The organism is Gordonia sp. DT101, from assembly GCF_049844895.1.
In the GTDB taxonomy this organism is placed as follows: domain Bacteria; phylum Actinomycetota; class Actinomycetes; order Mycobacteriales; family Mycobacteriaceae; genus Gordonia.
The window spans coordinates 359842-810013 of record NZ_JBNCLX010000001.1; the positions used below are offsets into that span (position 1 = coordinate 359842).

General features: G+C 67.1%; 442 protein-coding genes, 6 tRNA genes, 1 other RNA gene, 2 pseudogenes and 2 riboswitches (2 of these 453 running past the window's edge). Of the genes and pseudogenes, 190 read left to right on the plus strand and 261 right to left on the minus strand.

Annotated features, from left to right (window positions below; genetic code table 11):
* Together ACLQ3I_RS01745 and serA are read right to left on the minus strand one after the other, a co-directional pair.
* Positions 1-708: the 5' portion of a 3-isopropylmalate dehydrogenase gene (locus tag ACLQ3I_RS01745; RefSeq protein WP_425791570.1), read on the minus strand. It extends 303 nt beyond the left edge of the window; only the first 708 of its 1011 coding nucleotides appear in the window; its start codon is at positions 706-708; the stop codon falls past the left edge of the window.
* Complete coding sequence (gene serA, locus ACLQ3I_RS01750) at positions 705-2300, minus strand: phosphoglycerate dehydrogenase (protein WP_425799951.1); 1596 nt, start codon at positions 2298-2300, stop codon at positions 705-707. Before serA ends, ACLQ3I_RS01745 begins: the two co-directional genes overlap by 4 nt.
* Positions 2301-2612: 312 nt before the next feature.
* On the opposite strand from serA, the gene ACLQ3I_RS01755 reads away from it, so the two are divergent.
* The gene (locus ACLQ3I_RS01755) at positions 2613-3278 is read left to right on the plus strand and encodes a serine protease (protein WP_425791566.1); all 666 of its coding nucleotides are present in this window, start codon (positions 2613-2615) and stop codon (positions 3276-3278) included.
* An 83-nt stretch (positions 3279-3361) separates the two neighbouring features.
* On the opposite strand, the gene ACLQ3I_RS01760 is transcribed toward ACLQ3I_RS01755, so the two are convergent.
* The 7 genes from ACLQ3I_RS01760 to ACLQ3I_RS01790 all read right to left on the minus strand — a co-directional run bounded on the left by ACLQ3I_RS01760 (position 3362) and on the right by ACLQ3I_RS01790 (position 9853).
* Positions 3362-3763 (minus strand): hypothetical protein, encoded by a 402-nt coding sequence (locus ACLQ3I_RS01760; protein ID WP_425799952.1) that lies wholly within the window; start codon positions 3761-3763, stop codon positions 3362-3364.
* Positions 3744-4256 (minus strand): hypothetical protein, encoded by a 513-nt coding sequence (locus ACLQ3I_RS01765; protein WP_425799953.1) that lies wholly within the window; start codon positions 4254-4256, stop codon positions 3744-3746. Before ACLQ3I_RS01765 ends, ACLQ3I_RS01760 begins: the two co-directional genes overlap by 20 nt.
* A 293-nt stretch (positions 4257-4549) precedes the next feature.
* Complete coding sequence (locus ACLQ3I_RS01770) at positions 4550-5842, minus strand: hypothetical protein (protein ID WP_425799954.1); 1293 nt, start codon at positions 5840-5842, stop codon at positions 4550-4552.
* Positions 5839-6141: a hypothetical protein gene (locus ACLQ3I_RS01775; protein WP_425791558.1), complete on the minus strand. Its 303-nt coding sequence runs from the start codon at positions 6139-6141 to the stop codon at positions 5839-5841. Before ACLQ3I_RS01775 ends, ACLQ3I_RS01770 begins: the two co-directional genes overlap by 4 nt.
* A gap of 149 nt (positions 6142-6290) precedes the next feature.
* Complete coding sequence (gene ilvC, locus ACLQ3I_RS01780) at positions 6291-7304, minus strand: ketol-acid reductoisomerase (protein ID WP_425791556.1); 1014 nt, start codon at positions 7302-7304, stop codon at positions 6291-6293.
* A 90-nt stretch (positions 7305-7394) separates the two neighbouring features.
* Positions 7395-7898 (minus strand): acetolactate synthase small subunit, encoded by a 504-nt coding sequence (ilvN, locus tag ACLQ3I_RS01785; protein ID WP_425791554.1) that lies wholly within the window; start codon positions 7896-7898, stop codon positions 7395-7397.
* Entirely contained in the window at positions 7895-9853 is a 1959-nt protein-coding gene (locus ACLQ3I_RS01790; RefSeq protein ID WP_425791552.1) for an acetolactate synthase large subunit, read from the minus strand. Before ACLQ3I_RS01790 ends, ilvN begins: the two co-directional genes overlap by 4 nt.
* Positions 9854-10126: 273 nt before the next feature.
* Between ACLQ3I_RS01790 and ACLQ3I_RS01795 the strand changes: the two genes are divergently transcribed.
* Positions 10127-10567 (plus strand): PH domain-containing protein, encoded by a 441-nt coding sequence (locus ACLQ3I_RS01795; protein ID WP_425799955.1) that lies wholly within the window; start codon positions 10127-10129, stop codon positions 10565-10567.
* A gap of 184 nt (positions 10568-10751) precedes the next feature.
* Positions 10752-12596, plus strand: coding sequence for a dihydroxy-acid dehydratase (gene ilvD, locus ACLQ3I_RS01800; RefSeq protein WP_425791548.1), 1845 nt, complete (start codon positions 10752-10754; stop codon positions 12594-12596).
* A 44-nt stretch (positions 12597-12640) separates the two neighbouring features.
* Here ilvD and ACLQ3I_RS01805 read toward each other — a convergent pair whose 3' ends face one another.
* Positions 12641-13750: a DoxX family protein gene (locus ACLQ3I_RS01805; RefSeq protein ID WP_425791546.1), complete on the minus strand. Its 1110-nt coding sequence runs from the start codon at positions 13748-13750 to the stop codon at positions 12641-12643.
* Positions 13751-13856: 106 nt separating this feature from the next.
* Between ACLQ3I_RS01805 and ACLQ3I_RS01810 the strand changes: the two genes are divergently transcribed.
* A complete protein-coding gene (locus ACLQ3I_RS01810; RefSeq protein WP_425800684.1) occupies positions 13857-15011 on the plus strand; it encodes a PQQ-dependent sugar dehydrogenase in 1155 nt (384 codons plus the stop codon).
* Between the two features lie 70 nt (positions 15012-15081).
* On the opposite strand, the gene gatB is transcribed toward ACLQ3I_RS01810, so the two are convergent.
* Positions 15082-16584, minus strand: coding sequence for an Asp-tRNA(Asn)/Glu-tRNA(Gln) amidotransferase subunit GatB (gene gatB / locus ACLQ3I_RS01815; RefSeq protein ID WP_425799956.1), 1503 nt, complete (start codon positions 16582-16584; stop codon positions 15082-15084).
* 143 nt (positions 16585-16727) lie between these two features.
* On the opposite strand from gatB, the gene ACLQ3I_RS01820 reads away from it, so the two are divergent.
* Positions 16728-16985 (plus strand): PspC domain-containing protein, encoded by a 258-nt coding sequence (locus ACLQ3I_RS01820; protein ID WP_425799957.1) that lies wholly within the window; start codon positions 16728-16730, stop codon positions 16983-16985.
* 4 nt (positions 16986-16989) lie between these two features.
* Here the strand turns inward: ACLQ3I_RS01820 and ACLQ3I_RS01825 are convergent, their stop codons facing one another.
* From ACLQ3I_RS01825 to ACLQ3I_RS01835, 3 genes are all read right to left on the minus strand, one after another.
* A complete protein-coding gene (locus ACLQ3I_RS01825; protein WP_425799958.1) occupies positions 16990-18024 on the minus strand; it encodes a 6-phosphofructokinase in 1035 nt (344 codons plus the stop codon).
* A 118-nt stretch (positions 18025-18142) separates the two neighbouring features.
* Positions 18143-18805, minus strand: a complete 663-nt coding sequence (locus tag ACLQ3I_RS01830) for a response regulator (RefSeq protein ID WP_425799959.1) — start codon at positions 18803-18805, stop codon at positions 18143-18145.
* A 10-nt stretch (positions 18806-18815) separates the two neighbouring features.
* Positions 18816-20081 (minus strand): sensor histidine kinase, encoded by a 1266-nt coding sequence (locus tag ACLQ3I_RS01835; protein ID WP_425799960.1) that lies wholly within the window; start codon positions 20079-20081, stop codon positions 18816-18818.
* Between the two features lie 181 nt (positions 20082-20262).
* Here ACLQ3I_RS01835 and ACLQ3I_RS01840 point away from each other — a divergent pair, with 181 nt between their 5' ends.
* Positions 20263-20928: a hypothetical protein gene (locus ACLQ3I_RS01840; protein ID WP_425799961.1), complete on the plus strand. Its 666-nt coding sequence runs from the start codon at positions 20263-20265 to the stop codon at positions 20926-20928.
* On the plus strand, positions 20925-22163 hold the full coding sequence (locus ACLQ3I_RS01845) for an alpha/beta-hydrolase family protein (protein ID WP_425799962.1): 1239 nt from the start codon (positions 20925-20927) through the stop codon (positions 22161-22163). The genes ACLQ3I_RS01840 and ACLQ3I_RS01845 overlap by 4 nt, the downstream gene beginning before the upstream one ends.
* A gap of 6 nt (positions 22164-22169) precedes the next feature.
* Here the strand turns inward: ACLQ3I_RS01845 and gatA are convergent, their stop codons facing one another.
* Both gatA and gatC read right to left on the minus strand, forming a co-directional pair.
* Positions 22170-23660, minus strand: coding sequence for an Asp-tRNA(Asn)/Glu-tRNA(Gln) amidotransferase subunit GatA (gatA, locus tag ACLQ3I_RS01850; protein ID WP_425791531.1), 1491 nt, complete (start codon positions 23658-23660; stop codon positions 22170-22172).
* Positions 23657-23971, minus strand: a complete 315-nt coding sequence (gatC, locus tag ACLQ3I_RS01855; RefSeq protein ID WP_425799963.1) for an Asp-tRNA(Asn)/Glu-tRNA(Gln) amidotransferase subunit GatC — start codon at positions 23969-23971, stop codon at positions 23657-23659. Before gatC ends, gatA begins: the two co-directional genes overlap by 4 nt.
* Positions 23972-24251: 280 nt before the next feature.
* Here gatC and ACLQ3I_RS01860 point away from each other — a divergent pair, with 280 nt between their 5' ends.
* Positions 24252-24920 (plus strand): amino acid-binding protein, encoded by a 669-nt coding sequence (locus ACLQ3I_RS01860; protein WP_425791527.1) that lies wholly within the window; start codon positions 24252-24254, stop codon positions 24918-24920.
* A 37-nt stretch (positions 24921-24957) separates the two neighbouring features.
* On the opposite strand, the gene ligA is transcribed toward ACLQ3I_RS01860, so the two are convergent.
* Complete coding sequence (gene ligA, locus ACLQ3I_RS01865) at positions 24958-27033, minus strand: NAD-dependent DNA ligase LigA (protein ID WP_425791525.1); 2076 nt, start codon at positions 27031-27033, stop codon at positions 24958-24960.
* Positions 27034-27095: 62 nt separating this feature from the next.
* On the opposite strand from ligA, the gene ACLQ3I_RS01870 reads away from it, so the two are divergent.
* Both ACLQ3I_RS01870 and ACLQ3I_RS01875 read left to right on the plus strand, forming a co-directional pair.
* On the plus strand, positions 27096-27485 hold the full coding sequence (locus ACLQ3I_RS01870; RefSeq protein ID WP_425799964.1) for an MmcQ/YjbR family DNA-binding protein: 390 nt from the start codon (positions 27096-27098) through the stop codon (positions 27483-27485).
* 132 nt (positions 27486-27617) lie between these two features.
* Complete coding sequence (locus tag ACLQ3I_RS01875; RefSeq protein WP_425791521.1) at positions 27618-28907, plus strand: MFS transporter; 1290 nt, start codon at positions 27618-27620, stop codon at positions 28905-28907.
* Between the two features lie 9 nt (positions 28908-28916).
* On the opposite strand, the gene ACLQ3I_RS01880 is transcribed toward ACLQ3I_RS01875, so the two are convergent.
* The 9 genes from ACLQ3I_RS01880 to sfnG form a co-directional block, all read right to left on the minus strand.
* Positions 28917-29939, minus strand: coding sequence for a vitamin-B12 independent methionine synthase (locus tag ACLQ3I_RS01880; RefSeq protein WP_425791519.1), 1023 nt, complete (start codon positions 29937-29939; stop codon positions 28917-28919).
* Positions 29940-29949: 10 nt separating this feature from the next.
* Positions 29950-31095: a tRNA 2-thiouridine(34) synthase MnmA gene (gene mnmA / locus ACLQ3I_RS01885; protein WP_425791517.1), complete on the minus strand. Its 1146-nt coding sequence runs from the start codon at positions 31093-31095 to the stop codon at positions 29950-29952.
* Entirely contained in the window at positions 31095-32297 is a 1203-nt protein-coding gene (locus ACLQ3I_RS01890) for a cysteine desulfurase family protein (RefSeq protein ID WP_425799965.1), read from the minus strand. The genes mnmA and ACLQ3I_RS01890 overlap by 1 nt, the downstream gene beginning before the upstream one ends.
* A gap of 143 nt (positions 32298-32440) precedes the next feature.
* Positions 32441-32926 (minus strand): DUF4334 domain-containing protein, encoded by a 486-nt coding sequence (locus ACLQ3I_RS01895; protein ID WP_425799966.1) that lies wholly within the window; start codon positions 32924-32926, stop codon positions 32441-32443.
* 106 nt (positions 32927-33032) lie between these two features.
* Positions 33033-33917: a lysophospholipid acyltransferase family protein gene (locus ACLQ3I_RS01900; RefSeq protein WP_425799967.1), complete on the minus strand. Its 885-nt coding sequence runs from the start codon at positions 33915-33917 to the stop codon at positions 33033-33035.
* Positions 33914-34735, minus strand: coding sequence for a GNAT family N-acetyltransferase (locus ACLQ3I_RS01905; protein WP_425799968.1), 822 nt, complete (start codon positions 34733-34735; stop codon positions 33914-33916). Before ACLQ3I_RS01905 ends, ACLQ3I_RS01900 begins: the two co-directional genes overlap by 4 nt.
* Positions 34736-34902: 167 nt before the next feature.
* Positions 34903-35859: an electron transfer flavoprotein subunit alpha/FixB family protein gene (locus ACLQ3I_RS01910; RefSeq protein ID WP_425791507.1), complete on the minus strand. Its 957-nt coding sequence runs from the start codon at positions 35857-35859 to the stop codon at positions 34903-34905.
* Between the two features lie 56 nt (positions 35860-35915).
* The gene (locus ACLQ3I_RS01915; RefSeq protein ID WP_425791505.1) at positions 35916-36701 is read right to left on the minus strand and encodes an electron transfer flavoprotein subunit beta/FixA family protein; all 786 of its coding nucleotides are present in this window, start codon (positions 36699-36701) and stop codon (positions 35916-35918) included.
* 201 nt (positions 36702-36902) lie between these two features.
* Positions 36903-38027: a dimethylsulfone monooxygenase SfnG gene (gene sfnG / locus ACLQ3I_RS01920; RefSeq protein WP_425799969.1), complete on the minus strand. Its 1125-nt coding sequence runs from the start codon at positions 38025-38027 to the stop codon at positions 36903-36905.
* Between the two features lie 259 nt (positions 38028-38286).
* Between sfnG and ACLQ3I_RS01925 the strand changes: the two genes are divergently transcribed.
* The 3 genes from ACLQ3I_RS01925 to ACLQ3I_RS01935 are packed head-to-tail and all read left to right on the plus strand — an operon-like array spanning position 38287 to position 41936.
* Positions 38287-39054, plus strand: a complete 768-nt coding sequence (locus tag ACLQ3I_RS01925) for a class I SAM-dependent methyltransferase (protein ID WP_425791502.1) — start codon at positions 38287-38289, stop codon at positions 39052-39054.
* Between the two features lie 13 nt (positions 39055-39067).
* Positions 39068-40642: a 1,4-alpha-glucan branching protein domain-containing protein gene (locus ACLQ3I_RS01930; RefSeq protein WP_425791500.1), complete on the plus strand. Its 1575-nt coding sequence runs from the start codon at positions 39068-39070 to the stop codon at positions 40640-40642.
* Positions 40643-40661: 19 nt separating this feature from the next.
* A complete protein-coding gene (locus ACLQ3I_RS01935) occupies positions 40662-41936 on the plus strand; it encodes a glycosyltransferase family 4 protein (RefSeq protein ID WP_425799970.1) in 1275 nt (424 codons plus the stop codon).
* Positions 41937-41952: 16 nt separating this feature from the next.
* On the opposite strand, the gene ACLQ3I_RS01940 is transcribed toward ACLQ3I_RS01935, so the two are convergent.
* Positions 41953-42702, minus strand: coding sequence for an acyltransferase (locus tag ACLQ3I_RS01940; protein ID WP_425799971.1), 750 nt, complete (start codon positions 42700-42702; stop codon positions 41953-41955).
* A gap of 96 nt (positions 42703-42798) precedes the next feature.
* Here ACLQ3I_RS01940 and ACLQ3I_RS01945 point away from each other — a divergent pair, with 96 nt between their 5' ends.
* Entirely contained in the window at positions 42799-44133 is a 1335-nt protein-coding gene (locus ACLQ3I_RS01945) for a PQQ-binding-like beta-propeller repeat protein (protein WP_425799972.1), read from the plus strand.
* Here ACLQ3I_RS01945 and ACLQ3I_RS01950 read toward each other — a convergent pair whose 3' ends face one another.
* Genes ACLQ3I_RS01950 through ACLQ3I_RS01965 form a run of 4 tightly spaced genes read right to left on the minus strand, consistent with a single transcriptional unit; the run spans position 44134 to position 47886 of the window.
* The gene (locus ACLQ3I_RS01950; protein WP_425791492.1) at positions 44134-44760 is read right to left on the minus strand and encodes a DUF3887 domain-containing protein; all 627 of its coding nucleotides are present in this window, start codon (positions 44758-44760) and stop codon (positions 44134-44136) included.
* Between the two features lie 44 nt (positions 44761-44804).
* Positions 44805-46034: a THUMP-like domain-containing protein gene (locus tag ACLQ3I_RS01955; protein WP_425791491.1), complete on the minus strand. Its 1230-nt coding sequence runs from the start codon at positions 46032-46034 to the stop codon at positions 44805-44807.
* Positions 46035-46079: 45 nt separating this feature from the next.
* Positions 46080-47051 carry a class I SAM-dependent methyltransferase gene (locus ACLQ3I_RS01960; protein WP_425791489.1) on the minus strand — a complete coding sequence of 324 codons (972 nt, stop codon included), beginning with the start codon at positions 47049-47051 and terminating at the stop codon, positions 46080-46082.
* A gap of 46 nt (positions 47052-47097) precedes the next feature.
* On the minus strand, positions 47098-47886 hold the full coding sequence (locus ACLQ3I_RS01965) for an enoyl-CoA hydratase/isomerase family protein (protein WP_425791487.1): 789 nt from the start codon (positions 47884-47886) through the stop codon (positions 47098-47100).
* A gap of 69 nt (positions 47887-47955) precedes the next feature.
* Here ACLQ3I_RS01965 and ligD point away from each other — a divergent pair, with 69 nt between their 5' ends.
* Complete coding sequence (gene ligD / locus ACLQ3I_RS01970) at positions 47956-48939, plus strand: non-homologous end-joining DNA ligase (RefSeq protein WP_425791485.1); 984 nt, start codon at positions 47956-47958, stop codon at positions 48937-48939.
* Positions 48940-48958: 19 nt separating this feature from the next.
* Here the strand turns inward: ligD and ACLQ3I_RS01975 are convergent, their stop codons facing one another.
* On the minus strand, positions 48959-49792 hold the full coding sequence (locus ACLQ3I_RS01975; protein ID WP_425799973.1) for an NUDIX hydrolase: 834 nt from the start codon (positions 49790-49792) through the stop codon (positions 48959-48961).
* Between the two features lie 49 nt (positions 49793-49841).
* Positions 49842-50672, minus strand: coding sequence for an ABC transporter ATP-binding protein (locus ACLQ3I_RS01980; protein ID WP_425800686.1), 831 nt, complete (start codon positions 50670-50672; stop codon positions 49842-49844).
* A 142-nt stretch (positions 50673-50814) separates the two neighbouring features.
* Between ACLQ3I_RS01980 and ACLQ3I_RS01985 the strand changes: the two genes are divergently transcribed.
* Positions 50815-51807, plus strand: coding sequence for an LLM class flavin-dependent oxidoreductase (locus tag ACLQ3I_RS01985; RefSeq protein WP_425791481.1), 993 nt, complete (start codon positions 50815-50817; stop codon positions 51805-51807).
* Between the two features lie 52 nt (positions 51808-51859).
* On the opposite strand, the gene ACLQ3I_RS01990 is transcribed toward ACLQ3I_RS01985, so the two are convergent.
* The 5 genes from ACLQ3I_RS01990 to ctaD form a co-directional block, all read right to left on the minus strand.
* The gene (locus ACLQ3I_RS01990; RefSeq protein ID WP_425791479.1) at positions 51860-52324 is read right to left on the minus strand and encodes a cupin domain-containing protein; all 465 of its coding nucleotides are present in this window, start codon (positions 52322-52324) and stop codon (positions 51860-51862) included.
* The gene (locus tag ACLQ3I_RS01995; protein WP_425791477.1) at positions 52321-53079 is read right to left on the minus strand and encodes an aminoacyl-tRNA hydrolase; all 759 of its coding nucleotides are present in this window, start codon (positions 53077-53079) and stop codon (positions 52321-52323) included. The genes ACLQ3I_RS01990 and ACLQ3I_RS01995 overlap by 4 nt, the downstream gene beginning before the upstream one ends.
* A 7-nt stretch (positions 53080-53086) precedes the next feature.
* Positions 53087-53467, minus strand: a complete 381-nt coding sequence (locus tag ACLQ3I_RS02000; RefSeq protein ID WP_425791475.1) for a VOC family protein — start codon at positions 53465-53467, stop codon at positions 53087-53089.
* Between the two features lie 88 nt (positions 53468-53555).
* The gene (gene serB, locus ACLQ3I_RS02005) at positions 53556-54785 is read right to left on the minus strand and encodes a phosphoserine phosphatase SerB (RefSeq protein WP_425791473.1); all 1230 of its coding nucleotides are present in this window, start codon (positions 54783-54785) and stop codon (positions 53556-53558) included.
* A gap of 22 nt (positions 54786-54807) precedes the next feature.
* Positions 54808-56607 carry a cytochrome c oxidase subunit I gene (gene ctaD, locus ACLQ3I_RS02010; RefSeq protein WP_425791471.1) on the minus strand — a complete coding sequence of 600 codons (1800 nt, stop codon included), beginning with the start codon at positions 56605-56607 and terminating at the stop codon, positions 54808-54810.
* Between the two features lie 339 nt (positions 56608-56946).
* Between ctaD and ACLQ3I_RS02015 the strand changes: the two genes are divergently transcribed.
* The 5 genes from ACLQ3I_RS02015 to ACLQ3I_RS02035 all read left to right on the plus strand — a co-directional run bounded on the left by ACLQ3I_RS02015 (position 56947) and on the right by ACLQ3I_RS02035 (position 62649).
* Positions 56947-57918 (plus strand): ABC transporter substrate-binding protein, encoded by a 972-nt coding sequence (locus ACLQ3I_RS02015; protein WP_425799974.1) that lies wholly within the window; start codon positions 56947-56949, stop codon positions 57916-57918.
* Complete coding sequence (locus ACLQ3I_RS02020) at positions 57905-58663, plus strand: isocitrate lyase/PEP mutase family protein (protein WP_425791467.1); 759 nt, start codon at positions 57905-57907, stop codon at positions 58661-58663. The genes ACLQ3I_RS02015 and ACLQ3I_RS02020 overlap by 14 nt, the downstream gene beginning before the upstream one ends.
* Before the next feature lie 107 nt (positions 58664-58770).
* Positions 58771-58953 (plus strand): hypothetical protein, encoded by a 183-nt coding sequence (locus ACLQ3I_RS02025; protein WP_425799975.1) that lies wholly within the window; start codon positions 58771-58773, stop codon positions 58951-58953.
* Complete coding sequence (locus ACLQ3I_RS02030) at positions 58928-61870, plus strand: DEAD/DEAH box helicase (RefSeq protein ID WP_425799976.1); 2943 nt, start codon at positions 58928-58930, stop codon at positions 61868-61870. The genes ACLQ3I_RS02025 and ACLQ3I_RS02030 overlap by 26 nt, the downstream gene beginning before the upstream one ends.
* Positions 61867-62649 (plus strand): hypothetical protein, encoded by a 783-nt coding sequence (locus tag ACLQ3I_RS02035; RefSeq protein ID WP_425799977.1) that lies wholly within the window; start codon positions 61867-61869, stop codon positions 62647-62649. Before ACLQ3I_RS02030 ends, ACLQ3I_RS02035 begins: the two co-directional genes overlap by 4 nt.
* Positions 62650-62709: 60 nt before the next feature.
* On the opposite strand, the gene nrdF is transcribed toward ACLQ3I_RS02035, so the two are convergent.
* The 5 genes from nrdF to ACLQ3I_RS02060 form a co-directional block, all read right to left on the minus strand.
* Entirely contained in the window at positions 62710-63714 is a 1005-nt protein-coding gene (gene nrdF, locus ACLQ3I_RS02040; RefSeq protein WP_164309025.1) for a class 1b ribonucleoside-diphosphate reductase subunit beta, read from the minus strand.
* Positions 63715-63787: 73 nt separating this feature from the next.
* Positions 63788-65983, minus strand: a complete 2196-nt coding sequence (gene nrdE, locus ACLQ3I_RS02045; RefSeq protein ID WP_425791461.1) for a class 1b ribonucleoside-diphosphate reductase subunit alpha — start codon at positions 65981-65983, stop codon at positions 63788-63790.
* A gap of 60 nt (positions 65984-66043) precedes the next feature.
* Positions 66044-66529 carry a class Ib ribonucleoside-diphosphate reductase assembly flavoprotein NrdI gene (gene nrdI, locus ACLQ3I_RS02050; protein WP_425799978.1) on the minus strand — a complete coding sequence of 162 codons (486 nt, stop codon included), beginning with the start codon at positions 66527-66529 and terminating at the stop codon, positions 66044-66046.
* Between the two features lie 125 nt (positions 66530-66654).
* Positions 66655-66888 carry a redoxin NrdH gene (locus ACLQ3I_RS02055; RefSeq protein ID WP_425791457.1) on the minus strand — a complete coding sequence of 78 codons (234 nt, stop codon included), beginning with the start codon at positions 66886-66888 and terminating at the stop codon, positions 66655-66657.
* Positions 66889-67491: 603 nt separating this feature from the next.
* Positions 67492-68061: an NAD(P)H-dependent oxidoreductase gene (locus tag ACLQ3I_RS02060; RefSeq protein ID WP_425799979.1), complete on the minus strand. Its 570-nt coding sequence runs from the start codon at positions 68059-68061 to the stop codon at positions 67492-67494.
* A 90-nt stretch (positions 68062-68151) separates the two neighbouring features.
* On the opposite strand from ACLQ3I_RS02060, the gene ACLQ3I_RS02065 reads away from it, so the two are divergent.
* Both ACLQ3I_RS02065 and hpxO read left to right on the plus strand, forming a co-directional pair.
* Positions 68152-68781 (plus strand): TetR/AcrR family transcriptional regulator, encoded by a 630-nt coding sequence (locus tag ACLQ3I_RS02065; RefSeq protein WP_425791453.1) that lies wholly within the window; start codon positions 68152-68154, stop codon positions 68779-68781.
* Positions 68782-68874: 93 nt separating this feature from the next.
* Positions 68875-70035, plus strand: a complete 1161-nt coding sequence (gene hpxO, locus ACLQ3I_RS02070) for an FAD-dependent urate hydroxylase HpxO (RefSeq protein WP_425799980.1) — start codon at positions 68875-68877, stop codon at positions 70033-70035.
* A 36-nt stretch (positions 70036-70071) separates the two neighbouring features.
* Here hpxO and eccB read toward each other — a convergent pair whose 3' ends face one another.
* Positions 70072-71565, minus strand: coding sequence for a type VII secretion protein EccB (gene eccB, locus ACLQ3I_RS02075; protein ID WP_425791449.1), 1494 nt, complete (start codon positions 71563-71565; stop codon positions 70072-70074).
* 150 nt (positions 71566-71715) lie between these two features.
* Here eccB and eccE point away from each other — a divergent pair, with 150 nt between their 5' ends.
* A complete protein-coding gene (gene eccE, locus ACLQ3I_RS02080) occupies positions 71716-73515 on the plus strand; it encodes a type VII secretion protein EccE (RefSeq protein WP_425799981.1) in 1800 nt (599 codons plus the stop codon).
* A 43-nt stretch (positions 73516-73558) separates the two neighbouring features.
* Here eccE and manA read toward each other — a convergent pair whose 3' ends face one another.
* The 3 genes from manA to ACLQ3I_RS02095 all read right to left on the minus strand — a co-directional run bounded on the left by manA (position 73559) and on the right by ACLQ3I_RS02095 (position 76526).
* Positions 73559-74812 carry a mannose-6-phosphate isomerase, class I gene (gene manA / locus ACLQ3I_RS02085; RefSeq protein WP_425791445.1) on the minus strand — a complete coding sequence of 418 codons (1254 nt, stop codon included), beginning with the start codon at positions 74810-74812 and terminating at the stop codon, positions 73559-73561.
* A 4-nt stretch (positions 74813-74816) separates the two neighbouring features.
* Positions 74817-75950, minus strand: coding sequence for a hypothetical protein (locus ACLQ3I_RS02090; RefSeq protein WP_425799982.1), 1134 nt, complete (start codon positions 75948-75950; stop codon positions 74817-74819).
* Positions 75951-76055: 105 nt separating this feature from the next.
* Positions 76056-76526: a DUF3499 domain-containing protein gene (locus ACLQ3I_RS02095; RefSeq protein WP_425791442.1), complete on the minus strand. Its 471-nt coding sequence runs from the start codon at positions 76524-76526 to the stop codon at positions 76056-76058.
* 109 nt (positions 76527-76635) lie between these two features.
* Here ACLQ3I_RS02095 and ACLQ3I_RS02100 point away from each other — a divergent pair, with 109 nt between their 5' ends.
* On the plus strand, positions 76636-77241 hold the full coding sequence (locus tag ACLQ3I_RS02100; protein ID WP_425791440.1) for a metallopeptidase family protein: 606 nt from the start codon (positions 76636-76638) through the stop codon (positions 77239-77241).
* 19 nt (positions 77242-77260) lie between these two features.
* On the opposite strand, the gene ACLQ3I_RS02105 is transcribed toward ACLQ3I_RS02100, so the two are convergent.
* Complete coding sequence (locus tag ACLQ3I_RS02105) at positions 77261-77518, minus strand: WhiB family transcriptional regulator (RefSeq protein WP_223309227.1); 258 nt, start codon at positions 77516-77518, stop codon at positions 77261-77263.
* Between the two features lie 694 nt (positions 77519-78212).
* Between ACLQ3I_RS02105 and cofD the strand changes: the two genes are divergently transcribed.
* The 3 genes from cofD to ACLQ3I_RS02120 are packed head-to-tail and all read left to right on the plus strand — an operon-like array spanning position 78213 to position 81198.
* Entirely contained in the window at positions 78213-79289 is a 1077-nt protein-coding gene (gene cofD, locus ACLQ3I_RS02110; protein WP_425799983.1) for a 2-phospho-L-lactate transferase, read from the plus strand.
* Positions 79286-80644, plus strand: coding sequence for a coenzyme F420-0:L-glutamate ligase (locus ACLQ3I_RS02115; RefSeq protein WP_425791436.1), 1359 nt, complete (start codon positions 79286-79288; stop codon positions 80642-80644). The genes cofD and ACLQ3I_RS02115 overlap by 4 nt, the downstream gene beginning before the upstream one ends.
* Positions 80641-81198, plus strand: coding sequence for an NUDIX hydrolase (locus ACLQ3I_RS02120; RefSeq protein ID WP_425799984.1), 558 nt, complete (start codon positions 80641-80643; stop codon positions 81196-81198). Before ACLQ3I_RS02115 ends, ACLQ3I_RS02120 begins: the two co-directional genes overlap by 4 nt.
* A 194-nt stretch (positions 81199-81392) precedes the next feature.
* Here the strand turns inward: ACLQ3I_RS02120 and glgC are convergent, their stop codons facing one another.
* Positions 81393-82607, minus strand: a complete 1215-nt coding sequence (gene glgC / locus ACLQ3I_RS02125; protein ID WP_425799985.1) for a glucose-1-phosphate adenylyltransferase — start codon at positions 82605-82607, stop codon at positions 81393-81395.
* Positions 82608-82720: 113 nt separating this feature from the next.
* Here glgC and glgA point away from each other — a divergent pair, with 113 nt between their 5' ends.
* Positions 82721-83887 (plus strand): glycogen synthase, encoded by a 1167-nt coding sequence (glgA, locus tag ACLQ3I_RS02130; RefSeq protein ID WP_425791431.1) that lies wholly within the window; start codon positions 82721-82723, stop codon positions 83885-83887.
* 8 nt (positions 83888-83895) lie between these two features.
* On the opposite strand, the gene ACLQ3I_RS02135 is transcribed toward glgA, so the two are convergent.
* The 10 genes from ACLQ3I_RS02135 to ACLQ3I_RS02180 form a co-directional block, all read right to left on the minus strand.
* Entirely contained in the window at positions 83896-84801 is a 906-nt protein-coding gene (locus tag ACLQ3I_RS02135) for a putative RNA methyltransferase (RefSeq protein ID WP_425799986.1), read from the minus strand.
* 14 nt (positions 84802-84815) lie between these two features.
* Positions 84816-84983, minus strand: coding sequence for a DUF3117 domain-containing protein (locus tag ACLQ3I_RS02140; protein ID WP_004019232.1), 168 nt, complete (start codon positions 84981-84983; stop codon positions 84816-84818).
* A gap of 134 nt (positions 84984-85117) precedes the next feature.
* Complete coding sequence (locus ACLQ3I_RS02145; RefSeq protein ID WP_425791425.1) at positions 85118-85465, minus strand: DivIVA domain-containing protein; 348 nt, start codon at positions 85463-85465, stop codon at positions 85118-85120.
* A gap of 50 nt (positions 85466-85515) precedes the next feature.
* A complete protein-coding gene (locus ACLQ3I_RS02150) occupies positions 85516-86559 on the minus strand; it encodes a glucosyl-3-phosphoglycerate synthase (RefSeq protein ID WP_425791423.1) in 1044 nt (347 codons plus the stop codon).
* Positions 86556-87419, minus strand: coding sequence for a dihydropteroate synthase (gene folP, locus ACLQ3I_RS02155; RefSeq protein WP_425791421.1), 864 nt, complete (start codon positions 87417-87419; stop codon positions 86556-86558). The genes ACLQ3I_RS02150 and folP overlap by 4 nt, the downstream gene beginning before the upstream one ends.
* Before the next feature lie 156 nt (positions 87420-87575).
* Positions 87576-89354, minus strand: coding sequence for a long-chain-acyl-CoA synthetase (locus ACLQ3I_RS02160; protein ID WP_425799987.1), 1779 nt, complete (start codon positions 89352-89354; stop codon positions 87576-87578).
* An 85-nt stretch (positions 89355-89439) separates the two neighbouring features.
* Positions 89440-89976 (minus strand): TIGR00730 family Rossman fold protein, encoded by a 537-nt coding sequence (locus ACLQ3I_RS02165; protein WP_425791417.1) that lies wholly within the window; start codon positions 89974-89976, stop codon positions 89440-89442.
* A complete protein-coding gene (locus tag ACLQ3I_RS02170) occupies positions 89973-90797 on the minus strand; it encodes a TIGR00730 family Rossman fold protein (protein ID WP_425791415.1) in 825 nt (274 codons plus the stop codon). The genes ACLQ3I_RS02165 and ACLQ3I_RS02170 overlap by 4 nt, the downstream gene beginning before the upstream one ends.
* Before the next feature lie 17 nt (positions 90798-90814).
* On the minus strand, positions 90815-91918 hold the full coding sequence (dapE, locus tag ACLQ3I_RS02175; protein WP_425799988.1) for a succinyl-diaminopimelate desuccinylase: 1104 nt from the start codon (positions 91916-91918) through the stop codon (positions 90815-90817).
* A 58-nt stretch (positions 91919-91976) separates the two neighbouring features.
* Positions 91977-92327, minus strand: coding sequence for a VOC family protein (locus tag ACLQ3I_RS02180; RefSeq protein WP_425791411.1), 351 nt, complete (start codon positions 92325-92327; stop codon positions 91977-91979).
* A 199-nt stretch (positions 92328-92526) separates the two neighbouring features.
* Between ACLQ3I_RS02180 and ACLQ3I_RS02185 the strand changes: the two genes are divergently transcribed.
* Entirely contained in the window at positions 92527-92814 is a 288-nt protein-coding gene (locus tag ACLQ3I_RS02185; protein WP_425791409.1) for a zinc-ribbon domain-containing protein, read from the plus strand.
* An 87-nt stretch (positions 92815-92901) separates the two neighbouring features.
* On the plus strand, positions 92902-93309 hold the full coding sequence (locus ACLQ3I_RS02190; protein WP_425799989.1) for a VOC family protein: 408 nt from the start codon (positions 92902-92904) through the stop codon (positions 93307-93309).
* On the opposite strand, the gene ACLQ3I_RS02195 is transcribed toward ACLQ3I_RS02190, so the two are convergent.
* Complete coding sequence (locus tag ACLQ3I_RS02195; protein WP_425799990.1) at positions 93291-94013, minus strand: helix-turn-helix domain-containing protein; 723 nt, start codon at positions 94011-94013, stop codon at positions 93291-93293. The genes ACLQ3I_RS02190 and ACLQ3I_RS02195 overlap by 19 nt on opposite strands.
* A 39-nt stretch (positions 94014-94052) precedes the next feature.
* Between ACLQ3I_RS02195 and dapD the strand changes: the two genes are divergently transcribed.
* Positions 94053-95018 (plus strand): 2,3,4,5-tetrahydropyridine-2,6-dicarboxylate N-succinyltransferase, encoded by a 966-nt coding sequence (dapD, locus tag ACLQ3I_RS02200; RefSeq protein ID WP_425791403.1) that lies wholly within the window; start codon positions 94053-94055, stop codon positions 95016-95018.
* Between the two features lie 37 nt (positions 95019-95055).
* Here the strand turns inward: dapD and dapC are convergent, their stop codons facing one another.
* Positions 95056-96177: a succinyldiaminopimelate transaminase gene (dapC, locus tag ACLQ3I_RS02205; RefSeq protein WP_425791401.1), complete on the minus strand. Its 1122-nt coding sequence runs from the start codon at positions 96175-96177 to the stop codon at positions 95056-95058.
* A 9-nt stretch (positions 96178-96186) separates the two neighbouring features.
* The gene (fdxA, locus tag ACLQ3I_RS02210; RefSeq protein WP_164308994.1) at positions 96187-96513 is read right to left on the minus strand and encodes a ferredoxin; all 327 of its coding nucleotides are present in this window, start codon (positions 96511-96513) and stop codon (positions 96187-96189) included.
* 388 nt (positions 96514-96901) lie between these two features.
* Between fdxA and ACLQ3I_RS02215 the strand changes: the two genes are divergently transcribed.
* Together ACLQ3I_RS02215 and ACLQ3I_RS02220 are read left to right on the plus strand one after the other, a co-directional pair.
* A complete protein-coding gene (locus ACLQ3I_RS02215) occupies positions 96902-97489 on the plus strand; it encodes a cysteine dioxygenase (RefSeq protein WP_425799991.1) in 588 nt (195 codons plus the stop codon).
* Between the two features lie 5 nt (positions 97490-97494).
* Positions 97495-97872 carry a rhodanese-like domain-containing protein gene (locus ACLQ3I_RS02220; protein WP_425799992.1) on the plus strand — a complete coding sequence of 126 codons (378 nt, stop codon included), beginning with the start codon at positions 97495-97497 and terminating at the stop codon, positions 97870-97872.
* A gap of 313 nt (positions 97873-98185) precedes the next feature.
* On the opposite strand, the gene cofG is transcribed toward ACLQ3I_RS02220, so the two are convergent.
* The 7 genes from cofG to typA all read right to left on the minus strand — a co-directional run bounded on the left by cofG (position 98186) and on the right by typA (position 107283).
* Entirely contained in the window at positions 98186-99427 is a 1242-nt protein-coding gene (gene cofG, locus ACLQ3I_RS02225) for a 7,8-didemethyl-8-hydroxy-5-deazariboflavin synthase CofG (RefSeq protein ID WP_425791394.1), read from the minus strand.
* Positions 99424-100932 carry a flavin-containing monooxygenase gene (locus ACLQ3I_RS02230; protein WP_425791392.1) on the minus strand — a complete coding sequence of 503 codons (1509 nt, stop codon included), beginning with the start codon at positions 100930-100932 and terminating at the stop codon, positions 99424-99426. The genes cofG and ACLQ3I_RS02230 overlap by 4 nt, the downstream gene beginning before the upstream one ends.
* Positions 100929-102053 carry an FO synthase gene (locus ACLQ3I_RS02235; RefSeq protein WP_425791390.1) on the minus strand — a complete coding sequence of 375 codons (1125 nt, stop codon included), beginning with the start codon at positions 102051-102053 and terminating at the stop codon, positions 100929-100931. The genes ACLQ3I_RS02230 and ACLQ3I_RS02235 overlap by 4 nt, the downstream gene beginning before the upstream one ends.
* A 76-nt stretch (positions 102054-102129) precedes the next feature.
* On the minus strand, positions 102130-102504 hold the full coding sequence (locus ACLQ3I_RS02240; protein ID WP_425791388.1) for a facilitated glucose transporter: 375 nt from the start codon (positions 102502-102504) through the stop codon (positions 102130-102132).
* The gene (gene mshB / locus ACLQ3I_RS02245) at positions 102504-103391 is read right to left on the minus strand and encodes an N-acetyl-1-D-myo-inositol-2-amino-2-deoxy-alpha-D-glucopyranoside deacetylase (protein WP_425791386.1); all 888 of its coding nucleotides are present in this window, start codon (positions 103389-103391) and stop codon (positions 102504-102506) included. Before mshB ends, ACLQ3I_RS02240 begins: the two co-directional genes overlap by 1 nt.
* On the minus strand, positions 103388-105286 hold the full coding sequence (locus tag ACLQ3I_RS02250) for an ABC transporter family substrate-binding protein (RefSeq protein WP_425792092.1): 1899 nt from the start codon (positions 105284-105286) through the stop codon (positions 103388-103390). The genes mshB and ACLQ3I_RS02250 overlap by 4 nt, the downstream gene beginning before the upstream one ends.
* An 86-nt stretch (positions 105287-105372) precedes the next feature.
* The gene (gene typA, locus ACLQ3I_RS02255) at positions 105373-107283 is read right to left on the minus strand and encodes a translational GTPase TypA (RefSeq protein ID WP_425791384.1); all 1911 of its coding nucleotides are present in this window, start codon (positions 107281-107283) and stop codon (positions 105373-105375) included.
* A 229-nt stretch (positions 107284-107512) separates the two neighbouring features.
* Between typA and ACLQ3I_RS02260 the strand changes: the two genes are divergently transcribed.
* A complete protein-coding gene (locus ACLQ3I_RS02260; RefSeq protein WP_425791382.1) occupies positions 107513-107689 on the plus strand; it encodes a hypothetical protein in 177 nt (58 codons plus the stop codon).
* Here the strand turns inward: ACLQ3I_RS02260 and ACLQ3I_RS02265 are convergent.
* The gene (locus tag ACLQ3I_RS02265; RefSeq protein WP_425799993.1) at positions 107667-108347 is read right to left on the minus strand and encodes a lysophospholipid acyltransferase family protein; all 681 of its coding nucleotides are present in this window, start codon (positions 108345-108347) and stop codon (positions 107667-107669) included. The genes ACLQ3I_RS02260 and ACLQ3I_RS02265 overlap by 23 nt on opposite strands.
* 61 nt (positions 108348-108408) lie before the next feature.
* On the opposite strand from ACLQ3I_RS02265, the gene ACLQ3I_RS02270 reads away from it, so the two are divergent.
* Positions 108409-109020, plus strand: a complete 612-nt coding sequence (locus ACLQ3I_RS02270) for a TetR/AcrR family transcriptional regulator (protein ID WP_425799994.1) — start codon at positions 108409-108411, stop codon at positions 109018-109020.
* Between the two features lie 16 nt (positions 109021-109036).
* On the opposite strand, the gene ACLQ3I_RS02275 is transcribed toward ACLQ3I_RS02270, so the two are convergent.
* From ACLQ3I_RS02275 to ACLQ3I_RS02295, 5 genes are read right to left on the minus strand one after another with little or no spacing between them, the layout of a single operon-like run.
* Entirely contained in the window at positions 109037-109903 is an 867-nt protein-coding gene (locus ACLQ3I_RS02275; RefSeq protein ID WP_425799995.1) for an EamA family transporter, read from the minus strand.
* Positions 109903-110325, minus strand: a complete 423-nt coding sequence (locus ACLQ3I_RS02280; protein ID WP_425799996.1) for a (deoxy)nucleoside triphosphate pyrophosphohydrolase — start codon at positions 110323-110325, stop codon at positions 109903-109905. The genes ACLQ3I_RS02275 and ACLQ3I_RS02280 overlap by 1 nt, the downstream gene beginning before the upstream one ends.
* Positions 110322-111338, minus strand: a complete 1017-nt coding sequence (locus ACLQ3I_RS02285) for an ABC transporter ATP-binding protein (RefSeq protein ID WP_425799997.1) — start codon at positions 111336-111338, stop codon at positions 110322-110324. The genes ACLQ3I_RS02280 and ACLQ3I_RS02285 overlap by 4 nt, the downstream gene beginning before the upstream one ends.
* Before the next feature lies 1 nt (position 111339).
* Positions 111340-112980, minus strand: coding sequence for an ABC transporter permease (locus ACLQ3I_RS02290; RefSeq protein ID WP_425799998.1), 1641 nt, complete (start codon positions 112978-112980; stop codon positions 111340-111342).
* Positions 112944-113912: a thiamine ABC transporter substrate-binding protein gene (locus tag ACLQ3I_RS02295; RefSeq protein WP_425800688.1), complete on the minus strand. Its 969-nt coding sequence runs from the start codon at positions 113910-113912 to the stop codon at positions 112944-112946. The genes ACLQ3I_RS02290 and ACLQ3I_RS02295 overlap by 37 nt, the downstream gene beginning before the upstream one ends.
* A gap of 388 nt (positions 113913-114300) precedes the next feature.
* On the opposite strand from ACLQ3I_RS02295, the gene ACLQ3I_RS02300 reads away from it, so the two are divergent.
* The 4 genes from ACLQ3I_RS02300 (at position 114301) to ACLQ3I_RS02315 (ending at position 118214) form a co-directional block, all read left to right on the plus strand.
* Positions 114301-115128, plus strand: a complete 828-nt coding sequence (locus tag ACLQ3I_RS02300; protein ID WP_425791375.1) for a hypothetical protein — start codon at positions 114301-114303, stop codon at positions 115126-115128.
* A gap of 274 nt (positions 115129-115402) precedes the next feature.
* Positions 115403-116260 carry a hypothetical protein gene (locus ACLQ3I_RS02305; RefSeq protein ID WP_425799999.1) on the plus strand — a complete coding sequence of 286 codons (858 nt, stop codon included), beginning with the start codon at positions 115403-115405 and terminating at the stop codon, positions 116258-116260.
* Between the two features lie 41 nt (positions 116261-116301).
* Complete coding sequence (locus ACLQ3I_RS02310; protein WP_425800000.1) at positions 116302-117516, plus strand: lipase family protein; 1215 nt, start codon at positions 116302-116304, stop codon at positions 117514-117516.
* Between the two features lie 38 nt (positions 117517-117554).
* Positions 117555-118214 carry a lysoplasmalogenase family protein gene (locus ACLQ3I_RS02315; protein ID WP_425800690.1) on the plus strand — a complete coding sequence of 220 codons (660 nt, stop codon included), beginning with the start codon at positions 117555-117557 and terminating at the stop codon, positions 118212-118214.
* Positions 118215-118230: 16 nt separating this feature from the next.
* Here the strand turns inward: ACLQ3I_RS02315 and ACLQ3I_RS02320 are convergent, their stop codons facing one another.
* Positions 118231-119721, minus strand: coding sequence for a sugar porter family MFS transporter (locus ACLQ3I_RS02320; RefSeq protein ID WP_425791369.1), 1491 nt, complete (start codon positions 119719-119721; stop codon positions 118231-118233).
* Between the two features lie 147 nt (positions 119722-119868).
* Positions 119869-120387, minus strand: a complete 519-nt coding sequence (locus ACLQ3I_RS02325) for a hypothetical protein (RefSeq protein ID WP_425791367.1) — start codon at positions 120385-120387, stop codon at positions 119869-119871.
* Between the two features lie 32 nt (positions 120388-120419).
* Between ACLQ3I_RS02325 and ACLQ3I_RS02330 the strand changes: the two genes are divergently transcribed.
* Together ACLQ3I_RS02330 and ACLQ3I_RS02335 are read left to right on the plus strand one after the other, a co-directional pair.
* Entirely contained in the window at positions 120420-120992 is a 573-nt protein-coding gene (locus tag ACLQ3I_RS02330; protein WP_425791365.1) for an HhH-GPD-type base excision DNA repair protein, read from the plus strand.
* 90 nt (positions 120993-121082) lie between these two features.
* On the plus strand, positions 121083-122027 hold the full coding sequence (locus tag ACLQ3I_RS02335; protein WP_425791364.1) for a hypothetical protein: 945 nt from the start codon (positions 121083-121085) through the stop codon (positions 122025-122027).
* On the opposite strand, the gene ACLQ3I_RS02340 is transcribed toward ACLQ3I_RS02335, so the two are convergent.
* The 7 genes from ACLQ3I_RS02340 to ACLQ3I_RS02370 are packed head-to-tail and all read right to left on the minus strand — an operon-like array spanning position 121979 to position 125999.
* Complete coding sequence (locus ACLQ3I_RS02340) at positions 121979-123322, minus strand: WS/DGAT domain-containing protein (protein WP_425800692.1); 1344 nt, start codon at positions 123320-123322, stop codon at positions 121979-121981. The two genes, ACLQ3I_RS02335 and ACLQ3I_RS02340, sit on opposite strands and share 49 nt — an antisense overlap.
* A gap of 44 nt (positions 123323-123366) precedes the next feature.
* Complete coding sequence (locus ACLQ3I_RS02345) at positions 123367-123924, minus strand: hypothetical protein (protein WP_425791362.1); 558 nt, start codon at positions 123922-123924, stop codon at positions 123367-123369.
* On the minus strand, positions 123921-124517 hold the full coding sequence (locus tag ACLQ3I_RS02350; RefSeq protein ID WP_425800001.1) for a DUF6286 domain-containing protein: 597 nt from the start codon (positions 124515-124517) through the stop codon (positions 123921-123923). The genes ACLQ3I_RS02345 and ACLQ3I_RS02350 overlap by 4 nt, the downstream gene beginning before the upstream one ends.
* Complete coding sequence (locus tag ACLQ3I_RS02355; protein ID WP_425800002.1) at positions 124514-124969, minus strand: Asp23/Gls24 family envelope stress response protein; 456 nt, start codon at positions 124967-124969, stop codon at positions 124514-124516. The genes ACLQ3I_RS02350 and ACLQ3I_RS02355 overlap by 4 nt, the downstream gene beginning before the upstream one ends.
* Positions 124962-125144, minus strand: coding sequence for a DUF2273 domain-containing protein (locus ACLQ3I_RS02360; protein WP_425791356.1), 183 nt, complete (start codon positions 125142-125144; stop codon positions 124962-124964). The genes ACLQ3I_RS02355 and ACLQ3I_RS02360 overlap by 8 nt, the downstream gene beginning before the upstream one ends.
* Positions 125145-125157: 13 nt before the next feature.
* Positions 125158-125496, minus strand: a complete 339-nt coding sequence (locus tag ACLQ3I_RS02365) for a hypothetical protein (RefSeq protein WP_425800003.1) — start codon at positions 125494-125496, stop codon at positions 125158-125160.
* The gene (locus ACLQ3I_RS02370) at positions 125496-125999 is read right to left on the minus strand and encodes an Asp23/Gls24 family envelope stress response protein (protein WP_425791352.1); all 504 of its coding nucleotides are present in this window, start codon (positions 125997-125999) and stop codon (positions 125496-125498) included. Before ACLQ3I_RS02370 ends, ACLQ3I_RS02365 begins: the two co-directional genes overlap by 1 nt.
* A 196-nt stretch (positions 126000-126195) precedes the next feature.
* Here ACLQ3I_RS02370 and ACLQ3I_RS02375 point away from each other — a divergent pair, with 196 nt between their 5' ends.
* The gene (locus ACLQ3I_RS02375) at positions 126196-126810 is read left to right on the plus strand and encodes an RNA polymerase sigma factor (protein ID WP_425800694.1); all 615 of its coding nucleotides are present in this window, start codon (positions 126196-126198) and stop codon (positions 126808-126810) included.
* Entirely contained in the window at positions 126807-127274 is a 468-nt protein-coding gene (locus ACLQ3I_RS02380; protein ID WP_425791350.1) for a hypothetical protein, read from the plus strand. Before ACLQ3I_RS02375 ends, ACLQ3I_RS02380 begins: the two co-directional genes overlap by 4 nt.
* On the opposite strand, the gene ACLQ3I_RS02385 is transcribed toward ACLQ3I_RS02380, so the two are convergent.
* The 3 genes from ACLQ3I_RS02385 to ACLQ3I_RS02395 all read right to left on the minus strand — a co-directional run bounded on the left by ACLQ3I_RS02385 (position 127267) and on the right by ACLQ3I_RS02395 (position 129582).
* Positions 127267-128496 carry an acyl-CoA dehydrogenase family protein gene (locus tag ACLQ3I_RS02385; RefSeq protein ID WP_425800004.1) on the minus strand — a complete coding sequence of 410 codons (1230 nt, stop codon included), beginning with the start codon at positions 128494-128496 and terminating at the stop codon, positions 127267-127269. The genes ACLQ3I_RS02380 and ACLQ3I_RS02385 overlap by 8 nt on opposite strands.
* A 164-nt stretch (positions 128497-128660) precedes the next feature.
* Positions 128661-128954: a hypothetical protein gene (locus tag ACLQ3I_RS02390; protein ID WP_425791346.1), complete on the minus strand. Its 294-nt coding sequence runs from the start codon at positions 128952-128954 to the stop codon at positions 128661-128663.
* 109 nt (positions 128955-129063) lie between these two features.
* On the minus strand, positions 129064-129582 hold the full coding sequence (locus tag ACLQ3I_RS02395; RefSeq protein WP_425791344.1) for a hypothetical protein: 519 nt from the start codon (positions 129580-129582) through the stop codon (positions 129064-129066).
* 206 nt (positions 129583-129788) lie between these two features.
* On the opposite strand from ACLQ3I_RS02395, the gene ACLQ3I_RS02400 reads away from it, so the two are divergent.
* The 5 genes from ACLQ3I_RS02400 (at position 129789) to ACLQ3I_RS02420 (ending at position 136370) form a co-directional block, all read left to right on the plus strand.
* Positions 129789-132176: an acetyl-CoA acetyltransferase gene (locus ACLQ3I_RS02400; protein ID WP_425800005.1), complete on the plus strand. Its 2388-nt coding sequence runs from the start codon at positions 129789-129791 to the stop codon at positions 132174-132176.
* Between the two features lie 114 nt (positions 132177-132290).
* Entirely contained in the window at positions 132291-133454 is a 1164-nt protein-coding gene (locus tag ACLQ3I_RS02405; protein ID WP_425800006.1) for an AI-2E family transporter, read from the plus strand.
* Positions 133455-133502: 48 nt separating this feature from the next.
* Complete coding sequence (locus ACLQ3I_RS02410; protein WP_164308965.1) at positions 133503-133799, plus strand: YiaA/YiaB family inner membrane protein; 297 nt, start codon at positions 133503-133505, stop codon at positions 133797-133799.
* Positions 133800-133968: 169 nt separating this feature from the next.
* On the plus strand, positions 133969-135204 hold the full coding sequence (locus tag ACLQ3I_RS02415; protein WP_425800007.1) for an acyl-CoA dehydrogenase family protein: 1236 nt from the start codon (positions 133969-133971) through the stop codon (positions 135202-135204).
* Positions 135205-135227: 23 nt separating this feature from the next.
* Positions 135228-136370, plus strand: a complete 1143-nt coding sequence (locus ACLQ3I_RS02420) for an acyl-CoA dehydrogenase family protein (RefSeq protein ID WP_425791336.1) — start codon at positions 135228-135230, stop codon at positions 136368-136370.
* A 21-nt stretch (positions 136371-136391) separates the two neighbouring features.
* Here the strand turns inward: ACLQ3I_RS02420 and ACLQ3I_RS02425 are convergent, their stop codons facing one another.
* Positions 136392-137159, minus strand: coding sequence for an enoyl-CoA hydratase (locus tag ACLQ3I_RS02425; protein WP_425800008.1), 768 nt, complete (start codon positions 137157-137159; stop codon positions 136392-136394).
* 187 nt (positions 137160-137346) lie between these two features.
* Here ACLQ3I_RS02425 and ACLQ3I_RS02430 point away from each other — a divergent pair, with 187 nt between their 5' ends.
* Positions 137347-138453 (plus strand): NADH:flavin oxidoreductase/NADH oxidase, encoded by a 1107-nt coding sequence (locus tag ACLQ3I_RS02430; RefSeq protein WP_425791333.1) that lies wholly within the window; start codon positions 137347-137349, stop codon positions 138451-138453.
* Positions 138454-138598: 145 nt separating this feature from the next.
* Here the strand turns inward: ACLQ3I_RS02430 and ACLQ3I_RS02435 are convergent.
* From ACLQ3I_RS02435 to ACLQ3I_RS02445, 3 genes and pseudogenes are all read right to left on the minus strand, one after another.
* Positions 138599-138679 (minus strand): annotated as a pseudogene (locus tag ACLQ3I_RS02435) (hypothetical protein); the annotation flags it as partial.
* 235 nt (positions 138680-138914) lie between these two features.
* Entirely contained in the window at positions 138915-139691 is a 777-nt protein-coding gene (locus tag ACLQ3I_RS02440; RefSeq protein WP_425791331.1) for an SDR family NAD(P)-dependent oxidoreductase, read from the minus strand.
* A 33-nt stretch (positions 139692-139724) separates the two neighbouring features.
* Positions 139725-140381, minus strand: a complete 657-nt coding sequence (locus ACLQ3I_RS02445) for a TetR/AcrR family transcriptional regulator (RefSeq protein ID WP_425791329.1) — start codon at positions 140379-140381, stop codon at positions 139725-139727.
* Positions 140382-140495: 114 nt separating this feature from the next.
* Here ACLQ3I_RS02445 and ACLQ3I_RS02450 point away from each other — a divergent pair, with 114 nt between their 5' ends.
* Positions 140496-141854 carry a cytochrome P450 gene (locus tag ACLQ3I_RS02450; protein ID WP_425800009.1) on the plus strand — a complete coding sequence of 453 codons (1359 nt, stop codon included), beginning with the start codon at positions 140496-140498 and terminating at the stop codon, positions 141852-141854.
* Here the strand turns inward: ACLQ3I_RS02450 and ACLQ3I_RS02455 are convergent.
* Entirely contained in the window at positions 141851-144115 is a 2265-nt protein-coding gene (locus tag ACLQ3I_RS02455) for a glycoside hydrolase family 3 C-terminal domain-containing protein (RefSeq protein ID WP_425800010.1), read from the minus strand. The two genes, ACLQ3I_RS02450 and ACLQ3I_RS02455, sit on opposite strands and share 4 nt — an antisense overlap.
* A 110-nt stretch (positions 144116-144225) precedes the next feature.
* Here ACLQ3I_RS02455 and ACLQ3I_RS02460 point away from each other — a divergent pair, with 110 nt between their 5' ends.
* The 5 genes from ACLQ3I_RS02460 (at position 144226) to ACLQ3I_RS02480 (ending at position 149167) form a co-directional block, all read left to right on the plus strand.
* Positions 144226-146538, plus strand: a complete 2313-nt coding sequence (locus ACLQ3I_RS02460; protein ID WP_425800011.1) for a carbon starvation CstA family protein — start codon at positions 144226-144228, stop codon at positions 146536-146538.
* On the plus strand, positions 146535-146729 hold the full coding sequence (locus tag ACLQ3I_RS02465; protein WP_425791321.1) for a YbdD/YjiX family protein: 195 nt from the start codon (positions 146535-146537) through the stop codon (positions 146727-146729). The genes ACLQ3I_RS02460 and ACLQ3I_RS02465 overlap by 4 nt, the downstream gene beginning before the upstream one ends.
* Positions 146730-146798: 69 nt before the next feature.
* Positions 146799-147920, plus strand: a complete 1122-nt coding sequence (locus tag ACLQ3I_RS02470) for a hypothetical protein (RefSeq protein ID WP_425800012.1) — start codon at positions 146799-146801, stop codon at positions 147918-147920.
* 9 nt (positions 147921-147929) lie between these two features.
* Positions 147930-148568, plus strand: coding sequence for an endonuclease (locus tag ACLQ3I_RS02475; protein ID WP_425800013.1), 639 nt, complete (start codon positions 147930-147932; stop codon positions 148566-148568).
* Positions 148569-148843: 275 nt separating this feature from the next.
* Positions 148844-149167 carry a transglycosylase family protein gene (locus ACLQ3I_RS02480; RefSeq protein ID WP_425791315.1) on the plus strand — a complete coding sequence of 108 codons (324 nt, stop codon included), beginning with the start codon at positions 148844-148846 and terminating at the stop codon, positions 149165-149167.
* 75 nt (positions 149168-149242) lie between these two features.
* Here the strand turns inward: ACLQ3I_RS02480 and ACLQ3I_RS02485 are convergent, their stop codons facing one another.
* Complete coding sequence (locus tag ACLQ3I_RS02485) at positions 149243-150457, minus strand: cation:proton antiporter (RefSeq protein ID WP_425800696.1); 1215 nt, start codon at positions 150455-150457, stop codon at positions 149243-149245.
* 147 nt (positions 150458-150604) lie between these two features.
* Here ACLQ3I_RS02485 and ACLQ3I_RS02490 point away from each other — a divergent pair, with 147 nt between their 5' ends.
* Complete coding sequence (locus ACLQ3I_RS02490) at positions 150605-151468, plus strand: hypothetical protein (protein WP_425791313.1); 864 nt, start codon at positions 150605-150607, stop codon at positions 151466-151468.
* 196 nt (positions 151469-151664) lie between these two features.
* Positions 151665-152090 (plus strand): acyl-CoA thioesterase, encoded by a 426-nt coding sequence (locus tag ACLQ3I_RS02495; RefSeq protein WP_425792085.1) that lies wholly within the window; start codon positions 151665-151667, stop codon positions 152088-152090.
* Between the two features lie 4 nt (positions 152091-152094).
* On the opposite strand, the gene ACLQ3I_RS02500 is transcribed toward ACLQ3I_RS02495, so the two are convergent.
* From ACLQ3I_RS02500 to ACLQ3I_RS02515, 4 genes are all read right to left on the minus strand, one after another.
* Positions 152095-152409 carry a DMT family transporter gene (locus ACLQ3I_RS02500; RefSeq protein ID WP_425791311.1) on the minus strand — a complete coding sequence of 105 codons (315 nt, stop codon included), beginning with the start codon at positions 152407-152409 and terminating at the stop codon, positions 152095-152097.
* A gap of 14 nt (positions 152410-152423) precedes the next feature.
* Positions 152424-152486: riboswitch (guanidine-III (ykkC-III) riboswitch) on the minus strand.
* A gap of 39 nt (positions 152487-152525) precedes the next feature.
* Positions 152526-152909 carry a hypothetical protein gene (locus ACLQ3I_RS02505; RefSeq protein ID WP_425791309.1) on the minus strand — a complete coding sequence of 128 codons (384 nt, stop codon included), beginning with the start codon at positions 152907-152909 and terminating at the stop codon, positions 152526-152528.
* A 101-nt stretch (positions 152910-153010) separates the two neighbouring features.
* Positions 153011-153667 (minus strand): response regulator, encoded by a 657-nt coding sequence (locus ACLQ3I_RS02510; protein ID WP_425791307.1) that lies wholly within the window; start codon positions 153665-153667, stop codon positions 153011-153013.
* Complete coding sequence (locus ACLQ3I_RS02515; protein WP_425791305.1) at positions 153664-154830, minus strand: sensor histidine kinase; 1167 nt, start codon at positions 154828-154830, stop codon at positions 153664-153666. The genes ACLQ3I_RS02510 and ACLQ3I_RS02515 overlap by 4 nt, the downstream gene beginning before the upstream one ends.
* Before the next feature lie 133 nt (positions 154831-154963).
* On the opposite strand from ACLQ3I_RS02515, the gene ACLQ3I_RS02520 reads away from it, so the two are divergent.
* Both ACLQ3I_RS02520 and ACLQ3I_RS02525 read left to right on the plus strand, forming a co-directional pair.
* Complete coding sequence (locus ACLQ3I_RS02520; RefSeq protein WP_425791303.1) at positions 154964-155878, plus strand: ABC transporter ATP-binding protein; 915 nt, start codon at positions 154964-154966, stop codon at positions 155876-155878.
* Complete coding sequence (locus ACLQ3I_RS02525; RefSeq protein ID WP_425791301.1) at positions 155875-156687, plus strand: ABC transporter permease; 813 nt, start codon at positions 155875-155877, stop codon at positions 156685-156687. The genes ACLQ3I_RS02520 and ACLQ3I_RS02525 overlap by 4 nt, the downstream gene beginning before the upstream one ends.
* Before the next feature lie 74 nt (positions 156688-156761).
* Here the strand turns inward: ACLQ3I_RS02525 and ACLQ3I_RS02530 are convergent, their stop codons facing one another.
* Positions 156762-157874 (minus strand): esterase/lipase family protein, encoded by a 1113-nt coding sequence (locus ACLQ3I_RS02530; protein ID WP_425791299.1) that lies wholly within the window; start codon positions 157872-157874, stop codon positions 156762-156764.
* 429 nt (positions 157875-158303) lie between these two features.
* Here ACLQ3I_RS02530 and ACLQ3I_RS02535 point away from each other — a divergent pair, with 429 nt between their 5' ends.
* A complete protein-coding gene (locus ACLQ3I_RS02535; protein WP_425791297.1) occupies positions 158304-158930 on the plus strand; it encodes a YdcF family protein in 627 nt (208 codons plus the stop codon).
* A gap of 3 nt (positions 158931-158933) precedes the next feature.
* Here the strand turns inward: ACLQ3I_RS02535 and ACLQ3I_RS02540 are convergent, their stop codons facing one another.
* Both ACLQ3I_RS02540 and ACLQ3I_RS02545 read right to left on the minus strand, forming a co-directional pair.
* Entirely contained in the window at positions 158934-159998 is a 1065-nt protein-coding gene (locus ACLQ3I_RS02540) for a PHP domain-containing protein (RefSeq protein ID WP_425800014.1), read from the minus strand.
* On the minus strand, positions 159995-160180 hold the full coding sequence (locus ACLQ3I_RS02545) for a hypothetical protein (protein WP_425791293.1): 186 nt from the start codon (positions 160178-160180) through the stop codon (positions 159995-159997). Before ACLQ3I_RS02545 ends, ACLQ3I_RS02540 begins: the two co-directional genes overlap by 4 nt.
* Positions 160181-160215: 35 nt before the next feature.
* On the opposite strand from ACLQ3I_RS02545, the gene ACLQ3I_RS02550 reads away from it, so the two are divergent.
* Positions 160216-160926: a guanylate cyclase gene (locus tag ACLQ3I_RS02550; protein ID WP_425800015.1), complete on the plus strand. Its 711-nt coding sequence runs from the start codon at positions 160216-160218 to the stop codon at positions 160924-160926.
* A gap of 26 nt (positions 160927-160952) precedes the next feature.
* Here ACLQ3I_RS02550 and ACLQ3I_RS02555 read toward each other — a convergent pair whose 3' ends face one another.
* On the minus strand, positions 160953-161975 hold the full coding sequence (locus ACLQ3I_RS02555; protein ID WP_425791289.1) for an oxygenase MpaB family protein: 1023 nt from the start codon (positions 161973-161975) through the stop codon (positions 160953-160955).
* A 109-nt stretch (positions 161976-162084) separates the two neighbouring features.
* On the opposite strand from ACLQ3I_RS02555, the gene ACLQ3I_RS02560 reads away from it, so the two are divergent.
* Complete coding sequence (locus tag ACLQ3I_RS02560; protein ID WP_425791287.1) at positions 162085-162681, plus strand: TetR/AcrR family transcriptional regulator; 597 nt, start codon at positions 162085-162087, stop codon at positions 162679-162681.
* Positions 162682-162819: 138 nt separating this feature from the next.
* Positions 162820-164211, plus strand: coding sequence for a S1C family serine protease (locus tag ACLQ3I_RS02565; protein ID WP_425791285.1), 1392 nt, complete (start codon positions 162820-162822; stop codon positions 164209-164211).
* Between the two features lie 106 nt (positions 164212-164317).
* Here the strand turns inward: ACLQ3I_RS02565 and ACLQ3I_RS02570 are convergent, their stop codons facing one another.
* Together ACLQ3I_RS02570 and ACLQ3I_RS02575 are read right to left on the minus strand one after the other, a co-directional pair.
* Positions 164318-165289, minus strand: a complete 972-nt coding sequence (locus ACLQ3I_RS02570) for an isopenicillin N synthase family dioxygenase (RefSeq protein ID WP_425791283.1) — start codon at positions 165287-165289, stop codon at positions 164318-164320.
* On the minus strand, positions 165286-165795 hold the full coding sequence (locus ACLQ3I_RS02575) for a nucleoside deaminase (RefSeq protein WP_425791282.1): 510 nt from the start codon (positions 165793-165795) through the stop codon (positions 165286-165288). Before ACLQ3I_RS02575 ends, ACLQ3I_RS02570 begins: the two co-directional genes overlap by 4 nt.
* 87 nt (positions 165796-165882) lie before the next feature.
* Between ACLQ3I_RS02575 and ACLQ3I_RS02580 the strand changes: the two genes are divergently transcribed.
* Complete coding sequence (locus ACLQ3I_RS02580; RefSeq protein ID WP_425791280.1) at positions 165883-167463, plus strand: PucR family transcriptional regulator; 1581 nt, start codon at positions 165883-165885, stop codon at positions 167461-167463.
* Positions 167464-167470: 7 nt separating this feature from the next.
* On the opposite strand, the gene ACLQ3I_RS02585 is transcribed toward ACLQ3I_RS02580, so the two are convergent.
* The 9 genes from ACLQ3I_RS02585 to ehuB all read right to left on the minus strand — a co-directional run bounded on the left by ACLQ3I_RS02585 (position 167471) and on the right by ehuB (position 174909).
* Complete coding sequence (locus ACLQ3I_RS02585) at positions 167471-168892, minus strand: purine-cytosine permease family protein (protein ID WP_425791278.1); 1422 nt, start codon at positions 168890-168892, stop codon at positions 167471-167473.
* A 96-nt stretch (positions 168893-168988) separates the two neighbouring features.
* Positions 168989-169513 (minus strand): hypothetical protein, encoded by a 525-nt coding sequence (locus tag ACLQ3I_RS02590; RefSeq protein WP_425800016.1) that lies wholly within the window; start codon positions 169511-169513, stop codon positions 168989-168991.
* 74 nt (positions 169514-169587) lie between these two features.
* Entirely contained in the window at positions 169588-170820 is a 1233-nt protein-coding gene (locus tag ACLQ3I_RS02595; protein WP_425800698.1) for an RNA polymerase sigma factor, read from the minus strand.
* 25 nt (positions 170821-170845) lie between these two features.
* Positions 170846-171217 (minus strand): YciI family protein, encoded by a 372-nt coding sequence (locus tag ACLQ3I_RS02600; RefSeq protein WP_425791272.1) that lies wholly within the window; start codon positions 171215-171217, stop codon positions 170846-170848.
* Between the two features lie 81 nt (positions 171218-171298).
* Entirely contained in the window at positions 171299-171751 is a 453-nt protein-coding gene (cynS, locus tag ACLQ3I_RS02605) for a cyanase (protein ID WP_425791270.1), read from the minus strand.
* Between the two features lie 102 nt (positions 171752-171853).
* Positions 171854-172615 carry an ectoine/hydroxyectoine ABC transporter ATP-binding protein EhuA gene (gene ehuA / locus ACLQ3I_RS02610; protein ID WP_425800017.1) on the minus strand — a complete coding sequence of 254 codons (762 nt, stop codon included), beginning with the start codon at positions 172613-172615 and terminating at the stop codon, positions 171854-171856.
* Positions 172616-172667: 52 nt separating this feature from the next.
* Positions 172668-173312 carry an ectoine/hydroxyectoine ABC transporter permease subunit EhuD gene (ehuD, locus tag ACLQ3I_RS02615; protein WP_425800018.1) on the minus strand — a complete coding sequence of 215 codons (645 nt, stop codon included), beginning with the start codon at positions 173310-173312 and terminating at the stop codon, positions 172668-172670.
* Positions 173309-174040: an ectoine/hydroxyectoine ABC transporter permease subunit EhuC gene (ehuC, locus tag ACLQ3I_RS02620; protein ID WP_425791264.1), complete on the minus strand. Its 732-nt coding sequence runs from the start codon at positions 174038-174040 to the stop codon at positions 173309-173311. Before ehuC ends, ehuD begins: the two co-directional genes overlap by 4 nt.
* Before the next feature lie 20 nt (positions 174041-174060).
* On the minus strand, positions 174061-174909 hold the full coding sequence (ehuB, locus tag ACLQ3I_RS02625) for an ectoine/hydroxyectoine ABC transporter substrate-binding protein EhuB (RefSeq protein ID WP_425791262.1): 849 nt from the start codon (positions 174907-174909) through the stop codon (positions 174061-174063).
* A 291-nt stretch (positions 174910-175200) separates the two neighbouring features.
* On the opposite strand from ehuB, the gene ACLQ3I_RS02630 reads away from it, so the two are divergent.
* Together ACLQ3I_RS02630 and ACLQ3I_RS02635 are read left to right on the plus strand one after the other, a co-directional pair.
* A complete protein-coding gene (locus tag ACLQ3I_RS02630; protein WP_425800019.1) occupies positions 175201-175668 on the plus strand; it encodes a hypothetical protein in 468 nt (155 codons plus the stop codon).
* 17 nt (positions 175669-175685) lie between these two features.
* Positions 175686-177059 carry a diacylglycerol kinase family protein gene (locus ACLQ3I_RS02635; protein WP_425800020.1) on the plus strand — a complete coding sequence of 458 codons (1374 nt, stop codon included), beginning with the start codon at positions 175686-175688 and terminating at the stop codon, positions 177057-177059.
* Positions 177060-177239: 180 nt separating this feature from the next.
* On the opposite strand, the gene ACLQ3I_RS02640 is transcribed toward ACLQ3I_RS02635, so the two are convergent.
* The gene (locus tag ACLQ3I_RS02640; RefSeq protein WP_425800021.1) at positions 177240-178040 is read right to left on the minus strand and encodes a hypothetical protein; all 801 of its coding nucleotides are present in this window, start codon (positions 178038-178040) and stop codon (positions 177240-177242) included.
* Positions 178041-178250: 210 nt separating this feature from the next.
* Complete coding sequence (locus tag ACLQ3I_RS02645; protein WP_425791255.1) at positions 178251-178616, minus strand: DoxX family protein; 366 nt, start codon at positions 178614-178616, stop codon at positions 178251-178253.
* A 103-nt stretch (positions 178617-178719) separates the two neighbouring features.
* Between ACLQ3I_RS02645 and ACLQ3I_RS02650 the strand changes: the two genes are divergently transcribed.
* A complete protein-coding gene (locus tag ACLQ3I_RS02650) occupies positions 178720-179133 on the plus strand; it encodes a winged helix-turn-helix transcriptional regulator (RefSeq protein ID WP_425791253.1) in 414 nt (137 codons plus the stop codon).
* Here ACLQ3I_RS02650 and ACLQ3I_RS02655 read toward each other — a convergent pair.
* Both ACLQ3I_RS02655 and ACLQ3I_RS02660 read right to left on the minus strand, forming a co-directional pair.
* Positions 179121-180887 (minus strand): MFS transporter, encoded by a 1767-nt coding sequence (locus ACLQ3I_RS02655; RefSeq protein WP_425791251.1) that lies wholly within the window; start codon positions 180885-180887, stop codon positions 179121-179123. The genes ACLQ3I_RS02650 and ACLQ3I_RS02655 overlap by 13 nt on opposite strands.
* Positions 180884-181324 (minus strand): MarR family winged helix-turn-helix transcriptional regulator, encoded by a 441-nt coding sequence (locus ACLQ3I_RS02660; RefSeq protein ID WP_425791249.1) that lies wholly within the window; start codon positions 181322-181324, stop codon positions 180884-180886. The genes ACLQ3I_RS02655 and ACLQ3I_RS02660 overlap by 4 nt, the downstream gene beginning before the upstream one ends.
* A 243-nt stretch (positions 181325-181567) precedes the next feature.
* On the opposite strand from ACLQ3I_RS02660, the gene ACLQ3I_RS02665 reads away from it, so the two are divergent.
* Positions 181568-182974: an amino acid permease gene (locus ACLQ3I_RS02665; RefSeq protein WP_425791247.1), complete on the plus strand. Its 1407-nt coding sequence runs from the start codon at positions 181568-181570 to the stop codon at positions 182972-182974.
* Here ACLQ3I_RS02665 and ACLQ3I_RS02670 read toward each other — a convergent pair.
* Both ACLQ3I_RS02670 and ACLQ3I_RS02675 read right to left on the minus strand, forming a co-directional pair.
* The gene (locus tag ACLQ3I_RS02670; RefSeq protein ID WP_425800700.1) at positions 182929-184911 is read right to left on the minus strand and encodes a hypothetical protein; all 1983 of its coding nucleotides are present in this window, start codon (positions 184909-184911) and stop codon (positions 182929-182931) included. The two genes, ACLQ3I_RS02665 and ACLQ3I_RS02670, sit on opposite strands and share 46 nt — an antisense overlap.
* A 139-nt stretch (positions 184912-185050) precedes the next feature.
* Positions 185051-186292 (minus strand): ATP-grasp domain-containing protein, encoded by a 1242-nt coding sequence (locus ACLQ3I_RS02675; protein ID WP_425791245.1) that lies wholly within the window; start codon positions 186290-186292, stop codon positions 185051-185053.
* 251 nt (positions 186293-186543) lie between these two features.
* Here ACLQ3I_RS02675 and ACLQ3I_RS02680 point away from each other — a divergent pair, with 251 nt between their 5' ends.
* Positions 186544-186993, plus strand: a complete 450-nt coding sequence (locus tag ACLQ3I_RS02680; RefSeq protein ID WP_425800022.1) for an SRPBCC family protein — start codon at positions 186544-186546, stop codon at positions 186991-186993.
* A 47-nt stretch (positions 186994-187040) separates the two neighbouring features.
* Here the strand turns inward: ACLQ3I_RS02680 and ACLQ3I_RS02685 are convergent, their stop codons facing one another.
* Positions 187041-188456, minus strand: a complete 1416-nt coding sequence (locus ACLQ3I_RS02685; RefSeq protein ID WP_425800023.1) for an acyl-CoA reductase — start codon at positions 188454-188456, stop codon at positions 187041-187043.
* Positions 188453-189802, minus strand: coding sequence for a hypothetical protein (locus tag ACLQ3I_RS02690; RefSeq protein ID WP_425800024.1), 1350 nt, complete (start codon positions 189800-189802; stop codon positions 188453-188455). The genes ACLQ3I_RS02685 and ACLQ3I_RS02690 overlap by 4 nt, the downstream gene beginning before the upstream one ends.
* A gap of 108 nt (positions 189803-189910) precedes the next feature.
* Between ACLQ3I_RS02690 and ACLQ3I_RS02695 the strand changes: the two genes are divergently transcribed.
* From ACLQ3I_RS02695 to ACLQ3I_RS02705, 3 genes are all read left to right on the plus strand, one after another.
* Positions 189911-190558 carry a TetR/AcrR family transcriptional regulator gene (locus ACLQ3I_RS02695; RefSeq protein WP_425800025.1) on the plus strand — a complete coding sequence of 216 codons (648 nt, stop codon included), beginning with the start codon at positions 189911-189913 and terminating at the stop codon, positions 190556-190558.
* A gap of 52 nt (positions 190559-190610) precedes the next feature.
* Positions 190611-191486, plus strand: a complete 876-nt coding sequence (locus ACLQ3I_RS02700; protein WP_425800026.1) for an SDR family NAD(P)-dependent oxidoreductase — start codon at positions 190611-190613, stop codon at positions 191484-191486.
* Between the two features lie 120 nt (positions 191487-191606).
* Positions 191607-192317 carry a DUF427 domain-containing protein gene (locus ACLQ3I_RS02705; protein WP_425800027.1) on the plus strand — a complete coding sequence of 237 codons (711 nt, stop codon included), beginning with the start codon at positions 191607-191609 and terminating at the stop codon, positions 192315-192317.
* Positions 192318-192323: 6 nt separating this feature from the next.
* Here ACLQ3I_RS02705 and ACLQ3I_RS02710 read toward each other — a convergent pair whose 3' ends face one another.
* The 6 genes from ACLQ3I_RS02710 to ACLQ3I_RS02735 all read right to left on the minus strand — a co-directional run bounded on the left by ACLQ3I_RS02710 (position 192324) and on the right by ACLQ3I_RS02735 (position 198013).
* Positions 192324-193208 carry an acyl-CoA thioesterase gene (locus ACLQ3I_RS02710; RefSeq protein ID WP_425800028.1) on the minus strand — a complete coding sequence of 295 codons (885 nt, stop codon included), beginning with the start codon at positions 193206-193208 and terminating at the stop codon, positions 192324-192326.
* Between the two features lie 37 nt (positions 193209-193245).
* Positions 193246-193431 (minus strand): hypothetical protein, encoded by a 186-nt coding sequence (locus tag ACLQ3I_RS02715; protein WP_425800029.1) that lies wholly within the window; start codon positions 193429-193431, stop codon positions 193246-193248.
* A 41-nt stretch (positions 193432-193472) separates the two neighbouring features.
* Positions 193473-194429 carry an alpha/beta hydrolase gene (locus tag ACLQ3I_RS02720; protein ID WP_425800030.1) on the minus strand — a complete coding sequence of 319 codons (957 nt, stop codon included), beginning with the start codon at positions 194427-194429 and terminating at the stop codon, positions 193473-193475.
* A gap of 176 nt (positions 194430-194605) precedes the next feature.
* Entirely contained in the window at positions 194606-195586 is a 981-nt protein-coding gene (locus ACLQ3I_RS02725; protein WP_425791227.1) for an arabinofuranosidase, read from the minus strand.
* Positions 195587-195691: 105 nt separating this feature from the next.
* Positions 195692-197356 carry an ABC-F family ATP-binding cassette domain-containing protein gene (locus ACLQ3I_RS02730; protein WP_425800031.1) on the minus strand — a complete coding sequence of 555 codons (1665 nt, stop codon included), beginning with the start codon at positions 197354-197356 and terminating at the stop codon, positions 195692-195694.
* Between the two features lie 132 nt (positions 197357-197488).
* Positions 197489-198013 (minus strand): peptide-methionine (S)-S-oxide reductase, encoded by a 525-nt coding sequence (locus ACLQ3I_RS02735; RefSeq protein WP_425800032.1) that lies wholly within the window; start codon positions 198011-198013, stop codon positions 197489-197491.
* Between the two features lie 109 nt (positions 198014-198122).
* Here ACLQ3I_RS02735 and ACLQ3I_RS02740 point away from each other — a divergent pair, with 109 nt between their 5' ends.
* On the plus strand, positions 198123-198506 hold the full coding sequence (locus tag ACLQ3I_RS02740) for a hypothetical protein (RefSeq protein ID WP_425800033.1): 384 nt from the start codon (positions 198123-198125) through the stop codon (positions 198504-198506).
* A gap of 25 nt (positions 198507-198531) precedes the next feature.
* Here ACLQ3I_RS02740 and ACLQ3I_RS02745 read toward each other — a convergent pair whose 3' ends face one another.
* The gene (locus ACLQ3I_RS02745; protein WP_425800034.1) at positions 198532-198726 is read right to left on the minus strand and encodes a hypothetical protein; all 195 of its coding nucleotides are present in this window, start codon (positions 198724-198726) and stop codon (positions 198532-198534) included.
* Positions 198727-198738: 12 nt separating this feature from the next.
* On the minus strand, positions 198739-198972 hold the full coding sequence (locus ACLQ3I_RS02750) for a hypothetical protein (RefSeq protein ID WP_425800035.1): 234 nt from the start codon (positions 198970-198972) through the stop codon (positions 198739-198741).
* A gap of 8 nt (positions 198973-198980) precedes the next feature.
* Between ACLQ3I_RS02750 and ACLQ3I_RS02755 the strand changes: the two genes are divergently transcribed.
* Both ACLQ3I_RS02755 and ACLQ3I_RS02760 read left to right on the plus strand, forming a co-directional pair.
* Complete coding sequence (locus ACLQ3I_RS02755) at positions 198981-199184, plus strand: hypothetical protein (protein WP_425800036.1); 204 nt, start codon at positions 198981-198983, stop codon at positions 199182-199184.
* A gap of 13 nt (positions 199185-199197) precedes the next feature.
* Positions 199198-199371: a hypothetical protein gene (locus tag ACLQ3I_RS02760; RefSeq protein ID WP_425800037.1), complete on the plus strand. Its 174-nt coding sequence runs from the start codon at positions 199198-199200 to the stop codon at positions 199369-199371.
* Positions 199372-199791: 420 nt separating this feature from the next.
* On the opposite strand, the gene ACLQ3I_RS02765 is transcribed toward ACLQ3I_RS02760, so the two are convergent.
* Positions 199792-200292, minus strand: coding sequence for a GNAT family N-acetyltransferase (locus ACLQ3I_RS02765; RefSeq protein WP_425800038.1), 501 nt, complete (start codon positions 200290-200292; stop codon positions 199792-199794).
* Positions 200293-200438: 146 nt separating this feature from the next.
* On the opposite strand from ACLQ3I_RS02765, the gene ACLQ3I_RS02770 reads away from it, so the two are divergent.
* Positions 200439-200699 (plus strand): hypothetical protein, encoded by a 261-nt coding sequence (locus ACLQ3I_RS02770; protein ID WP_425800039.1) that lies wholly within the window; start codon positions 200439-200441, stop codon positions 200697-200699.
* 4 nt (positions 200700-200703) lie between these two features.
* On the opposite strand, the gene ACLQ3I_RS02775 is transcribed toward ACLQ3I_RS02770, so the two are convergent.
* A complete protein-coding gene (locus tag ACLQ3I_RS02775) occupies positions 200704-201294 on the minus strand; it encodes an isochorismatase family protein (protein WP_425800040.1) in 591 nt (196 codons plus the stop codon).
* Positions 201295-201414: 120 nt separating this feature from the next.
* On the opposite strand from ACLQ3I_RS02775, the gene ACLQ3I_RS02780 reads away from it, so the two are divergent.
* The 4 genes from ACLQ3I_RS02780 to ACLQ3I_RS02795 all read left to right on the plus strand — a co-directional run bounded on the left by ACLQ3I_RS02780 (position 201415) and on the right by ACLQ3I_RS02795 (position 204918).
* Positions 201415-202401, plus strand: coding sequence for a GlxA family transcriptional regulator (locus tag ACLQ3I_RS02780; RefSeq protein ID WP_425800041.1), 987 nt, complete (start codon positions 201415-201417; stop codon positions 202399-202401).
* A gap of 170 nt (positions 202402-202571) precedes the next feature.
* Positions 202572-203063, plus strand: a complete 492-nt coding sequence (locus ACLQ3I_RS02785; protein ID WP_425800042.1) for a TIR domain-containing protein — start codon at positions 202572-202574, stop codon at positions 203061-203063.
* Complete coding sequence (locus tag ACLQ3I_RS02790; protein WP_425800043.1) at positions 203060-203965, plus strand: HIT family protein; 906 nt, start codon at positions 203060-203062, stop codon at positions 203963-203965. The genes ACLQ3I_RS02785 and ACLQ3I_RS02790 overlap by 4 nt, the downstream gene beginning before the upstream one ends.
* Positions 203966-204165: 200 nt before the next feature.
* Positions 204166-204918, plus strand: coding sequence for a DUF5131 family protein (locus ACLQ3I_RS02795; RefSeq protein ID WP_425800044.1), 753 nt, complete (start codon positions 204166-204168; stop codon positions 204916-204918).
* Here the strand turns inward: ACLQ3I_RS02795 and tcmP are convergent.
* The 7 genes from tcmP to ACLQ3I_RS02830 form a co-directional block, all read right to left on the minus strand.
* Complete coding sequence (gene tcmP, locus ACLQ3I_RS02800) at positions 204915-206063, minus strand: three-Cys-motif partner protein TcmP (protein ID WP_425800045.1); 1149 nt, start codon at positions 206061-206063, stop codon at positions 204915-204917. The genes ACLQ3I_RS02795 and tcmP overlap by 4 nt on opposite strands.
* A gap of 12 nt (positions 206064-206075) precedes the next feature.
* Complete coding sequence (locus ACLQ3I_RS02805; protein ID WP_425800046.1) at positions 206076-207170, minus strand: HNH endonuclease family protein; 1095 nt, start codon at positions 207168-207170, stop codon at positions 206076-206078.
* A complete protein-coding gene (locus tag ACLQ3I_RS02810; RefSeq protein WP_425800047.1) occupies positions 207167-208282 on the minus strand; it encodes an adenine-specific methyltransferase EcoRI family protein in 1116 nt (371 codons plus the stop codon). Before ACLQ3I_RS02810 ends, ACLQ3I_RS02805 begins: the two co-directional genes overlap by 4 nt.
* 131 nt (positions 208283-208413) lie before the next feature.
* Complete coding sequence (locus ACLQ3I_RS02815) at positions 208414-209829, minus strand: recombinase family protein (RefSeq protein ID WP_425800702.1); 1416 nt, start codon at positions 209827-209829, stop codon at positions 208414-208416.
* Between the two features lie 126 nt (positions 209830-209955).
* Positions 209956-211047, minus strand: a complete 1092-nt coding sequence (gene ychF, locus ACLQ3I_RS02820) for a redox-regulated ATPase YchF (RefSeq protein WP_425800048.1) — start codon at positions 211045-211047, stop codon at positions 209956-209958.
* Positions 211048-211190: 143 nt separating this feature from the next.
* Positions 211191-212411 (minus strand): AI-2E family transporter, encoded by a 1221-nt coding sequence (locus ACLQ3I_RS02825; RefSeq protein ID WP_425800704.1) that lies wholly within the window; start codon positions 212409-212411, stop codon positions 211191-211193.
* A 98-nt stretch (positions 212412-212509) separates the two neighbouring features.
* Positions 212510-212854: a hypothetical protein gene (locus ACLQ3I_RS02830; RefSeq protein WP_425800049.1), complete on the minus strand. Its 345-nt coding sequence runs from the start codon at positions 212852-212854 to the stop codon at positions 212510-212512.
* Between the two features lie 118 nt (positions 212855-212972).
* Between ACLQ3I_RS02830 and ACLQ3I_RS02835 the strand changes: the two genes are divergently transcribed.
* From ACLQ3I_RS02835 to ACLQ3I_RS02850, 4 genes are read left to right on the plus strand one after another with little or no spacing between them, the layout of a single operon-like run.
* Positions 212973-214640 (plus strand): DNA-3-methyladenine glycosylase 2 family protein, encoded by a 1668-nt coding sequence (locus tag ACLQ3I_RS02835; protein WP_425800050.1) that lies wholly within the window; start codon positions 212973-212975, stop codon positions 214638-214640.
* The gene (locus ACLQ3I_RS02840; RefSeq protein ID WP_425791213.1) at positions 214637-215200 is read left to right on the plus strand and encodes a methylated-DNA--[protein]-cysteine S-methyltransferase; all 564 of its coding nucleotides are present in this window, start codon (positions 214637-214639) and stop codon (positions 215198-215200) included. Before ACLQ3I_RS02835 ends, ACLQ3I_RS02840 begins: the two co-directional genes overlap by 4 nt.
* A gap of 57 nt (positions 215201-215257) precedes the next feature.
* Positions 215258-216463 (plus strand): DNA recombination protein RmuC, encoded by a 1206-nt coding sequence (locus ACLQ3I_RS02845; protein WP_425800051.1) that lies wholly within the window; start codon positions 215258-215260, stop codon positions 216461-216463.
* Positions 216464-216497: 34 nt separating this feature from the next.
* Positions 216498-217514, plus strand: coding sequence for a DUF6542 domain-containing protein (locus ACLQ3I_RS02850; RefSeq protein WP_425800052.1), 1017 nt, complete (start codon positions 216498-216500; stop codon positions 217512-217514).
* Positions 217515-217525: 11 nt separating this feature from the next.
* On the opposite strand, the gene ACLQ3I_RS02855 is transcribed toward ACLQ3I_RS02850, so the two are convergent.
* From ACLQ3I_RS02855 to ACLQ3I_RS02880, 6 genes are all read right to left on the minus strand, one after another.
* A complete protein-coding gene (locus tag ACLQ3I_RS02855) occupies positions 217526-218092 on the minus strand; it encodes a nucleosidase (RefSeq protein WP_425800053.1) in 567 nt (188 codons plus the stop codon).
* A 15-nt stretch (positions 218093-218107) separates the two neighbouring features.
* Complete coding sequence (locus ACLQ3I_RS02860) at positions 218108-218872, minus strand: fructosamine kinase family protein (protein ID WP_425800054.1); 765 nt, start codon at positions 218870-218872, stop codon at positions 218108-218110.
* Entirely contained in the window at positions 218869-219804 is a 936-nt protein-coding gene (locus ACLQ3I_RS02865) for an SDR family oxidoreductase (RefSeq protein WP_425800055.1), read from the minus strand. The genes ACLQ3I_RS02860 and ACLQ3I_RS02865 overlap by 4 nt, the downstream gene beginning before the upstream one ends.
* 59 nt (positions 219805-219863) lie before the next feature.
* Complete coding sequence (locus tag ACLQ3I_RS02870) at positions 219864-221027, minus strand: N-acetylmuramoyl-L-alanine amidase (RefSeq protein ID WP_425800056.1); 1164 nt, start codon at positions 221025-221027, stop codon at positions 219864-219866.
* A gap of 184 nt (positions 221028-221211) precedes the next feature.
* Complete coding sequence (locus ACLQ3I_RS02875) at positions 221212-222285, minus strand: CobW family GTP-binding protein (protein ID WP_425800057.1); 1074 nt, start codon at positions 222283-222285, stop codon at positions 221212-221214.
* A complete protein-coding gene (locus ACLQ3I_RS02880) occupies positions 222282-223163 on the minus strand; it encodes a rhodanese-related sulfurtransferase (RefSeq protein WP_425800058.1) in 882 nt (293 codons plus the stop codon). The genes ACLQ3I_RS02875 and ACLQ3I_RS02880 overlap by 4 nt, the downstream gene beginning before the upstream one ends.
* 61 nt (positions 223164-223224) lie before the next feature.
* On the opposite strand from ACLQ3I_RS02880, the gene ACLQ3I_RS02885 reads away from it, so the two are divergent.
* Both ACLQ3I_RS02885 and ACLQ3I_RS02890 read left to right on the plus strand, forming a co-directional pair.
* Positions 223225-223953, plus strand: a complete 729-nt coding sequence (locus tag ACLQ3I_RS02885) for a hypothetical protein (RefSeq protein WP_425791195.1) — start codon at positions 223225-223227, stop codon at positions 223951-223953.
* Between the two features lie 204 nt (positions 223954-224157).
* Positions 224158-224490: a histone-like nucleoid-structuring protein Lsr2 gene (locus tag ACLQ3I_RS02890; RefSeq protein ID WP_425791193.1), complete on the plus strand. Its 333-nt coding sequence runs from the start codon at positions 224158-224160 to the stop codon at positions 224488-224490.
* An 82-nt stretch (positions 224491-224572) separates the two neighbouring features.
* Here ACLQ3I_RS02890 and ACLQ3I_RS02895 read toward each other — a convergent pair whose 3' ends face one another.
* On the minus strand, positions 224573-225943 hold the full coding sequence (locus tag ACLQ3I_RS02895; RefSeq protein WP_425800059.1) for an LLM class flavin-dependent oxidoreductase: 1371 nt from the start codon (positions 225941-225943) through the stop codon (positions 224573-224575).
* A gap of 120 nt (positions 225944-226063) precedes the next feature.
* Here ACLQ3I_RS02895 and ACLQ3I_RS02900 point away from each other — a divergent pair, with 120 nt between their 5' ends.
* The 3 genes from ACLQ3I_RS02900 (at position 226064) to ACLQ3I_RS02910 (ending at position 228989) form a co-directional block, all read left to right on the plus strand.
* Entirely contained in the window at positions 226064-226756 is a 693-nt protein-coding gene (locus tag ACLQ3I_RS02900; protein WP_425791189.1) for an alpha/beta fold hydrolase, read from the plus strand.
* Positions 226757-226909: 153 nt separating this feature from the next.
* On the plus strand, positions 226910-228541 hold the full coding sequence (locus ACLQ3I_RS02905) for an esterase/lipase family protein (RefSeq protein ID WP_425800060.1): 1632 nt from the start codon (positions 226910-226912) through the stop codon (positions 228539-228541).
* 10 nt (positions 228542-228551) lie between these two features.
* The gene (locus ACLQ3I_RS02910; RefSeq protein ID WP_425791185.1) at positions 228552-228989 is read left to right on the plus strand and encodes a VOC family protein; all 438 of its coding nucleotides are present in this window, start codon (positions 228552-228554) and stop codon (positions 228987-228989) included.
* Here ACLQ3I_RS02910 and ACLQ3I_RS02915 read toward each other — a convergent pair.
* Positions 228952-229476 (minus strand): DUF4267 domain-containing protein, encoded by a 525-nt coding sequence (locus ACLQ3I_RS02915; RefSeq protein ID WP_425800706.1) that lies wholly within the window; start codon positions 229474-229476, stop codon positions 228952-228954. The two genes, ACLQ3I_RS02910 and ACLQ3I_RS02915, sit on opposite strands and share 38 nt — an antisense overlap.
* Before the next feature lie 55 nt (positions 229477-229531).
* Entirely contained in the window at positions 229532-230173 is a 642-nt protein-coding gene (locus ACLQ3I_RS02920; RefSeq protein WP_425800061.1) for a hemerythrin domain-containing protein, read from the minus strand.
* Between the two features lie 97 nt (positions 230174-230270).
* Here ACLQ3I_RS02920 and ACLQ3I_RS02925 point away from each other — a divergent pair, with 97 nt between their 5' ends.
* The 3 genes from ACLQ3I_RS02925 (at position 230271) to ACLQ3I_RS02935 (ending at position 235854) form a co-directional block, all read left to right on the plus strand.
* Complete coding sequence (locus ACLQ3I_RS02925; RefSeq protein ID WP_425800062.1) at positions 230271-233690, plus strand: BTAD domain-containing putative transcriptional regulator; 3420 nt, start codon at positions 230271-230273, stop codon at positions 233688-233690.
* 118 nt (positions 233691-233808) lie between these two features.
* Entirely contained in the window at positions 233809-234726 is a 918-nt protein-coding gene (locus ACLQ3I_RS02930) for an NADP-dependent oxidoreductase (protein WP_425791179.1), read from the plus strand.
* Between the two features lie 510 nt (positions 234727-235236).
* Positions 235237-235854: a hypothetical protein gene (locus ACLQ3I_RS02935; protein WP_425800063.1), complete on the plus strand. Its 618-nt coding sequence runs from the start codon at positions 235237-235239 to the stop codon at positions 235852-235854.
* A 148-nt stretch (positions 235855-236002) separates the two neighbouring features.
* On the opposite strand, the gene ACLQ3I_RS02940 is transcribed toward ACLQ3I_RS02935, so the two are convergent.
* The gene (locus ACLQ3I_RS02940; RefSeq protein ID WP_425800064.1) at positions 236003-236539 is read right to left on the minus strand and encodes a hypothetical protein; all 537 of its coding nucleotides are present in this window, start codon (positions 236537-236539) and stop codon (positions 236003-236005) included.
* A 258-nt stretch (positions 236540-236797) separates the two neighbouring features.
* Here ACLQ3I_RS02940 and ACLQ3I_RS02945 point away from each other — a divergent pair, with 258 nt between their 5' ends.
* From ACLQ3I_RS02945 to ACLQ3I_RS02965, 5 genes are all read left to right on the plus strand, one after another.
* Entirely contained in the window at positions 236798-237001 is a 204-nt protein-coding gene (locus ACLQ3I_RS02945; protein ID WP_425800065.1) for a hypothetical protein, read from the plus strand.
* A gap of 458 nt (positions 237002-237459) precedes the next feature.
* On the plus strand, positions 237460-237750 hold the full coding sequence (locus ACLQ3I_RS02950) for a transposase (RefSeq protein ID WP_425800066.1): 291 nt from the start codon (positions 237460-237462) through the stop codon (positions 237748-237750).
* The gene (locus ACLQ3I_RS02955; protein WP_425800067.1) at positions 237747-238685 is read left to right on the plus strand and encodes an IS3 family transposase; all 939 of its coding nucleotides are present in this window, start codon (positions 237747-237749) and stop codon (positions 238683-238685) included. The genes ACLQ3I_RS02950 and ACLQ3I_RS02955 overlap by 4 nt, the downstream gene beginning before the upstream one ends.
* 53 nt (positions 238686-238738) lie before the next feature.
* On the plus strand, positions 238739-239236 hold the full coding sequence (locus ACLQ3I_RS02960) for a hypothetical protein (protein WP_425800068.1): 498 nt from the start codon (positions 238739-238741) through the stop codon (positions 239234-239236).
* A 97-nt stretch (positions 239237-239333) separates the two neighbouring features.
* The gene (locus tag ACLQ3I_RS02965; protein ID WP_425800069.1) at positions 239334-240059 is read left to right on the plus strand and encodes an AbiV family abortive infection protein; all 726 of its coding nucleotides are present in this window, start codon (positions 239334-239336) and stop codon (positions 240057-240059) included.
* On the opposite strand, the gene ACLQ3I_RS02970 is transcribed toward ACLQ3I_RS02965, so the two are convergent.
* On the minus strand, positions 240005-241021 hold the full coding sequence (locus ACLQ3I_RS02970; RefSeq protein WP_425800070.1) for a hypothetical protein: 1017 nt from the start codon (positions 241019-241021) through the stop codon (positions 240005-240007). The two genes, ACLQ3I_RS02965 and ACLQ3I_RS02970, sit on opposite strands and share 55 nt — an antisense overlap.
* Before the next feature lie 168 nt (positions 241022-241189).
* Positions 241190-241366: a helix-turn-helix domain-containing protein gene (locus ACLQ3I_RS02975; RefSeq protein ID WP_425800071.1), complete on the minus strand. Its 177-nt coding sequence runs from the start codon at positions 241364-241366 to the stop codon at positions 241190-241192.
* Positions 241367-241463: 97 nt separating this feature from the next.
* Between ACLQ3I_RS02975 and ACLQ3I_RS02980 the strand changes: the two genes are divergently transcribed.
* Genes ACLQ3I_RS02980 through ACLQ3I_RS02995 form a run of 4 tightly spaced genes read left to right on the plus strand, consistent with a single transcriptional unit; the run spans position 241464 to position 243875 of the window.
* The gene (locus tag ACLQ3I_RS02980) at positions 241464-241994 is read left to right on the plus strand and encodes a hypothetical protein (protein ID WP_425800072.1); all 531 of its coding nucleotides are present in this window, start codon (positions 241464-241466) and stop codon (positions 241992-241994) included.
* The gene (locus ACLQ3I_RS02985; protein WP_425800073.1) at positions 241991-242638 is read left to right on the plus strand and encodes a hypothetical protein; all 648 of its coding nucleotides are present in this window, start codon (positions 241991-241993) and stop codon (positions 242636-242638) included. The genes ACLQ3I_RS02980 and ACLQ3I_RS02985 overlap by 4 nt, the downstream gene beginning before the upstream one ends.
* 29 nt (positions 242639-242667) lie before the next feature.
* The gene (locus ACLQ3I_RS02990) at positions 242668-243369 is read left to right on the plus strand and encodes a site-specific integrase (RefSeq protein ID WP_425800074.1); all 702 of its coding nucleotides are present in this window, start codon (positions 242668-242670) and stop codon (positions 243367-243369) included.
* Positions 243366-243875, plus strand: a complete 510-nt coding sequence (locus ACLQ3I_RS02995; RefSeq protein WP_425800075.1) for a hypothetical protein — start codon at positions 243366-243368, stop codon at positions 243873-243875. The genes ACLQ3I_RS02990 and ACLQ3I_RS02995 overlap by 4 nt, the downstream gene beginning before the upstream one ends.
* A 116-nt stretch (positions 243876-243991) precedes the next feature.
* On the opposite strand, the gene ACLQ3I_RS03000 is transcribed toward ACLQ3I_RS02995, so the two are convergent.
* From ACLQ3I_RS03000 to pgm, 3 genes are all read right to left on the minus strand, one after another.
* Positions 243992-244067, minus strand: a tRNA-Ala gene (locus tag ACLQ3I_RS03000).
* Between the two features lie 112 nt (positions 244068-244179).
* Entirely contained in the window at positions 244180-244926 is a 747-nt protein-coding gene (locus ACLQ3I_RS03005; protein ID WP_425800076.1) for a DsbA family protein, read from the minus strand.
* A gap of 114 nt (positions 244927-245040) precedes the next feature.
* Positions 245041-246681: a phosphoglucomutase (alpha-D-glucose-1,6-bisphosphate-dependent) gene (gene pgm, locus ACLQ3I_RS03010; protein WP_425800077.1), complete on the minus strand. Its 1641-nt coding sequence runs from the start codon at positions 246679-246681 to the stop codon at positions 245041-245043.
* Positions 246682-246778: 97 nt separating this feature from the next.
* On the opposite strand from pgm, the gene ACLQ3I_RS03015 reads away from it, so the two are divergent.
* A complete protein-coding gene (locus ACLQ3I_RS03015; RefSeq protein WP_425791173.1) occupies positions 246779-247486 on the plus strand; it encodes an alpha/beta hydrolase in 708 nt (235 codons plus the stop codon).
* Here the strand turns inward: ACLQ3I_RS03015 and ACLQ3I_RS03020 are convergent.
* Complete coding sequence (locus ACLQ3I_RS03020) at positions 247426-249222, minus strand: long-chain-acyl-CoA synthetase (RefSeq protein WP_425800078.1); 1797 nt, start codon at positions 249220-249222, stop codon at positions 247426-247428. The two genes, ACLQ3I_RS03015 and ACLQ3I_RS03020, sit on opposite strands and share 61 nt — an antisense overlap.
* A 193-nt stretch (positions 249223-249415) precedes the next feature.
* On the opposite strand from ACLQ3I_RS03020, the gene ACLQ3I_RS03025 reads away from it, so the two are divergent.
* Entirely contained in the window at positions 249416-250918 is a 1503-nt protein-coding gene (locus ACLQ3I_RS03025; RefSeq protein ID WP_425800079.1) for a carboxylesterase/lipase family protein, read from the plus strand.
* Positions 250919-250986: 68 nt separating this feature from the next.
* Here the strand turns inward: ACLQ3I_RS03025 and ssrA are convergent.
* The 9 genes from ssrA to ACLQ3I_RS03070 all read right to left on the minus strand — a co-directional run bounded on the left by ssrA (position 250987) and on the right by ACLQ3I_RS03070 (position 257973).
* Positions 250987-251356, minus strand: a transfer-messenger RNA (tmRNA) gene (gene ssrA, locus ACLQ3I_RS03030).
* A 94-nt stretch (positions 251357-251450) separates the two neighbouring features.
* Positions 251451-252728, minus strand: coding sequence for a glycoside hydrolase family 27 protein (locus tag ACLQ3I_RS03035; RefSeq protein WP_425800080.1), 1278 nt, complete (start codon positions 252726-252728; stop codon positions 251451-251453).
* Between the two features lie 3 nt (positions 252729-252731).
* Positions 252732-253205 carry an SsrA-binding protein SmpB gene (gene smpB, locus ACLQ3I_RS03040; protein WP_164308896.1) on the minus strand — a complete coding sequence of 158 codons (474 nt, stop codon included), beginning with the start codon at positions 253203-253205 and terminating at the stop codon, positions 252732-252734.
* 26 nt (positions 253206-253231) lie between these two features.
* Complete coding sequence (ftsX, locus tag ACLQ3I_RS03045; protein WP_425791164.1) at positions 253232-254140, minus strand: permease-like cell division protein FtsX; 909 nt, start codon at positions 254138-254140, stop codon at positions 253232-253234.
* 87 nt (positions 254141-254227) lie between these two features.
* Positions 254228-254914: a cell division ATP-binding protein FtsE gene (gene ftsE / locus ACLQ3I_RS03050; RefSeq protein WP_425791162.1), complete on the minus strand. Its 687-nt coding sequence runs from the start codon at positions 254912-254914 to the stop codon at positions 254228-254230.
* Positions 254915-254987: 73 nt separating this feature from the next.
* Positions 254988-255452 carry a hypothetical protein gene (locus ACLQ3I_RS03055; protein WP_425800081.1) on the minus strand — a complete coding sequence of 155 codons (465 nt, stop codon included), beginning with the start codon at positions 255450-255452 and terminating at the stop codon, positions 254988-254990.
* Positions 255442-256398: a mechanosensitive ion channel family protein gene (locus ACLQ3I_RS03060; protein WP_425791158.1), complete on the minus strand. Its 957-nt coding sequence runs from the start codon at positions 256396-256398 to the stop codon at positions 255442-255444. The genes ACLQ3I_RS03055 and ACLQ3I_RS03060 overlap by 11 nt, the downstream gene beginning before the upstream one ends.
* On the minus strand, positions 256391-257506 hold the full coding sequence (prfB, locus tag ACLQ3I_RS03065) for a peptide chain release factor 2 (protein ID WP_425791156.1): 1116 nt from the start codon (positions 257504-257506) through the stop codon (positions 256391-256393). Before prfB ends, ACLQ3I_RS03060 begins: the two co-directional genes overlap by 8 nt.
* A gap of 68 nt (positions 257507-257574) precedes the next feature.
* Positions 257575-257973, minus strand: a complete 399-nt coding sequence (locus ACLQ3I_RS03070; RefSeq protein ID WP_425791154.1) for a hypothetical protein — start codon at positions 257971-257973, stop codon at positions 257575-257577.
* A 106-nt stretch (positions 257974-258079) separates the two neighbouring features.
* Here ACLQ3I_RS03070 and hisN point away from each other — a divergent pair, with 106 nt between their 5' ends.
* Complete coding sequence (hisN, locus tag ACLQ3I_RS03075; protein WP_425791152.1) at positions 258080-258901, plus strand: histidinol-phosphatase; 822 nt, start codon at positions 258080-258082, stop codon at positions 258899-258901.
* An 84-nt stretch (positions 258902-258985) separates the two neighbouring features.
* Positions 258986-259381: a VOC family protein gene (locus ACLQ3I_RS03080; protein WP_425791150.1), complete on the plus strand. Its 396-nt coding sequence runs from the start codon at positions 258986-258988 to the stop codon at positions 259379-259381.
* A gap of 33 nt (positions 259382-259414) precedes the next feature.
* On the opposite strand, the gene ACLQ3I_RS03085 is transcribed toward ACLQ3I_RS03080, so the two are convergent.
* Both ACLQ3I_RS03085 and ACLQ3I_RS03090 read right to left on the minus strand, forming a co-directional pair.
* On the minus strand, positions 259415-260074 hold the full coding sequence (locus ACLQ3I_RS03085) for an MBL fold metallo-hydrolase (protein ID WP_425791148.1): 660 nt from the start codon (positions 260072-260074) through the stop codon (positions 259415-259417).
* A 76-nt stretch (positions 260075-260150) separates the two neighbouring features.
* A complete protein-coding gene (locus ACLQ3I_RS03090) occupies positions 260151-260633 on the minus strand; it encodes a DUF2752 domain-containing protein (protein ID WP_425800082.1) in 483 nt (160 codons plus the stop codon).
* Positions 260634-260788: 155 nt separating this feature from the next.
* Between ACLQ3I_RS03090 and ACLQ3I_RS03095 the strand changes: the two genes are divergently transcribed.
* Together ACLQ3I_RS03095 and ACLQ3I_RS03100 are read left to right on the plus strand one after the other, a co-directional pair.
* The gene (locus ACLQ3I_RS03095) at positions 260789-262177 is read left to right on the plus strand and encodes an acyl-CoA dehydrogenase family protein (RefSeq protein WP_425800083.1); all 1389 of its coding nucleotides are present in this window, start codon (positions 260789-260791) and stop codon (positions 262175-262177) included.
* 24 nt (positions 262178-262201) lie between these two features.
* Positions 262202-263425, plus strand: a complete 1224-nt coding sequence (locus ACLQ3I_RS03100; protein ID WP_425800084.1) for an acyl-CoA dehydrogenase family protein — start codon at positions 262202-262204, stop codon at positions 263423-263425.
* 212 nt (positions 263426-263637) lie between these two features.
* Here ACLQ3I_RS03100 and ACLQ3I_RS03105 read toward each other — a convergent pair whose 3' ends face one another.
* The 11 genes from ACLQ3I_RS03105 to ACLQ3I_RS03155 all read right to left on the minus strand — a co-directional run bounded on the left by ACLQ3I_RS03105 (position 263638) and on the right by ACLQ3I_RS03155 (position 271892).
* On the minus strand, positions 263638-264168 hold the full coding sequence (locus ACLQ3I_RS03105) for a universal stress protein (protein WP_425800085.1): 531 nt from the start codon (positions 264166-264168) through the stop codon (positions 263638-263640).
* Between the two features lie 40 nt (positions 264169-264208).
* Positions 264209-264577 carry a fluoride efflux transporter CrcB gene (crcB, locus tag ACLQ3I_RS03110; protein WP_425800086.1) on the minus strand — a complete coding sequence of 123 codons (369 nt, stop codon included), beginning with the start codon at positions 264575-264577 and terminating at the stop codon, positions 264209-264211.
* On the minus strand, positions 264574-265074 hold the full coding sequence (locus tag ACLQ3I_RS03115) for a fluoride efflux transporter FluC (RefSeq protein ID WP_425800087.1): 501 nt from the start codon (positions 265072-265074) through the stop codon (positions 264574-264576). The genes crcB and ACLQ3I_RS03115 overlap by 4 nt, the downstream gene beginning before the upstream one ends.
* Positions 265075-265093: 19 nt before the next feature.
* Positions 265094-265183: riboswitch (Fluoride riboswitch) on the minus strand.
* 43 nt (positions 265184-265226) lie between these two features.
* Positions 265227-267107: a propionyl-CoA synthetase gene (locus ACLQ3I_RS03120; protein WP_425791135.1), complete on the minus strand. Its 1881-nt coding sequence runs from the start codon at positions 267105-267107 to the stop codon at positions 265227-265229.
* Between the two features lie 144 nt (positions 267108-267251).
* Complete coding sequence (locus ACLQ3I_RS03125) at positions 267252-267500, minus strand: DUF2630 family protein (protein ID WP_425791133.1); 249 nt, start codon at positions 267498-267500, stop codon at positions 267252-267254.
* Between the two features lie 129 nt (positions 267501-267629).
* Complete coding sequence (locus ACLQ3I_RS03130) at positions 267630-268241, minus strand: MSMEG_1061 family FMN-dependent PPOX-type flavoprotein (RefSeq protein ID WP_425792081.1); 612 nt, start codon at positions 268239-268241, stop codon at positions 267630-267632.
* A gap of 67 nt (positions 268242-268308) precedes the next feature.
* Entirely contained in the window at positions 268309-268734 is a 426-nt protein-coding gene (locus ACLQ3I_RS03135) for a hypothetical protein (protein WP_425791131.1), read from the minus strand.
* Positions 268734-269867 carry a molybdopterin-dependent oxidoreductase gene (locus ACLQ3I_RS03140; protein WP_425791129.1) on the minus strand — a complete coding sequence of 378 codons (1134 nt, stop codon included), beginning with the start codon at positions 269865-269867 and terminating at the stop codon, positions 268734-268736. The genes ACLQ3I_RS03135 and ACLQ3I_RS03140 overlap by 1 nt, the downstream gene beginning before the upstream one ends.
* On the minus strand, positions 269864-270547 hold the full coding sequence (locus tag ACLQ3I_RS03145) for a class I SAM-dependent methyltransferase (protein WP_425791127.1): 684 nt from the start codon (positions 270545-270547) through the stop codon (positions 269864-269866). The genes ACLQ3I_RS03140 and ACLQ3I_RS03145 overlap by 4 nt, the downstream gene beginning before the upstream one ends.
* Complete coding sequence (locus ACLQ3I_RS03150; RefSeq protein ID WP_425800088.1) at positions 270547-271239, minus strand: TIGR04282 family arsenosugar biosynthesis glycosyltransferase; 693 nt, start codon at positions 271237-271239, stop codon at positions 270547-270549. The genes ACLQ3I_RS03145 and ACLQ3I_RS03150 overlap by 1 nt, the downstream gene beginning before the upstream one ends.
* On the minus strand, positions 271236-271892 hold the full coding sequence (locus ACLQ3I_RS03155) for a glycosyltransferase family 2 protein (RefSeq protein ID WP_425791123.1): 657 nt from the start codon (positions 271890-271892) through the stop codon (positions 271236-271238). Before ACLQ3I_RS03155 ends, ACLQ3I_RS03150 begins: the two co-directional genes overlap by 4 nt.
* Positions 271893-272007: 115 nt before the next feature.
* Here ACLQ3I_RS03155 and ACLQ3I_RS03160 point away from each other — a divergent pair, with 115 nt between their 5' ends.
* The 3 genes from ACLQ3I_RS03160 to ACLQ3I_RS03170 are packed head-to-tail and all read left to right on the plus strand — an operon-like array spanning position 272008 to position 275144.
* Positions 272008-273378, plus strand: a complete 1371-nt coding sequence (locus ACLQ3I_RS03160; RefSeq protein WP_425800089.1) for a hypothetical protein — start codon at positions 272008-272010, stop codon at positions 273376-273378.
* Positions 273379-273398: 20 nt separating this feature from the next.
* Positions 273399-274088, plus strand: coding sequence for a response regulator transcription factor (locus tag ACLQ3I_RS03165; RefSeq protein ID WP_425791119.1), 690 nt, complete (start codon positions 273399-273401; stop codon positions 274086-274088).
* 24 nt (positions 274089-274112) lie between these two features.
* Positions 274113-275144, plus strand: coding sequence for a sensor histidine kinase (locus ACLQ3I_RS03170; RefSeq protein WP_425800090.1), 1032 nt, complete (start codon positions 274113-274115; stop codon positions 275142-275144).
* On the opposite strand, the gene ACLQ3I_RS03175 is transcribed toward ACLQ3I_RS03170, so the two are convergent.
* The 5 genes from ACLQ3I_RS03175 to ACLQ3I_RS03195 form a co-directional block, all read right to left on the minus strand.
* On the minus strand, positions 275042-276196 hold the full coding sequence (locus ACLQ3I_RS03175; protein ID WP_425800091.1) for an NAD-dependent epimerase/dehydratase family protein: 1155 nt from the start codon (positions 276194-276196) through the stop codon (positions 275042-275044). The two genes, ACLQ3I_RS03170 and ACLQ3I_RS03175, sit on opposite strands and share 103 nt — an antisense overlap.
* Positions 276193-277083 carry an S-methyl-5'-thioadenosine phosphorylase gene (locus ACLQ3I_RS03180; protein WP_425791114.1) on the minus strand — a complete coding sequence of 297 codons (891 nt, stop codon included), beginning with the start codon at positions 277081-277083 and terminating at the stop codon, positions 276193-276195. The genes ACLQ3I_RS03175 and ACLQ3I_RS03180 overlap by 4 nt, the downstream gene beginning before the upstream one ends.
* A 150-nt stretch (positions 277084-277233) precedes the next feature.
* Positions 277234-277310, minus strand: a tRNA-Met gene (locus ACLQ3I_RS03185).
* A 297-nt stretch (positions 277311-277607) separates the two neighbouring features.
* Complete coding sequence (locus tag ACLQ3I_RS03190) at positions 277608-277787, minus strand: hypothetical protein (RefSeq protein WP_425791112.1); 180 nt, start codon at positions 277785-277787, stop codon at positions 277608-277610.
* 151 nt (positions 277788-277938) lie between these two features.
* A complete protein-coding gene (locus ACLQ3I_RS03195) occupies positions 277939-278115 on the minus strand; it encodes a hypothetical protein (protein WP_425800092.1) in 177 nt (58 codons plus the stop codon).
* A gap of 157 nt (positions 278116-278272) precedes the next feature.
* Here ACLQ3I_RS03195 and ACLQ3I_RS03200 point away from each other — a divergent pair, with 157 nt between their 5' ends.
* Entirely contained in the window at positions 278273-278560 is a 288-nt protein-coding gene (locus ACLQ3I_RS03200; protein ID WP_425791108.1) for a hypothetical protein, read from the plus strand.
* An 82-nt stretch (positions 278561-278642) separates the two neighbouring features.
* Here the strand turns inward: ACLQ3I_RS03200 and ACLQ3I_RS03205 are convergent, their stop codons facing one another.
* Entirely contained in the window at positions 278643-281636 is a 2994-nt protein-coding gene (locus ACLQ3I_RS03205; RefSeq protein ID WP_425791106.1) for a UPF0182 family protein, read from the minus strand.
* Positions 281637-281915: 279 nt separating this feature from the next.
* Here ACLQ3I_RS03205 and ACLQ3I_RS03210 point away from each other — a divergent pair, with 279 nt between their 5' ends.
* A complete protein-coding gene (locus ACLQ3I_RS03210) occupies positions 281916-282536 on the plus strand; it encodes a PPA1309 family protein (protein WP_425800093.1) in 621 nt (206 codons plus the stop codon).
* Between the two features lie 13 nt (positions 282537-282549).
* Here ACLQ3I_RS03210 and ACLQ3I_RS03215 read toward each other — a convergent pair whose 3' ends face one another.
* Positions 282550-283590 (minus strand): YlbL family protein, encoded by a 1041-nt coding sequence (locus tag ACLQ3I_RS03215; RefSeq protein ID WP_425800094.1) that lies wholly within the window; start codon positions 283588-283590, stop codon positions 282550-282552.
* An 88-nt stretch (positions 283591-283678) separates the two neighbouring features.
* Between ACLQ3I_RS03215 and ACLQ3I_RS03220 the strand changes: the two genes are divergently transcribed.
* The 3 genes from ACLQ3I_RS03220 to ACLQ3I_RS03230 all read left to right on the plus strand — a co-directional run bounded on the left by ACLQ3I_RS03220 (position 283679) and on the right by ACLQ3I_RS03230 (position 287606).
* Complete coding sequence (locus ACLQ3I_RS03220) at positions 283679-285148, plus strand: zinc-dependent metalloprotease (RefSeq protein ID WP_425800095.1); 1470 nt, start codon at positions 283679-283681, stop codon at positions 285146-285148.
* A 122-nt stretch (positions 285149-285270) separates the two neighbouring features.
* Positions 285271-286209, plus strand: coding sequence for a hypothetical protein (locus ACLQ3I_RS03225; protein WP_425800096.1), 939 nt, complete (start codon positions 285271-285273; stop codon positions 286207-286209).
* 80 nt (positions 286210-286289) lie between these two features.
* Entirely contained in the window at positions 286290-287606 is a 1317-nt protein-coding gene (locus ACLQ3I_RS03230; protein WP_425791096.1) for an ABC1 kinase family protein, read from the plus strand.
* Between the two features lie 141 nt (positions 287607-287747).
* Here ACLQ3I_RS03230 and ACLQ3I_RS03235 read toward each other — a convergent pair whose 3' ends face one another.
* The 8 genes from ACLQ3I_RS03235 to ACLQ3I_RS03270 all read right to left on the minus strand — a co-directional run bounded on the left by ACLQ3I_RS03235 (position 287748) and on the right by ACLQ3I_RS03270 (position 300241).
* The gene (locus ACLQ3I_RS03235) at positions 287748-288038 is read right to left on the minus strand and encodes a WhiB family transcriptional regulator (RefSeq protein WP_425791094.1); all 291 of its coding nucleotides are present in this window, start codon (positions 288036-288038) and stop codon (positions 287748-287750) included.
* Positions 288039-288201: 163 nt separating this feature from the next.
* Complete coding sequence (locus ACLQ3I_RS03240; RefSeq protein WP_425791092.1) at positions 288202-288453, minus strand: hypothetical protein; 252 nt, start codon at positions 288451-288453, stop codon at positions 288202-288204.
* A gap of 324 nt (positions 288454-288777) precedes the next feature.
* Positions 288778-290823, minus strand: a complete 2046-nt coding sequence (locus ACLQ3I_RS03245) for an ATP-dependent DNA helicase UvrD2 (RefSeq protein ID WP_425800097.1) — start codon at positions 290821-290823, stop codon at positions 288778-288780.
* A gap of 122 nt (positions 290824-290945) precedes the next feature.
* Positions 290946-291230 carry a mycoredoxin gene (locus ACLQ3I_RS03250; RefSeq protein WP_425791088.1) on the minus strand — a complete coding sequence of 95 codons (285 nt, stop codon included), beginning with the start codon at positions 291228-291230 and terminating at the stop codon, positions 290946-290948.
* A gap of 49 nt (positions 291231-291279) precedes the next feature.
* Positions 291280-292233, minus strand: a complete 954-nt coding sequence (gene nudC, locus ACLQ3I_RS03255; protein WP_425800098.1) for an NAD(+) diphosphatase — start codon at positions 292231-292233, stop codon at positions 291280-291282.
* Positions 292230-293300: a potassium channel family protein gene (locus tag ACLQ3I_RS03260; RefSeq protein ID WP_425791084.1), complete on the minus strand. Its 1071-nt coding sequence runs from the start codon at positions 293298-293300 to the stop codon at positions 292230-292232. The genes nudC and ACLQ3I_RS03260 overlap by 4 nt, the downstream gene beginning before the upstream one ends.
* Positions 293301-293337: 37 nt before the next feature.
* Positions 293338-296730, minus strand: coding sequence for an ATP-dependent helicase (locus tag ACLQ3I_RS03265; protein WP_425800099.1), 3393 nt, complete (start codon positions 296728-296730; stop codon positions 293338-293340).
* Complete coding sequence (locus ACLQ3I_RS03270) at positions 296723-300241, minus strand: ATP-dependent helicase (protein WP_425800100.1); 3519 nt, start codon at positions 300239-300241, stop codon at positions 296723-296725. The genes ACLQ3I_RS03265 and ACLQ3I_RS03270 overlap by 8 nt, the downstream gene beginning before the upstream one ends.
* Before the next feature lie 103 nt (positions 300242-300344).
* Between ACLQ3I_RS03270 and ACLQ3I_RS03275 the strand changes: the two genes are divergently transcribed.
* Together ACLQ3I_RS03275 and ACLQ3I_RS03280 are read left to right on the plus strand one after the other, a co-directional pair.
* Positions 300345-301145 carry an alpha/beta fold hydrolase gene (locus tag ACLQ3I_RS03275; protein ID WP_425791078.1) on the plus strand — a complete coding sequence of 267 codons (801 nt, stop codon included), beginning with the start codon at positions 300345-300347 and terminating at the stop codon, positions 301143-301145.
* Position 301146: 1 nt separating this feature from the next.
* The gene (locus ACLQ3I_RS03280) at positions 301147-301449 is read left to right on the plus strand and encodes an MGMT family protein (RefSeq protein ID WP_425791076.1); all 303 of its coding nucleotides are present in this window, start codon (positions 301147-301149) and stop codon (positions 301447-301449) included.
* 222 nt (positions 301450-301671) lie between these two features.
* Here the strand turns inward: ACLQ3I_RS03280 and ACLQ3I_RS03285 are convergent, their stop codons facing one another.
* The 8 genes from ACLQ3I_RS03285 to ACLQ3I_RS03320 all read right to left on the minus strand — a co-directional run bounded on the left by ACLQ3I_RS03285 (position 301672) and on the right by ACLQ3I_RS03320 (position 311520).
* A complete protein-coding gene (locus ACLQ3I_RS03285) occupies positions 301672-302418 on the minus strand; it encodes a sirohydrochlorin chelatase (RefSeq protein WP_425800101.1) in 747 nt (248 codons plus the stop codon).
* Positions 302415-303596 (minus strand): uroporphyrinogen-III synthase, encoded by a 1182-nt coding sequence (locus tag ACLQ3I_RS03290; RefSeq protein WP_425800102.1) that lies wholly within the window; start codon positions 303594-303596, stop codon positions 302415-302417. Before ACLQ3I_RS03290 ends, ACLQ3I_RS03285 begins: the two co-directional genes overlap by 4 nt.
* On the minus strand, positions 303593-304012 hold the full coding sequence (gene nirD / locus ACLQ3I_RS03295) for a nitrite reductase small subunit NirD (RefSeq protein ID WP_425791070.1): 420 nt from the start codon (positions 304010-304012) through the stop codon (positions 303593-303595). Before nirD ends, ACLQ3I_RS03290 begins: the two co-directional genes overlap by 4 nt.
* Positions 304009-306582, minus strand: coding sequence for a nitrite reductase large subunit NirB (gene nirB / locus ACLQ3I_RS03300; RefSeq protein ID WP_425800103.1), 2574 nt, complete (start codon positions 306580-306582; stop codon positions 304009-304011). Before nirB ends, nirD begins: the two co-directional genes overlap by 4 nt.
* A gap of 43 nt (positions 306583-306625) precedes the next feature.
* Positions 306626-308101 (minus strand): nitrate/nitrite transporter, encoded by a 1476-nt coding sequence (locus ACLQ3I_RS03305; RefSeq protein WP_425791067.1) that lies wholly within the window; start codon positions 308099-308101, stop codon positions 306626-306628.
* Between the two features lie 180 nt (positions 308102-308281).
* Entirely contained in the window at positions 308282-309136 is an 855-nt protein-coding gene (locus tag ACLQ3I_RS03310) for a TIGR02569 family protein (protein ID WP_425791065.1), read from the minus strand.
* A gap of 124 nt (positions 309137-309260) precedes the next feature.
* Positions 309261-310436 (minus strand): adenylyltransferase/sulfurtransferase MoeZ, encoded by a 1176-nt coding sequence (moeZ, locus tag ACLQ3I_RS03315; RefSeq protein WP_425791063.1) that lies wholly within the window; start codon positions 310434-310436, stop codon positions 309261-309263.
* A gap of 100 nt (positions 310437-310536) precedes the next feature.
* Positions 310537-311520: a DUF3152 domain-containing protein gene (locus ACLQ3I_RS03320; RefSeq protein ID WP_425800708.1), complete on the minus strand. Its 984-nt coding sequence runs from the start codon at positions 311518-311520 to the stop codon at positions 310537-310539.
* Positions 311521-311784: 264 nt separating this feature from the next.
* Here ACLQ3I_RS03320 and ACLQ3I_RS03325 point away from each other — a divergent pair, with 264 nt between their 5' ends.
* Positions 311785-312429: a TetR/AcrR family transcriptional regulator gene (locus ACLQ3I_RS03325; RefSeq protein ID WP_425791061.1), complete on the plus strand. Its 645-nt coding sequence runs from the start codon at positions 311785-311787 to the stop codon at positions 312427-312429.
* 70 nt (positions 312430-312499) lie between these two features.
* Here ACLQ3I_RS03325 and ACLQ3I_RS03330 read toward each other — a convergent pair whose 3' ends face one another.
* Together ACLQ3I_RS03330 and ACLQ3I_RS03335 are read right to left on the minus strand one after the other, a co-directional pair.
* Positions 312500-312733, minus strand: a complete 234-nt coding sequence (locus ACLQ3I_RS03330) for a DUF3107 domain-containing protein (RefSeq protein ID WP_267629700.1) — start codon at positions 312731-312733, stop codon at positions 312500-312502.
* 155 nt (positions 312734-312888) lie between these two features.
* Positions 312889-313590 (minus strand): ferritin-like fold-containing protein, encoded by a 702-nt coding sequence (locus ACLQ3I_RS03335; protein ID WP_425791058.1) that lies wholly within the window; start codon positions 313588-313590, stop codon positions 312889-312891.
* Positions 313591-313895: 305 nt separating this feature from the next.
* Here ACLQ3I_RS03335 and ACLQ3I_RS03340 point away from each other — a divergent pair, with 305 nt between their 5' ends.
* Together ACLQ3I_RS03340 and ACLQ3I_RS03345 are read left to right on the plus strand one after the other, a co-directional pair.
* Positions 313896-315536: a DEAD/DEAH box helicase gene (locus ACLQ3I_RS03340; protein ID WP_425791056.1), complete on the plus strand. Its 1641-nt coding sequence runs from the start codon at positions 313896-313898 to the stop codon at positions 315534-315536.
* A gap of 41 nt (positions 315537-315577) precedes the next feature.
* Positions 315578-316861 carry a hypothetical protein gene (locus ACLQ3I_RS03345; protein WP_425800104.1) on the plus strand — a complete coding sequence of 428 codons (1284 nt, stop codon included), beginning with the start codon at positions 315578-315580 and terminating at the stop codon, positions 316859-316861.
* Positions 316862-316937: 76 nt separating this feature from the next.
* On the opposite strand, the gene ACLQ3I_RS03350 is transcribed toward ACLQ3I_RS03345, so the two are convergent.
* Together ACLQ3I_RS03350 and ACLQ3I_RS03355 are read right to left on the minus strand one after the other, a co-directional pair.
* Positions 316938-317723 (minus strand): ParA family protein, encoded by a 786-nt coding sequence (locus tag ACLQ3I_RS03350; protein ID WP_425791052.1) that lies wholly within the window; start codon positions 317721-317723, stop codon positions 316938-316940.
* An 84-nt stretch (positions 317724-317807) separates the two neighbouring features.
* Positions 317808-318215, minus strand: coding sequence for a hypothetical protein (locus ACLQ3I_RS03355; protein ID WP_425792079.1), 408 nt, complete (start codon positions 318213-318215; stop codon positions 317808-317810).
* Positions 318216-318443: 228 nt separating this feature from the next.
* On the opposite strand from ACLQ3I_RS03355, the gene ACLQ3I_RS03360 reads away from it, so the two are divergent.
* Positions 318444-319412, plus strand: coding sequence for a diacylglycerol/lipid kinase family protein (locus tag ACLQ3I_RS03360; RefSeq protein ID WP_425791051.1), 969 nt, complete (start codon positions 318444-318446; stop codon positions 319410-319412).
* On the opposite strand, the gene ACLQ3I_RS03365 is transcribed toward ACLQ3I_RS03360, so the two are convergent.
* Positions 319340-320566, minus strand: coding sequence for an MFS transporter (locus ACLQ3I_RS03365; RefSeq protein WP_425800105.1), 1227 nt, complete (start codon positions 320564-320566; stop codon positions 319340-319342). The two genes, ACLQ3I_RS03360 and ACLQ3I_RS03365, sit on opposite strands and share 73 nt — an antisense overlap.
* A 383-nt stretch (positions 320567-320949) precedes the next feature.
* Between ACLQ3I_RS03365 and ACLQ3I_RS03370 the strand changes: the two genes are divergently transcribed.
* Positions 320950-321204 (plus strand): WhiB family transcriptional regulator, encoded by a 255-nt coding sequence (locus ACLQ3I_RS03370; protein ID WP_161062209.1) that lies wholly within the window; start codon positions 320950-320952, stop codon positions 321202-321204.
* 189 nt (positions 321205-321393) lie between these two features.
* Here the strand turns inward: ACLQ3I_RS03370 and ACLQ3I_RS03375 are convergent, their stop codons facing one another.
* On the minus strand, positions 321394-322899 hold the full coding sequence (locus ACLQ3I_RS03375) for a sensor histidine kinase (RefSeq protein ID WP_425800106.1): 1506 nt from the start codon (positions 322897-322899) through the stop codon (positions 321394-321396).
* A gap of 73 nt (positions 322900-322972) precedes the next feature.
* Complete coding sequence (locus tag ACLQ3I_RS03380; RefSeq protein WP_425791044.1) at positions 322973-323188, minus strand: biotin/lipoyl-binding carrier protein; 216 nt, start codon at positions 323186-323188, stop codon at positions 322973-322975.
* A gap of 171 nt (positions 323189-323359) precedes the next feature.
* Between ACLQ3I_RS03380 and ACLQ3I_RS03385 the strand changes: the two genes are divergently transcribed.
* A complete protein-coding gene (locus ACLQ3I_RS03385) occupies positions 323360-323434 on the plus strand; it encodes a 50S ribosomal protein bL37 (protein WP_370452957.1) in 75 nt (24 codons plus the stop codon).
* 165 nt (positions 323435-323599) lie between these two features.
* On the opposite strand, the gene rsrA is transcribed toward ACLQ3I_RS03385, so the two are convergent.
* Both rsrA and ACLQ3I_RS03395 read right to left on the minus strand, forming a co-directional pair.
* Complete coding sequence (rsrA, locus tag ACLQ3I_RS03390) at positions 323600-323893, minus strand: mycothiol system anti-sigma-R factor (RefSeq protein WP_223309103.1); 294 nt, start codon at positions 323891-323893, stop codon at positions 323600-323602.
* 29 nt (positions 323894-323922) lie between these two features.
* Positions 323923-324846, minus strand: coding sequence for a sigma-70 family RNA polymerase sigma factor (locus tag ACLQ3I_RS03395; protein ID WP_425792078.1), 924 nt, complete (start codon positions 324844-324846; stop codon positions 323923-323925).
* A gap of 155 nt (positions 324847-325001) precedes the next feature.
* Between ACLQ3I_RS03395 and ACLQ3I_RS03400 the strand changes: the two genes are divergently transcribed.
* Together ACLQ3I_RS03400 and ACLQ3I_RS03405 are read left to right on the plus strand one after the other, a co-directional pair.
* Positions 325002-325487 (plus strand): aminoacyl-tRNA deacylase, encoded by a 486-nt coding sequence (locus ACLQ3I_RS03400; protein WP_425791042.1) that lies wholly within the window; start codon positions 325002-325004, stop codon positions 325485-325487.
* Between the two features lie 51 nt (positions 325488-325538).
* A complete protein-coding gene (locus ACLQ3I_RS03405) occupies positions 325539-326381 on the plus strand; it encodes an SOS response-associated peptidase (RefSeq protein WP_425800107.1) in 843 nt (280 codons plus the stop codon).
* 12 nt (positions 326382-326393) lie between these two features.
* Here the strand turns inward: ACLQ3I_RS03405 and ACLQ3I_RS03410 are convergent, their stop codons facing one another.
* Positions 326394-327422 carry a zinc-binding alcohol dehydrogenase family protein gene (locus tag ACLQ3I_RS03410; protein ID WP_425800108.1) on the minus strand — a complete coding sequence of 343 codons (1029 nt, stop codon included), beginning with the start codon at positions 327420-327422 and terminating at the stop codon, positions 326394-326396.
* A 31-nt stretch (positions 327423-327453) separates the two neighbouring features.
* The gene (locus tag ACLQ3I_RS03415; RefSeq protein WP_425800109.1) at positions 327454-328932 is read right to left on the minus strand and encodes a flavin-containing monooxygenase; all 1479 of its coding nucleotides are present in this window, start codon (positions 328930-328932) and stop codon (positions 327454-327456) included.
* Between the two features lie 230 nt (positions 328933-329162).
* Here ACLQ3I_RS03415 and ACLQ3I_RS03420 point away from each other — a divergent pair, with 230 nt between their 5' ends.
* Entirely contained in the window at positions 329163-329588 is a 426-nt protein-coding gene (locus ACLQ3I_RS03420) for a globin domain-containing protein (RefSeq protein WP_425800110.1), read from the plus strand.
* A gap of 22 nt (positions 329589-329610) precedes the next feature.
* Here ACLQ3I_RS03420 and ACLQ3I_RS03425 read toward each other — a convergent pair whose 3' ends face one another.
* The gene (locus ACLQ3I_RS03425) at positions 329611-330810 is read right to left on the minus strand and encodes an ATP-grasp domain-containing protein (protein WP_425791032.1); all 1200 of its coding nucleotides are present in this window, start codon (positions 330808-330810) and stop codon (positions 329611-329613) included.
* Between the two features lie 210 nt (positions 330811-331020).
* Between ACLQ3I_RS03425 and ACLQ3I_RS03430 the strand changes: the two genes are divergently transcribed.
* Positions 331021-332169: an MFS transporter gene (locus ACLQ3I_RS03430; RefSeq protein WP_425792077.1), complete on the plus strand. Its 1149-nt coding sequence runs from the start codon at positions 331021-331023 to the stop codon at positions 332167-332169.
* A gap of 2 nt (positions 332170-332171) precedes the next feature.
* On the opposite strand, the gene malQ is transcribed toward ACLQ3I_RS03430, so the two are convergent.
* On the minus strand, positions 332172-334325 hold the full coding sequence (gene malQ / locus ACLQ3I_RS03435) for a 4-alpha-glucanotransferase (RefSeq protein WP_425800111.1): 2154 nt from the start codon (positions 334323-334325) through the stop codon (positions 332172-332174).
* Between the two features lie 138 nt (positions 334326-334463).
* Here malQ and ACLQ3I_RS03440 point away from each other — a divergent pair, with 138 nt between their 5' ends.
* Positions 334464-335078, plus strand: a complete 615-nt coding sequence (locus tag ACLQ3I_RS03440; protein WP_425791028.1) for a cysteine hydrolase — start codon at positions 334464-334466, stop codon at positions 335076-335078.
* A 12-nt stretch (positions 335079-335090) separates the two neighbouring features.
* Here the strand turns inward: ACLQ3I_RS03440 and ACLQ3I_RS03445 are convergent, their stop codons facing one another.
* The 4 genes from ACLQ3I_RS03445 to ACLQ3I_RS03460 form a co-directional block, all read right to left on the minus strand.
* Positions 335091-336446, minus strand: coding sequence for an MFS transporter (locus tag ACLQ3I_RS03445; protein ID WP_425791026.1), 1356 nt, complete (start codon positions 336444-336446; stop codon positions 335091-335093).
* 101 nt (positions 336447-336547) lie between these two features.
* Positions 336548-337924, minus strand: a complete 1377-nt coding sequence (locus tag ACLQ3I_RS03450) for an FAD-binding oxidoreductase (protein WP_425800112.1) — start codon at positions 337922-337924, stop codon at positions 336548-336550.
* A 37-nt stretch (positions 337925-337961) separates the two neighbouring features.
* Complete coding sequence (locus ACLQ3I_RS03455) at positions 337962-338609, minus strand: SDR family oxidoreductase (RefSeq protein WP_425791022.1); 648 nt, start codon at positions 338607-338609, stop codon at positions 337962-337964.
* A 60-nt stretch (positions 338610-338669) separates the two neighbouring features.
* Positions 338670-338939: a GlsB/YeaQ/YmgE family stress response membrane protein gene (locus ACLQ3I_RS03460; protein ID WP_425791020.1), complete on the minus strand. Its 270-nt coding sequence runs from the start codon at positions 338937-338939 to the stop codon at positions 338670-338672.
* A 258-nt stretch (positions 338940-339197) separates the two neighbouring features.
* On the opposite strand from ACLQ3I_RS03460, the gene ACLQ3I_RS03465 reads away from it, so the two are divergent.
* The 3 genes from ACLQ3I_RS03465 to ACLQ3I_RS03475 all read left to right on the plus strand — a co-directional run bounded on the left by ACLQ3I_RS03465 (position 339198) and on the right by ACLQ3I_RS03475 (position 343209).
* On the plus strand, positions 339198-339647 hold the full coding sequence (locus ACLQ3I_RS03465; protein ID WP_425791018.1) for a MarR family transcriptional regulator: 450 nt from the start codon (positions 339198-339200) through the stop codon (positions 339645-339647).
* Between the two features lie 57 nt (positions 339648-339704).
* Positions 339705-341495 (plus strand): MFS transporter, encoded by a 1791-nt coding sequence (locus tag ACLQ3I_RS03470; protein WP_425800113.1) that lies wholly within the window; start codon positions 339705-339707, stop codon positions 341493-341495.
* Between the two features lie 202 nt (positions 341496-341697).
* Positions 341698-343209, plus strand: coding sequence for an MFS transporter (locus tag ACLQ3I_RS03475; RefSeq protein ID WP_425800114.1), 1512 nt, complete (start codon positions 341698-341700; stop codon positions 343207-343209).
* 14 nt (positions 343210-343223) lie between these two features.
* On the opposite strand, the gene ACLQ3I_RS03480 is transcribed toward ACLQ3I_RS03475, so the two are convergent.
* From ACLQ3I_RS03480 to ACLQ3I_RS03500, 5 genes are all read right to left on the minus strand, one after another.
* Positions 343224-343514 carry a hypothetical protein gene (locus tag ACLQ3I_RS03480; RefSeq protein WP_425791013.1) on the minus strand — a complete coding sequence of 97 codons (291 nt, stop codon included), beginning with the start codon at positions 343512-343514 and terminating at the stop codon, positions 343224-343226.
* A 15-nt stretch (positions 343515-343529) separates the two neighbouring features.
* On the minus strand, positions 343530-344180 hold the full coding sequence (locus ACLQ3I_RS03485) for a hypothetical protein (RefSeq protein WP_425791011.1): 651 nt from the start codon (positions 344178-344180) through the stop codon (positions 343530-343532).
* Between the two features lie 114 nt (positions 344181-344294).
* A complete protein-coding gene (locus ACLQ3I_RS03490) occupies positions 344295-344804 on the minus strand; it encodes an O-acetyl-ADP-ribose deacetylase (protein ID WP_425791009.1) in 510 nt (169 codons plus the stop codon).
* A gap of 22 nt (positions 344805-344826) precedes the next feature.
* Positions 344827-345045 carry a hypothetical protein gene (locus ACLQ3I_RS03495; RefSeq protein ID WP_425791007.1) on the minus strand — a complete coding sequence of 73 codons (219 nt, stop codon included), beginning with the start codon at positions 345043-345045 and terminating at the stop codon, positions 344827-344829.
* A gap of 93 nt (positions 345046-345138) precedes the next feature.
* Positions 345139-345624: a hypothetical protein gene (locus ACLQ3I_RS03500; RefSeq protein ID WP_425791005.1), complete on the minus strand. Its 486-nt coding sequence runs from the start codon at positions 345622-345624 to the stop codon at positions 345139-345141.
* A gap of 90 nt (positions 345625-345714) precedes the next feature.
* On the opposite strand from ACLQ3I_RS03500, the gene ACLQ3I_RS03505 reads away from it, so the two are divergent.
* Positions 345715-346188 carry an NUDIX hydrolase gene (locus tag ACLQ3I_RS03505; protein ID WP_425791003.1) on the plus strand — a complete coding sequence of 158 codons (474 nt, stop codon included), beginning with the start codon at positions 345715-345717 and terminating at the stop codon, positions 346186-346188.
* 57 nt (positions 346189-346245) lie between these two features.
* Here ACLQ3I_RS03505 and ACLQ3I_RS03510 read toward each other — a convergent pair whose 3' ends face one another.
* The gene (locus ACLQ3I_RS03510) at positions 346246-346773 is read right to left on the minus strand and encodes an SRPBCC family protein (protein WP_425791001.1); all 528 of its coding nucleotides are present in this window, start codon (positions 346771-346773) and stop codon (positions 346246-346248) included.
* On the minus strand, positions 346770-347180 hold the full coding sequence (locus ACLQ3I_RS03515; RefSeq protein ID WP_425790999.1) for an ArsR/SmtB family transcription factor: 411 nt from the start codon (positions 347178-347180) through the stop codon (positions 346770-346772). The genes ACLQ3I_RS03510 and ACLQ3I_RS03515 overlap by 4 nt, the downstream gene beginning before the upstream one ends.
* A 118-nt stretch (positions 347181-347298) precedes the next feature.
* Here ACLQ3I_RS03515 and ACLQ3I_RS03520 point away from each other — a divergent pair, with 118 nt between their 5' ends.
* The 4 genes from ACLQ3I_RS03520 (at position 347299) to ACLQ3I_RS03535 (ending at position 351595) form a co-directional block, all read left to right on the plus strand.
* Complete coding sequence (locus tag ACLQ3I_RS03520) at positions 347299-348228, plus strand: NADP-dependent oxidoreductase (RefSeq protein ID WP_425800115.1); 930 nt, start codon at positions 347299-347301, stop codon at positions 348226-348228.
* Between the two features lie 39 nt (positions 348229-348267).
* The gene (locus ACLQ3I_RS03525; protein ID WP_425790995.1) at positions 348268-349104 is read left to right on the plus strand and encodes an aldo/keto reductase; all 837 of its coding nucleotides are present in this window, start codon (positions 348268-348270) and stop codon (positions 349102-349104) included.
* Between the two features lie 68 nt (positions 349105-349172).
* Complete coding sequence (locus ACLQ3I_RS03530) at positions 349173-350357, plus strand: pyridoxal phosphate-dependent aminotransferase (protein WP_425800116.1); 1185 nt, start codon at positions 349173-349175, stop codon at positions 350355-350357.
* 35 nt (positions 350358-350392) lie between these two features.
* A complete protein-coding gene (locus ACLQ3I_RS03535; RefSeq protein WP_425800117.1) occupies positions 350393-351595 on the plus strand; it encodes a serine hydrolase domain-containing protein in 1203 nt (400 codons plus the stop codon).
* Positions 351596-351807: 212 nt separating this feature from the next.
* On the opposite strand, the gene ACLQ3I_RS03540 is transcribed toward ACLQ3I_RS03535, so the two are convergent.
* Positions 351808-352494 (minus strand): DUF6891 domain-containing protein, encoded by a 687-nt coding sequence (locus ACLQ3I_RS03540; RefSeq protein ID WP_425800118.1) that lies wholly within the window; start codon positions 352492-352494, stop codon positions 351808-351810.
* A gap of 100 nt (positions 352495-352594) precedes the next feature.
* On the opposite strand from ACLQ3I_RS03540, the gene ACLQ3I_RS03545 reads away from it, so the two are divergent.
* The 5 genes from ACLQ3I_RS03545 to ACLQ3I_RS03565 all read left to right on the plus strand — a co-directional run bounded on the left by ACLQ3I_RS03545 (position 352595) and on the right by ACLQ3I_RS03565 (position 357436).
* On the plus strand, positions 352595-353251 hold the full coding sequence (locus ACLQ3I_RS03545) for a class II aldolase/adducin family protein (protein WP_425800119.1): 657 nt from the start codon (positions 352595-352597) through the stop codon (positions 353249-353251).
* Positions 353248-354147 (plus strand): carbohydrate kinase family protein, encoded by a 900-nt coding sequence (locus tag ACLQ3I_RS03550; protein ID WP_425800120.1) that lies wholly within the window; start codon positions 353248-353250, stop codon positions 354145-354147. Before ACLQ3I_RS03545 ends, ACLQ3I_RS03550 begins: the two co-directional genes overlap by 4 nt.
* A gap of 100 nt (positions 354148-354247) precedes the next feature.
* Entirely contained in the window at positions 354248-354658 is a 411-nt protein-coding gene (locus ACLQ3I_RS03555; protein WP_425790983.1) for a RidA family protein, read from the plus strand.
* Between the two features lie 212 nt (positions 354659-354870).
* The gene (locus tag ACLQ3I_RS03560) at positions 354871-356214 is read left to right on the plus strand and encodes an FAD-binding oxidoreductase (protein ID WP_425800121.1); all 1344 of its coding nucleotides are present in this window, start codon (positions 354871-354873) and stop codon (positions 356212-356214) included.
* A gap of 82 nt (positions 356215-356296) precedes the next feature.
* Complete coding sequence (locus ACLQ3I_RS03565) at positions 356297-357436, plus strand: helix-turn-helix transcriptional regulator (RefSeq protein WP_425790979.1); 1140 nt, start codon at positions 356297-356299, stop codon at positions 357434-357436.
* Between the two features lie 4 nt (positions 357437-357440).
* Here ACLQ3I_RS03565 and ACLQ3I_RS03570 read toward each other — a convergent pair whose 3' ends face one another.
* Complete coding sequence (locus ACLQ3I_RS03570) at positions 357441-358025, minus strand: TetR/AcrR family transcriptional regulator (protein ID WP_425790977.1); 585 nt, start codon at positions 358023-358025, stop codon at positions 357441-357443.
* A 107-nt stretch (positions 358026-358132) separates the two neighbouring features.
* Between ACLQ3I_RS03570 and ACLQ3I_RS03575 the strand changes: the two genes are divergently transcribed.
* From ACLQ3I_RS03575 to ACLQ3I_RS03595, 5 genes are all read left to right on the plus strand, one after another.
* Positions 358133-359908, plus strand: a complete 1776-nt coding sequence (locus ACLQ3I_RS03575) for an acyl-CoA dehydrogenase (RefSeq protein WP_425800122.1) — start codon at positions 358133-358135, stop codon at positions 359906-359908.
* Positions 359909-359940: 32 nt separating this feature from the next.
* Complete coding sequence (locus tag ACLQ3I_RS03580) at positions 359941-360702, plus strand: SDR family NAD(P)-dependent oxidoreductase (protein WP_425790973.1); 762 nt, start codon at positions 359941-359943, stop codon at positions 360700-360702.
* A gap of 23 nt (positions 360703-360725) precedes the next feature.
* A complete protein-coding gene (locus ACLQ3I_RS03585) occupies positions 360726-361490 on the plus strand; it encodes an SGNH/GDSL hydrolase family protein (protein ID WP_425790971.1) in 765 nt (254 codons plus the stop codon).
* A 34-nt stretch (positions 361491-361524) separates the two neighbouring features.
* Positions 361525-362313: an SGNH/GDSL hydrolase family protein gene (locus tag ACLQ3I_RS03590; protein ID WP_425790969.1), complete on the plus strand. Its 789-nt coding sequence runs from the start codon at positions 361525-361527 to the stop codon at positions 362311-362313.
* Between the two features lie 133 nt (positions 362314-362446).
* The gene (locus ACLQ3I_RS03595; RefSeq protein ID WP_425800123.1) at positions 362447-363682 is read left to right on the plus strand and encodes a DUF222 domain-containing protein; all 1236 of its coding nucleotides are present in this window, start codon (positions 362447-362449) and stop codon (positions 363680-363682) included.
* A 165-nt stretch (positions 363683-363847) separates the two neighbouring features.
* On the opposite strand, the gene ACLQ3I_RS03600 is transcribed toward ACLQ3I_RS03595, so the two are convergent.
* The 3 genes from ACLQ3I_RS03600 to tgt form a co-directional block, all read right to left on the minus strand.
* On the minus strand, positions 363848-364867 hold the full coding sequence (locus ACLQ3I_RS03600) for a hemolysin family protein (RefSeq protein WP_425800124.1): 1020 nt from the start codon (positions 364865-364867) through the stop codon (positions 363848-363850).
* Positions 364864-366240: a hemolysin family protein gene (locus ACLQ3I_RS03605; RefSeq protein WP_425800125.1), complete on the minus strand. Its 1377-nt coding sequence runs from the start codon at positions 366238-366240 to the stop codon at positions 364864-364866. Before ACLQ3I_RS03605 ends, ACLQ3I_RS03600 begins: the two co-directional genes overlap by 4 nt.
* Before the next feature lie 185 nt (positions 366241-366425).
* Positions 366426-367703: a tRNA guanosine(34) transglycosylase Tgt gene (gene tgt, locus ACLQ3I_RS03610; RefSeq protein WP_425792957.1), complete on the minus strand. Its 1278-nt coding sequence runs from the start codon at positions 367701-367703 to the stop codon at positions 366426-366428.
* A gap of 74 nt (positions 367704-367777) precedes the next feature.
* Between tgt and ACLQ3I_RS03615 the strand changes: the two genes are divergently transcribed.
* Both ACLQ3I_RS03615 and ACLQ3I_RS03620 read left to right on the plus strand, forming a co-directional pair.
* Entirely contained in the window at positions 367778-368209 is a 432-nt protein-coding gene (locus ACLQ3I_RS03615; RefSeq protein ID WP_425800126.1) for a hypothetical protein, read from the plus strand.
* 77 nt (positions 368210-368286) lie between these two features.
* Positions 368287-369063, plus strand: coding sequence for a MerR family transcriptional regulator (locus ACLQ3I_RS03620; RefSeq protein WP_425800127.1), 777 nt, complete (start codon positions 368287-368289; stop codon positions 369061-369063).
* A 43-nt stretch (positions 369064-369106) separates the two neighbouring features.
* Here the strand turns inward: ACLQ3I_RS03620 and ACLQ3I_RS03625 are convergent, their stop codons facing one another.
* A complete protein-coding gene (locus ACLQ3I_RS03625; protein WP_425800128.1) occupies positions 369107-370426 on the minus strand; it encodes a UDP-N-acetylmuramoyl-tripeptide--D-alanyl-D-alanine ligase in 1320 nt (439 codons plus the stop codon).
* Between the two features lie 61 nt (positions 370427-370487).
* Between ACLQ3I_RS03625 and ACLQ3I_RS03630 the strand changes: the two genes are divergently transcribed.
* From ACLQ3I_RS03630 to nuoN, 15 genes and pseudogenes are all read left to right on the plus strand, one after another.
* Complete coding sequence (locus ACLQ3I_RS03630; RefSeq protein ID WP_425800129.1) at positions 370488-371567, plus strand: D-alanine--D-alanine ligase family protein; 1080 nt, start codon at positions 370488-370490, stop codon at positions 371565-371567.
* Between the two features lie 149 nt (positions 371568-371716).
* The gene (locus ACLQ3I_RS03635) at positions 371717-372130 is read left to right on the plus strand and encodes a hypothetical protein (RefSeq protein ID WP_425792962.1); all 414 of its coding nucleotides are present in this window, start codon (positions 371717-371719) and stop codon (positions 372128-372130) included.
* A gap of 83 nt (positions 372131-372213) precedes the next feature.
* Positions 372214-372627: an NADH-quinone oxidoreductase subunit A gene (locus tag ACLQ3I_RS03640; protein ID WP_425800130.1), complete on the plus strand. Its 414-nt coding sequence runs from the start codon at positions 372214-372216 to the stop codon at positions 372625-372627.
* A gap of 69 nt (positions 372628-372696) precedes the next feature.
* Entirely contained in the window at positions 372697-373251 is a 555-nt protein-coding gene (locus ACLQ3I_RS03645; protein WP_425792964.1) for a NuoB/complex I 20 kDa subunit family protein, read from the plus strand.
* Positions 373248-373988, plus strand: a complete 741-nt coding sequence (locus tag ACLQ3I_RS03650) for an NADH-quinone oxidoreductase subunit C (RefSeq protein WP_425800131.1) — start codon at positions 373248-373250, stop codon at positions 373986-373988. The genes ACLQ3I_RS03645 and ACLQ3I_RS03650 overlap by 4 nt, the downstream gene beginning before the upstream one ends.
* The gene (nuoD, locus tag ACLQ3I_RS03655; protein WP_425800132.1) at positions 373988-375346 is read left to right on the plus strand and encodes an NADH dehydrogenase (quinone) subunit D; all 1359 of its coding nucleotides are present in this window, start codon (positions 373988-373990) and stop codon (positions 375344-375346) included. Before ACLQ3I_RS03650 ends, nuoD begins: the two co-directional genes overlap by 1 nt.
* A pseudogene (nuoF, locus tag ACLQ3I_RS03660) lies at positions 375343-377366 on the plus strand (NADH-quinone oxidoreductase subunit NuoF). Before nuoD ends, nuoF begins: the two are co-directional and overlap by 4 nt.
* Entirely contained in the window at positions 377363-379783 is a 2421-nt protein-coding gene (locus ACLQ3I_RS03665) for an NADH-quinone oxidoreductase subunit G (RefSeq protein ID WP_425800133.1), read from the plus strand. The pseudogene nuoF and the gene ACLQ3I_RS03665 overlap by 4 nt, the downstream one beginning before the upstream one ends.
* On the plus strand, positions 379780-381114 hold the full coding sequence (gene nuoH / locus ACLQ3I_RS03670; RefSeq protein ID WP_425800134.1) for an NADH-quinone oxidoreductase subunit NuoH: 1335 nt from the start codon (positions 379780-379782) through the stop codon (positions 381112-381114). Before ACLQ3I_RS03665 ends, nuoH begins: the two co-directional genes overlap by 4 nt.
* Complete coding sequence (gene nuoI, locus ACLQ3I_RS03675; RefSeq protein ID WP_425792969.1) at positions 381107-381652, plus strand: NADH-quinone oxidoreductase subunit NuoI; 546 nt, start codon at positions 381107-381109, stop codon at positions 381650-381652. Before nuoH ends, nuoI begins: the two co-directional genes overlap by 8 nt.
* Positions 381649-382494, plus strand: coding sequence for an NADH-quinone oxidoreductase subunit J (locus ACLQ3I_RS03680; protein WP_425800135.1), 846 nt, complete (start codon positions 381649-381651; stop codon positions 382492-382494). The genes nuoI and ACLQ3I_RS03680 overlap by 4 nt, the downstream gene beginning before the upstream one ends.
* Positions 382491-382790, plus strand: a complete 300-nt coding sequence (gene nuoK, locus ACLQ3I_RS03685; RefSeq protein ID WP_267631283.1) for an NADH-quinone oxidoreductase subunit NuoK — start codon at positions 382491-382493, stop codon at positions 382788-382790. The genes ACLQ3I_RS03680 and nuoK overlap by 4 nt, the downstream gene beginning before the upstream one ends.
* A gap of 10 nt (positions 382791-382800) precedes the next feature.
* Entirely contained in the window at positions 382801-384699 is a 1899-nt protein-coding gene (gene nuoL, locus ACLQ3I_RS03690) for an NADH-quinone oxidoreductase subunit L (RefSeq protein ID WP_425800136.1), read from the plus strand.
* Positions 384700-384701: 2 nt separating this feature from the next.
* On the plus strand, positions 384702-386342 hold the full coding sequence (locus ACLQ3I_RS03695) for an NADH-quinone oxidoreductase subunit M (RefSeq protein ID WP_425800137.1): 1641 nt from the start codon (positions 384702-384704) through the stop codon (positions 386340-386342).
* Positions 386339-388042 carry an NADH-quinone oxidoreductase subunit NuoN gene (nuoN, locus tag ACLQ3I_RS03700; protein WP_425792973.1) on the plus strand — a complete coding sequence of 568 codons (1704 nt, stop codon included), beginning with the start codon at positions 386339-386341 and terminating at the stop codon, positions 388040-388042. The genes ACLQ3I_RS03695 and nuoN overlap by 4 nt, the downstream gene beginning before the upstream one ends.
* Positions 388043-388190: 148 nt before the next feature.
* Here nuoN and ACLQ3I_RS03705 read toward each other — a convergent pair.
* From ACLQ3I_RS03705 to ACLQ3I_RS03725, 5 genes are all read right to left on the minus strand, one after another.
* Positions 388191-388278 (minus strand) — tRNA-Ser (locus ACLQ3I_RS03705).
* A 167-nt stretch (positions 388279-388445) separates the two neighbouring features.
* The gene (locus ACLQ3I_RS03710; protein WP_425792974.1) at positions 388446-388655 is read right to left on the minus strand and encodes a CsbD family protein; all 210 of its coding nucleotides are present in this window, start codon (positions 388653-388655) and stop codon (positions 388446-388448) included.
* A 110-nt stretch (positions 388656-388765) separates the two neighbouring features.
* On the minus strand, positions 388766-389035 hold the full coding sequence (locus tag ACLQ3I_RS03715; protein WP_425792975.1) for a hypothetical protein: 270 nt from the start codon (positions 389033-389035) through the stop codon (positions 388766-388768).
* A 124-nt stretch (positions 389036-389159) separates the two neighbouring features.
* Complete coding sequence (locus ACLQ3I_RS03720; protein ID WP_425800710.1) at positions 389160-389600, minus strand: nucleoside deaminase; 441 nt, start codon at positions 389598-389600, stop codon at positions 389160-389162.
* Positions 389601-389641: 41 nt separating this feature from the next.
* Positions 389642-390187: a tRNA adenosine deaminase-associated protein gene (locus tag ACLQ3I_RS03725; protein ID WP_425792976.1), complete on the minus strand. Its 546-nt coding sequence runs from the start codon at positions 390185-390187 to the stop codon at positions 389642-389644.
* A 92-nt stretch (positions 390188-390279) separates the two neighbouring features.
* Between ACLQ3I_RS03725 and ACLQ3I_RS03730 the strand changes: the two genes are divergently transcribed.
* The gene (locus tag ACLQ3I_RS03730; RefSeq protein WP_425800138.1) at positions 390280-391254 is read left to right on the plus strand and encodes a prephenate dehydrogenase; all 975 of its coding nucleotides are present in this window, start codon (positions 390280-390282) and stop codon (positions 391252-391254) included.
* Between the two features lies 1 nt (position 391255).
* Here ACLQ3I_RS03730 and ACLQ3I_RS03735 read toward each other — a convergent pair whose 3' ends face one another.
* The 5 genes from ACLQ3I_RS03735 to ACLQ3I_RS03755 all read right to left on the minus strand — a co-directional run bounded on the left by ACLQ3I_RS03735 (position 391256) and on the right by ACLQ3I_RS03755 (position 395911).
* Positions 391256-391879 carry a putative glycolipid-binding domain-containing protein gene (locus ACLQ3I_RS03735; protein WP_425800139.1) on the minus strand — a complete coding sequence of 208 codons (624 nt, stop codon included), beginning with the start codon at positions 391877-391879 and terminating at the stop codon, positions 391256-391258.
* 80 nt (positions 391880-391959) lie between these two features.
* Positions 391960-392694, minus strand: a complete 735-nt coding sequence (locus tag ACLQ3I_RS03740; protein WP_425800140.1) for a hypothetical protein — start codon at positions 392692-392694, stop codon at positions 391960-391962.
* A gap of 110 nt (positions 392695-392804) precedes the next feature.
* Positions 392805-394502, minus strand: a complete 1698-nt coding sequence (locus ACLQ3I_RS03745; RefSeq protein ID WP_425792980.1) for a cation:proton antiporter — start codon at positions 394500-394502, stop codon at positions 392805-392807.
* 72 nt (positions 394503-394574) lie between these two features.
* Positions 394575-395387 carry an aquaporin Z gene (aqpZ, locus tag ACLQ3I_RS03750; RefSeq protein ID WP_425792981.1) on the minus strand — a complete coding sequence of 271 codons (813 nt, stop codon included), beginning with the start codon at positions 395385-395387 and terminating at the stop codon, positions 394575-394577.
* Between the two features lie 101 nt (positions 395388-395488).
* Positions 395489-395911: an NUDIX hydrolase gene (locus ACLQ3I_RS03755; protein ID WP_425792982.1), complete on the minus strand. Its 423-nt coding sequence runs from the start codon at positions 395909-395911 to the stop codon at positions 395489-395491.
* Between the two features lie 146 nt (positions 395912-396057).
* Here ACLQ3I_RS03755 and ACLQ3I_RS03760 point away from each other — a divergent pair, with 146 nt between their 5' ends.
* Positions 396058-396933, plus strand: coding sequence for a bile acid:sodium symporter family protein (locus ACLQ3I_RS03760; protein ID WP_425792983.1), 876 nt, complete (start codon positions 396058-396060; stop codon positions 396931-396933).
* A gap of 39 nt (positions 396934-396972) precedes the next feature.
* Here the strand turns inward: ACLQ3I_RS03760 and ACLQ3I_RS03765 are convergent.
* A tRNA-Arg gene (locus tag ACLQ3I_RS03765) sits at positions 396973-397045 on the minus strand.
* A gap of 129 nt (positions 397046-397174) precedes the next feature.
* Positions 397175-397263: transfer RNA gene (locus tag ACLQ3I_RS03770), tRNA-Ser, on the minus strand.
* A gap of 109 nt (positions 397264-397372) precedes the next feature.
* Between ACLQ3I_RS03770 and hisC the strand changes: the two genes are divergently transcribed.
* The gene (gene hisC / locus ACLQ3I_RS03775) at positions 397373-398437 is read left to right on the plus strand and encodes a histidinol-phosphate transaminase (RefSeq protein ID WP_425792984.1); all 1065 of its coding nucleotides are present in this window, start codon (positions 397373-397375) and stop codon (positions 398435-398437) included.
* Positions 398438-398462: 25 nt separating this feature from the next.
* Here hisC and ACLQ3I_RS03780 read toward each other — a convergent pair whose 3' ends face one another.
* Positions 398463-399404, minus strand: coding sequence for an alpha/beta hydrolase (locus ACLQ3I_RS03780; protein ID WP_425793462.1), 942 nt, complete (start codon positions 399402-399404; stop codon positions 398463-398465).
* A gap of 247 nt (positions 399405-399651) precedes the next feature.
* Here ACLQ3I_RS03780 and ACLQ3I_RS03785 point away from each other — a divergent pair, with 247 nt between their 5' ends.
* Positions 399652-400131, plus strand: coding sequence for an acyl-CoA thioesterase (locus tag ACLQ3I_RS03785; protein WP_425792985.1), 480 nt, complete (start codon positions 399652-399654; stop codon positions 400129-400131).
* Positions 400132-400158: 27 nt separating this feature from the next.
* Here ACLQ3I_RS03785 and ACLQ3I_RS03790 read toward each other — a convergent pair whose 3' ends face one another.
* Entirely contained in the window at positions 400159-401400 is a 1242-nt protein-coding gene (locus tag ACLQ3I_RS03790) for a hypothetical protein (protein WP_425792986.1), read from the minus strand.
* Between the two features lie 54 nt (positions 401401-401454).
* Entirely contained in the window at positions 401455-402573 is a 1119-nt protein-coding gene (locus ACLQ3I_RS03795; protein WP_425792987.1) for an acyltransferase family protein, read from the minus strand.
* Between the two features lie 42 nt (positions 402574-402615).
* Between ACLQ3I_RS03795 and ACLQ3I_RS03800 the strand changes: the two genes are divergently transcribed.
* Positions 402616-403638, plus strand: coding sequence for a magnesium transporter CorA family protein (locus ACLQ3I_RS03800; protein WP_425800141.1), 1023 nt, complete (start codon positions 402616-402618; stop codon positions 403636-403638).
* A gap of 23 nt (positions 403639-403661) precedes the next feature.
* Here ACLQ3I_RS03800 and ACLQ3I_RS03805 read toward each other — a convergent pair whose 3' ends face one another.
* On the minus strand, positions 403662-404336 hold the full coding sequence (locus ACLQ3I_RS03805) for a winged helix-turn-helix transcriptional regulator (protein ID WP_425800142.1): 675 nt from the start codon (positions 404334-404336) through the stop codon (positions 403662-403664).
* 154 nt (positions 404337-404490) lie between these two features.
* On the opposite strand from ACLQ3I_RS03805, the gene ACLQ3I_RS03810 reads away from it, so the two are divergent.
* Positions 404491-405306: a class I SAM-dependent methyltransferase gene (locus ACLQ3I_RS03810; protein WP_425800143.1), complete on the plus strand. Its 816-nt coding sequence runs from the start codon at positions 404491-404493 to the stop codon at positions 405304-405306.
* Positions 405307-405362: 56 nt separating this feature from the next.
* The gene (locus ACLQ3I_RS03815; protein WP_425800144.1) at positions 405363-406010 is read left to right on the plus strand and encodes a DUF5701 family protein; all 648 of its coding nucleotides are present in this window, start codon (positions 405363-405365) and stop codon (positions 406008-406010) included.
* On the opposite strand, the gene ACLQ3I_RS03820 is transcribed toward ACLQ3I_RS03815, so the two are convergent.
* The 3 genes from ACLQ3I_RS03820 to ACLQ3I_RS03830 form a co-directional block, all read right to left on the minus strand.
* Entirely contained in the window at positions 406003-407229 is a 1227-nt protein-coding gene (locus tag ACLQ3I_RS03820; protein WP_425792992.1) for a multidrug effflux MFS transporter, read from the minus strand. The genes ACLQ3I_RS03815 and ACLQ3I_RS03820 overlap by 8 nt on opposite strands.
* Before the next feature lie 172 nt (positions 407230-407401).
* Positions 407402-407486 (minus strand) — tRNA-Ser (locus ACLQ3I_RS03825).
* A 12-nt stretch (positions 407487-407498) separates the two neighbouring features.
* Complete coding sequence (locus ACLQ3I_RS03830) at positions 407499-407957, minus strand: MarR family winged helix-turn-helix transcriptional regulator (protein ID WP_425792993.1); 459 nt, start codon at positions 407955-407957, stop codon at positions 407499-407501.
* Positions 407958-408010: 53 nt separating this feature from the next.
* Between ACLQ3I_RS03830 and ACLQ3I_RS03835 the strand changes: the two genes are divergently transcribed.
* Positions 408011-408976 carry an NAD(P)H-quinone oxidoreductase gene (locus tag ACLQ3I_RS03835; protein ID WP_425800145.1) on the plus strand — a complete coding sequence of 322 codons (966 nt, stop codon included), beginning with the start codon at positions 408011-408013 and terminating at the stop codon, positions 408974-408976.
* Between the two features lie 36 nt (positions 408977-409012).
* Here the strand turns inward: ACLQ3I_RS03835 and ACLQ3I_RS03840 are convergent, their stop codons facing one another.
* Both ACLQ3I_RS03840 and ACLQ3I_RS03845 read right to left on the minus strand, forming a co-directional pair.
* Positions 409013-409483, minus strand: coding sequence for a MarR family winged helix-turn-helix transcriptional regulator (locus ACLQ3I_RS03840; RefSeq protein ID WP_425800146.1), 471 nt, complete (start codon positions 409481-409483; stop codon positions 409013-409015).
* 111 nt (positions 409484-409594) lie between these two features.
* Complete coding sequence (locus tag ACLQ3I_RS03845; protein WP_425800147.1) at positions 409595-410791, minus strand: aminotransferase class V-fold PLP-dependent enzyme; 1197 nt, start codon at positions 410789-410791, stop codon at positions 409595-409597.
* A gap of 64 nt (positions 410792-410855) precedes the next feature.
* Between ACLQ3I_RS03845 and ACLQ3I_RS03850 the strand changes: the two genes are divergently transcribed.
* The 4 genes from ACLQ3I_RS03850 (at position 410856) to ACLQ3I_RS03865 (ending at position 414080) form a co-directional block, all read left to right on the plus strand.
* A complete protein-coding gene (locus ACLQ3I_RS03850) occupies positions 410856-411395 on the plus strand; it encodes a bacterial proteasome activator family protein (protein ID WP_164309555.1) in 540 nt (179 codons plus the stop codon).
* A 25-nt stretch (positions 411396-411420) separates the two neighbouring features.
* On the plus strand, positions 411421-412284 hold the full coding sequence (locus tag ACLQ3I_RS03855) for an ABC transporter permease (RefSeq protein ID WP_425792997.1): 864 nt from the start codon (positions 411421-411423) through the stop codon (positions 412282-412284).
* Between the two features lie 108 nt (positions 412285-412392).
* A complete protein-coding gene (locus ACLQ3I_RS03860) occupies positions 412393-413106 on the plus strand; it encodes an ABC transporter ATP-binding protein (protein ID WP_425800712.1) in 714 nt (237 codons plus the stop codon).
* Positions 413103-414080: a glycosyltransferase gene (locus ACLQ3I_RS03865; RefSeq protein ID WP_425800148.1), complete on the plus strand. Its 978-nt coding sequence runs from the start codon at positions 413103-413105 to the stop codon at positions 414078-414080. The genes ACLQ3I_RS03860 and ACLQ3I_RS03865 overlap by 4 nt, the downstream gene beginning before the upstream one ends.
* 189 nt (positions 414081-414269) lie before the next feature.
* Here ACLQ3I_RS03865 and ACLQ3I_RS03870 read toward each other — a convergent pair whose 3' ends face one another.
* Entirely contained in the window at positions 414270-415688 is a 1419-nt protein-coding gene (locus ACLQ3I_RS03870; RefSeq protein WP_425800149.1) for a DHA2 family efflux MFS transporter permease subunit, read from the minus strand.
* A 54-nt stretch (positions 415689-415742) separates the two neighbouring features.
* On the opposite strand from ACLQ3I_RS03870, the gene ACLQ3I_RS03875 reads away from it, so the two are divergent.
* The 3 genes from ACLQ3I_RS03875 (at position 415743) to ACLQ3I_RS03885 (ending at position 418144) form a co-directional block, all read left to right on the plus strand.
* Entirely contained in the window at positions 415743-416216 is a 474-nt protein-coding gene (locus ACLQ3I_RS03875) for a winged helix-turn-helix transcriptional regulator (RefSeq protein ID WP_425800150.1), read from the plus strand.
* Between the two features lie 69 nt (positions 416217-416285).
* Entirely contained in the window at positions 416286-416978 is a 693-nt protein-coding gene (locus ACLQ3I_RS03880) for an SDR family oxidoreductase (protein ID WP_425800151.1), read from the plus strand.
* Positions 416979-417265: 287 nt separating this feature from the next.
* Positions 417266-418144 carry a TIGR03619 family F420-dependent LLM class oxidoreductase gene (locus ACLQ3I_RS03885; protein WP_425793002.1) on the plus strand — a complete coding sequence of 293 codons (879 nt, stop codon included), beginning with the start codon at positions 417266-417268 and terminating at the stop codon, positions 418142-418144.
* 6 nt (positions 418145-418150) lie between these two features.
* On the opposite strand, the gene ACLQ3I_RS03890 is transcribed toward ACLQ3I_RS03885, so the two are convergent.
* The 3 genes from ACLQ3I_RS03890 to ACLQ3I_RS03900 form a co-directional block, all read right to left on the minus strand.
* Entirely contained in the window at positions 418151-419566 is a 1416-nt protein-coding gene (locus ACLQ3I_RS03890; protein WP_425800152.1) for a phytoene desaturase family protein, read from the minus strand.
* A gap of 4 nt (positions 419567-419570) precedes the next feature.
* On the minus strand, positions 419571-420074 hold the full coding sequence (locus tag ACLQ3I_RS03895; protein WP_425793004.1) for a GtrA family protein: 504 nt from the start codon (positions 420072-420074) through the stop codon (positions 419571-419573).
* Between the two features lie 73 nt (positions 420075-420147).
* Positions 420148-420978 (minus strand): aldo/keto reductase, encoded by an 831-nt coding sequence (locus ACLQ3I_RS03900; protein WP_425800714.1) that lies wholly within the window; start codon positions 420976-420978, stop codon positions 420148-420150.
* A 67-nt stretch (positions 420979-421045) separates the two neighbouring features.
* On the opposite strand from ACLQ3I_RS03900, the gene ACLQ3I_RS03905 reads away from it, so the two are divergent.
* From ACLQ3I_RS03905 to ACLQ3I_RS03930, 6 genes are all read left to right on the plus strand, one after another.
* Positions 421046-422263: a prolyl oligopeptidase family serine peptidase gene (locus ACLQ3I_RS03905; protein ID WP_425800153.1), complete on the plus strand. Its 1218-nt coding sequence runs from the start codon at positions 421046-421048 to the stop codon at positions 422261-422263.
* A 66-nt stretch (positions 422264-422329) separates the two neighbouring features.
* Positions 422330-423865: a phytoene desaturase family protein gene (locus ACLQ3I_RS03910; protein WP_425800154.1), complete on the plus strand. Its 1536-nt coding sequence runs from the start codon at positions 422330-422332 to the stop codon at positions 423863-423865.
* Positions 423866-423963: 98 nt separating this feature from the next.
* Positions 423964-425388: an FAD-binding protein gene (locus tag ACLQ3I_RS03915; protein ID WP_425793007.1), complete on the plus strand. Its 1425-nt coding sequence runs from the start codon at positions 423964-423966 to the stop codon at positions 425386-425388.
* A gap of 35 nt (positions 425389-425423) precedes the next feature.
* Complete coding sequence (locus tag ACLQ3I_RS03920) at positions 425424-426185, plus strand: decaprenylphospho-beta-D-erythro-pentofuranosid-2-ulose 2-reductase (protein ID WP_425793008.1); 762 nt, start codon at positions 425424-425426, stop codon at positions 426183-426185.
* A gap of 2 nt (positions 426186-426187) precedes the next feature.
* Positions 426188-428125, plus strand: coding sequence for a galactan 5-O-arabinofuranosyltransferase (locus ACLQ3I_RS03925; RefSeq protein ID WP_425800155.1), 1938 nt, complete (start codon positions 426188-426190; stop codon positions 428123-428125).
* A 13-nt stretch (positions 428126-428138) separates the two neighbouring features.
* Positions 428139-428900, plus strand: a complete 762-nt coding sequence (locus ACLQ3I_RS03930) for an MBL fold metallo-hydrolase (protein WP_425793010.1) — start codon at positions 428139-428141, stop codon at positions 428898-428900.
* Between the two features lie 105 nt (positions 428901-429005).
* Here the strand turns inward: ACLQ3I_RS03930 and ACLQ3I_RS03935 are convergent, their stop codons facing one another.
* Positions 429006-429329, minus strand: coding sequence for an ArsR/SmtB family transcription factor (locus ACLQ3I_RS03935; RefSeq protein WP_425800716.1), 324 nt, complete (start codon positions 429327-429329; stop codon positions 429006-429008).
* A gap of 37 nt (positions 429330-429366) precedes the next feature.
* Entirely contained in the window at positions 429367-429816 is a 450-nt protein-coding gene (locus ACLQ3I_RS03940) for an SRPBCC domain-containing protein (RefSeq protein ID WP_425800156.1), read from the minus strand.
* 134 nt (positions 429817-429950) lie between these two features.
* Here ACLQ3I_RS03940 and ACLQ3I_RS03945 point away from each other — a divergent pair, with 134 nt between their 5' ends.
* Positions 429951-430262, plus strand: coding sequence for an antibiotic biosynthesis monooxygenase family protein (locus ACLQ3I_RS03945; RefSeq protein WP_425793012.1), 312 nt, complete (start codon positions 429951-429953; stop codon positions 430260-430262).
* Between the two features lie 32 nt (positions 430263-430294).
* Here ACLQ3I_RS03945 and ACLQ3I_RS03950 read toward each other — a convergent pair whose 3' ends face one another.
* Together ACLQ3I_RS03950 and aroQ are read right to left on the minus strand one after the other, a co-directional pair.
* The gene (locus ACLQ3I_RS03950; protein ID WP_425800157.1) at positions 430295-431107 is read right to left on the minus strand and encodes an SAM-dependent methyltransferase; all 813 of its coding nucleotides are present in this window, start codon (positions 431105-431107) and stop codon (positions 430295-430297) included.
* On the minus strand, positions 431104-431571 hold the full coding sequence (aroQ, locus tag ACLQ3I_RS03955; RefSeq protein WP_425793014.1) for a type II 3-dehydroquinate dehydratase: 468 nt from the start codon (positions 431569-431571) through the stop codon (positions 431104-431106). The genes ACLQ3I_RS03950 and aroQ overlap by 4 nt, the downstream gene beginning before the upstream one ends.
* Positions 431572-431639: 68 nt before the next feature.
* Between aroQ and ACLQ3I_RS03960 the strand changes: the two genes are divergently transcribed.
* Positions 431640-434969 carry an arabinosyltransferase domain-containing protein gene (locus tag ACLQ3I_RS03960; RefSeq protein WP_425800158.1) on the plus strand — a complete coding sequence of 1110 codons (3330 nt, stop codon included), beginning with the start codon at positions 431640-431642 and terminating at the stop codon, positions 434967-434969.
* Positions 434970-435037: 68 nt separating this feature from the next.
* On the opposite strand, the gene ACLQ3I_RS03965 is transcribed toward ACLQ3I_RS03960, so the two are convergent.
* From ACLQ3I_RS03965 to ACLQ3I_RS03975, 3 genes are all read right to left on the minus strand, one after another.
* A complete protein-coding gene (locus tag ACLQ3I_RS03965) occupies positions 435038-435919 on the minus strand; it encodes a DUF559 domain-containing protein (protein ID WP_425800159.1) in 882 nt (293 codons plus the stop codon).
* Positions 435920-436023: 104 nt separating this feature from the next.
* Positions 436024-439428 carry an arabinosyltransferase domain-containing protein gene (locus ACLQ3I_RS03970; RefSeq protein ID WP_425800160.1) on the minus strand — a complete coding sequence of 1135 codons (3405 nt, stop codon included), beginning with the start codon at positions 439426-439428 and terminating at the stop codon, positions 436024-436026.
* The gene (locus ACLQ3I_RS03975) at positions 439421-442711 is read right to left on the minus strand and encodes an arabinosyltransferase domain-containing protein (RefSeq protein WP_425800161.1); all 3291 of its coding nucleotides are present in this window, start codon (positions 442709-442711) and stop codon (positions 439421-439423) included. Before ACLQ3I_RS03975 ends, ACLQ3I_RS03970 begins: the two co-directional genes overlap by 8 nt.
* A 94-nt stretch (positions 442712-442805) precedes the next feature.
* On the opposite strand from ACLQ3I_RS03975, the gene ACLQ3I_RS03980 reads away from it, so the two are divergent.
* Positions 442806-446174, plus strand: a complete 3369-nt coding sequence (locus tag ACLQ3I_RS03980) for an arabinosyltransferase domain-containing protein (protein ID WP_425800162.1) — start codon at positions 442806-442808, stop codon at positions 446172-446174.
* Complete coding sequence (locus ACLQ3I_RS03985) at positions 446164-449481, plus strand: arabinosyltransferase domain-containing protein (protein WP_425800163.1); 3318 nt, start codon at positions 446164-446166, stop codon at positions 449479-449481. The genes ACLQ3I_RS03980 and ACLQ3I_RS03985 overlap by 11 nt, the downstream gene beginning before the upstream one ends.
* On the opposite strand, the gene ACLQ3I_RS03990 is transcribed toward ACLQ3I_RS03985, so the two are convergent.
* Positions 449445-449684 carry a hypothetical protein gene (locus ACLQ3I_RS03990; RefSeq protein WP_425800164.1) on the minus strand — a complete coding sequence of 80 codons (240 nt, stop codon included), beginning with the start codon at positions 449682-449684 and terminating at the stop codon, positions 449445-449447. The genes ACLQ3I_RS03985 and ACLQ3I_RS03990 overlap by 37 nt on opposite strands.
* 122 nt (positions 449685-449806) lie before the next feature.
* Here ACLQ3I_RS03990 and ACLQ3I_RS03995 point away from each other — a divergent pair, with 122 nt between their 5' ends.
* Positions 449807-450172: the 5' end (the start) of an oxygenase MpaB family protein gene (locus ACLQ3I_RS03995; RefSeq protein WP_425800165.1), read on the plus strand. It continues 528 nt past the right edge of the window; only the first 366 of its 894 coding nucleotides appear in the window; its start codon is at positions 449807-449809; its stop codon lies off the right edge, out of view.

Here is a 450172-nt window from a genome sequence, read left to right on the forward strand (position 1 = left end):
GATGTCGCCGAAGAGATTGTCGGTGACGATGACGTCGAACCTGCCGGGATCGGTGACCAGATAGATGGTTGCCGCATCCACGTGGCAGTAGTCGGTGTCGACATCCGGATATTCGGCGCCGACCTCGGCGACGGTCCGACTCCACATCGAACCCGCGAAGGTCAGGACGTTCGTCTTGTGCACCAGCGTCAGCTTCTTCCGACGTGCCCGGGCACGCTCGAAGGCGTTGCGCACCACGCGCTCCACGCCGAAGCGAGTGTTCACGCTCACCTCGGTCGCCACCTCGTGCGGAGTCCCGACGCGGATGGCGCCACCGTTTCCGGTGTAAGGACCCTCGGTCCCCTCACGGACGACCACGAAATCGATGTCGGGGTCACCGGCCAGCGGCGAGGTGACACCAGGCAGACGCCGCGAGGGGCGAAGGTTGACGTGATGATCGAGCGCGAAGCGCATGTTCAGCAACAATCCCCGCTCGAGCACCCCCGACGGCACCGACGGGTCCCCGATCGCGCCCAGCAAGATCGCATCGTGCCTGCGCAGCGATTCCAGATCGTCCTCGGTCAGGAGTTCGCCGTTCCGGTGGTAGCGGCGCGCACCGAGGTCGAAGTCGGTGGTCGAGACGTCGGGCACAACGGATTCGAGTACGCCGACGGCTTCCCCGATGACCTCGGGACCGATGCCGTCGCCGGCGATGACGGCGAGTTTCATGACAGATCCACCTGTTCGATGAGAGTTGCGCCCACGGCTTCACCGATGGAGGCGATGAGGTCGTCCTCGAGCGAACCGCTGACGCGCAGCATCACGGTCGCGCCGCCGCCCTCGGCATCCTGGGACAGACCTGCGGCTCGGATGTCGATGCCCGCGTTGCCGAGCAGTGTGCCGATCTTGCCCAGCGAACCGGGCTCGTCGGCATAACTGACGACGAGATTCTGTCCCTCGGCACGGAGATCGAAGTTACGGCCGTTGATGTTGACGATCTTCTCGACGAGGCGGGGCTCGGTCAGGCTGCCGGAGACGTTGTGCACCGACCCGTCGGCGAAGACGGCCTTCACGTCGACCACGCTGCGATGGTTGGGACTCTCCGAAGCCGTGGTCACCTCACTGGTCACGCCACGATCGGCGGCGACGGTCGGCGCGTTCACAAAGGTCACCGGTTCATCGAGCACGGCCGAGAACAACCCGCGGAGTGCGGACAGCCCGAGAACGTCGACATTGTTGGCCGCCAGTTCACCGCGGACCTCGACCACGATCGAGGTCGGCGGCTCCTTGCTGATGGCGCCCACGAGCACGCCTGCCTTGCGCGCGACCTCGAGCCACGGCGCGACCTCCTCGTCGACCACACCGCCGGTGATGTTGACGGCATCGGGCACGAAGTGACCGGCGAGAGCGAGACGGACGCTCTTCGCGACGTCGGTGCCGGCCCGGTCTTGCGCCTCACTGGTCGAGGCCCCGAGATGCGGGGTCACCACGACCTGTGGAAGTTCGAACAGCGGCGAGTCGGTGCACGGCTCGGTCGCATAGACATCGAGGCCGGCGCCCCGCACGTGACCGGACGTGATCGCATCGGCGAGGGCCTGCTCGTCGATCAGGCCACCGCGGGCCGCGTTCACGATGACGACACCCCTCTTGGTGCGTGCGAGCTGCTCCGTACCGATGAGGCCGAGGGTCTCCGGCGTCTTCGGCAGATGCACGGTGATGAAATCGGCGCGTTCGAGCAGCTCGTCGAGACTCACCAGCTCGATACCCAACTGGGCCGCGCGCGCCGGTGACACATAGGGGTCGTAGGCAATGATCGACGTCTCGAAAGCGGCCATCCGGGCAGCGACGAGCTGGCCGATGCGGCCGAGTCCCACCACGCCGACGGTCTTGTCGAAGATCTCCACACCGTTGAACGACGAACGCTTCCAGGCATGCTCACGCAGCGTGGCGTCGGCCGCCGGGATCTGGCGCGCCGCAGACATCAACAGGGCCACCGCATGCTCGGCGGCGGTGTGGATGTTGGAGGTCGGTGCGTTGACCACCATTACGCCGCGCTGCGTGGCCGCGGGCACGTCGACGTTGTCGAGGCCGACGCCGGCTCTGGCGATGATCTTCAAGCGGGGTGCGACGTCGAGTACCTCGGCGTCGACAGTGGTGGCCGAGCGCACCAGGATGGCGTCGGCGTCTACGGCGGCTTCGAGGAGCTTCGGCCGATCGGGGCCGTCGACCCAGCGCACCTCGACGTCGTCTCCCAGCGCCTCAACAGTCGAGGGTGCCAGTTTGTCGGCGATCAGAACGACCGGACGGCCAGCTGAGGTCACAATATTCTCCATGATCGAGGGGCGAAGTGAATGGTGCGGAGACCACCGCGACCCGCTCCGGTGACCGCGACGACTTCCGCGAACAGCTTAGTGGTCGGCCCATCGCCCATTCGCAGCCGGTCTCGACCGCCCGCACTCGGCGCCGCAATTTGCGGGTAGATTGTGATCGGCATTACGGATAGGTTGCAAACCGACCCCGGGTCTATTCCGCGGAGGGCTCAGCGCGGGTGCGGCCCGGTACGGTGTGCTTGGCCCCGAGTGACGTCTCTCGGGGCCGATGGATTTCTTGTGTCTCGAACGAGCGGAGTGTGGATGATGAGGAAGCTGACAGCACTGTTGGCGGTTCTGGCTGCAACGGTGCTGGCCGGCTGGGGGGCCGGCATCGCCCACGCCGCACCGGCAAAGGTCTATCTCGGTGGAGGCTCCGGGATCCTGGTGCTCAAGGGAGGTAGTTCTGCCGCAGCCTGCACCCTGACCACGATCGGTAAGTCGAACACCGGCAAGCTGATCGGTATCACCGCAGGCCACTGCGGCAAGCCAGGCCAGAAGGTGTATTCGGAAACCTTCCAGGACCGGGGACAGGCAGGAACCATCACCTATTCCGCCAGTGACCTCGACATCGCCGTGATCGAGTTCAACCCGGCGAAGGTCGTCCCCTTGCGCACCGTTCGCGGTGTGACCATCCGGTCGGTCGACACGCGACCACTCGCTTTTCCGACGATCGCCTGCAAGGAGGGCCGGACCACCGGCAACACCTGCGGCATCGGCTGGTTCTCCGACGGCGACGCGCACTTCAGTCAGATGTGCGTGATCGAAGGCGACTCCGGTAGCCCCGTGGTGGTCGGTGACCGACTTGTCGGGATGGTGAACGCCTATTACTTCGTGGGCTGCATCGGCCCCGAAACCGGCACCAACATCGGCCCGGTGCTCAAGCGGATCGGATCGCTCCCGCAGTACCGGGGATTCCGGCCGATCTGATAGCTGTCCGACGTATGAAGGAGGCCCCGGGACTTCGGTCCCGGGGCCTCCTTCGTGTACCGCAGTCAACAAGTAGCTATGAATCAGTCGGTTTCGTATCGAATCCCCGGATGCAGCCGCAACCACGCGGAGAGTTCGGCCAGGAACTGTGTCCGAGTCCAATCCTCGACACGGCTGAGCTCGTTCGACGTGAGGCCGTCGATTGCGCGGCCACCGGCGTCCCACTCGTCGATTGCCAGCGCGCGCCGCCTTTCGTACTCGGCAAGCCGAACGCGCCGGTCGACGCAGAACAGTTCGTAGTCGTCAGACCGCCACCGCTCCGGAATGGGCAGCACAGCATTCCTCAGGTGAGCATCGCCCAGGTCCGCAAGCGCATCGCGAATCTGCTCGATGACGCTGGGGTCCATCGCCATCGCCCGCAGTATCTCAACGTACTCAGCGGGAATGCTGCCCGGTTCCGCGCCTTCAGACATCGCGATGCGCACTCGGCACCAGCGAGCCGTCACGCAACCGCCTGATCACCGCCGTGCCTCCGAGTTCTGCCCTCAATTCGGGGTGCCGATGGTAGAAATCGATGAGCCAGAAGGTGGCGGGGCCACCGAGGCACGACTCGTCTACACGGATCTGTTCGTACCGTTCGCCGGGCCGAACCGAGATCCATGCCCCGTTACGCTTGTCGCCCTTCGTGAGAACCGGCCTGACTTCGGTGACGATCCCCCATTCGAGGTCGGTGGCAGTCCGGTGTGAGGGCACACTGATCCCTCGCTCCGACACGACCATCCAAGCGGAATCACCGCTGGCCACCCGCACCGTGTGGCCGATATAGAGGATTCCCACCACGAATGCCACAGGCGGATAAAGGTTCTCGGCCGACTCACTTGCGAGCGAAATGTGCACCGCATCACGCCACGCTCCCACTGCGAAGAGCAACGCACCGCTGCCAAACGTTGCAGTGGAAACCATGTCGAATCCGCGCATCAGAGGGTCACGCCGAATGGTCAGCACACCGTCCCGGAGGAACGCACCAACCGCCGCAGTTGTCATCGTGCGTAGGTGCGCAGATCGAAGAATTTCGCAGACGTCCAGACCCAGTCCACACGCAATCAGTGCGGCGCAGAGAAAGCCCAGTCGCTGACCACCCACCAACCCCACGACACCGATGCCGGCGAACGACGTACCGAGAACGGTGTAGAGCAGTGCACCCGACCAATCGCCGCGTGGTCGCGATGACCACTCTTTCGGTACCGGCAGGAGAAACTGCCGACTCGATGTCACTTGCATACCGCCCGACCGATGAAACTGCCAGCCATCCCGAAGGCAAGACTGCTCCCTGCAGTGATGCCGAAAGTCTTCAATGCACCGGCACCCTCCGGGGCAGCGACCATCATCGCCAAGTCACCGGCAAGACTCACACTGCCCGCTGTGGTCGCCACGCATTTGTCGTAACCATTCTTTGCGTCCGCCACGCTGATCGCGGTTCCGAGAATCGTCAACGCCGGTCCAGCCGCCTTGGTTCCGATGACGAGCTTCTCGGCCTGAGGCGCCGTGAGATACGGAAACCCTTTGGCAACATGGGGTTCCAGCGCGGCCATCCCACCGCCGGCCAAGGCCTGGGCCACGTCCTTGGTCCCCGGGACCTGGACCTGCACGCCATCCACGTCGGCAACTGCCTTGCCGTCCTTGGTCTCTCGCACAACAATCGGCGACTTCCCGTCACGCGTCAGCGTGGTCACGATCGACCCATCGGGGTTGTTCACCTTCGTCGAGACGAGCTTCCCCTTCTCGTTGTACAGGTCGAAGGTGTCCCCGACCCCACCACGATGAGCATCTGTGTAGACCTGCCTGCTGCCATCGAGCATCCGCAGAGTCGTCACCGTCTTCCCGTCCTCGGAAGTCGTGCCCTTGTCGACGACTGTCCCCATCATGTGCTCGGCCAGCTTCTTCTGCTGGTTCTCCCGGCCTCTGGTCGGATCCTCGCCGCGCGTTTCGTCAGAATACGGATCCGTTGTGGCGTCTTTCGGCGCATTCCTGTCGCACCACAACTCTGGCAGTCCGGGAGTCACCGACATGGTTTCCGACCGGATGAAGTTCCCGAGATCGTAGTCGGCATGTCCGAGACTCATCAGATGCGGATTCAACTGATCCTGGAATCCGGTCGCGGCGAGCACCAAGAGCTTCGCCATCGCCGGCGACATGACCTTCTCGCGAACGAGCACCGTCCAGTCGTCCGTCACGTAGAGATCGCCAGATTCGATGATCCGCACCAAATCACTGATCGCTCGATGTTCAGCTGCCAGAGTCGCTCCGAACTTGTGGACGCCGACCTCGACATTCATCCCCAGATTGCCGAAGGTCGAGGTCTGGCCACGAACGCGACCAGCCATGTCGCCGGCAGCGCGGTATGCGAGACCATCCCAGTTCTCGTTGTTGTTGAGACCGGAGATCTCCCATACCACCTCCCAGCCGGCCTGATCGACGGTTTCGGAGGACGACTTGGCCACGTCCACGGCCGGCCCGAGTGAGTCGGGTCGCCACGTCTCGAATACCGGGCGGCTGGGGATCATCGAGCGGATGCAATTCGGTTGAACGCCGCCGCCAACTCATCATCGGTCGCCTCGAACTCGCCGGCAGCGTTGTGAACGGCGCCAGACATCGCCGAGTACGCTTCTGCCGTCCGCTTCAGCGGATCGTGCATCGCGTCAGCCAAGGTCGTCAACGCATATGCGGCGGACGAGCCTGCCATACACGCAGCGATCCCGAGTAGGTCTGCGGGCAGCGACGAATCGCGGATGACGGCCGCCGTCTCCTCCACCGTCCCCGAGAATTCGCGCAAGATCCCCGGATTCACCGTCGTTCCAGACATGTCTCCCCCTGTGCACAGTCCGAATCGAAGTCATGATAGCGGACGATCCATCGCCATCGAGGCATCCATGCTGGAGTCCACAGAAAGCTGTGGCCGTTGCCGCCGGGTTCCGGCGACAACGGCCACAGATCGTTCAGTGAGAGAGGCGCTTACGCGGTCTCGGTGATCGGGCGGTCGACCCAGCTCATGAGATCGCGCAGCTTCTTGCCGGTGACCTCGATCGGGTGCTCGGCGTTCTTCTTGCGCAGGCCCTCGAGCTCGGAGTTGCCGTTCTCCACATTGGCGACCAGACGCTTGGTGAAGGTGCCGTCCTGGATGTCCTTGAGGATGCCGCGCATCCGCTCCTTGGTGTCGGCGTCGATGACGCGCGGTCCCGAGAGGTAGCCACCGAACTCGGCGGTGTCGGAGACGGAGTAGTTCATCCGGGCGATGCCGCCCTCGTACATGAGGTCGACGATCAGCTTGAGCTCGTGCAGCACCTCGAAGTAGGCCATCTCCGGCGCGTAGCCGGCCTCGACCATGACCTCGAAACCGGTCTTGACCAATTCCTCGGTACCGCCGCACAGCACGGCCTGCTCACCGAACAGGTCGGTCTCGGTCTCTTCCTTGAAGGTGGTCTTGATGACCCCGGCGCGGCCACCGCCGATGGCGCTGGCGTAGCTCAATGCGAGGGCCTGGCCCTCGCCCTTCGGATCCTGATCGACGGCGATCAGACAGGGCACGCCCTTGCCGTCGACGAACTGACGGCGCACGAGGTGACCCGGGCCCTTCGGCGCGACCATGCCGACGGTGATGTTGGCGGCCGGCTCGATCAGATCGAAGTGGATGTTGAGGCCGTGCCCGAAGAAGATCGCGTCGCCGTCCTTCAGGTGCGGCTCGATCTCGTCTTTGAAGATCTTGGCCTGCGAGGTGTCCGGCGCCAGGATCATGATGACGTCGGCCCATTCGGCGGCCTCGGCGGCGCTGAGGACCTTCAGACCCTGCTCGGCGGCCTTCTCGCGGGACTTGCTGCCCTCACGCAGACCGACCGCGACATCGACCCCGGAGTCACGCAGCGACAGCGAATGCGCATGTCCCTGGCTGCCGTAGCCGATCACCGCAACCTTGCGGCCCTGGATGATCGACAGATCGGCGTCGTCGTCATAGAACAGTTCGATCGCCACAGTTGGATTCCCTTCGATTTCTGTTGTCCCTCAAAGTCTTGTGTAGTCCTCGAGGGCCTGTGTACTTCTCTGTGCGGCTCGCGCCGTGTGTCAGCGGTTGGCCGACATGCTCTTGGGGCCACGCCCCAGGGTGACCGCGCCGGATTGGGCGATCTCGCGGATTCCATACGGATCGAGCATCCGCAGCAACGCCTCGAGTTTCTCGCTGGTACCGGTCGCCTCGATCGTCAAAGATTCGGTGGAGACGTCGATGACCTTCGCGCGGAACAGGTCGACCACCTCGATGACCTCGCTGCGCACCGACGAATCTGACCGGACCTTGATCATCATCAGTTCGCGGGACACCGAACTCGAGGGGTCCTGCTCCACGATCTTGATCACGTTGATCAGCTTGTTGAGCTGTTTGGTGACCTGCTCGAGCGGGAAATCGTCCACGGTGACCATGATGGTCATCCGTGAAATACCTTTCAGCTCGGTCGGTCCCACGGCCAACGACTCGATGTTGAACCCACGCCGGGAGAACAGACCCGAGACGCGGGCGAGAACGCCCGGCCGGTCCTCGACCAGAACACTGAGGGTGTGAGTGGTGCTCACTTGTCTTCCTTCCCTGCAGATGCGGACTGATTCGCCTGATCCGGACGCGTCATCGTCTCGTGGATGTCGACCGGATCCGATGCGGATTCGTCTTCGTCGAACAGCGGCCGGATGTCGCGGGCCGCCATGATCTGGTCGTTACCGGTGCCGGCGGCCACCATCGGCCAGACCTGGGCGTCGGCGCCGACGATGAAGTCGACCACCACCGGACGATCGTTGATCTCGCGGGCCTTGGCGATGACCTCGTCGACATCCTCTTCACGTTCGACCCGGAATGCCGCGCAACCCAACGCTTCCGCGAGCTTCACGAAGTCCGGGATCATCCGCGAGTGGGTCGCGAGGTCGGTGTTCGAGTAGCGCTCCTCGTAGAAGAGGGTCTGCCACTGCCGCACCATGCCGAGGTTGCCGTTGTTGATCAGGGCGACCTTGATCGGGATGCCCTCGATGGCGCAGGTGGCCAACTCCTGGTTGGTCATCTGGAAGCAGCCGTCGCCATCGATCGCCCAGACCTCGGTGTCCGGCGCGGCCATCTTGGCACCCATGGCGGCCGGCACTGCGTAGCCCATCGTGCCCAGACCGCCTGAGTTCAGCCAGGTTCGGGGCTTCTCGTAGGAGATGAACTGCGCAGCCCACATCTGGTGCTGGCCGACGCCTGCACAGTAGACGGCGTCGGGCCCGGCGGCCTTGCCGATGGCCGAGATGACGAACTCGGGCGACATCGATCCGTCGGCCTGTCGGTCATAACTCAGCGGATAGGTACGGCGCACCCCGTCGAGGTACGTCCACCATTCCGAGATGTCCGGCGCGGCGGCGGTGGTGGCCCGCTCATTGCGGATCGTCTCGATCAGATCGACGATGACCGCCTTGCAGTCCCCGACGATCGGCACGTCGGCGTGCCGGTTCTTGCCGATCTCGGCCGGGTCGATGTCCGCATGGACGACCTTGGCGTTCTGTGCGAATGACGACAGCTGGCCGGTGACGCGATCGTCGAAACGTGCGCCGAGCGTGATCAGCAAGTCACTCCGTTGCAGTGCGGCCACCGCGGCGACCGTGCCGTGCATACCCGGCATGCCCAGGTGCTGCTGATGACTGTCCGGGAACGCCCCGCGCGCCATCAGTGTGGTCACCACCGGGATGCCGGTCAGTTCCGCGAGTTCGCGCAACTCCTCCGACGCGTTCGCCTTGATGACGCCGCCGCCCACATAGAGGACGGGCGCCTTGGCCGCCTCGATCAGCCGGGCCGCCTCACGCACCTGCTTGCCGTGCGGCTTGGTGACCGGACGGTATCCGGGCAGGTCGATCTGCGGCGGCCACGAGAATGTGGTCTGCGCCTGCAGGATGTCCTTGGGGATGTCGACGAGCACCGCGCCCGGACGGCCACTCTCCGCGATGTGGAACGCCTCGGCGATCACGCGCGGGATGTCGGCCGGGTTGCTCACCAGGAAGTTGTGCTTGGTGACCGGCATCGTGATGCCGGAGATGTCGGCCTCCTGGAAGCCGTCGGTACCGATGAGCGCACGCCCGACCTGTCCGGTGATCGCGACAACCGGCACCGAGTCCATCTGTGCGTCGGCCAGCGGCGTCACTAGATTGGTGGCACCCGGACCCGACGTCGCCATGCAGACACCGGCGCGGCCGGTGATCTGCGCGTAACCGGTTGCCGCGTGTCCCGCACCCTGCTCGTGCCGGACCAGGACATGACGAACCTTCTGCGAATCCAGCAGCGGGTCGTAGACCGGCAGGACCGCGCCACCGGGAATGCCGAAGACCACCTCGACACCGAGTTCCTCGAGCGACCGGACCACGGACTTGGCACCGCTGACGCGCTCGGGTGCCACGGTGTGCTGGCCTACCGCCCGCAGGTTTCCGGCCGCGGGTGATTGCTGACGCGGCGCCGTCTCACGGGAGGCATCGGCTCCGGTCGCGGCGTTGGTTCGTGCTGTTGGTGCGCTCACTGCACGTTCCCCATCTACTGGTGTTCTGGTTGTTGACAAGAAAAAACCCCCGACAGCTGGGCTGTTCGAGGGTGGCGCGTCGATGCTTGAGGGTCTACGAAGTGACCGGTCAGGCGACGACGCGCCGGCCGATTACTACGAGAATATTGTGCTGCATCACGCCTTCACGGTAGGACCGGCGCATGTCAAGAGTCAAACCACGGGAAAACGCGTCTCACATTTTGGGAAATCCCTGGTGGGTCGGCGCTGCCGACGAGATGAGACAATGGGAATGTGTCTACCCCATCCGCCGAATCCTCCGACTTCATACCCCCTGAGTTGGAACTGCCCCAGACGTTCCGAATCCAACGGATCGCATATTTCGCCGTCCCCATGATGTTCATCGTCACCGTCATCCTGGCCGGGGCATCACTGGCGTGGCTCGGCTGGACCCTGGTCCTGCCGGTACTCCTCGGCTGGTGGATCGTGCGGATTCGCACGGTGGTGACCGAAGACGGACTGAAAGCGGTGCACACCTTCTCCACGCGTGAGATCGCCTGGAACGAGCTCGACGGTCTGCAGTTCCCGCGGTGGAGTTCGGTGCGCGCGGTACTCGTGAACGGCGCGCGGGTGCGATTGCCCGCCATCACCTTCGCCGACCTCCCCCGGTTGTCGGCAGCGAGCCGGGGACGCATTCCCGACCCCTATGCGGCGGCAACGGCCGACCAGGGCTGACCACCACGAACCCTTCGGTGGCCTCTGATTCGGGCGGAGTAGCCTCGAAACCCGGTGATGCGCACGCATTCGGCTGCCGATGACCTCCACCGCGAAGATCGGGTACGTCGTCCGGCGTCGAGATCACCACCCACTCCACGTCCGCCCGAGCCCAGGCGGGACGACGAACACCGAGGATTTTTGCATGCCAGCTCTGAGGTCCCGAACCACCACCGTCGGCCGCGAAGCAGCCGGTGCGCGCGCGCTCTGGCGGGCCACCGGAATGACCGATGACGATTTCGGCAAGCCGATCGTGGCGATCGCCAACTCTTACACGCAGTTCGTGCCCGGTCACGTGCATCTCAAGGATGTGGGCGAGATCGTCGCCGACGCGGTCCGTGCGGCCGGTGGCGTCCCTCGCGAGTTCCACACCATCGCGGTCGACGACGGCATCGCGATGGGCCACGGGGGCATGCTCTATTCACTCCCGAGCCGCGAGATCATCGCCGACTCCGTGGAATACATGGTCAACGCCCACACCGCCGACGCCCTTGTCTGTATCTCCAACTGCGACAAGATCACTCCCGGCATGCTCAACGCCGCGATGCGCCTGAACATCCCCACGGTGTTCGTCTCAGGTGGCCCGATGGAGGCCGGCAAGGCAGTCGTCGTCGACGGTGTCGCGCAGGCGCCGACCGACCTGATCACCGCGATCTCGGCGTCGGCGAACAGCGATGTCGACGATGACGGGCTGAGCGAGGTCGAACGATCCGCGTGCCCGACCTGTGGGTCGTGCTCGGGTATGTTCACTGCCAATTCGATGAACTGCCTCACCGAGGCGCTCGGACTCGCGTTACCCGGCAACGGTTCGACTCTGGCAACCCACGAGGCGCGCCACGCACTGTTCGAGCGCGCCGGCCGCGTCGTGGTCGACGCGGCCACCCGCTGGTACCGCGACGACGACGAGTCCGTCCTCCCCCGCAACGTCGCTACCCCCACGGCGTTCCGCAACGCGATGGCTCTCGACGTCGCGATGGGCGGGTCGACCAACACCGTGCTGCACATCCTGGCCGCGGCACAGGAAGGCGAGGTCGCCGACTTCGACCTCTCGGTCATCGACGAGATCAGTCGCAACGTGCCGTGCCTGTCCAAGGTCGCACCGAACTCCGACTACCACATGGAAGACGTGCACCGGGCCGGTGGCATCCCGGCGATCCTGGGTGAACTGCGCCGGGCCGGACTTCTCGACGACACCGCCTCCACCGTGCACAGCCCGACCGTCGCCCAGTCCCTCGACGACTGGGACATCCGCGGCGGCAAGGCCATCGACGAGGCCCGGGAGCTGTTCCACGCGGCGCCGGGCGGCGTCCGGACCACCACGCCGTTCTCCACCGCGAACCGGTGGAGCTCGCTCGACACCGACGCCGAGGGCGGCTGCATCCGCGACCTCGCGCACGCGTACACCGTCGAGGGCGGGTTGTGCGTGCTGCGCGGCAACCTCGCCGAGGACGGCGCCATCCTCAAGACAGCGGGTATCGACGAGGATCTCTGGCATTTCGAAGGACCCGCCCGCGTCGTCGAGAGCCAGGAGGAAGCCGTCCAGGTGATCCTGTCCAAGACGATTCAGGCCGGTGAGGTCCTCGTGGTCCGCTACGAAGGACCGGCAGGCGGGCCAGGCATGCAGGAGATGCTGCACCCGACCGCCTTCATGAAGGGCACCGGCATGGGGAAGAAGTGCGGACTGATCACCGACGGCCGGTTCTCCGGCGGATCGTCGGGACTGTCGATCGGTCACATCTCGCCCGAAGCAGCGGCCGGTGGCGTCATCGGCCTCATCGAGAACGGTGATCCGATCCTCATCGATGTCAAGACCCGCCGTCTCGAGGTTCTCGTCGACGACGAGGTGCTGGCCGAGCGTCGCGCCAAGATGGAGGCGTCGGAGCGGCCGTGGCAGCCGAAGGACCGTCAGCGAACGGTCACCACCGCATTGCGCGCCTACGCGAAGTTGGCCACCTCGGCCGACCGAGGCGCTGTGCGCGTGGTCGACTGACCGACGGGATCCGCGGCAGACCCGACCGGCATCACCCGGTCGGGTTACCCGGTCGGGTTACCCGGCGACTCGAACGGATTGGTGCCGTTGAACACCATCCAGACGGCGACGGCGGCACCGATCCCGACGACGAGCAACGCCAGCGAACCCCAGGCCGGTCGTCGCGCCCAGCCACGGGGTGCATCGAGGGAGATCCGGCCCGGACCGGCCAGGATGATCGCCACCGCGCAGGCGCAGACGAGCAGCTCGTACTCGATGCCCGCGCCGTTCGGGTCGGCCGCGAAGAACCAGACCCCACCCGCCAGGGTCGCCTTGTAGGCCGCGGCGACCAGCATCACGCCCAGGACCGCGGACGCGGCGATCGGTGTGAACAATCCCACGACCAGCATGAGACCGCCGAGCGTCTCCGAGACCGCACCCACGATGGCCAGCGGTCGTGCGGCGTCAGGCGTGAATCCGATGGCCGGGTTGGGCGAATTGAGGAGCATGTCCTCGAACCCCGACAGCCGCGGCCCGTTCCACCAGCCGAACAGCTTCTGCGACCCGTGTGCGAGCGCGATCACTCCGACCGCCAGACGCAACACGAGCAGTCCGATGTCGAGAGTGCCGCGGCGTGCCCGGCGCTGCGCGTCGGAGAGATCTTCCTCCGCCGACCGGAGACGTTCATCGGCGACCGCCGGCGCCGCCTCGTACGGTTCCGCGATGTCGGGCCCGGGCGCCGCGGGCACTTCGGCCTCGGTCGGAGCGACCCGGGTGGCCGGAAACGCCGTGAAGTCATCGGTGCGGACGTCCTCGACCGGTTCCGGAGCGGTGCGCGGTTGCGGCGCCGCGAACCGCTGGGTTTCCGCATCGGCGGGATCGTCCGGCCGACGGATCGCCTCGGTCGGCGCCGCCTCGGGGGCGGCCTCGGTCTGCGCGGCCGGCCGGGCGGGCATCGCCTGGGTGTCGAGTTCGTCGGGATCGATGTCATCGAGGTCATCGACTCTCGAGACGCCGGTCCGTTCGGGGAGCGCATGCCGGGCGTAGAACTCGTCCCGGTCACCCGCCGGCACCTGGCGACGACGCATCGAGGCGCCCTCACCCAGGTCTATCTCGCCCGTCGGTTCGTCGTACGGACTGGAACCGCTGCCTGCAGCCATGTCACGTTCGGTCACATGTCCGACTCTATGCGCTGTCGGGCGCACCTCGTTCCAGCAGCACGCGGTGAGTCGAAATCGATCGCCTACTCTGGGTCGTATGCGCAAGGGGTGGCCGACGGGAATGCCTGGCCGGAAACGGTTCGCATCGGGGGGCCGGACATATCGCGTCCGGGTCGGCGCCATCGTCGCGATCCTCGCGGTGTTGGCGACGATCAGCGGATGCGCGGACTTCTCCGCTCAGGACCGAGAGAAGGACGCAGGCACGTTCAGTGCCAACAACGAGTCACAGCAGAAGAAGCAGACGCCTCCCCCGACACCCGCCGAGCCTCCCATCCCGCCGCCACCGGGCCCCTGCGTGGATCCGGACCCCGCCGTGATCGCGACGTGCCTGGCATCGACCGCCGGCGTGATGCCAGGCGACGACAAGGGCGATGTCACGGTGGTCGCCGAGCGGACGACCGGCAAGATCATCACCACCAAACGCTATGGACCGCAACGTGTCCTGGCGACAGTGCCGGTCGATTCGTCCGGCGACGGCGGACTGATCGACTTCGCGTTCTCACCCACCTACGCGCAGGACCGACTGATCTACGCGCTGATCACCACCGCATCCGACAATCGCGTCGTGCGGATCGCGCCCGGCGACGTGCCGAAACCGATTCTGACGGGTATCCCCAAGGGCGCCAACGGAAACATGGGCGCGATGTACTTCCGCAACCCTTCCGAGCTGATCGTGGCAACCGGCAATGCCGGTGACCCGTCCGCCGCGGCGAGCCCGTCGTCGCTGGCCGGAAAGATATTGTCGGTGACCGCGCTCGGATCAGGTGCCAACCCACGTCCGCGCACGCTGGCCTCGGGACTCGGCTCAAACGTGTCGCTGTGCCCGAGCACGACGTCGGGGTCGCTGTACTTCGCCGATCAGACGACCGCCGAGGATCGCGTGCAGGTGCTCGAATCGTCGGGCCCGAAGGTGCTGTGGACCTGGCCGGACCGCCCACAGATCGCCGGATGCGCCGTGACGTCGGGTGCGATCTTCGTCTCCACCACGCGAACGCAGCACATCGAGGCGATCAACGAACCGACGCGGCAGAAGCCTGCCATCACACCACCGGCGGTGGTCCTGGAGAAGCGCTACGGGGCGTTGGGCCGAATGGTGGCACTGCAGAACGGCATCCTCCAGTTCGCGACGGTCAACAAGCAGTCCGGAAAACCGGTGAGCACCGACGACCGAGTGGTGAAGTGGCTGCCGCCGTCTTCGACCGAGGATCGCACCTGACCGACGAGCGGAACAACCCGATTTTGTAGTCCGAACACCGCGCGAAACGCGTGTTCAGACTACAAAATCGTCAGGAGCAGGCGGCGATCACGAGCTCTTTCACCCGCGCCGGATCCGCCTGACCGCGGGTGGCCTTCATGACGTCGCCGACGATCTTGCCGGCCGCCTGGACCTTTCCGCCCCGGATCTTGTCGGCGATGTCGGGATTCGCGGCCAGCGCCTCGTCGACCGCCTTCTGCAGCGCCGAATCGTCGCGCACCACCTCGAGCCCGCGATCGGCGACGATCTGCTCTGGCTCGCCCTCACCGTCGAGCACCGCCACCACGACCTGCTGGGCGAGCTTGTTGGTGAGCTTGCCCGCGTCGACCAGCCCGATCACGGTCGCGACCTGAGCCGGGGAGATCGACAGCTCCGCGAGCTCGACGGACCGGGTGTTGGCCTGCTGCGCAAGGAAGGAGACCCACCAACCGCGGGCGGCCTCCGGACTTGCGCCCGCTTCGACGGTCTCGATGATCAGGTCCACTGCACCGACGTTGACGAGATCACGCATCACCTCGTCGGAGACCCCCCAGTCTTCCTGAATTCGCGCCCGCCGCACCCAGGGCATCTCCGGCAACGTGGTCCCGAGTTCCTTGATCCACGACGGATCCGGTTGCACCGGCGGCAGATCGGGCTCCGGGAAATAGCGGTAGTCCTCGGCGGTCTCCTTGCGACGGCCCGCCGCGGTGGTGCCGTCCTCCTCGTGGAAATGCCTTGTCTCCTGGATGATCTCACCACCGGCTTCGAGAATGGCCGCCTGGCGGCGCATCTCGTGACGCACGGCGATCTCGACGCTCTTGAGCGAATTGACGTTCTTCGTCTCCGTGCGGGTACCGAACTGCGCGGCATCCTTACGCATCAGGGACACGTTGGCATCGCAGCGCATCGATCCCTGGTCCATCCGGACATCGGAGACCCCGAGCGCCTTCAGCAGGTCACGCAGTGCCGTCACGTACGCACGGGCCACCTCCGGGGCGCGCTCCCCCGCACCGACGATGGGCTTGGTCACGATCTCCACCAGCGGGACCCCGGCACGGTTGTAATCCAACAACGAGTGACTGGCTCCCTGGATGCGGCCGGACCCGCCGACGTGCAACGACTTGCCGGTGTCCTCCTCCATGTGCGCGCGTTCGATCTCCACACGCCAGGGCGTTCCGTCCGGGAGCAATACCTCCAGATATCCCTCGTAGGCGATCGGCTCGTCGTACTGGGAGATCTGGTAGTTCTTCGGCTGATCCGGATAGAAGTAGTTCTTCCGCGCGAACACACTCGACGGCCGGATCGAGCAGTTCAGTGCGAGGCCGATCCGGATCGCCGACTCGATGGCCTTGAGGTTGGCCACCGGCAGTGCCCCCGGCAGGCCGATGCACACCGGGCACACCTGGGTGTTCGGGTCGGCGCCGAACGCGGTCGGGCAGCCGCAGAACATCTTGGTCACGGTCCCGAGTTCCACGTGGACCTCGAGGCCCATGACCGGATCGAAATCCGCGATGACCTGGTCGTAGTCGAGCAGTTCAGTGGCAGCGGCAGTCATGGCGTCCATCTTATTGCTCCGCCGATCCCGCGACCGCCTGGGTCGGTGAACTGCACGTGAGAATCGGGGTCGAGGTCAGGGTCATCCCCGATGCCGGCAGGACTTCCCCTGGGTAGCGTCGGGAGTGTCAGAAAGGAACCCCGATGACCACACCAGAACCCGCCACCACCCGTTTGATGCGTTCCCGAGACGACGCCTGGCTCGGCGGAGTATGCGGGGGCATCGCCACGCGTTTCGGTTGGGACGCCACGCTCATCCGCGTCCTCTTCGTCGCCTCGATCCTGCTTCCCGGACCGCAGGTGCTGCTGTACCTGGTGCTCTGGCTCGTCATCCCGCGTGAGCCCGTCGCGCAGCCACCGGTGATGGCTTCGCCCATCACCTACCCGCCGTCGAGTCTGTAGACCATCACCCGAAGATGACGCGGATCTCCTGATACTGGTCGGACGGCACCGACTTCTCGTTGGCGAGGGCATCGGCGAAGTCGACGTGCACGATTTCTGTGCCACGCAACGCGACCATCTTGCCCCAGCCCTTGTCGGCGCAGAGATCGGTGACCGCCATGCCGAGTCGGGTGGCCAGCACGCGGTCGAACGCGGTGGGGACGCCGCCTCGCTGGATGTGACCGAGCACCGTCGAGCGGGTCTCGATGCCGGTGCGTTCCTGGATGAGTGGGGCGAGCACCTCGCCGATGCCGCCGAGCCGAGGCCGATTGAAGCCGTCGAGGCCTTTGTCGGAGTACGCCTGATCCATGTCGGGCAGCTTGAAACCCTCCGCGACCACGACCATCGGTGCACGGCCGCGATTCTTGACACTGGTCGCCCACGCGCAGATCTGATTGAGACTTTCCGGCTGCTCCGGGATGAGGATCGCGTGCGCACCACCGGCGATACCCGAGTAGAGGGCGATCCACCCCGCGTGGCGACCCATGACCTCCAGGACCATGCAGCGTTTGTGCGAGTTGCCGGTCGTCCGGAGCCGATCGATCGCCTCGGTGGCGATCTCCACCGCGGTGTTGAAGCCGAAGGTGTAGTCGGTGGCGTCGAGGTCGTTGTCGATCGTCTTCGGTACGCCGACGATGTTGACGCCGTCTTCGTAGAGTCTCTTCGACGCCGACGCGGTGCCCTCGCCGCCGATCGCGATGACGCCGTCGATACCGAGGTTCTTCAGCACCTTCTTGATGGCCTCGGGGCCCCCGTCGGGCTCCTGGTACGGGCCGAAGCGACTGGTGCCCAAGATCGTTCCGCCCTCGTGCGATAGACCTCGAACCCGGGTGCGGTCCAATTCGATGATGTCGCCGTAGACGAGGCCATACCACCCATCTTTGAAGCCGACGAACTCATGGCCGTAGACGGTTTCACCCTTGAGTACCGCACCGCGGATCACCGCGTTCAGTCCAGGGCAATCGCCGCCGCTGGTGAGAATGCCGAACCTCTTGGCCATACCCTGGGACCTCCATGCCGACCGACGTCATACGTACGCCACTCAATCTAGTGGGCGGGACGATCATCTGCCGGACGTCGCACATCCCGGTTGGCGCGCCCGACCGAGGGAGGCGACGCTACTTGAGCCCGTTCTCGTAGGCGAAGACCACGGCCTGCGCCCGGTCGCGCAATCCCAGCTTGCCGAGCACGCTGCTGACATGCGTCTTCACGGTCTGCTCGGAGACGAACAGGTCGCCGGCGATCTCCCCGTTCGACTTGCCGTCCGATACCAGCTCGAGCACCTCTCGCTCACGGGGCGTGAGATGTTCGACAGCGGTGTTCCGCGGCGCCCGCGCGCGGCGCGAGGTCACCTCGGCGATGAGTCGCCGGGTGATCGAGGGTGCCAGCAGGGCCTCGCCCGCAGCGACCACCCGCACTGCTCGGACCAGTTCGTCGGCCGGCGCATCCTTGAGCATGAATCCCGACGCGCCGATGCGCAGGGCTTCGAAGACATAGTCGTCGATGTCGAATGTGGTCAGCATGAGCACCCGGGTGGGGGTTCCGTCGGTGGGACGTGATGCGGATCGCAGGATCTCCTCGGCGGCCCGCAGTCCGTCCTTGCGCGGCATCCGCACGTCCATCAGAACCACATCCGGCCGCACCCGACCGCAGAGCTCGACTGCCTCGACCCCGTCCGCGGCGTCGCCCAGAACCGAGATGTCGGATTGCGCTGCGAGCAGGGCCGAGAACCCCTGACGCACCATCGCCTGATCGTCGACGACCACCACGGTGAGAGCCACGAAACAGAGCCTATTCGCCCGCGCGCAACGTCGACGCGGCGACACCGACGGTCTGACCGCCCTGATCGGGGATGAGGGCCCGGACCACGAAGCCCCCGTCGTCGGAGGGCTCGGTGGTCAGCACTCCCCCCACCGCAGAGGCCCGCTCGATCATGCCGGGGATCCCGGTGCCGGGACCCGCGATCCGAACCGGCTCGGATGTCGGGGCCGAATTGCGGATCTCGATCTCGGCGGTCCCGTCACCCGCAGGCGCGATCCGCACCTCGATCCGGGCGCCCGGCGCATGTCGGGTGGCGTTGGCGAGACTCTCCTGCACGATCCGATACATGACCAGGCTCGAGGCCTCGCCGATGCCGTCGTGCTCGACCGAGTCGGACAGATCGACGACGGCCCCGGCCATGCGTGTCTGCATCACCAGGCCGTTGAGGTCACCGAGACCGGGGTTGGGGGCCGACAACACCTCCCCGTCGGTCCGCAGCACACCCAGTAGCTGACGGACCTCGTCGAGTGAGGCACGGGCGGACACCGCGATCGCCTCGAATTCCGCCGCTGCTTCGTCGCTGACGTCGTCGAGTCGGTATCGCGCGGTCTGCGCCATCACGACGACGACCGACATCCGGTGTGCCACAACATCATGGAGGTCCCGGGCGATCCGGGTCCGCTCCTGCAGGATCGCCTTCTGGGATTCCACCAGCTGGGTCTGCTCCGTGCTCTGCGCGAGCTGGCGGCGCGAACGCGAGAGGAAACGCACCAGGGCGACCACCACCGCGAGGAAGGTCAGCCCGACAACCCACCCACCGCGCGCATCGGGCGGCGCGGCGATCGCGAACACGATCGCCGTGCAGACCCATACGACGGGAACCCACCGCAACGCACAGCGCACGTAGGCGAAGAACGTCAGGACCAGCAGCGCGATCAGATGGGTCACCTGGATCGACCACGGCCAGCCGCTGACGGTGGGCACCACGATCCCGATCATCTGTGCCGACACGACCGAGATCGCCCAGCCGATCAGTGGCGCCGACCACGCGAGCGCGACCGGGAAAGCCGCGAACGCCGCGACCACCGGCAGTGCGTAGGCAGGCATCGAATGGGTCAGCGGCAGCGTCGGCCACGAGACCGAGTAGAGGGCGACGGCCGCCGTCAGGAAGAACCAGTTGGCGCGCGACGAAAAGTATCGTCGGACGGCCGGGTTCTGGGCGGCGGGCAGACCCTGGATCTCGCGTACCGCCGCCGTCCCGGCCGTGCCGATCAACGACCGCGTTCGTCGGAACATTCTCATCACCTCGACTGTCCACGGTATGCGGGCACGACCTCGCACGTCCTCATACTCGAGAGGGATTCCGTTCTCCCCCGTCCGGAGCAGAGACATCCGCCCACGCCAGACCATGCGACGGTGACTTATTCACCGTTAAGGCCGATGTGGCATAGTGCCGTGGATTCGTAACTTCGACGCCATGAGAAAACACAGAAACGACCGGCCCCGAGGGCGCCGGAGCTTGGTCATCCTCATTCTCATCGCCGCCGCCACAACCATTCTCGGTCTCGGCTTCGGTGCGTCCGACGCACGGTCGTCGTCCGGGGCGGACGCACCGGGCACCGCGCGAACGGCCATGCTGCCGACGGCCGGTGATCTGGCCACACCGGCCGGCCGGATGGTGCGGGACCTCACATCTGGGCATCCCGATCGCGTCGCCGACGAGCTACCACCGGACTTCACCACGGATCTCGGCTACCGGCCGCGGGTCGTCGCCGGCTATCCGGTCAATCCCAGCGGTGGCTGCTCCTCACCGGTGACGCTGCCCCGGCGGTTCGAGGTCTTGTGCCGATCCCACGACTTCGGTTACGACGTACTGCGTTACGCCGCGGAGACCGGACATCCACTGGGCGGATGGGCACGCCTGCGCCTTGACCGCCAACTCGTCGACCGGATGCACGCGTCGTGTACTTATCCGCTGTGTGACGCCGCTGCCACCGCGACGGAAGTGGCCCTCCGCCTCAACACCTGGCGGCAGTACGACGGTCCCCCCACCGCCGTCGAGTCCGCGACGCAGATCGTGTCGTCCGGCGTCGGACGCGGGTGGGCAGACCTCCTCGACCGACGAGCCGATACGCCGCAATGACGGCCGCCGCACCCCCGTTCGGGCCGGTGCGGTACCCACGACGAATCCCCTTCTCCCCTCCCCACCCCGCCGTCTCGATCGCGGCGGCCCTGGGAGCGGTGACGGCGCTCTGGCCGTGTGGGCTCCCCCGATCCGGGATCATCTCGGGCGCCCTCACGGCACTGTGCGTGGGAATCGCAACGACCGCAGCACTTGTCGTCACTCGACGACGCACCGCGAACCCGGCCCCGGCGGTGGCAGTCGTCGCCGGGGCCGCCGGTGCGCTGGTCTCGATGGCGCTGATCAGCCTGTCGTGGCAGAACTCACTCCGAACTGATCTCGACGCACCGCACGCCGGTGTGAGCTGGCTCGCCGCCTCGATACTCCCAGCGGCACTGCTGTTCACGGCGATCGTCTCACTGCCACGGACCACCGCGATGATCGGTGCGACGGTGGTGGCGGTGGCCGCGGGATATCTTCCGGCAGCTCAGGCCGACGATGCGCCGTCCCCGCCCCGCACACCGGCCGGTGTCATCTACGGCCTCGACGACGGCGCATCCCTCACGAGTCGCAGCCGGGACCTCGCGACCCGCTGGGTGGACGCGGGGGGACTCGACCTCCGGGCCGTGGTGATCGCCGTGCCGACGGGCTCCGGGTGGATCGATTCCACCGCCGTCGCCGGCTACCAGGACCGATTTGCCGGAGATGTCGCGATACTCACGATTCAGTATGCCCAGATGCCGTCGTGGCGGGCGTTCGTCGGCGACCGCTCGGCAGCGGGACGCAGCGCGATCGCGCTGCTCCACGAGGTCATCGACCACACCATGACCCGCCCACCGGACCGACGACCACAGATCCGCCTCTACGGACAGAGCCTCGGAGCCATCGGCGCAGAGGAGGCCAGGGTGTGGGCGGGCGACCACCGCCCCGGTGCGGTCGCCGAGACGTTGCTGGCGGGGGTTCCCGGAGATTCGGTCGCCGACGACCCGGGATCCGGCGCGCGACGGGTCGTCCTCGCCAACGCATCCGACCCGATCCCGCGGTGGTCGCCGTCGCTGATCTGGCGACCGGCGCAGCAACCACGGGGCACAGTTGTCGTCGGCCGAACCGTCCGTCACCCACCGTGGTTGCCGGTGGTCGGGTTCCTGCAGACGAGCACCGATCTGCTCGGCTCGCTCGACGGCGCTCCGGGCGTCGGTCACCGATACGGTCAGAAGCAGTCGTCGAGCATGTCGTCGACGACCGGCGGCGGGTGACCCGGGTCAGCCGACGGGGCCGCGTGCGGCCTCGTAGGCAGCACCCACCCGGTACAGGCGATCGTCGGCGAGCGCGGGAGCCATGATCTGCAGGCCGACCGGCATCCCGTCGTCGGCGGAGATCCCCGACGGCACCGACATCGCGCCGATCCCCGCCAGGTTCACCGGCAGCGTGCAGAGATCGAACAGGTACATGGCCAGCGGATCGTCGACCTTCTCGCCCAGGTCGAATGCGGTCGTCGGGGTGGTCGGCGACACCAGGACGTCGACCTTCTCGAAGGCGTTGCCGAAGTCCCGGGCGATCAGGGTCCGCACCTTCTGCGCCTGTCCGTAATAGGCGTCGTAGTAGCCCGATGACAGCGCGTAGGTGCCGATCATGATGCGGCGCTTGACCTCCGGCCCGAAGCCCTGGTCGCGGGTCAACGCCATGACCTCTTCCGCGCTGTGCTTGCCGTCGTCGCCGACCCGGAGCCCGTACCGCATCGCGTCGAAACGCGCGAGGTTCGACGACACCTCTGACGGCAGGATCAGGTAGTACGCGCCGAGCGCATAGGTGAAATGCGGGCACGACACCTCGACGACCTCGGCGCCACGGTCGGTGAGCACTTGAAGGGCTGCGCGGAACGAATCCAGCACCCCCGCTTGATAGCCCTCGCCCTGGAGTTCGGTCACCACACCGATCCGGACACCCGAGAGATCTTGCTGCGCACCGAACTCGGCTGCGGCAACCACATCGGGGACCGGCGCGTCGATCGAGGTGGAGTCACGTTTGTCGTGTCCGGCGATCACCGCGTGGAGCAGCGCCGTGTCCAGCACGGTGCGCCCACACGGCCCACCCTGATCGAGCGACGACGCGCACGCGACCAGGCCGTAGCGCGACACCGTGCCGTAGGACGGCTTCACACCCACCGTCGCGGTGACGGCGGCCGGTTGGCGGATCGATCCACCGGTGTCGGTGCCGATGGCCAACGGGGCCTGATAGGACGCGAGCGCTGCCGCGCTGCCGCCGCCGGATCCGCCCGGGATCTTGTCGGTGTTCCACGGGTTGCGGGTCACCTGATACGCGGAGTTCTCGGTCGAGCTGCCCATCGCGAACTCGTCCATGTTGGTCTTGCCGAGGATCGGGATACCGGCGGCACGCAGCCGCTCGGTCACGGCCGCGTCGTACGGCGGCACCCACCCTTCCAGGATCCGCGAGCCACAGGTGGTGGGCGCGTCGACGGTGGTGAACACATCCTTCAACGCGATCGGGACGCCGGCGAGCGGCGACGGCGCCTCACCCGCCGCGATGGCGTCGTCGGCGGCCTTGGCCGCCACCAGCGCCTCGGCACCGCTGATGTGTAGAAAGGCACCGAGCTGGTCGTCGATCTCGGCTATCCGGTCCAGGTGGGCCTGGGTGACCTCGACCGACGACACCTCGCGGGTGCCGATCTTCTCGGCGAGCTCGGCGGCCGAGAGGCCGGTGATCTCCCCTGCAGCCCGTGGTGCGTCGGTCACTGTTCCTCCCCCAGGATCTGCGGGACCGCGAACCGGTCCTGCTCGACGGCCGGCGCGCCGGACAGTGCCTGCTCAGTGGTCAGGCAGGGCTCCTCGACGTCGGGACGGAGCACATTCGCGAGCGCCGCCGGATGCGCGGTGCCCGGCACGTCGTCGGCGGCCAACTCGGACACCTGTGCGACATGCGCCAGGATCGAATCGAGCTGCGTCGCGTACTGGTCGAGTTCGTCGTCGGTCAGCGCGAGCCGGGACAGCCGAGCCAGATGCGCGACCTCCTCCCGGGAGATCGCCGACCCTGATCCGCTGGACATGCCAGGTCCTTTCGCCGTGTCGTGCGTGGTCTGCCCACCAGCCTATGGGAGTGCACCGGGACGGCGTCGTGGCGGTGGTCGGTCCAGGCCACGAAGTCGTGTTCTCGACCGGACTGGATCCGTTGTGCGACCGACGTGGTGACCTGGGTGGAGCCGTCGCCTGCCCGCTCGGTCGGGGTGTCGGCCGCCATCGGTTCATCGTGACGACCCGCCCCGCGGTACGCACATCGCCGCCGCACCCGGAAGCCTCACCGCACGCGGTTGGATCGGTGGTGCGACAATGGCGGGCGTGTCTTACCTGCTGCGGGTGTACCTCCAGGATCGGCCGGGCAGTCTCGGATTGCTGGCCGTCCAGCTGGGTTCGGTGGGCGCCGACATCCTCTCACTCGAGGTGGTGGAACGCGGCGACGGTTATGCCGTCGACGACCTCGTGGTCGAGGTGTCCCCGGGTTCGCTGCCCGACGCCCTGATCACGGCGGCCGAGAAGGTCAAGGGCGTCCGAGTCGACTCGATCCGGCCCTATTCGGGGGTGCTCGACACCCATCGGGAACTCGAACTCGTCGACCAGGTCGCGACGGTGGGTCGCGACCGTCTGCAGGTTCTCGTCGACAATGCCCCCCGCGTGTTGCGCGTCTCCTGGGCCATGGTCGTGACCGATGCCAGCGGCGGTGTCCTGCAATTGTTCGGCAGTTCCGGTGCTCCGGAAACGCCGCTGACGCATGTCGACTGGTTGCCGCTGCGCGTCGCCGCGCAACTCGACGGCGAAGGCGACTGGGTACCCGATGCGTGGAAGGACATGGACACCCGGATGGCCGCGGCCCCACTCGGCAACGGGGACAAGGCGATTCTCCTCGGCCGCATCGGTGGGCCCGATTTCCGACCGTCGGAGGTGGCACGTCTCGGTTACCTGGCGGGCATCGTCAGTACGGTTCTGCGCGCGGAGAGCTGACGCACGACGGCAGCGTGCCCATTCGGCCCACCCCGACTCAGCCCGGCTCGTGATCCCCCGTCTCGAGAAGACGTTTGAAGGCATCCTCGTCGAGGACCGGGACCCCGAGCTGTTCGGCCTTGGCGGCCTTGCTGCCGGGCGAATCACCCACCACGACGAAGTCGGTCTTCTTGGACACCGACCCCGATGCCTTGCCGCCGCGCACCAGAATCGCCTCTTTGGCACCGTCGCGCGAGAAGTCCTCGAGGGAACCGGTCACGACGACGGTCTTGCCCTCCAGCGTCCGGGCGATCGACTCGTCCCGCTCGTCCTCCATGGAAACGCCTGCGGCGCGCCATTTCTCGACGACATCGCGGTGCCAGTCGACGGCGAACCAGTCCCGGATGCTCTGCGCGAGGGTGGCCCCGAGCCCCTCGACGTCGGCCAGATCCTCGGCGCTTGCATCCTCGATCGCCTGAAGTGATCCGAACTCGGTGGCCAGCGCACGTGCCGCGGTCGGCCCGACGTGCCGGATGGACAACCCCACCAGGACCCGCCAGAGCGGGACCTTCTTGGCGTTCTCGAGATTTGCGATCAGCCGCTTGCCGTTGGCGGACAGGGCTCCCGCCTTGGTGGTGAAGAGATCGGTCTGCACGAGATCGTCGGCGGTCAGCCCGAACAGGTCGCCCTCGTTGGTGATCACCCCCGACGTCAACAGCGCGGTCGCGGCCTCGTAGCCGAGGGCCTCGATGTCGAAGGAGCCGCGGCCGGCCAGGTGGAACAGCCTCTCGCGCAACTGCGCCGGGCAGGATTGGGTGTTGGGACAACGGATATCGGCGTCGCTGTCCTTCTCGGGCCGGAGTTCGGTCCCACACTCGGGGCAGTGCGTCGGCATGACGAACTCGCGTTCACTCCCGTCACGGACGTCGACGACCGGACCGAGGACCTCGGGGATCACGTCGCCGGCCTTGCGGATGGTGACGGTGTCGCCGATCAGGACACCCTTGCGCTTGACCTCGGACTCGTTGTGCAGCGTCGCGCGGGCCACTGTCGATCCGGCGACCAGGATCGGTTCCATGAACGCGAACGGTGTCACGCGTCCGGTACGCCCCACCCCGACCTTGATGTCGAGGAGCTTGGTGGTCGCCTCCTCGGGCGGGTACTTGTAGGCGATGGCCCATCGCGGGGCGCGGGACGTCGCACCCAGCCTGCGCTGGAGGGTGACGTCGTCGACCTTCACGACGATCCCGTCGATCTCGTGCTCGACGTCGTGTCGGTGTTCACCCCAGTAGGCGATCTTGTCGACGATCTGCGCGGCACCGTCGAGTTTGGTGGTGTGGGCGGAGACCGGCAGGCCCCACGCGCCGATCGCCAGGTAGGCATCGTGCAGCGACGCCGGTCGCCAGCCCTCGGTGTGCCCGATGCCGTGGCAGATCATCCGGAGCCGACGGCGGGACGTCACCTGGGGATTCTTCTGGCGTAGCGATCCCGCAGCAGAGTTGCGCGGATTCGCGAACGGCGCCTTGCCCTCGGCGACCAGGGACGCATTGAGTGCCGCGAAGTCCTCCCCGCGGAAGAACACCTCCCCACGGACCTCGAGGACGTGCGGGATGGGGAAGTCGTCGGATGCGGTCAGCCGGTTCGGGATGTCCTCGATGGTCCGCGCATTCAGGGTGACGTCCTCCCCCGTCCGGCCGTCGCCGCGGGTGACCGCGCGGGTCAGCGAGCCGTCGGTGTAGACGAGGGCCAGCGCGACACCGTCGATCTTGAGTTCACAGAGGAAGTCGACGCCGCCGCCCGTCTCGGCGTGTACCCGGTCCACCCAGGCTCGCATCTCGTCGGAGTCGAAGACGTTGTCGAGCGACAACATCCGCTCGAGATGGTCGACGGGCGTGAACGCCGTCGAGAACCCACCGCCGACGAGCTTGGTCGGCGAGTCGGGGGACGCCAGTTCCGGATGCGCGTCCTCGAGTTCCTGCAGTTTGCGGAGCAGATGGTCGAACTCGCCGTCCGAGACGATCGGCGCGTCCTTGACGTAATACCGGAACTGGTGGTCGCGGATCTCGTCGGCGAGCGCGGTCCACTCCTCGCGCAGGTCGCCGCTCTGATCGGTGGTGCCGACTTCATCTGCCACGACCTGAGCCTATCGGAGCAGACCGACACCTCCGGCCTGCCGACCCGCCCTATCCTGGGTTCATGCCGCACCCGATCATGTTCGACGACGCCGACCCCGTCCTCGCTCGCGTGCGGCAGGTCGCGTTGGCGTTACCCGACACCACCGAGGTGGTCGCCCACGGCCGCCCGACATTCCGGTGCGGGAAGATGTTCGGCAACTACGGCGGCAGCGTCCAGGGCAGCAAGGTGCGACACGATCGGTCCGTCCTGTTCATTCCCGACGAGTCGGAACGTCCCGCTCTGCGCGACGACGCACGGTTCTTTCTGCCCGCCTACCTCGGCGCGTACGGATGGCTGGGCCTGGTGCTCGACGAGTCGTCGGACTGGGCGGAGGTCGGCGAACTCCTCGACGCCAGCTATCGACAGATCGCACCCCGGCGATCCATCGCCAAGTTGTCGACGCCCGACTGACCTCGGCGTTCGAGACCGACACCAATCCTGCTGCGCCCCTTAAAGGTACGACAAATCCGACAAAGCGGCGAGTTGCCCACCGAGCGGTGACCGAGGTCTAGGCTGGGATCGCAGTCGACCCGGGAGGTTCGGATGTCCACGGCCGCAGCGTCACCGCGCGAACGGCTCACCCCAGACCAGCGCAACTCGTTTGCCGCCGCCTATCTCGGATGGGCGATGGATGCGTTCGACTATTTCCTGGTGGTGTTGATCTACGCCGACATCGCCAAGGATTTCGACGTGCCACTGGATCAGATGGCCCTGATCACCACGATGACCCTCATCATGCGGCCGGTCGGCGCGTTCATCTTCGGCCTGTGGGCGGATCGCAAGGGACGCAAGATCCCGCTGATGGCGAACGTCGTGTTCTACAGCTTCGTCGGATTCCTGTGCGCCTTCGCGCCCAACTTCTGGATCCTGATGATCCTGCGCATGCTCTACGGCATCGGCATGGGCGGCGAGTGGGGCCTGGGTGCCGCACTGGCCATGGAGAAGATCCCCGTCTCACGCCGCGGTTTCTTCTCGGGCTTTCTGCAGAGCGGGTACTCGATGGGCTACCTGTGCGCCTCACTGGCGTTCCTGCTGCTCAACACCTGGTGGGGACTCAGTTGGCGCTGGATGTTCGCACTGTCGGTCATCCCGGCGCTGATCAGTCTGCTCATCCGGGCCAAGGTCGAGGAGTCCGAGGCGTGGCGGGCCACCCGGGAGCGGGTGAAGCAGACCCAGACCTCGGTCCGCGACCTCCTGGCCAATCCGGTCATCTGGCGGCGATTCATCTTCTTGGTGCTGCTGATGACGGCGTTCAACTGGATGAGCCACGGCACCCAGGACATCTATCCGACCTTCCTGAAGGCGACCGAGCACGGCGGCGCGGATCTGGCCGCGAGCACCGCGACCTGGATCGCGGTGATCTACAACGTCGGTGCGATCATCGGCGGCCTCATTGCGGGCGCGCTGTCCGAACGCTACGGCCGCAAGGTGCTGATCGTCGCGTGTGCACTTCTCGCACTGCCGATCGTGCCCCTGTTCGCCTACTCCACCACTGCCGGCAGCCTGGCCCTCGGGTCGTTCCTGATGCAGGTGATGGTCCAGGGCGCCTGGGGTGTGATCCCTGCCCACCTGACCGAACTGTCACCCGACGAGATCCGTGGGTTCTACCCCGGTGTGACGTATCAGTTGGGCAACTGCCTGGCCGCGTTCAATCTCCCCATTCAGGAGCGCCTCGCCGAGGGACACGGTTATCCGTTCGCGTTGTCGGTGACGATCGTGCCGGTCCTGATCGTCGTGATCGTCCTGACGACGCTCGGGAAGGAGCGCAAGGGCGTGGTGTTCGGGACCACGCAGACGAGTGCGCAGTCCACCGCCGACGCGGAACCCGGCTGAGCCCCCTGGTCAGAGAGCTGTCGGATCGGCGGCCAACAGTTCGCCTGCCGCCGCGCAGAGACCGAGGGCGGTCTTCGCCCACGCGGGGGTGGCGCCGGCCAGCCCGCAGGTCGGACTGACCATGACGTTCTGCGACAACACTTTCCGATTCAGGCCGATCCTGTCGGTGAGCGCCGCGAGGCGCGTGGCGACGATCTCCGCGCGGAGATCCTGATCGCCACGCACGGCCGGGACGACACCCGCCACCAGCAGATCACCACGGTCGATCACCGAGCCGATGCCGTCGAGGTCCGCGGTGGTGGGCGAGGTGACGTCGAGCGACCATCCGACGCCCCGGAGCCGTTCGACCAGATCCCAGCGCGGTGCCGCACAGCTGTGGATGATCGTCGGACGGCCGATCTGCTCGACGACCCCATGCAGGGACTCGGCGACATCGGCCACCGGCACCGCGGGAATGGTGTCGAAACGCGTCAGGGGCGTCACCGCGCCATCGATGACCTGGCCGATCATCGGTTCGTCCAGTTGCACGATCACCTCGGCACCGAGCCGTCGGGTCACCTCACCGACGAGTTCACGGAGCCCCTCCGCAGTGGAGGCCACCACGTCGTGCCACGCCCCGCGGTCACGCAACACCTTGTGACCGGCGCGGAGTTCCACCGACGCCGACAGCGTGAACGGGCCACATGCCTGGATCTTGAACGGTCGACCCGTCCCACGGAAACCCGCTGTGTCCCAGAGCTCCTCGACGGCGTCGAGGTCGGCGCGCAGGAAGTCCCGGGAGTTTCGGGAGATCGCCGACCCGCGAGCGGCGAGCCGGTAACCCCACGTTCCCGCATCCATCGGCAGGTCGACAAGGACCGCCGCCATCCGACCCACCATGTCCGCGCCGGCGCCGCGCTCCGGTAATTCGGCGAGGTGGGCGAGGTCCAGTTCGCCGTTGATCACTGCGGCCGTTTCACGCGGATCGGTCCCCGGCATCGAACCGATACCGGTGCCGACACCGCCGCGAACGACGTGGTTCGGCTGGCTCACGCGGTGGTACTCACGCGTTGCGTCCGGACGCGACCGTGTCCGGGCGTACGCCCGACGCCGGATCGGAATCGGTCGCCAGGATGCGCCCGGAGCCCAGCACCAGGTCCCCCTGTTGGGAGTCGGGCAGATAGAGGACCGCGGCCTGCCCCTTGGCGACACCGGTCAGCGGTGTGCGCAGGGCGATCTCGATCACCGGTCGACCGTCGCGGACGGCGGGTGTCGCGACGACCGGGGCCAGGCCACCGTGCGCACGGACCTGGACCATCGCCTCGAAAGGCCCGTCCGGTGCGGTCCCGGCGGTCCAGACGGGACGATGCGCGGTGATCGACCAGACATCGAGACGTGAGGCCGAGCCGACGGTGACCGTCCCCGAGTCCGGATCGATCTCCGTCACGTACCGGGGCCTGCCGTCGGCGGCCGGGGCCTCGATCCCCAGCCCCTTGCGCTGCCCGATGGTGAAACCGTGGACGCCGTCGTGGTCGGCGAGCCGGTCGCCGGTGTCGGCGTCGACCACCGCGCCCGGCCGGATACCGATGTTCGCGCCGAGAAACGCTTGGGTGTCGCCGGTCGGGATGAAGCAGATGTCGTGCGAGTCGGGCTTCTCGGCGACCGCCAGTCCGCGCCGTGCGGCCTCGGCGCGGATCTCCCCCTTGGGGGTGTCGCCCACCGGGAACATCGCCCGGGACAGCTGGGCGGCGGTCAGCACGGCGAGCACATACGACTGGTCCTTGTCCTCGTCGACGGCACGGCGCAGCTCACCGTCGTCGAGGCGCGCGTAGTGACCGGTCGCGAGGGCGTCGAACCCGAGCGCCGCCGCCTTCTGTGCGAGTGCGGCGAACTTGATCTTCTCGTTGCAGGTCAGACACGGATTCGGGGTCTCTCCCGCGGCGTAGGCGTCGACGAACTCGTCGATCACGTCGTCCTTGAAGCGATCGGCGAAGTCCCAGACGTAGAAGGGAATCCCGAGCACGTCCGCGACTCGTCGGGCATCCGACGCGTCCTCTCGCGAGCAACAACCGCGCGAGCCGGTGCGCAGGGCCCCGGGGGCGGTCGAAAGCGCCAGGTGCACCCCGACGACGTCGTGTCCGGCGTCCACCGCACGGGCGGCGGCCACCGACGAGTCGACGCCGCCGCTCATCGCTGCCAGTACTCGCATCAGCGTCCCTTTCCTGTCGGTGACGAGACCAGTCCCGCGGCGCGTGCGCGATCGACGACCTGGCCGATCACCTCGGCCACCGCGTCGACATCTGCCGCCGTCGAACTCGGCGCGAGGGAGAAGCGCAATGATCCGCGTGCCGTCGAGACGTCGAGTCCCATGGCAAGCAGGACGTGACTCGCCTGAGCCACCCCCGCGGTGCAGGCGGATCCCGTGGAGCACTCGACGCCGTTGGCGTCGAGCAGCATCAGCAGGGAATCGCCTTCGCATCCATCGAAGGAGACGTGCACATTTCCGGGCAGTCGCCGCTCGTCGCGGGGCCCGTTGACGGTTGTGTCGGCTACGTTGAGGAGCGTGTCGAACAGCCGGTTGCGGAGTGCGACTACGTGCTCGGTGGCGGCCGGCATGTGCTCGACCGACAGCCGCAGCGCGGTCGCCATCCCGACGGCCCCGGCCACGTCCTGGGTGCCCGACCGCACGTCGCGCTCATGCCCGCCGCCATGCAGCAGGGGTACACATTCGACGTCGCGGCGCAGGAGCAGCGCGCCGACCCCCTGCGGCCCACCGAATTTGTGCGCGGCCAGACTCAGCGCCGACAGTCCGCTCGTCCCGAAATCGACCGGGATGTGGCCGACGGCCTGAATGGCGTCCGAATGCACGGGGATGCCGAACTCGGCACCGACCGCTGCGATCTCGGCGATCGGCTGGATCGTCCCGACCTCGTTGTTGGCCCACATCACCGAGATCAACGCTGTCTCGTCGGCGTGCGCAGCCAATTCGGCGCGCAACCACGAAGGGGACACGAAGCCCTCGGCGTCGACCGGAGCGATCACGAGCTCGGCGCCGGCCGCATCGGCGAGCCAGGTCGCCGGATCGAGAACGGCATGATGCTCGACGGCGGACACGATGACCCTGCGTCGGTCAGGGCTCTCCCGGCGGCGGGCGGCATAGATGCCCTTCAGCGCGAGGTTGTCGGACTCGGTGCCACCGCCGGTGAAGATCACCTCGGAGGGCCGTGCACCCACCGACGAGGCGATGGACTCCCTCGCCTCCTCGAGCCTGCGACGAGCCCAGCGACCCGAACCGTGCAACGACGACGCGTTGCCCGGCTGGGCGAAGACAGCCGTCATCGCCTCGACGGCGTCGGGAAGCATCGCTGTCGACGCAGCGTGGTCGAGGTAGACCGGGGCTCGAGAAGGCATGGACATGACGTTGCAAGGATAAACGCGCGAACACCGCCGACCAATTCCCGCGCATCGGACACCGGTGATCACACCGCGGTGACCGGCGGCTCCGGTCGGTCAGGCGCCGGCGCCGGGACGGCCGCGGCGTCGATCCGCACCCCTCAGACGCGCTCGAGCAGAAAGTACAGGTGACGGCCGTCGACGACCGCGGCCTTGCCGTTCATGATGCCCATGACGGTGTTCACGTCCACCTTCTTGAAATGGTCGATGACGGCCTGCCCGTCGTAGACCATCGACGCCGTGACCTCGCCACGGAACTCGATGGCCCACAGGCTGGCCTCACCCTTGCCGAATTCGATGTTCGAGAAAAGTTTGCCGTTCTCGTCTCGGCACATCAGCGGCTGGACGTCGGAACGCGACGTGAAGGTCTTGCCGAACCAGCGGGCCTTGTCCAGGAGGCCGTTGGCCGGGTGCCCGGTGGTGAACTCGTCGCCCTTCCACGCGCCGAACATCTCTTCGGGGCGAACGGTCTCCAGGGCGGCCCACACCGAATCGAGCTCGGCGTCGTCGACCAGCCCGGTCGCAGACCTGAGTTGGGTGAATCGTGCTCGGGCCTCGGCTCGGGACAGGGCCGGTGCGGAAATCATGGCTCGAACGCCTCCTGGTGTTGATCACGACACCGGGCGGGCGCCCGGCTCAGGGATACAACATATATGAGATATGTACCACGGGCATCGGGCGGTGGACGGTCGGTCATGCCGTGACCAGACGCTCGCAACGCGCGGCCAGGGTCCGACGATCGGTGTCTGGCAGCTGCGACTCGTGCACACGGATGTCGGCGGTCAGGCCGCGGGCCCGCAGGACGCGCCGCAGGGTGTCCAGCGGGTTGTCGTCGCCGATGAAACTGGGGGCCGAGGTGGGTGATCCGTCCATCGCGGTGAACCTCAGTCGGATCGGGGTCACCGGGACACCGGCATCGATCGCGGCCTGGAAGAACGCCGGACGGAACCGCCCGGCCTCCCGTCCACACCACGTGGTGCCCTCCGGGAACACCGCGACCGAACGGTCGCGGTGGAGTTCGTCGACCGCGCTGCGAATTGTCGCGGGGAGCTCACGCAGTGATGCCCGCTCGACCGGGATGATGCCGAGACGCCGGGCCAGACCCGAGACCACCGGCATCGTCGTCACGTCGGACTTGGCGACGAAGTGCGACGGGCTGACCACCGCGACGGCCAGGATGTCCAGGTAGGAGACGTGATTGGCGACGACCAGCCCCCTCGACGTACCGGCGAACGGACGCCGGTCGTCGATGCGAACAGCGACGCCGAGGGCGGCCAGGAGATGCCTCGCCGCCCGGCTGAGGAACCGCCGGCGCAGCAGCCGCGGGGCTAGCGCAACCATCGGTCCGAAGACGACGAGGAAACACACGACCACCACCAGGCGGACCATCCGGACCATCACCACCACGAGGTTCACCACCACCGGCGTCTGCTCGCGACAGTGATCGCCGCACCGACTGGCCGGATACCAGGCGTGACGTAGGTCCGGTAGAGCCGCCGCAGGCGCGGACGCAGCGATCGCGGGTGCCGCGGCGGGCCGTGCCGCGGCCAGCCCGGGCGCCGCCACCGCGGCGGTCATTTGCGTGCTCCCACCGCGAGCCGGTCGACGCACGACTGCATCCGTTCGAGATACCGGTTGTTGCCGTGCAGCCGGTCGAGCACGGTGACGAAATCCCCCACGTCGAAGGCGGCGTCGAGGGCCGGTTCACCGCACACGCGAGCACCGAGCCGCAGATAGCCACGCATCAAGGCGGGCACCGCAACCACATCCGGTGGTCCGATGTCGTCGAGACGGCGCCCACCGATGTTCGCGGGTAGATGCGGATACACCTGCCAAGGCGCCTGATACCGATCCCGCAGGACGTCGCGAACTCCGCGCAGCGCGCTTCCGCGCGGGCCCGGCCCATTCAGCGGCACCGACACACACCCCATCAGATACCGATGGCAGGTTTCATCGAGGTGGTGCAGCAGGGCCGCCCACATCAGCGCGGTCGTCGTGCCCTGACGGTGGCCCGGGGCCACCACGGCACGGCCCATCTCCACGGTGTCCGATGCGATGCCCGCGAGTTCGTGGACGTCGAACTCGGTGCCGGTGTACCAACCGCCGGCCGCAGCGGCGCGCGCCGGTGACAACAGCCGGGCCGACCCGATGAGTCCGTCGTCGGCGTGGCGGACCACCAAGTGCTCGCAGAACTCGTCGAATCGATCGCCGTCGCGCCCGGTGACCGGGTCACCGATCACGTCGGCGAAACCGGGCTCCGCGCCGAACACCCGGTAGCGCAACTCCTGGATCTCCACGATGTCGGCGGGATCCTCGGTGAGGCCCACGACCACCGGGCCGGCCATCAGGAGCGGACGGGTGACGCCGGTGCGGGTCGGGCTGGGCGCGAGTGTCATGCCCCGATGACATCCACCACGGACGACGGGGGGCCAACGGCGACATGTCATGTCGGTGCTGGGCCGGTGAACGTCGGCGACACCGGATGAACACGGCCCGAAACGGCGATGGCCCCCCGGCGTGTCGAGATGACACGGCCCGGGGGGCCATCGCGGAAGTGATCAGGTCACTTGCGCTTCTTGACCTCTTCGGTCAGCTGCGGGGCGACGTTGAACAGGTCGCCCACGATGCCGTAATCGGCGATCTCGAAGATCGGCGCCTCTTCGTCCTTGTTGACGGCGATGATCGTCTTCGAGGTCTGCATGCCTGCACGGTGCTGGATCGCACCGGAGATGCCGAGTGCGATGTAGAGCTGCGGCGACACGGTCTTGCCCGTCTGGCCGACCTGGAACTGGCCCGGGTAGTAACCCGAGTCCACCGCGGCGCGCGAGGCACCGACGGCTGCACCGAGCGAGTCGGCGAGTTCCTCGACCACGGAGAACTTGTCCGCGCTGCCGACGCCACGTCCACCGGACACGACGATCGACGCCTCGGTCAGTTCCGGCCGGTCGCCGCCGACGTTCGGCTCGACCTTGGTGATCTTCACGACGCCCTCGGCCTGGGCCGGGACCTCGACGTCGACGCGCTCGCCTGCACCGGCCTGCGGTGCTGCCTCGACACCACCCGGACGAACCGAGAAGACCGGGGTGTCACCCTTGGCCTTGGCGTCAACGGTGAACGCACCACCGAAGATGGAGTGGATACCCACGCCACCCTCTTGCACGTCGATCACGTCGGCGAGTACGCCCGAGCCCAGGCGCACGCCCAGACGACCGGCGATCTCCTTGCCGTCGGCGGTGGCCGCGACCAGGATGCCCGCCGGGGAGGCCTGCTCGGCGACCGATGCCAGGACATCGACCTGCGGGGTGACCAGGTAGCTCGCCGCGTCGTCGGACTCGGCGACGTAGATCTTCTCCGCGCCGGCCTCCTTGAGACCGTCGATGATGCCGTCCGCCGAACCCGCGGCGCCCACGACCACCGCGGACGGGGTGCCGAGCGCGCGTGCGGCGGTGATCAGCTCGCTGGTGACCTTCTTGAGGGCGCCTTCGGCGTCCTGCTCCACGAGCACTAGTACTTCAGCCATGTTCTTATCTCCTGAATGTCTCTTTTATCGCCAGTTGCTCTGAGTGACCGTCCGGACTAGATGATCTTCTGCGAGACCAGGTATTCGGCGACCTTGGTGCCGCCGTCACCTTCGTCGGCGACGCGCTCACCGGCGGTCTTCGGCGGCTTCGGATTCGATGCGGTCACCTCGGTGCCGGCGTGCTCGAGACCCACATCGGTGGCCTCGACGTCGATCTCCGCGAGGGTGACGACCTGAACTTCCTTCTTCTTGGCAGCCATGATGCCCTTGAAGGACGGGAAGCGCGGCTCGTTGATCTTCTCGTTGACACTCACGATGGCCGGCAACTGCGCCTCGATGTGGAAGATGCCGTCGTCGGTCTCGCGCTCACCGGTGAGCGTCTCGCCCTCCAGGGTCAGCTTGCGCAGATGAGTGAGGTGCGGCAGCTCCAGGTACTCCGCGATCATCGCGGGGATCGCCCCGACCCGTCCGTCGGTGGCCTCGTTGCCCGCGATGACCAGCTCGACACCCTCGACGGTACCGAGGGCGCGCGCCAGCACGTACGCGGTCTGCACCGCATCCGAGCCGTGCAACTGATCGTCCTTGATGTGGATGGCTTTGTCGGCGCCCATCGACAGCGCCTTACGGATCGCCTCGGTCGCGCGCTCGGGACCCGCGGTCAGCACGGTCACCTCGCCACCGTCGGCTTCCTTGATCTTCAGGGCCTCTTCGACCGCGCGCTCGTTGATCTCGTCGAGAACGGCGTCAGCGGCTTCGCGATCCAGGGTGAAGTCACCGTCGGTAAGCTTGCGCTCGGACCATGTGTCGGGAACCTGCTTGATCAGAACGACAATGTTTGTCATGGGTCTGCGTCGACCTCCTGCGTCGGTTTCTCCCACCTTACTGCCGAGTAAGTTGGGTTCGGTCTCCCCCACTTTAGCGTTAGCTCGGGAAGCACAAAACATCGACTACCTCACATAACGCACCGACTGGGACAACCGACGAATCGTGGCCCACCGCGGTGAACGCGATGGGCCACGACAGCCGAGGGGTCGGTGGACCGGTCAGACGCCGACCAGCGAGTGCTCGGTCGAGCGTTCGGCCGCCTCGATTTCGCGGACGAGGGGCAGCACCCTCTCGCCGAAGTATTCGATCTCCTCCTGGAAGTGCAGGAACCCGCCCAGAATGAGGTCGACGCCACGCTTGCGGTAGGCCACGATGCGCCCGGCGATCTGCTCCGGTGTACCGATCAGCCCGGTGCGGAATCCGTCGTTGTACTGCACGAGGTCCTCGAAGCTGGAGTCCGCCCACATCCCGGTCTTGCTCGACGTCGAATTACCTGCCTGCTGCACCGCGTCACGGAATCCCTCCACCGCGGGCCGGTTGGCCTTCTCGACGATCTCCCGCAACGTGTCGCGGGCCTCCTTCTCGGTGTCCCGCGCAATGATGAAGCCGTTCAGCCCGAACTTCACCTCACGGCCGACCTCGCGTGCGGACGCCTGAACGTCGATCAGCTGTTCGGTCACCCCGTCGAAGTCCTTACCGTTGGAGAAGTACCAGTCGGAATGACGCCCCCCATTGCGCCGGGCCGCCAGCGAGTTGCCGCCCTGGAACAATTCCGGGTTCGGGCGCGCCGCTGTGTTCAGCGGCTTGGGCTTGAGCGTGAAGTCATGGATGCGATAGAAATCGCCCCGGAAATCCACGTCGTCCTCGGTCCAGATCCTGCGCAGGACCTGGAGGAACTCCGCGCTGCGCCGATACCGTTCGTCGTGCTCGAGCCAGGGTTCGCCCAGGTGGGTGAACTCGTCCTTGAACCAGCCACTCACCACGTTGACCGCGAAACGACCACCCGAGAGGTGATCAGCAGTGGCACCGAACTTCGCGAGCACCGCCGGCTGCCAGAGACCGGGATGGACCGCAGCGATCACCTTCAGGCGCTGGGTCGCCAGAAGCAGTGCAAGGCTGAAACTCGTTGATTCATGCTGGAATTCGGCGCCATAGCTGGCCTCATACCGGACCTGGGACAGCGCATACTCGAAGCCGTTCTCCTCGGCCGTCTGCGCCAGCCGGACGTTGTAGTCGTGGTGCCAGCTCGTCCGCTGCTCGATGTCGCTGGTGACGAGTCCGCCGCTCACGTTGGGGACCCAGTAGGCGAACTTGATCTCGTCGGAAACCGATTCGGTGGTCATGGCAGTGGTCAACCCTCCTGATTGCGGGCACGGCAATGCCCACACATGTTGTGTGTCAAGCGAAATGGAGTTCGCGATGTCGTTCGCGGAGACATCGGGCCGGCATCCGTCGCCTTGTCCGACAATGTCAGCACCCGCCGGTCGAGCGGGTCAACGATAGGTTCAGGATGAACCAAAGGAGCGCCCGGATGGCGTTGGCCAGGTCGTCCGGGGAGAACACTCTCCGGTCGCCGTGACAGGGGGCACTAGTCTCGTGGGGATGAGCGAGTCACACGAGACCCTCGCGTTGACGGGCGAGCGAACCGTCCCCGGTATCGCCGAGGAGAACTACTGGTTCCGGCGGCACGAGATCGCCTACGCCCACGTCCTCGATCGCTGTTCGGGTGCGGACGTGCTCGAGGCCGGCTCGGGTGAGGGGTACGGCGCGGCCATGCTGGCCACCCGCGCACGCTCGGTGACCTGCGTCGACTACGACAGCAGCGCCGTCGAACACACCCGACGCAGGTACCCGGGGCTGATCGTCCACCAAGGCAATCTGATCGACCTCCCACTCCCCGACGAATCCGTCGACATCGTGGTGAACTTCCAGGTCATCGAACATCTCTGGGATCAGCCCGCATTCATCGCCGAATGCCGTCGGGTCCTGCGCCCGGGCGGACAGCTGTTCATCTCCACGCCGAACCGCATCACCTTCTCCCCCGGTCGCGACACCCCGCTCAACCCGTTCCACACCCGCGAACTCAATGCCGCCGAGATGACCGAGCTGCTCACCGACGCCGGGTTCGAGGTGACCACGATGTCCGGCGTTTACCACGGCCCGCGGCTGGTCACGCTCGACGAGAAGTGGGGTGGATCGCTGATCGACGCCCAGATCGAGCGAGCACTGGCCGGCGAACCATGGCCGGATGACCTCTCGGGTGACGTCGCGGCGATCGCCACCGACGACTTCGCCGTCCTGGATCCGGCTCGGGACGGCGTCGACATCGACGCCGGCCTCGACCTCTTCGCCATCGCCGTCCGGCCCTGATCAGCGGCGCCCGATGACCCCTCGATCCGGTTCCGCCGTACCCGGCCGATTCACGTTGGTCCTGCACTCCCATCTGCCATGGCTGGCCAATCACGGCCGGTGGCCGGTCGGTGAGGAATGGCTCTACCAGTCCTGGGCGGGCTCCTACCTACCGCTGTTCGCGATGCTGCGCCGGCTTGCCGACGACGGGGCACTGGATCAACTGTCTCTCGGCATCACGCCGGTCCTGGCCGCACAACTCGACGATCCGCACTGCGGCTCGTCGATGTACGAATGGCTCGCCGACTGGCAGCTCCGCGCCGTCGAGGCGGCGATCGCACCGGACCCGTCGCGGCGCGCACTGGGCAGTCGTGAGTACCGTGCCGCGGCGGATGCGATGGCCGAGTTCGAGACGCATTGGCGGCACGGCGCGAGCCCGCAGATCCGCACGCTGGCCTCGTCCGGCGTCGTGGAGGTCCTGGGCGGCCCGCTGGCCCATCCCTTCGCCCCACTCCTCGACCGCCGGCTGCGGCAGTTCTCGTTGGCCGAAGGCCTCGACGACGCGCGGGCACGGTGGGCGACTCGTCCGACGGGCATCTGGGCTCCGGAATGTGCATTCGACCCGGGGATGGAGACCGAGTACTCCGCGGCGGGCGTCGGGCATTTCATGGTGGACGGTCCGACACTCAAGGGCGACACCGCACTCGGCCGGCCCGTCGGTGACACCGATGTCGTCGCGTTCGGCCGGGATCTCAGCATCAGCTACCGCGTGTGGTCGCCGAAGTCGGGATATCCGGGGCATGCCGCCTACCGCGACTTCCACACCTACGACCACGCCACCGGCCTGAAACCGGCCCGGGTCACCGGACGGGGTGTGTCGTCGGCCGACAAGAAGCCCTACGACCCGGCGCGCGTGGACGCGGTGATCGACCGTCACGTCGACGATTTCGTCGACCACGTGCGACGCCGACTCGTCGACGAATCCGCACGACAGGGGCGACCGGCACTCGTGGTGGCCGCCTTCGACACCGAGTTGTTCGGCCATTGGTGGCACGAGGGTCCGGTCTGGCTCGAACGCGTCCTGCGTCGGCTCCCCGAGGCGGGGGTCGACGTCGGCACGCTCGCCTCCGCACGACGAGACGGCTTTGTCGGCACACCGGTGCAACTGCCGGCGTCGTCGTGGGGATCGGGCAAGGACTGGCGGGTGTGGAACGGGCCGCAGGTCGAGCACCTGGTCGCACTGAACGCCGAGGTCACCGAGACGGCGCTGAAGGCGGTCGACAAGATCCTCGCCCCGGGGGTCGGGGGTGCGCCCGGACACCCGGCCGGACGCAACCGGGTGGCCGATCAGATCATCCGGGAGACCTTGCTGACGGTGGCCTCCGACTGGCCGTTCATGGTCTCCAAGGACACCGCGGCCAACTACGCTGTGGATCGGGCACACAAACACGCGCACGCGACCCGCGAGATCTGCGACGCCGCACTCCGGGGACGCGACGACCTGGCGCACCGCCTTGCCGGCGCCTGGGCGCGCGCCGACAATCTGTTCGCCGGGCTCGATGCGCGACGACTGCACACCAGGGATGCGGTCGACGAGGTCCGGGGATGACCGCGACGGGGGATGGCAGATGAGGATCTTGATCGTCTCGTGGGAGTACCCACCCGTAGTCGTCGGCGGCCTCGGCCGCCACGTTCACCACTTGACGACCGAGCTCGCCGCCCAGGGGCACGACATCGTGGTGCTCACCCGCCGCCCGACCGGGACCGACGCGGTGAGTCATCCGACCACCGACACCCGTGTCGACGGTGTCCGGATCATCGCCGCGGCCGAGGATCCCCCGGAGTTCGAGTTCGGCCGCGACATGATGGCGTGGACGCTGGCGATGGGCCATTCGTTTGTCCGGACCGGCCTGAGAGTTCTCGCCGGCGAGCGTAATTCGCCGGAACAGCAGCCCTGGCTGCCCGACGTCGTCCATGCCCACGACTGGCTGGTGGCGCATCCGGCCATCGCACTCGCCGAGTTCTTCGACGTTCCGCTGGTCTCGACCATCCACGCCACCGAGGCCGGCCGCCACAGTGGCTGGGTGAGCGGACCCACCAACCGGCAGGTGCACTCGGTGGAGTGGTGGCTGGCGAGCGAATCGGATTCGCTGATCACGTGCTCGGCGTCGATGCGCGACGAGGTCACCCGGCTCTTCGGACCCGACCTCCCGGATATCTCGGTGATCCACAACGGGATCGACATCAGGACCTGGCCCTTCGCGCCACGGCCGACGCGCTCCGGCCCACCGGAACTGTTGTTCGCGGGGCGGCTCGAATATGAGAAGGGTGTGCAGGATCTGCTGGCCGCGCTCCCCCGCATCCGCCGCACCCACCCCGGCACCACCCTGACCGTCGCCGGGACCGGCACACAACTGGAATGGCTGGTCGAACAGGCCAGGCGCCACCGCGTGACCAAGGCCGTCCGGTTCCTCGGCGCCGTCGACCACCAGGGTCTGATCGGGCTCATGCATCGATGCGCCGCCATCGTGCTGCCCAGCCGCTACGAACCGTTCGGGATCGTCGCCCTCGAGGCGGCCGCGACCGGCGCGCCGCTGGTGGTGTCGACAGCAGGCGGGCTCGGTGAAGCGGTGACCGACACGACGACCGGACTCACATTCGATCCGGGCGACGTCGCGGGCATCGCGACGGCGGTGCGCGCCGCGCTCAGCGACCCGGCGGCCGCCGCCACCCGCGCCGTCCGGGCGCGCGACCGGCTCACCGAGGAGTTCTCCTGGAGTGAGGTCGCCGAGCGCACCGCAGGCGTCTACCTGGCCGCCAAACGCCGGGTCCGTCATCCGGTCGGACGCCCCAGCATCCCCGAGCGGCCCCTGCCGGAACGCGATCCGGGGCAATCGGACTGAGAAATCACCGAGCAGGTCACCGCTCCCGTTCGGCTCCCGCCTTCTTCCGCTCGATGTCGGCCAGCGCACGTTCGAGCTCGGCTCGCTCCTCGGCGCTCGTGGCCCAATCGTCCTTGCGATTCTTCACGACCCGAGCAGGCGCTCCCACCGCGATCGAGAAGTCCGGGATGACACCTCTGACCACCGCGTGCGAGCCGAGTACGCAGCCGCGGCCGACGATCGTGTTGCGCAACACCGACACCTTGGCCGCGACCCACGTGTCCGGCCCGATCCGGACCGGGCCCTTCACGATGCCCTGGTCCTTGATGGGCAGCGTGATGTCGTCCATCTTGTGGTCGAAATCGCAGATATAGCACCAGTCCGCGATGAGGGTGGAGCCGCCGATCTCGAGATCGAGGTAGGAGTTGATGACGTTGTTGCACCCGAGAACTGTCTTGTCGCCGATCTTCAGGCTGCCCTCGTGACAGCGGATCGAGTTGCCGTCGCCGATGTGCACCCAACGGCCGATCTCCATCCTCGACATCTGAGGGGTCGCGTGGATCTCGACGTTGCGTCCCAGGAAGACCATGCCGCGCAGCACCACGTGCGGGTTGGCGACCCGGAAGCGCGCCAGACGGTAGTACCGGACGAGATACCACGGCGAATAGGCCCGGTTGCGCACCACCCACCGCAGCGAACCAAGGGTCAGAAACCGCGCCTGTGCTGGGTCTCGGCGCCGGCCCGCCGTCCACCGGGACCGATAGGAGGCATTCCACATCGTGGTCATGACGACAAACCCTAATCGACCCGAATTCCCGGCACGATAGGCTCTCTGCTGGCACGTCGTCCGACGGGGCAGATCGCGATGAGAACAGGAGCTTCGATGGCTGTGACGGCCGGTGGGCGTGGGGTTCCCCGTCGTGTTGCGACAACCTTCGCGGCGCTGCTGATGACCGTCATCGCCGTGGTGGCGTCGGCCTGCTCGGACGGCGAGGTCGATGTCCGTTCGGTCGCCGGACCGGGGTGGTCGAGCTATGGCGGCAACGCAGCCAACTCGAACTTCGCCTATCCCGCCGTTCCCGACGACCTCGCGCTGAGCTGGACCCGCCCCACCGGCGGCCCGGTGACCGCACCGATCACGATCTCCACCCAGTCCAACGTCGGCGTCACGTCGAACACGGCGAGCGGGTGCAATCTGCTGATCCTCGATCCGCACAGCGGTCGGAAGAACTTCTGCAAGCGGATGCGCCCGGGAATCGAGGTCAACTCTCTACTGTCCGACCAGTTCGACCAGCCGTACGTCGGTGAGGAGACCACCTTCCTGGCGTTCAACGCCGGTGGTGCGATCCGGTGGCGGATGCCCGTGCTGGGAGTCCCGTTGTCGGCGAAGTTCGCCGCACCGGGGCAGGTCCTCGTCGCCACCACCCAGGGGCAACTGCTCCTCATCGACAGCCAGACAAACGAACTCGTCGCACCCGAGGTTCGGCTGCGCGCCGATGCCAACCCCGACGACCCGACCTACGGCTTCGGCGAGTGCGTCACCAACGGCCCACGCTGCGCGGTCCCCGCACCACCGGCGGTCGACGAGGCGCATCAGCGGTTCTTCCTCAACCTCTGGCCGCAGGGTGCCATCGCCTCGCAGGTCCGCGCGATGTCCTACGCCGAGCAGAACGGTGCGCGCGTGATGCGCGAGGCCTGGCATGCCGACGTCCCCGGCGGTGTCGTCGGCTCCCCGACGCTGTCCGCCGACGGCGGCACGGTGTACACCTTCAGTCGTCTCGGCAAGCTCGTGGCGCTGGATGCGGCCACCGGCAAGACGCGGTGGACCTATGACAACGGCGGCTACGGCTTCGGCACCATGTCGGTGTCGCCGGACGGCCTGATCATGCCGACGGGTGTGCTCGGTGCCCCGCTCACCCTGCTGCGCGACCGCGGCGACCACGCCGAACAGGTCTGGCAACGCAAGGATCTCGCATCGGTGAGCCTGTCCACCCTGACCGATCAGGGCACCGCGTGGACCGTGATCCGAGACAAGGGCAAGGACACCTTGTCGCTGGCCGAGGTGTCGACCGCCGACGGCTCGACGAAACGCACACTGCCGCTTCCGGAATCGGGCGGATTCGCGACGGGCGTCGCCGTGTCGGCGAGGGGCCAGATCGCGACCGCGACGAATATCGGCAAGGTCTACTTCTTCGACAGCAAGGCCGAGATCGACTGATCAACGATGGAGCGGACTCGCCTCGGCCGCATCCGGATCGAGGAAGAACAGACCCGCGATCCTGCCATCGGTGTCGTAGGCGACCCGCATCGTCGTTGCTCCGGCTTCCTGTTCGATCGCCACGTCCACGACCGTATGCAACCCGTGTAGGCGCACGAAGGGCGAACCGATCGACTCCACCTCGCCACCGAGTGCGATCACCGACGCCCATGCGTCGGCCAGGCCGGGCCCGTCGATGGCGGCCGCCATCTGCGCCGTGAACCTCGACACGACAACCGCCCACTCACCACCGCGGATCCGGTCCAGCAGGTCCACCGCCATCACATCTGCCTGTGGTATCAACGTTTTCGTCATCGGTTCTCCCGTCCTCGGATCGATCGGCTTTCCGAAACGCTGGAAGGCCGCCTGTCGCGTGACGCCGACGACGTCACCGATCTCCTGCCAGGTGCATCCACACTCCCGCGCCCGCCTCGCGGTGGCGCTCAGCAACTCCTCGGCACGACGACCGAGTTGGAGCGCGTCGTACACCTGGGCCAGCGCACCGGTTTTCGCCACGGCGTCGCCACCGGATCCGATACTGCGCGCGTACCGCTCGACCTCGTGGGACAGTTCATGCACCTCACCCATGCGTAAACCGTAGATTTACACATACCTTGTTGTCAAGGTTTGGTTTACACGGTCGTCCCGGGTCGGAAGCGAATGCCCGCCTCACAGATGAACCCGACGCCCTTTCGGCCGATCCGGGTGAGTACGAGCGTCAAGGATCGTGACCCTTTGGGCTTCAACCGCTTACGCAGCCGATCCGGGTCCACATCGAGTCCGCGGACCAAGATCTCGAGGCTTCCGCAGTCGTGTGCGGCAAGGCGCTTGCGCAGCTCCTTCTCCGTGACACCGGTGGCCTCGATGACCCGAAAGCCTCGCTCGCCGACCGGCACGTCGTCGCCGGTGAGATAGGCGATCTGCGGGTCGAGCTGCCAGAGTCCTTGCCGGCGAGCATAATTGCGGACCAGTCCGGCACGCACAACTGCGCCGTCCGGGTCGACGATCCACTGCCCTACCTCCCCGACCGACTCCTGGTCGTCACCGTCGTCGACGATCTCGTAGCTCGCCACCGAGCCGTCCGGACGTGACCGCAGAACAGTCGCGCGCCGACTCGGCTCACCATCGCGTTCGGTCCACAGACATGCCTCACGGACCGCCCCGTCCAGCGAGGTGATCTGCACCTGACCGGCGAATCCGAAGCGATCACGCAGCATCCGGTAGTCCAGCCCCGGAGCGCATTTCACAGCGATCGGCCGGCCGGCATAGGTGGTGAGCACATCGAGCAGCGGTGGCGTGAGCTGGTCGAGCCGGAACACCCGGCCCGCCCCGGAGCGACGGGCCGGATCGGCGAGCACCACGTCCGCGATGGAGGTCGGGGTCAGGGCGTCGGCCCGCACGATCGTGGTCGGGCGGTCGGACAACGATCCATTGTGGCGCGCCATGCGCAGGCGCACCGGGTCGATGTCGCTGCCCAGGACACCCGAGATCCCCTCGTTCGCCGCGAGCTCCATGACCTCGGCGCCGATCGAACATGTGACGTCGTGTACCACGGCCCCGGGGAAGCGGTCGGCGATCTCCGCCGCACGGTGTCGGGCCACCGCGCCGGCGGTCGCCTGTTGCAGCGCGTCATCGGTGAACAACATGTCGTCGGCCGCCCGAAGTCTCGCGCGCCCCCGACGACGGCACAGCACCGTCTCGATCAGCGCGCCGTCGTATGAGCCGTACCGTCGGCGCAGATCACCGATGTCGGCGAGCATCGACGCCGCCGACAGGTCGAGCATCGAGGTGGAGTCGAGCGCCGTGACGCCCTGTCGCGACCGTAAGAAGGCGACGTCGTCGAGGGTGAACCGGTACCCCATCACCGATATCCTTCCCGGCCGACGTCCGTTGCACAGACCCCCGCGTTACCGCTTCGTACCGGTGACGATGGCGTTGTAGAAGAACTTGGGCGGCACCACTTTCCGCAAGACCTTCTCGTCCAGCCAGGACAGCCGCTTCCACCCGTTGAACGCGAACATGGCCCAGCCCCAACCGAGCTTCGACGGCGGGACCGCCGCCTCGAAGGTCCGGACCGGCCACCCGAGCATGGCCGCGGCGAGTTCCTCGGTCGCGGTCTCCACCTTCGTCGCTCCTGCGGCGCGCGCCATGCCCTCGAGCTCGGCGGGATCGAAGGTATGGATGTCGACGACGGCCTCGAGAGCAGCGGCGCGCGACGACTCGTCGAGTTCCTCCTGCGGACGTCGCCACGACTGCAGCGGTCCGAGCTTGGTGATGTTGGTGGTGGCCGCCCAGGTCGCCCGGCTCATCCACCGGGCATAGAAATCGCCGATGGTCGTCGGTTCCCCGGCAAACACGAAGCGACCGCCCGGCTTGAGTACCCGCAACACCTCGCGCAACGCCTGCTCGACATCCGGGATGTGATGCAGCACAGCGTGTCCGACGACGAGGTCGAACGTATTGTCGTCGTAGGGGATCTTCTCGGCGTCGGCGACGCGGCCATCGACGTCGAGGCCGAGGTTCTCCGCGTTACGCAACGCCACCTTGACCATGCCGGGCGAGAGGTCGGTGACCGAGCCCTTCTTCGCCACACCCGACTGCATGAGGTTGAGCAGGAAGAACCCGGTGCCACAACCGAGTTCCATCGCACGCTCGTACGGCAACTCCACGTCCGACGCGACCGCATCGAAACGTCCACGCGCATAGTCGATGCAGCGCTCGTCGTAGGAGATGGACCACTTGTCGTCGTAGGTCTCCGCCTCCCAGTCGTGGTAGAGCACCTGCGCGAGTTTGGTGTCCTCGAGGGCCGCTTTGACCTGCTCCTCGGTGGCGTGCGGATTCGGCTCCGGATCGATTCCCGGCGTCACATTCGTGGTCATTCCTCGGCTACTTCCTCGTCGTCGGGGGTGAATCGCGGTCGGTGGGTCACTTGCCGGTGAACTGGGCCTTGCCGGGCCCGTTCTCGATGAAGGACTTCATCCCGACGGCACGGTCCTCGGTGGCGAACAGGGCCGCGAAGAGCTGTTCCTCGATCTTCAGACCCGTCGCGAGATCGACTCCGAGTCCCTGATCGACCGACTTCTTGCCGGCTGCGAGCGCGATGGATGCCGCATTGCGGAACTGCCCGGCCCACGTCAATGCCGCGTTGTAGACCTCGTCGGGAGCGACGATCTCGTCGACAAGCCCGATGGCGAGCGCTTCTTCGGCCCCGACGAAGCGACCCGTGAAGATCATGTCCTTTGCCTTGGCCGGCCCGACCAGTCGGGCGAGCCGCTGGGTTCCGCCGCCACCGGGGATCACACCGAGCAGGATCTCTGGCACGCCCAGTTTGGCGTTGTCCCCGGCGATGCGCCGGTCCGCGCCGAGGGAGACCTCGAGACCACCACCGAGCGCGTAGCCGGTGATCGCGGCGACCGTCGGCTTCGGGATGTCGGCGATGGAGCCCAGAGCGGACTGCAGACGACCGGCGACCTTGCTCATCTCGGCGTAGGTCATGTCGTTCATCTCTTTGATGTCGGCGCCTGCGGCGAGCACCTTCGGTCCGCCGTAGATGACCACCGCCTTGATGTCGTCACGCCGGGTCGCTTCCTCGGCGGCCGCGGCCAGTTCCGTCTGCACCTGCCGATTCAGCGCGTTCATCGGAGGACGGTTGAGCAGGATGGTGCCCACGCCGGGATGATCATCGGATGTCTCGAGGGTGACGAACTCAGCCATGGTCGAAGGCTACCGTCTGTCTTTCGTGTGCAGCCCCGCCGGGGGAGGTCACGGCTCTACAGTTGGCTCATGGCGAAGGCCTCGCAAGCCGGTGAACCGGTCGAGCTCGGGGTGGGCGACCGGACGATCCGTCTGTCCAGTCCCGATCGCGTGTACTTCGCCGAACGCGGCGAGACGAAACGCGACCTGGCCGAGTACTACCTCGCCGTCGGAGACGGGATCGTCCGCGCGCTGCGTGACCGACCGTGCATGCTGCATCGGTTCCCGACGGGTGTCAGCGGGAAGAAGGTGCACCAGAAGCGGATCCCGGCCGGTGCGCCCGACTGGCTGGAGACCGTCGAGATCTGGTTCCCGCGCTTCGGCCGCACCGCAGACGAACTCTGCGTCACCGAGTTGGGCAGCGTGATCTGGGCCGTCCAGATGTCGACGGTCGAGTTCCATCCGTGGAACTCGCGGCGCCCGGATCCCGAGTGCCCCGACGAATGGCGGATCGACCTCGACCCCATGCCCGACTGCCCGTTCTCCCGGATCCAGCGCGTCGCACACGTCGTCGAGGAAGTGCTCGACGAACTCGGCATCCGCGGATTCCCCAAGACGTCGGGCGGGCGGGGACTGCACATCTACGTGCGGATCGAACCGGAATGGGGCTTCCCGCAGGTCCGTAGCGCCGCGCTCGCCTTTGCGCGTGAGGTGGAACGCCGCGCCCCGGCCGACGTGACGACGACCTGGTGGCGCAAGGACCGTGACCCGGCCGCGGTGTTCGTCGACTTCAACCAGAACACCCGTGATCACACCATGGCCTCGGCATACTCGGTGCGTGGGAACCCGCGCGCGACGGTCTCTGCACCCATCCGATGGACTGAGATCGACGACGTGGCGCCCGACGATTTCACCATCGCGACCATGCCGGCGCGGTTCGCCGAGATCGGCGATCTCCACCGCGAGATCGACGATGTCGCCCACCGGCTCGACACCCTGCTGGAGTGGGCCGAGCGCGACGACTCGGCCATCGACGACGTCGATGCCGACGGCGTCGTCGACCTCGATTCCTGAGCGACCCGGCTGTCCGAGCTCAGCGACTGAGGCCGGGTACCTCACGGTCCGCGGCCACGGCGAAGTACCGATCCGATCCGGCGAACTTCAGACCGGCCAGCCCTGCGCCGGGCGTGACGGACGGTTCGATCGGCTCGATCACCCGATCGGCCGCCAGCAATTCCGCGACCGAGGAGAACTCGGCCAGGTGATTCAGCTGCGCCCAGGTCGGCGGGAGAAGGGTGTGCTCGTTCGCGATCCACGCGTCGAGGGCGGCCTGCGGCGTGGCCCAGGCGGTCACCTCGGCCTCGGTGGTCTTGCCGTCGGCCGACTGTCCCGCCGGCAGCGCGGCCAGGAAGAAGCGGGTGTCGTAGCGACGCTTCTCGATGATCGGGGTGATCCAGTGGGCCAGCGGGCGCAGGAGATCTGCCCGCAGACTCAGTCCCTCCCCGCGGAGGAGATCACCCAGGGACAGCGTCTTGTCGACGAGTTGGTCGCGATGGGACGCGTACGACTGCGGATCGACCGGGGTGCCGTCGGGTCGGCTGGCCAGCAGGACGCCGCACTCTTCGAAGGTCTCGCGGACCGCGGCACACACCAGCGCCTGCGCCGTCTTGGCGTCGGTGTGGAACGCGTCGGCCCACCACTGCGCGTCCGGCCCGGTCCAGTCGATGTCGGCGTCCGCATCGCGCGGATCCACCCCGCCACCGGGAAAGACCGTCACCCCGCCCGCGAACGCCATCTGCTTCACCCGGCGCTGGAGGAAGACCTCGACCCCGACCTCCGAATCACGGACCAGGACCACCGTCGCCGCCCCGCGCAGCGGGGCCGGTTCGGTTGACGTCGGTTCCGGGGCGGGCTCGGATGGGCTCATGGCAGACACTCCTGTCGAACGATCACCGTATGACGGTAGCGCGCGACGATCAGCCCGCCGCCCGGCGATGCCCACCGGGACGCCGGGTCCGCCGAGCGAAATAGCGTCCGTCGACCTTGCTGAGGGTAATCTGCTGCCGGAACGCCCTCGACAGGTTCTCGCTGGTGAGGACGTCGTCGAGAAGCCCCTGCCCGACGATCTCGCCTTCGGCGAGAAGCATGACGTGGGTGAATCCGTCGGGGATCTCCTCGACATGGTGGGTGATCAACACAATCGCCGGCGCCTCCGGATCGGACGCCAGCCGGCCGAGGCGGTCCACGAGTTCCTCGCGGCCGCCGAGGTCGAGGCCGGCGGCCGGTTCGTCGAGCAACAGGAGTTCCGGATCCGTCATCAGGGCGCGTGCGATCAGGACCCGTTTGCGTTCGCCTTCGGACAAGGTGCCGAACAGGCGGTCGGCGAGGTGTTCGGCACCCAGCGACTCCAGGGACTCGACGGCCTGCGCGCGGTCGATGTCGTCGTAGGTCTCGCGCCATCTGCCGATGACCGAGTACCCGGCCGAGATCACCACGTCGCTCACCACCTCGTCCGCGGGCACCCGCTCGGCCAGTGCGGCGCTGGACACGCCGATGCGCGTCGAGAGCTCCCGGACCTCTACCTTCCCCAGCGGCTCGTTCAACACGAAGGCCATACCGGCGGTCGGGTGGACCTGCGCGGCGGCCAGCCTCATGAGCGAGGTCTTGCCCGCGCCGTTCGGCCCGATCACCACCCAGCGTTCATCGAGTTCGACCTGCCAGGAGACGGGCCCGACCAGGGTGTTGCCACCACGGACCAGCGTCACGTCGCGGAAATCGACCAACAGGTCCGGATCGGATTCGTACACCTCGTCATCGTCGGTCGCATCTGTCACTCCCCCATCGTGCCCTACGACGATGGCGGCCGCGTGGAGCCATGCGACACATGGTCGCCGACAAGGGAATCCGTCCGACCGGAATACACCGGGGCGCCGGCGCCTTGACCACTACATGAGTGTTGATCTGTCCATCCTCGACCTGGCACAGGTCGGCCCCGGTGAGACCGTGCATGACAGCTTCGTCGCGAGTGTCGACATGGCGCAGCGCGCGGAGCGCTGGGGCTTCCGTCGCATCTGGTACGCGGAGCACCACAACATGTCGTCGATCGCTTCGGCCGCGCCTGCTGTCCTCATCGCACATGTGGCCGCGCACACCGAATCTATCCGCCTCGGCGCGGGAGGTGTGATGTTGCCGAATCACTCCCCGCTCGCCATCGCCGAACAGTTCGGAACTCTCGGCGAGCTCTACCCGGGTCGCATAGATCTCGGGCTCGGCCGTGCGCCGGGCGGCGATCAGCAGACCTTCGCCGCGCTGCGACGCACGATGGCGTCGGCCGATCGGTTCCCGTCGGATGTGCTGGAACTGCAGGGGTACCTGCGTGGTCAGTCCCGCGTCGAGGGTGTGGCGGCGACGCCCGGCGCCGGCACCGACATCCCGCTGTACATCCTGGGCTCGTCACTCTTCGGTGCCCAGCTCGCCGCCGCGCTCGGCCTTCCCTATGCGTTCGCATCGCATTTCGCACCGCAGGCCCTCGAGGAGGCCGTCGCGGTGTACCGGCGCGAGTTCCAGCCGTCCGAACAACTCGAGTCCCCCTATGTGATCGCCGGCGTCTGTGTGATCGCCGACGACGACGAGGCGCTCGCCCAGGACCAGCTGCGCCAGGCGAAGCGCCATCGCGTCAATGCGCTCTTCGGCCGCGGCCGAAAGTTCACCGACGAAGAGGCCGACATGATCCTCGACATGCCGCAGGGCCGCCAGATCGATTCGATGATGACCTACGCGGGTGTCGGCACCCCGACACAGGTCCTCGACTACCTCGACTGGTTCGCCGGCCACGCCGAAGCCGACGAACTCATCGTCGCGTCCATCGCTCCTGATCGCGAGATCTGGCGGAACACCTTGGGGCACATCGCCCCGGCGACCGCGCGCACCGCAACGTCCTGACGTCCCGGGCGCCGGCCCCTTGCCGTTCGTGGCGGCCGGGCGTGGCGGCGGGTCAGGTCGCGTCCGGGGCCAGACGGAAGTCCGCGAAGTCGAATCCGGGCAGCACCAGACAGCTGACCAGCGAAGGCTCGTCGCCGACCGGTCGCGCGCGCTGCCAGGTACCGGGCGGCACGACAGCCTGAGGCAGGTGACCCGCGGCGATGTCGGCACCGACCACGACTTCTGCCGGCGCATCCGGCCCCGATCCGTCGCCACCGAGTTCGAGCAACACCGGCGAGCCGCGGTGGTACAGCCACAACTCCGCACCGCGGACCGTGTGCCACGCCGAACGCTCATCCGGCAGGAGCAGGAAGTAGATCGCCGTACCTACCGCTCGATCACCCGGATAGCCGTGCGGGAGAATGTCGGCCGGGATCGTGACGTCGCTGCGCCACGTCTCCCGATACCAGCCGCCTTCCGGATGCGGCGAGAGTCCCAGCCCTCGTGCCCAGTCGGGCAGGTCCGCGGCTTCACTCATGCCTCGATCACCTCCGCGATCACCGTCACCGATCCCGGTGCGATCTCGGTGAACCCCGCGTCGCGGACCGCAACCGCGCGACCCGCCGACTCGGCGTCGAGCAGGGCCGCCCACCGCTGCGGCGTCGCCTCGCGAACCGCAAGAGCACACGCCGTCTCTCGCCATTCCTGTGCCCGCCGGGCGGACATCAGTGTGACGGCGAGCATCGCACCATGACCGACCTGGGCGGCGGCCTTACCCACGGTCATCTCGAGACCGGGATTGATCCAGAGGCACACTCCCGCGTCGGGTGGTGTGGACGCGACATCGCCGTCGATCTCCGTCCCGCCGATCTGCAGGCGGGCGATCCGCTTGTCGACGTCGCCGACCCGACCCGGCACGATCGCCCGCGCCTCTGCGGTGCCCTGCGCGACGGTCAGGCCCCAGACCTCCTGCGCCGCCGCCCACTGCGCACCGCGTGCGCGGCGGGCGATCTTGCGGATGCGGGCGTCACACCAGGCATCCATCGGCGCCGACCACGGGCCGTCGGCGCCCGACCGGTCGTCGAGGCAGAGCATCGCCACCGAGCGGGCCGCGGCGCTCAGCAGCTCGGCGCGGTCCGGCGGGTCCGCCTTCTCGATCCGCACCACCATCTGCATGGCCAGCACGTCGCCCGGATCGTCCGGGTCCTCACCCCCTCCGACGTAGCCCACCAGGCGTCGATAGGCGACGTCGAAAGGGTCCGCGGCATCGATCCCGGTCGCCGTGTCGGTCACCTCCACATCACCCCCAGTTCTCTGCCTTCGTGAGGCAGAACGGATGGCCCGACGGGTCCAGCAGCACCCGCCAGGTCTCGCCAGGCTGCTCGGCCGGTACCGTCGCACCCAGCTCGACGCATCGCGCCGCCGCCGAATCGAGATCCTCGACGGCCAGGTCGAAGTGGAATTGCTTGGAGCCATTGGGGTTCGGCCACGCCGGCGGCACATAGTCGGGAATCGCACCGAACCCGAGCGCGGCTCCAGTGCCCGTGAGCATCGCGTAACCGTCGCCCGATGCGGTGATCTGCCAACCGAGCACCGCCGACCAGAACTCGGACGACACCTTCGCGTCGGCACAATCGAGCGTCACCATCGCCAGATCGCCGACCTTGTGTTCACTCGTCATCGGAATGTCCTCTCCCTGGGTGATTCGACGTTCCGATCATGCTCCTCGCCGCCGACAATGGCTTGAAGGAATACGACACGTACATCGCTCAACCGAGCGGCACCCGCCGTCCGACCCCGTCCGCGGCGTCGGCCGCCTCGATCTCGTCGCGCGTCACGCCCAGGATGAAGAGCACCGCATCGAGGAACGGATGACTCAGTGCTGCGTCGGCGACCTCGCGCAGGGCCGGTTTGGCGTTGAAGGCGATACCCAGGCCGGCCACGCTGAGCATGTCGATGTCGTTGGCGCCGTCCCCGACTGCGATCGTCTGCTCCATGGGAACACCGACCTGATCGGCGAAAGCACGCAGTGCCTTGGCTTTTCCCGCCCGGTCGACGACCTCCCCGACCACCCGCCCGGTCAGTTTGCCGTTCACGATCTCGAGCGTGTTGGCTCGCACGAAATCCAACTCGAGTTCGTGTGCGAGTCCCTCGATCACCTGGCGGAATCCGCCGGAGACCACGCCACAGTGGTAGCCGAGACGATGCAGGGTCCGGACCGTGGTCCGCGCACCAGGGGTGAGTTGCAGGGAGCTCGCCACGTCGTCGATAACGCTCGCATCCAGACCGGCCAGGACGGCGACCCGTTGATGCAGCGACTCGGAGAAGTCGAGCTCACCGCGCATGGCGGCCTCCGTGACCGCGGCCACCTCGGCTTCCTTGCCCGCCTTGGCCGCCAGCATCTCGATCACCTCACCCTGGATGAGGGTCGAGTCGACGTCGAAGACGATGAGACGCTTTGCGCGCCGGGCCAGTCCGCCGCGCTCCACCGCGATGTCGACCCCGTGGTCGATGGCGACGGCCGCGAGGCCCTTGCGCAATGCCGAGTCGGCGGCGACGTCGTCCCGGTTGGTGCTCACCATCAGTTCCAGGCCGGTGAGCGGATAATCCGCGACACCCCGGATGGAGTCGATGTTGCCGCGCTGACTCGCGAGTTCGGCGGCGATCGCCCGGAAGGCGCGTGCGGTCACCGGACTACCGAGAACAACCACCGCGTGGCTCGACGGACGTCGGGTCCCGGTGTCCGGACCGACCTCGACGATGACGTCGATGCCCACCGAGTCCATGGCCTGTTCGACGACGTCCTGGAGCGCCTCGGGATCTCCGGCGGCGGACACCAGGACACCCAGCGTCAGTCGGCGCCGGATCACCACCTGCTCGACGTCGAGGAGGCTGACCTGCTGGCCCGCCAGCGCACCCATGAGCACCGACGTCACCCCGGGCTTGTCCGGCCCGGTGACGGTGATCAGGACTGTCGTGTCACCCGATTCCTTCGCCACGTGTTCGCGGTTGCCCGTGGCGTCAGCGCGGATCCGCGTCCCCGGACGCCTCATGGTCGCCGGTGGTGAGTGGCGCTCGACGGATGTGCTCGGCTTCTTCGGCGACCTGCCGGTCATGGCCGTGCTCGTTGTGTCCCGGGCCGACGTGGGCCTCCGCGCGCATCCGGTCGATCATGTGCGGATAGTGCAGTTCGAAGGCCGGACGCTCGGAACGAATCCGGGGAAGCTCGGTGAAGTTGTGCCGCGGCGGCGGGCAACTGGTTGCCCACTCGAGCGAGTTGCCGAAGCCCCACGGGTCATCGACCGTCACGACCTCGCCGTAGCGGTAGCTGCGGAAGACGTTCCACAGGAACGGCAGGGTCGACAGACCGAGGATGAAAGCACCCAGAGTCGACACCATGTTCAGTGTGGTGAAACCGTCCGACGGCAGGTAGTCGGCGTAACGACGCGGCATGCCCTCGTTACCCAGCCAGTGCTGCACCAGGAAGGTGGTGTGGAAGCCGATGAACGTCAGCCAGAAGTGGATCTTGCCGAGACGCTCGTCGAGCATGCGGCCGGTCATCTTCGGGAACCAGAAGTAGATACCGGCGTACGTCGCGAACACGATCGTGCCGAACAGCACGTAGTGGAAGTGGGCGACGACGAAGTAGCTGTCGGACAGGTGGAAGTCCAGCGGCGGGCTGGCCAGCAGCACACCGGTGAGACCACCGAAGAGGAATGTGACGATGAAGCCGACGGAGAACAACATCGGCGTCTCGAACGTCATGTTGCCCTTCCACATCGTGCCTATCCAGTTGAAGAACTTCACACCGGTCGGCACTGCGATGAGGAACGTCATGAAGGAGAAGAACGGCAGCAGCACGGCACCGGTGACGTACATGTGGTGCGCCCACACGGCCACCGACAGCGCCGCGATGGACAGCGTCGCGTACACCAGTCCCGAGTAACCGAAGATCGGCTTGCGGGCGAACACCGGGAACACCTCGGAAACGATGCCGAAGAACGGCAGGGCGATGATGTAGACCTCGGGGTGGCCGAAGAACCAGAACAGGTGCTGCCACAAGATCACACCGCCGTTGGCGGGGTCGTAGAGGTGCGCGCCGAACTGCCGATCGACCTCGAGGCCCATCAGAGCAGCGGTCAGCAGCGGGAACGCGAGCAGGATCAGCACGCTGGTCACCAGGATGTTCCAGGTGAAGATCGGCATCCGGAACATGGTCATACCCGGTGCGCGCAGACACACAACGGTGGTCACCATGTTGACCGCGCCGAGGATGGTGCCCAGACCGGACACGGCCAGACCCATGATCCACATGTCGGCACCGATACCGGGCGAGTGGATCGCATCGGTCAGCGGCGTGTACGCCGTCCAGCCGAAGTCGGCGGCACCACCCGGGGTCAGGAAGCCTGCGACGGCGATCGTCGAGCCGAACACGAACAGCCAGAAGCCGAAGGCGTTCAGTCGCGGGAACGCGACGTCGGGCGAGCCGATCTGCAGGGGCAGCACGAAGTTCGCGAAGCCGATGACGATCGGGGTCGCGTACATCAGCAGCATCACCGTGCCGTGCATGGTGAACAGCTGGTTGAACTGCTCGGTCGACAGGAACTGCATGCCCGGATGCGCGAGCTCGCCACGCATCAGCAGCGCCATCAGGCCACCGATGAGGAAGAACGCAAAGCAGGCGGTGATGTACATCATGCCGATCAACTTGTGATCGGTGGTCGTCAGCAGCTTGTAGATGAACGAGCCCTTGGGCTGATAGCGCTCCGGAAACGGACGCACTGGTGCCACTTGCGTGGTGGGCTGGTCTACCGCGGTCACAGATCCTCCTCGTTGCGCAACCGATCAGGGCCGGTCAACTCCCGTTTCCCCGCGGTCGCCACATGAACAAAGCGAGCGCTGGTTACTGATCCTAAACCCTCACACGGGCAGTGGCCGAGTGGGTCCTACGATACGTCGTATTCGACTGTCCGACCCCCTCATCGACACAGTTCAGGGCCTACTTCGGCGGCGACGCGCGGGCCGTGGGGCGCCCGCGCCCGTCGTCACCGGTGACGCGGCGCGACCGCGGCGGGACAACCGATCGCCCGGTGCTAGCGTGATCGCGTGCACCGCAGCGGCGAAACCCGGTTGGAACGGTCGGATCGAGGGGCCCGGGGCATGGTTCGGGCGATCGGGGCCATGTCGTCGATCGCCGTCGTCCTGGCCGTGGCCGCCTGCAGCGACAACGCGCCGCTGACGACCCCCGAGGGCCAGCCGGTCTCCACGGTCACCACGCGAGTGGCCGAGGTGAACATCATCAACGCCGATCGGGACCTCGACAAGACGTGCCTCGCACCGACCGCACCCGACCCGGGTGTCACCGACGTCACGCGCATCGTCGTCACCGACCCGAATCTGCTCGATGCGATCTGCGCGCTCGGCGTCGGCCCCAAGGTCACCGCTGTCGCGGCCGCACCCGGCAGCATCCCCACCTATCTCGGACCGCAGTTGGGGGCTGTGCCCACGATCGGTTCCACTCCCGACGCCGCCGCGGTGGCCGCGGCCGACCCCGACGTCGTGCTCACGACGCCACAGACGGCGGCTGCCGCAAAGAGCTTCGGCGACGCGCGGGTCGAGGCGATCGGGCCGGTGGCCGGCTGGAAAGCACGATTCCAGGCGGTCGCCGATGCGCTCGGCCGATCGTCGACCGGCACGCGACTGCTCGACGAGTTCCACACCGAGACCCAGAAGACCGGACGGCGCATGGACGCTCCGCACAGCCAGGTCTCGCTGGTCCGGTTCACCGGGGATTCCGAGATGATCGCCGGGACCCAGACCTTCGCCGGTCAGATCCTGTCGGAGATCGGGGTGCAGCGACCCGAACCACAGCGCTCACCCCGCTCGTTCACCGTCACCGACAAGAATTTCACGGACGCCGACGGCGATCTGATCTATGTCAGCTTCCAGGGCGAGCGCGGCCTCGAGCACGGGAAAGAGGTGCTGCTGAGCGATCGCTGGCTCGACATGGGTGCGCCGACGTGGAAGCGGGTCCTCTCCGTCGACGATCAGATCTGGTACGGAACGTCCGGCCTCGCTGCCGCCTGGCTGGTCCTGAACGATGTGAAGGGGTCCCTCGATGGCAACTCGTGATCTGGCCGCGCAGGCCCGGGAACTGCTCGATCTGCACCGGCCCGGCGACCCCGGGGTGTTCCCGACGGTGTGGGACGCCTGGTCGGCCGGTCTGGCCGTGAGCGGCGGGTTCGCGGCGCTCACGGTGGGCAGCCATCCGGTCGCCGATTCGATCGGTCGAGCCGACAACGAGGGCATGACCTTCGACGAGTTGCTCACCCGGGTGCGCCAGATCAGCGACGGCGTCGACGTGCCCCTCTCGATCGACATCGAGTCGGGCTATGCCGAGTCACCCGAACGCCTCATCGACGGATTGCTCGAGGCCGGCGCGGTGGGCCTCAACATCGAGGACACCGTGCACTCCGAGGGCGGTCGTCTCCGCGAGGCGCAGGAACACGCCGATCTGGTCGCCGCCTTGCGCAGTGCCGCCGACGCGGCCGGTGTGCCGGTGGTCATCAACGCACGGACGGATCTGTTCCTCAAGCAGGTCGGCGACGAGGCCGATCGGGTCGACCGGGCGGTCGCGAGGTTGACCCTGTGCGCCGATGCCGGTGCCAGCTCCCTCTACCCCGTCGGGTTCCACACCGACGACGTCCAGCGGCGGCTGTGCGCCGAGCTCCCGCTGCCGGTCAATGCCATCGGCAACCCGGCCGACGGCTCGCGCGCCCACTTCGCCGGGCTCGGCGTCGGCCGGATCAGCTTCGGCCCGCTGTGGCAGATGGCGATTGCCGGGCGGGCCACCGACCTGCTCGCCGACTGGCACTGAATCGATCCCCAAGCAGTGCACCTGGGACGGCTCGCATCTGCGGGTGAGCCAGACCATCCCCCGCAAGAAGTTCGTGAGTCTGCAGGCGAAGCCGAATTACTGCCTTCATGATCACCGGCCCCGACGCACCGGCCCGCTACCTGAAGGTCCGGGGCCGGCTGTTCAGCGTGGAAGACGAAAAGGGCGCCCAGTTCTATCTCGACCTCGGCAAGAGGTACGGTGAGCCGCCGTCGGATGCCGACGATAGGGTGACCATGATCCTCGATGCCACTCGATTCCTCACGAAATAGGTCGAGCCCGACCTCGACCGCCGACGCCTCCCCGACCTTGCCGCTGCACGCGCTCTGGCGGCCGGGCGTTGGCCTGTCGCTGTGGTGGGCGACGCCCGGGGCCGGCCCAGACGACCTCCCCGAGCCACTCACCGACCACCTCGCCCGCAGGCGTGCACGTCGCGAGCTCGCCGTCATCGGCGAATCCGGGCGCCGCGAGTTCGTACCCACCATGACGCTCGGGGCCGGTTCCGGTGTGGCATTTCTCGACCTCACCCGGCCACACGCGGTCAGCGGGGAGATCCGCTGGTACCGATACCTCCTCGACGGCGTGCGAGCCCACGTCGCCGCAGGCGCGGTCGCACCCGGGGTCGCCGAGATCGACGGCGAACCGATGCTGCGCTGGCAGGCCGTACCGACAGCGTCGTGGCAGAGCTGGATGTCCGTCGTGTCGGCCACAGCGCCGGCGCTGGTGGCGGAGAACGGTGGCACCGCCGCGATCAACGATCTGCTCGGCGAACTCGTCGATCACGAATGCCGCGGACGGATCGCCGCCGCCGGGCCGGTCGTCGTCGACGGGCAGCCGTCCGGATGGCTCGCGCGTGCCCTGTGCCCCGATCCACCGGAACTCGAGGCCGACGGCCGCGCACGGCTACGAAGTGCATCCGCGGCCTGGATGCACTGGAACAATGCCGCGCCGCAGGATGACTCGACCATCGTCCTCCGCCTGCACGAACCGGAGGATGAATCCGCCGACGACCTCGGTCACCGTGGACGACCCGACGGCGCCCGGTGGCGCTTGGAGGTGTGCCGGCGTGCATCGGACGGCCGGATTCTCGCCGTGGTGCCGCACCGGCTCGACGGACATGAGCTCGATCAGGTGACCACCGGACTCGCCACCGCCGTCCGCGCCTTTCCCGAGTTGTCGCAGGCGGAACCGGATCGCCATACCCTCGACTTTCTGCTGACCACCCCGGTGGTGGAGAAGCTGTTCGCCGGTGGCGCGGCCGTCCTGACCGATGCCGGCTGCCCCGTCCTGCTCCCCCGCACCATCGCCGAGGTGCGTCCGGCGCTCGGGCTGCGCGCTCGGCCGGTGGCGACCAGCACCGGCCGCGCCGCGCAGATCGGGGTCGCCGAGGTCGGCGAGTTCGAGTGGCGCCTCGCGCTCGGCGACGATCCCGCCGCCCTGACCTTCTCCGACGCCGACCTCGCCGACCTCGCCCGACAGCAGGGCGACCTGGTGCGGATTCACGGGGTCTGGGTACGCGCGGAGGGTGCCGCCCTCACCCGCGCGGCGGCGTTCGTCATCGCGCAGCGCGCCCAGGCGGCGTCGGATCAGCCGGCGGACATGGGCGAACTGTTCAATCTGGTCGTCGACACCGTTCCGGTCCCGGTGACATCGATCGAAGGACTCTCCTGGCTCGACGACATCGCGACCGGCGGCACCCTACGACCCGCGCCGGTCACCGTTCCGCCGTCGCTGCACGCCGAGCTCCGGCCATATCAGCAGCGCGGCCTCGACTGGCTGTCCTACCTCACCACCCACCGAATCGGCGGTGTCCTCGCCGACGACATGGGCCTCGGAAAGACCGTCCAGGTGATCGCACTCTTGTGCCATGAGCAGGCGACCGATCCCATCCCCGGACGACCGACGTTGATCATCTGTCCGATGTCGGTGGTGGGCAATTGGGAGCGGGAGATCGCCCGATTCGCCCCCGATCTACGGGTGGCCGTCCACCACGGGACCGCGCGAGCAGCAGGGAGCCGATTCGGCGCCGTACATGCCGGCGCCGACGTCGTCCTCACCACGTTCGCCATCGCGACGCGCGACCGTGACCTGCTGAAGGCCCACCGGTGGCGGCGGGTCGTCGTCGACGAGGCGCAGCACGTCAAGAACGTCGCCACCAAGGCGGCCAAGGCGATTCGAGCGGTACCGGCGGACCATCGCATCGCGCTGACCGGCACCCCGGTGGAGAACCGCCTCGAAGACCTGCGGGCAGTCATCGATCTCGTCAATCCGGGACTCCTCGGCTCGGCCTCCCGATTCCGGGCGAGGTTCGCCGAACCCATCGAACGCGACCGCGACCCGGCGGCGATCCGCAGACTGGGCGCGCTCACTCGTCCGTTCATCCTCCGGCGGGAGAAGTCGGACCCTACGATCATCTCGGATCTGCCGGAGAAGACCGACATCACCGTTCGGGCAAATCTGACCGTCGAGCAGGCCGCTCTCTATCGCGCGGTCATCGACGAGCTCATGGAGGCGCTGCGCAGCAAGCAGCAGCGGACCATCCGTCGACGGAACATCCTGGCCGCGCTGACCCGCCTGAAGCAGGTGTGCAATCATCCGGCCCATTACCTGGCCGACGGGTCGGATCTGTTGCGCCGCAACAGGCACCGGTCCGGCAAGGTCGAGTTGCTGGTGGACATCCTGACCACCGCGGCTGCCGAGGGCGACCGGGCGCTGGTGTTCACCCAGTTCGCCGCGTTCGGCGAGTTGTTGTCGGAGTGGCTGACCCCCTACCTCGGTGAGCCCGTACCGGTCCTGCACGGAGGTCGCACCCGTGGGGAGCGGGATCAGATGGTCGCGCGGTTCCAGGACGGTGACGGGCCCCCGGCGATGATCGCCACCCTGAAGGCGGGCGGCACCGGCCTCAACCTCACCGCGGCCAATCATGTGGTGCACGTCGACCGGTGGTGGAATCCCGCGGTCGAGGACCAGGCCACCGACCGCGCGTACCGGATCGGTCAACAGCAGCGTGTGCAGGTGCACCGCTTCCTCTGTGTCGGCACGCTCGAGGAGCGGATCGACGAGATGATCTCCGCGAAACGGGAACTCTCGCGCCTGACCGTGAGCTCCGGCGAGAGTTGGCTGTCCGATCTCGGCGACGACGAGCTCTTCGACCTGTTCCGGCTCCGCGACGAGGCGGTGAGCGAATGAGTCGCGGCAGCGAACGCCGGGTGAGCGGACGGCTCACATCGACCCGGGGGTTCGGGCTGAGCCAGTGGGGACGCGCATTCGTCGATGTGATCGAGGGCGTGCACAGCGGCGACGCGGACCGGCGGCGGATCACCCAGGCCCGCCGCTACTTTCGGGATCACCATGCCGAACGTCTGGCGATCTCGGACGCCGAGGTGACGGCCGCGGTCCGGGGCAGTCAGCTCGATCCCTTCGAGGTGACCCTGACCATGCGGCCCGTCGACGTGCCGACCATCATCGCCCTGCTCCGGACACGTGACGCCACCGGCGACCTGATGGCGCTGGCCCGGGGCGAACAACCGGCCGCGGTGGGCGAACTGCTGCTCCCCACCGAATCGGCGGATATCGCCGCTAACTGCACCTGTCCCGACGAATCCCCCCGGTGCATCCACGTGCTGTGCGTCGCCTACGAGGTCGCGGCCGAGATCGACCGCAGCGCGGTGACGTTGCTGACGGTCATGGGAACCGACCTGGCCACCCTGCTGTCCTCGGCGACCGAGGTGTCACAATCGCGCGACGACGGTCCGTCGTCGCGCGAGCACGCGTCCGCACCGGTCGTCGACTTCTACGGCACCAACGCCGTGCTGCCTCCCCTGCCGAGCCCGCCCCGACTGAACCCACTCATGGACCTGGACCCGGATGCGTTGCGCAAGGCACTGCGCGCCTCGGGCGTGGCCCCCGCCGACGTCGGAGAGACCCTGGACCTGCTCGACGAGCTGTACGAGCGACTCCGCGCGTAGCCATTTCGTAGCAATAACCCGCGGTGAGCGCGGATTGTTGCTACGAAATCGGCGGGGCGGCTAGAAGTCCCAGTCCTCGTCTTCGGTGTTGACGGCCTTGCCGATCACATACGAGCTACCGGACCCGGAGAAGAAGTCGTGGTTCTCATCGGCATTCGGCGACAATGCGGACAGGATGGCGGGGTTCACGTCGGTCTCGTCGCGTGGGAACATCGCCTCATATCCCAGATTCATCAAGGCCTTGTTGGCGTTGTAGCGCAAGAACTTCTTGACGTCCTCGGTGAGCCCTACCTCGTCGTACAGAGCCTCGGTATAGTCGGACTCGTTGTCGTAGAGCTCGAAGAGCAACTCGAACGTGTAGTCCTTGAGCTCCTGCCGGCGCTCCGCGGTCTGCACCTCGAGTCCGCGTTGGTACTTGTACCCGATGTAATAGCCGTGCACCGCCTCGTCGCGGATGATCAGGCGGATGAGATCGGCGGTGTTGGTGAGCTTCGCACGGCTCGACCAGTACATCGGCAGGTAGAAGCCGGAGTAGAAGAGGAACGACTCCAGCAGCGTGGAGGCGACCTTGCGCTTGAGCGGGTCCTCGCCACGGTAATAGTCCATGACGATCTGCGCCTTGCGCTGCAGGTGCTCGCTCTCCTCCGACCAGCGGAATGCCTCGTCGATCTCCTTGGTGGAACACAGTGTGGAGAAGATCGAACTGTAGCTCTTGGCGTGCACCGACTCCATGAACGCGATGTTGGTGAGCACCGCCTCCTCGTGCGGAGTGGTGGCGTCGGGGATCAACGAGACCGCACCGACCGTGCCCTGGATGGTGTCGAGCAGCGTCAGGCCGGTGAACACCCGCATGGTGAGTTGCTTCTCGTACTCGGTCAGCGTGTTCCACGACGGGATGTCATTGGACACCGGCACCTTCTCGGGCAGCCAGAAGTTGCCGGTGAGGCGATCCCACACCTCCGCGTCCTTCTCGTCGGGCACCCGGTTCCAGTTGATCGCGGAGACCCGGCTCACCAGTTTGATCGGGGCGCCATCGGCCGGGCTGTGACTTTCGGTGGACGTCATCGGTCCTCCCTGTTCGCTCGCTGATCTGAAAGTGACTGACCTGAAAGTGATTGTGCAGTAATGAATCTCGCTGTCATAGCATGCACGAGACGCAACCCTCCACCTCAGTGCCCTCGAGTGCCAGCTGACGAAGTCGGATGTAGTACAGCGTCTTGATCCCCTTGCGCCATGCGTAGATCTGCGCCTTGTTGACGTCGCGGGTACTGGCGGTGTCCTTGAAGAACAGCGTCAAGCTCAGCCCCTGGTCGACATGCTGCGTCGCGGCCGCGTAGGTGTCGATGATCTTCTCGTAGCCGATCTCGTACGCGTCCTGGTAGTACTCCAGGTTGTCGTTGGTCATGTAGGGCGCCGGGTAGTAGACGCGGCCGATCTTGCCTTCCTTGCGGATCTCGACCTTCGCGGCGACCGGGTGGATCGAGCTCGTCGAGTGGTTGATGTAGCTGATCGAACCGGTCGGCGGCACCGCCTGCAGGTTCTGGTTGTAGATGCCGTCACGCTGCACGGCCTCTTTCAGCTCACGCCAGTCGTCCTGATTGGGGATGTGAATCCCGGCCTCGCCGAACAGATCCCGGACCTTCTGAGTCTCGGGCTCCCAGGACTTGGTGATGTACTTGTCGAAGAACTCGCCGCTGGCATACGTGGAGCGCTCGAAACCGGCGAACGGCCTGCCTCGTTCCCGTGCGATCCGGTTCGACGCCCGTACGGCGTGGAAGAGCACGGTGTAGAAGTAGATGTTGGTGAAGTCGACACCCTCGTCGCTGCCGTAGAAGATCCGTTCGCGCGCGAGATAGCCGTGCAGGTTCATCTGACCGAGGCCGATCGCGTGCGAGTCGTTGTTGCCCTTCTCGATCGACGGCACCGAGGTGATCGCGGTCTGATCACTGACCGCGGTCAGACCGCGGATCGAGGTCTCGATGGTCTGGCCGATGTCCGGCGAATCCATCGTCTTGGCGATGTTCAGCGAACCCAGGTTGCACGAGATGTCCTTACCCACACTCGAATAGGACAGGTCATCGTTGAAGGTCGACGCCGTCGAGACCTGCAGGATCTCCGAGCAGAGGTTCGAGTGGGTGATCTTGCCGTCGATCGGGTTGGCCCGGTTCACCGTGTCCTCGAACATGATGTAGGGGTAACCCGACTCGAACTGGAGCTCCGCGAGGGTCTGGAAGAACTCGCGAGCCCGGATCTTGGTCTTTCGGATCCGCCGGTCCTCGACCATCTCGTGGTACCTGTCGGTGACATTGATGTCGGCGAACGGCACCCCGTAGACGCGTTCCACGTCGTACGGGCTGAACAGGTACATGTCGTCGTTGTCCTTGGCGAGCCGGAACGTGATGTCCGGGATGACCACGCCGAGGGACAGCGTCTTGATGCGGATCTTCTCGTCCGCGTTCTCCCGCTTGGTGTCGAGGAACCGGTAGATGTCCGGATGGTGCGCGTGCAGATACACGGCGCCGGCACCCTGACGGGCACCGAGCTGGTTGGCGTAGGAGAACGAGTCCTCGAGCAGCTTCATGATCGGGATGACGCCGGAGCTCTGGTTCTCGATCTTCTTGATCGGTGCGCCATGTTCACGAATGTTGCTGAGCAGCAGGGCGACTCCACCACCGCGCTTGGAGAGCTGCAGCGCCGAGTTGATCGACCGGCCGATCGACTCCATGTTGTCCTCGATGCGCAGCAGGAAGCACGACACCGGCTCACCGCGCTGCTTCTTGCCGGAGTTGAGGAACGTCGGGGTCGCCGGCTGGAACCGACCCTCGATGATCTCGTCGACCAGATTGCGCGCGAGCGCGGTGTCACCGTCGGCCAGGGTGAGCGCGACCATGCACACGCGGTCCTCGAACCGCTCCAGGTAGCGCTTGCCGTCGAAGGTCTTGAGCGTGTAGCTCGTGTAGTACTTGAACGCGCCCAGGAAGGTCGGGAACCGGAATTTCTTCGAATAGGCGTGGCCGAACAGGAGTTTCACGAACTCGCGGTCGTATCGCTCCAGCACCTCGGGCTCGTAGTAGTTCTCCTCGACCAGGTAGTCGAGCTTCTCGTCGAGGTCGTGGAAGAAGACGGTGTTCTGGTTGACGTGCTGCAGGAAGTACTGATGGGCGGCCTCGCGATCCTTGTCGAACTGGATCTTGCCGTCCACGTCGTACAGGTTGAGCATCGCATTGAGTGCGTGATAGTCGAGCTCGCCGGGCTCGTGCCCGGCGGGACCCGAGTGCATACCCGACTGGCTGGCGGATGCGGTATCGGAGACGGGGGCGGCGGTTGGCGACACGAAACACTCCTGGCAGATAGGTGTTCTTATGAGGAAAAGCTACTCGGCGGGTCCGACAGTTCAGGCGCGCGCGGCGCTGAGTTCGGCATGCTGCGGATCGATGAACGCGGGACTCAGGACGAAATCCGCCAGACCCGCGAGCACCCGATCGACGTCGTCTGCGGTGCCCATCAGCTCGAACCGATACAGATACGGCACCATACATTTGCGCGAGATGATGTCGCCGGCGTGACAGAACTCCTCACCGAAGTTCGTGTTGCCGGCCGCGATCACACCTCGGATCAAGTCCCGGTTGTGGGTGTTGTTCAGGAACTTGATGACCTGCTTCGGCACGTAACCGGAACGGTCCCCGGTCGCCTTGCCGCCTCCATACGTGGGAGTGATCAGCACATAGGGCTCGTCGACGGTGAATCCACCCGAGTCGGTCGTCCCGTGAACCGGGATCCGCACGCTCCGGGTACCGAGCTTCTCGACGAATCGGTGGGTGTTCTCCGAGACGGACGAGAAGTAGACGATCAACGGCGACTCACGAGTTTCGCCCGCCATCGTCCACCTCCCGTCAGCTCGTCTCGTCCGATATGTGGTGTGGCCGCCACGCGGTATGGCTGCGACCTGCGGCGCTCCCCACGATCCGGCTTCCCCGTCGGATCGAGCGGCGCACTCCGGGCGCGTCAGGCAGCGGCGACGGCCAGCGCCTTGATGCGATCAGGGCGGAACCCCGACCAGTGATCGTCACCGACCACCACGACCGGAGCCTGCAGGTACCCCAGCGCCATCACGTAATCGCGCGCCTCGGCGTCCTGACTGATGTCGACGACGTCATAGGCCAAACCGTGCTTGTCGAGTGCCTTGTAGGTCGCGTTGCACTGAACACATGCCGGCTTGGTGTAGACGGTGATGGCCATCGAAGATTCTCCTTGCTGGATCAGGCTGCTGTATCTGGCTGCGTGCTGGATCGGTATCGGTGTACGCGGTCCTGGTGATCACCATCCGGTGACCCAAGTCGGTGCCGTCGTGTCACCGGGTCGTCGTCTCGCGGTCTGCTTGCCATGGCCGGCTCGGGCCCAGAAGACCTCTGCCGTTCGCTCCCAGGGAGCGAACCCCGCCGCCCCGATCAGCGCCGATCAACGTCCTCATGACGTTCAACACTGCCCGTGGGCGGACACTTTCCCAACGTGAAGAAAGTGATTCTGGTCACCGTCTCCGTGGCTTCTCTCGCGCGGTCACACCGGTCTGCGACGTCCGCCTTGCTGGTCTTCAAAACACTACACCTAGTGCCTGACATTTGGAGACACCACAACAAGTTGTGAATAACATTCGTGAAAGTCGCAGGTCGCGGCGCATGCGCGATCGTGAAGTCGGGTGTGTCCGGCGTGTCCTCCACAGGTTGTCCCAGGACTCTCCACAACGTGTCCCCAAGCTGCCCACAGGACGGACGCAACGACGCGCCGTCGCAAGCTCCTGAGAGCCCGCGACGGCGCGTCTGCGGTCAGCCGGATCGCGTCGGATCAGGCGGCCACGGTCACCTCGGCGACGAGGCGGTTGACGGCCACGACGACCTGCTCCACGACCTCGGCGGCGGCGACGCCGTGCTCACCCAGCGCGGAGGTCTGGACTCCGACCTCGACGTCCTCGATCACACGGCCGCCGGCGATGCCGACCGACTTTCGGGTGTCCTCACGCGACCACGTGCCTGCGAACCGGCCCAGCGCGGCACCGATCACACCGATCGGCTTGTCGGACACGGCACCGGCACCGTAGGGCCGCGACAGCCAGTCGATGGCGTTCTTCAGGACGGCAGGAATCGTGCCGTTGTACTCAGGCGTGACGAGCAACACGGCGTCCGCGGCGCCGACGATCTGCCGCAAGGTTGCCACCCCGCCGGGCAGAACGGCCTGCGCCTCGATCGACGGGTCGTGATCTTCGCTGTAGAACGGCAGGTCTCCGAGCCCCTCGACGATCGTGACACGGACGCCCGCCGGGGCGTTGTCAGCAGCGACCTGCGCCAATTGACGATTGACCGACCCCTTGCGCAGGCTTCCCACAAGCGCGACGATCTCCACGTTACGTTCGGACACGGTGCTCCCTTCGATGTTCAGCAAGTCGAAATATTCAACCGGACCACAGTCCGATTAATTCCACGACGAGTCAAGCGTTACGCTCGTCACGTGTCGAACGGTCCCGACGGCAGTCTCATCCCACTCCGTCTGTCCGACGGGTCCGATCCCGAACGGGCAGACGCCGCCCGTAATCGGCGACTCCTGCTCGACGCTGCCATGAATCTGATCGACAACCACGGCGCCTCCGCGGTGACCATGGACGCGGTGGCCCGTGAGGCCGGCGTCGGCAAGGGCACCGTCTTCCGCCGTTTCGGCAGCCGTACCGGTCTGATGGTGGCGCTGCTCGACCATTCGGAATCCGAGATCCAGCGCGCATACCTGTTCGGACCGCAGCCCCTCGGGCCCGGCGCTCCCCCGTTGGACCGGCTGCTCGCCTACGGCCGTGCCCGACTCAAGATGACCCTCGACCATCTCGACATCCTCATCGAGGCCGGCGGCTCGGGCGCCGAATTCCTGAGTCATCCGGTGTGGGCCGCATCCAACCGCCATGTCCAGATCCTGCTGCAGCAACTCGGTTTCGGCGATCGGGTCGACGTGGTCGCGGTCGCCGTGCACGCTCCCCTCAATGCCGGCGCGGTCAAGCACCTCCGTGACATCGTCGGTCTCGACCTGGAGACGATCACCACCGAGTGGGAACAGTTGGTGACCACCCTCGCCGCCGGCCTGTCCGTGAATTGAGCCCCACCGGCGGCCTCGACGCGCGGGGAACCGCCGGCGGTCTTAGCCTGAATGAACTGCGGGGGCACCAGATACAACGGAAGGCACAATTCAGTGAAGGCTGTCATCATCGGCGCCGGTATGGGCGGGCTCAGTGCCGCCATCGCACTCAAGCAGATCGGCGTCGACGTCGAGGTCTACGAACAGGTCACCGAGAACAAACCTGTCGGAGCAGCCATCTCGGTATGGTCCAACGGCGTCAAGTGCCTGAACCACCTCGGACTGGAGAAGGAGACCGCGGCTCTCGGTGGGATCGTCGATTCGATGTCGTACATCGACGGCTTCACCGGCAACACGATGTGCCGCTTCAGCATGCAGCCGCTCATCGACGAGGTGGGACAGCGGCCCTACCCGGTGGCACGCGCCGAACTCCAGTTGATGCTGATGAACGCGTACGGCATAGACGACATCAACTTCGGGAAGAAGATGGTCGCGGTCACCGACGGACCCACGGCCGCGACAGTCGAATTCGCCGATGGGACATCCGTATCCGCAGACGTGGCGATCGGCGCCGACGGTGCGCGGTCGCTGGCTCGGGAGTATGTCCTCGGCCATCCGGTCGATCGCCGCTACGCCGGATACGTCAACTTCAACGGCCTCGTCGACGTGGACGAGGCGATCGGGCCCGCCACCGAGTGGACCACCTACGTCGGCGACGGGAAGCGCGTCTCGGTGATGCCGATCGCGGGCGATCGGTTCTACTTCTTCTTCGACGTGACGATGCCCGAGGGGCGGCCATATGAACGCGGTACGGCGCGCGAGGTCCTCGCGGAGAGTTTCGCCGACTGGTCGCCCGGCGTCCAGCGCCTGATCGGCGCGCTGGATCCGGCGACCACCAACCGGGTCGAGATACTCGACCTCGACCCTTTCCACACCTGGGTCAAGGGCCGCGTCGCGGTGCTCGGTGATGCCGCCCACAACACCACGCCAGACATCGGACAGGGTGGCTGCTCGGCGATGGAAGACGCCGTGGCCCTTCAGTTCGCGTTCAAGGAGCATCCCGACGACGTCCACGCCGCGCTCGGCGCGTACGAATCGGCACGGACCGAACGCGCCGGTGAGCTCGTCCTCCGGGCGCGTAAGCGCTGCGACGTCACCCATGCCAAGGACCCGGAGGCCACCGCCGCCTGGTACGACGAACTCCGCTCGGAGGACGGGACCCGGGTCATCCGCGGCATCGTCTCGAACATCGTCGGCGGTCCGCTCACATCCTGAGCGGACCGGACGGTCGGCAGGACGAGGATCGACGGATCAGTTGTCCGGCTGCGGGATCGCCTGACCGTTCTCATCGGGCGCCATGCCGTCGTGCGACACCAGGGCTGCCGAACGGGACAGCGACGGCCCGGCGGTGAGCAACGAGATCACCGACCACGGCGCTCTCGTCGGGCCGTCCCCGAGCCCGAGGACCTGCCCGGTCCCGGCGTCGGAAACCCCGTATCTGATGCCGAAATCGCTGATGTAATAGCGCGATTCGGCACGCTGACTGCTCGGCTCCGACCCCGTGGTCTGGATGTACTCACCCGATCCCGGCCGCAGATAGACCTGATCGACACCTGGCCCGGAACCGTCGGCCGAGCTGACCTGCACCGGCGCGGCACCCTCGGCGAGGGGCAACTCGCGCCCCACCAGGAACCGCGTCGTCGCCGCTGTGTCCCCGGCACCTCGCGACCACGACTGGCAGAGCGTGCCAGCGGACTGGACGTCCACCAGACTCGGTGTGTGACCGGGGAAGTCGTCGACCGGCAATCGCTCGCCGGTGGGGCTGGCGGCGACCTGACCAGGTGCGACGGTCCGCACCGGCGCGGCGCCGTCGCGGTCGGCGAGCCGCAGGATCTCCGCGGTCGCCTCACCGATCTGCTGGACACCGTCACGCAGCACGACGTAGTAGCTGGTCTGGTCGTCGATGCCCACCGACTTCACCACCGAACCCACCTGCACGTCGTCGTCGTGCAGCGCACCGGGTTTTCCGGCACCGTCGATCTCGGGGACGGTGAGGGGATCGACCTCCGGGAAGGTGTTGAGCAGACCTGCGCTCATCTCGCGCGGAGTCGCACCCTCGAGGTGTAGCGCGCGCATCACCGGGACACTCGAGGTGTCCACCTGGGCGCGGACCGCGGCGGGCTCACCGTTGCGCTCGACGGTGTAGATCAGGAAATCCTTGCCGCCGTTGGTGACCAGCGCCGCCTCGTCGGGGCGCGCGGTACCGATCGACCCGCCGAGTTCAGGGCGGTCGCCGATGACGGTCAGCTCGATCGCCTCACCCGAGACGTCGGGCGAGACGGTCGCGGTGTCGCAGACCGTCCAGAAGGACTGTCCCCCATGAGCGGAGGACTGCAGGGCCGCTGGAGCACCCGGGATACCCAGCAGTGGTCCACGCCGATACGAGGCCAGCTTGCCGTCGCTCACCGACTTCGGGCTCTCGCTGCTGCCCGTGATCAGTCGTGCCGACGCGAGATTGAGCACCGGGTGCATCGTGTCGTCGATGAGGACGTAGTTCCCGCCGCTGTCCTTGCTGACGACGATCTTGGCATCGCCGACAGAACCCTGGGGCTTCACGAGTCCCCAGACGCCACACCCACCGAGTACCAGGAGCCCGAGCACGGTGCCGACGAGGAGCGCCTGGAGTTGCGAACGCATCGGGTCGTGCAACATGCGGACATCGCGACGCACCAGCGCATGCTCGAGCCGGCGCAACAGGAACCGATAACCGTTCACCTGCGCCTTGGTCGTGAGCTGCCGGGCCATCGTCCCCCCTTCCGGCCGCATTACCGACCTGGTCGCGCCGTCGTTTCCACTGATCTGGTGGTCACGGACGAATCGACGCGTAGTAGCGTAACCGATACATTTTCCGCGGGTGTCGCGCCGGTCACCCGTAGAACGGGGGGAACGATGGCGATGGCAGGCGTGCCGGGGTCGACGACCGGTCGTCCGGAAGCCGCACCATCCGGCGGCTCGCCCACGACGCCGACCGATCGGGGCACGCGACGCACCGGCGGTGCCCGTCGTGGACGTGACCGCACCGGCCGCCGACGCGTCACCCTGCAGACATTCGTGCTCATCGAGGTCGTCCTCGGCGTCGGCCTGATCGTCTGGGCGACCAGCGACAGCGCTCTGGGTTGGATCGCTCTCCTCGTGGCCGCGGTGACGTCCCTCGCCCTCATCCCGTTTCGCGGCGGACGCTCGGTCGTCGGCGGGTGGGCACAGCGATGGGGTTTCGTCTGGGCACGATCACGCCGCAGGTCCACCGATCTCGCGCCCGTACCGTTCGACATCCCGGCGGGACCGCAGCAGGGTGCTCGCACGTCGATGCGGACACCGGCCGGCGGTGGCGACACGATCGGTGCGCGCTGGGCCGGGGACACCCTGATCACTGTTCTGCGGGTGTCGCCCGGCTCGCCCGCAGCCACCTTTCTCACCCCCGGCACTGCCGACGTCACCGATCCGACCGGCCAGGTCGTGCCGCTCGACGCGCTCGCCGAATGCATCAACCCGTTCGACATCCCCCTGGATTCGATCGAGGTGATCAGCCACGGTGTCCGCAGCTGGGGCAGCGGCCCGATCGCGCAGACCTACCACCGGACCCTGGGCCCCCTGGCGGCGACCGCACATCGTTCGGTGCTGGTGGTGTTGCGGCTGAATCCGCTCGACTGTGCCGACGCCGTGGCCCGCCGCGGCGGTGGTGCGGTCGGTGCCCTCCGGACCGCCACCATCACCAGCAGACGCGTCGCCAGGCGTCTCACCGAGAGCGGCCTGCGGGTCTCGCTGCTCAGCGGCGCTGAGATCACCGCGGTCACCGGCCAGTTGTCGGAGGGCCTGGCACTCGACGACATGGCCGAGCAGTGGGATTCAATCGGATCGGGCCAACTGCGTTTTCGCAGTGCGGCCATCGAGCCGCAATCGATCGGTTCCGTCTTGTCGACGGTGTGGGTGAACTCGGCCTTGTCGACCACCGCGACCGTGCGATTGCGCCACGATCCCGACGGCGTCCTCGAGGTCACCGGCATGGTGCGGTTCGCCGAACTCCCGTCCGCCAAGCGCAGTGTCGAGTCGTGGCCGGACGGCCTCACGCCGCTCGACGGCCACCAGTTCGACGCGCTGGCCGCGAGCCTGCCCATCTCCATCCCCGCTCGGCTGGATCGCACCCTCGGCGCCGTGCACGGCGCCGAGGCGGACCGGCTGCTGCGTGCCCTGTCCCTACCTGCCGGCGGGTGTGGCCAACTGGTCGGTGCCGACCACAGCGGCCGCGCCGTCGCCGTCCCACTGCTCGGCCCCGATCTCCGCTCGGTCGCGATATCGGCCGGCCCACAGCTGGTCTCACAGGTCACGCTCCGCGCCGTGGCCATCGGCGCCTCGGTCACCGTGCACACGGTCCGACCCGGGCAATGGCAGCACCTGGTCGCCGCCGTGGGAGACCTGCGACAGCTGGCCTTGAGCTCGGATCGCGTCCGGTCACCCTCCGGACACCGCGTGGTGATCTTCGACGGATTGACCGGTCCCCCGCCCGAGGCGAATACCACCCACATCACCGTGTGCGCCGCCGGAGATCCGCGGGTGGCCGAGCTGGCCCCCGACGCCTCGGTGTTCATCCGCCAGAATCCGCGTGCACCGCAGGACATCTCGGTGACCACCGCGACCGAGCGGGTGGCCGTGACGATGGTCGCGACGCCGGACGAGTGGACCTACATCGGACGCTGACACCCGGCGGGACCCTGCCGCCTGGAGGGACTCTGCCGCCCGGTCAGCCGTGCGGTCCGGCAGGCACCAGCGCGCGGAAGAACACCGCACGAGACGACGCCGCGTGGACGACCACGTCAGGCTCGGCAGCTCCGATCCAGATCGCCTGACCGGCCGGGATCGTGGTTGCCTCCCCGCCCGCCGGCCGGACGTCGATCGAACCATGCAGCACGGCGAGGATCTGCGGGCCCGGCATGTCGAAGCACACCGACGATGCGTACCGCAGCCCGGTTCCGTCGAGCTCGACACGGGACAGCCGGAACTCGGGCGCCGGCGTCAGGTAGACCCGCTCGGCGCCCACGGTGCGGATCGGGGCGGTGATCTCGGCGACGTCGGCCGGGGTGAAGTCGAGGACCCGCAGCAGTTCGGGGACGTCGATGTGCTTCGGTGTGAGCCCCCCGCGCAGCACATTGTCGGAGTTCGCCATGATCTCGATGCCGATCCCGCACAGGTACGCGTGCAGGTTGCCGGCCGGGAGATACAGACCCTCACCGGGTTCGAGACGAATACGGTTGAGCAGCAACGAGGCCAGCACACCCGGATCGCGCGGATACACCTCTCCCAGTTCCAGCACGGTCCGCAGTTCCGCCGCGAACCGGCTGCCGTCGCCCGACCCCAACAGGGACACCGCCCCGGCGAGCACCGCCGGGATCAAGGTGGCGATCGACGCGTCCGGCAGGGTCAGCCAGGTGGTGAAGAGGGCACGCAAACCTTCCGAATCGGGTTGCCCGGCAAGCATTCCGAGATAGGGATCGAGCTCGCTCACCTGGAGTTCACGCAGCAACTCGACGGTGGTTGCGGGATTCCGGAATCCCGCCAGCGCATCGAATTCGGTGGTCGCAACGATCAATTCGGGTTTGTGCCAGGGGTCGCGGTAGTTGCGGTCCGGGGCGTCGATGGGCACTCCGGCGGCGTTCTCGCGGTCGAATCCCTCGCGAGCCTGCGCCAGGCTCGGATGCGCTTGCAACGACAGCGGTTCGTCGGCGGCGAGCACCTTCATCAGGAACGGGAGCCGACCCTCGAACGTCTCGATGGTGCGCCGGCCCAACATGTCCACCGGGTCGGCGTCGATCGCGCTCAGCAGATCGGTGTCGTGCCCGCCGTCCGGCCGCAGACAGACCGCCGGCCCGGCCGGATGAGCGCCGAACCACAACTCGGCCTCCGGATGCGGCGACGGCACCGGCCGTCCACGCAGTGAAGCAATCGCGGTGCGCGATCCCCACGCATAGGGACGCACCACCCCCTCGAGAGTTCTCATCGCGTCAGTTCCCGATCAGCCGGAGATAGACGGCAGCCATTTCGATGCGCAGGACCAGCACCATCAACGACACGAGGTCGCCCGGCGCATCGGCGGCGAGATCGTCCATGGTGGGCATCGCCGGCGGACCGGCACGTCCACCCGCGCCGGGGCCGGCGTCGGCGGCACCGTCGCCGGTGAGCACATCGAGATCGCCGAGCCCGTCGAGCCGTCGGCGCACATACCAGTCCCGCGACGGTGTGGTCGCCACGAAGACCCGCGGCGGGCTCGGTGGGGCCGGTCCGTCGATCTCCGGGTCGTAGAAGATGGATTCGGATGGGGTCGAGCCCGTGCGTTCCGACCATTCGCGCACCAATCGCGCCACGTCACCCACCTCCGCGACCGCACTGATGACGCCCGCGAGCGCAAGCAGCGAGCGGGAGGCCTGGCCGGCCACCACCGCGGTCCCGACCGTATCGCCCACCCACACCGACGAACGGCCTTCGAGCCTGGCCGCGAGCAACTTGGCCCGGTTGTGGAAGCTCTCGTTGCCCGGATGGTTGGCGACCGCCTCGCCATCGAGTGCGTCGGCGAGATCCGCGACCTGGGGAGCCTGTCCGGTGAAACGGACCTGGGTCAGCGAGACGAACACGGCGAGAAGGGCCGCGACGAATCCCGGAAACCGGAACCGGGAATCCACCATAACGCGCGGCGACAGGTCGATACCGTTGCCGCCCAGCGCATCTCGCAGCGGCCCCTCGATCGGGGCCGCGACCACCACCTCGGCCCGGCGCCGGACGGATCGGGCGGCCGCGTCCGCGAGGACCATGTCGCCCGCATCGTCGCCGGCCACCACCACCACGTCGAGCGGACCGATCCACCCCGGCAGGGCCGGAGCGGCGACGATCGGGACGTCGATGCGTGAGCTGATCGCGGCGATCACCAGCTGCGTCGCCGGAGATGCCGCCCCGGTGGTACCGCAGACGATCACCACGCTGCGTGGCCGCAGCTTCGTCAGGGGCTCGAGGACCCCTTCGCGCTGTGCCTCCGCGACCGATCGCACCTGGGCACCTGCGAGTGCGACGGAAGGCAGTAGACCGTCCATGTCGGCCGCGATCAGTTCCTCGACATCATCGAGATCGGGGGCACCGGTACGCATGACGTCCAGCCTAGTCACGCACACCGTCGGCCGCGCATGTGCCTGCACCGATGGCGGTATGCGAGATCGGGACGCCGGCACCGGACGACATGCGCGGAACGCCGGTCAGTCGGTCGGGTCGGGCAGCACCCGGAGATGACCACGGCGACCCGGCCGGGGGCGCGCCGATTGCGACGCCCGACCGGGACCGTCGTCGCCCGGCAGCGGCGTGTCCTGGTTGCGGCCCCGGGAGCCGCGACGACCTGGCGCGACGTCGTCCGATCCGTCGAACAGGTCGGGCCACTGCGACGAATCCACCCGCCCGGCACCGCCGACCTCGCGCACGGCCTCGGCGAGAGCGGTCAACTCGTAGTCCTCGGCGACGGGGGCCGAGAACCCGCGCTCACTCCGGAGCATCTCCCAGCCACGCGGCACAGTGATCCGACGAGCATGATCGTCACAGAGATCCCACGAGTGCGGCTCGGCCGAGCTGGCCAGTGGACCGATGACGGCCGTCGACTCGGAGTAGACGAACGTCAGGGTAGCCACCGCGGAACGGGCGCAGCCGGGCCTGCAGCACTGTCGGGGAAGCTTCACGGTGACGAGGTTATCCCCGGCGGCGGGTCCACACCGGCGGCGACACGCTAGCTCGCGCGAAACGCACCTCACACGCGACAGACACGTCACAAATCCCTACACTCTCGTCATGCGCTTCGATCCACCTCGCCCTTCCCGGGGCCGCGCCGACGAACCTCGTGGTCGCGCCCAGGATCCGCGCGGTCGGGGTGCCGATCCGCGGGCACAGGATGCGCGCGGTCGTGGTGCGGAGGTCCGTCGGGGTGCGCTCCGCAGCCCCACCCGGTCGGTTCGAGTCCGCGATCGGCGCGGTCGGGGACTCAGATCACCGTTGCTTCCGCAGACGGTGCCGGCGTTCGCCAGCCGGGCCGACTCCTTCGACGTGATCGCTCTGGAGGCGTTCGCGGAGATCGATGCGAACTGGCACGATCAGCTCGCCGGCCTCGACATCGCAGTGGATGACATCCCACGCATGTTGCCGCACGACCCCGACTCGATCCAGTGGCCGGACGAGGTCACCGCCGACGGGGCGGTGCCGCTGGCCAGGCTCATCCCGGCCGGCGTGGACGTGCGGGGGCTACCGACCCGGGCGCAGATCATCTTGTTTCGTCGACCACTCGAGATCCGTGCCAAGCGTGGCGCCGATCTATTGGAGTTGGTGCACGAGGTATTGGTCCAGCAGGTCGCCACCCACCTCGGCGTCGACGAGGACACCATCGATCGCGGGCCGGAGTAACCAGCCGGTCGCGCGGGAGTCAGATGATGCCGCGCTTGAGCCGCCGACGCTCACGCTCGGACAGCCCGCCCCAGATCCCGAAGCGCTCGTCGTTGTGCAGGGCGTATTCCAGGCACTCCGGCTTCACCTCGCACCCCTGGCAGATGCGCTTCGCCTCGCGAGTCGATCCGCCCTTCTCCGGGAAGAAGGCCTCGGGGTCGGTCTGGGCGCACAACGCCCGCTCCTGCCACTGCTCCTCGACGGCCTCGAAGAGATCGTCGAAGTCGTTGGCCACCAACGAAAGATGGCGCGGCTGTGACCACGGAGAGTTGTCGCTCAGCCCCGCCGTGACACCGCCAACACTCGGCGCCGTCAGTGAATCTCCCACCAGCCCAAGACGATTGGCCGCCACGTCGGCGCCGGCCAGCTCCTCCGAACGATGCACCGGCTCAACGGGTTTGCGGGGATCGGAGTAGTCGCGTGGTTCAAGTGGATTGCCGATCGGGTTCTCAAAAGCCATCGTCGGCGCCTCCTAGCTCGAGAAGTCTGTCAGTTCCAGTCGTCGGTGTCCGCGGCCACCCTGCCGCCCCACCACATCTGCCCACACCATCGATCTTCACCGTGTGTCCGGGTATCGCACCCAATGAGTCATTCGAACAAATGATCGAAAACGTTGCGCTCCATCAATTCTCGATCTCAAACTCATAATGACACTGATGTGATTACACACGGCATGGACCGCTGCGGTCAAGTTAAACCGAAAAGATTCCTTAATACCATCAGTCGTCGGAAACCCTCGGTCTCGACACGGGGTCGGGCGCAGACATCAGCAATCTCACAGATGAACAATCCCCTCCCCCGGGATCGAGACCATGGTAGCGAACCCACCGCCGGCGAGTGGCATCCCGCAGATGACGGCCCGCTGACCACGCGCAACGTCGGCACCCACCGCGGTCGACACCACCCGGCCGTCGATCACTAGAGTGAACGAGGTGAAAGTGACGGTTCTCGTGGGTGGCGTCGGTGGCGCCCGCTTCCTGTCCGGCGTCCGCGAATTGCTCGGCCCCACGCCGTTTCCCGGACCCGGTGATCCTGGCCAGGATAATGCGACGACACCCGACGGTGAGGTCGCAGACGGGAGTCACGAGATCACCGCGATCGTCAACGTCGGCGACGATGCGTGGATGCACGGCGTCCGGATCTGTCCCGACCTCGATACCTGCATGTACACCCTCGGCGGCGGGATCGACCGCGAGCGCGGGTGGGGACGGGTCGACGAGACTTGGCACGCCAAGGAGGAGCTCGCCGCCTACGGCGCCGATCCGGACTGGTTCGGCCTCGGCGATCGCGATCTCGCCACGCATCTCATCCGGACCCAGATGCTCGACGCCGGCTACCGCCTGTCGGACGTGACGGCAGCGCTGTGCAGACGGTGGCTTCCCGGTGTCCGCCTCATCCCCGCGACGGATGATCGTCACGAGACCCACGTGGTGGTGGCCAAGCCCGACGGCGCCGACGGCGAGCGCGTCGCGATCCACTTCCAGGAGTGGTGGGTCCGACACCGTGCACAGATCCCGACCTTCGGTTTCGCGCAGGTGGGTTCCGACGACACCCGCACCGCCCCGGGTGTCACCGAGGCGATCGCCGCCGCCGACATCGTGCTGCTGGCTCCCAGCAATCCGGTGGTCAGCATCGGCGCCATCGTCAGCGTGCCGGGTATCCGAAGCGCGCTGCGGACCACCTCGGCACCCGTCGTGGGCATCTCCCCGGTGATCGACAACCGCCCGCTGCGCGGGATGGCCGACGAATGTCTGTCGGTGATCGGCGTGGAGACCTCCGCCGAGGCGATCGCGGCACATTACGGCGCACGCAGCGGGAACGGGATCCTCGACGGATGGCTGGTCGCCGAGGGCGACCGGGCCGCCGTCGACGGCGTCGCGATCGGTTCCGCACCGCTGCTGATGACCGATCCGGCAACCACCGCACAGATGGTCCGCGACGCATGCGCGCTGGTCGGAGTCGCCACCCCCGATCGCAATATCGGTACAGCGGAACGGAGTACGTCGTGAGCAGCGCTTCGGGACCCGGCGACCACGGGTCCGTCGGAGGCCTGGAGATCCGCGCGGTCACCGGTCTCGGCGAGTTCGGCCCGGAGAGCGACATCGCCGCCGAACTCCTCTCCGCCGCGCCCTGGCTGGCCGACGACGACATCGTCGTGGTGACCAGCAAGATCTTCTCCAAGGTGGAGAACCGCATGGTGGCCGCACCGACCGATCCGGACGAACGAGATGCGCTGCGCCGCAAGCTCGTCGATGACGAGTCGGTGCGGGTACTGGCACGCAAGAACCGAACGCTGATCACCGAGAACCGGATCGGCATCGTGCAGGCGGCGGCCGGGGTGGACGGATCGAACATCGCCACCGATCAGCTCGCACTGCTGCCGGTGGATCCCGATGCGAGCGCGGCCGGGCTCCGGGCACGCATCCGCGATGCGGCCGGCATCGACGTCGCGGTGATCGTCACCGACACGATGGGCCGCGCCTGGCGTAACGGGCAGACGGACGTCGCCATCGGCGCGGCGGGCATCCGGGTCTCCCATCCCTACGAGGGCTCGGTCGATGCCTACGGGAATCCCCTGGTGGTCACCGACATCGCCGTCGCCGACGAGATCGCCGCGGCAGCGGATCTGGTGAAGGGCAAACTGGGTGGGGTCCCCATCGCCGTGGTACGCGGCCTCGCGCCGGTCGACGACGGCTCCGGGGCCGTCGATCTCGTCCGGCCGGCGTCGGAGGACCTGTTTCGGCTCGGCACCGCGGAGGCGATCGAGCAGGGCCGTCGCGAGGCGGTGCTGACGCGTCGGTCGGTGCGCACGTTCGCGCCCGGGGCCATCGAACCCGGGGTGATGTCCGCGGCTTTCGCCGAGGCACTCACCGCACCCGCACCGCATCACACCCATCCGGTTCGCTTCGTCTGGGTGCGCTCGGACGAACGCCGTACCCGGCTGCTCGACGCAATGGCCGCCGCCTGGCGACGCGACCTCGAGGACGACGAGAAGTCGGCGGAATCGATCCGCAAACGCGTACGTCGAGGCCAGATCCTTTATGACGCACCAGAGTTGGTGATCCCGTTCCTCGTCCCCGATGGCGCTCACGACTACCCGGACGCCCGGCGAGCGGCCGCCGAACACACGATGTTCACGGTCGCGGCGGGCGGCGCGGTGTCGTCGCTGCTCGTGTCGCTGTCGGTGCGCGGGGTCGGGAGCTGCTGGATCGGATCGACCATCTTCGCCGCAGACATCGTCCGCGAGGTCCTCGACCTCGACGAGCACTGGGAGCCGCTGGGTGCGGTCGCCATCGGACGACCCGAGGAGGACGCGGGGCTGCGGCCGCCTGCGGCCACCGAGGGGTTGGTGATCGAGCGATGACCACGGCGTCGTTACATGCGTCGGCCGTCGCATGCCTGCGCTCGTGGGCGGCACCGGATGCCGACCAGGACGCGTTGCGCCATACGTATCTCGCGTTTCTCGATGCGGCGCCGGAAGCGTGCCTGCGCCGCAGCGAGCCGGGTCACCTGACCGCGTCCGCGATCGTCTTCGACGCGACGCTCACCCACGTACTGCTGACCCTGCACCCGCGGGTGGGCAAGTGGATTCAGCTCGGTGGCCATTGCGAGGAGTCCGACGAGACCCTGGCCGGGGCGGCCGCACGCGAGGCACGCGAGGAATCGGGAGTGCCGGATCTGCGACTGACGTCGGCGCCCGTCCACCTGCACACCCACCCGATCACGTGTTCCCTAGGCGTCCCGACCCGGCACCTCGATGTGCGTTTTGCCGCCGTCGCGCGGCCGACCGAGGACGATCGGCCACCGGCGATCGTGCGCAGCGACGAGTCGGTCGACCTCGCCTGGTGGCCGATCGACGACCTGCCACCCGACACCGTCGACGTCCCGGTTCTCATCGACCGCGGACTCGCCGCATGACGGCGCGAAACCACCTGAGCCGCGACCGGGCAGTCCCGCTCGAGCGGGCCCAGATCCCCGTCGAGCGGCACGGTTCCACGCCGACCGGGCACAGGGCAATGTCGCAACTCCAGCGTGCGCCCGCACGACGAGAAACTGCGCCCGATCGAGGGAAACCAGCCGCTCGGCGGCGATCTGACTCGCCCGAGGGCGTCCTAGATCCGGATACCCTTGCCGACGGTCACCACGCCACCGCCGCTGATGGAGAAGCGTTCCCGATCCGCTGCCGCATCCACACCGAGTTGCATTCCTTCACCGACGTGGACGTTCTTGTCGAGGATGGCGTGACGCACCACGGCCCCCTTACCCACCCGGACGCCGGGCATCAGGACGCTCCCCTCGACGACGGCGCCGTCCTCGATGACCACATTCGCCGACAACACGGAGTCGCTCACCGTACCGGCCGAGATGATGCTGCCGGCGCCGACGACGGAGTCCTGGGCGGTGCCACCCTGGACGAACTTGGCGGGCGGCAGATTGACCGTCTCGCCACGGATCGGCCAGCGCCGGTTGTACAGGTTGAAGACCGGGTGCACCGAGACCAGGTCCATGTGCGCGTCGTAGAACGCATCCAGCGTCCCGACGTCACGCCAGTAACCCTTGTCGCGCTCGGTGGCGCCGGGCACCTCGTTGTCCTTGAAGTCGTAGACGAACGCCGTGTTGCGGCGCACGAACCCGGGGATGATGTCGCCGCCCATGTCGTGATCGGAATCGGGGTCGGCGGCGTCGGCGCGGATGGCGTCGACGAGCGCCTCGGTGGTGAACACGTAGTTGCCCATAGATGCGAACGTGGCGTCGGGATCATCCGGCGTGCCAGGCGGATCGCTCGGCTTCTCGAGGAATCGGGTGATCCGGCCCGACGTGTCCGAGTCGATGCAGCCGAACGCCGTCGCCTCGGCGCGGGGCACCCGGATGCCGGCCACCGTCACGTCGGCGCCGGCGTCGATGTGCGCCTCGACCATCTGGGAGGGGTCCATGCGGTACACGTTGTCGGCGCCGAACACCACGATGTATTCGGGTTCCTCGTCGGTGATCAGGTTCATCGACTGGAAGATCGCGTCCGCACTGCCGGTGTACCAGCGAGGCCCGAGGCGTTGCTGCGCCGGGACAGGGGTGATGTACTCGCCGTGGAATCCGGCCGAGAACCACGTCTGCGAGATGTGCCGATCGAGCGAATGCGACTTGTATTGCGTGAGCACACAGATACGTTCGTAACCCGCATTCACGAGATTGGACAGGACGAAGTCGATGAGGCGGTAGGAACCGCCGAACGGAACCGCGGGTTTCGCACGATCCATCGTCAGGGGGTAGAGGCGCTTCCCCTCACCGCCTGCGAGGACCATTCCGAGCACGTGCGGCTGTGTTCTCACACTCCCCAACTTAACCGGCATCCAGGGCTCGGGCCAGACGAATGACCTGTCCCCGGTCGCGTGTTTCGCAGCACCGTTGGCGAACAGCCGACGTTGGCGTTAGCGTCGACCGCATGAGGGTGGCGATGATGACCCGGGAGTATCCACCCGAGGTGTACGGCGGCGCCGGCGTACACGTCACGGAATTGGTGCGGCACCTTCGCAGCCTCGCCACCGTCGACGTGCACTGCATGGGCGCCGAACGCGACACCGCCCATGTCTATCAGCCGGATCCGGGGATCGCCGGCGCCAACGCCGCCATCACCACGCTGTCAACCGATCTACGGATGGTCGTAGGTGCACAGGGCGCCGATCTGGTCCACTCACACACGTGGTACACGGGCCTCGCCGGCCATCTCGCCGCGCAACTCTACGGGGTGCCCCACGTGTTGACGGCCCACTCGCTGGAACCGATGCGGCCGTGGAAAGCCGAGCAACTGGGCGGCGGGTACCGCGTGTCGAGCTGGGTGGAGCGCAACGCGGTCGAATACGCCGATGCCGTCATCGCGGTGAGTTCCGGTATGCGAACCGACGTCTGCGACACCTACCCACGCCTCGATCCCGAGCGGGTTCACGTGGTGCGCAACGGTATCGACACCACCTCGTGGTTTCCCGTCGACGATGCATTCGGGCCCGAATCGACTCTGACGGGCCTCGGCGTGGATCCCGACCGCCCGATCGTCGCGTTCGTCGGACGGATCACCCGCCAGAAGGGCGTCGCGCACCTGGTCGCCGCGGCCCACCACTTCGCCCCCGACATCCAGTTGGTGCTGTGTGCCGGCGCCCCGGACACCCCGGAGATCGGCGCCGAGATCGAGGCCGCGGTGTCGGAGCTGTCCGCGTCGCGCGATGGTGTGTACTGGGTCCGGGAGATGCTCCCCCAACCGCGAATTCGCGAAATACTCACAGCAGCAACAGTTTTCTTGTGCCCGTCGGTGTACGAGCCGTTGGGGATCGTGAACCTCGAGGCGATGGCGTGCGGCACCGCGGTGGTGGCCTCCGCCGTGGGTGGCATTCCGGAGGTCGTCCGCGACAACGTCACCGGCCGGTTGGTGCATTACGACCAGGTCGAGCCCCGGGCCTTCGAGGCCGGACTCGCCGACGCCGTCAACGCGGTCGTCGGCGACCCCACGGACGCAGCGGCCATGGGCTCGGCGGGACGGGAACGTGCCGAGGCCGAATTCTCGTGGGATGCGATCGCCGAACAGACACTCGAGGTGTACCGCGCGATCCTGCGGTGAGGGCGCCCTCAACGACGTCGAGGTCGACACGTCGTGACCGTGACGGACACCGAGACGTCGACGGGGCCGTCCGCTTCGGTGATCACGAGGTCGGCATCGGACCGGATCTGCCCCGGCGAACGATGAAATGCGGTCGGGCCCATGGCGACGACGTCCACGATGGCGTCGGCGTCGAGCGAGCGCCGGTCGCCGACGACAGTTTCGGAACAGACCTCGAACTCGCCGGCAAGCGCGCTGCGCAGTCGGTCGTCCTTGTCCGCACCGACCGCGAGCATCCCCATCGGAGCGATGATCTCGCCGAGATGATCGGCATTGGGTGTCACCACCACGAGGATCCCGCGGGGATGCAGCACGCGGACGAACTCGTCGACATTGCGCGGCGAGAAGACGGAGAGGACCGCCCCGATCGACGACGATCGGATCGGCAGGGGCCGCCAGACGTCGGCGACCACCGAGGCGGCGCGCGGGTGCGATCGGGCGACCGACCGTGCACAGTATTTCGAGAGATCGAGTCCGAGTCCGTGCAGCCCCGGCGCGCGGTCCAGGGCGGCGGCCAGATAATGCCCGGTTCCCGCGCCGGCGTCGAGCACGAGGTCGAGCCCGTCCGGATCCCCTGTGCTCCGGACGGCCGTGTTCTCGGTGGCGGCTCGCCCGATGACATCGGCAACGACGTCGGACACCACACCGAAGAACCCGGAATCATGCACGCGCCGACGCGCGGCGACCATCTGCGCGGTGTCGGACAGGTGATTGGTCGACCGACCGTCGATCAATGAGACATACCCCTGCCGGGCGATGTCGAAACGGTGGGATGCGCCGCAGTGCAGCGACCGGTGGTCGGCGGCGACCGCCAGGTCGGCGGCGCACACCGGACACCGCAGCGCGGACTCGACCTCGCGCAGCGGCCCCGCCAATACGCCTTCTCGGCTCAGCCGGTGACCCCGCGCAATTCCTCGCCCAGCGCGGCCGCCTCGTCCGCGGTCAGTTCGACCACGAGTCGTCCGCCACCTTCGATCGGAATCCGGACAACGATTCCACGTCCTTCCTTGGCCGCTTCGAGGGGGCCGTCCCCAGTACGTGGCTTCATTGCCGCCATTCTCGAACTCCCTTCAGAGCTTTCGCCACACGGTGTGGAACGACACCCTCAACATCGGTCGGAAATGCTGCAGGTGCCAGGACAATGATACGTGTAGGGGTGGTCGTCACTGCTGCGCACGTGGCCAGTTGGTGTCACTGCTCGGCGGACGGCCGGTCCCGCGGGTCGCCCTCGGTCGCCGAGAGGTCGGCCGCCTCGCGGCCCTGGAGGTCGAGGACCACGCCACGTAATTCGTCGAGTTCACGTGCGAGTTTCTCCATGGCCCAGTCGACTTCGGCCGCCGAGTAGCCACGGAACTTCTGCGAGAACGTGAGCGCACGGACATTGGCCCCGGTGATGCCGGCCCGCGGGAGTCTGGTCAGCGTGGTACCCCGGTCGAGCGGCGGGAGATCCTCGCCGCGACCGAAGACGAACCAGACCACGGCAAAGACCGCGGCCACCACGACGGCCATGATCAGCAGGTACAGCAGGATCGTCTGCATACGATCAATACTGTCAGACGGTCGTCGGCATCACCCTCAGGAGTGACGGGTCAAGAGGCCATCTCCGCGGCGTCGGTCTCGACGGGCCGGATGGTGTTCATCGGCGGCCGATCCTCCAGGTAGACCTCGGTCGTGTGGGGGGTGAACGACCCGTCCGGCTCGGCGGTGAACTGCGTGAGCCCGATCCCGGAGTCCTCGATGCCGCACCGACGCATCAAGGTGCCGACGATCTGCCTGCTCATCACGCCCAGTTCGATCAGCGGTCGGTTCCGGTGCGTCCGCACCCCGAGATTCACCTGCCCGATGCCCTCGAGTCCGTAGCGGTCGAAGGTGTCGATCAGGAGGCCGATCTCGACGCCGTAGCCGGGCGCGAACGGCACGGACGAGAGCAGTTCGCGCGTTCCGGCGTACTCGCCCCCGAGGGGTTGCAGGATGCCGGTCAGATCTGGCCGCTGCGAAGCCAACAGAGGACGTGCGACGAGCTCGGTGACCCGTCCGCCACCGTTGGCGTCGTGCCGGCCACCGGTACGCAGCGGGCGCCGGTAGTAGCCCTTCACGAGCTGGATACGGGGATCGATCAGGAGCGGGCCGAGCATCTTGGGTACGAACATCGGATCCGGATCGATCAGGTCGGAATCGACGAACGCGATGATGTCCCCCGTGGCGACCGCAATCGACCGCCACAGCACCTCGCCCTTACCCTTCACAGGTTCGAGTTCCGGCACGGCCTGCTCACGTCCGATCACGGTGGCACCGGCGGCCCGCGCCCGCTCCTCGGTGGCGTCGGTGGACCCGGAGTCGAGCACGATCAACTCGTCGACCAGCGTGCCGCACAGGGGGCGGATCGAGGCGATCACATCGGCAACCGTCTCCTCCTCGTTGAGCGCAGGCAGCACAACCGAGATGGTCCGGCCGTCCTTGGCCGCGACGAGCTCGTCGAGCGTCCATTCCGGCTGTTCCCAGGTGTTGGTCGCCGCCCACCGCTGCTTGGTTCCGAGCGTGTCGGCAGGTGTCGGCCAGATGTTGGCCTTGTTGCGGCTGTTGGTGACGGTCGCCTTGCGACGCGTCTGGGTACGTCGTCCCTGTTCGGTCATGCGAGTCCCCTGACTGTTCGGGCGGGCGGTCGTGACCCCGCGATGGCAGCGACCATGTCGACCACGCGACGGGTGGCGGCGACCTCGTGCACGCGAAAGATCCGGGCGCCTGCGGCGGCACTCAGGGCTGTCGCGGCCAGAGTTCCCTCCAACCGTTGTTCGAGATCCACACCCAGAGTCTCCCCCACGAAATCCTTGTTGCTCAGCGCCATAAGCACTGGCCAGCCGGTGTTAACAAGATCGTTCACCTGGCGTAACAAGGCGAGCCCGTGGTGAGTGTTCTTGCCAAAATCATGTGTCGGGTCGATCACGATCGAATCACGGGCCACCCCCGCGTCGACGGCCCGTCGCGCCCCCGCCGTGACGTCGGCGATCACCTCGGCGACCACATCCGGATAGGCCACCCGGTGCGGACGGGTCCGCACGGTCGCCCCACCGGTGTGCGAGCAGACGATCCCGGCGCCGCGTGCGGCGGCAACCTTGACCAGATCCGGATCCGCTCCGGCCCAGGTGTCGTTGATCAGATCGGCGCCCGCCGCGCACGCACGCTCGGCGACCTCACTGCGCCAGGTGTCGACGCTGATGAGAACGTCCGGGAAGCGCTCGCGGACCCACGCGATCAACGGGACCACGCGATCGGTCTCGGTGGCCGCGTCCACCTCGGCGCCCGGTCCGGCCTTCACCCCACCGATGTCGACGATGTCCGCACCTTCGGCCACCACCTGGTCGATGCGAGCCTGGGCGGCAATATCCGCGAAGCTCGCACCCTTGTCGTAGAACGAGTCCGGCGTCCGGTTGACGATCGCCATCACGAGCGCGCGGTCGGTCGCGACGGGTTTTCCGCACAACGTCGGGAGCATGGCACCAGCGTAACGAGTGGTCTCGATACGGTTCCTCGCTACGCTCGTCACCTACTCGACCAGCGCAAACCACGGTTCCTCGCTACGCTCGTCACCTACTCGACCAGCGCAAACCACTCGATCAGTGTGTGACGAGCACGATCTGAGAGCTGCCGCTCAGCCCTTGGGCACCTTCGCCGCTGCGACGTCAGACGGGTAGTCGTCGTAAAAGTCGACGTACCCCTTGTCCCGGCCGGCGAGCACGTAGAGGTCGTCCTCGCCGACCTTCGTGAAGCCCTCTTCGCGCAATTCCACCTTCCGGTTCTTGAAAGTGGAGGTCTGTTCGAAATCATCGACGACCCGGACGAAGAGCGGTACCGCGTATGCGGGCAGGTGATCGTAGAGGTGGGCGGCGAGTTTGCCGGGGTCGAGGTCGGAGCCGTCACGCACCTTCACCGCACCCATGCCGGCGCGGCCGTCGGTCTTCTCGATCTCGACGCCGTAGACCACCGACTGGGCGATCGATGGGAAAGAGTCGAGTGCCGCCTCGACCTCGGTGGTCGCGACGTTCTCGCCCTTCCACCGGAACGTGTCACCGAGACGGTCGACGAATGCGATGTGGGCGAAGCCCTGATCGCGCACGAGGTCTCCCGAATTGAAGTAGGAGTCGCCTTTCTTGAACGCGTCGCGGATCACCTTCTTCTCGGTGGCCTCTGGATCCGTGTAGCCGTCGAGGGGCACGCGCTCACTGATCTCGGCCACCAACAGCCCGGTGCCGCCCTTGCCGACCTCCGTGAGGTGACCGTGCTCGTCCCGCTTGGGTTCGCCGTGGTCGTCGTACTCGACAATCTTGTACGGCAGCGGGCAGAAACCTGCAGTGCGCTTGACGCTGAAGGCGTTCACGAAGGCGAGATTCAGCTCGCTGGCGCCGTAGAACTCGACGATCCGATCGATGCCGAACCGCTCGGCGAACTCGTCCCAGATCTCGGGCCGCATACCGTTGCCGATGATCACCCTGACCGCGTGCTGACGGTCGGTGGCCTTCTCCGGCTGCGCCAGAAGGTAGCGGCACAGCTCGCCGATATAGCAGAAGGCCGTGGCGCGGTTGAGGATCACGTCGTCCCAGAATTTCGATGCCGAGAACGACTTCCCGATCGCGATGCAGGCACCCGAGGCCAGCACGGATCCGAGAGACACCGACAACGCGTTGTTGTGGTAGAGCGGCAGCGGCACGTACATGGTGTCGCTGTGCTTCAGTCGAACCGCGAGACCGCCGATGCCGGACAGGTTCGCCAGCCACCGGTTATGGCTCATCACACTGGCCTTGGGCATCCCGGTGGTGCCCGAGGTGAAGATGTAGAACGCCTTGGTCGACGCGGGCAGTGTCGCGGTCACCGACGGATTGTCCTCCGGCCGGCCTTCGGCCGCGGCCTCGAAATCGGCGAAATCGAAGACGTGCGGCGGCCGCCCCTCGGCCGGGATCGACTCGAACGCCTCGACGCAGTCCGGGTCGTGCACCAGCACCTTCGCATCGAGCAGGGCGACGCTGTGCGCCATGACTTTTCCGCGTTGGTTGTAGTTCAGCATCCCGGCAACCGCACCGAGTTTCACCGTTGCGAGCATGATCATCAGGTCGGTCGGTGAGTTCTTGGCGAGGAGGGCCACGACGTCGCCCCGGCCCACCCCGCTCTCGGCGAGCACGGCCGCGTACCGGTTCACCCGCCGGTTCACCTCGCCGTAGGTCATCGAGCGGCCCTGGAAGCGGATGAAGGGACGGTCCGGGTGGGCGTGCGCGTGCTTCTGGAAGATCGAGCCGATGGTGCGCTCGGCCTCCGGCGGCCGACGGATGAGTCCCGGCACGTGCTTGAGCATGCCGGGGGCCTGCGGTGCCATCTTCACGACGCCGCGGATCAGGTCGGTGATACCGACCGCGGTGTGCGTATCACTGCTCGACATCAGTTGTGTACTCCGCTTCCTCGTGCACTCGGGGTGTCATCCCGGCCGGGTTCGACAACGATCGTTGCCCCACGTCTCGCCTACCTTACCGAGCAGTAGCAAACCGGATGGCCATCGGCACCGATTCCGCGACGAGCAGCCGGTCGAGGGCGGTTCGGGAGACGAATCCCTGCCCGCGAAGGTCGCGCAACCAGCCGAGCAGTGGCGCATAGAACTCGAACGGGTCGAGGAGCACCACCGGCTTGTCGTGCATACCGAGATACCCGGCGGTCCACGTCTCGAACAGCTCCTCGAGGGTGCCGATGCCGCCCGGCAGGGTGATGAATCCGTCGGCGCGGTCGTCCATCAGACGCTTGCGCTCGCGCATCGTCTCGGTGACCACGAGTTCATCCGCGCCGAGATCGGCGACCTCGCGTTCCATCAGCGCGCGCGGGATGATGCCGACGGTTGTCCCGCCCGCCGCTCTCGCGGACTCGGCGAGTGCGCCCATCATGGAGATGTTGCCGCCGCCGGACACCACGGTGTGACCGGCGGCGGCGAGCGCGGTGCCGAGATCGGCCGCCAGATCGAGAAAACGCTGCTCGACCGGTCCTGATGCGCAGTAGACGCAGATCGCGCTCATCGACCACCACGCCCGGCCGCGGCCGCCGCGATGATCTCGACCGCCTCGGCCGGCTCGTCCACGAGATGCAGCAGATCGAGATCGTCGGGCGAGATCATCCCCTTGTTCAACAACACCTCGCGCATCCAGTCCACCAGGCCGGTCCAGTGGTCGCGGCCGATCAGCACGATCGGAAATCTGACGACCTTCTTCGTCTGCACGAGCGTCAGCGCCTCGAACAGCTCGTCGAGCGTCCCGAATCCGCCGGGCAGACAGACGAAGGCCTGGGCGTACTTGACGAACATCGTCTTGCGCACGAAGAAATAGCGGAAGTTCATGCCGACGTCGACCCACTCGTTGAGGTGTTGCTCGAACGGCAATTCGATGTTGAGGCCGATGGATTGGGCCCCGGCGTCCCAGGCGCCCCGGTTGGCGGCCTCCATGGCACCCGGGCCGCCGCCGGTGATCACCGCGTACCCCGCCTCCCCCAGCGCGCGGCCGAGCCGCACCGCGAGATCGAAGTCGTGGGAGCCGGGGACCAGGCGGGCGGACCCGAACACGGTGACGGCCTCGGCCACCTCACTCAACGCATCGAAGCCCGCGACGAACTCCGACTGGATGCGCAGCACCCGCCACGAATCCCGCATGGTCCGCTCGGCACGTAGATCCGCATCACGCGGATCGACCCATTCCAGGAGCCGACGGTCCGTGGTCTTGCTCGGTTCGCCCTGTTCACGCCGGACACGCACCGGCCCGACGTAGCAGGTCTCGAGATCGTCGGGGGACGGCACGTCACCGGCCCGGTGACGGCCCGGTTCGTCGGAGGGATCAGCGGATGACATGGCCATCACGCTAATGGCTACCCGGACAGGAACGCACGCAGAAGATCGGCGACCTGACCGATCTGGCCCACGGACACCCGCTCGTCGACCCGATGTGCCAGATTCGGGTCGCCCGGCCCGAGATTCACCGCGGGCACTCCGAGCGCCGAGAACCGGGAGACATCGGTCCACCCGTACTTCGCCCGGAACCTGCCGTCGGCAGCGGCCACCAAGGCCGCGGCCGCGGGATTCGACAGTCCCGGCAACGCCCCGGCCGCCGAATCGGTGACCTCGAAACCCAGTTCACCGTCGGCGAGTTCGGCCGCGAACACCTGCCGGACGTGCTCGGTGGCCTGCTCGGCACTCCGGTCGGGTGCGAAACGGAAGTTGACGTCGACGTACGCCTCGTCGGGCACGACGTTGCCGGCCACGCCGCCGCCGATCCCGACCGCGGACAGGCCCTCCCGATACTCGCAGCCATCGATGGCGACGGTCCTCGGGCGGTAGCCCGCCAAGGTGGTCAGCAAACCCCCGAGTTTGTGAATCGCATTGTCGCCCATCCACGATCGGGCCGAATGCGCGCGCACACCGCGCGCCGAGAACCGCGCACGCATGGTGCCCTGACAGCCCGCCTCGATCAGTCCGGCCGTCGGCTCGCCGAGAATCGCGACATCACCGCGGAGCCATTCGGGCAGTTCGCGCTCGATGACACCGAGCCCGTTGTACTTCGCGGCGATCTCCTCGCAGTCGTAGAAGATCAGGGTGATGTCGTGCGCAGGCGCGGCCATCGTTGCCGCGAGGTGCAGGAAGACCGCGTCCCCGGATTTCATGTCGACGGTGCCGCATCCGTGCAACACCTCACCCTCGGTCTCGTCGTTCGTTCGACGGTGCGGGAGATTGCCCGCAACCGGCACCGTGTCGAGGTGACCGGCGAGGATCACGCGACTCGGCAGTCCGCGATCGGTCCGCGCCAGGACTCGATTGCCGTGCCGGACGATCTCGAAACCGCTTGTCTGAGCGCGGAGGGCGGATTCGACGGCGTCGGCCACGGCCGTCTCGTTGCGGGATTCGCTCTCGATGTCGACGAGGGCGGCGGTGAGGTCGACGGGATCGGCCTGCAGGTCGAGGACGGGCGTGGTCACCGGTTCACCGTAACGCGTGGCCACACCGACGCCGACGGTCGCGGGACCGCCGTCACGCTCATTTCTGGTAGCGGGGCTCGTACAACTGGACGTTGAACCCGCCCGGAACCTTGAAGTACGTCACGAGCCCGTAGCCGTGATCCTCGACGTCCTGGGTGAACTCGACGCCGCGGCTCTTCAGTTCCTCGACCGTCTCGTCGATGCGGTCGCAGTAGAACGAAATGTCCACGGTCCCCGACGGAGGGCTCGTGCCGTCGGTCGGGTGCACTCCGAGGTCCGCCTCCGGTGCGTCGAAGATGAGCCAGCCGCCACCGGTATCGGTGGACGGCAGCTGCAGTTTGTCCTTGATGAAGTCACGAAGTGCCTGTTCTTCGGTGGAGTAGAACAGGCCGTGCATACCGCGGATCATCGGGTCCTCCACATCGGAGTCGTCAGGCGTGCGTGAGCCGAATCTACCCGCTCGCCGGATGCCGCCCGGCACCTTGGCCGGACCCGTCGAGTCGCGGTCGGGTCTCCGTATCTACCAGCCGAATGACAAACGACCGCTCGACACCTTCGGCCCGGACACCGCGGCCTACTCTTGACCCATTCTCCAGGGAAGGACACCCATGATCATCTTCGGCGGACGACAGACCTCATCCCTGCTGGCGGTGCTGTATTTCCACTGCGCCTTCTGCCGGGCACACGCCGCGCAGCGCCTGTTCCGCACCAGGACATGGTTCACCCTGTTCTTCCTCCCGATCTTCCCGATGGGCGACGGCTCCTACTCGATCCACTGCTCGTACTGCGGCAACGCCTGCGGCGTCTCCCGTGAGAACGCGGACCGCTTCGTCGCCGACGCCCACGCACAGACCCAGACGGCCGGCCCCGCGCCGGCGGCGACGCTGCCGCGCTGAGCGGAGAAACGATTGAGCGGAAAGACCCCGCCCGAAGTGTCCGAAACGTTCAAGACCGGATGAGGCCCGCACAGTACCGTCAGCGACATGACCTCCGACAACGCAGTACTTCCGACGCTGAACGCCCTGTCGATCGTGACCGCGGACATGTCCGCCGCACTCGCCTTTTACCGGCTCTGCGGCCTGGACATCCCGGCAGGCGCCGAGCAGGAGCCGCATGCCGAGGCAACGACCGGTGGCATCCGCATCCTGTTCGACACCCGTGCGGTGGTCGAATCCTTCACACCGACCTGGCGCGAGCCCTCGGGAGGGCACCGGATGGCGCTCGCCTTCGAGTGTGCGTCACCCGATCAGGTCGACTCCCAGTACACACGTCTCGTCGATGCCGGCCACGTGTCTCAGCGTGAACCGTTCGACGCGTTCTGGGGTCAGCGGTACGCGGTGGTCCTCGATCCCGACGGCAACCCCGTCGACTTCTATTGCCCGCTGGCCTGATTCACGCTTCGCAGGTCGATGGTGCGCAGGTATGCCGACGGGCCCCGTCCGGTCAGTTCGACGAACTCCCGATGCATATGCGGCTGGTCGGCGTACCCGTGGCGGTACGCCGCCGCCGTCAGATCCCGGCCGACGGTCAGGTCGCCGAGCGCGGCGCGCATTCGGAGGATGCGCTGCAACGTCTTGGGTCCGTAGCCGTAGAACCGCGACGAGTGCCGGTGAAACGTGCGGACCGTCATCCCCAATCGGTCAGCGCACTCCTCGACCCGCACGCCCGCCGCCAGAAGGGCGGTAGCCGGGGCGAGCCAGGCCGGGGGGTCCCACACCATGGTGTGCGCGATCTCGTCGAGCACCGCCGCGGGATCGTCGCCCTCGGACAGTCGCGTGCACCAGCGTTGCGCCTCGGTATCGGACCAGAGGTCGGCGAGATCGACGCGTCGGTCCCGCAATCGCTCGGCCGGATGGCCCAGCACGTTGGGTGCCATACCCGGCGGGAGGCGCAGACCGACCATCGATTCCGCACTGTCCGCGCGGTACCGGTACGGACCGGTGTCCGGGCCTGCCACCAGCACCCGCCGTCCGGTCCAGATGAGGTCCATGCAGCCGTCGGGCAGGATCGTCGACTCCCCGGCCGTGTGCCGCGCACGCCACACCGTCCCTGCGCGCGGAGTGGCCCACCGGCCTGCGGTCATCGAGACGGTCACGAATTCGAGTATTCCCCCATCCCGGTAGGCTGTCCTCCCGTGACGACGAATGGCGCTTACGCAACCGGCATTGCCACCGTGACCAATGGCGGATCCGCTGATCCGGGAGCGGTCCTCGACGTGTGGTTCCCCGAACCGGAACTCGACAGTCCGGCGACGTCGGAGACCGTCGTCCTCGACGGCGACGACGTCCCGTCCGCGCTGCGTGACCTGGTCGGCACCGACAACTCCCGCGGCGTCAAGACCGTCGCCGTGCGCACCTCGATCACCGATCTCTCGTCGGCGCCGGTCGACGCGCATGACGTCTATCTCCGACTGCATCTGCTGTCGCATCGATTGGTGACACCGCACGGCGCAAACCTCGAGGGCATCTTCGGCCTCTTGAGCAACGTCGTGTGGACCAATTTCGGGCCCTGCCCCATCGAGGGTTTCGAATCGACGCGCTCCCGGCTGCGCTCGCGCGGTCACGTCACCGTCTACAGCGTCGACAAGTTCCCGCGCATGGTCGACTACGTGCTGCCCGGCGGCGTGCGCATCGGTGACGCCGATCGTGTCCGCCTGGGTGCGCACCTCGCGCCCGGCACCACCGTGATGCACGAGGGCTTCGTGAACTACAACGCCGGCACGCTCGGCTCCTCGATGGTCGAGGGTCGGATCTCGGCCGGCGTGGTCGTCGGCGACGGCTCCGACATCGGCGGCGGCGCCTCCACCATGGGAACCCTGTCCGGTGGCGGCAAGGAGATCATCGCGCTGGGCAAGCGCTGCCTGCTCGGTGCCAACTCCGGTTGCGGCATCCCCCTCGGCGACGACTGCGTCGTCGAGGCCGGCCTGTACGTGACCGCGGGAACCAAGGTCACCGGACCGGACGGTTCGTCGGTGAAGGCACGCGAGCTCGCCGGGCAGTCGAATCTGCTGTTCCGCCGTAACAGCCTCACCGGCGCGGTCGAGGTGGTGCCGTGGAAGGGCGACGGAATCGCCCTCAACGAGGCATTGCACAAGAACTGACACTCGGCACGGCCTGATCCGACCGCTCGTCGTCGGGTCAGGCCGTCAGACGTGCGGCGGCCGCGACGATGCGTTCATCGGTGGCGGTCAGTGCCATCCGGACGTGCCGTTTCCCGGCCGGACCGTAGAAATCGCCGGGCGCCACCAGGATGCCCCGATCGGCGAGCCAGTCGAGGGTGACCCTGCTGTCCTCGTCGCGGGTCGCCCACAGATAGAGACCCGCCTCGGAATGATCGATCCGGAAACCGGCGGCCCGCACCGCGGCGACGAGCGTGTCCCGGCGCGACCGATAGCGCTCCCGCTGCGCCAGCACATGCGCATCATCATCGAGGGCCGCGACCATCGCACCCTGGATCGGGAACGGCACAATCAGCCCGGCATGTTTGCGGACTGCGAGCAACTCGGCGATCAGAGCACTGTCTCCCGCGAGGAAGCCCGCCCGGTAGGACGCGAGATTCGAGACCTTCGACAGCGAGTGCACGGCGATCAGTCCGGTGTGGTCACCGTCACTCACCCGCGGATCGAGTATCGAGTATGCCTCCGACTCCCAGGCCAGCCCGAGATAACACTCGTCGGACACGACGATCGCCCCGCGCTCGCGGGCCCAGTCGATCATCTTCCGGAGATGCTCGACCCCGAGCACCTTGCCGGTCGGGTTCGACGGCGAGTTGAGGAAGACGAGCGCCGGAGACGTCGGCCCCAATTGGACCGTGGAATCCGCGCGCACCGGTGTCGCCCCGGCCAGGATCGCACCGACTTCGTATGTGGGATACGCGACTTCCGGGATCACGACGACGTCGCCGGCGCCGACGCCCAGCGTCGACACGATCCCGGCGATCGCCTCCTTGGTACCGATGACCGGTAGGACGCCGGACTCGTCGAGGCCGGACACGCCGTAACGGCGGTCCATCGCGGACACCGCAGCCTCGCGCAATTCGGTGGTGCCGACCGTGGTCGGATAGCCGGGGAACTCCGACGCCGTCGCGAGCGCCGAGCGGATGACCGGATCGACCGGATCGACCGGGGTGCCGACCGACAGATCGACGATGCCGTCGGGATGCCCGGCCGCACGCGCCCGCGCATCACCGATGGTGTCCCAGGGGAAGTCGGGGAGAAGGCCGCTGACGCGTCGTCGTGTCGTGAATCCGGACGTACTCACCGCGTCAGGTCATTCCTCTTCGTTCATCGGGGGCAGACCCTTGATGAACGCGGCATCGTGGTCGGTCTTGCCCACCTTGCTCGCGCCACCCGGCGACCCGAGATCGTCGAAGAAGTCGGCATTCGCACTGACGTACGGCTCCCACTCGTCGGGCACATCATCTTCGTAGAAGATCGCCTCGACCGGACACACCGGCTCACAGGCGCCACAGTCCACGCACTCGTCGGGCTGGATGTAGAGCATCCGACCGCCCTCGTAGATGCAGTCCACCGGGCATTCCTCGACGCAGGCCCTGTCCAGGACATCCACGCAAGGCTCCGCGATGATGTAGGTCACCACACTCTCCTTCGCTGCAAACTCGGGTCGACGACGATCGCACGTGCAGCGGTGTCGTCGTCGAACGGCGCGTGGGCTGGACGCACCGCATTACGGACCGCCTGGCCAGGCCGTCGAGGGCCGGTCGCAAGAGAGTCCACGATCAATCGTATCCGTCGCAGGCGTGGCCCCTCGACACCCGCCCCATGCTCACGACCTGGGAGTAATGGGGATCACATCCGGCCGAGCTGTTGCGATCAACGCGCGTCCAACCCTCGACGCCATCGCTGTTCCGCACGACTGTTGTCCACGTGACCGAGTACGAACGCGACGGCGACGTCCCGCACGGGATGTGTCCGGGCTGTGGAGACTGACCACCCGACCCCCATCCTTCGACTCGGAGACCACGATGACAACGACGTTACGCCGACCCGATCCCCGGTTCGAACCCGCGCACGGTCGCTCGACCAACCTGCCGACCCGACTGCGCCCCGCAGACTTGCTGCGCATCACCGATCAGGGCGTCGCCGACGTCCTCGACGGTGTCTACGATCAGCTCCTCCCCGACCGCTGGGATCCGGTCGAACGGTGGGCCGCCCGCCTGGAGACCACTGACGACCTCGACCTCTGGCTCATCAGCTGGACCCCGGATCGTTCGACCGAGCTCCACGATCACGCCGGTTCACTGGGAGCGCTCACGGTGCTGTCGGGTTCGTTGCGCGAGTACCGCTGGATCGGGGACGAATTGGCCCTGCGCATCCTGAATGCGGGCGATCAGGCCGCGTTTCCGCTCGGGTGGGTCCACGACGTGCAGCGGCACGACGCACTGGCGATCCGCCCCGGCGACCACGCCGACGACGCTCCCCTCGACACCGTCACGCCCACCCTCAGCGTCCATGCCTATTCCCCGCCCCTGACCGCGATGTCGTTCTACGCTGTGTCCGATCACGCCACCTTGCGACGGACGCGAACCGAACTCACCGACCAACCGGAGTGACCGAGATGCCGACGATCGATGATCTGCTGCTCGATGCCCGCGAACGGCTCCAACGGCTCGATCCGGGCGAGGTGGCCGACGAGCTCGCGCACGGCGCCGTCCTCGTCGACATCCGCCCCGCTGCCCAGCGCGCTGTCGAGGGTGCGGCGCCCGGCGCACTCGTCATCGAACGCAACGTGCTCGAGTGGCGATGCGATCCGGCCAGCGAAGCACGGGTGGCCGAAGCTGTCGATCACGATGTGCGATGGATCGTGTTGTGTTCCCAGGGATTCACGTCCAGCCTCGCCGCGGCCGCTCTGCAACAACTCGGCCTGCACCGCGCCACCGACGTCGTCGGCGGGTGGGAGGCACTGCGGGCCGTCGACGTATCCGGGACTGCCTGACCCGCCCCCCCTACCCTGCCCCGCCACCTCGCCGATCGTGCGCAGTTTCGCGCCGACTGTGCGCATCGCTGCGTCGACCGGGTACAGAACTGCGCCGATCGGGTACGGAATCGCGCCGATCGTGCGCGGACCACAGAACAGACCGTCTCCCGACGACCTCGTCGCGCACGATCGATGGGATTGTGCGCACGATCGACGCAAAACTGCGCACGGTCGGCGGGACGGAGGACCGGCGAGACGGAGGATCGGCGGGACGGAGGACCGGCGGGACGGAGGGCCGGCGGGACGGAGGATCGGCGGGACGGAGGGCCGGTCAGGCGACGGCGGGCCAGGGAAGGCCACGGGGGGTCACCTCGGCGGCGAGACCTGTGGCGGGGTCGGCGACGGCGGCGACGTGCTCGGCGAGGGACGGGTCGATCCAGCCGTCACCGAGAACATACGCCGGCTGAGCGGTGATGCGTTCGGTGAGCGCATGCCCCGCCGCGGCGGTGATCTCCGCCAGCACTTCGAGATTCGGCCACGGACGCTCGGGATTGACGTGATCGGGGGTCAACGGCGACACCCCGCCCCAGTCGTCGATGCCCGACGCGATCAGGGCGGCGCACTCCTCCGACGACACCAGATTCGGCGGTGCCTGGACGCGCATCCCCGGCCCCAGCACGATCCTCGCCACCGCGACCGCGGCGAGGAACTCGGTCATCGCCGCGTCGGGTGTACCCCGCATCGCGGTGTCGGGCTTGGCCCGGAAGTTCTGCACGATCACTTCCTGGATGTGACCGTGGGACCGATGGATGTCGGCCATCGCGAGGATCGATTCGGCACGCTCGGTGAGAGTTTCGCCGATACCGACCAGGATGCCGGTGGTGAACGGGACGCGGACGGCACCGGCGTCGCGCAGCACCTGCAGGCGCACAAGGGGGTCCTTGTCCGGACTCCCGTAATGCGGCTGACCCTTCTCGGTGAACAGACGGCGCGACGTGGTCTCGAGCATCATCCCCATCGACGGCGCGACCGGCCGTAGCCGACGCATCTCCTCGACGCTCATGACACCGGGATTCAGGTGCGGCAACAGCCCGGTGTCCTCGAGGACCGCCACCGCCGCGGCACGCACATAATCCAGCGTCGAGGTGTACCCACGCGCGGCGAGCCATTCACCCGCCTGTGACCAGCGCTCCTCGGGACGATCACCGAGAGTGAACAACGCCTCCTTGCAACCGAGTTCGGCGCCCTTGCGTGCGATGTCGACGACCTCGTCGAGGTCGAGGTACATCCCGTGTCCCTCGCGGGCCAGTTTGCCGGGCACCGTGACGAACGTGCAGTAATGGCAGCGATCACGACAGAGTCGGGTCAGTGGGATGAACACCTTGCGCGAGTAAGTGATCTGACGTTCACGGCCCATCGCCGCGAGGCCCGCATCGCGAATCCGGCCCGCGATCCCCTGCAGCTCGAGCAGGTCGTCGCCGGAGCACGCCAGCAGGGTCGTCGCTTGTTCGAGGTCGATCGGCCCTCCGGATCGCGCCGCTGCCAAGGCGGTCGAGGTTCCCGCGTCGGTCATCGTGGCAGACCTCCTCTGTCGTGGGTTCGGGTTTCGATCAGATACGGCTGCGGGTCGAAGGTGCCGTTACGTTCCCGGAACGACACCGCGGTCCCCGGCCACAGCAGTGTGAGGCGCCCACTCCTCGGGTCCACGTACCAACTCTCGCAGCCGGTCAACCACACCGTGGCCGCGCTGCGCTCGTCGATCTCCCGGGTGTACTCCGCCTCAGCCTGCGCGCTGACCTCCAGCGAACGACTTTCGTTGTGCGCCAAGAAGTCCATCGCGCCCACCACGTAGTCGAGCTGGGTCTCGATCATGAAGATCGCGGAGTTGTGCCCGAGTGCTGCGTTCGGGCCGTCGAGGACGAACATGTTCGGGAAGCCGCTGACCGTGGTGGAGGCGTAGGAGACCATGCCATCGGACCAGTGGTCGGCGAGTACCCGGTCGCCGCGTCCGCGGATACGCGTCGCGGCGGGCGGTCTGGTCGCCTCGAACCCGGTGGCCATCACCAGAACATCCAGGTCGTAGGTGTTGCCACTGACCGCACGCGCCTTGCACTCGAAGACCGAATCCAGCGCACTCGACTCGAACACCACGTTCGGACGCTCCAGGGCCGGATAGAAGTCGTCGCTCAGCAGTATTCGCTTGCAACCGATCTCGTACTCGGGCGTGAGCTCGGCCCGCAACGACGGACTGCCGATCTGGCGGTCCAGATGTCCGCGCGCGCGGTCGCGGATGGCATCGATGTCGGGATGGAGGCCGAGGCGCTGCCGAAAAGCCTTGTCGGCGTCGTGGAGCAGTCGTTCGCGCAGGGCCTGCGCATTCTCCGGTATTTGCAGCTCGGCTCGTTCCGCATCCGAGAGTCGACGATCCTCACGCGGGACCACATAGGGAGGCGTGCGCGAGAACACCACCAGTTCTTCGGCACTCTCGGCAAGGTGCGGGATCACCTGGACCGCCGATGCGCCGGTGCCGACCACTCCGATCCGCTCTCCCCCGGAGAGCAGATCCTCGCGCCAGGATGCAGTGTGAACGACTGTGCCGGTGAATGATTCGAGACCGTCGACATCGGGAAGGTGCGGCTCGGACAGCCGACCGACGGCCATCACCAGCACCCGGGCACGGATCGGTCCCGACTCGGTGGCCAGCGACCAGTACGCGCCATCGTCATCCCACCGGGCTTGCCGCAGTTCGCAACCGAGGCGAATGTGCGGTGCGAGCCCCTCGTCGTCGACGGTGCGCTGAAGATACCGCTGGATGTCGGCACCGCGCGGATACAACGTCGCCCAGTCGGTCGGTGGACGGAATGAGAACGAGTACAGGTGTGCCGGGATGTCACAGGCGATCCCGGGATAGGTGTTGTCGCGCCACGTGCCACCGACCGCGTCGGCACGCTCGAGAACCACGAAGGATTCCGTTGCGCGTCTTGCCAACTGCGTCGCCATGCCGATCCCGGCAAATCCGGCACCCACGATCGCGACGTCCACCGCGGTGGGCGTGGTGGCGGTGCCAGGGGTGGTCATGGACGCACCTGCGGGATGGACACGAGACGGTCGGCCGGCGGTTCGGTATGGGCGGTGGTGCGTTGACGCGGTGCCCGGCCGACTCGTGCCGCGATGTCGACGAGTTCGTCGACGTCGAGGACCCGGCCGGCCTCCTGACCCGCCGCCGGCATCAGCTCGCCGTCCAGCAGGAGGCCACCGATGTCGTCGACGCCGCCACGCAGGACCTGCTCCACCACGTCGCGGTCGAGTTTCGTCCACGCCACCTGGAGATGGTCGAAGTGGCCGAGTGTGAGCAGCCGCGCGACAGCATGGACCGCACGGGTCTCACGTTCGGATACGCCGGCAGTCGCGATCCCGGACAGATGCGGTCCGGCATTCTCGGGCAGCATGGGCATGACGATCAATTCGCTGAAACCGGCGGTACGGCTCTGGATCTCGGTGAGCAGACGAAGGTGCGCAACTTGATGCCGAGGCGTCTCGACATGGCCGTAGAGCATGGTCGCGGTGGAGAACAGACCGACCCCGTGCGCTGCCTCGATGACCTCGATCCAGTCCCCCACCGCCGGTGCGCGACCACCCGCGAGACGGGACCGGACCTCGTCGTCGAGGATCTGCGCGGCGGTGCCGGGCACCGAGCCGAGGCCCGCGTCGCGGGCGGCCCGCAGGAAATCGGCGATCGGCACGCCCATCCGGTCCGCCGCGTCGCGTACCTCGGGCGGGCGGAACGCATGCAGGTGCAAATCCGGCGCCGCACCATGGATTCGTTCGACGAGACGCAGATACTCGTCGGCCGGGGCGTCGGCGGGAACCGGCCCCTGCACACAGATCTCCGTGGCCCCGAGCCGCCATGCTTCGTCGACCAACGCCTCCACGGCCGGTACATCGTCGCGTCCGGCGGCGACCACAGAGGTGTCGAGGTTGCGATTGACCACGAAGGTCACCGTGCCGGGATCGGTCACCTCGCGACGCGCGGAGTCGGCGAGCGCACACAGCGCCTCGAGTTCCGGCCCCGACGCGCCGAGCAGGGCGACCCACTCGTCGTCGGTCAGCGACGCCGGATCGTCGGCGACGTGACGCAATGCTTCCCGGGCTTCGTCCACCGCGGCGTGCGCGTCCCGAGCCCACTCCCGCAGGACCATTCCCTCACTGTAACCGCACGCGGCTCGAGCCCGACGCCGCGTCGATCCGGGCTCCGCTACACCCCTTCTGAAGTGGTCAGACGTCATCTGGTGTGGGCAACCGCCCCGACCACGCGACGACCGCCGGCAGGCCCGCCCCGATGACGAGCAGCGCCAGGGTCGGCAGCATCAGCACCCCGTCCGGGAGCAGCTCGACATCGCCACCCGGACCGGGCAGCGCACCGATCACCAGGGCGAGGAGCCACGCCAGCAACGGAAAATAGCGCACCGGACCGTCGGTGTAGGTCGAGGCGAGCCAGAGCAGGACGGCGTTCACGATGCCTGCGAGCACCGCGGCCACCGGGATGGCAATGCCACCGAATCGCAGATATGCGAACGTCACGGACATCACGCCGACCACGAACCCGTCGACGACGAGGAAGGCCAGCAGGATCCGGTCGGACCACCGCATCAGACGACCCCGGCGAAGAGATCGATCTCACGGCCCGGTCCCAGGCCGTCACCGGCGTCGCCGGCCGTCCGCACGAAGTGCTCACAGTCGAGGATGGGCTGCACGATGTTGTTGGACAGTGCGTACTCGGTGCCGGACCCGGCTACGGTCACCTGCGTGGCATGTGCCGCCAACGCCGCCGCCTTCAGGTGCAACTGCGGCCGGACGTCGATCTCGGTGGTGATCGTCTCGTCCGGATAACTCGGCAGCTCACCGGCTTCGGGCATACGCCAGGCGTCCGGGACGCGACCGGATGCCCCGGTGAGGCCGGCCGCGAGCGCGGACCGTTCGGTCACCGACTCGTACACCTTCAGGTTCGTGCCGCCGAGTCGCTCGACGACCTGCGGCACTGCCGCGACCGTTGTCGCGTGGACCAATTTGTGGTCGGGGTGACCGTAGGTGCCCGCATCGTCATAGGTCACGATCACCTGCGGCGCGAAATCCACGATCTCGGCGACGAGTGCGGCCACCAGATCGTCGAACGGCGCCCGGACGAGGGCGCGCGGATGGTCGGCAGACGGCGTCCCGGCCATCCCCGAGTCACGCCAGCGCCCGGCGCCGCCGAGGAACCGTGGACGCAACGGTGCGCGACCCGCCGGGGTGAGCGCGGCAAGCGCCCGGGTGAGTTCGAGGATGCGGTAACCGCCGAGTTGGTCGGCGCCCCCGTCGGCGGCCAACTGCGACCACTCCTCGCCGATGACCTCGCCCTCCTCGCCGAGGGTGAAGGTCAGGACGCGCACGTCGACGCCCTCGGCGAGATAGCGGGCGATGGTGCCGCCGGTCATGATCGATTCGTCGTCGGGATGCGCGTGCAACAGCAACAGCCGCCGATCCGCGGGTGCCGTCACGGCAGCTCCCACGACACCGCGTCGCCGTAGATCCCCACCTGGATCGGCCCCGACAGCGGCACGTTCTTGACCTGACCGGTCCGACCCACGAGGGTGCTGTCCTGATAGAGCGGCAGGTACACCGCCTGCGCGGCCAGAAGCGGCTCGGCCTCGGTCAGTTGCGGGATGGGGTCGGCCGCCGACAGTGCGCCGCGCGCCAGGGCGATCAGCGGCGGGTCGCACACGCCCGAGATGTTGCTGGCATAGCTGTCGCCGGGGCCCGCACCGGTCTGTCCGGGGGCCACACTGGTCGGCGTCGGCGGCGTCGAGAGCGACGGCGCGGTGCCCGGCTTCGGCTGATCGCAGTCGACCTGCGACGCCAGCGATGCGGCCGGCGGCACCCCGAGTCCGGTCCAGCCGACGACCAGGTCCACCCGGGCGTTGGTCAGGGCGACGCCGTACAGCTCGTTGTTGGGCAGGGCCACCACCGACGCTCTCACTCCGTGGCCGCGCAGCTGATCGACGATGTTGGACGCCGCGGACGTGGATCGTGGGTCACCGCTGATCGCACCGACCCGCACGGCGAGGTCCTGGCCGTCCTTGCGGTAGGGCGCGACACCCTCCGGCAGCCGTGGGGTGTCGGGGTTCGCGCCGGAGGCCTGAGATGAGCTCGGCGCAGCGGCACTCGACGGCGACGAACTCTGCGAGGACGGGCTCGCCCCCGAGGTGCTCGGGGTGCCGGTGGTCGGGGTGGCGGTGTTCGAGGTGGCGCTGTCTGCCTCGGCGCGTTGATAGCCCGCGTCGCCCAGCAGACCGGTGATCTCGCCCGCCGACGGCCGGGCCCGGTCGACCGGGAAGTAGCCCCGGTCCGTCGGGGCGAAGACGGTGTTGGCGTATGGCGTCACGATGTCGTCGCCCGCACCGGCCAGCGAGACCAGACCCGGATCGACCATGCCGAGGATCGCCTGGCGCACCTGCAACGAACGCATCGTCGACGTCCGGGCGTTCACGCCGATGGACAAGGCCCGCGACGTCGGATTGCGTTGGGTCTGCACGCCGGGCACCGCGGCGAGTTCGGCGGTGGTCGCCGGGCCGGTGCTGAGGTTGACGATCGACGAATCACCTGATCGCACGGTCTCGACCATCTGCGACGCCGTGCCGGCCCGACGCAGCACCACCTGATCCAACGACGGCGGCTTCATCCAGTAGCGGTCGTTGCGGACCAGGCGCACCTCGTCGCGGGTCTGGTCGATGGACACGACCGAATACGGGCCGGCCGAGACGGGCTTCCCGCTGTCCATCCCGGTCTGGAACCCCGCGGGCGCGCCGCGCAGGACGTGACTCGGCAGCAGGTCGGTGAAGAGTTCACGCCACGCCGGGTACGGCCGCGCGAATGTCACGGCCACCTCCTTGCCGCCGGCGCGCGACTGCACGGAGTCGATCAGGCGATAGCCGGCCGGCGCCACGACATTGGGTTGCCGCGACATCTGCTGCCAGAGGTACGAGAAATCGTCACCGGTCACCGGGAGGCCATCGGACCACTGCGCGTCGGTCTGGATGTGATAGGTGACGGTGAAGGGCTGGGTCGAGGTGACATCGGCCGAGGTGATCAGCGCGTCCTGGCGCTGCCAGACGACGCCGGCCGGCGTGTTGACCGGCTGGAACGCGCTCGGCAATGTCATCGCGGCGATCGCCGTCGTGACCGAACCCTGATCGGCACCGAGGTGCGGGTTGAACCCGCCGCCCACGGAGTCGGTCGCGATGTAGACCGTCTTCTCGGTCGGATACTCGGTCGGGGTCGCCGGCGGCGCCGTCTCGCGTACCGGTGGCGGCGGATTGGCCGAACAGGCCGCACCCACCAGCACAACGGCCGCGAGCAGCGCAGGCAATCGGCTGTGACGACGGGTGGCGCGCACCGACGATCTCAGCTGCCAACGACTCACCAGCACTACCCCCACGTCATGGGTGCCCGGCGCACATCGTCCGGGCACTCGGCCTTGCCTTATCCCGCCGCCTGATCGCGCGACTTCGCCCGTGAGCGTTCGCGGGCGCGAGTGGACGCGTCGAGGTGAACCTTACGCACCCGGGTCACCTCGGGCGTCACCTCCACACACTCATCGGCGGCGCAGAACTCCATCGCGCCCTCGAGGTCGAGTTGCATCGGCTTGGCCAGCGTCTCCATCACGTCGGCCGATGACTGACGCATGTTGGTCAGCTTCTTCTCGCGGGTGACGTTGATGTCGAGATCCTCGGCGCGCGGATTGATCCCGACGACCATGCCCTCGTAGGTGTCGGCACCCGGCTCCACGAAGAACGTCCCTCGATCGGCGAGCTGGATCATCGCGAACGGCGTGACGCTACCGGTGCGGTCGCTGACCAGGGACCCGGTGTGCCGGGCCCGGATCTCGCCTGCCCAGGAGTCGTAGCCGTCGAACACCGCGTTGGCGATGCCGGTGCCGCGGGTTTCGGTGAGGAAGTCGGTGCGGAAGCCGATCAGGCCGCGCGACGGGACGATGAACTCCATCCGGACCCACCCGGTGCCGTGGTTGTTCATCTGCTCCATGCGGCCCTTGCGCGCGGCGAGCAACTGGGTGACTGCACCGAGGTACTCCTCGGGGACATCGATGGTCAGGTGCTCGAACGGCTCCTGCACCTTGCCGTCGACCTTGCGGGTGACCACCTGCGGCTTGCCGACGGTGAGCTCGAAACCCTCACGACGCATCTGCTCGACGAGGATGGCCAGCGCCAGCTCGCCGCGGCCCTGCACCTCCCAGGCATCCGGACGGCCGATGTCGAGGACCCGCAACGACACGTTGCCGACCAGCTCGGAATCGAGACGCGACTTGACCATCCGTGCGGTCAGCTTGTGACCTGACACGCGGCCCGCCAGCGGCGAGGAGTTGGTGCCGACGGTGACCGAGATGGCCGGCTCGTCGACGGTGATCCGCGGCAGCGGCTCCGGGTTCTCGAGGTCGGCAAGGGTGTCGCCGATCATGATCTCCGGCATGCCGGCGACCGCGACGATGTCGCCGGCGTCCGCCGACTCGGCGGGCGCCCGGTCGACACCGATGGTGGCGAGCAGCTCGGTGATCTTGGCCCGCTCGATCACGGGTTCGCCATCGACCTCTCGGCACCACGAGATCTGCTGCCCCTTGCGCAGCGTCCCGTTGTGGATGCGCACGAGTGCGAGGCGACCCAGGAACGCCGAGGCGTCGAGGTTGGTGACGTGGGCCTGCAACGGGGCGTCGGGGTTGCCCTTGGGCGGTGGCACGTGGTCGAGAAGCACGTCGAAGAACGGGTCGAGGTTCTCCCCGGCCGGCACCTCGCCGTCAGCGGGCTTCACGGTGCTGGCGATGCCCGCACGCCCAGAGGCGTAGAGGATCGGCAGGTCGAGAACGAGTTCGGCGGCCGCAGCGGCCTCGTCGTCGAGGTCGGAGGCGAGGTCGAGCAGCAGGTCCTGCGTCTCGTCGACGACCTCCTGGATTCGGGCGTCGGGGCGGTCGGTCTTGTTCACCAGAACGATGACCGGCAGCGATGCGGCCAGCGCCTTGCGTAGCACGAAACGCGTCTGTGGCAACGGCCCCTCGGAGGCGTCGACGAGCAGCACCACGCCGTCGACCATGGACAGGCCGCGCTCGACCTCGCCGCCGAAGTCGGCGTGGCCGGGGGTGTCGATGACGTTGATGACGACCTCGGTGCCGTCGGGCTGGCGACGGTGGACCGCGGTGTTCTTGGCGAGGATGGTGATGCCCTTCTCGCGTTCGAGGTCACCGGAATCCATCACGCGGTCGACGAGCTCGGCGCGTTCGCCGAAGACGCCGGACTGGCGCAGCATCGCATCGACCAGGGTGGTCTTGCCGTGGTCGACGTGCGCGACGATCGCGACGTTGCGGAATTTGTGGACAGCGCTCACTGAGCTCTCTTTCACTGCGTTCGTACTCGAGGTCTGGGCTTGTGGGGTCGATATGTCCCGCTCGCTCACTCCCGGCGCGGCGGGCGACGGGGAAGCGCGGCGGCATGGCCGGCCGGTACCCGGCGATCGCCAGCGGACAGGTCAACCTGTACAGGGTATCGGTCGACCGCCTGAGACGGTGATCACATCACGCGGACAGTCCGAAGTTAGGGCATGCTAACGTCCCGACATGGGCAAGGTGAAGCCGGCAGAAGTGTGCGATCTCAAGGCCAAGAAGAAGTGTTGCCGGAAGTCCACGCGGTGTGTCCGCTGTCCCGTGGTGATCCACCGGATGCGCAAGCTCGACTATTCACAGATGTCCAAGAAACAGCTGGGCAAGGCACTCAAGAAGGCCCGCGCCGCCTGATCCCGACGTCACGTTCCGCCTTGCTCACATACTCGTCGACATAGGGCAGCGCCGCCAACGCCGCCAACTCGGTCATCAGCCGATCGGTAGCCGCACGCGGGCCCGCAGACTCTACGTCGACCGAGAGCGGACGTCCGACGACGACGGCGACCCGACCGGGCACCAGCAGACGCCGACCCGGTGGATTCACCGCTGCCGTCCCGCGTAGCGCGATGGGAACCACTGGCGCACCGGTCATCTCGGCCATCCGCATCGCGCCGGTGCGACCCCGATGGACCCTTCCGTCGTTCGACCGACTGCCCTCAGGGTGGATCGCCCAGACGCCGCCGTCGGCCAGCACCTGCGCTGCGGTGGTGAGCGCATCGCCCGACCGGTCCCCGCCGCGTCGGTCGATCGGGATCTGACCGACGGCGGTGAAGAACCACCTCTGCAACGCACCGCGTCGACCGGGTCGATCGAAGTACTCCGTCTTGGCCACGAACGTGACGCGCCGCCGTATCACCAGGCACAGCAGCAGTGAATCGATGAACGCACAGTGATTGGCGGCGACGATGACCGGCCCGTCGGCCGGGACGTACTCACGGCCGACGACCCGGGGCCGCGTCAGCAACCACAGGAGCGGGCCGATCAGCACGTATTTGGCGATGAAGTACCACACGACATCCAACCTCCTCGACAGGTAGACGGTGTCTACGGAAAGAATGGTAGACATTGTCTACATGGCTGGTCCACAGGTCCTCCGCCCACCGATGCGGGAGCTACTCATCCGTGCGGGCGTGGAGCTGCTCGAGGAGCGGGGTATCGACGCGGTCGGTGTGCGAGCGGTCAGCCGGCGGGCCGGCGTGTCACACGGCGCACCGCGCCGATATTTCCCGTCACACCGGTCTCTCCTCGCCGCGATCGCGCGCACCGGCATCATCGATTTCGTGGGAGTTGTGCGCCCGATCCTGGCCGACGCCACGACTCCCCCGCGCACACGTCTGATCGACAGCGGCGAGGCATACCTCGATTTCGCGCACCGACGACCCGCGATGTTCGACCTGATGACCCGCCACGATCTACTCGACCGTGCCGGTGCAGATCTGCGCTCGCTCACGCTGCCGTTGATGGCAGATCTGCATGCGGTCGTCATGGAGGGCACTGCCGGCGACACAGATGACCGGCTGCGCACCCTCGCATTGTGGGCGTCGATCCACGGGATCGCCGTCCTGGCGTCGAATCAGGCCTTCGCCCTGTATCCCGGCATCCCGACGCCCGACGACACCTCTGGGAGCGGGGCGGCGACCGCGCGGGCACTCCTGGCACGTGCCGTCGACGCCCACCTGGCCTGACCGCGCACCACGCGCCTCACGCCGTCGGCGGCGACTCCTCCTCCGCGGCCGACCGGACCGCGACCGCGGCGGCCACCGCGATGATGCCGACGGCCTCCACCGGTGTCGGGATCTGGTGCAGCACCACCACCCCGACGATCGAGGCGGCCACCGGCAGCAGGGCCAGCAGGATGGCGAACCGGGCACGGCCCACCTGCCGCAACACCACCTGGTCGAGCGCGTAGGGAATGGCGGTCGACGCGAGCCCGAGACCGAGTCCGAGCAGCAACAACCGTGCAGTCGGCGCGTCGTCGGCGAACGCCGGGCCGAGGAACAGCGCGAGTGGCGACGTGACGATCGCGGCGACGACGAAACCGGTCGCCAGATCCTCCATGCCGCGGCCGCGTTGTGCGACCCGCTTGCCCAACACGATGTAACCCGCCCAGCAGGCCGCGGCCACCAGCGCCAGCAGCACCCCGACCGCGGTGCCCTCCCATCGGACGTCGGCGATCAGCACCACCCCGATCACGGCGAGTCCCAGTGCGAGCACGTCGCGGCGCGTACGTGAACCGAGCGCCGCGACCGCGACCGGGCCCAGGAATTCGAGTGCGACCGTGGTGCCCAGCGGCAGACGGTCCAGCGCCTCGTAGAAGGCGATGTTCATCGCGGCCGTGATGAGCCCGAAGGCGGCGGCCAGCACGAGACGCGACGGCCGCCAGGCAGCCCGTCCGGGACGCACCCACACCACCAGGATGAGCGCCGCGCCGGCGATGCGCAGCCAGGCGACGGCGCCGGGTGGCAGCGTGTCGAAGAGGTCGACGGCGATCGCCGCACCCAGGTACATCGAGACCGCGCCCACGATCATGAGCGCCGGGGCGGTCAGCCGGGTCCCCGACCCGTGCATCATTCGAGTACGGCGAGGAGTTCGGGCACCCAGGCGGTGTCCGCTGGCACCAACTGATCGTCGTGGGTCAGCGCACTCAGGGCGACCGCATCCACCCAGCGCAGCGCCCGATGTTCGGCCGGGTGTGGGGTGCCGGCGACGATGTGCGCCCACCTTGCCACCAGCGTGAGACCGGCCGGCAGATCCACTGTTTCGCGCAGGACGCCCCCCACCGCGACCTCGACCCCGAGTTCTTCCATCAGTTCGCGGCGCAGGGCGGTCTCGGCGCTCTCCCCCGGCTCCGTCTTACCGCCGGGCAACTCCCACCGCCCGGCGACCTCGACGGGGTACCGCCGCTGGGCGAGCAGCACGCGACGACGACCCGCATCCAGGATCGCCCCCGCGACCACCAGCCGGCGGCCGTCGTCCACCGACGCGCTCACGATCCGATCACCGCGACCCGCTCCGCGACGATCCGCAGACCCACCCGATCTCCCACCGCGGCCCGCTCGGAGGTCACCGCATCGACCTCGCCGACGTCGGTGACCACACGCACTCGACGGCCGGCGGGCAGATCGGCGACCGTCGCGACCACACCGACCACGTCGTCGTCCGAACCGGCCCGGACCGCACGCATCGACTCCGCCCGCAGCCCCAGGCGTCGGTGCCCGTCGGGAACGGCGAGGCCGACGGGCCCGAGCTCTGTCTGCGCGGACGCGCCGGCGAACTCCGCCTCGATCACGGTCGTCACCCCCAGGAACCGGGCGGTCCACTCGTCGACGGGACTGCTCCAGAGATGTTCGGGCACATCGGTCTGCACCAGTTCACCCTCGCGCATCACCGAGATCGTGTCGGCCATCAACGCGGCCTCGTTGTGATCGTGGGTCACCACGATGGTTGGCGTGGCCGCGTCGCGGACGATCTCGGCGATCTCGATGGCCAGCTGATCCCGGAGCAGCCGATCGAGGGCTGCGAGAGGCTCGTCGAGCAACAGCAGCCGCGGTCGCGGCGCCAGCGCCCGTGCGAGTGCGACGCGCTGGGCCTGACCACCGGACAGTTCGTCGACACCGCGGTCGGCGAAATCGGGCAACCGCACCAGATCCAGCATCTCCGCCACGCGGGCCCGGATCGTGGCCCGCGACCAGCGTCGCATCCGCAACCCGTAGGCAATGTTGGACGCGACCGTTCGGCCCGGGAACAACTGTCCGTCCTGGAACACCACCCCGAAGTCACGACGGTGCGCCGGCAACTCGGACAGGTCGCCACCGTCGAACCGAATTCGCCCGTGGCTCAACGGTTCCAGACCCGCAACCGCGCGGATCAGGGTCGACTTCCCGCAGCCCGACGGGCCGAGCAGCGCGGTCACCACCGAACCCGTCGTGCCCACCGTCCAACTCAGGCCGTCCAACACCACGGTCGGTCCGTACCGGACCCCGACATTCTCGATCTGCAGCATGTCAGAGCAGCGCTCCCGTCCTGGGCCGCAGCGCTTCGACGACGACGACCGCCAGGGTCGTGACCGCGACGAGCAGCATCGAGGCCGCCATCGCCGTCGCCAAGTTGTCGGCGCCGGGCCGATTCAGCGCCGATCCGATCAGCACCGGCAGCGTGGTCGTGTCCGCGCGGGCCAGGAAACTCGTGGCCCCGAACTCGCCGAGCGCCATCACGAATGCGAAACCGCCTGCCGCACAGAGCGCGCGACCAATGAGCGGGAGGTCGACGGTGAGGAACACCCGCAACGGCCCGGCACCCAGGGTCGCCGCCGCCTCCCGGAGCCTGCCGGGCACCGAGGACAGTGCGGGCAGCGCGATCCGCACCACCACCGGGATGGCGATCAGGGCCTGCACGCACGGGATCACCAGCGCCGACGACGCGACCTCGGTGGGCAGTGACGCCAGCACGATGAGGTATCCGAAACCCAGCGTCACCGCGCTGACGCCCAGGGGAATCGTCGCGACGACGTTGCCGGTCGCCGCCCACACGCCATGAGATCGATGCATCGCGACTGCGGCGAGCAGTCCGACCACCAGCGCGATCGCCATCGCCAACGCCGCTGTGACCAGCGAGTACCGCAAGGTGTCGAGGGGGGTGACCCCGTTGACCGACTCCGTCAGGGACCGGTATCCGTCGAGTGTCCAGGCGCCGTCGGCGCCGGGGCGCACCGAACGGAGCGCGAGAACCGCGATCGGCCCCACCAGGACCACCACGGTCCACGCGAGCGCCGCCAGAACGGGCAACCATCCCGTGCCGTGTGGCCGGAATCGCGTCTCCCTCGGGCGGGCACCCGTAGCCGATCCGGCGGGGTCGGTGAACACGCGGGTCAACAGCAGCGCCGCGACCACCACGACGATCTGCACCAGGGAGAGTGCCACCGCCTCCGGGATCCGGAAGTAGCCGATCGCCTGGGTGTAGATCTCGGTCTCCAACGTCCGGATCTCGCCGTTGCCGAGGACCACGATCACGCCGAAGCTGGTGGAGCAGAACAGGAACACCAGTGCCGCCGCCGCGCCGACGGCCGGCATCAAGCGGGGCGCGACAACGGTCAGGAAGGCGCGGATACGTCCCGCCCCCAGGGTCTGCGCCGCCTCGGCCTGTCGCGGGTCCAGTGATCGCCATGCCGCGCCGACGACCCGTGCGACGACCGCGACGTTGAGGAACGCGTGGGCCAGCAGGATCGGCCACAATCCGGAGCCGATGTGCGCGAACGCGAGCGGTCCGTCGAGCAGCGCCCGGAACGCGACCCCGACGACGACCGTGGGAAGCACGAAGGGCACCGTCACGATCACCATCAGCAGTGCCGATCCCGGGATGCGCACCCGGGCGACCAGCCACACCATCGGCGCCGCCACCACGAGGGCCAGCACGGTGGACGCGGCGGCCTGCCACAGGGTGAAGCCAAGCAGATTCAGTGCGTGCGTGCGGCGCAGGAGCTCACCGACGCCGACGTCGGATCCGGTGTCGACAGCCCGCCGGACGAGTGCGCCCAGCGGCCAGATGAACAGGATCAGGATGAACGCCGCCGGCACGACCCGCAGGGCGAGTCCGCCCAGTCGGCCCGCGGTCACCGCCCGACGGCCTCGCGCCACTGCTCGAGCCACTTCTCACGATTCTGCGCGATGTAGGCGGGCGGTAGGCTCACCGTCCACGGCGGCACGGGGGCCCGCTGTTGCCAGCCGTCCGGGAGCGGCGTGCCCTTCTGGACGGGATAGACATACATCGCCGACGGCAGCGCGGCCTGGACATCCGGGCCGAGCATGAAGTCGACCAGTTTCCGAGCGCCCGAGGGGTTCTTGGTGCCCTTGAGGACGCCGATGTACTCGACCTGCCGGAAGCAGCTGTCGAGCAACGCCGAGGTGCCGGGGGTGGCGGCAGGTGACGACGCGTAGGACAACACGATCGGTTTGTCGCCCTTGCCCTCGCCCGCACTGAACTTCTGGTTGTAGGCGATCTCCCAGCCCGACACGATGCTCGCGCCGCCCGCGGTCACCGTCTTCCAGTAGTCCTGCCATCCGTTCGCGAAGGCCCCGATGGTGCTGAGCAGAAACGACATCCCCGGTGACGAGGTCCCCGGATCGAGCAGCACCGACTCCGACGCGTATTTCGGATCGCGGAGGTCGCGAAGACTCTTCGGCGGTTCCTGCCCTCGAGCCGAGTACCAGGATTCGTCGACGTTGAGGCAGACATCGCCGCGGTCGACGGCAGTCAGCTCGTTGTTCGAATCCGGGATGGCGAAGTCGGCTGCGCCGTTGGCCGCGAGAGGTGAAGCGTAGGGCTCGAGCGCCCCCGCCTGGATCGGCCGGGAGGCAAAGGTGTTGTCGATGCCGAAGACGGCGTCCGCCTTGGGCGACCCCGGCGTCAGCGACACGGTCGACGCCAGCTGACCTGCGTCACCGGACTTCACCACCTTGAGGGTCAGTCCGGTCTCCCGGCGGAAGGCGTCGAACACCGAGTCGGGCAGCGAGAACGAGTCGTGCGTCAGCAGCGTGACCTCGGCACCCTGTTCGGCGTCGTCTCCGCACGCGGCCAGCATGGTTGCGGTGACCGCCGCCACGACCGCCAGGGTGATGGTTCGCAACGCCCCGACGCGGCGGCGCGCATCGGTCGCGATGTCTCGGGCATCCTTCGCGCGTCGTCTCCCCACATACTCGATCTAACCAGGTGCATCTCGCCGGCACGACCGGTGGCCGACGAGGTCACATGAGTAACAATTGAATCAATAATCACAGGAGTCACACCGACCGGCGTTAGGCTCCCTGGACAGTGCCCGCCACCGGGGCGTGCATAGAATGACGCGCGACGCCATCCCGGCGTCCGAGTCACTGACAGCGGAGTGTGTGACCTGCACCGGCGCACACCGACGACCGATTGGACCGGAAACAGTGCGTTTGCCTGTACTCCAGAGCCTGCGTTCCCACCGCATGAACCGACCATCGACCAGCACGGTCCGCCGGGTCGCGGTCGCCGCGATGAGCGTCGCCGCCGCGACCTCACTGGCCATGCCCGCGGTCGCGCAGGCCGCGCCCAAGGCGCCGTCGGCCCCGAAGGTCGACCAGCGCACGCTCGATTCGATGAGCGCGTTCGCGCCGGCGATCATCGGCGCGGTCACCACGAAGGGCCCGGACGGCAAGATCAACCCGCAGCTGATCAGCCAGGCAAAGGCCCTCGCCGCGACGCCGGGCCTGCCGCCGCGCGCGAAGGACATCTGGCAGGACGTGATCGACTTCCTCGGTGAGCCCGGACGAGCCGCGCTGGTCCGTCAGCACAAGGCCGCCGAGCACAAGCCCGGCGATCCGGAGATCCCCCAGGGCCCGGGCGCTCCGAAGATCCAGGAGTTCCTCTATCCGACCATCGGCATCGGCTGCATGCCGAACGCCAGCCTGACCTCGGGCAACTCACTGGGCCGCGCCCTGATGACCGCCGGACCTCAGCAGGCACCGGCACCGGGACCGAAGAAGGGCCAGGCCGGCTACGTCTACACCAGCCTCGGTACCGGTCCCGCGATCAACAGCTCCGCACGCAAGCTCTGGGTGACCTGGCTGAACATCGACACCGGCCGCTCGGGACAGGTGCAGCTCAAGCGCAACCCGAAGATCAACGCGACCGACGGACCGGGCACCTTCACGGGGGTCGTGCCGACCGGCAAGGGCCGGATCGTGTCGACGATCTACGGCGACGTGACGACCAAGACCAAGGGGAAGGTCATCTCCTGCGGGATCGTCCCCACGATCGGCATCGGCATCGTCTGATCCGTTCCGACTCGATGACACCCCCGGTCCTTACGACCGGGGGTGTCATCATTTGTGCCGGATTCCGGCTGTGACCCGCACCACAGTCGCGTGACCTGCGCAGACCAATCAGGTGATTCCTCGGTTGCCTATCGGTCGCGACGATGTCACAAGACGGCTTCACGACTTGAATATTCGACACTCTTCGTGCTCTCTTTTAACTTGAGCAACATCTGTCACACCCGTAACAGGCCTTCGTCGGGCGGGTGTATCGGTCGATGAAGGAGAGAACATCATGGTCGCCACGTCGAAGCGCGCTGCGGGCACTCGTCGCTTGTCGTTCCGTCTGCGCGCAGGCGTCCTCGGTGTTGCCGCCGCGGCCGCCACCGCGCTGTGTGCGCCGGCCCTGGTGGCATCCGGGACCGCGAACGCCGAACCTCTCGTCGGCGACAACACGATGACCCTCCCGGCGATCCCCTTCGACAGCGAACTCGCCGCAGCCGTCCGGATGCTCCGCGACGCCGGTGTGGACCGCATGGCACTCGAGGCCGCGCAGGCCATCATGACCAGCGTCGGCCAGATGTCGACGGAACAGGTCGCGGCGCGGGCCGCGGGCGTCCCCGTCGCGGATCGGGGCGCGGCCGTACCCGTCGCGGCCGATCCCATGGCGCTCCTGCACAACCTGGGCATCCAGCCGCTGAGCCCGTCGGTGGCGCCGTTCTGCACCGATCCGACCGCCGACAACCCGCTCGGCCTCGTCACCGCAGGCGCCGGGGCGGTCGCAGGCCCGTGGCCGTTGGCGCAGGAACCCCTCGCGCCGCTCCAGCAACTCTTCGGCATCACGCTGCCCAAGCTCAACCTCGTCGACAACGGTCAGACCGCCTACGCGTTCGTCCCGTCCACCACGGCCGGCGGGACCAGCGGTGCGATGCAGGTCGCATGGTTCAACACCTCCACTCTGCAAGGCGGTTTCGCCGATCTCAAGCCGATCTCCGACGCGCCCATCCTCAAGGCCCTGCCGGTGCTGTCCGGTGTTCGTCTCGCACCGGTCGAGACCGGTAAGGGGACGGTTCTGTCAGCTGTGTACGGCACCGCCCAGAACGGCAACCGCACCTGCTACTTCTTGCCCGCGGTCGGTGTGATCGACGCCTGAGCCACCAACCGACCCGAGCCCACAACGAAACCCTGACCACGATGCCCAATCGCATATCCGCACTGACCGGCTCGCACGCACGCGAGCCCGGACAGCCGATCCGCCGCGGACCGGCCGTCCGATCGGTGCTGCCGAGAATGATCACGTCACTGATGGCCGCCACAGTGATCGGAGTTGTCGCACAAGCTGTCCCGGCCCACGCCGCACCGGGCGGCTCGGCGCCCGGCACGGTCTTCACCAATCGCGACCTGCCCGCCAGGAGCCTGGCCAGGGGGGCCGGTTCCGGCGACTCCTTCACCTACTGGACCACCGGCACCGACCGCGCCCCGCGGTTGTCCACCAGTATCGTGCAGGTCCCGGACGGCCGGGCCCCCAAGGGCGGATGGCCCATCGTCGTATGGGCGCACGGCAGTCGCGGCATCGCCGACCAGTGCGCTCCGTCGAACCAGCCCACCCAGGCCGACCGGGACGAGATGGGACGCTGGCTCGACCGCGGTTACGCGGTCGTGGTGCCCGACTACGCCGGACTCGGCACCAAGGGCACTCCCGAGTACTTCGACACCGACACCACTGCGAGCAACATCGTCGACGCGGTTCGCGCAAGCCGAGACGTCGCCTCGGGGCTGGCGCGGCGTTGGGCCGTGGTCGGCGAGGGGCAGGGCGCCGGAGCCGCGATCGAGCTCGCCCGGCAGGCAACCCGTATCCAGGGACCGACCCTGGATTATCGCGGTTCGGCGGCCTCCTCGATCCCTGTCGAATTCGACACCCTGATCGGCAGCCTCGGACCGTCGACCACCTCGATGCCGAACGGCGTCGCGGCCGACGTCCTCTTCACCCTCAGCGCGATCCGCAACGCCCAGCCGGCGGTGCGACTCGATCCGTACCTGACCGACGCCGGGATCGGCTGGCTCGACCGTGCCGCCCGGGACTGCGCCGACGACCTCACCCGTGAGTTCGCCGGTCAGACGCTGGGTTCGTTGTTCCGTACTCCGCTGTCGGAGAACCGTGAACTGATCGAAGCCGTCTCGCGCACCCACATGATCCCCATCAAGGGATTCACCCGCCCCGTGATGATGACGCAGAGCCTGTTCGATCAGAATGTCATCGTGCCCCTCTCCCTCCGATATCTGAACGACGCCCGGGCGGCGGATCGCCGGGTCACCGCTCGCACGTATCTCGCGGTCAACCAGCAACAGTCCGATGCCTTGTCCGACAACGACATCCGGTGGTTCGTGTCCCGGCTGGCGAATCGGTGAGCCGGGCGCGAGTCCGGTCCCGGCAACTCGCGCAGAGGATGGGTCCGGCGCTCCCGTATCTGTCGGTCAGCGCAGCGGCGACGATTGCCGGCGCGCTGCACCGGCGGCGGGCCGCGGAGATCACCAAACCCCTGCCACTCCTCGTCCTCGCAGCCCACTCGTTGCGCGGAACACGACGGCGCAACGGCGTCGACAACGCGCTTCTCGCAGGCGCGCTGGCATTCTCGGCGGCCGGCGACCGGGCCATGTTGCTCGAGGAGTTCACCGACGAGCCGTCGGACAAGGACCGTCGACTCCAGATCGGCGCGTCACTGTTCGCCGGCGCCCAGTTGTGTCTGACCGGCATCATGTGGCGCCGGGGCGCGCGACCACGACCGGCCGGCGTGCTCCTTCGGACCGCGATCCTGGCCGAATCGGCAACGGTGATGGCGCTGCGTCGACCACGACTGCTCCCGGTACTGGGCGGCTACGGCAACACCCTGGCGCTGATGTCGTCGACGGCCGGGGCGAGCCATCGGCCACAGCCCCGGCTTCGCAACGGCGGCTGGCTGTTTCTCGCGTCCGACCTCACGATCATCAACCGGCGTCACCTGATCCGCGACGAACGCCTGGCGGCGATGGCCGAGGCCTGGGTCCTCGCAAGCTATTTCGCAGCGCAGTGGCTGCTCGTCACGAGCCTGTCCGAACCCGACGGGTGACCGCCGGATTCGGCGGTCAATGGGACTGGTGCGGACCCTTCGCCGACCGGACCGCCTCGAACTCCGACAATCGTGTGGCCGCCACGCCATCCATGTCCTCGAGTTCCAGCCCCTTGGTCTCCTGCACCTTCGCTCGGACGTAGAAGAACGACGCGGCGGCACAGAAGGCGAAGAAGCCATAGACCCAACCGAGCCCGAGAACCTTGCTGACCTGCGGGAACAGCATCGAGATGGTGAAATTGGCTACCCAGTTCGCGGCCGTGCAGACACCAAGGGCCACACCGCGGATGCGGTTGGGGAACATCTCGCCGAGCATCACCCACATGACCGGGCCCCAGGTGGCGGCGAAGAACACCACGAACAGATTGGCACCGATCAGGGCGATGACACCCCACGTGTCGGACAGCGTCACATCGGCAACGCCGTCGGTGACCGTCGTCGTCGCCTGGGTGAAGGCGACACACGCCATGACCAGTCCGACGAACATGCCGACGGAACCGATGAGCAGCAGGATGCGGCGCCCGATCCGATCCACGAACAGGATCGCGACAAAGGTCATGCCCACGTTGATCGCCGACGTGATGACCGACGTGGTGAACGCCTGATCGGTGTCGAATCCGACCGACTTCCACAGGGTCGTCGAGTAGTAGAAGATCGCGTTGATGCCGACGAACTGCTGGAAGATCGCGATCCAGATACCCACCCACACCAGTGGGTGCAAACCGAACGAGGGCCCGCGGATATCGGCCAGGGATGTGCGCGCCTCGCGTTTCACCGTGATCTTGATTTCCCGGACCCGCTCGAGCGGATTCGGCTCGCCGGTCACCTCCTGCAGGATGCGTGCCGCCTCCTCGTCGCGGTTGCGGCCCACGAGGTATCGCGGCGACTCCGGGATCAGCAGCGCGAGCAGACCGTAGATCACGGCCGGCACCACGCCGACGAGGAACATCCAGCGCCATGCCTCGAGACCCCACCACAGAACGTTCAGGGGATCGCCTGCGGCGTCTTGGAGCAGCGTGTCGGAGAGCAAGGCGGCGAAGATGCCCAGCGTGATCGCCAACTGCTGCATGGATGCGAGGGCGCCCCGATAGCGGGCCGGCGCGATCTCGGAGATGTACGCCGGTGCGATCACCGACGCGATACCGATGCCGATTCCGCCGAGCACCCGCCACAGCAGTAGATCCCAGACAGTCTGCGTGTATGCGGTCCCGATCGCCGAGGCCACGAAGAGTGCCGAACCGAGCAGCATCACGCGCTTGCGGCCCCAGATGTCGGCCAGACGTCCCGCGAACCACGCACCGAGCGCACAGCCGAGGAGGGCGATGGCAACTGCGAACCCGGTGAAGAGCGCCCCGAGACCGAAGGTGTCCTGGATCGAGTCGACCGCACCGTTGACGACCGAACTGTCGAAACCGAACAGGAATCCGCCGACCGCCGCGGCCACTGTGACGCCGATGACCTTGGCCGTGTGCTGCTCGGCGATCTCCTGATGATGCTCTTGCGACATATGCCGTGTCCTCATCGTCGAGTCCCACCGAATGACCGGCGGAGGTATGCGATTGCCAGGCTACTAGCCGAAACGCCGTGTTCCGCGGGATTTCCGCGCAGTGCGTGGGGTCAAGATTCGGTATCGGAAGCCGGAAGAGTCCAACGGTCAGGCCGACGCCCGGCCTCCGCATCCCGAGTTCCGTGCGTTGACCATGGGGACGAATGCCATCAGCCCCACCTTCTGGTGGATCCTGAACACCACCGGACCGCGGCCGGGGTGGAGGTCCACCTGCCAGGTCACCACGCGGGCACGGCTCGGCACGGTCACCGATCCGGTCCGGCCGCTCGCGAGATTGCGCCAGTCGACCCGGGTCTCGACGGTGTAGTCGAGGAGCGGCGACGGCTGTGCCCGATTGGATGCGATCAGCGATATGGCCGGCCCCGGCAGCCCGTCCGCCGGGAACGGGATGCCGTTGAACACATCGACGCGGACCGGGATCGGCGCGCCGGGCAACGGATTGGGACTGTCGCACCGCAGCGTGGTGACGAGGTTCGGTTCGGTGTACTCGGGGATCGCCTGCGCCGCTCCGGCCCCCGCGGTGACCGCGCATGCCGACACCAGTGCGGCGGCGACGCCGATGGCTCGCCGCCCGGCCGACCGATATCCCCTCCCACCGAACCCCATGGGGCGAGTCTAGGGGTAACTAAGATGGGTCCATGGCGAATCTCCAGATTGCCCAGGAACCGGCCGCCGACGCGTTGCTCTCCACCGACGCATTCGCGTTGCTGACCGGGATGTTGCTCGACCAGCAGTTCCCGATGGAGCGGGCCTTCGCAGGTCCGGCCAAGATCCGGGACCGTTTCGGCACGATGGATCCGGGCGCCATCGCCGCCGCCGAACCCGATTCCTTCGCCGATCTGTGTGCGACACCGCCTGCCATCCACCGCTACGGCCGGTCGATGGCCGGGCGTGTCCAAGGCTTGGCCCGGGTGGTCGTCGACGAGTACGGCGGTGACACCGAACGGATCTGGACAGAGGCATCGTCGGGTGCCGATCTGTTCGCGCGTGTGCGCGCACTTCCCGGTTTCGGGGATCAGAAGGCTAAGATCTTCACCGCTCTGTTGGCCAAACAGCTCGGGGTGAAGCCCGCGGGGTGGACAAAGGTGGTGGGCGACTACGGCAAGACGGGCTACCGGTCGGTCGCCGACGTCACCGATCCGGAGTCTCTGCAGAAGGTTCGCGACTTCAAGAAGGCGGCCAAAGCGGCCAAGGCCGCACAACAGGCGTGAGGGCGCACCGGGGTGACGGCTGACGTCCCCGGTGACGCGGGCGGCATAGCGATGCTGTGCCGCAGGCCACCGGTGTCCTAGGGTCAGCACATGGACTCGAACAGCGTCGACACCCGCAGTGTCGTCGAACTGCCGTTTCGCCTCGGTTTCGCGGTCACCGGAGTGGTGCTGACCGCCGCCGAATCGGCGGTCGCCATCGCACGCATCACCGCGAGCAGCGTTCAGCACGAGGTGAATGTCGCGCTCGGCCTCTCCGGTGACGAAGTCGGCAGCGCCCGCACCCCCATCGCCCTCCTGAACCAGCTCGCCGAGTTGCTCGGCCCGGACCGACCCTTCGGCCGGATTCTGGCCGCGGGCGGCCCGCTCGAACGTCTCCTCAACCCGGACGGCGTGATCGACCGCCTGACCGCTCCCGACGGCCTCCTCGAGAAGCTGACGACCAGCGGCGGGCTATTGGACCAGATGGCCGAGGACGGCGGCATCCTGGTGCGCCTCACCGCAAAGGACGGCCCGCTCGACCGGCTCACCCGAGCGGGTGGCGTGGTCGATCAGTTCACCGAGAGCGAGGGCATCCTCGAGCGCCTCACCTCCGAGGGCGGCATCGTCGACAAGCTCACCTCCCCGGACGGCGTCCTGGAGAAGGTGACCGTGTCGGGAGGTGTCCTGGACCGGATGGCCGAGGACGGCGGATTGCTCGATCAACTCGTCGGAGAGAACGGAGCGGTGGAGCGGGCCATCGCACCCGACGGCCCGTTGGACCGGATCACCGAGCTGACCGAGGTGATCGGACAACTCGCCCCCAATCTGCTCGCCATGCAGGACACGGTGCACGAGCTCGCCGAGACCGTCGACCTGCTCAATCAGACGGTGGCGCCGCTCGGCGGGCTCGCCGACCGGTTGCCGAAAAGGCTCACCCGCGGTGCCAAGGGTGGTTCCGGACATTCGTCGGGCGCGCCATCGGTCACCGACGGTTCCGAACGCAACGGCTATCCGCGGTCGGGCTCCGGCGAATCGGGTGGCCCGGCCGAATCCTGAGGACCGTCGATCGTGCCGACACGCGCCAACGCTGCGGCAAGCAGATCGACGTAGCGTTCCACGTCGGGCATGACCGCCGGGCTCGTGGTCACCGAGATCGCGATCGCGTCCCCGATACCATGGACTCCGTGGGTGAGCCCCTGCGCCGGCGACAAGGCAGGGAATCCGGTGGTGAACAGGACCGGCCCACCGCCGAGGGTGAGGTCGGCGGCGCCACGGTACACCGACGACACCACGGTCACGCCGGTGACTCTCTCCGGCGGGGTATCCGCGTCGAACAGCCTTGTCCCCCAGTGCGCGAGGATGGCCGGCGCAGCATCCGACGCCCGCCTCTCGGCCACCCGGGCGGGTTCATCGTCGGCATCGGCGGCGCGAGCGATCTCGTCCGCGATGCATCGTGCACGCCCAGCCGGGTCGGCCATCTCGAGGTGGAGGTCGATCCCGGCATTGCGAAAGTTGTTACGCGCCTTCGCCTGACGCCCGCGCCCGATGGTCAGTTCGGCACCTATCGGGTCGGCGGCTACGCCCAGGTACTCCCCGAGCGCGATCGAGATGACCGTCAGCGCACCGACGGTCACGGTGTGGTCGGCGGGCAACATGGTCCGGTCCCCCACGATCACCCGTAAACTCCGCTGCGCGCCCGGAGGTCTGTTGAGCGCCGTCAGCGCATATCCGGGCCTCTCCGACGGCGGGCGGTCGCCGACCGCGCGGAAGGCTTCGAGACCGCGCCACAGCATCCGGCCGACCCGGACGGGTGTCGCGAGCGCTCCCCGGGCGGCCGCAGCCGGCCCGGCGAGGATGGATGGGGGCCCGTCCGCCGGAGCGCCGGCGGCCGCACGCAGGTCGTGCTCGCCGAACAGGTCACGGGCGATCTGCGAGGTGCGGCGGCCGTCACCGAGCGAGTGGGTGATCTGGAGTACCGCGACCACGCCGGGGCCTCGTGGTGTGTCCGCGATCGGACCGAGAAGATGTAGCCGCCAACAGGTCCGGGAGGCGACGAGTTGGTCGGCGGTCAGCTCCCCGACGCGGTCGAGGCATTGCGACCAGGCGTCGATGCCGGTATGAACGACGACCTGATCGGCTGTCACCGGCCGATGCACCCAAAGGGGATGGTCCAGCGACAACGGGACGTCGCACACCCGAAGACCCAGATCCGCCACGCCGCCCGCCCGACGGCGCAATCGCTCAGCGAGATCGGCCATCGAAACCTGCTGATCGGCAAAGCAATACAGCAGGAACTGATCGTTGGGGATCGCGGCCGACAGCCAGTACGTGCGGGAGTCGGCGGGCTCCATCCGTGTCACCCGACCACGGTAACAAGTCGCCCCGAGACGCCCGATCAGGTCGCCCGCGGCTCCAGGTGTACAAGCGCCTGAACGTGGATGTCGGCTCCGTCCAGTGCCTCTCGGATGTCCTCGACGGCCCCGCCCACCGAGCCCGCGATCTCGGCATAGCTGTGCGTCGGCGTCGCGGTCACCGTCAGCCGGATGATCTTGCGACCGCGATCGTCCGTCGCCTTCGCCACCACGCGGTCAACCCTGGGGTCCGATGCCAGCTCGTCGGCAACGGCGCCGGCGATCAGTTTCGGCGCCACGGTCAGAGTGCCGCTCTGGTCGGAGCCCTCGAGGACGAGGTCATCGACCTTCCCGGGCCGGATCGTCGCCGCGATCAGTCGCCAGCCCCAGATCACCGCGATCAGGGCCACCCCGATCAGGACGACCGGCCACCACCCGGTGTCCGCGAGCCGCGCCACCCATCCCTGGTCGATCTGCTCGATCCGGTCTCGCACGGGGACGACATCCGTGCGCCACAGAATGGCACCGAGCCCCACCACGAGGAACAGCAGGCCGAACAGTCCCACGGTCAGTCGATGCCACGCGGCGGGTCCGCGATTCATGCCCGATCACCGCTCCGTCGGCCGACCGGCTTCACCGTCGCACGCAACGGCGCATCGATGCCCGCCAGCACGTCGCCGACGACACGATCGATGTCCTCGAGGTCTGCCGCACCGGTCACGGTGACCCGGACCTTCACGGTTCGACGGCCGACCACCGTCGTCGCATGGTCGACGCCGGGGAGGCCGGATACCGCGGTACTGCACCGGCGGGCGACGTCACCACGGCGGGTCCACATGACCTCGTAACCCTTCAGACTCAAGTGCGTGCGGCGGCGTGGTTTGACGGCGAGCCAGATCATCGCGGCGCCGATCACGATCAGGGCGATGGCCACCGGCCACATCCAGTCCGACCATCGGATGTCGGCCACCCAATCTGCCGCGGCACGCGTCCATTCGGCACCCGACAACCAGCCGATGTGGACCAGCAGATCTCGGATCGCCACCGCCGCGACGCCCAGCAGCAGTAGACCGATCACGCAGCCGACGATCGTGGCGGCCGGATTGGCGGCCGGGGCAAAGACCTTGGCGTCGTGGGTGTCTGCGGTCTTCGCCATGGTCGACCGGTCGGCCCCGGTGGTCGTGGAGGCGGTCATGCCCGGACCTCCCCCTCGTCGTCGGGGACCGGTTGCCGTGCCGGGGGCACCTCGACGAAACCGAGACCTGGGCGGTCGGCGCCGAGGGCCGGACCCGACAGCACTGCCGCGACCCTCACGTCCACCCGCGCGGGCCGGACACCGGTCAGCCGGGCCAGCTCGTCGGCCGTGACACCGCGGACCTCCCGGCAGACGTCGGTCAGCCGGCACGGCCACCGCACTGCGATGGTCAGGCGAACCCACGGTGCGGTCATGGACATGTCGACCACCGCCTGTGGGTAGTCGCCGCCTGCGACAGCTCGCCCCGGGGTGGCGCCCGACAGCATCGAACCGAGTGAGGTCTGATGGCGGATCACTCCGTCGACGTCGAGAGCGGCTCGGACGGCGATCTTCTCACCGACGCGATCGGCGATGCTGAGCGAGCCGGGGTCGGTGGCGATCGTCTCAGCCACGGTTGCGACTCCGCAGCAGCGCGCCCAGATCCACCACCCCGTCGCGCTGCAGCCCGATCGCCAGGCCGACCGCCCCTAGGACCAATGCGAGCACGAAGCCGCCGAATCCGCCGGTGGTCGCCGCGATGGCGAGGAGCAGACCGGCGATCAGACCTATTGTCGCGTTGTTGGTCATGTGCTTTCCATCCTCAATCGTCTGTGGTGGAGCCGGCGGTGGGGTCCGTACCGAGCCGGTCGGCGTGGACACTGATGTCCTCGACGGTGACGGTGACCGGGAGACCGGTGAGCTCCTCGACGCGCTCGCGGACCCGATCGGCGACGCCGCGGAGATCGTGGTCCATGTCGACGACGACATGGACGCGCGCGGAGTCGTCGTCGACGACCACCCCGCTCACGCGGCCGCCGGGCAGGTAGGTGGCGATCTCGCCGAACACCCCGCCGTACAGACCGGTGACGCCGGGGACGGCGGTCACCGCGTCGGCGACCTCCCTGACCCTCGTCGAAGCGGTGGTCACGTCGTCGGACATCACTGCACGCGCGGTTCCTCGTCGACGGATTCGTCGTCGTCGCCGAAGTGGATGTCGTGGACGGTGACGTTCACCTCGGTCACCTCGAGGCCCGTCATCTGCTCGATGGCCGCAATGACGTTGCGGCGGATGGCTGCGGCCAGCTGATGGATGGCGACCCCGTAATCGGCGACGATCGACACGTCGACCGCGGCCTGGAGTTCACCGACCTCCACGTTGATGCCCTGAGTGGTGCTCGTGGTCGTTCCCGGGAGTACGTCGCGCACTTTCCCCACGACGCGCTCGGTCGCGCCGCCGACGTCGTGCACGCCGTCGATCTCGCGGGTCGCGATCCCGGCGATCTTGGCCACCACGATGTCGGAAATGGCAGTCTTGCCCCGTTCGCCGACCAGTGATGAGTCGTTCTTGGCCAGCGCCAGGCTCTTGCCGGACGGTCCCGACGCGACACCCGTCGATACGGATTCGGCGGTGGCGGCCTGCGGACGATCGGTCGTATCCGACATACGATCTCCTTCACTCTTCTGAACAGATCCTTGCGACCCGTGTATAGAGTCAGTCGCAGTGGACACCGAAAGTGCACGCATGGATTCGGGTGATGCCGATCACACCGCCGCAGCGACGGCACGCGGGGTGAGCGGCGGGGACGTCACGGCCCTTGGCCGCCCACGGAGCGCCGTCGGACCCCTGTGGTTGAGCGAGATGTCCGACGACGAGCTGGCGGCCGCGGCGGCCGTCGGTGATCGTGAGGCGTTCGCCGTGTTGGTCGCCCGGGTCTCACCCGGACTGCTGCGATATCTGCGCCGCATGGTCAGCGACCCCCAGGCGGCCGAGGACCTCGCGCAGGAGACCCTGCTGCACGCGTGGAAGAGCCTGCCCGACTTCGGTTTCCGCAGCTCGTTCCGCACCTGGATGTTCGCCATCGCACATCGCCGCACAGTCGACCAGTATCGGCGCCGTCGTGACGTGCCGACCGACGAGGGGCGATTCGTGGAACTGGCCGATCCCGCTCCCCTACCTGCCGAGCAGGCCGAGCACTCGTCGCTGGTCGATGCCCTCCGGCACGAGCTGGCCAACCTCCCCCCGACGTCGCGCGCCGCCTGGTGGCTGCGCGAGACCGAAGGGCTGTCCCTCGATGAGATCGCCCGGGTGTTGCAGATCAGCACCGGCTCGGTCCGTGGTCACCTGCAGCGCAGCCGTCGATACCTGTCGGCGCGGTTGGCCCCTTGGCGCCCCGGCCCGCCGCCCGACACCCTTCATCGCCACCAACTCGGGTCGGAACAGGCCGAACACCACCGGAAAGGAGCGCAACCGTGAACGATCTCCACGTCGACGACGAGCACTCCGACGAGACCGATGCCTGGCTGGTGGAGGCAGGTCGTCGGCTCGACGAGCCGACCGGCGACGTCCAACGCCTGATCGATGCGATCTCCGGAAACCTCAGCCGCGTGCGTCGACCCGCGCGAACTCTGACCACCGACACCCCGGGCGTGGCGATGAGCGACCGGATCATCAAGCAGCTCTTGTCGATCCGCATCCGATCAACCCTCGGTCGGCTCGTCGTGTTCGTGGCGGTCGACGGCGAGACCGACGTGATCGACGGCATTCGGATAGGCCTGATCGCTCAGTACCACGACGAATTGCCTGCACGCTCCGACGACATCCGGGATGTGGTGGACGACGTACTTGTCACCGCGCTCGGCCGGCACACGACGGCCACCGCACGGCAGCACATCACCGTGCGGTGGCAGGACGTCTACACGCGGGAATGGCTCACCTGACGACCTGTCGAGCCGACACCTGACGGCGGCCGGCGCTCCACGCATACGGCAGATCCGCACCGTTGAGTACGTGATCCCCGATGGCCTGCAGCTTGTAGATCAGGGGATTGTGCACGGAGATGGTCCGTGCATTGCGCCAGTGCCGGTCGAGACCCAGCGACTCGGAGGTGATGGACGCTCCGCCGACCTCGAAGAGCTGGGTCGTCGCGTCGAGGACCGTGGAGATCACCGCCTGCTGCGCGCGGGCGACATCGAATTCGACTCGATCCAAGAGCTTGTCGTCCTGTCCGCCTGCGTCGAGGAGTTCGTCGAGCTCCGCGGCGATGTCCAGGACAAGCGTGCGTGCCGTGAAGGCCGCCGACGAGAGACGACCGATCACCTGCTGCACCAACGGATCGTGCCGGGGCAGGTCGGCGGGCGCATGGGTGTACGTGCGCGTGCGATCACGCACCCAGGCGGTGGTGTCGTCGAGGGCGCGCTGGGCGATCCCGGCCAGCACGGCGAGCTGCACCAATTGGAGATACGAGGTCGCGTAGGTTCGGCCCTCGACTCCGTAGCCAGGACCGAGGATCTGGTCGGCCGAGATCGCAACACCGGCGAACTCCGTTGTGCCGCTGCCCGTCAGACGCTGGCCGAAGCCGTCCCAGTCGTCATGCCGGGTGACCCCTTCCGCGCCGCCGTCGACGAGCACCGAGACCCGCTCCCCGTCCCGATCCGCGGCGACCAGGATGTGGTCGGCGTACAGACTGCCGGTGCTGTAGTACTTGGTGCCGTCGAGGCGCCAGGAGTCACCGTCGGCGGTGAGCCTGGTCTGGTAGCGATCGATCGCGCCGACGCCCGGTTCGGTGATGGCGTTGCCCACCAGCGTCCCGTCGCCGACTGCCCGCAGCCACCGCTCACGGGTGACCGCGTCGTCGGACAGCAGCTGATCCTCGACGAACGACCAATGCACCCGCAGCGCCTGCGGCAGATTCGATTCGGCAGCGGCCAGGTCGACGAGCAGACGGAACAGCTGGCGCACCGATGCGCCGTGGCCACCGAACTCGACCGGCACCCGAAGTGCACCGAACCCGACCTCGTTCAACCAGCCGACCTCGTCGAAGGTTGGCCTGCGACCCGCCTCGCGCTGCACCGCCTCCGCGGCGATCCGTGCGAAGACGGGAGCGAAGATCTCATCGAGCTCGGAATCTGTATACGAACCCCGGTCGGTCGTGGCGGTCACGGCGGCCCTTTCCTCGGTGCAGGTCGATCGGCGTGCACAGTCTGGTCGCCGAGAACCGGTACGAGAACCCTTCCGCGCCGCGTGACCCAAACCCGACCACCCGGTCCGTGCGGACCGACGCGTCCGGGATGTTCCGTTCACGCGAACACCCCGATGCGACTCGGTCACTTCCGACGTGGATACCTGCTCCGATACTTGACCCGACGGCCTTTTGCCACATCGCGTTGTGCTTCGGGCTGCCGCTCGACCCGGTCATCGACGCGGTAGATCACATAGGCGGCGCCGAACAGGACGACGGTCACCACTGCCGAAACGACCCCTACGGCATAGCGCTGGCTCGCCAGCGCAACCACGGTCACCGCCGCGGCCACCGTTCCGATCAGAGCCGCCAGGTAGGCAAACCACATCGTCGGCACAACCAGACGTTGTCGCCGCAGCCGCTTCTGTGTCTCGCCCATGAGTGGTTCCTCTCGATCAGTTGGAGGCAATGGCCGTTGCCTCCACCCAACCCCCCAGACGCCAGAAGTCAACAACATCTACGACGAATGCGATCGAGCTTCGGTGAATTCAGTCGACGGCCGGTCCGGCGTCTCGGATCTCGTCCACCTTGCTCATCGCTGCGCGGAGCTCGTCGAGCCACGAATCCGTGTGCCGGCCCACGAGTTTCACGCACCACGACAGGGCGTCCGCACGACTCCTGGCCACCCCGGCGGCAACGAGCGTGTCCAGGACCTGGCGTTGAGGTTGACGCAGCCTCGTCATCACCGGCACCGCGAGATGGGTGAACAGTTGCGACGTCTCGCCGCACCGCACGCCCCACGCGACCTTGCGATCGAACCGGTGCTCGGCCTCCCGGGCCACCTCGATCCGTTGATCGCGGGTCGACTCGCGGAATCGGGCGATACGCCCGGCCTCCGCCTGCCGCACCGCTGCCGCGTCCGCGCTCTCATCGACGTCCGGCGGCCCGATCGTGCCGATGACGGTGATCTCCTCACGGTCCACCCGCACCTCCGGCGCACCGGTGAAGAGGCCGTCGGGAAGTCGTCCCGTCAGCCAGCCGGCCACAGAGGTCTCCGTGTCGGTCATGTCGACTCCCTCGTCAAGCGCTTTCGCACTGATGATTACTTGTAATCAACGATAGCCTGTAATGCCGATGGTGTCAGCAGAGTGGAACATGTTCGGGGGTCGGTGCGCCCTGCGACCACACCGGGTGGATTAATGGATTCAGCACACTGCCATCGATCAATGGTCAGATGGCCCGTCGTCCGAACGTTGTCCCGGAAGGTCATCCGATGCCACGATCCGTCCCCCTGTCCGAACTCGACCCGAACACCCCGGTGATCGTGGGTGTCGGTCAGGCCTCCGAGCGGCTGACCGACACCGGATACGAGGGATTGAGCGAAGCCGACCTCGCGGCCCGCGCGGTCGAGGCGGCACTGACGGACTCCGGTGTCGCGGCGCCGTCCATCGCGGCCGAGATCGACACGGTGGTGGGTATCCGCACCTTCGAGGAATCGAGCCCGCTCTCGACCTCGCCACTCGGCCGACCCGACAACATGCCGCGCGCGGTCGCCAAGCGAATCGGGATGGATCCACGGCGTGCGGTCGTCGGGGTGACGGGCGGTCAGAGTCCCCAGAGCCTGCTCACCGAGTTCGCGGTCGAGATCGAGGCCGGACGGTCCACGGCCGCCGTTCTCTTCGGCGCCGAGATCATGTCGACCGTCCGTCATCTCATGTCGTCCACCCCCGCAGACCAGCGCCCCGACCTCTCGGAACAGGTGGGCGGTCAGCTCGAGGACCGCGGCTACGCGATCGCGGGCCTCACCTCCCATCAGGAGGCCAAGCACGGCCTCATCGCGCCGATGTCGCAATATGCCGTCCTCGAGAACGCACGCAGGCATCGCCTCGGTCTCGGCCGTGACGAGTACGGGCGCACCATGGGCGAGTTGTTCGCGCCCCTGTCGCGGGTCGCGGCAGGCAACCCGCATGCCGCCGCGCCGACGGTGCGCTCCGTCGACGAACTGGTGACCGTCGCCGACGGCAACCGTGTGGTGGCGGATCCGTTCACGCGTCTCCTGGTCGCTCGCGACCAGGTCAATCAGGCCGCCGCAGCGGTGATCCTGTCGGTCGGTCAGGCCCGCACGCTCGGTGTCGACCCATCGCGGTGGGTGTTCCTGCACGGGCACGCCGACGTTCGTGAGCAGACCCTCATGAAGCGGCCGGACCTCAGCACCGGGCCGGGCGCGGCGGCCGCGGTCCGCCACGCCCTCGACGTCGCCGAGGTCGGCCTCGACGACGTGTCCTTCATCGACATCTACAGTTGCTTCCCGATCGCGGTCTCCAATGTGATCGACCCGCTCGGGATCGCCGCCGACGATCCGCGCGGGCTGACCCTCACCGGCGGCCTCCCCTTCTTCGGCGGCCCGGGTAACAACTACTCACTGCACGCGATCGCCGAGGCCGTGGACCGGGTCCGCACAACGCCCGACACCTACGCGCTCGTCGTCGCCAACGGCGGCATCCTCAGCAAGACATCGGTCGGCGTCTACAGTGCGCGGCCCGCCGCGTGGCATCCGGCGGATTCGGCCGGAGTCCAGGAAGAAGTCGACAACTCGCCGACGGTCCGGCCCATCGACTACGCCGACGGCCCCGCGACCATCGAGACCTTCACGGTGGTCCCCGGCAAGGACGGCCGACGCAAGGGCGTCGTGATCGGGCGGGTCTCCGACGGTGCCCGATTCGTCGCCAATGTCGAGGAAGACGACGAGGAGATGTTCGACATCCTCGCGGCCGACGATCCGGTCGGTGCGAACATCTACGTCCGATCGTCGGCGACCGGCAACCGGGTCTACCCGAGCCGGGCCGCCATGATGCGCCGCCGTCCGCCCCCTGCGCCGGCATTTCGCGAGCACTACGACCACGTCGAAATTCGACGCGATGGTCACCTCCTCGAGGTCACCATCAATCGACCCGAGGCCCGCAATGCCCTCCACCCAGCCGCCAACGCCGAACTCGACGCGATCTTCGACGCCTACTTCGCCGATCCCGAACTGTGGGTTGCCATCCTGACCGGTGCCGGCGACAAGGCGTTCTCCGCGGGCAACGACCTCGCACAGACATCCGGCGCGGGACTGGAGGTGCCGAAGAACGGTTTTGCCGGCCTCACCTCGCGGCGTCACCGGCCCAAACCGGTCATCGCTGCGGTCAACGGTTACGCGCTGGGCGGCGGGTGCGAGATCGCGCTCGCATGTCACATCGTCGTCGCCGATGAGCGTGCCACCTTCGGACTGCCGGAGGTCAAGGTGGGACTCGCGGCCGTCGCCGGCGGACTCGTCCGGCTCCCCGCTGCGGTCGGCGGTGCCCTCGCACGGGACATGATCCTGACCGGACGACGCCTCGACGCAACCGAGGCGCTGGCTGCCGGACTGGTGAGCAGGGTCGCGCCCGCCGGTGAGGTCATGACGCTGGCTCGGACGGTCGCCGACGAAGTGCTGACGAGCTCGCCCACCTCGGTGCGCGAATCGCTGCGGGCCATGGAATCCTCAGCGGCGATCCCGGACGAGATCGACGCCATCGACGCGACCTCGACTGCCCTCGACAGTCTCCTGGTCAGCCAGGACACCATCGAGGGCATCACGGCCTTCGTCTCGAAACGACCACCACGGTGGACGGGTCGCTGAGCGTCGGCGTGCTCCGCCCGTCAGGGCGCTCCGGGGGTTAGGATCAGCCCGACCGACGAGAGGCTGGCAATGACAGTTGAGCAACCCGAGGCCGACGAGACGAGAGGTTGGTCGATGCCCCGCGGCACAATCGTGCTGCTGTCGATCACCGGGCTGATCGTCACCGTCGGAGGGATGAAGGCGGTCTCCGGTCTCGTCGGCCCGGTCTTCCTCGCGTTGATGCTCACCGTCGCCGTCCAGCCCATCCCCGCGTGGCTGCGCCGCAAAGGGGTGCCCACCTGGCTCGCGTTCGTCGCGACCCTGCTGGCCGTCTACGGAATCTTGTTGGTGCTCTTCGGTTCCCTGGTCTTCTCCATCGCGCGGCTCGCGACGATCCTGCCGGAGTACTCCGACAAGTTCCAGCAGCTGATCGACAACTTCCAGAAGTTCCTCACCGATCACGGGGTGAGCCAGGAACAAGTACACAACATGATCTCGCATATCGATCCGGGCAAAGCGATCGGATACGTCGGCGACATCCTGGAAGGCACACTTTCGGTCGCGTCGGCGTTGATCCTCGTGATCACCGTGCTGCTGTTCATGGCCGCCGACGCGATCACGTTCGACAAGCGAATCGCGGTGTTGCGCGGTCAACGTGCCGACATCGCAATGGCTTTCAGCAGCTTCGCACGGGGAACGCGCAGCTACCTGCTGGTGTCCACAGTGTTCGGGCTGATCGTTGCGGTCCTCGACACAGGCGCGCTGTGGCTACTCGGGGTGCCGCTGCCGATCCTCTGGGGCCTGCTGTCGTTCATCACCAACTACATCCCCAACATCGGTTTCGTCATCGGCGTGATCCCGCCTGCCCTGCTCGCCCTGCTCGACGGTGGCGTGGGGCAGATGCTGCTGGTGATCGTCGTCTACAGCGCGATCAACATCGTGATCCAGTCGGTGATCCAGCCGAAGTTCGTCGGTGACGCGGTCGGCCTGTCCACCACACTCACCTTCCTGTCGCTGGTGTTCTGGGCCTGGGTGATCGGGCCACTGGGCGCGATCCTCGCGGTGCCGCTCACCCTGATGTCGAAGGCTCTGCTGATCGACATCGACCCCTCCACGCGCTGGGTCGATGTCCTACTCGCATCATCGGCGCCCAAGGATCAGCCGAGGCCGGCAGACGAATCTCCCGAGCCCGACCCCCCGGACGAACCCGGGGCGCCGGACGGGTCCGGCGGTCCCGAGACCGGCGGCCCCGACGATTCCGGAAACTCCGATTCCAGCGGGATTACTCAGCCCACCTGAGTAGTCTCACGCATCCGCCCGGGCTCCCCTGCTGGGAATCTGATCGGCATGAGCACCTCGAACGAGATCCCCCAGACCGTCACCACCGCCGCGTTCTACGCCCAGGCCGCCATCGCCTTCGGAGTCAGCCTCGCCACCGCGATCGTCGGCATCCTCTACCTCCCCCTCGACCCGTGGCAGCGAGGCTTCCTCGCGATCACCCTCTTGTTCCTCACGTCAAGCACGTTCACGCTCGCGAAGGTCGTCCGCGACCGGCAGGAACAGACGACGGTCCGTGCCCGACTCGACGAGGCACGGATGGACAAGATCATGGCCGACCACGACCCCTTCAACCGCGTCGCCTGAGCGCCGCCCCACCCATCGCCCGGATCGCGTGTCCGACCTGGTGTCGCGACACGAGGTCCGGGCATCCCGCTTTCCTATCGCGGATGCCCTGACGTACATTCGACTGAGAACATATATTTGATAGGCGGAGCCCACGGAGTGGTGCAGCGCAGACAGGGGTGACACTTCGATGGACATGACGTGGTCGGATGCCGACATCGCGTTCCGCGACGAGGTACGCGAGTTCCTCGAAGCCAACCTCACGCCAGAGTTGCGTGCCGCGGGACGTTTGAGCACCAGCGTGTATGCCGATCACGAGGCTTCCATGGCCTGGCAGGCCATCCTGCACGAACGCGGCTGGGCCGCACCGGCGTGGCCCGTCGAGTACGGCGGCTGCGACTGGACTCTCACCCAGCACTACATCTTCAGCAGGGAGTCAGTCCTCGCCGGCGCACCGGCCCTGTCCCCCATGGGCATTCGCATGGTCTCCCACGCGATCATGGCCTTCGGTACGCAGGAACAGAAGGACCACTTCCTGCCCGGCATCCTCGACGGCAGCGTCTTCTTCTGTCAGGGCTACTCCGAGCCCGAGGCCGGCTCGGACCTCGCATCCCTGTCCATGGCCGCGGTCAGCGATGGCGACGACCTGGTGGTCACCGGCAGCAAGATCTGGACCACCCACGCCGCGGAGGCCAACTGGATCTTCTGCCTGGTCCGGACGTCGCGGCAGGAACGCAAGCAGCAGGGCATCACCTTCGTGCTCATCGACATGCGGTCGCCGGGTATCGAGATCCAGCCCTTGGTGATGGCGTCGGGCGAGCAGATCCAGGCCCAGGTGTTCTTCGACGGCGTACGAGTGCCGAAGGCCAACGTGCTCGGCACCATCGATGACGGCTGGACCGTCGCCAAGTACCTGCTCATCTTCGAACGTGGAGGTGGCGCCGTCGCGCCCGCACTCCAGGTGATGTGCGAGCACATCTCCGAGCGCGCAGCCACCGTGACCGGGCCCTCCGGGGTGCCGCTCATCGAGGAGCCGGCGTTCGCTGCAAAACTCGCCGACGCACAGATCCGGGCCAAGGTCCTCGAGGTGCTCGAGTACCGCGCCCTCGCCGCGATGAGCTCGGGCGGGGACGCCGGTTCGGTGGCATCGATGCTGAAGATCCTGGGAACCGAACTCAGCCAACACATCACCGAACTCGACCTCGAGGCGGCCGGTCCACACGGACGGGTCTACCAGCCACACGCTGCCGTACCCGGCGGGCCGATCGCACAATACGAGGTACCCGCTGACGGCTACGTCAGCGGGGAGACCTGGCAGGCGGTGGCACCGCTGCATTACCTCAACGACCGTGCGGGATCGATCTACGCGGGTAGCAACGAGATCCAGCGCAACATCCTCGCCAAGGCTGCACTCGGACTCGGTTAGAAAGCAACGGAGCAACTCACGTCATGGACTTCACACTCACCCCGGAACAGCAACTGCTCCGCGACGGCCTGGCCAAATTCCTGGCCGCCCGCTACGACCTCACGACGAGCCGGGATGCGGCCAAGGTCGGCGCCGGTTGGCAACCCGAGATCTGGCGTTCCTTCGCCGACGAACTCGGCGTGATCGGCGCCTGCCTCCCCGAATCCGTCGGCGGCGACGACGGCGGCCCAGAGGAACTCATGGTGGTCACCGAGGCGCTCGGATACGCACTCGTGATCGAGCCGTTCGTCGATTCGGTCGTTCTCGGCGCCCGGCTCCTGGAACGCACCGGCGCCGAACGCGCACTCGCGGTCGCAGCGAAGATCGCCGCCGGGACGGCCGTTTCGGCACTCGCGGCAATCGAAGACGGCTCGGGCGGAATGCTCAATCATGTCGACACCCATGCCGAGCGGTCCGGGGACAGCTGGATCCTCAACGGCGCCAAGGCAGTGGTCACGTCCGCACCGATCGCCGACCACCTGATCATCACGGCGCGGACCTCTGGTGACGTGCGCGACCGCAACGGTCTGTCGATGTTCCTCGTCGACCTCGGCGACGCGCCCGACGGCGTGGCCATGCAGACGGTCCGCACGATCGACGACCGGCGGGCCGCCGACCTCACCTTCACCGACCTGCGGCTCGACGCCGACGCGCTCATCGGTCCAGAGGACGCGGCACTCCCCCTCCTCGAGCGGGCGTGGGACGAGGCGACGGCGGCAGTTGTCTCGGAGGCCGTCGGCGCCATGCGGAAGGTCCTCGACGACACGGTCGAATATGCCAAGCAGCGCCAGCAGTTCGGAGCATCGATCGGGAGCTTCCAGGCGCTGCAGCACCGGATGGTCGACATGTACATCGAGCTCGAACAGGCCGTGGCCGCACAGTATTACGCGATCCTCACGCTCGATGCGCCACCGGCCGAGCGGGCAGCCGCGGTGTCGGCGGCCAAGGTGACGATCAGTCGCGCGGCCCGCTTCATCGGACAGAACGCCGTCCAGCTGCACGGGGGCATGGGCATGACCGAGGAGCTGGCCATCGGCCACTTCTTCCGCCGGCTCACCGCGATCGAGTACGAATTCGGTTCGGCCGACGCACATGTGGCTAGGTTTGCGCGGCTGACGACGAGCTGACCGCGACTCGGGCGTGTGTTGTCATGAGTCCGTCCATACCGGTGTGCGTTTCTCCAGGAAGGCCGACATCCCTTCCTGGGCGTCGCAGGTCATCGCGTTGGTTGCCATGGTCTCCTGCATCAGCAGGTAGGCCTCGTCCTCTCCGCGGTCTACCTGCTGGTAGAACGCCGCCTTTCCGATCGCCAGCGTCGACGCACTCGATCCAGCAATCCGCAACGCCAGATCCCTGACCACCGCGGGAAGTTCGCTGTCGTCGACCACGTCGTTGACCAGCCCCCAGTCGGCCGCGGTGGCCGCGTCGACGGCATCACCGGTGAGCAGCATCTTCATCGCCCGCTTTCGTCCGATCGCCCTCGTCAGGGCGACCATCGGCGTCGAGCAGAACAAGCCGATCCGCACGCCGGGGGTGCTGAACCGCGCCGACATACCGGCAACGGCGAGGTCGCAGGTGGCGACCAGTTGGCAGCCTGCAGCGAAGGCCATTCCGGCGACCTCGGCGATCACCGGTTGCCGGACCGTGTGGATTGCGGACATCAGCTCGGTGCACACCGCGAATGCAGCGCGCTCGTCATCGAGGGTGCGGTCGACGAGTTCACCGAGATCGTGCCCGGCGGAAAAGGCCGGGCCGAGTGCTCGGATGATGATCACCCGTACATCCCGGTCCGCATCGAACTGCCGCAACGCGTCGGTGATCGCCCGCATCGTGTCGGTCGAGAGCGGATTACGGCGGCGGGCATCGTCGAGGGTGATGACACCGATCGAAGCGTCGGTTGTGACGGTGATGGACATGACTCCACTCTCCCCGCTCGGCGGCGTCGGCGACACGCGTTTCGACCCAGTGCCCCGTCAGACCAGTGCCCCGTCAGACCAGTGTCCCGTCAGACCAGTGCCCCGTCAGACCCGCTGCCCCGTCAGACCAGCTCCGTCAGTCACCGAACAATCCGTTTGTGCGATCCGGGAATCTCTCGTCCCGGTCGTGACGTTCTTGTCTCACGTGACCACCAGTCCCACTCTCTTCCGCCCGCTGACCATCCGCGATCTCGAGATCCCCAACCGCATCTGGCTCGCCCCGATGTGCCAGTACAGCTGTTTCGCCGGTGACGGCGTACCCACCGACTGGCACCTCGTGCACCTGGGTGCGCGGGCCACCGGGGGATTCGGGCTCATCCTGAGCGAAGCGGCGGCGGTCACGCCGGACGGACGCATCAGCGCTCAGGACGCGGGGATCTGGAACGACGCACAGGCCGGGGCGTGGCGGCGGATCACCGATTTCGTGCACGACCAGGGCGCCACCGTCGGCGTCCAACTCGCGCATGCAGGCCGCAAGGCGTCGGTGTATTCGCCGTTCGCCGAACAGTCCGGCAGCGTGCCCGCAGCCGAGGGAGGCTGGACCACGGTCGGGCCGTCGCCGATCGCCTTCGACGGATTCGCAGCGCCGGCCGCGCTGAGCACCGACCAGATCGCTGAGGTGGTGGAGGCGTTCGCGAACGCGGCCCGTCGCGCCGATGCCGCCGGTTTCGACGTGGTCGAGATCCATGCGGCGCACGGCTACCTGCTGCATCAGTTCCTGTCGCCACTGTCCAACGAGCGCAACGACTCCTATGGCGGAAGTTTCGACAATCGCGTCCGGATCGTGCTCGAGGTCGTCGAGGCGGTCCGGCAGGCGTGGCCGGACGGCAAGCCATTGTTTGTCCGCATCTCCGCCACGGACTGGACCGAGGGCGGGTGGGACCCCGCCGACAGTGGTCGGCTCGCCCGGTTGCTCGGTGACCGCGGTGTGGACCTGATCGACGTGTCGACCGGCGGCAATGTACACGCCGACATCCCGGTGGGACCCGGATACCAGGTGGAGTTCGCGCGCTCGGTCCACCGCGAGTCGGGAATCGACACCGCCGCAGTCGGACTCATCACGCAGCCGGACCAGGCCGAGAAGGTCGCAGGGGACGACGACATCGCGGCGGTGTTGCTCGCACGCGCCGCCATCCGTGAGGCCGCCTGGCCGTTGCGCGCCGCGCACGAACTCGGTCTCGCACGTCAGGACGCGCCGTATCCCGACCAGTACACCCGCGGCGCCTGGCGGTAGCGGTCAGCCCACCCGGACCACGGCATCGACGTCGGCGAGCACCTGGGTCTTCAGCACCTTCTTCGCGACCTTGCCGGTCGCAGCGCCATGAACCCATGTCCATCGCATTGGTGATGATGCCGCGGTGGGTGATCACCACCCCCTTGGGTCGTCCGGCGGTTCCCGACGTGTACCGGATCGCAGCGACGTCGTCGGATTCGACATCGGCGAAATCGCTGCTGTCCAAGGATTCTCCGTGGACGAGATCGTCGAGCGCGACACCACCCGAACGGCCCCCCGCCCCCGGTCCGGACGCCGATGATCGGGCGGCATCGACAGGTCGTCGAGGGCCACGAACGCCTCCTCAGGTACTCCGGTCGGTATTGCCGACCACATTACGGGCACGATTACTGTTGGTCTAACAGTATTTACCGCCGGATCGCGGAATCCGGCCCGCCCGGATCGTCGGGGCCGCCCGGCACTCAGAGCGCGAACGAGTACCCGCCGTTGACCGGGATGGTCTGCCCGGTGATCCACGAACCCTGATCGCCGGCAAGGAGAACCGCGAGGTGTGCCAGGTCGTCGGCGGTTCCGGGGCGGCGGATCTGGTAGTTCTGCAGTATCGCTTTGGCTCGTGGCGAGTCCGGGTCGTCCCAGAGCGCCTCGGTGAGCGGGGTGTGCATGGTGCCGAGCGCGATGCTGTTCACCGTGATCCCGTGGCGTCCGCCCTCCATCGCGATCGAACGCACGAACCCTGCCGCGCCGGCCTTCGCCGCCGCGTACACAGCGCTGTTGCGATCGCCGGTACGCGCCGCGTCGGAGACAATGGTGATGATGCGACCCCAGCCACGAGCGATCATGTCCGGCAGCACCGCATGCGTACAGTGCATCACGCCGTAGAGATTGACCTGGATGAACGGCTCCCAGTCGACCGGATCGGTCTCGTGGAAGCGACGACCCACCGTGAACGGGCCCGCACCCGCATTGCCGGCATTGTTCACCAGGATGTCGATCGTCCCCGAAGCGGCGACCGCGTCGGCGACGGCACGGTGATCGGTCACATCGAACGGGACCGCGGTGGCGACGCCACCGGCGGACCGGATCTCGTCGACGACGGCATCTGCGCGCTCCCGGCCGAGATCGTTCACCAGCACCTCGGCTCCCGCCTCGGCGAAGGCCAACGCCAGCCCTCTGCCCACGCCCTGCCCGGCCCCCGTTAGCAGGGCCCGTCGACCGTCCAATTCCAACCGTATCGCCACCGTCGACAACATAGTACGGATCTCGGTGGCCGATCAACCCTCGATGTTGGCACCCACCAACGCGATACACGCGGCGACCGCCGGCTCGACGATGGTGTGGAGTGAGCGGTTCTCCTCCAGCGCCGAGGCCGCGAGCTCACGGATGCCACCCCAGATCATCACACCGATCTCGCGTGTCATCGGGGCGATGCCCGCGGCCCGCATCTGCGGATTGTCGGTCAACGGCACCAGTACATCGATCAATGACTCCATCGCCTCGACCTGCACCCGCCGCGCCGACTCACCGAGAGCCGGCAGCTCACGAATCCAGCTCCACGCGATCTCCGGATGTTCGTCGGTGACGGACACGTACACCTCGACCGCCTGCCGGATCTGCGTTCTCCATTCGGCCGCCGGATCGACTGCGCCGGCGATCGCCGCGACCATGGCGTCGTTGGTCGTCTGCAGCAGGTCGACGAAACACGCCTGTTTGTCACTGAATTCCTGATAGAAGGACCGGCGGGACGTACGGGCGACCCGCACCACATCGGCGACCGTGGTCTCCCGATATCCGCGGTCCATCAGACATCTGGCCATGGCATCGAGCAGGCGTTGCCGCAGCGGTGACACTCTCCCGCCGCCGGGGCCGGTCGGCGCCCTCCCGTCGTCGGCCTCCGTCGGGGCCGCCTCGGACACAGCTGCATCGGACACCCCCCAACCATACGACCCCGTCCCCTTGCGACAACGCGGAACGCGAGCGTACCGTCGGACCGGTACGCCGCTGTACCAGCCGCCGTCACCCGTCGCCCGGGAAGGGATTCGCACATGGTCGCCGCACAACCGATCGGAAGATCCGTCGCCGACTCGAGCACATCGCCCGACCCGTCGCCGGTACTGCCACCCGGACCGCACCTGCCCCCGTTCGTGCAGGGTCTTGGGTTCGTGGCCCGGCGCCGCCAGACGCTCGCCGCCTTTGCCCGTCGGTACGGCCCCGCCTTCACACTCCGAATCCCGTTGTTCGGCAAGGTCGTCGTCATCGCCGATCCGACCATGGCCAAGCAGCTGTTCACCACGTCTACCGACCAGGTCGCCAACGTCCAGCCGAACTTGGGCCGCATCCTCGGCGACGGATCGATGTTCGCACTCGAGGGCACTGACCACCGCCGCCGCCGCAAACTCCTCACTCCCCCGCTGCACGGACGGAGGATCAAGCAATACGAAGCCGTGGTTGCCGAGGAATTCGACGCGGAGGCACGGACCTGGCGGATGGGCACCGAATTCGCCACCCTCGAACCGATGATGCGCGTGACACTCAACGTCATCCTCCGGACGGTCTTCGGCGCTGACGGGCGCGAACTCGACACGCTGCGTGACATCATCCCGCCGCTGGTGACAGTCGGCTCCCGCCTCGCATCCACCCCCGACATCCCGTTCTCCCTGGGCCGTCTGGATCCACGACGCAACTTCGTCACCCGCCGGCAGGTCTACGTCGACACCCTCGCGACGCTCATCGCGAAGGCACGCGCGGATCCCCGGCTCGACGAGCGCGACGACATCCTCGCGCTGATGCTCCAGAGCACCTACGACGACGGTTCGTCGATGACCGACGCCGAGATCGGCGACGAGTTGCTCACGCTCCTGGTGGCCGGCCATGAGACCACCGCGACCACATTGGCCTGGGCAATCGAACGGCTACAACGGAATCCGGACGTCCTTCGCGCACTGGTCGACGAGGCCGACGAGGGTGGCAGCGAGCTCCGGATGGCCACCATCATGGAGATCCAGCGCAGCCGCCCGGTCATCGACCTGGCCGGCCGCCATGTGGTCACCGAACTCCTCGAGCTCGGCCCCTATCGAATCCCCCAGGGCTACAACGTCCTGGTCGCCATCTCCCTCCTACACGACGACAGCAGGCAGTTCGCCGACCCGGAGCGCTTCGATCCCGACCGGTTCGTCGGGAACACACCGGGACAGGCGTGGCTCCCGTTCGGTGGCGGGACCCGCCGGTGCATCGGCGCGGCATTCGCCCACATGGAGATGGACGTCGTCCTGCGAAGCCTGCTGCGGGACTTCGTCATCGAGCCGACATCGACCAAGGGCGAGGCGTGGCACAGTCGTGGCGTGGCCTACTCGCCCCGCCGTGGTGGCCGCGTCACTCTCCGCCGCCGCGTGGCCCCGGGCTAGGCGAGCAACTCGTCGAGCGCGGCCTCGTCGAGGCCCAGCATCGGCGAGATACGGCCGATCGGGAACGACGAGACCATCATCAGGATGGCCGGGTCGATTTCGTCGACGCCCATCAATGCCGCGATCCGGGAACGGAATTCGGGTCCCGCGATCGGATGGTCGAGCACTTCACCGACCGTCGACGACGGGCCGACGGGTGCGGTGCGATCGTCGCCGGGCACCTCGACGGCGGTGACCACCCGGATGTCGCGGCTCGACGCGCCGACCTCCACCCGGTAGGCGCCGCCTTCCACGACCCAGTCGTCGGCCGCCCGATCCCAATAGGCGAGTTCGGATCTCGGTATCCGCAGTCCGAGACGCTGCGATCCTCCCGGCTCGAGGTCGGCGATCCCGACCGCCTTCAGCTCCCGGGGCGGGCGGGCGACCACCGAGTCGTCCAGGCCGAGATAGACCTGCGCCACCGCCCGCCCCTCGCGAGCGCCCGTATTCGACACCGTGACGCCGAGCTCGAGCCCCGCCGTTGTCGACGTCACCTCGATGTCGTCGAATTCCATTGTAGTGTAGGATAATCCGTGGCCAAACGGATAGCGGACCGGGAGATCACGAGCGTCGTACCACCGATACCCGACGAAGATCCCCTCGCCGTAGCGCACGTGCAACTGTTCGCCGGGGAAGTCCAGGAACGACGGACTGTCGGCGAGCCGGAGCGGGATCGTCTCCGCGAGACGTCCGGACGGATCGGCCACGCCATAGAGGATGTCGGCGATCGCTCCGCCACCGGCCTGCCCGAGCAGCCAGCCCTCGAGCACCGCAGGGGCCGCATCGACCTCGGCGAGGTCGACCACGCTTCCGTTGGAGAGCACCACGACGGTCCGCGGGTTCCCCTCGAGGACCCGCCTGAGCAGTTCGAGCTGCGGTGCGGGCAGGCGCCAGTCGGTGCGGTCGAAGCCTTCGGATTCGTCGTCGTCGCCGAGTCCGAGAAAGACCACCGCGACCTCGGACCGGCGGGCGGCATCGACCGCCGCATCGACCATCTGATCGTCGGATTCCGTTGCGGCGATCGCGAATCCGGGTGCGAACGACACTGCGTCCGGGGCGGCGAGCGACCGCATCTCATCGAGCGCGACGTCGAGGCGGAAGGGATTGATCTTCGAACTGCCGCCGCCCTGATAGCGCGGTGTCCGCGCGAACTCGCCGATCACCGCGACCGACGTCGATCGGGCGAGCGGCAGCACCGGACCGGCGTCGTCGACGGCATCGTTCTTCAGCAGGACCGGACAGCGCCTCGCCACCTCCCGCGCCAGGCGGTGGTGCGCTTCGCGGTCGTACGCCGCGCCGTCGGCTCCGTTCTCCGCTGCGGCCGACGCCAGCTCGACGACCCGGCAGGCCGCGGCATCCAGTACCTCCACAGCCACGTCGCCCCGATCCACCGCGGCCCGCACCGCGTCCGGTCCGACGTCCCCACTCGACGGCATCTCCAGATCGAGTCCGGCGCTCAGCGCCACCACCCGGTCGTCGACCGCCATCCAGTCGGAGACCACCAGCCCGTCGAATCCCCATCGCCCCCGCAGCGTCTCGGTGAGAAGCCAGGTGTTCTCGGTCGCATACACACCGTTGATCTTGTTGTACGACGCCATGATCGTCCACGGCTGTTCGGTGCGGACGATGTGCTCGAACGCCCTGAGATAGATCTCGTGCAGCGGGCGCTCGTCCACGTCCGCACTGACCCGGAGGCGTTCGTGTTCCTGGTTGTTGACCGCGAAATGTTTGACCGAGGTCCCGATGCCATGCCCCTGCACGCCGCGCACCAGGGCGGCCCCGATGCGGCCCGTCAGATATGGGTCCTCGGACAGGTATTCGAAGTTCCGCCCGCCGAGCAGTGACCGCTTGATGTTGACGCCCGGCCCGAGGATCACCCCGACCCGTTCGGCGACGCACTCGATCCCGAGCGCATCCCCGACGCGCTCGATCGCGGCAGCATCGAACGACGAGGCCATCGCCACCGCCGGCGGGAAACAGACCGCCGGAACCGAGTCGTTGATGCCGAGGGCGTCGGCATCGCCCGCCTGTTTGCGGATTCCGTGCGGCCCGTCGGTGAGCATCAACGGTTCGACACCGTGGTCGGCGAATCCCACGGTGTGCCAGAACGATGCTCCCGATGTGAGGGCGGCCTTCTGTGTCGTCGAGAGGGCGGCGACGATCTCGACGGCTCGCGCGTGATGGTCACCGGGCCGCGACGGGGAGGGCGATTGAGTGGGCATGAAGCCAGCCTGCCCGAGGCGATATCTCGATTCAATGTCCCCGCCGAGTGGGTCCCCGTACGGGCTGTATAGTGACCCGGGCCACACTCGTGATGAGGAAGGTAGCGCCGATGACGGTTACCGACGAACGCGCGGACGACCCGAACTTCGAGTACGTCAGAACCGATCCCGATCGGCCGCCCGTGGCGATCATCGATCGCTCGCCGATGACGACCGGCAAGAAGATCCTGTTCGCCATCATCGGGTTGATCGGCGCGGTCTCCTGGGCGATCGTCGCCTTCGTCCGTGGCGAGACCGTGAACGCGGTGTGGTTCGTCCTGGCCGCGGTCTGTACGTATGTCATCGCGTACCGTTTCTACGCCCGGATGATCGAGATGAAGGTCGTCAAGCCCCGCGACGATCACGCAACGCCCGCCGAGGTCCTGGACAACGCACGCGACTACATGCCGACCGACCGCCGGGTGCTGTTCGGTCATCACTTTGCGGCCATCGCCGGCGCCGGGCCCCTCGTCGGTCCGGTGCTGGCCGCCCAGATGGGCTATCTGCCGGGCACGATCTGGATCATCATCGGCGCAGTGTTCGCCGGTTGCGTGCAGGACTATTTGGTGCTGTCCATCTCGACCCGTCGTCGGGGACGGAGTCTCGGCCAGATGGCCCGCGACGAGCTGGGCGCGTTCGGCGGGACTGCGGCCATCGTCGCCGTCTTCGTCATCATGATCATCCTGATCGCGGTCCTCGCACTGGTGGTCGTCAATGCCCTGGCCGATAGTCCGTGGGGCGTGTTCTCGATCGCGATGACCATCCCCATCGCCCTGTTCATGGGGGTCTACCTGCGCTACCTCCGGCCCGGTCGGGTCAGCGAGGTGTCGATCATCGGTGTGGTGCTGCTGCTCGGTGCAATCGTCGCGGGCCGCTACGTCGGCGAATCCTCCTGGGGCAACGACTGGTTCAGTCTCTCGCCGGTCTTCCTCAGTTGGGCCATCATCATCTACGGAGTGGCGGCCGCCGTGCTGCCGGTGTGGTTGCTGCTGGCGCCACGCGACTATCTCTCCACCTTCATGAAGGTCGGCACCATCGCACTGCTCGCCGTGGGCATCCTGTTGGTCCGCCCGGTGATGGAGGCGCCGGCGGTCAGTGACTTCGCCTGGAACGGAAAGGGCCCGGCCTTTGCGGGTGCGCTGTTCCCATTCCTGTTCATCACGATCGCCTGTGGCGCCTTGTCCGGATTCCACTCGCTGATCGCCTCCGGCACCACACCGAAGATGCTGGCAAAGGAGAGCCAGGCCAGGGTCATCGGATACGGCGGCATGCTGACCGAGTCCTTCGTCGCGATCATGGCACTGATCACCGCGTGCATCCTCGATCAACACCTCTATTTCGCGATGAACGCCCCGAAGGCGGTCACCGGCGGCACGGCCGAAGGGGCCGCGGACTACGTCAACGGCCTCGGCCTGGGCGGTACCCCGGCGACCGCCGAACATCTCCAGCAGGCCGCCGAGGGCGTGGGTGAGTCGTCGATCGTGTCCAAGACCGGTGGCGCCCCGACGCTCGCGATGGGCATGGCCGACACGCTCCAGGACGCGATCGGCGGCGAATCGCTGCGGTCGTTCTGGTACCACTTCGCGATCATGTTCGAGGCGCTCTTCATCCTGACGACCGTCGATGCGGGCACCCGTGTCGCGCGATTCATGCTCTCTGACGGCATCGGGAACCTGCCCGGCGCAAAGCGATTCAAGGATCCGTCGTGGCGTCCCGGCGCCTGGCTGTGCACGGTCATCGTCTGCGCACTGTGGGGATCGATCCTGCTGATGGGTGTCACCGACCCACTAGGCGGCATCAACACGCTGTTCCCGCTGTTCGGCATCGCCAACCAGTTGCTCGCGGCGGTCGCACTGACCGTCGTCACGGTCGTCATGTTCAAACGAGGCCAGGTCAAATGGGCCTGGATCCCGGGAGTACCGCTGATCTGGGATTTGATCGTCACCATGTGGGCGTCGTGGCAGAAGATCTTCTCCGGCAACCCGTCCATCGGATACTGGTCGCAGCACAGCGCGTTCGTCGATGCGAAGGACCAGGGTCTGACGACGTTCAAGACGGCGAAATCCGCGGACGAGATCGACGCGGTCATCCGGAACACCTTCATCCAGGGCACCCTGTCGATCATCTTCGCCGTCCTGGTGTTGATCGTCGCCGTCGTCGGCGCCTACATCTGCTTCCGGGCGCTCCGGCTGGGTGGCATGCCGACCACCGAGGAGGAACCGGTGCCGTCGAATATCTTCGGACCGCGCGGGCTCGTCGCGACGCCCGCCGAGAAACAGATCCAGCGAGAGTGGGACGAGTATCTCGCGGCCCATCCGACGATCGAGTCGTCGAGTGAGTCACCGTCGAGCGAGTCACCGTCGAGCGGGACGAGATCGCCGTGATCGCCACCATCCGTCGTGGTTGGGACGCCGTCAGTTGGTACGTCGGCAGCGTGATGGGCGACCGCGACTATGCGCACTATCTCGACCACGCCGCACGCACACACCCGGATCGGCCCCCGCTCTCCGAGCGGGAATATTGGCGGCACCGGTACGCCGAACAGGACCGCAACCCCGGCGCTCGCTGCTGCTGATCGGCGACGTGCCAACCGGTGGACGGCATCCGGGATTGACCCGCTGTCGCGGCGGGTAGTACTGGATGCATGGTGGATCACCGCGAACACAACTCCGGCGACGCGGGCCTTCACGGCGTGGCCGATCATGCTGACACAACTCCGTGGTCGGTACGGGTCGTCGCCGATCCGGGCCCGCCGACGGCTGCCGTCGACCGGATCCGCGACCGGCTGGATGAACGCCTGCGGGACAGTGCCGGGATCGACTCACTCAAGGTCGACACCGAAACCCTCGCGCTGAACCCAGACGGCGGACTCCTCGTTCCGGAGCGGCTGCGCGACCCAGGGGATGAAGCCTCGGTGGTCGTCGTGATCACCGAGTTCCCGCGTATGGACGGGCGACGAGGCATGATCGCTGAGGTCGACCACAACCGGTCCACGGTGGTCGTGTCGCTGCCGGCACTCGGCATCGTCACCCATCGGCTGCTGCCCGTGATCGTCGCAGCGGTCAGGCGTGTTCGCTCGCCGCACGCGAGGAGCGCCGTCCACGGCGCGCGTTGGTTCCCGGCCGACCGGGACGATCTCGAGTATCTGGCCTCCGGGAAGTTGTTGAGCCGCACCAGGATGGTTGCCGGAATGGTCCGCGGCAACCACCCGTGGAGGCTCATCCCGACCCTGACCGGCCTGATGGCAGCTGCCGCCGCCACCGCCAGTTTCGGCGTCTTCTATTCCTCTATCTGGGCGATGGCCAATGCACTCAGCCCGTGGCGCCTCGCCGGTCTGTCGCTGCTGTCGATGGTCGTGATGACGGTGTGGTTGATCGTCAACAACCGGCTGTGGGAACGGAAGGGCATGCTGCCTCCGGCGCGCGCCCGGCTTTACAACGCGGCGACCGCGACGACAGTGCTGCTCAACGCCGCAGTGTTGTACGTCGGCCTGTTCGTCACCACGGTGTGTGCCGCGCTCGCCGTGATCGACTCCGGTTTTCTGGCGCAGGAGTTGAGCCTCCAGAGCGCGGCGTTCCACAATTATCTATATCTGGCCTGGCTGGCGACGTCGATGGGCACGGTGGCCGGAGCCGTCGGTTCCAGCGCCGACAGCTACTCCGACATCCTCGCCGCGACCTACGGATATCGCGAACGCGGACGTCGCCGGCGCGAGGAGGACCGCGAACAAGAGATCGAGGCCTCACGCGAGTCCGCCGGTCGGTGAGGAGGAACCATGGCCACCGAGAAACAGCAGCAGATCGCGAGCGCGCTCGTCGAGCGCGCCGGTCGGACGTATGCCGACGAGGCCGGCATCACGCTCAAGGACACGCCGGCACCACTGTTCCAACTCCTCGTACTATCGCTTCTGCTCAGCACCCGCATCTCTGCCGACATCGCCGTCGCGGCGGCCCGCGAGCTGTTCTCCGCCGGCTATCGCACGCCGGAGAAGATGGCCGCGGCCGAGTGGCAGTCGCTCGTCGACGCTCTGGGTCGCGGTCATTACGTCCGCTACGACGAGAGCACGGCCACCCGGCTCGGCGAAGCAGGCCGGAAGGTCCTCGACGACCATCACGGCGATCTACGCGCACTGGCGGACACGGCCGACGGCGACGTCGGCCGGGCCGCCGCGCTGCTACAGGAGTTCACCGGGATCGGCCCGGTCGGTGCGGACGTGTTCCTGCGCGAGGTGCAGTCGGTCTGGGAGTGGGTCGCTCCGTACTTCGACAAGCGAGCGCTCGCGGTCACGGCGGACCTGGGACTGCCCGACGATTCCGCCGACTTGGCTCGGCTGGCCGACGGCCGACCGGCCGTGCTGGCGGCCGCCCTCGTACGGGCTTCTCTCGACGACGACGTGCGCAGGGATCTGGGCTGATCCGAAAGCCCTATTTCCGCCGAAATGCTGTGACACAGAACACAGTTGAGATGTGTTCTTCGTCACCGTGGATTTGATTGTGGAAAGTGATGATTCGCCGCAAATCACCGCGATGCGCAGGCAATTCACCGGAATCCCCCAGGTGTTATCTGAGCGTTACCCCAATGCCGCAGGTCACCGTGTCGGCGTGACCTATCCGTTACCCATCTTGTACGGTCGCCACCGGTCCGAAGATCAGCTGCCCAGCCCGCTACGGGGCGGCGATAGGAGGAACGATGACCATGAGTATGAAGAAGCTCGCTGTACGCGCCGGAGTTGTCGGCGCACTGTCCCTGGCCCCGCTCGCCGCATTCGCCGGCACCGCTTCGGCGGCGGGCAACTGGGACGCTGTCGCCCAGTGCGAGAGCGGTGGCAACTGGTCCACCAACACCGGAAACGGCTACTACGGCGGTCTGCAGTTCTCGCAGAGCACCTGGGAGGCCAACGGCGGGTCCGGTAGCCCCGCGAACGCCTCGAAGGCCGAGCAGATCCGCGTGGCCGAGAATGTTCTCGCCTCGCAGGGTCCGGGCGCCTGGCCGGTGTGCGGCTCCAACCTCTGATTCTCAGAGCAGAGCTCCACGTCTGACCCGTGAGCCGGGTCGAGGAGTGTCGATGACGACACGACTCGGCCCGGCTCACGTCGTCAGGTCACTCCGATGTCGGGCACCGATCAGCCGTGCCATCATCGGGAAGAGCAGGACCGTCGTCGCGCCGGCCGCGACAAGGGTCGACGCGACCCCGATCGACATCAGATCCGACGCCGTCGCGACCTGTGTCACCGCAACGATGATCGGGAGTCCCGTCGCGGCGTAGAGCGCCAGCTGTGCGCGCTCGTGACCGAATTCAAGATTCGACCCGTGTTCGATGTAACGCTCACTCAGCCACACCGGCAGCCCTCGGGCCACCGCGATCGCTGCGACGAGGGCCGCCCACATCCCCGGGTGTCCGAGCACTGCCGTCACGTCGATACCCATCCCGGACGTCACGAAGAAGACCGGGATGAAGACACCGAACCCGATCACCTCGAGAGACTTGCCCACTTCTTGCTGTTCGGGCCCGATGAGGCGCCGCAGGATCAGGCCGGCCGCGAAGGCCCCGAGCACCACGTCGAGGTCGAACACGGCCGCCACCGTCATCAGTGACACGAGTAGCAGGATGACGATCCGCACCGGCAACTGAATTGTGCCTCCGCGCATGACGGTCACGGCTCGTCGCACGCCGGGCACACGCGCGATGAGCCGTTGCGGCACAGCGCCGATGATCACCGCGGCCAGACCGAAGAGCACCAGCACCACCAGAGCTCCGATGACGTCTCGGCTGGTCAGCAGCAGCGACATGGCCAGGATCGGACCCAACTCCCCCACCGCACCGTGCGCCATCACCGAGCGGCCCAGTGGGGTGTCGAGAACACCGGCCTCACGGATTATCGGCAGCAGTGTGCCGAGCGCGGTCGAGGTGAGCGCGATGGCCACGGCGATGTGGGTGGAGAAACCCTCGCCCGGAACTGTCAGGGACACGACGACGAGCGCGGACACCAGACCGATCAGCCAGGTGAATCGTGCGACTCGCCCCGACTTGCCGCTCAGCAATTGCGGGTCCAGCTCGTAGCCGGCCAACAGGAAGAGCAGTCCGAGGCCCATCTGGCTCAAGATCGCGACACTGTCGTTGTCGGCCCAGCCCAGCATGTTCGGCCCGACGACCATTCCCGCGGCGAGCAGCACCACCGCGTCGGGCACATACCCCCGAGTCAACCGGGAGATCAGTGGTGACGCCACCGCCGCTGCGGCGATCCAAAAGAGCGATTCGATCGCCGTCGTGTCCATCTCGGACGACGCCTCGGCCAGCAGCATCATGTGGAACATCCTGGCACAGCGAGGTTCAGGCCCGATCCCGTCGCGTGCCGGGCGAATCGACATCTCGACCAATCCGCTGACGAGCACCACGCGAATGCTCGATAGAAGGACCACTGATCTACGACAAGCCGGAGGTTAGAACGCATGAGCAATCGCACACGAGGCCGTCACCGCGCACCGAACCAGCACCGCCGCATGGCGACATTCGTCGCCGCAGGATCCGCACCGGTGGTGTTCGCGTTCGCCGCTGCCGGGGCCGCGTCGGCGGCGCCGGCCGCGCCGCCGTCGCATGATCGTGCGCCGATGCCGTCGATTCCCACACTGCCCGCGATGCCCGCCGTGCCCATGCCGTCGCTGCCCGCGCTCGCACCGCACCTCTCGCCACCACCGGCCGTCTCGGAGGCCGCCGCACCGCGCCCAGCGGTCAGCCCCCGGTCGGATGACGTCGACACCAAGGCCGGAGATCAGCGAAACGGCCGCGGGACCCGGGTCCAGCGGACGCAGCCATTGGGACCACTCGATCTGAGTTCACTCCACGCACCGAGGCCGGTGGCACCGGTCAAGCCGATCACGCCGACCCCGGGAACCGTGCGCGCCGGCGATCTCCAGGCGCCGGCGCCCGACTGGTTGCCGGCGCAACAGACGCGACAGGTGAACGATGCGGCCGCGGGGGCCGAGGCCCAGGTCGCGGCCGCGGGTGACTCGATGGGCCTCGACCCCGCACGTTCGGACCGCGTCGCCGCGACGACCGTCGGCGACGCGACTGCCGGTGCGGCGATCGCGACCGCGACGGTCGGCGCACCGCTGGCCGCGGCCGGCGGAGTGGTCGGCGGAGTCGCCGGGCTGGTCGCCGGTGTGCCCTTCCTGCCCGCCGGCCTGGTTGTCGGCCCGGTCGCCGGGGCCGCCATCGGGGCCGCGGTGACCGCAGCCCCGTTCACCGCGATGGGAGCCGGAATCGGCGCAGGCGTCGGCATGGCACGGGGACTCGCCGAGCCCCCGCACCGGTAGGCGCGACCGGCACCTCGCATCCCGGCACCTCGCATCTCCGGGCAACGACACCAACAACCCGACCTGACCGTCGGGTAGGTGACAGGGTTGGAACCACACCCTCACCCGCGATTGGAGTCGCACGATGGAGACCCTCGACGACCCGGAGGCCGTCGGTGGTTCCGCCGACGAGTCATCCGAGCGCATCAGTCTGTCGATGTCGCTGTTGATGACGCCCGACATGGCGAACTTCGCCGGGAATGTCCACGGCGGCACAGTGCTCAAGCTGCTCGATCAGGTGGCGTACGCGTGTGCAAGCCGCTATTCGCGGAGGTACGCGGTCACCCTCTCGGTCGACCGGGTGATCTTCCGGGAACCGATCCGGGTCGGCGAGGTCCTCACCCTCACCGCGTCCGTCAACTACACGGGGCGCACGTCGATGGAGGTCGGGATCCGGGTCGATACCGAAGATGTGCGTACCGGACAACGACGGCACACCAACAGCTGCTACTTCACGATGGTCGCGACCGACGACAGCGGCCGGCCACACGAGGTACCGCAACTCACCCCGCGGACGGAGGTTCAGAAACGTCGCTTCCGCGAGGCACAGGACCGGCGTGCCTCGCTACGGTCGGCGCAGTGATCGGTCAGCCGGCCATCTTGAGGCCGATCACACCGCCGACGATGGCCACGATGCAGAAGATCTTGACCAGGCTCACCGACTCCTCGCCGGTCGCCATCGCATAGACCACGGTGAGAGTTGCGCCGATGCCCACCCAGACGGCGTAGGCGGTTCCGGTGGGCAGACTGCGCATCGCATAGGCGAGACCGGCCATGCTCGCGATCAGTGCGACGCCGAAGACCACGCTGGGTCCGAGTCGGCTGAAGCCCTCGGATTTGCCCATCGCGGTCGCCCAGACGGCTTCCAAGACACCCGATACGACGAGCACGAGCCATGACATGACGGTGACCTCCAGAGCCACCGTCTTGTCGTCGGCCGGGTACGGCGGGCTCGTCCGGTTGTCATCCTCGACCGATCCAGGCTAGCAAATCGGCGATCAGGCCTCAGGTGCGTCGATCAGGCCTCGGGGAGGTCGTCTTCGTCGAGCGCACTCACCGCGATCCCGTACGGCAGGAATCGCACCTTCCGCTTCGGGTCGGTGTTGTGCTTGTTCGCGCGGAGGGCATCGAGTTCGGTGGAGTAGACCTGCTCGACGCGAGCACCCCCCTCGTCGTCGACGACGAAGACTGCCCAGACGCCGGTCCCGGTGTCACCGGTTGTCTCGGGCTCACGATGGGTGCGGCGCCCGGTGTCCTCGAAGATCGCCGACCACGTGCCGCCCTGTCCGCCGGGACTCGCGAGGAACTTGCCGACCATGTCGCGGACCCCGTCGGTGGCCTCGCGTGCGAAACGGTCGAAATCCTCCGGGCTCATCCCGAATGGTCCGTTGTTGTCCGCCATGTGAGCCTCCTGATGCAGCGGGCCGCGGCAGTTGTGCCGTGTCCGTCCAGTCTCCACAGGTTTGGCGGTCTCCGCCACCATCCCGCGAGGTCGACGCGGACTCAGGCCCGGCCGGCGTCGTGCATGATGATCGCGACCTGCACCCGATTCGAGGTCCCGAGCTTGCTGAAGATGTGCGAGATGTGCGCCTTCACGGTTGCCACGCTCATGTAGAGCTCCTCGGCGATCTCGGCGTTGGACGCACCCTTCGCCAGGCACACGGCGACCTCGCGCTCCCGCTCGGTCAGACTCGCCAGCGACGCGCGCTCGGGCGACGAACGGCCGCCGACACCGCCGTTGTGCACCACCTGCTTGATCAGGGCGGCAGTCACCGACGGACTCAGCGCCGGCTCGCCGCGAAGGACGTTCTTGATCGCGGCGACGATGTCCTGCGGTGCCGTGTCCTTGAGCAGGAATCCGTCGGCCCCGACCGCCAGCGCCCGGACCACGTAGTCATCGGCATCGAAGGTCGTCAGGACGATGACCGACGGTGGACGCTCGAGCGCCTTGAGTTCGGCGGTCGCGGCGATCCCGTCCATCACGGGCATCCGGAGATCCATCAGAACCATGTCGACCGGCTCGGCGCGGTGCCGGTCGACGGCGTCCTGGCCGTTGGACTCCTCGGCCGCGACGTCGAGCTCGGGATCGCCGCCGAGCAGCAGTCGTAGACCGGAACGGACAAGCGGATCGTCGTCGACGATCATGATGTGCGCGCTCATGCCTGCCACGGTAGCCAGACATGCAGGACAAACCGCCGGTCGTCGGTGCGTACCGCGGAGTGTCGGCCCCCGCTCAACGCGACCCGTTCCGCGACACCGACGAGACCCAGTCCGGAACTCGGTGGCGCAGTCGTGGGTTCGTGCCGCAGCGGGAGCGGGTTGTCGACGAGAAGGTCGACGCCCGATTCGGGGTCGCCCTTGATCCGTACCGCGACGGTGGCGGCAGGCGCGTGCTTGCGTGCATTCGTCAGTGCCTCCTGGAGGCATCGGTACAGAGTTCGGAATCGCGCCGGCGCGATGGCGATCAGGTCCGCGGCGCAGACGTACTCGATCCGCATCCCGCCCGCCCGGTTCTCCTCGATCAACGCATCGAGATCGTCGGGAAGTGCTTGCGGTACTTCCGGATCGGCGTCACCGGGCCCCTCCCGGAGGACCCCGAGCACCTCGCGTAGCTCGGTCAGGGCGAGGTGCGACGTCTCCTGGATCGTCTGTGCGGTTTCCTGGACCTGTCGGCGGTCGAGGTCGTCGCGATAGGCCAGTGCGCCCGCGTGCATGCTGACCGTCGAGATCCTATGGGCGAGAACATCATGCATCTCACGGGCGATCCGCGCCCGCTCGACCGACCGGGCCCGCCGAACCTCGGACTCCTGCTCGGCCTCGGCAAGCGTGGCCCGTAGGCGCCAACTCGCCAGCAACTCCCGGCGCGAGCCGATGTACATGCCCCACGCGATCATCGTCGCGATGGCCGCCAGCATGGTGCCGTAACGCACCAGCAGAGGCTCCTCGACATCGGGCACGTTGAAGAACTCCTCGGCGAGAATCCCACATCCGACCGCGAGGACGGCCTGCGGAATGATCTCCCGCCATTTCCGTCTCGTCGCCAACGACACCATCGCCAGGGTGCTCGGTCCGAGCGAACTCGCCGAGAGGATGCCCGCCAGATTGGTGAGGGTCGCGACCGCGACCGGATGCGAGCGCCGCCACCACACGAGGACGTAGCTGATGAGGCCCAGGGTCATGTCGGCCACGGACCACCAGCGAACGTGCTCCCACTGATAGCCCACCCGCGAACCCCAGGCGATCCCGGTTATCAGGAGCATCAGCACCAGGCGCCACCCGTGACTCCACCACGTCAACGGCGGCTGATAATCCTCGGGGCGCACACCCTCACGGTAGTCGGGGTGTTCCCGGGGGCACCTCGTACTCGCGGCCACACCGACATCCGACTTTGGTCGCACACGGAAATGGCCGCGAGCCCGATGCGCGCCAGCACCGGTGTCGCCAACCATTGACACCATGATCACCGTCGAGAACCTCACCAAGAGATATGGCGAGCACACCGCTGTCGATGACGTGTCCTTCGCCTGTAGACCCGGTCAGGTCACCGGGTTCCTGGGACCGAACGGGGCCGGAAAATCCACCACCATGCGGATCATCGCCGGCTTGACGCCGGCCACCTCGGGCTCCGCGACCATTGGCGGCACGGCCTTTCGGGACATCCCCAACCCGGCGACCCAGGTGGGGGTGCTCCTCGACGCGTCGGCCCAACACGCCGGGCGCACCGGCGCCGAGATCCTGCGGTTGAGCGCGATGACGCTGGGCGTCTCGAAGTCACGCGTCACGGAGATGCTCGAGATGGTGAGTCTGACGCCCGACGAGGCCGACCGTCGCGTCCGCAACTACTCGCTGGGCATGCGTCAGCGCCTCGGGATCGCGAACGCGCTGCTGGGCGATCCGCACATCCTGATCCTCGACGAACCGGCGAACGGGCTCGATCCGGCAGGTATTCACTGGATGCGAACTCTGTTGCGGGACTATGCGAATCGTGGCGGAACGGTGTTGCTGTCGTCGCACCTGCTGCACGAGATCGAGATCATCGCCGACGAGATCCTGGTGATCGGGCACGGCCGGATCGTCGCCCAGGGCACCAAAGACGAGCTCCTCGCCGGAAACGGTGCCCGGGTCCGCTCACTCGATGACACCGCGCTCGCAGCGGCCCTGTCACGCGCCGACATCCATGCCCGACCGGCGGACGGGGGCGGGCTGACCACCGATGCCGCCCCCGAGGACGTGGGCCGGGTCGCCGCCGCCTCCGGGATCGTCCTGGTGGAGCTGCGGCCGGGCGACGGTGCGCAACTCGAAGAGATGTTCCTGCAGCTCACGCAAGGAACTCAACGCGAACAACCAGTCCTCCAGGGAGCACAGCCATGACCGTCCCCGTACAGAACGCGCCCGTCGACAACACGACTGCCGTCGATTGTCGAACGGCGTCGATCCCGTTGACCCGACTCACCGCCGTCGAACTACGCAAACTCGTCGACACCCGGGCCGGCTTCTGGCTAACCGCGTCGATCGGATTGATCTCGGTCGTCGTGGTGGTCGCGATGCTCATCGCCAACCACGACAAGCCCGGCGACCTGAACTTCGGTCAGTTCTTCGGCATGATGAACATCCCCACCGGGATCATCCTGCCGATCCTCGCAATCCTGCTGGTGACGGGCGAGTGGAGCCAGCGCACCGCGCTCACCACCTTCACCATGGAGCCGCGGCGCGAGCGCATCGTCACGGCCAAGCTCCTGGCCGCGCTGGTCGCCGGCATCGGCGCGGTGGTTCTGTCACTCGTCCTCGGAGCCGTCGGAAACGTGATCGCGGGCATCGCCTTCACCGATCCCGCGGGCGCCTGGTCGTTCACCGCAGCGGGGCTGGTCAACTCGTTCCTCCTGCAGATGTTCGGCCTGCTCCTCGGTTTCGCCTTCGCCGCACTGATCCTCAACACACCCGGCACGATCGTCGCCTACTTCGCACTGCCGACCGCACTGTCCCTGGTCACCGAGCTCGTGCCGTGGTTCAAGGACAATCTCGGCCAATGGATCGACACCACATCGACCAATGCGCCGTTCCAGTCCGGTGATTGGGCGACCGGCAGCGAATGGGCCCGGCTGATCGTCTCCGCAGTCGTCTGGATCGCCATCCCATTGACGCTGGGGGTGATCCGGGTACTGCGCTCCGAGGTCAAGTAGACCCGGGCGCGCGATGCGACCGGCGGGCCCACTCTCCCCGAGGCCCGCCGGTCGCACTCATCGCATCGAACTGCTCAGCCGAACAACCAGGCGTTCGGCGAGCAGACCACCGGGACCGGAACCCCGGGGCCGCCGGGCACGACGGGGATCTTCGCCGAGAATGCGTTGAGCACGATCGACACCGCGCGCAGCGAATAGCTCAGCGCGAGGTGATCGGAGGTGTCGATGCCACACCCGTCCTGCAAGGTGATGTTGCGGACGTCCGGACCGTTGAGGAAGGTCGACTGATACGGGGTGGTGACCTCGTCGTATTTGGTCCCGATGACCGTGTATTTCACCCCGGGCACCGTGTCACCACCGGCATTGAGCTTCTTCAGGAAGTCGGAGTCGTAGACCTGCTGGATTCCGGACACGCCCACTCCCAGCGCAATCGGTCCGAGCACATCGATTCCGGCATTGTTGATGACACGCCCCAGCGTGCCGATCCCGAGCAACGTCGTCCCATGGTTGGTCGCGCCCAACGTCACGAGGCGATCAACCTTGCCCGCGCCACCATTGAACTTCAGGTACTGCCGCGCCACCAGCCCGCCCTGTGAATGCCCGACCATGTTCACTTTCGAGGCGCCCGTCGCGGATCGCACCCGATCGACGAACGACGCCAGCTGCTCGGCGGACTGGGCGATGTCGCCGGTGCCGTAGGCGCCCGGGATCACGCTGCCGAGCCCGCCACCACCGCCGGCGCCCAGGATGCCGTAGTTCAGCGCGAAGACGCACATACCGGCGCGCTTCAGATAGGGCGAGAGGTAGGCCCAGTTGTCGTACGCATTTTCCCAGGTCCCGTGGACGAGGACGACCGGTGTTCGCCCGTCCGAAGCCTTGCAACTCCAGTCGTTCGCACCGGGCGGCGCGACGTCTGGATCGCGCAGTCCGTTGCCGAAGGCCTTCCAGAAGTCGTCCTCCTTCTTTCCGCTACCGGTCGGTACCTTCGACGTGCTCGAGCCACTGAGGATGACGTCGTCGGCCACCTGTTTCTTGAGACCCGACTTGATCGTGGCATCGAGATCATGCTGGGTGGCGGCCGATGCCGGGGCCGCGACCCCCCATCCCAGAGACACCACCGCGGCCACCGCGATCGCTCCCCCCACCAGCCGTCGGCGCCACCCCTGCGACGCAACCGATTGACGCATTCGCTCGCACTCCTTCTCGTAGTCGGTGACCGCGCGGTGTCCGGTGGCCCCCCGCCCCGGGACATGCGACCGCGATCACACCCATGCCGGAGCAAAGGTAAGCGCACGGTGTCCAAAAGTGAAGCAAAACATAAGTTTTGATATCGCTAACGGCGTATATCATTTGTGAACACCACGACCGACCGATCAATCGCTCAACATCGATGTATTGAATTGCGTAACAGCTCATTTCGGTCATCTCGCCGAAGTCATCCGACTGGGTCAAATGTTCAACTGAGTGTCCGTGCAGGTATCGAACTCACGCGGAGACAGGTCTGGCGCGGCGGCAGATTCGGCCCTAGCATCTGAACCCACGTGTTGCCCGGGGGGTCGGCACGCCGGCGGCCGGATGGCCGGCGGTGCAGCGTGCTCACAGGGGAGGAACGATCAATGCCGTATGGGCGCAGAGATTTTCGATGGGTTGCCATTCTGATCGCCGTCGGGCTGCTGGTCGGCGGGTGGATACACACCGACGCAACCGCATCGGCGGAGCCGGGCACCGTGTCGGCGGGTATCCGATCGGCACCGCCGGAGTGCCAGAATCCGGCGGCCGGGCTTGGGCCCGCCTGCGCACGTGGTCCCGCGACGGATGTGCCACTACTGCTGCGCATCAACCCGTTCGGCACCCGGATCATCGTGCTCGGCGCCGCCCTGAACCACGATGGATCAATGAAACCTGTTCTCCTCCAACGGCTCCGTGCCGCGCTCCCGCTGGCCCGAGAGGTCCCGCAAGCTCAGGTGATCACCACCGGAGGCCTACCCAGGCACGGACGGACCGAGGCCCAGGCGATGAAGGGCTGGCTGGTCGCCCACCACATCGCTCCGGCTCGGATCACCCCCGAGAACCGCTCGCGGACCACCATCGAGAATGCGCGCAATTGCGCCCGAATCCTGTCGGCAGGCGGTTCCACCGGCATCGTGCTCGTGACCAGCCCGAATCACATGACCCGGGCGACGAAGGACTTCCGTCAAGCGGTCGGATCTGCCATGCCCATCACCGGCGTCACCTCCCGGTGATCGTCAGCGTGACGGTCGGGCGCCCTCGGCCGTCCAGGCGAGCAACTGGTCGACAGGCCACGTGGTCACGATCCGGTCCGGCTCGATACCGAGACGCTCCGCTCGCTCCGCGCCGAGGGCCTTGAAGTCCAACTGCCCGGGCGCATGCGCGTCGGAATCGATCGCGAACAGGCAGCCGAGGTCACGCGCCAATTCGATGAGACCATCCGGCGGGTCGACCCGTTCCGGACGGGAGTTGATCTCCACCGCCGTGCCGTGATCGGCACACGCGGCGAACACCTTCGCGGCATCGAAGGCCGATTGCGGGCGCGCACCCCGACCCCCGGTCACCCGGCGGCCCGTACAGTGGCCGAGCACATCGACCCGTGGATCGGACACGGCCGCGACCATCCGTCGGGTCATCGGCGCCGCGTCCATCCTGAGTTTCGAGTGCACCGACGCGGTCACCACGTCGAGATGGTCGAGCAGTTCGTCGGTCTGGTCGAGTGACCCGTCGTCGAGGATGTCGACCTCGACGCCCGTAAGGATGTGGCAGCTCCCGCCCGAGCTCCGGTTCAGGTCGGCGATGTCGTCGATCTGGCGTCGGAGACGTTCGGGACTGAGCCCGTTGGCGACGGTCAGGCGCGGCGAATGGTCGGTGATCGTGAGCCACTCGTGACCCAGGGCGGTCGCCGCCCGCGCCATCTCGTCCAGGGGTGCGCCGCCGTCGCTCCAGTCGGTGTGGGCGTGAAGGTCGCCGCGGATTGCCCGGTAGAGGTCCTCGCCGCCACTCGCCAGTGATACCGGCGATTTCTCCTGCACGTCCGCCAGGTAGCCGGGTAGCTCACCGGCAACCGATTCGGCGATCACCGACGCCGTCGTCTTCCCGATCCCACCGATCGCGGTCAGGGTCCCGGCCGTCGCTCGCTCGGTCAATTCCTCTACACCTGCGCGTTTCGCGGCGCGCGCCGCCTTCCGAAACGCCTCCACCCGATACGTACTCTCCCGCCGGCGCTCCAACAGCCAGGCGATCCGCGTCAGTGCGACGACCGGGTCGACCGGGGCATCGATCGGGACGAACGATCTCATGTCCGATCGCCGGACTCCCCGCCTGCGCGAGCCTGCGCATCCGCGTAACGCTGATGCAGACGCTCCCGGACGTCATCGGCACTGTAGGCGTTGCGCCGACGCTGATCTCGGGCGACCAGCACCCCACCCGCAGCCACACCGACCGCGCCCGCCAGGCCGACCCACTTCCACGCGCTGTGCATGTGCTCGAGGATAGTGTCTGATCTACGCTGCACTCGTGCGCACAGGAAACGATCTCGGCGGCGGCCGTTCCGTCGTCGGCCTCGACGACGCGCTCGCCGCCACCCGCACGGGCGACATCTGGTTGTTCCGTGGCCGTTCCGGGCCCGACCGGGCCATCCGAGCCCTCACGAACGCTCCGGTCAACCACGTCGCCATGACCGTCGCCATCGATGACCTGCCGCCCCTGCTGTGGCACGCAGAACTCGGTGAAAGACTGACCGACGTCTGGACCGGCAGCACACATCGCGGTGTCCAACTCCACGACGGCCGCGAAGCGCTCGAGCAGTGGATGACCCGTTACGACCAGGACTGCTGGCTGCGGCAACTGACCCCGGACGTGACCACCGCGAAGGAGGACACGCTGCTGAAGGTGATCGCCCGCCTCGACGGCACCCCGTTCCCGGCGACCGCGCGTCTCGCCGGGCGATGGTTCCGGGGTCGGGTTCCCAACAGCGTCGATCTGGTCCGCGGCATCCCCTATCTGGATCGCGTCGCCCGCGACCGCCGGGCGAGACGACGCACGCGCAACCAGAGCCTGCAGGCCGCCTACTGCGCGGAGGTCGTCGCCATCACCTACGCCGAGATCGGTCTGCTGGATGCGGCCAAGGACTCCAACTGGTTCGACCCGGGACGATTCTGGAGTGGCGACCAGTTACCCCTCACTCCCGGTTACCGGCTCGGCGACGAGATCGCCGTGCAGCGCTGAGTCATTCGCCCGCTATCCCCTTCCCGTCAGAGGGTGGCCTCCACCTCTGCCCGACCGAGCGCGGGATCCGAGCCCACGTCACGGCGGGGCTCGGTGTGCGGCACGGTCGTTCCGTCGGCGACCCTCGCCCGGGCGGCGGTGAACTCCGGCGCTTCGCCCATCGTGGCGTGTAGCCCGTTCAGTGCCGCCCAGACCGCGCTGCGACGTGCGCGGCGTTCGATCGGATTGGGTGGACGATGCATCACCAACTGGGCAGCCCACTCCGGCATCGTGTCCCGGATCGCCCAATCGACCGCACCCTGAGCCGGATTCGTGAGATTCGGTCCGGTCGCGATCGCATTGCCATGTGTCAAGGCCAGTTTGGGCAGGTATGCGGCCAGGCACGCCAGGGTGTCGGCCTTGGTGGCGGGCAGGTCGGTGCCGCCGAGCGCGTGGCCGACACGGACGAATTCCCCGTAATAGCGGTCCAGTTCGGCACCGCGCAGGGGCGACGGGTGGTAGATCTCGTGTGCGGTGGCGATCCCCCAGACGACCGTGGCGTAGTTCCATCGCAGCCACGCCGGATCGTCCGCGTCGTAGGTGAGGCCGTCGGGTCTCGTGCCCTTGATGGTGTGGTGCATCGCGCGCACGGTGGTGGCGAGACGTTCGGCGGTCTCGGTGGACCCGTAGGCGGTACCGATGAAGAAGGCCACCGAGTGCCCCAGACGGACCGCCGCGCCGGTGGGGTCGATTCGTCCGGTCGGCTCACCGTCGTCGTCCTTCTGCACCAGACGCGAATGATGCACACCCATCCAGAAGATGCTCGGGTCGAGCCGCTCCAGATACGACGCGCATTGGAGACCGAAGATCAGCGCGGGCGTGTGTGCATGGACGTACCAGGTCGCGCTCTCCGGCCCGAACCATCCCGGGTCCCCGGTCGGCTCGGAGAACTCCATCCCGCGGAAGTACCTGGTCCGGATGTTCTTCTCGAACCGGTCGTTGAGCCACAGGCCGGCCAATTGATGCGGCAACGGAAACGGGAACGGAAGTGAACCCAGGGACATCGACATCGAACTCGCCCTCGCTGTCAGTTGTGGTTACAGACGTGACCAGAATATCGTCTGGGTACGGCTGTGACCAGACTTGATCGATTCTCGTCGGCAGACGTACGCTGATCCGATGTCCAGCCCCACCAGATGGGCCGGCGTCCCACTGACCGACCGCCGCACCGAACGGCGCGCGCTGCTGATCGACGCCGCCTTCACGGTGTTCGGCGCCTCGGGTGCGCCGGGTCTGTCGGTGCGATCGATCTGCCGTGAGTGCGGCCTCAACACGCGCTACTTCTACGAGAGCTTCGCCGGCACGGATGAGCTGCTCGGCGCCCTCTACGACGTGGTGGCACAGGAACTCGCGGCTGTGGTCGAGGAGGCCATGGCAGTGGCGGGGCCGTCGATCCGGGCCAGGACCACGGCCGGCATCCGGGCCGTTCTCGGATTCGGTTCCGACGATCCCCGACGCGGACGCATCCTGTTCACCGAGGGGCGATCGAATCCGGTGCTCGTCGCCCGACGGGCCGCGACCCAAGACCTGCTGATGGAGCTGGTTCTTACCGAAACTGTTGCTGCTCAAAGGCTTCCCGACGGTCTGACCAGCCGGGTCGGCGCCATCATGTACACCGGCGCAATGGCCGAGCTGGCCCAGCAGTGGCTTGCCGGCAACCTCGGCGACGATCTCGGCGCGGTCGTCGAGCAAGCGGCGTCCCTGGTGTTGCGCTGACCATGTTCCGGCGCGCCCCACAGAGGCCTTGACCGCCAGAGTTTCTCGGAATCAGCTGAGACGCCACGGTGAGAACTGACAGGAAACCCGAGGCTCATTTCTTCACGTTCTCTCATACAGCGACGGCATCGTGGTGTCGTGAACCAATCCCAGCCGACCGAGGGTGACGACAGCCCGGTCACCGAACCATTCACCCAGCAGAGTCCGCACCACCCGCCGAACACACACTGGGATGCCCCTCCGGCAAACGCGTATCCGCCACCTCCGGTGCCCGATCGCCCACGCAGCCTGGCCAGGCCGATCGTGGCGACCGCCGTGCTCGCGGGTCTCGTCGGAGGTGCCGTCGGGGTTGGCGGCAGTGCGCTGCTGAATCGTTCGGACGCGAGCCCGTCGGTCCCGTCACTCACCTCGCAGCCCGCGTCCGCGGCCAACGCCGCGGACGTGAAGCCCGGCTCGGTGACCTACGCCGCGCAGGTGGCCTCCAAGTCGGCTGCCGACATCAAGGTGAGCACCGGCCAGGGAACCGCTGTCGGCAGCGGGATCGTCCTCTCCCCCGACGGCTATGTGCTCACCAACAACCACGTCGTCGCGGCAGCCGGCAACGGCAGCACCATCCAGGTGACGACCAGCGACGACAAGACGCACACCGCCAAGGTCACCGGCACCTCCCCGTCCTATGACCTGGCGGTCATCAAGCTCGACAATGCATCGGGACTCTCCCCTGCCACGCTGGGCGATTCGAGCGGCCTGCAGGTCGGCGAGCAGGTCGTCGCGGTGGGCAGCCCCGAGAACCTGTCGAACACGGTCACCTCCGGCATCGTCAGCGCTCTGTCGCGCACCGTGACCGCCGGCGACGAGACCGGCTCCGGGCTCACCGTCTACAACGGCCTACAGACCGACACCGCCATCAATCCCGGCAATTCCGGTGGGCCGCTGGTGAACCTGAAGGGGCAGGTGGTGGGAGTGAACTCCGCCGTCGACACCGGTCAGAGTTCCAGTGGCGGAGTCCAGGCCTACGGACTCGGCTTCGCCATCCCGATCAACGCCGCCAAGCGCATCGCGAACGAACTACTGCAGGACGGCCACGCGACGAAACCTGTTCTGGGCGTGTCGGGTTCGCTGGCATCGGCCAACGGTAACCAAAACGTCGAGGGTGCCCAGATCTCGTCGGTGCAGTCGGGTGGCGCAGCCGCGGACGCCGGCCTCAAGGCAGGCGACGTGATCACCAAGATCGGCGACACCCCGATCAGCGACTACGCCGACCTGATGGCGCAGGTCCTGACCCACGCCCCCGGCGACACCGTGCCGGTCACCGTCGGGTCGGGCAACAACGCACGCACCGTGCAGGTGAAGCTCGGCAGCGCGGTCGACAAGGAACAGACGACCATTCCGGAATCCGGCGGCCAGGGTGGTCAATCCGGCGGCCAGGGTGGCTTCGGCAGCCAGGGCGGCGAGTCCGGCGGCCAGGGCGGCGAGTCCGGCGGATCAGGACTGCCCTTCGGCGGCAGCCCCTTCGGCATGGTGCCCTAGAGAACCCCGGGGAGCGGGACGGCTCCGTCGATCACCCGATCGACGGAGCCGTTTGCCTGTCCGGCAGACCTCTCATGTCGCATCGGACACACCGCCGCATCGACGGTCAGCTCACCGTGATGGCGTCGAGCCGCTCCTTGATGAAGTCCCCGGAGATCACCGGCGGACGGCCGGCGCGACGGCCCACCGGCGGTTCGAGCGGCGACACGATCGCGTCGTGATCGAGCTCGTAGAAAAAGATGAGCGACACCAGATCTTCCTCGGGCGCATCGGCTTGCGGCGGCAGGACACGATGCCGCCCCGCCGGCCACCGACCGCCCGACCAGTACTCGAGCAGATCGCCGATGTTGATCGTCAGTGCGGCCGGATCGAATGGTGCGTCCGCCCAGCCGGTTTCGTCGCTGTACACCTGGAGTCCACCGGCGCCCGGCTCTCGATCGAGCACCGTGACCGTGCCGAAGTCGGTATGCGGGCCGATCCGGAACTGGCCTGGTTCCGGATCTCCCACCACGGCCATCGGCGGGTAGTGGTTGATGTTCGACGTCCAGGTGGAATTGCCGGCCAGGCCCTGGAAGGGATTCTCCTCGCCCACGAGCCCGAGTGACGCCGACATGAGCGCCAGCAGATCGTCGGACAGCGCCTTCACCTGAGAAGTCCACTCGCTGAACAGCTCACGCAGGCACGGCACCTCGGCAGGCCACACGTCCGGGGCGAACCAGTAGTCGTCGACCTCCGGAACGCCCACCCGGGTCTGGGCGCCGGAGTTGTAGGTCTCCTTCAGGTCCGGCGGCGTCTCGGTACCCTCCGCATAGCCGTTGGCCTCCATCCCCGGCCCGATCCAGCCCCGGCCGCCGACTCCGACCGAGTACTGCTCCTTGATGTCCGCGGGCAACGCGAAGAACTGACGGGCGGCCGCCCGCAGCGTCGCCGGCAGATCGGGATCGATGCCGTGTCCGGTGACCAGGAGGAAGCCCGCCTTCTGCAGCGATTCGTCGACGGCCGCACAGACCTGGTCGGCCGCCGCTCCTCCGGCCCGCCACTGCGCGATGTCGACGGTGAGGATCGGGCTCGCGGTCATACGTTGTCTCCTGTCAGATCGGCTGTCGGAGAGTCGGCGACGCCGATGTCCTCGTTCCACAGGGTGGGGTTCGCAGCGATGAAGTCGGCCATCATCGCCGCACACCGGCCGTCGTCGACCACCGTCACCTCGACGCCGGTCTCCCGCAGCCAGTCCTCGCCGCCGGTGAAGGTGCGGTTCTCCCCGATCAACACCGCGCCGATCCCGAACTGACGGATCAGCCCACTGCAGTACCAGCAGGGCGCCAGGGTGGTGACCATGATCGTCGACGAATAGTCCCGCTGACGCCCCGCCGCGCGAAAGGCGTCGGTCTCACCGTGCACCGACGGGTCGCCGTCCTGGACCCGACGATTTCGCCCCTCGCCGAGGAGGGTGCCGTCCGCGGCGAAGAGGGCGGCTCCGATCGGGATACCCCCCTCCTCCAGACCGAGGCGCGCCTGTCGATGGGCGACGTCGAGCAGGACGGCCGGATCGAGTCCGGGCACAGCACCGGTGCGGCTTGTCATGCAGACGAGCCTGCTCCGGTACGACGTCGTGGACAACTGACAGTCCGTCGCCTCGCAAACAAGGACGGACGTGCATATCGTCGGACCATGCACTCTGCTCCCGCGGCTCTGCCGACCTTGAACGAGATTGTCGAGCGCCACCTGCACCGAGCCGACCCGCGGGTGCTCACCGCCCACGACCACCTCGACGTCCCGGTCGGTTGGGTGCACTCCAGCGAGATCTTCGAGATCGGCCCGCTGCTGTCCGGTGGTGAACTCCTGCTCACCACCGGCCTCGGGCTCGGCGGTCTGGACGCCGGCACGCGCCGGCACTACGTCCGCGACCTCGCCGAGCGCGGCGTCGCCGGGCTGGCATTCGAGGTCGGGCGGACCTTCGATGCGATTCCGGAGGAGATGGTGCGGGAGGGATCCGCGCGCCGCATACCGATCATCGAGCTGCGCCGGGTGCTGCCGTTCATCGAGGTGTGCCGGGAGGCGAACACCGCCATCGTGACCGGCGAGCTCGCCGGTCTACGCCTGCGCGCTCTGCTCGACGATGCCCTGCACGCGGATCTGTTGGCCCCCGGCGCAGTGGCACGGATGCTCGCCCACGTGTCCGAGGTGACCGGCCACCCGATCGCGCTGATCGGTTCCGGCGGAGCACTGCTCGCCGCCCACGGCGTCGACGACGATCGATCGGCCTGGCGGATGGTCGATGCCGCAGTGGCCTCCGCGGCGGTCATGGCGCGGGATCGCGAGATCGCCCGCCTGATTGCCGGAGCGGACTCGGCCGGCCACCCGCCACCCGTGGTGACCATGATGCTCGCGGCCGCGACCGGTCCGATCGCGGCAGCCCTGACCCGTTCCGGTACAAGGGGTTCCGCGGTGGGAACCCGACTCGTCGAGGAGATCGTCGGCGGGCGGCACGTCCGCCGAGCGGATCTCTTCGCACGTCTCGTGAGCTCCGGGGTCCCGGCCACCGACTCGACGCGACTCGTCACGGTGGCGGCCGAGGCGCCCGACCCGCGGATGGTCGAGGCGGCTATCGCACGCGCGGCGGCGGCCCTTCCCGGCCTGGTGCAGGCGACGATCGATGCCACCGTGTACGCCCTGGTGGCGGCGCCGGCCTCCGAGCACGGTGACGATCCGGTCCATCGCGTCACCGACGCACTCGTCCGCCTCGGCTCGCAGGACGGCCGGATCACCGCCGTGGTGGGCGACGCCCACCCGCTCGACGCCGCGAACCCGGGGGCCGAACTCTCCGCGGCCCTGGCCGCATCGCTGCACCGTTGCGCCGAAAGGCTGCCGATCGCCATGGGTTTGATGCGCGGCGGTGTCACCGACAAGCGGATCTTCACCGGCCGCGAGCTCGTGGCCGACAGTGCCGCGCGCGCTGCCCATCCCGAGATCCACGACGAGTTGCGACAACTCATCGCGCCCCTGATCGCCCACGATCAGAGCCAGTCCACCGATCTCGTCACCACCCTCGACGTCCATCTCCGTCACGGATGCAGTGCGACCCGCTCCGCGCAGGTCCTCCATCTGGGCAGGCAGAGTCTCTACCAACGACTCGACCGGATTCGAGGGCTCCTCGGTTTCGACCCGACCTCGCCGGCGACGTACACGTCGGTGCTGCTGGCCATCAGTGCATTCCGTTCACAGTCGCAGTCCCCGCCCGGGCGGCCGTGAGGACGGATCAGACGTATTCGTGCTGCGATCGCTCGACACGCTTGCGGGCCAGGATCAGGTACCCGACAAAGGCGATGACGAACCCGACGAACGCCCCGATGTCACCGAGCTCCGGCACAGCGCGGACGACGTATCCGACAAACCGCTCCTGATTGCAGAACAACAGCAGCGATGTCACCAGCCCGACCGCGAACGCGGCGACGCCACCCCAGTTGGTGTAGCGGGTGTCGTACAGCAGGTCGAGCGACGGCGGTTCGCGCCGGAGCAGCCGATCGGCGAAGACCACGCCGAGCCACGGGCCGATCCAGTACGCGACCAGCAGCAGGAACGCCTCGTAGGAGGCGGCGGCGTCGGCCAGCGCCCACCAGGCGACCAGGAAGCCGACGATGCCGAAGAACACTGTCACCAGGGCTCGCTGGATCCCGATCGGCAGCCGGAAGCCCATCGTCACGAAAGCCATTGCGCCCGAGTAGACGTTGATGGCGTTCGCCGCGACGGCGCCGACGGCGATCGCCAGCAGCGTGAGGTCGGCGACGACGGACGGGAGATTCGCCGTGAACGCCTCCGTCGGATTGTCGGAGGTGGGCGCGCCGATGGTCACCGACGCCGCTCCGACGACCATCAGGAACGTGCACGAGATGTACAAGCCCGCGGAGGCGAACAGTCCGGTCTGCAGCTTGGACACGGTGGGCGGCAGGTACCGCGTGTAGTCGGCGGCATAGGGCGTCCAGCCCGCGGTGTAGCCGAAGGCCGCGCCGACGGTCAGCAGGAAGCCGCCGAGCGAGAACCCGCCGTCGGCCGAGGCGGCCGAGACGTCGGACTTGCTGAAGATGATCACCGCACCGATCAGGAAGACCACGGCCAGCACCGGCGCGGCCACCCGCTCGAATCGCTGCACGAGGTTGTGGCCGAAGAAGGCGAACGCGGTCTGTGCGATCACGATGATCACCAGACCGAGCAGCGGCGTGAGTCCGAAGAGCGTCGACAGCGCGAAGGCACCGCTCACGCTGTTGGTGGCGAACCAGCCGACACCGCACATGATCGCCATGAACGTCGCGGGCAGGACGTTGCCGCGATGGCCGAACGCGAGGCGACCCAGCACCATCTGAGGTACCCCGTGCAACGGCCCTTCCGCCGACAACAAGAAGTGGGCGACCGCGCCGAGAAGGTTGCCGATCGCCATCGCCGCGACGGCCTGCCAGAACGACAGACCGAAGTACAGCACGGAGATCACGCCGACGAAGATCGTCGCGAACTCGAGATTGGGCGCGGTCCAGGTCCAGAACAGCCCGCGCGGCGAACCGTGCCGCGCGTCGAGCGGGATCGGCTCGTTGCCGCCCGGCTCGACCGCGAGAACCTTCTTGCCGTAGCCGGTCTGTGGTGCGACGGCGGCCGCGTCGGGGTGTTCAGGGGGTGCGCCGAGGGTCATGGCGCAACTCTGCTGCCTCGGACCGACGTCGGCAACTGACGGACTGTCCGCTGCCGACGGCACGGAACGACACAGATCGACGCCCCGGAGCCCGGACTACTTGATGCCGATCATTCCGTCGAAGACGAAGGGGGTCATCGCCGGTCGGCAGCCGTCGAATGACGACGTCGCCATCGGTCCCATGATGCCCACGTGGCTCGGGGCGCCCGACACCCCCTTACGCACGGTGATCTGGACGGCGGCCGCACCGCGCGCCGCGGCCGGCAGTACGTCGGGGGTGGTCGCGGTGATCGGATAGATCAACGACGCCGTGTTCCCAGCGGTGTAGAGACAGGTGATGGGTCCACGGACCTGGGTCGGGGTGGGATTCATCCCGTCCAGCACGGTTGCCCGATAGGTGCCCATCGTCTTCCCATCCGCGGTACGGGCGCCGATCGCCTCGATCCTCAGCAGGTGCACGCCCGGGGCGACCGCCATGTCACCCGACACAACCAGCGCAGCGGGTTTCTCGGCCGTCATCGGCGCAGCGGACACCGCTGGTGCGGTCACCAACGCGGTCGCTCCGAGAACGGCAGTCGCCGCGACGACCAGGGTTCGACGAATTGTCGGATGACTCATCATTCCTCCTCGTGGAATTGAGACCCGACCTGGGATCGAGGCTAATCCGCGGAACCGGCCGCGGCGACACCCCTCTCTCAGCGCAATTTCAGCTTGCCCCCGACCGTCGCCCGACGAGTTTCGAGATGTGCTCTCTCGGCGGGATCGGTGGTGAGGGCGATCGCCTTGTCAAAGGCTGCGGTCGAGGCGTCATCGCGACCGAGCCGGTCCAGCAGGTGCGCTCGTGTGACCCATGCCGGCTGGAACCGATCCGTGTCGGCCACCTCGTCGAGCCGCCCCAGAGCGACTGCGGCGCCGTCGGTCTCGGCCACCACCGCCACGAGCGCCACTGCGCCTGCCAATGTCGGCGACAGTGTCTGCAGCGCCTCGTGGAGTCGGCGCAGGGTGAGCCAATCGGGCACAGCACCCGGCCGGCGGGCGCAGTGGACGGCACCGATGGCGGCCTCGAGCTGAAATCGACCGACCTGGCCGAGACCGTGTGCGGTGCGCTGGTGAGCGTGCGCGCGTGCGATGAGGTCGGCATCCCAGAGCCCCGGATTCTGTTCGGCGAGCGGCACGAACCGCCCGTCGTCATCGGTCCGGGCGGGTAGTCGGGCACTCGAGAGTTCCATCAGCGCGACGAGACCGTGCGCCTCGGCGCTCGTGGCGGCGACCTCGGCCACCACCTCGCCGAGTCCGAGCAGCAGGGCCCGACGCTCGCGCGCCAGGGCCGGCCATTCGATCGTGTAGGCGGCGTAGATCGCCTCGAGGACAGGTGCGAGGCGGTCGGTCAGCTCGTCCACCGCGGGAACCTCGAACGGCAACCCGAGATCGCCGATACGCCGTTTGGCGCGTACCAGGCGAGCGGCCATCGTGGTGGCGGGAATCGCGAACGCGTGGCCGATCCGGGCGGCCGGGTAGCCGAGCACCGTGTTGAGCATCAGAGGCGCGTGGACGGCCGCGCTGATCTCGGGGTGAGCACACACCAGGAGCAGCTCGAGACGCCGGTCCCGGAATGGTGACACCCAACCGTCCGGGCCGTCGGCACTGCTCGGTGCCGAATCGAGTGACACCGCGTCGAGGGGAACCGAGGTCCGTGCCGCCGCCGAACGCCAGCGGTCGCGTTGACGATTGCGGGCGACGGTGAGGAGCCAACCATCCGGATCGCGTGGCACGCCGTCGGCCGGCCACCGGATCAGGGCCCGTTCGAATGCGTCACCGAGTGCGTCTTCGGCTCCCGCGACGTCATGTGTGGCGGCGGCCAGCACCGCGAGAAGGCGGCCATAAGATCCTCGTGCCGCCCGCTCGGCGTGCGCCCGCGCCTCGGCCATTGCACTCGCCGAGGGCGGGGCGCCGTCAGTCCGACCAGACACCGTCGACACAGGACAAGACGGACCGCCTGACCTCCACGACCGCGTATTGCGTGGCGGGCATCTTCTCGGTCCACGCCAGTGCGGCGTCGTGATCAGGCACGTCGATGACAAACACGCCGGCGAGCGCCTCCCTGGTCTCGGCGAACGGCCCCTCCTGGACCCGGAGATCCCCGTCGCGCCGGGTCACCGTCTGCGTGGCGGTGGGCGAGGCGAGGATCTCGGCGGCCACCAGCACGCCGGCCGCGTACAACGCGTCGGTGTAGGCGCGTATCAACGACTTCATCTCGTCGATGGCCTCAGCCGTGACCTCACCCGGAGCGGGCTCGGCGTTGTTGATCAGCAATGCGTAGCGCATGGTGTCCTCCTGTGTCTCAGTGTGGCCCGTTGTCGGCGCCACATCAGGAGGACGAACCAGATGCGCCGAAATCGACACCACCTACCAGCGGTAGTCGAGGAACTTGCCGTCGAACGTGATCACCACCCGATCCCCGTCGGGATCGGCACGCCGGGAGAAATCGACCTTGAAGTTGATCGCGCTCATGATCCCGTCGCCAAATTCTTCGTGGATCAGCTCCTTGAGCGCCGGTCCGTAGACGGCGAGCGCCTCGTGGAAGCGGTAGATGGTCGGGTCGGTGGCGACCGACTCGTCGGCGATCCGGGTCGGCTGGCGCACCAGACTCTCGATCACCCCCTCACCGAGGCCGAGGAGTTCGCAGACGATGGTCGCCTTGTCCACCGGCACCGGATGCTGCCCGAGGAGGGCGGCCACCGTCCAGACGAGCGGAGCGTCGATCCGCTCGGCGATGTCGGGCCAGGACAGCCCCTGACGGACCCGGGCGGCGACGATCAGTTCTGCGGCATCGGACTTCGGCATGATCGGAGTGGTCATCGGAGCTCCTCGACGATTCGGATGGACCGTACTACTTTGCCCGCATCGGTTCCGGGGTGTCCATCGGAACCGGCGAGGGCGTCCCGCACGATCGTGACCGGATCAGTGCGACAGGACAGCCTTCAAGAACGTCTTCGTGCGCTCTTCCTGCGGGTCGGTGAAGATGGCCTCGGGCGAACCCGCCTCCACGATCTTGCCCGCGTCGAAGACCAGGACCCGATCGGCCACGTCGCGGGCAAACCCCATCTCATGGGTGACGATCAGCATGGTGATGTCGGTGGACTCCGCGATCGCACGGAGAACGCCGAGGACATCGGCCACGAGTTCCGGGTCGAGCGCGGAGGTCACCTCGTCGAGGAGCAGGATGTCGGGGTCCATCGCCAGTGCCCGCGCAATTGCGACGCGCTGCTGCTGTCCGCCGGAGAGCGTGGTCGGGTGGGCGTCTTCCTTGTCCTGCAGGCCAACCGTCTTCAACAGCTCGCGGGCCCGGGAAGTGGCCTCTCCTTTGCTGTTCCCGAGCACGTGGATCGGCGCCTCGGTGATGTTCTGCAGCACAGTCATGTTCGGGAACAGATTGAATTGCTGAAAGACCATCCCGATCTTCGACCGGGCAGCTCGCTGATGCTTGGGCGTCGCCTTCACCAGCTTGTCGCCCTTGTACTGATGCGTGAGCGGCTCGCCCTCGACCCAGATCACCCCGCCATTGCACGGTTCGAGCGTCATCAGGAGGCGCAGGATCGTCGTCTTGCCCGAACCGCTCGGGCCGATCAATGCGACGCGCTCACCGCGCTGCACCGTGAAGTCGAGATGATCGAGCACGACGTGATCACCGAACTTCTTGACCACCTGGTCGAATACCACCATCGCCCCGTCGTCCCCCGACCGCGGCCCGGTCGTCGGGGGTGATGGTTGCTCGTCAGTAGGCAAGGGACTTCTCCACTTTTCGGATGAGGATCGATGTCGGGTAGCTCGCGACCAGGAATATCACCCCGGCGATCGTGATGGGTTCCAGATACTGAAAGGTTCGCGCACCATACTGCTGAGCCGCGGTGACCATCTCGACCACCGTGATGGCGAACAGGAACGGGGTGTCCTTGAACATGGAGATCGCATAGTTGCCCAGCGCCGGCGTAGTGCTGCGAATCGCCTGCGGGAGGATGACGGCTCGCCAGGTCCTCGCCATGGGAAGCGACAGTGCATGCGCCGCCTCCCACTGGCCCTTCGGCACCCCGTCGATGCCGGCGCGGTACACCTCGGCCATGTACGTCGAGTAGTGGATTCCCAGCACTGTGATGCCGATCTGCAGAGCCGAGAACTGCGGGAGCAGGTAATAGGCGAACAGCAGCTGCACCACGAGGGGCGTCAGCCGGATGAACTCGCTGATCATGCGCACCGGTACCGTGACCACTCGCGGCCCGGCACGTCGCACGATTGCGATCGCCAACCCCAGAGCCGCCGCAATGAGGAACCCCAGAACGGTTGCCAGCAGGGTGATCTTGAATCCCTCCAGGAGGACCGGAAGACAATCTGCCGCGCGTTGCCAACTCCAGGTGACGTTCATCGGCCGACTCCCACGGACTCGGAGATCTTCTCAGGACGTAGGCTCAGCACTTCGCGCATCGACGGCCCCACCCCCAGTCGCGACTTGGCGCGGACTTCCAACAGGTTCATGACGAGGGTCAGCACGTAGGCAATGCAGAAATACAACACCAGGCCGACCCCGAAAGAGAAGATGGTGTCGCCCGTCCCTCTCCGCAACTGCTCGATCTGATAGGTCAGATCCTGCAGCAAGATGAAACTCGCAAGCGCGCTCCCCTTGAGCAACTGGATCAGGAGATTGGTCAACGGCGGGATCATCTGCGCCCACGCCTGTGGGAAGACGATCCGGTACAGACGTTGCCACGACGAGAAGTTCAGGGCCACAGCGGCTTCCCATTGCGGAGCCGGGACCGCCGCCAACGACCCTCGGACCACCTCGGCACCGTAGGCACCGTAGTTGAGGCCCAACGCCAGTATCCCGCAGAACATCGGTTCGAGTTGGAACCCGAACAGCGGCAACACGTAGAACAACCAGAACAGCTGCACCAAGAGCGATGTGCCCCTGAAGAACTCGACGATCACGCGGGCGGTTCCCCGGATCGCGAGATGACGTGACCCCGCTGCGACGCCCAGCAGCAGGGCAAGCACAAACGCCAGCGCAGCGCCACCGAGGGTCAGGTAGAGGGTGGTGAGAATGCCTTCCTGGATGCGCGGCCACGCATCCAGGAAGGCTTCGAAGTTGTCTCCCACAGTCGGCTACTCGACCATCCTCAGATGTTTCCCGCGCACAGGTCGGCCGTGGTCAGCTTCGGATCCGGCAGCTCCTTTTCGGTGAACCCGAACTTCCCGACGATCGACAGGTACTTCTGCGGATCGGACGTGATCTTCTTGAGCTCGACGTTGTAGGCATCGAGCAATTCCTTGTCGTTGGTGCGGAAGACCGTGCCGCCTGCCCCGACTTGGGGCTTCCCGTCGATGACGGCGACGAAGGACGGTGTGACGTCGACCGGTGCTTCCGGATTGTTCTTCTTCATCCAGTTGAGCGAGATCCCGGTCAGCGCGAACACGTCGGCGCGACCGGAGGTGACCGCATCCATCCCGTCCTGAGGCGTCGCCACCTGCATGCTCGAGATGCCCAGACTCTTCGCGTAATCGGATTCGATCGCACCGGTCATCGTGGCGAGGCGCGCACCGCTACTTGCCACCGACTGCATATCGGTAAGGCCCTTCGGGTTGCCCTTGTTCACCATCAGGGCCGTGGTGTAGTTGAACTCGGGATCACTGAACGCGGCCTGCTTGCAGCGCTCGGGGAGGATCGACATACCCGCACTGACCACGTCGAAGCGGTTGGCCTGCAGGCCTGGGATCAAGGCCCCGAAGTCCGCATTCACGCCTTTGACCTCATTGATCCCCAGGTTGTGGAATATTTCCCGGTGCAGCGCCACGGTCGCGCCTGTCAGCTGCCCGTTCTCCTCAAATGAATACGGTGCCTCACCGGCGAAACCGACAGTCACCGCGCCCTTTTCACGCAACGACTCCAAGAGGTTCGAATCACCACCCGAATCGGTGGACGAACATGCCGCGAGACTTGCCGCGACCAGTGCGCTGACAGCCAACATGGTTGCCGCCCTGCGATTTACAGACTTTCTCAACACCGAGAGTGTCATGGACTCAGCCTTCCGATCGCGACCGGAAAGACCCTGCCCGCGCGTCGCTGAAGAACGATTTCACGGGTATACGCACTTCCGACCGACTTATCCACCTTGTTCGATTTCCTACGCTTGTGAAACTAACACGAGAATGGCGCCGCTTCCGCCTCAAATCCCACGACACGTTGGTGAAGATGATGTTCATGTCACGAAATCACTTCCCGGCCTGCCCCGCCAGTCGTAGGGTGTAGCGTTGCAGGCGTGACGGGACCGACATCCCAACGGCCGCAGACGATGAAGTTGCAGCGCGTGACCAACCGCATCGTCCGTACTTTGCTGGCCACACCGGTGATCAGCCGCGGTATCGGCCGACGTCTGGTCACCGTGTACGTCGTCGGGCGAAAATCCGGTAAGCACTACTCCGTGCCGGTCGCCTACACATCCCACGGCGAGAAGTTGTTGATCGGCACGCCGTTCCCGTGGGGCAAGAACCTGAGAACCGGCGAACCGGTGGAGATCCGACTGCTGGGCCGACGGCGGCCCACAGATGTCGAGGCGTTCACCGACGAGCCGAGCGTCGTCGAGCACTACGACGTCATCTGTCGCGACAACAAGCAGTTCGCCTCGTTCAACAAGATCGGCATGGACTCCGACGGCACGCCGAATCCGGACGATCTGCACACCGCATTCACCGCCGGAGCGCGCTCCTTCCTCCTGACCCCGCGCTGAGCGGCGGGACACGACACATGCAGGCCACTCCCGGGCAGTCCAGCCCTGCCCCGGTGCCGGGGCTCGACCGCCGCCTCAGCGCCGCCATCGCTCTCACCGGCGTCGCCCTGATGGCCGTGGTGGTGGCGCTGTTCCTGATCACCCGAGGGATCGATGTGGTGATCGGCCTCCTCGGCTTCGGCATCGCCATCGCCGGTGCGTGGTGGGTCATCACCGAGCGGGCCGTACGCCGGGTCGGTGGAGCGATCGCGGTCGCCGTGGGCATGGCCGTCATCGCCATTGGATTGACGCAGGCGCTGGCCGATCCCACAACGGTGGCGGTTCGACTGCTCACGGCCGGCGCGGTGCTGGCTGTGGCCACGGGATGCGCCCGATATGCGCTGGCCCCGGATCTGCACGCCCTCGATCGGACAAGGGCGACGAGGCGCCCGGCGAAGCCGGTGCTGATCTGCAATCCCAGGTCCGGTGACGGAAAGGTCGAAAGATTCGGCATCGTTTCCGCGGCAAGGGAGCTGGGCGTCGAAGCGCTCGTCCTCGGTCCCGACGACGATCTCGAGCAACTCGCCCGGGACGCCGTGGCGCGCGGTGCCGACTGCCTCGGCATGGCCGGCGGCGACGGATCGCAGGCCCTGGTCGCATCGGTTGCCGTCGAGAACGGACTGCCGTTCGTCTGCGTCAGTGCGGGCACCCGCAATCACTTCGCCCTGGACCTCGGGCTCGACCGCAACGACCCGAAGGCAGGTCTGCGGGCGTTCCGGGATGCCGTGGAACGGCGGGTCGACTATGCGACTGTCAACGATCGTCTGTTCGTCAACAACGTCTCACTGGGCGTCTACGCGACGGTCGTGCACGAGAGCTCGTATCGGGCGGAGAAAGCGCAGACGTTCGCCGCGATGCTGCCGGATCTGCTGGGCCGCACCGCAGAGCCGTTCGACCTCCAGTTCACCTCCCCTGGCGGCGACGAGGTCGACGGGTCGTTCGTCATCCTGGTGTCGAACAACCCGTACACCGCGACTGCCTCGCTCGATGCCGCCACCCGCCGGGAGATGGACACCGGCCGGCTCGGCGTCATCGCGATCTCCACCTCGACGGGTGCCGAGGCCGCCCGACTGATGACCAGATCCGCTCTCGGGCTACGCAAGACCAGTCCGTTCTGGCACGAGTTCGAGACCGAGACGTTCGAGATCCGGTCGCACGGCGGACGGACACTCGTCGGCGTCGACGGTGAAGCGCTGGACCTCGCGACACCGTTGCGGTTCCGCAGTCATCCGAGGTCGCTGCGCCTCCTGGTCCCCGCCGGCAACCGGGCTGCGGCGGCCCGTCGACGCGCGCGCGCCGTCGACCTCAGGTCCCTTGTCGATCTCGCCAGGGGGCGTGCACCGCGGATGTGAGCTCGCAGCGCGGGAAGTGACCACCCTTCCACTGTGGACGTCCTGCGCCGCGTCGTGGTGCTGACCTACATGACCGGATGTTGCCGCGGCCGGAAGGCAGTCGCTGCCGGCTACCGGGTCGCAGTCATCGGGTGATCATCCAGTGAATCCGGATCACCTGCGGCAGAAGGTGTCTCGGCCTCATCCGACACCCGATGCCCGCAACGACTCTGCGATGACGCGCATCAGCTTGCGTCGCTTGGACGTGTCCTCCCGGATGCCGGCGTCGACCTCGATGTGGATGAAAGCCGCGCCGCGGGCACGTGCCGCGATGGCCTGCACGTTGGTGGTGCCCGCGAGCTTCTTGCACTTCTTCCCGTCGTACATGCAGGTGTCGAATCCCTCGTCCTCGAGATCTTCATCGAGCCGACGAAGCGTCGGGGACGGATCGCCGACGGTGTCCGACAGCACGACATCACCGTAGTGTTCGTGATTCTCGGACGAGAATCCATGCAGTTGTACGACCGTCATGCCCTTCTGCACCACCGCGTCGTTGACCGCCGCGAACGTCGAGTCGCTGCGATGAGCGACGTCGGCGCTGCCGTCACCGGCCGTGCGGTGGGCACCGGCCATCATGAACAGTCGGGCATCGGTTTCCGAGAACAGCTGGGCACCCATGTATTCGGACTTCTGGTCGGCCACGGGATGTGGGGCCTGCACGATCAGCGGCGATGCCGAGTCCCGCACGACGTACAGGCCGTTCCCGGCCGTCGGATCGCCCCGCTCGACGAGGGCGTTGACAGCAGGCGACTCCTGGTCGTCGGACGTGCTGTGGGACACCTTCACCGGCACGAGATCGTACGAGTCGACATCAGCGTCACAGGTGTCCAGCAACTCCGAGACACCTGCGGCCACGGCCTGCGCGGTGCCACGCGAGGGCGGGGTGTAGCTCCCGTCCCGACCCGGCGAGGTCTTGACCACCCGCGCGACGAGCGACTGCACGGACTCGGACTCCTTCTCGTTCTCGGCCCCCGGCCACACGCGGTGGCGGTCAACAATGCCATCACCAACGCCGACACGGTCGCCACCCCGTGCAGAAAGGTGCGGACGACGCGTGTCATTCTCATGATTCATGATGCCGATGTAATCGGTTTACATTGTCAGCTAACGGCACTCGGCGCGGTGACGACCACGGATCACCGACTCCGCTACTCACCACCACACGGTCGACAGCCATGCAGCGACCGCCGCGACAGCGACCAGGGCGAGGTTCAAGCCGATGAGCCGACCCTCGCCGCGACGGAGATGCAGCGCGATGGCACCGATCTGGAGCAGCACGAGTCCGACAGCTGCCACCGACGCGAGGACCGCGGCAATGCCCGTGGCGGGCGGCAGGATCAGCCCGAGCGCGCCGAGCACCTCCAGGACGCCGATGATCCGCACGAAGCCCAGCGGCACGGTGTCGATCCACCCCATCATCGGCCGGAGCTGGTCCGGGGATCGCACCACTTTGATACCGCCCGAGTACAGATAGAACAGCGCCAGGATCGCGCCGACGATCCAGTAGGCAACGATCACGCGAGTCCTCCTTGGTTACGATCTGTAAGCAACAGCATTGTCGATCAGAATCGGACGCCGTGCAAAAGGCACACGCGTGTGCGTCACTCACAAGGAGCTGTCGATGGCCGACGACGAACGCCTCTGTTCGATCCGGGGCGACCTGGGGCAGGCCGTCCGAGGGTTACTCGACCGGATCGCCGACAAATGGGCACTGCTCATCATCGCGACCCTGCACGACCGTCAGCTGAGATTCACCGAGGTGCAGCGGCTGGTTCCCGGCATCTCTCAACGGATGCTGTCCCTGACCCTGCGAAAGCTGGAACGTGACGGTCTGGTCACCCGCACTGCGTATGCGGAGGTGCCGCCCCGGGTCGAGTACGAACTCACCAGCCTTGCGGACTCCCTGCTCCCTCATGCGGTGGCGCTGGCCAATTGGGCGGCCGAGCACAGCGACGCCATCGACCTGAACCGTCGCGAATACGACGCCAGGCGCGACCGGGAGGCCGCATCGCGCCGAGGGCGTCAGATGCCGTGACGGTCCACGCCCGCGTCTCCGGACCGCGGCCCACGATCCCCCGGCCGCGACACCTGCTTCTGTGGCGGCTTGCCGCGCAGTGCCGACGCCACTGCCGCGCAGATCGAGAGTGCGATCGAGGCGGCGAAGACCACCACAAGGCCATCGTGGAAGGGCCCCGAGAGCAGATCCGGGAAGAAACTGTGCCCGGTCAGGTGCTCACGTTGCGCGGCCGTGAGCCCGTCGAGTGTTCCCGTTCCCGCGAGCAGGTGATCGATCGGGTTGACGCCGAGCATGGCCGAGAACAGCGACGACACCGGCGGCAGGTTCGCGACATCGGTCGCGACGGCCGGCGACACCCCCTGCTGCTGGAGCCCGGCCGACATCGCCTCGGGCAGATGCGCGGAGAGCCCGACCACCATGAGCGAGAAGAAGACACCGATCGACAGCGCCGTACCGGAGTTCTGGAACGTGGCGCGCATGCCCGACGCGACACCGCGGTAGCGTGCCGGCACGCTACTCATGATCGACGAGGTGTTGGGCGCGGCGAACATCCCCGTGCCCACGCCGTTCAGCGCGATCAACAGAGCAAACGCCCAGTACGGGAAGGTGATCGGCAGGAACATCAGTCCGACGAAGCTCGATCCGAACAGCACCATGCCGACAGTCGAGAATCCGCGCGCGCCGAATCGGTCTGACATCGCGCCGGTGAGCGGACCGGACACGAAGAAGCCCAGCGTCAACGGCAGCATGAAGATACCCGCCCACAGCGGGGTGTCTGCGTAGTCGTAGCCGTGCAGGGGCAACCAGATCCCCTGCAGCCAGATGATCAGGATGAACTGCAGCCCACCCTGTGCCAGCGACGCGCACAGGGCTGCCCCGTTTCCGGCCGCGAAGGCACGGATCTTGAACAGACCCAGCTCGATCATGGGGTCGGCCACGCGCTTCTCGATGATGACGAACGCAACGAGCAGCACCACACCGGTCACCAGCAGGGCGATCGTGGTCGGGGCGGTCCAGCCCATCGTGTGCCCACCGTGGGGCTGCAGGCCGATCGTGATGGCGACGAGAACCGCGGACAGTCCGATCGCGAACGTTCCGTTACCCCACCAATCGATCCGGCCCGGGTGGCGTTCTCCGCTGTCGCGGAGTTTGAGATAGGCCCACAAGGTGAAGAAGACGCCGACCGGGACGTTCACCCAGAACACTGCGCGCCAGTCCCACGCCGCCAGCAGGCCGCCGAGAACCAACCCGGTGAGCTGACCCGCGAGAGCGGCAACCTGGTTGAGGCCCAAGGCGAAACCACGACGATCGGCAGGAAAGGCGTCGGTGAGGATGGCCGCCGAGTTGCCGGTGAGCATCGACCCGCCGAGGGCCTGGAGAACGCGCCAGCCGATCAACCAGGTCGCGGCCGCCGAGGCGTGAAAAGGGTCGAACGACAACAGGATCGATGCCACCGTGAACACCGCGAAGCCCGCGTTGTAGATCCGCACCCGGCCGAACATGTCGCCCAGCCGACCCAACGTGGTGACCGCCACCGCCTGCACCAGGCGGTACCCCATGATCATCCACAGCAGGTACCCGATGTTCTCCGACGCAAGCGGATCCAGGCCGATGCCCCGGAAGATCGCGGGCAGGGAGATGATCACGATCGACCCGTCGAGCGCCGACATGAACACCGCCGCGGTGGTGTTCGACAAGGCGACCCAGCGATAGCCGTCGTCGGGGGTCTTCGGTGCCGGCGAGGTGGACGGCAGCGTGGACGTCGCGCTCATAAGGCCTCCCGCACTCGTTCGAGGAGCGGTAACGCATCGGACACCGTTGCGATCTCGTCAGCGGTCAGCGTCGACCACATCGCGTCGGCGATCGAACGAGTGTTGTGATTGCGACGGTCGGTGAGCGCCTCCCTGCCCTCAGCGGTCAGGCTCAGCAGGATGCGACGCCCGTCGGTCGGGTCCGGCGCTCGGACGATCAGTCCCCGCTCCTGCAGTCCGGCAATGGTGACTCCCATCGACTGTGGACTGACGTGACCATGCCGGGCCAGATCTGCGGCCGAACACGAGCCATCCCGGTCGAGCCGGGCGAGGACCATCGTCTCCGGCACGCTCGGGTCGTCGGGGCCTCGGTGTTGACGCAACTGCCGGACCAACGACCCGACGGTGATGCGCAGCATGGACGCCACGTCGAGGACATCGAGATCACCATCGCTCATTTCATCAACCTAACTTGATCAGTTTGAGCTGATCAAGTCGGACACAACAGATTGCAGAGTCTCCACGACTCGAGGGACCGGCTGGGGAATCCGTCGAATCAGACACCGGCTCCACCCAATTCGGCCGAATCGGACAAATGTCCTTGCCATCCGAGGGACGACGCAGCCTGAGTGATCGAGTGCACATTCCGGCGTCTAGATTGGGCCGCTGACGGTACACAAAATTCTGAGGGAGTCGGTGTGGTGACGAACGAAGACGTCGATGTCCGGGCATCCACGGAGCGCGACGAGGGCTATCAGCGGGGTCTGACCACCCGGACGGTACAGATGATCGCGATCGGCGGCGCGATCGGCACCGGCCTCTTCTACGGTTCCGGCGGCGCAATCGAGAAGGCCGGGCCGGCTCTCATCCTCGCCTACGCCCTCGCGGGCCTGGCGATCTTCATCGTCATGCGCGCCCTCGGCGAACTGCTCATCTACCGCCCCATCTCGGGCGGCATCAGCGAGTACGCCGACGAGTTCCTGGGCCGGTTCGCCGGCTTCAGCCAGGGCTGGACCTACTGGGCCGTGTGGACCACGACCTGCATGGCCGAGATCACCGTGGCAGGCAAGTACATCAACTACTGGTGGCCGTCCATCCCCGTCTGGGTGACCGCGCTGGTCGCGCTGGTGGTCCTCTTCGGCGCGAACCTGATCTCGGTCGGCATGTTCGGTCGCGCGGAGTTCTGGTTCTCGGCGATCAAGGTCACCGCGATCCTCGGCATGATCATCGTCGGCATCGGGGTGCTGCTGCCGATCTCGGGCCTGGGACCCGACACCGGCCCCTCAGTGACGAATCTGTGGAGTGACGGCGGCTTCTTCGCGACCGGGTTCACCAACGCGTTGCTGAGCCTGCAGATCGTGATGTTCGCCTACGTCGGTGTGGAACTCGTCGGTGTGACCGCAGGCGAGGCGCAGAACCCCAGAGTCACGTTGCGCAAGGCCATCAACTCCGTGCCGTTCCGCATCGGCGTCTTCTACGTGGGCTCCCTCGTGGTGATCCTCTCGGTACGCAGCTGGCGCGACTTCCAGGAGGGCCAGAGCCCGTTCGTGTCGGTGTTCGAATACATCGGAATCCCCGGCGCGGCAGGCATAGTCAACTTCGTGCTGCTCACCGCCGCGCTGTCGTCGTGTAACTCCGGCATCTATTCCACCGGCCGGATGGTGCGCTCGCTGGCCCAGCGCGGAGACGCGCCACAGCAACTCGCTCGGCTGTCCGGTCGCCAGGTCCCCATCGCGGGAATCGTGCTCAGTGCCGTGGTGATGGTGGCCGGTGTCATCGTGAACGTGATCGATCCCGACCACGCCTTCTCCTACATCACCTCGGTGTCCACGGTCGGCATCATCGTGGTGTGGGGAACGATCCTGGTGTGTCACATGGCCTATCGCAAGAAGGTGGCCCGAGGAGAGCTTCCCGCGTCGGACTATCGGGTGCCGGGTGCACCGGTCACCACGTGGGCTGCGCTGGCCTTTCTCGCCATGGTGTTCGTCCTGTTGTTCTTCGACACCGACGGTCGCGTGGCCTTGATCGTCGGCGCGGTGTGGTTTGCCTGCGTGGGTATCGGTTATCTCGCGTGGTCGCGCGGCAAATCGCTGGTGGAAACGCGCTGACCGGCGTCCGGTAGGTCGGTCGTCTCCGGCCGACCCATCCGGTCGACCCCCCAGCTGCGTTCGATGTAGCCGACCACCCGTGCGACATCCTCGGCCGGAACATCATCGGTCGCACCGTCTTCGAGCGGGTCGGCATGAAAGATGTACAGCCGCGAGGCGAACTGCTCGAAGGGCAGCGACCCCTCGCCGGGTCGCTCACCGTTGCCGGCCGTGCCGACCACCACCGAGTCGCCCCAGTCCTGCCCGCTGTCGTTGTTCGGGTTGAAGAAATACACGCGGATGACGCCGTTCGGGTCCGCGGCGACCCGCAGGATGGTGATCGCATGCCAGCCGACGTAGCGCGCGGCGCTGTCGGTGAACGCGATCCCGGCGGGCTGCGGGTGGATCAACGGCTGATTGCCGTTGTAGCCGGGGTGATAGGCCGCATAGAACTGGCGGATGAAGTCGTCGAGGTCGATGATGTCGCCGGTCGCCACGTCGACGTTGATCCGGAAGCCCCGGGCCGACCACCAGCCGTGGAACTCCGGATTCACCCAGCGATGAGGGTCGCCGGGACGGTCGGCACACCGACGGACCATCTCCGCATAGATCCGATCGAGATGCGGAACCACCAGGAGCGAAACAGGATCCAGGTCGATCGGGTCGGCGGTGGCGACGCCACCGACGCTCTCGACCGACGAGACCCGCTGTCCTTCGAAATGCGCGACGACCTCGTCGTCGCGGGCCGCCCAGGCCACCACCTGCAGCAGGTAGTCGGGATCGTTGTACGCCCACATCGACAAAGCGCGGGCCGACTGACAGGTCGGATTGTCCCCCTGCCCGACACCCAGCGGCTGCCCGAGCATCGACAGCAGGCCGCCGATGAGCAGCGACTCGGGATCCACGGCCGGACCGAACGCCGACTCCAGGCGTTCGGTGACCGAGGGCGAGAGCTTCAGCGCCAGTTGGCGCCACAGCGACGGGACGACCGGCGGCTGGTGCAGGATGCCCCGGTCGAGCAACAGAGCCAGCCCATACAGGCATTGCGCGTTCTGCGGCTTCACCGTCCGGGTGATGAGCTCGAGCACCAGATCCGTGTAGCGCAGCAGGCAATTGCGTCCCACCTCCGACAACCCGAGCGCCGCGGGGAGAAGGAAGACGTTGTCGTCCACCAGGAACCGGGCCAGCGCCGCGTGGTACGGGGAAACGAGGCCGGTATCGTGCATGGCCCGCGCGAATCCGCGGGCCTCGAACTCGAGCCCTTCGGCGTCCATCGCCACCAACCGCGACAGATAGACGTCGATGCCCGGATCCTCACGACAGGCCTCGGTCGGCCCGAAGAGCGCGGTGGTCAGTCGGTCGAGACCCTGCGCGGACGTTCCGAGGTCGACGTCGGGATCGTTGCGATGGATCGCGATCCGCGTGACCATCGCCTTCACGTGATCGACCTGGATGGGTCGCTGCCGGAGTATCCGCCAGATCTCTTCGACCAGCTCGTCGAGCACGCTGTCGTAACCGATCTGGTCGAGAACGTAGCCGAAGACCTCGCGGGTCACCTTGGCCGCACTCCCCTGTCGCACGCGCTCGGCCTCCGACGGCGGCGCGAGCAGCAGGTCGAGATTCATCGCGAGGATCTGCGACAGGAACCGTCGGGCATCGTCTGCCGTCATGTCGGGATGGTCGTAATCGCCCATCGCGATCGCAACCATCCGCAACTCGCTCGTGGACTCCAGGATCACGGTGTCGGTGTGACCACTGCGCAGGCTGGGACCGGCGAGCGCCGGCACCAGGATGCTCGGCTGATCCCAGTCGGTCCCGGCGAAGACGCCCGCACTCTCCAGTGTCGCGGCGCGTTCGCGCACGGCTGCGCAGCCGCCCTCCTGGGTGAGCACCCGGCGTAACGAGTCGAGCACCCGCCGCACTTTGCCGACCTTGGCGAAGTCCGGCGCGTCGAGCATCGCCGAGGTGGCGTGATCGAGTTGCTCGACCCTGGTTGCCAGCGCCCGGCCAGGGTCGGTGTGGTCCGAAGAAGGCACTAGCACCCTTTGCTGTCCTCACGGTCCGCGCAGGGCACGCCGTGGTGGCCCCGAGCAGATCTCATACGTAGAAGTCGAGCTCTTCTTGCTGTTTGAGCAGGTCCCGCATCCGGTAGGGATCCTCCCCGAAGAAGTACAGCAGACCCCAGTGCGTCCCGAAAGCCGTGCGCTTGGTGACCGTCTCCTCGAGGGGTTCCGCGAGATCGTTGGTCTCGTAGTAGTCGTCGTCGGCGGTCACCTCGGGGATCTCCAGGTTGGAGACCACACGGCGACGCGGATACACGCCGAAACAACCGGCGACACCACTCGCATCCACCACCTCGCGCGGGAAGAACGCGTCGATCTCCTCCTCGGTGGTCTTCGGGTCGAAGGAGAGCACCAGCGCCTGGTAGGCGTTGAACCCGTAGGCACGTTCCAGCAGCTCGAACACCTTGAAGCCCGGCGGCCGGTAGGCGACCTCGCCGAAGTACATCTCGCCGTCGTTGGTGACGAAGTACTCCGGGTGCACGAAGCCGAAGTCGATCTCGAATGTCTTGATCAGCTTCTCGATCTGCGCGGTGATCGCCGGACGATACTTCTCGAGCTCCGGGGTGGCGGGCACGAACACCGAGTAACCCAGCGTCACGTACTCCGAGATGTTGAGGAACTTGATCTTGCCGTTGTGGATCCACGCCTCGACCGCGAACTCCCAGCCGTCCAGGTGGGACTCCATCAGCACCGGGAACTCTTCCTCAGGGATCGTGTCGACCTCGTCGGGTGTCCGGATCACCCGATGTCCGAGGCATCCGGCCTTGTCGAACGCCTTGAGGTGAATCGGGTCGTTCGGGTCGCCGTCGAGCTTGAGTAGTGTCTGGTTCACCCGTCGGAGGAACCGGACCACGTCGTCGCGGTCGTGCGCCTCCTCGAAGATGCCGACGCGGATGCCACCGAGCTGCGCGCGACGTTTCATCAGCGCCTTGTCGCGTAGCAGCATCGCCTGCCCGAACAGGCGCGGCTTGTTCATCAGGACGGAATTGATGGCGCCCGCCCACTCGACGGTCTCCTCGAACAGCGGGATCGCGACGTCGACCCCCATGTCCTGCAGGGTCTCGGCGATCTCGAGGGACCGATCGTTCAGGCGTTCGAAATTCCACGGCACGTAGGGAATGTCGTGTTCGGAGCAATATTCCTGCGCCCAATCGGGCGCAACCACCACATACCTGCGGTCGAATCGATCGAGGGCCTCGATGGCCCCGAGACTCCAACCGAGGAGTGCCACATAGCCCTTGTCAGGGTCTTTTGCTGTCTTCGCGGGCTTGGTCATGCATGTCCTCTCGCTGTCGATCGTGCGCGATTCATGCTCTCTGGTCCTCCGCACAACCGTACAGAGGCGGCCGACGACCGCTCGCGGTGCCGCCACGTTCGGGTTGCGAGGACGCAATTTCCGATTCTCGATCGTGAAGATGAAATGAGCTGCGACTGTTTGGCCCTCACCACTACTGCAATCGCGCGGTGCACTCGCGCGGAAACCCGACCGTCCCACGCGCGCTGCACCGCCCGCCTAAGCTGGTGATCGTGTTCGATGTGGAACGAGACCCGACTGCGGTCGAACTGGGTCTGTTCATACCGCATCGACCCGGCGCCGTCTGGCGCGCACTCACGGAGCCGGCGCTCATCGATCGCTGGCTGGCATCGACCACCGGGTTCGCGACGGAGATCGGGACGACATTCATCCTGGAGATCCCCGCCGACCCACCCGCAGAAGTGGCATGTCAGGTACTGACAGTCGACCCGGGGCGGCGATTCACGCACAGTTACACGGACCTGCGCGGCAATCCGCCGGCGCGCTGGTTTGTCGACTGGCTACTCGAGCCGCAGGGTCGGGGCACACGAGTGCTCATGACCCACAGCGGTTTCGATCTCGACGACCGCGTGCAGAGGATGGCTCGCAACGCGATCGAGCGAGGCTGGCGCAACCGGCTGCTCCCGAGGCTTGCCGATGTCGTCGCCGATGTCGGACGCTGACCACGCTCGGCTCGCACTCACACTCACTGCCGAACGAACGTGACCCACTAGCCTGGCTCGACCCCGTCCTCGTGCGCCATCCAGTGCACAAACCGGTGCAGCGGGTACATCGCGTCATGCGGGTTGCCGATCGTGCTCGGACCCGCCTCCCCGAGGTGGACGACGCGCTGTACGCCGCCGCCGGCGAGCCGATCCCGGTAGTCGGCAATTCGCCCGAACGGGTAGAAGCCGACGGTCTGCGTCGCCACATTGACGTACTTCATCGCATCGTCGAGCGAGTCGACCCGAACCACGTTGGCGATCTTGTTGATCGGATGAAAGTCCACCGGCTCGTCGGAGCGGATCACCATGCCGCTGCCATCGGTTCGACCCCAGACGCCGAACTCGTCGTCGAGCATCATCAACGAGTCGATCTGCTCGCGCAGATCGAGGTCCAGGGGTCGCTTGTCCCCCGATGCCGCCGCCTTGTCGACGATCCGGGCATGGAGTCGCTCGCAGAACCGGTCGGCGTCGTCTCGATCGGCCTCGACATGGATGAAACGGCTGGCGACGCAGGCTTCCTGGTTGAGGATCATGACGTCGGTCGCGGCGAGTTCGGCAGCGAGGTCGAGGGTTTCGTCGGAGACGAAGGCTTCCTTACCGACCATCGAGATGGAGGTCTTCGGATCGAACGACACCAGCTGGAATCCCGGCCCCAGATACTTGATCACGTTGTCGATGGCGTCGCCGCCTCCCCAGGCGACGATCTTGTCGAAGTACTGCGGGCGGTACAGGACTGCCTCCACTGCATCGTCGCCACCGCGCCAATAGATCGCCGACATCGACTTCACGACGGCATGGTCGGGATCGATCTCGGCCATGGTCCGCAGGATCGCGACGGTGGTGAACGGGTCGCTCGACGACATCTTGAACAGATTGACAGCCTTGACCATCGCGCCGTGCGCAATGGACTTCACGGCGACACCGGGAGAGTTGCCGGGCAACACGTGGATCAGTCGCGGGGCGAATGCCCGGACAAAGCTCCGGCGACCGGTGAAGTCCTGCTTGGGAACCCATTCGTCAAGCGCCCGGGGGTCCGGGAAGTTCTGCTCCACGACGGCGCGCAGCACTCGCTTGTCCAGGAACCCGGCGGCACCGCGAACCTGTGCGTCGAGCACCGGGCGTGGCAGTACGTGGGTGGACGCCATCCGATCGATGCAGTCCTGCACGAAGGGGTTGGACGGGTCGCGAATCCGGTCCCCCGTCTCCACCAGGAAGTCGATGATCTCGGCCAGTGGGACGTTGAGGAGCGGCGGCACCTCGGAGCGCGGAAAGACCACTCGGTCCATGGGGATCTGCGGAGTGGTGAAGGTGACACCCAGATCGCGGGAGCGGTGCGAGACGTCGTCCCCCTCGACGAGCTCCCCACCGAGAAAGAACGGCGCCGAGATCGTGGCGACGGCGGTTGTGTCGGTGACGCTCATGACAGCCCTCGCACGTAGGCGTCGACGGTGCCGGCGCAACCGATCTTGTCGTCGCCCTTGATATCTGCATAGCGAGCGATGTCGTTGCGGATCGAGGGCCCCCCGGACCCGCAGGCGCAGGGCCCGAAGTCGAGGGCGATCTTGTCGCCGGTGATCACACCGCCCCAACGACCGTCCAGCGACAGATCGAAGAACGCTGCGCGTCCCTCGATCTCGCCGCCGTCGTGCGGCAGCAGCGTGTCACCACTCTCATTGAGGACGAACGGCACAACCCAGGGCGGGACATGGTATCTGTCGCCCTGGCGGCATTTGGGCATGCCCGAGTTGAGTTCCTGCATGGAGTAGTTCTGGAAATCCCGGTTCGCCGGAATGTTGAATGTCTGATGCACGAACTCCTGGTAGTCCGGTGGCAGTTGCGCACGCTTGAGACCACCACCGACGTAAATGCAGTTGTCGGGGTGGAAGTCCTCCGCCGAGTAACCGCGATCGCGGACGATCTTTGCCAGTTGATACAAGGCGTTCCACATCCCCGAGATGTAGAGCTTCTCGTCGCGGTACCTGATCAGCGCGTCGGCGCCGTCGATCATCGCCCTGTCGAGTGCATCCTGCCGTTCCGCGGACGTCCGCTCGTAGTCGGACAGCTCCTCCGGTCGCGCCGTGCCGTTGGCAATTTTCTTGCGTAGCAACATCATTCCGGTCAATGAGCCGACGGTGATCGGCGGAATCGGCAGCCGGTACCGCTCGCGGTCGGGGTCACCGAATGCCGCCAGCTGAGCACTCGCGATGGCCGCGTTCTTGGGCACCGACGCGGTGGGCGCCAGGCCCATGATCCGACGGTCCCGGGCGGGCTTCACCCCGGAGCCCCAGGAGAAGACGTTAACCGTATCCTTGCGCGACCACTCCATGTCCATGTCGCCGGCCAGCAGCATGGCCGACTTCCCGGTGGTGCCGCTGGAGCAGGAGACGTAGTGCCCGTTGGCTTCCAGGCGGGCGATCCAGTCGTCGATGTCGGTGATGCCAGCGGTGTCGATCGGGCTGATCGGATATGGGGACACGGTGCCCAGCCACTTGCCGAGGCGATCCCAGCGTTCCTCGATCAGGAAGCTCTCGGGATAGCTCTTGTAGGCGGTGTGCGGGAACAGCAGCGGCACCGCGTCCTCGCGGTGACGGACCTCCGAGATACCCGCCTCACGAGCTCGATGGCCGAGGAGTTTGATGCGATCTCGGCGGTCCTGGAAGCGCTCGTCAAGGGCCTCGGCCTGAAGGTCACGCAGGTCGGCATGCGAATGGTCGAAGCGGTCTTCCGCATCGGCCAACTGCATCAGTTTGTGGACGGCTGAGCTCACCAGGACGACCTTCTTCCTACGGCGTTGCCCGATTAATGGGCACTGGCATGTATCATTACTACTCGTGGGCTACGTCACAGCGCAAGAGGCCATTTCGGGGAGTCCGTCGTGAGCGGGACGCCGCCCCCCGCTCCGATCAAGGCCGGCCGCCCCACGCGTGCGCAGGCCGAAGCCCGCCGGGAACAGCTCTTGGACGTCGCTCTGGATCTCTTCCTCGAGCACGGTTTCGAGCAGGCGACGATCGAGATGATCGCCGCCCATGTCGGTATGAACAGGCGGACGGTCTACGCCCGGTATGCGGACAAGGCCACGCTATTCCGCGCTGCCGTGCAACGAGCGATCGACCGCCAGGTCGTTTCACCAGAAGTGCTCGCCGACCTCGACACAGGCGATCTCGCGCAGACGCTGGAGGCCGTCGCCCGCCTGCGTGTCAGTCAGGTCATGACCCGCGATGGCGTCCGCCTGCAACGCATCATCAACACCGAGAGCTATCGCTTCCCGGACATCCTGTCGTCCAACTACCTCCAGAGCACCAAACCCGTGATCGACTTTGTGGCCGGACTTTTCGACCGTGGCGTCGCGACCGGGACCCTGGCACCGACCGACACCACACTCGCCGCTCAGACGTTCATGAGCATGGTCGTCGGCGGCTGGGTCCGCAGGATCGTCATCGGCCGCGAGCCCACACCGGAAGAGTTCGACGCGCGGGTGCACTTCACCGTCGGTCTGCTGCTCAACGGACTCCTGCCCCGCTGAGCCCTTCCCCTGCATCGAGAAGACCCGAACCACCGAAGACAGTGAGGTTTCCGTGCGACCCGGTACGAGTAGACCCGTCGCCGTCGTCACCGGCGCCAGCTCCGGGATCGGCAGATCGACGGCCCGCAAGCTGGTGGGGCTGCGCTGGCACGTGATCGGCGTCGGCCGCGATCCCGTCCGCAGTGCCGCCGCCGAAGCCGAGATCACGGCCTCTGCGCGAGGCGGGAGCGGCTTCATCATGCTGCGCGGCGATTTCACCGTGATGTCCGACGTCACGCGAGTTGCCGACGAGATCGCCGAATCGACCTCCGGGATCGACGTGCTGATCAACAACGCCGGGGGCATCCGCGACCGGTTGATCGTCACCGCCGAGGGGACCGAGGCGACGTTCGCCGCCAACCACCTCGCCCCGTTCCTGCTGACCCGGGAACTCATGCCTCTGCTCCGCACACGCGCCGCCGAGGTGCCAGCGAGCTCGGTCCGGGTGTTGGCGGTGTCCTCCACCGCCCATCGCAGCAGCCGCGGACTCGACTGGACCGATCTCCAGGGCCTGCACAAGGCCCGATACGGCTCCCACTACCTCGACGCGAAGCTGGCGAATCTCCTTTTTACGAGGGAATTGGCGCGGCGCGCGGCGCCCGACGGGATCGTCGCCCAGGCCATGCACCCCGGCGTGGTCGCCAGCAACTTCGCATCCCACGCCGATGAGGTGATGCAAGCGCATATGGCCGCCGCCGACACCGTGTCCCCCGACGAGCCTGCCGACACGCTCGTCTGGCTCGCCACTGCGTCCGAAGGCGGCCGCCACGGTGGGCGCTACTTCCATCGGATGGCAGAGGAGACTCCCGGCGGGGCCGCCGTCGACGACACTGCCGCTGCCCGCCTCTGGGAGGAAAGCGAGAAGTTGCTCGCCTCGCTCGGGTATTGACGGGGTCTCCATGGGTACCCTTGGTGGCAATCCGTCCTGTAGTCCTTCTGGAGGTCGAACAACAATGAGGCATAACAGCATCCGAGCCGGAGTCGCCCGCCGCGGATCGGGCGTGACTCGATGAGTCTCGTCGCGGGACACGGCCCCCTCAGCGGACACCCGGCCGGTTGGTTCTCCGGTGCACTTCCGGCGGATCTGGTGTTCGTCGAGCCCCATCCGCGCCGCATCCAGGCGATCCGCGACGGCCAGACGATCCTCGACACCGAACGTGCGGTGATGGTGCATCGGCCCGGCCAGTTCCTCAGTTACGCGTTTCCGGCCGACGAGGTCAGGGACCTGCCCACCGAACCGGAGTCGGAAGCGCCGGGGTTTGTGCACGTGCCCTGGGACGCCGTCGACGAGTGGTACGAGGAGGGCCGCAAGCTCGTCTGGTACCCGCCGAATCCCTATCACCGTGTCGACTGCCGCCCGACCACAAGGGGCCTGCGCGTCGACGTCGCCGGCGAGACCCTCGTCGACACCACGGACACCGTCATCGTGTTCGAGACCGCGCTGGACCCGGTGCTCTACGTCGCGCCCCGACATGTGCGCACCGACCTGCTGCGTCCCGGTGACCTGACGACATATTGCAACTACAAGGGCAACGCCACCTACTGGACTGCGGTGATCGGCGACACCATCGTCGAGAACGTCGCCTGGAGCTACGAGGATGTGCTGCCGGAAAGCACTGTCATCGGTGGATATCTCAGCTTCGACCCCGCCAAGGCCGATGTGCTCGCCGAACTTCCCGCGCGTGCCCCGGGATCCGCGGATTGCGGCTGCGAGATCTAGGCCCCACTACAGTCGGGCGCGCGACTCCACCGCTGAATCGGATGTGCGCAACGGCCGGATGAGTCCGTCCTGGACGAAGGACGCCAGGAGCGCACCGTCTTCGGTGTGCACGGTGCCGCGCACGTACGACATGCCCGCGCCGACCTGCGTGCTCTCATGGGCATAGAGAATCCACCCGTCCCACCGGACCGGCTCGTGAAAGCTGATCGCGATGGTCATCGGTGCGGTGGAGACGGTGAGATGCGCTTGGCTGGTACCGATCCCGGCGTGCGCCCGCATCGTGGTCGAGATACCGAGATGGCCGGTGAAGTGCGCCAGCAGCGCCTTGGCCAGGTCGTCGCGTTGTGGGACCGGATCGTATTTCAGCCAGGCGTACAACTCGGGTGGGCCCACCTCGTCCGGACTGTTGACCTCGTGGACGTCGATCAGGCGGACGTCGCGGCCCGGCAACGGCATTCGTGCGGCAAAGGCCTGGTCGGGCCCTGCGACCGCCGGACGTGGGAGGTGGTGGGCGATCAGGTCTTCGGTCGGGACGTCGGCGAGGACGGTGATCGTGACGCATCGCTTGCCGTTCTGCGAGGCCGCGACGACGGCGGTCGCAACGGACCGCCCCTCGTGGACGACGTCGACGTCGAGCTCCACCGCCGGACCGACCGTGACCGCCCGCGCGAACACGGCCTGCGCCGAACGGATCGACTTGTCCGGGAACCGCTTTGCGACAGCCGCGATCGCTTGCGCGAGCACCTGCGTGCCCTCCACGACCACGCGGCCTTCTTCGCCCTCGATCCCGGTCGCGCCGATGAATCGATCCGGTCCGCCGGGCTCGACGTCGAACAGGTCGAGCAGCACGTCGAGCGACCAGGCTGTCTGGGCTGTCTCGTTCTGTGTCAAATCCGATCGTTCTCCCACTCGAGGTTCAAATGACGACTCACTCCCGGTTCACCGCGACCGCGGCGATGATCAAGCCCACGAAGGCATCGGCGTCGAGGGCGTCGTTCTCCCTGAGGTCGATCGCCCGCCGCGTCCCCCATCGAGGCTCGAGTTGAACCGGTTCTGCCCGCATGATCAGTGACCGCACCTCGGAGTCCCTGGTTTCGCGCCAATCGTTGCCCATGCGGACACGGTAGCCCCGACCGCCGGGATCCAGATTGCCGATCACAGAGCCGGCGAGATCGCATTCCACATGCGGGGCAAGCCCTTCGCCCAGTAGTACCAGTGGTGGGTCCCGACGACCTGCAGGGCATCGGTGAACGGTAGTCCCGCACCGCGTAGCTCCCCGGCGAATCGCTGCGAGCAGTTACTCGTGGCGATCTCGAACGTCGCCGATGCGGCGAGGACGACCTGGTAAAGACCCTCCTCCGGCGTCACCTGGCGCTTGATGTCCGCGGGTCCGAGCCGACCGGCCCCCGAGTACAGATACAGCTTCTTGCCACGGAGTCGGTCGAGCCGCAGAGCAGGATCGTGTTCGCGCCAGCCGGCCGAACCGACGGGCCCCCACATGTTGTCGGCGTTCGCACCGCCGCGAGCGAGGGTCGCCCGCACGTACGCCTCGCCCTCCGGCGAGGAGACCGGTGGACACCCGCTGAGCGAGGCGACCGCCCGGTAGAGCGTCGGGGCCCGCGACGCGAGCGTGTAGGCCGCCTGTCCACCCATCGAGACACCGGCGATGCCCCGTGACCCGTCCGAGTCGAACCGGGCATCGATGAGCGGCGGCAGTTCCTTGGTCAGAAAGGTCTCCCACATGGGCTTGCCCACGGTCGGGTCGCGGCGCTCCCAATCCGTGTAGAAGGTCCCGTATGCGCCGGTCGGCAGTACGACGGTCACGTCCTTGTCGGCGAAGAACTTCTCGACGTTGCCCGCCTCGAGCCAGCCGCTGCTATCGCCACGGGCACCGGCGCCGTCGAGCATGTAGAGCGTCGGCCGCGGGCCGGTCTTGTGACGCGGCGTGAGGACGAACACCTTGACCTTCTTGTCCATCGCCGCCGAGTACACCCACACACCGGCGCGGGTGGCGGTCTCCTGCGCGACCGAGAGGATGCGCGCCTCCCGGGGCGCAGCTTCCGCAGTCCCGCAGACGCCCAAGCACAGCGCGCTCAGGCACACGACACTCATCGCTCGCCACACCGATCGAACCACTCTCGTCCCCCGCATCCGCGCTGCGCGCGAATCATCTGCCCCCGGGATGGTCGAGAGGTCAGAGACCGCGACGAACCACCCGCCGTAGAAAACCTGAGCCTAGTCGCCCGAAGGACTGCTGTCAGGGATTCACGACACTTCGGGACTCGCCGTCAGGCCGCCTCACGCATCACGCCGACGTGCCGGACCGCCCCGGAAATACCCGGAAGCTGCTTCACCGGCGTCCAGGTGCGCAACCCGTTCGTGCTGTCGGAGTACAGCTGCTTGCCCCTGGTGTAGGCATCGAGGTACATCCGCCAGGCGCCGCTCGGCAACTGGACCACGGCCGGGCCTTCCACGTACGTTCCCCAATTCCCGGGCGGGACGAACCGATAGGGCCCGATCAGCGACGACGCGACAGCATGCTGGATGACCTTCTTCGTCTCGTTCTTGGTGAACGCGTGATAGGTCGCTCCCACCTTGACCACGGTGGTGTCGATGTGGTCCGCGCCGATCCCGGCGAGCGGAACCGGCGGGCTCCACAACCGGAGCGACGGCTCGAGGGCCGTCATCAGGTACGGCACAAAACCGCCACCGGTCGACATCGACAGGATGACGTTGATTCGGCCACCCTCCACGAACCATTCGGGCGCCCAGGACTTGGTGGTGAACGGAGACAAGGACGGACCGTCGCTGGAGCCGGCCGACCCGGACGAGCCGGGCCCGCTCGACGACCCGAAACCTCTGCCGTCGCCCGTTCCTGGCAGCAGTGCGCAGCAGAACGGTGTCGGATAATTGTGCAGGAACGTCCAGTTGACGCGATCACGGCTGCGCGCGAACCCGATGTTGGCGCCGTCCGCCGTCGTGTAGGTGATGTAGTACCACCCGTCGGTGTTCCGGAAGATGCTCGCGTCGCGCACACGCCCTGACGGTGGTCGATACGCCGACTTTCGGAGGAGCTGGAATCGCGTGCCGTCCCCGGACCCGTAGACATCCATGTCGCGGTCGGTGGCGCTGCTGAACGCCACCATCGTGTACCGCCAGCCGGTTGTCGGTGCAGCGCTGGAGACCCCCGGAGCCGAGACGAGCAGACCCGCGACCACCGCCAGCACCGCCGATACCGCGACAAAGGTCGCTTTTCTGGTAAGGATCACCGATGCAGTATCGACGGCGACCAGCACAGTCTGCACAGCTTTGGCCACAGCCGCCCGAAATTGTTACTGGTGAGGCCAGTGCGTTACGCCCAGGCGCTCTTCCGCTCACTGCTCGGTGACGCGGCCACCGTCCACCTGCCATACGCGATCGAGGCGCACGTTCGCCAGCATGCGGCGGTCGTGGGTCACCAGCAGGACAGCGCCGTCGTAGGAATGCAATGCGGACTCGAGTTGCTCGATGGCGGCGAGGTCGAGGTGGTTGGTGGGTTCGTCGAGTACCAGGACGTTGGTCCCCCGCGCCTGCAACAGGGCCAGCGCGGCGCGGGTGCGCTCCCCGGGCGACAGTTCGGCGACCGCACGGTCGACGTGATCGGCGCGGAGCCCGAACTTCGCGAGAAGCGTACGCGCCTCAGCCGTCGTGAAGTCGGGGACGAGTTCCTCGAATCGCTCGGCGAGTGGCGACGGTCCAGCGAATTCACCACGCGTCTGGTCGATTTCGCCGATTGCGACGTTCGCGCCCAATTGCGCCGTCCCGGCTTCGGGTGTGATCCGGCCGAGGATCAGCCGCAACAGCGTCGACTTCCCGGCGCCGTTGGGGCCGGTGATACCGATCCGATCGCCCGCGTTCACCTGCAGTGATACCGGACCGAGAACGAAACCTCCTTGCCGCACAACGGCATTGTTGAGAGTCGACACGACTGAGCTCGAACGCGGCGCGGCGCCGATCGTGAACTCCAGCACCCACTCCTTGCGTGGTTCGACGACCTCGTCCAGACGCGCGATCCGACTTTCCATCTGGCGGACCTTCTGCGCCTGCTTCTCGCTGGACTCGGTGGCGGCGCGCCGACGGACCTTGTCGTTGTCCGGTGCCTTCCGCATCGCATTGCGGACACCCTGACTCGACCATTCACGTTGGGTTCTCGCCCGAGCCACCAGGTCGGCCTTCTTCTCGGCGAACTCCTCGTATTCCGCGCGCCTGTGCCGGCGTGCGACTTCACGTTCCTGCAAGTAGCTGTCGTAACCGCCGCCGAAGAGCGTGTTGGTGTGTTGCGCGAGATCGAGTTCGAGAACTCCGGTGACGCTGCGGGACAAGAACTCCCGGTCGTGGCTGACCAGCACCACACCGCCCCGCATGGCGTTGACCACGCCTTCCAGCCGATCGAGCCCGTCGAGGTCGAGGTCGTTGGTCGGCTCGTCGAGCAACACCACGTCGAACCGCGAACACAGCAACGCGGCCAATCCCACCCGTGCGGCCTGCCCGCCGGAGAGATCGGTCATCGACGCCGATCCCGACGCCACCACACCGCTGTCCAAGCCCAGATCGGCGAGGACTTCGGGCAGCCGCTCGTCGAGGTCGGCGGCACCGGTCGCCAGCCAGTGGTCGAGTGCCGCGGCGTAGACATCGGCCGGATCGTCGGGGCCGGTCGCGCCCGAAGGGTCGGCGAGGGCGCTCGCGGCCGCGTCCATGGCCTCGGTCGCCGCAGAACAGCCGGTGCGACGGGCGATATACTGTCCGACCGTCTCGCCGGGAACGCGGGCGTGCTCCTGCGGCAGCCATCCGACGAACGCGTCGGCCGGAGCGCGTGTCACCCTGCCGTCGAGCGGCGCCAGGTCACCCGCGAGCACCCGCAGCAGCGTGGTCTTGCCCGACCCGTTGGCCCCGACGACACCGATCACGTCACCCGGCGCAACCGTGAGATCGAGGTGATCGAACAGGACGCGGTGCGCATACCCGCCGGCGATGTCCTTGGCGACGAGTGTTGCGGTCATGAGGAGATGATCGCACCTCGACGGGAGCACAGGTCAGACGCACACCGGGTGCTACGGGGTGGAGCGGAACTCCACCACGTTCCGCAGCCGATCAACATCAGCCTCCACCTGTGCGAACGTGTTCTTCAGGCTTCAGCTGCGGTACTTGGTCAGCAGTTCCTGGGGGAGGTGGCACGAGCTCTCGGGGAAACGCGCGAGCCGATCCTGATGTTCTTCGGCACTTCGCACATAGTTGGCGAGCGGCAGCACCTCGACGGCGATGCGATCCGCGTCGTCTCTCGCGCCGATGAAGGCTCGCGCCTGCTCGAGATGCGCCGGCGCGTCGGAGTAGACGCCGGTGCGATACTTCTCGCCGACATCCGGCCCCTGCTCGTTCACGCTGTAAGGGTCGATGATCTCGAAGACGTACGCCATCAGTTGCTCGACGCTCACGACGGTCGGATCGAATCGGGTCCACACGCATTCGGCGTACCCGTCGTAGTCGCTCTCGACGGACCGACTGGTGCCGTTGGCCCGTCCGGCCTCGGTGAACGTCACCCCTGGCAACGTTGCGATGAACGCCTGCACGCCCCAGAGGCAGCCGCCCGCGAAATACACATCTTCGGTCTCGCGCTCCACATGGGCGATGGTACGGCCACCCGACGCGTCCAGACGCATCGCTCGATCAAACGTTGAAATGGAACGCCACCACATCGCCGCACGTAGGACTATTTGCGCGCGAAGTCCGCTCAGGAGCCCTTCCGGAGAGCTGAGGCATCATGGCCACATGGCTGACGATATCGCGGAGCGAGTGAGGAAGTGGGTCGAGCGGGCGGCCCCGCCGCTGAGCTGGGAGGAGTTCGTCGCCGGGACGCCATGCCGGGGCTGCGGCCAGCCCTGGAAGGACGAGGAGCCGTGGGAGGGCGGCTGGCGCGGCAACCTCGCCGGCGAGAAGCTCGAGCGCTACGACGCCGAAGCCGCGAGGTTCTCGGCTCAGCACCCCGAGTGCGGCTCGGAGGGCCACAACAAGCTGGAGGGGTCGTTGACCATGCACTGCAGGCAGTGCTGCCCGCCCCCGCCGCTGTCGCCGGAACAGAGGCGGATGGTCGCGCGGGTGTTCAGGGAGTCGCGGGAGGAACGCATGAGACGGGAGCAGGTCGGAAAGGGCTGACCCCGGCCCGATCACGAGGAGGCGACTACTCGTCCCCGACCATGATCGGCCACTCCACGGCGAGGACCTGGAGCGCCTCCTCGGGGGTCGAACCCACCGCATTGCCGGTGTCGGTGAAGTCCGGCTGGTCCGTGTTCACAACGATCTCCCACTGTCCGGAGCCCTCCTCGTAGAAGAGCGTGATGTTGTAATCGTGGGTCGATTGAGTCGAGTTCGTCATCGATCCATCCTGTCAGACTCGGAAGGTCGGCGATGCGACGAGGCTGCCGGGACCGGGCGACGACGGGAGCCGGTCAGTGCGAGCGATCCGGGTGCCGGAGCGGACCACGGGTGCGCCGAGACCCGCCGGGAGCTCCGACAGCTCGGCGATGCCGTCGAGCATCGTCGGCTTCTGCCTCGCAGCGAGGAGGCCGCGCAAGGCGCGCTCCAGCAGGTCGCGGTCGACGTCCACGGCGGTGACTGCCATTCGTTGTCGTGCCGGTGCTCCGGGCGTCCCTCGCCGCGGATCCGCATCCGGCGCACGCTGCCGTCGGGGTCGCGCAGGTCGACGAGGTGCCTCGTCCCGTGCTCCGTGGTCAGCTCCCACACCTGTCCAGGGGTGAGTTCGACCCGTTCGTTCTCGACCATGGCTCCATTGTCCCCGCCGTGCCCGCACGGGCGGCTGTGGAGGTCTGGTGAGAGGCTCGACACCATGACTTCCACCCTCGCCGACGGATCCAGGCCGACCGAAGCCGAGTGCTGGAGCGAGTTCTGGAAGACGCTGGCAAAGATCTGGGCAGAGCTGTCGCCGGAGGTGCAGCAGGAGTGCGTCGAGGAGGCCGAGCGGGAGCGCCTCGCCACCTCCCAGGATGAGACGCGGCGATAGGTCACGGATGCAGGCGATCGCTCGCTGAACGGTGCCGTGGCGGTCCATCCGCACGATCTGGTGCGGCTCCTCAGATCGGCTGCCACTTCCCGTTCTCGTCGGGCTTCGCCGCCCGCACGGTGCCGATGGTTGTAGGCGACGCCCTCTTCGAGGTCGTCGTCACTCGGCAGGGTCGGCACGATCTTGTCGATGTCGCCTGTGCTCTCCGGGGGGTGAAGGAGGAACCCATGAGTTCAAATCCCACCGTCACCGCCAGAGCGAAGGCCCCTAGATCTTTGAGAAATCAAGGGTTTCGGGGCTTTCATCATGCTCCCGACGGGTCCCGCCGTAACGCAGCGGCAACGGAACTCGCCGGAGAGGGTCACCTGGTTCTGTTCGTCCGACTGCCGCCCGTCGCGGGCGACGGTTGCCCTCGGCTGTTTAGGCGAGCGACTTCGTGAAGTGCACGAGCGAGTAGTCGCCCACGTTTGTGCGCGCGGTCTCGACGTATCCGCTGCGCTCGTACAGGCGGATGTTCGCGGTCGAGTGCTCCCCCGTGAAGAGCTGCATCTCCCGGGCGTCAGGGAACACCGTCTCAGCCTCGCGCAGGAGGAAGCTCCCGATGCCCTGGCCCTGCCTGTCTGGAACTACCGTCAGCCGACCAAGATCGACCGCCGAGTCGATCCGGCGAAGACGAACCGCCCCAATGAGGCGGGCTTCATCACGGACGCCGAGAGCGACGGCATCGGGGGCTGCCAACCCCTCGCGGAGCTCATCGATGCTCTGCGTGAGCGGAGGAAGATCGAAGTCTCGGTGCGCCTGAGCCTCGGTGACGTAGGCCGCGCGCTGGAGAGTGAGAATCTCCCCGGCGTCGGCATCGCCCAGCACAGTGACCGTGTACAGATTCTTCTTCGGCCTGCTGACCGCAACGTCGTTCGCCATGCACCAATCCTATGCGGCGGCCCACTTCCGCCACCTCGACCACCTCGGCCCTTCCACGTCTCCCGTGCACGTCGTGCTTTCAATTCGTGCTCCTGAGATCGGGTTTCCGTACGGGGTCTTGCAGCGGTCACCGGGCGTCGCCGCCGATGTCCGCGGCCGGTGGCACGATGGAGCGCATGCGCGACGACGGCCGGATCACGTTCCATCTGCTCAAGCGGCCCGAGGACCTGCTCCCCTGGTGCGGGACCTGGCCCGGGCGTGATCCCGAGTCGGGCGAGTTCCACGCGGTGCGCGTGCTCGACGAGGTCCTCGAAGCGCTGAGCCTCGGGATGGGCTGCTGCGTCACATGCATGTCGCCGGAGTCGCTCGGCGGCTGGTCGCCGATGGCGCTCGAGGAGGGGCTGTAGGCCCTCAGCCGAGGTCGGCCGCGGTCTTCACCACGACGCCGTAGAGGTCGCCGATGGTCGCCAGCGCGGACTCGTGCAGCTGCTGGGCAGAGACCGGGGCGATCCCGGACTCGAGCGGACGGGTCGCCGAGGCGTCGGCGACGACAGTGGGCTTCTTGCCGGCGAGGAAGGTGCCTTCGGTCGTGAACTGGACGCACATGTTCGTCATGAACCCGGCGATGACGACGTCGTCGTGCCCGGCTTTCTCGACCAGCTCGCCGAGCTCGGTGCCGACGTAGGCGTTCGGCGCGGTCTTGACCACGGTCGCCTCGCCCTCGATGGGCGCGACCTTCGGATGGATGCTCCCGATCTCGGCGCGGACGTCGTACGGCGTGCCCTCGCCGCCGTCGTTGACGATGTGGATGACCGTCGCACCGGCCTGGCGCGCCCGGGCGAGCAGGTCGGCCGCGGCGTCGAGCGCGGGCTCCCAGCCGTCGAGCTCCATGACGCCAGCTGTGTAGGTGTTCTGGTAGTCCACGAGAAGGAGAGTCGAGTCCTTGAGGGATGCGGGGGTGCTGTCGAAGCCGTTGAGCTCGCGGAGCGTGGTGCGTGCCATGGGTGGTTCCTTCTTTCTTCTCGTGTCTGAGCGTCCCCATCAACGCTAGGAACGCAGAACGGTGTCCGCAATGTCAGGTAACCTGCAAATACCGACATCGATCGTCCAGGGAGGCCAGGCATGATCGAGCGACTCGTCGTCGTCGCGCTCTTCGAGGGCGTCGACCTGCTCGACGTCACGGGGCCGTCCGAGGTCTTCTCGTTGCTCCAGCGGGAGATGGACGAGCCGACGGGCTACCGGGTGGTCCTCGCCGCCGAGACGATGGACCCCGTGACGACCTCGGCCGGCGTCCGCGTCCTCCCGGACGTCGCTTTCGACGAGCTCGCCGGCCGGAGCATCGACACGCTCATCGTCCCCGGCTCGGTCGAGACCGACGAGCAGCGCCGGGTGCGGGCGATCGCCGACCCCGCGGTCGTCGGGCGCGTCGGCGACCTCGCCGCGCGGACCAGGCGGGTGGCCTCGGTGTGCGTGGGAGCGCACATCCTCGCCGCGGCCGGGCTCCTCGACGGGAAGCGCGCCACGACGCACTGGTCGACGGCGGACCAGCTCGCCGCCGAGCACCCGGAGGTCGAGGTCGATGCCGACCCGATCTTCATCCGCGACGGGGACGTGTGGACGGGGGCGGGCATCAGCTCGGTGCTCGACCTGTCCCTGGCACTCGTAGCCGACGACTTCGGCGCGGAGCTCGCGCAGGCGGTGGCGAGGCAGCTCGTCGTCTACCTCAAGCGCCCGGGAGGTCAGAGCCAGTTCAGCGTGCCGCTCGAGCGCGCCGCGACGACGACGCGGGCCGACGACCTGCGCCTCTTCATCGCCGAGCACCTGGGCGATTACCTGACCGTGGAGAGCCTCGCCGAGAGCCTGCACATCAGCGATCGGCAGCTCACGCGGGTCTTCAAGCAGGAGCTGGGGACGACGCCGGGTGCCTACATCGAGCAGGCCAGGGTCGAGGCGGCGAAGAACCGGCTCGAGACGAGCGACGACACCCTCGGCCGCGTGGCCACGGCGTGCGGGTTCGGCACCGTCGACACCCTGGCGCGGGCGTTCCGGCGCGGACTCGGCATCACGCCCGGTGAGTACCGCCAGCGGTTCCGTCTGCAGAGGGCCTGAGGTCTTCATACCTCACGCCTGCGGTGGACGACGACCGAGAGGGCGAGGACTGCCAACGTCCAGGGCGACGACCCGTGTGCACCGCAAGTCGCCGTGAATTGTCGGTGGTCAGCCGTAATCTCAGATCAGGGGTCGAGAACCGCTCGCCCAATGACAGTGAGGAGCCAGCGGTGGCGACCAAGACGGTGTTCTACTCGTTCCACTACGACCGCGACGTGAGCCGGGTCCAGCTCGTGCGCAACATCAACGCTCTGGAGGGCCAGCCCCTCCTCAACGCCCAGGACTGGGAAGAGGTGAAGAGCCGCGGCCAGCAGGCCGTCGTCAACTGGATCGACGAGCAGATGAAGTACAAGCGGGCCATCGTCGTCCTCATCGGTCAGGAGACGGCCGGTCGCGAGTGGGTGATCTACGAGATCGAGAAGGCGTGGAAGGACAAGAAGCCGCTCGTCGGCGTCCGAATCCATGGGCTCGCCGACTTCAACAACGGTGCAGACAAGAAGGGCGCGAACCCGTTCGACAAGGCGTCCGGCGTCAGCGGCATCCCGGTGTTCGACCCGACAGTCACCGACTGGCGCGGCGACATCGACACGAAGGCGACCTACGCCGCCCTCAAGAACAACCTGGAGGGCTGGGTCGCCCAGGCGAAGGCCCGCATGTGGTGAGCGAGGGCTGCGAGTTTTGCGAGATCGTCGACCGCGATGACCCGGACGTCCGCGAGGTGTACCGGGACGAGAACGTGGTCGCGTTCTTCCCTACCGAGCCTGCGGTCCTCGGCCACGTGCTCGTGGTGCCTCGCCGGCACGTCCCCGACATCTGGGGGCTGGACCCCGACGAGGCCGCTCAGCTCTCGCGGGCGACGCTGCTGCTCGCAGACGCGGTCCGGGACGCCGTGAGGCCCGAGGGGCTCAACGTCATCCAGTCCAACGGCGAGGCCGCGACGCAGACGGTCGAGCACCTCCACGTCCACCTGGTGCCCCGGTGCGAGGGGGACGCGATGGGGCCGATCTGGCCCGAGGAGACGGACTACTCAGAGGAGTCCAAGGAGCGCACGATGGTCGACGTCCGCGCCGCGGCGCGGCGTCTGCGCGACTCCGCCGAGCCGCCGATCGCCCCAGAGGATCGGCGCAAGCACCTCGACTACATCCAGGCCGTCGTGACCCGGCAGTCCGCGGCGTCGTCGTCGGCCAAGGGATGGCTGCTGCCCATCGTCACGGCGACCTTCGGTTTCGCGCTCACCCAGCACTCATGGGCGTTGGCGGCGCTCGGCATGGTGGCCGTGGTCCTGTTCGCCTACCTCGACGCGAACTACCTCAAGAGCGAGAAGGAGTTCCGCCGCCTCTACAACACGGTCGCCCGGTCGAGCCGGAAGGTGCCTCTGTTCACGCTCGACCCGGTCGACGCCGACGACCCGCTGCCAGCCGGAGCGCCGGCGTCGACGAAGTGGAAGAGGTTCAAGAAGGCCTACGTGCCGGAACGAGCGATCTGGGCCTCATGGTCGATCGCACCGTTCTACATCGCCCTGTTCCTGCTCGGGACAGGCGTGCTGATCGTGTCCGCCTGCTGAGCGGCTACTGCCGACCCTCCAGATGACGAGAGCGTCCGAGCGCCTTCCGCTGACAGGGACTTGTCGGTGTCCAGTGGCACGATCAGGTGCAGGGCGTCGGAACGCATGTGATCGATGTGACGCGTGAGGCGTGCGGCGGGTTCTGGCGAGCAGCGCGGACCGCGACCGATACGCTCATCGGGACGAGAAGGGGTGATGTTGTGGCCACGAACAGCGCGATCGAATGGACAGAGGTCACCTGGAACCCCGTCACCGGGTGCGACAGGGTCGCCTCGGGCTGCGACAACTGCTATGCCCTCGCCCTGGCCAAGCGCCTCAAGGCGATGGGTGCTGAGAAGTACCAGAACGACGGCGATCCCCGGACGTCCGGGCCCGGCTTCGGCGTGACGATCCACCCGCGGTCGCTGGCGCAGCCATACCGTTGGCGCACGCCGAAGGTCGTCTTCGTCAACTCCATGAGCGACCTCTTCCACGCCAAGGTCCCGCTCGACTTCATCCGCGACGTGTTCGACGTGATCCGCGAGACCCCGCAGCACACCTACCAGGTGCTCACCAAGCGCGCGCACCGGACGGCGAGGATCGCCGAGAAGCTCGACTGGCCAGACAACCTGTGGATGGGCGTCTCTGTCGAGTCGTCGGACGTCGTCGACCGGATCGACGACCTGCGCGCCGTCCCGGCGGCGACGCGGTTCCTCTCCTGCGAGCCGCTCCTCACCTCATTGCCCGATCTGAACCTGCACGGCATCGACTGGGTGATCGCCGGCGGCGAGTCCGGGCCGCGGGCGCGGCCGATGGATCCGGCGTGGGTCGAGGACATCCGCGACCAGTGCGTCCACGCCGGCGTGGCGTTCTTCTTCAAGCAGTGGGGCGGACGGACGCCGAAGGCCAACGGCCGCGAGCTCGACGGCCGTACCTGGGACGACATGCCCGAGCTGGCGGCGGCGCTGCCCTAAGAAGCCCTGCGAAAGACGAAGTCGCGCGGTTTGCTGCCCTTGGTCACGTACTCGAGTTCGCCCGACTTCACCAGAGCCCGCAAGGCCGCCGTGAACGCGGTCTCCTTGGCCTCACCGTAGAGGTCACCGAAGATGGCCGCGAAGTGGTCGACCGCCTTCTTCGGTTGACCGTCTGCGGTCAGAGCGCGGAGGTTCCCCATGATGTGCTCGATCGCCGTGTCGTGCTCGCGCGTCAGCTGCTCGTCGACGGTGTCCCAGAGCATCGTCGCGGCCTCGTCGGGATCGGGACCGAGGAAGGTGATCCACTTCTCGCGCGCCTTGGCTGCGGAGACCCCGAACACCCAGAAGCCGTGGGGCTGAGAGGTCAGGAAGATCAGGTAGTAGACGGGTTGGTGATGCACCTGTCGTCGCACCGGTGCGACGACAGAGCCGTAGCCCGTCCCGCCAGTGAGCCGCCTCGCGTACTCGACGGCCACGGCGTCGGCAGCTGACTCCCAGTTCTGCCCGCCGGACGCCTCGTGGGCCTGCAGGGCGATGTCCCGCCACCAGTCGCCACCGCAGACCTTGTCCGCCTGGGCGACGCCATGGAGGTCGAACTGGCCCTTCTTCAACTGCCCGCCCGCCCTGCGGATGAGGTCGGCGCTGAAGTTGAGCAGCACCTCTGTCCGAGGCCACTTGCCCCGTTTCCGCAAGACATCCGTTATCGCGCCCATGGGCAGCACGGCACCGCACGGGTCGAGGAAGACGAACAGGCTGGCACCGGCGGCAAGCTGAAGCGCATCGCCGAGGTGGTCACCGCACGTGCCGTTGTAGCTGTCGATCCGGATGCCGCGCTGGCGATACTCGTCGGCAACCGAGTCAAGAGAGGCGTATTCGGCTGGGTCCTTCTCGACGAGGAGCAGGTCGATCGTGGTCTTCGCCTTGGCCTTCTGCGCGGCGAGCATCATGTATTCGGCCGAGCCCGGTTCCTTGGTGTCGAACCGCCCGCGCCCCGCGAACCCGTCGACCATCACCGCGCGTTTCGGAGTCAGCTTGCTCGCGGTCATCGTCGCGAACTGGATCACGTACTGATCCAAGATCCCGTGCTTGTAGACCGACTGCGGCTTGGGGCTGTCCAGCAGCCCGCCATCCGTCCCCGTTGCCATCGTCGCGCGCCCCTATACGTCCCACTTCTTGCGATTGCACGGCTGGCAGAGCATGACGCAGTTCTCGGCGACGGTCTTGCCGCCCTTGCTCCACGGGGTCTTGTGGTCAGCCTGCATCTGTTCGATCTCGAAGTGCTCGTCGCAGCCGGGGCAGATGCCCTTCTGGCCCTCGTAGGCGGTGCGACGCATCCGATCGTCGAACGCCCGGATGCTGAGGTGCTTCTCCTCGCCCGTCAGGAGGTAAGCGTAGACGCCGCGGTTGCTCGTGACATCGGGGTCGGCCATGAGGGTCGCGACCTGCTTCTCGAGCGCGGCCGGGTCCAGGTCGGCGTCCTTGTACTCGTTGTAGAGCGGGCCCCACTTCACCGAGCGCATCTCCGAGCGCTTCTTCGGGAAAGTGGTCTCGACCCAGTCGATGACCTTCTTGAAGTAGAGCCAGAGCGGATTGGCGTTCGGGTCGTGCTGGTGGGCAGCCATGTAGCCGTCGACGTCGCCGTCGTTGATCCACTCGATCGCGGTCTCGAGGTAGTCCTGCCGGATCGGCGAGCCGGTCATGTAGTCGGAGCCGACGACGTAGGCCGGGCACCCGGTCCTGGAGAAGTACTTCTTGGCCGCCGTCACCCACGGGCCGTGGTAGACGGCGTTGCGCAGCTCCTGGTCGGTGAGCTTCTCACCGGCGATGTTGATGGTCTTGAACCAGTCGAGCTTCTCGGAGTCGGTGCCCTGGCACAGGTAGACCATGAGCTCGTAGTCGAGGATCTGGTCCTTCTGGTCGTCCTGGAGGTTGTGGAAGGCGAGCTGATGCCCGCCGATCGGCACCGAGAAGTCTCCCTCGACGTACTGGCAGATCGAGATGGTGCGCTGCTGGCCGTCGATGACCTCGAAGGTGCCGTCGTCCTGCACGGCCCAGTACATGACGTTGAGCGGGAACTCCCGGCGCAGCGTGTCGATGACCGCGTCTCGCTGCTTGTCCTTGTACACGAACTCCCGCTGGTACGGCGGGCGGACGTCGAGCTTCCCGTCGTAGGCGACGACCCCGGCCTCCTGATTGTCCTCGTAGCCCTCGACGAGGTCGCGGACCGTGATCCTCTTGAGTTCGATCTTCATGATGCCGCGTCCTTGCGCTGAATGAGGACGCGGGCGAAGAGCTGGATGTACAGCTCGCCGTCGACCTCGTAGTAGGTCTTGTCAGTCGGAGGCGAATCGACCTTCATCGCCGGTCCATCGTTGAGCTTCGACACGGTGCTCTTGGCTCCGGTCGCGCTGATCTGAGTCTGCTTCGGGTAGATCTTCGAGGGCTCCCCCAGCGGTGCCTTGGCGATCCCGACGATGTCGAACTGATCGGCGCTGTACTTGTGCAGGAACGTGATTGGCACTCCCATCACGCCGTCGTAGTCCATCGGGATGTCGACGGTCTTGGCGACCTCGATGGCGTCGTAGTTGTCGTAGGCGGGGTACTGCTCGGGGTCGTAGGTCTTGTAGAGGAGCAGGTCCTCGTGGCGCTTGGAGATATCGAGGTTGGTGAACCAGCACATGTTCCCGAAGCTCCGCCACTTCTGGCCGGTTTCGTCCTCCCAGTACCGCGTCGCCCGGGGCTCGTAGTGATCGGGCACCTGGAACTCCATCTGACCGTTCTGGTAGCCGAGCCACATCTTGTCGTCGCGCAGCAGAGGGAAGATCTCCTGGTAGGTGACGGCGTTCTGATTGCCGAGGATGAGGAACTTCTTGTCGTGCTCCAGCAGCTGGCCGACGTACTCGCGGAACAGCGAGAACGGCGGGTTGGTCACGACGATGTCGGCCTGTTTCAGCAACTCGACGCTCTCGGCACTGCGGAAGTCGCCGTCGCCGGCCAGCGGGCGGACCTCGATCTCGTCCCGTCCGGGCAGGCGATCGCCGTCCTTGTCGCCCTCGTACTCGAGCCACACTGCCTGGTCGGCGTCGTTCTGGCTGAACAGGTCGACGCTCTGGTTCTTGTAGCAGGTCGCGATGAGCCTCTTCAGGCCGAGTTTCTCGAAGTTGTGGCTGAAGTAGTGGAAGAAGTTCGAGACCCGGGGATCGTCGCAGTTGCAGTAGACAACCTTGCCCTTGAAGTGCTTCCGGTAGTGCCGGAGCTCCTTCTCGATGTCTGACAGCTGCGTGTAGAACTCGTCTTCCTTGGCCTTCTTCGCGGTCCGCAGATGGCTGTACGTCGACCCCGCTGCTCGTGCCTCTGCCGGCATGCCCGCCCCTGTCGTCCGACCCTGCACCACCGGATCGGGGCGCTTATTCCTTGGGGTCATCGTATCCGGGAGGGCCGACAGAGTCCGGCAGACGAGGCCGACAGGAGCGGCACAGCGGGAACGCGCCGGACTCAGCCGAGCTGCTTCGGCACGACCTCGACGGTCGCCGGGTTGAAGGTCTTGGAGCCGCGCGGGTGGGGGTGGATCTTGACGGTCACGAAGAAGTCGATCACGCGGCGCTTGATCATGAGGTCGGCGTCGTCGAAGGCCGTCACGGGGTCTTCCGCGTCCAGGACGCCCCCGAGGTCGGTCGTGGCCGTCAGAGCACGCCTCTCGGTCTCCAGGGACGCGATGGCCGTGTTCTCGCGCTCCCTGACCCGCTTGAGGTCGTAGCCCTCGATGATCTCGTTGTCGTAGTCCGCGGTCGCTCGTTTGATCTTCGCCTGCCGGGTGGCGATGTCGGCGGCGATCGCCTTCAGGCGCGGCTCGTCGCCGGTCGGGATCGTGTCGGCGAGGTCCGGGCGGGAGAGCCGCTCCCGGATGAGACGGAGCACCCAGTCGTCGACGTGTCGGCGGGTGCGGTTGATGCCGCAGTCCTCGCACCGGTAGCGCTCGCCGTTGGTCCGGACCCGCTGCTCGCAGTGCCCGCAGCGGTAGAGCCCCGAACCGAGGTGCTTGCGGGTCGTGCTGCCGGTTCGGTTGGTGACGCGGGACGGCTCGTTGAGGCGCTCCTGGACCCGCCACCAGGTGAGCTCGTCGACGATCGGCTCCCACTGCCCCCTGACCGGCTCCCCGTCGTCGTCCTTGACGATCTGGGCGTACCAGGTCTGGCGCTTGTTCTTGGTCCGGTCGAGTCGGTTGGTGTAGACGCTGTAGCCGGCATAGCGGGGATTGCGGAGGATGCTGACGATCGTCGAGGTGCTCCACTTGCCGTCGTCGGGCACCGGCTTGGGCGGGAGCCCCTCGGCCACCCGCCGAGCGTTGCGCTCGATCATCACCGTGCGGGTGTGGCGCGGCAGCCGCGGAACGCTCTTCGGGACCTGGGGCCCCTCCTTGCCGGACAGGGCCGCGGCGAGCCCTGCGATCGTCGTGCCGTCTGCGACGGCGAAGAGCCGGAAGACCTCCCTGATGGCGGCGGCCTCGTGCTCCACCACGTCGCCGTTCGTCGCGTAGCCGACCGGCCGCTGCCCCTTGGGAGGACGGCCCTGCCGGGCGCGCTGGAGCTGGGCGCGGGACTGGCGCTCGCCCTTGACCTCGATCTCGTTCCGCGCGATGGCCGAGTAGAGGTCCGCGGCCAGCCGGCCCATCGCGTTCGTGCAGTCGATGTCCGGGCCCTTGGCGAACGTCAGGAGGATCTCGCAGCGCTGGGCGGTCTCGATGACCCGGACGCCGTCGGTCCGGTTGCGCTCGAGGCGCGGCCACTCCTGCGCGACGACGACGTCGATGAGGCCCCGCTCGACATCGGCGAGCAGACGCTCGAAGTCCGGTCGGACCTTGTTGCCCTTGCCGTGATGTCGTTGTCCTCGTAGACGTCGACGAGCTTCCAGCCGCGGGCCTTGATGGTGGTTTCGGCGTCCTCACGGTGCCGATCGACGCCGAGACGGTTGTTCTCGCGGTCCTGGGAGACACGGAGGTAGATGGCTGCGCGGAGGGTGTCAGTCACGCAGGGCAGTCTACTTCTTAGATAGTCCTCCGTGACGGAACTCCACCACGTCGCCGTCCTGCATGACGTAGTCCTTGCCCTCCATGCGCACCTTGCCGGCGGCCTTCGCGGCGGCCATCGTGCCCTCGGTGTCGAGGTCGTCGAAGGAGACGATCTCGGCCTTGATGAAGCCCTTCTCGAAGTCGGTGTGGATCACGCCGGCGGCCTTGGGTGCGGTGTCACCGCGATGGATGGTCCAGGCCCGCGACTCCTTGGGCCCCGCGGTCAGATAGGTCTGCAGCCCGAGCGTGTGGAAGCCTGCCCGGGCGAGTGAGCGCAGTCCGGGCTCGGTCTGGCCGATCGAGTCGAGGAGCTCCTGCGCGTCCTCCTCGTCGAGTTCGAGGAGTTCGCTCTCCACCTTCGCGTCGAGGAAGACGGCGTCGGCAGGCGCGATGGAATCGCGGAGTTCCTGCTTCCGCGCGTCGTCGGTCAGCACCGACTCGTCGGCGTTGAAGACGTAGAGGAACGGCTTGGCGGTCATCAGGTGGAGTTCACGAACCGCCGAGAGGTCGAATGAGTCCTTCTGGGAGAACAGCGTTTTGCCCTCGTTCAGGAGCTCCTGCGCTTTCTGCGTGGCGGCGACGGTCTCGGCGAGATCCTTGTTCTTGCGGGCGTCCTTCTCCAGGCGCGGCAAGGCCTTCTCGATGGTCTGTAGATCGGCCAGGATCAGCTCGGTCTCGATGATCCCGATATCCGACACCGGATCGACCCGACCGTCGACGTGCACCACGTCGTCGTCGGAAAAGACCCGGACCACCTGACAGATGGCGTCGGCCTCACGGATGTTCGCGAGGAACTGGTTACCCATCCCCTCGCCCTCGGACGCTCCCTTGACGATGCCGGCGATGTCGACGAAGGAGACGGTCGCGGGCAGGATGCGTTCACTGCTGAAGATCTCGGCCAGCCGGTCGAGGCGCTTGTCCGGCAGCTCGACGACACCGATATTCGGCTCGATGGTCGCGAACGGGTAGTTGGCGGCCAGCACGTCGTTGCGGGTCAACGCATTGAACAGGGTCGACTTACCGACGTTGGGAAGGCCGACGATTCCGAGGGTGAGACTCACGGGCGACCAGTCTATCCGCCGCGGGTCGTCGAGCGGCGGGCGCCGTCGGTGCTGTCGGTGGAAAACGGGTTGCTGTCGGCGAAAAAGCCGTTGCTGTCGGCGAAAAATCGGTTGCTGTCGGCGGGGTCGGGGTCAGGGGCGGGTCAGGATGGGGTGGCGGTGCCGGGATCGGCGGACGGGGCGTCGGGCGGCGGGTCGTCGTCGGGAACGCTCTTGTGGGCCGTCACCGGAGTGCCCTCGGGCGGTAGCGATTCCCCTGCGCGCAGTGCGATCTGCTCGTTCAGGTACCGCAACACCACCGCGATGGCCGCCGCGGCGGGCACGGCCAGGAACGCGCCGGTGATACCGAACAGTGTGCCGCCGAGGGTCACCGCGAGCAGCACGATCACCGCATGCAGATCCATCGACTTCGACTGCAGCCACGGCTGCAACACATTTCCCTCGAGCTGCTGGACGACCAGGATGATCCCCAGCACGATCAGCGCGGTGGTGAGGCCGTTCGACACCAGGGCGATCAGCACCGCGAGGGCGCCGGCGACGAACGCACCGACGATCGGGATGAACCCGCCGAGGAAGGTGATCACCACCAGCACCCCGGCCAGTGGCACCTGCAGGATGAACAGGCCGGCACCGATGAGGGTCGCATCGACAAAACTCACGATCGCCTGGGTCCGGATGAATCCGCCGAGGCTGGTCCACATCCGGGTGAGGACTTCGCCGACGTGCGTCCCGGACGGTTTGCCGACCGTGCGGTCGAGCCACGGGATGAACTTCGGCCCGTCTTTGAGGAAGAAGAAGACGAGGATCAGCGCGGTGAAGAGCGTGACGAGGATCGAGGTGGCGGTGCCCACCCCGCTGAACACGCCGGCCGCAATACTCGACGCGCTCGACTGCAGCTTGTCGGTGACCGTGTTGACGATGTTGTCGAGTTGCTCGTCTTTCACGTTGAGCGGCGGACCCTGAATCCAGTCCTGGAGTTTGTGCACGCCGTCCGTGGCCCGCGACGCCAGCTCAGGGGCCTGACGCACGATGGACGGCACGATCAGACTGATCACCCCGGCCAGCACCCCGACGCCGAGAACCATCATCACCAGCGATGCCGCCGCGGGCGGGACGCCACGCTTGCGCATCCAGCGGACCGGCGGCCAGAGCACCGTGCACACGATGATCGCGAACAGGATCGGCAACAGAACGACCCAGAACTTGCCGAGCAGCCAGAACAGGATCCACAGCGCCGCGACGACCAGCACGATCTGCAGGGCGACGATCGAACTCGCCTTCAGACCGGCGAGGACGACCCGAGCCCTGGTCGGATATCCGCGGTCGTCGGCGCCGGTGGGCGGACTGTCCGAGCTGTCCGGCACGCCCGATTCTTCTGTCACGCAGAGATCGTCACATACCGGCCACCCGTCTGGGCCGATCCGCGGGTGTGTCGGCCGATGCGCGCGTCACACCCTCAGCGTCAGCCCTGCTGGTGTCGCTTGATCCTGCGTTCGACGTAACGGACCAGCTCGTTGACCGCCTCGAGCTGCAAGACGAGCGGCGACAGCGGCTGCACCGTCGGCGACGTCGGACTCGCTTCGGCCACCACCTCGGGCGCGACGTGGTGATCGCGCGACGGGGGCGGCCCGGACGTATCCGCGCCCACCTGCTCCCGCTGCGCCGCGTTCTCCTGCTGCGCCGCGTTCTGGACGGTGTCGGGTCCGTACAGGCCCATCATGATCTCGAGTCCCCACGCCGGGAATTCCGCCAAGGGGAGTTCGTCGTGCCGACCTCGTTGTCGGGCACCGGTGAACGGTGTGTTCATGGGCTCATCGTGCCAGGAAATGTTATCTACGTCACCATTTTCTCCAATTCGACACGCCCGCGACGGCCGTGTCCGATTCCCGCCAGAATCCGTCTGCGATCGGTGTCAGAGTGGTCAGGTGACCACGACGATCCGCCTCCCCGACACCCTCGACTTCGATCGGTGCTATCGCGCCGTGTCGTCGCGGGACGCACGCTTCGACGGCCAGTTCTTTGTCGCCGTGCACACCACGGGGATCTACTGCCGGCCGTCGTGTCCCGCCTTGACGCCGCGTGCGCAGAACGTGCATTTCGTGCTGACCGCTGCGGCCGCACAACAGGAGGGGTATCGGGCCTGCCGTCGATGCGCGCCCGACGCGGTCCCCGGTTCCCCGCGCTGGAACGCGGGAGCGGATCTGTCGTCGCGTGCCATGCGCCTGATCGCCGACGGTGTGGTGGAACGAGACGGCGTCGACGGCCTCGCCGCCCGCCTCGGCTACACGCCGCGGCATCTGAACCGGGTGCTGACGACCGAACTCGGCGTCGGTCCACTCGCGCTGGCCCGCGCACATCGCGCCGCCACGGCGCGGGTCCTCATCCAGTGCACGCCGATGCCCATGGCAGATGTCGCCTTCGCGGCCGGTTTCACCAGTGTGCGGCAGTTCAACGACACCATCCGGGAGGTCTTCGCCCTGACACCGAGTCGCCTGCGCAAGCTGCCGTCACCGACCGGGCGGTCGGGGCAGGGGGCCGTCGGAGAGGTGACGCTGCGACTTGCGCACCGGACGCCGCTGGACACCCGCTGGCTGCACTGGTTCCTTTCCGCGCATGCGATTCCGGGCGGCGAACTGGTGGACACCACCGCCGACGGCTCCTGGCGTTATCGCCGCACGATGCGACTCCCGCACGGCCCGGCCCTGGCCACCATCCAACCGGCGCCCGCACATATGACCGCGACCATCACCCATCTCGACATGCGCGATCTCGGCGTCGCGGTCAACCGCCTCCGACGGTTGCTCGATCTGGACGCCGACCCGGTCAGCACCGACATCGCACTGCGGGCCGACCCATCGTTGGCGCCGCTCGTCGACGCCGCGCCGGGCCTGCGGGTCCCGGGGTCCGTGGACCCGACCGAGACCCTGATCCGGACGATGATCGGGCAACAGATCAGCGTGAAGGCCGCCCGGCATCACACCGCACGCCTGGTCGACATGCTCGGGCAGCCGGTCTCGTGGCAACCCGATCCGGACGCGGAACCATCGCCGGCCGCCGGTTGGACCTTGTTTCCGGACGCGGCGACGATTGCCGAACAGGGGCACCGCGTGCTGACCGGGCCCCGGCGCCGCATCGATGCAATCCTCGCCGTCGCGGTGGCCCTCGCCGAGGGCCACCTGGAACTGCATGCCGGGCGCACGACCGCCGAACTGCGCGCCGACTTGATCGAACTGCCGGGCATCGGGGCCTGGACCGCCGACTACGTGGCGATGCGGGTGACCGGCGAGCCGGACGTCCTGCTCGATCGCGACCTCGTCGTCGCGCGGGCCGCCACGGAACTGGGCATCGACCTCGCCGACGGCGCGCCGGCGTGGTCGCCGTGGCGCTCGTACGCATCGATGCATCTGTGGCGTCACCGGTTGTCGGTGACCGAACCGATACTGACGGGACCGATCACGAACGAGCAGACGTCGACGCACCATTCCACGCGGGACCCGTCCTCACGATCGCGAACCACGCGAGTGGCGCAGACGCGATCGACCCCACCCACTCGTCGGCAGCAACTCGACGAGCCTGCAGAAGGAGCACGATGACATCCACGATCGCGAACACGGTCTCGAACCCCGCGGCGACCGCCACCGCGGCCATCGCCACGGCCCGCTGGACGTCTGTCCCCACCCCCGACGGCACGTTCACCGTCGTCGCCGACGATGCCGATCGGGTCCTGGCCTCGGGCTGGACCGACGATCCCGAATACCTCGCCGCGCTGGTCCACCGGTCCATCCGCCCCGACCAGTTGCGACGCGACGGACTCGACGGTCTGCGCGACCGCATCGACGCGTACTACGCGGGCACCTTCGACGCTCTCGACGCCGTCGAGGTCGTCCAGCATTCGGGTCCGTTCCTCGAGCACGCGTGGTCGGTGCTGCGAACGGTGACACCCGGCGCTCCGGTGACCTATGCGGAGTTCGCCGAGCTCGCCGGCAACCCGACCGCCATCCGGGGCGCGGCGGCGGCATGTTCACGCAACGCGGCAGCGTTGTTCGTCCCCTGCCACCGGGTGTTGCGCAGCGACGGTTCGCTCGGTGGATTCCGGTACGGCCTCGAGGTGAAGCGGTCGCTGCTCGACCGTGAGGATCCCGCGGCCGCGTAGCGGTCGGGTCTGCCGGCGATCGCGGGTGCCGGTCCACTGTCGGACCCGTCGAGCACCATGACGCTCATGAACACCTCAGTGATCGTCGCCCTGATCGCCGGTTTGATCCTCGGCGGACTGGTCGGGTGGCTCGCGCACGCGTCGCGCGCCGCCGCCGGCTTGGCCGCGGCCCGCGCCGAACTGCACTCCGTGCGGGCCGCGCACGATCTCGCAGCACGCTCACTCTCGTCGGCGAGCGAGGATGCGGCGCGGCGCCAATCCTCGGCCATCGGCTCCCAGGTCTCACACATCGTCGACCCGCTCCGGGCCGTGCTCGGCCAGCTCTCCGAAGAGTTGCGCCGAACCGAACACCACCGGATCAGCGCATACTCGGGGCTCACCGAGCAGGTGCGGGGCATGCACGCCGTGTCGACGCAACTGACCGACCAGACCCGGCAGCTGGCCAACGCACTGCACACACCGCAGGTCCGCGGTCGTTGGGGCGAACTGCAACTCGAACGGGTCGTCGAGCTGGCCGGGATGACCCGGCACTGCGACTTCTCGACGCAGGTGTCCGCGGACGGGACGTCGGGAGCGGTTCGGCCGGACATGGTCGTCCACCTCGCGGGTGACCGGAACATCGTGGTGGACGCCAAGGTGCCGCTGCAGTCGTATCTTGCCGCGATCGAGGAACCCGACCCCGCGACTGCCGACCGACTGCTCGGTGACCATGCCCGCGCCGTCCGCGCCCACATCACGCAGCTGTCGTCGAAAGCGTATTGGTCTGCCTTCGACAACACCCCGGAGATGGTGGTGCTGTTCGTTCCGAGTGATCCAGTACTCGAGGCCGCGGTCCGAGCCGACGGAGATCTCATCGAATTCGGTTTCACCAAGAACGTGGTCCTGACCACGCCGTCCACACTCATCGCTCTGCTGCGCACCGTCGCACTCGGCTGGCGGCACGACGCGATGGCGCGCGATGCCGCTGTCATCCATCAACTCGGGACCGAACTGCACCACCGCCTCGGCGGCGTGCTCGGCCACCTCGACCGGCTGGGCGGATCGTTGCGCCGCGCCGTCGAATCCTTCAACTCGACAGTCGGTGCGGTGGATGCTCGCGTAGGCGTCACAGCTCGCAAACTGGCCGAATTGGACGCCCTCCAGGGTGAACCGCAGCACACTTCCGCCTCCCCCATCGACATCACCGTCCGCACTGCGGGAGGCATCCGGACCAGCGACAACACCTCCGACACGGGCCAATGGGCAACATCACCCGGCGGTTAACAGTTTTCCGGGGGTTAACCGGTACCGTCTAGATGTGTCTTCTGCCCCGCAACAGCGATCCGCAGTACCGCTGGATCAGCAATCCGTGCTGCCGACGGTCCGCGGCCTCCCCTGGTGGGGCGGCGTGCTGGTGGCCACCGTCATCACGGGTATCGGAGCGGCGATCGATGCGAACAACACCGACGCCCTCGGCGGCATCTTCAAGTTCTGCTATCTGGTCGGCTGTGTCACTGCGGCGCTCGCCGTGCGACGCCGCGCGTTGTTCACCGCCGCGGCCCAGCCGCCCCTCATCGCATTCCTCGTCGGTGTCATCACGCTCTACGGCCTCAACTCCGATCAGGCCTCGTCCGGCCTGAAGAGCCTCATCTTCAAGGTTCTGCTCCCGATCGCCAACGCCTTCCCCTGGATGCTGCTGACGTTCTTGGTGACCCTCGGTCTCGTGGTCGCGCGGTGGTACCTCACCCGCGACCGCTCCACCGGCATCGGTTTTCGGCGATCAAAGGGATCGTCGCCGAAGCCGAGCGCGGCCAAGAGCGCCGAGCGCGGCCCACGCACCACCACCAAGCGCGCCGCTCGCCCGGCCCCGACCAAGGCGACAAAGGCTCGGCCAGCCGAATCCGGTGACCCGCGAAAGCCGGCGTCCGCCGCGCAGAAGTCGCGCCGACCGCGACCGGCCACCGACGGCTCGGTCGACAGTGCTGGTGTCGCCAAGGGTCAGAAGGTCGTCGATGCACCGACGACCCGCGCGGCCGCGCCCACCAAGCGCTCCGAGAGCGTCAAGCGGGTGCCTGCCGACCGGCCGCAGGCAACCAAACGTCGCTCGACGGCGGGCGCAGTGCAACGCGCCGAGGCCGGTGAGCTCATCGGCTCCGGCGAGGCGTCGATCGGCGAGACCATCGCACCGCCTGCCACCGAGGCCCGGCCGACCGCCGGTGCCGCGGCCCGTCGGCGATCACCATCGTCAGCGGCCGATCACGCACGCTACGAATCGGCGACACCGCAGCCGTCGGCCTCGCGATATCCGTCGACCCGCGCGCGCAACCGAGGCTGACCGCAGCCACCTCACACCTGGGCGACTCTCTCGAACCAGTCGCCCAGTCGACGTGCCGCGTCGTCGACTAGTGATGGCCAATCCATCGCACCTTCGTCGGCGCCGTCGCTGACCACCTTCACCATTCGGCAGGGCACCCCGAACTCCGCGCTCACATGAGCGATCGCGCAACCCTCCATGTCCACCAGATCCGCTCGCGCGGCCAGCGTCGCGCGCCGCACCGGGTCGGCGACAAAGGTGTCCCCAGACGCCAGCACGGTGCCGTCCCCGTCGGGCATCTCCCACCGGTCGACGACCGGATATCCCATCGACCGCAGCTCGGTGCTGCTGATGTCGTGCTCGATGACAGTCGACGGCTGGAAGAGGCCCGAATGGTGGTCGTGGAGCGCGCCGGCGGTTCCCACGTTGACGATCTGACGGACCGGCGAAACGTCGCCGACTCCGGCCAGCACCCGGGTGAGGGCCGTTGCGGCGCGGACCTTGCCGATGCCGGTGATCAGTAGGCGGGTACCCGTCGGCACGTAGCGCGCCTCGGCACGGGTGGCGGCGACGACGAGCGTCGCAGGATCGATTGTCACTCAGTGAAACTATCGTCACCGCCCGGCGAGCGCGACGCAGGCCCGGGCCGCGCTTCCCAGCGCCGTCCCGTACGAGGGACCGTGGCCGGCGGCGTGCACTGCGAGCGGGTGCAGCTGGTGGAGGGCGACGCGATCCTCCCACCCGGGACGCAAAGGATGCTCCGCGTGGTAGCCCGCGACAATCTCCGTGAGCAGCGGACACCCGAACAGTGCGAGCATCGCCAGGTCCGTTTCGCGGTGTCCGCCGTGCGCGGCCGGGTCGATGAGCACCACTCCCCGCTCGGTCCACAGCACGTTTCCGGTCCACAGGTCGCCGTGTAGCCGTGCGGGTGGGTCGTCGTCGAAGGCACCGCCCGCGACGAGAGCGCATGCCTCGCGGGTCGCCTCCGCGTCCTCGGGCTCGAGATACCCCGCGTCGATCGCAGGCGGGAGATACGGCAGCACCCTCTCTTCGGCGTAGAACTCGCCCCAGCGCTCGTGCGTGCGAGTACTCAGTGGACGCTCGCCGATGAACTGTCTGCCGTCATAGCCGTCGGGCGGGCTGCCGAACTCGGCGGCACCTGCATCGTGCATCCGGGCCAGCGCCCCGCCGAAGTCCCGCGCGTGCGAGGCAGTGGGACGCGTCGACGTCAGGTGCGCCAACTCGATGAAATCGTCCCCGACGTCGACCACCTCGACCACCGGGCCGCCGCCGTCGCGCAGCCAGCGAAGTCCCGCGGCCTCGGCACGAAAGAAGTCCGGATCGACGTCACGGCGATCCTTGCGGAAACCACGGGTCATGTGGACGATACGTCGGTGCCGTTCTGCGCGGCTGCCTTGCGTTCCAGCGACCGGGCGCTGACCCGCGCCAGGTGATCGAACTGGTCGTTGGCCACCCGCATCAGGATCTCGTAGGGCAGTGCGAACTTCCGCGCCCACCAATACCCGAAGCGGATGTCGAACGAGGTGTAGACGAGGAAGTGGTTCTTCCGAATCCCTTTGAGGATTGCCGCGGCAGCCGTTTCGGGCGTCACGGCGACCTTGTGGAAACGCGCGATCTGCGACTTGATCCGCGGATCGTCGCGGTTGATGCCGGCGATCTCCACACTGTCGACCAGCGGTGTGTCGACCCCGCCGGGGCACACCAGCGACACTCCGATGCCGTGGCGCCGCAGATCGAATCGGAGGACTTCCGACACACCGCGCAGCCCGAATTTGCTCGCGCTGTAGGCCGCGTGCCACGGCAGCGCCAACAACCCCGCTGCCGACGACACATTCACCAGATGACCGCCCTTGCCACGTCGGATCATCTGCGGCACAAAGCATTCGATGACGTGGATGGGGCCCATCAGATTCACGTCCACCATGGTGCGCCAGTGCCGGTGTTCGAGGTTCTCGACGGTCCCCCACGCCGACACACCAGCGATGTTCATGACGACATCGGCCACGCCGACCTCGGCATCCACCTGATTGGCGAACGAGCGGACCCAGTCGTAATCCGAGATGTCCCCGGCCTGGTGGTAGACAACCGTGCCGCCCGCGTCGTTGATCTCCCGCACCACCGCGTCGAGCGGATCGGCATGCAGGTCCGTCAACACCAGCCGGGCACCATTCCTGGCCGAGGCGATCGCCGTTGCCCGGCCGATCCCGCTCGCGGCACCGGTGATCAGCACGATGCGGTCACGCAGCGTGGGCACCGGTGTCGACATGACGATCAGATCCTTGAGCCCCATGACACCACCCTAGGCGCTGCATCCCGCACCGACGACGGCCTTGGCCGAGCCGAGCACCGTCATCCGATGGGCAACTTGCCGCCGAACAACCCGTAGACCACCGTCAACATCGCCTTGAGCACCTGCGCCGAGACGTCCTGCCCCTGACCGAGGAGCAACTGGGTGATCGCCTTCGGGTCGTCGGTGCCCAGCAGTTGCTGGACGAACGGGATGACCGTGGCGAGACCGCTGTCGTCGCTGTCGGGAGTCGACGGTGTCGTCGAGTTGGGCGCCGCGTTCGGCGTCGTCGACTTGGGTGCCGCAGAGTTGGGCGCGGCAGAGTTGGGCGCGGCAGAGTTGGGCGCCGCCGACTTGGGGGCCGCCGGTGCCGGAGCAGGCGCGGCCGCCGGACCGCGGACATAGTCGAGGATGCCGTCGGTGACCGCCATCGCGTACTTGAGCTGGCCGTCCTTACCCGAAAGTGACGCCGCCTCAGTCGGATTCGACAAGTTGCCCATCTCGATGAACACCGCGGGAACCTTCGTCAGGTTCACCGCCGCGATGTCCGACCGGGTCTGCAGACCCTTGGTGACACCTGCGTAGTTGGCCTCGGGGAAACCTGCTTTCACGAACGCATCCCGCATGGCCGACGAGGCCTTGCGGCCCTCACCACCCTGGACGCGGTTCACCGTGCCGTCCGGGACCGGTAGCTGCGGCACGATCATGTGGAAGCCCTTCTTGGACGCATCCGACCCGGCGGAGGTCGAATCCGCATGCAGGCTCACCGCGACCGCGGCACCGGAACGGCCGGCGGCGGCGGCCCGTTGATCCACGCAGCCACCCCATCCGGTGTCGTCGGGCCTGCTGAGCACGACCCGAGCACCCTGACTCTCCAGGCCCGCCTTCACCAACTGGGTGATCTGCCAGTTGACGGTGTGTTCCGGGGTGCCGTTCACGCCCGTCGCACCCGACGTCTGGCAGTCCTTCTTGCCCCCGCGCCCGTCGGGTACCTGCGCGTTGAGGTTGTGCCCGGCCGAGCCGCCCTGGTGTCCGGGATCGAGGAAGATCGTCTTGCCCGCCAGGACGGTGCCGGTCGGTTGCGGCGCCGCGACAGCGTCGGGGGCCGCGATGGTCGTCATCGTGCCGGCCGTCAGGGTGAGCGCGGATATCGCCGCCACGACGATCCGCCGCCGTCGGCCGATCATCCGTTCCCCGGAACGCCGGGTCATCACAGTCTGGGTCATCACACACCGGGCGCCATCCGACCTGCAGCCGGACCGGCGCCACACTCCCTTCCAAGATGCAACACTGGCCACTTTAGTCACATTGGTAACAGTGAAACAGGCTGCCAGACGAAACGAAAATTCGCGACCTGCGGTGATGCAAACCGTTAGGGAGCTGTGACATAGCGCCGGGGCACGCCGGGCCTCATACCGACGAGAGATATCGGGTGATGCTGAGGATGCCGTGCTCGTCGGGGCTACCGCCGCCGACGGTCGCCTGGAGCCCACCACGCACCTCGGACGGGTCGAGACCTGCGCCGATCACCACCAGGCGCGAGATCCTCGGTTCTCCCGACCACGGCAGCCGATGCACCCGGACGAACCCGCCGACGGCATGCACCACGAACTTCTGACGATGTCCCGGCACGTCGAAGGCGGTGACGCCCTTGATCCGGTAGCAGCCGGCCGGCGGACGCTCGAGAAATGCGGCCAGTCGCCTCGGATCGAGCGGGGCCTCGCTGATGAACTCGACGGACTGGTACCCGTCGTGGAGGTGGGCGTGGCCGGAGTGGTCGTCGCCGTCATGACCGTGGTCGCCGCCACCGAGATCCTCGTCATCGGCTTCCGCGAGGAGCGCGTCGAGGGTCAGTTGGCCACCCGATGCGGTCGGTGCATCCCGCCGACCGGCAACGTCGAACAACAGCTCGGGATCGACCACGGCATCGGCGGTGACCACCGTCGGCGCGGTGTCGTTGACCGCGCCGACCGTGTCGCGCACAACGGCCAACTCGGGGTCGTCGACGAGATCGGCCTTGTTGATGACCACCAGGTCGGCGATCTCGATGTGCCGGTCAACCTCCGGGTGGCGCCGACGCAGGTCGGTCAGCGCAGCCGCGTCGACCACATAGGCCAGGCCGCCGTACCGCAACCTCGCATCGGCGAGGCCGGTGATCATCCGGATCAGGGCGCGGGGCTCGGCGATCCCACTCGCCTCGATCACGATCACGTCGATCCCCGCGGCCGGCCGCAACAGAGCGGTCAGCGCGCTCTCGACCCCGTCGGCGTCGACGCTGCAGCAGACACAGCCGTTCGACAGACTGACCGTCCCGTCGGCCTGACCGGCGATCAGCATCGCGTCGATGTTGATCGACCCGAAGTCGTTGACCAGCACGCCGATCCTGGTTCCCGACGCACGCCGCAGCAGGTGATTCAGCAGGGTCGTCTTGCCGGATCCCAGGTACCCGGCGACCAGGACGACCGGTACCGATTCGCGGGTCACCGTGCCGCCGCCTCCAGCGACTCGCTGCTTGCACCGGCCTCGCAGCCCGGACAGATCACCGCAAGCTCGCGACCGAGCGCGTCGGGGAAGTTCGCCACACCGCTGGTCTGCTCCCCGCAGCGCGCACAGGTGCCCACCACCGCGGCGTGGTCGGAGAATTCGACCGTCATGCGGTCGTCGAACACATAGAGCGAGCCCTCCCACAGCCCGTCGTCGCCGAACTCCTCGCCGTAGCGCACGATGCCGCCGTCGAGTTGGTAGACCTCCTGAAATCCTCGCGCTCGCATCAGGCTGCTGAGGACCTCACAGCGCACCCCTCCCGTGCAATAGGTGACGACGGGCCGGTCCTTGAGGTGGTCGTAGGCCCCGCTGTCGAGGAGCGGGACGAAATCGCGCGTCGACTGCGCGTCGGTGACCACCGCATCCGAGAAGTGGCCCACCTCGGCCTCGATCCGGTTCCGGCCGTCGAAGAAGACCACGTCCTCACCGCGGTCGGCCACCAGTTCGTTGACCTCGCCGGGGCTCAGCCGGGTGCCGCCACCGACCACACCGTCGTGATCGACCCGGACCTCGTCGGGCACGCCGAATGTGACGATCTCGGGCCGCACTCGGACGCTCAATCGCGGAAAGTCGTCTCCGGTCCCGTCGGACCATTTGATGTCGGCGTGCTTGAACGCCGGATATGAGCGGGTGGCCTTGACGTACCTTTTCACCTGGACGATGTCGCCGCCGACGGTGCTGTTGATGCCGTGGGATGACACGATGATCCTGCCGCGCAGGCCGTGCTGCTCACAGATGGCCTGCTGCCACAATCGGATGGCGTCGGGATCGGCCAGCGGTGTGAACACATAGAACAAGACGATCTTGGGAGTCGACACAGTGCAAGGGTACGGACGACCGCGCCGGCGCTCGTTACATGTCTGCGTCGTCGGGGCGCTGGTGGCGCTCGTCAGCGCGGCGTGCTCGCTCACCTCGGGGACCGACCCGTCTCGGATCGTGCTGCCACCCACCGATGTGCTGTCGACCCAATCCGAGATCGAGACGACGACAACTGCGGCGGCTCCGTCGACCCCCGATACCGCCGTCGCACTGCCGGACTGGACGATCGGCCGCGTGATCGCACTGGCGCCTCGTGTCGACAATTCCCACTACCACCAGGGTTCGGTGCGACCCAATTCCCCGATCGAAGACACGTCTGGCTTCCACTTCACCACTCCCGACCGTCGGGTGAACTGTTCCACCGGAACCAATGGCAGCGCCACGCTGGCATGCCGACTGAACACGGAAACGCGCGGGAACCCGCCGGCCGACACACCGAGCAGTTGTCAGTGGGCCCGCAATCTTGTGACGCTGAGCACCGATGAGGCACAACGCGGCGCGTGCGCCAATCGGTATCCCGTCCTGTACCGAAGCACAATCGTGGACTACGGCCACACCATTTCGATCTCGCGGTTCTCCTGTCTCGTCGAGACGGCCGGGATGTACTGTCTCGAATCCCGTTCGAAGTCCGGATTCGCCATCACCCCAACGGGTTACCTCCCGATTGCGGCCGCCGATCGTGCACCGACAGCGCTGACCGGAATACCCGAGTCGGCTTCCGAATCCGCAACGGCGACCACCCGCGACGATAATCAGGAAACGCCTGTCCCCAGTCCGCCTACGTCATGATCGGACTCCGGTAATCACCCGAGTCGTTATTCGCATACTCCAGGGAATGGTTGGGTTCTCAGGAACTTATTATTTCCGGACGTCTATCATGTATTCGACCAACAAAGAAACATTCGTGGTTGCTCCCGGCTTGCGCACGACGAATGGTTGGTCGAGACAATTCAGGTGAGAACAGATTCTCACCACGAGGGCAGGGAGTTCACTATGGCGAAGAAGGAAATCGTCCAAGTCATTGATGACATCGACGGCAAGGTCCTCGACGAATACGAGACCGTACGCTGGTCATTGGACGGAAAAACCTACGAATTCGACACTTCGTCGAAGCATGCGGCACAGTTCCGTGATTCGTTGGAGAAGTATGTCTCGGTTTCGCGTGTGACGTCACGAGGCGTCAAGCGAGCGACCCCGGTCTCCACGGCCCGCAGCAAGGAACAGACCAAGGCCATTCGCGAATGGGCCAACAAGAACGGCTACGAGGTCAGCGATCGGGGCCGCATCCCGCTGAGCGTGATCGAGGCCTTCGAGGCCGCGCACTGACCAACTGAACACGCTTCGCCATCGCGAACGCCTGTCGCCGGAAGGCCCGGACCCGTGGAGGTCCGGGCCTTCGGCATTTCACTCAACCCGCCAGCAGTGCCGACTCGGCTCGCAGATCGGCCGGGAGATCCTCGTCGGCGGTGCCGAGCCCGAGATGCTCACGCAGCGTCGTGCCGTGGTACTCCTCACGGAACAATCCGCGTCGCTGTAGTTCCGGGACCACATAGTCGACGAAGTCGTTGAACGTGCCCGGCGTCTGGGCGCTCGACACGATGAATCCGTCCGCCTCTCCCCCGGTGAAGGACTCCTCGATCTGATCCGCCACATCGGCGGCCGTTCCAACGAATTGCGGCAACAGAACTCCCTGGGCATATAGCTGGCCGATGTCACGCAACGTGAGACTGTCGCGCCGACTGAGTCGGCGCGCGAGGTCGAAGAGTCCTTGTGTCCCACTCACGGAGATGTCTGCGACGGGCGCGTCGAGGTCGTATTGCGAGAAGTCGTGATCGGTGTGGACCGAAAGCGTGATGAGCCCCGAGATCGGATCGGCGAGCTCGTTGTGAAAGTCCTGCTTCTCCCGTGCAATGGATGCCGTTTCGCCGATGAACGGGATGAACGACGGAAAGATCTTCACGTGATCGGGATTGCGACCATGATCCGATGCCCGCGACTTCACGTCGTCGTAGTACGCCCGACGTCCCTCCGGGGTCGGGTCGATCTCGAAGATCGCCTCCGCCCATCGTGCGGCGAAGTTCTTCCCGGTCTCCGACGACCCGGCCTGGATCAGCACCGGGCGGTGCTGAGGAGATCGGGGCTGATTCAGCGGCCCGCGCGTCCGGTAGTACTCACCGACATGATCGACAGTCCGGATCTTGTCCGGGTCGGCCCACACGCCGGATTCCTTGTCCGCGGATACCGCATCCGGTTCCCAACTCGACCACAGTTCGATCGCGGTTCTCACGAACTCCTCCGCACGCCGATAGCGTTCGTCGTGCTCGACATGCGACTCGAATCCGAAGTTCTGGGCCTCGGCCTGCGACAGCGACGTGACGATGTTCCACGCGATGCGGCCACGGGTCAGGTGATCGAGAGAACCGAACACACGCGCGAGTTCATAGGGGTGGAAGTAGGTGGTGGACTTGGTGACCGCGATGCCGAGCCGGCTCGTGACGGCCGCGATGCTTGCGGCCACCAGCGTCGGGTCGATGGTCGCGGCCGCCTGGGTGCCCCGGCGAAAGGGCTCGGATTGGTCGCCGCCGAATCGCACGGGAGCGGCGAGCAGATCCGCGAAGAACGCGAAATCGAACTTGCCGCGCTCGAGGATCCGCCCGACGCGGTGATAGTGATCGGGGCCGAAATAGTCGGTTTCCGAACCCGGATGCCGCCACGCGGCATGCGAATGGGTGACCGGGGAGGCGATGAGGAATCCGCCGAGGTGCAACTGTCGGGTCATTTTGCGTCCTTCACTGGGTGTGCGATGCGCGACGAGTCAATCCCGATGCGGCGCATTTGCCCACGGTTTGGGTCGTGCTGATCCGATCCGGCCCTGCCGGTCCGCCCCTAGGATGAGCGGATGGCGACCTTCGCACTCGTTCCCGGGGCCGGTGGTAGCGGCTGGTATTGGCATCGCGTCGTCCCGGAACTCGAGCAGCGAGGCCATCGGGCGGTGGCGCTCGACCTCCCGTCCGGGGATCCGGCCGCAGACTTCGCGGCCTACACCGACGCCTGTGTGCAGCAACTCCGCAACGCCGGGATCGATATCGCGGCAGGCGACGGTGACGTCGTGGTGGTGGCGCAGTCCCTCGGTGGATTCACCGCACCGGTGTTGGCCGAGCGAGTGGGCTCCGAACGCATCGTGTTGGTGAACGCGATGATCCCGCTCCCCCACGAGACCCCGGGTCATTGGTTCGGCCACAGCGGCGCCGGGCAGGCACGCAAGGCACTCGCCGCCGCCGACGGCCGTGAACTCGGCGACGACATCGACGAGATGCAGGAGTTCTTTCACGATGTGCCCGACGACGTCGTCGAGGAGGCGATGAGGCAGGGCGAGCCCGAACAGTCCGACGCGATCATGGACTGTGCCACGCCGTTCGACGTCTGGCCCGCACCCGTCACGGTCGTGACCGGCCGCGACGACCGCTTGTTCCCGAGGGACTTCCAGGTGCAGTTCGCCAAGGAGCGCCTCGGCGTCGATGCCGTGGTGGTCCCCGGCGGACACCTGGCAGCGCTGAGTCAGCCGGCGGCGCTGGCCGATGCGCTTCTCTGAGAGGCGGCGACCGACCACAGGACACGTCGCCCGACTCGGGTAGTGCACTACTCTTCCGCTCGGATCGCCGGGCTCGCACAATGATCGGGAGTGTTCGATTCCTCCACCTCGTCTGTCCGGGCCAGGTGCCGCTCAGCGCGTAAAGGTCGCAACATGGAGCGATACCCCATCATCTACATCCGTGGCTACGCCGGTGGCACCGCCGGCATCGACAACCAGGTCGATGATCCGTTCTACGGATTCAACGAAGGCGCCACGCATATCCGGGTCGATGGAAACGGGGACCCGCGCTTCTATCAGTTCGAAGGGCCGATGCTGCGACTGCTGATCGACCACGACTACAAACTGCTGGTGCACGGCGACCAGGAAGCCTACCTACGCACTGCCGAGGACGGTGCCATCGTGGATGACTCGATCTGGGTGTACCGGTTCTACGATCAGGCCGCGACGACATTTGCAGCGCCGCCGCACCGGAGCGTCGCGCAGAGGGTGTACTCCTCGATCCATCAACGCGTCACCTCCGACGGATTCGACATCGAAGACGCTGCCCTCGGCCTCTACGACCTGATCGATCTGGTGCGTCGAAAGACGGGCGCGGACAAGGTGATCCTGGTGGCTCATTCGATGGGCGGACTCGTCGCGCGCTGCATGATGCAGAAGGTCTGCCAAGAACAAAAGCGAACGCCGGCAAGAGAACTCGTCACGAAGTTCTTCACCTACGGAACCCCGCACGGCGGCATCGTGTTCGGCAGCGGCGTGCTGAACTGGCTCGAGGAGACCGTCGGCCCGGCCGGTGCAGACATCTTCGCCCCAGAGAAGATGTACGGATACCTCACCCCGGGCAAGACGTTCGGTGACGAACCGAGGAACGGCGAGTTCGACCCGCAGGACCTCGCCGGCGTGCTGGACACCGACGACGTGTTCTGCCTGATCGGCACCAATCCGAAAGACTACGGTCCGTCCAAGGTGGTGGTCGGCCCCAAGAGCGACGGCCTCGTCCGGATCGAGAACGCCTACGTTCGAAAGGCGAACCGCGCCTTCGTGTATCGGTCTCATTCCGGTCGGTACGGCGAGGTGAACTCGGAGGAGGGTTATCAGAACCTGCGGCGCTTCCTGTTCGGGCGCTGGACGGTCAAGGTCGGTCTGGACGGATTGGCGACCCTTCCTGACGATCGAGGCGGAGACGATCACGTGACGTGGCAGGCCGATCTACGCCTGTCCATTCGTGGGCTTCCCGTGGTGCTGAGCGAGCAGCGGGCCGACCAGTACTGCCCCATTCAGCTCGACGACGAGCTACGTCGACTCGGCGACAGCCCCGACCATCCCGTCCCGCTCCTGAGTACCTTCCTGCTGGATCCCGCATCGGTGGCCGACGTCGCCGGTGCCGAAGTCCGTCACAAAGGGCGAGCTCGTTACAGCCTCGTCCTCCGGGTGAGCAAACTCGCCCAACGCAACAGCATCTTCGATTTCTCCGACCATCTCGAGCAGGTCTTCGATTGGGCCGACTCATTGATCGTCGACGTGGGACCGAACCAGGCGCAGACGGGTATTGAGGCCTTCACGGCATGGAACTCGTCGATCGGCGGAGCGATCGATACTTTTGAACCGATCACCCAAGGGCTGAAAGATGCCGGCCGACAGAACACACCCGTGCCGACTGAGCAGAGTGACGGACGCTGGCGCTTCGGAGTCCCCTTACCCGAGGTGGCACGGAAACTGGAGATCTTCGGCGACGATGCCCGCTTGACGTTCGAGATCACCGACCGCGAAGTCCCGGCCCGGTAGCCTGCACCGCATGGCCATCAAACTGGAGAACGTCGGCATCGCCGTCCGTGACCTCGAAGCGACGATCGCCTTTTTCACCGACCTCGGGCTCACGGTGCTCGGCCGTGACACGGTCAGCGGTGAGTGGACCGACACCGCCGTCGGTCTCGACGGCAACCATGCCAAGATCGCGATGCTGCAGACGCCGGATGGTCAGGGTCGCCTCGAACTCTTCGAGTACATCCACCCCGAGGCCATCGAGACGGCGCCGACGCTTCCCAACGAGATCGGTATGCACCGGGTCGCCTTCTCCGTCGACGACATCGACCACGCCCTCGAGATCGCCGCGCGGCACGGCTGCCGCCCGTTGCGCGGCGTGGCGACTTATCAGGACGTCTACAAGCTCACGTACGTCCGCGGTCCCAGCGGCATCATCGTGATGCTCGCCGAGGAGCTGAAGAAGGGCTGAGGGGCCCGGGAGATCGCCCAGCAACAGTGAAACCCGCTCCGACCGAGGTCAGAGCGGGTTTCATGGGTGGAGCTAAGGGCACTCGAACCCCTGACCCCCACGCTGAAGTGTGAAAGTCATTGTGCGCGGGTATCTTTGGTGTCATCCCGCGTAGTATTGCGACCACAATCATCACGGCCGCGGAGGAGGCGTGGACTCCGGAAGCCGCCGACCCTTGCTGCGGAGTACCACCGTCGCGTCTCCAATCGGGACCAGGGCGAGGGTGAGTACGAGCGCGGCGAGTAGCGCCGGCAAGCAGGACAAGAATGGACGCTCCGGCGGCCGTGTCACGGATGCCCCTGACACACGGCCACGCACGGAAAGCGGGATCCTGGACAGTGGGATTCCGGATACCGAAGCCGGTCGCACCCTGCGGCGCCCAGAAGAATGAGTTGTCCATGACGATGACCGCGATTCCGATCAGTGCGGCGAGGGACCTGCCGATGATCGGCTACACGATGAATTCCTTTGGTGAAGAGTTGGTTTCGGATGGTCGGAAGTGGTCAGGCCGCACGGACGCGGCGAATGTAGCGGGCGTAGCGGGGGCGGCCGAAGATGTGCCAGATGCCGCGGACCGGGGCGGGTAGGCCGGACAGCAGGCGTGCGCGTTCGGACGGGTTCGCGTCCTCGAGGACCACCCCGAAAAGTGTGAGCAGTGTGAGCTTGGGAGTGTGCGCCACCAGGTGCTCGCCCTGCGAGGCCCATTCCGCTTCGCTGAGGTGGTCGGCGGCGAGTGGCAGCAGGGTGGCTTCCTCGTCGTCGAGGTGCTCGGTCAGGACCGCCCGATGGTCGATGAGTGAGGCCACGAGGGCATCGCGTTCGGCGGCCCCGGCGTTGGCCTCCCAGTCCGGCACATCGGCGTCCAGCCTGGTCAACGTGGAGGCCACTCGCTCATGCTGAGCTTCCATCCGTAGGACGATCTCGGTCCCGAGGTCCACCCGGGCCAGCAGCGGCGGCCACAACAGCTCGTCCTCGCCCTCATGGTGATTCTGCAGCCCCAGCCGGTAGAGGCGGAAGTGGTCGGCGACGATGGCAGCGCGAGCGGTGTTGCCCGGCGGGACCGCCGCCACCAGCTCGATCAGCAGCCACGATTCGCGGCGGAGTCCGCGGTGGACCACTTCCATATCATATGTGTCGATACTCATCTGCTGGTTCCCTTCGTCTTTCATCGGTTCGCTGGTTCGATGCGCCTAGACTGAGCCCCAAGTTTTGGAAGGCACTTGGAGACGACTTGGAACACCGGTGCCGGCCGCGCGTACGATCGGCCGGATCATGGGTTTGATCCGGGTATTGGGCTCGTTCACGGCCGAGGACAGCGATGGGCCGGTCCCGCTCGGCGGACCGCGGCAGCGCGGGGTGCTGGCCCTGCTGCTGGCCGCCCGCGGGCAGGTCGTGTCGGTCGATCGCCTGGTCGAGGATCTGTGGCGTGGCGAACCGCCGGGCAGTGCCCGCACTTCATTGCAGGCATATGTGTCCAACCTGCGCCGGTTGCTGGAACCCGGTCGCGCGCCACGCACCCCGGCCCGGATGCTGGTGAGCGCCGCACCCGGCTACGCGCTGCGGTTGCCGCCGGAATCGGTGGACGCATGGCGTTTCGAAGAGTTGCTCGACGAGGCTCGTGCGCTCGCCGATCCCCGCGCCGCCCGCGAACGGCTGGGTGCGGCGTTGGCTCTCTGGCAAGGACCGGCGTTCGCCGAGTTCGCCGACGAGCCCTGGGCCGCAGCAGAGATCGCCCGGCTCGACGAGTTACGGGTGGTCGCCCGCGAACTGCGCGTCGCGGCAGGGCTGCGGCTGGGCGGCCACGCGACGGTGGTTCCCGAGGCGGAGGGCCTCACCCGTGACGAGCCGCTGCGCGAGGAGGGCTGGCGGATGCTCGCCCTTGCGCTGTGGGCCAGCAGTCGCCGAGCGGACTCGCTGGCCGTGCTGCGCCGCGCGAGCGCGACGTTCGCCGGCGAGTTGGGTCTCGATCCGAGCCCGGATCTGCTGGAACTGGAAGCGGCAATCCTCGCCCAGCGCACGGATTTCCTGCGTGCCGCCGTTCCGCTGACCTCCGTGGCAACCCGGCGCGCCGAGGTGCCCGGCGACAGCGCCCCGTCGTTCGATCAACCCACGGCGCAAGCCCGTGCGGAACAGGTCCGAGATATCACAAGAACGCCTGGGGCACGACCGGACTCGACGACATCAGCGCTGCGAACCGTCGAACCGTCAAGCGGCGTACCCGGCGCCGGCGCATTCGTGGGCCGCGATCGCGAACTCGCGGCGATGATGGCCGCGGCGACGGAAGCCGCCGCCTACGGGGTTCGTGTCGCGCTCGTCACCGGGGAGGCCGGACTCGGCAAGTCGACATTGCTGGAGCATCTCGGCGCACGGCTCGAACAGGACGGGTGGCTCGTGGCCGCCGGACGCTGCCCCGAGCTGGACAGCACTCCACCCGCATGGGCGTGGGTCGAGGCCCTGCAGGCCGTGGCGGCGATGTGCCCGCCCGGCGAGCTGTCCGGCGATCTGGCCCCGCTGCTCAGCGATTCCGCGCCGGGCGCCGGTGACGCGACGGCCGGGCGGTTCCGGCTGCGCAGGGCACTGTGGAACTGGCTCACCGCGGCCGCAGGCGCACGTCCCGTCGCGCTGATCCTCGACGATGTGCACTGTGCGGACGGCACGACGTTGGATCTGCTCAGCGGAGGCGTGGGTGTACGGGCCCCGATCCTGATCGTCGCGGCGTATCGCGGGGACGAGAGCGAGCGGCTTACCGACACCCTCGGCTCCCTCGCCCGGTCCGCCCCGCTGCGGCTGGACCTGCCCGGACTGTCCGCAGACGCTGTCGGCGAGCTTGTACGTGCCGACTGCGCGGCCGACGACACGACCGTGGCCGGGATAGCCGAGCGAACCGGCGGCAACCCTTTCTACGTGCGGGAGAGCGCGCGCCTGCTACACGGAGAGGGCGCGCTGGTCGCGCTCTCCGAGGTCCCTGACGGTGTCCGAGATGTGCTGCGGCGTAGGCTCGCCCGGCTCCCCGAGGGCGGCGTCTCCGTCCTGCGGCTGGCGGCCGTGGCCGGACGAGAGAGTTCGGTCGATGTGCTGGTCCAAGCCAGCGACACCGACGAGGACGGCGTGCTCAATGCACTGGACGCAGGCGTCATCGCCGGATTGCTCGACGAGCCGGGGCCCGGGCGCGTCCGGTTCGTGCACACTCTGGTCCGGGACACCCTGGTGACCGATGTCAGCCAGGTACGTACCAGGAGGATGCACGCCCGGATCGCCGCGGCACTCGAGGGGTCGGGCGATATCGTTGCCCTCGCACATCACTACGCGCGCGCGGGGTCACCGAAAGCCGTCGGCTACTGTGTGCGCGCCGGGGAGCTGGCCGAGGCACGCTATGCCTATGACGTGGCGGCCACGCTACTGACCGAGGCCATCACCAATTCCGTAGACCCGGACAATCACATCGACCTGCTCGGCAGGCTGCTACGCGCACAGGTACGGGCCGGATCCTTCGCCGCGGCCAGAGACACACGCCAACAGGCCGTGGAGTACGCCGACTCGATCGGGCGCGAGGACCTGATGGTCGCCGCATTCACCGCCTGGACCGAACCCACCCCCTGGCAAGCCCGCCCATACGGCACGGTCGACCACCCCATTGTCGAACGCCTCGGCCGCCTGCTCGAACGGCCCGACCTCGCCCCCGACCTGCGGGCCCACCTTCTCATCGCCTACGCCCACGAGCTGGTTGGCGAGGACGATCCGACGGTCGTCGCGGCGGGGAGACAAGCCCTCGACCTCGCGGCCGACCCGCGTCTTCGCGCCGCGGCGCTGCTGGTTCTCGCACGCGCGTCCGGCCGAGAGGAGTACTCCCGTGAGCTGGTGACGATCGGCGTCGAACACGACCTGCCCGTCTACCGCGTGACTGGACTGCTGGACCAGGCCGCGAACGCCGCGGCGGCCAACGACCCGACGACCATGCGCCGTGTCACCGAAGAAGCGCTCGGCCTCGCCCGCACCTACCGGATGCCGGAGGCGATCGCCGCCGCCGAGATCGCGCTGGCGACGCTGGTGCTCATCGAGGGCCGATTCGCCGATGCCGAACGTCGCTACGCCGAGGCCACCGAACGCATGGAACGCGCCGGATCGGTGCACGCCGCGGGCTTCCTCTGTCTCGCGCGGGCGGCGGTCTGGATCGGCGCCGGCACGCTCGGCGACCACCTGGAGGACGTTCGGGCCTTCCACGCGGCACTCGGCCCCATGGTCGCCGACCTGCTCACGCTCGCCCTCCATGCCGCAGGCCGCGGCGACGAGGTCGGCCGCTTCCACGCAGCACCGGCACCCATCCGGTCCGACTTCTTCTTCACCTTTCTTACCAGCCTGCGTGCCCTGGCGATCATCGCCGCGAACGACCGCGACGCCGCCGAACAGGTCTACGCGGACCTGCTCCCACACCGAGACGGACCCCCGGCCGGCGCGGAGAGCGTGTCACTGGCCCTGCGCCCGGTCGCCCACACGCTAGGCGAACTCGCCGTCTACCTCGGTGACCACGACGAGGCCGTCGCCCACTTCACTCGCGCCGCCGCCATCGCCGATCGGTGGCATGCCCCACACTGGTCCGCCGACGCCCGAACACACGCCGAACATGCTCTCGGCAACCATGTTTCGAGCCCCCCTCAACGCTGAATCGCGTTCGGCGCGAGTGCCCTGTGCACCGGTTCCAGCGTTCCAAGTCAGCTCCAAGCGCCTTCCAAAACCCCCGGACCATTGTCCTCATCGGAACCGAACACATGAGGAGCGAAACATGAGCACACCTACTTTCCGGGCCGCAGTCGTCCGCAATCCGAGTGGACCGGACTCAATCGAGATCATCGACGTCCCGCTCACCGAGCCCGGACCCGGTGAGGTCCGGGTCGCGGTCGCGGCTACGCCGGTCAACCCCACCGACCTCGGAGTCGTGGGCGGGTTCTTCCACGAGCTGGGCATGATCAACCAGCCAGCGCACACCGGCCTGGGCTGGGACTTCGCCGGCACCGTGCGCGCCGTCGGGCTGGGCGTGAACCTCTCCGTAGGCACCCGGGTCGCCGGTGTCGTCCTCGGTTTCGACCGCGACTTCGGTACCTACGCCGAACAACTCGTCGTGCCCGCCGCCGACCTCGCCGTCGTACCCGACGGACTCGACCTGGTCGCGGCATCGACAATGCCGCTCAGCGGCCTGAGCGCAGCGCAGATCGTCGACCTACTCGGCGACGCACGCGCTGGCGGAAACCGACTACTGGTGACCGGCGCGGCGGGAGCGATCGGGGCCAATGTTGCCGCCCTCGCCCCCGACCGCGATTGGCAGGTGACCGGACTGGCCCGAGACGCGGACGAACACTTCGTGCGGAGTCTCGGCGCCGAGTTCGTCACGAGTGCCGGGACGGGTTGGGACGCGGTGGTCGACACCACGCCGCGGCAATTGTGGGGCCTGACCCCGGTCCGCGACGGCGGAGCCTTCGTCGGTGTCCGGCCCAATATCGTGCCCATGGCCGAGCGAGGGATCACAGTGAGCACACTGATGGCGCAGTCGAACGGTCCCCGACTGGCGCAGCTGCTGACCGACGCGGCGTCGGGCCGGTTGCCGACTCGCGTGCATGCCGTCATGCCGTTGGCCCGGGCCGCGGACGCCCACCGGGCCATGGCCGAGGGCGGGACGCGCGGTCGCTACGTGCTCGAGCCCTGAGCCCGAACAAGACTGTGGCCCTGACGAGCGAGAAGCTCTTCAGGGCCACAGCAAGTGTTTGCGCAAGGGCAAACTCGGGTGGAGCTAAGGGGACTCGAACCCCTGACCCCCACACTGCCAGTGCTGGGGAGATTGTGGAACCGCGTAGCGATCAGTCCAATACGTGCTGTTCAGAGCGGTGCAATGTCCAGAGCGTATAGCGCCGTATGGGCCTGTTTCCGCGGGCCTTGGCCCACTGTTGACCCACTGTCGGGGTTTGGAACGGTGACGCGACGGGTGAGCGCGGAGGGCGAGCTGTGTATCGGCTAGGGCCGCACTAGGCTGAGGAACTGACGCGCACCGAACGGTCACCGAACGTCACAGGGCGTCATAGAACGACATACAACGTCATAGAACGTCATGAGTTGACACCGAACGTCACAACTCCTAGTCTCGTGTGATAGCTCCTCGCCGTCCTCCGGGACTGGCGAGGTTTTTTCTACCTAGAGCGAGGTGTGACCCCTGTCTCAGTTGCGGGCCGCAGTGGTCATTGACTACCAGAACGTCCATCTCTCCGGCCACGGCCAGTTCTGCCCGGCAGGTGTCGCCAAGCACGAGTCGCTGGTTCACCCTCTCCACTTCGCCAATCAGGTTCTGCTCGCCCGCAAGAACGCCATGACAGCTCGTGGGTCCGACCCCGGTGATGTCGCTCTGGGGCTGGTCGATACCTACCGTGGCCTACCGACCAACAAGGAGCAGCCGGATCACTATCGCCGGTCTCAGGCTCAGAAGTCCGAGTGGACGCGCGACCGCCGGGTCTCAGTGACGTACCGGCCGCTCAAGTACTACTGGGAGGACGGCCAGCGCGTCGCGCGTGAGAAGGGCGTCGATGTGTTGGTCGCGCTTGCCGTCGTTCGGCTGGTTCAGGCGGCGGACTATGACCTGGTGATCCTGGCCGCTCACGACTCCGACCTCGAACCCGCGCTGGAGCAGGCAGTCGATGCCGAGCCCGTCAAGGACGGGCGAGTGAAGCTGGAGACGGCCGGATGGCGGAACTGTAAGCGTTTGAAGGCCAACGGTTCCACGCTCTGGCACACGTTCCTCCAGGGAGACGGCTTCGTAAACTCCCGCGACCGCAAGGCGTACTGACGTAGCCCCCGACTCGATGAGCATTTCGTCACGTGACGTTGTGGGTGGTTGCAGCCTGTCGGTGAGACGGTCACACAGCTCGCCCTATGCGCCCGCCGTCACCGCCTCTATCACGCCCACGGCGCAGTGCGGGCACCGCCCATTGTCCTCATTCCAGGGCCTTCGCGACGAGCAAAATGATGCCCACAACGAGCAGACACATGAACGCGCCGAATGCCATGGGAATCCAGGCAGCTACGCGATGGAGTGCGTCTACGGCCCAGGCGACCAACGCCGGAAGGCCGAGAGCGACGCTGGCGGCAACCGCAACTGGCCATTCCGCCACGTCGAAATGGTCAGCGATGTAGAGCGCCGCCGCGATTAGCACGGCAGCAACTAGCAACGCCCACAGGAATGAGCGATTCCAGCTGGTCGCGTGCCTCAGCACTTCGTAGAGCGATTGGCCGTACCAGATCAGCGCAAGGGCGGCTCCGACAGCGGCAGCGGCCCCGAGGACGAGCGTCAATCCCAACTCAACGAGTCCTGGGAGACTCACCCGTTCGAAGATGAACAGCACCAATGCGAGACCGGCAACAGCGAGGCCCGCGATTAGAACCGGGATCAGCGCCGCGCCTAGGAGATGGAGCCAAAATCCACCTGCACCCCAATCGGAAAGGTGGTCAACCTCAACGTCAGTAGTGTTCATGCTCCGTAGCATGGCACGCACCACTGACAAACCGGCGCGCCCCGGTGGCTCGCCTCGGGCATTCGTGTCCGGCCACACAACTACGGCGGCGAGGACGCGTCCGGGCTGTGGGGCGCGGACTGGTGTGACCCCGAGCCGGGAGAGCTGAAAGACTTTGAACGTCCCGCGATCCCGGCTCCGTTCGACCCGCTCACCGCGTGGGCCTACGACGAATGCGACCTCACCGCTCCCTCATAGGCTGAGGTCCGCGCACGTGCGTTGCAGAACCTGCGGATCATCGAGCAGACAGCCATCGAGCGTGAGTTCGCGGCGCGTCCGCTGATCGACGCGGACACCCCGGCACCGGCCGCCGACCTTATCGCGGCGGTGAGCCACATCGAGGCCGAGTTCGCCAAGACCAACACCACCGGACTCATTCACGCGAGCGCCGCCCAGCGGCCTACGCGCAGCGGTTCGGTCTGATCATCCGGTCCGGTGGGAGCCTCAAGTCCCCGCTGGGCCACACCTGGGTGTTCGGCGGCGGGTACGTCGGGGGCCTGGAGGGCACCCTGGTCGGCACCTAACCCACCTTCGGCTGGCGCGATCGCCCGTCCTGCGTGAAGCCATCGAGGCCCGCTACAACCAGTTCGTCGCCGTCGCCGAACGCTCGGTCGTGATCGGCTACGAGAAGGCCGTAGCTGCACCGACCATCACCTGATCCACCAACCGCAGCAGGTGGCGGTGGCCCTCTCCGCCTTTCACTCCCACCGTCACCTGCACGCTGACGCCGACCGGGACTGGTTACGGACCGCCGGTCGGCGTCAGCGAACCTCACCACCCCGACGACCAGGAGCACCAACCGTGAGCAGTGTGAACCCGACCGCCACCGCGATGACTGAGGTTCCCCCCGAACCGTAGAGGCATCGATAATGAGGAGCACGATGCCAGAGAAGCGCAAGAAGTACGACCGGGAGTTCCGTGATGGGGCGGTCCGGATCGTCGAAGAGACAGGTAAGCCGATCGCCGAGGTCGCGCGAGATATGGGGATCAACGAGGGCACGCTGGGCAACTGGGTCAACCGTGCGCGCGCCGAGCGTGAGGGCCGTGGGGAGATGACCCCTGACGATGCCGCCGAGCTCAAACGGTTGCGTGACGAGGTCGCGGAGCTACGCATGGAGCGTGATGTCCTCAAGCGATCAGTGGTCCTGTGGGTCAAGGAGGCGACGAAGTGAGCGTGGCACGCTTCGTCGCCGACCAGAGGACCAACTATCGGGTGCCACACGCGGTGACATGCCGCCTGCTCGAGGTCAGCCAGGCGTGGTTCTACAAATGGCATCAGCGAGCACAATTGCCCGGCGCGGCAACAGGTTTGCACACCACGCGTGATTACCGTCGTGACACCGTCGACCGGGCGGTGAAGGTGGCCTTCGACAAGTCCCGCGGCCTGCATGGGTCGCCGCGACTGCATGCGGATCTGCGTGCTGATGGGTGGACGGTATCGGAGAAAACGGTCGCTGATTCGATGAGCCGCCAAGGCCTCATAGCGCGGCGGGTCCGTCGCCGCAACGGGCTGACCCGCCAGGACAAGACCGCCCCGAAGTTCCCGGATCTGCTGTGTCGTGATTTCACTGCGCAATGCCCGGATCGGCGGTGGGTCGGTGACATGACCGAGATCCCGACCGCGGCGGGCAAACTGTATCTGGCCACCGTGATCGACCTCTACAGCCGCCGCCTGCTGGGTGCGGCCACCAGCCGGCACCCGGATGCGGTGTTGGCGTGTGCGGCCATTGAGATGGCGGTCGCTACGCGGGGCGGTAAGCAGGCGATATGGCGCGATGACGATGCGCACAAGCTGATTTTCCACACCGATCGCGGGTCGACCTACACCGCGAAGAAGTTCACCAAGCTCTGCCGACAGATAGGTATCCGACAGTCGATGGGGCGTGTCGGATCGTGTTTCGACAACGCCGCCGCGGAAGCATTCTTTTCATCGCTGGAGTGGGAAGCATTGTCACGCAACGTGTTCCACACTATCATCGAGGCTCAGGCCGCGGTGTTGGACTGGTGCTACGGCTTCTACAATCACCAACGTCGGCACAGCACGATCGGGATGGTCAGTCCCGTCGACTACGAGAACGCAACACTCACCGAGCCCGAAGCCGCATAGAGGAGCCCTCCACGACTCTGGGGGAACCACAGACCCCCGCCGCGGGTGAGGAGATGCTGACCGCGATCCACGAATCCGCGCACGCGGTCATCGCCACCGTCTACGGGGCGACCGTCGAGAAGTCCGTGCTGACACCGGACGATCCCGAACGCGCGGGCCTCACCACCTACCGGCAGCACGTCACCGGCCAACGGCGCGGCGACATCGTGTTCGCAGGCGTCTACGGTGAAGCGTTCGCGCGCCACGGTGGCCCGCCGACCCCACGCGGGCTGCGCCTGGTCATGGCGCACCGCCACCACGACGCCACCGCACTCCGCGCCGCCGGTGACCCCTCCGGCCAGGTCCCGAAACTCGTTGCGAACTGTTGGCCGTCGATCACCGGTCTCGCCCGCGAGCTGTACGCCTCACGCCGGATCGGCCAGGCCGATATCGACCGCGCGCTATTCCTGCCCGCCGACGCCGATGAGCCCACCCGCAACCACGCGCTCTCGCTGATCCGATCCGGCTCCGTGCCCGGGTCGTTCACCGTCCACCCCGTCGGCACCCGCTGAGGCGTCGGGTAGCGCGGAAGGTGAGCTGTGTGGCCCTGACGGACTAAGCGTCGAGATTCCGGCCGCCGCTGTCGGTGCCGACGTGCATGATGACCCCATGCCCCTCGCGATGTCTGCTGAGAACGCCCGGCGCTTCTGGCGCGCGCTGATGGCCAACGCCGTCGCGCTCATCGACGACGCCGACACACTGCTCACCAAGGGATCAGCGGGCCGGTCCCGCTCCCTGCTGATCCTCACCCAAGAAGAACTCGCCCGCGCGCAGGCCGTCTACGACGACGCCTCACCGGTCTGGGATCAGGGCGGTGGCACCGTCACGCTCACACCGCCGCAGGGCTCCAAGGCGCACCTGTCGGTGTCGCGGGATCACCGCGAGAAGATCAGCGCCACAGACGACTACGCGCGGAACCTCGGCCCGTTCTGGGGCGACTACAGCGCGTGGGAGGACGGCGCAACCGCTGAGCCCGCGCGGGTACCCGCCGAGGTTGACGCGCAGAAGCAGGCCGGGTTCTACGTCGCCTCCGCACCCGGCGCTGGCGGCCGGTTCAGCACGCCCCTCGACATCGACGCCGAGCCCATCGCCGCTGAGCTATTACGCGTCGCCCAGGTTGCCGAGATGAGTCTGATCCGCGATCAGACCCGCCGCCAGGACCGCGATGACCCCGACGAGTTCGTGTCGAGGCTCCACTGGCTCCTTCTGCCACTCGCGCACCCCGATGAGTTCGCCGACTTCATCGCGCATATGGAAGGCGATGGTGAGGCCGACGAGGTTCAGGGCAACGGGGGCATTTCGAACGAACCCCCGTCTTCTACGAAGATCCCGTGATCTGCCAGATTGCTGCGGCTCGACAGGATCGTGCATCTCTCACCCGTGTCGAGCGCGCCCCAACCATTGTCGAATGTGCCACTTCGATCAACATCGTCAATACACTTCTGAGCAATCGTTCCGAGGCTCGAATGATCACAGCGTGCCCTCTGATCGACATACAGCCGATGGGGACGGTCGCGGCCGAACACCAGCAGCCCACACGCGAGGGATCGCTCCCTGACTGAATCGTCGGGACACTCGTCCCACGGCAACACGTCCCCAACGAACGGAGGCAATGCTGGTAGCGACTTGATATCGTCCCGCGCGATTTCGACGGCCCGTGGGGCGCCTCCTCCCGGCAATTCTCCGAGCCTCACATCAAACGGCTCCGGATTGACGATTCCTGGGATCACTAGCGGTATCGATTGGTTCGATTCAGCGCGGAGGCCAAGCGGCACTGCGGGGTCAAACGGTCCGTACGAAACCACTATGGCAACGGTCGCTTCACCGAGGCTCCGGTCGAGTAACGCTACTGGCTCATGCTCTAACCCATGTGTCGGCGTACCGAGCGGTGCAGTGAGAACTGCGATTCCTGTCCCGACACCCTCCTCAGCGGCGGGGACTCGATATACGTCGTCAGTGAGCCCACCAGGAATACCCCGTAACTCGCTGTCGGCAAACATGAGGACCAGGCAGATATCCCACCCCCCAACCTCCAGCCCGTCGGTCCGGCTCCACCGTGCGACCGCATGGCGGTCGCCTGCCCGGAGCTTTGCACGCGCCTTGTCGGTGTAGCCAAATTGACGGTAACCAGAGCTATGCAGGCTGAACTTGATCTCGGACGCACGCATTCGCGGAGCTGCATACACCTCGTCAGTAACGCGCTTCTTGTCACCGGTCCAGACCCTCCAGACCGCAGAGCGCCGACCGTCGGGAGCGCACACTGCGAACCTGAAGGTGTTTCGGGGTCTCTGATCCATGGCGGCAAATGTAGCGCGAGCCACCGACAAGCGGCTCCGCGTATGAACTCGGGCAGCCATGAACATACGTCGACCCCCTCATGGCCTCATAAGGGGGTCGACACACATCGGTGAGGAGTAATCGCCTACGCCACAGCGTATCTCGGTTCGAGCGCTGTGGGTGGGACCTCAAGCTTCCGCTCCGAGCATCTTGATCAGCGCCGCCGTGGGGACGCGGACCCGGCACGATCCGAGCTTGATCACCGGCAACCGGCCCTCGCGGGCCATCTCGTAGCCGTACGCACGGCTCACCCCGAGGTAGGCGGCGGCCTCTCCGACGCTGAGAGTCGGCGGCCCGCTACGCAATTCGTCAATCGTCGCCGTGCTGGTCTGTTCACTGTGCGGTCATGTACATAAGCGTGAGGGCTTGCTTGAGGAATGTCCAGGTTATAGCGTTCGCGTCGTGAGCACTCACCGAGAACTCCCCAAGCGCGGCGACGTGGTGTCCGCGCACCGAGGCGACGACGGCCGCACCGAGATTCGGCTCCACGACCTCCCGTTCACCTTCCACGTGCGATCCGGCACCGACGCCGACGGCCCGTTCATCCGCGAGCTGACCGTCGTCGCCGATGAGGGCGCGGCCGTGGACTACCACGCGCTGCGGGCGATCCCGGCCCGTCGGCTGGCCCACACAGCGGTGCAGACCGCCGCCCGTGAGCTGTGTGACCTGGGCGTGGAAGCCGTCGGCTACAGCTTCGACAACACCGCGCGCCCCGACGAGGCCGACGGCGCTGATCCCCGCGTGTGGGAAGTAGCCCAACGCGCACAGATCGCGATCCAGGAGGGCCACCCCGTCCGCGCCACCATCGCCGAGGACATGAACCTCACCAAGGCGACCGTCGACCGGCTCATCAAGAAGGCCAAGGACGCCGGTTTCCTCGCCGCTGACCTCCCCAAACGCCCGCAGCCACGACAGAAGGACACCACCCGATGAGCACCACCGAGAACACCCGCAGGCGCCGCGCCGAACCGATCAGCAAGCGCATTGCCGCCAACGGAGCCGTGTCGTATGAGTTCCGCGTCGATGTCGGCGCGAAGCCCGATGGCTCGCGGGATCGGCGTCGGTTCACCTACCGCACGCTGGCCGAGGCGCGCCGTGAGTACCGCCGGATCACCACTGAGGTCGCGGCGGGCACCTACTCCAAGCCCACGGCGATGACCGTGGACGAGGCGTGCGACGCGTGGCTGGCCGGTCGCCGTGGGGTCAGGCCGGTCACCCTGGAGGGCTACGCCACTAGCCTCAAGCCCGTGCGACGGTTCCTGGGCGGCAAGAAGCTCCAGGCGCTGACCAAGAACGACGGTGACGCGCTGGTGTCATGGATGCTTACCGGCGGCCGACAGAGCGTGAAACACACTGTGCCGCATAGCCTTCCCAGCCGGATCGTCGCGTTGATCGAGAAGCATCCCGAGGGCATCACCTCCGCACAGATCGCGGCGGCGTTCCCCGGTGAGGACACTGCCACACGGCTCTCCCATCTCGCACAGCGAGGCCGTGTGATCCGGCTGCGCCGCGCGGTCTACGGACCCGCCCAGGCCCAGAAGGCCGACGACGAAGCGCGCGTGGGGTCAAGCCGGTGACGGCCCGCTCGACGCTCACCGTGTTCACCATGGTCGTGAGGTCTTACGTCGATCAGGGTGTCCTGCCGCGCAACGTCATCGCCTTGGTGGAGCGGCCAGCCGACCCCATCGGAGAGACCGACGATGCGGTGATCACGGCGAAGTCGTGGGCGCTGGCCGATGCTGAGGCGTTCCGCGCCGCCGTTGCCGATCACCGCCTGTACGCCTGCTGGTTGCTCTCGATCTATGGCATGCGCCGATCCGAGGTCCTGTGCCTGAGGTGGTCGGCCATCGAGGGCAATGTCCTCCATGTTCGTCGGGGCCGTGTGGCGCTGGATTCGGGCCGCACCGACGAGGGGTTGCCGAAGCCGCGCCGGTCACGCCGGGACCTCCCGCTGCCCGCCGATGTCGTGGCCGCCCTCCCGGCGCTCAAGCGTCGGCAGAAAGCTGAGGCGCTGGCGTTGGGCACCGGGTGGGACGAGGACCAGCTCGTCGTCACGCGCGAGGATGGCGCGCCGGTCTCGCCGGAGTGGTGGAGCGATGAGTTCCAGCGCATCCGCGAACGGGCCGGTCTGCGGCGCATCCAACTCAAGGGACTTCGCAACACCTCCGTGTCGCTGATGCTCGACCGTGGGTTGCCGGTCCACGTCGTGGCGGCCTGGCACGGCCACTCACCGGAGATGAGTCTGGCCGTCTACGCCGACGCGAAGGCCGACGAGTTGCGCGCCGCCGGTGGTTCACTGTTCGGATGAGCAAGCACCCCAACGGCGGCGACCTGCCGCCTGAGATCGACCTCTCGCTGTTCTCTGGCTGGGTCCGATTCAGTGAACTGCCGAGCGCCGACGTGCCCCGTGGGCCAGGCGTCTATGTCGTGGTGCGGCCCACCGACACACCGCCTCAGTTCCTCGACGTATCACCGGCACGCCACTTCAAAGGCATCGACCGCACCGAGCCCGTCGCCGCCCTCCAGGATCGCTGGGTACCGGAGAGCCGTGTGATCTATATCGGCAAAGCCAACGCCGGAAAGACCGGGCGTCGCGGACTCCAAGTGCGCCTGAGCGAGTACCGCCGATATGGGGCCGGTGAGCCCGTCGCGCACACCGGAGGCCGCCGTGTCTGGCAGCTCGCCGATCACGCCGACCTTCTCGTCGGCTGGCGCGAGACATCGAACGCCGACGCCACCCCGACCGAGAGCGCCATGATCGCCGCGTTCCGTGACCACCACGGCCGTCTGCCCTTCGCCAACGGGCGGCTGTGAGGCCCACTGTTGGGCCACTGAAACCCCTTGGCCCACCGTTGGCCCACTGAGGCTCTGAGGCGGGCTACCCCGGGAACGAGAAACCCCCTCCGACGCTGGCCGGAGGGGGTTTCTGCTGGTGGAGCTAAGGGGACTCGAACCCCTGACCCCCACACTGCCAGTGTGGTGCGCTACCAGCTGCGCCATAGCCCCGTGTGTAGTTGTCTCGGCCCTTCGGAGTGCTCACCGCGGTGGTCACATCGTTTCAAGAGCAAGGGCAAAACTACACCATCGCCGGGATTCCGGCCAAATCCGCCGCCCGCGCTCAGCCCTTGTCGGCGAGCAGGCCGTCGAGCCATCCGGTGCCGTCCATGATGCCGTCGACGGGCGCTCCGCCCGACAGCACCGTCGGTGTGGCGACCTGACCGTTGGTGGCCTTCGAGAGCTGGGTCTCCGATTGGTCGGCGGCGTCTTTCGCCTCGGTGACCTTGGCCCCGTCCGCGACGCACTTCTGGGTCGCCGGTGATGCCCCCTGCTCGCCCGCGATGCGGGCGAGATCGGCGTTGCTCAGGTCCGTGCCGCCGCCCTCCTTGGGCTGGTTGGCGAACAGTGCGGAATGGAACCTGAGGAAGATCTCCTTGTCCTCCCCGGCGCCCACACACTGGGCGGCACCTGCGGCCCGCGAGGAGTAGTCCCCCGACGACGACTGTTTGTCGAGGAAGTTCAGCATGTGATAGCGGACCCGCAGCGTGCCGTCGTTGATCGCCTTGGTGATCGAGGCGCCCGACTGCTGCTCGAACTCATGGCACACCGGGCACATGAAGTCCTCGAACACATCGATCGTCTGCGGGGCCGACGGCGCGCCGATGATCTGCGCCGCGTTCTCGCTGAGCACCGCCTCGTCGACTCCGCCGGAGTCACGGTGGCTGTTCCACACGATGCCACCGACCACCAGCGCGGCGATCACCGCGACCGCGGCGCCGGCCAGGATGTAGGTGGTCCGGCTCGAGGTGGCCCTCGGCTGATATCTCGACGTCTCTTTGGGCGTCGCGGGCTTGCGCTTGTCGCTCACACCACTACCTTCTCATCGCTCACGCGACCGCCGGGAATCGCGGCCGACGTCGACCGGTTGACGACGTCGACTCTAGCCAGCTGCCGATGAGAGCAGACTGAGACGAGGCGCAGGTCAGACGAGAACGGAATCGACCAGCTCCTGCGCCTGCGCCTGCACTGTCGCGAGATGCTCGGCGCCCTTGAACGATTCGGCATAGATCTTGTAGACGTCCTCGGTTCCCGACGGACGTGCCGCAAACCACGCGTTCTCGGTGGTCACCTTCAGGCCCCCGATCGGTGCGCCGTTGCCCGGCGCCTCGGTGAGGATCGCGGTGATCGGCTCACCGGCGAGCTCGGTGGCGCTCACCTGATTCGCGGACAGCTTCGCCAGCAACGCCTTCTGATCTCGCGACGCCGGGGCGTCGATGCGCGCATATGCGCTCTCCCCGTACCGCTCCGCGAGCTCGCGGTACCGCTGCGACGGCGTCTTGCCGGTCTTCGCGAGCATCTCCGACGCCAGCAGGGCCATGATGATCCCGTCCTTGTCGGTGGACCACGGCCCGCCGTCGAAGGTCAGGAACGATGCCCCGGCGCTCTCCTCGCCACCGAATGCGATGCTGCCGTCCAGCAATCCGTCGACGAACCACTTGAACCCGACCGGCACCTCGACGAGTCGCCGACCGATGCCGCCGACGACGCGGTCGATCAGCGACGAACTCACCAGCGTCTTCCCCACCGCCGCGTCGGCACCCCAGCCCTCGCGATGGGTGAAGAGATACTCGATGGCCACCGCAAGGTAGTGATTGGGATTCATCAGTCCGGCATCCGGGGTCACGATGCCGTGGCGGTCGGAATCCGCGTCGTTGCCGGTCGCGATGTCGTAGCTGTCCCGCGCGGAGATCAGCGACGCCATGGCGTTGGGCGACGAGCAGTCCATCCGGATCTTGCCGTCGGTGTCGAGGGTCATGAAGCGGAACGTCGGATCGACGGTCGGGTTGACGACGGTCAGGTTCTGGAGGTTGTAGCGGAACCCGATCTCCGCCCAGTACCCGACCGACGCACCGCCGAGCGGGTCGGCGCCGATGTGGACTCCGGCATCGCGGATGGCCGCCATGTCGACCACCTCGTGCAGATGATCCACATAGTTGAACGTGTACGGATACTCACGGATGTACTCGCTCTTGCGTGCTCGCTCGAACGGGATGCGCTTGACACCTGCGAGGCCGGCGGCGAGCAGCTCGTTCGCGCGCCGCGCGACGACCGACGTGATGCTGGTGTCGGCCGGTCCGCCGTTGGGCGGGTTGTACTTGAACCCGCCGTCGCGCGGCGGATTGTGTGACGGCGTCACGACGATCCCGTCCGCGAGCACCCCCGGATTGGCCTGATTGAAGCGCAGGATCGCGAAGCTGACCGCCGGTGTCGGCGTGAATTTCTCGTTCTCCGCGATGTAGACGGTGACCTCGTTCGCCGTCAACACCTCGAGCGCGCTCCGCCAGGCCGGGATCGACAACGCATGGGTGTCGAACCCGATGAACAGCGGGCCGGTGATCCCGGCCGACGTCCGGTACTCGACGATCGCCTGGGTGGTGGCGAGGATGTGCGCCTCGTTGAACGCCGAATCCAGGCTGGACCCGCGGTGCCCCGAGGTACCGAACAACACCTGCTGCATCGGATCGGTCGGGTCCGGGGCACGGTCGTAATAGGCGCGTTCGACAGCAGTCACATCGATCAGATCTTCGGGGAGTGCCAGTGTTCCTGCGCGCGGGTGTGCCATGCCGCAATTCTGCCATCGTGGGACCGATCCGGTCGGTGACTACGAGCGAACGGCTACCGTGAGCTCTGTCCGCATGATCCACGGAGGGCCGTTCCGCATGAGATTCACACGACTCCTCGCTCGCGTGGTCACGAATCGTTCCTCCCCCGAACTGGTCGTCCTCGTCCTGCCGGGCGGCACCGACTCCAGCTACCGCCCGTTCAGTCCACGTCAGGCGTCTGCGCTACGGATGTATCCGTTCACCTGGTCGATCCGGGCCCGGTTCGGGCGGTCGGTATGCGTGCGGCAGGTCCGCTATCGCGTCTACGGGTGGAACGGCCGACAGAACAGTCCGATGCCGTACGCGCGGGCCGCACTCGACGACCTCGAGCGCACTCACCCGGGTGTGCCGATCGTGCTGATCGGGCACTCGATGGGCGGCCGGGTGGGCGCACGGCTCGCGGCCGATCGGCGGGTCGTCGGTCTGCTCGCCCTCGCCCCGTGGTGGCAGTACGCCGATTGGCATTTCATCCACGACGGGGTCCGCGTGGTGGCGATGCACGGGACCGCCGACGAGCGGACCTATCCGCGCCGCACCGAGAAGGGCGTGCGCGAACTGGATGCCCGCGGCGTGGACGCCACCTTCGTCCCGGTGCCCGACGGCGACCACGCCATGCTCGATCACCTCCGGATGTGGCAAGGCGCCGCACTCGATTTCGTCGGTGCGGCCGTCACCCGACGCCGCGATCCGGTCCCGTCACCGACTCAGGAGGAGACCTTCGCCCCGCCCGCCGCGATCACGTCGTCGAGGTACTCGGGCCGGTAGGGCTCGTAGGTGGCCGGGTTCCCCCGCAGGACGAACACCGGGTCGTCACCGACGTCGGTGTATCCCTGATTGCGTAGACCGACTCGGACGTTCTTGAACGTCGAGGTGTGTTCGAGATGGTCGACGATTCGGATGAAGAGCGGTATCGCGTAGCGCGGCAGCGTCTCCCGCACATGCTCGGCGATTTTGTCAGGGTCGAAGCGGGCACCGTCGGCGAGCAGGACCGCGGCCATGCCCGCTTTGCCGTCCGCTCCCGGCACCCCGACCCCGAACACCACCGACTGGTCGACGAGGTCGCAGGAGTCCAGGGCCGCCTCGACCTCCGTCGTCGCGACGTTCTCGCCCTTCCACCGGAAGGTGTCCCCGATCCGGTCGACGAAGGCGATGTGGCCGAATCCCTGATCGTGCACCACGTCTCCGGTGTTGAACCAGCGGTCGCCGGCCTTCACCGCGTCGCCGACGATCTTCTTCTCCGACGCCTTCGGGTCCGTGTATCCGTCGAAGTGGGCCCGCTCGTTGATCTCACCGAGCAGCAGTCCGGTGCCGTGCTTGCCGACCGGGATCACGTGGCCGTCGCCGTCGCGGCGGGGCTCCCCGCTCTCCTCGTCGAACTCGACGATCGCGTACTTGAGCGGGCTGAAGCCGGCCGACTTCGGAATCCCCAGCAGGTTGACGAAACCGATGTTTCCTTCGCTGGCGGCGTACAGTTCGGCCACCCGGTCGATACCGAATCGCGTGGTGAACTCGTCCCAGATCTCCGGCCGCAGCCCGTTCCCGACCACGACGCGGACGGAATGCGCACGGTCGGTGGGCTTCTCCGGCTGGGCGAGCAGGTAACGGCACAGCTCCCCGATATAGCAGAACGCGGTGGCCTTGTTGAGGATGATGTCGTCCCAGAATCCGGACGCGGAGAATTGTTCGCCAACCGCCACGCAGGCACCGGCGCGCATCGCCGCCGACACGGACACCGTCAGGGCGTTGTTGTGATAAAGCGGCAGCGCCGCGTACATGGTGTCGTCCGGACGCAGGCGCACCCCCATGCCCCCGATGCCGTGCATCGCGACATGCCATCGATGATGACTCATCCTGCTGGCCTTGGGATATCCCGTCGTACCCGAGGTGAAGATGTAGTACGCCGTCTCGCCGGCCTGGACGGTATCGGTCACAGCCGGGTCGGCCGGGCTCAGCGTGGCGCTCTGCGTCTTCAGATCGTCGAAGTCGACGATCGCGGCCGGCAACGCCTCACTCGGTACGGATTCCACGGCTTCTTCCAGCCCTGGCTGCAGCAGAAGGATTTTCGCATCGATGAGACCGAGGCTGTGCTCGAGCACGTTGCCGCGCTGATGGAAGTTGATCATGCCGGCGATCGCCCCGAGCTTGACGGTGGCGAGCATGCACAGCACGACGTCGGGGTGGTTCTTGGCCAGGATGGCGACCACATCGCCGCGGCCGATCCCGCGCTCCGCGAGAAACGCCGCGAAGCGATTCACCTGGGCGTTGCATTCCCGGTAGGTCATCGATTCACCGTGGAATCGCAGGAACGGGCGGTCGGCGTATTTCGCCGCCGTCTCCTGGAAGGTCTTGCCGACCGACTCGGTGCGGGTGAGTGGTCGAGGAATCATCTTGGGGACCACGCCGGCGAGGATGCGCCAGTCCTTGCCGATCCCGCGTAGTCCACGCAGGATGTCTCCCCCGGTCACGTCGATGTGGTCACGGTTTTCCGCCACTGCCGCCATCTGTGTTCCTCCCCAGCATCGCTTGTCGCCGATCGACACGTCCGCCCCCGCGTACGCCACAACCGACCCGATCGTGACCGTCAGGCTATCCGAAGACATCCGTGGTCAGAAGAGGATCGCCGATTCGTCGGTCGATCCAGTGACTCCGACCGATACTGATGTGACTACCATCACACCATGGAGGAGGATTGTCATGTCCGATGGATCCGAGCGTCCCGTCGCCACCACGACGGCCGGACCCGTACGCGGCCGGGGACTCACCGACGGCGTCGTCCGATTCCTCGGAATCCCTTACGCGGCAGCTCCGTTCGGGGACAACCGGATGCGCCCTCCCCAGCCTCCGGAGGCGTGGCAGGAGCCGCGGGACTGCGATGAGTTCGGCCCGACGGTACCCAAGGGTGATTACCCGCCGCACTACGCGACGCTCTTCGCCGAGGTGACCGTCGACGGTGCCGAGTGCCTGAACGTGAATGTCTGGTCCCCCGGTCTCGATGACGCGCGGCCCGTGCTGGTGTGGATCCACGGCGGCTCGTTCATGAACGGGTCGAACTCGGTGGCCGAGTACGACGGCACGGCGTTCGCGAGGGACGGGGTGGTGCTCGTGTCCGTGAACTACCGGTTGGCCGCCGAAGGCTTCCTGTACCTCGACGACGGCACCGCCAATCTCGGGCTGCAGGACCAGATCGCCGCCTTGCGATGGGTGCGCGAGAACATCGCCTCGTTCGGCGGCGATCCCGGTCAGGTGACCGTCGCAGGCGAATCCGCCGGCGCGATGAGTGTGTCCACCTTGCTGACGATGCCGTCCGCCCGCGGCCTGTTCACGCGGGCGATCACCCAGTCGGGCGCGACCGCGCACACCATCAGTCCCGAACAGGGACTGATGGTCGGCCGTTACCTGGCCGAGTCACTCGGCGTCGAGCCGACCCGGGAGGCCATCGCCGCGGTCCCGCTGGACAGGTTGGTGGCCGCCGCCGCTGATCTGGTGACCGAGGTGCAGACCACTCCCGACCCCGAGAAGTGGGGCACCCTCGCGATGAGCCTGCTGCCCTTTGCGCCTGTCGTCGACGGAGATGTCCTGCCGCGCCACCCGCTCGACGCCATGGCCGAGGGCGCAGGCGCCGACGTGGCGGTGCTGACCGGCTCGACCAGAGACGAGGCCCGGCTGTTCCTGGTGGCGCCGCAGACCATCGACCTCATCGACGAACCGACCTTCACCGCGACCGCGCGGGTGTATGGACTGGACGAGCAGGCAATCGAAACCTATGCGCGCAACCGTCCGGATGCGCGCCCCGGTGATCTCGTCGCCGCCGTCGTCACCGACTGGTTCTTCGGCATCCCGGCACTGCGGGTCGCGGAGACACGGGTGCGCGCCGGCGGGACGCCGACCTGGATGTACCGATTCGACTATCCGGACCCGTCGGAGAACCGCGGGTTCGGCGCGTCGCACGCGGCGGAGATCCCGTTCGTCTTCGACACCCTGCACGAGAAGACGGTGACGCCTCGCCTCGGCGACCACCCGTCGCAGGCGGTTGCCGACACCGCCCATCGCGTCTGGGTCGACTTCGTCACCACCGGCTCTCCGGGCTGGACGTCCTACGATCTCAGTGCCCGTCACGTCGGATTGATGACCGACATCGTCGCCGACGTCTCGGATCCGGCCAAGGACGAACGGAAGGCGTGGGAAGGCGTCCGCTGACGCATCCCGGCCACCGCACCACGGAAACGGAAACGGCCCCCGAACCGCAATGGTTCGGGGGCCGTCTGCTGTGGAGCTGCCGGGAATTGAACCCGGGTCCTCCGTCGCTTCAGTAGGGCTTCTCCGTGTGCAGTCCGCTATGCCTCTACTCGGATCTCCTGGTCACGCGAACAAGCCAGGATGACGATCCCAGTCGCTGTTGGTTGTCCCGTCCACACCCGCGACCGGCGAGGACGGTGAGCTCCCGAGATGATGCCGGGACCCGGGCTGGGAGCAGACCCGGGCCGACAGACTAGCCGTCGCTGTCAGGCAGCGAGGGCGTAGTCGCGCTGATTCTTATCGGCGCTTAATTGGTTGCTACGACGCTTACGGTGGTCTCTAGCCTGCACCGACACGCTTCCCCTACCTCGACGCACGCAGTCGAAACCGATCAGCCCCGAGACAGGAACCCACCGATCTCTCGGTGAGCACTTCAGTCTAACAACGCCCGGCGACGAAATCATCCGGGTATCCGCAGCGGCCGTCGCCGTTCTCACGCGATCTGCAAGACGACCGTGTCGTGGACACCGACGTCGGCGCTGAGCCGGCCACCCGAGGCCTGGTATCGCCGCCCGGTCCACGCGTCGACCGCACTCACGGTCTTGTCGCCCACCAGCCCGAGACTCGTCAGCGGAACCGACATCCGGCGGGGATGGCCCTGCCGGTTGGTCAACGACACGACGATGCCTTTCTCCCCGATCGCCCGGGCCCAGATCTCGGGATCGTTGTCCACGGGTGCGCCCGCGCTCACGCGCTGGTCCTGGTCGATCGCGAGGACCGCCCGATTCCGCAGGATGTCGATCGTCGCCTGCGACATCCGCGTGAGGTCGTTACCCGCCATGAGGGGCGCGGCCATCATGGCCCACATGGACATCTGGGTCCGCTGCTCGGCGACGGTCAACCCCGGCTCCCCGTCCACACCGACGACCAACATGTCGGGGTCGTTGTACGACGACGGCCGCACCCGGGCCGCCAACGGTGCGATGGCGTCGACGATGTCGGTGATGCCCTGCGCGCCCGATGACCCGGTGTCCGTGGACCACTGCGGAGTTATGTCGTTGGTGACCCGCGTCATCGTCGCCACCCCGCCCCAGTCGTAGCGGGTACCCGGTACCGATCCGCTCACCCCGCTGTTCGGATTGATGCTGTAGAGGATCGGACGCCCGGTGTCGCGGATGCCGTCACGCATCGCGGTGAACGCCTCGACCTGGTGGTCATGGTCGGAATCGCTTGAGCACCAGTCGTATTTCAGATAATCGACCTGCCAGTTGGCGAAGGTCCGCGCATCCTGCACTTCATGCCCGCGGCTCCCGGTCGAGCCCGGGTGCGTTCCCTGAAACTGCGTGCAGGTCTGTTTGCTTGCGCCCGAATAGACACCGAACTTGAGCCCACGCTCATGCAGGTAGGTCCCGAGTGCCGCCATCCCCGACGGGAATCGGGCCGGATCGGCCTGCAGCGAGCCATCGGCGGCACGCTGGTCTGCCGCCCAGCAGTCGTCGACCACCACATACCGATAACCGGCGTCACGCAGACCCGACGACACGAGCGCGTCGGCCTGTCCCCGCACGGTCTGTTCGGTGATGTTGCAGCCGAAGGTGTTCCAGCTGTTCCACCCCATCGGCGGAGTCGGGGGCAGATCGGCGACGGCGACGGCGTCACCGCCGATCCGGCCCGGCGGCTCCGGCGTGCAGCCCGCGACCAGCACGGCCAACCCGACGACCACCACGCAGAGGAGTCGGCGGCCCGTCCCCCGGGCACGAGGTATCGGCACCGATCACATCCCCTTGACGCGACGACCAATCTCGCGGGCCACTTCACGCTGCGCGGTCCGCCGCGCGATGTCCTGTCGTTTGTCGTGCGCCTGCTTGCCTCGCGCGAGTGCGAGTTCCACCTTCACCTTGCCGTCGCTGAAATACATCGACAGCGGGACCAGGGTGAGATTCCCGTCCCGGATCTTGCCGATCAGGTTGTCGATCTCACGCCTGTGCATCAAGAGTTTCCGGTTGCGGCGCGGAGTGTGGTTGGTCCACGATCCGCTCCCGTATTCGGGGATGTGCAGGGCACGCAGCCAGATCTCACCGTCGTCGACGGTGGCAAACGCATCGACGAGAGAGGCCTTGCCGTCCCGCAGGCTCTTCACCTCGGTACCCAGCAGCGCGATCCCGGCCTCGTAGGTGTCGAGGATGGCGTAGTTGTAGCGCGCCTTACGGTTCGTCGCGATGACCGTGCGGCCCTTCTCCTTCACCATCTCAACACCTCCTCATACTGGGTTCGTCACTCGCGGACGTACACGCGAAGCGTCACATATGCAGTGACACCTGACAACAGAATTCCACCGATGATCAGCCACGGGGACACGAATAGCACGTCGGATGCCCCGATGCGCGCCAGGATGTTGACACCGTACAGATCCGCCAGAGCCTTGTCGAAGAAGAGGACCTTCGCGGCGAACAGCCCTCCGATCGCGAGGAATGCGCCGACAAGGGCCGCCACCACCGCCTCGAGCAGGAACGGTAACTGCGTGTACCACCGGGTGGCGCCCACCAATCGCATGATCGACACCTCGGTCCGACGAGTGAACGCCGCCACCTGAACGGTGTTCGCGATCAGCAGGATCGCCGCGAGGGCGAGCACGAGCGCAACGGCGAACGCCGCGTTGCGGGTTCCGTCGAGCACGCTGAATATTCGTTTCACCAATTCACGCTGGTCGAGCGCCCCGTCGACGCCGAGATCCTTTCGACCCTTGAATTCGTCGAGCACCGGCCCGAATTGCGAGGGGTCGGACATCCGCACCTTGAGCGACGCCGGGATGGTGCCCTCGCGGATGTTGTCGGCGATGTCGGGGTTGTCCTTGAACGTCTGCTTGGCGGCCTCGAAGGCCTCCTTGCGATCGATGAACGTCACCGAGCCCACACCGGGGTGGTTCTGGATCTCGGTGCGCAGGACCGAGCACGGCGCCTGCTGGCAGTTGGGGTCCGCTTCGGAGACCGCGTCATTGATGAAGAACTGCATCTCCACCCGGTCGAGGAAGATCTTCTGACTCTTGTCGGCCATCTGGATCACCAACAGTCCGCCACCGAAGATACCGAGAGTGATCGCCGTCGTCAGGATCATGGCGATCGTCATGGTCACATTGCGGCGGAGACCGTTGAGGACCTCACTGATGATGAAGTTCGCTCGCATGGAGTGCGCAGTCCTTACAGGGATCGAGGGCGGAAGGGTCGGTTCCCTCCGGCGGTCGTGTCACGGGGCGGGTTGCGGAGGTATCGGCTAACCGATGCCGTACACCCCTTGCGGGTCGTTGCGGACCAGCCGGCCGTTGTCGAACTCGAGGACCCGTCGACGCATCGCATCGACGATGTGGCGGTCGTGCGTGGCCATGACCACCGTCGTGCCGCGCCGGTTCACCCGGTCGAGCACATCGACGATCTCCTCGCTCGTCTCCGGATCCAGGTTTCCGGTCGGCTCGTCGGCGAGCAGGACGAGCGGGCGATTCACGATCGCCCGGGCGATCGCCACCCGCTGCATCTCTCCGCCCGAGAGTTCGGTGGGCATCCGGTCGGCCTTGCCCGCGAGCCCGACGTAGTCGAGCACCTCGGGCACCACCCGGCGGATGGTCGACGGCGGCTTGCCGATGACCTCGAGGGCGAAGGCGACATTGTCCGACACCGACTTCTGCTGCAGCAGACGGAAGTCCTGGAACACGCAGCCGATCGACTGACGCAGCTTCGGTACCGAGCGCGCCTTGAGCGTGTTGACGTGGAATTCCCCCACATACACCTGCCCCGACGTCGGCCTGTCTTCCTTCAACAGCAGGCGGAAGAAGGTGGACTTGCCCGAGCCCGACGGACCGATCAGGAACGCGAACTCACCCTTGTCGACCTCGAGACTGAGATCTGACAGGGCGGGTCGGCTGGAAGCCTTGTACTTCATCGTGACGTTCTCCAGCGTGATCACGAGAAGCCAGTGTAACGGTGGGCCCTGAGAGGTCCGCTCAGGTCGGCGTCACCGACGATTCATGCTCGGCCGATCACCGTTGCGGCACCGAACTCTGGTCCCCGGTCTGTGGCGCATTGCCGAAATTGGGCAGTGTCACACCAGGTAGTCCAGGAACGGTCTGCTGTGTGGTCGTCGTGCCCCGCTGCTGGCCCGTCTGATCACCTTCGGGGTTGTTGTCGTTGTTCTGGCCGGTCTCGTTTCCGGGCGTCGTCGTCGACTCCGTGGTCGACGTCGACGACGGAGTCGAACTCGGGGTCGACGACGGCTGCGGCGTCGGTGTGGTCGTCGTGCTCGACTGCGTCGTCCGTGCCGGCTGCGGTGTGGGTGGGGCGACCACCCCGTAGCGCTGCGAGGTGTAGCCGTAGAGCACGATCGAGCCGAGAAAAACGATCAGCAAGATGGCCGTGCTCGTGCGCATGCGGGTCTTGTAGACGTGTCGCCAGTTGCGCGGTTTGCGTTCCCTGACCTCGTCCTGCTCGGCGTGCTCACTCGTCACGGTGCTTCGCCTTCCCGACCTCGTCGGCCAGGGCCGCCGGCGGGGCGCTCGCGGCCTCCACCTCGCGCCCCGGTGCCACCGTGATCCCCTCGCGGGCCAGGGCGCGCACGATGCTGACACGCAGTGCACGACTGATGTCGAACTGCTTACCCGGCAGCGTGCGCGCCACCACGCGCACGGTGATCGAGTCCAGTTCGAGATTGATCACGCCGAGCGGCGAAGGCGGGTCGAGCATCAGATCGTGCCACCGCTTCTCCTCGTAGAAGTCGCTCCCCACGCGATCCAGGGTCTCGTTGACCTTGGCGATGTCGGCCTCGGCGGGCACCGGCACATCGACCACGGCACGCGCCCAATCCTTGGAGAGGTTGGTGGCCTTGATGATCTGGCCGTTCGGCACCGTGATCACCTCGCCCTCGCTGGTGCGGAGCTTGGTCATGCGCAACGTGACATCCTCGACGGTGCCCTCGGCAAGAGTGCTCCCGGTGACCGTGAGGCTGACCACGTCCCCGTATCCGTACTGCTTTTCGGCGACGACGAAGAACCCCGCGAGGATGTCCTGGACGACACGTTGCGCACCGAAACCGAGAGCTGCGCCGATGACCGCGCCCGGACCGGTCAGGCCGGTGATCGGGATGTTGAAGACCACCATGATGCGCAGGATCACGATGATCGCCACGATGACGATCATCGTCCACGCGACGACGTCGACCAGGGCCCGGCGATGTTTGGAGTCCTCGGTCTGGACAATGAGGTCGCTGTTGTGGAATTGCGACTCGACACGCGCCGCGTACTTGTCGGCCGACCACCGGATGCATCTGATCACGAGGAGACCCCCGAGAATCCAGATCAGGATCTCGAGTCCGTCGGTGGCCGCCCAGACGTAGAACCGACCGAGTACCGACGCCGTCGCGCCGTCGGCAAACGCCAGCGGCGTCAGATCACGCATCTGCAGAAGCCATCCGCCATCGGATTCCGGCTTCGATGAACTTGTCGATGTCGCCGTCGATGACCGCGGTCGGGTTGTTGTCCTCCACGTTGGTCCGTAGGTCCTTGACCATCTGATAAGGGTGCAGGACGTACGACCGCATCTGATTGCCCCAGCTCGAACCGCCGTCGCCCTTCAGGGCGTCGAGTTCGGCTCGCTCCTCCTGGCGCTTGCGTTCGAGCAGCTTGGCCTGCAGAACACGCATCGCCGACGCCTTGTTCTGCAGCTGGCTCTTCTCGTTCTGACAGGTCACGACGATCCCGGTCGGGAGGTGGGTCAGCCGGACCGCGGAGTCGGTGGTGTTGACCGACTGGCCACCGGGACCCGACGACCGGTACACATCGACCTTCACGTCGTTCTCGTCGACGTCGATGTGGTCGGTGGTCTCGACCACGGGCAGCACCTCGACCTCGGCGAACGAGGTCTGCCGACGACTCTGGTTGTCGAACGGGCTGATTCGCACCAGACGATGGGTGCCCTGTTCGACCGACAGCGTGCCGTACATGTACGGCGCCTTCACCGTGAAGGTGGCGCTCTTGATGCCAGCCTCCTCCGCGTAGGAGGTGTCGTACACCTCGACGCCGTAGTTGTGTTTCTCGGCCCAGCGGATGTACATGCGCATCAGCATCTGCGCCCAGTCGGCAGCATCCACGCCACCCGCGCCGGAACGGATGTTGACCAGGGCATCACGCTGGTCGTACTCGCCGGCCAGCATGGTCTTGACCTCCATGGCCTCCACATCGGCCCGCAACGACGCGCGCTCCGCATCGGCATCGGCCAGCGCGGCGACCTTGTCGTCGCCCTCCTCCGCCTCGGCGAGTTCGTAGTGGACGGGGAGATCGTCGAGGCGTTGACGCAATTCGCTCACCTTGCGGAACTCCGACTGCGCATGCGAGAGCTCACTGGTGACCTTCTGCGCGTGCTCCTGGTTGTTCCAGAGTTCGGGGTCAGAGGCCTGCATCTCCAGTTCGTCGATCCGACGACGCAACTCGTCGAGGTCGAGCACCTTCTCGACCGTGGTCAAGGTGGTGCCGATGGATTCGAGGTCTGCGGTTACGTCGGGATGCACGGTGACCAAGACTACCGGGGCAAAACAGTCTCGGTATGCCCCTGCCCGCTACCTCGTGGCGCGGTTGATCATGCGGGCGGGAACTGCCCGGGCGGTGGCGGTGCATCCATCGGCGGCAACTCGCCGAACCGCCACGTCGATGTCGCCTTGCCCGGCTTGTAGACGACCGGCAGATCGGCGCCGATCTGCGGCCAGGGATCGTGCTCGCCGAACACGAGGGTCCCGTAGACCTCGGCGGGATCGGTCTGCGGTCCGACGATCGTCCCGGACACCGTGCAGTACCGCTCCCCCTTCGCGTCGCCCTGGTCCGGCCGGTCGCTCACACCTGTGACCGTCAGCGTGCCCTGCACGAACCGACCGGCCCTCGAGGGGTCGAGCGGGCGCGGGTTCCGTCCGCGCTGCCATTGGACGAGCAGCGCCACCAGAAGAGCCGCCAAGATCGCACTGAACGCCACCGCGAGCCACATGGGCCCACCTTACCGTCGGTGGTCGGGCAAATCCGACGTACCGCTCCGCGGAGCTCATCGCCGATCTCCGATGTGACATGCATGCCGGTGGCGATAACCTACCCGCATGTCACACGACCTCGGGCCCACCGCGATCTCCGACGATCTCGAACTCGCGCTGTCGCTCGCGGACTCGGCCGATGCCCTGACGATGGAACGATTCGGCGCCGTCGATCTGCGCGTCGACGACAAGCCCGACCTCACTCCGGTCTCCGACGCCGACCTCGCATGCGAGACCATGGTGCGCCAACGCCTCTCGGCCCGGCGTCACGACGATGCGGTACTCGGCGAGGAGTTCGGCGGGGACGCCGTGCTGACCGGCAGGCAATGGGTCGTCGATCCCATCGACGGCACCAAGAACTTCGTCCGCGGTGTGCCGGTGTGGGCGACGCTGATCGCCCTCCTCGTCGACGGTGTCCCGCGCGTCGGCGTGGTGTCGGCGCCCGCACTGCGCCGCCGATGGTGGGCCGCCGAGGGGATCGGGGCGTTCTCGGTGTTCGACGGTGAGGAACTGCCGCGCCGATTGTCGGTGTCGGCCGTCGCGGATCTCCCGTCGGCCAGCCTCGCGTTCTCGAGTCTGTCGGGCTGGGCCGATCGGGGCATCCGCGACGAGTTCATCGCGCTGACAGATGAGGTGTGGCGGGTCCGCGGCTACGGGGATTTCTGGAACTACTGTCTGGTCGCCGAGGGAGCTGTCGACATCGCGGCCGAACCCGAGGTCTCTCTCTGGGACCTCGCCGCACTCGACATCCTGGTCCGCGAGGCGGGCGGGAGATTCACGGGCCTCGACGGCACCGACGGACCGTCCGGTGGCAGCGCCATCGCGACAAACGGACTGCTGCAGGACACAATCCTCGGGGCGCTCGCCCCCTCCCCGAATCGTCCCTGAAACCGTCCGTTCGACGAGTTCACTACCGGTGTCGGTAGGCCTAGGATCGGTGAGCGGGGGCATCCGCCGACAAGGAGCAGGGACATGGCATTTCCCGCGTTGACCCACGCCGCCATCACCGTCACGAACCTCGACGCCAGCACCCGCTGGTACACCGAACTCTTCGGATCGGGCCCCGTGCTCGACGAGGATGAGGAGTCGGGCAAATTCCATCACACCGTGTTCGCACTCGACGGCGGCATGCTCTTCGGTCTGCACACGCACACCGAGCCGGGCCCCGTCGACAGCTTCGATGAACGACGCACCGGACTCGATCACATCGCGTTCGCCATCGGACGCGATGAACTCGATTCGTGGACAACACGACTCGATGAACTCGGTATCTCGCACAACGGCGTGAAGCACGCTCATTACGGCTCGGGCATCTCGTTTCGCGATCCTGACGGCATCGCCCTCGAGTTCTTCGCCCCACCTGCGTGAGCGCGGGATCAGGCGACCAGAGCTCGGAGGCGACTACAGATCCGTGGCCGATTCCTCGTCGAGGACCACGAACTCGGTGGCGGCGTCCTTCATCTCGGACAGCCGTCCGTAGTGGATACCGGTACCGGCATCCGACAGGATCGCCTGGTGGATCGGCACGGCGACGCGCGGTGCCATCGCGCGGAGGTAGTCGACCGACTCACTCAACTTCATCCATGGCGCCGCCGACGGCAGTGCCAGCACGTCCACCGTCTCGAACGGGATGTAGAACGAATCGCCGGGGTGCATGAACCGGCCGGTCATCGACTTGGTGTCGAGGACATAGGCGACATTGTCGATCACCGGGATCTCCGGATGGATGACGGCGTGGCGACCGCCGGTGATACGCGCCGTCACCGTCCCGATCTGAACATGCGACCCCGCGTTGGCCGTTTGCCACGGTCCCGCGACGTCGTCGCCGTTGAGCTGTGACGCGGTCTGTGGGTCCGCGTACCGGATCGCGTCGGGATTCGCCGCGACGAGGTCGGGCAACCGGGCGACGTCGCAATGATCGGGATGCTGATGAGTGATCAGGATCGCGTCCAGCCCGGTGACGCCGTCGAATCCATGGGAGAAATTGCCCGGGTCGAAGAGGATCTTGGTTCCGTCGATCTCCACCAGGACGCACGAGTGACCGAAGTGAGTGATCTGCATGTGTCCACTCTGCTCCCGAGTCGTGCCGACGTCACGTCGCGACACTCAGCGCGCAAACACCGACAGCTGACCACGGTCACGTGATCGGCGGAAAGACCCCCCAGCCGAATCCGGCGTCGACGGCACGCACGATCCCGTAGCCGAACCAGACCACCAGAACGGCCAGGGCCACCGGGCTGGTCAGGGTGCGCTGCACTCGCGTCAGAACCGGACGTCCGGTCGCCAGCGCGGCGATCGCGACAACGGTGACGACCGCGACCACGAGCATGAACAGCGGCCCGAACGCATTGAAGGAGAACGCCGACGCCACGTCACCGTGCCCGAGTGCGACCCAGCTGCGGGTGAGCCCGCAGGCCGGGCATGGCAGTCCGGTGATCCGGAGGAACGGACAGAGCGCCGGCCCCCGTTCGACCACGTGGGGTCCGAGCGCAGTCGCGAGCCCGAGCGCAGTGAGTCCCGCGGCAGCCACTGCGGCTACGGTCAGACGGCCGCCCCCACCGAGCCGCTCGGGCGCGGCGGTTCCACTCGTGGGTACCGTCGCCTGCTCGCCCGAAGTCACCCGACCAGCGTAGATCGATCGTGACGCCATCGTCATCGGCGAGCTGCGTGACAAGCTCCTTACCGGATAGTAAGGTCTGTACTTACTACCGAGTAAGATCGGGTCGCGAGTCCGTCCGGACGCGGCCCCAACCGCCCGAGAAACAGCTGGTGATCATGACCTCACAGACCGAGCCGCGGCATACCGAACCGCGCGACACCTCCGCCGTCGGAAAGAATCCACACCCGCGTTCGTTCATCGGTACCGCGATGCGCGTGCTGACCACGGTGACCGGATCCGAGTTCGCGGAGAAGTACAAGATCCGCGAGCCCATCAACCGGATCGCCTTCCAGGGCACCAAGACCGGCTTCCAAACCCTCGGTGCAGCGAACCGGGCGTTCAAGGCGGCCCAGGGCGGCGGTTCCGGTCAGGCCAAGCGCCTGACGACGGCCCCGAAGGATTACTTCAACCTGAACCCGGACGACGAGCAGCAGATGATCGCCGACACGGTGAAGGAATTCGCCGTCGAGATCCTGCGTCCGGCCGCCTACGACGCCGACAACGCCGCCGCCGCGCCCGAGGAGATCCTGAAGCGGTCGGCCGAGCTCGGCATCACGATGATCAACGTCCCGGAGGACTTCGAGGGCGCCGCATCAGAGCGCGGCGTGGTGACCAATGCGTTGGTCGCCGAGTCGATGGCCTACGGCGACATGGGTCTCGCACTTCCCCTGCTCGCGCCGAGCGGGGTCGCGACGACCCTGACCAACTTCGGCACCGACGAGCAGCAGCGCACCTACCTGCCCGACTTCGCCGGTGACAACGTGCCGCAGTCGGCGGTCGTGATCGCCGAGCCGCGTCCGCTCTTCGACGCCTTGGCGCTCGAGACCAAGGCCACCCGGGTGCCCAGCGGCTACCGACTCAACGGCGTGAAGTCGTTCGTCCCCGCGGCCGGATCGTCCGAGCTCTTCATCGTCGGCGCGCAGCTCGACGGTCGGCCTGCGCTGTTCATCGTCGAGTCGGACACGAAGGGCCTGATCGTCGAGGCCGACCCGGGCATGGGCGTGCGTGCGGCGGGCATGGGACGCCTGCTGCTGCAGGACGTCGCCGTGCCGGAATCCGCCCTCCTCGGTGGGACCGACGGCGAGGCCGCCGCCACCGCCTACCGCGACGTCGTGCGTCTGTCGCGGCTGGGCTGGTCGGCGCTGGCCGCCGGGACCGCAAAGGCCGTCCTCGACTACGTGATCCCCTACGTCAACGAGCGCGAGGCATTCGGCGAGCCGATCTCCAACCGCCAGGCCGTGGCGTTCATGGTCGCCAACATCGCGACCGAGGTCGACTCGATCCGGCTGGTCACGCTGCGTGGCGCGGCACGCGCCGAGCAGGGATTGTCGTTCGCCCGTGAGGCGGCGCTCGCCCGCAAGCTGACCATCGACAAGGGACTGCAGATCGGTCTCGACGGCGTGCAGTTGCTCGGTGGACACGGGTTCACCAAGGAGCATCCCGTCGAGCGCTGGTACCGCGACCTGCGTGGCGCAGGCATCGGCGAGGGCATCGTCGTCCTCTGACGGCGGGAACTAGGGACAACTGACATGAGCATCAATCTCGAACTCCCCAAGAAGCTGGGCGCGACGATCGACCAGGCCCACCAGGCGGCCGCAGAGATCTTCCGGCCCATCTCACGCAAGTACGACCTGCGCGAGCACGACTACCCCGTCGAACTCGACACCCTGGCGAGCCTCTACGACGGTCTCGCCGAGGCCGGGCAGGCCGGTGCGGGCGCGGACGGCGGACGCAGCCAGAAGAAGTCGGACCGGCCGAGGCCCGAGGGTGCGGTGGTCAACGGCGGCAACATGCAGTCGGTGATCAACACGATGGAGACCTCGTGGGGCGACGTCGGCCTGATGCTGACCATCCCCTATCAGGGACTGGGCAACGCGGCGATCGCCGCGGTCGCGACCGACGAGCAGCTGAAGAACTTCGGCAAGGTGTGGGCAGCGATGGCCATCACCGAGCCGAGCTTCGGTTCGGACTCGGCTGCGGTGTCCACCACCGCCACCCCCGACGGCGACGAGTACGTCCTCAACGGCGAGAAGATCTTCGTCACCGCGGGTTCACGTGCCACGCACATCGTGGTGTGGGCGTCGGTCGACAAGAGCCTGGGTCGGGCTGCCATCAAGAGCTTCGTGGTGCCCCGCGAACATCCGGGTGTCGAGGTCGTCCGCCTCGAACACAAGCTCGGCATCCGCGTCTCCGACACCGCGGTCATCCGCTTCGAGAACTGCCGCATCTCGAAGGACAATCTGCTGGGATCTCCGGAGGTGGACACCAAGAAGGGCTTCGGCGGTGTCATGCAGACCTTCGACAACACGCGGCCGATGGTCGCGGGTATGGCAGTGGGCGTCGCCCGCGCCGCGCTCGAAGAACTGCGTCGCATCCTGGAAGAGGCCGGCATCGAGATCGACTACGACCGTCCGGCCGCCGATCAGCATGCCGCCGCGGCCGAGTTCATCCGGATGGAAAGCGATTTCGAGGCGTCGTATCTACACACGATGCGCGCCGCGTGGATGGCCGACAACAAGGAGCCGAACTCCCTCGAGGCCTCGATGTCCAAGGCGAAGGCCGGGCGCACCGGGACCGACATCACCAACAAGGTGGTGGAATTGACCGGCACGCTGGGATATTCGGAACGACTGCTGGTGGAGAAGTGGGCCCGTGACTCGAAGATCCTGGACATCTTCGAAGGGACCCAGCAGATCCAGAACCTGATCATCGCTCGGCGCGTACTCAACAAGAGCAGCACCGAGCTGAAGTAGGAACCCATCCGCCGGTCGAGTAGGCGCGAACCATCCACCCGCCGGTCGAGTAGGCGCGAACCATCCACCCGCCGGTCGAGTAGGCGCGAACGGAGTGAGTGCCGTATCGAGACCAACTCTCACCACGAGGGCTGGTCTCGATACGCCTCCTCGCTACGCTCGTCGCCTACTCGACCGACTAAGCCCGGCGCTCGGCTACTCGACCGACAGGATCACGTCGACGGCGATTTGGTGCCGGGCACGAGGAGCAAAGGGGTCCTGTGCTTTCCGATCAGGCTCTGGGCAACCGACTGTCCCAGAACCGAATCGAGATGGGACAGCACACCTCCGCGCGGACTGCCGATCACCACCATCAACGCCGAGTATCGGTCGGCGACGACGGCGAGCAGGTCGGCGGCCGCGCCGTGCCCGCTGTGATAAGTCCAGGACGCAGCCAGTTCGTCGAGCAGGTCACGTGCTTGGGCGGCCTCGCCGGTGATGGTGACTCGTAGCTGCTGCTCCCAGTCCGGCGCGTCCGGATCCACCGGCATGTCATCGAGATCGACGATGTGCACCACATGGACGTGAGCGGTGAGCCGATGGGCGAGGTCGACCGCGAACCGTAGCGCAGTGGTACTGGCCGGATTCCGGTCCCACCCCACCACAAGACTCGCGCGCGCAGGTTCGCGCGGCTGTGGCCCGGGTAGGTTCCGTCGCAACGGTGTCGGGCCCGGCCGCTGACCGAAGTCGACGTCTCGTTCCATCACAAAGCCTTTCGCCCGTTCGGCGCGCCGCGCCGAGCTGTCAGATCGCCCATGCCAGCACCAGCCCCAATCCGCATGCCAACGAACTCACGAGCAGCGACCCGATCGCGTACACCGCCGCCGACATCGTCCGGCGCTGCTCTGCCAGTCGGACAGTCTCGAAACTCGCGGTGCTGAAAGTCGTGTAGCCACCGCAGAATCCGGTCCCCACTATCGTCTGCCACCCCGCCGGAGCGGTATGGAACATGACCAGACCGGCCAAGAAGCCCAGCAGCAGCGAGCCGCTGACGTTGATGGCGAACGTCGCCCAGGGGAAGGTCGTCGGCCGCCATTGTTTGATCGCACCGTCCAGGACGAAACGGGCAACCGCCCCCAGTGCGCCGGCAAGCATCACCGCGACGACGGTCACGACACCTCACCGCCCCGACGCAACAGTGCGCCCGCCGCCGCGATACCGAGCCATGCGCAGCAGAGCCCGACGATCACGGTCGTCACCCCGTACCCGAAGGCGACCAGTGGCGCGCCGCGGTACGTGATCAGCGACGCCTCGAGTGCGAAACTGCTGTAAGTGGTGAAGGAACCGCAGAACCCGGTACCTGCCAGGAGCCGCGTGCGGCGACGCCATCCGTCGTCGTCACCGGCGCGGACAAGACCTTCCAGTAGCGCACCGAGGAGGAACGCACCGAGCAGGTTGACCAGGAACGTGCCCCACGGCCACCCGGTCCCCTCCGCCGGCAACCACTGCTCGACCCCGTAGCGCAAACCGGTGCCTGCCATACCACCGGCAAAGACCCAGGCAAGCGCGTCCACGCGCAGGTGTAACGGGCGAACCGCGTCGGGATCGGTGGGGAGCTCGGTGTGCGGATCGTCCCGACCTGGACGATCCGCGGAATGGTCTGAACCCATGCAGCAGCCCTATCCGTCGACCGGAACAGGAACCATCAGCCGAGAACGGCGGTTCGGGCATAGACAGCTGTGGCCGTCAACCCGGGCGAGATCCATCACCCATCGACACCCTATACCCGCTGCCGAATGCCGTATCGCCGCCGGCATCGCCCTCAGTCGCCCAGTTGCTTCGCCAGATCCGCCAGCACGTCGGCATCCTCGATGGTCGAGGGCACCGTGTAATCCTCGTGGTCGGCGATCTGACGCATCGTCTTGCGCAGGATCTTGCCCGACCGGGTCTTCGGCAGGGCCGGCACGACCGTGACGTCGCGGAAGGTGGCGACGGCGCCGATCTCGTCACGCACCATGGCGACCAGTTCGTCCCGCAACGTGTCCGGTTCGATCTCGACTCCCGCCTTGAGGACCACGTAACCGCTCGGACGTTGCCCCTTGAGGTCGTCGTGGATGCCGATCACCGCGCACTCCGCCACCGCCGGGTGGGACGCGACGACCGCCTCGATACTGCCGGTGGACAGGCGATGTCCGGCGACATTGATAACGTCGTCGGAGCGCCCGAGCACAAAGACGTAGCCGTCGGCATCCACATAGCCGGAATCACCTGTCAGGTAATAACCCTCGAACGCGGACAGATACGACGCGCGGAATCGCTCCTCGTCGTGCCACAGACCGGCCAGCGTGCCAGGCGGAAGCGGCAGTTCGATGACGATGTTGCCCTCCTCCCCCGCCCCGAGCCGAGTGCCCTCGGCATCGACGACCCCGATGCGGTAGCCCGGCACCGGCACTGTCGGAGATCCGGCTTTCAGCGGCATCGGTTCCAGCCCACGGAGATTCGCCGCGATCGCCCAACCCGTCTCCGTCTGCCACCAATGGTCGACGACGGGAACCCCGAGCACCCGGGTGGCCCACCCGAAGGTGTCCGGATCCAGCCGCTCGCCTGCTGCGAACAGTGTTCGCAGAGAGGATGTGTCGTACTGCGCGAGTTCGGCCGCGTCGGGATCCGCCTTGCGGATGGCGCGGATAGCCGTCGGTGCGGTGAACAGCGCGCGGACACCATGATCGGCGATGACCCGCCAGAACGCCCCCGCGTCGGGTGTCCCCACCGGCTTGCCCTCGTACATCACGGTCGTCGCGCCGATCAACAACGGCCCGTAGACGATATAGGAGTGCCCGACCACCCAGCCGACGTCCGACGCCGTCCACCACACGTCGCCCGGCTCGATACCGTAGATGTTGCCCATGGACCAGGTGAGCGCGACGGCGTGACCGCCGTTGTCGCGGACCACTCCCTTCGGCTTCCCGGTGGTTCCCGACGTGTACAGGATGTAGAGCGGGTCTGTCGCGGCCACCGTCGCCGGACCCACCGGGCGCGCATCGGCCATCGTCGTGTCCCAGTCGAGCCAGCCCTCGTGATCGACTGCGCTGCCGGTGATCTCGGGCCGATCCTTGACGACGACCGTCGTCGGCGGAGACGAGGCCAGTTCGACGGCCCGAGCCACCATCGGCAGGTACGGCACCGTTCGGCCTGGTTCCAGGCCGCCGGACGCCGTGACGATCGCGACAGGTTCGGCATCGTCGATGCGGCTCGCCAGCTCGGGCGCCGCGAAGCCGCCGAACACCACTGAGTGCACCGCCCCGATCCGGGCACAGGCGAGCATCGCGATCGCGGCCTCTGGGATCATGGGCATGTAGATCACCACCCGATCACCCGCGACCACGCCGTTCGACGCGAGCACTCCGGCGAACCGGGACACCTCGTCGAGCAGTTCGGCGTAGCTGAACGTCCGGGTCTCACCGATCATGGCCGAATCCCAGATGAGCGCGATGCGGTCACCGTATCCGGCCTCGACGTGACGATCCAGCGCGTTGTAGGACGTATTCAACGTCGCGTCGGGAAACCAGCGATAGAACGGTGCAGCGGAATCGTCGAGCGCCTGGGTGGGCGGTGACACCCAATCGACGCCCTGCGACGCCGCCAGCCAGAAGCCCTCCCGGTCATCGCTCGCCTGTGCGAACGCTTCGCTGTATCGACCCATCGTCGCCCCTCTCACTCACACACCGTGCGTCACACCGGCGGTGCCGCACATCGCTACGAGCGTAGCCATGTGGCCGTTGCTGCGACGTTGATTCCGGCTTCGGCAGACGTGGCCGTCGTCGGCGGATGCGGCGACGGACAGTGGTCAGTCCAGGTACTTCTCGACGGTGTCGGCGGGCCGGACCGAGGCGTCGTCGGGGTCGGCGCCGGCATCGCGCTTGGCCTGCCGCTGACGCAGCAGATCCCAGCACTGGTCGAGCGAGACCTCGACCTCGCGGAGCCGACTGTTCTCTTCGTCGCGGGAGATCTCACCCCGCCCCATCCTGTCGCGCAGGTCGCGCTCCTCGGCGATCAGATCGGTGATGTGCCCATGGATCGACTTGTCGGTGGCCATGGCACCACGGTAGTCCGGCCCACCGCCGGAGGCGTGAGATCAGGTGAGGGGTCAGTGGTGGCCTTTACGCCGGATCGGGGACCCGGCGATGAGGCCACAGTCGGGGGACGAGGACGCAATGCTCATGGATCAGTACAGCCACTTGCGGAAATTGGCCTCCGCGAACCCCTCTTCGAGCTCTGCCTCGTCGAGCTCCGGCATCAGCGTCTTGGTGATCTTCGCCGTGCTGGGGAGTGCCTCCGGTCGCCACGTGTCGGGACGCCAGAGATCCGAGCGCAGGAACGCCTTGGAGCAGTGGAAGAAGACCTCGTCGATGTCGATCTCGACGGCCAGGATCGGCCGGCGCCCCTTGACCGCGAGCCGGTCGAAGTAGTCGCCGTCGTCGACGATCCGGGCCGAGCCGTTGATCCGCAGCGTGTCCCCACGGCCCGGGATCACCGCGATCGTCCCGATGTGCGGATTCTGCAGGATGTTGAGGTAGCCGTCGACCCGCCGGTTGCCGGGACGTTCCGGGATGGCGATCCGCGTCTCGTCGATGACATGCACCACCTTGCCGGGTGGATCGCCCTTCGGGGACACATCGAGTCCACCGACCGCATCCGACGTCGCGAGGAACACGATCGGGGTCGCCGCCAGCCAGTCGATGTGGACCTCATGCAGCGACTGCCGGACCTTGGTCACGACGGTTTCGTGCGGATGGCCGACTATCCCGCGCAGTTGCTCCTTGGTGGTGATCTCCACGGCACCCATGGTCGCACCACGCCGCGCACCCGAGGAAATCCTGTCCGCAAGAGTGCGGGCACCGGCGTCACATCGACGCTCGACGACGGCGTGCCGAGGCCACCATCACGACGCCGAGAATCGCCCAGACCAGCAGGATCGCGATGGTCAGGCCCCATCCGAACGGACGGTCGAGGATTGTCGAATTGTCCGGCCGCTCGCCCGCCGGACGTGGTGCGAGCACCGGTAAGGCGAGCAGGACCAGCAGGTTCGTATACGCGAGCGCGAGCAACACGGGAGTGCACCACGCGGGTGGGAGTGCGCGGCGCGTGATCGCGGCGACCAGCAGGCACAGCGGCGCGAAGACCAGGTCGTGGGCTAGGAGGCCGGCCGCCAGCCACAGCACGATCGAGAGTTGGTCGCCTGAGGAGAACGACCAGATCAACATCAGCCCGCGGACGACGAGCACGCACCCGGTCAGCACCAGACCGATCCGGAACATCTGCATCACCATCACGACACCTCGATCTTGGCGACCCATTTCGTCTGCATGACCCCGGGCAGGTTCGGGGCGATGAGCCGGACCGGGAAGCCGTGGTCGATGTCGAGATCGTCTCCGTGCAGGCGCAGGGCGAGCAGTGTGCGGGGATCGGCCGCATGGGAGGACGGCACCGTGCTGACCGCGTACGGTCCTCGTTCCAGCGAGATCACCCGCACCGGCGCGCCGACGGTTCCGCCGACCACCTGGACCAGGTCGCGTAGGCGCACCCCCGTCCACACCGCGTCCGCACTCCAGCCCTCGACGCAGGTGATCGGCAGTGACACCGTGTGTTGCGGCAGGGCGCGGAGAGCGGCCAGATCCCAGGAGACGTCACCGACCGGGCCGGATGCCGCGAGACGATAGGAGTCGGAGGTGGCGGCCATGGCCACCTGCGCCTGTTCGGCGGTGCGATTCACCGGCAGTCCCTGCGGACCGGCCCCGCTGCGGGGCGCGAACACCGCGACGCGCCGGAGTGCCGGCACGGTCTGCCCGGCGAAGGCAACGACCGCCACCGCGACGGCGCCGCCGGCCCCCAGCAGGACCGTGCGACGGTCGAGGCCGCCGAGCCTGCGTCGGTCGTTGTCGTCCTTCGCCTGTTTCGTCTCCGCCTCACCGAGTGCGACACGGATGATCGGCAGCTTCACCGCGATATGCACGAGCAGCGCACCGATCACGATGTAGGCCATCGCGTGGTGGGTCGTCGTGAAGAAGAAGCGCCACGGATACCACTGGGCGATGTTGAGCAGGCCCGTCAGGAGCTGGAAGATACTCGCCGACACCAGCACCGCGATCGACAGCCGCTCGACGAGACGCACCGGAGATCCGATCAGAGGTCGCTCGAAGAGCTTGCGATAGACCACGCCCAGTTTGATCAGCAGCAGCGGGATCGCCGCGATGCCGGACAAGACGTGAACGCCCTGCGTGGTGCGGTACAGCCACACCGGCGTCGACCGCCAGGCGAACCATTCCGGCGGATGCTGAATCCAGTGGCTCACCAGCCCGGTGACGAAACAAATGGCAAAGCAGGTGGCCAGTGCGAGTCCCACGCGAGTGGCGAGAGATCGCCGTTCGTCTTCCGCTTCGTCCGCCTCGACCGCCGGGATCATCGCGAGACCAGTTCCGCCACTTCGCGTTCGGCGATCCGACGGATCGATCGGACCTCGAGTGCACTCTGCTGCGCCGCGTCCTCGACCCCCAGGACACCCAGCCGCGCCCACGGGAACCAGGGGCCGGCCGACCCGCCCGACTCCAGCCGGACGGTCTGGTGGTCGACGTGTTCCACGTCGGGATCGAGCTCCACGTGGACCACTCCCGCGGGCCCGATCAACGCTGCGGCTCGTTGCAACACCCTGGTCGGGTCCCCGCCGATACCGATGTTGCCGTCCATCACCAGCACGTTCTGCCAGCGCCCCTCGCCGGGAAGCCTGTCGAAGATGTTGCGGCAGAGCGCGACCGCTCCCCGACGACGCGTCTCTGCGACCGCCGCACGGGAATGATCCACGCCCAGCGCGACCCGGTCCCGGGCCGTCAGCGCTGCGACGAAACGTCCCGGACCGCAGCCGAGATCGATGGTGGTACCCGGACACCGTGAGACCAGCTCCTCGTCGAACATCCGATCACCAGGATCCGTCGACTCACCACGCCACCGTGACACCGGCAGCCGATCCAGTGTGCCATCGGCATGCCTGAGGAAACACGCATCGGCACGCAGCATCAGATCGTGGGTCGGTGGCACGTCGGACGGACCTGGCAGGCCTATCGGGTCGTGGTCGGGCGCGGCCGTCATCAGGCGCTCACACCGTACGGGTCCAGTGTGCGCGCCGCGGTCGCGAATGCGCTCTGCGGCGGACAGAGTCGCGCCACCACCGCGACGTCGTCGGGCCGATCGACATCGACGAGGGTACGCAGTGGTCGCACCACCAGCCCGTCGCGACGGAGCGCGCCTTCGGTACCGACCCGGGTCTCTGGGGTGGACATCGGGACGCCGGGCAGCACATCCGCTCCGCGGGCGCCGACGAGGCCCAGCGCCCACCAGCCGCCGTCGACGGCGGGCCCGAGGACGGCAGTACCCGTACGCAACAGACGCAGGCCCGACTTGAGGTCGCGCCTGGTCACCTGCGGTGTATCCATGCCGATCTGCAGCACCCGGTCGACGCCGAGGGCGGCCGCATCGACATGGGCGTTGCGGAGGCGCTCACCGAAGGTGTCGCCGCGCTGCCCGATGACCGTGCAGCGATGCAGCAGGTCCGCGAGTTCGGCGTGCCGGGCACCGTGCGCCGGGTCGCCGACCATCGCGACGATGACCTCCGGGCCGGCCGTGCAGGCCGTTCGGATGGTGTCGATGAGTGCGGCTGCGGCGAGGTCCGCGGCCGCCCGCGGACCGAATTCCGGGATGAGTCGAGTCTTTGCCGCACCCGGAATCGGCGCCTTTGCCACGAGGAGCACGGCGTCGGTGTTCCGGGTGGCCGACGCTGTCATGACAAGGCCGCCAGGAAGTCCCGACCCGCCTGCATCGATCCGGCGATGGAGCCGGACACCTTGGAACGTCCTGCGGTTCGCGGCGTGTAGGTGACCGCACATTCGGACACCCGTAGCCCAGATCGTGCTGCCCGGACCAGCAGTTCGACCGGATATCCCGAGCGCCGATCCTCGATCCCGAGCGCCAGCAGGCGTTCTCGCTCGATCGCCCGCATCGGACCGATGTCGTTGACCGGCAGTCCGTATCGTCGACGAAGCCACCACGCGACGGCGGCGGAGCCGGCGCGCGCGTGGGCAGGCCACGCTTCGGGACGGGTGGGTCGACGACGCCCGACGGCCAGATCGGCCCCCGCGCCCAATCGGTCGACCAGGCCGGGCAGCTCCGCCGGTGACATCGACCCGTCCCCGTCGATGGTGCAGATGATCGGTCCCTGCGCGGCCAGCACTCCGGCATGGACCGCCGCTCCGTATCCGGGCCGCGGCTCGGCGATCACCCGCACACCGAGCTCGGCCACCACGTCCGCCGTGCCGTCGGCGGAACCGTTGTCCACCACGATCACCTCGTATCCATCCGGAATCCCTTCCAGCACAGAGACGATCGCCCCTCGCTCGTTTCGACAGGGAATGATGACGGATACGTCGGCATCGCTCATGAATCCCACGCTATGAGCGGTAGTGGCCCCTGAACAGGGTTCGGGCGGTGACGGAAGTATGACGTCGCGTCCGAGCCACTGTCATCGTGCCGTCCGTGCTCCTACGGTGGGTCATGTGAGGTCACCGACGGCACCCCCCGACATCCCGCTGCACGCCGGAGAACCCGTGCACCGCCGCGGCATCGTGCGCACCGACGTCGTCTGGGTCTCGGCGGCGATCGCACTGGTGGTAGCGGCGATCGTCGTACCGATCGTCATGGGTGACGCGCTGCGGGGCCGGATTTTTGCCGGCGCCGCACCCCTGTTCGGGCAATGGAACCCACACGTCGGACCGGGCTCGATCCCCGCCGTCGTGATCGCCGCCGCTGCGGTGATGCTGCTGCCCGGCTGGGCATCTCGACTCCGATGGAGGACCCTCGCGTTCACCGTGTGGGCCACGGCCGTGCTGTGGACGCTGAGCCTGGCGCTGATCGACGGCTGGCAGCGCGGCATCGCCGGGCGCCTCGTCCGCCCCGACGAGTACCTGTCGGAAGTTCCAGGGGTGCACAGCATCCCGGGCGTGTTCGCGACATTCTCGGACCGCATCCTCGCTCATCAGCCGGACTCCTGGACCACCCACGTGTCGGGGCATCCACCCGGAGCGCTCATCACCTTCGTATGGCTGGACCGGCTCGGTCTCGGCGGCGGCGGCTGGGCGGGGATCTGGTGTGTACTGACCGGATGCAGCGCCCTCGTCGCGGTGATGATCACACTCCGGAATCTCGATGCGGAGGACTGGGCACGCCGGTGTGCGCCGTTCCTGGCCCTCTTTCCCGGCCTCGTCTGGGTGGGGGTCTCCGCCGACGGATACTTCATGGCGGTGGCGGCATGGGGTGTCGCATTCGTCGCGATGGCGACGCACCGTCACGGTGTCGGCGCAGCCGTAACCGGCCTTCTCGGCGGAGCGTTCCTCGGGTTCTCGATCTTCCTGAACTACGGGCTGGTGCTCATCGGATTCGTCGTACTGGCCGTGCTCATCGCGGCCCGCACCGCACGGCCGCTGCTCCTTGCCGTGCCCGCCGCCCTGGCGGTCGTCGGCGTGTTCCGTGCCTTCGGGTTCTGGTGGTTCGACGGCTACCGAATGGTGGTCGACCGCTATTACCAGGGCATCGCCTCGATCCGGCCGTTCGCGTATTGGGGGTGGGCGAATATCGCCGCCACCCTGTTCGCCGTCGGCCCCGCGGTACCCGCCGGACTCGGCCGCGTCTTCGGATCGCGGATGTGGCGTCATCCCGTCGTACTGCTCTCCCTGGCCGGGCTGGTCGCCATCCTCGTGGCCGACTTCAGTGCGTTGAGCAAGGCCGAGACCGAACGGATCTGGCTGGGCTTCAGCTTGTGGACCATGGTGAGCACGGCGCTGCTCCCCGTCCGTCGGCAACGCGTGTGGCTTGGCGCCCAGGTGGCCGTCGCCCTCGCGGTCAATCATCTTGTGTTGACGTACTGGTGAGACGGGTGTGGGCTGACGTCATGCAGATTCTCGTCGCCGACGACGACCCCGTGGTGGCCGACGTCGTCCGTCGCTACCTCGAACGCGACGGTATGCACGTCATGGTGGTGGGTTCGGGCCGGCAGGCCCTCGACGAACTGGAACGGAATCGCATCGATCTGGCGATCCTGGACGTGATGATGCCCGACGGCGACGGGATCGACGTCTGCCGCCGCATCCGCTCCGGCGTTCATGCAGACCTGCCGGTCATCATGCTGACTGCCCTCGGGGAGGCCGAGGACCGGGTGCTCGGCCTCGAGTCGGGTGCCGACGACTACGTCGCCAAGCCCTTCAGCCCGCGCGAACTGAGCCTGCGCGTCCAGTCGGTGCTGCGCCGCGCGAGCGCGGCCACCGCGGAATCGACGGCCGGCAGGCTGTCCGATGGCGTCGTGACCGTCGACCTCGCGGCCCGCGAGGTATTGGTGGCCGGCCATCCGGTGTCCACCACCAAACGCGAGTTCGATCTGCTCACCTTTTTCCTCGGCCACGTCGACACCGTGTTCTCGCGCGACGAATTGCTGGAACGGGTGTGGGGCTGGCGGTTCGGGGACCTGTCCACCGTGACGGTGCACGTCAAACGGCTGCGCGCCAAGCTCGGCGACGCGTCGCGGATCGAGACGGTGTGGGGTCGTGGATACCGGTGGTCATGCCGGGCGGATGGCGACGCGTGAGACTCCGGACATGAGTGTCGACCGATGAATTCCGAGATCGTCCGAATCCTGTTGCTGGCGTTGGCCTGGACTGCGCCGGTGGTGTTGGCGGGCGGCCTGTTGCTGGTGGCCATGCGGCGTGCATCGCTGCTGATCAGCATGGTGCTGATGGTGCTCATCCCGATGGCGGCGACGTTCGTCGGCGTGTTCGGCGTCAGCGGCATGATGTTCACCGGTGACATCTGGCGGACCGCCGCCGTGCTGGCGGCAGTCGCGTTGGTGACGCTCCCGGCAGCCCTGTGGCTGGGGCGTTTTCAGGCCAGGCGCACCGTCTGGGAACGTCACATGCGCGAGCAGGAACGTGCCGCTGAGCACTCCCGCCGCGAACTGATCGCCTGGGTCAGCCACGATCTCCGCACCCCACTTGCCGACATCAAGGCGTTGGCCGAGGCATTGAGCGACCACGTGGTCACCGATCCCGGCGAGGTCGCGTCGTTCGCGACGCAGATCGATCGACACACCGTTCGGCTGGCCCGCATGGTCGACGACCTGTTCGAGATGGCGCGGATCAACGCCGGTGCGCTGACGCTGGACATGGAGGCGATCGACCTGCGCGAGGTGGTCGACGAGGTGACCAGCGCGACAAGTACTCTCGCCCAGCGCGCCGGCGTGGCCGTGCACGTGACCTGTCCCGATGTGGCAGTCACGGTCAACGGCAGCGCCTCGGCGCTGTCTCGGATCCTCACCAACCTGATCGTGAACGCGGTGGCGCACACGCCGTCGGGCGGTGCGATCGACGTCGCCCTCGGCAGTTCGCATGGTGCCGCGTGGATACGGGTCGACGACACGGGCGTGGGTATCCCGGAGAACGACCTGGAGCGTATCTTCGAGACCTCGTATCGGGGCAGTCCTTCGCGCACGCCCTCGGCCATCGACGGGGTGCCCGCGGGCGCCGGGCTCGGGTTGGCCATCGCTCAGGGTCTTGTCGACGCCCATTCGGGGTCGATCGTCGCGTCCAACCTGGACTCCGGGAGCCGGTTCGAGGTGACCTTGCCGCTCGTGCCGGCCGGCGCCTGAACCTCTGATCGACCGGACGAGCTCCGCAGGGGTTCGGAGGCAAAGCGTGCGATCCCCTGATCGGGTGGGATCGTGGCCCGAAAGCCGATGTGTTCCTGGGCCCGTCGCGGATCGGCGACGACATGACGCACGTCGCCGAGCCGGAATCCGCCGGTGATCTCCGGCGCCGGGCCGCCGGCCGCCTCGGACAGCAGACGCGCCACGGTCCCGATCGAGATCGGGGTTCCCGAGCAGACGTTGAGCGCCCGGAATCCGTCGGAGTCCGTTGCGTCGATCGCGCAGCGATTGGCCTGCGCGACGTCGTCGACGTGCACGAAGTCGCGCATCTGGCCGCCGTCCTCGAACACCAGCGGGGCGAGGCCTGCGGCCAGCCTCGACCGGAAGACCGATGCCACACCGGCATACGGGGTGTCCCGTGGCATCCACGGCCCGTACACATTGTGGTATCTCAGGGCCATGACCGATCCGCCGGTCTGCTCCGACCAGGCGCGCGCATAGTGTTCCTGCGCGCACTTGCTGGCCGCGTAGGAGGTACTCGGCGCGAACGGTGTGTCCTCGTCGGTCAGGGTCCAGCGCAACGGCCGCCCGTCCCGGAGATGCTCGAACGTTCCCGCACGCAGATCCTCGGGCCTGCGATCGCCCACCTGGTGGACCAGCGTGCCGTCGGCATCGAGGAAACGCCCCGACCCGTAGACAACCATCGACGACGCCAACACGAGTCGCGCACACCCGGCCTCGAACATCGCGGCCAGCAGTCGAGCCGTCCCCCAGTCGTTCTCCCGGGCGTAGCGGGGCGCATCCGATGCGTCCACCCCGGCTCCGACCATCGCCGCCTGATGGCACACCACGTCGACACCGTCGAGGAGCTCGATCATCGCCTCGCGGTCGGCGACATCGACCCGGTGCACGCCGTCCGGCAGCTTCGCATCCATCGGGTGCGCGGCCGGGATGAGCGCGTCCACGCCCACCACCTCGTGATCGGCCACTCGCAGGACATCGGCGATCCGCGATCCGATGAAGCCCGCGGCGCCGGTGACCAGCACCCGGGTCATCGCGCACCAGCCGTCGGGCGGACGTCGACCCCGGTGCCGACCCCGGTGCGGAACAGTGAGTCCACGTCGTGCTCGGCTGCGCCACAATCACACTCGGCGGCAGCATCGATCACCTCGACGGCGCTCCGGATCACCTCGACGAGACGAGGCAGACTCCGCGCGAACTCCGCGAACACCTCGGCGGCGGTGACCCCCGTGCCCGACTCGATGCCGGCATCGAGGTCGGTGACCAGGCACGCAGTGGAGTAACACAACTTCAGTTCGCGGGCGAGTACCGCCTCGGGCTGACCGGTCATGTTGATCAACGAGGCGCCTTCGGTCGCATACCAGCGACTCTCGGCCCGGGTGGAGAACCGTGGGCCCTCGATGACGACCATCGTCCCGCCGTCGATAACGTCGTCGGACGCCGACGCGAGCGATTGCCGGAGACCCGGACAGTACGGATCGGCGAACTGCACGTGCACCGGGCTGTCGGGCGGCTGGGCGCCGGCCCAGATCTCGGGCCGGTCGAAGAAGGTCTGAGCACGCTGTGTGGTGCGGTCGATCAGCTGATCCGGCACCACGATGGTACCGGGACCGTGGTCGGGACGGAGTCCACCCACCGCGCACGCACCGATCACGCGCCGGACTCCGAGCGCCCGCAACGCCCAGAGATTGGCCCGGTAGGGAATCCGGTGCGGCAGGTACTCGTGATGGGCACCGTGCCGCGGAAGGAACACCAGACGTCTCCCGTCGACCGTGGCGACCCGCAGCCGCGCCGATGGTGGGCCGAAGGGGGTGTCCACCTCCGTCTCGATCACGTTGTCGTCGTCGGAGAAGTACCGGTATAGGCCGGTGCCACCGATGATGCCGATGGCGGGTGCGGAATCATCCGTCTCGCTGTGCATGCCTTCGATGGTGCGCGCCTCCGGTGCGCGGCGGCACCCCCACAGCCGATCGGTCATCGTTTCGTCACGATGGTCGACGGCACCGCCGGACGGCGTCGACCGAGAAAGCGAAAACCCCCGCCCGGGCGTCCCGGGCGGGGGTTCTCGTGTTGGTAGCGGGGACAGGATTTGAACCTGCGACCTCTGGGTTATGAGCCCAGCGAGCTACCGAGCTGCTCCACCCCGCGTTGCTGAACACAACGTTACACACCCGCTCCGACCAGATGCAAATCGCCTCCGATACCCGCCCCTACCTGCGGCGATGGTGTGATCGCCGACACGTCGTCCCGCCCGGCGATCATCGCGGGTGTGGACGCCCATCAACGCGGACACCTGCGGTGCCGACGGGTTGAGGTTCACCGTGTCCAAGGCGCTTCTTCGCGGTGTTGCCCCGCGGCCGCTCGTATGCGGGATCTGCGCCGGCGGCCGAACCGGCGAGGCTCTCTCACGGACCCGATGCTCAGGACCAGCAGGCTCGACCCGAACTACACGAGTCCGTTCGCGATCATGCTCTTTCCCGCTGCGACGACCGCCTCGCCCGACGGTCGCGGTGAAAACCCGAGCAGCTGCCGCGCCTTGTCGATCACCACGATCTTCTGGAACCCCATCTCCGCCGCGGCGCCACGGGCTTCGGCCGAGAACAACGCCAGAATGCGCAGCGCCACATCAGGGATGCGTCACGTCGAGACCTTCGCTGCATCAAAACCGAGCGAATCACGTAGCACCGCAGCGACTTCCGAAAGAGCCAAGGCTGGATCACCTTTCGCACGCGCAGCGTTCCCTCACGGGCAGGCCCGATGACATCGTTCTCCTCCTTCACCGCGCCGACGTGGACGGGAGAGGCGACATGCAGCACCGCATCGACGCCGTCCACCGCCGCACCCGCCTCGTGTCGTTGGTGAGGTCGGCCTCGACGAAGGTGAGCGCGTCGCCGCGGTGCATGCCGACGCCCTCGAGGACCGCGTACGCCACGATGAGCCGCGACTCCACCACAGCCCGTTCATCCCGGCCACGAGCACCGATGAGAAACGGCACTATCTCGACGCAACACCTGCGCTGACCTGCGCAAAGCCGAGGTCTCCAGAATCAGTATGTGACTAACATCACAGAAGCGTATCCTGGCGGTACGTCAACCGAAGGAGGAGAAACGATGGCAACCCATCATCTGCCCCATCACGAGAGCCACGGAAACCATCCGATGAGTGTCATCGGGTACGTGCTGACTCTCGGCGGTTTCGCTTCCGCCGCGCTCTGGCTCGTGTCGATGGCAGGCGGCCACGTCGCAGCAGCCATCTTGTTCGGCCTGTTGATGATCGGTGCGTTCGCCGTCGCCGCATCGATCTTCCTGTCTCTCAATCATCGCCACCATCACAGCCCGGTCCTACCCGACGACACCGAGCGGGAACTCGATCGGTACATGCACCGATATCGCGAGTGATCCACTGACATCCGCCGACGAAATGGCGGGGCGCACCAGAATTCTGGTGCGCCCCGCCATTTTCCGATTCGAGCGGCGGTGATCAGCCTCCCGACGGCAGCGATTCGTACTGCGACACCGCCTGATTCAGCTGATCGAGCGCCGCGCCGTACGCCTTGAAATCACCCTTCATCTGCGCGTCCTTCAACGCAGTAAGGGCCGAACCGATCGCTTGGACAGCGGCGTCGCGCTCCGGTGACTGCCCCTGCTGAGGTGACGGACTCGCCGCCGCGGCGTTCGCGGACTGTGAGGGTTGAGCACTCGCACCACCTTCGACAGCCGGACCACTCTCTGGGTCCGTCACCGCGGCGGGATTGATCCCCACTTGACGCAGCGCCTCTGAAACCGTGGCCGCATAGCCGACGCGGGCACCGTCGCTGGCCGCGTTGTAGTAGACGATCACGCGATAGAGCTTCGGAATCGCCGAGTCGTCGGTCTTCGACTGGGTGTACATCGGCTCGACATACAGAATCCCGTTGCGGCCCACCGGTAGCGTCAGCAGATTACCGTAGGTCACCCGGGTGGTGTCCTCGACCTGCTTACGATCCGACGCGACCGGACCGGCGCTCTTCATGTTCTCCTGCGCCTGCTGCGGGCCGACGGTCTGCTTGGCCGTGGGCAAGGTCTTCACCGTGATCCGGCCGTAGTCCTGCGGATCGGACGACGCCGTCATGTAGGCGGCAAGGTTCCGGGTGTTCAGACCTGTCATCACCGTCGTCAGCTGGAACTGCGACTCGGTCCCGTTGGGAGCGGCAGCGGTGAAGTAATACGGTGGCTGGTTCAGCCCCTGCTGCACGGCCTGGTCCTTGCTCGGATCCGCGGGAATCGACCAGAAGTTGTTGCTGCGGAAGAAGGTCTCGGGATCGGACACGTGGTACTTGGCGAGCAGAGCACGCTGGATCTTGAACAGGTCCTCCGGGTACCGGAAGTGCGAGAGCAGATCCGGGTTCTGGTCGAGCTCGGCGCGTGACTTGACGGTTCCCGGGAAGACCTTCATCCACGTCTTCAACACGGGGTCGGAGGTGTCGAACTGATAGAGGTCCACCTTGCCCGTGTAGGCGTCGACGGTGGCCTTCACCGAGTTGCGCGCATAGGAGATCTGGCGGTTGACCTGAGTCCGGCCGGTCTGCCCCTGGTTGAGCTCCTGGGCATCAGACGTAGCGCCCTGCAGCGACATCCGCTGCGCATACGGGTAGGTGTCGAGCGTGGTGTACCCGTCGACGATCCACTTGATCGATCCATCGGCCATCACCGCGGGATAGGTCTTGGAGTCGAGGGTCAGCCAGGGGGCGACCTTCTTCACACGGTCGCGCGGATCGCGGTCGTAGATGATCTTGGAGTTCTTGTTGATCGCGCCCGAGAGCAGGATGTTGCGCTCGGTGTACTTCACCGAGTACAGGAAACGGTTGAACCAGTTGCCCAGCGAGACACCCGAATCGGCGGTGTAGGTGTAATTCTTGCCGTCCTCGTCGTACTCCCGGTCGCCGTTGTCCGAGCCGACGATGGCGTAGTCGGGGTTCACCTTGGCGATGAGCTCACCGAAATAGATGCGCGGCTGTTTGACCTTGATGGGTGCGGTCTGCTGATAGTCCTTTGACCGGATCGTCTCGAGGTCACTGACCTTGAACACGGGCAGACCACCACGGTCGCTGTCGCTGTCGGACGACGCCTCGTCCACGGTGTTGGCCGGCGCTGCGATGAACCCGTTGCCGTGGGTGAACACGGTGTGCTTGTTGATCCAGTTCTGCTGGTTCTCGCCGTACTTCGACGGATCGAGCTCACGGGCCGCGACCACGTAGTCGCGCTCCTGTCCGTCGACCTTGTAGCGGTCGACGGCGAGCTGCGCGGGGAAACCATAGAAGTTCTTGAGGAACTGTCGCTGATTGAAGGCCGGCGCAATCACGTTCGGGTCCAGGATCCGGATGTTCGACAACGTCGCCGAATCACTGTTGACCGCCACCGGATCCGCCGGGGTCTCGGTCCAGTTCTGTTCGTAGGTGACGTCGTCTTTGTCGCGGATCTTGTAGGCCTGTTTGGTGGCCGTCAGGTTGCGCGCTATGTACTCCGATTCCTTCTGCGCGGCGTTCGGCTTGACCGAGAACTGCTCCATCGCCAACGGCCATCCCACACCGATGACCAGGGCCGACAGCAACATGAGTGCGGTCGCGAGTGCCGGCACACGGAGGTCGCGCAATACCACCCCGGCGAAGAACGCCAGGGCACAGATGATCGCGATGGCCATCAGGATCAACTTCGACGGCAGCACCGCGTTGATGTCGGTGTAGCTGGCGCCAGTGAAGATCTCCTGTTTGCGCTGACTGGACAACAGCGAATAGCGGTCGAACCAGTACGCGACGGCCTTGAGCAGCAGGAAGATCCCGGCAAGCGCGGCGAGCTGCACACGCGCCGCGGTGGTCATCGACGGCTTCGTTCCGCCACCGCCGAGGCGGAGCCCGCCGAACAGGTAGTGGGTGATCAGGTTGGCCAGGAACGAGATCACCACGATGACGAACAACAGATTGAGCACGAGCCGGTAGAACGGCAGATCGAACGCATAGAAACTGACGTCGAGCCCGAACTGGGCGTCCTTGACACCGAAGCTCACACCATGCAGGAAGGTCTGGACCGTCGCCCAGGAACCTTGGGTGACCAGACCGGCGAGCAGGCCGATCAGGGCCGACGGCACGATCGCGAACCAACGGGTCCGTCCCATCACGGTGGCCCGATAACGAGCCAGCGGATCGTTCGGGCCGGAGGCCGGCACGAAGACCGGTCGAGACCGATAGGCCATCGCGATGGCCCCGAACACGACCAGACCGACCACCACGGCCGTGACCAGGAACAGCACGACGCGTGTCCACACGATCGTGGAGAACACCCGCGTATATCCGAGATCAGAGAACCACAGCCAGTCGGTGGCCAGTCCCACCAAACGTGGCCCGATCAGCAGCAGCACCAGGATGGCGACGCCGATCCCGATGGCGATCTTGCTCCTGCGCGACAGTGTCGGCATTCCCGCCGGCCCGCGTACGCCCACCTACCCACACTCCAAAGTTCTCATTTCGGGCATCGGCCCGACCCGTACGAAGCCCGCAGGGCTCGTGTTCGTCCAACTGTACTGGCCCGGTGTGGCGCTGGTCCGACACCGGTGCCGCCGGACGCCGACCTCACACTCGGTGACGAGGTCGAGGCGTTGACGCCCTAGGTGAATCGACAACGCACTGCCGCCCAGGTGAGTTCCATGTCACATCACGCTCGGCGTGGTGGGCTCGCGCGAGTGGCACCCGACGTCGTCGGGACGCGGCAAGATGGACCGGTGACCGATCAGCCAACACTGTCGCCCGACGGCCTCTCACCCGACGCGCTGGGCCGCGCTCTGAGCGACATCGTGACATTCGTCGACGAGAACGGCTGGGATCAGCCGCCGATCCTGTTCGCCCTGGTCCCGACAGCCACGCTGGCGCAAACCCAACCGGATCTGATCGATCCCGACGACGACTCCGAACTGAGTCCGATCGCGCAGGAGTCCCTTCCGATCGGCTCCGAGCCGTCTGGCAACGCAGACCTCGAACACATCCTCGCGACCACGACGTGGCCGGCCCCGGTCACCGGCGCCGCGCTCGTCCAGGAGATCCTTGTGCTGCCGCCCGAGGCCGAGGCGGACCTGGATACGGCGTTTCTGCAGGTGCCAGGCGACCCGGACGACCCGACCGGAGGTGACGCCGTCCTACGCGCCTCGGCCGACGCCCATCCCGGTGCGCGCCCCGCCCGGCTCGCGATCGGCGCACTGCGCGACGGCCGCACATTGGCCCTGATGCAGTTACGTCCCGAGAGGGGCGCCGATCCGGCCGGCATCGAGTTGCTCACCCATCACGACCTGGCCACCGATCTGCGCGCCGCCCTGGCGCACACGCTCGACCACGGCCCCGACAGCTGACATAAGGCGGAGATCAGCAGTGCGGGGCGGGACGCCCTGCGCCCACGTCGCCGAGCGCGTCGACGGCGCCCTGCAGGTTGTCCACCTTCACCAGGGTGAGCCCGTCGGGCGCATCCGAGGTGGCCTCCGCGCAATTGCGCTGCGGCACGAGGAAGACGGTGGCGCCGGCGTCCCGGGCAGCGCGCGTCTTGTGCGTGATGCCGCCGATCGGGCCGACCGCACCGTCCTCGTCGATCGTCCCGGTCCCCGCGATGAACTTGCCGTGGGTCAGTTCGCCCGGACTCAGCCGGTCTATCACCGCCAGAGTCAACATCATCCCGGCCGACGGGCCGCCGATGTCACCGACGTTGTATGAGATCTTCAGTGCCGGATCGGCATTCACCACCTCGGGGGTGACGCCGAGATAACCGACCTTGGGGTTGTCGGGACGAGCCGCCAGCGTGACCGTCACCGTCTGCTTGGTGCCGCCGCGATCGATCTCGATGGGAACGACGGCGCCCGGAGCATTGCCCTTGACCGCGGCCTGCATCTCGGCCGTCGTCGAGACCTGCTTGCCGGCGACCGTCAGCACCTGATCGCCCTGCCGGAGCACATCCGCGGACGGGCCGCCGGGAGCGACGGTCGCGACGACGACCTTGGTCGGCCGGTTCAAGTAGCGCAGGGCCGCGGCGGTGGCGCTGTCCTCCGAGCCGGTCATGTCCTGCTGATTCTGTTGCTGGACATCGTCCGGTGACTGATCGGGCGGGTACAGGCGGTCGCGCGGCTCCAGCGTGTACGTGCCGGAGATCCACATCCCGAGAGCCTGGAACATCGACATGCCGTCGGTGACCGAGACGGTCGTCAGGTTGAGATTTCCGGTCGTCGGATCGGTGGGCGTGCCGGTGATGTCGACCACGGACTTGTCGTCGAGGGTGCCGAGTGTGTTCACGGTCGGGCCGGGGCCGAGTGCCACGAACGGCACCTGCACGGTCGTCCCGACGAACAGCAGTGCGACGAAGACCAGCGCGGTGACGACGACGGTCGCGATCCGACGATGCCCGGGCTGCAAGCTCATTCCGCTCACAGTAACGGACCCCTCCTACATTGAGCCGCCTACGCTCAAGGCGAACGCCGGGACGCCTGGCGGGCGGTACCGTGGAGGCATGAGTGATCTGCCCTTCGGGTTCTCCCCCTCCGGCGACGACGATGACGAACGCCGCGGCGAGGACAAGCGTCGCGAGGACAAGTCCGGCAACGACGCGTCCCCCGGCGACCCGGGCAACCCGCAGAATCCGTTCGGTTTCGCGATGGGCGGCGCCGAGGGTTTCGATCCGTCCCAGCTCGGCCAGATGTTCTCCCAGCTGGGCAATATGTTCAGCGGTATGGGCGCCGGGATGGCGCCCGGTGCGGGTGGCGGTCCGGTGAACTACCAGGTCGCCACGAACCTCGCTCGCCAGCAGATCGGCAACTTCACACCGGTGCTCGACAAGGAGACCCAGGCCGTCGCCGACGCGGTCCGGTTGGCCGACGTCTGGCTCGACGATGTGACCACCTTCCCCGGCGGTGTTCGGCAGGCCGTCGCGTGGACGCCGGTGACGTGGCTCGAAGAGTCGATGCCGACCTGGAAGCGGCTCTGCGATCCGGTCGCCACCCAACTCTCGCGAACCTGGGAACAGAATCTGCCCGCAGAGGCCGCCCAGTTCGCCGGCCCGATGATGGGCATGCTGACCCAGATGAGCGGGATGGCCTTCGGCACGCAGCTCGGCCAGGGACTCGGCCAGCTCGCCAAGGAGGTTCTCACCTCGACCGACGTCGGACTCCCTCTGGCCCCGGAGGGCACCGCGGTCCTCCTGCCCGAGGCGATCGCGAATTTCGCCGAGGGGCTCGAGCAACCGGCGCAGGAGATCATCCTGTTCCTCGCCGCCCGGGAGGCCGCGCACGTACGCCTGTTCACCCACGTCGGGTGGCTGCGGCAGCGTCTGCTGTCCACGGTCGAGGAGTACGCGCGGGGCATCAGCATCGATTTCAGTGGCATCGCCGACATGACGTCGGGCATCGATCCGCAGGAACTCCTGTCCGACCCGTCCAAGCTCGAGGAGCTGATCGGGTCGTCGGCGTCGTTCGAGCCGACCACCACACCCGAGCAGCAGGCAGCGCTGGCCCGGCTGGAGACCCTCCTCGCACTGATCGAGGGCTGGGTGGAGCAGGTGGTGTCGAGGGCTCTCGACGACCGCATCCCGAGCGCGGCCGCCCTCACCGAGACGATGCGGCGGCGCCGTGCCACCGGCGGGCCCGCCGAGCAGACCTTCGCGACGCTCGTGGGCCTGGAGTTGCGGCCACGCAAGGTGCGCGAGGCCTCCGCCCTCTGGTGGCAACTGTTGGAGGCAGGCGACATGTCGACTCGTGACGGGGTGTGGGCACATCCGGATCTGATGCCCGACGCCGACGATCTCGACCATCCGGCGGCGTTCATCGACGGCGTCATCGGCGGCGGGGCCAGTTCCTTCGACGACCCGATCGCTCAGCTCGAGGCGACCCTCGCGCAGGAGCGCGCGGACCAGGAGTCGCAGGGCGCGAAGCCGGACGACTCCCCCGACTCCGACGACCCGCCCCGCGACTCCGGCACGTCGTGATCGCCGCGGTGGTACAGGACGCTCCCGCACCACCGCAACCGCACTGAACACAGGCGTTCCGACTTGTGCACAACCTGTTCCACGACACCTGAGACCGCCTTCGGGGGTGGCAGAGTGACGTCATGTCCGATCCGAGCGCCCGGCACCCACGTCCCCCGGACGAATCCCGAGGTGCTCGCGAGACCATCGAGTTGCCGAGCAGCCTCCCGCTGGTGCGACCGGGGACACCGGTCCTGGTCCGGCCCGGCAATCGCGTGCATGTCGGCAGCGATCCGCACCGCAGCCTGATCATCGAGCTCTCCTCACCGGTCCGCGCGGACGCGGTCGCCACGCTGGTGCGTGATCTGAGCCGCCCTCGGTCGCGGGGAGAGATGCTGCGCCGCGCGCGGTCGATCGGCCTGACCGCAGCCGATCTCGCCACCATCGTCGGCCAGCTCACCGCCGCCGGCCAGGCGATCGCCACCGACAACGGCAGATCGTCGTCGACGCTGCGCATCCGTCTGCATGGACGCGGCCCCCTGTCGGACCTCCTCGCCGCCTCGCTGACCGAGGTGGGGATGGTGCCGCGCCGGTCGACTCGTCGTCCCCATGACACGGTCGACGGGTGGGATGCGAACCTCGTGGTGCTCACCGACTTCCTGGTGCACGACCCGGCTGTCGTCAACGCACTCATCGCCGCCCGCATCCCGCATCTGCAGGTGCGCGTCCGAGACGGAGTGGGCGTGATCGGACCACTCGTGCTGCCCGGCCTCTCGAGCTGTCTCCGGTGCGCGGATCATCATCGCACCACGATGGAACCGGACTGGCCCCTCCTGGCCGCGCAGATGGTGCGTCAGCCGGGCTATGCCAGTGCCGGCACCATCCGCAGCACCGCCGCACTCACCCACGAACAGATCGAACAGCTCGCGGGCGCGCTCTGGGCCGGCACGTCGACCACGTCGACACCCCAATTATTCAATCGCGCTTTGGAATTCCACGCAGATCCGGCAAGTCTCGCAGTGGTCGAATGGCCACCGCACCCGTTGTGCGATTGCCGCCCGATCACCGCGCAGGCCGGTTGACCACGGCAGCAGCTCGGCGCTCGGGTGTGGCGGTCGTCGGGACGGGCCCGTCCTCTATCCTGAGGTGGGGAAAGGACGCTATGAGCGACATCACTCGGGGGCAGGGACGACGCAACGCCAAGTTGGCGTCGCTGCCCATCGGTATGGCCGGACGCGCAGCGGCCGGTCTCGGTAAACGCATGGTGGGCAGGGACAAGGACGAGGTCCAGCAGGAAATGCTGGAACGGGCCGCCGACCAGCTGTTCGCCGTCCTCGGCGAGCTCAAGGGCGGCGCCATGAAGGTCGGTCAGGCCATGTCGATCATGGAGGCCGCCATCCCCGACGAGTTCGGGGAGCCCTTCCGCGAGGCGTTGACCAAATTGCAGGCGGAGGCCCCGCCGCTGCCTGCAGCCAAGGTGCACAAGGTTCTCGACCAGCAACTCGGCACCAAGTGGCGCGAACGATTCCGTGAGTTCTCCGATGAACCCGCCGCGTCCGCCAGCATCGGGCAGGTCCACCGGGCCGTCTGGTCGGACGGCCGCGCCGTGGCCGTCAAGGTGCAGTATCCGGGTGCCGATCACGCCCTCAAGGCGGACCTGAAGACGTTGTCCCGGATGTCGGGTCTGTTGCAGAAGCTGTCGCCGGGCACCGATGTCAGGGCGATGATGGACGAACTCATCGACCGGACAGAGGCCGAGCTCGACTATCTCGGGGAAGCCGACAATCAGCGCGCCTTCGCCAAGGTCTTCGACGGCGACCCGGACTTCCTGGTTCCCAAGGTCGTGGCGAGCGCACCGAAGGTGGTTGTCTCCGAATGGATCGACGGCACCCGGCTGTCGAAGGTCATCGCCGACGGCGACCAGGCGACCCGCGACAACGCGGCCGCGAAAATGGCCACCTTCGAGGTGAGTTCACCGTTCCGGGTCGGACTGCTCCACGGCGATCCGCATCCCGGGAACTTCTTCCTGATGGACGACGGCCGTTTCGGCATCCTCGACTTCGGCGCGGTCGGTCACTATCCCAACGGACTTCCACCAGAGACCGGACCCATTCTTCGTCTGGCGCGGGACAAGCAGTACGAAGAGCTCAAAGAGCTGATGGTGCAGACCGACTTCATCCGGCGTTCGCATGCCGATCGAGTGAGCCCGGCCGACATCGAGGCCTACCTGAAGCCCTATGTCGACCCGCTCTACACCGAGTCCTTCCACTTCACCCGCAAGTGGATGCAACGCGCCGCCGGCAAGGCCACCGACGTCCGCGGCGACGTCTACAAGACATCGCGAAACCTGAACGTGCCCAAGAACTATGTGATGGTGTTCCGGGTGCTGGCAGGGTGTGTCGGCATCGCCTCACAGCTCGAGGCGAATGCGCCGTACCGCGCGATCATGGAGAAGTGGGTGCCGGGTCTCGCCGACTGAGTTCGGCCCCCTTCGTGACGTTCGCAAGCTCACTCCTCAGGGATCGGGAATTCCGTTCGACCCCTGAGGAAGCGAGCCTGCGAGCACCGACCGATCCCTGAGGAAGCGAGCCTGCGAGCGCCTCGACGGGCCGCCGCCCCATCAGGCGGCGTTCTTCCGCGGCCGACCGCGCGGGCGCTTCCGCGCGATCACGGTGCCGCGATCGAGGATCTCGCCGCCCCAGACCCCCCAGGGCTCGGCACGGTCCAGCGCGGCCCGCAGGCAGGCCTCACGCAGCGGGCACTCGGCGCACATTGCCTTGGCCCGCTCCAGATCTCGGGGATCCTCGGCGAACCACAGATCGGCGTCGGCCACCTGGCAGGGCAGGTCCAGGCCATCGACCGACACGTGGTCCGCCGAAAGACACGATTCGAGAACGCAATCGACGGTCATCTTGCTCTCCACATCTACTCGTGTTGGGTGTTGAACCCGGAGTCCTCGATGTGAAGTAGTCGAAATGGAAGCTCATCACCTGGGATGAGATCGATTTCGGGTATCTACAACAAGGGCCACGGGTTCGCGTCTGCGATTCGCCCGTGGCCCGAAAGGTGCGGAGTTAACGTCTCCGCAGACTTCGTATCTGCACGGGGAACCGCTGCTCGGCTCGCGCGCCGGCGATTGCCGGGTCTGCGAGCGGTACGGCTGCGGCGGGCGCATGGGCTGCCATCGGGCACACATGGGTCACATCGACCCAGGAGCGGTCGCGACGGAAGTTCATACCGACGAAGAAGTCGATCGACGCCGCCGTCGGTGCCAGAGGCATCGCCACAGGCACGCTGACGCTCGCCTGAATGTTGATTCCGTTCACTGATCCGCTCCTTTCCGTGCTCGCAGGCTTCCACATGTGAGGCGACCCATTACGGACAAACAGGTAGCACCCCGTGCTGACGAATCAAGACTAGGGGGTGGGACAAACTTCGCACAACCCATTTTTGACCTGCGGTTTCGATACGGCGCGGGCTCGGTTTCGATACGGCGCGGGCTCGGTTTCGATACGGCGCGGGCTCGGTTTCGATACGGCGCGGGCTCGCTACGCTCACGCGTGCCTACTCAACCCGGCGGCTGCGCTCGCGCGTGCCTACTCAACCCGGCGGGTTTCGATACGCGTCGCGTTCACTTCGTTCACCCGTCGCTACTCAACCCGGCGGCCTTTGACGAGGTCGAGGAGTTCTGGACCGAACTCCTCGAGTTTCGTCGGTCCGATGCCCGGAATCGCACCGAGCGACCGGGCATCTGCCGGCCGCTGGTCGGCCACCGCATCCAGCATCGCGTCGGTGAGGATGGCGAGTTCCCGCACGCCACGCCGCCGCGCACGGTCGGCCCGCCAGACCCTCAGCGCGGATACCAGCGACTCGTCGCGGTCCTCGATGCGACAACTCGCGCACCGACCTCGCACCCGCGACTCCGGGTTCACCAGCTCCGCTCCGCACACCGTGCATCGCCCGCTCCGATTCGGATCGAGGTCGATGCCGTCGAGGAATCGCGTTCGTCGGCGCGTGGCCCGTCCGCCGCCCGACCGCGACAGGCTCCACGAGAGGTAGAGGTGCTCGCGAGCGCGGGTGATGCCCACGTAGAAAAGCCGGCGTTCCTCCTCGATCGCCTCGTCACCGTGTTCGATCGCCTGGGTGATGGGAACCGATCCCTCGGTGAGTCCGACCAGGAAGACCGCGTCCCACTCCAGCCCCTTGGCCGCGTGCAGCGACGCGAGCGTGACACCGACCTGCGCGGGGGTGTGCCGCTCGCCCGCCCGCAATGCCAGCTCCGACACCAGGCGTCGCAAGGTCATACCGGGCTGGTCGGCGATGATCTCGTCGACAACGGACATCAACGTACGCAACGATTCCCATCGGGACTTCGCCGTCGGCCCCGCCGGTTCGGTCTCACTCAGGCCGAGGGGCGCCAGGACGGCGCGTACCACCCGCGTGGTCTCGGCGCCGGCGGGCAGGTCGTCGCGGCCGGCGGCGGCCTCGAGGTTGCGCATCGCCTGGCCGATCTCGGTGCGCATGAAGAACGCCTCGGATCCCCGTACCTGATAGGGGATGCCGGCCTCGGTGAGTGCCTCCTCGAAACGTTCGGACCGCGCGTTCACGCGATAGAGCACGGCGATCTCCGAGGGCGAGGTACCGGAGTTCACCAGGTGTTTGATCTGCGCGGCGACCCCGTTGGCCTCGCGCAGGTCGTCGGCGAACTCGGCCGGTCGGGGAACCGGGCCGCGGGGACGTTGTCCCACCAGCTCCAGCCTCGTGCCCGGTGAGCGCTCGGTCGCGGCACCAATGACCTGATTCGCCAGTGACACCACCTCGGGAGTGGATCGATAGTCACGTTCCAGACGGACCAGGGTGGCCTCTGGGTGACGGCGGGTGAAGTCCAGCAGGTACTTCGCTGTCGCGCCGGCGAACGAGTAGATGGTCTGGTTCGCGTCGCCCACCACCGTCAGATTGTCGCGCTCCCCCAGCCACGCCTCGAGGAGCCGTTGCTGGACCGGTGTGATGTCCTGATACTCGTCGACGACGAAACACCGGTAGCGCGAACGGAAGTCGGCTGCATGGTCGCTTTCCCGAAGTAGCTCGCCTGCGTAGATGATCAGGTCGTCGAAATCCAGGAGCAGATGTGCACCATCACGTTTCGCAGTCTCGTACGTGTCGAAGACCGCGGCTACCGCATCATGTGGGAATGGGGTGTCGCGACCGGCGGCACCGGCGTGCGCCACGTATTCGCCGGGTGTGATGAGGGATCCCTTGGCCCACTCGATCTCCGACGTCAGGTCACGCAAGGACTCGCTGGTGGTGGTCAGGCCGACGTGACGGGCGGCGCGCGCCACCAGCGGGACTTTGTGGTCGAGGAGCTCCCAACTCAGACCGCGCGGCCAGAAGTATCGCAGCTGACGCAGGGCCGCCGCGTGAAATGTCTGCGCCTGAACCGAATTGCCGGGGCCCGCGATGTCCAGCGACCTGAGTCGCGAACGCAGCTCGCCCGCCGCGCGTGTGGTGAACGTGACGGCGAGCACCTGACTCGGATTCACCTGGCCACTGTCGATCAGATGCGCGATACGCCGGGTGATGGTCCGCGTCTTCCCGGTCCCGGCCCCCGCCAGCACGCACACCGGGCCCCGCGGGGCGAGCACCGCCCGCTGCTGCTCGGGGTCGAGACCGTCGAGGATGCGGTGGAGATCGGGCACCGGTTCACTATGCCATCCGGCACGGACACCCGATCGTCACGTCTCGCCACGCCGATCTGCGCACGGTCGGCGAGATTCTGCGCACGGTCGGCGAGAGTTGGTATCGCCGTCACCGGCGGCGATCAGACGCCGAGCTTGGCCTTGACGTCTGCGATCGACGGGTTGGTGGCCGTGCTGCCATCGGCGTACAGAACGGTCGGGACCACGTGGTTGCCGCCGTTGACGCTCCCGACGAACTCCGCGGCGTCGGGATTGAGCTCGATGTCGACCTCCTGCCACGTCAGACCGAGGCTCTTGAGTCCGGTCTTGAGCCGCGCACAGTAGCCGCACCAGCTCGTGGTGTACATCGTCAGTTCGCCGGTGTCGGAAACCCGGGCCGAGGCGTCGTCATCGATCACATTGCTCATGCCACCCATAACAGCACGGAACGGCGCACTGTTCCCGGCGAGGCCGCTATCAGCGATCCGCGTACGCCCACGCCGTGATGAGCGATCGCGCGATGGAGATCGACCCCGGGAGGCGCAACCTGCGCTCGTCTGTCCCCGTGCCCACGGATCCGTCGCCGCGCACCCACTCGGCGCCCTCCTCGAGGGCGTCGATCACCTCGGCACGGTCGAACCAGACGGCGTCGCCGATCTCCCCGTCCAAGAACTCCAGAGGTTCGTCGGGGTCTCCGATGGCGGCGAAACCCAGCATCAGCGACCGCGGGAACGGCCATGGCTGGCTTCCCAGATAGCGAGGTTCGCGGATGGTGATGCCGACCTCCTCGTGGACCTCGCGCGCGACGCATTGTTCGAGCGACTCTCCGGGTTCGACGAATCCGGCGAGGGTCGAGTACCAGCCGTCGGGCCAGATCGCCTGCCGGCCGAGCAGCAGCCGATCGCCACCGTCGTGGACGACGGTGATGATCGCGGGGTCGGTTCTCGGGAACTCGTCGGCGCCGGTGTCCACGTGCCGTCGCACCCAACCGCCGCGAGCCGGGACTGTCGCGGACCCGTCAACCGGCGAAAAGCGTGCGGTGGCATGCCAGTTCAGGATGCCCAGCGCTGTGGCGAGGAGCCCTGCCTCGTCGGCGTCCAGGCCGTGCGCACCGCGACGCGGGTCGTCGGTGGGACCGTCGATGTGATCGACACGCCGAGCCCACAGATCCGCGCCGGCGCTCTCGGCGCCGCCGATCCCGAGGAACACCGCGTCCGCGGGCGGCTCGTCGGCGAACTCGATGGCGGCGAGCCAGTGCAGACCACCACCGTCGGACACCGGGTAGCGGCCGTTGGAATCGATCAGGAGCACGCGGGCCGTCGACCACCCCGCCTGCATGCGTGCCGGGTCGTCACGGATCTCATCGGCTCGGTCGAACGTCGCGCGCGACAACAGCGGCGGCTGGTCGAACACGAACTGATCCCCGATCATTCGGACTGTCCCTTGCGCACGTAGAGCAACCTGTCCCCTGCCTCGATCTGTTCGACCTCACTGTCGTCGACGCGGTGCAATACCCCGTTGCGCACCACCCCGAGCACGATGTCTCGGGTGTGCGAGGGCGACCCACCGGTCTCGGTCGGGTCGACCTCGCGTTCAGCGATCGCATACCCCGCATCGGGTGTCAGGAGATCTTCGATGACCTCCACCACCGATGGTGTCATGGTCGCGATACCGAGCAACCGTCCTGCCGTCTCCGACGACACCACCACCGAGTTCGCACCCGACTGCCGCATCAGGTGGGTGTTCTCCGATTCCCTGATGGACGCCACGATCTTCGCCCGTGGATTCAGTTCTCGGGCGGTCAACGTCGCCAGCACCGCGGTGTCGTCGCGATTGGCCGCGACCACGATGCTCGCCGCGTGTGCCACGCCCGCGAGCCGCAGGACATCCGACTTGGTGGCGTCACCGCGGACCGTCACGAGGCCGTCGGCAGCGGCCGCCTCCAAGATGTGCGGGTCCGAGTCGACCACGACGATCTCGGCCGGCTTGATGCCGTCACCGATCATCGCGTCCACCGCGGTCCGGCCCTTGGTGCCATAACCGATGACGACGGTGTGATTGCGCACGCTGTTCCTCCAACGCTGGATCTTGAGCGCCTGCCTCGACCGTTCGGTCAGCACCTCCAGTGTGGTACCGATCAAGACGATCAGGAACAGCACGCGCAACGGGGTGATGATCAGTAGGTTGATCAGCCGGGCGGACGGGGTGTACGGAGTGATGTCGCCGTATCCGGTGGTCGAGAGCGTCACCGCGGAGTAGTACATCGCGTCGAGGAACGACAGTGCGTTCGGCTGGACGTCCCGATACCCGTCGCGGTCGAGATAGACGATGATCGAGGTCGCGAACAACGCGACCACGGCGAAGACCACCCGCTTGCCGATCGCCCGACCCGGACTCTGCTGCAGTTCGGGAATCCGGACAACTCCGACCAGCGCGTAGTCGGGGCTGTCCGCGAGTTCCTCGGACCGCAGTCGCCGCCGAAACCCCCTGGACCGCATCAGCCGTACCGCCGTTCGCTCACGAGTGGAATCTAGCTCATTTCGCCAGCATTGCAGCGAGCGCCGGCCGATCGGGCAGGTCGTCGGGCTCAAGTGTGTAACCCGACCGCACGTAGTGGAATGCGGCGCGTACGTTCTCGAGCGGGACACCGGCCAATTGCGCCCAGGCGATCCGGTAGGCGGCGAGCTGGACGAAAAGCGATTCCCGGCGAGCCGGCTCCGGCACCGACCCCGTCTTCCAGTCCACCACCAGCCACCGCCCGCCCGCCTCCGCGAAGACGGCATCGATCCGGCCGCGGATCACCGTCGGACCGATCACCGTCTCGAACGGCACCTCCACCTCGGTCGGGCTGCGCTGTGCCCACGTCGATGCCAAGAACGCATCACGCAGCTGATCGAGGTCGGCGTCGGGCGACGCGGTCCCGTCGGCGGCACCCGGCAACTCGTCGACATCGAGGAGGCGGGTCGCGCCGAACCACCGCTCGACCCAGGCGTGAAACGCAGTACCCCGCCGGGCCGTCGGGTTGGGCTGATAGGGCGTCGGGCGTCGCAGCCGCCGAGCGAACGCCGCCTCGTCGGTGTCGAGTTCCACGAGCTGGCTCACCGACAAGTGCGTCGGCAGCTCCACATCGACCTCTGCCTGGTTGGTGCTGTGGTGTTCGGCCAGCAAAGCCGCCACCTCGGCGCGCCACGCGGCGATCTCCTCGTCGTCTTCGTCGTCGCCCGTCTGCTCGGACGCCGGGGCATCGAACAGCGCCGGTGCGTCCCGATCGGCGATCGCATCGAGGACCAGGCGGGCCGCAGCCGTCACCGCGAGTCGGCGCTCGCCGAGAAGATCACGCGGCCACGACTCGCTGACGATCCGCTCTGCCAGCGGGTTGGTCGCATCGTCGGCCGGCTCCGGTGCGTCCACGTCGATCACCATGTCGGTCGAATCCACGTCGGGGTCGGCGATGGACGCCGACATGATCGTGCGGATCTCCTCGAAGAACGGTGAACCGCCCCGGGACTTGTCGCCGGTCTCAGACCAATGGTGAGCCGAGATCAACAGCTCGTGTTTCGCACGGGTCAGGGCGACATAGAGCAACCTACGATCCTCTTCGAGCCGCCGCTGCCCGATCGCCTCCTTGTGTTCGGTGAGAGTCGTCTCGAGTTCCTTGCGATCCGACACCGACCGCAGATCCAACGCCGGGAATCCCTCCGCATCGGTGCCGTCGGCCAGATCACCACGCAATGCCGCGGGCAACTCCTTGGCGCTGCCCAGCCAGGTCGTGTCGGCGCGCCCGCCGGGAAAGATGCCCTGACACAGATGCGGCAGCACCACGACATCCCACTCGAGGCCCTTCGCGGCGTGCACGGTGAGGATCTGCACCCGTTGTTCGGCGACCTCGATCCGACCGGGTTCGAGCCCCTTCTCGATGGTCTCCGCAGTGTCCAGGAACGCCAGCAACCCCGGCAGATTCGCTCCGGGTCGGTCGGCATATGCGGTCACGTAGTCGGCGAATGCGTCCAGGTGTTCACGCCCGGTGATCGCGCCACGCATGCGATGGGCGCGGATCTGCGCCTCCACCGCCACCCCGATGGTGTGTTCGACGTCGGCCACCAGCTCGGGCAGCGGTTGACCGATCCGGCGACGCAACGACTCCAGCTGCGCCCCGAAGGCACGGATACGGGCGTATCCCTCGGTGCTGTACCGCTGTGCGTCACCGGGATCGACGATGGCATCCGCGATCCCGGCACGGTCGACGATCTCCGTGGGCAGGACAGCGTCGAGGGCTTCGTCGAGCTCCTCCCGGGACGCCACCACGCCCGTCGAACCATACGACTCGACCGCGGCCAACTCGGTCGCGCGTCGCCACAGCGTCGCCAGATCACCTGCGCCGAGTTGCCATCGTGCGCCGGTGAGCAGACGCATCGCCGCGGTACCGGCCATCGGGTCGGCGATCACCCGCAACATGGCCACGATGTCCTCGATCTCCGGGACATGGAGCAGGCCCCCGATACCGACGACCTCGGCAGGGATGCCGCGACTCTCCAGCTCGGCCGCCAAGGGGGCGGAATCCTCGTTGCGCCGCACCAGGATTGCCGTGGTGGGTGGGGCCTCGCCGGCCGCCTCCGCATCACGATAGTGCCGCTCCACATGGTCTGCGACCCAGCTCCGCTCGTCGACGACGGTTTCGGTGAGTGCCAGTCGCACCGAGCCGAGCGGAGCGTCGGGACGTGGCCGTAACACACTGACGGGTATCCCCCGACGACGCAGCTCGTCCGACGTCTCGTTCGCGAGGCGCAACGCGTGGACAGCATTTCGCCAGCTGGTGAGCAATTCCAGCCGAACCGCAGGCGACGAGTCGGACTGTCGGAAGTCGTCGGTGAACCTGGGGAGATTGGCCGCCGACGCACCACGCCACCCATAGATGGACTGAATGGGGTCGCCGACGGCGGTCACGGCGACGCTCCCGACTGTGTCGCGCCCGCGGGGTGGCGCCGACCCCCGGCGGCCCGGCGCCACCCCGAACAACGTCGCCAGCAGGATTCGCTGCGAGTGGCCGGTGTCCTGATACTCGTCGAGAAGCACCGCTTTGAACGATTCCCGTTCGGCGGCAACCACTTCGGGGTTGCGCATCACCAAGCGCGCCGCCAGCGACATCTGACTGCCGAAGTCGAGCGCGGTGGCCGCCCGCATGGATTCCGACAGCGCCTCCACCATCGGGATCAGCTCGCGACGTTCGTCGATCACGTCGCGCACCTTCAGCAGGGCCTGGGTCGGGGTGTCGCGCTGGCGTGGTCCCTTCGGCAACGTCTCGATCAATTGATACAGGTCGTCGCCCGTGCGTCGCAGGTCGTCCATGTCGACGAGGTGCTCGGCCATCTCGCCGTACAGCTTCAGCACCGCCTCGGTGACACTGGCCGGCACCTTCTTCGTCTGCAACTCCCCGGTCCAGTTCGCGACCACCGAGAACGCCATCTGCCACAGCTCGGTCTCCGACAACAACGTGGAATTCGGCTCCACCGGCAGCAACAGACCGTAGTCGGCGATGAGCCGTCCGGCATAGGCGTGGTACGTGCTGACCTCCGGGTCACCACCGTTCAGGCGCGCAGCGATGGCACCATCGGGATCCCAGCCACGCAACGCGGGCGACCCCGCCAGCATCGACAGTCGACGCCTGATACGGACCCCCAACTCACTGGCCGCCTTTCGCGTGAAGGTCAGCCCCAGCACCTCATCGGGCGCGACGAGACCGTTGGCCACCAACCACACCACCCGAGCCGCCATGGTCTCGGTCTTGCCGGCCCCCGCGCCGGCGACGACGAGGATAGGTTCCATCGGCGCCTCGATCACGGCCACCTGTTCAGGCGTCGGTGTGGGCAACCCGAGGGCAGCGGCCAGCGACACCGCGGAGATCCTCGACCTCACGAGTCGGTCAGTCATCGATCACCGTCTTGCCGCGCAGTTGCGCGGGACAGCTGGTGGCCAGCGCGCAATGGGTACATCCGGGATTCAGCGTTGCGGCAAAGCCCGGACCCACGCTGGCCCGGGCCGCCTTGCGTACCACCGAGATCCACTCGTCCACCCGATCCGATGTGAGAGGTTCCTGTACCCGCTCGGTGGCGCCGCTGTTCCGGTTCGCCGCCGAGACGTACACCAGGCGACCGCCGCCGGGGTCGCCGTCGCCGATGCCCTCGACCCCGCCCAGTGCCAGCGCGAGTTGATAGGTTGCCAACTGTGCGTGATCTTGCGCGTCCGCCTTCGTGATCGCGGTCTTCGCGGTCTTCACGTCGACCACCACCGGCCGCCCATCGCGGTCGCGTTCGAGACGGTCGATCCGGCCGCGCAGGCGCACCGGCACCTCCGGATCGCCGTCCGCACCGGCGTCCTGAGACCCGGCGGGCAATGTCGCGTCGATCGCCGCCTCGACACCCATCTCCGACAGATCGTCACGCGAGAGTCGCAGCCAGTCACGGAAATTCGTGAGCATGGCCTCGGCCCGTTCGAGCTCACGCACCGAGTACCACGCCGCCCCGGTATCGACCCGGTCCCAGATGCCACGCAGCGCAGCCGTCACCTCGGCAGGCTCGATCTGGCCGGCCACTGCCTGCACCAGAGTGTGCACCAAGGTCCCGGTCAGCGCGGGCGTGCCGTCTCCGTCGCGGCCGCCATGCCGTTCGAGAACCCAGCGCAACGCGCATCGCGTCAACGACTCGACATTCGACGGCGACAACATGACCGGCCCACGGTCGGGGGTCCATAGGGCCGCATCGGAACTCGGGCCCGCCAATCCGTACCAGTCCTTCGGAGCAGCACCGGGAATATCCGAGTCGGCGAGTTCGGCGAGCAGTTCTGCAGCGGCCCGGGTACGCGCATCGAGCTCGCCGCTCCCGGCGCCGGTCATACTCGGCCCGCTCGGCCCGCTCGCTCCGCTCCCGGCGCCGCCCACACTCGGCCCGCTCGCTCCGCTCCCGGCGCCGCCCACCACCGCGGACCGCAACGTCGCGATCAACGACGCCAACGACAGCACCCGGTCGACGCCCGGATCCAACGGCAGTTCCGCGAAGGGCTCCATCGGCTCCTCGTCCACGGCCTCCGTCGAGCCCTCCCGACGAGTGGCGAGGGCATCAGCGATCTCCGCAACGAACCGCGACGGCGACGCGTCGCCGCTGCCGTCCTCCACCGCCGTCACCAGCAGTCGTCGCCGCGCCCGCGTACATGCGACCAGCAGCAGCCGACGCTCGTCGGCGAGCGCAGCCGTGGTGCGAGCCACCGTGTCCAGCGCCTCCGGATCCACTCCATCGAGCAGATCGACCAACTGACCCGTCCCCAGCACACTGCCCCGGCTGCGCAGTGACGGCCACAGACCGTCGAGTACACCGGCCACCGCGACGACGTCCCACTCGCGGCCCGCGGCGGCATGGGCCGACAGCACGGTCACCGCGTCGGCACCCGCACCCGGAACGCGGCTGTCCCGTGGGATCTGCAGTGCCGCAAGGTATCGGACAAAACCGGCAGGTCCCGCCGCGGGCAGATTGTCGGCGAATCCGGCGGCCGCCTCGAACATCGCCATCACCGCGTCGAGATCGCGGTCGGCCTGCTCCCCGGCCGGGCCACCGCGGATCGCACTCGCCATCCACCGACGTTCCAGACCGGTCGCCTGCCAGGCCGCCCACAGGGTCTCCTCGACGCCGCGGCGTGCCACATCGGTCCGATGGGCGGCATCGACCACCTCGAGCACGCGGACCAGCGGGCGTGCCTCGGCGTCGGTCAGCGCTCGGAGATAGCGCTCGGCCTCCGTGCGGTCGAGGATCGCACGCCGGAGGGCGATCAGCGAATCGGTGGCCGCGCCACCGTCGCCCGTCCGCTCATCGAACCGGCGGACCCCGCGGCGCAGTCGGCGCATCGCACCCGGGTCGGCACCGCCGACGGGGCCGGACAGCAATGCGACCGCGTCCTCCACCGCAAACGCCTCCACGGCGTCGTCGTCGGACAACCCGCGCGCGGCGACGGCACGCAGAACCTGCATCAGCGCCGCGACGGCACGCTGACGATGCAGCGGCAGGTCGCTGGTCGGCGTGGTGACCGGGACACCCGCGGAACGGAATGCGCGGCGCAACGCCGGCAACGCCAGCGATACCGAACGCACGATCACCGCCATCCGGGACCACGGGACCCCCGAGAACAAGTGCGCGCGACGCAACAGATCAGCGACCGCAGTGGCCTCCTTGGCGCCCGAGCTGAAGACCCTGACCTCGGCTCCGCCGAGCGGGTCGTCGTTCGGGTCGGTACCGTCCGACCTCACCTCCGGCGGCAATGGATACGGATGAGGACGAGCCCCCGGGAGTCGCGATGCCAACGCATTGCCGACCACGGCGACCACCGGATGATTTCGAAAACCTTGTGTCAGCACGATATCCCGGTCGGAACCGCGGTCGGCGAGCTCGTCTGCGAACCGAGGGCTGGCACCCCGGAAACCGAACACCGACTGATCGGTGTCGGCGGCGACGACGGTCGAATCGGTGCCGGTGCCGATCAGGGTCACCAGCGCCGATGCCTGCGGATCGAGATGCTGCGCATCGTCGACGAGGAGATGCCGGATTCGTCGCCGCTGCCCGGCGAGGAGATCGGGGTCCGTGGCGAATGCCGAAAGCGCCGACCCGACGAGTTCCGCGGCATCGACGGCGGGCGCCGACGCGCCCGGGGCGTCGGCGCCGACCGCGCCGCGCAACAGCATGTTCTGCTCGTATTGGCCGTACGCCCGGCCGGCCGCCACCCACTCCGGGCGGCGATGACCGCGCCCGAGGGCGGACAGCTCCTCCGGGCCGACCCCGCGTTCGGCGGCCCGCATCATCAGGTCGCGCAACGCCTGTGCGAATCCATCGGTGCCCAGGGCCGGTCGCAGCCGATCTGGCCAATACTCTGCGCCGTCCTCGAGGTCGCCCGCCAGCAGTTCACGCAGCACCATGTCCTGTTCGGATCCGGTGATCAGGCGGGGCGGCGGATTTCCGTGCGCCGACGCCTGCAGCCGGAGCACGGCGAACGCGTAGGAGTGCACCGTGCGCACGAGAGGCTCGCGCAGTGCATGACCGGCGCCGTCGGCATCGGCGCCTGGCCCCGCCGCCAGCACCCGGCGGGTGATCTCCTCGCGGAGCATTCCGGCGGCACGCCGTGACGAGGCCAGGACCAGTACCGACTCGGGATCCACCGCTGGGCGCACCAGTCGGGACACTGCGGCGTCGACGATCAGGGCGGTCTTCCCGGTGCCGGGACCACCATGAACACGGATCGGCGACCACGGTCGGCCGGGATCCGCCGACGCCGACCCGCTGATCGCCTCCCGGACGTCGGCAGGCCACTGCCGGGCGGCATCGTCTGCACCGGCCCGGGTGGCGATCAGGCGGGTGCGCAGCGCGGTGCCAGTCCCCGGCGTGGAATCGACGCGACGTGCCATGACCCTATGGAATCACGCGACCACGACACCGCTCCGGGCTCGACCCCCGTGCCTGCCCGATCCTCGGGGGTCGGTCCACCGGACATGCGGCAGGATGGCAGTCATGTCGTTGACCACCTACGTCTTCGGGACCGACACACCCGAGGCACCGCACGTCCTCGCGATCCACGGACTCACCGGTCACGGCAAGCGATGGGAGTCGCTCGCCGCCGATCACCTCCCGGACCTGCGGGTGATCGCCCCCGACCTGCTCGGGCACGGATACTCACCGTGGGAACCGCCGTGGTCGTTGGAGGAGCACGTGGCTTCTCTGATCGTCGTGGTCGAGCAGCACATCCCGGTGGACGCCCACCCGTTCGTCGTGGTGGGCCACTCGTTCGGGGGTGCCGTCGCGGTGCGCCTCGCCCAGCGGCTGGGCAGCGACTCGGTCCGCGGACTGGTCCTGCTCGACCCGGCGCAGGGCCTCGATCCCGCCATGACCCTCCAGGTCGCCACCGACAGCCTCGAGCACTGGGACTACGCGGACGCAGCGGCGGCCAAGTCGGCCAAACGCGCGGAAGGGTGGGCAGATATCCCGGAAGAGCTGTTGGACAAGGAGATCGACGACCACCTCACCGACCGCACAAACGGGCGGGTGGGGTGGCGGGTGTCCGCCCCGGCCGCGGCAACCGCGTGGAGCGAGATGGCCCGTGACGCCGTGCTGCCGCCGCCAGGTCTACCGACCACGGTCGTCGTCGCCGATCGGGTCGACCCGCCGTTCGTCCGGCCCGCCTTTCTCGAGGCCTGCGCCACCGAACGTCCCGACTCCGTCGAGATCGTGCACGCCGATTGCGAACACATGGTGCCGTTCCTGGCGCCCGAACTCACTGCACGAGTCATCCGGTCGATGGTCGATCGGGGCTGACATGGCGGCGGTCACCGACGACGAGGTCGAGCAGGTGCGCGCACTGGTCGGCGCGATCCCGGTCGGTCAGGTCACCACGTACGGCGACCTGGCCGCGGCCGTCGGCCTGTCCAGCCCGCGGATCGTCGGATGGATCATGCGGACCGACTCGGCTGACCTACCGTGGCATCGCGTCATCACCGCAAGCGGGAAACCTGCCACCCACCTGGCCGGCCGACAACTCGAACGCCTACGGGACGAAGGGGTTCCGGTCCGTGACGGCAAGGTGGTCCTCCGCGATTGCCGGTGGACGCCGATCGGTTGAGGGCAGCGTGGTCTCGATACGCTGCCTCGCTTCGCTCGGAAGCTACTCGACCAGCGGGAGAAGCGGCGCCTCAACCATCGGGAGAAGCGGCGCCTCAACCAGCGGAAGGCACAGCCAACCGACCAGCGGGAGAAGCGGCGCCTCGCTCTCCACCGCCGATCGAGTGGCCGGCGAGCCGCCAGGCGAGCCGGCGTACGAGATCACCCACCACGACAACGACTTTCAGCGACGCACCGCGGCATTCCGCCGATACGGGCTCACCGCGGCGCGCATCCGGGTCACGATCAGGTCGACGATCCGCCGGTCCGCACCGAGCGGATCGGCGACCGCGTCGGCACCATAGGTGTGCAACCGGTTGTGGAACAGACCCGGTGCCAGCAGATAGCTCGCGATCACCACGCGGCGACCGCGTCGGGAGGCACGCTCGAGCGCTTCCGGCACCGACGGCGATGCGGTCGTGATGAACCCGACCTCCACCCGGCCGCCGATCAGCGACTCGAGTTGGCGTGCCGCGAGATGAACTTGCCCGCAAGCACTTTCATCCGACGACCCGGCGGCGGCCAGTATCACTGTATCGCCCGGCTCCCAGCCCGCCTCGATCAGCCGAAGTCGCGCCACCGCCGCGATGCCGGGATCCGGTCCGAGCGCACGGGTCACCACCGTGTCGGCCCGGCCTGCCGCGACGACGTGCCGAGGGATGTCCTTGCGTACGTGATATCCCGACGCCAGGAAGGCGGGCACGAGCACCGCGGGTCGGTCGACGTCCGCGATCACCTCGGCAGGCGTCGGTCCGAGCACGTCGACGAACGCCGTCCGCGTGGTACCGATCCGATCACTCACCGCCTCGGCGATCTCGGCGATCACGTTCACACCATGCGGGTTCCGGGTGCCGTGCGCGACCAGGACGGGACTGATGTCGCGAAGTCGGTCTCCGGTCGGCAGGATCGGGTCGCTGCCCCTGCGTGTCATTCGGGGTCGTCCTCTCCGTCGTACTCCAGATCAACCGCGAGCCGATATCCGCGCTTCACCACGGTCTGGATCATCTTGGGGTCCCCCAACGCATTACGCAGTCGGGCAACAGCGACCTCGACGGCGTGCGTGTCGCAGCTGTCGCCGGGGAGGCCGGCCAGGAGCTCCTGACGGGACACGACCCGACCGGGCGCCATGGCAAGCGCTTTGAGCAGACCCAGGCTGGTCGCCGACAGATCACGGAGTTCACCGTCGACGATGACTGCCTGACCGCGGATCGCCGTGTTGTGACCGTGGATTCGCAGATTATGGCTGCGCCGCGGGAGCTCTTCGGTGATCAGTCGCGCAAGCGCACCGAGACGGAATCGCTTGGGATAGATCGTCGGGATCTGCAAGGCTTCGAGCGGTCCGGCGGTCACCGAACCGACGCACATCACCGGCACCGCAGTTCTCATGGCATGCACGAACTGTGAGAGCTTGCCCAGTTCCTTGGCTCGGGTGAGGATGGCTGCCGCAGCGGGCGCGCTGGTGAACGTGATGGCATCGAGGTCACCGCGAGTGACCGCCCCGATCATCCGGTCGATCCGGTCGACGTCGGGATGCATGTTCCAGCGATAGACGGGCACGGGCAGCACCCGTGCGCCGGCGGCACGCAGCACCGCACAGAAATCCGGCAGGGGTTCCCACTCGGTGGTCGCGCCGTGCAACTGCACGGCGATCCGCACTCCCTCGACGCCCTGATCGAGCAGTCGGTCGAGCACCTCCGACGACGACTCGCTCTCGGGCGACCATTCCTCCCGCAGTCCTGCGGCACGGATGGCGCCTTTTGCCTTCGGCCCGCGGGCGATGAGCCGGCTCTTCCCGAGCGCGTCGATCAGCGACTCGGCGCTTCCCCATCCGTCGGCCGCCTCCACCCAGCCGCGGAAACCGATACCCGTCGTGGCGACCATGAGTTCCGGCGGGTCGCCGATGATCTCCTTCGTGACGCGTTCCAGCTCGGTGTCGTCCGTGAGCGGCAGGATCCGGATGGTCGGTGCGGCCATGACCTCTGCGCCCCGACGGGTCAGCAGTGCCGCGAACTCGTCCGCACGACGTGCAGCGGTGATCCCGATGGTGAAACCGGCCAACGGCAGGTTCTCCGCGGCATCGGAGGATTCATTGTGCTTGTGTGTGCTCATCGGCGCGGGAAGAACACCTCGACCATGTCATCGACGATGTGGACGGCGTAACTCGCCACCGACGTCGTGTCGTCGTCGAGGCACAGCCCGGTGCGCAGGGAGAACACTTGCTTGCCCAGCGGACTCGCAACGGTCGGCTCACCCGAACGATCGCCGGTCACACCGCGGGAGAGCACTGCGGCGCGGGAGAACGGATCGATGTTGCCGATCGCATACAGCCGCGTACGGCCGACGACGGCCTCCCGGTCGGTCTCCACCGCGGGGACCCGGAACAATGCGGCCTGTTCGAAATCGGGCCCGAGAACACCGGCACCGCGGCCGATCGCCAGATCGGCCACGGCGCAGGCGCGGACCCACTCCCCGGGCACCGCGTCGGGGTGGGTCCCGGGTTCGGCGGGTTGATGAGCGGCAATCACGTCGGCACTCCTTCACGTTCGGGTTCGGTCACGTCACGGACTGCGGCCGGCGAGCCGGTCTCACGTGCCGGCATCGCCGGCATGTCCAGCAGCACCGGCACCTTCCGGTCGACTTCGGCGAACCGGATCGTCGGGTCCACCACATCCGGCGCGTTCACGAACGAGACGAAGCGCTTCAGCTTCTCCTCGTCGTCGAGAACGGCGGCCCACTCGTCTCGGTACCCGGCGACATGTGCTTCCATCGCCGCCTCCAACTCGGTGGCCAGTCCCAGGCTGTCGTCACAGACCACCGCACGCAGATGGTCGAGACCGCCCTCCAACGACTCCAGCCACGGCGCGGTGCGCTGCAGCCGGTCGGCAGTTCGGACATAGAACATCAGGTACCGATCAATGTATGCGACCAACGTCCGGTCATCCACTCCACTGGCGAGGAGTTGAGCGTGCTTCGGGCTCTGGCCGCCGTTGCCCGCGACATAGAGATTCCACCCGTTCTCGGTGGCAATGACGCCTACATCCTTGCCACGCGCCTCGGCGCACTCGCGCGCACACCCCGAGACCCCGAACTTCAGTTTGTGGGGCGACCGGAGACCGCGGTATCGCTTCTCCAGGAACACGGCCATGCCGACCGAGTCCTGCACCCCATAACGACACCAGGTCGACCCGACGCAACTCTTCACGGTGCGCAGACTCTTGCCGTAGGCATGGCCTGATTCCATCCCCGCGTCGACGAGCCGACGCCAGATCTCCGGTAGCTGATCGACACTGGCCCCGAACAGATCGATCCGCTGGCCGCCGGTGATCTTGGTGTAGAGCCCGAAGTCGCGAGCGATCTCGCCGATCACGATGAGTTGCTCGGGAGTCACCTCGCCGCCCGGCATACGCGGGACCACCGAGTACGAACCGTTCTTCTGCATGTTCGCGAGGAAGTGGTCGTTGGTGTCCTGCAATGCGGCCCGCTCGCCGTCGAGGATGTGATCGCTGGACGTGGACGCGAGGATCGACGCGACGGTCGGCTTGCAGATCTCACACCCCTGCCCGGCCCCATATCGGTCGATCAGTTCGGAGAACGTCCGGATTCCGGTGACGGAGACGATCTCGAACAACTCGCTGCGCGACTGCCCGAAGTGTTCACACAGGGCCTTGGAGAGCTCCACTCCCGACGCGGCGAGCAACGACTTCACACTCGGCAGACACCCGCCGCACGTGGTGCCCGCGCAGGTTGTCTTCTTGACGTCGGCGATCTCACAAGCCCCGGCGGCGATCGCCGAGCAGATGGTTCCCTTGGAAACACCGTTGCACGAACAGATCTCGGCATCGTCGGGCAGCGCGTCGATACCGACACCCGGGCCGGCGGCAGGCGCGATCAGGGCGGCCGGGTCACCAGGGATCTCCCGACCGACCATCGGCTTGAGCATCGCGTACGCCGATGCGTCGCCGACCAGGATGCCGCCGAGCAGCGTGGTGGCGTCGTCGGACACCACGACCTTCGCATACCGGCCGGCCACCGCATCGTGATAGACGATCTCGAGCGCGTTCTCCGTCGTCGCCATGGCGTCGCCGAAGCTGGCGACGTCCACACCGAGGAGCTTGAGCTTGGTCGACATGTCGGCCCCCGGGAAGGCGCTCCCCCGGCCCAACAGCTGATCGGCGACCACCTCGGCGGTGCTGTAGCCCGGCGCCACCAGCCCGTAACACCGGCCATCCACCGCGGCCACCTCGCCGATAGCGTAGACATCGGGATCGTCGGTGCGACAGTTCGTGTCGACCAGGACGCCGCCACGCTCCCCGACGGCGAGGCCCGCATCGCGAGCCAGTTGATCACGCGGCCGGACACCTGCAGAGAACACGACCAGCGCCGCCTCGATCTCGCTGTCGTCGCTGAGTGTGACGGTCACACCATCCGACTCGCCGTCGGCGATGTTCGCGGTGCCGACACCCGTGTGCACGGACAGTCCGAGGTCGGTCACCAGGTTCTTCAGCACTGCGCCGCCGCCGTCGTCGACCTGCATCGGCATCAGTCTCGGGGCGAACTCGACCACGTGCGGCGTCATACCCATCGACTTCAGTGCGTTGGCGGCCTCGAGTCCCAGCAGGCCGCCACCGACCACGACGCCCGGCGCGCCGGGGCCTGCGGACTCGGCGGCAATCCGGATCGCGTCGAGATCGTCGAGGGTGCGGTATACGAAACACTTCTCGTGGTCGTGACCTGGGACCGGAGGCACGAACGCGTACGATCCGGTGGCCAGAATCAATGCGTCGTAACCGATCTCGCGACCGCTCGAGGTGACGACGCGGCGTCCGGAGCGATCGATGTCGGTGACGGTCTCGCCGAGATGCGTCACGACGAGTTCGTCGCCGGCGTAGGTATTTCCCTCCAGCGCCAGCGAATCACGCTGCCACGAGCCCACATACGAGGACAGTCCCACGCGATCATAGGCTGGATCCGGCTCTTCGCACACCACCTCAACACGCCAGATCCCGTCGGTGTCACGGTCACGTAGCGTCTGCACGAAACGGTGACCCACCATGCCGTGGCCCACCACGACAACCGTCCTGGATTCGCTGGTCACTGGTAACTCCCTTGATGTTCGACTTCGGAAACCCGACTCGCGGTCAGGCCATCGCCTTGTCGGTGGACCCGGGGTCCGTGGTCGGCTCGGTCGACGCGGCGGTGGGATCTGCCACCTGGAGGTCGGTGGTCGCCCCGGCGACGATCGGGCGGCGGGCGTAGAACCACCAGGTGATGATCCCGGCCACCACATAGAAGCCCAGGAAGATCCAGAAGGCGACGGTGGCCGACTGATTCGACTTGTAGCTCGCCCGCAGAACGAGGTTGATCCCGACGCCGCCCAGACCTCCTGCGGCACCGGCGATCCCGATCAGTGCACCCGACATGCTGCGCGACCACTTGGCTTTGCCGTTCGCGTTGAGGCCGGTGATGTTCTGCGACTTGTGTTCCCAGATCGTCGGGATGATCTTGTACACCGAGCCGTTGGCGATCCCGGAGATCAGGAACAGCAGGATGAAGCCGACGATGAACGCCGCGAGGACACCGCCGCCGATCACCTTGCCGTTGGCGTCGGCGATCGAACCCGCGACCACCAGGATCGCCGCCGAGAAGGTCATCGCGACAAAGCTGTACATGGTCACCTTGCCGCCGCCGACACGATCGGCCAGCTTGCCACCGTACGGACGGGACAGCGACCCGAGCAGTGGACCGATCCAGGCGATCTGCGCGGCTGCGAGCGCCGGCTTGGCAGCGCCCGCGGAGGTGAAGCTGATGTTGAGGACCTGACTGAACGCGAAGCCGAAACCGATGAACGAACCGAAGGTGCCGATGTAGAGGAAGCAGATCAGCCAGGTGTCGCGGTGCCTGAGGCAGTCCAGCATCGCGCGGCCGCTCGACGTCTGGTGATCGAGGTTGTCCATGTAGATCGCCGCACCGACACCCGCGATGGCCAGGGCCACCAGGTAGACGGCACAGACGATCTCGGGTTGATCGGCCGCCAGCCAGATCACCAGCAGACCGATCAGTTGGACGACCGGGACACCGATGTTGCCGCCGCCCGCGTTGAGACCGAGTGCCCACCCCTTCAGCCGCTGCGGGTAGAAGGCGTTGATGTTGGTCATCGACGAGGCGAAGTTGCCGCCGCCGAAGCCGGTCAGTGCGGCAACGGCGAGGAACCAGCCGAACCCGAACTCGCCGGGATTCATCATCAGCATCATCGTGAGGCCGGTGGGGACCAGCAGCACGATCGCACTGAAGATCGCCCAGTTGCGCCCGCCGAAGCGCGCTGTGGCCTGGGTGTAGGGGATCCGCAGGCACGAGCCCACAAAGGTCGCCGTCGCGGCGATCACGAACTTCTGATCGAGGCTGATGCCGTACTCCGGCCCCATGAACAGAGCCATCACCGAGAACAGGGACCAGATCGAGAAACCGACGTGTTCGCAGATCACCGACCAGACCAGATTGCGCTTGGCGACAGCTGCGTTGCCGCCGTCCCAGGCCTCCCGGTCCTCGGGATCCCAATCGGTGATCTTGTGGTCACGTTTCAGCGCGCTCCGCAAAGAGGCGACGGGTGCAGGCATGGGCCATCCAATCGTGTGTTGAGCTGGTTGGCCGACGACAGTGTCGGACGATTGGATTCCAAGTTAGGTAGTCAGTGTTGCCGGGATTTTCCCTCGCGTGACCGAAGAGTCACGTTGTGCTCACTTTGTGGCGCGTTCCCTGTGAGAAGGCGTCCAGAGGCCCTACCTGCGACGATTGTCCTACAGTAGCAATCGGACGAGGTCGACGACCCGCTGCAGACCGGGCAGGGCGCCCGCGGTTGCCCGCGGATGTAACGCATGGACCCCCAGCCGGAACATCGTCGCCCGGAGCATCATCTGGGGCCACTCCGGCTGATCCGCCCAGCGATGTACCAGGTCGTCGTCGGCGCCACCCCACGCCAGCGAGTCGACAACGACGACCGCGGCGGCCCAGGGAGCGGGCCGCCAGTACGGGACGATATCGGTGATGCCGGGTGCCGCGGCGCCCGCGAACAGCACCGTGCCGAACAGGTCACCGTGTACCACCTGCGACTGCAGATCCACGTTCTTGCGAAGTGTGGCAAGTGTTTTCAGCATCTGGACGCTCGCCACCCCGTCTTCCGAGGTCGGCTCCCCCATGCCGGCCGCGCGCGCCGTGCGCATCGGCACGTCCTCCCAGGCCGCACGGTCGGCGGCGGTGAACACGTCGACGTCGGTATGCGGCGGTGCAGGCGACTGCAGCAGGAACCTCGGCCGCTCGAGCTCGGCGGTCGCCGCGTGCAGTCGATCGGCCACCAGGACGACCTCGTCATGACGCGGCTCGGGTATGCCCGCGATATAGGTGTCCGCACGCCAGCCCGACACCACATAGCGGCCGTCGGTGGCGCGGAAAGGGCGCGCGACCCGCAGCCCCTCGACGTAGAGCGACTCCCGGACCGATGCCGACCACGCCGCACGCGCGTGGTCGGGGACCAACGACAAGACCACCTCACCGACCCGCCAGCCGCCGATCCAGGAATCGCCCATGGGGATCGGCGGGTGGGCGGTCAGCCCGAACGTGTTGAGCACGTGTTCGGGCGGCTCGAGGGTCTTCACAACTGCAGAGATTACCGATGGAACCAGGGAGAACGCGGGAGCGACGCGGTGCCGTGGGCGACCGGGATGACGGATCGGTTGCTGTTCGTGCCGCAATTCGGCACCAACAGCAGCCCGCCTGCGGTCAGTAGACCGGCAATGTCTTGTCCACCTGGTTGGCCCAGGCCGTCACGCCGCCCTGCAGGTGGGTGGCGTCGGCGAACCCTGCGCGCTTGAGCGCGGCGAGCGCCTCGGCCGACCGGATGCCGGTCTTGCAGTACAGGACCGTCGGCCGGTCCTGCGGAACCTTCGCCAGACCCGCGCCCGAGAGGATCTCGTCCTTGGGGATCAGCGTCGCGCCCTCGATGTGGACGATGTCCCACTCGACGGGCTCGCGGACGTCGATCAGTGCGACTTTGTGGCCCTGATCGATCTTCTCCTTGAGTTCGGCCGGGGTCAGTGTGGAGCCTGCCGCGGCGTCGGCCGCGTCGGTCGAGACCACGCCGCAGAAGTCGTCGTAGTCGATCAGTTCGGACACTCGTTCACCCTCGGGATCCTTGCGGATCCTGATGGTGCGGTAGGTCATGTCCAAGGCGTCGTAGACCATGAGTCGACCCAGCAACGGCTCACCGATGCCGCAGATGAGCTTGATCGCCTCGGTACCCATGATCGAGCCGATGGAGGCGCACAGGATGCCGAGCACCCCGCCCTCCGCGCAGGACGGCACCATGCCGGGCGGTGGTGCCTGCGGGTACAGGTCGCGGTAGTTGAGGCCGCGACCGTCCGGCGCGTCCTCCCAGAACACCGATGCCTGACCTTCGAACCGGTAGATCGACCCCCACACATACGGCTTGTGCGCCAGCACCGCGGCGTCGTTCACCAGGTAGCGGGTCGCGAAGTTGTCGGTGCCGTCGAGGATCAGGTCGTACTGTGAGAACAGTTCGATGGCGCCCTCGGGTTCGAGCCGTTCGTCGTGGATGTTCACCGTGACGTACGGGTTGATCTCGCAGATCGAGTCGCGCGCGCTCTCGGCCTTGGGGCGACCGATGTCCGACTGGCCGTGGATGACCTGGCGCTGCAGGTTCGACTCGTCGACGACGTCGAACTCGACGATGCCGATGGTCCCGACCCCGGCGGCGGCGAGATAGAGCAGCGTCGGCGAGCCGAGCCCTCCTGCGCCGATCACCAGCACCTTCGCGTTCTTCAACCGCTTCTGCCCGTCCATCCCGACATCGGGGATGATCAGGTGCCGGCTGTAGCGCGCCACCTCTTCGTTCGACAGTTCCGCTGCGGGTTCGACCAGCGGGGGCAAGGACGACACGGGCGCCTCCAGTACATCTGACTCAAAGTGGACTGTAGTGGTCAACGGTCTGGACCCCGCGGTCATTCCGCCGCGACGGGTGACACGCGTGCCGCAACGTTCACTTGTTGGGGAACGGCCAGGGGTTCGGCTTGCAGACGAGGTTCCGATTGGCCTGCATCTGCGGATCGAGAGCCATGATCTGGCTGTTGGCGACCCCGAACGACTGCTGCATCATGACCGGGGCGAGCGCACCGTTCTCTTTGCAGGGTTCGTGCGACTCGTAGCCGATGCCGTGGCCGGTCTCGTGATTGACCAGGTATTGCCGATACAGCAGATCGTCGCCCTCATAGGACAGTGCCCCCCGGACCCAGCGCGCCTCGTTGAGGGTGACGCGCTTCTCCGGCGGGTAGAAGCACGATGTCTCGAGTTGGATCTGGTAGCCGCAGAGTTCGCGGGCGGTCGCCGGCGACGCGAGCGTGATCCGCAGGTCGGGTTCGCCGGCGGCGATCCGGCGGAAGGCCACCTTTCCGTCGCCGATCCAACTGCGCGGGTTGGCCAGCGTGGAGTCGACCATCTTCGCGAACGAGCGGTCGCCCCCGAAGTCCTGCGAGTTGACGCCGTTCTCCACCTCGACGGTGTACGTGTACACCTGCGCGCCGGTACCGATCTGCTTTCCCGCACCGGGCACCGCGTGGTACGACTCCCGGCCCTTCTGCGTGTACGGCCCGCCCGGCGGCAGAGTCCCCGCGGGAAGCGACGCGGCTTGGATGGTGCCGGTGGGCGCGCCGATCGGTTTGGTCTCCTTGCTGACGTCGGTGTTGCGCGATGCCGAATCCGGATTGACGTCGGCCGTGTGCGTCACGGCGGAGTCGTTCCCGTCCCGGACGGTCACCACGATCAGCACGATCGTCAGGATGATGAGCAGCGGGATCGCATAGGCCCGCCAGCCGTAGGTCGCCACGAACCGGCCGAGAGCACTCTGCTTCTTCCGCTCCGGCTGCGCATCGCGGTCGACGCGGGCACGTCCGCTGTCGTCGGTCGGATCCCACCGCGCCCGTAATGGCTGATCGGGCCTCGGACGGGTCCGCGGCCCCGACTCCATGGTCGACGGCCCACCGATCGTCGGTCCGCCCGACGACCCACCATCCCGCCGGGGCGCCCGCGGCCCCCTGTCCCTGGCACGTGCTCGCGTGCCGCCGACCCCGGCGTCGGGTGCGCCGGCACCTGCGCTCCCGGAGTTCGGCCCGCCTCCTGGGTGACTCACAGGGTCAACTTTCTCACAGGTCAGCGTGGATCCGGGGAACCGAGGGCCGACGTCGGTCTGTGCGAATCGGTTCCGCCGTGTGACGCCGAGTACTCTCAACGCATGTCGACCACCACGAACTCTGCGCACAGCGCGGGGCGGAGCACGCGTCTGCCACGTAGTGCACGTCGGATGCAACTACTCGACGCCGCCAGCGAGATCTTTGTGGAGCGTGGCTACCACTCGGCGGGGATGGACGAGATCGCGGTACACGCCGGCGTCAGCAAACCTGTTCTCTACCAACATTTTCCGTCGAAGCTCGACCTCTACATCGCCGTGGTGGATTCGCATGCGGAGAAGTTGGTCAGCGATGTGAACCGCGCGCTGCTCACGACCACCGACAACAAGCAGCGCGTGCAGGCGGCCGTGCAGGCCTTCTTCGACTTCATCGACCAGGACAACTCGGGATACCGACTGATCTTCTCCTCGGACGCGATGGACCCCGCGGTGATCCGGCGGGTCGAGGGCGCCACCGAGGCCTGTGTGGATGCCGTTTACGGACTGGTCATGCACGACTCGGGCCTGGACCCGTACCGATCACGGATGCTGGCTGCCGGACTGGTCGGGGCGAGCCAGGTGAATGCGCGCTATTGGCTCGAGGCGAAACGTCCCGTGGACAAGCAATCGGCCGTCGACACGACCGTCGCGCTGCTCTGGGGTGGACTGTCACACGTGCCGATGCACGAATCGGCCGAGGAAGAATCCTGACCGACCGGCGGCTGTCGGGCACTCGGAGCGCAGTGCCCGGTCCCGACAGCAACCGATCGGAGAGCGCGGATCAGGTGGCGCCGAAACCGACCCGGCGATTCTCCGAGCTACCCACCTCGACGTAGGCGATCTTCGTGACCGGAACCAGGAACCGCGCACCCTTGTCGTCGACAAGAGCGAGCAGCTGCTGCTTACCCGACAGTGCAGCCTCGACCTCGGCGTACGCCTTGTCACTGGTGAGCGTGGTCTGAATGGACAGCTCACGTGAACTGTCGGTGATACCGATCTTCACTTCAACGGCCATGGCCACCCTTCTTCTCCTCTGACGGCGCCCACGCCGACGGGCCGACACCGGTGGTGCCGACGCCGATGGCGCACGACGACTCTGTGCCGCACCAGGCTAGTTCAGCCGACGACGGCCCCGACAGCGGCTCCGCTCACAGCGGAAACGGCGGTCCCTCAGCCGAGACCGAGCTCGTTCATCCTCTTGCCGTGCTCGTCGGCGATCGCATCGAAGAAGCCCGCGACCCCGTGCAGGGAGGCCGCCCCCGCAAACAGCAGATCGGTGACCTCCTCCTCGGCCGCGAGAACCCACTGCGCATGGGTGACCGCCTCACCGAGCAGCCGACGCCCCCACAGGGTGAGGGGCGACTTGAGCGCCGGATCCGCGGTCACGGCCGCCGCGACCTGCTCCCGGGCGAACCGCGAGTTGGCGGTCTCCGCCATCACCTCGCCGACGATCGCCTGGGCCTCGACGGGCAGCACGCCCGCGACCTCGGTGTAGAAATCGGCGGCGAGCCCGTCACCGAGATACGCCTTGACCAAGGACTCATACCAGGTCTTGGGCGTCGTGACCTGGTGATACTGATCGAAGATCCCGCGATATCGTTCGACGGCCTCGGTCGGGTCGATCCCACGGGCCGCCACCTGCGCGGCGAGCGTGTCGAAATGTCCGATCTCCGAAGCGGCCATCCGGGCGATCGCGATCCGGCTGTGGACGTCCGGTGCCATCCGCGATTCGTCGATCAGCCGGTAGAAGGCGGCGTACTCACCAGCGAGGAGTACGGCGAACAGCTTGGCGATCCCACCGCCGTCGCGGTCGGTTCCCGGACGTGCTGCGGGATCAGGCGTGACTCCGGATGGGGGCGGCGCAGTCGACATGCTGGAGATGGTAGGCGGGGCCGAAGCGTTCACCAAGTACACTTGACAACGGTGCACTGACGCGACCATGACGATCCGGTGTCAGCCCGACGGCCGTATGGCCGGTCGACCGATCCGGATCACCCGCGCAGGCACCGAGACAATGTGCGCGCACTCATGTCGGGCGATGCCGCCCGACCTGGCCACCACACAGTCACCGACCACGGTTTGCCCGGTCCACCCGGACCCTTTCTCCGCAAGCCGCTCGATCCCACTGTGGTGCCTTTCGTGCGTGCGGGAAAATGCAGAAAGGCATACAACCTCACATGAGCGATTCCATCGCGACACAGACGAACCACACCGCGCCGACCAGCGGCACGGACGACGACGTGAAGACCACCATCGTCGACGAGACCCACACTTCCCCCACGTTCGCCGAACTCGGCGTCGACGAACGGATCGTCGCGGCCCTGGCCGAGGACGGCAAGACGCACACCTTCGCGATCCAGGAGCTGACCCTCCCACTCGCCCTGAGCGGCGACGACCTGATCGGACAAGCCCGCACGGGCATGGGCAAGACCTTCGGCTTCGGCGTTCCGCTGATCCACCGCCTCGCACACGCCGAGGAATCGGGCCTGCGCGCCCTCGACAACACGCCGCGCGCGCTGATCATCGTGCCGACCCGCGAGTTGTGCCTGCAGGTCACCGGTGACCTCGAGGTCGCCGCGCCCAAACTCGACGTCACCCTGGCCGACGGCACCAACCGGCCGCTGAAGATCACCTCGATCTATGGCGGTCGGCCCTACGAGTCGCAGATCGCCGAACTCAAGTCCGGCGTCGACGTGGTCGTGGGCACACCGGGCCGATTGCTCGATCTGGCCCAGCAGGGCCACCTGATCCTGGGCAAGGTGTCGATCCTCGTCCTCGACGAGGCCGACGAGATGCTCGACCTCGGCTTCCTCCCCGACATCGAGCGGATCATGTCGGCACTGCCCACACCGCGGCAGACGATGCTCTTCTCGGCGACCATGCCCGGCCCGATCGTCACCCTCGCCCGGACGTTCCTGCATCGACCGACGCACATCCGCGCCGAGCACGCGAACGATTCGGCCATCCACGAACGCACGACCCAACACGTCTACCGCGCCCACGCACTGGACAAGGCAGAGCTCGTCGCTCGCATCCTGCAGGCCGAAGGCCGTGGCGCCACAATGATTTTCACGCGAACCAAGCGCACCGCACAGAAGGTCGCCGACGACCTGGGCGAACGCGGGTTCTCGGTCGGCGCCGTCCACGGCGATCTCGGTCAGGTGGCACGAGAGAAGGCGCTCAAGCGATTCCGCAACGGCGACATCGATGTCCTCGTCGCCACCGACGTCGCGGCCCGCGGCATCGACATCGACGACGTCACCCACGTCATCAACTACCAGTGCCCCGAAGACGACAAGACCTACGTGCACCGTATCGGCCGCACCGGTCGCGCGGGCCGCACCGGCATCGCGATCACCTTCGTCGACTGGGACGAGATGCACCGCTGGGAACTGATCAACTCGGCCCTCGGCCTCGACATGGCCGACCCCGTGGAGACCTACTCCACCTCCGAACACCTGCGGTCGGAACTCGGAATCCCCGAATCGGCCACCGGACGGATCGCCGCGCCGAAGACGAGCTCGGACGACGACGCGAAGTCGGAGCGGCGTCCGCGGTCGGAGCGCCCCAAGTCGAATCGGACTCGTCGGCGCACCCGCGCCGGCCGCTCCTCGACCGCCGACGGCTCGCAGGCCGGTTCCGAGAAGTCCGCGAGCACGGCCCCGGCCACGTCGGCCGCCGACAACACCGATGCCTCCGCCGACGAGACCGGCGACAAGCCACGTCGACGTCGCCGCCGTGGCGGTGCCAAGCGCGGCGGTTCCTCGTCGAACGGACAGCACACCGAGGAGACGCCGGCCGCCTCGGCCGCCGAGTGATCCCGGCCTAGTCACTTCCCAGCGCGGCGACCGGAGGGTGCGTGGTACGAATCCGACCTGAGCGACGAACACCGGTCGACCTCGTCGTCAGCGCTGCCATCGTGGTGATCCTGCTCGTCGCAGGGCTGTTGGTGTGGGCCCACAGCGCGGTGCGTCACACCGACAGCATCCAGGCCGCGGCGTCGGTGCCCGACGTCGCCCCGGCCACTGCCGTACCGGCAGGATTCACGCCACTCTGGCGCGCACGGTCGACCGTCACCCACACCCCCGCGATCGCGCGGTCACTGGTGGTGACCGCCGACGGCGGGTCGGTGACAGGTCGGGATCCCGCCACCGGTCACGAGGTCTGGCACTACCGGCGCGATCTCGCCCTGTGCGCCGTACTCGCGGCCTGGCCGTCGAGCAACAACGAGGTGCTGGCCGCCTATCGGAACTCCCGTGGATGCGGCGAGATCACGGCTCTCGACGGTTCGTCCGGGCAGCGCGAAGGTGCCCGCAGCTCAGACGCCGACGACCGCGTACAGCTGGTGTCGGACTCGGGTTATGTTGTGTCCCAAGGCTCGACACGGCTCGAGACCTGGGGGTCGAATCTCGTCCGCGGCATCGAGTACGGGCGTGTCGACGCGCCAGTCAAACCGGACGTGCAGCCCGGCCGGACCGGATGCCGACTCATGTCGGCGACGACCGGAGGCGACCGCGTCGCGGTCATCGAACACTGCGGAGACGAACCCGGCTATCGGCTGACCGTCCTCGGAGCGGTGCTGAACAAGGACGAGGAGGTCCAGCAGTACGGGTCGTCGCTGATCACCGACGGCACATCCGGGCCTGCTCCGGTCGCGATCGCCATGAGCAGTTCCGGGATCGCGGTCTACGACGGCGGCGGCAATCGTCCCGCGCCGGCGTCGAATGACGCACCGGCGGGACCGGTCGCCCCCGCGGTGCGGCAGTTCACCACCGACGGCGTGCCCACCGTGGTGAACACGGTTGCCGGTGCCCCCGCTCCACCCGACGACGTCGTGCCCGTCACCAACGGCGGGCTGACCTCCTATTTCACCGGCGGTACCACCGTCGTGCTCGACGCCCAGAACGTGCGTCCGATCTACCAGGTGCCGGGCGCCATCGGCACCGGCGACGTGATGGCCGGTCAGCTCCTGCTGCCGACCGCGACGGGGATCAGCGTGCGCGACGCGGCCACCGGCCGCGAGGTGCGATCGATCCCGGTCCGGCGCGACGGATACACCCGCGGTCCGATCAGCCTTCGAGTACTGGGTTCCACCGTGATCGAACAGTGGGGATCGACCGTCGCGGCCTACGGACCGGCGTAGCGTCGGCCCCGAAACCCGCGGCCGACGCCGTCGCGGCGATTCCCTCGAGGACGGAGCTGGTGGCCCGACCGCGGCCTCAGGCGGAGGTGCGGACCGGCTCGCCGGCGTCCCAGTATTTCCACAGATTCTCGGCGAGTTCACGATACGCGTTCGCGCCCTTGTTCTTTCGGCCACGCATCACCGAAGTTCCAGACGCCGATGCCTCCGCGAACCGCACGGTGCGGGGAATCGGCGGTTCCAGCACCGGGAGGTCGTAGCGGTCCGAGACATCGGACAACACGTCACGACTGTGAGTGGTCCGCGCGTCGAACAGCGTGGCCACCGCTCCGAGCATCGTCAGGCCCGGGTTGGTGATCTGCTGCACCTCGGTGACGGTCCGCAGGAGTTGTCCCACGCCGCGATGGGCCAGCATCTCACACTGGAGTGGCACCACCACCTCATCCGCGGCGGTCAGCCCGTTGAGGGTGAGCACCCCCAACGACGGTGGGCAGTCGATGAGGACGACGTCGTAGTCCTCGGCCACCTCGGCGAGCGCCCGTTTGAGTGCGTACTCGCGGCCCGGTCGCATCAGCAGCAACGCCTCCGCACCGGCCAGATCGATCGTGGCCGGCAACAGGGTCACGTTGTCGTCGGTGTCGAGGAGCACGTCGGCGATCTCCTCCTCGCCGAGCAGCACATCGTGCACCGACGACTCGAGCTGATCGGGGTCGTGTCCCAATGAAAAGGTAAGGCAGCCTTGGGGATCGAGGTCGACCACGAGGACGGAGACGTCGAGGTCGGCGAGAGCCGCCCCGAGCGAAGCCACCGTCGTCGTCTTGGCCACCCCACCCTTTTGGTTCGCGATGGCGAGCATACGGGTCATGGCACAACTGTACGACCGATCACCGCCGCCGTCGGGGTTAACGCCGGGGCGGGGCGAGGAATCGCCATCGGCGGCGCGCGAAGTTCAGCGCTTGCGCGCCCGGGAACCCTCGTCGGGCGGGCCGTCGGGCCCGTACTCCCCCACCAGCCAGTGCGTCGACGACGGACTGAAGATGAGAACCAGTACGGCCAGCGCCGCGACGGCCAGCGGAATACCGAGCCACGGCTGATGGCTGTCGGTGAGCAGTGCGTAGGCGACGGGCAGCAGCAGGATCTGGGCGACGACGGCGATCGCGCGCCCCCAGCGCCGCCCGGTCAGCAGGGCGATCCCGCCGATCATCACGCCCACGCCGATGATGCCGAACCACGCTGCCGTCCCGTAGCCGCTGATCGCGGCTTCCCGGTGACCGCCTGCCTCGCGAATCGCCAGGACGACGGCCACGATGACCGCGATCGCACCCTCCAGCGCGGTGACCGCCCCGGCCACCCGGATCGTTGTCGGCGCCTGGTCGGAATGGGTCTGTTCATCCGGCTCCCGATGCTGGTCGTCGCCTGCATCGGCGTTGCCGCCCCGCTTCGTGCTCACCCGTCCAGCCTATGGGTGAGGACTCGTGCGGCGCCGCTCGCCCCCGCACGGGAAGCCGGCCGGGACGGCCGCCGCACCCGCACCGACGACGGGCGGATGTACGTCACACCTGCACACCCAATATCGTGGGGTCTCGTGCGCGTCATGCTCATCGTCAATCCATTCGCCACGGCCACCAGTCCGGCCGGCCGCGATGCGCTGGCGCACACCCTCGGCTCCCGGTTCGCCCTCGACGTCGAACACACCACGCACCGTGGACACGCAGGTGAACTGGCGCAACGTGCGGTCGTCGAGGGCGTCGACGTCGTCATCGTGCACGGCGGAGACGGATCGGTGAACGAGGCCGTGAACGGAATCTTGGGGGCACCGGGCGCCACCGATCCCACCCGCCGGCTCCCGAGCATCGGGGTGATCCCCGGCGGCAGCGCCAATGTGTTCGCCCGCACCTTGGGCATGCGCTCGGACCCGCTGGCAGCCACCGCGCAGATCATCGACCTCCTCGAAGCCGGTCGGTGCAGGCGGATCGGCCTGGGTCACACGCAGGACCGCTGGTTCCTGTTCAACACAGGCATGGGTATGGACGCCGTGGTGGTGCACGCCATGGAGGACAAGCGCCATGCGGGCAAGGCCGCGACTCCTTCCCGGTATCTGTGGACGACCGTCGCGTCCTTTGTCCGCCATGCCGCCAGCCGCGCGTCGTTCACCGTCGAGATCCCCGACCACGAACCGATCACCGGCGTCCGATTTGGATTCGTCAGTAACACCAGCCCGTGGACCTACTTCGGCGACTACGAGATCCGGACCAACCCGACGACCGGATTCGACACCCGCCTCGGCCTGTTCGCGGCGACCTCGACATCGGTGGCGCGGAATCTGCCCCTCGCCGCGCGGCTGCTCACGCACCGCAAGCCGAAGGCTCGGCATCTCCATCGCGACGACGACGTGGCGTGGGTGCGGTTCCGGGCCGACGAGCCGATCGACGTCCAGATGGACGGTGACTACATCGGGGCCCATCAGTCCATCGACTTCGGCTATCGCCCGGAGGCCCTCGCGGTGGTCGCACCCGACGACGAGACCATCAACACGACGGCGAGCACAGCGTAGGGAACCGCGGCCACGGCGAACGACGTCGTGGGCGCCAGCCACACCGATCCGGCCGCCCACGCACCGAAGGCGGCGATCGCGACCGTCTCCTCTCCCACTCCGACCACCGAGGTGATGGTGGCGCGGGCGCCCGTCGGGATGCGGTGCTGCATCATCGCATCCGCCATCACCAACGCCCAGCCGAAGACGCCGAATGCGAAGGCGACCAAGATGATTCCGACCGGATGACCGGAGATGGCGCCGAGCCCCAGAGCGATTGCACCGGCGAGCAGCCAGGGCGCCAGACGACGGGGCCGGAAGTCGGTGACGTCGGTGCGTGATGCCGCATGGCCACCCGCGATGTCCCCGACGGCCACCACCACCATGAGCATCGAGACGCCGGTGGCCGCCGCCGAGCCCGACCACATGGCGTCCGACCACATGGCGTCTGCCAGCAGTGGCAGATATTCGTCGAGAGCCGCCACCCAGGTCAGCGCGATCAGCAGGACGACGACGCGACGCAGTAGACGGTCGCCGCGTAGGCCGGCGAACGCTTCGCCGACGACGATGCGCCACCCCGCCGCGGTTCCACCGCACTCGGGGTCGGCCTCGTCGTGGTCGGCCTCGCGGCGTGGCGGCGCATCCTCGGGCAACATCGCCGACGCGACCGAGCAGACGATGCAGGAGGCGACGCCGGCCGCCCCCACGGCCGCGTAACCGCCCCAGGCGGTCAGTGGGATGGCCGCGGCGGTCCCGAGCAGGACTCCGGTCGCCCCCATCGCCCGGACCCGACCGGCCAGGGCTGCGTACTGCAGTGCCTGCCCCCGAGCCGCGAGGGTGTCATAGAGCAGTGCCTGCAGCGAGCCCGAGCGCAGCGCGGTACCCGCGGCCCACAGCACGAAACCGGCCGCGAAGGCCCCGAACGACGGCCACCAGGTCCACAAGGCGAAGCCCGCCCCGCTGGACAACGGCCCGGTCACCAGGAGCGCTCGGCGTGGTACGCGATCGGCCAGAATCCCGGTCGGGATCTCGAACAGGAAAGAGCATGCCGACCACAGGATGAACAGAGAGGAGATCGAGGCCGCCGACAACCCTGCCCCCGGTACCGTTGGGTCGGCGAATATCACCGCATAGAGCGGATAGAGCGGGTTGGCGTCTTCGGCCAGAGCGGCCACAGAAGCGGCCGCCCTCAGTCGATGTGATGAAGATCAACATCGTCGTCGTGGCATGGCTCACAGAATACTGTGGGTGACGCCAATGCCACCAGTGATCCGTGACGACGACCTGGGAAATCAGGCGAATTCCCCGTGAAGAACGGGTAGACTAGTCCATCGGTGCGCAACGAGTGCAAGCACCCCCAGGAAATCGGGGTGGTCGCCACAGTGATATTGCACACGTGTTAACGGAACACCATTGACTTCGCCTGGATTCGTGAAAGTATTCACAAGCAACAGTGCGGAAACATTTGGTGGGTCCGCGTGAATTAGCGGTTACAGCCACAACAAACCAGACATGGGAGTTGTCGAGTGGTGCGCAAAACGCACCTGAAGGAGAAGGAATGGACTGGCGTCACAACGCAATCTGTCGCGACGAAGATCCGGAACTGTTCTTCCCAGTGGGAACCAGTGGCCCGGCCATCGCGCAGATCGCTGATGCGAAGCTCGTCTGCGCCCGGTGCCCCGTCACGGCCGAATGCCTTTCGTGGGCCCTGGAATCCGGCCAGGATGCAGGCGTCTGGGGAGGCATGAGCGAAGATGAGCGGCGTGCGCTCAAGCGGCGCACCGCACGAACCCGGACACGCAGCAGCGTCTGAGGCATGACCCCGAGCCGCGCGAGCGGCCATGAAAGAAACCCGGCCGCGGCCGGGTTTCTTTCGTTGTGCGGAGATCTGCCGGCGGCCTGACGTGCTGAGCGAACAGGGTTTCCGTGCCTGTTTTGTCGTAACCCGAACCGCTACCGGACAATTCGGCTCGGCGAACCTGCGATCGGTTGTCGCGCACGGCTAACGCAACGGGATGACGATGTTGACCTCGGTGCCCCAGCCCATCGGGTTCGGGCCCATCGTGAGGGTTCCGCCCAATTCGATCGACACCAGGGTCTGCACGATCTGCAATCCGAGTCGGTCGGACGTCGCCACCTCGAATCCCTCAGGAAGTCCGGAACCGTTGTCACGCACCGAGATCCGCAATTCTCGGACATCTCGGTCGGCGACCACCTCGATCTCGCTGTCAGCAGTCGATCCGGTGAATCCGTGCTCGATGGCGTTCTGGATCAACTCGGTCAGCACCATCACCAGCGGCATCGCCAGTTCGGCGGTGAGCACGCCGAGTCGATCGCGGTGGGTCACCCGCACCGTGGCATCCCCGGACGCGACGTCCACCAGGATGGGGACCAGCCGATCGACCACCTCGTCGAGATCGACCTCCTCGTCGACGCTGCCCGAGAGCAGTTCGTGGACCAGCGCGATCGACGCCACCCGGCGGACCGCCTCGGTGAGAGCGCCGCGGGCCTCGGGATTGGTGGTGCGGCGGGCCTGTAGTCGCAGCAGCGCGGAGACCGACTGCAGATTGTTCTTGACCCGGTGATGGATCTCCCGGATGGTGGCGTCCTTGCTGATCAGTGCCAGGTCGCGCCGCTTCACCTCGGTGACGTCACGGATCAGGACCACCGCCCCGGTACTGGCACCGCGGGGGCGCAGCGGAACGGTCCTGAGCAATGCCGTCGCGCGCCGCGCGTCCGCTTCCATCCGCATCCCGACCTCCCGGTAGGGTCCGGTCGGCGGAGCGCTGGTGCCGACCGCCTCGTCGATCATCACCGCGACGTCCTCGGATTCGAACGGGTCGGTCAGCAACGACGCGGCCACCTCGGACAGGCGGGTGTGGGTGAGCTCGGCGGTCCACCCCATCCGGTGGAACGCGGACAACGCGTTGGGACTTGCGTAGACCACCATGCCGTTCTCGTCCACCCGGACGAACCCGTCGCCCGCACGCGGGGTGGACAGGCCTCGCGGATTGCCCTCCAGTTGCGGGAACGAGCCGTCAGCGACCATCTGACACAAGTCGTTGGCCGAATCCTGATAGGCGAGCTCCAGCGGCGACGGCAGGCGCGGATGGGTCAGATCGATGGCACGGGTCAGCACGGCGATCACACCGTCGGCGTCGGTGAATCCGACCGGCACCGCCTCACGCCTGATCGCCACCGCACCCAGCCACTTCGGATCCTCGTCGCGCAACACCCGGTCGGCGGAGAACGCACGTTCGAGCTGCCGGTTGACCGTGGGATCCGCGATACGACCCACCTCGTCGCTCGGGAAGACCGTCGAGGCCGTGTTGGGGCGGCACTGGGCCACCGTGACGATGTCGCCGTTCTCGGTGCGCACCGACATCAGGAAGTCGGCGAACGACAGATCGGCGAGCAGCTGCCACTCGGCCACGAGGCGTTGCAGATGCGCTGCCGCCGCGTCCGACAACGTGGTGTGCTCGGCGAGAAGGTCGGCCAGGGTGGACATGACGTGACCGGCTCAGCGGAGCCGCGACCGCAGCGGTGTCGGCGGGGAAGGATTCGGTGCCACCTCGGACGGACTACTCGTAGACCGCGATGGTGTCGCCGGCCTGGATCACATCACCGACCTTGACCTTGACGTCCGCGATCGTGCCGGATTCCTCTGCGAGGACGGGGATCTCCATCTTCATCGACTCGAGCAGGACGAGCGTGTCGCCGACGTCGACCAGTTGACCGGCGGTCGCCCGCACCTCCAGCACGCTTGCCACGATCTCCGCAACGACGTCTTCAGCCATGCACATAACCTAGCCCACTTCCGACGGCCCCATGACGGGTCCCGGCCGCCTCTCGACGGTGTCTCGGCGAGCCGGGCACCGGTCCCCGACGGCCTCGAGGCGAGGCGATTGGGACCGCGGACCCTGGACATGGGAGAATCGAGGACGCACACAGCACGAAGGAGGTCCGTCATGGGTAAGCGCGGACGCAAGAAGCGCGCTCGGAAGAAGAACGCTGCCAACCACGGCAAGCGTCCCAACTCCTGAGTCGAGCACGACTCAGCCGAGTACGAGCACAACATCCGGGCGCCGGCCGACGACATCACGTCGACAGCGCCCACCGAGACATCGAGAGCATCCACACCGGCCTCGCGAGCGAAAGCTCTGGGGCACCGTGGATGCTCTCGACGTTTCTGGGCGTCGAACGCGAGGTCAGTCGGCCGAGCCGCCGGTCTCGCGGACGATGACGGTCTTGCGGATCTCGATCCGCAGGCGGTCACGCAGCCCCTCGGGCGCGTGTTCGCCGCCGCATTTGCGGTTGATCAGGGTCTTGAGCTGCTGCTCGATGCCGTAGTGGGCAAAACAGGACGGGCAGCTGTCAAGATGCCCCTGAAGGCGCGATCGCGCGTCCGAGTCGCACTCGTTGTCCAGCAGCAACCACACATCGGCGATCACCGCCGAGCAGTCGAGCTGCAAGAACTCCGGATCGATGTCGTCGGAGCCCATCCGCGGCTCCTCGGGACGAGGTGTGCCGGTCATCGTGCCGCCCCGCTCTCCGAGGTCTGGGCGGATCGGTTGAATCCACGTTCACGAGCGACGTCGGCGAGCAGTTCGCGCAGTTGACGGCGTCCGCGATGTAAACGCGACATGACGGTGCCGATCGGCGTGTCCATGATCTGGGCGATCTCCTTGTACGGCAGACCCTCCACGTCGGCGTAGTACACCGCCATGCGGAAGTCCTCGGGCAATTCCTGCAACGCCGCCTTGATGTCGTCGTCCGGGAGCGCGTCGAGGGCCTCGATCTCGGCCGACCGCAAGCCGGTCGAGGTGTGTTCGGCAGTGGCGGCGAGCTGCCAGTCGGTGATCTCGTCGGTGGGGTACTGCGCGGGCTGCCGCTGCTTCTTGCGATAGCCGTTGATGTAGGTGTTGGTGAGGATCCGGTACAGCCAGGCCTTCAGGTTGGTGCCCTCGCGGAACGAGGAGAAGGCCGAGAACGCCTTGACGTATGTCTCCTGGACGAGGTCCTCGGCGTCGGCCGGATTGCGCGTCATGCGAAGGGCCGCGCCGTACATCTGGTCGAGCAGCGGCAACGCGTCGCGCTCGAAACGCTCGGTGATGGCCTCGGGCGTCTCGCCCGGATCGGCTCGACGGGGAGCCTGTGACCCGGCACCCGCCGATTTCGACGCCGACCGGGACGCCTTCGCCGGGGCCGGCTCTGCGCGGTCGATGTCCTGGGGCGACTGATCCTGTGAATCGGGTTCGACCACTACGATCCCTTCGGTGACGGCATGCGCGGAACCGATGTCCGCCGGCGTGACCTTGCGGGACGCCGACGCGATCTTTCCGCTGTCGGTCAAGCTTACCGATGCTGTCGCGGTCGCGAGGCCGCGCGGGGCGACGGCCTCGGAGAACCTGTCGTGAACCGCTGGAGTGGGTGCGAGCAAGCCGGTGGTCATCAGGCTGATCGACCTTCCTTCGGAGTCGTGGGTGGTGCAGTGGTCACGGCGACGATACGGCTCTCGCCCTCGTCGCCAACCGTGTCAACAGACGAACCGCGACAAATGTTCCACGGCGACCGATGCGATTGGGTCCCGACCAGGAAGGAGGCGATCGAATGGCCGCGACGCCTGCGGTGATGGTGCTCGAACGCGTCGGCATCGACCACGCCGTACATCGATACCCACACGACCCCCGCGGCGATTCCTACGGTGACGAAGCCGTCGCCGCGCTCGGCGTCCATGCAGAGCAGGTCTTCAAGACTCTGGTCATCGACATCTCGGGTGCGCTCGCGGTGGCGGTCGTTCCGGTGCCGCGACGTCTGTCACTGAAGGCAGCGGCCGCCGCGCTGTCGGAGGCCACCTCCGGCGGGACCAAGGCACGGATGGCCGACGAGAAATCCGTGACCCGCGCGACCGGCTACGTCCTCGGCGGCGTCTCACCGATCGGGCAGCGGACCGTGTTGCCCACCGTGGTGGATCGAACGGCGCTCGACTGGCCCCTGGTCTTCTGCAGCGCCGGGCGACGTGGCCTGGAGGTGTCGCTGGCGCCGGCCGACCTGATCTCCGTCACCGGTGCCGTCGTGGCCGACGTCGCCACCTGAGGCCGCGCGCAGACGCGCACATCGTCGGGGCCGCGTGACAGCATGGAGATCATGTGCGGACGTTATGCGGTGACCACCGACCCGGCGAAGCTCGCCGCGGAGATCGACGCGATCAACGAGGTCCCGGTCCCGTTGGACCCGGGAACCGGCTCCGGTCGTACCGAGGATTCGTCCACCGCCGAACCGGCCGCTGCCGAGTCGAGTACCGACGGGTCGACTGCCGCCGATACGGACACGCCCGCCCGGCGGGCGCCCGGCCCGAACTACAACGTCGCCCCGACCACCACCGTGATGACCGTGGTGAAGCGTCACTCCCCCGACGAACCGGACGACGACCCCGCCCTGCGTATCCGCGCGATGCGCTGGGGTCTGGTACCACCCTGGGCGAAGGAGGTCGGCAAGGGGCCGCTCCTGTTCAATGCGCGCGCGGAGAGTGCGGCCGAGAAGAGCTCGTTCCGGACCTCGGTCAAGTCCAAGCGCTGCCTGGTCCCGATGGACGGCTGGTACGAGTGGAAGAAAGGCCCGTCGGACGCCAAGGGCAAGCCGACGAAGGTGCCGTTCTTCATGTCCCCGCACGACGGCACGCGGCTGTTCATGGCCGGCTTGTGGTCGGTGTGGCGCCCGAAGGGTGCGTCGAAAGACGAGCCTCCGCTGCTGAGTTGTTCGATCCTCACCACCGATGCCGTCGGTCAGCTCCGCGACGTACACGACCGGATGCCAATGATCATGCCGTTCGCGCAGTGGGACCAGTGGCTCGATCCCGACCACACCGCACCCGAGGACTTCTTCGCGCCACCGACCGAGGCGATCGCGGACGCCATCGAGATCCGTGAGGTCGCGCCGCTGGTCAACCGCGTCGCCAACAATGGGCCGGAGCTCCTCGAACCCGCGTGACGCCGACCCAGCTCAGTCGGGAACCAGAACTGCTGCGCCGTCGAATCGTCCGGCCTCGAGGTCGCTCAGCGCGTCGTCGGCTCGTGATAGCGGATAGACGTGCGTGGTGGAGGTGATGCCGTGTCGTGCCGCCAGGCGCAGGAACTCGTGGCCGTCGTCCCGGGTGTTGGCGGTCACCGACCGGATCTCCTTCTCGTAGAACAACTCCCGCTCATAGTTCAATGACGGGACATCGGACAGGTGGATGCCGGCGATGGCGAGGACCCCGCCGCGGTCGAGGGCCCGCATCGCGACCGGGACCAGTTCGCCGACCGGCGCGAAGGTGATCGCCGCATCCAGCGGCTCGGGCGGGCCGTCGGCGGGGTCGCCGGCCGACGCCGCACCCAGGGCGAGCGCGAGCTTCCGCGCAGGTGCTCCCCGCGTCATGACGTGCACGCGTGCGCCCAGAGCGACGGCGAGCTGGGCACACAGGTGAGCGCTCGCACCGAAACCGTAGAGACCGAGTCGCGGCGGCACCGTCAGCGTGGTGCCGTCCGACCCGGCGACCACGCCGGCCCGCTTCAGGGCGCGGTATCCGATGATGCCCGCGCACAGCAGTGGTGCAGCAGCGACGCTGTCGAGGTCGTCCGGGATTCGATAGGCGAAGGCTGCGGGTACCGTCGTGTACTCCGCGTATCCACCGTCGGCATCCCATCCCGTATAGGACGAAGCGGGACAGAGGTTCTCGGCGCCGCGTCGACAGTACGAGCACGTCCCGTCGGTACTGCGCAGCCACGCCACCCCGACGCGGTCGCCGACCGAGAATCCGGCGGTATCCGCACCGAGTGCGACGACCTCCCCGACCACTTCGTGACCGGGCGTGACCTGCTCCCGATGAACGGGGAGATCACCTTCGGCGACATGCAGATCGGTGCGGCACACCCCGCACGCGAGCACCTCGACGACGAGCTCGTCGGCAGCCGGATCGGGTGTCGGCCTCGCCACCCACCGCAAGGGGTGTTGGTCGATCGGCCCCGGTCGGTTCACCACCCACGCGCGCATGTGGTCAGGATAGGACGATCTGGGCCGATACTCAGCTGTAGCGGTAGGCGTCGAGGGGGAAACGCTCCATCCGGCGCAAGGTGCTCAGGGTCGAGTTGGGGCGCAGCAACGCGGCCTCGCCGTGTTGATTGAAGTAGTAGCTGCGCGACGAGGCGCAGTTGCCGTTGTAGAACACCGACGACTGCAGGTTGTCGGTGACCTCCGCGAGGAACGCGTCATTGGCTTCCTCGGTGACCTCGAAGGTGGTTCGGCCGCGACGTCGCAACTCACCGAACAGTCGACGCATGTGCTTCATCTGGCCTTCGATCGTCGTGAAATACGACAGGCCACTGTAGGAATACGGACTGTTGAGCGACAACAGGTTCGGGAACGACGGAATGGTGATCCCCTCGTAGGCCTGAAAACGGTTCTCCCGCCACCACTTCCCGAGATCTTTTCCGTCCCGACCGACGATCTGGAATGCCGGGAAGTTGACGTCCCACAGATTGAAACCGGTGGCGAGCACAAGAGTGTCGACGAGGGTCTTCTCTCCGTCGGCGGTCACGATCCCATCGGGTTCGACGCGCTCGATCGAACTCGTCCGCAACGAGACGTTGGGCTCGTTGAACGTGCGGAGGTACGTGTTGGAGAACGTCGGTCGCTTGCAGCCGAAATCGTAGGACGGCGTCAGCGACCGCCGTGTCGCGCGATCGCGCACCTGAGCGCGCAACTGCGCCTTGGCGATCAGCGCCGCCAGGCGATTACCGGGTTTGGCCTGCTTGAAGTGCAGCACCCCGAACACCATGAGCGCCTCGAGTAGGGACGTGTTGACCGTTCGCGCGATCCGCTGCGTGAACGGGACCCTGGCGAAGATCTTCTGCACACCGGACGGGATCGCGAAATCGAGCTTGGGCACCACCCAGATGGGAGTCCGCTGGAAGACCGTCAACTCATCTGCGCTCTCGGCAATCTCGGGGATGAGTTGCACCGCGGTCGCGCCGGTGCCGATGATCGCGGCACGCTCACCGGCGAACTCGTGGCCGTCCTCCCACGCGGTGGTGTGGATGATGGCGCCCGCGAACGAGTCGATCCCGGGAAAGTCCGGCGTATGGGGCTGGGAGAGGAACCCCGTCGCGGTGACGAGATACCGGCAGGTACGCACGCCGTTTCCAGTGGTCACCCGCCAGACCTGTTCGGCTTCGTCCCATTGCGCCGTCCGCACGACCGTACCGAACTCCATGTGCCGCTTGAGGTCGTATTTGTCCGCGACATGTTCGGCATACCGTTTGAGCTCGACGCCCGGGGCGAACAGTCGTGACCAGTACGGATTGGGCTCGAACGAGTAGCAATAGGTCACCGATGCGATGTCGACCGCGAGGCCCGGGTAGTGGTTGACATGCCACGTTCCACCGAGATCGTCTTCTCGTTCGAGAACCGCGATGTCGTCGATGCCGAGCCGCTTCAGCTCGATTGCCGCACCCATGCCGCCGAACCCCGCACCGACGATCACCACGTCATGGTCTGGCCGCATGTCCCACTCCCGTGTGACGTCAGAGGGACGTCGTCCCCAGAGTTACTGTTACTCGAGACACACTAACCTTCCGCGCGCTCCGTGGCCAGGGCCCACCGGCCCCGTTCCGGCGTTTCCCACGGTTCTCACCGCGCGCCGATCGCTCTGTGAGAAGTTCGTTACCAGGTCCGCCACCAGCCTTGCCTCCGCGGTAATTGCCCGGTAACGCACCTTCACCACCATCGTTGTGCATGAACAAGACACTTCTCGAGCACAGCCTCGCGCTCGTCGATCTCCCCGATGACGGGCTCACCGTTCGCTTCTACGACATCCTTTTCGCCCGCTACCCCGAGGTGGAACCGATGTTCAGCCGGGAGACCCGGCAGCAGGCGGCCATGCTGCGAACCGCGATCGTCTCGGTCGTCGATCACCTGGACGACTCGGCGTGGCTGTCGACGAATCTCGGGGAGCTCGGTCGACGACATGCCGGTATGGGCGTCACGGAGCCCATGTATGCCGCGGTCGCCGAGTGCATGATCGCCGCGATGGCCGAGATCGGCGGCGAACGGTGGACAGCCGAGATGACCGAGGGGTGGGGTGAAGCGCTCACCGCCGTCGCATCGTTGATGCTCGCCGGCTACCCGGCCGAGGACGACGCCACGTCCGGCGCGGCGTGAACCCGCAGCCGGGCCGGACGACTCAGCCGATCGCCGAACCGTCCCACGACACATCGAAGAACTGTGTCGCCATCAGCTGCTCACGGGTGTTGCGATCGATCCCGAGTTCCTTGCGGTAGTGCATGACGTGCTGGAGGGACAGTGCCGAGTACAACAGCGGCAGGCGATCCCCCTTCTGGTCGTACACGCCGGTGGCCCCGCGAGCTGCCACGAGGTCGGTGTGCAGGTGACGCGGGTGCTTCAGGACATCGCGGAGGACCGCTGCGGTGATCATCTTCTTGCGCCCGGGCGGAACGACGACAAGACCGTCGGGATCGAACAGAGCGGTGGCGAACTCCGGGGCCGAGGCGACGGTGCAGCCCGCCGTCGGGCGGGGATTGCACTCGACCATGTGGTGGACACCGTCGCCCGTCATCAGGTAGTCGAAGCTGAGTTGCCCGTGCCAGTTCAGCGCTCGTGCCACGGTCTGCGCCGTGGCGAGCGATTCGGGTGACTCGACCGACTCGAAGACGATGCCGCCGCGGTTGTCGATCGCGAGTGGGTGTTCGTAACACGAGTGCAGGACCACCTCTCCGTGGTGGACCACACTCCAACTGCAGCGATCGACGCCCTTCAGGTACTCCTGCACCAGCCACGGTTCCTCGGCGGTCGGATGGATCTCGTCGAGGGCGGTTTCACCGGCGAGCGGACCGGAATTGGTGATCACATCCAGACCACCGCGACCGAACGCCGCCCGGGCGAACCACCCATCCCACCGACCGACCGCCGCACGCAGTTCTCCGGCCGTGGTGGCCGTGATCGATTCCGCCACCGGCAGTCCCAGGCCTTGGCACAGATCGGCGAACGAGACCTTGTCGTGCACCCTCGCCAGGATGTCGAACGAGGGAAAGAACAGCTCGAGATCCGGTCTGCCTGCCGCCAGGCGATCACGGTGCGCGGCAAGGTAGAACACCTCCTCGAACATCGGCAGGAGCCAGGTGATCTCGAACCTGTCCAGTGCATCGACGACGGCCGCGACGAATTCATCGGGGTGCTGCGTCGGGGCGGGTACCTCGACATGCCGGCGGGCACCGCGCGAGTGACTGCCCGGCGACGCCGAGAACGTGTCGGCGGCGGTGACCTCGTGGCCGGCGACACCGAGTTTGTGGATCTCGTCCACGGCGAAGGGCATCCGGGACGTGGTGGCGAGGACGCGTTCGACCGACGCGGCGGGACCTTCCATCGACCGACCGTATCCAACCGCGGGTCACGACGCTGAGCGGATGCGAATCCTCGGCACCGGCGGAGGCGCCCGCGATGAGGAATAGTGTCCGAGGTGATGATGCTGGGTAGGGGTATGCCGCACGGACACCCGAAATCGGATGGCGACGCGCCACGGAACGCCGCGGGCGTGCGGGCATTCGTGTCCGTGGTCTTCGCGTTCACCGTGGTCATGCTCGGGACCACACTGCCCACTCCCCTCTACGCGATCTACTCCGGCGACCTCGGCTTCGGAGTGACCACCACGACCGTGATCTTCGCGATCTACGCGGCCGGTGTGATCGCCGCGCTGATCGTCTTCGGACGCTGGTCCGACGTGGTGGGACGCCGGCCGCTGCTGGTCGCCGGGGCGCTGTTCTCGGTGGCCAGCGCGATCGTGTTCATCACCGCAGGTCCCGTCTGGCAGCTCATGATCGGACGCGTCCTGTCCGGACTCTCCGCAGGCATCTACGCAGGCGCCGCGACCGCCGCCGTCATCGAGCTCGCCCCACCGGGATGGCGGCAGCGCGCGCCCGCGATCGCGACCGCCGCGAACATCGGCGGTCTGGGGCTCGGACCACTGATCGCGGGACTCCTCGCCCAGTTCGCGCCCGCGCCGCTGCATCTCCCCTTCGCCCTCGACCTCGTTCTCCTCGTGCCGGTCCTGGTCGGGATCTGGCTGATCACCGAGCCTGTCGAGGTCAAGCCCGGAGCGCGGCTCTCGGTGCAACGGCTGTCGGTGCCGCCAGAGGTACGCGGGGTGTTCCTCCGCGCCTCGATCGCCGCCTTCGCGGGATTCGCCGTGATGGGCACCTTCACCGGTGTGACTCCGTCGTTCATCTCGCACATCCTCGGGATCGACAGCCATGCGGTCGCCGGGACCGTCGTGGCGGTGCTCTTCCTGTCGTCGGCGGCCACTCAGATCGCGGGACGGGGCTTTCCCACCGAGCGTGCACTGGTCGCCGGCTGTGCGATCCTGGTGGCCGGGACCCTGGTCCTGATCGCCGGCCTCCTCGCGTCATCGCTCGTCGCGCTCATCGCCGGTGCCGTCGTCTGCGGTGTCGGACAGGGACTCTCGTTCAGCAAAGGCCTTGCCGCCGTCGTCGCGGCCAGCCCGGCCGAGCGGCGCGCAGAGGTCACCTCGACGTATTTCGTGGTCGCCTATGTCGCCATCTCCATCCCGATCGTCGGCGAGGGAATCGCAGCCGCGCACTGGGGATTGCGCACGTCGGGCGTGGTGTTCAACATCGCGGTCGCCGTCCTGGCGCTGTTGGCGCTGCTACTGACCGCGGTCGCCGTCGCCCGGTCCCGGCGCACCGACGACACCCCGTCACCTGGCTGACATCACGCCCAGCCGGAGCCGACTCCGGCGTCGTTCAGCGCCGCGACGAGACTCGCGAAGCGGGCATTGCCGGCGAGATCCTCCACCAGGACCGGATTTCCGCGGTCGTCGGCGAGCGGAATACACCAGTTCGGGTACTGCGCCGACCCGGTGCCCGGCTGGTTCTGGATGCGCCGCTCCCCGACCGCGTCGACGAGTGCGACACCCAGGAGCGCCGACGGAGTGGCCGCGATGAGGCGGTAGAGCGCCTCGACCGTTCGCTGGTCCGTCCGCGGAGTCCCCTCCTGCAGCAGCCCACGATCGCGCGCCATCGCCAGCACGGCGTCACGCTCACGCGCGTCGCGCGCCCGTTCGGCCTCTTCGCCGGTCTCCAGCAAACCGAGCCGGGAACGCAGTTCGATGTGATCCCCGGCGAGGTAGCCGACGGTCGGCGGTAGGTCGTGCGTCGTCACGGACGTCAGGCAGAGCTGTCGATATTCTTCCGGCGGGATGGCACCGTCGGGACCGTGTTCGAACCAGAGGATCGATGTCCCGAGAATCCCCCTCTCCGCCAACGCATCCTGGACATGACGCTCGAAGACCCCGAGATCCTCGCCGATCACCACAGCGTCGGCCCGCTCGGCCTCCAGTGCCAGAATGCCGATGAGAGCGTCGTGGTCGTAGTGGACATAGGTGCCGTCGGCAGGCCCCATGCCATCCGGAATCCACCACAGCCGGAACAGCCCGAGGATGTGGTCGACGCGCAACCCTCCGGCATGCCGCAGCACGGTCCGGAGCATGTCCCGGTAGGGCCCGTACCCTGCCTCCGCCAGCCGCCGGGGATGCCATGGCGGCTGATCCCAGCCCTGACCCTGCTGATTGAAGCCGTCCGGAGGCGCACCGACCGTTGCCCCGCGCGCCAGGACGTCGCCGAGCATCCAGACGTCGGCACCATGCCGGGCCACCCCGACCGCGAGATCGGCGATGATCCCGATGTCCATCCCTGCCGAGCGTGCCGCGTGCTGCGCGGTGGCCAACTGCTGGTCGCAGATCCACTGGAGCCAGGTGTGGAACTCCACCCGGTCCGCAAGACGACGACGCTGTCGTTTGACAAAGGCCTTGTCCTGCAGCCGATCGGACCACTTCGGATCGTCCGGTGCGTATCGCTCGGCCAATGCGCACCAGGTCGCGAACCGGCGCAGCCCCTTGCCCTCGCGTTTGCGGAAGGCGCGATACTCCGCCGCCCGGACCGCATCGAGTGGTTGTCGATGGATCAACTCGAGGATCGCCATCTTGGCGCGGAAGGACTTGTTGCGCTTAATCTTCCGCGGGTTCAGATTGTCGTCGAAGAATTTCTGCTGGAGCGAGCGAAGCGCTTTGCGCGCGCTCTTGTCCAGCCCCGACAGCTCAGGGATGTCGGTGACGCGGATATAGAGCGGGTTGACGAACCGACGGGTCACCGGCAGGTAGGGCGACGCCTCGATGGGCGCGTGCGGCTGTGCGGCGTGCAGCGGATTGACCTGCACAAAGTCCGCGCCGTAACTGCTCGCCGCCACCTCGCAGATCTCGGCGAGGTCGGCGAAGTCGCCGACTCCCCACGATCCGGCCGACCTCGTCGAGTAGAGCTGTACCGCCAGACCCCACCGCTTTCGACCGGTCAGCCGCTGCGCGGTGGACAGCCGTCGGGGCGTGACGATCAGCGGCCGCTCGGCCGTCGTCTCGGCGACGGGATCGAGCGCGTGCAGCACGTGGTAGCCGGGTGCCAGTTCACGTGGGACCTCGAATGTCGCACGGCCGACCAGGGTCTCGTCCACCTCGCGAGGCTCCACCCAGACATCGACCTGCAACGGGTGCGCGGCACCTCCGTCTTCCGTGGTGATCCATACGTGCACGGGATTCCAGTGCGGAACATGGACGACGAACGTCGATCCGGACCCCTCGGTGGACACCGTCACCGGCGGGAGCATCGTGCGCCACGGTTCGTCGTCGAGAGCGGCGTGCGCCGCGGCGATCTCGACGGCCGAACCCGCCGCGATGCCCAGCGAACCGAGCACCGAGACGATCGTCGTCGAGCTCACCTCGTGATCGAGCTCATCCCAGCCCACGTAGCTCGTTGCCACACCACACCGCCGGGCGAGTCCGGCCAGCTCCCCGCGGGCCACATCGTCGGTCGTCACGTCTGCATCGTCTCAGGATTCGGGCAGGCGCGCGCGTCATCGTCACTCTGCGGGCGCCCGCCGAATCGCTCGGCTAATGTGATCGCCATCACCACAATCGGTGGCGCCGGCGAGCCCCACCGCACCGAAAGGGACACCATGGCCGACACCCTGACGCTCGACCCCGCCACCACCGCCCTCGTTCTGATCGAATTCCAGAACGAGTTCACCAGCGACGGCGGGGTGCTGCACGATGCCGTCTCCGAGGTGATGGACAAGACCGGCATGCTCGCCAACACCGTCGCGCTGGTCGAGAAGGCCCGCGACGCGGGTGTGACGATCATGCACGCCCCGATCACCTTCGCACCGGGCTATGGCGAACTCACGCGACATCCGTACGGGATCCTCAAAGGTGTCGTCGACGGCAATGCGTTCGTCAAGGACTCCTGGGGCGCGACGATCGTCGACGACCTCACCCCGGCCGGCGGCGACATCGTCATCGAGGGCAAGCGCGGACTGGACACCTTCGCGAGCACCAACCTCGATTTCATCCTGCGCAGCAAGGGCATCACCACGATCATCCTCGGAGGATTCCTCACCAACTGCTGCGTGGAGTCCACCATGCGGTCGGGGTACGAGAATGGGTATCGGGTCATCACGCTGACCGACTGCACGGCGGCGACGTCGGTCGCCGAACACGACAACGCGATCAGCTTCGACTACCCGATGTTCTCCGAACCGGTGGAGTCGACGGCGGTCCTGTCCGCCCTCTGATCCGGCACCCGATCACAATGACCGGGTTCCGGTCGCCAGCTGCAGGTCGCGCTGCCGGATCAACGACGTGGCGATCACGCTGATGACCGCCGTGAGCGCGAGGTACGCCGCAGCGAGCCACGGCGATCCACCCGCCGCGCCGATCAGGGCGGTCAGGATCAGCGGCGTCAGGCCGGACGCATAGATGCCGGAGAACTGATAGACCACCGACAGGCCGGTGTAGCGGACCTCGGTGGGGTACAGACTGGCGAAGAGCGTGCCCTGCGCGCCGTAGAAGAGTGCGTGCACCACCCCGAAGACCACGACGAGGGCGACCGTGAACCACACCAGGTCCTCGGTGCCGAACAGCGCGAACACCGGGAACACCACGACTCCGTACGCAGTGATACCGATCAGATAGATGCGTTTGGGTCCGTATCGGTCGGTGAGCAGCCCCGACACCGGCAGGAGCAGTGCCATCACCACCGATGCGATCGTGACGGAGATCAGCACCGGCACCTCGGCGAGATCGAGTTCCTTGGTCGCATAGGCGATCGCGAAGACACCCCAGGTGTTGAACGCCGAACCCTCACCCCAGCGCGCCAGCATGCCGAGGACTGTGTTGCGCGTGTTGGGCGGCAGCACGACGTCGCGCAGGGGCGCCGACGACCTCTTCGAGAGCGCCGCCACCTCCGCGAATGCGGGAGTCTCGTCGACCTTGAGTCGAACGACGAATCCGACCACCACCAGCACGACGCTCACGAGGAAGGCGATCCGCCATCCGTAAGTGAGGAACGCGTCGTCGTCGAGGGTCACCTGCAGGATCGCGAAAACCGCTGTTCCGAGCGCGAGGCCGAGGGCCAGACCGATCTGCGGGATGCTGCCGAACAATCCACGACGACGGCGCGGGCTGTGCTCGACGGCGAGCAGGACTGCGCCCGCCCACTCTCCGCCGAGCGCAAAGCCCTGCAGCACACGGAGCGCGAGCAGCAGGACGGGCGCGAGGACGCCGATCGACGCGGCGGTGGGCAACACGCCCATCAGAGCGGTCGCGGCACCCATCAGAACCATGGTCAGCGCCAAGGTTCGCTTGCGCCCGATGCGATCTCCGATGTGGCCGAAGACGATCCCGCCGATCGGACGGACGACGAAGCCGACTGCGAAGGTGGCGAACGAGAGCAGGGTTCCGACGAATGAGCTCTGATCCGGGAAGAACACCGTGTTGAAGACGAGACTCGCCGCGGTGGCGTACAGGAAGAAGTCGTACCACTCGATGGTGGTGCCGAGCAGACTCGCGGCGACGACGGTACGGAGCCGCTTGCGGCGCTCGTCGTCGGTCTCGTCGGACAGGTTCGGCAGGTCCGGAGCGGTGAGGGTGGTGGTGGCCATGACCGCAGTACGGTAGCGACACCGCGGCGCGCACCCCAGGGTCCGAATCACGGTGATCAGAACTCTCCGACCGTGAACGGCCGCGTGGACAGACGGCACACTCAGCCGAAGAGGACTCCCGGATTCAACAGGCCGGCCGGGTCGAATGCGTCCTTGACGGCACGCATCGCCGCAAGGTCGACCTCTCCCCGACCGAGATGGGTCCACGCGGTCTTCGCACGTCCGATCCCGTGCTCGGCACTGATGCTGCCGCCGTTGGCCGCGACGATGCCGAACACATGTGAGGTCAGCTCCTCGACGCGATTCTCGGGAACGTCGAGCAGATTGACGTGGATGTTGCCGTCACCGATGTGGCCGAAGAGGATCGGACGGCACGGATGGTCGACCACCCCGGCCACCGCCTGGAGTTCGGCCAGCGCCTCGGGTAGCGCTCGGATCGGCACCGACACATCGAGTTTGACGACTGCCGTCGTGCTCGACCGCGCGATGGACTCGGTGTGCTGTTCCCGTGCTGCCCACAGAGCTCGCGCCGGACCCGGTTCGAGCACGGCGTCGGCGACTGGTGCATTCTTCAGGGCCTCGAGGACCGCGGCCTCGACGTCGCCGGTACCGGACGTCTCGACCAGTACGTAGAAGGGTGCCCGCGCCGCAACGGGACGTCGTGGTCCGAAATCCTCGACGAGCGTGATACCCGCCTCGGTCATGACCTCGGCGGCCTCGATGGTCAGCCCCCGACCGGCCAGGGAGCCGAGAAGATCGATCGCGTCGGCGACGTGGTGTACGGCCGCCACACTGACGATCGTGTCGCGCGGTGGTGCGACGAGACGGAACAGCACACGCGTGATGACCGCGAGGGTGCCCTCGCTGCCGGCGAGCAGTCCCGGGAGGTCGTATCCCACATTGTCTTTCACGAGAGATGTCCACCGGCGCAGGATTCGGCCGTCTGCCAGGACGGCCTCGACGCCGAGAACCTGGCTGCGGGTGTTGCCGTGCCGGATCATCCGGATTCCGCCCGCGTTGGTGGCGACCAGACCTCCGGCGGTGGCCGATTCCCGGGATGCGAGGTCGACGGGAAACCTCAGCCCCGACTCGGTGGCCTGGCGATCGATCGCGTCGATCGTCGCACCGGCCTGCGCCCCGACGCACCGGCCGATGGTGTCGACGCCGTCGATGTCGGTCATCCGCGTGGTCGTCACCAGGACCAGTGGACGGTCCGCGGGGTCGCCACCGACAGGCGGTACCGACCCACCGACCAATCCGGTGTTACCGCCCTGCACGCAGATCGCGATCCCGGCGTCGGCGCACCGGGCGACGACGGCGGCCACCTCCTCGGTGGTACGTGGCCGGATCACCGCATCGGCGCGGCCGGTCCACCGGCCGGTCCAATCGGTCAGGTAGCCGGCAGCCGCATCCGCGTCGTCCAGCACGTGCGCTTCACCGACGACGGCGCGTAGGTCGGCCAGCGGTATCGGGTTCATCCGTCGATCCCGGTCATCGACCAGAAACGCGGGCTTTTCAGGCGAGCGCGTCGGCGATCGGGGTGTCTCCGTCGTCGAACTCGATGGTGCGATGGATCGTCGCCGGGTCGGCGAGCACCGCGGCGGCCACCAGCGCGACGTTGTCGCGGCTGACCTCGCTGCTCGCCGAACGGTCCTCGCCCGTGGTGATCCGACCGCTGCCAGGCTCATCGGTGAGCCGGCTAGGTCCGAGAATGGTCCAGTCCAACCCTGTGCCCTTCAGGTGCGTGTCGGCCGCCGCTTTCGCCTCGGCGTAGGGATAGAACGAATTGTCCTCGGGGACACCGTGGTCGGGTCCGGCACCGAAATAGGACACCATGACGTAGCGCTTCGCCCCGGCCGACGCGGCGGCATCCATCGAACGGATCGCCGCGTCGCGATCCACGGCGTAGGTCCGGTCCGGGCTGCCGCCCCCGGCCCCCGCTGACCACACCACCGCGTCGTGACCCGCCAGCACGGATGCGAGCCCGGCCGCGTCCAGGTCCTCGACGTCGGCGACGACGGGTGCGGCGCCGGTGGCGGCCACGTCGTCGACGTGCGCCTCGTTGCGGATGATCGACGTCACGTCGTCACCGCGTTCGGACAACGTCTTCGCCAAGCGCAACGCGATCTTGCCGTGTCCTCCGATGATTGCCACGCGGGCCATTCTGGACTCCTCTCGATCGGGATCGTCTCGGTCCACGCTACCGACGTCAGACCACCGGCGTCAGACCTTGGTGCGCCCCCGCACGAGGCCGACCAGCCAGATCAGCAGACACGCCCCGGCCAAGCACGTCACGAAGCTGAAGATGAGGCCACCGCCCTCGACGTCGACGCCGAACAGTCTGAGGATGAACCCGCCGATCAGTCCGCCGACGATGCCGACCACGACGTTCAGCAGAATGCCCTGCTGGGCGTTGGTCTTCATGATCATGCTGGCCACCCAACCCGCCAGTCCGCCGATGATGATCCATCCGATGATTCCCAGTCCGAGCATGGCTCCTCCAGATCTTCGGCGTCGGCACACCTTCGCCGCTGCGATTGGTGCCCTGAGTGGTGCGGACGCTACGCCCGCACCACTCAGGGCGGACCCACGACGCCGGATTCGTCGCGAAGACGAGACCACGGACACAGCCTTCGTCCCTCTGAGACCTTTACCATTCGCTTACTTAGCACTAAGCAACTAATGTGCTGGAAAAGCGACAACCACATGGCCGCGGCGTCTCACGCGACCTCTCTGGCGAAGGAACAGGCCATGACACGAGCCGTCCCCGGCGCGGACATCGTCGGCACCACCGATGTCGCAACGCTCTATCACCAGCTCACACGCATCAACCGGACGCTGCGCACCCGTGGCGGGAACCGGAACCTCAGTGCCGGGGTCGCCGCAGCACTGTGGACGGTCATCAATCACGCCCCCATCCGCCTGTCGGAACTCGCCGAGCGCGAGTCCGTGACCGCGCCGACCATGTCCCGGATCGTCGCGGCACTCGAGGAACAGGGCTTCGTGGAACGGACCCCGGACCCCGACGACGGCCGGGCACGGTTGCTGAATCCGACGCCGGCCGGGGTGGAACTCATCGCGAACGCCAGGACCGAGCGGGCCCGGGTGCTCGCGGAGGCCCTCGACGCCCTCGACGACGACGACCGATCGACCGTCGGCCGCGGGCTGATGATCCTCGCCGCGGCGCTCGGTACGACCTGACCCCGTCCACCCTCGCGAACCCGACCCGTCGGCTCCCTGCCTCCCCCAAGGACTTCCATGACCTCCGCCGCACTCGCCGCACCCGCCGCGGCCGACCCGGGTCCCGGTCCCGGATACAAATGGATCGCGCTCTCCAACACCACCCTGGGCATGTTGATCGCGACCATCAACAGCTCAATCGTCCTGATCGCGCTGCCCGACATCTTCCGTGGGATTCACGTCAATCCGTTGCTCCCCGAGAACACCAGCTACCTGCTGTGGATGATGATGGGCTTCCTCGTGGTCACCGCCGTGCTGGTGGTGAGCTTCGGACGCCTCGGCGACATGTTCGGTCGCGCCCGCATGTACAACCTCGGTTTCGCGATCTTCACCGTCTCGTCGATCTTTCTCGCCATCACCTGGTTCGACGGCAGCGCAGCCGCCATCTGGCTCATCGCGTGGCGCATCGTCCAGGGCGTCGGCGGTGCATTTCTGATGGCGAACTCGTCGGCGATCCTCACCGACGCCTTCCCCGCCGACCAGCGTGGACTCGCGCTCGGCATCAACGGCGTCGCAGCGATCGCCGGCTCGTTCCTCGGCCTGTTGGTGGGCGGCATCCTCGCACCCATCCACTGGAACCTCATCTTCCTCGTGTCGGTGCCGTTCGGTGTCATCGGGACCATCTGGGCATACCTCAAACTCCGAGACACCGGTGTGCGCCGCCGCGCACAGATGGACTGGTGGGGCAACATCACCTTTGCGGTCGGGCTCGTGGCCGTCCTCGTCGGCATCACCTACGGCATCCAGCCGTACGGCGGACACAGCATGGGCTGGTCCAGTCCGATGGTGCTGTCCTGCCTCATCGGCGGCACCCTCATGCTGGTCGCCTTCGTCTTCATCGAGACATGGGTGCCGAGCCCGCTGTTCAACCTGCACCTGTTCGCCAACCGCTCGTTCACCTTCGGCAACATCGCCAATCTCATGTCGTCGATCGGCCGCGGTGGACTGCAATTCATCCTGATCATCTGGCTCCAGGGGATCTGGCTCCCCCAGCACGGGTACAACTTCGAGCAGACGCCGCTCTGGTCGGCCATCTACATGATCCCCATCACCATCGGATTCCTGCTGACCGCACCGCTGTCGGGCGCTTTGTCGGACCGGTTGGGCACCAAGTGGTTCACCACCACCGGCATGCTCATCACCGCCGGCACCTTCGCCGCGCTCATCGCGATGCCGGTCGACTTCTCCTACCCCACGTTCGCAATCGTGCTGTTCCTCAACGGCGTCGGCATGGGGATGTTCTCGTCGCCGAACCGCGCCGAGGTGATGAACAGCCTGCCCGCGGACGCCCGCGGCTCCGGGTCGGGCATGATGACGACCTTCCAGAACGCCGCCATGGTGCTGTCGATCGGTCTGTTCTTCAGTCTGATGATCAGTGGACTCTCGGCTCATCTCCCGGCGACGATGGGCGCCGGGCTCACCGCGAACGGGGTACCCGCGGTGCAGGCCGATCAGATCGCGCACCTGCCGGCGGTCGCCGTCCTCTTCGCCGCCTTCCTCGGCTACAACCCGGTGGAGCAGCTACTCGGTCCACAGCTTTCGAGCCTGCCGCAGGGCAATCAGGACACGCTGACCGGACTGGACTTCTTCCCCCACCTCATCAGCAATCCGTTCGCCGACGGCCTCACCGCCGCGTTCACCTTCGCCATCGTGTGTTGTGTGATCGGTGCGCTCGCATCACTGTTCACCGGCGGCCGCAGGCCGAAGGCCGTCGAACTCGAGGAGATCGACGAGGAGACCTCCGGCGGGGCGAGCGCAGACGTCGTCGAGCCGGTCACGTCCGAACTCTCGCCGCCGCTTCGGTCGTGACCTCCTGAGCGAGCCCGCCATCCGTCAGGCGGCCGCCCCGAGATGTTTGCTTCATCGCGATCCGATGAACCACAAGTGAATGGTGAACGATTTCCCGCGCAGGGCCCTTCGACGCGAGAGAGGATGAGGGCGGCCGGTGCTGTCGACGGAATTTCGGGCAGTCCCGGTCGACGACGGGCTACCGGTCGTGTGAGGAGAGTGCATGTTGTCTGGGCACGAGCAACCGGGACGGACGGTCCAGGAGTACATCGACGACAAACCCCTCTGGCGGGACGGTACCGACACCGCGATTCCGCCGATGACCGGGATGCAATGGCGGATCTGGTGGCTCGCCGCCGCGGGTAAGTTCTTCGAGGGCATCATGATCTTCATGACCGGGGTCGCCCTGCCCCTGATCACGATCGACTTCTCCCTGAACACCACCCAACAGGGCTTCATCTCGTCGGCGTCGTTGGCCGGCATCCTGGTCGGCGCGACCGCGCTCGGCAGCCTCGCCGACCGATTCGGACGGAAGAGGATGTTCATCGCCGAGATGGCGATCTTCGCCCTCTTCGTCACGGCGACCACGTTCGCGCCGAACTTCATGGCGCTGGTGGTCTTCCTCTTCGGCGCGGGGATCGCCCTGGGGTGCGACTACCCCACGGCCCACATGGTCATCTCCGAGAGCACGCCCACGCCCCGACGGGGCCGGCTCGTGCTGTCCGCGTTCGGGTTCCAGTCCGTCGGCGCGTTCGCGGGCACATTCCTGGGCTTCTTCATCCTGTACCACAACCCGGACGTCGAGGCCTGGCGCTGGATGTACGGGGCGGTGATCATCCCGGCCATCCTGGTCCTGATCGGCCGTTTCTACCTTCCCGACAGCGCGCATTGGCTGCTGTCCCGCGGCCGGCTGCATGATGCCGAGGTCGAGACGCAACGACTGCTCGCCCGGAAGCCCGCCTACCCCAGCCAGGTGATTTTGCGGCCCGATGGGGAGAATCCGGCACATTCGGCACGGTCTGGCCGATATCGCGACCTCTTCGGCGCGAAATACCGCAGGGTGACGATCTTTGCGTCGGTGCCCTGGGTTCTCCAGGACCTGTGCACCTACGGGGTAGGCATCTTCACCCCGGTCCTCCTCGCCGCGGTGGTCGGCCGCCAATCCGACCTCGACTCGCTACAGGATGTCATCCACAACGACATGCTGGGCGCCAAGGGATCCGCCCTGATGGACATCGTGTTCATCATCGGGATCGTCGTGGCGATCTTCCTCGTCGAGCGTGTAGGACGCCTGCGTCTGCAGATCACCGGCTTCGTGGGTTGCGGACTCGGTCTGTTCCTGGTCGCGATGGCCACCCTGGATCCAGACGACTACAACATCCCATTGCTGTTCGGCGGCTTCGTGCTCTTCTACTTCATGAACAACCTCGGGCCGAACTCGATGACCTATCTCATCTCCGGCGAGGTCTTTCCCACCGAGATCCGAGGCAAGGGAGCAGGATTCGCGGCATCGTTCGCCAAGGTGGGCGCGGTTGGCGCGGCGTTCTTCTTCCCCATGCTCGCGGATGCGATCGGGACCAGCGCGCTGCTCTTCCTGCTCGTCGGCACGACGATCCTCGGAGTCATCGTGACCATACGTTTCGGGTTCGAGACCAGCGGCATGAGCATCGACGCCCCGGGTCTGGGAGCACCCGACCCTCGCGCGTCCGCCATGTCATCGAGCACCAGCGCCTAGCAGGACTCACGCCGTCAGGCGTGGAACTCGTTCTTCGGCAACCGAGGTCGCGCTCCGGCAGGCCAACGCCGACCCGGCACACGCAGCGTCCATCCGGCCGGTACCACGGTGAAGTCCATCCACCGACCGTCGCCGAGCCAGAGCGACCACAGGTCCTCATCGGGAAAATCGCCGATCCGCACGAACAGGTCCTGCCGGCCGACGTGTGCAGTCATCCAGCCCTGGTCGTCCGGATCATCGACGAAGACCGCCGTCGCGGCCAGCGCGGCCTCCAGGTCGTCCACGCGGTCGGAACGTTTGACCATCTGATCGTCTCCCCCTCAGTCCTCGAAGCGGACCGAGCTGACCGCAGATGCGATCGACCGCCGGAACGTGTCGCCCTCGCGAGCCGGCGCGGTCCCGGTCGCGTGCAGGAGATACGCGACGTTGCCGCGGCGGTAGGCGGCGTACCGGATCGCGCAATACCAGGTCTGATCGTCACCGACGTAGGTACCCGTCTGCAGCGAGGAGCCCTCGGTCCGGAAGCCCGGTTGTGTTCGGGTGGCCTCGTTCTCGGTCCACTCGGGCAGCGCACGCGGCTCGACGAAGGCGTGATCGATCAGACGGGAGACATCGGCGGCGTGGTCGATGACGAAACGGGTCACCACGATCGCCACGGTCCCGTCGTTGCCATGGTCGGCGATGAACAGCTGAAGGTATCCCGGCACAGTGGCAGGCCGCCAGACGTCGCGGTCGATGTCGATCAGCACCTCACCCGGGATGGATCGCTCATCGGACACGCGACTGGCGGTGACCGCCATCCGCTCGAGGCGTTCGAGAATCGGCGTCTCGTCGCCGTCCTGGGAACGGTCGATGCGACGAGCACGCGCCGCAACGTCATAGGCGACTGAATACGGTCGCAGCATCGTTGGCTCCACCAACCGGGTCTCGTCCCGGGATGGGCGGTCGAGTTGATCGGTCTCGGCGGTCACCGCGGGTCACGCACCCTGCCACCTGCTGCTTCGGCGCGCGAATCCGCACCCGTCGCGTCCACCCAGTATTCGGCCACCAGCCGAGAATAGTCAGGCGGACCGACCAATGGGTGATCAACTCAGCGCACGGCGTGTGAGATTCGCGATCTCGTCCGAAAAGGCAACGAACATAATGGATTCGACAGTCGAATTTGCTTCTTTGACAGCCCGAACCTGCTGGTCGACGGCGTCGTGGAGGGGCCACCCGTAGGCGCCACCGGAGATCAGCGGGAACGCCAGGGATTGCGCGCCGAGCGAGTCCGCCAGACGCAGGCTGCGGGTGTAGCACGACCGCAACACCTGCGACTGGTCCTCACGGTCGGAGTACACCGGACCGACCGTGTGGATCACCCAGCGCGCCGGCAGGTCACCGGCCGTGGTGGCGACGGCGGCACCGGTCTCGAGACCGGACGGCAGCGTGGTCTCGCGGAGCAGACGGCATTCCCGAAGGATGGCGGGGCCGCCGGCGCGATGGATCGCACCGTCGACTCCACCGCCGCCGAGCAACGAGGAGTTCGCGGCATTGACGATGACGTCGGTACGCACCGATGTGATGTCACCGGTGACGACGTCGATACCGCTCATGTTCCCCGATTGTAGGCGCGCCCTACAGCGAAGAGGAACCGTTCTGACGTTTACCCGACTTGGACCGGTAGAGCATGAAGCCGCCGTAGATCGCGAGGCCGAACAGCGCAATCCAGAAGAGTCCCTTCAGAAGTGGGCCGACGATCGCGAGGGCGAGGAGCACCACTGCAATGATGCCGAGCACTTTCCAGAAGCCGAGGCCGTTGCCCGTCGTGTTTGTGGGGGTTGTTGGTGTGGTCATGACTCCACTGTGGACTTCCCGCGGCCGGAAATCATCAGGTCCCGGTCGAATTCGGGGAAAGATCAGGGGCATCCCTGACCCCCGTCTTCCCCGTCACCGCGGCGCCGACCGCGGGAGCCGCACCGGCTCGGTGTACGAGCAGCCGAGATCGCCCGGAGACGCGAAGCCGCATCGGTCCCGGAACCACGCGACGCCGATCTCGGCGACGCGGCGCCGGGAGCGACTCATCAGGTATCCGTGGGTGCACTCGTCGAAGACGTCGTCGTAGAACCAGGTGTCGAGCGCGGTGCGCGGCACGCTGAACGACGCGAGCAGCGGCACCGACATGACGACGGTGGAGAGCCGGAGCAGGAACGTCTCCGAGCTCAGCGACTGGATCTGTGCGCATTCGACGTCGTCGGTGTCGTCGACGCGGACTCCGGCCGGACCGATGTCCAGGATGGCGGCCCGGGGCATCTCCCCCATCGATTCCACGAGCCACCGTTCCATCGCGCCCCAGCTCATCGTCGGCGACGCACCGGTCCCGTCCGACTCCATGCCGTGCATGTTCGGATGGGGATCTGGTTGCTGCGGGTTCACGGGCACCTCCTGTGGTCGGGATGGCGTCAGTGAATCACCGGCCACCGACAGACCCCGTGGCCCGCCGGCCGTCTTGGCAGGATGGATTCCGTGCCCATCCCAGATTTCATCCGTGACCTACGCCGCCACGTCGGACATGAGCCTCTCTGGCTGTCCGGGGTGAGTGCGGTGGTGCTCGACGCCACCGGACGCATCCTGCTCACCCATCGTGCGGACACCCGCGAATGGGCGGTGGTGTCCGGCGTCCTCGAACCCGGCGAGGAACCTGCTCGAGCGGTGCTGCGCGAGATCGCCGAGGAGACCGGCGTCCGAGCCGAACTGGTACGCCTGACCAGCGTTGACGTGACGCCCATGATCGTCTATCCCAATGGCGACCACTCGCAGTACCTCGACGTCTGCTTCCTGGCCCGCCATATCGACGGCGAACCGCACGCGGCCGACGACGAGAACACCGACGTCACCTGGTTTCCCGCTGACGACCTACCCGAGGACCTCGCCGAGACCTCCCGGCTCCGCATCCAGAACGCTCTCCGCGACGATCCGGCGGCGTGGTTCCGCCCGTAGGCCGGGCGGGTTCGTCGCCCCGTGCGCGTCAGGATTGCCGTGATCCGGCGTCACCGGTCACTGACTGCTGTCACCGATCACCGACTGCTGAATCGCCAGGTAGTAATCACGCTGCGCCGGGTAGTAGTCGTCGAAATCGATGACGTCCGGATCGCACCCGCCGATCACCGCCGACAGTCGGTCCAGGTAGTACTCCCAGCCCGGGCCGGTGTTCTCGATCATCGAGGGATCGTCGATGATCTGGCTGAGCACCAGCGTCGTGATCCCGTCGGACTCGGACAACTCGACGATCAGATCCCAGGTGCCGAAGTCGTCGGTGGTGTGCACCCGCAGCAGCCGGGGCGGCTCACAGCGACGGATGTCGTACCGGGTCGGCGACATGTTCTCCTCGCCCTCGGCGTTCATCGTGAAGTCGACGTGGCCGCCGGCGGGGTCGCCGCTGTAGAAGCCGATCCACCGGGCCAGTCGATCGGACTCGGTGACCGCCGCCCACACGTCATCGATGCCGGCGCGAAACGTGCGGGTGAACTCCATGGCGTCGCCTTCGGCGCGGACGAGGTGGCGGCCGGACGGATCTGTGGTCATGCGGAGTCCTCCTGTGGGTCGACGGCCACCCTGCGGCCGTCGCGTCTGGTGCGATACACCTCGGTGTCGAGGGCATCGAGCATCCCCTCGTCGATCCTCGATCGGTGCGTGCCCGCCCGCCCGGCGCCGGGCAATTCGTCGGGTCGCGGACCCAGGTCTGCCAGGAATGTCCGGACATCCTCCAGCGGTTTCGGGTCGAGGCGGTAGTGCCTTTCCCGGCCCCGGTCGGTGACGTCGACCAGCCCCGCGGCGGCGAGTACCCGCAGGTGACGGCTGATGGCGGGCCGGGAGATCGGGCGGTCGCCGGCGAGCACATCGGTGATGTCGACGACCCGACAGGGACCGTCGACCAATATCCGCAGGATTCGGCGACGTACCGGATCGGCGATCGCGTCGAAGACACCCATCACAGAATGGTAACTGAACGGTTACCAATTGCGCCACCGGTCGACGTCGGCCCCCGGTCGGCAGCGCAGGCCGACTCGCATCGGAATACTCGCCCCGGGCCGTACCCTTGAACCACACATGGCCAAGAGATTCGTCGCGACCGCCTATGGCGACCCTGCAGATGTGCTCGAGTATGTCGATCACGAGATCCCGGCTCCCCTGCCGGGACAGGTGGTCGTGCAGACACGGGCCATCGGGATGAACCCGGTCGACGTCAAGTCCGTCCGTGGCCAGACCGGCACCGACGAGTCGAAACTCCCGCTGGCGATCGGTTACGAGCTGGCGGGGACGGTGACCGCGGTCGGCGACCTCGCAGATCCCTTCGCGGTCGGCGACGAGGTCATCGTGTACCGGGCTCACGGCGCGTACGCCGACAGCGTGCTCGCGAACGTCCGCGCAGTTCATCCGCGGCCTGCCGAACTCGACGTCGAGCGCGCGGCCGGGCTCCTCCTCGTCGGGGTCACTGCGGCCGACGCCGTGCGCACCGCAGACGTGACCGAATCCGATGTGGTTCTCGTCCACGGCGGTTCCGGCGCGGTCGGCTCGATCGCGGTGCAGCTCGCAGTGACCGCGGGTGCAACCGTCATCGCCACCGCGGGTCCCGCCAACCAGGAACACGTGCGCGCACTCGGCGCGACCCCGGTGCCCTATGGCGACGGACTCCTCGAGCGCATCGCGGCGCTCACGCCGGCCCCGGTCACCGCCGTCATCGACACGGTGGGCAACGACGACGCCATCGACACCTCACTTGCCCTGGTCGACAATCCCGGAAAGGTCGTCAGTGTCGCCGCCTTCGGACGTGCCGCCGACGGAATCGTCCTGGTGAACGGCAGCACCCCGGAGAGCAGACGACATCGGGCCGCGGCCGTCGAAGGCCTCATCGCCGACGCCGCGGCGGGAACACTCCTCACCGAGGTCGCGGCGACCTTCCCGCTGACCGACGCTGCGACCGTACTCACCGAACTCGAGCACGCACATCCACGGGGCAAGTTCATCCTGCTGCCGTGAGCCACCTGAAAGCTGATCCAACCGAAAGGAAGTAGCCGAATGTCGGTTCCCACAATCACTCTCAACAATGGTGTACAGATCCCCCAGCTCGGTTTCGGCGTTTTCCAGATCCCGCCGGAGGAGACCGAGGCGGCCACGCTGGCCGCGCTGGACGTCGGTTACCGCCACATCGACACCGCCGAGATGTACGGGAACGAGAAGGGCGTTGGCGCCGCCCTGGCCAAATCGGGGCTCGATCGTCGCGACGTGTTCATCACCAGCAAACTGAACAACGGCTTCCACGCCTACGACGACGCCCTCAAGGCCGCCGATCAGACACTCGCGGACCTCGGTCTCGAGCAGATCGATCTCTTCCTGATCCACTGGCCGCTGCCCGGGGTCGGCGACTATGCCGAGACCTGGCGGGCCCTCGAGAAGTTCCACGGCGACGGCAAGGCACGAGCGATCGGTGTCTCCAACTTCCAGCGCGCTCACCTTGAGCGACTGTTCGCCGAAACCGATGTGGTGCCCGCGGTCAACCAGATCGAGGTCCATCCGTACCTGACGCAAAATGCCTTGCGCGCATTCAACTCCGAGCACGACATCGCGACCGAGGCGTGGTCGCCGATCGCACAGGGCGACGTCCTCGACGACCCCGTACTCGTCAAAATCGCCCAGGAGAAGAACCGCAGCACAGCTCAGGTCACCCTGCGCTGGCACATCCAGCGCGGCGACATCGTGTTTCCGAAGTCGGTGACCCGCTCACGGGTCGAGGAGAACTTCTCCCTCTTCGATTTCGAGCTGTCCGTCGAAGACATCGCCGCCATCGACGGGCTGAACAAGGACCGGCGTCGCGGACCGAACCCTGACGAGTTCAACTACATCCCGGAGAGCTGACCCGCCGCGAACCGGAAACGATCCGGCCCGCTTCGCACGGCCTCGGCCGCTGGGCCCACAATGACCCCATGAGGATCTCCCAGCGCGCCGAGGCCGTCGCGCCGTTCTACGCGATGGAGTTCGGAAAGCGGGCCGCCGAACTCGAGGCCGCCGGTCACGACGTCATCAAATTGAGTATCGGCGAGCCCGACTTCGGTGCACCGCCGGCCTTTCTCGCCGCGATCCGTGAGCTGACCGACGGCCGGCCGCTGACCTACACCGGGGCACTCGGGTTGCCCGAACTGCGCACGGCGATCGCCGGGTTCTGCCGCACCGAATTCGGTGTGGATGTCGCCCCCCGGCGAGTGGTCGTCACGTCCGGGGCCTCGGCCGCACTGCTGTTGAGCTGCGCTGCCCTCGTCGATCCGGGCGACGAGGTCCTCGTCGCCGATCCGTCGTATCCGTGCAACCGGCAGTTCGCGGAGAGCTTCGGGGCGCATGTGCGTCTGATACCGACCACCCCGGCAACGCGCTTCCAACTGACGTCGGCACTCGTCACCGACGCCTGGGGCGAACACACTCGGGGAGTGATGGTCGCGTCGCCGTCCAATCCGACCGGGACGTCGGTGCCGTACGACGAACTGGTCCGGATCTGCGCCGACGTGGCCGACCGCGACGGATGGCGGATCGTCGACGAGATCTATCTCGGCCTGGCCGATCCCGGGCCCGACGGCGCCCGCCCGACGAGCATCCTGGCCGCGGACCCAGGTGCGATCGTCATCAACAGCTTCTCCAAGTACTTCGGGATGACCGGCTGGCGTCTGGGCTGGTGCATCGTGCCCGACGATCTCGTCCCGGTGATGGAACGACTGGCGCAGAATTACTACATCTGCCCTCCGACACCGGCGCAGTACGCCGCACTCGAGTGCTTCACCGACGAATCGCTCACGTTGGCCGAGGCCCGCCGCGAGGAGTTCCGCATCCGGCGCGAACTCGTCGTCGACGGTCTGGCGCGGATCGGACTCGATGTGCCGGTGGTGCCCGACGGCGCGTTCTACGTCTACCTCGATGTCTCGCCGACCGGACTCACGTCGTCGGAGTTCTGTGACCGAGCATTGCGTGAGGTACACGTGTCCCTCACTCCGGGAAAGGATTTCGGCCACCATACCGCCGACGACCACGTTCGGCTGTCGTACGCAGCATCGATCGACGAACTGACCGAGGGACTACGGCGGCTCGGCGAGTTCGTCGACACACTCCGGCGACCTGCCTGAGATCGACCGTCAGCGCATCGAGGAGGATGAGCGCCATGGGTCCACAGATCATCGATTCACGGAAGATCGAGCGTGCGGTCGGCGAGGTACTCGACGCCGCGGTCACCGGCTCGGCACGAGTGCCCGGCGTGGTCGCGGGCGTCACCACCGACACGGAGCTCCTGACGCTGTCCGCTGCGGGCCTGCGCGCTGTCGACGGCACCGATCAGATGACCATCGACAGCGTATTCGCCATGTTCTCCACCACCAAAGCGATCACCGCAACCGTCGCTCTGCAACTCGTCGAGCGCGGCCTGCTCGATCTCGATGTGCCGGCCAGGGAATACGTCCCGCAGTTGCGCGACGTCCAGGTGCTCGACGGCTTCGCGGACGACGGCAGCCCCCGACTCCGCCCACCGTCCTCCGACGTGACGCCACGCCAATTACTCACCCACACAGCCGGTTTCGGATACGACTTCTTCAACGAGAACTATCGTCGGCTGACCGGTGACCACGGCGTTCCGGGTGTCATCAGTGCGACGATGGAATCATTGTCCACTCCGTTGCTCTTCGATCCCGGCACACGGTGGGAGTACGGCAGCAGCATGGACTGGGCCGGACTCGTCGTCGAAGGCGTCACCGGTCACCGACTGGGCGACGTGATGTCCGAGCACGTTTTCAGCCCCCTCGGTATGTCCGACACGTCGTTCACCCTCCCCGACGATCTGGCCCGCCGACGTGCCGTCCTGCACCACCGAGCGCCGGACGGTTCCTTGTCCCCCAACCACAAGTGGAAGATGCCCGACGACCCCGAGGTGCACATGGGCGGCCAGGGCCTCTACTCGACCGTGCGCGACTACCTGGCGTTCATCCGGATGTGGCTCAACGACGGCCTCTCCGACTCGGGCGAGCAGATTTTGCGGCCCGACACGATCGCGGACGCCTCGCGCAACCACCTCGGCAACCTCACGGTGACCACGCTGCCCGGCGTGATCCCCGCGCTGGCCCACGATATGGACTTTTTTCCGGGAATCCCCAAGTCCTGGGGACTCAGCTTCCTGATCAACGACGAGGACGCTCCCACGGGCCGACCCGCGGGATCGCTCGCCTGGGCCGGGCTGGCCAATCTGTACTACTGGATTGATCGACGCACCAAGATCGGCGGCTTCTGGGCGACCCAGATCTTCCCATTCCTCGATCCGACCGCGTACGGCAAGTACCTGGACTTCGAGCGGGCCGTCTACCGCTCACTCGGCTGAGGACCCACCCGCCTGCCCCACGAGCTCGCCCATCGGGCACAGAACCTCGCCCATCGGGCACAGAACCTGGCCGATCGGGCACAGAACCTCGCCGATCGTGCACAGAATGTCGCCGATCGTGCGCGTGGGGGGGTCATCCGGCCGGGCATCGCGCCTCGCTGGGCCGACGACGCGGTCGCCCGATCCGTAACTCCAGTGCGCGAGCAATGATTCTACGCCCGATCAGTGACATTCTGTGGCAACGGTTTACGCCATTCCTTGACATTGACACCGATCCGGTCGTGCCGGGAACCCGACCACGCGACATCGAGTCCGTGCCGCCGAAGGGTCCCGACGATCTGCTCGGCGAGCAGGGTCTCGGTGCGCTCGTATGCGACGTGCTCGGCATCGGCGTCACCGGCCGACATCGCGTCCAGCAGCGATTCCGGCAGGGTCGGATGCGGACGAAAGGCACTGTAGCCGAGATAGAGGACTGCGTCGTCGTCTGCGAGCCGTTCGGCGTCCTGTTCGTGGAAGAAGACGTAGGCCCACTCGCGGAATTTGTACCAGTCGTCGCGATCCGGGTCCGGGGTGCGTTCACCATCGATCTCCTGTGTGGCGCATCGGCTACAGCACGAGAAATTCATCCGGGCCAGCACGCCTTCTGAGTCGAGATCATCGAAGGCAGCCCGCAGCCGCGCATAGTCACCGTTGTCGGTCCACTGCCGTTGCGCTTGCGCCCGATCGTCCCAGAGCCGGCGAACCTCCCCGACAGCGGCATCGGCCGACTCACCGACGTCCTCGGCCCAGTCGCGCGCGTCCGCCTCGATCTCGACGAGCCCGGTGAAACCGGGGACCAATCGAGACCTCACGAGATCACGCAGATCGGTAAGGTGCGCTCCCTGCATAGATGCTCCCATCCAACGGGTCTGATTGGCTATTGGACGTCGCCACCGATCGCATGGTTCCGGCGATGGCGACGGTTCGTCTGTTCGGACGACACCGCGTAACCTCTCGGGCGTGCGCTTCTCCGAGGAACGCGCGGCGCTCGGCGCCGCTGCTCATCGACTTGCCCGCGCGGGGATGACCCACGGCACCGGCGGGAATCTCTCGGTCCGCGTGGACGATCACGTTCTCCTGACCCCGTCGGGCTGCCGGCTCGCCGACGTCACGCCCGACCAGATGGTGGCGGTCGACCTCGACGGAACGATCGTGGAGGACACGCCCTTTCAGCCGACATCGGAATTGCGCATCCACCTCGACGTGTATCACCACACGTCGGCGGCCGCGGTGGTCCACGCACACCCGATCGCGTCGACAGCCGCTGCCAACGTCGTCGATGAGCTGCCCGTGGTGCATTACACGGCCGCCCTCATCGGGGGTGCGATCCGAGTTGCGCCGTATGCAGTGTTCGGCAGCCGCGCACTCGGCGAGGCGGTGGCCGCGGCCCTGACCGATCGCACGGCCGCCCTCATGCGCAACCACGGTTCCGTCGCATACGGCGACGACCTCGACTCGGCCTGCGACCGAATCGAACTCGTGGACTGGCTGGCCGAGCTGTACCTGCGTTCCGCGGCGGTCGCCCCGCCCGCGACCCTCACCGACGACGACATCGTCGACGTCGTGATCACCGCGACGCGACGACAGTATTCACCGTTCCCCGGGAGGAATCCATGAGAGTGGCCACGTTCGGAGCACACGTCCTCGACGTGCTCGCACAACCTGTGGACGAGATCCCCGGAGGTCAGGGTGCTGCCCTCGTGCAGAACATCCGGATGTCACCGGCGGGACCGGCCGGCGGCACCGCTCTCGCCCTCGCCAAGCTGGGCGTCGAGGTCTACACGGTGGGCGCGATCGGCCACGATGACCCCGGCGACCTGCTGACCACGATGCTCCATCGCAACGGAGTGAACACCGACCATCTCGTCACGGTCGACCAACCGACGTCGATGAGCATGTTGCCGATCCGCAGTAACGGGGACCGACCTGCGCTGCACCTACCCGGCGCCAACCTCGCCTATCCGCTCGACAGCGCCCCGTTGGAGCTCCTCACCGGGATGGACCACGTGCACATCGGTGCACCGGAGCTCCTCAACCCGCCGGAACTGGCCCCGCTGCTCGCCGACATCCGCGCCACCGGGACCACCATCTCCGCCGACATCCTCGCCGACGGCGATCCCGGCCTACTGGCATGGATCGAACCTGTTCTGCCACAACTCGATTACCTCCTTCCCAACGACGACCAGGTCCGCGGATTCACCGACGAGTCAGACGTGATCGCCGCGTGCCGACGCCTCGTCGACCGCGGCGTCAGCTGCGTGGCGGCCACCGCGGGCGCCGACGGCGCCTACGTGGTGACCGCCGACGACGCCGAGCATGCTCGTGCCCACGATGTGACCGTCGTCGACACCAGCGGTTGCGGCGATTCGTTCTCGGCGGGCTTCCTCGCCGCTCGCGGGCACGATCTGGGACTCCTCGCCGCCGCGGAGATCGGCTGTGCGGTGGCCGGGATCGTCGCGACCGGACTGGGCAGCGACCACGGCGACTTCACCTGGGCGTCGATCACGGGCTGACGCGTCATCGATCGATCGGATGACCCCCAGAAATCTGGGCGCAGAACTCCACTGACGCTCGGGATGGGAATCGTCGAGTGCACGAGCGAGTCTCGTATGCATGAGCACTCCGGCCCGCACCACCATCCGCATCAACCCGACGAGCTGGAACGCCGGGTTCCGCTTCGACCACGCCCAGCTACGGCCTGCGCCGCGTGAAGTCCTGACCATCGCCGGCCAGGCGTCCGTCGCCGACGACGGCAGCCTGCTGCACGAAGGTGATGTCGCCGCGCAACTCTCGCTCGCCGTCCACCATGTCGAGGAGATCTTGGCGCGCGTCGACCTCACGCTGGCGGATGCCTTCTCGATCACCATCTTCACGACCGACGTCCCGGCGACCCTGGCCGCCTACGAGGCACTCACCGAACGCCTCGACGCGCACGGTGCGACGCCACCGGCCGCCCTCGTCGGTGTCGCCGCCCTCGCCCTCCCCGGACTCGCCGTCGAGATCACCGCCCAGGCCGGTCGCTGAACGTAGATGGCGAGTGTGGTCTCGATACGCCCCTCGCCTGGCGGCTCGGGGCTACTCGACCAGCGGAAAGCCACACAGCGACCACCATCCGCTGATCGACCACACAGCGACCACTGTCCGCTGATCGAGTAGGCAGCGAGCGCAGCGAGCCGCCGTATCGAGATCAACCTCACCACAACCTCTTCAGACCCCTTCACAACCAGGAGAACCCCATGTCCCTCACCACGCCCGACGCCGCCACGGTGGCCGGCCCCGTCCTCACCCCCACCGATCCCGGATACGCCGCGGAACTCGCCGGCTTCAACGTAGCCACCGTCCAGACCCCCGACATCGTCGTCGGTGCCACGTCGGCCGACGACGTCGCGGCCGCGGTCCGATATGCCCGCGACCACGGTCTCCGGGTGGGCGTTCGCGCCACCGGCCACGGCCCGGTCGTCGAAGGCAACGGGTACCTCACCATCGTCACCTCCCGCATGACCGAGGTCAGCGTCGACCCGGTCACCAGGACCGCGCGCGTCGGGGCAGGCGCCCGGTGGCGTGACGTGATCGCCGCGACCGCGGCACACGGACTGTCCGGCCTCGTCGGGTCGTCCTCGTCGGTGGGCGTCGTCGGATACACGCTCGGCGGCGGATTGAGCCCTCTCGGACGGCAGTTCGGCTACGCCGCCGACCACGTCCGCAGCATCGAGGTGGTGACCGCTGACGGCACCATTCGCACGGTCGACGCCGGCGCCGGGCCCGACCTGTTCTGGGCGCTCCTCGGCGGCCGGGACGGCTGCGGGATCGTGACAGCCGTCGAGTTCGACCTGATCGAGCTCTCCAGCATCTACGGCGGGGGCATCTTCTTTGCCGGATCGGCGGCCGAACAGGTTCTGCATGCCTGGCGCCGATGGGCACCGACCCTGCCGGAAGAGGCGGGCACCTCGGTTGCCATCCTGCGCCTCCCGCCGGACCCTGCGCTCCCTGCCCCGCTGCAGGGTCAGATGGCGGTCCACGTCCGATTCACCTACACCGGAGATCCGGCGATCGGTGCACAGTTACTCGCCCCGATGACGACCGCCGGACCGGTCCTGCTGCAGAACGTCGCTGTGATGCCGGTCGCCGCGCTCGACGCCGTGCACATGGATCCGCCGGGACCGATGCCCAGCATCGAACGTGGCAGCGCACTACGGGAGCTCCCGGCCGAGGCCGTCGACGCCGTCCTCGCCGTGGCCGGACCGGCGGTCGCAAGTCCGCTGGCCATCGTCGAGCTTCGCCTCTTGGGCGGGAAACTGGCTGCACCCCAGGGTGTTCCGAATTCGGTCACCGCCCGATCAGCGGCCTACAACATCCTCGCCATCGCGGTCCCGGCAGGTGCTGCCGCCGAGCTGGCCGGCCCGCACGTCGGAGCGGTGAACGCCGCGGTCGCACCATGGGCCGACGGAGCCGCCCTGAACTTCGCCGGCCAGACACCGGCCGTGGAGTTGCCCGAACTGTGGTCGCCGGACGATTGTGACCGGTTGTCCGCCATCCGCGAGCGCCACGATCCGGACGGGGTGTTCCGCCGGACGGCCTGATCGCGACCAGCACAGTGCCCCGAATGTCTGCCCCACAAATCTGGGATGGACATCTGACCTGCGACGACGGACACTGATGACCATGGCCACAGCAGCCTTGACCGCCGAGCGCGTACGCCGCGACATCGACGTGCTGGCCCACGCGGGCCTCGGGGTGAGTGACTTCATCGACGAGACCATCGAGTCGCTGACCCGTGCAGTCCCGCACGCCGCGGCGTGCGCCGCCACCGTCGACCCGAATTCGTTGATCCTGACGAGCGTTCGCAAGTACGGATCGTTGGTCGGACGCAACACCCATGACGACGAGTTCGGGCTGATGGAGTACGGCCGCGCGGAGGACTCGTCGTTCCGCGAACTCGCACTCGCCCGTGTCGACGCGGTCGGCGTGCACGAACTGACCGGCGGCGATAGCCGGCGTTCGCCCCGGATGGCCGAATTCATGACGCCGCACTTCGACTTCCGGGACGAGGCGCGGCTGATCCTGCGCGACGGCGCGCAGGTGTGGGGTGCCATCGCGTTCTTCCGGGAGGCCGGGGAGGCGCCGTTCGATACCGGCGAGATCGACTATCTCGACACCTTGTCGCAGTCCATGGCACGCGGAGTCCGGACCGGGCTGCTCACCACGGTCGTCGCCGAACCCCAGGCCACCTCCGCCGGGCCGTGCGTCCTCATCGTCGACAGCACCAACCAGATGATCCAGATGAGTTCGGGCGCCGAAGAGCGCCTCGACGACCTACTGACCGGAAGAAACAGCGGCGCAGCGAGTTCGGTGATCACCTCGTTGGTGGGTGCGGCCCGCCGCTACGGACGGGGAGAGACCGATGTCCCGCCTCGACTGCGCGTCCGGGGGGCTTCCGGGATGTGGTTGGTGGTGCACGCGTCACCGCTCTCGAACGCCGAGGGACGAGTCGGCGAGGTGGTGGTGACGATCGAGGAGGCGCGCCCCCCGGAGATCGTGCCGATGGTGGTCGCGGCCTTCGGCCTCACCGCCCGGGAACGCGACGTCACCCAGATGGTGCTGCAGGGCGTGGCGACCAAGGACATCGCGACCGCACTGCACGTGTCCGCCTACACGGTCCAGGATCACCTCAAGTCGATCTTCGACAAGGCAGGCGTCCGGAGTCGGCGCGAACTCATTGCGCGGGTCTACTTCGATCAATATGCCCCGCGGATGAACGATCCGTTGCTGCCATCGGGGTCATTCGACGTCGCCGGCGGGTAGCGGGCTACCTGACCATCCGCACAGCAAGGTCGCCGTACGCGCGACCCAGTGCCTCGGGGTCACGGTGCGTCCGCGAGGGAAACCAGCGACAGACGTCGACGCACAACGAGGACAGCGCCAGCACGACATCGCCGGCCGCGGCGACGGTGAACTCCCCCGACGCCACGCCTTTGCTCACGATGGAGCTGATCACATCTGACGTATCCCGTCGGATCGCAGTGATCTCGCGGTAGTGCTCGCGCGTCAGTCCGTGGAGTTCGTATTGCACGACTTTCGCGAGCTGATGGTGTTCCGCCTGCCACTGCGCGAATTCCCTCACGACGGCCCGTAACCGCTGGTCGTCGGGCAAGGACTCGTCGTCGACGGCGCGCAACGCCGCCAGCACACCGCGGTGTCCCTGGAGCGCGATCGCGTAGAGCAGTTCCTCTTTCGATCGGTAGTGCGGGTACATCGCCGCGGCGCTCATGTTCAACCGCTTGGCGATCTGCCGGGTGGATGTCCCCCCGTAGCCGACCTCGGCGAAGGACGCAATCGCCGCCTGACGAATCCGTTCCGCTGCCACGGAGTCACCGGCACGCGACACGGCCATCTCCCACCTCTCTCCCGACCACAGCCTTGTTGACCAGATCGCACTGTACGGTGCATCATAAGCGAGCGCTTAGAAATGAGCGAGCGCTTAGTTACTGAAGGAGTCCCATGGCCGCCCCGATGTCCCGTCGCGATCTCGAGTTCCTGCTCTACGAGTGGCTCGAGGTCGAGAAGCTCACCAGTCGCGATCATTTCCGTGAGCACTCGCGGGAGACCTTCGACGCGGTACTCGAACTCAGCGAGAACCTGGCGACCAAACGCTTCGCCCCGGTCAACAAGCTCGGCGACCAGAACGAACCGTACGTCGGTGACGACGGCAAGGTCGTGCTGCCCGACGAGATCACGTCCGGCATCGCCGAGTTCGTGAAGGCCGGCCTGATGGCGGGTTCGTATGACGAATCGTTGGGCGGTATGCAACTCCCCACCGTGATCAGCCGGGCCTCGAGTGCGTGGTTCCAGGCCGCCAACGCGGCGATGTCGTCGTACACGTTCCTGACCGTCGGCAACGCGAATCTGATCGCCGAGTACGGCACCCCCGAGCAACTCGACACCTGGGTACGCCCCATGGTCGAGGGCCGGTACTTCGGCACGATGTGCCTCTCGGAACCGCAGGCCGGATCGTCGCTCGCCGACATCACCACCAAGGCCGAGCCGATGCCCGACGGCACGTACCGGATCACCGGCACCAAGATGTGGATCTCCGCAGGCGACCACGAACTCTCCGAGAACATCGTGCATCTCGTGCTCGCGAAGGCACCCGGAGGCGGGCCCGGCGTCAAGGGCATCTCCTTGTTCATCGTGCCCAAGTACCTGGCGGACGGCACCCGCAACGACGTTGCCCTCGTCGGCCTCAACCACAAGATGGGCAACCGCGCGACCACCAACACGCTGCTGAACTTCGGCGACGGCACGCACTCGCCGACGTCGGAGACAGGCGCCGTCGGCTACCTCGTCGGCGAGGAACACCGCGGCCTCAGCTACATGTTCCACATGATGAACGAGGCACGGATCGGGGTCGGATTCCTGGCCACGTCACTGGGATACGCGGGGTACCTCGCATCGCTCGAGTACGCGAAGGTCCGCACGCAGGGCCGACCGGTGGACCAGAAGGACCCGGCGAGCAAACCCGTGCCGATCATCGAGCACGCCGACGTCAAGCGCATGTTGCTCGCCCAGAAGTCCTACGTGGAGGGCGCTCTCGCGCTCGGCCTGTACTGCAGCAAGTTGGTCGACGAACAGTCCACCAGCAGCGGCGACGACCAGGCCCGGGCGGGTCTCCTCCTCGATGTGCTCACCCCGATCGCGAAGAGCTGGCCGTCACAGTGGTGTCTGGAGGCCAACAGCCTGGCCATCCAGGTTCACGGCGGCTACGGCTACACCAAGGAATTCGACGTCGAGCAGTACTACCGCGACAACCGGCTGAACCCGATTCACGAGGGTACCCACGGCATCCATGGACTCGACCTGCTCGGCCGCAAGGTGGTCATGAACGGCGGCGCAGGCCTCGCCCTGCTCGCCGAGACGATCGGCGCGACCATCGACCGCGCGGCCTCGGGCGAGAGCACCGCGGAGTACGCCACCGACCTCCGGAAGGCTGTCGACCAGCTGGTCACCACCACCGCACAGGTGTGGTCGGCCGGCGATCCGGCGCTGTCGCTCGCCAACGCCACCGCGTATCTGGAGGCGGCCGGACACATCGTCGTGGCCTGGATGTGGCTCGAGCAGCTGCTGGCGGCCGCGGACCGGACGGGCGATTTCTACGACGGCAAACGTGCTGCCGCCCAGTACTTCTTCCGCTACGAACTGCCGAAGACGGCTGCGCAGCTGTCGCTGGTCGCCGCGCTCGATCGCACCACCCTGGACACCGACCCGGCCTGGTTCTGACCGGCCACCGCACCGACCCAAGGAGTCATCACATGCCCCTGCTGGACATGTTCAACCTGACCGACAAGGTCGTTGTCGTCACCGGCGCGTCGTCGGGTCTCGGGGTGTCGTTCGCCACCGGGTTCGCCGAGGCCGGAGCCGACATCGTGCTCGCCGCCCGGCGCGCCGAGCGCCTCGCCGACACCGCAGCCAAGGTGGAGGCCCTGGGCCGCAAAGCGCTGTGCGTGCCCGCGGACGTCGCCGATCCCGACCAGTGCCAGGCCGTCATCGATGCGGCGATGGAAGCCTTCGGCCGGGTGGACGTCCTGATCAACAACGCCGGTGTGGGTACCGCGGTCCCGGCGACCCGCGAGACCCCCGATCAGTTCCGCTCTGTTGTCGATGTCAACCTCAACGGGTCGTACTGGATGGCGCAGGCGTGCGCTCGGGTCATGCAGCCCGGCAGCGCGGTCGTCAACATCTCCAGCGTCCTGGGCATCACCACCGCCGGACTCCCCCAGGCCGCGTACGCGGCCAGCAAGGCCGGCGTCATCGGACTCACCCGCGATCTGGCTCAGCAATGGGCGTCGCGCAAGGGAATCCGGGTCAATGCGATCGCGCCGGGATTCTTCGAGAGCGAGATGACCGACACCTACCACGACGGCTACCTGGAGTCCCAGCTGCCGCGCGTTCTCCTCGGCCGGATGGGCCAGGGCGAGGAACTGGCGGCGACGGCTGTGTGGCTGGCCTCGCCGGCATCGGGTTACGTGACCGGGCAGACCATCCCGGTCGACGGCGGCGTGACCATCACCTAGAGACCGGAAGACACGGGGGCACAATGCGATACGTTGCTATCGGCGACAGTTTCACCGAAGGCGTCGGCGATGAGCCGGACGGCGTCCATCCTCGCGGGTGGGCCGACCTGGTCGCGGAAGGTCTCGCGGCCGAGCACGGTGGCGTCGAGTACGCCAATCTCGCGATCCGTGGGCGCCTCCTGGAACCGATCGCCACCGAACAGGTCGATACGGCACTCGCATTGAATCCACTGCCCACCCTGCTCACCTTCAACGGGGGCGGCAACGACATGTTGCGTCCGGGCGGGGATCTCGCGCGGTTGATCGAGCTCACCCGCCAAGCGGTCCGACGATGCCGCGACGCGGGGATCGAGGTCGTCCTGCTCGCCGGCGCGGACCCCTCGTCTGGGTTGCCGTTCCGCGACACCATCCGGTCCCGCGGCGAGTTCCTCACCACCGAGATCGCCACCCTGGCCGCCGACGAGGATCTGACGTTCGTCGACATGTTCCACGACAGCGAGATCCGGCGACCGGCCTACTGGTCCGACGATCGACTCCACCTCAATCCGATCGGCCATCAGCGGGTTGCGGCACATGTCCTACGCGCCATCGGCGTCCACACGCTTGCGATGCCCGACCGGCCGGTGGAACCGATCATCGGATACCGCTGGACCGAAGATCTGCGTTTCACGCGTAGTCACCTGGCCCCGTGGGTCATCCGGCGACTCCGAGGCCGATCGTCGGGAGATGATCGGGATGCGAAGCACCCGACCTGGATCGCCGTCGAACCACGAGCCACAACGCGGTAGTCGTCGCGCTCGGCGACCCTGGCACGATGGCCAGGTGTCCCACATCCGCCGCATCGCTGCCCTGGGAAGCTCCTATGCGGCCGGCCCCGGAATTTCGCCGATGGACGATTCGGCGGCAATGCGCTCCACACGGAACTATGCCCATCTCCTCGCCGAGCATCTCGACGCCCGCCTGGTTGACCTCTCGGTGTCGGGTGCGACGACAGACAACATCGTCCGCACCGAGCAGATCTCGCCGACCGGAACACGATTCGGGCCGCAGATCGACAAGCTGCCTGCGGAGGCCGACGTCGTCACCGTCACAGCGGGTGGAAACGATCTGCAGTACATCGGCTTCATGCTCGCCGCGGCGTGGCGACAACATGCTCCGGCATCACCGATCGCGAAGCTGGTGGCCGGAATGGTCAGCGACCCCGTTCCGGATCCGACGAGTGCCGACATCGAGCGCACCGCCGATGGTCTCGTCGTGGTGGTCGGTGAAGTACGCGAACGCGCTCCACGAGCACGGATCGTTCTGGTCGACTATCTGACCGCCGTCGGTGACCGCACCGTCGCCGGACATGACGTCCCTTTTCCCGCAGCAGATCTGGCAAAGGCGCGCCGCATTCAGGCCGCCGTGCGCGAGGCGCACCTGGTGGCCGCAGATCGGTCCGGTGCCGAACTGTTTTCCGCGTCTTCGTTGAGCGAAGCCCATGCGCTCGGTGACGCGGCACCCTGGGTCTTCGGGTTCTTCACCGATCTGAACCGGATCGGCGCTTCCTTCCATCCCAACGCCGAGGGAATGGCGGCGGTGGCGGAGGGCCTGCGCGAGTTGCTCGGCTGATCCCTCGAGCCCGGCCGATCTTGTCGTTGCGTCGCGATATCCTGGAGAGTTGCGTGAGGCCAGAATTGGCGAGTTTCTTTGTGGCACTGAAGAAATGCTTGACTCGAACACGCGTTCGAGTATGCTGGATGACATGGGGGAGATCAGCTCGATCATTGCTTGTGCGCGTGAGGTCACCGTCGCCGATGCAGCGTCAGGGCGGCAGGTGTTCGACGCCACCAAGGCGTTGCTGGAACTGCGTAACGTTGTCGATCACCGGCTGGCGATCCACGCCGCGGCGCTCGACCGGTTGGGCGTGGCACCACAGTCCGGCGGCACAACGTGCAACCTGCTGATCGAGATGGGTGCCGCACCCGGGGTCGCCTCGCGCTGGCTGCGGATCGGCACAGCACTGGCGTCCCTGCAACGACTGCCGGGCTACGCAGGAGATGGGGTGTTCTCCGGTGAGCATGTCGATGCGATGGTGGCCGGCATGGTGCACATCATGCGTCGCGCCGCCGACGGGCTCTGTGATGAGGAGCGCCTCGAACACGAGCAGGCGCTGATCGCCCACGCGCTGTCCGGAGCCACGCCGAAAGAGATCGAGAAGGTCGCACGTGGGCTCGGTAACCAGGTCGCCGCCGAAACCGGCGGACTGCCCGCGGGTGAGGATCGACGGATCAACGAGTTCGCAGTTGTCCCCACCTCCGACGGGCGAGTCGCCGTGAAGGGCGATCTCGATGTCGTGATCGGTGAGAAGTTGACCGCCGCCATCGACTCACTCACCCAGGCGCGCCCCGAACCCGACGGCTCCCCCGACGCCCGCAGTCCGGGCGCGCAACGCGCCGATGCGCTCGAACAGATCCTCGACGCCGCCACGTCGGCGAACACCCCGTTCATGACCGCACCGAAGACACACATCAACCTGACCATCCCGGTCGACACCCCCGACCTCGCGTCGCTGCCATGGCTCGGCCCGGTATCGCAGGCGACGGCAAAGATGTTGGCGTGCGATGCCGGCATCACCGAGATCATCATCGACGGCAACCGCGCACCACTGGACATGGGCTTCGAACAACGCCTGTTCACATCCCACCAACGCAAAGCCATCATCGCTCGCGACCAATGCTGCATCAAATGCGGAGCACCAGCCTCCTGGGCACACATCCACCACATGGTGTTCTGGAGCGACGGCGGACCCACCGACCTCGACAACGGCTGCCTCTTATGTCCGTCCTGCCACGCCCAGGTCCACGCCCACAGGTGGGACATCGCCCTCGGCATCGACCGCCACCCCTGGCTCATCCCACCGAGCACCGTTGACCCACACCGAAAACCATTGCCCGCCTACCACCGACGCACCATGCACCTCGACGACATCGCCGCCTGAGGTCTCGATACGCCTCCTCACCACGTTCGTCGGCCACTCGACCAGCGGACCGGGAAAGTTACGCACACCAGCGCAGCACATTTCGGGAAGAACATTCACCGTGCACCCGACCGCCGGCCGGGACCGCACATGTCCATTGACAACTTCATAGCGTGGGCAGCGGGATCACCCGGATGTGGTGGCCAGCAGCCGCTCGAGTACGTCGTCGAGGGTGAGCAGGCCGATCACGCGGTCATCGTCGACGACGGTCGCGATGTGCTGCCGGGTCTCCCTCATCGTGGCGAGCGCCTCGTACACCGGCACCGTCGATGCCAGTGAGAGGACCGGCCGCATGAGATCGGCGGCGGTCGCGGCCGCCGGTGCCGCCAGGCTGTCGCGGACGTGCACGACGCCATCGATCGTCTTGTCGCTCGGAGAGGTTCCGCTGCGCACCAGGATTCGTCGGTGACCACTGCTGCGTGAGACCTCGCGGATCCGCGTGGACGAGGCATCACGCGCGACGGCGGTGACCTCGCCGTGGCCGGTCACGTCGGCGACGGTCAAGGATTCGAGTTCGAGCGCGCTGGCCAGATGCGCGTGATAGCGCTCGTCCAATGTTCCGACGGTCGCCGAGTGCTCGACGAGGTGCCGCAGCGCCGCCGAATCCTGGCCCGCGCCGACCTGATCCACCGGCTCGACGCCGACTCGGAGCAAACACCAGTTGGCCAGCCGATTGAGGCAGACGATAATCGGGCGCGTCAGCCACATGAACGCCCGCATCGGGATCGCCAGCAATGTGGCCGAACGTTCCGGATGCGCGATGGCCCATGACTTCGGGGCCATCTCGCCGACAACGAGATGCAAGAACGTCACAATCGCCAGGGCCAGTATGAAGCCCGCGATGTCGGCGAACCACGTCGGCAATCCCCAGCTTTCGAACGCCGGGGTCAGCCAGTGGTGGACCGCAGGCTTGGTGATGGCACCGAGCGCCAGGGTACAGACGGTGATGCCGAGCTGCGAACCTGCCAGCAGCACAGACAGTTCCGACGCACTGCGCAGCGCAGCCCGAGCCGATCGACTGTTCGGCGCCGCATCCTCGAGGCGATGCCGGCGGGCGGCGATCAACGCGAACTCGACGGCGACAAAGAAGGCGCTGGCTGCGATCAACGCAACGGTCGCGATCGCCACGACCCATGGGTTTGTCATCGGGCGCCCCCCTCGTCGGCAGTCTGCAGGTCCTCGACGGTGAGCAGCACCGACGACGGGACGTGTCGCTCGATAGCGAGCACGTGGATTGTCACCATGGGTGTGGATTCTTCGTCGGGCGCTGTCGCGTCGACAGTCATTTCCAGCGACACCGCGTCGCCGACCTCGGGCAGACCACCGAATCTGCCGATGACCAGGCCCGCCACCGTCTCGTGCTCGCCGTCGGGCAGATCATGGCCGATCTCGCGGGACACCTCGTCGAGATGGGCGTCGCCACGGATGCGCCACCCGGTGTCGATGCGCTCGATCACGTCGGGCAGGTCCGGATCGTGTTCGTCGTCGATCTCGCCGACGAGTTCCTCGGCGATGTCCTCGACGGTCACCACGCCGTCGAAGCCACCGTACTCGTCGATCACCACGGCCATCTCGTCGGACGCGTCGCGAATGCGGGTCAGCGCCTCCGGCAGCGGGAGTGACGTAGGGACGATCACCGCCGGACGGCACAAGGTCGCCGCGGTGGCAGCGGAATCCGCGTCCGAGGAGGCCTGCCAGTCGAGCAGATCGTGCAGCCTGATCACACCGATCACCTCGGCGTCGTCGTCGACGACCGGGTAGCGGGTGTGCCCGGTGCTCATCGTGGCGAGCACCGTCGAGGCCGTTTCGTCGGCGCGGATGCTGTCCACCCGGGTGCGTGGGATCATCGCGTGTCCCGCTGTGCGCGTGGGGAAGTCGAGGACGCGGTCGAGCAAGGTGGACAGATCGGCGGGGAGTTCCCCGGCGTCTCGTGATTCGGCGACGATGTGTTCGAGGTCGCGGGGCGTGGCCGAGTGCTCGACGTCGTGTACCGGTTCGATCCGCAGCAGCTTCAGCAGCAGGTTCGACGACTTGTCGAACAGCGCGATCAACCAGCCGAAGACGGCCAGGTACGCGGTGGTGGAACCGGCCAGGCGACGAGCGACCGGTTCCGGGCGGGCGATCGCGAGATTCTTGGGGAACAGCTCGCCAAGCACCATCTGGACCACGGTGGAGAACAGGATGGCGGACACGGTGCCGATCGCCACACCGGCGGCAACCGGGATGCCGAGGTCGTCGAGCAGGTCGCCGACCCCACTGCCGATGAGCGGTTCGGCGACGTAGCCGACCAGCAGGCCGGTGACGGTGATACCGAGCTGGGCGCCGGACAGCATGAACGAGGTGCGACGGGTGACCGTGAGAGCTCGGGCGGCGGCGGCGTCACCGGCTTCGGCACGAGCTTTCAGCCGGGAGCGGTCGACCGCCATGTAGGCGAACTCCTGAGCGACGAAATAACCGGTCAGGGCGGTGATGAGGATGACGACGAGAAGGCCGGCAGCGATGCCGAGGAGGGTCAGCACGACGACCTCCGGGCAATCCCCATCGGGTGGTCGTCAGGCAGGATCGAGCAGGGGTGGCCGGATCGTCGTCGGCGTTTTCGGCGCTTTGCGCGTCGCATTGTCTCTCTCGGTTCGGGCTCGGCGGGACCATTCCCAGGGTGCCGAGTCGGATGGGTCTACGCAAACCGAACGATTGCGCCCTCCGGTCAGTTCCCGCGCGAACCCGCGTAGTACCGCCCCAGGAATTCGTCGCGGTACTCGACGTAATTGCCGGCCTCGATGGCCTGGCGTGCCCGGTCGACCATCGTCACGATGAACGACACGTTGTGCAGCGTGGCGAGTGTCGCGGCCAGCCCCTCCTTCGCCTTGAACAGGTGATGCAGATAGGCCCTGGTGTACTGCGAAGTGTAGTTCTCGATCTCGGGGTCGAGCGGTCGGAAGTCCTTGCGATAGCGGGCATTGGTGATGTTGTAGCGGCCGTCGAGCGAGTAGATCGCACCGTTGCGGGCGACCCGGGTCGGTGAGACGCAGTCGAAGGTGTCGGCGCCGTTCTCGATGGCGGTGAAGATGTCGTCGGGCTCACTGATACCCAGCAGGTGCTTTGCCGAGTCCTCGGGCAGCTCCTCGTTGACCCAGCCGACGATGGTACCGAGGTCGTCTTTCGTCAACGCACCACCGATCCCGTACCCGCCGAAGCCCCGCCCGCCGTCGGCCTGGTCCATCGCGCTCATCGTGACGAGGTCGCGAGCAGCCTTGCGTCGCAGGTCCTCGTACTGGGCGCCCTGGATGACCCCCCATAGCGACTGCCGCGGCCGGTGCACGCGCTCTCGCGACAGCCGGTTGTGTTCGGCGAGGCAGCGAATCGCCCACAGCCGGGTACGCTCCAGCGAATTCTCTTGGTACGCACGAGTGTTCATCAGCGTGGTCAGTTCATCGAAGGCGAAGATGATGTCCGCACCGAGCTGATGCTGGATCTGCATCGACACCTCGGGGGTGAACCGGTGCGCCGAGCCGTCGAGGTGCGATTTGAAGGTGACCCCGTCGTCGTCGACGGCGGACAGTCGTTCCTTGCCGGGTGCGACGGCGTCGTCGTTCTGCTCGCCGGCGACGTCCATCGAGATGACCTTCTTGAACCCGACGCCGAGCGACATGACCTGAAATCCGCCACTGTCGGTGTAGGTGGGGCCCCGCCAGTTCATGAAAGCGCCGAGCCCGCCGGCCTCGTCGAGGATCTCCGGGCCGGGCTGCAGATAGAGGTGATACGCGTTGGCGAGCACCGCCTGTGCGCCGAGCGCCTCGACGGACTCGGGCAGCACCGTCTTGACCGTGGCCTTGGTGCCGACCGGCACGAACGCGGGTGTGTGGATGCGGCCGTGTGGGGTGTCGATGACACCGGTTCGGCCCATCGTGCCGGGCAGCGACGTGCCGACGGTGAAGGAATGGTCGGGGGGCAAAGCAGTGTCGCTGGAACTCACCCGATGCATCCTTGCAGGTGGGCGGGTGTAACCCAAACCCAGCAGGCATTCGGAGCGCCACCGGAACCCGGTACGGTGATCACATGTCGAGCAGCCTGCATCGCATCTCACTCGCTGTCCTGGCCGGATTCGCCGGTGTCGCGCTCGCCGCATGTGGTGGCGAGCAGGAGGCCACATCGTCGTCGGAGACCTCGGCGGCCACCATCTCGGAGAACCCGAACGCTTCCGTGGTGGGCGGACCGAAGCCGGTCTCGCCGACCACGTCGGTCGCCGACGACCACGCCGGCCACACCCAATGTGGCGTCACCAAGGGACCCGACGGCTCGCTGCGGATCCTGATCCTGCAGGGCGACCTCTCCTGCGACACCGCCCAGCAGGTGGCCACGCAATACAGCCCGAAGATCGCGACCGGGCAGCCGCAAGAGGTGTCCGGCTGGCAATGCAGGCCGGCGGAGACCGCGGGCATCCTGGCCTCGTGCAGCAAGGGCGACCAGGAGTTCGGGCTCGCGCCGTAGCGGACTTGACCCTGACGCGACGTGTTGCCCGACAGTGTCCGGTGTGAGTGAGTGTCCGGTGTGAGTGAGTGTCCGGTGTGAGTGACTCAGAGCCCTCCCGCACGGTCGGTGCGGTCGCGCGCCTGACCGGGGTCAGCGTCCGCACCTTGCACCACTACGACCAGATCGGTCTGGTGGTGCCGTCGGATCGGACGCCGGCCGGCTATCGCGTGTACGACGACGCCGACATCGAGCGGCTGCATCGGGTCCTGACCTACCGTGAACTGGGCTTTCCCCTGGAGCAGATAGCGACCCTGCTCGACGATCCGTCGGTGGATGCGCTGGCGCATCTGCGTGATCAGCACGCCCTGCTGATCGACCGGATCGATCGCTTACACCGGATGGTCGCAGCTGTGGAGGACATGATGGACGCGAAAGACAACGGAATCCGGCTCACGGCCGAGGAACAGGCGGAGATCTTCGGGCAGGACTGGCTCGGGGACGAGTACGCCGCCGAGGCCGAGGAACGCTGGGGCGATTCCGAGGCCTGGGAGCAGAGCAGAAAGCGCACCGCCCGATTCGGCAAGGACGACTGGCGCCGGATCAAGGCGGAGGGGGACGCCCTCGAGGCGAAGCTCGCCGATGCACTGCGGTCCGGTGTGGCGCCCGGGTCACCCGAGGCCAACGCCCTCGCCGAGGAGCATCGTTCAGGCATCGACCAGTTCTACGACTGCGGCCACGAGATGCAGGTGAATCTCGCGAACATGTACGTCGCCGATCCACGGTTCACCAAGCACTACGACGATGTGGCGCCGGGGCTCGCGCTTTACGTTCGAGACGTCATCGTGGCCAACGCCGAACAGCAGCGAAGCTGATCTCGACTGTGGCACCGTCTCTCTTCTCGGCTCTCTGAGAGGTTCACGCACCCAACGCGTTGGCGACCCGTTCGAGGGCGGCGACCCGACTGCCCTTCACGAGCACCGCGTCGCCCGCGGCGAGGTCGGAGAGCTCCGCAAGTGCGCCGTCGACGTTCGCCACATGTCGCGCCGCATTGCCGTAGTGCGACTCGTCGACGGCGATCACCTCGATCCCGAGGTCGTGGGCGCGCTTGGCGATGGCAGCGTGCTGGGCAGCCGAATCTGATCCGAGTTCGGCCATGGTGCCGAGCACGGCGACTCGACGACGGGCGTCGAGTGCGGCCAGTGACTGCAGCGCGGCGGCCATCGAGGTCGGATTGGCGTTGTAGGCATCGTTGAGCACGATGACGCCGGCGGGCGTGGTCACCAGTTCCATCCGCAGTCCCGACAACGCCGCATCGAGCAGACCGTTCGGCATGTCGTCGACCGGGACGCCGAGCCATCCGGCCGCGGCCGCCGCGGCCAGCGCATTGGGTACCTGGTGTTCGCCACGGGCGCCGAGCCGGATGTCGGTCTCGCCCCACGGGGTGTGCAGCCGGAACGAGGCGCGCAACTGATCGTCGAGGGTGACATCCGACGCATGCACGTCCGACGATGCGCTCAGACCGAAGGTCAGGACACCGGCGTCGGTCCGGTTCGCCATCGCCGCGACACGTTCGTCGTCGGCGTTCAACACCGCGAGACCGTCCACCGGCAGTGCCTCCACCAGCTCACCCTTGGCGCGGGCAACGGACTCGATGTCGCCGAACAGTTCCAGATGCACACCCTCGACGCGTGTGATGATGCCGACGGTCGGGCGGGCGATGCCGCACAGCAGGTCGATGTGCCCGATGCCGCGTGCGCCCATCTCGACCACGACGGCCTCCGTGTCTTCGGGGGCGCAGGCGAGCGTGAGGGGCAGACCGAGTTCGTTGTTGAACGATTTCTCGCTGGCGGTGGTGCGGTACGTCGTCGCGAGGACTCCCGCGAGCAGATCCTTCGTCGACGTCTTGCCCACCGAGCCGGTCACGCCGACGACCCTCTCCGGCAATCGATCGCGCGCCGCGGCGCCGAGGTCGGCGAGCGCCGCAGCGGTGTCGGTGACGGTGATCGTGGGGAGCGTGATGTCGGGAATGGTGCCCTGGGACGACAGATATGCCGAGGCACCTCCGTCCGCCGCGGCCGCCACGAACTCGTGGCCGTCGCGCGTCGCGACGATCGGCACAAACAGCTGCCCGGACCGCATGCTCCGGGAGTCGATGCCTGCACCGTCGATCTGTACGTCGTCGCCGACGAGTCGTCCACCGACCGCTGCAGCGACCTCACTTGCCCTGAAATGCACACCGCAACGCTACAAGCACCGCGTCCGGTAAGCCGGTTGCGGTGGCCGTATCGTGTCAGCCATGGCTTCACCCCTGCTGCGTCTGGTCGTCCTCTTCGGTGGCGTTTCCGCCGAACACGACGTCTCGTGCGTCACCGCGGCCCATGTGCTCGCAGCCGCCGATCGCGACAAGTACGAGCTGGTGCCGATCGGTATCGCGAAGAACGGGGTGTGGCTGCGCAACGACAAGGCGATCGCAACGCTCGCCGAGGGCGGTGAGCTGCCCGATCGGCTGGAGACCGCGGGCACCGAGGTGGAACCGTTGGCCGCGATCCGCGGCGACGCCGATGCGTCGACGATCACCGTCGTGCTGCCGCTCCTGCACGGGCCGCACGGCGAGGACGGCACCATCCAGGGGATGCTCGAGCTCTTCAAGGTGCCGTACGTGGGCGCAGGCGTGTTGTCGTCGGCGCTGTGCATGGACAAGGCGATGGCCAAGATCGTCGCCGAGCAGGCGGGTATCCCGCAGTGCCGGTGGATCGAGTTCCGTGACGGCATCGACGACCCGAACACCATCGTCGGCCGAGCGATCGACGCGCTCGGACTGCCGCTGTTCGTCAAACCCGCCAACCTGGGGTCGTCGGTGGGCATCACCAAGGCGCACGACGCGTCCGAGCTGGACAAGTCCATCGACCTCGCACTGCGCTACGACGACGTGGTGATCATCGAGGAGAGCGTGACGGCGCGCGAGGTGGAGGTGGCCGTGCTCGGCAACACCGCGCCCGAGGCATCGGTCCCCGGCGAGATCCTGCCCGGCAGCGAGTTCTACGACTACGAGGACAAATACGTCACCGGCGCCGCCACCCTCGTCATCCCTGCCGATCTGCCCGCGGAGGTCACCGGGGAGGTCCGCGAACTCGCGGCCAAGTCGTTCACCGCGCTGCGGTGCGCGGGCATGGCGCGCGTGGACTTCTTCTACGAGACCGGCGGACGCGGCTGGCTGTTGAACGAGGTCAACACGATTCCCGGATTCACCCCGGCATCGATGTATCCCAAATTGTGGGAGGCGTCGGGTCTGAGCTACCCCGACCTCATCGACCGACTGGTCACCCTGGCGCTCGACAACCATCGTCGACGGGTCGGATTCTCCACCGAGCACTGAGCGGTGGGCCGCAACGCCGAGCCTGAGCGCACGATGGAAGCGATTCCGCGCACAGTCGGCGGAGATCTGCGCCCGGTCGGCGGGAAAGTGGGCCCGCTCGGCGCGATTCTGCGCACGGTCGGCGGAGATCTGGCGGTAATGTGCTCGACGTGACCGACCCCCACCGCGATGCCGTCTCGGCGCTGCGCGTGTTGGTCTATTCGGATCATTCGGACACCCGGGCGGCGGTCATCCGCGCACTCGGCCGCAGTCCCGACCCCGGCCTCCCCGAGCTGAGTTTCGTCGAGGTCGCCACCGCCCCCATGGTGTTCGCACAACTCGATGCCGGCGTGATCGACGTGGTCATCCTCGACGGCGAGGCGACACCCGCGGGCGGGATGGGCATGGCGAAGCAGATGAAGGACGAGATCGATCCGTGCCCGCCGACGCTCGTGCTACTCGGGCGGGCCGACGACCGCTGGCTGGCGGACTGGTCACGGGCCGATGCGACCGCGACGCTGCCGGTGGACCCGATCACCCTGTCGACCACGCTGGTCGAGCTGCTCCGAAACGCCGAACTCTAGAAAGCTCGACAACGGCCCCTCCCCCGCTAGTAGGCTTGTGGCACAGCTCACATCAGGCCGCAAATGTGGGGAGCAGCCACCCTATGAACGCCTACGTCCCGATCATGGTTCTCGGGGCAATTGCCATGGGGTTTGCGGTGTTCTCGGTCGGCATCGCAATCCTGATCGGCCCGAAGCGGTACAACCGCGCCAAATTGGAACCGTACGAATGCGGCATCGAACCGCTCACCGAATCGCACAGTCTGGCCCCCGGCGGCGCGTCGGTGACCACCACGCCACGCATCACCGACCGCGTGGTCCAGCGCATCCCCGTGAAGTACTACCTCACGGCGATGCTCTTCATCATCTTCGACATCGAGATCGTCTTCGTCTATCCGTGGGCCGTCGCCTTCGACGCCCTCGGATGGTTCGGACTCGCCGCCATGGCCCTGTTCATCGTCAACGTGTCGGTGGCCTACGCCTACGAGTGGCGACGCGGAGGACTGACCTGGGAATGACCATGGCCGCGACGTGCGCCCCGTGGGGTTCACGCCGCGACTGCCGGCACACGCAAGGAGGTTCGCGACATGGGACTCGAGGAGAAACTGCCCAGCGGCTTCCTGCTGAGCACTGTCGAAGATCTGGCCGGGTTCATGCGCAAGGGATCGTTGTGGCCGGCCACCTTCGGACTGGCGTGCTGCGCCATCGAGATGATGGCGACCACGTCCGGCCGTTACGACCTCGCGCGATTCGGGATGGAGGCATTTCGCGCGTCGCCGAGGCAGGCCGACCTGATGATCGTCGCCGGGCGCGTCAGCCAGAAGATGGCACCGGTGCTGCGACAGATCTACGACCAGATGGCCGAGCCCAAATGGGTACTGGCCATGGGTGTTTGCGCGTCGTCGGGCGGCATGTTCAACAACTACGCGGTCGTACAGGGCGTCGACCACGTGGTTCCGGTCGACATCTACCTGCCCGGCTGTCCGCCCCGACCCGAGATGCTGCTCAACGCGATCCTCAAACTGCATGAGCAGATCGCCGAGATGCCACTCGGGGTCAACCGCGAACAGGCGATCTGGGCGGCCGAACAGGCGGCGCTGCAGGCGAAGCCGACCATCGAGATGAAGGGGCTGCTTCGATGACCTCAGGGCCCGAAGATCCCGCCCCGGAGACCACCGGGACCGCAGGCGAGATGACCAGAGAGGAACAGACCGGACCCGAGCAGATCGGCGTACGTCGCGGCCTGTTCGGTGTGCAGGGCAGCGGTGACACCTCCGGCTACGGCGGACTGGTGCAGGCCGTCACCCTTCCGGGCAGTTCCGTCCGGCCATATGGCGGCTATTTCGACGACGTGGCAGACGAACTCGCCGCCGGATTGGACGAACTACCCGGAACCGATTACCGGCAGGCCATCGACAAAGTGGTGATCTTCCGCGACGAGATGACCCTGCACGTCCACCGTGATCATCTGCGGGCGGTGGCGCTCACGGTGCGGAACCGCGACACGCTCCGCTTCGAATTGTGTCTGGGCGTCAACGGGGTTCATTACCCCGACGACCGCGATCGGGAACTCCACGCGGTGTACCCCCTGGCCTCGATCACCCACAATCGCCGCCTCCGACTCGAGGTGTCGGTCGCCGACGCCGATCCGCACATACCGAGTCTGACCGACATCTACCCGACCAACGACTGGCACGAACGCGAGACCTACGACTTCTTCGGCATCGTCTTCGACGGCCACCGGTCCCTGACCCGGATCCAGATGCCCGACGACTGGCAGGGACATCCACAGCGAAAAGACTATCCGCTCGGCGGTGTTCCCGTGGAGTACAAGGGAACCCGGATCGCACCGCCCGATCAACGGAGGTCCTACAACTGATGACGACCACCGACCACGGCAACTCCCACTCCCATCATCGTTCCGCGGATGTGCACCCCACGCAGACGTACACCGTCTCCGGCCAGGACTGGGACGAAATTGTCACAGCGGTGCGGGAACGGGCCGCGGAGCAACCCGGCGACGAGCGCATCGTGGTCAACATGGGTCCGCAGCACCCGTCCACCCACGGCGTGCTGCGACTGATCCTGGAGATCGAGGGCGAGACCGTCACCGAAGCCCGCTGCGGAATCGGCTATCTGCACACCGGGATCGAGAAGAACCTGGAGTACCGCAACTGGACGCAGGGCGTCACCTTCGTCACTCGGATGGACTATCTCGCGCCGTTCTTCAACGAGACCGCCTACTGTCTCGGCGTCGAACGCCTGCTCGGTATCACCGACGATGTACCGGAGCGCGCCAGCGTGATCCGCGTGATGCTCATGGAGCTCAACCGCATCTCATCGCATCTCGTTGCGCTGGCCACCGGCGGAATGGAACTCGGGGCGGTGACGGCGATGTTCCTCGGATTCCGCGAACGGGAGATGATCCTCGACGTCTTCGAGCACATCACCGGGCTGCGGATGAACCACGCCTACATCCGGCCGGGCGGGGTGTCGCAAGACCTCCCCGACGACGCGACCGACAAGGTCGCCGCGCTGCTCGACGTCCTGCCGTCGCGACTCGGCGAACTCGAGGACCTGCTCAACGAGAACTACATCTGGAAGGCCCGCACCCAGAGCGTCGGCTACCTCGATCTCACCGGGTGTATGGCTCTTGGCATCACCGGCCCGGTGCTGCGGTCCACCGGACTGCCGCACGATCTGCGCAAAACGCAACCCTACTGTGGTTACGAACATTACGAGTTCGACGTCATCACCGACACCACCTGCGACTCCTACGGTCGCTACCTGATCCGGGTGAAGGAGATGCAAGAATCGGTGAAGATCGTCCGCCAATGCCTCGACCGCCTGCGGCCCGGTCCGGTGATGGTGTCCGACCGGAAGCTCGCCTGGCCCGCCGATCTCGCGCTCGGACCCGACGGCCTCGGCAACTCGCCGGAACACATCGCGAAGATCATGGGCACCTCCATGGAAGCCCTCATCCACCACTTCAAGCTGGTCACCGAGGGGATGCGGGTACCTGCCGGACAGTGCTACGTCGCCGTCGAATCGCCGCGTGGCGAACTGGGTGTCCACATGGTCAGCGATGGCGGCACGCGACCGTACCGGGTGCATTACCGGGATCCGTCGTTCACGAATCTGCAGGCGGTGGCGGCGATGTGCGAGGGCGGCATGGTCGCCGACGTGATCACCGCCGTTGCCAGCATCGACCCGGTGATGGGAGGGGTTGACCGATGACCGACCCGGTGTTCGTGGATCTGTCGGCGCCACCCGCGGAGGGCGTTGCGGTGGAGATACCGGCGCCGCACCCGACGATCCGCTTCGACGGCCCCGCCGACTACCCCGACGATGTCGCCGAACGACTCTCGGCCGACGCCGCCGGCATCATCGCCCGCTACCCCCGGTCCCGTTCCGCCCTGCTGCCCCTGCTGCACCTCGTGCAATCCGAGGACGGCCAGATCACCCGGGCCGGTGTGACCTTCTGCGCAGACCAACTGGAACTGACCACGGCCGAGGTGTCCGCCGTCGCCACCTTCTATTCGATGTACCGCCGCTCCCCGACCGGCGAATACCTCGTCGGTGTCTGCACCAACACACTGTGCGCGATCATGGGCGGTGACGAGATCCTCGCCGCGCTCCGGAGCCACCTCGGTATCGACGCGGGCGAGACGTCGGCGGACGGGCGGATCACCCTCGAACACGTCGAATGCAACGCGGCATGCGATTTCGCCCCGGTCGTGATGGTCAACTGGGAGTTCTTCGACAACCAGACCCCCACCAGCAGCGTGGAACTCGTCGAGGATCTGCGCGCAGGCGTCCCGCTCACCCCGGCCCGCGGGACCGGCATCGTGTGCACGTTCCGACAGACCGCCCGGCTCCTCGCCGGCCTTCCCGAGACGGGGGACCGGGCATGACCGAACCCGCGGAGACCCCCGTGCTCAGCCGATTCTGGTCCGAGCCGGAGTCCTGGACACTGCGGAACTACGAGTCGCACAACGGCTATGCCGCGCTACGGTCCGCGCTCACAACCCCGCCCGACGACCTCATCGCATTGGTCAAGGCGTCGGGACTCCGAGGCCGCGGAGGTGCGGGGTTCCCGGTCGGGATGAAATGGTCGTTCATCCCGCAACAGGACCCCGACGCGCCCGCAGATCCGGCGGCACCACCGCACTACCTGGTGGTCAACGCAGATGAGTCCGAGCCGGGTACCTGCAAGGACATCCCGTTGATCCTCGCTTCCCCGCACTCCTTGATCGAAGGCGCGATCATCGCCTCCTACGCGATCCGCGCCGCGCACGCCTTCATCTATGTGCGTGGTGAGGTCGCCTCGGTGCTACGTCGACTGCGCACCGCCGTCGACGAGGCCAGGGCAGCAGGCTATCTGGGGAACGACATCCTCGGGTCCGGTTTCGATCTCGACCTCGTGGTCCACGCCGGCGCCGGCGCCTACATCTGCGGGGAGGAGACCGCACTCCTGGACTCCCTGGAGGGCCGTCGTGGACAGCCACGCCTGCGTCCCCCGTTCCCCGCCGTCGCCGGGCTGTACGCGAGTCCGACGGTGGTCAACAATGTCGAGTCCATCGCCAGTGTGCCGCCGATCATCCGCAACGGCGTCGACTGGTTCCGGACGATGGGCACCGAGAAATCGCCCGGCTTCACGCTGTACTCCCTGTCCGGACATGTCGCCCGACCGGGCCAGTACGAGGCGCCCCTGGGAATCACGCTGCGGGAGTTGCTCGATCGGGCCGGCGGGGTGCGGTCGGGTCATCAACTCAAATTCTGGACACCGGGCGGATCGTCGACGCCCATCCTCACCGCCGAGCACCTCGATGTGCCACTCGACTACGAGGGGGTGGGCGAGGCCGGTTCGATGCTGGGCACCAAGGCCTTGCAGATCTTCGACGAGACGACGTGCGTGGTGCGCGCCGTGCTGCGGTGGACCGAGTTCTACGCGCACGAATCCTGCGGGAAATGCACTCCGTGCCGGGAGGGCACCTACTGGCTGGTGCAGTTGCTGCGGCGACTCGAGGCGGGCGACGGGCAACCCGAGGACCTCGACACCCTCACCGACATCACCAACACCATCGTCGGAAAGTCGTTCTGCGCGTTGGGCGACGGTGCGGGCAGTCCGATCGTCTCGTCACTCGAGTACTTCCGCGACGAATACCTGGCACATTTCGAGGGCGGCTGCCCGTTCGACCACCACCGGTCGACGCTGTTCGCCGAATCAGTACCCGCTGCAGGAGGTGCGCGATGACCGCCGTCGAAGACTCCGCCGCCACTGGACAGAAGAAACCCGATCTCGTATCGGTGACCATCGACGGGATCGAGATCTCGGTGCCGCCGGGCACTCTGGTGATCCGGGCCGCCGAGATGATCGGGACACAGATTCCGCGGTTCTGCGACCACCCACTGCTCGATCCGGTGGGCGCGTGCCGCCAGTGTCTGGTCGAGGTGGAGGGGCAACGCAAACCGCTGGCCTCGTGCACCACGGTGGTGACGGACGGGATGGTGGTCCACACCCAACGCAGTTCCGAGGTGGCCGAGAAGGCCCAGCGCGGCGTGATGGAACTCCTGCTGATCAATCATCCCCTCGACTGCCCGGTGTGCGATAAGGGCGGTGAATGCCCGCTGCAGAACCAGGCGATGTCGTCGGGGCGCGGGGACTCACGCTTCACCGGTGCGAAACGAACCTTCACCAAGCCGGTTCCGTTGTCGTCGGAAGTGCTGCTGGACCGTGAGCGATGTGTCCTGTGCGCACGTTGTACGCGTTTCTCCGACCAGATTGCCGGCGACCCGCTCATCGGCTTCGGTGATCGCGGTGCGCTGCAACAGGTCACCATATATCAGGACGACCCGTTCGAGTCGTACTTCTCCGGCAACACGGTGCAGATCTGCCCGGTCGGCGCCCTGACCAGCACCGCCTACCGCTTCCGTGCCCGTCCGTTCGACCTGGTGTCGTCGCCCAGCGTCTGCGAACACTGTGCGAGCGGGTGCGCACAACGCACCGACCACCGCCGCGGAAAGGTGTTGCGGCGCCTCGCCGGTGACGATCCCGACGTCAACCAGGAGTGGAACTGCGACAAGGGCCGGTGGGCGTTCGCATACGCCACCGCCGACGACCGGCTGACCGGACCCATGATCCGCAGGCCCGACGGGACCCTCGCGGAAGTGTCGTGGGCTCACGCCCTGCGGCATGCCGCCGAGGGGCTCACCGCCGCGCGCGGACGGACCGCGGTACTGACCGGCGGCCGGCTGACGGCCGAGGACGCCTACGCGTACTCGCGTTTCGCCCGCACCGTTCTCGACACCAACGACATCGACTTCCGGGCCCGCGCGCACAGCGCCGAGGAGGCCGACTTCCTCGCGACACACATCGCCGCTCGGCCCGACGACGTAACCTACCGTGAGCTCGGCGTCGCCCCGGCAGTCTTGCTCGTCGCCTTCGAGCCCGAAGAGGAATCGCCGATCGTCTTCCTCCGGATGCGGCGGGCGGTGCGCACCGCAGGTCAGCAGGTCACGGCGATCGCCGCGTTCCGCAGCGCCGGAGTGGCGAAGTTGAACGGCACGCTCGTGCCGACCGCGCCCGGAGACGAACCGGCCGTGCTCGATTCGGAAGCCGCCGCCGTCGCGGTCGCCGCCGAGGGATCGATCATCGTGGTCGGTGAGCGGTTGGCCACCGTCCCCGGTGGTCTCAGCGCCGCGGTCCGGCTCGCCGAACGCACCGGTGCACGGCTGGCCTGGATTCCCCGCCGGGCCGGCGAACGCGGCGCCGTCGAGGTCGGTGCGTCCCCGAACCTCCTGCCCGGTGGTCGCCCCGTGGCGGACCTGTCCGCGCGCACCGAACTCGCGATGGCCTGGCAGATCGCCGATCTGCCGAGCGTGCCAGGGCGGGACACCTCGGCGATCCTGGACGCGACGCTGCGTCAGGAGATCTCCGCGCTGGTGGTCGGCGGAGTGGAACTCGATGATCTCCCCGACCCTGAGTCGGCCACCGCTGCGCTGGCCGACGCAGGCTTCGTGGTGAGCCTGGAAATGCGCCGCAGCGCGGTCACCGAGCACGCCGACGTGGTGTTCCCGGTCGCGGCGGCTGCGGAGAAACCCGGCATGTTCGTCGACTGGGAAGGCCGTGCCCGCCCGTTCCTGACGGCGCTGCCCGAGGTCGGGACGCTCTCGGACCACCGGGTTCTCGACGCGCTCGCAAAGCAGATGGGGGTGGAGCTGGGCTGCGACGACACGACCGCCATTCGCGGTGACCTCGATCGGATCGGTGCATGGCGCGGTGCGCGGCCCCCGATGCCCGAGGTGGAGCCGCGTTCCAACCGCCCGGACACCGGCACCGAGACCCGGCGAGCGGTGCTCGCCTCCTGGCGGATGCTGCTCGACGCCGGCCGGATGCAGGACGGTGAACCACATCTCGCGGGCACGGCACGTGCACCCGTCGCCCGTATGTCCCCGGCCACTGCCGCCGGTATCGGGGCCGAAGCAGGCACCGACGTCGAGGTGGGCACCGATCGCGGCGCGATCATCCTGCCCCTGGAGATCGTCGCCATGGCCGACGGTGTCGTCTGGGTGCCGATGAACGCGCCGGGTGCGGGCGTGTACACGCACCTGCGGGCCCGGGCAGGCGACATCGTGGCCATTGCACCGGCGGCCACGCGGGAGGCGCGATGAGCTTTCCGACGCTCGCCGACTTCGGCCATGATCCCTGGTGGCTCATCCTGATCAAGGCGGTGGCGGTCTTCGCGTTCCTGGTCGCCAATCCACTCGCCGCGATCCTGATCGAGCGAAAGATCATGGCGCGGATGCAGACCCGAATCGGCCCCAATCGGGTCGGTCCGCACGGCCTGCTGCAGAGTCTGGCCGACGGCGTGAAGCTGGCGCTGAAGGAGGGCATCATCCCGTCGGGCGTCGACAAGCCGATCTACCTTCTCGCCCCGATCATCGCGGTGGTGCCGGCGATCATGGCGTTCGCGGTCATCCCGTTCGGTCCGATGGTGTCGGTGTTCGGACACCAGACCCCGCTGCAGCTCACCGACCTTCCGGTCGGAGTTCTCTACGTCCTCGCCATCACCTCGGTCGGGGTGTACGGCATCGTGCTGGCCGGATGGTCGTCGGGTTCGACCTATCCGCTGCTCGGCGGGCTCCGCTCGACGGCCCAGGTCATCTCCTACGAGATCGCGATGGGCCTCACGTTCGCCGCGGTGTTCCTCGACGCGACCACCATGTCGACATCGGGCATCGTGGCTGCGCAAGAACACCACTGGTATGTCCTGCTGCTGTTGCCGTCGTTCGTGATCTACGCGATCTCGATGGTCGGCGAGACCAACCGCGCACCCTTCGATCTGCCCGAGGCCGAGGGCGAACTCGTCGGCGGATTCCACACCGAGTACTCGTCGCTCAAGTTCGCCATGTTCATGCTGGCCGAGTACATCAACATGGTCACCGTCTCGGCACTCGCCACCACGTTGTTCCTCGGTGGTTGGCAGGCGCCGTGGCCGGTCAGCATGTTCGACTGGGCGAACTCCGGCTGGTGGCCGATCCTCTGGTTCACCGTCAAGGTCTGGGTGTTCCTGTTCGTGTTCATCTGGCTGCGAACCAGCCTTCCCCGCCTGCGCTACGACCAGTTCATGAACCTGGGCTGGAAGGTCCTGATCCCGATCTCCCTGACCTGGGTGATGGTGGTCGCCGTGATCCGCGCGGCGATCGGCAGTTCGTCCGATGACGAGCTCGTCCGCTCGCTGGTCTCCGCCGGCGCCGGACTCGTGGTGACCGCCCTGATCGGCTATGCCATCTGGCGGCTGATGAAGCTGCCTGCAGCGCATCGAGATCGACCAGCGGGAGGCGGACCAGCGGACGGCGAACGGGAAGAACCTTTCGACCCGATGGCCGGCGGATTCCCGGTGCCGCCGATGCCGGGTCAGGTGCTCCCGCCGCCCGTCCCCGCCCAAAGCCCCTCCCCAAGACCTCCGTCCGACCCCGCGAAGGAGACGACCGATGCCTGAGTTCCTCAAACCGATCAGCGGTCTCGGGGTGACCTTCTCGTCGATGTTCGCCCCGACCATCACCGAGCAGTATCCCGAGGAGAAGACCCCCACGGCGCCGCGCTATCACGGGCGGCATCAGCTCAACCGGCATCCCGACGGATTGGAAAAATGCATCGGCTGCGAGCTGTGCGCCTGGGCCTGCCCGGCCGACGCCATCTACGTCGAAGGGGCCGACAACACCGACGAGGAGCGCTATTCGCCCGGTGAGCGCTACGGTCGCGTCTACCAGATCAACTACCTGCGTTGCATCGGCTGTGGCCTGTGCATCGAGGCATGCCCGACCCGCGCGCTCACGATGACCAACGATTACGAGATGGCCGACGACAACCGCGCCGACCTCATCTACGAGAAGGACCGTCTACTCGCGCCGCTGGAGCCCGGGGTGACCCCGGCACCCCACGACATGGCCCCGGGTTCCACCGAGGAGAGCTATTACCGGGGCGAGGTGTCGAAGGACGGGCGGCTGATCGCGAAGGACGAGAAGGACGAGTCGTGACAGCAACACTCGCCACGGAGTTTATTCGGACGTCGGCTTCGGCCCCGCTCGCTGCGCTTCCGGCGACCAGCACCGGCGAGGCCGTACAGTTCTGGGTCCTCGGCGTGGTCGCGGTGGCCGGCGCACTCGGTGTGGTGTTCGCGACCAAAGCCGTCTACTCGGCCATCTTCCTGGCCACCACGATGATCGTCCTCGCGGTCTTCTACGTCGCGCAGGGCGCGTTGTTCCTCGGTGTCGTCCAGGTCGTCGTCTACACCGGTGCGGTGATGATGCTGTTCTTGTTCGTGCTGATGCTGATCGGCGTCGACTCGTCGGATTCCCTGGTGGAAACCCTTCGCGGACAGCGGATCGCCGCAGTGATCCTCGGCATCGGTTTCGGTGTCCTGCTGATCGCGGCGATCGCGAACGCATCGCTGGCGGTGTTCGCCGGTGCGCCGACGGCCACCGGGCCGGGCCTCTCAGGCACCGGCTCCGACGGGGACATCGAAGCGATCGCCCGGCTGATCTTCGTCCAGTATCTGTGGGCGTTCGAGCTGACCGGCGCGCTGCTGATCGCCGCCACGCTCGGCGCGATGGTCCTGGCACATCGGGAACGGTTCGGGCCGAGACGAAGTCAGCGTGAACTGTCGGAGGAGAGATTTCGCCTCGGCGTGGACATGACGCCGATGCCGAGCCCGGGCGTCTATGCCCGCCACAACGCCGTCGACGTCCCGGCACTGCTGCCCGACGGTACGGCGTCGGAGCTCTCGGTGAACGCGACACTGCGTCCACGACCGGCGGCCGCGCCGCCGACATCGGAGCCGGACAACATCCGTCGAGCGCTCGGAGAGGCCGGCCGATGAATCCCGAGAACTACCTGTACCTCTCGGCGCTGTTGTTCACCATCGGCGCCGCCGGGGTGCTCCTGCGCCGCAACGCGATCGTCGTCTTCATGTGCATCGAGCTGATGCTCAATGCGGCGAACCTGGCGTTCGTCACCTTCGCCCGGATGCACGGCTCCTTTGACGGTCAGGTGATCGCGTTCTTCACGATGGTGGTCGCTGCTGCCGAGGTGGTGGTGGGACTGGCGATCATCATGACCATCTTCCGCTCCCGCAGGTCGGCTTCGGTCGACGGCACAGATCTGCTGAAACGGTAGGAGGCCACCGGTGAGCACCGAATCGACCGCAGATCTCCTCTGGCTGGTACCAGCACTTCCGTTGATCGGCGCGGCGATCCTTCTGCTGGGTGCCCGTCGGACCGACAAGTGGGGTCATCTCCTCGGCACCGCTCTGGCTCTGGCATCGTTCGCGCTCGGACTGGCGATGTTCATCGGCATGCTCGGCCGGACCACCGATGACCGTGCAGTTCACCACATCCTGTTCTCGTGGGTGCCGGTCGGAGAGCTGCAGGTCGACTTCGGATTGCAGCTCGACCAGTTGTCGATGTGCTTCGTCCTGCTGATCACGGGTGTCGGATCGCTGATCCACATCTACTCGATCGGGTACATGGGCGACGATCCCGATCGCCGACGATTCTTCGCCTATCTCAACCTGTTCCTGGCCGCCATGCTGATCCTCGTTCTCGCCGACAACTACCTCGGTCTGTACCTCGGATGGGAAGGCGTGGGCCTCGCCTCCTACCTGCTGATCGGCTTCTGGCAGTACAAGCCGACTGCGGCGACCGCGGCGAAGAAGGCGTTCGTGGTGAACCGGGTCGGCGACATCGGTCTGGCCGTCGCGCTGATGATCATGTTCGCCACCTTCGGGTCGGTCTCCTTCGAGACTGTTTTCGCCGGCGCCGACCAGGCGGGCCAGAGTGTGCTCACCGCACTGGGATTCGTGTTGCTGCTCGCCGCCTGCGGCAAATCGGCTCAGGTGCCGCTGCAATCGTGGCTCGGCGACGCCATGGAGGGCCCGACCCCGGTGTCGGCGCTGATCCATGCCGCGACCATGGTGACCGCGGGCGTCTATCTGATCGCGCGCTCGAACCCGATCTTCGACCTCGCGCCGGCCGCGCAGGCCGGGGTCACCGTTGTGGGTGCGGTCACCGTGTTGTTCGGTGCCATCATCGGTTGCGCGAAGGACGACATCAAGAAGGCGCTGGCGGCGTCGACGATGAGCCAGATCGGCTACATGATCCTGGCCACCGGATTGGGCCCGGCCGGTTACGCATTCGCGATCATGCACCTGCTCACCCACGGGTTCTTCAAGGCGGGACTCTTCCTCGGTGCCGGATCGGTGATGCACGGGATGAACGACGAGACCGACATGAGACGCTTCGGAGGTCTGCGCACGGTCATGCCGATCACGTTCGTCACCTTCGGTCTCGGCTACCTCGCCATCATCGGGGTGCCGCCGTTCTCCGGGTTCTTCTCCAAGGACCCGATCATCGAGGCCGCCTTCGCATCCGGTGGCGTCGGAGGCTGGCTCCTGGGCGGCGCCGCCCTGCTCGGCGCCGGGATCACCGCCTTCTACATGACCCGGGTGATGCTGCTGACGTTCTTCGGGGATCGCCGTTGGCGAGAGGACACCCATCCGCACGAGTCACCCACGGTGATGACCGGGCCGATGATCGTCATCGCCATCGGGTCGGTGATCAGCGGTGCGCTGCTGGTGTGGGGTGACTCGCTCGTACACTGGCTCGAACCGGTGGTCGGCGAAGAGCATCACGAACTCTCCGTGCCGACCTGGGTGGTCACCGTGACGATCCTGGCCGTGGTGGCGATCGGGATCGGCCTCGCGTGGCGGCAGTACGCCACGCGCCCCGTCCCGGAGGTCGCACCGGAGGACGTATCCGCGCTCACCGTGGCCGCGCGCCGCGACCTCTACGGCGATGCGGTCAACGAGAACCTGCTGATGCGGCCCGGACAGGAACTCACCCGGGAACTCGTGCTCGTCGAGAACGACGGCGTGGACGGCCTCACCACCGGGATCGGTCGCGCCGTCGGCGCATTGTCGCAACGAATACGCGGCTGGCAGACCGGTTACGTCCGGTCCTATGCCTTGTCGATGTTCGCCGGCGCCGTCCTGATCGTCGCGATGGTGATGGTGGTGAACGTCCTGTGAGCATGCCCTGGTTGACCATCCTGTGGCTGCTACCAGCGGTCGGGTCCGTTGCGGTGCTGGCGATCCCGAGTACCCGCCCAGATGTTGCGAAGTGGCTGGGCCTTGCGGTCTCGGTGGTCGTTTTCGCCGTCTCGCTGGGTCTCGCCATCGGCTTCGACCCGGACGGCGCTCGCTACCAGTTCGTCGAGGATCACAGTTGGATTCCCGCCTTCGGCACTCGCTACGCTCTCGGCCTCGACGGCATCGGTCTCGTGCTGGTGCTCCTTACCGCGGTGCTGCTGCCGCTGCTGATCCTGGCCGGCTGGCACGATGCCGATCATGCCGGGTCACTGGATCATGCGGCCGGACGCCGTCAGAAAGGACCGCACACTTACCTCGCGCTGACCCTCGCCGTCGAGGCGATGGTGCTGATGAGCTTCGTCGCCCTCGACATCCTGCTGTTCTACATCTTTTTCGAGGCCATGCTGATCCCGATGTACTTCCTGATCGGCGGCTTCGGCGCCGGTGCAGGCAGGGCCGCCGCAGCGGTGAAGTTCCTGCTGTACAACCTGTTCGGCGGACTGATCATGCTGGCCGCGGTGATCGGACTCTACGTGGTGACCGCGCGATCGGGTCTCGGATCCGACGGCGGCGGCACCTTTGACCTACGGACGGTCGTCGATGCCGTGTCGTCGGGACAACTCGACGCCGGGGGCGGCCTGCTGAAGCTCCTCTTTCTCGGTTTCATGTTCGCATTCGCAGTGAAAGCGCCGCTGTGGCCGTTTCATTCGTGGCTGCCCGATGCCGCGGTGGCCGCCACCCCGTCCAGCGCCGTACTGATGATGGCGGTGGTCGACAAGGTGGGCACGTTCGCGATGCTGCGCTACTGTCTGCAGCTGTTCCCCGATGCCGCACGGTATTTCGCACCTCTGATCGCGGCGCTCGCGGTCATCGGCATCGTCTACGGCGCGATCCTCGCGATCGGGCAGACCGACGTGATGCGGCTCATCGCCTACACGTCCATCTCCCACTTCGGATTCATCATCCTGGGTGTCTTCGCACTCACCACACAGGGACAGACCGGTGCCACGCTCTACATGGTCAATCACGGGATCTCCACTGCCGCACTGTTCCTGATCGCCGGGTTCCTGGTGTCGCGGCGTGGCAGCCGCCTCATCGCCGACTACGGAGGGGTGCAGAAGATCGCCCCGATACTCGCCGGGACCTTCCTCGTCGCCGGTCTCGCCACCCTCTCCATGCCCGGACTCTCTCCGTTCATCAGCGAGTTCCTCGTCCTGATCGGCACATTCACCCGATACCCGGTCGCCGCGGTGGTGGCGACGAGCGCGCTGGTGCTGTCCGCCATCTATGTGTTGTGGCTCTACCAGCGGATGATGGGTGGTCCGGCACGACAGGTGGAGGGGCCGGGAGCGGCGACCCGGTCGATGCGTGACCTGCACGGCCGGGAACTCGTCGTGGTGACCCCGCTGATCGCGCTCCTGCTGGTGTTCGGGGTGTATCCGAAACCGTTGTTGGATCTGATCGATCCGGCGGTCTCGCACACGATGAGCACCATTCACGAACCCGACCCGCGACCGTCGGTCAGTGTGTCGACGGATCAGGTCCCGACGGATCGGATGCCGACAGAAGGGGTGCCGAAGTGACCTCCGAGTATCTCGCCGCCATCGATCCGCCCAGCATCGAGTACGGCCTGTTGTCGCCGATGCTGATCGTGTTCGGGGTGGCCGTCGTCGGCGTGCTGGTTGAGGCGTTCGCGCCCCGCAGGTTCCGCTACCCCACCCAACTCACCCTCGCGCTCGGCGGTCTGGCGGCCGCGTTTGCCGCGCTGGTGGCTGTCGCCGTCGCGGAGGCACGGGACGGGGGCCACGGCCAGTTCGCGATGTCGGGTTCGGTCGTCATCGACCGGCCGACCCTTTTCCTCCAAGGACTCCTGCTTCTCGTCTCGATCCTGGCGATCGCGTTCATGGCCGAGCGACGACTCGAACGGGTGGTCGCGACACCGACGATCACATTGGATTCCGCCCGCCACTCGCCTGGATCTCGTGTCAGCGACGGGCCCGGGGCCGCCGCCCAGGCGACCCTCGACTCGGTCGACGCCGACATGTTCACACCGTCGGGCGCATCGGTCCCCAACACCGACGCCGAGTTCGAGGCCACCCGGGCCGGTGCCATCACCACCGAGGTCTTCCCCCTCACCATGCTGGCCGTCGGTGGCATGATGCTGTTCCCGGCGTGCGGTGACCTGCTCACGATGTTCGTCGCTCTGGAGGTCTTCTCGCTGCCGCTGTACCTGCTGTGCGGCCTCGCGCGTCGTCGGCGATTGATCTCACAGGAGGCCTCGCTCAAGTACTTCCTCCTCGGCGCGTTCTCGTCGGCCTTCTTCCTCTTCGGCGCCGCGTTCGCCTACGGTGCGACCGGCTCGCTGCAACTCGGGGAGATCGGCAGGGCCGTCGGCGCGCCGGGCACCGACACCACGCTCCCGCTGATCGCCTTGGGACTGCTCTCGGTCGGCCTGTTGTTCAAGATCGGTGCGGTGCCGTTCCATTCGTGGATTCCCGATGTGTACCAGGGCGCCCCCACCACGGTCACCGCGTTCATGGCTGCGGCCACCAAGATCGCCGCCTTCGGCGCCTTGCTGCGGGTGTTCTATGTGGGCTTTCCCGACCTGAAGAGCGATTGGGAACCGGCGCTCTGGGCGGTCGCCATCGCCACGATGCTGGCCGGCGCCGTGATGGCGGTCACGCAGACCGACGTCAAACGGATGCTCGCCTACTCGTCGATCACACATGCCGGGTTCATCCTGCTGGGCCTTGTCGCGTTCGACGACGCGGGCCTCGCCGCGACGATGTTCTACCTGGCCGCCTATGCGTTCTCGACCTTCGGCGCCTTCGCGACGGTCGCGGTGGTACGCGAGCCCGACCGGGTCTCCGGACCGCACCTGTCGGGTCGGGAGGCCACCGAGATCGCCCAGTGGGCCGGTCTCGGAAGACGCTATCCCCTTGTCGGCGCGATGTTCTCGATGTTTCTGCTCGCCTTCGCCGGCATCCCACTGACGAGCGGTTTCATCGCCAAGTTCGACGTCTTCGCGGCGGCGGCAGGCACCGGCGGCGGAGTGCTGGTGGTGATCGGCGTGATCAGCAGCGCGATCGCCGCCTACTTCTATATCCGGATCATCGTCGCGATGTTCTTCGCCGACGTGCCGGTCGACGCACCGCATGTCGTGAAGCCGAGTGTGCTGACGACGTCGTCGATCGCCGTGTGCACGGTGGTGACCATCGTGCTGGGAATCTTCCCGCAGCCGCTGCTGGACCTGGCCCGGGACGCGGGTCAGTTCCTGGGCTGATCCAGTCGCCCCGCACTCACCTCGATTCGCGGAATCCACCTTCATTCGGAACCAAGGTGATCTGACCGGATCGAGGTATCTGGAAAGCGGAAGGGCTCACACACGCGAAAACGGCCCCCCATCTGGTCAGATGAGGGGCCGTTCGCTGCGGTGGCGGAGGGATTTGAACCCTCGGTACGGGGTTACCGCACACAGCATTTCGAGTGCTGCACCTTCGGCCGCTCGGACACGCCACCGCGGAAGACTGTACCGCAGGACGCGCTCAGCCCTAAATTGGCTGGTCAGAGGGCCCTTCGAGACGCTTCGCTCCTCAGGGAACGGGGAACGCTCGCTCCTCAGGGAACGGGAACGCTCGGCACCCGCAGGGAACGGGAACGCTCGGCACCCGCAGGGAACTGGTGCGCTAATTCCCGGTCAGCTTGTCCTTGAGGCCATCGACCTTGCCCTTGACCTTGTCGGCGGCTTCGGTGACCTTCTGCTTGCCTTGCGCGACACCTTGGTCGCCGCGGCCTTCGTCCTTGAGATCCTGATTGTCGGTGAGATCGCCGGCAGCTTCTTTACCGCGACCCTTCAACTCTTCGGCCTTGTTCTTGGCGTCGTCTGAAACTCCCATGAACTGCCTCCTCGTTGATGTGACCGGGACATGGTTGTCACCGGTTGCAAGGCACTTCCCACCGTGCCACGGATGGCCCGGACCGGCCAGAACTGCAGGTCAGAGTCCCGTCAGTGATCCGTGATCTTGGTCTTGATCTCGTCGAACTTGTCTTTGGCGGTCGAGAGGGCGTCCTGGACCTTCTCGTTCTCGGCGATCTCCCCGAACTTCTCCTTGGCAGTGCCGACGGCTCCCTGCACGGTGTCGCTCGCCGCGAACTCGTTGATCTTGTCCTTGGCCGTACCGACCGCGTCCTGGACCTTGCCGCTCTCGGCGAACTCGTTGATCTTGCCCTTGACGGTCTCGAGTGCCTCGTTGACCTTGTCGCTGGGATCGGACATGTCAGTCTCCTCGGGGATTCTCCGAACGCGACGGGTGTCGCGCCCATGTGTCCAATCTGCCAGAGCATCGGCGCAGGCGAACCCTGATTTCCACCCTGATTCTGACCCCGCAGCCGCCCCGCGGTCAGTCCGCCCGGCGCGCGGTGAAGAAATCGATCATCAGGGCCTGGCAGTCCGTCTCGAGGATGCCGCCGACGACTTGTGGCCGGTGGGACAGCCGTGGGTCGCGGACCACATCCCAGAGCGAGCCCACGGCGCCCGTCTTGGGCTCCCATGCGCCGAAGAGGAGCGCATCCACCCGGGACAGGGTGATCGCCCCGGCGCACATCGTGCACGGCTCGACGGTCACCACGATGGTGCAGCCGGGCAACCGCCAGCCATCACCGAAACGCTGTGCGGCCGCGCGCAATGCGAGAATTTCGGCGTGCGCGGTCGGATCGCCGTCCGCCTCGCGCCGGTTCGCGGCGCGTGCGAGTTCGATCCCGTCGGGGTCGAAGACGACTGCGCCGATCGGCACGTCGTCGTGCTCGGCGTCGTGAGCGGCAGCCAGCGCGGACCGCATCATGGTCTCCCACACCGCGCGCGGAGGTCCTACGTCCGCCGGAGTCAATGCCCCAGCGAATCGAGCACCTTGGACAGTTCGTCGGCGAATCCCAGTCGCGCGGCGATCATGCCGAGCTGCTCGTCGGCGTAGAGGTCCGTGTCCCCGACGATCACGCTCATCACGGCATCCGGCAGTCCCAGATCGGCCAGGATGCCGAGATCACCCTCTTCCCAGGGGTCGATGTCATCGAGCTCGTCGGGATCGAGATCGGGGACGTCGATGTTCATGGCGTCCAGGGTGTCCGCCGCGACGTCGTAGTCGACGCCCGCGGTGGCGTCCGAGATCAGCAGCTGTGCGCCCGACGGCCCCGGTCGCACCACGATGAAGAACTCGTCGTCGACGTCGAGCAGACCGAACACCGCACCCGCGGCGCGCAGCTCACGAAGCTGGCGTTCGGCATCGTCGAGGGTCAGCAGCGCCGACGGATTCAGCGCGCTGACCTTCCACGCACCGTCCTCGCGTACCACCGCCACTGCGAAACCCTCGATCTCGTCGGTGACGTCCTGCTTGCTCGAACCACCTGATACACCTGCGCCGGCACCTGCCATGCAGGTCACCGTAGCCGCAATCCGCGGGTCACCCAAGTCTCGGTCCCCGGCTCGCTGTTCACCGGATCGGGCCCATATGGGAATCTGAACGGGTGACTGCCGCGCCGACCCACCCCGACCCGTCCGCCTGCCCCCCGGTCTGTGTACTCGGACTCGGACTGATCGGCGGTTCACTGCTGCGCACGCTGCAGGACGCGGGCCGATCGGCATTCGGTTACAACCGGTCCGGCGAGACGGTGGCGGCCGCGACGACGGCCGGCTATCGCGCCTCCACCGATCTCACGGCGACATTGCGACAGGCCGCCGCCGACGGCGCGATCGTCGTGCTGGCGACGCCGGTCACCACCATCGACGACCTGCTGCCGGCGATCGCCGAGCACGCCGCCAATTGTCTGCTCACCGACGTCATCAGCGTCAAGCAGGCGGTCGCCGAGTCGGTGGCGCGGCTGGCTCCCGGCGTGCGCTACGTGGGCAGTCACCCGATGGCGGGTACCAGCCAATCTGGTTGGGTGGCAACAGATCCCGATCTGTTTCGCGATGCGATGTGGATGGTGACCACCGACGACCACACCGACCCCGACGACTGGCTGGCGGTGGCCGCCATCGCTCGGTCCGCCGGCGCATTCGTGGTGCCGGCGGCAGCCGGGGCGCACGATCGCGCGGTCGCCGCGATCTCTCATCTGCCGCATCTGACGGCCGCGGCCACCGCTGCGGTCGGGGCGGGAGAGAGCGACCTGGCACTGCGTCTCGCGGCCGGCAGCTTCCGCGACGGCACGCGGGTGGCGGGCACCTCACCGGCGCTGCAGCGAGCGATGTTGGAGGCCAACCGCATCGCCCTGCTGAACGTGCTGAGCGAGACGATCGACCGATTGATCGCGACACGTGACGAGCTTCGGGACAAGGGCACCGTCGAGGTCGTCGTCGACGACGGCCACCGCGCGCGATCAGCCTACGAGGCGATCGCCGGCACCGCCCCGGCACCGATCACCGGCGTCACGGTCGGCGAGGCCGGGTGGGCGGAGGAACTACGACGGCAGGCGCATCAGGCGAGAGTCTGGGTCGGGTGATTCAGACCCGGGTGGCCAGCCCGGCGTAGTCCACCACGAATCCGTTGCCGTCGACGGTCAACGTCGAGGTGACGACGGGCGAGACCACCGCGATCGAGTCCTCGCTCGCCGTGTAATGCAGCGTCGCGGGCTCGACCGTGCCGGCCGGGAGATAGAGGTAGGCCACCGGCACCTCGATCTCGCCGGAGCCGTTCTGCAAGCCGTGCCGACGGATCGGCAGGGCGTTGAACATCGGCGACAACGCGAGGTCGACATCCTCGGCGCCGTTGAAGTCGCTGCTGATGGTGCCCTCGGGCGTCTGCACGAGCCAGTTGTTCTGTCCGTCACGGGTGATGCCCAGTTGTGTTTCGCCACTCGCACGCAGCAGGTGAACCGACAGACGCCTGGTCACGCCGCTGTCGTTGGTGACGAGTTCGTACGACGCCGAGAACGCCTCATGCTTGTCCGAGGCGGCCGCGATGATCCGGCCATATGCCTTGATGCGCGCGCCGGTCACGTGCAGGCGAACCTGTTCGAGCCGGTCAGAGGACTCGCCGCGCCACGTGATCATCGTCTTGAGATCGGCCGACGGCGTGATGCCGTCCCGTGGGGTCGTGCCGTCTGAGGCTGTCTGGGAAGAACTCACAGATCTACGGTAGCGACCAGAGTGCCTCGGCACACAGTCGATGCGCACGATGCAGGACGTCGACCGGTGACGACGGTCACTCAGGCACGACAGGAAACGGTTCGTCGCGGCGACTGCGCGGTGATGCGATCGGCGGCCACCGGCCGGCCGTCGACCTTGATCAGGCACTGCGCGTCGCCGTCCCCGGCGAGGACCAGAACCCGCAATGGATTGGCCGTACCGGTGAAGCTGACCGTCCAGGTGGTGGGCGCGCCGATCCTGGTGCGCAGCCCTTCGGCGTCGACGTAGAGGATGGTGGTCGGGCTCGAGGCGGTCACCTCGTAGACGATCTCCTTGCCGACCGGCGACGCCGGCGAGTTCGGGCCTCCCGGCACCTCATCGGGGTCGCCGCCGGGTGGGGCGGTGGGCATCTGCGTGGGCATCTGGGTGGGGAGTTGGGTGATGACCACGGGGAGTTGGCGGTCCGCCGCGGGTTGCGGATCATCGCGCAGCGCCGCGCGGCCCACTGTCATGGCCAAGAGCCCGAGCGCCGCCACCGCCACGATCGCCAGCACACCGACGAGACGGCGATCCGACGACCGGGCGCTCGCAGCGGGTCTCGGGGCGTCATCGGTGGTCGGCAGACCGGAGTCGGGGGCGCCCGGCATGCCCTCGGGCGCCGGCGGCCGGTCCTGCTCCCCGGGCACGAAGATCGGCCGGCCGTCCGGCGTGTAACCGAGCGGCGGGTAGAGGTGGGGGTAGAGCGGGATCCGGTAGAGATCGTCCGGCGGCGGACGGTCACCCGCACGCGGTGGCGGCCCGCTGGGTTGTCCCATCCTCGCCTCCAGTTCCGTCGCGTCGCCCACTCCGGCTCTCGCCGGAAGCGGGTGCGCACACCCGCACCTCCGACAGTACGACGACCGCGTGGCGGCGTCTGCCGGGAGATCTAGAGGCGGCTCTCCAGACGCGCCGACAGGCCGGCTTCCTGCAGGTCGAGGCGTTCCAGCATCGCGCGGACCGCTTCGTCCTCGAGATTGCCGGCGTCCCGGTCGGCGACCAGGGCCTCCCGCTGCGCGTTCAGCACCGAGCGATAGAGCGTGGCGAAGGCGTCGTTGCGGGCGGTGTGCGCTTCCGGGTCGGGCATCTCCTCGGCGTCGCGGGCCTGACGGGAGACCGTCTCCATGATGAAGGCGACGGTCGCCGCATCGAGTCCGCTGGGCGGGCTGTCGACGAAATCCATGATGACCTGATCGGCGGCGGAGTGCACCACCTCCTCCGTCCGCGCGGTCTGGTCGTGGTCGTAGCGTTCCTCGTCCTCGTTGCGAAGATGTAGTCGCGCGATCATCCACGGCAGCGTCGCCCCCTGAATGAGGATGGTCCCGACCGCGACGACGAAGGCGATCGCCTGGATCGCCGACCGCTCCGGGAACGGCGCACCCGAGGCCATGGTGACCGGGATGCCCGAGGCGGCCGCCAAGGTGACCACGCCACGCATGCCGGTCCACGCGACGACGGTCGATTCCTGCCAGGTCAGCGGACGGTGATCGATCCGCTCGGACCATCGTCGACGACGCCCGGGCGGTCGGGCCGGATCACGGGCGCGCCGGACCGAGCGGCGCGGGTTGGCGGGCACCTCGATGTTGACGGCACTGTCGATCCGGCGGCTCAGCGCACCTCGGCCGAACATCGCGAACACGCAGATGGGTCGGATCGCCAACACCACCACCAGCACCAACAGCGACGCCATCGCGATGTGCACCAACGACTCCCGCGCGTCGCGGAGGTCGGTGATGATGAATCTCATCTGGAGCCCGATGTAGGCGAACACGAAAGCCTCGAGCAACACGTCGACCGAGTTCCAGACGTATCGCTCCTGCAACCGGGTCTGATAGCCCGCGTGCACCGAACCGGAACCCACCACGAAACCGGCGATCACGACGGCCAGCACGCCCGAGGCGTGCAGGTGCTCGGCCGCCAGGAAAGCGGCGAACGGCACCACGAAGCCCTGCACCGTCTCCAGCGCCGGATTCTGCAGGTGCCGACGGATCCACAGCGTCAGCATGCCGAGAACGGCCCCGACGATCGGGCCGAGCACCGCGTTGTAACCGAACAGCACCAGCGGATTCTCGATGAACGAGTGGGTGTCGGCGATCTGCGAGATGGCGATCGCGAACAGCGACAGCGCAGCGGCGTCGTTGACGAGGCTCTCCCCGGTCAGGATGGTCATCAGGCGCTTCGGCAGGCCCAGCTTGCGGCCGATGGCCACGGCGGTCACCGCGTCCGGTGGCGCGACGATCGCGCCCAGCAGCAGTGCCAGCATGAAGGTGAACTCGGGGATGACCAGCGAGGCCACCCACCCGACCGCCAGCGCCGTGATGACGACCATCGCGACGCCGAGCCCCAGGATGGGCTTCAGGTTGCGCAGGAAACTCGGGAACGAGAAACCCAGCGCCGCCGAGTACAGCAGCGGCGGCAACACCACCGTCAGCAGGATGTGCGAATCGAGTTCGACACGTGGCATTCCCGGGATGAACGAGACCGCCAGCGCGATCACGATGATGATCAGGGCCGGCTGCATCCCCCGGCGATCGGCGATCGCGGTGACGATGATCGCGCCGACGAGGACCAGGATGAGCAGTTCCATGGCCGGGATTCTCCCAGGCCACGGACTATTTGGTCGGGTGGGGCGACGCGGACGGGCCGCCCCACCCGTTCGCTACGCCGTAGTGCGGTCGACGTCGGTGCGGTCGACGTCGGTGCCGTCGGTGGCGGCCGCGCGGTTACCGAACGCGAACTTCCCGTTCTCGAACAGCAACGGATAGATCAGACCGCCGATGATGCCGCCTACCAGTGGCGCGACCCAGAACACCCACAACTGCCCGGGGGCCCCGTTGCCGTTGAAGAAGGCGACGCCCGTCGAGCGGGCCGGGTTCACCGAGGTGTTGCTGATCGGGATGGAGATGAGGTGGATCAGCGTGAGACTCAGGCCGATTGCCAGCGGTCCGAAACCCTTGGGCGCACGGCCGTCGGTGGCACCGAGCACCACGATGAGGAAGAAGGCCGTGAGCAGGATCTCCGCGATGATGACCGAGGTCAGATTGTAATTACTCGGCGAATGCTCGCCATATCCGTTGGCAGCCATGTTGCCGGTGGCGTCGAAACCGGGTTGGCCTTTGGCGATCACGAAGAGAATCAGCCCCGCGAGGAGACCGCCGAGGACCTGGGAAATCCAGTATCCGGGCAATTCCCTCCAGGGGAGACGCCCACCCACGGCCGCGCCGAGCGTGATCGCCGGATTGAAATGCGCACCCGAGATGTGCCCGACCGCATATGCCATGGTCACCACAGTGAGGCCGAATGCGAGTGCGACACCGAGGAATCCGATGCCGACCTGATAAGTGCTCTGTCCGTCGTCGGATTGCGCTATCTGCTTTGCGGCGTATATCGCGCTACCACAACCACCGAACACCAGCCAGAAGGTACCGAAGAACTCCGCTGCGAGTTTCGCCGCAGGCGATGGAGAGGTCATGCTGATCCTTTCACTAGGTCCGCGCATAGGTCCCCCCGCGTGCACACGGTAACCGAAAGGAGGCGAATTTCGGTGAATGCTGCGAAAACTGTGATATCCGGTCAAGAATCGTGACCGGCCCTCCGCAGTTCCGGAATGACATGGTCGACAAGCAATGGCGCGAGATCGTCGGGCATCATTTCGGCATCGACGTCCAGCCACCGGATCTCGTCGATCTCGGCCGTCGGGATGATTTCCTGATCGATCACATCGGCCTCGAAAATCGTTGCGACCACGTCCCATCCGGCCTCATTGGCAGCTGCCGACCGAAACCGTCCCCATTCACGCAATCGGGACGTGTCCACTCCGAGTCCGATCTCCTCGGCACATTCCCGAACTGCCGCCGCAACCGCCGATTCACCGCGTTCGGGCTTACCTCCGGGCAGCATGAACCGCCGCGTCCCGCGTTTGCGCACGGTGAGCAAAAGGCCGCCGCCATCACGGACGACGACACCACTCACGACGATGGTCGACGGGCCCGGCACCCCGGAGATGTTACTGCGCCGTGCCCCGAGCCGGGCAGCATGCGGTTCTATCGGGAACACCCATTTCCGACAATCGGTATGGCAGAGTCGCACACGGGGCGACCGGGCACGGAACAGCGCGCATCGGCGTACGCGAGGGGGCCGGGATGGAATCGTCGTTCGCGACAGTCGGGCTGCCGATCGCCCTGGCCGTCATCATGTTCGGGCTGGGCCTGTCGCTCTCGGTCGCCGACTTCCGGGGCGTCGCGAAGAATCCCCGGGTGGTCGTGATCATCCTCGGCTGCCAGGTCGTGCTGCTCCCGCTGATCGGCTTCGGGCTCGCGACCGCCTTCGGTCTGCAACCGCTGCTCGCCATGGGGTTGATGACCCTCGCCGCCGCACCGGGTGGCACCGTCGCGAACCTCTACAGTCACCTGTTCCACGGGGACGTCGCCCTCAACATCACCCTCACCGCCCTGAACTCGATCCTCGCGCTCGTCACGTTGCCGATCGTGGTCAATCTCTCCGCAGCGTGGTTCCTGGATTCCGCCGACAACATCGGTGTGCAGCCGACCAAGATGCTGCAGATCTTCGCCCTGGTGCTGATCCCGGTGGCGCTGGGCATGCTCGTCCGCGCCCGTGCCACCACCTTCGCCGACCGCGCCGACCGGCCGGTACGGATCGCCTCGGTGATCCTGATCGTGGTGGTGGTCCTCGGCGCGCTGCTCGGTGAGGATCGGGCGTTGGAGTATGCCGCCGAGGCGGGCGCGGTGACCGCGATCTTCTGCGCCCTGTCGCTCACCATCGGATACGTGATCCCCCGACTTGCGGGCATGTCCGCCGCGCAGTGCATCGCAGGCGGGTTCGAGATCGGATTGCACAACGCGACCCTCGCGCTCGCCGTCACGCTCACCGTGCTCGACAGCTCCGAGATGTCGGTGGCCCCGGCCGTCTACGGGATCGTGATGTTCCCCCTCGCGATCATCTTCGGCGTGGTGGTCACGAGGATCGGGCGGATGCAGACGACGGTCGAGGCCCCCTGAAACGCGAGAACCCCGGCCGGAGCCGGGGTTCTCACTCTGTGCGCCCGTAGGGATTCGAACCCCAAACCTTCTGATCCGTAGTCAGATGCTCTATCCGTTGAGCTACGGGCGCGTGGTCTTCAGTTGTTTCCCCGCTGTCGGAGACAGCAGAGCCGTTCCCCCGCTGTCGGAGACAGCAGAGCCGTTCCCCCACTGTCGGAGACAGCAGAGCGTTTCCACAGTCGGCGCGACTGCGGTTCGGCGGAGGCGAGAGGATTTGAACCTCCGGTCCCGTGTTAGCGAGACAACTCATTAGCAGTGAGTCCCATTCGGCCGCTCTGGCACGCCTCCTCGCGGAGTCCTTTCGAACTGCCGAAGCGAAAGATTACACACTCCGCGCAGCGGGAAGCAAACCGCGACCATTTTGGCCGTTCACGTGCGGTGCACCTACATTTGACGGGTGACCCTGCGCATCCGTCCAGACCTCGACGATCTGCCCGCCTACGTGCCCGGCAAGACCTTTCCCGGCGCCGTGAAGCTGGCGAGCAACGAGGTCACCGAGGGACCGCTGCCCAGCGTCCTCGACGCGATCATCACGGCTGCCGGGTCCGCGAACCGTTATCCCGACAACGGCATGGTCGAGCTGACCGCCAACCTGGCGAAGAAGCTCGGGGTGACCGAGGATCAGGTACAGGTGGGCTGTGGCTCGGTGGCCCTCTGCCAGAACCTGATCACGATCACCAGCGGCCCCGGTGACGAGGTGCTGTTCGCGTGGCGTTCGTTCGAGTCCTACCCGCTCGCGACGCGGGTGACCGGCGCGACGCCGGTCCAAGTGCCGCTGACACCTGATCTCGTCCATGATCTGCCCGCGATGGTCGCGGCGATCACCGACCGCACGCGACTGATCTTTGTCTGCAACCCGAACAATCCGACCGGCACCGTCGTCGAGGCGGACGCGTTACGGGAGTTCCTGCACGCGGTGCCATCCGACATCATCGTCGCGCTCGACGAGGCGTATTTCGAATACCTGCGGCTCGGCCCCACCGAGGCCTACGACGCGGTGGAACTCTGCCGCGAGTTCCGCAACCTGGTGGTCCTGCGGACCTTCTCCAAGGCCTACGGGCTGGCCGGCCTCCGGGTCGGCTACGCGATCGGCGATCCCGAGGTGATCACCGCCTTACGGAAGGTGCACGTCACGTTCTCGGTGAACAGCCTCGCCCAGCATGCCGCGTCGGCGTGCCTCGAGGCCGGGGACGAACTGCTGGCACGCACCGAGGCCGTGGTGGCCGAACGCACCCGGGTGACCGGCCGACTCCGCGAACTGGGATATCGCGTGCCCGATTCGCAGGCCAACTTCGTCTGGCTCGAACTCGGCGACGAAACGATGGATTTCGCCGGGGCAGCCGTCGACGCCGGAGTGGTGGTGCGGCCGTTCGCCGGGGACGGCGTCCGGGTCACGGTCACCAACCCCGCCGAGGACGACACCTTCCTGCGCTTCGCCGAACAGTGGAGCCAGAAAGCCTGACCCACCGGCAGATGAACCCGCCCGGCTAGAGGCCCCGCGAGATGGTCGGCCAGGCGACCGGCAGATCCCGCTCCCAGTAGACCCAGTTGTGGGTACCGATGACCCGGAATCCGTCGGTGAACGGGACGTTGTGTGCCCGCAGGGTCGCGGCGAACTCGAGCGAGCAACGCCACGCACCGAGCTCCAGGGCCGAGCCGGCCGCGGTGACGGCCGACCGTGGGCCGTCCTTGGGGTCATAGGGCGCGGTGAGGTCGAGTGGGCCGACCGCGCCGGAGCCCGCGGAGATGAAGATGTTCTTGCCGCGTAGCTTGTCGAGGTGCCTGCTGGGATCGTGCGAGTCCCAATTGGCGGAGCCGAACGGACCCCACATGTTGGTGGCATCACCGCCGGACTTCGCGACGGTGGTGCGCACATAGCTCTCGTTCACCGGGCCGGACACCGGCGGGCATCCGCTCAGCGAGGCGATTCCCGAGTAGAGACTCGGATGCCGGAACGCCAGCGTGAAGGCCGACTGGCCGCCCATCGAGAGCCCGATGACGGCGTTGCGGCCGGTGCCGTCGAACTTGGCGTCGATCAGCGGCGGCAGTTCCTTGGCGAGGAAGGTCTCCCACTGGGGCTTGCCGAGCTTGGCGTCGCGGTGCACCCAGTTGGTGTAGAAGCTGCCGGCACCGCCGGTGGGCAGGACCACGTTGACGTTCTTGTCGGCGAAGAACTTGCCCGCCCGGCCCTTGGTGATCCAGTCGCTGACGTCTTCACCGGCGTCTGCCCCGTCGAGCAGGTAGACGGTCGAGCGCGGACCGCTGCTGTAACGAGGGGTCAGCACGGACACCTTGACCTTGCCGCCCATGGCCGGTGACTTCACCCAGATGTCGGTCCGCTCCGGGCTCAGCTTCGCCGACTTCGAGATCTGGGCCGCCTTGAGGTCGTCGGCGTGCGCCACCCCCGACGTACCGACCACAGCGACCATCAATGAGGCGACCACCACCGCCCAACGGCTCGACTTCCGCATTTTCTCCCTCACTGCACACACCACGGCTGCATCCACCCGCCGACGTCATCGTCGCGGGCATCGCAAACATCGATAGTGCGGTTTCCCCCTGGCACCGCATCCTCCTCCTGACAGAGTACTGATGAGTAACCGTCTCGCGTAACCCCAAGATCGGGTTCGGTGCGGATACGACCACTGTTCGACGACCTCCCGAAAGGCGGATGCGATGACTCCGGCCCCCGACGATCCCGATGGCACCGCTGCCGAGACCGGTGCAGGACTCGGCCCGGGTGGCTTCGCATTCGTGGCCGAGGTGGGCGTTCGCTGGTCGGACATGGACGCGTTCGGTCACATCAACCATGCGCGCATGGTGACCCTCATGGAGGAGGCGCGCATCGAATGGCTGCTCTCCGCCGGCGAACAATACGTCCCGCTGATCAAGAGTGCGATGATCGTGCACGTCGAGATCCGGTATCAGCGTCAGCTGCGGCACGACGACTCGCCGCTACGGATCGGCATGTGGATCAAGGGGTCGCGGTCGGTCGACTTCACCATCGGCTACGAGATCCGCGCCTCCCGTGACGAACCGTCGGTGAAGGCGGCCTGCGTGGCGAGTACACAGATGGCTGTTGTCGACGTCGAGGCGCACACTCTGCGCCGACTCACACCGACGGAGAAGGAGTATCTGCGGTCCTGGTCGCGGTGAGTCGCCGACACCGGGCGCGGGCGGAGATCAGGACGGCTCGTAGCGGGCCGGGAGTTCCCGCGGTACCGCCGGTGAGATCCGGGCGATATTGCCCTGCAACACATCCCGATAGATCCGCAGTTGCTCCTCGCCGCTGCGAACCTGTTCGGTGAGTCGCTTGGCGTTGTCCACCGAGATCTCCCGGTCACCCGAGCGCGCGATGAGATCGTCGATCCGGTCGTCGATCGTGCTGGCGCGGTCGTATTCGGCGAGCACCCGCAGTTCCACCGCGGCCGATTCCACGACGGCGGCCACCTCGCCGAGGGCCTGCGCCCGGTCGATCAGTTCGGTCCACACGGGACGCAGCGCGGCCTCCCGGCGGTCGATGTGCTCGGCGAACGACCGATCGAACCCGCCGTTGCGCTTGGCGCGATCGAGGTCGATCCGCACGGCGCGCAGCGCGATCACGTCGGCGGCGATCTCGGCCAGCTCGGCATGGAGATTCACCTGCGTGCGCTGGATCTCGAAATGGTCGGACAACCAGGCAGGGTTTCGCACGATCCGGTCGTAGAAATGACCCGCGACGAACAACAGCGTCTCGTAACCGTCGACAAAGGTCACCGACCCCGGGGTACCGAGCGGTGCCGTCGAGGCACCCTCCTGATCGGGCACCAGGATCTGGTTGGCCCACTCGCCGGCCTGCGGATAACCCGACTTCGCGGCGACCTGGCCCACAACGCCCGCGAGGCGATCCATGGCTGCAGTACCGGCCCGGCGCATGTAGCCCGATGTGTTCGCGTCGGGGGTCGGGGTGCACATCAGCCCGGCGAACAGCCGTTCGCGCTCCTCGATCTCGAGGTACACGTTCTCGCGGCGCTCGCGCCGGATGGCCCGGGTGCCGCCGGCGAACACTCCCTTGGCCGTCACGATCAGTTTCCGAGCGTCGTCGCGCCGGCGATGCAGACCGTTCACGCGATTGCGCATCACCGCTGCCACCACGCTCGGCATCATCGGGTTGGCCAGCTGATGCTCACTCTGCGCGATCGCGCGGCCCAACCGCCGGAGGTCGCCGAACCCGCTGTGGAGCACGGGCACCGGCAGGCCTGTGGAGATGCGCCGCACCAGGATGGCCCGGCCGGATGGTGTCAAGAACCCGGCAGCGATGAGAATCGCTGCGGTGTCGGACAGTTCGGGGCGATCACCGGGCAGGCGCGACTGGTCGCACCACGACCGGATCTCGTCACTCGTCGTGCCCGTGGCCGGGAGACCACGACGCCGGTTGTCGACCATGCGGATGTCCCTCGATTTCCCCGTCCGGTCACCGTCCGGACGTCACCGTCGATGCTACCCGCGACTGTGCGACAGCCCGGGCGTACGGGCACGCCACAACGGCGCGGTGAGTCGGTGCAGCAGCCAGGCGACCGGAATGCTGACCGCCGTCGCGGCGAGGAACGCTATCGGCATCGACCCGCTGAACACCCCGAACCCGAGCACGTCCATGACGATCTCCAGCACGAGGACATGCACGAGGAAGAACTCGTACGAGATCTCGCCGAGCCACACCATCGGACGGCTCCCACACACGCGAGCCCACCAGTCGGACTGATCGCGAACGGTCAGCGGACCGATCAGGCCGACGGCGATCACCAGGTAGAGCACGTGCTTGACGATCGTCGCCGACGCCGTGGTCGGGGTGATGGTGGGTTCACCGGCGATCGAGGTCGCCGACAGCAGGAACGCTCCCACCGCGATGGCCACCGACACCGTCGCATCCCAGCGCCGGATCAGGTGCACGCACACCGCGAGGAGCATCCCCGCGACGAACCAGCCGAAGAACGCCGGTGCCCACAGTCGCGCGGTCGCATCGACCCCGGCACTGCCCGCGACCACCACCGACCAGATGGGCGACACCAGCAGCAGTGCCAGCAACCCGACGATCAGCAGATCCGGGCGCCATCGTCGACGACAGACCACCGACACGAGGATCCACGCGATCGGCGGCAGCACCAGGTAGAAGACCACCTCCGCGGCCAGACTCCACATCTGGGTCAGCCCCGAGTGCAGATGGCCGAATCCGTACACCTGGGTGAGGGTCATGTTGCGCAGGAAGCCGGACCAACCGGTGCCGGTCGGCGACGCATCGGCGGGTTCGTAGACGAGGTAGAGGGCATACACCACCACGACCGTGATCCAGTAGGCCGGCAGGACGCGTCGCGCCCGGTGCCAGAAGTAGCGTCCGGCCGACGGTGCGCCACGCCCCTCGATGAGCGCGGCCACCCACGGCGCGAACAGCAGGTATCCGGACAGCACGAAGAAGATGGCGACGCCCACCTCGAAGCGGGAGGTGAGTCGGCCGAGGAAGTCATCGGTGTAGTGGCCGGTCCAGAACGCGGCGTGGGTGAGGCAGACCGAAAGCGCCGCCAGTGCCCGGATTCCGGTGAGAGATGGGATCCGCGCGGCCATGCTGCGATCCTGCCATCCCACCCCGGTGGCAGAATGCAGGCCATGTCGGAACGAATCCGCGGACAGATCTGGCGCGACGGCGAGAAGGTCGACGGATTCGAGCTGAGCAGGGTCTCCGACTGTCTCGCCGATTCCGATCTACTCGTCTGGGCCGACCTGGAATGCCCCACGAGCGAGACGATGGCGACCCTCGCCGATGAACTCGACCTCGATCCCTTCGCGATCGAGGACACCACCGCCTCAGCGGAACGGGTCAAGACCGTCGCGTACGCCCACCACACCTTCCTCATGGTCTATGCCGTCGTACTGAAGGGTGCGGACACCGACCAGCGGCCCGAAGCCCAGAAGTCACCGGCCGAACAGGCCAAAGCATTTGATCTCCATCGGATCTCGGTGTTCGTCAAAGGGAATGCACTGATCACCGTTCGACGCACCGCCGACTTCGACATCGACACGGTGGTGCAACGCTGGGACGACATCGGCGGCGAGCAATACGGGATCGGGGCGTTGCTGCACGGACTTCTCGACGTCGTCGTCGACGGTCATTTCGATGCGGTCCAGCAACTCGACGACGCGATGGAAGACCTCGAGGGACTGCTCTTCGACGAGCGGGTCGCGGGCCGCGCACTCCAGCGCCAGACCTACGATCTCCGTAAGGATCTGGTGCTGCTGCGGCGGGTGGTCCTGCCGATGCGGGAGGTCATCGGAGGTATCCAGCGCAGGCGATTCGAGAACAAGGCGCCTCCCGAGCTCGATCCACACTTCTCCGACCTCTACGACCACGCGCTGCGCGCAGCAGAGTGGACGGAGTCGTTGCGCGACATGGTCACCACGATCTTCGAAACCAACCTGTCACTGGCCGACGCCCGGCTCAACACGGTGATGAAGAAGCTGACCGCGTGGGCCGCGATCATCGCCGTACCGACCGCGATCACCGGGTTCTACGGTCAGAACGTGCCGTACCCCGGTTACGACCACACCATCGGATTCATCACCAGCACCGTGCTGATCGTGGCGATCGTGGTAGGGCTCTACTTCAGCTTCCGCCGGCGCGACTATCTCTGAGTCGCAACCACTCCGAGCGGATATCAGGCGGGACGCGGGATCGCCGACGCCATGCTCTGACCGATCCACTCCGGCACGTCGCGCCGCACGTCCGACGGCGCCAGAACCGTTATCCGATCGTCGCGCAGGCCGGTTCGCCAGTCGATGTCACCGCGCCACACCTCGGTGAGGGTGCGCAGATCGGTGACGACGGTGGCGTCGACGTCGTAGCCGGGGTTGAAATCGCAGACCTGGGCCTCGCCGTCGCTGACCACCAGCCACCACGAGCCCGCTTTGCCGATGACGTCGCGAAAGTTGAACTCCACCATGGTTCGCCGTCGGGGCCAGCGGCCGATGGGCACGGTGCGGTGGATGTCCCACATCAACAGATGCGGGTCCAGGTCGACGTCGCCGAGCTCCCCGATCCAGCGCGTACCCCAGGCGCTCAGTGCGGTCACCACTTCGGTGAGTTCCTCGCCTTTGTCGGTCAATGTGTATACCGACCGACCACCGACTTCGGATCGTCGCACCACTCCCGCACGTTCGAGACCGCGCAGACGCTTGGTGAGCAAAGCAGGTGACATCTTGGGTACGCCGCGCCGCAGTTCGTTGAAATGCCTACTGCCCAAGAGGAGTTCACGCACGACGAGAATCGTCCAGCGCTCATCGAGCAGTTCCATCGCCTTGGCGACCGGGCAGAATTGTCCATAGGAGGTCATCGGGACCCCTTCCCTCGGTGCCTCAAGTACACACCCGCACCGCGACGATGACCAGTACAGATTCAGTACCGCCGCCGGTTCATTTCCTGGTCTGGATCGACAGCCGGCGCGGCGAGATGCTGACTACGTCATTCGAACCGACCGAGGAGACACGATGTCCATCGAGAACATCACCACCGACCAGGCACTGAAGGCGAAGCACCGCGCACTATGGGCGTCCGGTGACTACCCGGCCGTTGCCGATGTGATCACGCCACTCGGCCCGCGCCTCGCCGACGCCGCCGCCATCGGCCCCGGCGATCGCGTGGTCGACATCGCCGCGGGCGCAGGCAACGTGGCCATCCCGGCCGCGCGGATCGGGGCGCACGTCGTTGCCACCGACCTCACCCCGGAACTGCTGGAAATCGGCGAATTCCGGGAGCCCGACCTCGGAATCATCTGGCGCACCGCCGATGCCGAGGATCTGCCGTTCGACCAGAGCTCCTTCGACGTCGCCGTGTCGTGCGTCGGCGTGATGTTCGCACCCCACCATCAGCGCTGCGCTGACGAACTGATCCGGGTCTGCCGTCCCGGCGGCCGGATCGGCCTGATCAACTGGACACCCACCGGCTTCATCGGCCAGTTGTTCTCCGTCATGAAGCCCTACGCACCGCCGCCCCCACCGGGCGCGAGCCCCGGCGTGCTCTGGGGAGATCCCGACCATGTGCGCACCCTGCTCGACGATCGCGTCCACGACATCACTGCCACCACCGAGTCACTCCCGGTCAGTCGATTCGCCGACGGTGCGGCGTTCCGGGACTTCTTCAAGGCGACATACGGTCCGGCGATCGCGACCTACAAGGCGATCGGCGACGATCCGACACGGGTTGCGGAGCTGGATGCAGAGATGGCGGCACTCGCCGACGACCACATCGACAAGGGGCAGATGGAGTGGGAATACCTGCTGGTCACGGCCACCGTCACCAGCTAGTCGATCGAATTGCACTGAGGGACAACAATTCCCGAATAGAGGTTATGATCGGGCAGGTGGATTCGACGATCGTTCACCTGCCCGACCTCCCGACACAGGCCCGTCGCCTCGTCGACCTCGGCGTCGCGCGGCTCGCCGGCATCGACGACGCAGCGATCGTCGACGCCGCAGCGGCCGCAGCAGACACGGGGAACGCGCTCCTCGTCCCACACCCGGAACTCCTCGCACCATCGGCGGCCGCACCGCTGCTCACCCGGGCAGGCAAATCCGGGTTCGTCGTCGTCGACATGACCGACCTCGACGACTTCACACCGATCACGGGCGTCGACCTCCCGGCCGGGCCGTTCTACCTGCTCTCGGACATCGATCGCGGCGACGCGATGGCGAACTGGAGTCCCGACGAGGCACTCCCGTCGATCACCGGTGCTACCCGCACCCCGCTGACGATCGGAGAAGGCATCGCCTGGCTCCTTCAGCAACCCGGACAGCTCCAGCCGAATCGGTGCTTCATGACCATCGGCTCGCGCCTGCGGAAGCCGAACGGTCGCCTCGACGCCCGCACCCCGGCGATCTGGATCTCCGGGGGCACCGGCAGAGACGGGCGCGAGCGCAAGGGCGCGCCGAAGGTCGGCTGGTGCTGGGCGGGTAACCGCCACATGTGGCTCGGGTTCGCCTCGGCAGTGGACCGTCGGTCCATCAGCTGACGAAGGCCGCCTCGCCCTCCGGATGACGGGCCGCGTGGCGTCGGGCAGCGACGAAGCAGATCAGCGCCACCACCGCGGAGCAGACCATCACGCAGGCCATCGGGACGGCGGTGTCGTCGCCGGCGAGACCACCGAGGGGCGAGACCACGCCGCCGACGAGGAACATCAGACCGCCCAACACGGCACTGCCGGCGCCTGCTGCGTCGCGGGTGTGTTCCATCGCGAGCGCCGCACTGTTGCCCATGACGAAGCCGACGGAGGTCACTGCCACGAAAAGCGGCACGACGAGCAGGACCGGAACCGGTGACAATGCCGCACCGAGCACGCACACCGACGCGACGAAGAGCACCGGCACCGCGATCCGGATCGTGTGAGCCGGATGCACGCGTCTGCGGGACAGGCGGGCGGCCACCAGACCCGCGATCGTCATCCCCAGGGCGTTCACCGCGAAACACAGTCCGTAGACCACCGACGATGTGCCCAGCACGCGCTGATAGACGAACGACGAGCTCGAGATGTAGGCCATGAGCGAGCCGAAGGCGAAGGCCTGGGTGAAGACGTAGGCGAGAAATGCCGGCCGTCGGAACCGCCCGAGCAGGTCACGGTAGCCGAGGCGTGGCGCGCGGTCCTTCGCGGCGAGTGTCTCCGGCACCGACGTCACCGCCATGATGAGCTGCACGACGGTGGCCGCGAGGATCACCGCCAGCACGCCGCGCCACGAGACGTGTCCGGCCAGGACACCACCGATGACGGGTGCGATGACCGGGGCGAGGCTCTGGATGGTCATCATCAGCGTCATCGATCGGGCGCCGGCGAATCCGACCAGGAGGTCGGCGATGATGGCGCGGGCGATGACCATGCCCGCCGCCGCGGCCACTGCCTGGACGAAGCGGGCGGCGATGAGGACCTCGATGGTCGGTGCCGCCACCACCACGATGCCCGCGAGAACCGCGGCCGCCGAGCCGATCACCAGGGGTCGACGTCTGCCGTAGCGATCCGAGACCGGGCCCCACAACACCTGCCCGACTGCGACACCCACCAAGAACGCCGTGAGTGTCAGCTGCACCGACGTGGCGTCGGTGTGGAGCGATTCCTTGACCTCCAGGAAGGACGGGAGATAGAGATCCGTCGCGATCGGCGCGGTCGCCGAGAGCAGCGCCAAGGCCAGGAGCAGCCGCGGCCCCAGGCCGTCGCGGGTCGTGGTCGCGGTCGTGGTCACGCGGGAAACGATAGTGTCGGCGATCGGTCGTGAGTGACGCGTACCCGGCAGTCACGCTCATCCGCCCGGCGAGATACCTCGGATCGGTGAATCCACCTTCGTTGCCAATGAAGGTGGATTCGTCGAGTCGAGGTTAATGCTTTCCGGATGAGCTCGGCCCCGACGCTTGACGCGGAAGCGGAGGGATTTGAACCCCCGGTGGTTTTACCCACGCTCGCTTTCAAGGCGAGTGCATTCGGCCGCTCTGCCACGCTTCCCTGCCGACGAGGTTACTGGAGCGGGCCCGTCAGACTCGCATCGACCTTGCCGAACACCGACTCGAGCGCACGCACTTCACCCTCGTCGATCTGGTCGAAGAGGTGTCTGCGGATCCGCGCGACGTGATCGATGGTGGCCGCCGCGACCAGATCTCGCCCAGCGTCGGTGAGCCGGACGAGCCGACTGCGTCCATCGGAGGCCTCGGTGAACTGTTCGACGTAGCCGAGCGCCACCAGTCGCGCGATCAATCGGCTGATTCCGCTGCGGGACACCATCCCCTCTTGGGCGAGCTCCGACATCCGCTGCGGCCCCTCGCGCGCGATGGAGACCATCGTCCGATACTCCGCGTAGCTGATCCCGTTGTCGGCGGTCAGCCGTTCGTCGAGGTGATCGATCAGCCGCATCGACCCGACCAGCACGGTCAGCCAGACGCGCATCTCCTCCTCGGACAACCCCTCGGGTGCGGGCATGTCCTCCCCTGTCTCCCCGACCCGATCCCGGAGATTGTGACAGCATCGGCACCGTGCGCGCCATAGCCGGAACCGACCAGCTCTCCGTGACCACCCTGCCCGATCCGGAGCCCGAGCCGACCGAAGTGGTCATCGACGTCGTCGCCGCGGGTGTCAACCGGGCGGATCTCCTCCAGAAGGCCGGTCACTATCCACCGCCGCCCGGTGCGGTCGACACGCTCGGCCTCGAGGTGTCGGGGCGGATCTCCGCGGTCGGACGGCAAGTCTCGACCTGGTCGATCGGCGACGAGGTGTGCGCCCTGCTGGCCGGTGGTGGCTACGCCGAGAAGGTGGCCGTGCCTGCGGTGCAGGTGCTGCCGAAGCCGCTGGGTGTCGACCTCACCTCCGCTGCCGCGTTGCCCGAGGTCGCCTGCACCGTGGCGTCGAACCTCTTCGACACCGCGCACCTGGAGAACGGTGAGTTGCTGCTGATCCACGGCGGGTCGAGCGGGATCGGCACCCACGCAACCCAGGTCGCCCATGCGATGGGGATCAGGGTCGCGGTCACCGCTCGCACCTCCGACAAGCTCGCCCGCTGCCAGGATCTCGGCGCCGACATCCTGATCAACTACGCGACCGACGACTTCGTCCAGATCATCCGCGACAGCGGCGGCGCCGACGTCATCCTCGACATCATGGGTGCGGCCTATCTCGAGCGGAACGTCAAGGCGTTGCGGACGGGTGGACGGCTGGTGATCATCGGGATGCAGGGCGGGATCAAGGCCGAATTGCCGATCGGCACACTGCTCTCCAAACGCGCCGCGGTCCACGGCACGATGCTGCGGTCCCGACCCGTCGAGGGCGCCGGCTCCAAGGCGGAGGTGGTCGCGACGACCCGGCGGGTCATCTGGCCGCTCATCGACGAAGGGACGGTTCGTCCGATCGTCGACTCCACGTTCCCACTCGACGACGTCGAGGCCGCACACACGCGCCTCGACAGCGGCGACGCTATCGGCAAGGTGCTGCTGACGATGGAGTGACGCGCGTCGTCGCGGGCTCAGGCGAGCACTCGCCGATCACTCCGGGCGGTCGGACAGCCCACCGTTGATCTTGCGGAACACCTCACCGAGCGTCTGGTACTCGTCGGCCGTCACCCGGTCCACCACGAGCCGCCGGATCAGGTCGTTGCGTACCGACACATGCCGATCCCGCGCAGCCAGACCACATTCGGTGATGCGGACGTACCGATGGCGGGCGTCGGTCCCGCATTCGACCCGCTCGACCAGACCGTCGGCGATGAGCCGCGCGGTCTGCCGCGACACAGTGCTCACCGTCATGTGCACATCCGCGGCGAGCTCACTGATCCCACGCGTGTGGGAATCGCCGAGAGCCTCGAGGACGCGCAGATCGGCCTGGGACATCCCCTCGGCCGACATCGCCGTGTTGATCTCCGCCAGCAGACCCCAGCCACCCTTGACCACAGCCCGCCAGATGTCCAGCTCCGTGGAACTCAGGGCCTGATCGGCCGCTCCGGAGTCGGCGCGCATCAGTGCACAGCCGAAATCGCGACAACCTTCATTGTCGTGAACTTAATGGCCGCGATGCCGAATTGCGAGTCAGGTGACCCACTTCTCAGACAATTGACCAACTCGTGTCGTTCAGCCGAGTGACCCCAGCGCACGCGCGAGGTGATCCACCTCATAGGGGGTGGAGTAGGGCCCGAGGCCCACCGTGACCGCGCCGCCGAAATCGCCCGCTCCCAGGCGGGTCAGCGCACGACTCGGCACGTCCGCGAGGGCACAGATCCCGTTGTCGGCGAGCCGTCGCACCACCTTGTCGGCACTGACGCCGTCAAAGGTGAAGCTCACCGCCGGGACACGATCTTCCACGGTGCCCACCAGGCTCACCTGGTTGAGGTGCTGCAGGGTGGAGGTCAGATAGAAGGTGAGCCGCCGCAGGTACTCGTTCACGCCGTCGAGGGCGGTCACGACCCGCCGGCGACGCTTTCCGATCGCATCGTCGTCGAGGGCGGCGAGGTGCTCCACGGAAGCGACGAGGCCTGCCAGCAATGCACCCTGGTGCGGTTCGGGCTCCAACCGCGCCGGCCCGACGGCTCGCGGATCCATCGCCAGGGAACGCAGGCGATCCATGGCGGCGGCGCTACGGAATCCCATCGCCGCCACCCGCGGTCCACCCCAGCGTTCGGCGGAGACGATCAGCACGTCGGCGCCCAATTCGCCGATGTCGAGCGGAAGATACGGCGCAGCGCTGGTCGCGTCGACCACCAGGAGGGCACCGGCGGCACGCGCCCTGGTGGCGATCGCGCCCACGTCGGTGATCGCACCGACGGTCGACGACGCCAGGGTCACCGCGACGACGTTGGTCCGCTCGTCGATCAGATCCCGGTACTGCCAGGTCGGCAGGGCGCCGGTCTCGACGTCCACCTCCGCCCACCGGGTCCGGGCGCCGTGCCGGTCGGCGACCCGCAGCCAGGGCACGATGTTGGGTTCGTCGTCCTGGCGGCTGAGCACCACGTTGCCGCCCAGCCAGGACGAGACCGGCATCGCATCCGCGAGGCCACTCACCAACGCCGACCGCGACGGACCGAGGACCACGGCCGCGGAATCCGCGGCCATCAGGTCCGCGATCGCGCGGCGGGCACCATCGACCACCTCGGCGGATGCCCGAGCGGCCGGATACACGCCACCGGGTGCCGCCCCGAGCTGACGGAAACCTTTCGACACTGCGGACGCGACCGAGTCCGGTATCTGCAGACCGGCCTGCGGGTCGAGATGGATCCAGCCGTCACCGAGCGAGGGGAACAATCCACGCACGTGTGCGACGTCGAAGGCCATGGCTCTCACGATAGACATGGGGTAGCACGACCACTGACACACGTCCTTCGGCACAATGGGTGGCATGACATCTGGACCGTTCGGAGGCAGCGACCCACGCACCGGCGTTCCCGGCGAGGAACCGGAGAACGTGATCGTCGTCGGGGGGCAGTCCGGCGGCGACGCCGACGGTGACGGCAGCAGCGTGGCCGACATGGTGGAACAGCCGGCCAAAGTGATGCGGATCGGCACCATGATCAAGCAGCTGCTCGAGGAGGTGCGGGCGGCTCCGCTCGACGAGGCCAGCCGCAATCGGCTGCGCGAGATCCACGAATCGTCGATCCGGGAACTCGAGGACGGTCTCGCCCCTGAACTGCGTGAAGAACTCGAGCGGCTGGCGCTGCCCTTCACCGACGACGGGACGCCGTCGGACGCCGAGCTACGGATCGCCCAGGCCCAGCTCGTGGGCTGGCTGGAAGGCCTGTTCCACGGCATCCAGACCGCGCTGTTCGCCCAGCAGATGGCCGCTCGCGCACAGCTCGAACAGATGCGGCAGGGAGCACTCCCTCCCGGCGTCGTGACCGGCGGCGGACCGCATGGACCCAGTACGGGGCAATACCTCTGATGCCCCGCTTGTATGCTGGGTCCCCGTGTCATCGGTAGTCAACAGCGAGGTACCCCCAGCACCGGCGGTGTCCGATTCGCGCACGCTCCGCCGGGCGGTCAAGGATCTCCGCGACGGCCTGACCACCTCCGAGCTGTGGCTCCACCTCGGGTGGCAGGACATCAAGCAGCGGTACCGGCGGTCGGTGCTCGGTCCGCTGTGGATCACCATCGCGACCGGCGTCACCGCCGTCGCCATGGGCCTGCTGTACGGCGAGCTCTTCGGGATGGACATCAAGGTCTTCCTGCCGTACGTGGCGCTCGGCTTCATCTTCTGGAACTTCATCCAGAGCTCGATCCTCGAGGGTGCCGAGGTGTTCTCCAAGAACGAGGGGCTGATCAAACAGATCCCGGCACCGGTCAGCGTGCACGTCTATCGCGTGGTGTGGCGTCAGCTGATCATCTTCGCGCACAACGTCGTGATCATCGTGCTGATCTTCGTGATCTTTCCGCCGCCGATCCATTGGTCGGTGCTGCTGGTGTTCCCGGCCATCTTCCTGTTCGTGCTCAATTCGGTGTGGGTGTCCATCGTCTTCGGCATCCTCTCCACCCGCTTCCGCGACATCGGTCAGCTCCTCACCACCGTCGTGCAACTGGTGTTCTTCATGACGCCGATCATCTGGAGCACCCAGAGCCTCGGGAACACCGCGGCCGGCGAGAAGTCGCCGCGATTGAAGCTCGTCGAGCTCAATCCGATGTTCCACTACCTCGAGATCTCCCGCGGCCCACTGCTGGGGCAGTCGGTGGCGTTCTACCACTGGGCGATCGTGATCGGCTGTACCGCGGTCGGGTGGCTGATGGCCATGCTGGTGATGCGCAATTATCGAGCCCGCGTGGCGTACTGGGTTTAGGACGGGCGAGAAATGGCACCTGACGACAACGTTCGTGTGGACACGTGGGGGGCGTGCGTCGACTTCCCGATCTTCGACGCCAAGACCCGCTCACTGAAGAAGTCCGTGATGGGGGCGGCCGGTGGCGTGATCGGGTCCACCGATTCGAATGTCGTGGTGGTCGAGGCGCTCAAGAGCATCGACCTGCACCTGCAGCACGGCGACCGGGTGGGGCTCGTCGGGCACAACGGTGCAGGCAAGTCGACACTGCTGCGACTGTTGTCGGGCATCTACGAGCCCACCCGCGGATCGTGCCGGGTGAGCGGGCGCGTGGCCCCGGTCTTCGACCTCGGCGTCGGCATGGACCCCGAGATCTCCGGCTACGAGAACATCATCATCCGCGGCATGTTCCTCGGGATGACCCGCAAGGCGATGCTCAGGAAGATCGACGACATCGCGGAGTTCACCGAGCTCGGTGACTATCTGCAGATGCCGCTGCGAACCTACTCCACCGGAATGCGGGTGCGCGTGGCGCTCGGCGTGGTCACCAGCATCGATCCGGAGATCCTCATCCTCGACGAAGGTATCGGCGCGGTGGACGCGGACTTCATGAAGAAGGCCCGCACCCGACTGCAGGCACTGGTCGAACGATCCGGCATCCTCGTATTCGCCAGCCACTCCAACGAATTCCTCGCGCAACTCTGCGACCGCGCGCTCTGGATCGACCACGGTCAGATCCGGATGGAGGGCGGCATCGAAGACGTCGTCGGCGCCTACGAGGGCCCGGCGGCCGCCGCCCACGTCCGGAAGGTACTCGCCGAGATCGAGGCACCGGGCGCATGACCGAGCGCGTGATCGCGGTGGTGGTCACCCATCGCCGAGTCGAACTCCTCGCCGGTTCGTTGGCCGTCGTCGCCAACCAGGACCGGCCCATCGATCACCTGATCGTGGTGGACAATGCCGACGAACCAGAGGTCGCCGAGCTCGTTGCTGGACAACCGATCCCGACGACCTACCTCGGTTCGCAGCGCAACCTCGGCGGCGCGGGCGGCTTTGCGCTCGGCATCCTGCACGCGCTGGCCATGGGTGCGGACTGGGTCTGGTGCGCCGACGACGACGGCCGCCCCGACGGCCCGGCCGTGCTGAGCACCCTCCTCGATTGCGCTGCACGGCATCGGCTCGACGAGGTCTCGCCGGTGGTCGCCAACATCGACGACCCGGACACCCTCGCCTTCCCACTGCGTCGTGGACTGGTGTGGCGGCGCAAGCGCTCCGAGCTGTTTTCCGACGCCGGGAGCGCAGCGAGCGGGTCGCAGGTAACCGACGCCGGGAGCGCAGCGAGCGGGTCGCATGTAACCAGCGGAGAGGCCACCGCGGACGATCTCCTGCCCGGCATCGCGTCACTCTTCAACGGCGCGCTCTTCTCGGCGCGCGCGCTCGAGGAAGTCGGCGTGCCGGATCTCCGGCTGTTCTTCCGTGGCGACGAGGTGGAGATCCATCGTCGGCTGCAGCGGTCGGGGCTCGCGTTCGGCACCTGCCTGACGGCGGGCTACCTACACCCCGACGGCTCCGACGAGTTCCGGCCGATCCTGGGCGGGCGGATGCACACGCAGTACCCCGACAACCCGACGAAGCGCTTTTTCACGTATCGCAATCGCGGTTACCTGATGAGCCAGCCCGGGATGCGCAGGCTGCTGCCGCAGGAGTACGCCCGATTCGGCTGGTATTTCCTTGTGCAGCAGCATGATCCGAAGGGTTTCGCGGAATGGATGCGGCTGCGGCGACTGGGCCGTCGGGAGCGGTTCACGCGGCCGTAGGGGTGCGGTCGGTCCCGAGATCTCGATACGGCTCCTCGCTCCGCTCGGTGCCTACTCGATCGACCGGAGGACGGCGAGTAGCGGCGAACTCCCCAACGCTGGTCGAGTAGCGGCGAACGAAGTGAGTCGCGTATCGAGACCTCCTGCGATTCCAGTGATCTCGACACGGCTCCTCGCTACGCTCGTCACCTACTCGATCGGCGGTGCCGCCCGCTTCGGCGGCGTCATACCGACAGCCGTCACCGCACCGAGCACCGCAACCAGCCCGAGCACGAACCAAGCCTGCTGAAAAGCCTTGTGCGCAGCTGCATATCCGACTGGCGTGCCGATGATCGCAACCAGCAGGCTGACGCCGAGAGCCATGCCGATCTGGCGGCTCATGTTGACCACCGCGCTCCCGGTCGCGGATTGACTTGCCGGAAGGTCGGCGGTGGCCGACGAGAGGATGGACGGTAGCGCGAGTCCGACACCCATTCCACCGATCAGCCACCCGGGCAGGATCTCGGTCGCATAGTCCGGGGTCGCGTCCACCGACAGCGCGATGATCACGCCACCGAGTCCGAACAGCACGCATCCGGCGGACACGATGGCACCCACCGGGATACGCGCACTCAGCCGATGGGCCACGGCGGCGAAGATCGGGACCATGAGAGGTCCGGTCGACACCGCGAATCCGGTCTTGATCGCCGAGTAGCCCCAGACCTGCTGCAACCAGAGAATGTTCGCGAGCAGGGCACCCGCGAACGGGATCGCGAAGAGCACCGCGGTGATGTTCGAGAACGAGAAGGCCCGTACTCGCAACAACGCCGGGTCGATGACGGGCTCAGGGTGCCGCGCGGAACTGACGACGAACCCGACGAGTGCGACGACGCAGATGACCCACGAACCGACGATCCTCGGGTCCGTCCAGCCCCATTCGGTGCCTTCCACGAGGCCGAGCGTCAGCGCCCCGATCGCTACGGCCAGCAGGGTGGCGCCCAGCAGGTCGGGGAGTTCGGTCTCCGTCTCGTTTCGCGAGCGGGTGAGCACGACGGCCCCGGCGATCAACGCGGCGATCCCGACCGGGACGTTCACCAGGAACACCCAGCGCCACGATGCCTCGACGAGCAGACCCCCGACGGCCGGCCCGAGGGCCGCGGCGAGCGCGCCGGTGGCGGCCCAGATGCGGACCGAGCGAGCGCGCAGGTGCGGCGGCATGGTCGAGACGACCAAACCGAGGCTCGCCGGGGTGAGGATCGCGGCCCCGACCGCCTGCAGGCAGCGGAACGCGACCAACCACCAGACCCCCTGGGCCGCAGCACACGCGGCGCTGGCGACGGTGAAGATCGCCAGTCCGAGCAGGAAGCCGCCCTTGCGACCGAACCGGTCGACGATCCGACCCGCCGGAACCAGCAGCGCGGCGTAGATGATCGTGTACGCGTTGAGCACCCACGACAGTTCGGACAGGCCGACACCGCCGAAGTCGCGCCCGATGTCATCGAAGGCCACGTTGACGATGAAGACGTCGAGACTGGCCATGAATGCGGCCAGCGACAGTATCGCCAGGACCACACCGGGACGACCCGGTGTCGACGTCTCCGCAGGCGTCCGTCCGATGAGTTGTTTCACGCAACTGATGTAATCAGAGTTGAGTTGTTTGACGCAACTCACTACTGTGGGGTCATGCGCCGGACGCCCTTCACCGATATGAACTGCTCGGTCGCCCAGACGCTGGAGATCGTCGGCGAGTGGTGGACCCTGCTGATCGTTCGCGACGCACTACTCGGCGTGACCCGGTTCGACGAGTTCTCGACGCGCCTGGGCATCGCACGCAACGTACTCACCCAGCGGCTCGACACCCTCGTCGAACACGAGGTGCTGACCAAACAGCCCTACCAGGACAAACCCGTGCGTTTCGACTACCTGCTCACCGACAAGGGCCGCGACCTGTGGACAGTGGTCGCGGCGCTGCGTCAATGGGGCGACACGTGGGCCGCCGAGGGTGGCGCGCCCGTCGTGACCACACACCGCGCCTGTGGTCACACGATGGTCGTCGAGCCGATGTGCTCGGAGTGTGGCGAACGGGTCACTCGCGACTCCCTGCGGGTTCACCCGGGACCCGGCGCCGGCGAGAACAGCCCGCTCCCCCAGCGCTGACCAGTCCAGGCCTGTCCCACCGAAGCAGTTCCACAGCCATCAGTTCCACGATCGAGAGGACCATCACCCATGCACATCAATGGCCACACCGTCCTCGTCACCGGCGCATCGAGCGGGCTCGGCGTCGAGTTCGTCACCCAGGCACTCGGGCGCGGGGCCGCGAAGGTCTACGCCGCGGCGCGACGTGAGATCAACCACGCCGACCCGCGCGTGGTCCCGATGCGTCTCGACGTGACCGAGCCGGACAGCATCGCGGCTGTCGCGAAGGCCGCACGCGACGTCGACATCCTGATCAACAACGCCGGCATCCTCGGCGGTTCCTCGTTGCTGACCTCGCCCATCTCTGAGATCCGGGATGTCTTCGACACCAATGTGTTCGGAGTTCTGGAGATGACCCGGTCCTTCGCACCGACGCTCGCCTCCCGGGGCGGCGGTGCCGTTGTCGACATCGCGTCGGTGCTGAGCTGGATCGCCGCACCGGGCGCCTATTCCTCGTCGAAGGCCGCCCTGTGGGGATTGACCAACAGCCTGCGCGCCGAGCTGGCCACGCAGGGCACACAGGTCCTCGGCGCGCACCTGTCCTACGCGGCGACCCCGATGACCGAGGGTGTCACGGACGCTCCGAAGCTCGCCCCGGACATGGTGGTCGGGCAGATTCTCGATGCACTCGAAGAGGGTGCCGACGAGGCGATCGTCGACGACATCACCGCCGCGGTCCGCGCATCGCTGAGCACCAACACCACCGCGGCACTGCCCGGCTGAGCCGGTGATTCGGCGCTCAGCGCGCGAATCGGCCGACGGCGTCCAGCCGGATGACGAGGCGTGGTGCGTGCTGCCCACCAACGCGACCCGTCCTCGGATGACTCCGCGGATCCGAGACGCGGATGTCGGGCCGTCGGCGCGGAATCCCGATTGCTGCCGGCGAGAAACCGGGTGCCGTCGACGAGGGTGGCGACTGGCCGGCCCGGAGCCCGGGGGATTCCTTCCCAACGTAATTAGAACGTGTTCTACTCTGAGTGAGACTGCCCTACGTCCACCCGAGGAGCACGATGCGCTTCACCTTCGCCGAGGCAATGACCGACCCGACGTTCTACCCCCCGCTCGCCCAGGCGGCGGAGCAGGCGGGATATGCGGGTTTCACCATCCCGGACTCGCTGGCCTACCCCGAGGAATCGGACGCCACCTACCCCTACACCGAGGACGGCAACCGCGAGTTCCTCGAGGACAAGGCGTTCATCGAGACGTTCATCCAGGCCGCCGCGCTCGGCGCGGTGACCTCGACGATCCGGTTCACACCCTTCGTCGTGAAGCTCCCGGTCCGCCCGCCGGCCCTGGTGGCCAAGCAGGCGAGTTCGGTCGCCTTCCTGACCAACAACCGCTTCGCGATGGGCGTGGGCACCAGTCCGTGGCCCGAGGACTACGACTTCATGGGCGTGGACTTCAAACGCCGCGGCAAGCGCATGGACGAATGCATGGACATCATCCGGGGTCTCACCACCGGTGAGTACTTCGAGTTCCACGGCGAGTTCTACGACATCCCCAAGATCAAGATGTCGCCTGCGCCCACCGAGCCGATCCCGATGCTCGTCGGCGGCCACGCCGACCCGGCCCTGCGCCGGGCGGTCGTCCGCGGCGACGGCTGGATGCACGGCGGCGGCGACGGCGAGGAACTCGACGCGCTGATCGAGAAGATCGACGACATCCGCAAGGCCGAGGGAAAGCTCAACGACCCCTTCGAGATCCATGTGATCTCCGTCGACGCGTACTCGGTCGACGGCTGTAAACGCCTCGAGGACAAGGGCGTGACCGACGTGATCGTCGGGTTCCGGCTGCCCTACATCAAGGGCCCCGACACGGAGCCTCTGCAGAAGAAGATCGACCACCTGAACTGGTACGCGGACAACGTCATCGCCAAGGTGAACGGCTGATCGCCATCACCGGCTGAGATACCGCAACGCCGCCTCTGCGGCGTTGCGGCCGCACATACCGTGCACCCCACCGCCGGGCGGGGTGGCCGACGAGCAGAGGTACACACCGGGCACCCCGGTCGCATACGGATTCGGCGACAGTCGCGGCCTGGCGATCAGATGGGTGAGATCGTTTCGTCCTCCGCCGATGTCGCCGCCCACGTGGTTCGCGTTCTGCCGTTGCAGCTGCGCGGGCGACGTGCTCACCGAGTCGACGATCTGCGCCGCGAACCCCGGCGCGAATCGTTCGATCTGCGCAGTCACCGCGGATGTCGCATCGCCGGTGAACCCGTGCGGCACATGGGCGTAGGCCCAGAGCGGTCGCAGGGAGCCGGTGGCTCGCGTCGGATCGGCGAGCCATTGCTGACCCACCAAGGTGAACGGGCGCGCCGGCATCCGGCCGGCGGCGACGTCGTCCTCCGCCGCGACGATCTCCTCGAAGGTGCCGCCGAGATGCACGGTGCCTGCGCGCCCACAGTCGCGGTCGGTCCAGCCGATGTCGCCGTCGACGAGGTAGTCGACCTTGAACGCCGCCGGACCGTGACTGTGCCGGCGGTAGCGCCGAGACCGGCGCGCCGACAAACGATCTCCGAGGATGCCGGCGGCCGCGGCCGGCATGACGTCGAGCAGCACCACGTCGGCCGAATCCACCTCGTCGATGTGGGTGACCTGCCGGCCCGTGGTGATGGTTCCGCCTGCATCGATGAGTGCCGAGGCCAGAGCGGTGACGATGGCCCCCGAACCGCCTTGCGCCACGGGCCAGCCATGCCGATGCCCGGCCGCGAGCAGGACCAGACCCGGCGCGGCCGAACCCAGGCGATCCAGACGCGTGAAGGCGTGTGCGGCGACACCGCCGAAGAGTGCGCGGGCCTGCGCGGTGCGGAAGACCCGGGCCAGACCGGTCGCCGGATAGAGGGCCCGATGCCCGAACCCCGCCAGCTTGACCGGATGGCGCGGCATGGCCACGAGCGGACCGAGGAGATCGTCGGCGAGGTCGTCGAAGTCCGCCGCGATCCCACCGATCATGTCTCGCCAGATCGCTCGGTCCGCACCCAGACCGTCGGCGGTGTCGGCGACCGAGCGATGGAGCAGTGCGGCCCGCTCGCCGTCGAGCGGATGCGCGCAGTCGATCTCCGGCCACCTCCATCGCAGACCGTGCTCGTCGAGACGGAGACTCCGCAGTGCGGGCGATCCGGCGCCGATCGGATGGAACGCCGAGCAGACGTCGTGCAGCACGCCGGGCCGCATCAACTCTGCCGAGCGCGCGCCGCCGCCGATGGCGTCCGCGGCCTCGATCACATGGACCCGGCAGCCCGCGCGCGCCAGTATGACCCCTGCGGTGAGACCGTTGGGCCCGCTTCCGACGACGACCGCGGAGGTCATCTCGTCAGCTGATCCGGAAGATGACCAGGCGTTGCACGATGAAGTTGATGACCGTCGCGGTGCCCTGCGCGATCACATAGGCGGCGAAGCTGTAGACGATCGTCTGCGGCCACAGGTGCGAGCACCAGGTGTACAGACCGACGTTCACGAAGAACGTGACACCGTAGAGTGCCGCCACCCCAACGAACCGCAATGCGCTCGGCTCGGCCTCGAACGTCCAGCGACGATTCAGCAGATATGCGGTGGTGGTGCCGAGGATGAAGCCGAACGACTTGGCGATCCAGAACGGCGTCCCGATCGCATATTGGAGGATCAGGGTCAGCCCGAAGTCGAGGACCCCGGACCCCGCGCCGGTGATGGCGAATCGGATGATCTGTGTCTTGAGGTCGACATTCGTCGACGCCTCGCCGTCGTTGAACGGCAGCTCCAGGGGCGTCGGAGCATGGCGGGTGGTGAAATCGTCATGGCGCGGATGGTCGTCCTCTGCGCCGGACTCGGGTCGAGACACGCCTGCAACCCTAGTCCAGCCGTCGGTCGGACGGCCGACGGTGGCCCCGGTCCATAGAACTCTGGCCCCGTCCCTAGAACTCTTCCTCGACGTCGGAGTCGCGGGCGGCCTTCTCACCGCGGTCGAGCTCGGCCAGCGCGGCCAGGTCGTCCGGCTCGAACGCGAAATCGAAGAGATCGGCGTTCTCGATCTGGCGACCGGCGTGCGACGACTTCGGCACCACACTTATCCCCTCCTGGACCGCCCATCGAAGCGCGATCTGGGTGGGCGACTTGCCGTACTTGCGCGCCAGTCGGATCACTGCGGGCTCGCCGAGAATGCCCTCCTTGCGTCCGGTCGGGTGCCAGGCCTGCGTATGAATCCCGTTGTCCGTCATGAATTTCCGGAGTTCTGTCCGCGCCAGTGCCGGGGAGCACTGGATCTGATTGAGCGCGGGCCAGCGTCCGGTCTCGTCATAGAGTGCCTGCAGCTGGTGCTGGGTGAAGTTCGAGACGCCCGCCGTGCGGATGAAGCCCTCGTCGGCCAGTGTCATCAGCGCCTTCCACGACTCGACCGTGCGGCCCAGACTCGGACAGGGCCAATGGATCAGGTAGATGTCGAGGTGGTCGACGGCCAGGCGCCGCGCGCTGTCCTGTGCCGCGTTGATCGCCTCGTCGAACCCGTGGTCGCCGCCCCCGAGCTTGGTCTGCACCACCACGTCGTCGCGGGGGACTCCGGACTGCCGCAAACCCATCCCGACACTGCGCTCGTTGCTGTACCGGCTCGCCGTGTCGATCATCCGATATCCCGACCGAAGGGCGCCGGCGACCGCGGAGACACTCGGTCGCCCCAACAGGCCCGACGTCCCGAGTCCGACCATCGGGATCACGTATCCGTTGTTCAGCTTCACTGACGGAATGTCCACCCACCAAGGATAGGCGTATCCGGGGATCTCGGTGAGGCGGTCGAAGACGTGATCTACGCTGCCGTTCATGAAGTCTCGCTCGCTGCGCCGGGGCGCCGCCGCAACCATCGTCGCCCTCGCCCTCGGCGGCGCTGCCTGGGCGGTGTCGCCGGCGGCCCTCGCCTCCGCGGAACCGGGGACCGCCGCGCCGCAGTGGTCGGGCATGGACGTCCGCGACCACCCGGGACCGGTACCGACCAAGGCGGGGAACCTGATCTCGCAGGTGCCCCTCGGCACCGGGCTCAGTGTGCCGGGCGCGGCGAAGGCATACCGCATCCACTATGCGACGCCCGATCAGCACAACCACCCGGCGTCCAGCACCGGTGCCGTGTTCGTGCCCGGCGGAACACCGCCGCGCGGCGGCTGGCCGATGATCGCGTGGGCGCACGGCACCACCGGCCTCGGCGACAGCTGCACCCCGTCGGCGCAGCCCCGCAGCGAGCGTGACTCGGCCTACCTCGGACACTGGCTACGCCAGGGATACGCCGTGGTGGCGACCGATTACGTCGGCCTCGGGACACCCGGGCTGATGAGCTACCTCAACGGGGAGTCGGAGGCGCATTCGATCGTCGACTCGGTGAAGGCCGCACGACAGATGGGCCTGCCCCTCGCGCCGCGATGGGCCATCGTCGGCCAGTCCCAGGGCGCGGGGGCCGCGCTCGGCGGAGCGCGCCGGGCGACCGAGCTGTCCGCGGGCAGCGGACTGGATTATCGCGGCGTGGTGGCCACCGGCACGCCGGCGAACATCGAACTGCTCCTCGGTCTCGGCGGGCCCGCCTTTCCGCCGGTGACGTTGCCGGCCGCGCTCAACACATACGCCGCCTACATCCTGGCCGGTTTCGCCGATGCCCGACCGGATCTCGACCCCATGTCGATCATGACCCCGACGGGCCGCCGACTGATCGGCGCCGCACGGACCCTCTGCTATCCGGAGATGACCGCCCTCATGAAGGGGCGGGACCTGCGGACCATGTTCCGCAAACCGATCTCGTCGCTGCCGGGTGGACAGGCGGCGCTGACCCGGCACATGGGGACCCCCTACTCCGGCTACGACCGACCGATCTTCCTCGGGCAGGGCCTGCTCGACACCGATGTGCCTGCGCCGTCGGCACTCTCGCTGTATGCCCAGATGCGCGCGGCCAACCAGCCCGTCGAGTTGCACGTCTACCCGGACAAGGACCACTCCGGCACGGTGATCGCGTCGATGGCCGACTCGACGCCGTTCCTGGCGCGCATCATGCGCTGATCGGCGTCGCACCACGTGCCGTGAACCTCGCCCACCGCGTGCGGCGATCTGCGAGGCTGGACGGTGATGACCTACGACGACATCATCATCGGTGCCGGACACAACGGGCTGACCGCCGCCGCGTATCTCGCGGCCGCCGGACGCTCGGTACTGGTGCTCGAGCGCGCCGATCATGTCGGCGGCGCCGCGGTGTCGGCGATGCCGTTCCCAGGTCTGCCCGCCCGCGTCTCCCGCTACTCGTATCTGATGTCGCTCCTGCCACGGGAGATCGTCACGGACCTCGAACTCGACATCCGGCTGATCCGACGCCGGTTCTCCTCGTACACCCCGCTGCCGACCGACCCCGCGACCGGCATCCTCGTCGACAACGACGACACCGCGGCGACCGCCGCGTCGTTTCGGCGCGCCACCGGCTCCGAGGCGGCGTTCACCGCGTGGGAGTCGTTCGGCACCCGGATGGGCACCATCGCGCAGCGGGTCTTCCCGACGATGATCGAACCGCTTCGGGCGGCCGAGCAGATGCGCGATCTGGTGGTCGGCACCGACACCTCGGATGCCGAGATCTGGGAGATGCTCACGACACGTCCGCTCGGTGAGCTTCTCGGGCAGTATTTCGACGATGACGTGGTGCGCGGCATCGTCGCCACCGACGGACTCATCGGCACCTTCGCCGACCTCGACGAATCGGCGCTGCGGCAGAACATCTGCTTCCTGTATCACCTCATCGGCGGTGGGACCGGCGACTGGGATGTGCCGGTCGGCGGGATGGGTGCGGTGTCCGGCGCGCTCTATCAGGCGGCAGCCTCGGCGGGCGCCGAGATCCGCACCGGCGTCCGAGTGCTCGGCGTCGACCCGTCGGACGGGACCGTCGAACTCGCCGACGACCGCGTGACCGGATCGATGTTGTATGCCGCGTGCGCGCCACGGGTGATCAACGGTCTCCTCGACGACCCCGTCGACACCGAGGCGGACCCGAGGGGTTCGCAACTGAAGATCAACCTCCTGCTCGAGCGTCTGCCGCGCCTGCTCGACACGTCGACGTCGCCGGAGGCCGCCTTCGCCGGCACCTTCCACATCAACGAATCGGCGACCCAGTTGCGGACCGCCTGGCTGCAGGCCGACCGTGGCCAGGTGCCCGAGCTGCCGCCGTGCGAGATCTATTGCCACACACTCTCGGACGGCTCGATCCTCGGCCCCGAGCTCCAGGGCAGGCACACGCTGACGCTGTTCGCCCTGCACATGCCCCCGGAGGTGTTCGACGCGCCCGGTGCCGTCGAGCATGCGGTCGGCGCCACGCTCGCATCGCTGAACTCCGTCCTCGCCGAGCCCATCCAATCGGTGATCGCCCACGACGTGACCGGCAATCCCTGCATCGAGGTCAAGACACCCCAGGATCTCGAGGCGAGCCTCGGCCTGCCGGGTGGCAACATCTTTCACCGCAGTCTCCAGTGGCCGTGGGCCGAGTCGGAATCCGAGGTCGGGTCCTGGGGCGTGGAGACCCGACATCCGCGACTCCTGCTCTGCGGTGCGGGGGCACGGCGCGGCGGCGGGGTGAGCGGCATCCCCGGCCACAATGCGGCGGCGAGAACGCTGCGCGATTAGCGATCCGGGGCAACCGTCGCAGATGCACATCCATCCCTCAGCGTTTTCTCACCGTGAGGGCGCTGTGCCCGCGCACCGTGCAGGTACCCTCATGAGCGATGTCTACAGAAGAGCTGTTGCCGATCGAGACCCGCACGCTGGTGGGCTGGTCCCGCACCACGCCGACCATCGGTCACGTGTTGTCGACGCCATATCCCGAGGTCATCGCCGAAGCGGTGGCCCGTGTCGCCGACGACAACGCGGACAAACCGGACTATCTCAAGCGTGGCGTGATCGCCCGGGGCCTGGGCCGGTCGTACAACGAGTCCGGCCAGAACAGCGGTGGTCTGACCATCGACATGACACCGCTGACGCGCGTGCACTCGCTCGACGAGGACACCGCGATCGTGGACGTCGACGCGGGACTCTCGCTCGATGCCCTGATGAAGATCGTGGTTCCCAGGGGGTTCTGGGTCCCGGTGATGCCCGGTACCCGGCAGGTGACCATCGGCGGGGCGATCGCCCACGACATCCACGGCAAGAACCACCACAGCATGGGCAGCTTCGGCAATCACATCACCGAGATGCAGCTGCTCGTCGCCGACGGACGGATCCTGACGCTGGCCCCCGACGGTTCCGCCGACGACGCGGACGGATCGTTGTTCTGGGCGACCGTGGCCGGCATCGGGCTGACCGGCATCATCCTGCGCGCCAAGATGCAGCTCAAGCGCACCGAGACCGCGTACTTCCTCGCCGACACGTTCACCACGAACAGCCTCGACGAGACGATCGACCTGCACCTGGAACAAAAGTACGAGGACGGCTTCGAATATGCCTCCGGCTGGTTCGACACCATCAGCGGCCCACCGAAACTGGGGCGCGGATCGTTCAGCCGCGGCAATCTCGCCACCCTCGACGATCTGCCGATGAAACTCAAGAACAACCCGCTCAAGTTCGACCCGAAACCACTGATCTCGGTACCGAACATCTTCCCGCGCGGGCTGGCCAACAAGTTCGATTTCTCGCTGGTCGGTGAGGCCTACTATCGGATGGGCTCCAACAAGAGAGACGTCATCGAGAGCCTGCCGCAGTTCTATCACCCGCTCGACGTGATCGGGAATTGGAACAACGCCTACGGCCGCGGGGGAGGTTTCGCCCAGTACCAGTTCATCGTGCCGACCGGCAACGAGAGCGAGTTCAAGCAGCTCATCCTCGACATCCAGGCCTCCGGCCACGTCAGCTTCCTGAACGTGATCAAGCTCTTCGGCGACGGCAACAAGGCGCCGCTGAGCTTCCCGTTCAAGGGCTGGAACGTCTGCCTCGACTTCCCCGTCAACAAGAGCCTGGGTGCATTCCTCGTGGACCTCGACCGCCGGGTGATGTCGATGGGCGGGCGGCTTTACACGGCCAAGGACTCCCGGACATCCGCGCAGAACTTCCACCAGATGTACCCACAGATCGACGAGTGGATCGCCATCCGCCGGAAGATCGACCCGACCGGGGTCTTCATGTCCGACATGGCGCGCCGCCTCGAACTCAACTGATACCGCGCCTCATTCCCGACCAGCGAAAGGTCACCATGTTCAACGCCGTTGGCGTACCCCAGTCCATCCTGGTCCTCGGCGGAAGTTCCGAGATCGGCCTGGCCATCACCGAGGAATACCTCAAGAAGGCCTCCATGCGGGTGGTCCTCGCCACTGTGCCCGGAGATCCCACCGCGGCCGCCGCCGTGGCGAAGATGACCAAGGCCGGCGCCTCGAGTGTCGAGCAGATCGACTTCGACGCCCTCGCGCCGGACACCCATCCGGCCGTGCTGGACAAGGCCTTCGCCGGCGGCGACATCGACGTCGCGATCGTGGCGTTCGGTATCCAGCCCGACGACGAGAAGGCCTGGCAGGACCAGAAGACCGCGGTGACCGAGGTGGGGATCAACTACACCGCCGCGGTGTCGGTGGGTGTGCTGCTCGGCGAGAAGATGCGCGCACAGGGATTCGGGCAGATCATCGCGATGAGCTCGGTCGCCGGAGAACGGGTGCGCCGCAGCAACTTCGTGTACGGCTCCACCAAGGCCGGTCTCGACGGCTTCTACCTCGGACTCGGTGACGCCTTGCGTCCGTTCGGCATCCGCGTCCTGGTCATCCGGCCGGGACAGGTCCGGACCCGCCTCTCGGCGCACGTGAAGGAGGCGCCGATGACGGTCGAGAAGGAGGACGTCGCACGCCTGGCCGTCGCGGCCGCCGACAAGGGCAAGGAAATCGTCTGGGCGCCCGGGCCGTTCCGCTTCGTGATGATCATCCTGCGGCACATCCCGCGCCCGATCTTCCGTCGACTGCCAATCTGAGGATGGGAGTGCCCGCTCGCCGCACCCGCGACGTCGGAGAACTCGTCGTCGGTGCGATCGTCGCTGTCCTGATCGCCTACATCGGTCTCAAGATCATCGGGGCCGTCGACTGGCCCGCGTTCAACTCCTCCAACGTGAGTCGGGCGCTCACCACCGTCGGACAGGTGGTCGCCGTCGCGCTGATGGTGATCGCCGTGATCCTCCATCGCGGCGGCCGCGCACGATGGCTGACCAGCCTCCTGTCGGTGGTCGCGTCGGCCGGTCTGGTGACGGTCACGCTCGGTATGCCGCTGGGTGCCACCAAGCTCTATCTGTTCGGGCTCTCGGTCGATCAGGAGTTCCGCACCGAGTACCTGACCAGGATGACGAGCAGCCCCCGGCTGGCCGACATGACCTACATCGACCTACCGCCGTATTACCCGGCCGGCTGGTTCTGGTGGGGCGGGCGATTCGCCAATTTCGAGGGCCTTCCCGGCTGGGAGGCCTACAAACCGTGGGCGATCATCTCGATGTCGATCGCCGCGGCGGTGGGCATCCTGCTGTGGACCCGGATGGTCGGCCCGAACCGCGGGATCCCGATTGCGCTGGCGGTCACCACCATCACGCTCATGTACGCCTCCCCGGAGCCGTACGCGGCGGTGCTGGTCATGATCGGCACGCCGATGCTCATCACGCTGCTCTACGCGCTACGCGGCCGATCGCGCATCGTCGACGGCCCGGTCGGCGGTCTCCGGCGCGGGACGAGTTGGCCCGCGGTGGTCGCGGCGGGTGCGTTCTTCGGCCTCAGCGCCACCTTCTACACGCTCTACACCGGCCTGTTCGCCCTCACCGCAGCCCTCATGGCGCTCTATCTCATCGGCCAGGCATGGCGTGGCGCGTCCAACAAGGCCGTTCCCGACGACACGGTGTCCGCCCGTCGCCGATCGACGATCGGCGCGATCATCGGCCGGCTGGTGTCGGTCGGGGTGATCGCCGGAGTCATCGCGTTGCTGGTGTGGGCGCCGTACCTGTGGTCGAGGGCCCGCAGCGAGCCGGCCAGCGGCGGCACCGCCGAGCACTACCTGCCCGAGCGCGGCTCCATCCTGCCGCTGCCGTTCTTCCACTTCACCCTCGTCGGGATCATCACCTTCATCGGACTGATCTGGCTCCTGCTGCGCTTCCGGAAACGCACCACCGCCCTCGCGCTCGGCCTGACGGTGCTGACCGTCTACCTGTTCTGCCTGCTGTCGATGCTCCTCACCGCCGCAGGCACCACGCTCCTCTCGTTCCGTCTCGATCCGATTCTCGATGCGACGCTCGGCGCCGCCGGCGTACTCGGTGTCGCGGAGGTGTCACGGTGGGCGGTCGGCAAATTCGGCGATGTCCGCTTCGCGATCGGTGCCGTGGCGGCGGTGTCCGCCATCGCCCTCGCCCAGGGTGTACCCGGTTACCTCTCCACCGAGATCACCACCGCGTACACCGACACCGACGGCTACGGGAAGCGTGCCGATCAGCGGCCACCGGGCGCCGAATCGTACTTCCCCGAGATCAACCGCCTCATCCACAAACAGACCGGCCGACCGGCCGACCAGAACGTGGTGCTCACCGCCGACTACGGATTCCTCTCCGTCTTCCCGTACTGGGGTTTCCAGGGTCTGACGTCGCACTACGCCAACCCGTTGGCCGAGTTCGACAAGCGGGCGGCCACCATCGGGCGATGGTCGGAATCCACGACGCCGGACCAGATGATCAGAAAACTCGACCGGTCCCCGTGGAAGCCGCCAAACGTCTTCCTGTTCCGTTACGGCGCAGACGGTTACACGTTGAGGCTGGCGAAGGATGTCTACCCGAACGACCCGAACGTCAGCCGGTACTCGGTCACGTTCGATCCCGCGGTGTTCGCCGATCCCCGGTTCACGGTGACCGAGGTCGGACCGTTCGTGGTGGTGGTGCGGCGATGATCGTGGGTCAGGAGTGATCGTGCCGAAGAGCAAGTTCCTCATCAGCCGGGTCGACGCCGGATCGTCGTCGGCCTTCCTGGTGCATACCGACGTCGTGAACTGGATTCTGCTCCAAGAGGGTTCGGACATCACCCTGATCGACGGCGGCTATCCGGGCCAGGCCTCCGACGTGGTGGAGTCGATCCGTCACATCGGCGGCCGGCCCGAGGACATCCGCGGGGCGCTGCTGACCCATGCCCACGTCGATCACCTCGGCGGGCTGGTGTCCCTGAGCGAGCAATACGGATTCGACGTCTTCATGGATCCGGCCGAGGTGGCACACGCCCGACGCGAATACCTCCAGCAGGCGGGACCCCTCGACATCCTGCCGATCGCATACCGGCCACGCGTCCTGCGATGGCTGGCCGCGGTCACCCCGCTCGGAGTGTTGAGCCGCAAGGGAATCGACGGCGCCAAGCCGTTCGGGACCCCGCTCGACCTACCGGGCGGCCCGACCCCGGTCGCCGCGCACGGCCACACCGACGGGCACAGCGCCTATCTCGTCGCCGACGCAACGGTCCTGGTGTCCGGCGATGCACTGGTCAGCGGGCACCCGATCTCGGCAATAGCAGGCCCGCAATGCATCTCGGATGCCTTTCAGCATGACGTCGACGCGGCGCGGCGGACCGTCGAATCCTTCACCCGGCTCGACGCGACGATCCTGTTCCCCGGCCATGGACCGCGGTACGACGGTTCCGTCGCCGACGCCGCCCGGCGGGCACTCGAGGTGTCCTGAGCGGTCCGGCGATCCCTGAAAACCGCCCCCGGAAAGCACCCGCCACCGGGCCACGGTCGAAATACGTCGATGGGCCTCGCCAACGGGCGGTTTCCGGGGGCGGTTTCAGGGGCGGCCGTCCTCGGCGATCGACCTGATGCGGTCGAGGCGGCGGTCCCAGCCGCGCGCGATGGCATCGAGTTGCCGGGCGACCTGACTCAGCCGCGCACCCACCGGCTCGTAGCGCAGCTCCCGGCCGGCCTTGGCCGAGGTGACCAGACCCACATCCTCCAGCACGCGAAGGTGTTTCGCGATCGCCTGTCTGGTGATGGGCAGTTCGGCCGCCAGCGCCGACGCCGATGCCGGGGACCGGGAGAGCGTCACCAGGATCTGCCACCGGCTGTCGTCGGCGAGCGCCGCGAACAGATCGACCGGCGCGGCGTCGTCCACCTGCCCCGTCGCTTCGCTCGCCCCGACCACATCTGCATCAGGCACGGGCAGCGGCCCCGGCGAGGTGGGCGCGAGCCAGATCCAGCTCGAGGCGCCACCCCTGGGTGTGGTCGTCGAATCGGGAGCGGCGATCGGCCTCCGGTTCGGAGAGCGACGCGAAGCCCGACTCGGCGACCTTGAGCACCACACCCGACTCCACCTCGGTGACCCAGAACTCCACCAGCGTCGACGAACTCGACAGGTCGTCGGCGTCGATGTGCCAGCGGAAGGCCGCGTATTTGGGTTCGTCGAGCGTCACGGTCCGGAACGCGAACCGGCCGTGATCGGGGTCGGTGACGTACGAGACCTCGCCGTCGCGACTGATCTGATGGTCGATGATCTTCTGATCGTTGATGTACCAGCCCGGCTCGCTGACCAGTGCCCAGACACGGTCGGCGGGTGCGTCGATGCTGATCTCGCGTTCGATGCGATCGAATTGGGTGTCCATGGTGTCCTCCTCGGACTCGATGATTTATGTGCAACTCGATAGTTGCACAAAGGGTGCGGTTGTTGCAACCCCCGAGTTGCAATTCATCGGGTGGCCTTGACCTCAAGTGAAGTTGAAGTATGAGAGTTGGCGACATGACATCACCGCTGCTCCACCGCATCGACAAGTTCTCCGTGCCCGCCGACGCCATGCCCGAGTTCCTTACTCGAGTACGGCACACCCACCAGATTCTCGGCGGCCAGCCCGGCATCGTCCGCAACGACGTCGTCACCCTGGTCGACGGCGAGAGCGACTACAACGTGGTGACCGCGGTGACATGGGAGTCGTGTGAGGCACTGCAGAACGCCGGGCGCGCGGTGGCCGCGGATGTCGCGGCGAGCGGATTCGACCGAGCCGCGTTCCTGGAGCGGCTCGGGGTCACCGGGGATTTCGGGACGTACTCGTGACATCGTGACGCGCCGTTGCGGGCCCCGCGCGGTCAACCTCGCCGAGTACCCGCCAACAGGGACGCCGAGCTCATCCCCGGCAAGTCGATCGTCCTGCCGTGCGCCGCGAGCACGGACCCGGTGTCGCTCAGCGAGCACTCCCATCCCGCCGCGTCGAAGGCTGCGGGGATATCCGGGTTGTCGTGCCAGAGTGCACGGATCTCGGCGAACGGATCATCGCGGCCGGGCGTGCGTTTGCCGGCGCGGCGCACGGTGACACCGATCCTCGAATTCGCTGTCGCCGCCACGCTGACACCTTCGACGACGCGGCACACGACGTCGGCGGGCAGATACGCGAGCAGCCCCTCGGCCAACCATGCCGACGGTTCGTCAGGCCGAAAACCGTTGTCCTGCAGCGCACGCAACCAGTCGTCGACGAGATCGCAACGCACCGGCCGCCGATCGACGACGGGGTCGATCCCCGCCTGCGCCACCACGGCTTCCTTCACGTCGACCACCGCGGGGCGGTCGACTTCGAACAGCCGGGAGTCGGGAGTGAACCCGTTCCGGAATCCTCGGCCGTCCAGACCTGAGCCGAGGATGACGAACTGCCGAATCCCCGCCGCGGCGGCGTCGGCGAAGACGTCGTCGAGGAACAGGGTCCGCGCCACGATCCACAGATACATCGCCTCGACCTCGCGACGGGCGCCCTCGGTCGCACGTTCCGCCGAATACGGCCGCGGTCGCACACGTGCGATGGCCTCGGCGAGCGGGTCATGAAAGAGCGCATCCGGACGCGAGGACTCTGTCGCCCGCGCCCATGCCACCCCGAGGGCGGTTCTGCCGACGGCATCCAGTTCGCTCAATTGGCGTCGACCAGTTCGGCGAGCCGGCGGATCGCGAACTCGTAGCCCGGGATGCCGCAGCCTGCGATCACCCCGGACGCGACCGGTGACACGTAGGAGTGATGCCGGAACGCCTCGCGCCGGTGGATGTTGCTGATGTGGACCTCCATGATCGGCACCTCCGGAACCACCAGCGCGTCGGCCAGCGCGACCGATGTGTGCGTCCAGCCGCCCGGGTTGATCACGATGCCACTGACCTGCCCGCGGGCCTCGTGAATCCAGTCGATCATCTGGCCCTCGTGATTCGTCTGGGCCGCCCGCAGGCCGAATCCGACCGCCGACGCGGTCCGCTCCGCGAGCGCGACCACGTCGTCGAGGGTCGCCGATCCGTACACTTCCGGCTGCCGGATGCCCAAGGTGTTCAGGTTCGGGCCGTTGAGCAGCAGAATCGGCAGGGGTTCGGGGCTCGACGAGGTGTCCGGCATGGCTCCAACCATAGTTCAGTCCTTCGCGCCGACATCGCGTCCAGGAGCAACGGTTACCATCTCTCTTTGTGCCATCGCTGACAGTCCGACGAGCCAAGATCGTTGCCATCATCACCGGACTGCTCGGATTCTTCATGGCACTGGCCACGCCCCTCATGCCGGTCAACCAGACCACGGCGCAGATCAATTGGCCACAAGACAACACCGTCGGATCGGTTGCCGCCCCGCTGATCAGCTATGTCCCCATCGACTTCGACGCGCACGTTCCGTGCAGTGCCATCGATCAACTCGGCGATGGCGAATCGGTACTGCTGTCGACGACGCCGAAAGAGGCCGAGAAATCCCCGGAACGCGGGCTGTTCATCCGCAAGACCGGACAGCCCGGCGACCCCGCCGATCAGCAGACCATCGAAGTGGTCATCCGCAACCTCCCGCTGGTGTCGGCCACGTTGGCGCAGGTCCGACAGCAGGACTGCCGCGAGATCGTCGTGCACGCGGACTCCGAAGCGGTGTCGGCCGAGTTCGTCGGAATGCACAACGACCAGGGCGAACCACTCGACGGCACCACCGAGGGCCGAGAGTCCAACACTTACGACAAGGACCAGCGACCACAGGTCACCGGACTGTTCACCGATCTCTCCGGTCCGGCCGCGAACCAGCCGGGTCTCAGCGCCCACGCCACCATCGACTCCCGCTACACGACGGCTCCGACCATTCTGAAGTGGCTCGTCCTGATCGTCGGGATCATCTGCACCCTGTTGTCGCTTGCCGCCCTCGCCGTCCTCGACTCCACCGACGGCCGCAAACACCGGCGCATCCTGCCGGCGCGTTGGTGGCGACTCAACGCCCGCGACTACGTGGTCATCGGCGCGCTGATCGTGTGGCACTTCATCGGACCCAACACCTCCGACGACGGCTATCTGCTGACCATGGCCCGCGTCGCACAGAACGCGCAATACACGGCCAACTACTTCCGATGGTATGGCGCGCCCGAGGCACCATTCGGCTGGTACTACCAGGTCTTCGGACTGCTCAGCCACGTCAGCGTGGCCAGCCCGTGGATGCGCATCCCCGCGTTGATCTGCGGCATCGGCGTCTGGCTCATCATCAGCCACGAGGTGTTACCGAGGCTCGGTCGTGCCGCCATCACCCGCCCGTCCGTCGGGTGGACGGCCGCCTTCGTGTTCCTGGTGTCGTGGTTCCCGTTCGACAACGGTCTGCGCCCGGAGCCGATCATCTGTCTCGGTGCCCTGCTCACGTGGTGTTCGGTGGAGCGTGCCATCGCGACCGGGCGCCTGCTACCCGCCGCCGTGGCCTGTCTCATCGGTGCGTTCAGCCTGGCCGCCGGTCCGACCGGTCTGCTCGCCGTGGCCGCCCTCATCGCGGGCGCGCGACCGATGATCCTGGCGTTGATCAAACGTGCGAAGGTCATCGGCGGCGGCCGGTGGGCCTATGTCGCGCTCTTGGCGCCGATCCTCGCAGCCGGCACCTTCATCATCTTCGTCGTGTTCTCCAATCTCACGCTGCGATCATTTGTCGAGGCGTCGCAGATGAAGACCGCGCTCGGGCCGTCCGGCCACTGGTACAACGAGATCAATCGCTACTCGTCGCTGTTCGCCTTCTCCGCCGACGGCTCCATCGTGCGACGGTTCGCCGTCCTCGTGATGATCCTCGGCCTGGTGGTGTCGGCCGCGATGCTGATCCGCCGGTCCCGCATCCCGGGCACTGCGCTGGGGCCGTCCCGACGAATCGTCGCGATCACCTTCGCGTCGTTGGTGTTCCTCATGTTCACGCCGACAAAGTGGACGCATCACTTCGGGGTGTTCGCCGGGCTCGGGGCGGCACTGGCCGCCATCGCGGCGATCGCGGCAAGCAATCAGGTCATGCATTCGCGGCGCAACCGCACACTGTTCGCGGCGCTGGTCCTGTTCGTCGCGGGTCTGGCATTCACCGCACCCAACTCCTATTACTACTCATCCGCCTGGGGCATGCCCTGGGGCGGCATGCAGGTCACCATCGCGGGCGTTAACCTGGCAAATCTGTTGCTCTACGCGTCACTCGTGCTCCTGTTGGCGGCGTTGTGGTTCCACTTCCGTGAGCCGTTCACCGGCGCAGATCCGGCCGACGGGCTCCCCGACCGTTCGGCGCGGCCATGGTATCGCCGCCTCTGGACGATGCTGGCCTCGGCTCCGCTGGCCTTCGTCGCCGGGGCGGTGGTGATCTTCGCCCTTGTCACCGCGATGTTCGCCGGTATCCAGCAGAGTTCGTCGTATTCCGTGCCGCGCGCGAATCTGGAGGCGCTCAAAGGCGAGGAATGCGGTATGGCCGACAAGGTCTGGGTCGAGACGGACCCGAGCCGTTACCAGCTCACCCCGGTGGACGGATCGATCGCCGACCCGCTGGCCGGTCCGCCGACGGCACCGGCCGACGCAACCCAGCCGGCGACCACCGGCTTCAATGCGAACGGTGTGGACGAGGATCTCGAGACGACGGCGAGCGAGGGCTCGCTGGGCGTGCTGGCCGGTAGCGCGGTCGCGTCACCGGATGTGCTGACCGCCAACGCCGGCGGCACCGGAGGCGGCATCGAGTCGACCGCCGGGGTCAACGGCAGTTACGCACAACTCCCCTTCTTCCTCGACCCGGCGAAGACCCCGGTGATGGGCAGCTACTCGAAGACCGATCAGGTTCCGGCGCATCTGACGTCGGCGTGGTACGCGATGCCCGCCGATTACAAGGACCGTCCGATGGTGGCGTTCTCGGTCGCCGGTCTCTTCGACAATCCGGATCTCCTGCTCGAATACACCACCGACCCGGTCGGACCGGGTACCCGCGACGCGTCGCTGCATGCCACCGGTGACACCGAGATGATCGACCCCGGCCCGCGCCCGTCGTGGCGGAACGCCCGTGTCACCACTGATTCACTGCCGGACGACATCACCGCAGTGCGCATCGTCGCGACCGACGAGAACCTCTCGGAGGACCGCTTCATCGTGGTCACGCCGCCTCGGCTCCCGGAGATGCAGACGCTGCAGCAGGTGGTCGGGCGCGAGGACCCCGTGCACGTCGACTGGACCTCCGGCCTCTCTTTCCCATGTCAGCGGCCGTTCACCCACAAGGACGGGGTGGCCGAGATCCCGAAGTGGCGGATCATGCCCGGCGCCGACCTGGCGGCCGCGGTGTCGGCATGGCAGAACTCCTTCGGCGGGGGACCACTCGGCTGGATCGAGGTCTCTCAGCAGGCCACCGCGATGTCCACCTACCTCCAGGACGACATCGGGCGTGACTGGGGCGCGCTCGAGCGCTACACGCCGTACGGCGATGTGACCACGCTGGCCGATGTCGACACCGGAACCGCCACCCGCAGCGGGCTCTGGAGCCCGGCACCTATCCGGCACTGACACCCAGACTCCCGATTTCGTAGTACGTACACGCGTCGACAGCGGGTACGTACTACCGAATCGGGGCGTCACGCCGCAGTCACCCGTCGAATGGCGGCCCGGATCTGCGCGAGTACCCATCCGGGGCGTTCGGTGAGGTCGTGCCAAGTGAAGCGCAGAACGGTCCAACCGTTGGCGACGAGGACGTTCTGGCGCTCACGATCATGCTGAAAGGCCTCGGCGTCACTGTGGAACGCGAATCCGTCGATCTCGATGGCGATCTTGTGTTCGACCACGGCGAGGTCGAGGATGTAGCCGCATGCCGGGACATTGGTGGCCCAGCCGGAGACGTCCGAAGAACTGAGCACCGCGACGGCCTTTCGCTCGGCCTCGGACCGCGCACCCGCCGACATGGCCGCCAGCATGATGCGTGAGCGCGCTGATCCCCTTCGTCCGCTGTTGCGGTGTTGTGTGTCGACCAGCTCGATCAACGTGACCTGCTCGCGGAGAAGTGCCGAATCCATTACTCGCACAACGATGTCCACGGATGCGTCGAGGACGGTCAGTGGGATCGAGGTCACCGTAAGACCGTCGACGACGGTGAGATCCATCGGGGCAACCGTTCGGTGCCAGACGAGTGCTCCGTCGACTGGCCTGCCATGTCGACCGTGTGGAGCGATCACCGTGATGGTCGACGACGGCTTGGTGATCAGACCATGCCACCACGCCGCGCAGGACCCGTACAGCGCCGAACCCGGGCCGGCCGACAGGACCGCGATGCGCATGCGCATCCGTGCGTCGAGTTTTCGGTTCGACACCCGATAGACGGATCGCACGACTCTGATCCACTCGCCCGTCGACACCCGACGACGGGCGCCGTCGGAGTCGACGCCACATGCGCCCGCCTGCACCGAGGTGAACACACCATCATGGTCGGCGATCATCGCGCGCAAAGCCGTCTCGTCTGCCATGCATCCATAGACGCAAGAGCTGTTCAGCGCGTTCCACCCAACTGTTCTTGTAGTACGAACACTGCTTCAAAAGCGTGTTCGTACTACAAGCACGCGGGGCGGGGTCAGTTCTTGATCGCCCGCATCGGGCCCGGCGTCCACATACCGCCATGCACGTCGTCGGTGACCTTCAGCTCCGCCTCGACCTGGGGCTTGAGCGGCACCAGTCGCTGCAGGCTGCCCCAGTCCCTGGCCCAGCTGTTGCGCAGGTAGGACGGCAGCACGATGGGGCGCAACTCGTTCTCGACAATTCCCAACGGCCCGCCGTAGTCGCCTGCCATCCACCGACGCGAGTTCACCCGTTCGCCCTCGGCGTCGGGGGTGACCCGCCACATCGGTGTCTCGAGCACTCCGTCGACCGCCGCAGCCGGCCGCTGACACGGGAACGCCAGGGCGACCTCCCAATCCAGGAGCACCGGGTCATCGCTGCCCACCAGCGAATTCAGCGTCACCATCTTGGTCACGCGCGGCGGGGTCATCGCCAGCCACTGCTGGGAGTCCGTCGAGGTGTCGTCGGCGACGATCCGGGTGACCGTGGCCCGCGGGGGCACCTGGTCGAGCGGCACACGCATGTTCCGCCACTCGGGGTCGGTGTCGATGCCCAACGGCACCACCGACGCCACCGTGGAGACGCGGCCGTCCGGCTCCACGCGGCCGAACTCGAGCCTCAGCTTCTGGCCCGGATGGGTGACGGCGAGATGGTCGACGTACTCGACCTTGCCCGCGACCGACATCGTGAGCAGCGGCGCGTCGTCGCTGCGCGCCGGGAGCTGATACCAGTCAGACGTCAGATGTCCTCGGCCGGAAGGCGACCCGTAGCTGCCGAGGACCGGAACCCGACGCTGATCGAGGCCGAACGGCAACCGCACCGACGACCCGTTGACCCCCTGGGTGGCGGTGGTGCCACCGCCGGTGTCGGCGGCGCCCGCCGAACCACTCGGCTCCTCCTGCGCCGACGTCGGATCCGATTGCGAACGGTCCAGTTCCGTCGAACTCTTGTCCGCATCCGAATCCGCGTCCGACGAGCCGGAATCGCCGTCGCTCTCCAGGTCCGTCGACACCCCGTCGGGGTCGAAACCCGTCATGCCCTGGCCGGCCAGCGCCGCACCGGCCGACGGATTGTTCTGTCCGGCAACATCGGCCGGGTTCAACAGACCCGTGTTGGGGTCGGCCTCCACCATGACGGCATCCGCCAGCGCGCAGGGGTTGCCCCGCAGCGCATCGATGTTGGAACTGGTCCAGGACCAAGAATCCCGCTGTGTCTGAGCCGCCTTGGCGAACGACACGAAGTTGAACAACAGGATCACGGTGGAGATGATCGCCAATGAATAGGTCGGCATCCGCTGGATGATGCTGTGTCCCGAATCTGTCTGTTCTGCAACAGATTCACCGCGCTGCGCGAGTTGATCGTCCCGGTAGTACTGCCAGACGCCGTACAGGGTCAGCAGCACCGCCACCACCAGGATGGGGACGAAGAGCCCCACGCCGGCGACGCTCGGGGTGTCGTCGGCCCAGGGAATGCCGTAACTTCCGACGTACCACCACTGGTTGCGCCCGGCGAAGGCGACCGCGAGCGCGTACGCAGCGGCAGCCGTGATGAATGTCCGGTTGCACCGGCGACGCATCACCGACGGCTGCAGGAACACCGTCGCCGCGGCAGCGAGAACGCCGGTGAGACAGGCGAAGGCACCCATCTGGTGGGTCGCCTTGGTCGGGACGAATGCGAGCACCGCGACCGCACCCGACGTGACCGCGATGAGCCGCCACAGCGGGGCGCTGGGCACGCCCGGCACCCGACGCTTGCTCAGCAGGGTGAGGACGATGATGCCCACCGACAAAATCGTCACGAAGATGCCGACCCGCCGTGCGATGGAGCCGTCCGGGGTCGGGTTCAGCAGGATGTAGTACCGCATCGCCTCGGTCCACCATTCGTTGGTGGGTCCGACTATGCCCTGCACCTTGATGCCCTCACGGATGGCGGCCAGCGACTGGTCGGCGAAGATCTCGAACAGCACCGCCAACCCGGCCGCGAGCACCGGCATGAGCAGAGGCAGCAGGCCATCTCGCCCACGACGACGGCGCAGTCGCCGCAGCAACGGACGCACCGCGGCCAGCAACGGCAGGATGGCGATGGCCCCGGCCGGGTGAATCGTCAGCGTGAAGGCCGCCGCCAGGACGGCAAGGGTCAGTGGGAAGAACCGTCCCGTGGCGATCGACCGCTCGACCAGCACCCAGGTGAGCAGGATTCCGACGCTCAGTGCCGGCTCCACGCGCAATCCGTTGTTGAACGCCAGCCACACGACCAGGAAGCCGAGTGCGGCCGTCCATCGGGCCGCGTTCGACGACCGCACCGCCCGACCGAGACGTGGCAGGGCGGCACGGCTGATCAGGAACCAGCCCGCCAGAGCGAACAGCAGAGGCAGCACCCGTAGCCACGGAGTCGCCGTACTCACCTGCATCCACAACGCGAGATAGCGATAGTGCCAGCCGAACGGGTCCTGGGGCGCACCGAAATAGCGGTAGTAGTTGTCCAGATAGCCCGCACCGGGCGCGACGCGTCCCACGGTGACCTGGTAGCCGTCGTCGGCGGTGTTACCACCCACGAACAGCCACACCACCAGCACACCCGTGACCACCACGTCGAGCGGCTTGATCCGCCACCAGCGATCTCTGCCCGCGCGGACCATGCGCCGCAGCCGCCGTCCGTCGCGTGCGTCGAGCACGGCCAGCGCGATCATCGAGACGATCGTGGAGATCACACCGAGGATGAGCTGCGCGCCCTTGAAGGTCGTCGGACTGGAGATGAATCGCGTGTCGATCGTCGATCGGTACGAGAGGCCTTCTGTGGAGGCGTCTTTCGGGAGATCGGTGTACACACCGATGATCTGCGGGCGCGCGTTCGGGTCGTCGAGGCGGAAACTCTGGGCACCGGCATCGGGGTCGACGCCCTCGACCTCGCCCCGGCTACCAGACGTGTCGGCGTGGATGACCACCCGGCATTGCGGGTTCTGCTGCGCGTCGGCGCGGGGTACGTTCAGCAGCACCGCGTTTCGCTGGGTCACCAGCAGCCGGTCGTGGGTGGCGCGGACGAACAGGCCGACGGTGCCGGCCTCCGCACCGTTCTCGGGCACCGTCGACAGCAGCACGCCACCCGACGAGGGCAGGTCGGCCGCCAGTCGGCACGGCACCGTGATGTCCATGGACACCGGCGCATACGACACATTCGGTGCCGCGACGTTCTGGATCGCGCCGGCTTGCTCAGGCCCGCTCGCTGCGCTCCCGGCGCCGGCCTGCGGCCATTGCAGCTCGGTCTTGGTGTAGGTCACCGGCAGGAAGGGCGCCGCGATGGCGAGCAGCACGCCGAGCGCACCCGCCACGACCGCGACGATCTTCGCGATCCTGATGGTCCTGCTGTCCGGCGCGAAGCGCATCGGCCGCGCTGCCTTCTCCTGTGACGTCGGCTCAGTCATTCTGCGGCACCACCCTGATCGATCCCGGTCGAGTCCATCCCCAGGCCGTCTCGGTGCCCGTGTCCACCTGCGCAGGGGTTGCATCCGACACCAGCGGCGACAACCGTTGCAACCCACCCCAATCGCGGTACCAGTCGTTGTCCAGGTACGTGGCCACCGTCGTCGCCCGGGTCAGTGCCTCCGGTGTGGTGAGGATGCCACCGTTGACCGAGGCCTGCCATGTCTTCGACTTGGAGTTGGTGGTCGTCTGGTCCGGGACGATGCGCCACTTGGGCACTTCGCTCACACCGTCGTGCGTGCTCATCGGGTGCTGGCACGGGAACTGGCTGCCTACCGACAGATCCAGCAGCACCGGCGTCCGGGACCCGACGACGTCCTGCAGAGTGTGCAGTTCCGGCGCCCGGGGCGGCGTGAACGCCAACCACTGATCCGGACTGACGTTGTCGTCCACCGCGACGATCCGCATGGCCGTCGCGCCCGCAGGGACCGCCGTCATCGGGATACGCAGGTTCCGCCACGGTCGATTCGGGCGTCCGGGACCCGGATCGATGGGGGTGTACGCCTTCCCCACCTGCTGGAAATCGCCGCCGTCGTCGGTCCGGCCGAACTGCACCTGCAATGACCGCCCGGCCTGGGCCACGCCGTCCTGGTCGACCGAGAACACCGGGCCGGCCGCGGTGATCACCAGCAGCGGCGAGGCGTCGCGGGCCGGCAGTCGGTACCAGCCGGAAGTCAGGTCGGCGGTGCCGTTGTCGTGTCCGTAGCTGCCCAGGACCGGGGTGGTCTTCGGGTCGAGGCCGAACGGCAGCGCCGCCGACGACCCGTTGATCGTCTTCGGCCCGGTACCGCCGGTGGTGCCGGGCGGTCCGCCGGTGACGACGAACGGACGCGACAGGTCACCGGAGGTGTTGATGGTGCCCGCGCCCAGCGACGTCGGGTCGGGCAGCAGGTCGCCGGCGACGCCGTCCGGGGTGAACCCGGAGGATTCGCCTGCGAGCGCCCGGGAGATGTCGCGGGTACCGACCGGCGACAGCGCGCCACGGTTCGGATTCTGTTCCAGGAGGACCTGATCGGCCATCCCACACGGGTCGCCCGCGAGCGCGCGAGTGTTCGCGTGGAAGGTGGTGTACGTGTCCGACCGGTCCACGGCAGCCTTGGCGAACAGGCCCATCTCGCCGACCACCACGAGCGTGGCGATCACCAGCATCGGCGCCGACGCCACGGCGATCTGCGTGCGCGACAGGCGGGTCCGGTCTCCGCGGACCTTTCCGCGCTCGGCGTCGACGTCGATGCGCAGGTGGTACCAGATCGCCACCACGAGCGCCAGGACGGTGAGCACGAGGAACACCGAAGAGAGCGGCTTCCCCGCGACCACCGGGGCCTTGTCGAACCACGAGATGCCGAAGTCGTAGCCCCAGCCCCACGCGTTCTTGCCCGCGACCGAGACGGCGCAGGCGAACAGCAGCACCGCGATGTACATCCACAGATTGCGGGGCGACCGTCGCGCCGATTGTGCGACGGCGACCGTCGCCACCGCGGCCATCGCCGCACCGACACCCGCATAGATCCCGAACTGGATGGTCCACTTGGTGGGCGTGAACGACAACAGCAGCACCGTCAGCAGGATCGAGCCGACGAGTCGCCACACCGGGCCGGGGTCGACACCGCGGATGTGTTTGCGCCGCAACATCACCGCCAGCGTCACGAACAGCGCGGCAACGAGCAGGAGCAGCGGCACTCGTCGCACCAGCGACCCGTCCTGGGTGGTCAGGGAGAGGTAGTAGAAGCGCAGGAGTTCCTGATACCAGGCCAACGTCGGGCCCACAGTGTACCGAAGACGAACCGCCTCGGCCACGTTGGCGAGCGTCTGGTCGCGGAAGACGACGATGACGACCACCGCGAACGCCCCGGCGATCGGCGCCAGCAACGGGAGCATCCCGTTCTCACGACGGCGGGAACGGATGGTGCGCAACATCGGTCGCGAACCGGCGATGAGCATGGCGAGTGCGATGACGCCGTGCGGGGCCACCGCCAGGGTGAGGCCCGCGGCCAGCGCGGCTCCCGCCGCCGGCAGCATCCGGCGCGTGGCGACCGCCTGCTCGACCCCCCACCAGGTGAGCAACGATCCCAGCACGATGATGCCCTCGCTGCGCAGCCCGCTGCACAGGGGCATCCAGAAGGCCACGAACACCGCGGCGGCGGTGAACATCGCCCACTGTGAACGGCGCACCGCACCACCGAGCCGCGGCAGCAGGACCCGGCTCAGCACGAACCAGCTGACCAGTCCCGCCACCAGGGCCGGCAGTCGCATCCAGACTCCGGCCGTCGACACGGTCGACCAGTGGGCGAGGAAGCTGTAGTACCAGTCGAACGGCGCCTCCGGGATCCCGAAGAAGCGATAGTAGTTCGCGAGGTATCCGGCGTCGTGCGCCGTGCGACCCATGTTCAGGATGTAGCCGTCGTCGGACGATCCGGCACCCAGGAAATGCCACACGACGAGCGCTGCGGTCACCGCGATGTCCGCAGCGCGCGGCGCCAGCAGCCGACGCACGTCGAGGCGTCCGATCCGGCGGTGATATCCGTTTCGCACGTCGAGGATCGCGATCGCGATGAAGGCCATGGCCGCGGCGATCAGTCCGATGATCATCACGATGAGCTTGAGCACCGACGCTCCGGTGTCGAAGCGGTTGTCGATCTTCACATGGACTGCCAGCCGGTCTGCGGACGGGCCCTGATCGGCGGCCTGGCGGACGGCGGCCGGTTCGAGTCCGGTGAAGACCCCCGACACCTGTGGGCGGTCGCCCGGGTCACCCGCCACCGCCGGACCGAGTCCGACGAAATGCGCTTCGACCGCCGACGACGATGCCCGCACCGTCAGCCGGTCGCAGCGCGCCAGGTCGGCCCGATCGGCACGGACCAGTTCCTGACCGCGCATCGACACCGAGACCGCCTGGCGGTCCGCGGTCACGAACAGGGCCTTGTTGGACGCGTCGCGCCCCGCAGACGGCATGGTGGAGACCACCACGGTCGTCTCGTCGGCCGGGGTCTGTGCCAGGGCGCGACATCCGACGGTGACATCGAGGTCTGCAGCCGTCTGGGCGACCAGCGGGGCGGTCACCGACGCACTGGTGCCGGTGGTCTCCTGGGGCCAGTCGATGGACGCGGTGTGCTGGGTGACCGGCAACAATGGCGTCAGCACGGCAGCTACGATCGCGACAAGTCCGGACACGATGGCGATCGCGGCCCAGACATGTGTGGGCGCTCGTCGGGAAGAGGCAGTCATCAGACGGTGACCCTAGTTCACCGGAAAAAACCTGTTGTAGCGCAGTCCGGGTCTGGCTAGGTCCTCTCAGGGAAGTCCCATAACATCAGACATCGTGCCTGTGACAGCCTCGACCGCTGCGTCCGACGCCGCGCCGCCGACATCCAGGGTGTCTGTGGGCACCGCCCGCACGGTCGCCGTCGTTGCAGGCATCATCGGCATCGTCCTGTGCGCGATCACGCCATTTCTCCCGGTCAAGGCCACCGATGCCGCATTCGACTGGCCGTCCGGGCAGAGCCTGTCGGCCGAATCGGCCGATGTCGTCGCACCGTTGATCGCCCAGACGCCCCAGACCCTCGACGCCCGGATCCCGTGCGACGTGTTGTCCGGATTGCCGGCGAGCGGCGGCCTGGTGTTCGCCACGATGCCGACCGACGCACCCAAGAGCAGGTCGTCGGCGCTCTATGTCACCGCGAGCCGGGACGCAGTGACGGTCGGTTTCCGCAACACCGTGGCGGCCAGCGCACCGCGCGACCAGCTCTCCGGGTGTTCGGAGCTGCACATCTGGTCGACACCGACCGGGCCGGGCGCGCAGTTCGTCGGCCTCGGCGAGTCGACCGTCCTGCCCCCGGACAAGCGTCCCCAGGTCGACGGCATCTTCACCGGCCTGGACACCCGGCAGGTGCAGGCGGCCGCGCGCGCGGGCCTCCGCGTGCACGTCCAGATCGACAACCGCTACGTCAGCTCACCCACGGTGCTCAAGCTGATCGTCATGGTGCTGGCGGTGATCGCCGTCCTCGTCGCACTGGTGGCGCTGTACCTCCTCGACCGGGCACACGGTCATCACCGGCGAATCGGGAGGCGCGCCGACGCCGGGAGCGGCCCGAACCGTCTCGGCTCCTGGTGGCGCAGCCTGGTCCCGCGAAGCTCCGACGTCGCAGTCACCGTCGTCCTGCTGATCTGGGCGCTGCTGGGGGCCGGCACGGCCGACGACGGCTACATCCTGAACATGGGCCGGACGGCCGACGCCTCGGGCTACCTGGCCAACTACTACCGCTGGTACGGGATACCCGAGGCGCCGTTCGACTGGTACTACAGCTTCCTGGCCCACTGGTCGGCGATCTCGCCCACGATCCTGTGGATGCACCTGCCGTCGTTGGCCGCGGGCCTCGTCTCCTGGTTCGTCCTGAGTCGAGTGCTGCTGCCGCGGCTGGGTGCGGGCGTCCGCCGCAGCGGCTGGGCCGTGTGGGCCGCGGCACTGGTGTTCATCGCGTTCTGGCTGCCGTTCAACAGCGGCCTGCGGAGCGAACCGATCATCGTGCTCGGTTCGCTGCTCACCTGGTGGGCGGTGGAGCAGGCGATCGCCACCCGCCGCCTGTTCCCGGCGGCCCTCGGTGCGATCGCCGCGGGCTTCACCCTCGCACTCGCCCCGCAAGGCGTCATCGCGGTGGCGATCCTGCTGGTGGCGGCGCGGCCGTTGCTGCACATCCTCCTCGAACGACGGCGCGAGTCGGGCACGCTCGCACTCATCGCACCGATGACCGCGGCCGGCCTGCTGGTGCTGATCGTGGTGTTCCGCGATCAGACGCTGGCCACCGTCCTCGAGGCGATGAAGGTCCGGTATCAGGTCGGGCCGGTGATCAGTTGGCATCAAGAGTTCCTGCGCTACTACTTCATCTCGGTCACCACCGACGACGGCGCGCTGACGCGACGGGTGCCGGTTCTGCTCCTGCTGGCCGGACTCATCGTCACCGTCGCGGTGATGCTGCGCCGCAACAAGATCCGTGCCGTCGACCCGGGACCGACCTGGCGACTCATCGGTTCGATCGGCGTCACGATGCTCCTGCTGGCCTTCACGCCGACCAAATGGACCATCCAATTCGGCATCTTCGCGGGACTCGCCGCCGCGATCGCCGCGACCGCCACCCTTGCGGTGGCCCAATCGGCGGCCCGGTCCGCGCGGAACCTGACGGTGTTCGTCTCCGGGTTGTTCTTCGCGCTCGCCGCTGCCATGGCCGGTTACAACGCCTGGCCGTTCGCCTACGAATACGGGATCTCCTGGTTCGACCGTGCGCCGGTGCTCGCCGGCCGGCCCTTGTCCACCCTGTTCCTCGTCCTGGCCGTGATCACCGCGGTGATCGCGGTCTGGCAGCACCTCCGACTGGACTATGTCGAGAACAAAGGACTGGCCCACGCCGACGACGGTGCGGGCGAGACCACGGCCGATCGGCGCCGACTGTTCCTGGCGTCGTCGCCGATCGCGATCATCGCCGGCCTGATGGTGGTGGCCGAGCTGCTGGTGTTCGCGAAGGCCGCCGTGACCCGATATCCGGCCGAAACGGTGTTCTCCGAGAACGTGGACGCGCTGCGCGGCAACAGTTGCGGCATGGCCGACGAGGTCCTCGTCGAGTCCGACCCGAACGCCGGGATGCTGGCTCCCGCCGGCAATGCATCGGTGTCTGCCGCACTGGGCGGGACCGATCCCGTCGGTTTCACCCCGGACGGTGTCCCGGACGACCTCACACCCGACCCCGGCAACCAGCGCCCAGGTCAGATGAATGTGTCGGCGAGTGTCGCCAAACCCTTCGTCATCACTGGTGGGCTAGGCGCCGGCACCACCGGTGGCACCGGCCCCCGCACGGTCAACGGGTCGACGGTGGCACTCCCCTACGGACTCGATCCGTCGACGACCCCGGTCCTGGGCAGCTATGGCTACTCGGGCGAGGCACACCTGACAACCGGCTGGTACCAACTGCCCGCCGTGCGGGCCACGTCACCGCTGCTGGTGTTCAGTACAGCGGGCGCCGTCTCGACGATCGACACCTTCGGCGTCCGCAACTTCGGCCAGAAGCTCGTCGTCCAGTTCGGACGTCCCGGCGCGGATGGTTCGTTCACCCAGATCGGACCGGACGTGCTGCCGATCGATCCGGGCCCGGTCATCACCAACCGGCCCTGGCGCAACCTTCGGGTGCCGATGAGTGCGGCGCCGCCCGCCGCCACCGTGATGCGGCTGTCATTGCTGGACAACAACCTCGGACCGAGTCAGTTCATCGGCATCACCCCGCCCAGGGCGCCGCGATTGCGGTCACTCCAGGACGTCGTCGGATCACAGTCCCCGACGCTGATCGACTTCACCGTCGGTGCGCACTTCCCATGCCAGCGACCACTGCGGGTGACCAACGGCGTCGCCGAGGTCCCTCGGTGGCGCATCCTCCCCGACTACCCACTTGCCAACTCCCAGTCCAAGACCTGGCAGTCCGGCGCCGACGGAGGACTGTTGTCGATCTCGGAGTCGACCACCTCGGCGCAGGCCGTCCCGACATATCTCAAGGACGACTGGGCACGTGAATGGGGAGCTCTGGAGCGACTGACACCACTTGCCGAGAACGCCGGGACAGCGCAGGTGAACACTTCTCAGACGACACAGTGGGGCTGGTCACGCGCCGGTTCGATCAGGGTGGAGCCACAATCAGATGACGAGTGAGACAGCGACACCCCCAACGGAGCCGCGCACCCGCGATCACCGCACCGCGAAGATCGTCGCGGTGGTGGCAGGCGTGCTCGGCTTTCTGGCGGCCATCCTCACCCCGCTGCTGCCGGTGAATCAGTCCACCGCCGAACTGAATTGGCCGCAGGGCGACACCGTGGGCAGTGTCGCGGCGCCACTCGTCTCGTACGTCCCGATCGACATGGACGTCACGGTCCCGTGCTCGCTGGCCGCGCAGTTGCCGCGAGAGGGTGGGCTGCTGCTGTCGACGATCCCGGAGGGCGGCAAGGATGCCGGCGCCCGCGCGTTGATGATCCGGGCGACGAGTGACGCGCTCACCGTGACCGATCGCGACGTGGTGATCCTCAACACCGACCGCGCCGGGGCCCAGTCGAATCCCGACTGCCGGATCAGGTTCCACGCCGACGGCTCCGGCGTCTCGGCCAGATTCGAGAACGCTCCGGGCGATGGTCAGCACACATTCTCGGTCGCCGATCAGGAGATGCGACCCCAGATCGTCGGCATGTACACCGATCTGCCCGCTTCGGCGCCACGGGACGGTCTGTCGGCGCACGCGACGATCGACACCCGTTATGTCAGCACGCCGTCGGCGCTGAAGCTGGCGGTCATCGTCATCGGCATCATCATGACGATCCTGTCGCTGATCGCCCTCGGCATTCTCGATCGCCGGGATGGCCGGGGACACAAGCGGTTCCTGCCGACAGGGTGGTTCACGATCCGTGGCCCCGACGTCGCCGTGTTCCTCATCCTGGCCTTTTGGTGGTTCGCCGGGGCCAACACCTCCGACGACGGGTACAACTTCACCGTCGGCCGGATCACCGGAGATGCGGGCTACGCGGACAACTACTTCCGTTACTTCGGCGTGCCGCAGGACCCGTTCGGCTGGCACTTCCAGGTCATCGCCGCGATGACCCACGTGAGCCTCGCCGCACCGTGGATGCGCCTGCCCGCCTTCTTGCTCGGCTTGCTCGGCTGGTGGCTCATCAGCCGCGAGGTGATCCCGCGCCTCGGTCGCGCGGTCCGCAACAGCACGCCTGCGGTGTGGTCGGCCGCCTTTGTCTTCCTCGCCATCTGGCTGCCCTACAACAACGGTCTGCGCCCGGAGCCCGCCGAAGCCGTCGGCGCGCTCCTGACGTGGTGCTGTGTGGAGCGGGCGATCGCGACCCGCCGGATGCTGCCCTACGCCATCGCCGTCGTGGTGGCGGCCTTCACGCTCGCACTCGCACCCGGCGGCCTGATGGCCGTCGCCGCACTCCTCGCCGGCATCCGTCCGGTGGTCAAGACGCTGGTGACGCGACGCAAGCGCGACGGCCTGCTGCCCATGCTCGCCCCGGTCCTCGCGGCAGGTACGGCGGTGCTCTATCAGATCTTCTACGACCAACCGTTGATGCCGCTGATCGTCGGCAACAAGGTCGCCACCGACGTGGGCCCGACGCTGGAATGGTGGCAGGAACCCGTCCGGTACTACTACCTCATCCTGCCCACCGCCGACGGCACGCTCGCACGCCGGTTCGGCGTGCTGGTCATGATCCTCTGCCTGGTGGTGGTGCTGCTCCGCCTGTTGCGTCGCGTTCATCCGAACGGGGTTGCCCGAGCACCGATCTGGCGTCTCATCGCGGTGATCCTGGGCACCATGTTCTTGATCGCGTTCACCCCCACCAAGTGGACCCATCACTTCGGCGTCTACGCGGGGATCGCGGCCGGCCTGGCCGCCGCCGCGGGCGCGATGATGGCCCCGGCCATCTTGCGGTCACGACGCAACCGGACCTTCTTCGCCGCCGCGGTCCTGGCGGTGACTGCGATCTCGTTCGCCGGCACCAACGGCTGGTGGTTCGTCGGCAGCTACGGCATCCCCTGGTGGGACCGGCCACCGTCGATCGCCGGGATCAAGCTGGGCTGGTTGATCCTGGTGGTCGCGGTGATCACCGCGCTCGCGGGCCTGTGGTTCCATTTCCGCGACGACTACGTCGACGACAAGACCCGGACACGTGGCGGTGACAGCTGGCCGTCGAAGCTGAAGTTCTCACCCCTGCCGGTGATCTCGGGCCTCGTCGTGATCTTCATGGTGTTGTCGTTCGCCAAGGGCGGGTACGAGCAGCGCGACAGTTGGTCCTGGATGAAGTCGAACGCGCGGGCGATGACGGGCAACGAGTGCGCTCTCGCGAACGACGTCCTGGTGGAACAGGATCCGAACACCGGCCTGTTGTCACCGGCACCGGTCGACGGCGCTGCTGCGCCGAACATCTCGGCGGCACTGGCGGGTTCCGGCAACGGCAGGCCCGATCCGGACGGCTTCACACCGAACGGCGTGCCGAACCGACTGTCCATCGATTCGACCGAGGAGCAGGACTCGGCGACCTCGACGGCGCAGAACACCGCCCAGTCGGGCGCGGGCTCCGACGAATCCACGCAGACCACCGAATCCGCACAGGGCGGAACCGAAGGCGGGCAGGGAGCGCGCGGCGTCAACGGTTCGACCGTGCGACTCCCGTTCGGACTCGACCCGGCGAACACCCCCGTACTCGGCTCGTATGGCTCCCAGAGCGGGACCGGGTCGCTGACCACCGACTGGTATTCGCTTCCCGAGCGCAACGCGAACGCGCCGCTGCTCACCATCGCGGCGGCCGGATCAGTGCAGGCCGTCGACGGGTTGGGCGTGCAGCACAGCGGCCAGCAGGTCACCGTCCAGTTCGGCCGGACCGGGGCCGACGGTCGTGTCACACCGGTCGGCGTGATGTCGCCCATCGACATCGGCGAGGTGCCCACCTGGCGGAACCTGCGGTATCCGCTCGCCGACGCCCCGCCGCGTGCCGACGTGGTGCGGGTGGAGGTGCGTGACACCGCCGGTGCGCCGTCGGAGTGGGTGGCGATCACGCCGCCTCGGGTGACCGAACTGCGCACCCTCAACGACGTCGTCGGGACCACCGACCCCGTGTTCATCGACTGGCTGCCCGGCATGGTCTTCCCGTGCCAGCAGCCGATGAAGGTGCGCGACGGTGTCCTCGAGGTGCCGAAGTGGCGGATCATGCCCGACGCCGAGGCCACCCGGAAGAACAGCCAGACGTGGATGTCCGGCAAGGCAGGCGGTCCGCTGGGCATCACCGAGGCCATGCTGACCCCGACGTTGCTGCCGACCTATCTCCGCAACAACTGGGGGCGGGATTGGGGTGGCCTGCAGAGGTTCACCGAGATCGATCCGGCACCACCTGCACAACTCGAGCTGGGGACCGCGCGGCATTCCGGGCTCTACAATCCCGCACCCATGCGTTCGAGCGGGTACTGATCACGGTCGAGTAGCCGCGTAAACCAGCGCCAACCCTCGCCGGTCGAGTAGCCCGCGAGAACCAGCGCCAACCCCTCGCCGGTCGAATAGACCACGACAAACGAACACCAACCCCCGCTGGTCGAGTAGACCGCGAGGAACGAGCGGACGTATCGAGACCACTCCACACCAGGGATCTCGATACGCAGGCTCGCTCCGCTCACCGGCTACTCGACCAGCGGCGGGGCCCACCGGCTACTCGGTCGGCGAGGGTCAAGTCGATCAGCGAGGCAGCGGCTCACGCCGAATCCGCACTCCGGCCGGACTCCGGCGTTAACCTGACGGCATGGATCGTGGCCCGGACACGTACCAGCACGCGCACGTCGCCGACGTCAGGCCCGCGCGGGGGCGGCGTCGTGTCCGACGGACCGGCGACCTGGTCACCGGGCTCGGCCCGACGATCGCCGGGGCCAACGTGATCATGCAACTGGCGAATCCGAAGGTCGGCCACGGTGTGGTGGAGAGTCGTGTCGACTCCGGTAGCGCGGTGAAGCATCCGATCAAACGCAGCCGGACCACCGGGACCTTCCTGGCAGTCGCACTGATGGGGGACGACGAGGACCGGGCTTTTGTCGGCACCGAGCTGAGACGAATCCACGACCTCGTCTACTCGACAGCAGAGAGCCCCGTCCACTACAGCGCCAACGACTCC

What these genes read in the sequence shown, in the direction of transcription:
- ACLQ3I_RS01755 (WP_425791566.1), top strand. Translation starts at nt 2,613, where the DNA reads ATGATGAGGAAGCTGACAGCACTGTTGGCGGTTCTGGCTGCAACGGTG.
- ACLQ3I_RS01765 (WP_425799953.1), bottom strand. Translation starts at nt 4,256, where the DNA reads ATGCGCGGATTCGACATGGTTTCCACTGCAACGTTTGGCAGCGGTGCG.
- ACLQ3I_RS01770 (WP_425799954.1), bottom strand. Translation starts at nt 5,842, where the DNA reads ATGATCCCCAGCCGCCCGGTATTCGAGACGTGGCGACCCGACTCACTC.
- ACLQ3I_RS01775 (WP_425791558.1), bottom strand. Translation starts at nt 6,141, where the DNA reads ATGTCTGGAACGACGGTGAATCCGGGGATCTTGCGCGAATTCTCGGGG.
- ilvD (WP_425791548.1), top strand. Translation starts at nt 10,752, where the DNA reads ATGCCAGCTCTGAGGTCCCGAACCACCACCGTCGGCCGCGAAGCAGCC.
- ACLQ3I_RS01810 (WP_425800684.1), top strand. Translation starts at nt 13,857, where the DNA reads ATGCCTGGCCGGAAACGGTTCGCATCGGGGGGCCGGACATATCGCGTC.
- gatB (WP_425799956.1), bottom strand. Translation starts at nt 16,584, where the DNA reads ATGACTGCCGCTGCCACTGAACTGCTCGACTACGACCAGGTCATCGCG.
- ACLQ3I_RS01820 (WP_425799957.1), top strand. Translation starts at nt 16,728, where the DNA reads ATGACCACACCAGAACCCGCCACCACCCGTTTGATGCGTTCCCGAGAC.
- ACLQ3I_RS01825 (WP_425799958.1), bottom strand. Translation starts at nt 18,024, where the DNA reads ATGGCCAAGAGGTTCGGCATTCTCACCAGCGGCGGCGATTGCCCTGGA.
- ACLQ3I_RS01835 (WP_425799960.1), bottom strand. Translation starts at nt 20,081, where the DNA reads ATGTTCCGACGAACGCGGTCGTTGATCGGCACGGCCGGGACGGCGGCG.
- ACLQ3I_RS01840 (WP_425799961.1), top strand. Translation starts at nt 20,263, where the DNA reads ATGAGAAAACACAGAAACGACCGGCCCCGAGGGCGCCGGAGCTTGGTC.
- ACLQ3I_RS01845 (WP_425799962.1), top strand. Translation starts at nt 20,925, where the DNA reads ATGACGGCCGCCGCACCCCCGTTCGGGCCGGTGCGGTACCCACGACGA.
- gatC (WP_425799963.1), bottom strand. Translation starts at nt 23,971, where the DNA reads ATGTCCAGCGGATCAGGGTCGGCGATCTCCCGGGAGGAGGTCGCGCAT.
- ACLQ3I_RS01860 (WP_425791527.1), top strand. Translation starts at nt 24,252, where the DNA reads ATGGCGGGCGTGTCTTACCTGCTGCGGGTGTACCTCCAGGATCGGCCG.
- ACLQ3I_RS01870 (WP_425799964.1), top strand. Translation starts at nt 27,096, where the DNA reads ATGCCGCACCCGATCATGTTCGACGACGCCGACCCCGTCCTCGCTCGC.
- ACLQ3I_RS01875 (WP_425791521.1), top strand. Translation starts at nt 27,618, where the DNA reads ATGTCCACGGCCGCAGCGTCACCGCGCGAACGGCTCACCCCAGACCAG.
- mnmA (WP_425791517.1), bottom strand. Translation starts at nt 31,095, where the DNA reads ATGCGAGTACTGGCAGCGATGAGCGGCGGCGTCGACTCGTCGGTGGCC.
- ACLQ3I_RS01890 (WP_425799965.1), bottom strand. Translation starts at nt 32,297, where the DNA reads ATGCCTTCTCGAGCCCCGGTCTACCTCGACCACGCTGCGTCGACAGCG.
- ACLQ3I_RS01895 (WP_425799966.1), bottom strand. Translation starts at nt 32,926, where the DNA reads ATGATTTCCGCACCGGCCCTGTCCCGAGCCGAGGCCCGAGCACGATTC.
- ACLQ3I_RS01900 (WP_425799967.1), bottom strand. Translation starts at nt 33,917, where the DNA reads ATGACCGCCGCGGTGGCGGCGCCCGGGCTGGCCGCGGCACGGCCCGCC.
- ACLQ3I_RS01905 (WP_425799968.1), bottom strand. Translation starts at nt 34,735, where the DNA reads ATGACACTCGCGCCCAGCCCGACCCGCACCGGCGTCACCCGTCCGCTC.
- ACLQ3I_RS01910 (WP_425791507.1), bottom strand. Translation starts at nt 35,859, where the DNA reads ATGGCTGAAGTACTAGTGCTCGTGGAGCAGGACGCCGAAGGCGCCCTC.
- ACLQ3I_RS01915 (WP_425791505.1), bottom strand. Translation starts at nt 36,701, where the DNA reads ATGACAAACATTGTCGTTCTGATCAAGCAGGTTCCCGACACATGGTCC.
- sfnG (WP_425799969.1), bottom strand. Translation starts at nt 38,027, where the DNA reads ATGACCACCGAATCGGTTTCCGACGAGATCAAGTTCGCCTACTGGGTC.
- ACLQ3I_RS01925 (WP_425791502.1), top strand. Translation starts at nt 38,287, where the DNA reads ATGAGCGAGTCACACGAGACCCTCGCGTTGACGGGCGAGCGAACCGTC.
- ACLQ3I_RS01930 (WP_425791500.1), top strand. Translation starts at nt 39,068, where the DNA reads ATGACCCCTCGATCCGGTTCCGCCGTACCCGGCCGATTCACGTTGGTC.
- ACLQ3I_RS01935 (WP_425799970.1), top strand. Translation starts at nt 40,662, where the DNA reads ATGAGGATCTTGATCGTCTCGTGGGAGTACCCACCCGTAGTCGTCGGC.
- ACLQ3I_RS01940 (WP_425799971.1), bottom strand. Translation starts at nt 42,702, where the DNA reads ATGACCACGATGTGGAATGCCTCCTATCGGTCCCGGTGGACGGCGGGC.
- ACLQ3I_RS01945 (WP_425799972.1), top strand. Translation starts at nt 42,799, where the DNA reads ATGGCTGTGACGGCCGGTGGGCGTGGGGTTCCCCGTCGTGTTGCGACA.
- ACLQ3I_RS01950 (WP_425791492.1), bottom strand. Translation starts at nt 44,760, where the DNA reads ATGGGTGAGGTGCATGAACTGTCCCACGAGGTCGAGCGGTACGCGCGC.
- ACLQ3I_RS01955 (WP_425791491.1), bottom strand. Translation starts at nt 46,034, where the DNA reads ATGGGGTACCGGTTCACCCTCGACGACGTCGCCTTCTTACGGTCGCGA.
- ACLQ3I_RS01960 (WP_425791489.1), bottom strand. Translation starts at nt 47,051, where the DNA reads ATGACCACGAATGTGACGCCGGGAATCGATCCGGAGCCGAATCCGCAC.
- ACLQ3I_RS01965 (WP_425791487.1), bottom strand. Translation starts at nt 47,886, where the DNA reads ATGGCTGAGTTCGTCACCCTCGAGACATCCGATGATCATCCCGGCGTG.
- ligD (WP_425791485.1), top strand. Translation starts at nt 47,956, where the DNA reads ATGGCGAAGGCCTCGCAAGCCGGTGAACCGGTCGAGCTCGGGGTGGGC.
- ACLQ3I_RS01975 (WP_425799973.1), bottom strand. Translation starts at nt 49,792, where the DNA reads ATGAGCCCATCCGAGCCCGCCCCGGAACCGACGTCAACCGAACCGGCC.
- ACLQ3I_RS01985 (WP_425791481.1), top strand. Translation starts at nt 50,815, where the DNA reads ATGAGTGTTGATCTGTCCATCCTCGACCTGGCACAGGTCGGCCCCGGT.
- ACLQ3I_RS01990 (WP_425791479.1), bottom strand. Translation starts at nt 52,324, where the DNA reads ATGAGTGAAGCCGCGGACCTGCCCGACTGGGCACGAGGGCTGGGACTC.
- ACLQ3I_RS02000 (WP_425791475.1), bottom strand. Translation starts at nt 53,467, where the DNA reads ATGACGAGTGAACACAAGGTCGGCGATCTGGCGATGGTGACGCTCGAT.
- ACLQ3I_RS02015 (WP_425799974.1), top strand. Translation starts at nt 56,947, where the DNA reads ATGGTTCGGGCGATCGGGGCCATGTCGTCGATCGCCGTCGTCCTGGCC.
- ACLQ3I_RS02020 (WP_425791467.1), top strand. Translation starts at nt 57,905, where the DNA reads ATGGCAACTCGTGATCTGGCCGCGCAGGCCCGGGAACTGCTCGATCTG.
- ACLQ3I_RS02025 (WP_425799975.1), top strand. Translation starts at nt 58,771, where the DNA reads ATGATCACCGGCCCCGACGCACCGGCCCGCTACCTGAAGGTCCGGGGC.
- ACLQ3I_RS02030 (WP_425799976.1), top strand. Translation starts at nt 58,928, where the DNA reads ATGCCACTCGATTCCTCACGAAATAGGTCGAGCCCGACCTCGACCGCC.
- ACLQ3I_RS02035 (WP_425799977.1), top strand. Translation starts at nt 61,867, where the DNA reads ATGAGTCGCGGCAGCGAACGCCGGGTGAGCGGACGGCTCACATCGACC.
- nrdF (WP_164309025.1), bottom strand. Translation starts at nt 63,714, where the DNA reads ATGACGTCCACCGAAAGTCACAGCCCGGCCGATGGCGCCCCGATCAAA.
- nrdI (WP_425799978.1), bottom strand. Translation starts at nt 66,529, where the DNA reads ATGGCGGGCGAAACTCGTGAGTCGCCGTTGATCGTCTACTTCTCGTCC.
- ACLQ3I_RS02055 (WP_425791457.1), bottom strand. Translation starts at nt 66,888, where the DNA reads ATGGCCATCACCGTCTACACCAAGCCGGCATGTGTTCAGTGCAACGCG.
- eccB (WP_425791449.1), bottom strand. Translation starts at nt 71,565, where the DNA reads ATGGCCCGGCAGCTCACGACCAAGGCGCAGGTGAACGGTTATCGGTTC.
- eccE (WP_425799981.1), top strand. Translation starts at nt 71,716, where the DNA reads ATGGCAGGCGTGCCGGGGTCGACGACCGGTCGTCCGGAAGCCGCACCA.
- manA (WP_425791445.1), bottom strand. Translation starts at nt 74,812, where the DNA reads ATGAGAACTCTCGAGGGGGTGGTGCGTCCCTATGCGTGGGGATCGCGC.
- ACLQ3I_RS02090 (WP_425799982.1), bottom strand. Translation starts at nt 75,950, where the DNA reads ATGCGTACCGGTGCCCCCGATCTCGATGATGTCGAGGAACTGATCGCG.
- ACLQ3I_RS02100 (WP_425791440.1), top strand. Translation starts at nt 76,636, where the DNA reads ATGCGCTTCGATCCACCTCGCCCTTCCCGGGGCCGCGCCGACGAACCT.
- ACLQ3I_RS02120 (WP_425799984.1), top strand. Translation starts at nt 80,641, where the DNA reads ATGACCACGGCGTCGTTACATGCGTCGGCCGTCGCATGCCTGCGCTCG.
- glgA (WP_425791431.1), top strand. Translation starts at nt 82,721, where the DNA reads ATGAGGGTGGCGATGATGACCCGGGAGTATCCACCCGAGGTGTACGGC.
- ACLQ3I_RS02140 (WP_004019232.1), bottom strand. Translation starts at nt 84,983, where the DNA reads ATGGCGGCAATGAAGCCACGTACTGGGGACGGCCCCCTCGAAGCGGCC.
- ACLQ3I_RS02145 (WP_425791425.1), bottom strand. Translation starts at nt 85,465, where the DNA reads ATGCAGACGATCCTGCTGTACCTGCTGATCATGGCCGTCGTGGTGGCC.
- ACLQ3I_RS02150 (WP_425791423.1), bottom strand. Translation starts at nt 86,559, where the DNA reads ATGACCGAACAGGGACGACGTACCCAGACGCGTCGCAAGGCGACCGTC.
- folP (WP_425791421.1), bottom strand. Translation starts at nt 87,419, where the DNA reads ATGCTCCCGACGTTGTGCGGAAAACCCGTCGCGACCGACCGCGCGCTC.
- ACLQ3I_RS02160 (WP_425799987.1), bottom strand. Translation starts at nt 89,354, where the DNA reads ATGTCGAGCAGTGATACGCACACCGCGGTCGGTATCACCGACCTGATC.
- ACLQ3I_RS02165 (WP_425791417.1), bottom strand. Translation starts at nt 89,976, where the DNA reads ATGAGCGCGATCTGCGTCTACTGCGCATCAGGACCGGTCGAGCAGCGT.
- ACLQ3I_RS02170 (WP_425791415.1), bottom strand. Translation starts at nt 90,797, where the DNA reads ATGTCATCCGCTGATCCCTCCGACGAACCGGGCCGTCACCGGGCCGGT.
- ACLQ3I_RS02180 (WP_425791411.1), bottom strand. Translation starts at nt 92,327, where the DNA reads ATGATCCGCGGTATGCACGGCCTGTTCTACTCCACCGAAGAACAGGCA.
- ACLQ3I_RS02185 (WP_425791409.1), top strand. Translation starts at nt 92,527, where the DNA reads ATGATCATCTTCGGCGGACGACAGACCTCATCCCTGCTGGCGGTGCTG.
- ACLQ3I_RS02190 (WP_425799989.1), top strand. Translation starts at nt 92,902, where the DNA reads ATGACCTCCGACAACGCAGTACTTCCGACGCTGAACGCCCTGTCGATC.
- ACLQ3I_RS02215 (WP_425799991.1), top strand. Translation starts at nt 96,902, where the DNA reads ATGACAACGACGTTACGCCGACCCGATCCCCGGTTCGAACCCGCGCAC.
- ACLQ3I_RS02220 (WP_425799992.1), top strand. Translation starts at nt 97,495, where the DNA reads ATGCCGACGATCGATGATCTGCTGCTCGATGCCCGCGAACGGCTCCAA.
- cofG (WP_425791394.1), bottom strand. Translation starts at nt 99,427, where the DNA reads ATGACCGACGCGGGAACCTCGACCGCCTTGGCAGCGGCGCGATCCGGA.
- ACLQ3I_RS02230 (WP_425791392.1), bottom strand. Translation starts at nt 100,932, where the DNA reads ATGACCACCCCTGGCACCGCCACCACGCCCACCGCGGTGGACGTCGCG.
- ACLQ3I_RS02235 (WP_425791390.1), bottom strand. Translation starts at nt 102,053, where the DNA reads ATGGTCCTGCGGGAGTGGGCTCGGGACGCGCACGCCGCGGTGGACGAA.
- ACLQ3I_RS02240 (WP_425791388.1), bottom strand. Translation starts at nt 102,504, where the DNA reads ATGCGGTGGTCCGACCGGATCCTGCTGGCCTTCCTCGTCGTCGACGGG.
- ACLQ3I_RS02260 (WP_425791382.1), top strand. Translation starts at nt 107,513, where the DNA reads ATGGGCAAGGTGAAGCCGGCAGAAGTGTGCGATCTCAAGGCCAAGAAG.
- ACLQ3I_RS02270 (WP_425799994.1), top strand. Translation starts at nt 108,409, where the DNA reads ATGGCTGGTCCACAGGTCCTCCGCCCACCGATGCGGGAGCTACTCATC.
- ACLQ3I_RS02275 (WP_425799995.1), bottom strand. Translation starts at nt 109,903, where the DNA reads ATGCACGGGTCGGGGACCCGGCTGACCGCCCCGGCGCTCATGATCGTG.
- ACLQ3I_RS02285 (WP_425799997.1), bottom strand. Translation starts at nt 111,338, where the DNA reads ATGCTGCAGATCGAGAATGTCGGGGTCCGGTACGGACCGACCGTGGTG.
- ACLQ3I_RS02295 (WP_425800688.1), bottom strand. Translation starts at nt 113,912, where the DNA reads ATGCTGGCCGCGTGCGGAGACGACGCCGAACAGGGTGCCGAGGTCACG.
- ACLQ3I_RS02300 (WP_425791375.1), top strand. Translation starts at nt 114,301, where the DNA reads ATGAACCGACCATCGACCAGCACGGTCCGCCGGGTCGCGGTCGCCGCG.
- ACLQ3I_RS02305 (WP_425799999.1), top strand. Translation starts at nt 115,403, where the DNA reads ATGGTCGCCACGTCGAAGCGCGCTGCGGGCACTCGTCGCTTGTCGTTC.
- ACLQ3I_RS02310 (WP_425800000.1), top strand. Translation starts at nt 116,302, where the DNA reads ATGCCCAATCGCATATCCGCACTGACCGGCTCGCACGCACGCGAGCCC.
- ACLQ3I_RS02315 (WP_425800690.1), top strand. Translation starts at nt 117,555, where the DNA reads ATGGGTCCGGCGCTCCCGTATCTGTCGGTCAGCGCAGCGGCGACGATT.
- ACLQ3I_RS02320 (WP_425791369.1), bottom strand. Translation starts at nt 119,721, where the DNA reads ATGTCGCAAGAGCATCATCAGGAGATCGCCGAGCAGCACACGGCCAAG.
- ACLQ3I_RS02325 (WP_425791367.1), bottom strand. Translation starts at nt 120,387, where the DNA reads ATGGGGTTCGGTGGGAGGGGATATCGGTCGGCCGGGCGGCGAGCCATC.
- ACLQ3I_RS02330 (WP_425791365.1), top strand. Translation starts at nt 120,420, where the DNA reads ATGGCGAATCTCCAGATTGCCCAGGAACCGGCCGCCGACGCGTTGCTC.
- ACLQ3I_RS02335 (WP_425791364.1), top strand. Translation starts at nt 121,083, where the DNA reads ATGGACTCGAACAGCGTCGACACCCGCAGTGTCGTCGAACTGCCGTTT.
- ACLQ3I_RS02340 (WP_425800692.1), bottom strand. Translation starts at nt 123,322, where the DNA reads ATGGAGCCCGCCGACTCCCGCACGTACTGGCTGTCGGCCGCGATCCCC.
- ACLQ3I_RS02345 (WP_425791362.1), bottom strand. Translation starts at nt 123,924, where the DNA reads ATGAATCGCGGACCCGCCGCGTGGCATCGACTGACCGTGGGACTGTTC.
- ACLQ3I_RS02350 (WP_425800001.1), bottom strand. Translation starts at nt 124,517, where the DNA reads ATGACCGCCTCCACGACCACCGGGGCCGACCGGTCGACCATGGCGAAG.
- ACLQ3I_RS02360 (WP_425791356.1), bottom strand. Translation starts at nt 125,144, where the DNA reads ATGACCAACAACGCGACAATAGGTCTGATCGCCGGTCTGCTCCTCGCC.
- ACLQ3I_RS02365 (WP_425800003.1), bottom strand. Translation starts at nt 125,496, where the DNA reads ATGTCCGACGACGTGACCACCGCTTCGACGAGGGTCAGGGAGGTCGCC.
- ACLQ3I_RS02370 (WP_425791352.1), bottom strand. Translation starts at nt 125,999, where the DNA reads ATGTCGGATACGACCGATCGTCCGCAGGCCGCCACCGCCGAATCCGTA.
- ACLQ3I_RS02375 (WP_425800694.1), top strand. Translation starts at nt 126,196, where the DNA reads ATGTCCGACGACGAGCTGGCGGCCGCGGCGGCCGTCGGTGATCGTGAG.
- ACLQ3I_RS02390 (WP_425791346.1), bottom strand. Translation starts at nt 128,954, where the DNA reads ATGGGCGAGACACAGAAGCGGCTGCGGCGACAACGTCTGGTTGTGCCG.
- ACLQ3I_RS02395 (WP_425791344.1), bottom strand. Translation starts at nt 129,582, where the DNA reads ATGACCGACACGGAGACCTCTGTGGCCGGCTGGCTGACGGGACGACTT.
- ACLQ3I_RS02400 (WP_425800005.1), top strand. Translation starts at nt 129,789, where the DNA reads ATGCCACGATCCGTCCCCCTGTCCGAACTCGACCCGAACACCCCGGTG.
- ACLQ3I_RS02405 (WP_425800006.1), top strand. Translation starts at nt 132,291, where the DNA reads ATGCCCCGCGGCACAATCGTGCTGCTGTCGATCACCGGGCTGATCGTC.
- ACLQ3I_RS02410 (WP_164308965.1), top strand. Translation starts at nt 133,503, where the DNA reads ATGAGCACCTCGAACGAGATCCCCCAGACCGTCACCACCGCCGCGTTC.
- ACLQ3I_RS02415 (WP_425800007.1), top strand. Translation starts at nt 133,969, where the DNA reads ATGGACATGACGTGGTCGGATGCCGACATCGCGTTCCGCGACGAGGTA.
- ACLQ3I_RS02420 (WP_425791336.1), top strand. Translation starts at nt 135,228, where the DNA reads ATGGACTTCACACTCACCCCGGAACAGCAACTGCTCCGCGACGGCCTG.
- ACLQ3I_RS02425 (WP_425800008.1), bottom strand. Translation starts at nt 137,159, where the DNA reads ATGTCCATCACCGTCACAACCGACGCTTCGATCGGTGTCATCACCCTC.
- ACLQ3I_RS02450 (WP_425800009.1), top strand. Translation starts at nt 140,496, where the DNA reads ATGGTCGCCGCACAACCGATCGGAAGATCCGTCGCCGACTCGAGCACA.
- ACLQ3I_RS02455 (WP_425800010.1), bottom strand. Translation starts at nt 144,115, where the DNA reads ATGCCCACTCAATCGCCCTCCCCGTCGCGGCCCGGTGACCATCACGCG.
- ACLQ3I_RS02460 (WP_425800011.1), top strand. Translation starts at nt 144,226, where the DNA reads ATGACGGTTACCGACGAACGCGCGGACGACCCGAACTTCGAGTACGTC.
- ACLQ3I_RS02470 (WP_425800012.1), top strand. Translation starts at nt 146,799, where the DNA reads ATGGTGGATCACCGCGAACACAACTCCGGCGACGCGGGCCTTCACGGC.
- ACLQ3I_RS02475 (WP_425800013.1), top strand. Translation starts at nt 147,930, where the DNA reads ATGGCCACCGAGAAACAGCAGCAGATCGCGAGCGCGCTCGTCGAGCGC.
- ACLQ3I_RS02480 (WP_425791315.1), top strand. Translation starts at nt 148,844, where the DNA reads ATGACCATGAGTATGAAGAAGCTCGCTGTACGCGCCGGAGTTGTCGGC.
- ACLQ3I_RS02485 (WP_425800696.1), bottom strand. Translation starts at nt 150,457, where the DNA reads ATGCTGCTGGCCGAGGCGTCGTCCGAGATGGACACGACGGCGATCGAA.
- ACLQ3I_RS02490 (WP_425791313.1), top strand. Translation starts at nt 150,605, where the DNA reads ATGAGCAATCGCACACGAGGCCGTCACCGCGCACCGAACCAGCACCGC.
- ACLQ3I_RS02495 (WP_425792085.1), top strand. Translation starts at nt 151,665, where the DNA reads ATGTCGCTGTTGATGACGCCCGACATGGCGAACTTCGCCGGGAATGTC.
- ACLQ3I_RS02500 (WP_425791311.1), bottom strand. Translation starts at nt 152,409, where the DNA reads ATGTCATGGCTCGTGCTCGTCGTATCGGGTGTCTTGGAAGCCGTCTGG.
- ACLQ3I_RS02505 (WP_425791309.1), bottom strand. Translation starts at nt 152,909, where the DNA reads ATGGCGGACAACAACGGACCATTCGGGATGAGCCCGGAGGATTTCGAC.
- ACLQ3I_RS02510 (WP_425791307.1), bottom strand. Translation starts at nt 153,667, where the DNA reads ATGAGCGCGCACATCATGATCGTCGACGACGATCCGCTTGTCCGTTCC.
- ACLQ3I_RS02520 (WP_425791303.1), top strand. Translation starts at nt 154,964, where the DNA reads ATGATCACCGTCGAGAACCTCACCAAGAGATATGGCGAGCACACCGCT.
- ACLQ3I_RS02525 (WP_425791301.1), top strand. Translation starts at nt 155,875, where the DNA reads ATGACCGTCCCCGTACAGAACGCGCCCGTCGACAACACGACTGCCGTC.
- ACLQ3I_RS02530 (WP_425791299.1), bottom strand. Translation starts at nt 157,874, where the DNA reads ATGCGTCAATCGGTTGCGTCGCAGGGGTGGCGCCGACGGCTGGTGGGG.
- ACLQ3I_RS02535 (WP_425791297.1), top strand. Translation starts at nt 158,304, where the DNA reads ATGCCGTATGGGCGCAGAGATTTTCGATGGGTTGCCATTCTGATCGCC.
- ACLQ3I_RS02540 (WP_425800014.1), bottom strand. Translation starts at nt 159,998, where the DNA reads ATGAGATCGTTCGTCCCGATCGATGCCCCGGTCGACCCGGTCGTCGCA.
- ACLQ3I_RS02545 (WP_425791293.1), bottom strand. Translation starts at nt 160,180, where the DNA reads ATGCACAGCGCGTGGAAGTGGGTCGGCCTGGCGGGCGCGGTCGGTGTG.
- ACLQ3I_RS02555 (WP_425791289.1), bottom strand. Translation starts at nt 161,975, where the DNA reads ATGTCGATGTCCCTGGGTTCACTTCCGTTCCCGTTTCCGTTGCCGCAT.
- ACLQ3I_RS02560 (WP_425791287.1), top strand. Translation starts at nt 162,085, where the DNA reads ATGTCCAGCCCCACCAGATGGGCCGGCGTCCCACTGACCGACCGCCGC.
- ACLQ3I_RS02570 (WP_425791283.1), bottom strand. Translation starts at nt 165,289, where the DNA reads ATGACCGCGAGCCCGATCCTCACCGTCGACATCGCGCAGTGGCGGGCC.
- ACLQ3I_RS02575 (WP_425791282.1), bottom strand. Translation starts at nt 165,795, where the DNA reads ATGACAAGCCGCACCGGTGCTGTGCCCGGACTCGATCCGGCCGTCCTG.
- ACLQ3I_RS02580 (WP_425791280.1), top strand. Translation starts at nt 165,883, where the DNA reads ATGCACTCTGCTCCCGCGGCTCTGCCGACCTTGAACGAGATTGTCGAG.
- ACLQ3I_RS02585 (WP_425791278.1), bottom strand. Translation starts at nt 168,892, where the DNA reads ATGACCCTCGGCGCACCCCCTGAACACCCCGACGCGGCCGCCGTCGCA.
- ACLQ3I_RS02590 (WP_425800016.1), bottom strand. Translation starts at nt 169,513, where the DNA reads ATGATGAGTCATCCGACAATTCGTCGAACCCTGGTCGTCGCGGCGACT.
- ACLQ3I_RS02595 (WP_425800698.1), bottom strand. Translation starts at nt 170,820, where the DNA reads ATGGCCGAGGCGCGGGCGCACGCCGAGCGGGCGGCACGAGGATCTTAT.
- ACLQ3I_RS02600 (WP_425791272.1), bottom strand. Translation starts at nt 171,217, where the DNA reads ATGCGCTACGCATTGCTGATCAACAACGCCGAGCCCGCTCCGGGTGAG.
- cynS (WP_425791270.1), bottom strand. Translation starts at nt 171,751, where the DNA reads ATGACCACTCCGATCATGCCGAAGTCCGATGCCGCAGAACTGATCGTC.
- ehuA (WP_425800017.1), bottom strand. Translation starts at nt 172,615, where the DNA reads ATGGTGGTATTCGACCAGGTGGTCAAGAAGTTCGGTGATCACGTCGTG.
- ehuD (WP_425800018.1), bottom strand. Translation starts at nt 173,312, where the DNA reads ATGAACGTCACCTGGAGTTGGCAACGCGCGGCAGATTGTCTTCCGGTC.
- ehuB (WP_425791262.1), bottom strand. Translation starts at nt 174,909, where the DNA reads ATGTTGGCTGTCAGCGCACTGGTCGCGGCAAGTCTCGCGGCATGTTCG.
- ACLQ3I_RS02635 (WP_425800020.1), top strand. Translation starts at nt 175,686, where the DNA reads ATGCAGGCCACTCCCGGGCAGTCCAGCCCTGCCCCGGTGCCGGGGCTC.
- ACLQ3I_RS02650 (WP_425791253.1), top strand. Translation starts at nt 178,720, where the DNA reads ATGGCCGACGACGAACGCCTCTGTTCGATCCGGGGCGACCTGGGGCAG.
- ACLQ3I_RS02655 (WP_425791251.1), bottom strand. Translation starts at nt 180,887, where the DNA reads ATGAGCGCGACGTCCACGCTGCCGTCCACCTCGCCGGCACCGAAGACC.
- ACLQ3I_RS02660 (WP_425791249.1), bottom strand. Translation starts at nt 181,324, where the DNA reads ATGAGCGATGGTGATCTCGATGTCCTCGACGTGGCGTCCATGCTGCGC.
- ACLQ3I_RS02670 (WP_425800700.1), bottom strand. Translation starts at nt 184,911, where the DNA reads ATGCTCGACGCGCCGGACTTCGCCAAGGTCGGCAAAGTGCGGCGGGTG.
- ACLQ3I_RS02675 (WP_425791245.1), bottom strand. Translation starts at nt 186,292, where the DNA reads ATGACCAAGCCCGCGAAGACAGCAAAAGACCCTGACAAGGGCTATGTG.
- ACLQ3I_RS02685 (WP_425800023.1), bottom strand. Translation starts at nt 188,456, where the DNA reads ATGAGCGTCACCGACACAACCGCCGTCGCCACGATCTCGGCGCCGTTC.
- ACLQ3I_RS02705 (WP_425800027.1), top strand. Translation starts at nt 191,607, where the DNA reads ATGAGTCTCGTCGCGGGACACGGCCCCCTCAGCGGACACCCGGCCGGT.
- ACLQ3I_RS02715 (WP_425800029.1), bottom strand. Translation starts at nt 193,431, where the DNA reads ATGGGCAACGATTGGCGCGAAACCAGGGACTCCGAGGTGCGGTCACTG.
- ACLQ3I_RS02720 (WP_425800030.1), bottom strand. Translation starts at nt 194,429, where the DNA reads ATGAGTGTCGTGTGCCTGAGCGCGCTGTGCTTGGGCGTCTGCGGGACT.
- ACLQ3I_RS02730 (WP_425800031.1), bottom strand. Translation starts at nt 197,356, where the DNA reads ATGACCGCAACACTCGTCGCCAAGGACATCGCCGGCGGGTATGCGCAC.
- ACLQ3I_RS02735 (WP_425800032.1), bottom strand. Translation starts at nt 198,013, where the DNA reads ATGCGTCTGGACGCGTCGGGTGGCCGTACCATCGCCCATGTGGAGCGC.
- ACLQ3I_RS02740 (WP_425800033.1), top strand. Translation starts at nt 198,123, where the DNA reads ATGGCTGACGATATCGCGGAGCGAGTGAGGAAGTGGGTCGAGCGGGCG.
- ACLQ3I_RS02745 (WP_425800034.1), bottom strand. Translation starts at nt 198,726, where the DNA reads ATGACGAACTCGACTCAATCGACCCACGATTACAACATCACGCTCTTC.
- ACLQ3I_RS02750 (WP_425800035.1), bottom strand. Translation starts at nt 198,972, where the DNA reads ATGGCAGTCACCGCCGTGGACGTCGACCGCGACCTGCTGGAGCGCGCC.
- ACLQ3I_RS02760 (WP_425800037.1), top strand. Translation starts at nt 199,198, where the DNA reads ATGACTTCCACCCTCGCCGACGGATCCAGGCCGACCGAAGCCGAGTGC.
- ACLQ3I_RS02765 (WP_425800038.1), bottom strand. Translation starts at nt 200,292, where the DNA reads ATGGCGAACGACGTTGCGGTCAGCAGGCCGAAGAAGAATCTGTACACG.
- ACLQ3I_RS02770 (WP_425800039.1), top strand. Translation starts at nt 200,439, where the DNA reads ATGTCCGCGGCCGGTGGCACGATGGAGCGCATGCGCGACGACGGCCGG.
- ACLQ3I_RS02775 (WP_425800040.1), bottom strand. Translation starts at nt 201,294, where the DNA reads ATGGCACGCACCACGCTCCGCGAGCTCAACGGCTTCGACAGCACCCCC.
- ACLQ3I_RS02780 (WP_425800041.1), top strand. Translation starts at nt 201,415, where the DNA reads ATGATCGAGCGACTCGTCGTCGTCGCGCTCTTCGAGGGCGTCGACCTG.
- tcmP (WP_425800045.1), bottom strand. Translation starts at nt 206,063, where the DNA reads ATGGCAACGGGGACGGATGGCGGGCTGCTGGACAGCCCCAAGCCGCAG.
- ACLQ3I_RS02805 (WP_425800046.1), bottom strand. Translation starts at nt 207,170, where the DNA reads ATGAAGATCGAACTCAAGAGGATCACGGTCCGCGACCTCGTCGAGGGC.
- ACLQ3I_RS02810 (WP_425800047.1), bottom strand. Translation starts at nt 208,282, where the DNA reads ATGCCGGCAGAGGCACGAGCAGCGGGGTCGACGTACAGCCATCTGCGG.
- ACLQ3I_RS02830 (WP_425800049.1), bottom strand. Translation starts at nt 212,854, where the DNA reads ATGAACACACCGTTCACCGGTGCCCGACAACGAGGTCGGCACGACGAA.
- ACLQ3I_RS02840 (WP_425791213.1), top strand. Translation starts at nt 214,637, where the DNA reads ATGACATCCACGATCGCGAACACGGTCTCGAACCCCGCGGCGACCGCC.
- ACLQ3I_RS02845 (WP_425800051.1), top strand. Translation starts at nt 215,258, where the DNA reads ATGACGCTCATGAACACCTCAGTGATCGTCGCCCTGATCGCCGGTTTG.
- ACLQ3I_RS02860 (WP_425800054.1), bottom strand. Translation starts at nt 218,872, where the DNA reads ATGACCCGTGGTTTCCGCAAGGATCGCCGTGACGTCGATCCGGACTTC.
- ACLQ3I_RS02865 (WP_425800055.1), bottom strand. Translation starts at nt 219,804, where the DNA reads ATGGGGCTCAAGGATCTGATCGTCATGTCGACACCGGTGCCCACGCTG.
- ACLQ3I_RS02870 (WP_425800056.1), bottom strand. Translation starts at nt 221,027, where the DNA reads ATGACCCAGACTGTGATGACCCGGCGTTCCGGGGAACGGATGATCGGC.
- ACLQ3I_RS02890 (WP_425791193.1), top strand. Translation starts at nt 224,158, where the DNA reads ATGGCGAAGAAGGAAATCGTCCAAGTCATTGATGACATCGACGGCAAG.
- ACLQ3I_RS02895 (WP_425800059.1), bottom strand. Translation starts at nt 225,943, where the DNA reads ATGACCCGACAGTTGCACCTCGGCGGATTCCTCATCGCCTCCCCGGTC.
- ACLQ3I_RS02900 (WP_425791189.1), top strand. Translation starts at nt 226,064, where the DNA reads ATGGCGACCTTCGCACTCGTTCCCGGGGCCGGTGGTAGCGGCTGGTAT.
- ACLQ3I_RS02905 (WP_425800060.1), top strand. Translation starts at nt 226,910, where the DNA reads ATGGAGCGATACCCCATCATCTACATCCGTGGCTACGCCGGTGGCACC.
- ACLQ3I_RS02910 (WP_425791185.1), top strand. Translation starts at nt 228,552, where the DNA reads ATGGCCATCAAACTGGAGAACGTCGGCATCGCCGTCCGTGACCTCGAA.
- ACLQ3I_RS02920 (WP_425800061.1), bottom strand. Translation starts at nt 230,173, where the DNA reads ATGAGTATCGACACATATGATATGGAAGTGGTCCACCGCGGACTCCGC.
- ACLQ3I_RS02930 (WP_425791179.1), top strand. Translation starts at nt 233,809, where the DNA reads ATGAGCACACCTACTTTCCGGGCCGCAGTCGTCCGCAATCCGAGTGGA.
- ACLQ3I_RS02940 (WP_425800064.1), bottom strand. Translation starts at nt 236,539, where the DNA reads ATGAACACTACTGACGTTGAGGTTGACCACCTTTCCGATTGGGGTGCA.
- ACLQ3I_RS02950 (WP_425800066.1), top strand. Translation starts at nt 237,460, where the DNA reads ATGCCAGAGAAGCGCAAGAAGTACGACCGGGAGTTCCGTGATGGGGCG.
- ACLQ3I_RS02960 (WP_425800068.1), top strand. Translation starts at nt 238,739, where the DNA reads ATGCTGACCGCGATCCACGAATCCGCGCACGCGGTCATCGCCACCGTC.
- ACLQ3I_RS02965 (WP_425800069.1), top strand. Translation starts at nt 239,334, where the DNA reads ATGCCCCTCGCGATGTCTGCTGAGAACGCCCGGCGCTTCTGGCGCGCG.
- ACLQ3I_RS02970 (WP_425800070.1), bottom strand. Translation starts at nt 241,021, where the DNA reads ATGGATCAGAGACCCCGAAACACCTTCAGGTTCGCAGTGTGCGCTCCC.
- ACLQ3I_RS02985 (WP_425800073.1), top strand. Translation starts at nt 241,991, where the DNA reads ATGAGCACCACCGAGAACACCCGCAGGCGCCGCGCCGAACCGATCAGC.
- ACLQ3I_RS02990 (WP_425800074.1), top strand. Translation starts at nt 242,668, where the DNA reads ATGGTCGTGAGGTCTTACGTCGATCAGGGTGTCCTGCCGCGCAACGTC.
- ACLQ3I_RS02995 (WP_425800075.1), top strand. Translation starts at nt 243,366, where the DNA reads ATGAGCAAGCACCCCAACGGCGGCGACCTGCCGCCTGAGATCGACCTC.
- pgm (WP_425800077.1), bottom strand. Translation starts at nt 246,681, where the DNA reads ATGGCACACCCGCGCGCAGGAACACTGGCACTCCCCGAAGATCTGATC.
- ACLQ3I_RS03015 (WP_425791173.1), top strand. Translation starts at nt 246,779, where the DNA reads ATGAGATTCACACGACTCCTCGCTCGCGTGGTCACGAATCGTTCCTCC.
- ACLQ3I_RS03020 (WP_425800078.1), bottom strand. Translation starts at nt 249,222, where the DNA reads ATGGCGGCAGTGGCGGAAAACCGTGACCACATCGACGTGACCGGGGGA.
- ACLQ3I_RS03025 (WP_425800079.1), top strand. Translation starts at nt 249,416, where the DNA reads ATGTCCGATGGATCCGAGCGTCCCGTCGCCACCACGACGGCCGGACCC.
- smpB (WP_164308896.1), bottom strand. Translation starts at nt 253,205, where the DNA reads ATGGTGAAGGAGAAGGGCCGCACGGTCATCGCGACGAACCGTAAGGCG.
- ftsX (WP_425791164.1), bottom strand. Translation starts at nt 254,140, where the DNA reads ATGCGAGCGAACTTCATCATCAGTGAGGTCCTCAACGGTCTCCGCCGC.
- ACLQ3I_RS03060 (WP_425791158.1), bottom strand. Translation starts at nt 256,398, where the DNA reads ATGCGTGATCTGACGCCGCTGGCGTTTGCCGACGGCGCGACGGCGTCG.
- ACLQ3I_RS03070 (WP_425791154.1), bottom strand. Translation starts at nt 257,973, where the DNA reads ATGTGGCTCGCGGTGGCGTTCAGTGCGATCTTGGCGGCTCTTCTGGTG.
- hisN (WP_425791152.1), top strand. Translation starts at nt 258,080, where the DNA reads ATGTCACACGACCTCGGGCCCACCGCGATCTCCGACGATCTCGAACTC.
- ACLQ3I_RS03080 (WP_425791150.1), top strand. Translation starts at nt 258,986, where the DNA reads ATGGCATTTCCCGCGTTGACCCACGCCGCCATCACCGTCACGAACCTC.
- ACLQ3I_RS03085 (WP_425791148.1), bottom strand. Translation starts at nt 260,074, where the DNA reads ATGCAGATCACTCACTTCGGTCACTCGTGCGTCCTGGTGGAGATCGAC.
- ACLQ3I_RS03095 (WP_425800083.1), top strand. Translation starts at nt 260,789, where the DNA reads ATGACCTCACAGACCGAGCCGCGGCATACCGAACCGCGCGACACCTCC.
- ACLQ3I_RS03100 (WP_425800084.1), top strand. Translation starts at nt 262,202, where the DNA reads ATGAGCATCAATCTCGAACTCCCCAAGAAGCTGGGCGCGACGATCGAC.
- ACLQ3I_RS03105 (WP_425800085.1), bottom strand. Translation starts at nt 264,168, where the DNA reads ATGGAACGAGACGTCGACTTCGGTCAGCGGCCGGGCCCGACACCGTTG.
- ACLQ3I_RS03115 (WP_425800087.1), bottom strand. Translation starts at nt 265,074, where the DNA reads ATGGGTTCAGACCATTCCGCGGATCGTCCAGGTCGGGACGATCCGCAC.
- ACLQ3I_RS03120 (WP_425791135.1), bottom strand. Translation starts at nt 267,107, where the DNA reads ATGGGTCGATACAGCGAAGCGTTCGCACAGGCGAGCGATGACCGGGAG.
- ACLQ3I_RS03125 (WP_425791133.1), bottom strand. Translation starts at nt 267,500, where the DNA reads ATGGCCACCGACAAGTCGATCCATGGGCACATCACCGATCTGATCGCC.
- ACLQ3I_RS03135 (WP_425791131.1), bottom strand. Translation starts at nt 268,734, where the DNA reads ATGGTGATGCAGATGTTCCGGATCGGTCTGGTGCTGACCGGGTGCGTG.
- ACLQ3I_RS03140 (WP_425791129.1), bottom strand. Translation starts at nt 269,867, where the DNA reads ATGATCCCGGCGGTCGAGGCGGACGAAGCGGAAGACGAACGGCGATCT.
- ACLQ3I_RS03145 (WP_425791127.1), bottom strand. Translation starts at nt 270,547, where the DNA reads ATGACGGCCGCGCCCGACCACGACCCGATAGGCCTGCCAGGTCCGTCC.
- ACLQ3I_RS03150 (WP_425800088.1), bottom strand. Translation starts at nt 271,239, where the DNA reads ATGACAGCGTCGGCCACCCGGAACACCGACGCCGTGCTCCTCGTGGCA.
- ACLQ3I_RS03155 (WP_425791123.1), bottom strand. Translation starts at nt 271,892, where the DNA reads ATGAGCGATGCCGACGTATCCGTCATCATTCCCTGTCGAAACGAGCGA.
- ACLQ3I_RS03165 (WP_425791119.1), top strand. Translation starts at nt 273,399, where the DNA reads ATGCAGATTCTCGTCGCCGACGACGACCCCGTGGTGGCCGACGTCGTC.
- ACLQ3I_RS03170 (WP_425800090.1), top strand. Translation starts at nt 274,113, where the DNA reads ATGAATTCCGAGATCGTCCGAATCCTGTTGCTGGCGTTGGCCTGGACT.
- ACLQ3I_RS03175 (WP_425800091.1), bottom strand. Translation starts at nt 276,196, where the DNA reads ATGACCCGGGTGCTGGTCACCGGCGCCGCGGGCTTCATCGGATCGCGG.
- ACLQ3I_RS03180 (WP_425791114.1), bottom strand. Translation starts at nt 277,083, where the DNA reads ATGCACAGCGAGACGGATGATTCCGCACCCGCCATCGGCATCATCGGT.
- ACLQ3I_RS03200 (WP_425791108.1), top strand. Translation starts at nt 278,273, where the DNA reads ATGGCAACCCATCATCTGCCCCATCACGAGAGCCACGGAAACCATCCG.
- ACLQ3I_RS03215 (WP_425800094.1), bottom strand. Translation starts at nt 283,590, where the DNA reads ATGAGCTTGCAGCCCGGGCATCGTCGGATCGCGACCGTCGTCGTCACC.
- ACLQ3I_RS03220 (WP_425800095.1), top strand. Translation starts at nt 283,679, where the DNA reads ATGAGTGATCTGCCCTTCGGGTTCTCCCCCTCCGGCGACGACGATGAC.
- ACLQ3I_RS03225 (WP_425800096.1), top strand. Translation starts at nt 285,271, where the DNA reads ATGTCCGATCCGAGCGCCCGGCACCCACGTCCCCCGGACGAATCCCGA.
- ACLQ3I_RS03230 (WP_425791096.1), top strand. Translation starts at nt 286,290, where the DNA reads ATGAGCGACATCACTCGGGGGCAGGGACGACGCAACGCCAAGTTGGCG.
- ACLQ3I_RS03235 (WP_425791094.1), bottom strand. Translation starts at nt 288,038, where the DNA reads ATGACCGTCGATTGCGTTCTCGAATCGTGTCTTTCGGCGGACCACGTG.
- ACLQ3I_RS03250 (WP_425791088.1), bottom strand. Translation starts at nt 291,230, where the DNA reads ATGAGCAATGTGATCGATGACGACGCCTCGGCCCGGGTTTCCGACACC.
- nudC (WP_425800098.1), bottom strand. Translation starts at nt 292,233, where the DNA reads ATGATCGGGGATCAGTTCGTGTTCGACCAGCCGCCGCTGTTGTCGCGC.
- ACLQ3I_RS03260 (WP_425791084.1), bottom strand. Translation starts at nt 293,300, where the DNA reads ATGCGGTCCAGGGGGTTTCGGCGGCGACTGCGGTCCGAGGAACTCGCG.
- ACLQ3I_RS03265 (WP_425800099.1), bottom strand. Translation starts at nt 296,730, where the DNA reads ATGACTGACCGACTCGTGAGGTCGAGGATCTCCGCGGTGTCGCTGGCC.
- ACLQ3I_RS03270 (WP_425800100.1), bottom strand. Translation starts at nt 300,241, where the DNA reads ATGGCACGTCGCGTCGATTCCACGCCGGGGACTGGCACCGCGCTGCGC.
- ACLQ3I_RS03275 (WP_425791078.1), top strand. Translation starts at nt 300,345, where the DNA reads ATGTCGTTGACCACCTACGTCTTCGGGACCGACACACCCGAGGCACCG.
- ACLQ3I_RS03280 (WP_425791076.1), top strand. Translation starts at nt 301,147, where the DNA reads ATGGCGGCGGTCACCGACGACGAGGTCGAGCAGGTGCGCGCACTGGTC.
- ACLQ3I_RS03285 (WP_425800101.1), bottom strand. Translation starts at nt 302,418, where the DNA reads ATGACACGCAGGGGCAGCGACCCGATCCTGCCGACCGGAGACCGACTT.
- ACLQ3I_RS03290 (WP_425800102.1), bottom strand. Translation starts at nt 303,596, where the DNA reads ATGAGCACACACAAGCACAATGAATCCTCCGATGCCGCGGAGAACCTG.
- ACLQ3I_RS03305 (WP_425791067.1), bottom strand. Translation starts at nt 308,101, where the DNA reads ATGCCTGCACCCGTCGCCTCTTTGCGGAGCGCGCTGAAACGTGACCAC.
- ACLQ3I_RS03320 (WP_425800708.1), bottom strand. Translation starts at nt 311,520, where the DNA reads ATGGAGTCGGGGCCGCGGACCCGTCCGAGGCCCGATCAGCCATTACGG.
- ACLQ3I_RS03325 (WP_425791061.1), top strand. Translation starts at nt 311,785, where the DNA reads ATGTCGACCACCACGAACTCTGCGCACAGCGCGGGGCGGAGCACGCGT.
- ACLQ3I_RS03330 (WP_267629700.1), bottom strand. Translation starts at nt 312,733, where the DNA reads ATGGCCGTTGAAGTGAAGATCGGTATCACCGACAGTTCACGTGAGCTG.
- ACLQ3I_RS03335 (WP_425791058.1), bottom strand. Translation starts at nt 313,590, where the DNA reads ATGTCGACTGCGCCGCCCCCATCCGGAGTCACGCCTGATCCCGCAGCA.
- ACLQ3I_RS03340 (WP_425791056.1), top strand. Translation starts at nt 313,896, where the DNA reads ATGAGCGATTCCATCGCGACACAGACGAACCACACCGCGCCGACCAGC.
- ACLQ3I_RS03350 (WP_425791052.1), bottom strand. Translation starts at nt 317,723, where the DNA reads ATGACCCGTATGCTCGCCATCGCGAACCAAAAGGGTGGGGTGGCCAAG.
- ACLQ3I_RS03370 (WP_161062209.1), top strand. Translation starts at nt 320,950, where the DNA reads ATGGACTGGCGTCACAACGCAATCTGTCGCGACGAAGATCCGGAACTG.
- ACLQ3I_RS03375 (WP_425800106.1), bottom strand. Translation starts at nt 322,899, where the DNA reads ATGTCCACCCTGGCCGACCTTCTCGCCGAGCACACCACGTTGTCGGAC.
- ACLQ3I_RS03380 (WP_425791044.1), bottom strand. Translation starts at nt 323,188, where the DNA reads ATGGCTGAAGACGTCGTTGCGGAGATCGTGGCAAGCGTGCTGGAGGTG.
- rsrA (WP_223309103.1), bottom strand. Translation starts at nt 323,893, where the DNA reads ATGGGCTCCGACGACATCGATCCGGAGTTCTTGCAGCTCGACTGCTCG.
- ACLQ3I_RS03400 (WP_425791042.1), top strand. Translation starts at nt 325,002, where the DNA reads ATGGCCGCGACGCCTGCGGTGATGGTGCTCGAACGCGTCGGCATCGAC.
- ACLQ3I_RS03405 (WP_425800107.1), top strand. Translation starts at nt 325,539, where the DNA reads ATGTGCGGACGTTATGCGGTGACCACCGACCCGGCGAAGCTCGCCGCG.
- ACLQ3I_RS03410 (WP_425800108.1), bottom strand. Translation starts at nt 327,422, where the DNA reads ATGCGCGCGTGGGTGGTGAACCGACCGGGGCCGATCGACCAACACCCC.
- ACLQ3I_RS03415 (WP_425800109.1), bottom strand. Translation starts at nt 328,932, where the DNA reads ATGCGGCCAGACCATGACGTGGTGATCGTCGGTGCGGGGTTCGGCGGC.
- ACLQ3I_RS03420 (WP_425800110.1), top strand. Translation starts at nt 329,163, where the DNA reads ATGAACAAGACACTTCTCGAGCACAGCCTCGCGCTCGTCGATCTCCCC.
- ACLQ3I_RS03425 (WP_425791032.1), bottom strand. Translation starts at nt 330,810, where the DNA reads ATGGAAGGTCCCGCCGCGTCGGTCGAACGCGTCCTCGCCACCACGTCC.
- ACLQ3I_RS03430 (WP_425792077.1), top strand. Translation starts at nt 331,021, where the DNA reads ATGCTCGGGACCACACTGCCCACTCCCCTCTACGCGATCTACTCCGGC.
- ACLQ3I_RS03440 (WP_425791028.1), top strand. Translation starts at nt 334,464, where the DNA reads ATGGCCGACACCCTGACGCTCGACCCCGCCACCACCGCCCTCGTTCTG.
- ACLQ3I_RS03445 (WP_425791026.1), bottom strand. Translation starts at nt 336,446, where the DNA reads ATGGCCACCACCACCCTCACCGCTCCGGACCTGCCGAACCTGTCCGAC.
- ACLQ3I_RS03450 (WP_425800112.1), bottom strand. Translation starts at nt 337,924, where the DNA reads ATGAACCCGATACCGCTGGCCGACCTACGCGCCGTCGTCGGTGAAGCG.
- ACLQ3I_RS03455 (WP_425791022.1), bottom strand. Translation starts at nt 338,609, where the DNA reads ATGGCCCGCGTGGCAATCATCGGAGGACACGGCAAGATCGCGTTGCGC.
- ACLQ3I_RS03460 (WP_425791020.1), bottom strand. Translation starts at nt 338,939, where the DNA reads ATGCTCGGACTGGGAATCATCGGATGGATCATCATCGGCGGACTGGCG.
- ACLQ3I_RS03465 (WP_425791018.1), top strand. Translation starts at nt 339,198, where the DNA reads ATGACACGAGCCGTCCCCGGCGCGGACATCGTCGGCACCACCGATGTC.
- ACLQ3I_RS03470 (WP_425800113.1), top strand. Translation starts at nt 339,705, where the DNA reads ATGACCTCCGCCGCACTCGCCGCACCCGCCGCGGCCGACCCGGGTCCC.
- ACLQ3I_RS03475 (WP_425800114.1), top strand. Translation starts at nt 341,698, where the DNA reads ATGTTGTCTGGGCACGAGCAACCGGGACGGACGGTCCAGGAGTACATC.
- ACLQ3I_RS03480 (WP_425791013.1), bottom strand. Translation starts at nt 343,514, where the DNA reads ATGGTCAAACGTTCCGACCGCGTGGACGACCTGGAGGCCGCGCTGGCC.
- ACLQ3I_RS03490 (WP_425791009.1), bottom strand. Translation starts at nt 344,804, where the DNA reads ATGAGCGGTATCGACGTCGTCACCGGTGACATCACATCGGTGCGTACC.
- ACLQ3I_RS03495 (WP_425791007.1), bottom strand. Translation starts at nt 345,045, where the DNA reads ATGACCACACCAACAACCCCCACAAACACGACGGGCAACGGCCTCGGC.
- ACLQ3I_RS03510 (WP_425791001.1), bottom strand. Translation starts at nt 346,773, where the DNA reads ATGACCACAGATCCGTCCGGCCGCCACCTCGTCCGCGCCGAAGGCGAC.
- ACLQ3I_RS03515 (WP_425790999.1), bottom strand. Translation starts at nt 347,180, where the DNA reads ATGGGTGTCTTCGACGCGATCGCCGATCCGGTACGTCGCCGAATCCTG.
- ACLQ3I_RS03520 (WP_425800115.1), top strand. Translation starts at nt 347,299, where the DNA reads ATGGCCAAGAGATTCGTCGCGACCGCCTATGGCGACCCTGCAGATGTG.
- ACLQ3I_RS03525 (WP_425790995.1), top strand. Translation starts at nt 348,268, where the DNA reads ATGTCGGTTCCCACAATCACTCTCAACAATGGTGTACAGATCCCCCAG.
- ACLQ3I_RS03530 (WP_425800116.1), top strand. Translation starts at nt 349,173, where the DNA reads ATGAGGATCTCCCAGCGCGCCGAGGCCGTCGCGCCGTTCTACGCGATG.
- ACLQ3I_RS03535 (WP_425800117.1), top strand. Translation starts at nt 350,393, where the DNA reads ATGGGTCCACAGATCATCGATTCACGGAAGATCGAGCGTGCGGTCGGC.
- ACLQ3I_RS03540 (WP_425800118.1), bottom strand. Translation starts at nt 352,494, where the DNA reads ATGGGAGCATCTATGCAGGGAGCGCACCTTACCGATCTGCGTGATCTC.
- ACLQ3I_RS03550 (WP_425800120.1), top strand. Translation starts at nt 353,248, where the DNA reads ATGAGAGTGGCCACGTTCGGAGCACACGTCCTCGACGTGCTCGCACAA.
- ACLQ3I_RS03555 (WP_425790983.1), top strand. Translation starts at nt 354,248, where the DNA reads ATGAGCACTCCGGCCCGCACCACCATCCGCATCAACCCGACGAGCTGG.
- ACLQ3I_RS03560 (WP_425800121.1), top strand. Translation starts at nt 354,871, where the DNA reads ATGTCCCTCACCACGCCCGACGCCGCCACGGTGGCCGGCCCCGTCCTC.
- ACLQ3I_RS03565 (WP_425790979.1), top strand. Translation starts at nt 356,297, where the DNA reads ATGGCCACAGCAGCCTTGACCGCCGAGCGCGTACGCCGCGACATCGAC.
- ACLQ3I_RS03570 (WP_425790977.1), bottom strand. Translation starts at nt 358,025, where the DNA reads ATGGCCGTGTCGCGTGCCGGTGACTCCGTGGCAGCGGAACGGATTCGT.
- ACLQ3I_RS03575 (WP_425800122.1), top strand. Translation starts at nt 358,133, where the DNA reads ATGGCCGCCCCGATGTCCCGTCGCGATCTCGAGTTCCTGCTCTACGAG.
- ACLQ3I_RS03580 (WP_425790973.1), top strand. Translation starts at nt 359,941, where the DNA reads ATGCCCCTGCTGGACATGTTCAACCTGACCGACAAGGTCGTTGTCGTC.
- ACLQ3I_RS03585 (WP_425790971.1), top strand. Translation starts at nt 360,726, where the DNA reads ATGCGATACGTTGCTATCGGCGACAGTTTCACCGAAGGCGTCGGCGAT.
- ACLQ3I_RS03595 (WP_425800123.1), top strand. Translation starts at nt 362,447, where the DNA reads ATGGGGGAGATCAGCTCGATCATTGCTTGTGCGCGTGAGGTCACCGTC.
- ACLQ3I_RS03600 (WP_425800124.1), bottom strand. Translation starts at nt 364,867, where the DNA reads ATGACAAACCCATGGGTCGTGGCGATCGCGACCGTTGCGTTGATCGCA.
- tgt (WP_425792957.1), bottom strand. Translation starts at nt 367,703, where the DNA reads ATGCATCGGGTGAGTTCCAGCGACACTGCTTTGCCCCCCGACCATTCC.
- ACLQ3I_RS03615 (WP_425800126.1), top strand. Translation starts at nt 367,778, where the DNA reads ATGTCGAGCAGCCTGCATCGCATCTCACTCGCTGTCCTGGCCGGATTC.
- ACLQ3I_RS03630 (WP_425800129.1), top strand. Translation starts at nt 370,488, where the DNA reads ATGGCTTCACCCCTGCTGCGTCTGGTCGTCCTCTTCGGTGGCGTTTCC.
- ACLQ3I_RS03640 (WP_425800130.1), top strand. Translation starts at nt 372,214, where the DNA reads ATGAACGCCTACGTCCCGATCATGGTTCTCGGGGCAATTGCCATGGGG.
- ACLQ3I_RS03645 (WP_425792964.1), top strand. Translation starts at nt 372,697, where the DNA reads ATGGGACTCGAGGAGAAACTGCCCAGCGGCTTCCTGCTGAGCACTGTC.
- ACLQ3I_RS03650 (WP_425800131.1), top strand. Translation starts at nt 373,248, where the DNA reads ATGACCTCAGGGCCCGAAGATCCCGCCCCGGAGACCACCGGGACCGCA.
- nuoD (WP_425800132.1), top strand. Translation starts at nt 373,988, where the DNA reads ATGACGACCACCGACCACGGCAACTCCCACTCCCATCATCGTTCCGCG.
- ACLQ3I_RS03665 (WP_425800133.1), top strand. Translation starts at nt 377,363, where the DNA reads ATGACCGCCGTCGAAGACTCCGCCGCCACTGGACAGAAGAAACCCGAT.
- nuoH (WP_425800134.1), top strand. Translation starts at nt 379,780, where the DNA reads ATGAGCTTTCCGACGCTCGCCGACTTCGGCCATGATCCCTGGTGGCTC.
- nuoI (WP_425792969.1), top strand. Translation starts at nt 381,107, where the DNA reads ATGCCTGAGTTCCTCAAACCGATCAGCGGTCTCGGGGTGACCTTCTCG.
- nuoK (WP_267631283.1), top strand. Translation starts at nt 382,491, where the DNA reads ATGAATCCCGAGAACTACCTGTACCTCTCGGCGCTGTTGTTCACCATC.
- ACLQ3I_RS03695 (WP_425800137.1), top strand. Translation starts at nt 384,702, where the DNA reads ATGCCCTGGTTGACCATCCTGTGGCTGCTACCAGCGGTCGGGTCCGTT.
- ACLQ3I_RS03710 (WP_425792974.1), bottom strand. Translation starts at nt 388,655, where the DNA reads ATGGGAGTTTCAGACGACGCCAAGAACAAGGCCGAAGAGTTGAAGGGT.
- ACLQ3I_RS03715 (WP_425792975.1), bottom strand. Translation starts at nt 389,035, where the DNA reads ATGTCCGATCCCAGCGACAAGGTCAACGAGGCACTCGAGACCGTCAAG.
- ACLQ3I_RS03720 (WP_425800710.1), bottom strand. Translation starts at nt 389,600, where the DNA reads ATGATGCGGTCCGCGCTGGCTGCCGCTCACGACGCCGAGCACGACGAC.
- ACLQ3I_RS03725 (WP_425792976.1), bottom strand. Translation starts at nt 390,187, where the DNA reads ATGGCAGGTGCCGGCGCAGGTGTATCAGGTGGTTCGAGCAAGCAGGAC.
- ACLQ3I_RS03740 (WP_425800140.1), bottom strand. Translation starts at nt 392,694, where the DNA reads ATGGGACAACCCAGCGGGCCGCCACCGCGTGCGGGTGACCGTCCGCCG.
- ACLQ3I_RS03745 (WP_425792980.1), bottom strand. Translation starts at nt 394,502, where the DNA reads ATGGAACTGCTCATCCTGGTCCTCGTCGGCGCGATCATCGTCACCGCG.
- aqpZ (WP_425792981.1), bottom strand. Translation starts at nt 395,387, where the DNA reads ATGACCTCTCCATCGCCTGCGGCGAAACTCGCAGCGGAGTTCTTCGGT.
- ACLQ3I_RS03760 (WP_425792983.1), top strand. Translation starts at nt 396,058, where the DNA reads ATGGAATCGTCGTTCGCGACAGTCGGGCTGCCGATCGCCCTGGCCGTC.
- ACLQ3I_RS03780 (WP_425793462.1), bottom strand. Translation starts at nt 399,404, where the DNA reads ATGGTCGCTGTGGTCGGTACGTCGGGGGTGGCGCACGCCGACGACCTC.
- ACLQ3I_RS03785 (WP_425792985.1), top strand. Translation starts at nt 399,652, where the DNA reads ATGACTCCGGCCCCCGACGATCCCGATGGCACCGCTGCCGAGACCGGT.
- ACLQ3I_RS03790 (WP_425792986.1), bottom strand. Translation starts at nt 401,400, where the DNA reads ATGGTCGACAACCGGCGTCGTGGTCTCCCGGCCACGGGCACGACGAGT.
- ACLQ3I_RS03795 (WP_425792987.1), bottom strand. Translation starts at nt 402,573, where the DNA reads ATGGCCGCGCGGATCCCATCTCTCACCGGAATCCGGGCACTGGCGGCG.
- ACLQ3I_RS03800 (WP_425800141.1), top strand. Translation starts at nt 402,616, where the DNA reads ATGTCGGAACGAATCCGCGGACAGATCTGGCGCGACGGCGAGAAGGTC.
- ACLQ3I_RS03805 (WP_425800142.1), bottom strand. Translation starts at nt 404,336, where the DNA reads ATGACCTCCTATGGACAATTCTGCCCGGTCGCCAAGGCGATGGAACTG.
- ACLQ3I_RS03810 (WP_425800143.1), top strand. Translation starts at nt 404,491, where the DNA reads ATGTCCATCGAGAACATCACCACCGACCAGGCACTGAAGGCGAAGCAC.
- ACLQ3I_RS03830 (WP_425792993.1), bottom strand. Translation starts at nt 407,957, where the DNA reads ATGCCCGCACCCGAGGGGTTGTCCGAGGAGGAGATGCGCGTCTGGCTG.
- ACLQ3I_RS03840 (WP_425800146.1), bottom strand. Translation starts at nt 409,483, where the DNA reads ATGCGCGCCGACTCCGGAGCGGCCGATCAGGCCCTGAGTTCCACGGAG.
- ACLQ3I_RS03845 (WP_425800147.1), bottom strand. Translation starts at nt 410,791, where the DNA reads ATGGCCTTCGACGTCGCACACGTGCGTGGATTGTTCCCCTCGCTCGGT.
- ACLQ3I_RS03850 (WP_164309555.1), top strand. Translation starts at nt 410,856, where the DNA reads ATGACATCTGGACCGTTCGGAGGCAGCGACCCACGCACCGGCGTTCCC.
- ACLQ3I_RS03860 (WP_425800712.1), top strand. Translation starts at nt 412,393, where the DNA reads ATGGGGGCGGCCGGTGGCGTGATCGGGTCCACCGATTCGAATGTCGTG.
- ACLQ3I_RS03865 (WP_425800148.1), top strand. Translation starts at nt 413,103, where the DNA reads ATGACCGAGCGCGTGATCGCGGTGGTGGTCACCCATCGCCGAGTCGAA.
- ACLQ3I_RS03875 (WP_425800150.1), top strand. Translation starts at nt 415,743, where the DNA reads ATGCGCCGGACGCCCTTCACCGATATGAACTGCTCGGTCGCCCAGACG.
- ACLQ3I_RS03880 (WP_425800151.1), top strand. Translation starts at nt 416,286, where the DNA reads ATGCACATCAATGGCCACACCGTCCTCGTCACCGGCGCATCGAGCGGG.
- ACLQ3I_RS03885 (WP_425793002.1), top strand. Translation starts at nt 417,266, where the DNA reads ATGCGCTTCACCTTCGCCGAGGCAATGACCGACCCGACGTTCTACCCC.
- ACLQ3I_RS03890 (WP_425800152.1), bottom strand. Translation starts at nt 419,566, where the DNA reads ATGACCTCCGCGGTCGTCGTCGGAAGCGGGCCCAACGGTCTCACCGCA.
- ACLQ3I_RS03905 (WP_425800153.1), top strand. Translation starts at nt 421,046, where the DNA reads ATGAAGTCTCGCTCGCTGCGCCGGGGCGCCGCCGCAACCATCGTCGCC.
- ACLQ3I_RS03910 (WP_425800154.1), top strand. Translation starts at nt 422,330, where the DNA reads ATGACCTACGACGACATCATCATCGGTGCCGGACACAACGGGCTGACC.
- ACLQ3I_RS03915 (WP_425793007.1), top strand. Translation starts at nt 423,964, where the DNA reads ATGTCTACAGAAGAGCTGTTGCCGATCGAGACCCGCACGCTGGTGGGC.
- ACLQ3I_RS03920 (WP_425793008.1), top strand. Translation starts at nt 425,424, where the DNA reads ATGTTCAACGCCGTTGGCGTACCCCAGTCCATCCTGGTCCTCGGCGGA.
- ACLQ3I_RS03925 (WP_425800155.1), top strand. Translation starts at nt 426,188, where the DNA reads ATGGGAGTGCCCGCTCGCCGCACCCGCGACGTCGGAGAACTCGTCGTC.
- ACLQ3I_RS03940 (WP_425800156.1), bottom strand. Translation starts at nt 429,816, where the DNA reads ATGGACACCCAATTCGATCGCATCGAACGCGAGATCAGCATCGACGCA.
- ACLQ3I_RS03945 (WP_425793012.1), top strand. Translation starts at nt 429,951, where the DNA reads ATGACATCACCGCTGCTCCACCGCATCGACAAGTTCTCCGTGCCCGCC.
- aroQ (WP_425793014.1), bottom strand. Translation starts at nt 431,571, where the DNA reads ATGCCGGACACCTCGTCGAGCCCCGAACCCCTGCCGATTCTGCTGCTC.
- ACLQ3I_RS03965 (WP_425800159.1), bottom strand. Translation starts at nt 435,919, where the DNA reads ATGGCAGACGAGACGGCTTTGCGCGCGATGATCGCCGACCATGATGGT.
- ACLQ3I_RS03970 (WP_425800160.1), bottom strand. Translation starts at nt 439,428, where the DNA reads ATGACTGAGCCGACGTCACAGGAGAAGGCAGCGCGGCCGATGCGCTTC.
- ACLQ3I_RS03975 (WP_425800161.1), bottom strand. Translation starts at nt 442,711, where the DNA reads ATGACTGCCTCTTCCCGACGAGCGCCCACACATGTCTGGGCCGCGATC.
- ACLQ3I_RS03985 (WP_425800163.1), top strand. Translation starts at nt 446,164, where the DNA reads ATGACGAGTGAGACAGCGACACCCCCAACGGAGCCGCGCACCCGCGAT.